Origin of the sequence: Arthrobacter sp. StoSoilA2 (genome assembly GCF_019977195.1) — a bacterium.
Lineage (GTDB): Bacteria > Actinomycetota > Actinomycetes > Actinomycetales > Micrococcaceae > Arthrobacter.
This window is the reverse complement of sequence record NZ_AP024643.1, coordinates 3046040-3507412: the sequence shown is the minus strand read 5'-3', so window position 1 is coordinate 3507412 and position 461373 is coordinate 3046040. Positions and strand designations below refer to the sequence as shown.

The following is a 461373-nucleotide window of genomic DNA, read 5'->3' as shown; positions in this document are numbered from 1 at the left end:
TGCTTGAACAACGGTGACACCTCGCAGGGCATTTACCAGCTGGTGAACTTGTTCAGCGGCGGCGCGTTGCTGCAGGTCTCGATCTTTGCCCTGGGCATCATGCCCTACATCACGTCGAGCATCATCGTTCAGCTGCTCCGGGTGGTTATTCCCCGGTTCCAGCAGCTCTACGAAGAGGGCTCTTCGGGCCAGTCGAAGTTGACCCAGTACACCCGGTACCTCACCATCGCGCTCGGACTCCTGAACGCCACCACCCTGGTGTCCTTGGCGCGGTCCGGCCAGCTTCTTCCGGGCTGCAACCTCCCGATCATTCCTGATGAGAGCATCATTACGACGCTGCTCATCATCATCACGCTGACGGCCGGTACCGGCCTCATCATGTGGATGGGCGAGCTGGTTACGGAAAAGGGTGTAGGCAACGGAATGTCGCTGCTCATCTTCACCTCCATCGCTGCAGGCTTCCCGCGTTCACTTGGTTCCATTTGGGAGACGAAGGGCCCGGGAACGTTCTTCATCGTCCTGGCAATCGGCTTGCTCACGGTGGCATTGGTGGTCTTCGTGGAACAGTCCCAGCGGCGGGTTCCGGTCCAATATGCCAAGCGCATGATCGGACGCCGCACCGTGGGTGGCACCAGCACCTACATCCCCATCAAGGTGAACATGGCCGGCGTCGTGCCCGTCATCTTCGCTTCCTCCATGCTGTACCTGCCAGGCCTGATTGCGCAGTTCAACCAGCCGAAGCCAGGGGAGCAGCTGGCGCCCTGGGTTGAGTGGATCAACAACAACCTCACCCGTGGCGACCACCCCATCTACATGGCGCTGTACTTCGCCATGATCGTGTTCTTCACCTACTTCTATGTGGCCATCACCTTCAACCCTGAAGAAGTGTCGGACAACATGAAGAAGTACGGCGGGTTCATTCCGGGCATCCGGGCGGGTAAACCGACCGCGGACTACCTGCAGTACGTGCTTTCCAGGATCACCCTGCCTGGAGCCTTCTATCTGGGCTTCGTGGCGTTGATTCCGCTGGTTGCACTCGTCCTGATCAACGCCAACCAGAACTTCCCGTTTGGTGGCACGTCAATCCTGATCATGGTGGGTGTCGGCCTGGAAACCGTTAAGCAGATTGATGCGCAGCTACAACAACGTCACTACGAAGGGCTTTTGCGATGACGAGAATGCTGATCATTGGACCTCCCGGTTCGGGTAAGGGTACGCAGGCTGAGCGGATTTCCGAGCGCCTCGGCGTAGTCGCCATCTCCACCGGCGACATCTTCCGTGCCAACGTTAAGGGCGAAACCCCCTTGGGCATTGAAGCCAAGAAATACATGGACGCAGGGGACTTCGTTCCGGACAGCGTCACGAACAACATGGTTCGTGACCGCCTGAGCCAGAGCGACGTCGAGAACGGCTTCCTTTTGGACGGTTACCCGCGCACCACCGCGCAGGTCGACTACCTGGACCAGATCCTCGCTGAATGCGAGCAGGAGCTCGACGTCGTGCTCCAGCTGACTGCCGACGACGAAGAACTGGTGTCCCGCCTGCTGGGCCGTGCGAAGGAAACCGGGCGCTCTGACGACAATGAGGCCGTCATCCGTCACCGGCTGGACCTCTACCACGAGCAGACTGAGGCCGTTGTTGCCAAGTATGCCGAGCGCGGCATCCTGACGCAGGTGGACGGAATCGGCGGCATCGACGAAGTCACCGACCGCGTTCTCACCGCCATCGAGTCAGCCAAGGCCGTTTAGCGAGGGCTTTTCCACATAGCCGGATCGTCGGCGCTGGAGCAAAGGGTGTGTCCCGTACCATTGGTGCGGGACACACCCTTTTCGTTTCGCGGCAGTTTTTGGGGGAACCGCATGCAAACAGCTCTTTCCGGACACAGCAGGATTGCGGGTTTGGAGGTTTACCTTCCACCTGCGCGCCTGGAGACTTCCGCCGTCGAACGCCGTATTGGTGAGTCGAGTCCGGGGTTCCGGGTACCCAAGGGCTTGATCTCCCGTGTTACCGGGATCCGCTCCCGGAGCGTCATGGCAGACTCCGAGCAAGCATCGGACCTTGCGGCCAATGCTGCGGCAAAGCTCCTTGCTGAATGTGGCCTGCAGGCCCCGGACATAGACCTCCTGATCTTCGCGTCCGCCAGCCAGGACATGGTGGAACCGGCTACGGGCCACATGGCCGCCGCCAAACTCGGACTCTGCTGCCCTGTGATGGATGTGAAGAATGCGTGCAACAGTTTCCTGAACGGCCTGGAAGTGGGCGATGCCCTGATTGCCACGGGACGGTATACCCGGGTCCTGGTGGTCACGGGGGAGTCGCCGTCGCGGGCGGTCCGTTGGAGGGTTCCGGACTTTGGCACTTTCGCATCAAGCTTTCCCGGGTACACCATGAGCGACGGCGGTGCGGCAGTGTTGCTTGAACCTGCCGGTCCGGCGGCAATGGCGTCCAACGGACTGGAGGCGGGGCCGGCAGGCATTCTTGGTATGGGCTTCACTGCCCGCAGCAGCCACTGGTCTGTCGGCACCTTGGCTGCAGGTGGATCTGCTTATCCGCGCGATCCGGAAGCCACCTATTTCACCATGGACGGTGAGAAGCTCAAGGACGCTTTTCTGGATTTGGGCTGCGGCGTACTGGACGAAACTTTGGACGGCCTGGGTCTGCAGTGGACGGACTTCGCCGTGGTTTGCGTGCACCAGGTGAGTGCACCGTACCGGGAGGTCTTTGCGGAACGGGCCGGTGTTCCGCGTGAGTTGCTGGTTCCTTCGGTAGAGGACTTCGGAAATTTGGCCTCAGTTAGCCTGCCCCTGCAATTGAAACTCGCCGTGGACAGTGGACGCTGCGGTCCGGGAGATCTTGTGGCATTGGTGGGACTCGCCGGTGGCGTGAGCCTGGGTATGGCGGTGGTGCGGCTGTGACGCCGGAACACCATCCCGGAAGCACGGCCCCTACCCGGCCGCTGTCCATCGCCCTGCCCATGCTGAACGAAGAGAAGCTTGTCCGGCAGACGTTGGACTCTCTTGCAGCCCAGGAGCACCCGGACTTCACGGTGGTGGTTGTAGACAACGGATCGACGGACACCAGCTGTTCGATCGTGGCAGAGTTCGCCGCAGCCCATCCCGCTATGGACATCAGGCTTGTCCATGAAGCCGAGAAGGGGACGGGCGCGGCCGCGGATACCGGCATGCGCTTCGGTGTGGAGCACGGCGCGAGGTGGCTGGCCCGAACGGATGCCGATTGCCTCGCTGCGCCGGATTGGACCGCGAGGATTGTCCGGGCCTTCGACGACGGCCTGGAACTCATCGCCGGCCAGCTTGTGCCCCGTGAGGATGAAGGCATCAGTGCGGGGGAGCGGAGGATGATGCTCCTGGCAGTTGAGATCGCATCCTTCTTCGGACGTATTCGCCCCGGCAACAAAGGTGACGGATATCTGGGCCCTTATCAGATGCTTCCAGGGTGCAATATGGCGATCACGGCAGATATGTATCACCGTTCAGGTGGGTTCCCGCGGACCAGAATTGAAGACCTCCATGAAGACCGCGCACTGTCCAACCGCGTGCGAAAGCTGACCCGCAATTACGGGTTGCGCCGGGATGTTGTTGTGTACGGCTCGTCACGGCGGGTCAAAGCCTGGGGTTTGAAGAACACCCTGGCTTGGTATGCGGACCACCGGTACCGCCCAGAGCATGTGGACATCCGGTGACGCCGTGATAACCAACGGCAGAAAGCCCAGCGGCAGGATATCCAGCGGCCTCATGAGCAAGGCCGAACGCTGGGAACAGCGTGTTCAACTGGGGGCGCATCCATTGCTCTACCCGGCGATTCGTGGGCTGGGCAGCATGCGGCCGGTGATGCGTTTGCCCGGTCTGGGGATCCTTGTCAGCGAAGCCGCCCTGGTGCGTGACGTTCTCATGGATACCCAGCGGTTCATCAAGAACGGACCGTCGGGTTCAGGTGCGCTCTGGACTCCCGTAGTGGGACCAAAGGCGTTGGTGAACATGGACGGCACGGAGCACAGGGAGCTGCGGCGCAAGCTCGCCGACCTCTTCACTCCAGACTCGGTGGCGGCGATTGTCGAGCCGGCGGCTGCGTCGCTTCATGACCGCTTACACCACGGACTGGACGCAGGTGGGCACGTGGATCTGGTGGACTGCGTCAAGGAGCTTGCCGGGGGAGTCATTTCCAGGCTGCTGGGCGTGCCGGATGATGCACCTGGCCGGTTGCCCAATAGGGAACTCTTCAATTTAGGGTCTTCCATCTCTTCCCTCGTCCGCCTGGGGCGCCCCACGCTGACGGTGAGGCAGATCGCCAAGGGAAGATCCGCCGTCGGGGTTTTGGCAGGACCGGCGCGGGAAGCGTACCGGAAGAGCGACCCCCAAACGTTTCCAGGCAGGCTGCGCGCACTCGGCATGACCGAGGAGGAGGCCATGGGCATCATCAGCGCATTTGTGATGGTGGGAACTGAGACGCTGGTGTCCTTCGTTCCGCGGCTGATTGCCCTGCTCGCTGACAGCGGACGCCTTGCGGGTCTGGTTGAGGATCGCTCCGGTGTTGCCTCGGCCGTGAACGAGGCATTACGGTTCACCGTGCCGTCCCCGATGATGCTGAGGGATGCTCTTTCTCCTTGCACCCTTGGCGGAGTCGCTATCCGAGCGGGGGACCGTCTTTTGCTATCGACTGTTCACGCCTCCAAGAGCCTGGGCAGATTCGAACCCGGGATTCCCACCCCGCCGCAGGCGCGTCAGCTGTGGTTCGGTGCGGGTCCGCACTTTTGCATCGGCATGCCGTTGGCCATGGCCGAGATCAATGCGACGCTGTCTTTGCTCCTGGACAGGTATGCCCGGCACCCGTGGCTCGTCTCGTCCCGGCAAGTGAGCAAAGGTGTGCTGATTCCCGGATACAGAAAGTTGGAGCTGGTCAATGTCTGATGACGCATTGTGGGAAGGTACTTCGTCCGGCACCGATCTTATCGAAGCCGTCTACGCCGCAGCCGGGCGCGTGCCAGAGAGCCCCGCGATCACGGCGCCTGGCAGATTTTCCCTCTGGAACCATGTTCCAGGGCGACTACGGCGTCCCGGCCGGCTCCGACCAGGACGGACCATCACATACCGCGAATTGGTCAAAGGCATAGATGCTACGGCCAGGCATCTCCATGATGACGGCTTTGGTGCCGGTGAACGGATGCTCTTCTCGGTCCGCCCCAGCCCGGCAGCGTTCATCCTGGCCCTGGGGGCCGTCCGCGCCGGTGGTTCCGTAGTGTTCATCGATCCAGGAATCGGACCGTCTCTTTTCCATGACCGGGCCAGGCTGGCTGCGCCACGGTGGGCTGCCTCGGAGTCCCTTCTGTACGCCCTCAGTACGCGGAGCCCACTGCGGCCGCTGGCCCGGCGGCGGGGATTGCTGCTGCCGGATTATGGTGCCATGGACGTCCGGCACTACTATTCCGGCCCATGGCTCCCCGGTGTTCCCCGAGGCGCGACCCCGGTGAAGCGACTCGCCAGTCCGGGGCTTCCCAGGGATATCGTTCCGCCCTCCCCGGGGGCTTCCTCCGAGCAGGAAGCCGTGATCATTTTTACGTCAGGGACCACCGGTGCGCCGAAGGGCGTAGTACACACCCGGCGTTCGCTTGGGGCAGGATTCGAGCAGCTCAGCCAGCGCTGTACCTTTGGCGAGGGCGATCGCATCCACTCCGAGCAGCTCATGATGGGCTTGCCGGCACTCATCGCCGGCGCGCACTGGACCATGCCCGGCTATGGCTTCTCAGCGCACATCGACCCCCTTCGCTTGGCACGCGAGCTTGGGCCGGTGGCTGGCAAAGAGGACTCGTACGACGGCGCGACGCACCTTTTCCTTGTGCCGTCCCAGTTGGCGCCCATCCTGGACGGCATCGAGGACGGCAGCGTCACGCTCCCCTCAACACTGCGGACAGCAATGCTTGGAGCCGCGCCGGTGCTTGCTCCGTTCTTGAAACGGGCAACGGCACTGCTTCCCGGCGTCGAGTTCAAACTCATCTACGGCATGACGGAGTTGCTGCCGATTGCCGTGGCCGATGGTAGGGAAAAGCTGGCCTTTGCGTCCGGCGCTGATGCCGAATTCACATCGCCGGATGGAAGCGGCGAAGGCGATTTCCTCGGAGAGCCACTGCCCGCCGTCGGCATCCGGGTAGGGGAGGACCACGAACTGTACGCCCGGGGACCGAACATGTGTCACGGATATCTGGGTGAGGAAGCCATGATTGAGCACGCCACCGGAGACCTGGTGCGGCTGGACCACGGTACGGCAGGCCCCGGAAGCGGTCCCGCGCGCTTGGTGATGATCGGGCGCAAGAAGGACATGATCATCCGGGGCAAAACCAACATCTACCCTGCACTGTATGAACCGCTGATCACTTCCGTGCCAGGAGTTCAGCAGGCCGTCATGGTCGGGGTTCCCGACGGGATCGGTGATGAAGCTGTGTGGCTGGCCGTCGTGGCTGCACAGGGGAACCCAGGGGCGGACGGAGGGCTGAAAGCAAAACTAACCAAGGTCCTCCCGGAGATGATTGACGAATCCGCTCTCCCCGACCACATCGAAATCCTGGATGCCATCCCTGTCGGCGGACGCCACAAGAAGCCGGACCGGGAAGCGCTTCGACGCGAATTTGCCCGCAAGTCCGCTGATAAAGGCGTAGCGCTGTGAAGGCCGCGGCGCAGTGAAAATCGCGGTTACCGGGGCCACAGGCTTCATAGGGGGAGCAGTCGCCGCTGCCGCCGAGGCTAAAGGGTGGGAAGTTGTTCGTTTCGCACGGCGCCAAGGCCCTGGGCTGACGTATTGGGACCTAACGGGTGTGCCGCCTGGCCGAACGCCGGCCGTGGACGCGGTGGTCCATGCCGCCGCCCACGTGGCGGACTGGGGCCCCGAAGGCATGTTCTACCGCACGAATGTGCTGGGTACCCGTGCCGTGGTTGAGGCCTACCCAACAACGCGGCTGGTGCACGTTTCCAGTTCAAGCGTCTACCCGTGGTGGGAGCCCTGTACCAACCGCGGCGAAGATGAGGTGGCTGTGCGCCACCTCAACGCCTACGCAAGCAGCAAGGCGCTCGCCGACGTGGAGGCCCGACGGCATCGCAATGCCGTGGTTCTTCGGCCACACGGAGTTTATGGACCGGGCGATCGGACGCTGATGCCGCGCCTGATCAGCAACGTCCGCCACGGAAGGCTCCTCAGCGTGGGCCATGCCGGGATTCGTCATCAGCTCACGCATGTTGACAACCTGACAGAGGCAGCGCTGGCAGCTTGCCAGTCCGATGCCCGAGGGGCCATCAACGTGGCCGACGCGGAGCCTGTGGAGCTTGGGACCGTGTTGAGGAAGGTACTTGCTGTTACTGGCCATGCCGGGGCGGGTATCAGGTACATCCCGGAGCCCGCTGCCATGGCACTTGCCGGTGTTTCCGAAGCCGTTGCCCTCGTTTCCGGCCGGGCACCACGCCTCACGCGCTACGCCGTCAGTCAACTCGGACGGGACAGAACCTACCGTTTGGACCGGCTCCGGGAAGAGCTGGGAATCGAACCAATTTCGACCACGCTCTCCGATGCGGGAAAATGGTTGGAGCACGGGGCCTGATGGGCTCCTACAGCAAACCATCCAGAGGAGAACATGGCGTTCGGTCAGCCCCGCATCGAGTACAAAACCAACGAGCAAATGCGCAAGATGCACGAGGCCGGTTTGGTCCTCAGCCGTGCCCTTGACGCTGCCGTTGCGGCGGCCAAGGCAGGCGTCACCACCAAGGACCTCGACGACGTTTTCGCGGCAGTCCTGAATGACGCCGGGGCCAAGTCAAACTTCCTTGGCTACCACGGCTTTCCCGCCACCATCTGCACGTCAGTGAACGAGGAAGTGGTCCACGGCATCCCAGGAAACCGTGTCCTCAACGATGGCGACATTATTTCCATCGACGGCGGCTGCATCGTGGACGGATGGCACTCGGACTCCGCCCGCACTGTCATCGTTGGCACGGCAGACCCTGAGGACCAGCGCCTCTCGGATGTCACTGAGGCCGCCATGTGGCGAGGGATTGCTGCGCTGGCCAAGGGCAAGTTCGTCGGCGACATCGGCAATGCGATTGATGACTACGTTTCTTCCGTCCCCGGTAAGCCCCTGGGCATCCTGGAGGACTATGTGGGCCACGGCATCGGTTCGGAAATGCATATGGCCCCCGACGTCCTTAATTACCGCACCAATCACCGCGGCCCGAAGATCCGCCCGGGACTGTGCCTCGCCATTGAACCCATGCTGGTGCGCGGTGGCATCGAGACTGCCACCCTGGATGATGACTGGACTGTTGTCACTACCGACGGCAAGCGCTCCTGCCAGTGGGAACACTCGGTGGCCGTGCACGAAAAGGGCATCTGGGTCCTGTCCGCCCCGGACGGAGGCGCCGAGCAGTTGGCGCCGCTCGGCGTCGTGCCCGTCCCGATCCCGTAACCGGGCGGGGCCGGCTGCCGGCCGGCGTGCTGCGGCTTAGGGCGTTGCCTCCAGGTGGACAATAAAGCCATGAATGCGATCACCGATGTACCGGGCATCCGTATTGGCCACGTCCAGAAGAACGACGGCGGGTGGCTCTCTGGCGTGACAGTCGTCCTTCCGCCTGTGGGAACTGTGGGGTCGGTGGACGTACGCGGGGGAGGTCCAGGTACGCATGAAACTGATGCTCTGGATCCGACCACGTTGGTATCCACGGTCGATGCCATCGTGCTGACGGGTGGCAGTGCGTTCGGCCTCGTCTCAGCGGCTGGTGCCCAACTCTGGTGTGAGGAGCAGGGCAGGGGCTTCGCGGTTCCCGGAACTGTCGTACCGATCGTTCCGGCAGCAGCCATCTTCGACCTCGGACGCGGTGGTGACGTCAAAGCACGACCCGGCGCCGACATGGGTTACCAGGCAGCCGCCGCAGCGTTCGCCTCAGGTGACCACGCCGCCGTCGGGCGTGGAAACGTTGGCGCAGGCACTGGCGCGGTGATTGCGCGCGGACAGTACAAAGGTGGCGTCGGAACATCCTCGATCACCCTGGATAAGATCTCCGTCAGCGGTCCGGTCATCGTCGGTGCCATAGCTGTGGTGAATGCGCTCGGGACACCGCTGGGGCTGGCGCCCGGCAGCGCGCGTCTAAGGTGGGGCCACGACGGCGGGGTTCCCTCGCCGAGCTTGCGAGGCGAGGGGGCCGTTGGGGAGGAACGACCGAGCGCGCAGAGGGCGGCAGATTCGGCGGGCCTAAACACAACGCTAGTCGTGGTCGCTACGAATGCTGTTCTGGATGTTGCTGAGTGCAAGCGGACCGCCAGCGCTGGGCATGCCGGGCTCGCGCGGGCGTTGGATCCGTCCCACACTTTGGCGGACGGTGACACCGTTTTCACTCTGGCGACCGGCGCCGTCGGGCTTGATCGCAGTACCGAGCAGGCACGTCAGGTATCGCTCATAACGCTCCAAAGCGCCGCAGCTGAGGCCGTGCGTTTGGCGATCCTGGACGGTGTTGAAGCCGCCGAAAGTGTCACGACGGCGGCAGGAGACTTCCCTGCTTACCGGACCGTAGGGGAGTGACGGGCGGCGGTAGGTGCGCTACCATGGACGGATTTAACTTTCCGGCCCCATTGGCGTAGAGTTATTTGTTGGTTGTCTGTGCAGCCACGCCCTTTTTAGTGTCGTGGTTCCAAGAGGGCCAAGCAAACAAAAAACGTCCGTTGGATTTTCGGTGCCTAGCCGGAGGACAGCGGCAAACAACAGTTAGCGGAGGATATGGCCAAGAAGGACGGGGTCATTGAGATCGAGGGCGTTGTGACTGAGGCGCTGCCCAATGCGATGTTTCGTGTTGAGCTCACCAACAAGCACGTCGTTCTCGCACACATCTCTGGGAAGATGCGTCAGCACTACATTCGAATCCTCCCCGAGGACCGGGTAGTGGTGGAGCTGAGCCCATACGACCTCACACGTGGTCGTATCGTCTACCGCTACAAGTAAATTGCTGGGCGGCCCAGGCAATAGTGCCAGGCCGCTCCAGCAGATCAACTGCAAAACACGCAAAGGAACGCCATGAAGGTCAAGCCGAGCGTCAAGCAGATCTGCGACAAGTGCAAAGTGATCCGCCGTAACGGCCGGGTCATGGTGATCTGCGAGAACCCGCGCCACAAGCAGCGCCAGGGCTAATTCCCCTTCAGGGAATCAGCGCCCGCAAGGGCAAACCTGGGTTGCTAGCCCACGCAAGTAAATAAAGGCAGCACAAGTTGTGCCAGGACTGCATTACAGAGCCTGGTCAACGTACCCCCGGTCGGAGGCTGGGGCCACACGGATCGTGTGGGTGTACTGCCTACGACCTCCGGTTTATTCAAGGAGTACCGCCACTATGGCTCGTCTCGCTGGCGTAGACATTCCCCGCGAAAAGCGGTTGGAAATTGCGCTTACTTACATCTACGGCGTGGGCAAGACCCGTGCACACGAAACCCTGGCTGCCACCGGCATCAGCGCTGACGTTCGCGTCAAGGACCTGACTGACGCCGAACTGGTCCAGCTGCGTGACTACATTGAAGGCAACTACAAGGTTGAGGGTGACCTTCGCCGCGAGGTAGCCGCTGACATCCGCCGCAAGGTTGAGATCGGCAGCTACGAAGGCCTGCGCCACCGTAAGGGCCTGCCCGTACGCGGACAGCGTACGAAGACCAACGCTCGTACCCGCAAGGGCCCGAAGCGCACCGTCGCCGGCAAGAAGAAGGCCGGACGTTAATCCCTCGGGATTGACCTGGTTTTCCCCCGATAACTTTCTGTAGGAGAAACAATGCCCCCGAAGACTCGTGGAGCGGTTCGTAAGCCGCGTCGCAAGGATAAGAAGAATATTGCGCTTGGCCAGGCGCACATCAAGAGCACCTTTAACAACACCATCGTGTCCATCACGGACCCGAACGGTGCTGTAATCTCCTGGGCTTCCGCCGGTGAGGTTGGCTTCAAGGGCTCCCGTAAGTCCACCCCGTTCGCTGCCCAGATGGCTGCTGAAGCTGCTGCAAAGCGCGCTCAGGAGCACGGTCTGCGCAAGGTTGACGTATTCGTCAAGGGTCCGGGATCCGGACGCGAAACCGCAATCCGTTCGCTTCAGGCTGCTGGCCTTGAGGTTGGCTCCATCCAGGACGTCACCCCCAGCGCCCACAACGGTTGCCGCCCGCCGAAGCGCCGCCGCGTCTAATTAGGTATTCCCTGTCTGACCGGCCGGGCCTGCTGTACATGGTTTAGACCATCTACAAGCATGGCCCGGCTGGTCAGGCTGGAAACCGAAGCCGATTTCCACCACCTGTGTTGCGTCATATAGCGGATGCTCGCCGAAAGGAAACCTAAGTGCTCATTGCACAGCGCCCCACCCTGTCTGAAGAAGTTGTATCCGAGAACCGCTCCCGTTTCATCATTGAACCGCTGGAGCCGGGCTTCGGCTACACCCTCGGAAACTCCCTCCGCCGTACCCTGCTCTCCTCCATCCCCGGTGCCGCTGTTACCAGCATCCGGATCGATGGCGTGCTGCACGAGTTCACCACGGTTCCGGGTGTCAAGGAAGATGTCACCGAGATCATCCTGAACATCAAGAACCTTTCGGTTTCCTCCGAGCACGACGAGCCGGTTGTTGCTTACCTGCGCAAGCAGGGCCCCGGAGTCGTCACCGCCGCGGACATTGCTCCTCCGGCCGGCGTCGAATTCCACAACCCGGATCTGCACATTGCCACCCTGAACTCGAAGGGCAAGTTCGAACTCGAACTGACCATCGAGCGCGGCCGTGGCTACGTTTCGGCAGCTCAGAACAAGTCCGGCGACTCCGAGATCGGCCGTATTCCGGTTGACTCGATCTACTCGCCGGTCATGAAGGTAACCTTCCGCGTGGAAGCTACCCGTGTTGAGCAGCGCACTGACTTCGACAAGCTCATTGTCGACGTCGAGACCAAGCAGGCAATCGCTCCGCGCGACGCCGTTGCTTCTGCAGGCACCACCCTGGTGGAACTGTTCGGTCTGGCTCGTGAGCTGAACACCGCAGCTGAAGGTATCGAGATTGGCCCGTCGCCGACGGACGCTGCCCTGGCAGCGGACATGGCTCTGCCGATCGAGGATCTGGACCTTACCGTCCGTTCCTACAACTGCCTCAAGCGTGAGGGCATCCACACCGTGGGTGAACTCGTTGCCCGCTCCGAGGCTGACCTGATGGACATCCGTAACTTTGGTGCGAAGTCCATTGACGAGGTCAAGGCAAAGCTCGTCGAACTGGGTCTGTCCCTCAAGGACTCCCCTCCCGGTTTCGACCTCGCAGCCCGCGCCGCAGCCATCGAAGAGGACGACGCCGCGTTCAGCGACGACGAGCTCTAAAAAGCAGATCTTGGCCGTCAGGTCCAGCGATGGACCTGACCGGCTTACACAACAGGAGAAATTATTATGCCTACCCCCACTAAGGGTCCGCGCCTTGGAGGCGGCCCGGCTCACGAGCGCCTGATGCTCGCGAACCTGGCAGCTGCTCTGTTTGAGCACAAGCGCATCACCACCACGGTCACCAAGGCCAAGCGCCTGAAGCCGTACGCAGAGCGTTTGGTCACCTTCGCCAAGCGTGGCGACCTCTCGTCCCGCCGCCGCGTTCTCGGCCTGATCAGCGACAAGGGCATCGTCCACGAGCTGTTCACCGACATCGCCGGCGCCGTCGCTAACCGCGATGGTGGCTACACCCGTATCACCAAGATCGGCAACCGCAAGGGCGACAACGCTCCCATGGCTGTCATCGAGCTCGTCCTTGAGCCGGTTTCCCCGAAGCAGGCCGTAGTTGCTGAAGCAACCGCTGCTGCTGCCAAGGCTGCCCCGGCTGCTGAGGAAGAGGTTGTTGAGACCGAGGCTGTAGAGACCGAAGCTGCTGAAACCGAAGAGGCTCCGGCCGCTGAGGCTGAGGCTGCTGACGCTGAAGCTGCTGAAACCGAAGAGGCTCCGGCCGCTGAGGAAAAGAAGTAATTCACTGAATTCTTCTTAGTAGACTTAAGTCTATGAACGAACGAAAACCCGCTGCCCCCGCTTTGGAGGGCGGCGGGTTTTTGCGTGTCCGGATGGATCTTTCCTACGACGGCGGACCATTCAACGGCTGGGCCCTTCAGCCCGGGCTGCTCACAGTTCAGGGGTCACTTGAGGAAGCTTTGGCGCTCCTCGTGCGCCGTCCCGTGCGGGTCACGGTTGCCGGCCGCACCGACGCCGGTGTCCACGCCCGCGGTCAGGTCGTCCATGTTGATCTGACTGAAGCCGAGTGGCTGGGACTTCCGCGTGGACACGAGCTGGACCCCGCCGTCGCGCTTTTGCGGCGCCTTCGCGGCGCCCTCAGCCGCGTCCTCGGCGATCTTACCGGTGCCATTGAAGTGCACGACGCCGGTCTGGCGCCTGAAGGTTTCGACGCCCGGTTCTCCGCGTTGTGGCGTCGTTACAGTTACCGCATTGCTGATGGCGCCGAGCGCTGGGATCCCGTGCTTCGAGGAATTACGCTGTGGCACAAGGCGCCGCTGAACATTTCTCTCTTGAACGACGGCGCTTCCCAGTTGCTGGGGCTTCAGGACTTCCGCTCCTACTGCAAGCCCCGCGAGGGCGCCACAACTATCCGCGAGCTACAGAAGTTTGAGTTCGAACGGGGGAGCGACGGGGTCATTGTCGCCACAGTTCAGGCTGATGCGTTCTGCCACAACATGGTCAGGTCCTTGGTGGGCTCGGCCCTGCGCGTGGGCGAAGGCCTGGAGCGACCGGGCTGGCTGCATGAACGTCTTCTGGAACGTAAGCGTGATGCCAAGTCCGTGTTGGCTGCACCCCACCCCTTGGTGTTGGAGGAAGTTGCGTACCCATCGGACGGCGAGCTGCTGGCACGGGCCGAGCTGACGAGGGCCCGGCGCGAATAAGTCCGGACATTGGAGGACCCCCTCCCGGCTCTGGGTACCGGAAGGGGGCCATTGTGGCCGTCCACGGTCTGGGATCCGCGAACGGCCGGTCTAATTCCCGCGGGGCAAGATCAGCTGAAGGCTTGGATAATCTTGATGGCCGCAGGACCCAGAAGGACTATGAACAAAACCGGGAAAATGCAGAACAAGAGCGGAAAAAGCACTTTGACCGGAAGCTTCATGGCCTTTTCTTCTGCGTTCTGTCGACGCTTTACCCTCGCTTGCTTCGCCTGAGCCCGGAGAACGCTGGCGATGCCGATGCCGTATTTGTCGGCTTGAATGACAGCCAAGACAAAGCTGCGAATGTCCGGTACGGCGCAGCGTTCGGACAATGCATCGTAGGCTTCACGCCGGGGGCGTCCCACCTGGATGTCCTGAAGTGTACGCATCAGCTCGTGGGCCAGGGGTCCGGTCCCCTGCATGGACGCCCGCTCCATCGCAGCTTCGAATCCAAGGCCAGCCTCGACCGAGATAAGCATCTGATCGAGCGTGTTGGGGAACTCCAACTTGATGGCATCCTGACGTTTGGTTCCCGTGTTGTAGATCAAGAGGTCTGGCAGGAAGTACAGGAATATCGTTAGAAAGATACCGATTCCAGCGAGCGTAGGAGTGGGATTCCCCGCGAAAAGGAGTAAGCCGATCACTGCGCCAGCCAGGGCGAGGACAGGCTTGAGTGCGATCAATTTGGTGAGCGGCATGGAGCGGGGGCGCCCTGCCAGGGCCAATAGATGATCCAGCTTTGCTTCATAACTGCCGGGCGTGAGCTTTCTGGCAATGCCTAACAAAAGCGGAGGCCTGCGGGCGACGCTTCCGCTGCCTTGGGCGAATCCTGATCCCAGGTTGGTCTGGATGGCCACAATCCCCTTGCGGTCAATGGTGACCAAGGACCAAGCAAAGTAGGCGATGGGGAGAACGATAACTGCGATGATGATCCAAGCAACGGGAGTCATTGTGGGGCCTCCTTAGAACTTGATCTTGACGGTGCGGCTCATCCAGAAGCCGCCGATGATGAACAGGACAACGCTCGCGATCAGCATTGCGATGCCGACCGGGTGGGTGACGAACGTCTTCATATACCCGGGGTTAATGGCGCCCATGAAGATCCCGACGGCCACCGGCATGGCCATGAGGATAAGGGCGGACATCTTGCCCTCCGCACTCAGTGCCCGTACGTGGCCCTTGATCTCGCTCCGCTCCCGAATGGTTCCGGCGACCTGTTCGAGCACCTCGGCAAGATCACCGCCTACCTCCCGGTTGATTTGCATTGCTTGGCCGATCCAACGGAAGTCCTCGCTGTCCATCCGCGCAGCACAGTCGTCCAGGGCCTGGCGGGGGTCCTTGCCGATTGTTACTTCGTTGACAATCCGGCCCAGTTCTTCGGACGTGGGGGATTGAGCCTCCCGAGCAGCAGCTTCCAGCGAACGCATGATACTGTGTCCCACGCGAAGCCCCCCGATCAACATTTGAATGGTGTCGGTTAGCTGTGTCTCAAACCGGGAACGACGCTTTTCTGTCTTGAACACCAGGAACAGCTTGGCTGCGAACGGCGTCGCTAATGCTAAGACGATGCCTATGAACAGGTTCACCAGAAGGGTACCGAGCGTACCCACTACGAGAGTCGTCACTGCTACCAAGACCGTGAAATCGGCAGGAGCCTGTTTTACTCCGGCGCGGTAGAGAATTTCACGGTTGAAGGGACCGCCGGAACGGCCCAACGCTGAATCGACTGCTGCAACCGCTGTTTGGGATACCCGGCCGAGGGCAGACTCGTCGGCCACGGAGCCCACTCGACGGCGTTCGATGGGGATGACGCCGTTTCGAGGCTTGAGGACCACCATAATAACCAGTGCGAGCGCAGCGACGCAGAGGCCGACGGCAGCTATGAAAATAAGCGAGTTTTCCATCTCAGCGCCTCCCGACCGGTGTGGGTGCCACCCCGAAGACAGCGGGCGACACCGTGATGCCGAGTTCCGCGAAGCGGTCCAGGAAACGGGGACGAATACCCGTCGGGAGAGCCTTTCCCAAGAATCGCCCCTGCGCGTCGAGGCCAGCAGAGTAGTCGAAAAGGAAGGCATCCTGTAGGGTCACGACGTCGCCCTCCATTCCCTGGACCTCCGTCACATGCGTCACACGGCGGCTTCCGTCGCGAAGCCGCGTGACCTGCACGATGACATCGACAGCCGATGAGACCTGCTCGCGGATGGCCCGAAGGGGAAGATCCATCCCGGCCATGAGGACCAGGGTTTCCAAACGCGCAATGGCATCACGTGGAGAGTTCGCGTGGACTGTGGAAAGCGACCCGTCGTGGCCGGTGTTCATTGCCTGAAGCATGTCCAGGGACTCACCGCCACGGACTTCGCCGACGATGATTCTGTCGGGTCGCATGCGCAACGAGTTCCTCACTAAATCACGGATGGTGATAGCGCCCTTGCCCTCGATGTTCGGTGGCCGGCTCTCCAACCGCACAACATGTCTCTGCTGGAGTTGGAGTTCAACAGCATCTTCAATGGTCACGATGCGGTCGGCTTCCGGGATGAACGACGAGAGAACGTTCAACAGTGTCGTTTTACCGGTACCTGTACCACCGGAAACGATGACGTTCAGCCTGGCGCGGACACAGGCACTTAGCAGCTCTGCCATCTCGGGACTCATGGAGCCCCATTCGATCAGATTTCGAACTGTCAAAGGCACGTGGCTGAACTTTCTTATGGTGAGTGACGGCCCATTGACAGCCAACGGCGGAATGATGGCGTTGACGCGTGAACCATCCTCCAGCCTGGCGTCAACCAGCGGTGACGACTCATCGATACGCCGCCCAACCTTGGAGACGATCCGTTCAATGACTTTCCGCAGATGATCATCGGAACTGAATTGCAGGTCAGTCAGCGCCAGTTGCCCATGACGCTCAACGTAGATCTGGTCGAAGCGATTGACCATCACTTCCGTAATGGAAGGATCCTCGAGAAGACGCTGCAGCGGGCCGAAGCCCATGACTTCGTCGGCTATTTCCCGGATGAGGCGCCGACGTTCTTCGGGCGAAAGCGGGACCTGCTCGTCGTCGATGACCGACGAAAGCTCGTCAACGGCGAACGTCCGAAGTTCCTCCTCGGACGTTGAGCTATCCCCGAGCCTGTTGCCAATGCGCTCAAACAGCGAGGTGGCCGCCCGATGCTTCAGCCCTGCGAGGGCATCCACCGCAGGGACGGAGGGAGCACCCCCCAGCAGGGACGCCTGCCCGGGGTCGACTCCCGGAGCGTCGGTCGTCCCAATGAAACCGCCCGTCTGGCCAAGCCCTTCTTCCACCGAGGAGAGCGGTCCGTTCTTCGAAAGCCTTTCAGACAGTTTCATGACACAACCACCCGTCGGTGAAGTTTGTTCTGGGGAAGGGCTTCCAGCTTGGGATCAAATCGCTCTACGAGCTTCCTCAACCCTTTCGTCGCGGAATCCCTGGTGGTTCCTTGAAGGACCGGAATGCCCCTGTTCGTGGAGAAGGGCAGGTTCCTTGACCGCGGGATGACCGTATCCACGGGAACTCCGATAGTGGCCTCGACGTCCTGAACAGAGATGCCACTCTTCCTATCCGCGAAATTCAAGACAGTGTGCCTGTTCTGTGGCAAGAGTTGAAGTTCCTTTAGCACACTGAAGCTCTTTCGAAGACCTCGAATGCTGGGGACGTCCATGCCGCACACCCAAACCCCGTCGGTGGCCAACTCGAGCGTCGCAAGGCAGTGTTCGCCCAAGCCCGGAGCTGTGTCAACTACGACGTATTTGAACTCGCCGGCCAGTTGGTTGATCAGCCGCGACACATGGTCTGCCGTTATGTAGTCCGATTCCGATGGCCTGCTGGGAGCGCACAAGGCGTAGATCCCAGCGGGATGCACCGTCAGGAAGGCCTTGAGCACCATGGAGTCCTGGGCCGCGGAGCCATGGACTGCCTCGGTGATTGAGTGCTCAGGTTCCAACAACAAGCCGGAGGCCACATCACCGAACTGGAGGTCCAGGTCCACGATAACCACTCCCATGGGCGCTACGGCCCCGAGGCCTACAGCCAGGTTGGTGGCCACCGTGGTCTTGCCGACTCCGCCCTTGGGCGACATCACGGCGATGACACGGCCCCTCTCGTGCCCTGTTTCTGCTGCAGGCTGCATGCCCCTTCGCCGACTAGCTGAGGCAAGGCAAGCCCGTTCCAAGAGGACGCGCAGCTCATTGATTTCGATTTCCGGCGAGATGACGTCCCGAATTCCGGCGTGCATGGCTCGGAGCACCGTTTCGGCTTCTGGCTCGGAAACAAGAAGCAGACTAATTTCGGGGTACTGCAGATCAAAGACAGTCGCCAACTTGAGGGCATCGTCAGGATTAACACCAGGCCCTAGGATCATTACCTCTGGCGGAGCGCCGGTCAGTTCTTTGAAGACATCGTCCGTGCTGCCGTGCAGGACAGCAGGTGAAAGTGTCTGCAGGTCCCCATGCAGTGCACCCGTAATGGCTTGGCGTACCCGACCCTCAAAGTCGCGAACCGCGGTGATGGCTACGAAGCGAGTCATTGGACCAGCCCTCCAAAGGTTGTTGTTGGGGGATCGCTCTTTGCGGTCTTGTCGGTCTGTTTGGATAGCCACAGGGTTCCGAATTCGGCGCCGAAGACCATCTTGGAGGCGTTCGCATCGCTCAGCGCGACGGTGACGTAGGCAGAACCGTTGGGGAGGGCTACCCCCTTATCGGTGCCCGCAGACTTTTCTGCGTCCGGAGCGGCCTGCTGAACGGCAGTAACCAGGACATCGTGGTAGAGCAACTCGGTGAAGTTCTTCCAGCCGGTCAGTCCCGGCGGGAGGTTGGCTCCGGCGGGGACGTTGTCGTCCAGTTTGAAGGATGCGAAGACGGTAACGGTGTCGCCGGCCTCAATGCGACCACCCAGGATCCGCTCCGGGGCCAGTACGAAAGTGGTCTCCTGGAGTCCATCCGGGACGGGGACCGTGCCTGGCACAAGTTGGTTGGGGGCGACGAGCTTGACTCCGAGTAATTGCTCACCGGGTTGAAGATCGACGTTGGTGACCTTCCCGGACTGATCGTTGAGGGCACTGATGGTTCCTGGCGCGACAGCGGACTTAGGCAAGGTTTCTGTCTTCACTTTCGAGCCCAGGTCCTCGGCCTTGGTGCCGGCGGGGATGCGTTCCTTGGCAACAAGGACGCTGACGGGATCGAGCCCCTGTTGCGCGCGCTTGTCAGCTCCCTGAACGTAGGTGACTAGCAGGACGGTGCCGATGACTGCCAGCAGCAGTGCCGCAATGCCTCCCAGTAGGCGTGTTTTCACGGTGTAACTCCCTTCGGATTTCTAACTTGACGTAGTCGGCATTGGGCCGGCTGCTATTTGGTAAGTGAAACGACAGAAGCTCCATAGTTGGGGATACCTCCGGTGACCTTCATTCCGTCCTCCAGTGAGACGAAACGGTCAAAGAAGCCCTGGATGCCGCGGCAGTTTCCGTTGCATTTCGGGGCAGCTGGATCGACCACACCTCCGGTGCCGCTGAATTGGTAACCAGTAACTTGGAACGCAGCAAAGCCAATCAGCTTGTAGGTGGCATTTGATCCGTTGCCAGTAGCGGTTCTGAAGAGGGGGACCAGCGCGGGTTGGTCCATGATGTGGGCCAGCACGGTGTTGCACGCGGCATCATTCGGGAAGTGGTTGCCTGGTTGGCCTTTGACTGTGGCGTCGAGTGAAATGTCTGTTGAGCAGCCCGAGGTGGTCAGCAGCCAGCCAAAACCACCGGGCTCGTAGCCATTTTGGGCTGCGCAGCCGGGGTACGCCGGCGCGTTTTCGTCATAACGCAGCAGCACGTGCGTTGGAATGGGGTCTCCGGTGAAGTTGCCGGTGGAGTTCAGAGATGCCAGCTGCGTTGGGGACAAGTACTTCTTGAAGACGCACTCGCTGATCGTCCACGGCAAAGTGCTTGCCTTGGACGGCGCACCCCAGCTGGCCTCAGCCGTCGCTTTTACAGTGGTCGACTCAAACCCCATGACCTGGGCGAAGTAGAGCGAGAAACTGTTGACGCCGCCCTCCTTGGCGTTGGTGACGACCCTGACCGTCGTGGCGCCCGGGAATGTGACCGTGGCCCCGCTCTGGCCGTCATTGGAATTCTTGTTGGCGAAGTCGTTGCCGGTAGTTGTGCTGTTTCCACAGCTGCCGTTGGCGCAGTCCGTTGCAATTGCCAGGGCTGCGGCATCGGCACCGTTCTGCAGTTGGGCCTTTTCGGCGTACAAGGCGCCGACGTCGACCGCCAGGGCCGCAAACCCGAGCAGCACGACCATGATCCCGGCCACCATGATGGTGGCGGCGCCGCGGCTTCCTTGATCAGCCTCCGCGCCTCTCGCTAGGCGCCTTTGGAGCGCTCGTACTATCCGCCGCATCTCATCACTCCCTCACCTTTGAGGTTCATCGGGAAGAGGCCCGGGGAACCAAAGAAGCCGGCATCCAGGAAGCCGGATATCGAAGTCAACGAAACACTCGTTGTTACCTTGACGTTGGATCCGGGTTTGCAGCTGGAAGCGTTGTCGGTGACAGTGACACCGAGCCCGTTCAACGAGGGGGCCGCCGCGAGAGCAACGCCCGACACGTTGAGGCCGCCTTTGTCATAATTCACTGCCGCGTAGCGAGCGCCCTCGCGGGCCGCCTGGGTCAGGGAAACCTGAACGTTCAGCACGCGGCCAAACTCTATAATTCCAACCAAGATCAACAGTAGGAGCGGCAAGAGAATTGCCATTTCCACGGCTACTGCACCGCGCTCTTTCTTTCGTGTTGTCACGACTGTCTCCCAGACCCAGATCCCCTTTAGGGGGTGTACGGAACAGCTGTTAAGAAGAAATGGCCGGCGGCTGTGGCGGAAGTTCGTTCCACAGCCGCCGGCCAAGGGGGAAGAGGCTAGATCTTGGTTGTGACGTCAGCGAACATGTCGTGGATAGCAGTGCCCAAGGGGCCTACAGCTGCCAGGACCACCACTGCGATCAGGGCGACCATGATGCCGTATTCAACCATCGTGGCGCCCTTCTCCTCCTTGGTGAAGCGGTCCTTGACGCCGGCGATGTACGAGGTGATGGTGAACATAAGAGCAGACATTGGAAAATCCTTCCCAGATGAATTTTTTGGGTTTTGGTAAATCATGGATATAGGTCCAGCAAATTATCGGAATTTGCTTTCGATTCCCGAACTACCCCCATGTTGCCTTTAGCGGTTCGGAATTCGATGAGATAAGAATTCACCCTGGACGTACCGCTGAACAATGCGTAGTCGTACTCGAATTCCTGCAGCTTGTATCACGTGGTCACCCGTGGAAGGACAGCGAAGTACTCAGTTGAGAGGTCGAAAAGGGCAAGCGACTACTTGGAATCGACAGCAGTCTTATATTTTTGAGCCCATGTAGAGCCCTCGGAAACGCAGGAGAACCAGGACTACTGAAGTAGGAGAGTCACACCCAGTGCCGCGATAACCATGGCGGGTCCGTGTGCCGTTTCCACTGTCTTTTCCTTGCGATTCAGGCGCAACATCAGCACCGTGAGCACCCCGCCCACCACGAATCCCAGTAGTCCGCCGTAGAGTACTTGCTTCCAACCCAAGTACCCCAAGTACAGTCCGACCGGTGCTGCGAGCTTCACATCGCCCATTCCGAGGCTTCTCGGCGAAATAAGTCCCAGAATCAGGTAGCAAACGAAGAGTATGAGGCCTCCGGCGAGTGCTCGGAGCAGCTCGGGCCAGGCGGGATCCAGTGCCGCGGACGTGGCAAGGAGAACAAAACCGCCCCCTAGCAGGAACAAAACGAGGGGGTTTGGCAGCAAATGGAGAGTGAAATCAATTCTCGAAAGCTGCACCCCAAGAAGTGCCAATAAAAGGAACGCCGGCAATTCCGCGGTAAAACCAAAGCGCCACCCCAGCAGGGCAAAGAGCAGCGCGGTGACTGCCGCCGTCGTAATCCGGACGGCAGGGGAGGGGAGTCCGCCCAGGCGAGGAAGGCCGCGGGCGATCACAAACTCGACGGCCGGGCTCAACAGCAAGCCGGCGATGGCAAGCAGGATCAGGAAAACGGGACCGTTGGTCATGTACTCTCCCTCAAAGCGCATGCGACCCCGAGGGGCGGATACCCCATTTTGACCCGGACGGCCCGTTGAAGGTATTGTCTATAGTCGTTGTGCGTGTCCTATCTCGATGACACATGCCTTCTCGGGGATCCAGTTGCAGGGTCGCTAACTCAAGAGGCATATCGAGATTTTGGGATGACTGGTCTATAGAGCCCTCACCTCTGCTCCGGTAACGCATACATAGTAGGTACACGCCTCACTGCGTGTCGCCTAAAACATGAACGCCAGAACAAGAACGAGGCAAAACCGTGCGTACGTACACCCCGAAGCCCGGCGATATCAACCGCCAGTGGCACGTCATTGACGCCACCGACGTTGTCCTTGGTCGTCTTGCCAGCCAGACCGCAACACTGCTGCGCGGAAAGCACAAGCCGACCTTTGCGTCCCACATGGACATGGGCGACTTCGTCATCATCATCAACGCTGAAAAGGTTGCCCTCACCGGCGCCAAGCTGGAGCAGAAGCGCGCATACCGCCACTCCGGCTACCCGGGCGGCCTGACCTCCGTCAACTACGCCGAGCTGCTGGAATCCAACCCGGTTCGCGCTGTTGAGAAGGCCATCAAGGGCATGCTCCCCAAGAACTCCCTCGCCGCTCAGCAGCTGGGCAAGCTCAAGGTCTACGCAGGCCCCGAGCACCCGCACGCTGCACAGCAGCCGAAGACTTTCGAAATCACCCAGGTCGCCCAGTAGTCCTGGCCACCAAATAACTTTTCATTACAAGGAGAACCGTGGCTCAGAACGAAGAACTGACCGCCGAAGCCGTCGAGGCCGAGGAAACCCTCACCAGCTACACCTCTGAAAGCACATCTGTTGAAGATGCGCCCAAGAAGGAGCGCCCGGCACTGACCGTTGCCGGTGCAGCTGTTGGCCGCCGCAAGGAAGCCGTTGCACGCGTTCGCGTCATCCCGGGTTCCGGCAAGTGGATCATCAACGGCCGCACGCTGGAGAACTACTTCCCGAACAAGCTGCACCAGCAGGATGTCAACGAGCCCTTCAAGATCCTTGATCTTGAAGGCGCCTACGACGTCATCGCCCGCATCCACGGCGGTGGCATCTCCGGCCAAGCCGGTGCACTGCGCCTCGGTGTTGCCCGCTCGCTGAACGAGATCGACGTCGACAACAACCGCGCCACCCTCAAGAAGGCCGGTTACCTGCGCCGTGACGCCCGCGTCATCGAGCGTAAGAAGGCTGGTCTCAAGAAGGCACGCAAGGCTCAGCAGTACTCCAAGCGTTAATCTGCGCTTACTCGAAGGCCCGTTCCGCCGTTTCGGCGGGGCGGGCTTTCGCCGTTTAAGAAGTTGCGCTTCAAGCAGTTCGAAGATGCAAGCGGTGAGCCGGATTTGACCTGCGCACATGACCTTCCGACACGCTGCTGGACGGGTGGTGTCCCGTCGTCGTCTAAACTTGAGCCGATGTCTAGATTATTTGGAACAGATGGCGTGCGCGGTCTCGCGAACGGATTGCTCACCGCCGAGCTGGCTATGCAGCTGGCCCAGGCCGCCGCCGTCGTACTCGGCCATGACCGCACAACCGATGGCAAGCGGCCTCGCGCCGTAGTCGCCCGGGACCCCAGAGCGAGTGGCGAGTTCCTTGCCGCCGCCGTCGAAGCTGGGCTCTCCAGCTCCGGCATCGACGTCTATGACGCCGGGGTGCTGCCCACCCCGGCTGCGGCCTATCTGGTGGCAGACCTCGACGCCGATTTCGGCGTGATGCTCTCCGCCTCCCATAACCCGGCCCCTGATAACGGGATCAAGTTCTTCGCCCGCGGCGGCCAGAAGCTGCCCGACGACGTCGAGGACGCCATCGAAGCACAGCTGGGCAAAGAGCCCCAGCGACCCGTGGGCGGCGACGTCGGACGCATCCAGCGCTTCTCCGACGCTGAGGACCGCTACATTGTCCACTTGCTCGGCACCCTCCCCAAGCGCCTCGAGGGCCTGAAGGTTGTCCTGGACTGCGCCCACGGCGCGGCGAGTGGTTGTTCGCCGCAGGTGTTCAAGGACGCCGGCGCGGATGTCGTCGTCATTGGCGCCGAGCCGGACGGCCTGAACATCAACGACGGCGTAGGCTCCACCCACTTGGGTCCGTTGAAGGAAGCGGTGGTCAAGCACGGCGCGAACCTTGGCATTGCCCACGACGGCGACGCCGACCGCTGCCTCGCTGTAGACCACGAAGGCAACGAAGTAGATGGCGACCAGATCATGGCGATCCTGGCGCTGGCACTCAATGAAGCGGGCAAGCTCAAGGACAGCATCCTGGTTGCCACGGTCATGAGCAACCTCGGTCTCAAGATTGCCCTCCGCAATGCCGGCATCACCATCCGCGAAACCGCTGTTGGCGACCGTTACGTGCTGGAGGAAATGCGCGACGGCGGCTACAACCTGGGCGGCGAACAGTCCGGCCACGTGATCTTCTCCGACTACGCAACCACCGGCGATGGCGTACTCACCGGGCTGCAGCTTGCTGCGCAGGTGGCCCTCACGGGCCGTAGCTTGAAGGAGCTCGCTACGGCGATGGCCAAGCTCCCGCAGCTCATGATCAACGTCAAGGGCGTGGACAAGGCCCGTGCCGCCACAGACGAAGGCGTGGCTGCAGCAGTAGCCGCTGCTGAACTCGAACTGGGTGAAACCGGCCGTGTGCTGCTCCGCCCGTCCGGCACCGAAGCCCTGGTCCGCGTCATGGTGGAAGCTGCGGACATGGAAACGGCCGAGCGGATTTGCAACAGCCTGGCCGCCGTGGTCAAAGAACGCCTGAGCGCTCCCAGCGAACTGGCTGTATAAGAACCCAAGCAGCTTCGGCCCGCTTTCCTGCATTACCGGTTTGACCGGATTACCAGGAAGCGGGCCGTACCGTTTAAACGGACGGGCTAAAAAGGGCAGCCCTACAGGTAGTCCGGCGCTGCTTCCAACCCGAAGTACTCCTCAAGTGTTGCAACGCCTCGGGTGTTCATCTCTGTCGCTGCTTCGACGCCGATGTAGCGCAGGTGCCAGGACTCGTAGAAGTATCCGGTTGTTTCGTGGAACATCCATGGATAGCGGACGATGAAACCGAATTTGTGTGCGTTGGCTTTGGCCCAAATAGCCGCGGGCTGCTCGGCGAAGCAGGGCTGGAAACTGCAGGCACCCCCGCCGTCGGCTATGTCAAAGGACCAGCCCGTTTGGTGTTCGGAATGACCGGGCCGTGCAGAGGCCCGGTCGGCTGCAACCTGGCCACTGTTCGCGACGTAGCCGTTGTATGTGGTGACCTGTGTGGAATAGGAACGGTACCCGGACGCCAATGCCATGATGACGCCCTCGGCCGCCGCTGCGGCGAACATCTTCTCTGCGGCAGCCGCCGTCGTGCTGTTCATCAGTGTGGCTTCGCCGGTGACGGCGAGCCGGATGTTCGGCTGGACCAAATCCGCCGGCACATAGTTTTGAGGGTTCAGCGGCCGATGCTTGTTGACCACCACCCAAGGGCTCGCTGGATCGGTCAGCGAGAATTGCCTGGCTGCGGCGTGTGAGGGCGGTGCGCTGGAAGGCTCGGTAGCGGCAGCGGGCGTAACGGCAGTGACTTGGGTTGGCGTGGCGCTCGAGGCAGCGCCGGACGGCGTCGCCGAAGCCGCGGCAGGGGAGGAGGAGCCATCCGGAGTGCAGGCCGTCAGGGCGGCCAGGCCAGCGCCAGCGGTGAGCAAACCCGCGAATGCCCTCCGGCTGGGCATCGGCTGGGGTTGGGTGTCCACGCTAGACCTTCCGCAAAAGCATGCGACGGATGGAATGGTCTGCGTCCTTGGTAAGCACCAGCTGGGCGCGGCCACGGGTGGGGAGCACGTTCTCTTCGAGGTTCGGCTCGTTGATGCGCTTCCAGATGCCGCGGGCTGTTGACTCGGCATCTTCGTCGGACAGTGTGGCGTACCGGTGGAAGTAGGACTCCGGCTGCGCGAAGGCTGTACTGCGGAGCTTTCGGAACCGGTCCACGTACCACTCCTCGATATAGGAAGTCTTGGCGTCAACGTAGATGGAGAAATCAAAGAAGTCGCTCAGCGCAAGTCCCTGCTTGCCATCCATGCGGGGCCTGGCAGGGGCCAGAACGTTGAGGCCTTCCACGATCAGCACGTCAGGCCGGCGCACTACGACTTCCTTGCCCGGGACGATGTCGTAGGTGACGTGGGAGTACCACGGTGCCCGGACCTCCTCGGCTCCACCTTTGATTTCCGACACAAAACGCAACAGCGCCCGGCGGTCGTAGGACTCCGGGAAACCTTTACGTTCCAGCAAATGGCGGCGCTTCAATTCGGCCAGCGGGTAGAGGAAGCCGTCCGTGGTGATGAGTTCCACGTTGGGTGTTCCCGGCCAGCGTCGCAGCATTTCACGGAGCACGCGGGCGATGGTGGACTTTCCAACAGCCACGGAACCGGCCACGCCGATCACAAACGGGGTGCGTTGTGTTTGCTCGCCCAAGAACGTTGTTGTTGCCGCGTGCAGCTGATGTGAAGCTTCGACGTAGAGGTGCAGAAGCCGCGAAAGGGGGAGGTATACCTCCCGCACTTCCTTCATATCCAGGGGATCGCCGAGGCCGCGCAGACGGAAAATGTCCTCTTCGTTGAGGGGCTGCTCCATCTGTGCTGCCAGCCGGGACCACGTTTGGCGGTCCAGCTCAACAAAGGGGGAAGCGCCGTCGCCGTTTGCTTCGGTGCGTTGCAAAGTCACGTTCTGATTCTGCCCTTAGCCCGGCGGATCAGGAAATGCGGGACGACGTGAGGGTGAATTCTGAGTGATTAACGCGTCAGAGACAAGAGTGGAAGGGGGGACGTCCCACATCAGTTGTTTGACCTAGCCGTTAGGCTTATACCCATGTGTGGAATCGTAGGCTATGTTGGCAATTCGTCTCGTAAGGCAGCTGGTCACAGCGCCCTTGACGTCGTCGTGGAGGGGCTGCGTCGTCTTGAGTACCGCGGCTATGACTCCGCCGGCGTCGCAGTGGTGGCTGATGGAACCATCTCGTCCCGTAAAAAGTCCGGCAAGTTGAGCAACCTGATCAGTGAACTGGAAGCAAACCCGGTTCCTGAATCCCTGACCGGCATTGGCCACACCCGTTGGGCCACGCATGGCGGCCCCACCGACCGCAACGCACACCCCCACCTTTCCGACGGCGGGCGTCTGGCGCTGATTCACAACGGCATCATCGAAAACTTCGCAGAGCTCAAGCAGGAGTTGCTGGGCAAGGGCGTCACGTTCGAGTCCGAAACCGACACCGAAGTGGCTGCCGCACTGGTTGGCAACATCTTCCGCAACGAACTCAATGGCAACGGCGGCGACCTCACCAAGGCGATGCGCCTGGCCTGCCAGCGTCTCGAGGGTGCCTTCACCCTCCTCGCCGTCCACGCGGACCAGCCCGACGTCGTCGTGGCCGCCCGCCGCAACTCCCCGCTCGTGGTCGGCCTTGGCGACGGCGAGAACTTCCTCGGCTCGGACGTCTCCGGCTTCATCGACTACACGCGCCGCGCCGTGGAACTCGGCCAGGACCAGATCGTCACCATCACCGCGGACTCCGTGGAGATCACCGACTTCTTCGGCGCTCCCGCCGAAGGCAAGGAATACCACGTTGACTGGGACCCGGCTTCTGCCGAAAAGGGTGGCTTCAGCTCCTTCATGGAGAAGGAAATCCACGACCAGCCCGATGCCGTGGCCCAGACTCTCCTGGGACGCTCGGACCTCAACGGAAAGCTGACGCTGGACGAAGTCCGCATCGATCCTGAGCTCCTCAAGCAGGTTGACAAGATCATCGTTCTGGCCTGCGGAACCGCAGCCTACGCTGGCCTGGTGGCCAAGTACGCCATTGAAAACTGGTGCCGCATCCCCACGGAAGTGGAGCTCGCACACGAGTTCCGTTACCGCGACCCGATCGTCGACGCCAACACCCTGGTGGTTTCCATCAGCCAGTCCGGCGAGACCATGGACACGCTCATGGCCGTCCGCTACGCCCGCGAACAGGGCGCCAAGACGATCTCCATCTGCAACACCAACGGTTCCACCATCCCGCGCGAATCCGACGCCGTGCTCTACACCCACGCTGGTCCGGAGATCGCTGTGGCATCCACCAAGGCGTTCCTCGCCCAGATCACTGCCGCTTACTTGCTTGGCCTTTACCTGGCCCAGCTGCGTGGCAACATCTTCTCCGGCCAGATCAAGGACGTCCTCGCGGACCTGAACAAGATCCCGGCCAAGATTCAGAAGATCCTGGACAACGCAGGTCCCCTGCGCGAACTGGCCCGCAGCATGAAGGACGAGAAGTCCGTCTTGTTCCTGGGCCGCCACGTTGGCTTCCCGGTTGCACTGGAAGGCGCCTTGAAGCTCAAGGAAATCGCCTACATCCACGCTGAGGGCTTCGCTGCCGGGGAACTCAAGCACGGACCGATCGCCCTGATCGACGACGGCCAGCCGGTTTTCGTGGTTGTCCCGTCTCCGCGTGGCCGTGACTCCCTGCACTCCAAGGTTGTCAGCAACATCCAGGAAGTCCGCGCACGTGGCGCACGCACCCTGGTCATTGCTGAGGAAGGCGACGAGTCGGTCAAGGATTACGCAGAGCACGTCTTCTACGTCCCGGAGACGCCCACGCTGCTCATGCCGCTGCTCACCACCGTGCCACTGCAGATCTTCGCTGCTGAACTGGCCGGCGCAAAGGGTTACGACGTCGATCAGCCGCGTAACCTCGCCAAGAGCGTGACCGTAGAATAACCGCATGATTGTTGGCATTGGAGTAGACGTCGTAGACATCGAGCGGTTCGCCCGGCAACTGGAGCGGACCCCCGGACTGCGGGACAGGCTTTTCGTTCCTGCGGAGCGCGAACTCAACACCAGGTCACTCGCTGCGCGCTTCGCTGCCAAGGAAGCAGTAGCCAAGGTCCTGGGTGCTCCCGCTGGCATGAACTGGCAGGACTGCTGGATTGGTCTTGACCAGAATGGTCCTACCGTCCAGGTCAAAGGAACGGTATTGGCCGTGTCCGATGCCAAGGGCGTCAAGCGCTGGCACCTGTCCATGAGCCACGATGGCGGCATCGCTACGGCGTATGTCCTCGCCGAGGGCTAAACGGACCTTTATATAACGATGATCAGCGCCTTCACCGGACAACAGATCAGGGATGCGGAACAACCGCTCCTGGACTCCGGTGAGGGCGCTGTTCTCATGCAACGGGCCGCCTACGGCTTGGCGCAGGAAGTGGTGCGCGTGGTCAAGGCCAGGCGCAAGCTGACCGGTGCCAGCGTCACGGTCCTGGCAGGCAAGGGCAACAACGGCGGTGACGGACTCTTCGCGGCTTCCATGCTTGCCCGCCGCGGCATGCGGACGACGGCGGTACTCGCCTCAGCGGAAGTCCATACCGAGGCTCTGGCGGCTTTTCAGTCGGCAGGTGGCCGCGTGCTGCGATTGGATTCCGGAAACGCCGAAGAACTTGCTGTCCTGTGCGCTGGCGACGATGTCATTATCGACGCCCTCCTGGGCACCGGCGCGCGCGGCGGATTGCGTGATGCTTCGGCTGAGTTGGTTGCTTCCCTTCAGGAGCTGAAGCCGCGTTGCGTGGTGGCGTGCGACCTCCCCAGCGGTTTGGATGCCAATACGGGCGAAGTCCACTGGCCGGTGCTGGATGCCGATGTCACAGTGACTTTTGGTGGCATCAAGGCCGGGCTGATGACGGACCCCGGCGAAGGCTGTGCGGGGCGCGCGGTGCTGGTACCGATTGGGATCGAAGACTCCCTGGATACCCCTGAGTTGCGTCGGCTTGAGGCCCCGGACCTGAAGTCTTTGCTCGCCAAGCCGGGTCGCCGCTCCCATAAATACTCCCGTGGCGTGTTGGGCGTTGTCGCTGGCTCGCCTCGTTTTGCCGGGGCAGCTGTACTAACCGTCCATGCGGCAGCCGTGGCTGGCGCAGGCATGGTCCGCTATGTAGGACCGGAATCTGCGGCACGCCAGGTTTTGACCCGGACTCCGGAGGCCCTGTGGGAGACCGGGGATCCCGGCAGGGTCCAGGCGTGGTTGCTTGGTCCCGGCGTCGACGGGGAGGACCAACTCGGACGTGCCAAGGATGCCGCAGGGTCGGCGCTTGACGCTGAATTGCCAGTCGTCGTCGACGCCGGAGCCTTGAGTATCCTGCCCGAGCATTGTCCCGCCCATTGGATCCTCACCCCGCACGCCGGGGAGCTGGCGACGCTCCTTGCAGCCCTTCCGTCCACCGGCGAGGTTGCCGTGACCCGTGAGGACGTCGAGTCCCGGCCGCTGCACTTCGTACGGCAAGCAGCCGCGCAAACCGGTGCCACAGTCCTGCTGAAGGGTGCCACCACACTGGTGGCCTCGCCGTCGGGCGTTGTTTTCAGCCAGTCCGAGGGCACTGCCTGGATGGCGACTGCAGGCAGCGGCGATGTCCTTGCAGGCATCCTGGGAGCCTTGCTGGCGCAATCTGTGGACTCTGTCAGGGACGACGACGGCGCGTACGCAGCCCTGGGCTTGAAACTGGACGACCGCTGGGCTGCTGTGGCGGCGGTCGCGGCTAGCGTTCACGGCCGCGCTGGCTCGATCGCGTCGAACGATTTTGATGGTGGCCCCCTTACAGCGTCAGCGATCATGGCGGCGGTACCGCGCGTCGTAGGTTCGCTGACTGCGGAATACGACCCTACAAGACCGTAAGGTTACTGTCCGTGTCGGGGGTCATGAGTAGGCTTGCAGCAAGTTATCCGCATCACCAGAGGAGAACGCATGGAAGTCTGGCCTGGATCGGCCTATCCGCTTGGAGCCACCTTTGACGGGACCGGCACCAACTTCGCGCTGTTCAGCGAGAAGGCCGAGAAAGTGGAGCTGTGCCTCTTCGACGACGACGGCGGGGAAGTCCGCGTAGATGTCACCGAGGTAGACGGCTACGTCTGGCACTGCTACCTGCCGCAAGTCCAACCCGGACAGAAATATGGCTATCGCGTGCACGGACCTTACAACCCCGACGCCGGCCAACGGTTCAACCCCAACAAGCTGTTGCTGGACCCGTACGCCAAGGCCATCCATCGTCAGATCGATTGGGACCCGGCCCTGTTCTCCTACAACATGGGGGACCCGGACTCCCGGAATGACGCTGACTCCGCACCGCACATGATGCTGGGCGTGGTCATCAACCCGTTCTTCGACTGGGACGGCGACAAACTCCTGAAGATCCCGTACCACAAGTCGGTCATTTACGAGGCCCACGTCAAGGGACTTACCCAGCTGCACCCGGAAGTTCCCGAGGAACAGCGTGGAACCTACGCAGGTGTAGCCCACCCCGCAGTCATTTCCCACCTTCAAAAGCTGGGTATTACTGCGATCGAGCTTATGCCCGTGCACCAGTTCGTCAACGACGGCATCCTGCAGGATAAGGGCCTGAACAACTACTGGGGCTACAACACCATCGGCTTCTTCGCCCCGCACAACAGTTACAGCTCCAAGGGCGATACAGGCCAGCAGGTCCAGGACTTCAAGGCCATGGTGCGTTCCCTGCACAACGCCGGGATCGAAGTCATTTTGGACGTCGTTTACAACCACACGGCCGAGGGCAACCATCTGGGGCCCACGTTGTCCTTCAAGGGCATCGACAACTCCGCGTACTACCGCCTGGTGGAGAACGACCAAAAGTACTACATGGACTACACAGGCACCGGGAACTCATTGAATGTCCGGAGCCCCCATTCACTCCAGTTGCTGATGGACTCGCTTCGCTACTGGGTGACGGAGATGCACGTGGACGGGTTCCGGTTCGATCTCGCGTCCACGCTGGCCCGCGAATTCTATGACGTGGACAAGCTTTCCACCTTCTTCGAACTCATCCAGCAGGACCCTGTTGTGTCCCAAGTGAAGCTCATCGCCGAACCGTGGGATGTTGGTCCGGGTGGATACCAAGTGGGAAACTTCCCGCCCCAATGGACGGAATGGAATGGCCAATACCGGGACACTGTCCGCGACTTCTGGCGGGGAGAGCCCTCCACCCTTGGTGAATTCGCCTCGCGTCTGACAGGCTCCGCCGACCTCTACGAGCACTCGGGTCGCCGGCCGGTGGCCTCGATCAACTTCGTCACTGCCCACGACGGCTTCACATTGGCCGACCTCGTGTCGTACAACGAGAAACACAACGAGGCCAACGGTGAGGGCAACAACGACGGCGAATCGCACAACCGTTCGTGGAACTGTGGCGTTGAGGGCCCCACGGACGATCCGAAGGTTCTGGGCCTCAGGGCCCGACAACAGAGGAACTTCATCGCCTCGCTTTTCCTGTCACAGGGAGTCCCCATGCTCCTGCACGGCGATGAACTTGGAAGGACGCAGCAGGGTAACAACAACGGTTACTGTCAGGACTCCGAGCTCACTTGGATCAATTGGGATAACGTTGACCAGCCCTTGGTGGAATTCACGGCTGCTGTTAGCGCCCTGAGGGCCAAACACCCGAGCCTTCGCCGAAGCAGGTTCTTCGATGGACGGCCCGTGCTGCGAGGTGAGGGCGAGCGGCTTCCGGACATCGTATGGCTGGATGCCGATGCCAGCACCATGACGCCCTCGGACTGGGACACCGCGTTGGGCCGTTCTGTTGGCGTGTTCTTGAACGGTGACGGAATCCACGGACGCGACACTCAAGGTCGACGGATCACCGACGTCAATTTCCTGCTGTACTTCAATGCGGACGAGGACGAGGTTGGGTTCAGGGTGCCGTCGGACGAATATGCCCCTGCGTGGGATGTCATGATCGACACCGGCGGTGAAGGCGCAGATTCAGACGTCGTGAAGGCAGACCAGATCCTGATGATCGCTGCCAAGTCATTGGTGGTGCTTCGTGCCCACAGCACACCCGAGTCCGAGCCGGACCATTCAGTGGCCGCCTCGCTTGCTGCGCTCAGCCAGACAAGCACCCCCGAAACTGCGTCGCTCACGGCACCTGCGGTGAACTCGCTGCCGACAGATTCGTCGGCGAACGCTCGATCACTGGATGCCTCAGAGGCGGGCACCTCTTCCGATGGGGGAGATGCGGCCACTGCGGAATCAAAACCCACCCGGAAGCGCCGTACGTCGAAGAAGGCGGATTCATGAGAACGCCCGTTTCAACGTACCGGCTGCAAATCCGCCGGAGCTTTACGCTTCAGGACGCTGCGGAACTCACCGGGTACCTGCACAACCTCGGGGTTGATTGGGTCTATGTATCCCCGATCCTCACAGCGGAGGAGGGTTCAGACCACGGTTATGACGTCACGGATCCTTCCTCCGTGGATCCGGCCAGGGGCGGAACCGAGGGCCTCGCTGCGTTGTCCAAGGCCGCCCGCTCGAAGGGACTTGGCATCCTCGCGGACATCGTTCCCAACCATATGGGTGTCGCGTCACCGGGACAGAATGCCTGGTGGTGGCAGCTCCTGAAAGAGGGGCGCTCGTCCAAGTACGCAGAAGCGTTCGACGTCGACTGGGACTTTGGTGGCGGAAAGATCCGCATCCCCGTGCTTGGCAGCGATGACGACCTTGAACAACTCACGGTGGTGGACGGCGAACTGCACTACTACGATCACCGATTCCCGTTGGCCGAGGGCAGCTTCAGTGCCGGAGACAGCCCGCAGGACGTTCATGCGCGGCAGCACTATGAACTGGTGGGCTGGCGGCGCGCGGACGCGGAACTGAACTACCGCCGCTTCTTCGCAGTGAACACGCTGGCAGGCGTGCGCGTCGAGGTTCCGTGGGTCTTCGATGAGGCGCACGAGGAAATCGTGCGCTGGTTCCGGGAAGAGCTGGTGGATGGTCTCAGGATCGATCACCCCGATGGGCTGGCCGATCCGGAAGGGTATCTGGCAAGGCTTCGCAAGGAGACAGGCGGGGCGTACCTCCTGGTGGAGAAGATCCTTGAGCCTGGGGAGAAACTGCCGGAAACCTTTGATTGCGAAGGCACCACAGGGTATGACGCACTGGCGGACGTAGACCGTCTGTTCGTCGACCCCGCAGCCGAGGAATACCTGGATTCCCTCGACGCCCGGCTGCGGGATGCAGCCCGGCCCGCTGACTATGAGGACATGATCCACGGGACCAAACGTCGCATCGCCGATGGCATCCTGAGGTCCGAGATCCTCCGGTTGTCCCGGCTTGTTCCCGAGTCGCCGGAATTGCCGCGCGCCGACGTAGCCGATGCGCTGGCCGAGATTATTTGCTGGTTCCCCGTCTACAGGACCTACCTGCCGCACGGCCAGGAGATTCTGGAAGAAGCCATAGAGCGCGCCGGGCAACACCGGCCCGGGCTCCTGTCTGTGCTGAACGGGTTGCGCCCGCTCCTGGTTGATCCCACCGGGGAACTGGCACGTCGCTTCCAACAGACCTCAGGAATGGTTATGGCGAAGGGCGTGGAGGACACCGCGTTCTTCCGCTACACACGCTTGGGGACGCTCACCGAAGTGGGAGCTGATCCCACTGAATTTGCGCTTTCCCCTGACGGGTTCCATGGGCGCATGGCACGGCGTCAGGCAGAGATCCCGCTTTCCATGACCACGCTGAGCACGCATGACACCAAGCGCAGCGAGGACGCCCGGGCCAGGATTTCGGTCATTTCCGAATCCGTCCCCGAATGGGAACTATTCCTCGGCACTGTCCAGGAACTGGCGCCCATCCCGGACGGTCCGCTGGCAGCCCTCGTTTGGCAGTCAATTGCCGGCGCTTGGCCCGCCGACCGTGGGCGCCTCCAATCGTATGCACTCAAGGCCGCCCGCGAAGCCGGAAATTCGACCAACTGGACCGATCCCAACCTGGACTTCGAGCGTCACTTGACTGCCGCCGTCGACGCCGTTTTTGACGTCCCCGAGGTCGCTGCCGCGTTGGAGAACTTCGTCGAGGAACTGGAACCTTTTGGAACGTCGAACTCACTCTCAGCCAAGCTCATCCAACTGACCATGCCGGGCGTTCCGGATGTCTATCAGGGCACAGAGTTCCGGGACGGTTCATTGACCGACCCCGACAACCGGCGGCCAGTGGACTTTCAAGCCCGGATCGCGGCGCTCGCAGAACTCGATACTGGTGCGCGGCCCGCTTTCACAGAGGAAGCCGCCAAACTGCTGGTGGTATCCAGGGCGCTCAGGTTACGTCGTGACCGGCCGGAACTGTTTGCTGGTTACCAGCCCGTGCACGCGAGCGGCGCCGCCGCTGATCACGTAGTTGCCTTCAACCGTGGGGCGGACGCACCTGGCGTGGTCACCGTTGGCACGCGGCTGCCCAAGCGGCTCGCCCGCGAAGGCGGCTGGCGGGACACGGCTATCGACTTGCCGGTGAACTGTCATGACGAACTGACCGGGACCATTTATGACGCCGGTTCGGTCGCGGTCGCTACGCTGCTGGAGCACTACCCGGTGGCTCTGCTGGTGCCCACTGACTGATCCGCTGAAAACACGAACACCCACCAACACCGCCACTGCAACGCAAGCTAAAACAAGCACAGGGGACACGATGCTGGAGCACGCTGCTGGAAAAAACCGCTATGACGTCTGGGCGCCCAACGCCGGCACAGTGAAGCTGCTCGCCGGGGGTAGCGAGCACGCGATGGAACAAATTCACGACGGCGGCGCTACCGGTTGGTGGCGCGCGTCCGCCGAGGTCACCGGCAACGAAGGCGACGCGGTAGCGTACGGCTACATCGTGGACGGCGAGGGACCCTTTCCCGATCCACGCTCAAGGCGACAGCCGGACGGTGTGCATGGGCTGTCGGCCACCTTCGATCCTGCCGCTTACCACTGGGGGGATGGCGAGTGGAAGGGGCGCAGCCTCAAGGGATCCGTCATCTACGAGCTCCACCTGGGCACGTTCACTCCCGAAGGCACACTTGACGCTGCCGCCAGGAAACTGGACTACTTGGTCGACTTGGGCGTCGACTTCATCGAACTGCTGCCGGTCAACGCATTCAACGGAGTTCACAACTGGGGTTACGACGGCGTGCTTTGGTACGCCATCCACGAGCCCTACGGTGGCCCCGAGGCCTATCAACGGTTCGTCGACGCCGCCCACGCCGCTGGCTTGGGGGTCATCCAGGACGTTGTCTATAACCATCTTGGACCCAGCGGCAACTACCTTCCCAAATTTGGCCCCTACCTGAAATCGGGGGAGGGGAACACCTGGGGCGATTCGGTAAACCTCGATGGCCCGGGCTCCGATGAGGTTCGCCGGTACATTCTGGAGAATGCGGCGATGTGGCTCCGTGACTATCACGTAGACGGGCTCAGGCTGGACGCCGTGCACGCCCTGCGCGACGAACGTGCCGTGCACATCCTTGAGGACTTTGGCGCGCTGGGGGACCAGATCGAGGCGGAGACCGGCATTCCGCGAACGCTCATCGCGGAATCGGACCTGAACAATCCGCGCCTGATCTATCCCCGCAAGGACAACGGTTATGGCTTGGAAGGCCAATGGAGCGACGACTTCCACCACGCCCTCCACGTGAACCTTAGCGGTGAAACCACCGGATACTACGCCGACTTCGAGTCCCTCGCTGTCCTCGCCAAGGTCCTCAAGCACGGCTTCCTCCACGATGGCAGCTACTCAAGTTTCCGGGGACGCCACCACGGCCGGCCGATCCGGCACGACCTCGCGCATCCTTCAGCGTTGGTGGTTTGCCTGCAGAACCACGACCAAATCGGCAACCGTGCCACCGGTGACAGGCTCACGGCATCACTGTCATTTGGTCGGTTGGCGATCGGCGCAGTGCTGACCATGACATCGCCCTTCACGCCCATGCTCTTCATGGGCGAGGAATTTGGGGCTTCCACGCCGTGGCAGTTCTTCACCTCCCACCCCGAACCGGAATTGGGGAAGGCCACAGCGAAGGGCCGGATCAAGGAATTCGAACGGATGGGCTGGGACCCTGCCGTTGTGCCGGACCCCCAGGACCCCGAAACTTTCAAGCGTTCAAAGCTGGACTGGAGCGAGCCAAGCACGGGGGACCACGCACGCCTACTGCAGCTGTATCGGGATTTAGCACAGCTGCGCCGCAATACGCCGGAGCTCGTGAACGGTGGTTTCGGCGAGACCACGGTGGAGTTCGACGACGACGAGCACTGGCTGGAGTTGACCCGTGGTGCCATCCGCGTGGTGTGCAACTTTGGAGACGAGCCGTTGGATTCGCCTATGGCTGGGTCCCTGCTGCTGGCAACCGACACCGAAGTAGCCCTCGACGACGGTTCGCTGACCCTGCCCGGTGGGAGCGCCGCCGTCGTGCGCGTCCAGCAAGGCGAGCAGTGAAAAGGGTGACGGCGCCCACATTGCGGACAGCCCGAACACGGTGATCTGTGCAGTGGCAGGATGGTACGTATGACTTATTCGGCTGCGGAAAACCGCTACGAAACCATGCCCTACCGCCGCGTCGGACGCAGTGGGCTCAAGCTCCCCGCTATCTCGCTGGGCCTTTGGCACAACTTCGGCGACGACAAGCGGTTCGACGAACAGCGCGCCATCCTGCGCCGTGCCTTCGATCTGGGCGTCAACCACTTCGACCTCGCCAACAACTATGGCCCGCCGGATGGATCGGCGGAAACGAACTTCGGACGCCACCTAAAGGAAGACTTCAAGCCGTACCGTGACGAGCTCGTCATATCCACCAAGGCCGGCTACTACATGTGGCCGGGCCCCTATGGTGAATGGGGATCCCGCAAGTACCTGATCTCCAGCCTTGACCAGTCCCTGCAGCGCATGGGCCTGGACTATGTGGACATCTTCTACAGCCACCGTCCGGATCCTGAGACTCCATTGGAGGAAACAATGGGGGCGCTGGACTACGCGGTCCGGTCCGGCAAAGCCTTGTACGCAGGTATCTCTTCCTACACCCCCGAGCAAACACTCGAGGCAGCCCGGATCCTGAAGGAGCTCGGCACGCCTCTGCTGATCCACCAGCCCAGCTACTCCATGCTGAACCGGTGGACCGAGAATGGCTCGCCGAACCTCTACGAGGCACTGGACCAGGTGGGCGCCGGCTCCATCGCCTTCTCGCCTCTTGCCCAGGGCATGCTGACCAACCGCTACCTCAACGGTGTTCCGGCTGACTCGCGGGCCGCGAAGGAACGGTTCCTCTCCGAATCCGCCTTGACGGAGGACAAGCTGGACCGCGTTCGGGGACTCAACGCTATCGCCGAGGGCCGTGGACAGACCCTCGCGCAGATGGCCATCGCATGGATTCTCCGGGACCAGCCGAAGGGCTCTCCCGTAACATCCGCGCTTGTTGGAGCGTCCAGCGTTTCGCAGCTTGAAGACACGCTGAGCGCCATCAACAACCTGAAGTTCTCCATTGATGAGCTGACTGCGATCGATGAGTTCGCCGTCGAATCCGACATCAATCTGTGGGCGCAGGAGTAAACCCAGGGGAAAGACATAAAACAGAAGGGGCCGGCGGGAACAAAGCCGGCCCCTTCTCTGTTGGCTACAATGCAAGTGTGCGCCAACTGGCGCCGTGCCAATCAGTCGTGCTCTGAGCTCAGTCAGAGTTTCCGCCTGGCACCTGAGGTTTAGTTCTCAAAAGGAGTTCCGTGTCTTCACATCCGATTCGTGTTGCCATTGTCGGCGTAGGAAACTGCGCCGCATCGCTGGTCCAAGGTGTTCAGTACTATCGCGACGCTGACCCCAAGGCCACGATTCCGGGTCTGATGCACGTCGAGTTCGGCCAGTACCACGTCAACGATGTTCAGTTCGTTGCTGCTTTCGACGTCGATAGCAAGAAAGTTGGACTGGACCTTGCCGACGCCATCGGCGCCAGCGAAAACAACACCATCAAGATCGCCGACGTCCCTGCCACCGGAGTGACCGTTCAGCGTGGACATACCCTTGATGGCTTGGGCAAGTACTACCGCGAGACCATCGTCGAAGCTCCCGAGGAGGACGTCGACATCGTTGCTGCCCTCCGTGAAGCCAACGTAGACGTCATGGTTTGCTACCTGCCCGTTGGTTCGGAGCAGGCTGCCAAGTTCTACGCCCAGTGCGCCATCGACGCTGGCGTGGCTTTCGTCAATGCTCTCCCCGTCTTCATCGCCGGCACCAAGGAGTGGGCTGACAAGTTCACTGCGGCCGGTGTTCCGATTGTGGGCGACGACATCAAGAGCCAGATCGGTGCCACCATCACCCACCGCGTGATGGCCAAGCTGTTCGAGGACCGCGGCGTCACCTTGGACCGCACGTACCAGTTGAACGTTGGCGGCAACATGGACTTCAAGAACATGCTTGAGCGCGATCGTCTTGAGTCCAAGAAGATCTCCAAGACGCAGGCCGTCACCTCCAACGTTGAGGCCGACCTTCACGCTGACGACGTCCACATCGGGCCGTCCGATTACGTTGCCTGGCTTGACGACCGCAAGTGGGCCTTCGTCCGCCTCGAGGGCCGCAACTTCGGTGATGCTCCCGTTTCCCTCGAATACAAGCTCGAAGTATGGGATTCCCCAAACTCCGCTGGTGTGATCATCGACGCCATCCGCGCGGCCAAGATTGGCCTGGATCGCGGCATCGGCGGCCCGCTGCTCTCCGCGTCCAGCTACTTCATGAAGTCCCCGCCGGAGCAGTTCAACGACGACATCGCCCGCGACAAGGTGGAAGCCTTCATCCGCGGCGATATCGAGCGCTAAACCGCAACAGCACAAGCAACGCGGGGTCACTTACGGCCGATGATTCACCATCGGATGGGCCGTAAGTGACCCCGCGTTGCTTTTAAGGAGGTCAGAAGAGGCCAGTGGGATTGCCGTCGGGACCGACGTCCATGCGCATGGCGGCCGGTTCTTTGGGCAGGCCGGGCATGGTCATGACGGCTCCGGTCAGGGCGACTATGAAGCCCGCACCCGTTTTGGGAATGAGTTCGCGCACGTGTACCCGGAATCCCTTTGGCGCCCCGAGCTTGGACGCATCGTCCGTGAATGAGTATTGCGTCTTGGCCATGCAGACGGGCAGCCCGCCCCACCCATTCTTTTGGATGTCCACCAGCCGCTTCTGTGCCGGGACGGAAAATTCCACTCCGTCGGCGCCGTAGATCTCCTGCACGATGGTCCGGATCTTGTCCTCCACAGAAAGTTCCAGTGGGTACAAGTGGTGAAAATTTGAGGGCCCCTGCACTGCCGCTGCCACCTTGGCCGCGAGTTCATCCCCACCGTCGCCTCCTCCGCCCCGGCCCCAGACATCGGCGACGGCGGCTTCCACGCCTTCCGCTGCGCACCAGTTCAGCAGCCACTGAAGTTCTTCGACAGTGTCGGTGGCGAACTTGTTGATGGCAACGACCGGCGAAATGCCGAACTTGGCGACATTGCCAACATGTCGTTTGAGGTTTTCCACTCCTGCGGCTACGGCGTCCACGTTGGGTTCGCTGAGTTTGTCCTTTGGAACTCCGCCTTGCATCTTGAGCGCACGGATCGTTGCCACAACAACGACGGCGGACGGCGCCACGTCAGCGATGCGCGACTTGATGTCCATGTACTTTTCGGCACCCAGGTCTGCGCCGAATCCTGCCTCGGTGACCACGATGTCTGCCAGTTGCTGTGCAGTCCGCGTTGCGATGATGGAGTTGCACCCGTGGGCGATGTTGGCGAAAGGGCCACCGTGTACCAGTGCCGGTGTCCCGGCGATGGTCTGGACAAGGTTTGGCTTGATGGCGTCCTTCAAGAGCATTGTCAGGGCACCTTCGACACCAAGATCGGCAACAGTTACCGGTTGGCGGTCGAAGGTGTAGCCGAAGGTGATCCGGCCCAAGCGCGCACGGAGGTCGTCCAGGTCCGAAGCCAGGCAGAATACGGCCATGATTTCGGAGGCCACGGTGATGTCGAAGCCGTCTTGCCGGGGTACGCCCTGGGCAGGGCCGCCGAGTCCGATAATGATTTCCCGTAAGGAGCGGTCGTTCATGTCGATAACGCGTTTGAACGTCATGCGGCGGGGGTCGATTCCGAGCTGGTTGCCTTGGAAGATGTGGTTGTCCACGAGTGCCATGAGGGCGTTGTTGGCCGAGGTGACGGCGTGGAAGTCGCCAGTGAAGTGAAGGTTGATGTCGTCCATGGGCAGTACCTGGGAGTATCCGCCTCCGGTTGCTCCGCCCTTCATGCCAAGGATGGGTCCAAGTGACGGTTCGCGGAGCGCGATCATCACTTTGTGGCCGGCGCGTGCAAGGGAATCGGCCAGACCAACAGTGGTTGTCGATTTTCCTTCGCCGGCAGGGGTGGGGGACATGGCTGAAACGAGGACTACCTTGCCGGGCGCTTTGCCCTCGGGGAGCACTAGCTTGGCCGGAGTGATCTTGGCTTTGTAAGGTCCATAGTGTTCCAGTGCGTCCACGTTGATGCCCGCGCGTCGCGCAATTTCCTCGATGGGCAGGATGGTGGCGTTGTGGGCTATCTCAAGATCGCTCAGGCCCTTGTTTTCAGACATCGTTGTCCTTCGGCTTAGTGCTTACGCTGTGTGGGCTGACGCTCGGCGCCCTGCCTACGCTGTGCGCGACAATCTATCAGGCGCCAGCCCGTAACCGCGTGAGGTTCACCGCCCGGGGACCAGCAGGCCGCCAACAGACTCGCGATAGCTTTCCAAGGTGATCGCAGCAGTCCGCTGCCAGCCAAAGGATTCGGCATGGGTCGCGGCCAAACGGCCCATGTCCTCGCGCGTCTGTACGTCGTCGTACAAATCCTCGAGGGCATCAGCCCAGTCGGAAGGATCGTGGCCATCTACCAGGATGCCCGTCCGGCCATCGGAAATTGCGCGTGAGAGCCCACCCACGTTGGTGGCCACTACGGGGGTGCCGCACGCTTGTGCTTCCAAGGCCACGAGTCCGAATGACTCGCTGAACGAGGGCATCACCACGACGTCTGCGGAGCGGAACCAGCTGGCGAGCTCGGGCGCTACGACGGGCGGGCGATGCGTGACGACGTCGGCCAGCCCGGCCTCCTCGATGATGTGCTGCAGGTTGAAGTCCTTGGCGCCGCTGAGCGAGCCCAGAATGGTCATTTCCAGATCGATGTCAGGCCTGCGCTTCCGCAGGAGACCGGCCGCTTTGACGAAGACCTGGGGACCCTTAAGACGTTGGATCCGGCCTGCGAAGAGTATGTGGAAACTGTCCGGCCTGACATCCCGCTGGGCGCGCGACTTGCGACGGAAGGATGGCGTGAATACTTTCAAGTCCACGCCGGGAGGTGCGACGTCAATCTTGTCGATGTCGGCTCCGTAGTGGGAGACAAGCTCTTCTGCCTCGGCTGGAGTATTGGCGATGAGGCGGGCGGCACCATCAACAATTCGCTGCTCGCCGTCCTCCCGACGCCGCGGTTCGGGCCGCTCGCCGGACTCAAGAACAAGATTCTTGACCTTGGCCATGGTGTGCATGGTGTGGACCAGGGGAACACCCCAGAGCTCGGACAATTCCAGTCCGGCAACCCCGGACACCCAGTAATGGGAATGGATGATGTCGTAGCGGCCGTGGGGTTGCTGTTGCCGGATCCGATCGATCTCCTCCACCATCTGGTGAAGCAGGGCAGGCAATTCTTCCTTGGGGACTTTCCGGCGGGGTCCGGCCATCACGTTGTGGACGCATACGCCGGGTCCGGGATGCTCGACGGCGGCCTGGCCGGCTTTGGTGGAACGGGTGAAGATCTCCACCTCCACACCGGACTCGGCCAGCGCCATGGCCAAAGCCCGCACATAGACGTTCATTCCACCAGCGTCTCCGGCCCCTGGCTGTTCCATGGGGGAGGTGTGCAGTGAAAGGAATGCCACCCTACGGATCAATGGCACACTTTCCTCCTTGCCGTGAAGCCAACTTGTGAAGCCAAACCACTTTTGCCCTGCAGAAAACACTACTCCTGAAGCCGGGCACTACATGGCGCCAATCCCGGCTATGTGGACAAGGCTGCTAGCGTGTGCGCTGTGAGCCAAGAAACCCTTTTCGACATCCGCCCAGCCACGCCCGAAGATTGGCCCGGCATCTGGTCCGTCATGGAGCCGATCCTCCGTCAGGGGGAGACCTTCACCTGGGACCGCGACACAACTGAAGAAGCTGCCCGTACTAAATGGCTGAAGGAAGCGCCCGGCCAAACGTTCGTGGCCGTTCGCACTGCGGATGGGCCGCACCCGGGAGGCGAGGTGCTGGGCACTGGCGAGTTCCATGCGAACCAGTCCGGTGGCGGCAGCCATGTGGCGAACGCCGGGTATATGGTGAGCTCCAGGCATTCGGGCCAGGGAATTGCACGGGCGCTGTGTGCCTACTCGTTAAAGGAAGCCAAAGCGGCAGGATTCCGCTCCATGCAATTCAACGCTGTGGTGGAGAGCAACGTCAGGGCAGTGTGGTTGTGGCAATCCATGGGATTCCGCATCCTGGCCACGGTGCCCGAGGCCTTCGACCACCCTGAAATTGGGTACGTCGGCCTGCACGTGATGTACCGGAAGCTCTAGAAATCACTTCCAGAGTCCGCGCAGTTCCGGGAAGGCTGCCTCGTAGCCGTCAAGGAGTTGGGCGCCCAGCGAGGCCGAGCCGACCAGCGGGTGCGCAGCAAAGGCTTGCAGTGCCGCCTCCCTGTCACCGTTCCGGACAGCCCCGACCGTCAGCCGTTCCACTTCCTTGACGTGTTGCATCAAGGTGAGGAACTGGCCTCCGGGCCGTTCCTGCGCAAGCGGCATGGCGCCGTCGGGTGTTACCTCGCAGGGAACTTCGACGACGGCGTCCTCCGGCAGCCCGGTCACGGCGACTTCCGCCTCGTGTGCCAAAGAGCCGGCGACGGGTGAATTGGGCACATTGAGGATCAGCTGCGTCGTCCCGCCTCCGGATAGAGCCCGCATCACGGACAAAGCCACACGCTCATAGCCGCCCCCGGCGAGGTCTTCCTCGTCGCGGTGCTCCCCGTGAGTGCGGGCCTCGGCCAGGTAGCCTTCCTCGCGGGAGCGCCGGGCGGCATCCCACATGGCGTAGGCGTTCGAGGCTTCCACAAGGGATGGGTAGAGCGAGCTCTGTTGCTGGTGGATGGACGCCCCACGCGTTTCGCGTTGCTTCAGGATGGCTTCCGTTGCCTGTTCGGTTTGGTAATAGTAGTAAAGGTATTCATTGGGCAGGCAACCGAGTTTCTCCAGGGTGTGCTGGCCGAACAAACGCCCTTCCTCGATTCGTTCCAGCGCCCTACGATCCGATAACAGCTCCGGCAGCAGATCCCGGCCGTCGGGTGCCAACTTGTAAAGCCACCCGAGGTGGTTCAACCCGAAGTAGCCCACGCCGTCGAGCATTCCTTCTTGAAGGGGTGAACCGGCGGCCCGTGCGGCGCGTTGGACCAGGCCGCCGGCGGAATCGCAGATACCGATCACCTTTGGTCCCAGCTCCGGCACCAGCGCCTCGGTGACCATCCCGGCGGGGTTGGTGAAGTTGATGAGCCATGCATCCGGGCAATAGTGCCGCATTCCCTCGGCGAGCTCCAGCATGTGCGGAATGGAGCGGAGGGCGTAGGAGATGCCGCCCGCACCCGTGGTTTCCTGGCCCAGCAAACCGAGGTCCAGGGCCACGCGTTCGTCGGCTATCCGTCCTGCCGTTCCGCCCGGGCGGATCGCGGCGAAGACCATATCGGTGCCGGTGAGTGCCTGCCCCAGGTCAGTCGAAATAACGACGGCGGGCCGGGAACCTTCCGGCGTGGGCATATCGCGGAGGACTGCCTGGATGGCGGCGAGACGCGCGGGATCGACGTCGTAGAGCACCACCTCGTGCACCAGTCCCGCGAATGGACCCGTGCCTAAGGCACGATACACAAGGGGTACCCGGAAGCCGCCGCCACCGGCGATCATGAGCCGCATGATCCGAGTCTATGCAGCCCGGAAGGCGCAGCGTAGTGTGCCGTGCATGGACGCAATGCCCCAGCGACGTTTTGACCCCCTTGCCGCCGTGCGCACCGAGGGCGACGGCCAATGCGACCTTCTCCTGGCGGGAACGGTCTTCCAGGACATCATTTTCACCGGACTGCCGCACTCTCCCGAGCCCGGCACTGAAGTGTGGAGCGAGGGCATGGGCAGCTGCCCGGGCGGGGTTGCCAACCAGGCGATCGCCGCGGCCCGGCTTGGCCTGAGGACCAACCTGGCGGCAGCCTTTGGCGACGACGGTTACGGGGATTACAACTGGCAGATCCTTGAAAGCCAGGAGCATGTGGACTTGTCCCTGTCGCGTCGCGTCCCTGGCTGGCACTCGCCGGTTACCGTGTCCATGTGCGTGAACCAGGATCGATCCATGGTCACCCACGGGCACCCCGCGCCGATCAAAGCCTCGGACCTGATCGGAAAGCCACCCAAGGCGCTCGCGGCCGTCGCGGATCTGGGCGAGGAATTGGAACCCTGGATGCTTGCGGCGAAGTCCGCCGGAACCAAACTTTTCGGCGTGGTGGGCTGGGACCCCAGTGGAGAGTGGTCACAGCGAAGGTTGGAGCAACTGGAACACTTTTACGCTTTCCTGCCCAACGCGCCGGAGGCCATGGCGTTCACAGGCAAGACCGATCCGTGGGCGGCGCTCTATTCCCTGGCCGATCGCGTTCCAGTGGCTGTGGTGACGTTGGGCGCGCAGGGCGCCATGGCCGTGGACTCGGAGACGGGCGAAGAGGAATGGGTGCCATCGCTGCCCGTTTCTGCCTACGATCCGACCGGCGCCGGCGATTGTTTCGGGGCGGCCTTCATTGTGGGGTGCCTGGCAGGATGGCGATTGGGGGACCGCCTGCGGTTCGCCAACCTCTGTGCCTCGCTGGCTGTCCAACAAGTTGGTGGGTCTTTGGCGGCGCCTGGCTGGGGAGACATCGCGGACTGGTGGCAGCGTGCCAACGCGCGGAAGGAACGGCAATCGAGCCAGTGGCTGCGGCGCTTTGCCTTCCTTGAGCCGATCGTGAAGGACATCCCCGCTGAAGCACAAAGACGCGCCCGCGCCACGATCGCACACTTGTCCGATGCCCAGTAGGAACGGGGGGAATTGAACCCCCGTTCCCCGGCACCACTAGAATCTCTAGGGTGACTTACGAAGCAGCTGCAGATATCGGGATCGGGTCCAAGGCCTCCATAGCAAAGTCAGCGGTCCTTGAGCGTTCCGCCGTGATCGATCTTGATGCCGTGCGGCACAACGTTCGTCAGTTTGTCGCGATCGCCTCCCCGGCCTCCGTGATGGCTGTGGTGAAGGCCGATGCTTATGGCCATGGCGTGGTTCAGGTTGCACGTGCAGCCCTCGACGCCGGAGCGGCCTGGCTGGGCGTCGCCCACATTTCAGAGGCGCTCGCCTTGCGCGCAGCGGGCATAGACGCACCGTTGTTGGCGTGGCTGCACACCCGTGAAAGCAACTTCCAAGCCGCAGTTGCCGCCGGCATCGACGTCGGGATTTCCGGTTGGGAACTCGACGCCGTGGTGGCGGCCGCCCGCGAACAGGAGCGTCCCGCGCGGGTCCATTTGAAGGTGGACACAGGGCTCGGCCGGAACGGCTGCCCAATCGCCGAATGGGACCAGCTGGTGGGCCAGGCCATGGAATACCAGGACGAGGGCCTGCTTCGCGTTGTGGGCATTTTCTCCCACCTTGCGGTGGCCGACGAACCGCACCGGCCCGAAACGGACCAGCAGTTGGCGGTTTTCCGTGACGCACTCGCCATCGCTGAGGATGCCGGCGTCGATACCGAGGTCAGGCACATCGCCAACACTCCCGCTGCGCTGTCCCGGCCGGATTCGCACTTCGACCTCATCCGGGTGGGGCTCGGCATCTACGGGTTGTCGCCCTTCGAAGGAGTCACCTCCGCCGAACTTGGCCTGCACGCTGCCATGAGCGTCCGCACACTCCTCTCCAACTGCAAAAAGGTCCCGGAGGGGCAAGGCGTTTCCTACGGCCTGAAGTACCACACCAGCCAGGAGAGCACGCTGGGCCTGGTTCCCCTGGGCTACGCCGACGGGGTCCCGCGCATCGCCACGGGCGGTCCGGTTCGCGTTAACGGCGTCACCTACCCTGTGGTGGGCCAGATCGCGATGGACCAGATGGTGATTGATCTTGGACCGCTCACCCCTGAAGAAGCGGCCGGGCTTAAGGGCAGCGAAGCCGTGATGTTCGGCGACGGTGCCGATGGCGGCCCCACCGCCGATGACTGGGCGGCGGCAGCGGGAACCATCAACTATGAGATCGTGACCCGCATTAGTCCGCGGGTGCCCCGCAGTTACGTCAACGAGGTTCCGGCGCTGCCGGAGGTACACCAGGGCACCCAGGCAGCATCGGAATCGGCGACGCTATGAACGAACCACTGCTCGAACCCAGCGAACCATTGAAAGGCGGCGAACCGCTCTGGGAACGCAGACTGAAGGTTACGACGGCGGAACAAACCCACGCGCTCGGTGCAGCACTGGGCGGGGTGCTTGAGACGGGGGACCTCCTTGTCCTGACGGGGGAGTTGGGTGCGGGAAAGACGACCTTCACCCAGGGGCTGGGAGAGGGCCTGGGCGTACGTGCCGGGATCATCTCGCCTACGTTCGTGCTGGTTCGGATCCACCCAAACCTTCCGGATGGCCCGCGTCCCGGTGGCCCGGACCTGGTCCACGTCGATGCCTACAGGCTGGAATCAGCTGCTGAGATCGATGACATTGATCTCGAGAACACCATGGACTCGTCCGTCACCGTGGTGGAGTGGGGGAGGGACCGGGTTGAGCACCTCTCGGACAGCCGCCTGGAAGTGGACCTTCACCGGTCTGTGGGTGCCGAAGGCGTTGTGCCGGCTATCCATGTCGAGGACAGCGGCACGGTCCTGGACTTTGACACTGATGACGACGACGAACCACGCACCATCATTTTCCGCGGTTTTGGCCCCCGCTGGGCCGAGGCGCCGAAGCTTCTTGAAACCACGATCTCCGAAGGAGGCCACTGATGCTGATCCTGGCTATCGACACCTCGGCAGTGGCCAGTGCTGCGCTGATTTCGGATGTTGCCATGGAAGGCGTGGTGGATTCCTTTTCCACCGAGGACACCCGAAGCCATGCCGAAGTCCTTGCGCCGGGCATCGGGAAGCTGCTGGCCGGTGCCGGCGTTACCGGCGCGGACATTGACGTGATCGTCACAGGGGTGGGCCCCGGACCGTTTACCGGGCTGCGCTCAGGTATTGCCACCGCACGGACCCTGGCTTTCGTCTGGAACAAGCCGCTGTATGGGTTGATGAGCCTTGATGCGATCGCCCTCGAAGTAGCGGAGTCCACTGCGGCTGTTCCCGAATTCCTGGTGGCCACTGACGCGCGGCGCAAAGAGGTCTACTGGGCGCGGTACGTCCTTGAGGAGGGCCAGCTTCCCCAGCTCATCGACGGGCCGCATGTGGGTTTCGCCTCGGACTTACCGGACCTGCCCGTGTTTGGGGCCGGCGCTGGACTGTACGCCGACGTCCTCCGTGCCGACGAAGACTTTGCCGAGGCCCAACCGGACGCGGCGTCCCTTGGCCAGCTCGCGCTTGCCAGAATAACGGCAGGGCAGGAGCTCTTGGACTCCACACCTTTGTACTTGCGCGAATCGGACGCCCAGGTGCCGGGTCCCAGGAAGCGTGCCCTGTGATGGAAGTGGACCGATGAAACTCCCACCCAAACTGGAGCTCGCAGGAGTTTCCCTGCGCGATATGACCGAGGCTGATGTCCCGGCCGTCGAAGCCTTGGAACGTCGACTGTTCCCCGTGGATGCCTGGCCCCTGCAGATGTTCTTCGACGAGTTGTCCCAGCCGGAGACACGCCGCTACGTGGTGGCCCAGGTTGAGGGCCAGATCGTGGCCTACGCCGGATTAATGTGCATTGAGCCGATCGCGGACGTCCAGACGATCGCCGTCGTTCCCGAATTCGAAGGCAAAGGCATCGGTTCTGCCATCCTGACCGAGCTGATCGAGGAGGCGCGGCGGCGTCACGCGGCGGACGTCCTCCTGGAGGTGCGCGCGGACAACCCCCGTGCACAGCAGCTGTATCTGCGTTTCGGATTCGAACAGATCCATGTCCGGCCGCGGTATTACCGGGACGGTACGGATGCGTTGATCATGCGCCTGCCCCTGAATAACCCATGACACTGAACACGTCACATTCCATAGAAGGAGCCAACGCGTGAGCGGCCCTTATCCAGAACAGCCGAAACAGCCGTTGGTGCTGGGCATCGAATCGTCCTGCGACGAAACCGGCGTCGGAATCGTGCGCGGTACAACCCTGCTGACAAACACGGTGTCCTCCTCCATGGACGAGCACGTGCGCTTTGGTGGCGTCATCCCTGAGATCGCTTCGCGTGCCCATTTGGATGCCTTTGTGCCCACGCTTCAGGAGGCGCTGCATGAAGCCGGAGTGACTCTGGAGGAAATCGACGCCATTGCCGTCACATCAGGGCCGGGCCTGGCGGGCGCCCTCATGGTTGGTGTCTGCGCCGCGAAGGCCCTGGCCGTCGCTACGGGCAAGCCGCTCTACGCGATCAACCACCTGGTAGCGCACGTTGGCGTGGGGCTGCTGGATTCAAGGCCCGACGCCGGTGCTGCCGCCGGCCTGGGTGCCGGCCACTTGCCGCAGAACCTCGGTGCGCTCCTGGTTTCCGGTGGCCATACGGAGATCCTCCGTATCCGCAGCATTACAGATGACGTGGAGCTCCTTGGTTCGACCATCGATGACGCCGCCGGTGAAGCCTACGACAAAGTTGCCCGGATCCTGGGCCTTGGCTACCCGGGTGGCCCCGCCATCGACAAGCTGGCACGCCACGGCAACCCGAAGTCCATCCGCTTTCCGCGCGGCCTCACCCAGCCCAAATACATGGGCACCGCGGAGGAGAAGGGGCCCCACCGCTATGACTGGTCCTTCAGCGGCCTGAAGACCGCGGTGGCCCGGTGCGTGGAGCAATTCGAAGCCCGCGAGGAAGAAGTACCCGTAGCCGATATCGCAGCGGCATTCCAGGAGGCCGTGGTGGACGTCATCAGTTCAAAGGCGGTCCTGGCCTGCAGGGAGCACGGCATTACCGACGTGCTCCTTGGTGGAGGTGTTGCTGCCAACTCGAGGCTGCGTGAATTGACCGGCCAACGGTGTGTGTCGGCGGGCATCAGGCTGCATGTGCCGCCACTGGACCTCTGCACGGACAACGGTGCCATGGTGGCAGCCCTCGGTGCTCAACTGGTCATGGCCCGAATCGGGCCCAGCGGAATAGCGTTCGCGCCGGATTCCTCCATGCCCGTTACTACGGTGTCGGTGGCTGCGTAACTCCACCCAACTATGCGTCGGGGCCTTTACGCATCTGCTGTACGAGGTCCATGACCACTGCCTGCAGGTCCCCGTTGTGTTCGGCGGCCACGCGGCGCTGGCGCTGGTAGCTGGCGCCGCGTTCAATGATCTTCATGACGTCGGCCAGTTCCTCAGAGCATCCGAGCTTGGCTGCCACGGGTTCCAAGCGTGCGACCGTTTCTGCGAGGTGCTCGGTGACCAATTGCTCGTTGCCCTTGGCATCGAGGATGATGATGGCTTCCATGCCGTAGCGCGCTGCACGCCACTTGTTCTCCTGGACGTGCCAGGGCGGCATGGTGGGAATGCTCCCGCCGGCGTCGAGGATGGAGGAGAACTCGTCCACGAGGCACTGTGTGAGTGCGGCGATGGCGCCCACTTCCTCAAGGGTGGCCAGGCCATCGCAAATGCGCATCTCGATAGTGCCCAGGTTGTAAACAGGCCGGATGTCCCAGCGGATCTCGGAAATGGCGTCGATGACACCTGTGGTGAACATGTCCTGGACATAGGACTCGTATGCTTCCCAGGTTTCGAACTGGAACGGCAGGCCAGCGGTGGGGAGCTGTTGGAACATGAGGGCCCGCTGGGATGCGTAGCCGGTTTCTTCGCCGGCCCAGAAGGGGCTGGAGGCGGACAGTGCCTGGAAGTGCGGGAAGTAGTTGACCAGGCCGTCCAGGATGGGGAGTACTTTGTCCCGGCGATCGATGCCTACGTGGACGTGGACACCATAGATGACCATTTGGCGTCCCCACCATTGGGTCCGCTCGATCAGCTTGGCGTAACGCTCCTTGTCGGTGACCGGCTGGAGCAGGGGAGGGCTGAACGGATGGCTGCCTGCGCAGAACACCTCCACTCCCATGGGGTCGGTGACTTCGCGGACAGCGGCGAGGGAGCGGTTGAGGTCCTCTTTTGCTTCCTTGACCGTTTCGCAGATTCCGGTAACGAGTTCCACCGTGTTCAGGAGCAGTTCGCGCTTGATGTGGGGGTGTTCGTCGTCTTCGTTGAGGTCCGGATGGTTCGCAGCGACACCCTTGAGGACGTCGTTCGCCACTGAAACCAGTTCTCCGGTGCGTGCATTGACGAGCGCCAACTCCCATTCCACACCCAGTGTCGATTGCCTGGATGGCGCAAACTCAATCTGCACGTAGTCCCCTCGTTGCTTGTTTCTGCTGGACTTTCTGCTGGACGCAACCCGCTGCGGGGCCGTCAGCGGTCGGCTCAAGTCTAGTGCAGCCGGAGCATGGCTGATTGCGGACAGGGCGAAGTTAAGCGCCGCGACACATCGCAAGCGAATTGCTAATGAGAATGGTTTTCAATTAGAATCCTTCCATGCACCTCACCGTTGTCAGCTCCCTGGACAGTCAGTGCCGCGAAGCGGCCACCGCCCGGCTTGGTCGAACCCACACGAACTCCGTCGTCGTTCTTCACGACCTCCTGGATGGTTCCTTGGTCATGCGGCGCGTCTACAGGGGAGGCCAGTTGTTTGAGCGCGAAACAACCGTTCTGGAACACGGTTGCCTCAGCTGTACGGTCAAGCTGGATGTCGTACCGACGGCGGAGCGCCTCGCCGCTTGCGGGTTCGACCACGTGGTCCTGGGCCTGCCACCCGGCGTCCCGGCAGGGATGGCAGTCGCGGAACTCCGGCGCGGCCTCACCCGGACTGCCGTCATGGACAACGCCATCCTGGCCTTGGACCCCGTGGATCTCGACGATCACATCTGGGACCGGCACACCCTCTTTGAATCCGGCTTCACATCGATGCCGGAGGATGAACGGACCAGCGGCGAGTTCCTGATCGGCGAGTTCGGGCAGGTGGATACTGTCATGTTGCACCCGGGCTTGGGAGCGGAATTGTCCGGAAATCCCCGCATGGGATCCGAAGAATGGGTGACTGGCGTGGAGCTGCTTGGGCAGCTGGCACCGCACGCTGCAGCAATCGGTGCGGCCGATGACTTCAGATCGGGCTGCTTCGACGACGCCGAAGCGGCCGCACGCACCCGGCCCGGAGTGGTCTGCGTGCCTTTGGATGATTCTCCGGGTTCCTTCCGAACCGTCCTCCACAAGGCCGGGCGGCCGCTGCACCCCGGCCGTTTCCGTGAAGCACTTCCCCAACTCGCGGCCGGAACCCACTGGCTCCGCGGACGCTTGTGGATCGCCTCGGCTGCCAAGATCCGGATTGCGGTACAGGGAATTGGTCCCCGGGTGTGGCTTGAGAGCACCGGAACCTGGCTGGCGGACGCACCTGCCGCAGGTCGCAAAGGCAAGGTGGGAGCCGACGTCGACGCCGTCCTTGACTGGCACCCGAACTACGGCGACCGCGGAACGGTCCTGGCCATTACCGGACGCTCCGAGGACATCGACCCCCAGGAAATCCGCGCCCTCCTGGAGGGCTGCCAATTAACGGAGGCCGAGATGGAACTCGACTTTGGTGTCTGGGAGGATCCCCTGGAACTTAGCGAAGCATTTTAGCCAGCCACCCCAAAAACCAACCCACCAACAAGAAGGAGAAAAACCATGAAGGTCAGGAACTCACTGCGTGCCCTCAAGAAGATTCCGGGCGCACAGATCGTCCGACGCCGTGGGCGCACGTTCGTCATCAACAAGAACAACCCGCGAATGAAGGCCCGCCAGGGCTAACGGCGCGGAAGCGCAAAGGGCCCGTTGTTTAATGGGTGAATGCCAATCCTGAACAAAGACATGTCCCTGTGCATTTCGCTCGCGGCCCGGCCCAGCAACATTGGGACCAGGTTCCACAATTATTTGTACGACCTGCTCGGACTGAACTTTGTCTACAAGGCATTCGCCCCGGCGGACATCACTCTTGCAGTGGCTGGCATCCGCGGCCTCCCCATCAGGGGAGCCGCGGTTTCCATGCCCTACAAGGAAGCGGTCATCCCGCTCGTGGACGTGATGGATCCCTCGGCAAAGGCCATCGACTCGGTCAACACGATTGTCAACAACGACGGCGTCCTGACCGCATATAACACCGACTACATCGCCATTGCCCGCCTGCTGAAGGACCATAGAGTACCCAGCAGCCACACCGTGTTGCTGCGAGGAGCCGGAGGAATGGCGAAAGCGGTGGCCGCAGCCCTTCGCGATGCAGGCTTTACGTCCGTGACCATCGTTGCCCGCAACGAAACCACAGGCCGTGCGCTCGCGGACCTTTACGGTTTCGCCTGGCAGGACGACGTCAACGGATCCACGGCGGACCTGATCATCAATGTCACGCCCTTGGGCATGGCTGGTGCGGACGAAAGGGCACAGTCCTTTGACGACGCAACCATTGCGGCGGCAAAGATAGTGTTCGACGTCGTCGCCCTACCCTCCGAGACGCCCCTCATCACGGCTGCCCGGCAGGCCGGCAAGCCGGTGATCACTGGAGCGGAAGTCATCGCCATCCAGGCAGAGGAGCAGTTCGTCCTGTACACGGGCGTCCGCCCGAGTGCTGAGCAGGTCCGCGAAGCCTCGGAATTCTCCCGACGCTGACGCGGACTAGAACGTCACGGGCTCCACCGCTACGGCCACTCTTTCCTCGCCAATCCTGGTCAGGACAAGGGTGGCCGTTTTTGCGGGCTTGCTGTCTCGCTTGGATGGAAGCAGTTGTTTCCGCAGTTCTTCGGGAGTGACAGCGGTGCCGCGCTTCTTGATGTCCAGCACCGAGATGCCGTTCGCTTTCACCCAGGCTTTGAGGGCTTTGACGTTGTATGGCATGACCTCCAGCACCCTGTAGGCCTTGGCAAAAGGCGAGTCATGGAGTTCCGGGGCGCAGATGTAGGCGATATGTTCATCCACCAGGTGGCCGCCCAGGCGTTCTGCGACGTCGGCCACCAGGCCTGCGCGGATGACCGCACCGTCAGGTTCGTAGAGGAACCCCTCAACCGGCCCGACGGCGGCTACCGGGCCGCCGTCGAAATCCTCACCGCTGGTGAGCTCGGCAGCGCCCTGGGAGCCGATGACAAGTGCCGCGCGCCGGATCCCGGGGCGGGCCACGGCGTTGAACCACAGGGTGACCTCCGTGACGTCGCCACCTACGGAGACCCACTGCGCTTCACAGTTCGCCGGAACCGAGTCGTGGGGCATGCCAGGACCCATCTTGACGCCGACCGCACGGCCGGCTGCGGCCAGGCCTTCAACGAACGACAACGGGGGAGAGAATGCTTCCGGATCCCAGATCCGCTTTGTCCCGGACGTCGAGGTTGTGCGCCGTGCGGGATCCAGCCACACGCCGTCGATCCCGCCCAGTTCCACTGACGTGGCATCCGAATGCACCACTGTGGCGTGCGGGAAGGGCATGAGGTTGATCGTGGCGCAAGCCGCGGTGGTTTCATCCATCTCCACTGCAGTCACGGCAATGTCCATCGAGGCCAAGGCCATGGAGTCGGCTCCAAGGCCGCAGCCAAGGTCTGCTACGTGGGAAATGCCGGCCTTGGCAAAACGCTCGGCGTGCCGGGCCGCGACGTTGAGGCGCGTCGCCTGCTCGAGTCCGGCCTGGGTGAACAGCATCTGGCGGGCGAACTCGCCGAACTTGGCCTCGGCGCGGGTTCGGAGCCGGGACTGCGTGAGTACCGCGGCCACCAGCTCAGGGGAGTGGCCTGACTTTCGAAGATCGGCGTTCATGCTGAACGCATCGGCTTCGCGGTACGGCCCCAGCGAGGCAAGGAGTTCCCATCCTTCAGTGGTCAGCAAGGGTGCGATCTGTTCCTGCGGTGCATGAGACATGGGATCAAGCCTAACGGGGCGCGCCTTGACGCCGTGAGTTGGGAATCAGCCCGATAGGGTTGTTTTCATGGAAGACAACGCAGCTCCGCAGCCCTCCGACACGAACAACCCGGGCGGGAACCGCCCCGCTGCCCCGGGAGCTTCAGAGCATTCCGCCGGCCGGTCCCTTGTGGCGTTTGCCCGTCCTGCCTTGATCGCGGGGGCCGTGATCGCGGTAATCTGCGTTGCCCTGCTGATCGTCATCTTCGTCCTGGACTCATTCAACGCAGCTGCCTACTCCGTCACAGGCAAGAGCGTGAACGACGCTACTGATGAAGCCCGCGATATCCGGGACCTCTACAGCGGGGCCCGCATTGGCGGGATTATCGCCCTGGTGATTTCCGGCGTCGTCGCCCTGGCAGCCGCCGTCGTGCTGTATTTGAATCGCGGATCGGCACCTGTGGATGAGGATGACGACGGCGAAGACTACGATCTGGATGACCTCACCGGGCGGTAACGGGAGTTCACCAACGACGAAATTCTGGCACTCACCTTGACCGAGTGCTAACGCTTACATAGAGTCTTGTTAGCACTCTCCCCCGGAGGGTGCTAATCACGCCAGGCGTCCACCGGCACCGCGACGACGGTTGCACGCCACGGCACCCTAGTTCTTAGTCCATGAATCAGCTCATGAAAAGGAGAGTCCGAGTGTCGGTCTCGATTAAGCCTCTTGAGGATCGTATTGTTGTTCGCCCGCTCGAAGCAGAGCAGACCACGGCTTCCGGCCTGGTAATTCCGGACTCCGCACAGGAGAAGCCGCAGGAAGGCGAAGTTGTTGCAATCGGCCCCGGCCGCTTCGATGACAACGGCAACCGCGTGCCGGTTGACGTAGCTGTTGGCGACGTCGTTATCTACTCCAAGTACGGTGGAACCGAAGTCAAGACCGGCGGCAACGAGTACCTCGTTCTGTCCGCCCGCGACGTCCTTGCGATCGTCGTAAAGTAACTTCCTGGAGCCCCGCACCGCAGCCGCGTTGGAATCATTCCGACCTTCTGCGGTGCGGGTTTTCTGTCTTGAAAGGACACAACCATGGCAAAGCAGCTTGCTTTTAACGATGCTGCCCGCCGGTCTCTTGAGGCCGGTATCGACAAGCTCGCCAACACTGTCAAGGTGACGCTTGGCCCGCGCGGCCGCAACGTCGTGCTGGACAAGAAGTGGGGCGCTCCCACGATCACCAACGATGGCGTGACGATCGCCCGCGAAGTTGAGCTTGATGACCCCTACGAGAACCTTGGTGCGCAGCTGGCCAAGGAAGTAGCCACCAAGACCAACGACGTCGCTGGCGACGGCACCACCACCGCTACGGTGCTGGCGCAGGCACTGGTCAAGGAAGGCCTGCGCAACGTTGCTGCTGGTGCCGCTCCTGGCGAGATCAAGCGTGGCATCGAGGTTTCCATCGAAGCCATCGCAGCCCGCCTCCTGGAGAACGCCAGCGAAGTGCAAGGCACCCAGGTTGCCAACGTTGCCGCTATCTCCGCCCAGAGCGACGAAATTGGCGAACTGTTGGCCGAGGCTTTCGGCAAGGTGGGCAAGGATGGCGTCATCACCATCGAAGAGTCCTCCACCACCCAGACCGAACTCGTCCTCACCGAAGGCATGCAGTTCGACAAGGGCTACCTCTCCCCGTACTTCGTCACTGACGCAGAACGCCAGGAAGCCGTCCTCGAAGACGCCTTGATCCTGATCAACCAGGGCAAGATCTCCTCGCTGCAGGAATTCCTGCCGTTGCTGGAGAAGGCGCTGCAGGCCTCCAAGCCGCTGTTCATCATCGCAGAGGACATCGAAGGCGAAGCCCTGTCCACGCTGATCGTCAACCGCATCCGCGGCACCCTGAACGTCGTCGCCGTCAAGGCTCCCGGCTTCGGCGACCGCCGCAAGGCCATGCTGCAGGACATCGCTACGCTCACTGGCGCACAGGTTGTTTCCCCGGACCTTGGACTTTCGCTGGACACTGTTGGCCTTGAGGTACTGGGTACGGCTCGCCGCATCACGGTCACCAAGGACAACACCACCATCGTCGATGGCGCCGGAACCGAGCAGGACGTTGCCGACCGCGTGGCCCAGCTGCGTGCCGAGCTCACCCGCACGGACTCCGACTGGGACCGCGAGAAGCTGCAGGAGCGCCTTGCCAAGCTGGCTGGCGGCATCGGTGTCATCAAGGTTGGCGCAGCCACTGAGGTTGAGCTGAAGGAAAAGAAGCACCGCATCGAGGACGCCGTTTCCTCCACGCGTGCAGCCCTTGAAGAAGGCATCGTTTCCGGTGGCGGTTCCGCGCTCATCCACGCCCTGAAGGCACTGGACGAGTCCCCGGCCGTCAAGGCCCTGGAAGGTGACGCGGCAGCAGCTGTTGGCATCGTCCGCCGCGCCTTGATCCAGCCGCTGCGCTGGATCGCCCAGAACGCCGGCTTCGACGGCTTCGTCGTCGTTTCCAAGGTCTCCGAACTGGAAGCCAACCACGGCTTCAACGCCAAGTCCGGCGAGTACGAGGACCTGATCGCCGCCGGCGTGATCGACCCCGTCAAGGTCACCCGCTCCGCACTCCGCAACGCCGCTTCCATCGCTGCCCTGGTTCTCACCACTGAGACCCTGGTTGCCGAAAAGCCGGCCGAGGAAGAAGACGCACACGCAGGCCACCAGCACTAACAGCCTGTTCAAAAAAGCCCTGGTCACCTTCGTGTGGCCAGGGCTTTTTTGTCAGCAACCCGCAGGTTCCCCGGAGCCGCGGGGACCTATTGTGGGACTTACGACGGCGGCGGTACCCTGACGCTAATACGGCGGCTTGGGTGCGCCAACCGGGTTGCTCCCGGTCGCGGAATGAGTGTTCACTATGTCGGTCACAGCCTTGGATATGGGACGCTCGGCATTCTCCGAGCGTCGTTGGAGCGATGCGCTGGACTGCCTTGCCCGGGCCGATTCCGAAGGTGGCTTGCCTGCCCGGGACATGGAACTGGTGGCATCCGTGGCAATGCTGCTGGGCCATGACGATGACGGAGTGAAGTACCTGACGCGGGCCCACGAGGAATTCCTGACGTTGGGCGACATGGCCGGTGCGGCGCGCTGCGCGGCGTGGCTGGTGCTGTTCCTCATGGACATCGGGGAGCCCGCGCGAAGTTCCGGTTGGATGTCCCGCGCCCAGCATCTGATTGCCGAAATGGAAGAGCCCACCGAAGCGGAGGGCTATCTCCTCATCCCATCCGCCCTGGGTTCCCTTTACGGAGGAAACCCCGAGGCCAGCCACGAGCTGTTTGGCCGGGCCTTTGAAGTGGGCCGGCGTTTCCACGACAGGGATCTCATGGCGTTGGGCCAGCTGGGCCTGGGCACGGCCAGGATTACCCTCGGCTCCCCGGACGAGGGATTGCAGCTCCTCGATGAAGTGATGTTGTCCGTCACCGCCGGTGAGGTCTCGCCCATACCTTCCGGGATCATCTACTGTGCGGTGATTGGAAGTTGCAGGCTCGCTTTAGATGTCCACCGCGCCCAGGAATGGACAGCAGCCTTGGAGCGGTGGTGCGGAGACCGGCCGGACATGGTGATGTTCAGTGGGCAATGCCAATCGCACCGCGCAGAGCTGTTCATCCTGCATGGCGCCTGGGACGAGGCCTTGGCTGCGGCCCGCATCGCCCAGGACCGTTCGCGTCGGGGCGATCCGGAAGCGGCCTGGGGAGCTTGGTACCAACAGGGGGAAGTCCTCCGCCTCAGGGGCAGGTTTGACGAGGCCGACGCAGCCTACGCCAAGGCCGGGGAGACGGGCTTTGAGCCATTGCCCGGCCTTGCGCTTCTACGTATGGCCCAGAACAAAACGTCCCAGGCGCAGGCCATGTTGCACCGTGCGATGTCCGGAGCGGATCCGGCCAACCGCTGCAGGCTGCTTCCGGCGGTGGTCCAGGTGGAGCTTGCGGCGGGGGACGTCGTCGCAGCCCGAGAGGCCGCGAATGAACTCGCAGCACCGCTCCACGAAGCCAGCCGCCCCTTGGAACGAGCGCTATCAGCCCAGGCGGAAGCGAGCGTTCTCTTGGCCGAGGGGAGTGCCGAAGCCGCACTGATGACCGCCCGGAAGGCTTGGCGGCTTTGGTACAGCCTCGAGGCTCCGTATGAGGCTGCCCGGTGCCGGTTGTTGGCCGGTCGTGCGTGTGCCCGGCTGGGCGACCCCGACTCTGCCGCCATGGAATTCGAAGCGGCCGCAGCCGAGTTCGCAGAACTCGACGCAGCGCCTGCCCTGGCCGGGGTGCTGGGTCTCAAGGCGGGAGCCGGAACGGTGAGTGGCGGCGATGGTTCCGTGCCCACTGCCCGTGAACTGACTGCCCGTGAACTTGAAGTCCTGAGGCTTGTCGCCGACGGAAAAGCCAACAAGTCCATTGCCCGGGAACTGTATCTCAGTGAAAAGACCGTTGCCCGCCACGTCAGCAATATCCTCAGCAAGCTCTCCTTGCCATCCAGGGTTGCTGCCACCAAATACGCGTTTGAGCACCACTTAACCAACTGATGCTCTATCACTTCCCACCGCTTTTCTCCCGATCTTCTCTCACATACCGCAGGGTTTTCCCGAACGCTCTCTCACTTCCCGGCATGCGCATAAATACCCATGCCCATTCCTGCAGGATGCGTCATTTGGCCGACGCGGCAAGGGGCGCCGGACTCATACCTTGGGCTTATGAACATTCCACTGCTCGCCGGCACCGTATCCACCGTGCTTTTTGCATCCAGCATGCTGCCCATGTTGTTCAAGGCAGTCCGGACCAAGGACCTGGCCTCCTACAGTTTGAGCAATATCACCTTGACCAACATCGCCAATGCCGTGCACTCGTTCTACGTCTTCGACCTTCCGGCGGGGCCGGTGTGGCTGCTCCACACCTTCTATGTGGTGACGTCGGCACTGATGTTGGTGTGGTGCCTGCGATACCGGAAGGCTCCCACTGGAACCCCAGCAACTGAAACCCCAGCAACGCGGGGTCACTTAAGGCCCATGTCGGCCGCTGCCATAGGCCATAAGTGACCCCGCGTTGACCAGTAATGAGAAAGGAAAAGCCATGAAAAAAGCTAGTCACCCACAGTTCGATACCGTGATCGTAGGCGGTGGCCAGGCCGGCTTGGCGCTCGGCTATTGGCTGGCCAAAGGGCACCACGACTTCGTCATCCTCGACGAGAACGCCAGGACCGGCGATTCGTGGCGCCAGCGGTGGGATTCGCTCCGACTCTTCACCCCGGCCAAGTACGACGGTTTGCCGGGCATGCCGTTCCCAGGGGACCGCCTGGCGTTCCCCAGCAAGAATGAGTTGGCGGACTACCTGGAAGGTTATGCACAGCGGTTCAGTCTTCCGGTGGTGCCCGGGGTCCATGTTGATGGAGTGACACAAGAGGGTGATCGCTTCCTTGTGAGCTCCGGTGACAGGTCCTGGACCGCCAACAACGTAGTGGTTGCCACCGGCGGGTATCGCCTGCCCAAGCGGCCGGCATTCGCGAATGAGCTGGATCCGGCCATCGTGCAGCTTCACTCGCAGGAATACAAGAATCCCGGGCAACTCCAACCTGGACCAGTGCTCGTTGTCGGGCTCGGCAATTCCGGCGCGGAGATTGCCCTCGAAGCCAGCAGGACCCACACCACGTTGTTGGCGGGCAAAGCCAGTGGCGAAATCCCTGTTCGCCATGGACGCGCTGCAGCCCGGTTTGTTCTGCCTGTTATCCGGTTCGCAGGCCTTCACGTCCTGACGCTCAACACACCGGTTGGCCGGAAAGTGGCGCCGGCATTCAAGATGATGGCGGCACCTTTGATCCGAACACGTACCAAGGAACTGCGTGAGGCGAAGGTGGAACTGCTGCCAAGGATAGCCGGCGTAAAGCAGGGCAAACCGTTACTGGAAGAGGGCCGGACGCTGGATGTGGCGAACGTCATTTGGTGTACCGGATACCGGGAGGACTACTCGTGGCTGAAGCTCCCGTACCAGGACGGAGAGGGGGCGCCGGCCCACAAGAGGGGAGTAGTGGAATCTGTCCCTGGACTCTATTTCATCGGCCAGGAGTTCCTGTTCGCTGCAGTCTCGGCAACGCTTCCAGGAGTTGGCCGGGATGCCCGTTATCTGGCACAACGAATCACAGTCGACCGGCAGCTGACGGTGGGGCGTCGGCCGGCCTTGATCTAGTTTTCCGGGCCTTCAGACACAGTGCCGTGGCACAGGCAACGCACAGTTTCATCTTTGCAAATGCATAGTCCAACCTGAGCTAATAGACACTCGTAAGGCGGTTCCGCAGACCGGCCCGACTGGGGCCGGAGCCCGGAACAGCGTATGATGGATGCTTTGTGCAATAGCCTTGAGGAACTGCCTAACGTGACTACATCAACGATCCGAACGCCCGCCCGTCCCAACAGGCGGGCTACCGGTCCCGTTGTAAAGTCCACCTTCCGGCCCGAAATCCAGGGCCTCCGCTCCCTCGCTGTCCTCATGGTGGTGAGCTACCACATCTGGATTGGGCGGGTGTCAGGCGGGGTAGATGTCTTCCTGCTGATCTCGGCATTCCTCATGACTCTTCAGTTCACCAGCCGCTTCAAACAGCGGCGCCCGATGGACTTGCTGCGACACTGGCTGCATTTGTTTAGGCGCCTCCTCCCGGCAGTCGTGGTTGTACTCTTCGGAACACTGGCTGCTACTTTTGCTTTCCTGCCTCCCACCCGCTGGGTAGAGGTGGTCAATCAGGCTTGGGCCTCACTCTTCTACTACGAGAATTGGCTCCTGCAGACTCTTGCGGTCAACTACTACGCAACGGACCACAGCCTGGCCAGTCCTGTGCAGCACTTCTGGTCGCTTTCCATCCAGGGCCAGGTATTCATTCTCTGGCCGGTGATCTTCGCCGTGATGGCGGTCATCTGCCGCAAGTTCGATCTCCGGTACCGGGCTTCGCTCGCGTACGTTTTTGCGCTCGTCTTCGTCGTTTCCCTGACGTACTCCATCATCTTTACGGCCAACAACCAGGCGGTGGCGTACTTCGACACCTTCGCCCGCCTGTGGGAGTTTGCCCTCGGAACGCTTGTTGCCTTGATTTTGCCTGCCTTGGACTTTTCCAAACCTGTCCGCGTGGCGATGGGGTGGATCGGCGTGGCCGCCATGCTCAGTTGCGGCATCCTGCTGCAGGTCCAGACGGCGTTCCCCGGCTTTGTTGCACTCTGGCCTACCCTGGCTGCCGTTGCAGTGATTGCAGCGGGACAGACCGGTAGCCGCTTCGGCGTGGATCGGATCCTGAGTTCCAGATTCCTTGTTCGGCTGGGCGACAATTCCTATGCCCTCTATCTCTGGCACTGGCCCATCCTGGTGATCGCGTTGGCTTGGAGCGGCAAGGATCATGCGGGTTGGCTTTCCGGCACGGCGATTGTGGCGCTGGCACTGGTCCTGGCGTTCCTGACCACGAAGTATGTGGAGAAGCCATTCCGGGAGTGGAAGTGGCCGGAGGTGAAGCGTCGCCGGGCAGCCATCTCGATCGCGGTGTGCCTTGCCGTGGCGTGCACGCCGTTGCTCGGTTTCCAGTACAAGCAGTACCTGGACCAGAAGGCCGCTGACACGCAGGCATTCAACGACAACCCGGGAGCACATGCCCTCCTGCCCGGGTACGTGGACCAGGTCAGCCCTGACGCCAAAACGCTTCCTACCGCAGAGCAGCTACCTGAGGACTGGGCACATCTGGGTGGGACGTGCGAGGGAGCGTCCCAGCCGGAAGACAAGACGCTGCAGGAGAACTGCCAGCAAAACGGCGTGGGCGATGACGCCACCAAGAGCATCATTGTCTTGGGTGATTCCCATGCCCAGCAGTGGCTGGCCGCGCTCGATCCCCTCGCTGAGGCTGAGCACTGGAAGGTCACGGCCCTCCTTTTGGGCGGATGCCCGTTCATGCCGGAGAACCCCGACGCTGACCAGCACTGCAATGATTTCAACTCGGCGGCTTTCAAGTATGTGGCAGCGCACACCCCGGATTCCGTGTTCATGGTGGGCACCAAGGCTGCCCCGTCATCACCGGATGAGGAGTTGGTGTACGGCTTTGAACAGTCGGTCACCAACTTCAACGACCTCGGCATCCAGGTGGTGGCCATCCGTGACAACCCCCGCTATGACCACAACGTCACCGAGTGTGCCCTTTCCAAGGGCGTGGACAGCCCTGACTGCAAATCCGACCAGCATGACGTCCTGGCAGCGGAGAGCCCTTTCGCGGCCGTGCAGGGAAAGTTTGGAAATGCCGCGTTCCTGGATATGACGGATCTCCTCTGCAATGGTGTCGAGTGCCCCAGCGTCGTAGGAAATGTGTTCGTCTACCTGGACGATAACCACTTGTCCAAGACCTACGTCACCAGCATGGGTGAAATGTTCGATGAAAGGTGGTTTGCCGCGACGGGGTGGGAGCGATGAGCGACAACGTGAAAACAACTGCACCTTTGGGTGGCAACCCCACCACGGCGAGGCCCACGACGGCGGAACGCACCTTCCGCCCCGAGGTCCAGGGCCTGCGGGCCTTGGCTGTGTTGATGGTGGCGGCTTATCACATTTGGCTGGGCCGGGTGTCCGGTGGTGTCGACGTCTTTTTGCTCATCTCGGCTTTCCTGCTGACCCTGTCCTTTACGCGGAAGCTCGAAAACCACAAGCCCCTGAGGCTCCTGCAGCACTGGCTCCACGTGTTCAAGCGGCTGCTGCCCGCCGTCGTCGTTGTCTTGTTGGCGGTTCTGACCGCAACGTGGGCCTTTGTCCCGCAGAGCCGGTGGCCGGATGTGCTCGCCGAGGCGTGGGCCTCCCTGCTGTACCGGCAGAACTGGCAGCTTGCGGATTCTGCCGTTGATTATTATGCCCAGGACCACTCCGGGGCCAGTCCGCTTCAACACTTTTGGTCCCTGTCCGTCCAGGGCCAGGTCTTCATTCTGTGGCCGCTCATTTTCGGCGTCGTAGCCCTGCTGCAGCCGCAACTGGCAAAGCTGTTCCCAGGCCGAAAGGTCATGGAACACCGGCAGTTGCTGTTCATGGCGTTCGGCCTGGTTTTTGTGGCCTCGCTGGTCTATTCGATCGACCAGACGGCGAACAACCAGGCCTATGCGTATTTCGATACCCGGACAAGGCTGTGGGAATTTGCGCTGGGTTCCCTGCTGGCGCTTGCTCTCCCGTACCTCAAACCGGGACGGCGGCTCCGGGTATTCCTGGGTTGGGCAGGGCTGGCCGCCATGCTCTCGTGTGGCTTGATCCTGACTGTCGACCGTTCCTTCCCGGGATTCGTGGCCCTCTGGCCCACGCTCGCCGCCGCGGCCGTTATAGTCGCCGGCCAGAGCAACAGCCGCTTTGGTGCGGACCGCGTGCTCAGCTCAAAGCCCCTGGTCGTGGTGGGTAACAATTCCTATGCCTTGTACTTGTGGCACTGGCCTGTCCTGGTGTTCTTCCTGCTCGTCACGGAGACCACAAGTCCCAACCTCCTGCAGGGCCTGGGCATCATGGCGGTATCCATGATGTTGGCCGTTGCCACCACACGGTATGTCGAGGTGCCCATGCGCCGATGGCAGTGGCCGGACGCACGGTCCTGGCGGGCCGCCGTCGTCGTTGTTTCCTGCGGTGCGCTGCTGGCGCTTCCGATGACCGCCTGGCAGGGTGCCATTGCCGCCGAAAGCGTGGCGATTGCCGATCAGCCCAAGGAACTGACGCCCGGTGCCGCAGCGCTGTCGCCTGGTTTCGCGGGCCAACCGACGCCCGAGGCAATGATCATTCCCGCACCCGCCGCCATGAACGATGAATGGGCGGACATCGATGGCCTGTGTACTGGCGCGAACGTCCCGTCAGATCCGTTGCTGCAGGGTTGCCTCCAGAACAACGAACCGGCAGTGGTGACCAAGAGGATCGTGGTCCTGGGCGATTCCCATGCCCAGCAGTACATGGCCGCCCTGGGACCCATCGCCAAGGAGCATGGTTGGGAAGTGGTCACTCTGCTGAAGGGGAACTGCCGGTTCGGTGCGGACTCTCCTGAACGCACCAGCGAATGCAACGACTTCAACAAGGCAAGTGCCGCCTACGTCATGGAACACAAACCCGATGCAGTGTTCACTGTGGCGTCACTAACTCATGTCACGGCCCCTTTCGAGACCGAAGTGCCCGGCTATTTGGAAGGCATCAAGCCCTTCACGGATGCCGGAATCGACGTCGTCGGCGTGCGCGACAACCCGCGGTTCAGCATCAACATGCCCGAGTGCGTGCAGAAGAAGGGCCCTGATTCGCCTGACTGCAACCCTCCCTTGGAGGATTCCCTGGCTGCGTCCTCGCCCTTGGACGATTACGTGGGCAAGGTGGATCGGTTGTACCTGATGGACATGAGCGACTTCATCTGTGAAAAGGGCACGTGTCCGGCAGTGGTTGGGAATGTGTACGTCTACAAGGACGACAACCATCTCACCAAGACCTATGTACAGAGCATGATTCCCATGTTCGAGGAGCGGCTCCTCGCCGCGACGGGCTGGTCTGAGCGCTAGCCTCGCCATCCGCAGGAGCATGCAACGCACGACGCCGGCCTGCCGCCCGTGCCGTTGCTCACACTCAGCCGTCGCGGAATATGGCGATCGCCGCGGAGGTTCTACTATTTATTCAATACCCGAAGCACCTTTGCCTTGCAGTACCTCATGCACAGGCCAGTACTTTATGCACAGGCCAGTCCCGTAATGACGGGCTGGTCATCAGTTGCAACCCCTACCAGTTATAGCCCCCGGAACCCAGGTAAGAGGCCGCACTCATGACCCAGCCCGAACACGATCCCTTTGGCTTCGTAGGCCTGACCTACGACGACGTCCTGCTCCTGCCCGGGCACACCGACGTCATCCCCTCGGACGCGGACACGTCCTCCCGCATTTCCAAGCGGATTACGGTGCAGACGCCGTTGCTGTCTGCTGCCATGGACACCGTCACGGAGTCCCGTATGGCCATCGCGATGGCCCGCCAGGGTGGCCTGGGCGTAGTGCACCGCAACCTGTCCATCGATGACCAGGCTGAGCACGTTGACCGCGTCAAGCGCAGCGAGTCCGGCATGATCACCAACCCGCTGACCATTGGCCCGCAGGCTACGTTGCAGGAACTGGACGAGCTGTGCTCCCGCTACCGCGTCTCCGGCCTTCCCGTGGTGGACACGGACGGGCGCCTGCTGGGCATCGTGACCAACCGCGACACCCGGTTCATTCCCGAATCTGAATTCCCGCTGCGCAGCGTCAGCGATGCCATGACCAAGATGCCGCTCATCACCGGCCATGTGGGCATCAGCCGCGAGGAAGCCTCGCACAAGCTGGCCACCAACAAGATTGAGAAGCTCCCTCTCGTTGACGAGCAGGGCCGCCTCAAGGGCCTCATCACCACCAAGGACTTCACCAAGGCAGAGCAGTACCCGCTGGCCACCAAGGACGACGAAGGCCGCCTGCGCGTAGGTGCCGCCATCGGCTTCTTCGGTGATGGCTGGGAGCGCGCCATGAAGCTCATCGACGCCGGTGTGGACGCCCTGTTCGTGGATACGGCCAATGGCCACTCCCAAGGTGTGCTGGACATGATCCGTCGCCTGAAGTCGGATCCGATTGCTGCGCACGTGGACATCATTGGCGGCCAGGCTGCCACCCGCGAAGGTGCCCAGGCACTGATCGACGCCGGTGCCGACGGCATCAAGGTAGGCGTTGGTCCGGGCTCCATCTGCACCACCCGTGTTGTTGCCGGTGTCGGCGTTCCCCAGATCACGGCCATCTACGAATCCGCGAAGGCTGCCATTCCGGCGGGCGTGCCGCTGATTGCCGACGGTGGCCTCCAGTACTCGGGTGACATCGGCAAGGCGCTGGTCGCCGGTGCCGACACCGTCATGCTCGGCTCACTGCTGGCTGGTTGTGAAGAGTCTCCCGGCGAGCTCATCTTCGTCAACGGCAAGCAGTTCAAGAGCTACCGCGGCATGGGCTCCCTGGGCGCCATGCAGTCGCGTGGAAAGAACACGTCCTACTCCAAGGACCGCTATTTCCAGGCCGACGTTTCCGGCGATGACAAGCTCATCCCGGAAGGCATCGAAGGCCGCGTCGCGTTCCGTGGTCCGCTGGCATCCGTGGCCTACCAGCTGGTGGGCGGCCTCCGCCAGACCATGTTCTACACCGGCGCCCCCACCATTGCCGAGCTCAAGGCACGCGGCAAGTTCGTCCGGATTACGCCTGCCGGCCTGAAGGAATCGCACCCGCACGATATCCAGATGACCGTAGAGGCGCCGAACTACGGTTCCCGCTAACCATCATCAGTTCCTCCCGGCTGTTCCCTGTGGATGCTTCCATGGGGAACAGCTGTTTAAGGGCCGCAACGGAAATGTCCGTGGGTAGGAATAGGCTGGGGACATGTCCGAAAAGCCCGCACAACCGCGGCACCCGGAGTCAGTCCGGCTGAATTCAGGCACAGCGCCCCGCAAGCTTGCCCTCCGGCCGTACGCACGCGCCGTCGGGCAGGTCCTGAAGGTCAGTTTCAAGGCATCACCTGTTGCAGTCATCATGAAAGTGGCCGGGTCCTTGATTTCGGCCACGCTGCCGCTGGTCACCACCTACTTCGCCGCGTTGACCACCACCGCGTTGGCCGCCGGTTACGCGGGAGATCCCGACGCCGGTCCGCGGGCGGTACTGTACGTCATCATAACTGCGGCGCTGGGGCTGTTCTGGGGCGCCTTCAGCAGCGTGGACCGGTACATCCAGCAGCTGATGAGCTTCAAAGTGGGGGCAATCGTTGGCGACATGATGTATGAGCGCTTTCTGGCGCTGGAGTTCTGGCGCTATGACGACAAAGAAACGGTGGACCTCTACGATCGCGCCAAGCGGTTCTCCGATTCCTACGCCCGGGTCCTGGACAGGATCGCGGCCATCTTTACGCAGTTGGTTTCAGTCATCCTGGCAGTCGGTGCGCTGTTGTTGGTCAGTTGGTGGATCGCCGTCATTGTCCTCATTGCAATCGTCCCGAGCGTCTACCTGCAGTTCAAGCTCTCAAGAGAGCAAATAGCCCACTGGAATACCCAGGTGGATTCCCGGCGGCAACGGCGCATGATCGAGACGAACCTCCTGCGTCCCCAGCACATTGCCGAGATGCGGCTTTACGGGATCGTGGGCTATCTGATGGACCTGCGGTCCGGGCTTCGGGACGCTGACGAGCGCAGGCGGCTGGACTTCCAGAAGCGCTACATCCCCAAGCAACTCGCAGCGGACGCGCTGCAGTATGGTGCCGAAGTTGTGTCCTTGATCTGGGTGGTGGGACAAATCATCGCCAGGGCGCAGCCGGTAGGGCAGTTCCTCTACATCCAGCAGATCGTCAGCCGGGCTCTATCCACCGCCAACAACCTGGTCTCCTCACTGAGTTCCATCGACGAAGACCTTGCCAACCTCAAAGACTACGAGCTTTTCATGGCGCTTCCTGTGCCCAGCGGCCACGAGCCTCCCCTGGTGAAGTCGCCTTCCGTAGTGGAAATGCGGGACATTCGATTCAGCTATACGGGGAGTGACATTGAGGTTATCAAGGGCATATCCCTGACCATCAGGGCGGGCCAGCACATTGCCATAGTTGGTGAGAACGGCGCAGGAAAGTCCACGCTGATCCGGATCCTGGCTGGCCTGTACCGGCCGGACTCAGGCCAAGTACTGCTCGACGGCGTCGATCTCACCGGTATCGACGTGACCAGTTGGCACCGGCACCTCGCGGTCCTTAGCCAGGAGTTCCTGAAGTATGAATTCGCAACCGCGGCGGAGAACATCTACCTGGGCGATGTCGATCAACCGCGGGACGAGCAACGGATCCGAAGGGCAGCATCGGACGCCGAGGCCATGGAGTTCATCAACAAGCTGCCCAATGGCCTGGAAAACCATGTGAGCAATTGGATGGAGGATCCCCGCGGACGCAAGGGGAGTGGCCTCTCCGGCGGGCAATGGCAGCGACTGGCCATGGCCCGGAACTTCTACCGGGATGCCTCCTTCATGGTCATGGACGAACCAACGTCGGCCATTGATGCTTTGGCTGAGCACCGGATCTTCACACGCCTTTTCGCGGACCGGAACAGCACCATCATTGCCATCAGCCACCGGCTGGCCACCATCGAAAAGGCGGACGTTGTGTACATGCTCGAGGACGGTCGCATTGCCGAACAGGGGACCCACAAGGAGCTTGTGGCGTTGAGGGGCCGCTACTTCCGGATGTTCGAATCCCAGCTCACGGTGGAAGAGACCAGCCAGAACACCCCGTAGGAGCAAGTTGGAACAAAACGGTGGCTTGGTCTTGGTGGGATAAACTCGAGCAGTGACTTATGAGATTGAGATTGGCCGTGGCAAGCGTGGGCGTCGTGCCTACTCCCTGGATGACATCGCGATCGTTCCGAATCGTCGGACGCGTGACCCGAAGGACGTCTCTGTCTCCTGGCAGATCGACGCCTATAAGTTCGATATGCCCGTGATTGCCGCCCCCATGGACTCTGTGATGTCGCCGGACACGGCCATTGCCTTGGGCCGTTTGGGTGGTCTTGGCGTCCTGGACCTTGAAGGCCTCTGGACCCGGTACGAAAACCCACAGAAGGTGCTCGACGAGATCGCCGGCCTGGCCAATGAAACCAGCAGCCCGGCCGTCACCCGTCGGATGCAGGACCTGTACCAGGCGCCCATCCAGCCAGAGCTCATCAGCTCCCGCCTCGCCGAGATCCGCGCCGCAGGCGTCACTGTTGCCGGTTCCTTGACCCCGCAGCGGACACAGGAACACTACAAGACCGTGGTGGCCGCCGGCGTCGATATTTTCGTCATTCGTGGAACCACCGTCTCCGCGGAGCACGTGTCCAAGAATCATGAGCCGCTGAACCTTAAGCAGTTCATCTACGAACTCGATGTCCCTGTGATCGTTGGTGGAGCGGCTGGTTACACACCGGCCCTGCACCTCATGCGCACGGGTGCCGCCGGCGTCCTCGTTGGCTTCGGTGGAGGTGCTACCACCACCACGCGCCGTGCGCTGGGCATTCATTCGCCCATGGCATCGGCTATCTCAGATGTCACTGCGGCCCGCCGTGACTACATGGATGAGTCCGGTGGGCGTTATGTCCATGTCATTGCCGACGGCGGCATGGGCAGGTCGGGAGACATCGTCAAGGCCATCGCGATGGGAGCGGATGCAGTAATGCTGGGCAGCGCCCTGGCACGCGCCGAAGAAGCTCCGGGCCGCGGCTGGCACTGGGGTCCGGAGGCGCACCACCTCGAATCGCCCCGCGGCGACCGCGTCAACGTTGGCACGGTCGGATCCCTGGAGGAAGTCCTCTTCGGGCCGGGGCACCACACCGATGGCACGTCCAACCTCATTGGCGCCCTGCGCCGGTCCATGGCGACCACAGGATATTCCGACCTCAAGGAGTTCCAGCGCGTGGACGTCGTAGTATCCCCTTACGCGGGCAACTAAGACCCTGCCAATCGGGACTTCTGCCAATCGGACCGGGCAACAAGTAGGGTAGGGGACTACCAGCTGTTGCGTTTGAGGAGGGGTCCGATGAGCAATGTCGCAGGCGGTCCGCAAGTGAATTCTCCGGGAGCATTAAGCCCGGAATCCCGTGCCGCGTCCATTGAAGTCCTGAAAGCCACTGCCGAGGCCGGCAAACAGCTGGACATCCTGATTGTCGGCGGAGGCGTGGTGGGGGCTGGAGCAGCCCTGGATGCGGTGACGCGCGGCCTTACAGTCGGCATCGTCGAGGCGCGGGATTGGGCCTCAGGGACATCCTCGCGCTCGTCCAAGCTCATCCATGGTGGCCTCCGGTACCTTGAAATGCTTGATTTCGGACTGGTCCAGGAGGCGCTGCAGGAACGCGGGTTGCTGATCCAGCAGATCGCACCCCACCTTGTCCGCCCTGTCCCTTTCCTCTACCCGCTGACCCGGAGGTTCTGGGAGCGCCCCTATGTGGGCGCGGGCATCATGCTTTACGACACCCTGGGCCTCACGTCCGGGCACAGCCGCGGGGTTCCGATGCACAAGCATCTCTTCAGGCGCGGCACCCTGAGGGCGGCTCCGAGCCTGAAAGACGATGCTTTCGTTGGTTCCATCCGCTACTACGATGCCCAGGTGGATGACGCCCGTTTGGTGGTCAACGTTGTCCGGACCGCAGCGCATTATGGTGCCCATGCTGTGAACAGGGTGCGCGTAGTGGACTTCCTCCGGGAAGGCGAACGCGTGGTGGGCGCCAAGCTTGAAAACCAGGAAGACGGGAGCGTCTTCGAGGTGCGTGCCAAGCAGGTAGTCAATGCCACGGGAGTCTGGACGGACGAAACCCAGGCCATGGTTACGGACCGCGGACAGCTCAAAGTCAGGGCATCCAAGGGCATCCACCTTGTGGTGCCGCGGGACAGGTTCCAGTCCACCGTTGGGCTGATACTTCGCACGGAGAAGTCAGTGCTCTTCGTGATCCCCTGGGGCCGCCACTGGATCATCGGGACAACGGACACTGATTGGAAACTGGACAAGGCGCACCCGGCCGCGTCCAGCAAGGACATTGACTACGTCCTGGAGCACGTCAACAAGGTCCTGAAGCGGCCCCTCACCCGTGAGGACGTGGAAGGCGTTTACGCCGGACTCCGCCCGCTTCTCGCAGGCGAAAACGACTCCACCGCCAAACTCTCCCGCGAACATGTCGTGGCTCATCCTGTGCCGGGCCTGGTTGTGGTGGCCGGGGGCAAGTTCACCACCTACCGTGTCATGGCCAAAGATGCTGTTGATGAGGCCACACGCGCCATGGATGAACGCGTTCCCTCCAGCTGCACGGAAACGATCCCGTTGCTCGGTGCCGAGGGGTTCAAAGCCGCTTGGAACCGCCGCGCCCGCTCCGCGGAAGAGGCCGGCGTCCACGTTGCGCGCGTGGAACACCTGCTCAACCGCTATGGGTCCATGGCCTCGGAAGTGCTGGATCTCATCGCCGCCCAACCCGAACTGCGGGAACCGCTTCCCGGGGCCGACGATTACCTTGCCGCGGAGGTTGTCTACGCCACCACCCATGAGGGTGCCCGTCATGTTCACGACGTTTTGACGCGCCGCACCCGGATCTCGATCGAAGCGTGGGACCGGGGTGTGTCAGCAGTGCCTTTAGTGGCTAAGCTGATGGGAGAAATCCTTGGCTGGAGCGACACACAGCGGGAAAGCGAAATCAAGCACTATCTGGCCCGGGTGGAAGCTGAACGGCTTAGCCAGCAACAACCCGACGACGAATCAGCTGACGCCGCGCGCATGGGAGTCGATGACATCGTTCCCCTTCGCTGAGCAACACAGGACCTGCGGCCGGGAGGCCACACTGGAGGGAACACAACTTGGCTGAACCACTTGACCGGTATGACGCGGAACTGACTACGCCGGACACCGTCATCCTGGAACTTGTTGCCGAGGACAAAATCGACGCAGCGGCTCAACTCGCGGAACGGCTTCACGCGGCTGGCCGGATCTCCAACCTCCAGGGCTTCCTGGAGCAGGTCCATTCCAGGGAACACCAACTGGCTACCGGGCTTCCCGGTGGCATTGGACTGCCACATGCGCGGAGTGAATTCGTAGACCGGATCTCCATCGCCGTAGGCGTCACAAAGTTCGGCCATGCCCTGGATTTTGGTGCTGCCGATGGCCCGGCCACGCTGATCCTCCTCATTGCCACGCCGGCCAGTTCCTTCTCGGATCATTTGGAAGTCCTGGCTACTTTGGCGCGTTCGCTCTCCAAAGAGTCATTCCGGGAGTCCCTGCGCCGGGCACACGATACCGAGGTTATTTCCGAACTCATCAACTCCAGCCTGGTGTTCTTCGACCATTGAGAACAGGCGCCCACGGACCAGTTCCAGGGCTAAGGTCCCTACCGTTCGTTTCGTTGTTCTACAGCCGGACGAAGTACGGTTAAGGGGTGTTGAAAACCGCGCTGAAACCCCGCTGGATCGCAGGACTCGTCTTTGCGCTTCTCCTGTCCGCGGTGTTTGTGCTGCTCAGCCAGTGGCAGCTCAGCAGGTCCACCCAACACGAAGCTCCCGTTTCGTCCAGCATTGAAGATGTCAAGCCCTTGGTGGACGTCCTGCAGCCGGGGCAGTTTTTCCCCGGTTCTGCTTCGGACCAGATGGTCAGCGCCACCGGATCTTACGATCCTGCCAAGCAGGTCCTGGTTGAGGGCCGCCTGTACAACGGCCAGAAGGGATTCTGGATTGTCTCGGCTTTCGCGGTGGACAATGCTCCCAAACTGAGCGGTGTGGCAGCCTCGCCCAACACCTGGATTCCAGTAGCCCGGGGTTGGGTGGCCGATGCCGCCCAGGCCGGTCCGCCGCCGTCGGGCACCATCACGCTGACCGGCCGCCTGCTGCCCTCTGAGGCGCCGGTGCCAAACGTCGACGCCGGTCCAGGCCGGGCGTCCGCAGTGGCAGTTGCCGAACTTATCAACATCTGGGACGTCTCCAGCTACCAGGGTTTCATTGCCGCGACGTCCGAAGCAGTTGGCGGTGTTCCCGTCGCCGCGGACGAAGCGGTGAAGGCACTCAACATCCCAGCACAGCCGCCCGCCCAACAGATCAACTGGCTAAACCTCTTCTATTCCGTTGAGTGGGTGGTCTTCGCAGGATTCGCGCTGTACATCTGGTGGCGCATGGTGGCAGACGACTACCGTCGCGACCTCGAAGACGACGAGTTCGACGCACACGACGACGGATTCGACGATGGATTCGACGATGGATTCGACGATGACAGAGACCACCCCAATGAACCGTCAAGCCCTGAACCCCAGAACCCTGGGCCAGAACAAAAGGTGCAGTAATGATTGAGCCCAAGCCGGCCATCCAGCCCGAGCAGTCCGGACCCAAGCCGAAGAAGCGCAGGTTTGGCGGAACGGAAGCCCAAATCCGTTCGGCACTGAAGTTCTACAAGGTCATGGCCTACCTGACCGGTGCCATGCTCCTGCTGCTCTGCGCTGAGCTGATTGCCCGTTACGGTTTCGGTGTATCGCTCTTTGCCGGTGGCACGGACGCCATCACGGGTAAGCCCTTTGGCTTCGGATTCGCCGAGTCTGAGCCCAAGGGCGTGATCGGTGGCTTCAATATCTCCACCACCGTATTGATCGTCCACGGCTGGATGTACGTGGTCTATCTGGTGTCCAACTTCCGCTTGTGGTCGCTCATGCGGTGGCCGTTCTCCAAGCTGGTCCTGCTGGCGTTGGGTGGTGTCGTACCGCTGATGTCGTTCATCGTGGAGAAGAAGTTCCACGCACAGGTTGAAGCGGAACTGGCAGCCAACCCCCAGGCGTCAAAGCGCTACTAGCCGCGGCAGCTCCAGCCACCGGGGCGTTAGGGTGTGAGATGCCTAACGACGAGCCCGTAATTGACCTCTTCGGGCCGCTGTCAACGTGCACGGGGGCCGCCCGGCAAAGTAGTCTTGGTTGGTGACTACTCCCACCGCACCCCAGACTTCCCAGAAGCCGGTGCTGGTTGTTGACTACGGTGCCCAGTACGCGCAGCTGATTGCACGCCGCGTCCGCGAAGCGAATGTGTATTCGGAAATTGTTCCGCATACCTTCACCACCGAGCAGCTTCTGGCCAAAAACCCGGCAGCCATCATCCTTTCCGGCGGACCTTCCAGCGTCTACGCAGAAGGTGCTCCGCGTGTTGGAGCGGACCTTTTTGAAGCCGGGGTGCCGGTTTTTGGTATCTGCTACGGCTTCCAGGCCATGGCCAACGCACTGGGCGGCAAGGTAGCCCAGACGGGCCTCCGGGAGTACGGCGCCACCGAAGCACTGGTGGTCGGCGATGCCCGCTCGATCCTTGATGGCGTGCCGTCTTCACAGAACACCTGGATGAGCCACGGCGACTCCGTCCATGAAGCTCCCGAGGGCTTCGAAGTGCTGGCCACCACGGCTGGCGCGCCGGTAGCCGCCTTCGCCAACGAGGAAAAGCGCCTCTACGGTGTGCAGTGGCACCCGGAGGTCAAGCACTCCGTGCACGGCCAGCACGTCCTGGAGAACTTCCTGTTCAAGGGCGCTGGCCTGAGCCCCAACTGGACCACAGGAAATATCCTCGAAGAGCAGGTGGAACGTATCCGCCAGCAGATCGGCGATTCCAAGGTCATCTGCGGTCTTTCCGGTGGTGTGGATTCTGCTGTAGCCGCAGCCCTGGTCCAGAGGGCCGTTGGAGACCAGCTGACCTGTGTCTTCGTGGATCACGGTCTCCTTCGCGAAGGCGAAGCAGAACAGGTTGAACGCGACTTCGTCGCTGCCACGGGCGTCAATCTGTATGTTGCCAACGAGCAAAAGCGCTTCCAGTCTGCATTGGCCGGAGTCAGCGATCCCGAGACCAAGCGCAAGATCATTGGCCGGGAATTCATCCGTGCCTTCGAAGAAGCGGAGCGGGCCATCATCGCCCAGGCAGCAGCCGAGGGCGAGAAGATCAAGTTCCTGGTCCAGGGCACGCTGTACCCGGACGTCGTCGAGTCCGGCGGCGGCGAGGGCGCTGCGAACATCAAGAGCCACCACAACGTGGGTGGGCTTCCCGAGGACCTGCAGTTCGAACTGGTCGAGCCGCTGCGCGCCCTGTTCAAGGACGAAGTCCGCGCGGTCGGCGCCCAGCTTGGCCTGCCTCAGGAAATCGTTGGCCGCCAGCCGTTCCCCGGCCCTGGCCTCGGTATCCGCATCGTTGGTGAAGTAACCAAGGAGCGCCTTGACCTGCTTCGCAAGGCTGACGCGATTGCCCGTGCCGAGCTGACCGCTGCCGGTCTGGACAACGATGTGTGGCAGATGCCGGTGGTTCTGCTGGCTGACGTCCGTAGCGTCGGCGTCCAGGGCGATGGCCGCACCTACGGCCACCCGATCGTTCTCCGTCCGGTATCGTCCGAGGACGCAATGACGGCCGACTGGTCGCGTTTGCCGTATGACCTCCTGGCCCGCATCTCCAACCGCATTACCAACGAAGTGGATGGGGTTAACCGCGTGGTGCTGGACGTCACCAGCAAGCCGCCGGGAACCATCGAGTGGGAATAGCATTTTGAGTGGCCGGCCTCCCTTGGGAGGCCGGCCACTGTTCTTTCAGCTGTGAAATGACGGCGAATTTCGCATTGCCACAGTGTTGCGGAGCGGGCTGAAGGAGTATTCCCGCTACCCTCGAAAGTATGCCGGTATGGTCCAAGGCGTCTAAAGCTAGTACAGAAAAGAAGGCAGCAGTTGTGTCATTAGGTCAAGGCCAGGAAGAGGGCTCCGAAGAGCTCCGGAAATGGCTGTCCGGACTTAAGCCCGTTACAGGGGCGGACACGATGCTGCGTTTCGTGAAGACGCCCGAAGGCGCCATCGATCTCAGCAACGCACATCCCTCGGGCCTCGCACAGCTGCTGGCGGGGCGTAGAACGAGGTTGTCCACGCTTATCCGAGACAGGCAGCAATACCTGGTGGCGGCACGGGCCGCGCGCAACATCCGGTCCAAGATTTTTGAGCTCAGCAATGATCGCGGCATCGAGGCCGGGTACCTCTCTGCGGGCACGGTGGTGTGGACTTCGGCCGTAGGTGGCAAACCCCAGCGGGTTTCGGCCCCTGTCATGCTGACCTCCATTGTCCTGACCGTTCGCCCGGGCGAGGACGATTTCGAGCTGCAGCTCACCGAGCAGGCACGCATGAACCCGGCTTTGGTGCGCCACCTGAAGACCGTCCACGGCATCGTCTTCGACGTCAATGCAGTTGCCCGCATGGCCTACAACACTGCCAGACTGGACCCCCAGCCGGTCCTGGATCGCCTGGCCACCCTGGTTCAGCCGATTCACGGCGCCGAGGTTGAATTCAACTTGCTCGTGACCACTTTGGCTGATCTTTCGGGAAACCTGGACGATCCGTGGATCAACATGAACAATCCCACCGTGGCGGCCCTGGCAACTGCCGCCAATGGTGGCGACGTCGAGCCTGAACCCATTAAAGCGGGGCGGTTCCCAAGCCTGGATGAACGTGATCCGGCGGACGAGCTCCTCCTGCTCGACGCGGACACTGACCAGCAGTACGTGGTGGACGCTGTTCGCGCAGGAGATTCGCTTGTTGTCAGCACCCCTCCAGGGAGCGGCCAGACGCAGACAGCCATCAATGCCATTGGCGCATTGGTCAGCGAAGGCAAATCCGTCCTCGTGGTGGGGGACCGGCAGTCCAGCCTGGCGGGACTTTCTGCGCACCTGGAAGCGCTGGGCCTGGATTCGATGTTGTTCCGTCCGGGCAACGGCACAACACCACAGCAGCTAAAGGGCCAGTTGGTCCGGGCCATCATGCGCAATGAAAAGGCACTGGAACCGCAGCTTGGGAACCTCCATCAGACGCTGGTCGGACACCGGCATGCCCTGATGGACCATGTCGCGTCGCTTCACAACGTCCGCGAACGCTGGGGCTGCTCGCCGTACCAGGCCATGCAATCGTTGGCCGAATTGACGTCCATCCACCCGGCGCCGTCCACCACGGTGCGCCTCAAGCGCAGTGTGCTGGATAACATCAAGGACCGCGAAGAACTGGCTGGCCGCTTGCGTCGCGCTGCCGAGCTGGGCAGCTTTAGCCGGGCTTCCACCTCCAGCCCCTGGTATGGTGCACGCCTCGTAACCCGCAAGGAGACAGAAGAGGCCCAACAGCTTGCCCGAATCGCCGAGGAGAAACTTCCCGTCCTGCGCGATCGCATGAAGCAGCTTTCGGATCACGCCGAGATCCGTTTGGCGGACACCTTCACGGAGTGGGGCGCTCAGCTTGAATTGCTGATTGCCGTGCGCGAAAGCCTGGACAAGTTCACTCCGGATATCTTCGATCGCCCGGTGCATGACCTCATCTCTGCAACTGCAAGCTCTGCGTGGCGACGCGAGCGCAACCTGGAGATGCCTTCAATGCAGCGTTCGAGGCTGCGGCGGGTGGCAAAAGAGTATGTGCGGCCCGGTGTTCACATCGCGGACCTTCACAGCTCCCTGGTCCTCGTCCAGGAGCAGCGTGCCCTGTGGGCAGGTTATGCCACCACGCAACGCCACCCGGCCGTGCCGTCCGGGCTCGCCGACCTCGGGTCCTTGTATCGCGAACTGGATGGCGAGCTTCGCCGCCTGGGTGAGGCACTCAAGCACACCTCTGCCGGTGGTTCGCTGCACCAGACACCGTACCTGGAACTGATGGAGCGGCTGGAACGGCTGGTAGCGGATACTGCCACGCTTGAAACACTCCCGGAGCGCACGCTGCTCATTGAGGAGATGCGCGAGCACGGCCTCGGCGAACTGCTCGCTGACCTTGCTGCCCGTGAAGTGCCGGCCGCTTCGGTGGCGGCCGAGCTGGACCTTGCCTGGTGGCAGTCTGCTTTGGAGGCAATGATCAGTGGTGACGACTACCTCGCCATGTCCGACGGCGACTCGCTCCGCCGCCTGGAAGCTGAGTACCGCCTTGCGGACCAAGCCCACATTGCCAGTGGTGCTGCGCGTTTGCGGTGGCAGTTGGCCCGGAAGTGGAGCGAGGGGATAGTTGAGCACCCCAGGCAGGCTGAGTTGCTTCGGGCCCTGCTCAAGGATGGTCGGGTTACGCTCCCGGCTCTGAGTGCCCAGGCTCCCGACCTCGTACCCATGCTTGTTCCGGTGTGGTCTGTAAGCCCCTACCTGTTGACGGGGGTTCTTCCCGCGGAGCAGAAGTTTGACGCGGTGATCGTCATCGACGCTGAATCGACCTCGCTCCAGGCCGTCCTTCCGGCGATTGCGCGAGCCCGGCAAGTCATAGCCTTCGGTGATGCGAAGATTGCGAATGCCCGCACCTTCAGCGTGGCCGTGGAACCTCCAGTGGCGGGAGTGGCCAGCCACGAAACCGTGGACAGCGCGTTCAAGGCCCTGGCACGCGTCCTGCCCACCTGGCAGCTGAACTGGGTCTACCGGGCGGTCGATGAGGACCTCATCCTGCAGTTGAGCAAGAACTACTACGACGGCGGCCTCCGGCGTTTGCCCGATGGCAGTTCGGTGACGGGCCTGGATCGTTCGATCCTGGTGGAGTACATCCCCGATGGAACCGGACTCCCGGGCGCCGACCATGAGGGCGTTGAGTCCGTTACGGCGGAGGTCAACCGGGTAGTGGACCTTGTCTTCGAGCACGCCAGGCTTCGGCCACGGACTTCCCTGGCTGTGGTCACGGCCAGCCTGCGCCATGCTGCGCGGATTGGCGAGGCAATCAGGCTTCAATTGCCCAACCACCCCTTGTTGTCCGCCTTCTTCGGTGCTGGCCCCGAGTCCTTCCGCGTGGTTGACCTTGAGCGAGCCCAAGGCCTGGTGCGTGACCATGTCATTTTCTCCCTCGGCTACGGCCGGACACCTCATGGCCGCGCCTTGCACTCGTTCGGACCCCTGTCGGCGGAGGGCGGACGAAACCGCTTTGCCTTGGCTATGACCCGCGCCCGCCGTTCCATGCACGTCCTGAGCTGCTTCCGCCCGGAAGATCTGGATCTGGATCGCCTGGCCCACGGGGCTGTGGACTTTTACGAACTGCTGGACCGTGAACTGTCCGGGAACAGCAACCTTGGAACTCCTGCCTCGCGCGCCGTTGCCAGCGAACAGGCCTTGGGGGAGGACCCCCTGGTTGCCGATCTCGGCGAGAGGTTGCGGGCCAGAGGTGCCCGCGTCTGGCACCTCTATGACGGTGTCCTGGACATTGCCGCCGCTGCCGATCCCGTCCACACCATTGGACGGGAGGGTGCCGAGATTCCCACCCCGGTGGCAATCGAGTCCGACGGCACGGAACGCTACCGGCGCATGAGCGTCCGCGAACGCAGCCGTCTGAGGCCCCAGCTGCTGGAACGCATGGGCTGGCGTTACATGTCCCTGTGGACCATCGAAGTGTTCACCGATCCCTCGTCCTGCGCGGATCGAATCGGATCCTATTTGGGTCTTGAAAACCATGTTCCCCAGGCCGTACCCCCAGCGGAGCATGGCTTCCTGGACATGGATGTTGAACAATTGAATCTGGACAATGCGGCTTCCTCGTACGCAAGCTCCTCCTATAGCAGTTCCCCGCACAGCAGTTCCTCCTACAGCCGGGCCTCGCATCGGCAAAGCCCGGGAGGTGCCCAGGCATCGCTGGAACCACAGCTGCCCGGGCAGGCAGGTGTGGACAATCGCAGGGGGCCAGGTGGCGAACCGGGCAACGCAGAAGCCAGCACTCCAACCCCCAGTGATCCAGATGATGGGACTGAAGCACCAGTGAAAGAACAGGGAACCGGCAACGAAAGCGGCTCTGACGAACAGACCGCAGCCGTAAGCGCCGAAAACGCTGAAGAGTCCGCGGAGACAAAGACTCCTGCGGCGAAGCAAGCCTCCGGTGGCATCTTGCCCACCAAGGCCGCTGAAGACGACCCCCGCCGTTGGGGCGACGAAGGCAACTATGACCATGAGCAGTGGTTGAAAGAGCAAAAGCCCCCGCATTGGGGCTGATTGCGTCATGGAATCCAAACCCTGCACCATGGATTGACCAAACGCTGGGATTGACCAAACCTAGGGATTGACCAAAACAAAGAAAAGCTTGCCTTGCGTTGATGCGCCGGCAAGCTTTTCTGCTTGTGGAGGATTTGCCGCCACTACCACCAACCCGTCTGTGTCGCTGGTTCCCAGCCATTGGCCGGGTTTACCCCCTTGGGCAGATGTCCATAGGACAGGGACGGAGGCGGCAAGGACTTCAGTTTGCCGGGATTCGTCGTATGACCCGGCGGCGGTAAGTACTACATTCACCAGCTGTCCCGGGGACAGCAGCTGGATGGATGAAGGGTCAGCCATGCGAAGGGGGACCGCAGCTGAGCCTACGGGTGCGCCTGTGAGAAGTCCCGGCCCCAGAAGATTGGATTCAGTAGGAATCTGCCCTTTGGCCAAAGGCGAGGCGAGCTGGCGGCCCACCAGTGAAACGTGATCCTCCAGGGCTCCGGAAATTGCGAGGTCCGGCGGCACACCAACATTGGTGAAGTCTGACTCGGTGAGGTTGGTGCCTGCTGCGAGGTCGTGGGCAGCGACGAGAATGCTGACGCGCTGCTCAGAGGCAGGGGTTAGCTGTTGAACGGTAATGCCCGTGGCCAGGCAGAGCAGCAGTGCAACTGTCAGCCGACGGTTCCGGGTGACCCAGAACTTGAGGCTCTGCCTGCGGCCCAGCCTGATCTGGCGATGTGGCCCCTGCTTCCGGGGGAGGAAATGGCCAGCCGTGGTTGTGGGCTTGCTCCGGGGGCCATCACGGCCCCGGACAGGGGGACTGGGGCGTTCACGGCGGGGGACTGTCGAAGTGGTTGTCTTTAGTGGCATGACGCCACGTTAGCCACCGGGCCCGGCCACCCAACAGCGGCCGGGTGCCCTATGTGGAAAAGTGCCGGCTAGCTGGCAGCGGCTGCGTCCGCCGGTGCAGGCGTGGCAGCAGGGGCCGGAGTCGCCGGGGAGGAGGGCGCGGCGGAGACGGTGCTGCCCTTGGCATCGCGCGAATCCGTGCGGTAGAAGCCCGAGCCCTTGAAGACAACGCCGACGCTGTTGAACTTCTTGCGGAGCGCGCCCTGGCATTCAGGGCACTCCGTCAGGGAGCTGTCAGAAAAGGACTGGACGATGTCAAAGGCATGGTCACAGTCTTTGCAGGCGTATGCGTATGTGGGCACTGAGTTCCTCCTTCAGGACAAAGTTCAGGTCCTGTGGAGCCGTGGCGGAGAATCTCCGCATTAGCAGTCGCAGGGCCTGAGTGCCAATTCTATCATCCGCATCCGGCTCGTTCGCTATCTCCCAACTGCATATAAATGCGGGACTTCACGTATGGGTCAATCGAGATCACTCCCGCGGCCAAGCGTGATGATTCCGGAGGGCGTCAGCACCTCCGGCACCGGCCGGTCAAAAGGCTCTGCGGGGATAGCTCCCGAAGGCAACACATCGTCGTCGTACACCACTGCAATGGTGGGTGGCCGCCCGCCGGAATTGTCCAGGCCTTGGAGGAGCCGGTCGTAGTAGCCGCCACCCTGTCCGATGCGGTTGCCATCCCGGTCGACGGCCGTGGCCGGCATGAAGATGCCCGCAGCAGAGCTCACCACAGCACTGTCCAAACGTTCGCCTTCGGGTTCGTCGATGGGTGCGTAGTCGGACCGGACGAAGGCTGTCTCCGGCGTCCAGTACACCCAGCTCAACTGGCGGCCGGCCTCGCAGACAGGAAGCAGGACCTGGTGGCCGGCGTTGTGGAGCCCTGCGATCAAGGGCATGGTTGGGGGCTCGTGGGAGACGCCCACGTAGATGGCGAAGGTCGTGGGCGATCCGGCCGAAATTTTCCGGGCCCAGGCCAAGCCGTGCCGTGCAATTGATTCGCCGGCCTGGGCTACAAGCTCCTTGGTGAGGCTGCGCCTATACAGGCGTCGGCTGCTGCGGATGTCGTCCTTGGATGCCATTTTTGTCCGATCATGAGATTCCCGCGGGCCACCGTGGTGTGCCTAAAGCAGCAAATCGGCTCCAGTCCAGGGGCTGTTTCTGCGTCTTGCCACGGCGGGGGTTTACCCGTTGATGTATTCCTTCCGTTACATTAGTCCGGTGACTCTCGATAACAATGCTGTCCGTAAGGCCGTCATCCCCGCAGCGGGTCTTGGTACCAGGTTCCTCCCCGCCACAAAGGCGATGCCGAAGGAAATGCTGCCCGTGGTTGACAAGCCAGCCATCCAGTACGTCGTCGAAGAAGCGGTGAAGGTTGGCCTGCACGACGTCCTGATGATCACCGGGCGCAGCAAGCGCGCCCTGGAAGACCACTTTGACCGTGTGCCGGCGTTGGAAGCAACGCTGGCAGAGAAGGGCGATACTGCCAAGCTTGAAGCCATCCAGTCCGCCACCAACCTGGGTGACATCCACTATGTCCGCCAGGGCGATCCCAACGGTCTCGGCCATGCAGTCCTTCGTGCAAAGCAGCATGTCGGGCATGAGCCTTTTGCGGTCTTGCTGGGCGATGACCTCATCGATCCCCGTGAGGACCTGCTGAGCGAAATGATCGCTGTCCAGCAAAAAACCGGCGGTTCCGTTGTTGCCCTCATTGAAGTTGAGCCTTCCAAGATCAGCGCCTATGGTTGCGCCGACGTCGAGGATAGCGATGAGGACGGCTACGTCCGCATCAAGCAGCTCGTTGAAAAGCCGTCCCCCGAGGAAGCTCCATCCAACCTCGCGGTGATCGGCCGTTACGTTCTCCATCCGGCAGTGTTTGACGTCCTGGAAAACACCGCTCCCGGACGTGGCGGAGAGATCCAGCTGACGGATGCCCTTGAAGTTCTGGCTGCCGGGGAAGGCGAAGGCTACGGCGTTTATGGCGTTGTCTTCCGTGGACGCCGCTATGACACCGGTGACAAGTTGAGCTACTTGAAAGCCTGCATCGAGTTGGCATGCGAACGCGATGACCTGGGCCCCGAGCTCCGCGAGTGGCTGCCCACCTTCACTGCCGGTCTTCCCAAATAAAACCGGTGTACGGCTCTGCGATCTGGCCGGTAACGCTGGAAAGCGGAGCCTTGGTGCTCCGGCCAATCCGTTACCGCGACAAGCGGGAGTGGTCTGAAGTCCGTTCGCGGAACAGTGAATGGCTTGCACCTTGGGAGGCGTCCAATCCTGCACCGGGTGGGCGCCTGCCCAGTTACCGTCAAATGGTGGCATCCCTGAATGCGCAAGCCCGGCAGGCCACGGCTTTGCCCTTCCTCATTACGGAGCGCACCGAGGGTTTCCGTGATCCTCAAATTGTGGGGCAGTTGACGGTCTCATCCATCGTGTGGGGTTCGGCGATGATGGCGACCCTTGGCTACTGGGTTGATAAGGAACGCGCCGGGCACGGTATCGCTCCAACTGCAGTTGCGATGGCTACGGACCACTGCTTCCGGACCCTTGGCCTGCACAGGATGGAAATCAATATCCGGCCTGAGAACGCGCCAAGTCTTCGGGTGGTGGAAAAGCTCGGATTCAGGGACGAGGGCTACCGGTTGAGGTACTTGCACATCAATGGCCAGTGGGCGGATCACCGGTCTTTCGCGCTTACGTCGGAGGAAGTTCCGCAGGGACTCCTTGACTGGTGGCTCAGAGGAAGAACGGGCAGGTCATAGGCCCTTTTGAGCCGTATCTCCATTCATTTGCGGACTCGCCGGCGACACACCGACCGCAATGCCGCCGCCCCTGATGATTTGCTTCTACGGTTTTGAATGTGGACTTCCCTCTCAGCAGCTCAGTGATACTCGTGGTCACTGTTGCGCTTTGGATGGTCTGGGTCGCTCCTTACGTTCTTCGGAACAGACGGCAGCAGGTCCAGGCAGCCGCTGTTTCAGCAGAGGCATTTGACGACGAACCAGACGAAACGCAGGCAGGGGTGGTACTGACTTTGGCACCCCGGCAGGAGAAACCGATGGAGACCATGCACAGCAAAGCACCGGCGTCGCCCCAGGAATCCCGCGTGGCTGAGTCGTCTGCCAGGAAGCCACCCACAACTCCCTTTACGATCCGTTATGCCCGGCTCACTCTGGCCTTGGCCGGCCTTGCTTTATTGCTGACTGCCATTGTTTCGGGCGTGCTGCGGCTGTTCGGTACGGGTACTGTCTGGCTGCCGTTGGTGTCGTTCGCGGGTTCGGTACTTGCCGTGGTGACTTTGCGGAGGCTCGCCCTCCGGGATCTCCGCGAACGCCGGGCGCGTCGGGCTGCGCCGGTGGTGCCCATCCAGACACCCGCGCGGTACCTGCCTAAGGAACCGCCTGTCGAAGCCAAGGAAACACGGGTTTTCGACGCCGAGGCCGGAAAGTCCGAGGCCGCACGCCTTTCTGCCGTGGAGCTACGCCAGGCTGCCTTGGCTGTTGCCTTGGCAGCTGGGGACAAGTCAGCTGGTGACAAGTCCGCCGGCAGCAACTCTGTTGGCGACAAGTCCGCTGGTTCCGAAGATGCCAGTTGGGAACCGGTTGAGGTTCCCAAGCCCACCTACGTTGGTGCCGCCAAGGCGCCGCGCCCCGCTCCGGAACCCTTGGATCTTCCCGAAGCTCCCAAACCTGTGGGCAAGCCGGTGCTAAAGCAAAGTGTTGAGCAGGCGGAGGCCACAGCAGCTGCGCAGGTGCGTACTGCATCGAAGGGACAGAGCGCCCTGAGCAATCTGGACGATGTCCTGCAGCGTCGCCGCGCCTAGGCCGGCATGACCGCGCTCTGTGTTGCAGGTGGCACTGGCCAGGTCGGCCGTGAAGTTGTTCGCCAGGCGCTCGACGCCGGGCACACGGTTTCCGCCCTGAGTCGCCACGTGCCGCCTCCCGGTTCGGAGAAGCATCACGACGGCGCGGCCTACTTTGCCGGCGACGTCACCACGGGTGATGGTTTGGCGGCCGCGGTGGCGGGTGCCGACGTCGTTATTGATTGCCTTGAAGGCCGGTTCGGGAAAGCCCAAAAGGAATTCGCCGACGGCGGCGCTCGTCTTCTTGACGCGGCTCACCGGGCAGGGGTGCGCAAGGCTGTGGCCTTGTCGATTATCAACTGTGACCAGAGCACGTATTCCTTCTACGTTTCCAAGGCAGACAAGGAACGGGTCTATGCGAGGGCCAAACTGGATACGGTGGTTATCAGGGCCACACAATTCCACAGCCTGGTGGAAATGATCTTTGCTGCAGGCGCAAAAGTGCGGTTGATTCCGGCATTCAAGGGAGTGCGCTTCCAAACGATTTCACCCAGGGAAGCCGCCGCTGCATTGCTGGAAGCTGCGCTGGAGGTGCCTACTCCCGAGCGGCATCGCGTCAGGACCATTGGCGGGCCCGAAGTGCTGGCCATGAAGGACATGGCGGAGTCATGGAAAGCCATTACCGGCGCGCGGGCAAGGTTCTGGAAGTCCCGCTCCCGGGCGCCATGGGCGCCTACCTGCGTGCGGGACTCAACCTCATGCCCGAGCAAAGGTATGGCACTGAAACGTTCGTGTCGTGGTTGGAAAAGCGGTCGGAAACTTTGTAGCCTAAGGACACTGGCCCGGCCGTAGACGCCGTGCCCAGGGGCTATAGCTCAGTTGGTAGAGCGCTTCGTTCGCATCGAAGAGGTCAGGGGTTCAAATCCCCTTAGCTCCACGGATTCCGGCAACAACAAAACCGGCCAGGCACAACATGCCTGGCCGGTTTTTTGTGGGAGTTTAGAGGGGCTGGATGTTCTCCGCCTGAGGTCCCTTGGGGCCCTGGGTGATGTCGAACTGGACCTTCTGGTTCTCGTCCAGGGAACGGTATCCGCTGGACGTGATTGCTGAATAGTGGGCGAATACATCCGGTCCACCGTCGTCCGGGGCAATAAATCCGAAGCCCTTTTCAGCGTTGAACCATTTCACTGTGCCTGTAGCCATGCTTGTTTTCCTTCACGGGTAGCTGGTCGGTACCGCTTGTCGGATCACCGTCCCCGCCACTCACATTATTGAGCCTATGTGTCGATCTGACATGGGGCAACAGATTCTGCCGCGCCTTTCATAATGTCCTTGTGCCGGGGTAGGCTTCCGGGCCGTGGTTGGAAGGGCCGGCCAGCGGTGGATGCCCCCTTAGAATTACCCTGTGAACGACTCCCTGCCTCCGTGCCCCGAATGCTCCAGTGAATACACCTACCAGATGGGCGCGCTGTTGGTTTGCCCTGAATGTGCCCACGAATGGTCACCAATGAGCGGGAGCGACGAGCAAGGGAATGTCATCAAGGACGCGGTGGGCAACATCCTGAGTGACGGTGACACCGTCACAGTGGTCAAGGACCTCAAAGTGAAGGGCAGCGCCACGGCCATCAAGGTCGGCACCAAAGTGCGGAACATCCGGCTGGTCGACGGCGTGGGGGATCACGATATTGATTGCAAGGTGGACGGGTTCGGCCCCATGCAGCTCAAGTCCAGCGTTGTGAAGAAAGTCTGACGGGAGGCGCTTTACGATGACGGGGACCCCAGTACCCAAAGCCCTCATCGGCCCCATCCTGGTAGGCGTCATGCCCGGGCAGCGTCCCGTCGTCGTAGAGCGTGCCGCCGAGGTGGCGCTTAGCGCCGGACTGCCGTTGGTGTGCGCCTTCGTTGATGTGACCGTTTATCCCGTGGATGGAACCACGGGCGGGCCGTCTGCTCCGATTGATCCCGACGGCGTGGACGATGATGCCGAGAACGTCCCGGAATCCTTGCGGACAGCTATTGCCACCCAGTTGGCCGAAGCTGACTTGAGCTGGTCCATCGTCTCCCTGGCAGGGGAACCGGCACGGGCACTGGCCCGTGAGGCCGAAGATATCGGCGCGTCCATGATTGTGGTGGGCTCCAGGGACCGCAAGCTCGGTTCGGCTATCAAAGAGCTGACGGCGGGCTCCATTGCCCGTCAGCTCTTCCACCGACAGGATCGCCCTGTGTTGGTTGTACCCGTGGAGCCACGCGTCCCGGTGGATGATGACGACTGACGCCAGGCGTCCCGTCCATCTTCACTGGGGGTTCATCGGAATTGTGGCCGCGGGTGGCGTGTTCGGGGCACTCGCCCGCTACGGCCTCGGACTTATGATTCCTTCGCCAGGATCCTGGCCGTTGCCCACCCTTCTGATCAACCTTTCCGGCGCTTTGGCCCTGGGCGCTTTGCTGGAGGGACTTGCCAGGAGGGGGCCCGACGTCGGCCGTCGCCGGGCGTTGCGCCTCGCCTTGGGTACGGGCTTCCTGGGTGCCTACACCACGTACAGCACGCTCGCATTGGATGCGGTGCACCTGTTCACTTCAGGTGACACGACTGCTGCCCTGGGTTATCTGGGCCTGAGCCTGCTGGGTGGGGCGCTCGCAACCATGGCGGGAATCTGGTTCGCCGCATGGCATCACAGGCGTGCGAAATGACAGTCATCCTGTTGGCCCTCGCGGGAGGACTGGGCGCGGCTGTTAGGTTCATGCTGGACGGGCTCATCCGGGCACGCGTACGTACTGCCCTGCCATGGGCCACCATTTTCATCAATGTTTCCGGTTCCGTGCTCCTGGGGTTCCTGGCAGGCCTGGTGATGGAAGGGCAGGCGCCTGAATCCCTTCAACTCATCCTCGGCACGGGTTTCCTGGGCGGCTACACCACCTTCAGCACGGCAAGTCTGGAGACCATAAGGCTGGTGCAGAGTGGGCGGATGGGGCTGGCGCTCGTCAACGGGTTGGGGTCCATGGCCATCAGCGTCGGGGCGGCCGCCGCTGGTGTTTGGTTCGCTCTGCTGCTGGCTTAAAAGAAGACTGTCTGGCTGTCTTGGCCCGGCTGTAGGATCGGTGCCATGGCTAACAAGACATTCAATGAGCTGTTGTCCGTTCAGGTCGCCAATGAATTTGCGGCCTCCCAGCAATACATTGCAGTAGCCGTGTATTTTGACGGTCAGGACTTGCCGCAGCTTGCCCGGCATTTTTACCGCCAGTCCCTCGAGGAGCGCAATCACGCCATGATGATGGTCCAGTACATGCTGGACCGCAACGTGCCCGTCGAGATCCCGGGCATCGCCCCGGTCCGCAACAACTTCACCAACGCCAAGGAACCCATCGCTTTGGCCCTTGAGCAGGAAAGGGAAGTTACGCGCAACATCGAGGAGATGTTCCGCGCCGCCCGTGCTGAGGGCGACGCCTTGGGCGAGCAGTTCATGCTGTGGTTCCTGAAGGAACAGGTTGAGGAAGTTGCCTCCATGACCACGCTTCTCAACATCACGGAGCGGGCGGAGAACCTCTTCGATATCGAGAATTACGTTGCGCGTGAGAGCGTTGGCGATGGCGGGCATGATTCCAGTGCGCCGTCTGCTGCCGGTGGCGCGATCTAGCGGCAACAACCAAGGGGTCGCCCGATGCTCAGCTTCCGGCGGCCTCTTCGATTGCCGCGGCATCGTCAGGGTCGGACCTGCCCAGCAGGGACAGTCGGCTCGCAATGCGGGCCAGGTCCACGGGAAGGACGCTGCGGGAGGGCTCCGCGTCCCAGTCCAGGGGTCCGGCGCCGATCAGGAACAACGTGATGTCTTGATCGTGAAGCACATCCACGGCATTGCTGAACCGCTGCCATGCGGGCGCGGAAGCAGGGTCGCTCGCGGCAGGGGAGGGAACGCCGTCGATGACCCAGGTCTTGAACCTGTGCGCCAAGGCCAGGAAGTCCGCAGTGGAGGTCAGCCCTGCGCACAATTCCGGAAACCCCACCCAGAGCAGGTCCCGGTCTGCGTTCTTGACCACGATCGGCTGCGTCGTTGGGGTCAGGACGCGGCTTTGGGATACCGATGGCCGGAAGAGCCCCAACCGTCCCAGTTGTTTGGGCGTCCCCGGTGTGATGATCCGGCCAGAGTTAAAGGCTTTGGGCGCGGCGCTGGGTTGGGAACCTGCTGCAGGAAACCGCCGGAAATCGGCGGGGCCATTGACCTCCACAATATCCATCATCTCTTTGATGGCTTCGATGGTGGGCACAAAATGGTCGTGCCACAGCGGATTGGGCAGTAAATCGTCCGGGGCGTAGTTGGACGTCACCACCAAGGGAATCCGGCGCTGCGCCGCGGTTCGCAGCAATCGCGCGATAAACATCCCATCCCCAACGTCATGGACATGGAACTCATCGAAGAACAGGACGTCGATGTCCGCCAGGAGCACATCCACCGAGTGCTGGATGGCTGTTCCATCCGCGGAACCGGAACGGCGGGTCCCGGCGTGGAGCCCTCGGAAGAAATCATGAAAGTGGACGCGACGTTTCCGGGCGCGGAGCCTGTCGTGGAAACTGTCCATGAGCCACGTTTTGCCGCGACCCACAGGTCCGTGAAGATAGATACTTCGCGGCGTCCTTCGCTGACGCGCTCGACGGCGGGCCGTTACCTCTGCACCAAAGGCCGCCAACCGCTGCGCTGCTTCATGCTGGCTGGGCTCAAGCTGGAAACCCAGCCGTCCGGCGTCGTGCGTGATGCCCTCCACGAGCGCCAGGACAGTTTCCCGGTTGCCCTGTCTTCCACTTTGCGGGAGTCTTCCACGTTGCGGGAGGCTCCCCGGTTGCGGGAGGAATGGGGGCGTCACAGCCAGCCTTTCCGCTTGAAGATGAGATACATGAGCAGTGCTGCTCCGAACATGAGTCCGATGGCCATCGGATAGCCGAAGTCCCAGTGCAGCTCCGGCATGTGGTCGAAGTTCATGCCGTAAACGCCTGCCACAAAGGAGGGCGCGAACAGAATGGCGGCCCACGAGGAAATCTTCTTGACCTGTTCGTTCTGGGCAGCGCTCGCCTCGTTCTGGCGGTTCGCTGTCAGGGTGCCGTCGAGGGTCAGGGCGTTCTGCAGGAGATCCCTGAAGGAGTTCACCCTGGAGATGACGCGCTGGACGTGGTCCTCTACGTCACGGAGGGAGCGCTGGAGCTCGATGTCCACGCCGTATTTCTCGAAGCCCTTCTCCAGCAGCACCATGATGTCCGGAAGAGGCTGGATGGCCCTTTGGAATTGAATGACTTCACGGGCAAGTTCATAGATCCGCCTGGACACTGCTGTATCGCCGCTGAAGAGCTGGTCCTCAATTTCGTCGATGTCGTTCTCGAGCCCGGCAACGACAGGTGCATAATCGTCCACCACCTGGTCCAGGAGGGCGTAGAGCACCGCTTCCGGTCCATGCCGCAGGAGGTCCGGCCGCTGCTCCAAACGGTGGCGGACACGCGCAACTCCGCCGGTCTCGGCATGGCGGATGGTCACTACGAAATTGGGACCTGTAAAGATGTGCAGCTCGCCGAACTCCACCGTCTCGGAAGCATCCAGATAGCGGGCGGGTCGCAGGACTGTGAAGAGGTTGTTGTCGTAGCGCTCCAGTTTGGGCCGCTGGTGCGCTGAAACGGCGTCTTCCACGGCGAGTTCGTGGAGGCCGAACTCATGGGCGACAGCGGTCATTTCGTCCCGGGTGGGCCGGTAGAGACCGATCCACGCCATGCCACCTTGCTCCGAGAGTGTCTCGAAAGTCTGCTCAAGGTTACGTGGGGTGGCTGTGCGTACGCCTTCTACATAGACGGCGTTATCAATGATGGTCACGAGTGAACGCTACTGCATGGCACCGATGATGGCGCCGGCAACGGTCATGGCGAGGATATCGTGCCCCGCATCAATAACGGTCACCTCCGAGGGACGCCCCGCGAAACCATTGTGGATGACATGTCCTCCGGCACGGAAGACCAAAGCCAGGATGAGGGCGAAGAAGCCACCTGCCAGGAACGTGTTGAGCTCCAGGGCACTGATCAGGATGGCCAGCAGAATGCTGGTGAGCGCGGCGGCAAGCATCATGGGAATCCAGATGCCGGCTCCACCATCGATGTTCTTAAGGTCCTCTTCGGTTTTGCCGATCGCTTGCATCCACCTGCGCCCAAGGACGGCCGGCATGTACCAAACGAAGCCGATCACCATGCTTGAAATGAAGGCCAGGAGAACAGCGAGCCAGTTGATCTGCAATATGTGTGAGAGCCAATCCATGGTCAAGAGCCTAAACGGCTGCAACCCCTGGAACCGCGTTCAAGCGCTCATGCTGACCGCGTGTTGGTGGAACCGGCCAACCTTTCCATCAAAGGCTCCGTGCGGTAGGGGATATGTGTGTGGAGCGCCAGGACAGTTTCTGTTCGGATGACGCCCTTGGTACGCAGGACGGACCTCAACGCGGATTGCAGGTTATGCGTATCGGTTGCCACCACGCGGCACCAGAGATCTCCACGTCCGGAGATTTCGTGGACCTCCAGCACTTGTGGAATCAGCCGCAGGGCACCGATGACGCCATCGAGTTCGCGGTGCGTCACTTCGATGGTGATGAAAGCTACGACGTCGTACCCCACCTTTTCCAGGTCCACTTCACGGCCTGCTGCCTGAAGGACCCCGGACCGAAGCAGCCGCTTAAGGCGGCTCTGCGCAGTATTGCGGGCGATGCCGAGTGAGTCGCTGAGCTCGGCGATTTGGATGCGGGGATCCTTGATGAGTTCCAGAAGGATCTTCAAGTCCATGGGGTCCAAGGTATTCAAATGGTCACTCCGGCTCACTGAGACAACAATAGTTTGACTATTTTGCTCAATTTTCCCACGTTTCTGCTTCGTCGAGCGCAGGTCTACGGCAATCTGTTGCTACCGAAACCTGGCTGCGTCCTCCATCCCACAAGGACCCCGCGCGCAGCCCCGAATCAAGGGCACGGAAATGACTGTCTTGAGCGAACTCCGCATGCGTCCGGCCAAAGCCGGAGCCTGGAGTTGGGATGCCACCACCACTGCAAGGTTGGTCCTGGCCGGCATCGTGATCTTCACCCTGCTGGTGGGCGCAAACCTGGCCACACCTCTCTATCCTTTGCTGCAGGCCAGGTTGGGGATGTCCCCCTTGGACGTCACGGTTGCCTTTGCCAGCTACGTTGTGGCGCTGGTTGTGGTTCTCATGGTGGCGGGGCACTGGTCCGATCACATTGGAAGGCGGGCGGCACTGGTGCTTGCCGTCGTCATGGGATTGCTGGGTGGCATCATCTTCGCGAATGCGGACAGCCTTGGCATGCTGTCCCTCGGCAGGGCCTTCCAAGGTGTGGCAGTAGGGCTGGCCACCGGGGCCAGCTCCGCAGCCCTGCGTGAACTGTTGCCCCAGAGGCCTGACTGGGCTTCGCGCTTCACGTTGCTCTCCTCGGCTGGTGGCGTGGCTGCCGGACCCGCAATCGGTGGTCTCCTGTCGCTGCTTCCGGACCCTACTCGAACGCCCTACTACATCCACTCCGGGGTGCTTCTCGCCGCGCTCATTCCATTGTGGCTACTCAAGGCAAGGCCCGCGATTGCCCCCGCTGCGGGAAAGCCGGCGCTCAAGGTTCTCGCTCCACGAAAGCCCGCTATTTCCAGTCATGCACGCGGTGCCTTTTGGATGGCATCCGCGGTGGGCTTCCTAAGCTTCGCAGTCTTTGGCTTCTGTTTGTCGCTGGCTCCGGGATATTTCGCAACGGTGGTGCATGCCGATTCCAGGCCCCTTGTCGGGCTGATGGCGGGGGTGACCTTGGGCGCATCGGCGCTCAGCCAGTTGGTGGGAGTACGCGGACGCTACCTGGTCCCCGTTGCCCTGGCGGTGTTGGGCGTCTCCATAGTCCTGGTGGGAGCTGCCGCCGCTTGGTCGAGCCCGTTGGTGCTGGTGGCCGCCAGCGTGACCGCCGGTGCAGGGCAGGGCATCGCGTTCCGTCAGGTGTTCAACGACGTCGCCGGGAAGGTAGAGGCGGCCCGGCATGCGCAGGTCATCAGTACGGTGTACGTCATCACCTATCTGGGAAGCGCGGTTCCGGTGATTGGCTTGGGACTGGCGGTGTCGGCGTTGGGCTTGCAGACCGCCGTCGTTGGCTTTACGGTGCTATGCGGGGTTGCGGCGCTGGCGCTCGCTGCGGCATCAGTCCGGGGCGCCCTGCGCGCCTGAGCCGGGCTACTCGGGAAGCGGACCTCGGTTGCCGGGGATGTGCTGGAAGACCATGGTGGTTTCCGTGTGCCCGACCACTGGATCAGTAGCGAGGTTATCGAGCAGCCAGTTGCGGAGGTCGTCGGTGTTGGCGACGGCAATGTGCAGAAGATAATCCACGGAGCCTGTGGTGTGGAAGGTGGAGATCACTGCCGGCAGCTTAGGGACGCGTGCGGTGAAGCGGTCGATCTGGTCCCTATCATGGGCGCGGAGACGGACAGCAATGAGCGCCTGCACCGAGCGGCCGATCGCCGGCAGGCTGAGGATCGCCTCAAAGCCTTCGATGATCCCGCGTTCGGACAGGGCCCTGGTCCGCATCAGAGCAGTGGAGGGAGCGATTCCCACGAGTTCCGCCAATTGTTTGTTGGAGATGCGGGCGTCCTCTACCAGGGCGGCGAGGATTCGTTCATCAATAGCGTCCAGCGGCTCGGCGCTGCCTGAATGTGGCCGAACATTCTTCGCGGGGTTGCTCACGGATCCTCCTGAAATTGCCTTTCATTCATCATAATCATTCAAATCCCGGCCATCCATTCGTTCCCGCCCGTTGTTCCCGAATATTTGCCTAGGGTCGCCCCGGTACAGCGTGGATTATTCTTGCGGGGTCGGTGAGCGATGCACGACGGCGGTGATTACCGCCGTCGTGAAGGCAAGCGCCATGACGCTCCAGGCCAAAGCCGGCCACCCGAACGCCTGGTAAGCCAGGCCTCCCGCCCAGCCGATGACACTGGACCCCAAGTAGTAGGAGAGGTTATAAAGTGATGCCGCTTGGGCGCGTCCTGTTGTGGCGATGGCACCGGTCCAACCGGAGCCCACGCTGTGGGCTGCGAAAAAGCCTCCAGTAAACACCACGAGGCCGATCAACGTTGCCACGAGGTTCTCTGCCAACGTCAGGGCGAGGCCCGTAATCATAATGACTATCCCAAAGAGCAGGACGTTGCGCCGCCCGAAGCGAGTGGTGAGTCCGGCCGCCCACCGGGAGCTTACGGTTCCGGACAGGTAGGCCAGGAAAATGAGGCTCACCACCGTGGTGGGAAGCCCGAATGGTTCCGCGTGGAGCCGGAACCCGAGGTAGTTGTAGACCGCGACAAATCCGCCCATGAGCAGGAATGCCTGAAGGTAAAGGGAGAACAGTTTGGGGTTTCTGGAATGGGTCCCCAGCGTGCGCAAGGCTCCTCGGAATCCACTGGCCGGCGCGGGCATGAAGCGTCGCTGTTTGGGAACCAGCATCACGAACAGTACCGCCGAGACGGTGGCCAGCAGGGACACTGCCAGCGCGGCCGCCCGCCACCCCCAGAGTTCTCCCACTGGACCCGCGACCAAGCGTCCGGCCAGTCCGCCGAGCGTGGTTCCGGCAACGTAGCTTCCGGCCGCCAGCGCCGTGTGGATTTTTGTGACTTCTTCGTTCAGATATGCGATGGCTATGGCTGGGATTCCGCCCAGGGCCATGCCTTCAAGAGTCCGTAGTCCCAGGACCAGTGGAACAGTCGGTGCCAGTGGAACAACCAGCCCCAGTACCGTCGCAGCTCCAATGCCGATGGCCATTGCGCGAACCCGGCCGATCCTGTCTGCGACGAAGGACCACGGCAGGACGCTCACGGCAAGTCCCACGGTGGCCAGCGAGATACTCAGTGCGGCTTCAGCTGCGGAGATTTGGAGGTCGGCGGCCATCAGTGGCAGGACTGCCTGGGTTGAGTACAGCTGGGCGAACGTCGCAACCCCGGCCAAGGCCAACGCGGCAAGCACGCGTCGATAGCCACGGGAACCCTTGGCGTGTCCTTCCCATGGTGAAACGCTCACGGCTGTTTTAGTCACTGGCCCAGATTAGGCTTCCTGGATTGGGTGATCCAATGCATCATTCGCTTATGATTCATGCATAACTGCATGATTGTCCTACTGATGCTGGAGCGGAACGGCAGGCACATGGAACCGGATCACCAACAGCTTGTGCAGCTCCTGCCGCTGCTTCCCGTCCTGGCAGAACTGGGCCGGACGGAGCATATGACGGAGACGGCCGAGCTCCTCGGCGTTCCCCAGTCCACGGTGAGTCGTGCAGTGGCGAGGGCAAGCGCGATTGTGGGGATGGATCTTCTTGTTCGTGATGGGCGTGGCATCCGCCTGACTCCGGCGGCAAGGACGTTGCTGCCCTACATCGAAGCTGCGTTGGAAGACTTCCAAGCCGGACTGGACAGGGTAAGGCACGAATCGGACGTGGTGAGGGGACGCATCGGCATCTCGTTCCAGCACACGTTCGGTGAAGCGACTCTGCCCCTGCTCATCAGCGCGTACCGGGGCAGGCATCCGCATACGGTCTTCGAGCTACGGCAGGGTCCGCGCGACGACTGCCTGGACGAACTAGCCAGGGGCGATACAGATTTCGCCCTCACTGCACCGATCGCCCCGGAAGGCAGGGGCATCCACTCCCTGCCCCTCTACAGGGAGCCACTGCGCGTGGTGCTGCATTATCGGCACCCACTCGCGGGCCGCCCCAGCGTGCACCTGTCCGAGCTGCGGCATGACCCTTATGTGACGCTGCCGGCCGGCGTCGGCCTCCGGGCCTTGGGCGAAGCGCTGTTGCGCGAAGCGGGCTTCCGTCCGCGGACCGCCTTTGAAGTCCAGGAATCCCACACTGCCAGGGGGCTGGTGGCGGCCGGGCTGGGCTTCTGCATCCTGCCGCCCGCCGGGCCCGGCTCCGGAACTGGCCAGTTCCTGCCAGGGGCTGAGTTGGGACTTGTGGAAGTTCCCATCGAATCCGACCTTGCGTTCCGGCAAATCGGCATGGCATGGCGGGAGCGCACCTTCGAACCCGACGCCGTCAGGCTGTTCCGTGAGCTGGTGGTAACGGAGGGCGAAGCATTGCTGGCCGAGCTAGTCAGAGCTCGTTCAGGAAATCCCTGACAACATCCACCGCGGATCCTTCCTTTGCTGATCGCCAACCAGTGCCTGCCCACAGATTGAGGCGGTCAGGATCACCCGCCGCCGATGCTGCTGCCCGGATTGGCGCCGTCAGGTGGTGGATTGCCGGATAACCCTCTGGCGCGTCCGCGTGATCCCGAACGAACGCGTTGACCAGTGAACGGGCGTATCGTCCTGTGAAGGCCCGGGTCCTGGCCGTCTCCGTAAAGCGCGGGTCGCCCAGGGCATCTTTATGCGGTTGCCGGGCTCCGCTTTCCTCCGTTCGTACCAGCGCCGTACCAACTTGAGCGGCTGACGCACCGGCAGCCAGGACTTCGCGAAGCGCTGTACCGTCGCTCACCGCACCGGCCGCAATCAGCGGAAGGTCGACGGCGGTACGCACCTGGGCGATGAGACCCGCCGTCGTGCTGTTTTCTCCTGGGTCGGCCGCCAGGAACGTCGCACTGTGTGCTCCTGCAGAACTGTGCTGCACCGCAAGGGCATCCGGGCCTTCCTCGGCGGCCGACAGGGCCTCGGCGACACTGGTCACAGTGGAGATGACAGCAGTTCCGGCCTTCTGCAGGGCCTTGACCACAGAGCGTCCCGGAAGCCCGAAGACGAAGCTGACGAACTCCACAGGATCCGCGATCAGCGCGTCGATTTTGTCCTGCCAGGCGTCGTCGTCGTCAAATCGGAGGGCTGGGATTGCCACGCCGTAGCGGGCGCCCTCTGCTTCAAGTTCCGTCCGGTACGCCTCCAGCCTCGCGCGCGCCCCGGCGGACGGGGAGAGTTGCAGCGTGTCCGGTACAAAAACGTTCATTCCGAACCGGATGCCCATGGCACGCGCTGCTGCGATCTCGGCTGCCATGGCCTCGGGACTTTTGTAGCCGGCCGCCAGAAAACCCAAGCCTCCGCCGGCCTGGACTGCCTGCACGAGTGCGGGAGTGGACGTTCCACCAGCCATGGGCGCTGCAATGAAAGGCGTATCAAACAGGGAATGCGACATGTGCAGTTTCTCCTCGGGGCGCTCCAAGCTAGTCTTTCACGGTGAACAATCTTGACTCTGCCATGCATTCCCACGCGTCCACGGAGGCACTCACCGGTACCGTGATCGGGCTGGATATCGGCGGAACGAAAACGCGCGGCGTGAGGTTCGAAGACGGCGTTCCCGTCCTGGACGAAAGCGCCGGAAGCTCCAATGTGCAGAATGTGAGCCGCGAGCAGGCCATGGCAAATCTCGCCGAACTCTTCGGAAAGATCGGCGGCGGTGACATTGACCAGGTTTACGCGGGCGCCGGAGGAATTGATACCGATGAGGACGCGCAAGCGCTCGCCGACTTGATCTCCCCACACGTCCCCGGGGCGCGCATCACCGTGGTTCACGATTCCAGGCTGCTTCTGGCGGCAGGGGGAGCAAGCACGGGCGTCGCGGTGATTGCCGGAACCGGTTCTGCCGCGTGGGGACGGAATGCGGCCGGTGAGGAAGCCCGCGCCGGAGGCTGGGGTTATCTTCTGGGCGACGAGGGAAGCGGCTACTGGCTGGGCCGCGAAGCCGTGCGCCACAGCTTGCGGCGGATGAACCAGGGACTTGAGCCGGACACCCTTAGCCGTGCGTTGCTGGACTCCTGTGGCGTGGAAGAGCCTGGCAAACTGATCGCCTTGTTCCACTCCCCGGAAACCGGTCGCCGTTATTGGGCGCAACAAGCGCGGCTGGTCGTCGAGGCTGCGGACGCCGGTGATGAAACCAGCGCCAGGCTGGTGGACCAGGCGGGCAAGGACCTGGCTGACCTGGCCGAGCAGGTCGTTCGACAACTGGGCTTGGACGGTCCCGTGATTCTGGGCAGTGGGCTGGGCATGAACGTCCGCCGTCTGCAGGAATCATTCAAGGCGCGGCTGGCCGAGCGGGGTATCGTCGATGTCCGGATTCTCCAACAGGACCCTGTGTTCGGCGTCCCCCGGCTTGTGGCCGAGCAGCGGGCGTAGCGCTTGACTCAGCCCCTGGTACGGGGCCGGAGCTTAACGCCCGGAAGTGGCGGCGCGGGGATGCGTCCGGCTTCCGGTCCTGCGTCAGGACCATGGCCCTGGACCAAGCCGAAGCGTGACGTGGCGGCGGCGTCGTCGTCGAGCAGGCCTTCGGCTTCCCATTCCAGACGCGCTTTTTCCACTTCTTCATGAGTGCGTCCCACGAAGTTCCACCACATCAAGAGGTCTTCCCCGAACGGTTCGCCACCCAAAAGCATGAAACGGGTATCCGGTTGGGCCTCTACGATCAGGTTGTGCCTGCCGGCACCCAGGTAGGCCAAGGGGCCTGGTTCGATGTTTTCGCCGTCGATGACCAGGTGGCCGTCCAGCACCAACACTGCATGCTCAAACTCGGGTCGAAGCGGAAGCTGGAGCGTACCTGCGCCGGTGATGTCCGCACCTACGATGGGACTGAACATCGTGGCGGGTGAGCCCTGGCCAGCGAATTCACCCACCATCACGGTTGCCGTGTAGCCTTCGCCAACAGCGACTGGAAGCTCGCTGTGTTGCTCGAAGGACGGTTCGCGGTGCCGGTGCTCGTCGGGGAGTGCAACCCACAATTGGAGTCCCCGCGACATGGGAATCCCGTCATCCGTTCCGGCCACCGTAGCCGCAGGCAGGACCGAGAATTCCGAATGCGAGATTCCGTGGCCGGCGGTCATGATGTTCAGTTCACCGGGTTTGACCACAACATCGCTTCCCACGCTGTCGCGGTGCCTAACGGCCCCTTCCAGCGGCCATGTCACCGTCTGGAGACCGCAGTGGGGGTGGGGGAGAACGCTCATTGCCACGCGGTCCGGCCCAAAACTGTCCAGGAAGCACCAAGCGCCAACGGTGGGCAAACCGCGCTGGGGCAAGGTGCGGAACACGTTCATGGCACGGACGCCGCCCAGCGGAACTTCACGCTCGGGCCATAACTGCACGCACGGGCCTTGTCCTTCATGGGCGGCGGGGCAGACTTGTTCCGCCGGCGAAGTATCAAGATTGGTCATGTGTTCATCACCTGTGCATAAATGTTGGAAATTGAGCTAATCTGTTCCGTGTGAACAACGCCCTTTTGAGCTACCACGACGCCGTCCTCTACCGTTCGGGTGAACCGTATCGCATCCTTGCGGGAGCCATCCACTACTTCCGGGTTCACCCCGATTTGTGGCAGGACCGCCTACGTCGGCTGAAGGCCATGGGCGCCAACACTGTTGACACCTACGTCGCCTGGAACTTCCACCAGCCTAAGCGCGAAGAGGCGCCGGACTTTACAGGCTGGAGGGACATTGGCCGTTTCATCGATCTCGCCGCGGAGGAAGGTTTGGACGTCATTGTCCGGCCAGGCCCCTACATTTGCGCGGAGTGGGACAACGGCGGCTTCCCGGCCTGGCTCACCGGAATCCCCGGGATCGGCCTGCGGTGCATGGATCCACAGTTTACGGCCGCGATCGAGGAGTGGTTCGATCACCTTCTCCCGCAGATCGCCTCACGGCAGGCATCTGCGGGCGGCCCGGTCGTCGCCGTCCAGATTGAGAACGAATATGGCAGCTACGGCGACGACCACGAGTACATCCGCTGGAACCGCCGTGCTTTGGAGGAGCGCGGGATCACTGAGCTGCTGTTCACCGCCGACGGCGGCACTGACTACTTCCTCGACGGCGGCTCCGTCGAGGGGACCTGGGCGACAGCCACGTTGGGAAGCCGGGGTGACGAGGCTATCGCAACATGGCAGAGGCGCCGACCGGACGAGCCGTTCTTCAATGTCGAATTCTGGGGTGGTTGGTTTGACCACTGGGGCGAACACCACCACCGCCGCGACGCCCACGACGCCGCGGCGGAAGCACGGAAAATGCTCGATGCTGGTGGATCGGTGTGCGTCTACATGGCACATGGAGGCACCAACTTTGGCCTGGGATCCGGCAGCAACCACGATGGCACCATGCTCCAGCCGACGGTCACCAGCTACGACTCCGATGCCCCTATTGCCGAGAACGGAGCATTAACGCCAAAGTTCCATGCCTTCAGGAAGGAGTTCTACCGCGCCCAGGGCATCGAGGACCTTCCTGAACTGCCTGCCGGGTTGCTCACGGACGCCCCGGTCCTTCCAGCGCAGTCCCTGGCCCTGACGGAAGGCCGGGACCTGTTGGAGCTCGTCCGCGATTCGGGCAAGCCGGTTACCAGCGTCAAACCGCTCACTTTTGAACAGTTGGGACTCGACGCCGGCATGGTCCTTTATGCGGCCGAGGCGACTCTCCCGGGACGCCCCGGGGCCCCAGTAGAGAGCCGCCTCAAAATCACAGGGTTGAATGACCGTGCCTACATCTGGGTGGATGGTCAGTTTGCCGGGGTCCTCGACGATGTGAACGGGGCCGAAGGGTTGGCTGTCACCGGAACCGGCGTCCCGGCCAAGCTGGAGATCCTCGTGGAGAACCTGGGCCGCATCAACTACGGTCCCCTGACCGGGCATGGCAAAGGAATCCAGGGCGGTGTCCTGATCAACCAGCGCTACACCTTCCACTGGACGCAAACGCCAGTACCGTTGGCTGAATGGGCGGCAGAGGAGCTCGAGGGACTATCCGGAGCGGAGTTCTTGGTTGCGGAACCGGCGGATACATATATTGCGCTCCCTGGTTCCGGAAAGGGCTTCGTCTGGCTCAACGGCTTCCTGTTGGGCCGATATTGGGACAAAGGGCCTCAGGTAACCCTGTATGCCCCGGCGCCCCTGGTGAAGCGTGGCCTCAACAGCATCAAGGTGCTGGAGCTCGCCCAAGCGGGGACCGTCGTCGAGCTCCGTGAAGGACCGGACCTCGGCCCGGAAGAGTCGGGGCCGATCATGGCGGCCGAATTGCCTTAGTGCAGACCGGCTGGAAGTAGCTGCCTACTAAGCTGGCACCATGACCCTGGAGTTCGACACCCGCCCTGCCGCTTACGCCATCATCATTCAGGAGGACCGGATTCTTCTCGCCTACTGGAAGCAGGACGGCAAAGAAGGCTGGACGCTGCCGGGCGGGGGCCTGGACCTTGCGGAGCATCCCGTGGACGGATGCCGCCGCGAGGTCTATGAAGAAACCGGTTATGAGGCCCGCATCGATCGCATGCTGGGCATCGACGTCGGACACTGGCCCGCGGAAGCCGGGCAGGACGGTACGCTGCGGGACTTCCAGGCGCTCCGGCTGGTCTACGAGGCCACGATCGTCGGTGGCGAGCTGACGCACGAGGTGGATGGCAGCACTACCCATGCGGCGTGGATTCCCCTGGAAGATATCGGCAAACTCAACCGGGTCTCCCTGGTGGACGTGGCACTACGTCTGCACAATGAGCGGCCAGCCGACGGGAAGCTCGACTAAAGGCCTCCCAAAAGACCTAGCCAAAGGCCCAGTGGCTTGGCTACGCTGTAGAACGTTGCCGGCCCTCCAGCTGCCGGCCCGGATGCTGAGGAGGTGGAACTGATGATTGCCATAATCCTGCGCGCCCCGCACTCACGCGCGGCGCACCGTCATCACACCACCATTCCTGTCCCGGCATCAGCCTGCCAAAGCTAGGCGGCCGGGGCCTCAGCAGAGGTACCAAACGTGAATACTAACGCTTCTTCAAGCGACCCAAAAAACAGTTTCAGCGACGCAGTCGACGGCCACCGTCTCCAAGGCCCAACAGACTACGGCTATACCGAAAGCACCGCTGAACTCTTCCGCACCAATCCCGCTACGGACGGCCACACCAGCGTCAACACTCCGGCACGGGTGGTCCGCCTCGACAGGAACCGTGTGCTCGTAGCCTCAAGCAGCGGCCTGCTCCATCTTCCCTATCCCGGGCATGGTTTGGTGCCCGCCACCGGGGACTGGGTGTGGCTGGGGCATAACGGCGCCGGTGAGCCATCCGTCGTCGAGGTTCTTCCCCGGCATTCGGCCCTGAGCCGAAAGCGCGCTTTCGAGGCATCCTCCGAAGAACAAATCCTGGGCAGCAACATCGACATCGTGGCGGTAGTGGTTCCCGTGGACCGGCCTCTTACCCATAACCGGCTGGAGCGGACGCTCGTGGCCGCATGGGATTCCGGCGCAACTCCGCTGGTCGTCATTACCAAAGCCGACCTGGCGGACCTGGCAGACGACGTCGTAGGTGAAGTCATCCTCCAGGCTGCCGGCGTGGAGGTGGTCACCACCTCCGCAGAGCAGGGCGACGGCATCGAGGACCTCAGGCAGCACATCCCGGACGGGGCCACGCTGGTGCTGCTCGGCCCTTCGGGTGCCGGCAAATCCACGCTCATCAACGCCCTCGCCGGACGCGATCTCCAGGCAACGGGTGAGGTGCGTGCCGGTGACGGCAAGGGGCGGCATACCACCACCTCCCGGGAACTGGTGCCGCTGGCAGGCGGTGCCGTGCTCATGGACACTCCAGGTGTCCGTGGCTTTGGGCTGTTCGACGCCGAAGACGGAATGGAGGAGATGTTCGGCGACCTTGAGGGGCTGTTCGCCGGATGCCGCTTCGCCGATTGCTCCCACCAAGCCGAGCCGGGGTGCGCCGTGTTGGAGGCGCTCGCCGACGGAACCCTGGACGAGCGCCGGTGGGGCAGCTACCTCAAACTGCAACGCGAACTGGCGGCCCTGAACCGGAAACACGATGCCGCAGCCAGGCGGGCCTATCAGCGCGAATGGCATCAAAAGGTGATGTCGGCGGACAGGGGACAGCGTGCCGCGGAAAGACACCGGCACGATCAAGCCCAGGAACGCGCAGCAAAGGGCGGCAAACGACGCAAACGCTGAACATTGCCGATTCATTACGGAATACGTGGCGTCGCTGACATCGTCGGTGGTGCTGGCTACGCTGGGTGAAGATCGTCCGCCGAAGATAGGCCCGGGTATGGCAGAAGCCATGATTGAGTTCCAGAGCGTGACCAAGCAATACCAAGGCGGCCAGCCGGCCGTCGACAACCTGACCATGTCCATCGACAAGGGGGCCATCACCGTCCTCGTCGGTCCCTCGGGCTGTGGCAAAACGACGTCCCTGCGCATGATCAACCGCATGGTGGAACCAAGTTCGGGCACCATCACGGTGGCAGGCAAGGATGTCTCCACAGTGCCGGCAGCGCAGCTTCGCCGCTCCATGGGCTATGTCATGCAGTCCTCCGGGCTGCTTCCGCACCGGTCCGTTTTGGATAACATCGCTACGGTTCCGCGGCTCAACGGCGTATCCAAAGCGGATGCGCGCAAACGTGCCGCAGAACTTCTCGACGTCGTTGGGCTGGCTTCGGTGCTCGGCAAACGGTATCCCTCGCAACTGTCAGGCGGTCAGCAGCAGCGCGTGGGAGTGGCACGCGCGCTCGCAGCCGACCCGCCGGTGCTTCTGATGGACGAGCCCTTCAGCGCCGTTGACCCGGTGGTCCGCGATGAACTCCAGCAGGAACTCCTGCGCCTGCAGCGCGAGCTGGCTAAAACCATCGTGTTTGTCACGCATGATATTGACGAGGCCACGGTGTTGGGCGACAAAGTGGCAGTCTTTGCTATTGGCGGCAAGCTTGCCCAGTATGCCGCCCCGGAAGAAATCCTGCGGGCACCGGCCAACGATTTTGTGGCCTCCTTCGTGGGCAGGGACCGTGGTTTCCGCCACCTTGCCTTCGACGTCGCCGACTCCGTGAGACTCCACCCCGTCACCATGGTGGGACAAACCGAGGGCCAAAACGCCGGACGCCGTTCGGGGGAGTGGGCGCTGGTGGTGGACGACGAATCACGTCCCCTCGGGTGGTCCTCACCCCGGGACGGTGCCGGGCTGGTCCCCGGAGGTTCCCTCTTCCATAAGGGAGACACTTTGCGCCGGGCGCTGGATTCGGCGTTGTCCTCGCCATCGGGATTGGGCGTTGCCGTGGACGACGACGGCAGGGTAGCCGGGGTCTTGAAGGCGCCGGAAGTCCTTGCCCTGATCGAGGAAGTCCGCCGCCACAGGGAGGACGCCACCTGATGGAGTGGTTCCTGGCGAACATTGGCCTGGTTCTCGGCTTGGCCGGCCAGCACCTTGTGCTCGCACTCATCCCGATGCTGCTTGGGCTGGTGATCTCAATTCCCCTGGCGCAGCTCGCCCGGCGGAACAGTACCCTGAGGTCTGTGGTGGCCACGGCGACGTCCTTGCTCTACACCATCCCGTCCCTGGCGCTTTTCATCATCCTGCCCACCATCCTGGGCACGCGGATCCTGGATCCCCTCAACGTCGTGGTCGCCTTGACGATCTATGCGGTGGCCTTGCTGGTCCGTGCCGCCATGGATGCGTTCGACTCCGTTGACGACGATCTCCGCAACGCTGCCGTGGCCATGGGCTTCAAGCCCTCGGCCCGCTTCTTCCAGGTGGACCTCCCGCTGTCACTGCCGGTCCTTTTCGCCGGGCTCCGCGTCGTGTCAGTCAGCAACATCTCGCTGGTCAGCGTTGCTGCCCTGTTGGGAGTCGGCAACCTCGGAATCCTGTTCACCGATGGTTTGCAGAGGACCTTCGTCACCGAAGTAGTGGTTGGCATCATCGCCATCCTTATCCTCGCCTTGCTGATGGATGCAGTCCTTGTGGTGCTGGAGCGTCTCCTGACTCCGTGGACACGGGCGGCAGGCGGCGGCACGGGCGAACGCAAGAACGGCACCGCCTTGCTCACTGAACCGAAAACCGGACCACACCTGCCCCACGCCCCAGTACGGCCGGATCCGGGTGCATCGGCATGAGCAACGTTTTTACGGACACCATTGCGTGGTTGACGGATCCCATTCATTGGACGGGAAGCGGAGGCATCCCCACGCGGCTGTCCGAGCATCTGCAGTACAGCGGGCTGGTGCTCCTCATCGCTGCGGCCATTGCAGTACCTGTGGGTCTTTACATTGGCCACACGGGACGCGGCAGGGTGGTTGCCGTGGCCATTGCGGGCGCCCTGCGGGCCCTGCCCACTCTGGGTCTGCTGGTCCTCTTTGCCTTGTTGGCCGGCAGCGGTTTGATGCCGCCGGTGTGGGCCCTGGTGATCCTCACGGTTCCACCATTGCTTGCGGGGACGTATGCGGGTATCTCCAGCGTGGATGCCACGGTGGTGGACGGAGCCCGGGCCATGGGCATGACGGAGCTTCAGATCCTGTTCCGTGTTGAGCTCCCCAATGGGCTCCTGGTGATGTTCGGTGGCATCCGGACAGCTGTTTTGCAAGTGATTGCAACCGTTTCGGTAGTTGCGTACTTGCCGCTGGGTGGCCTGGGACGGTATTTATTCGATGGGCTTGTCCTGCAGGACTTTCCGCGGATGCTTGGTGGATCGCTGCTGATCGCTGCCCTTGCCATTGCGGTGGACCTCGTTCTGGCCGCCCTGCAGAGGCTGGTCCTCCCGCCCGGCCTCACCCTCGACTCAAGCGGACGCCACACGGCGGCCGACGATCTCACAGCCGCAGCTCCCGCCGCGGCTGCCGTTCAAGGAGGTACACCATGAAAAATTCCGTTCCCATGACCCTTACGCGCCGTGGACTCGGCGGCCTCGCGGCCGGCGTCGGTGTGGCCCTCGCCTTGAGCGCGTGCGGCGGCAGCCCTTTGGCCACCCCGTCCACTTCTGCTCCCGGTGGGTCCAGCGGATCCAGTGGGCCGCTTGTGGTTGGATCGGCCGACTTTCCAGAGAGCCAGGTGATTGGCGAGGTCTATGCGGGCGCCCTGAACGCGGCCGGTGTCACGGCCACTACCAAGCCGAACATCGGCTCGCGCGAAATCTACTTCAAGGCTGTCCAGGACGGGTCCGTGGACCTCGTCCCGGACTACTCCGGCAACCTGCTCTCCTATGTTGATCCAGAGGCCACGGAGGTCTCGGCTGAGGACGTGTACAAGGCGCTTCCTGGCAAGCTTCCGGAGGGATTGGCGGTGCTTGATCCGGCAAAGGCGGAGTCCAAGGACGCCATGGTGGTCACCAAGGCCACTGCCGAAAAGTACCAGCTCAAGTCCATTGAGGACCTCGCCAAGGTCTGCAAGGACTTCACGATGGCGGCCCCGGCAACGTTCGAGACCCGTGCTTACGGCTTCCCCGGGCTGAAGAAGAACTACAACTGCGAGCTCAAGGGCCTTCAGCCATTCAACGACGGCGGCGGGAACCTGACGCTCCAGGCACTGTTGGAGGACAAGGTCCAGGTGGCCGACATCTACACCACCACACCGTCAATCGCTGACAACGACCTCGTGGTTCTGGAAGACCCCAAGAACAACTTCAAGGCCCAGCAGGTATTGCCGCTCTACAACAAGGCCAAAATGACGGACAAGGCCAAGGACGCGCTCAACAATGTGTCCAGGATCCTGACAACCGATGACCTTGTGGACCTGAACCGGGCAGTCAGCGGGGACCAGAAGCAAAGCCCCAAGGATGCCGCGGCCGCATGGCTGAAAGACAAGGGCATCGTTAAGTAGCGCCTGACGTAAACCGCGTACGACGGCGGTGGCGGACCCGTGCGGGTCTGTCACCGCCGTCGTCGTATCTGTGAGTTAAGTCTCAACTGAAGTCCATCACCGGTGTGGCATATTTGATGAATGGCGAATTTCAAGCAGTCCACCAAGCTTCATAATGTCCTTTACGACATCCGTGGACCGATTCTTCAGGCCGCCCAGCAGATGGAGGCAGAGGGTCACCGGATCCTCAAACTGAACATCGGAAACCCGGCTCCCTTCGGCTTTGAAGCGCCTGACGCCATTTTGGTGGACATGATCCGCCACCTGCCCAATGCCCAGGGCTACAGCGACTCCCGCGGCATATTCTCGGCCCGGACGGCCGTCTCGCAGTACTACCAGACCCGCGGAATCCAGAACATCCACGTTGATGACATCTACCTCGGCAATGGGGTCAGCGAACTCATCACCATGTCCCTCATGGCCCTCCTCGAAGATGGCGATGAAGTGCTGATTCCCACGCCGGACTACCCCCTGTGGACGGCTTCCGTTGCCCTGGCCGGCGGCCGGCCCGTCCACTACCTCTGTGATGAGGAGTCGGGATGGCAACCTGATCTGGAGGACCTGGAGTCCAAGATCACGCCGCGGACCAAGGGCATCGTGGTCATCAATCCGAACAACCCCACGGGCGCCGTCTACCCCGAGGACACGCTCAAGCAGATCGTTGCTTTGGCCGAGAAGCATGGCCTGGTCCTGTTTGCCGATGAAATTTACGAGAAAATCCTCTACGAAGACGCTGTCCACGTGAACCTTGCCGGACTGACCGGCGACGACGTCCTGTGCCTGACGTTCAGTGGCTTGTCCAAGGCCTACCGCGTTTGTGGCTACCGCGCCGGCTGGATGGCCATTTCCGGTCCCAAGAAGGATGCTGCCGATTACCTTGAAGGCATCAACCTGCTGGCCAATATGCGGTTGTGCGCCAACGTCCCGGCACAGCACGCCATACAAACAGCGCTTGGCGGCTACCAGAGCATCAACGATCTCATCCTTCCCGGTGGCAGGCTCCTGGAGCAGCGCAACAAAGCGTATGACCTCCTGAACGCGATCCCGGGTGTCAGCACGCAGCAGGCCAGGGGTGCCCTCTACCTGTTCCCCAGGCTGGATCCAGAGGTTTACCACATCCGGGATGATGAGAAGTTCGTCCTGGACCTGCTGAAGGAGCAGAAGATCCTGGTGTCCCACGGACGTGCCTTCAACTGGGTGCGGCCGGACCACTTCCGGATGGTGACATTGCCCAACGTCAAGGACATTGAAGAGGCAATTGGCCGCATGGCGGACTTCCTGTCGAGGTACCCCGGGAACTAGCCTGTGGTGCATGGCCGCGTCACGAGGTCGCGTCAGGCAGAAAGGCAAGCCATGCCCGTTGCAGTGGAGTTCGCCGAGAGTCCAGCCAAGGTGCTGAAGGTTGGGCCGGGTTTTTCGTTGGCCGGCGTGGATCCCCAGGCCACGCCTGGCTACGCCGGAACAAAGGCCGACGGCAAGTCCTTGTTGGCTGCACAGGACGCCAGGCTCGCAGAACTTCAGGAAAAGCTCTTCGCAGAGGGGAAGTTCGGGAGCAACAAGCGGCTCCTGCTGATACTTCAGGCCATGGACACTGCCGGGAAGGGCGGCATCGTCAGCCACGTCGTGGGCGCAATGGATCCACAGGGTGTCCAGCTGAAGGCATTCAAGGCACCCACTGATGAGGAAAAGTCGCACGACTTTCTGTGGCGGATCGAGAAAGAGTCACCCGCTGCTGGGATGGTGGGAGTCTTTGACCGCTCACATTATGAGGACGTCCTGATCCACCGCGTCCACGCATGGGCGGACTCCGCGGAATTGGAACGGCGCTACGCCGCTATCAACGATTTCGAGTCCAGGCTGGCCCAACAGGGAACCACCATCGTTAAGGTCATGCTCAACATCAGCGAGGATGAGCAGAAGAAGCGCCTGCTGGCGCGGCTCGATGATCCCGGCAAGCACTGGAAATACAGCCGGGGCGATCTCGCGGAGCGGGCGTTCTGGGATGACTACATGGATGCCTACAACATGGCCTTTGCGAAGACTTCCACGGACGTCGCCCCATGGCACGTTGTTCCGGCGAACAAGAAGTGGTATGCGCGGATCGCTGTCCAGCAGTTGCTTTTGGACGCCTTGGAGGGCTTGTCCCTGGAATGGCCAAAGGCGGACTTCGACGTCGCGACGGAACGTGCCCTTGTTGAGGAATCCTGAGCTTTAGGGAACCGTCATCGCGGCTGGTCTGTGCCGGCGGCAGCCCCGGCGTCGTTGGTAGCGTCCCTGGCTGTTGCCAGCCGTTTGCGGGCGCCCTCAAGCCAGTCCTCGCAACGCTTTGCCAACGCCTCGCCCCGCTCCCAGAGCGCCAGCGATTCCTCAAGGCTGGCTCCGCCTGCTTCCAACCGGCTGACCACTGCCACAAGCTGTTCGCGGGCTTCCTCGTAACTGAGGGAATCCAGGGAATCCGCTGAAGGTGCTGCGGGATTGTTCTCTGTCATGGTGGTCCTTCGCATTCGATGGTGAGTGTTTGTGCCGTGCAGCTGCCGCGAAATCAGTGCTCGACGAGTTGTGCTTGGCCGCTGGACACAGCCCTGAACCGGCCTTCTGCCACTCTGATGGCCAGCGGCGTGCCTTCGGGAGTCTGTGCCGGGCTGCTGACCACTGTGTGTCCGGCTTGGTCTTCACCGACGATCTGGACGACAGCGTAGCCGCGGTCCAGGGTCTTCTGCGGAGACAATGCCCGCACCTGGGCACGCAGGTGGTGGACCTGGTCAAGCGCCCGGACCACCGCTGTGCTGACGGCTGCATGCGACCTTCGCTGAAGCCGGGTGATGTCCTCTGATCGTGCTGCGACCATGGTGTCCGGCGTTGCCAGGACGGGCCGCGACCTCAAGGCGTGAAGCCGGTCCGTCTCCCTGTCCACCATTCTGCCAATGCTCCGGCGAAGATGGTCCCGGGCCTGGCGGACCATGGCGAGTTCCTCACTGACATCAGGAACGATGCGTTTCGCGGCGTCGGTGGGTGTCGATGCCCTCAGATCAGCCACGTCGTCCAGGATGGGACGATCCGCTTCGTGGCCAATGGCGCTGACCACCGGCGTTGTTGCCGCTGCCACTGCCCTGATCAAGTCCTCATTGCTGAACGGCAGAAGATCTTCCAAGGCGCCCCCACCTCTGGCGAGGACGATGACGTCGATGTGTGGATCGGCATCCAACGAACGGAGCGCGGCAAGGATCTGTGCAACGGCCGTATTGCCTTGGACAGCTACCTCGCGAACGTCGAATTCAACGGCCGGCCAGCGGAGTGCCGCATTACGGAGGACGTCCTTCTTGGCATCCGAATCCCGCCCTGTAATGAGCCCGATGCGGTGGGGGAGGAGGGGCAACTTCCGTTTGCGGGAGTCGGCGAACAGGCCTTCTGCGGCAAGGGCCTGGCGCAGCCGCTCGATCCTGGCAAGGAGATCACCCAGGCCCACGGGCCGGATGTCCTTGACGGACATGTTCAGGCGCCCGGTCTTGACCCAGAAGTCGGCCTTGACCAGGGCGACCACCCGGGAACCACGTTCAAGGGGTATCTTCTGGCGATCCAGGACCGTGGACCATACGGATGCCGGCAGTGAAATCTCAGCATCGACGTCACGGAGTGTCAGGAAGGCGTTCCCGCCACGCCGGTTGAGTTCGATGACCTGGCCTTCGATCCACGCCGCGGGCGCACGCTCGATGTGGGCCTTTAGCTTCCTGGATAGCAACTGCAGGGGCCAGGGGTTGTCGGGGCTGGTCTCCGCAGCGGTACCGGGCAGCGTTGATTCCGGGCTCGCGTCAGCTGCCATGGGTGATCCGTGCGTTTACCTGCATGTGTATATCCTCGCTAGCTGTGCGGCCGTGGTCGCGGCCAATCGGTCCCGCGCGCAATCAGCACCGGGCCGGCCTTCCAACTCTATCCATAGCTTTAGCAGTGGACCCCGACATTTTTCCTATCCTGTGGACAGACCTAGGATGGTGGCACTGGCCCCTTACCCCCGAGGATGACTTTTGCGCAGTTTCATTTCCGCGGTGGCAGTGGTGCTCGCCTTGTTGCTCACGGCCGTCGCAGTTCCGGCCGCTTGGGCGGACGTCAACGTGGTCAAGGAGGACGGCTTCGTCCACCTGGCCAGCGCGCTGGGCAAGGATCCCGAGTTCCAAAGCCGGCTTGCTACAGCCGCAGCGGGGAACTTCGAATCCTCCGTAAATCTTCCGGAACCACTCAAATCGGTGGCGGCGGATGCCCTCAGGGAAGCTGCATCCGGAATGCAGTCATGGCCTGAGTACCCCAAAGCATGGGAAGAAACGGCCAGGAACAGTCATCGGTTGAACTTCGGAGGAGGGAAGCAGCCGGAGGAGACGGTGTCCCATACAGCACTGCTCCTGGACATTGGCCCACTCATCAGGCTTATCCGCGACCGTCTATCCTCCGCCAGCGGACTACAAATTGAGGTCCCGGCGGAAAGTTTGGTGACCATGGGTGAACCATCCCAAAAGCAATTGGTTGATCGGGTGGCGGCCTTTGCCCCGCTCTGGTGGCTTGCCGCCGTCGGTGCTGTTGTTTCGGTCCTGTTGGCCCTCGCTGCTGCGCGTCGCCGCTCCCTGGTGATGGTCTCCCTCGGACTTGGCGGGTTGGTGCTTGCTGCGCTGTGGTCGGCGACGGTGGATCTGGCTGGCGGACTGATGGGAAGCCTCTCCAGTGGCAACGGTGTTGCAGAACTGTTCGAGCAGGAGTTCTTTTCGGCCGTGCGGACGGGCTTCGGTGAATGGATTGTCATCGCTGCTGTGGTGTCAGGTGCATCCCTGGCACTGGGGGTCACCGCATGGATCCTGTCCGCGAGACGGAGATCACCTTCTGCCAGCGGCCAGGGGCCGGGCCGGTAGCATGGAGGGATGACCAGCACAGCAGTTTCCATTCCGATGCCCACGGTGCCCCGCAGACGGCGATCACCGGAAGAGGTTCAGGCGGCGGCCCCTGTTACTGGACCCAAGAAGGTTCTGCTGGCGGCTCCCCGTGGCTATTGTGCGGGAGTGGACAGGGCTGTCATTGCTGTTGAGAAAGCCCTGGAACACTACGGACCACCCGTATATGTCCGCAAGCAGATTGTCCACAATGTGCATGTAGTGAGCTCCCTCGAAGAGCAAGGCGCCATTTTCGTCGAAGAAACGGATGAGGTTCCTGAAGGCGCCTTGGTGATTTTCTCGGCACATGGCGTTTCCCCTGCTGTAGTCCAGTCCGCCGAAGACCGCGGTCTTCGCACCATCGACGCGACGTGCCCGCTGGTCACCAAGGTTCACCGTGAAGCCGTGCGCTTCGCCAAGGAGGACTACGACATCCTGCTGATTGGCCACGAAGGCCACGAGGAAGTCGAAGGAACAGCCGGCGAGGCCCCCGAGCACATCCAGATCATCAACGGCCCCCACGAGGTAGACAGAGTCACCGTGCGGAATCCGGAGAAGACCATCTGGCTCTCGCAGACCACCCTGAGTGTGGACGAGACCATGGAGACCGTCCGCCTGCTCAAGGACCGGTTCCCCACGTTGCAGGATCCGCCCAGCGACGATATCTGCTATGCCACCACCAACCGCCAGGTGGCCATCAAGAAGATCGCTCCCCAGGCTGACCTGGTCATTGTGGTGGGTTCGGCCAACTCGTCCAACTCGGTGCGCCTCGTTGAAGTGGCACTTGAGTATGGGGCACGGACCTCCTACCGCGTGGACTTCGCGAACGAGGTGGATGAAAGCTGGTTCGAGGGCGTCGCCACGGTAGGTGTTACCTCCGGGGCTTCCGTCCCGGAAGTGCTCGTTCAGGACGTCCTCCGGCTTTTGGCGGACTACGGCTATGGCGAAGTCCAGGAAGTCGTCACGGCCGAGGAGGACCTTCTCTTCTCTTTGCCGAAGGAATTGCGGGCTACCCTCAAGGAGGCTGGCGACGTGACCCGGGCCCTCGGTGGCCGCGGGAACCGCCCTACGTCCTGAAAGTACTTGTCCTGAACGTACTTATCCTTGATGTAATTAGCAGGCCCGTTGTGGCAGCCACCCATTGGGAAGCTGCCACAGCGGGCCTGTCCTTTTAAGCTGCAGACTCCTCTTGGGCTGCAGCATCCAGGGAGTCCACCGCGAGCAGCTCGGGCGCAGCCAAGGCCCGCGGGACTGCTTCGACGGACAGGGGAGTGGCCAGTCCGGCGTCGTCCATGGTGTTGAGTTTGCGGGCAGTAGGGAGTACACGTGCCTCCAGTGTGCCGACCATCGCGTTATAGCGGTCCACCGATGTCTTCAAGGAACTTCCGAGTTTCCCGACATTCTCGCCCAGCGTGCCCATGCGTTCGTAGAGCTGTTTGGCCAGTTCGAAGAGTTCGTGGGCGCTGTCCGTCAAGACATCCTGCCGCCATGTGAATGCCACCGACTTGAGAACCGCCAGCAGTGTCCCCGGCGAGGCCAGGACGACGTTCCGGGAAAGGGCATGCTCCAACAACGCCGGATCAGCCTCAAGGGCTGAAGCCAAAATCGACTCCGCGGGGAGGAAACAGATGACGAGCTCCGGGGAGTTGCCCGGAATGTCCCAGTACTTCTTGGCTGCGAGGGCATCGATGTGGGCTTTGAGTGCCTTGGCGTGCTGTGCCAGGAGCGTCTTGGAATCATGATTGGCCGCTGGCCCGACTGATTCACCCATGGAGCCTTCGCCGTGCACTTGTTCCTGCGCCGCCAGATAGGAAGCCAGCGGGACCTTGGCATCCACCACGATTTGCTTGCCGCCTGGCAATTGCACCACAAGGTCCGGGCGCAGCGTGTTCTCGCTCCGGCCGGAGTGCACTTGCTCGTGGAAGTCCACGTGACGGAGCATTCCAGAGGCTTCGACAACCCTGCGCAACTGAACCTCGCCCCATTGTCCGCGGGCACTGTTGGATCGGAGTGCGGACGCAAGGGCATGCGTGGACCGTAATAGCTGTTCGTCGGAGAGCCTGGCGTCTTGAAGTTGCTGTGCGAGTTGGCCATATTGCTCCACTCGGTCGCGTTCCAGGAGCGAGACCTGCTGCTGTACGGCAGTGAGCTTTTCGGCCACGGGCCCGAGGGCGCGCAACACGCTGCCGTCTGAGGTCCTTGATTCACTCAGCTCCCGGTTCTGTGCGAACAGAAGCCGGCGTTCGGCGTCGGCGGCTGCGAGCTGGGCCGTCACGTCCGAAAGGCGCGACGAAACGGCGTCGAAGTCCTCCTCCAAACCGGCCGTCCGGCGTCGAAAGACTACATACGCACCGCTGAGTCCCACTGCGGCTCCGATGAGCAGCATGAGCAATGCCAAAACAAATCCAAATCCATCCATGAGGCAACCCTGTCATAGGGGTCCGACAGTTTTAGTGAAGGTCAGTTGACGGTGTTGTCTTCAGGAGCGAACAAGCATGGTTATCGCGGCAACGGGTAGAATAAATGCTCGTGGCTCTTACTATTGGCATCGTCGGACTGCCCAACGTCGGCAAATCAACTCTTTTCAACGCACTGACCCGCAACCAGGTGCTTGCTGCGAACTATCCGTTCGCAACGATCGAACCGAACGTCGGTGTCGTTAACCTGCCGGATCCCCGTCTGGCCAAGCTGGCGGAGATCTTTGGTTCCCAGAAGTTGCTTCCCGCTCCTGTGTCGTTTGTGGACATCGCCGGCATCGTGAAGGGCGCATCCGAGGGCGAGGGCCTGGGCAACAAGTTCCTCGCCAATATCCGTGAAGCCCAGGCAATCGCGCAGGTTGTGCGTGTCTTCGACGACCCCGATGTCATCCACGTAGACGGCAAGGTTGATCCGCGCTCCGACATGGAGACCATCAACACCGAGCTGATCCTGGCAGACCTTCAGACCATCGAAAACGCGATCCCGCGTATCGAAAAAGAAGTCAAGATCAAGAAGCGCGAAGCAGCGGAACTGGCCGCCATCAAGGCAGCACAGGCAGTTCTGGAGCGCGGCGACACAATTTTTAGCTCAATCAAGAGCGACAAGCTGGAGATGGGGCACCTCAAGGAGCTCGGACTTCTCACTGCAAAGCCCTTCATCTACGTCTTCAATGCCGATGAAGGCATTCTTGGTGACCAGGAAAAGCAGGATGAATTGCGTGCCCTGGTTGCTCCCGCAGATGCCGTATTCCTCGATGCCAAGCTCGAATCCGACCTCGTTGAACTGGACGAGGAAGAAGCCCGCGAAATGCTGGAAATGAACGGCCAGAGCGAATCCGGCCTGGACCAGCTGGCGCGCGTTGGTTTCCACACCCTTGGCCTGCAGACCTACCTCACGGCCGGCCCCAAGGAAACCCGTGCATGGACCATTCGCCAAGGCGACACCGCGCCCCAGGCCGCGGGCGTGATCCACTCTGACTTCCAGCGAGGCTTCATCAAAGCCGAGGTCGTCTCCTTCGATGACCTCATTGACGCCGGCTCCATGGCCGAGGCAAAGTCCCGTGGCAAGGTCCGCATCGAAGGCAAAGAGTACGTTATGGCCGACGGCGACGTGGTGGAGTTCCGCTTCAACGTCTGATCTTTTGCTGGGTTATCCACATAGCGCAAAGCGGCTGTCCTGCGGCGCTTGAGCCTCGGGAACACTTGGTGAATGGGAATCCGATATTACGCATATGCATTCGACGGCGACGTTACTGACCAAGTACTTTCCGACCCTTTGAGCGTCGTGCCGGCCGACCCGCTTGCTGACGCCTGGGGCCTTGAACCTGGTGCCGGGACCAGCGCGACATGCTCTATCTGGACAAGGCGTGGCGGCATTTGCAAGTTCTCACTGCGCCATTGAGTGCGGGGGCGGCGGCGCGAACCGCTTTTCGCATGTTTGAAGGTAGCGTCACGATGCATGACGAAGGCTGGGAGCCTTGGGTGCGGGCCTTGTCTCCGTCAGAGGTTTTAGCGATTGCTCAGGACTTGGATGAAGTCTCTGACGGGGAAGTACGGCTGCGGTTGCCGGTTTCGTCGCACCTCGACGGTGACCTGGAGGTCGATTACGCCGTTGGCTATCTTCGGCGGGCGCGAACCTTCGCCAGGAATCTCGCTAACGAGGGACGTGGCATGGTCTACCTCATCGGGTAGCGATGATGATGTGGACGGATCTGCTCGTGGTCGCCGAGTGGTTCTTGCCAGGCAAGGAACGAAACTGCGGCCACAGGAACAAATTGGGACGTTCAGCGGTATCGCTACCGTGTGTCTCTCATTCCGACGTCGACGCGCCACTGACGCTCGTCCGCTACGTGCGGCTTTGCCGGCAGTCACTTGCAGGTGCGTTCCGCTTTAAATCCAAAACGCGAACGCTGCCCTGGGCAGCGAAATTGTAAAGGGTCTCGGTTCAGAGTATGAACCGAGGCCCTTTTTGTGCCTAGAAACAGCTTGTCCTGCTGTCAGACAGCGAATATTACCACCGAGTAGCTTTTGACTTGAAATTCCCGCCACTTTAGGCATCTGGAGGTTGCGGAACGGTTACAGTTTGGCCAGCGAGTCCCAACATCCGGACACAATGTGGGTAGGCTTACACACACATGTAGGCAACGTCACAGTAGGAAACCTGTGCTCGCGCCTGGGGGTCATCACAAATTTCCCCTGATCAACTCCACGACTCATAGGAGGCGGAATGCGTTTCTCGCGCACTTCCAAAGCTCTAGGCGTAGCGGCGGTAATCGCCCTCGCAATGACCGGTTGCGGCGGCGGCTCCGGCAGCAACACGAACAGTTCTGCCGCAGCCGACCCCAACAAGGTCATCACCGCATACAGCAACGAACCGCAGCACCCGCTGCTTCCCGCAAACACCAACGAGGTGTATGGCGGCCGCGTTGTCGAGCTGCTGTTCGAAGGCCTCCGTGCCTACGATGCCAGCGGCAAGCCGGTCAACGCGCTGGCCGAGTCCATTGACACCACGGACTCGCAGAACTGGACCATCAAGGTCAAGTCCGGTGCCAAGTTCACGAATGGCGAGGCCATCACGGCCAAGACGTTTGTTGACTCCTGGAACTTTGCAGCGCTGAGCACCAACCTCCAGAACAACGGCTTCTTCTTCGAGTCCATCGAGGGTTACGCCGATGTCAGTGCCGTGAATGAAACCACTGGAGCCGACGGCAAGAAGACCTCCACTCCGGCACCGAAGGCTCAGACGATGTCCGGCCTGGCAGCCAAGGATGACCAGACCATTACCGTCAAGCTGTCCCAGCCCGAGGCGGACTGGTCACTGCGCCTGGGCTACTCCGCCTTCTACCCGCTGCCTTCCGCGGCACTGAAGGACCCGAAGACGTTCGGTGAAAACCCGGTTGGCAACGGCCCGTACAAGTTCGCCAAGGAAGGTTCCTGGGTACACGACCAGTCCATCTCCCTGGTCAAGAACCCTGACTACAACGGCCCGCGTGCTGCCAAGAACGGTGGCGTGACCTTCAAGTTCTACACGGACCCGGGTCCCGCTTACACGGATCTGCAGGCTGACAACCTCGACGTCACCGACGTCCTGCCTTCGAACGCGTTGAAGACGTACACCACGGACTTCCAGGATCGTAACTCCACCAAGCCGGTTGCCAACAACTCCACCCTGAACATTCCGGGTTACAACCCGAACTTCCAGGGCGAAGCAGGCAAGCTGCGCCGCCAGGCGCTGTCCCACGCCATCAACCGTGAAGAGATCACCAAGGTCATCTTCAACGGCACCCGCACGCCGGCCACTGAATTCACGGCTCCCGTGCTGGATGGATACAACGACAAGATCCCGGGCAGTGACGTCCTGAAGTTCGACGTTGCAAAGGCCAAGGATCTTTGGGCCCAGGCTGAAAAGATCAAGCCTTACGACGCCTCAAAGCCGCTGCAGATCGCTTCCAACACCGATGGTGGCAACAAGGAATGGATCGACGCCGTGGCCAACGGCTTCAAGAACAACCTCGGCATCCAGGCTGAAATCCAGCCATTTGCAAAGTTTGCTGAAGTCCTCGACCTGCGCAAGTCCCAGTCCCTTCCGGGCCTGACCCGCGCCGGCTGGCAGGGTGACTACCCGTCGCTCTACAACTTCCTTGGACCGGTGTGGGCAACCAACGCATCGTCGAACTACGAGAAGTACTCCAACCCGGAGTTCGACAAACTGCTCAAGGAAGGCCTTGCAGCCAAGACGCCTCAGGACGCCAACACCAAGTTCAACAAGGCACAGGAAATCCTGTTCCAGGATCTGCCCGGCCTGCCGCTGTGGTACCTGAACCGTCCGATTGTGTGGAGCAACAACGTCGTGAAGGCCGAGACCGGCTGGAACGGCGGCATCCTGTACTACAACATCGAGGCCAAGTAGTCCTCAGGATCTGAACTTGCCGTGAGGCATTGGGGGCCCGGCCATGGCGCCGGGCCCCCAATTGCTTGCTTCGGCAGGAAGGCAAACATGACACACCAACGCCCATCAAGCGGAAAGGGGTGACCTGTGGTTCGCTATATCTTGCGTAGGCTCCTCCAGGTAATTCCCGTTTTCCTTGGAACCACACTCCTTGTCTACTACATGGTGTTCGCCCTTCCCGGCGACCCCATTGCGGCGCTCTTCGGCGATCGCCAACCTCCTCAGAGCGTCATCGACGCCCTGAGGAACCAGTACAACCTCGATCAACCGTTCTGGGTGCAGTACGGGATCTTCCTGAAGAACCTGTTTACCTTCAACCTCGGCGTTGACTTTACGCAGCAACCCATTGCAGCCTCGCTGGCAAGGGCCTTTCCGGTGACGGCGATGCTTGCTATCGAAGCACTTATCATCCAGGCCGTCTTCGGCATCGCTTTCGGTGTTTTCGCCGGACTGCGCAAGGGCAAGTTCTTCGACTCCACCGTCCTGGTCGCCTCCCTGGTGGTGATTGCTGTTCCCACGTTCGTGCTCGGCTTTGTCTTCCAGCTCGTGTTCGGTGTCCAGCTCGGATGGGCAAAACCGACCGTTGGGGCCAACGCCGACTGGGGCAACCTGATCCTGCCTGCGGTGGTTCTAGGCCTTGTTTCCTTCGCGTACGTCCTGCGCCTGACCCGTGCATCGGTGAGCGAAAACATGAATGCCGACTATGTGCGGACCGCAACAGCCAAGGGGCTCTCGCGTCCGCGTGTGATCATGGCCCATATCCTGAGGAATTCGTTGATCCCGGTTGTGACCTACCTTGGTGCAAACCTTGGCGGCCTCATGGGCGGTGCCATCGTCACTGAAGGCATCTTCAACGTTCCGGGAGTCGGCAACAAGCTTTTCCAAGCCATTCAGCGCAGCGAAGGCCCCACCATCGTTGTGATCGTCAGTGTCCTTGTTCTTGTCTTTGTTGTCACCAATCTCCTGGTTGACCTCCTGTACGCCTGGCTTGACCCGAGGATCCGCTATGACCAGTAACACTGAACACTTCGTCGCCCCAATCGATGAGACTCCGCTGCAGGCCACGGACACCGTCAAGCTTGAACAAGCGCCCCTCAGCCTTTGGGCCGATGCCTGGCGCAAGCTGCGCCGGCGCCCGCTGTTCATCATCTCCGCTCTGCTAATCCTGCTGTTGACCACAGTTGCACTTTTCCCGGGCCTGTTTACGAGCGTTGCGCCCGACAGCGACTGTCAGTTGGCCAACTCGGAGGCAGGACCCACGTCCGGACACCCGCTTGGTTTCACGCTGCAAGGCTGTGACGTCTATTCGCGTGTCATTCATGGCACGCAAGCTTCGTTGTCCGTGGGCGTCCTGTCTGTGCTGTGCGTGATCGTCATCGGTGTGACCCTGGGTGCACTGGCCGGATACTACGGCGGCTGGCTCGATGCCGTACTTGCACGATTGGGTGACATCTTTTTCGCCCTCCCCATCATCCTGGGTGCCCTGGTCATTACGCAGCTGCCGTTCTTCCGGGAAAACAGGGGCGTCTGGACCGTCGTAATTACCATATCCATGCTGGCGTGGCCGCAGATGGCCCGTATTACGCGTGGTGCCGTTCTTGAGGTCCGCAACGCTGACTTCGTGACCGCAGCGCGTTCGCTGGGTGTCTCCAACTTCGGGGCGTTGCTGAAGCACGCGCTGCCGAACGCACTGGCTCCGGTGATCGTCCTGGCAACCCTGGAGCTCGGTGTCTTCATCGTTCTCGAAGCCACACTGTCCTTCCTGGGTGTGGGCCTGCCGCCGAGCGTGATGTCGTGGGGTAACGACATCTCGGCGGCCAACGCGTCCATCCGCACCAACCCCGGAATTCTGCTCTACCCGGCAGCGGCACTGTCCATCACCGTCCTGAGCTTCATTATGCTCGGCGACGCCGTCCGCGATGCTCTTGATCCCAAGAGCCGTCAGCGCTAAGGAGGCGAACATGGCTTCTGCCAACATTAGAATCGATGAAGTCGCGGCACAGGGAAGGCCAATCCTGGAAATCAAGGACCTGGCCATCACCTTCAGGACCGGCTCCGGTGAGGTCAAGGCGGTAAAGAACGCCCACTTGACCATCATGCCGGGCGAGACTGTCGCCATCGTGGGGGAGTCCGGTTCGGGGAAGTCGACGACGGCCCTCGCCGCCATTGGCTTGTTGCCTAACAACGGACGCGTCTCGGGTGGACAGATCCTGCTGGACGGCGAGGACATCTCCCATGCGCCGGAAAAGCGCATGATTGAACTCCGCGGCAGCCACATCGGCATGGTTCCCCAGGACCCGATGTCCAACCTCAACCCGGTCTGGAAGATCGGCTACCAGGTCCGCGAGACCCTCAAGGCCAACGGTCGTCCGGACGGACCCGAAGACGTTGCCCGCGCTTTGGCTGAGGCAGGTCTTCCCGATGCTGGACGGCGCGCCAAACAGTATCCGCATGAGTTCTCCGGCGGTATGCGCCAGCGTGCTCTCATTGCCATCGGGCTAAGTTGCCAGCCCAAGCTCCTGATCGCGGACGAGCCCACCTCTGCATTGGACGTCACCGTCCAGCGCAAAATCCTGGACCACTTGGATACCATGACCACGGAACTCGGTACGTCCGTGCTGCTCATTACCCACGACCTCGGCCTTGCGGCTGAGCGCGCAGACAAGGTAGTGGTCATGTACCAGGGCAACGTTGTTGAAGCAGGACCGTCCCTGGAGCTGTTGCGCAACCCGCAGCACCCCTACACGCGGCGTCTGGTGGAATCGGCACCGTCGCTCGCATCGCGCCGAATCCAGGTTGCCAAGGAACAGGGCGTGGAAGCCAGCGACCTCCTTGCTCCCGTCGTGGCAGCCAAGGCCCGTGCAACGGACGAGGTCCTGCAGATCAAAAACCTGCGCAAGGTCTACAAACTGCGGCAGGGGCTGGGCAAAACCGCGGACTTTGCCGCCGTGGATGACGTCAGCTTCCACGTCAAGCGCGGAACCACCACGGCCATTGTGGGCGAGTCCGGTTCGGGTAAATCCACCGTGGCCAAAATGGTCCTCCAATTGGAGAAGCCCACCGAGGGCCGGATTGTGTTCGACGGCGTGGATACCGCTGGGCTCAAAGGCAAGGATCTTTTTAAGTTCCGGCGCCGCGTACAGCCGATTTTCCAGGATCCTTACGGTTCCCTGGATCCGATGTACAACATCTTCCGGACCATCGAAGAGCCTCTACGTGTCCACAAGATCGGAAATGCGGCGAGTCGCGAAAAGAAGGTCCGCGAACTGCTGGACCAGGTGGCTTTGCCACAGTCCATGATGCAGAGGTATCCGAACGAGCTTTCCGGTGGGCAGCGGCAACGCATTGCCATTGCCCGGGCCTTGGCCTTGGATCCCGAAGTGATCATCTGCGATGAGGCCGTTTCGGCACTGGACGTCCTGGTCCAGGCCCAGGTGCTGAATCTCCTGGCAGACCTCCAGGACAACCTGGGCCTGACCTACCTCTTCATCACCCACGACCTCGCGGTGGTCCGCCAGATCGCGGACCACGTCTGCGTGATGGAAAAGGGCAAGCTGGTTGAGACGGGCAGCACGGACGATGTCTTCGACAACCCGCGCGAGGCTTACACGCAGGCCCTGTTGGATGCCATTCCCGGCGGCTCGCTGCTGCTGCCGCCCGCGGTGGCCTGACCGCCGTCGTACTCTCCGCCGACGAGAGAACAGCAAGAGCCGGTGGTACCCACATGTGGGAACCACCGGCTCTTGCCGTTAAGGAGTCGGCCCCACAACGGTGCCCTATTCGGCTGACACCGACGCGGCGGTGTCCGGGCGGGCTGTGAGGCCGAGCGCGGTCAATTCCCGCGCCAGAACACTGCCCAACTTCGCGTGGCCGGACGGCTTCATGTGGACGCCGTCCTGGAGGTCTGCAACGGCATCGTAGCGGGTCAGCCAGTCGCCCGCGCTGACAAACGGGATCGCTTGCTTGGCGGCGATCCGGCCAAGGAGTGCGTCCACCTCGGACCGGCGGCCACCACCATTGTCGGCTCCTCGGGCCAACGTCCCGATCATCGCCAGGCGAGCCCCCGGATAGCGCTTCCTGAGCGCAGCGAGGAGCCGTTCGGCGTTACTGGTGATCTGGGCATCGGTGGCCTTTTGTGAGGCGTCGTTGCCGCCACCCTGGACGACGATCAGGGGCGGATCTCCATAGGGCAACAACCAGTCCCCGCGCTGGAGGGCGTCGATGTAATTGCCCGTTTTGCCGTTGGAGGCAACGAATCCCGTGCCGCCCATGCCCACCACGTGCAATTTGTATCCAAGCGCGGAAATTCCCCTTTGCGGCCATGAGTCCTTGGGCATGGCTTGTGAATCGCCAATCAACACGGCCGTGTGGCGTACGTCGGCCAGGACTACTTCGTCGCGGTTGTTCGACGGATTCCTGTAGAGCGAGCCCACTGGCAGGTCCAGGGCACCCGGGGTGGGCGCTATCGTACGGGGTTTGTCCGCGGCGGACGTCTCGGCAGGAACGGGCGCGGCTGAGCGCGAGGGGGTGGATGGTGGGGTTGCTTGGTTTGGTCCGCAGCCGACCACCAGAACGCCAACGGCGATCAAGGGTGCGAGCAGGCGGAACGCGGCCGAGGCTTTGCGCATCGTTGGTCTCCGTATGGCACTGGTTCTGCAGCAATCATGGGGCAAAGGAAACAGAAAATCCAGCATCTTGACTGCCGGTTACTAAAGCGTGATGTGCTGTGATGGGCGCCACAATTAGGGCCTAAATGGCTTGCTTTTTAGGCTGATAAATGCAACTGCGTTTAGACTTGCTGTAGGTGCCCTGTGTCCCGGGGTCTTTTCGTTGTGTGTTCCGATCAGGTGATCAGGTATGCGCGCGGATACAAACAACTGACTTCACCACTGAAACGAGTCATCAACGCATGTCTGAAACCATCACCAACACTGCGTCGCGGAGCGATCTGCGCAACGTCGCGATCGTCGCACACGTTGACCACGGCAAGACCACCCTGGTCGACGCCATGCTCAAGCAGACCAACTCCTTCGCTTCCCACGGTGAGGTTGAGGACCGCGTCATGGACTCCGGTGACCTTGAGCGCGAAAAGGGCATCACGATCCTCGCCAAGAACACCACGGTTGCTTACAACGGCCCGTCGTCCAACGGCGAAACCATCACCATCAACGTCATCGACACCCCCGGCCACGCCGACTTCGGTGGCGAGGTAGAGCGCGGCCTTTCCATGGTCGACGGCGTCGTCCTTCTGGTCGACTCCTCCGAGGGTCCGCTGCCCCAGACCCGCTTCGTGCTCCGCAAGGCCCTTGCCGCGCACCTTCCGGTGATCCTCCTGGTCAACAAGACGGACCGTCCCGACGCCCGCATCGATGAGGTTGTCCACGAGTCCATGGACCTGCTCCTGGGCCTGGCTTCGGACCTTGCCGATGAAGTTCCGGACCTGGACCTGGACAAGGTCCTTGAGGTTCCGGTTGTCTACGCTGCTGCCAAGGTTGGCCGCGCCTCCCTGGACCAGCCGGACAACGGCTCCGCCCCGGAGAATGAGGACCTTGAGCCGCTCTTCAAGACCATCATCGAGCACATCCCTGCTCCCACCTACAACCCGGATGGCGTGCTCCAGGCGCACGTGACCAACCTGGACGCTTCGCCGTTCCTTGGCCGCCTCGCCTTGCTCCGCATCTACAACGGCACGCTCCGCAAGGGCCAGACCGTTGCCTGGGCCCGCGCCAACGGTGAACTCAAGAACGTCAAGATCACCGAACTCCTGGCCACCAAGGCGCTGACCCGCGTTCCTACCGAGTCGGCCGGTCCGGGTGAGATTGTTGCTGTCGCAGGCATCGAGGAAATCACCATCGGTGAAACGCTTACGGACGCCGAGAACCCGCAGCCGCTGCCGCTGATCACGGTGGACGACCCGGCGATCTCCATGACCATCGGTATCAACACCTCGCCGCTGGCCGGCAAGGTCAAGGGCGCCAAGGTCACGGCCCGCCAGGTGAAGGACCGCCTGGATAAGGAACTGATCGGTAACGTCTCCATCAAGGTTCTCCCCACCGAGCGTCCCGACGCCTGGGAAGTACAGGGCCGTGGCGAACTCGCCCTGGCAATCCTCGTTGAGCAGATGCGTCGCGAAGGCTTCGAGCTGACCGTTGGCAAGCCGCAGGTAGTCACCAAGACCATCGACGGCAAGATCCACGAGCCGATGGAACACATGACCATCGACGTCCCCGAAGAATACCTCGGTGCCGTGACCCAGCTCATGGCAGCCCGCAAGGGCCGCATGACCAACATGGCCAACCACGGCACTGGCTGGTGCCGCATGGAATTCATCGTCCCGGCCCGTGGCCTCATCGGCTTCCGCACCAAGTTCCTCACCGACACCCGCGGTGCGGGCATCGCGGCTTCCATCTCCGAAGGCTACGAGCCGTGGGCCGGTCCCATCGAATACCGCACCAACGGTTCGATGGTTGCCGACCGCGCCGGTGTTGTCACCCCGTTCGCCATGATCAACCTGCAGGAGCGCGGTTCCTTCTTCGTGAAGCCCACCTCTGAGGTTTACGAAGGCATGATCGTGGGCGAGAACTCACGCGCCGACGACATGGACGTCAACATCACCAAGGAAAAGAAGCTCACCAACATGCGTGCTGCTTCCTCGGACACCTTTGAGAACCTGACGCCGCCGCGCGATCTGACCCTTGAGGAATCCCTCGAGTTCGCCCGTGAAGACGAGTGTGTCGAGGTGACTCCGGAGGACATCCGTATCCGTAAGGTCATCCTCGATTCCAACGAGCGTGCCAAGGCCAACCGCGCCCGCGCCAAGGCATAGTCCAGCCCGGACCAATCCGGCTGTACCAGAAGAATGAACAAAGGAGTCGCCAGTGCGGCCCGTGGCATCGCCACGGCCGTGCCGGCGGCTCTTTTTGTTGCTGCGGCAGGCACGGCACTGCACCGGCAAACCGTGGTGCTCTCCGGCGTCGACGTCCCCTGGGGCGTCGGGGCAGCGCTGTTGCTGCTTGCGTCGGTCCAGTTGTGGTTGGCGGCATGGTCGGTTTCAGTTATTCCGACGGCGGTAGCTGGCGTAGTGGCCTATGCTGCCGTCGGTGCGTTGTCGTCCGGAGGACCCAGCAAACAGTTGTTGCTGGGCGACGCCATGGGCAACATCTGGGTGTTTGGCATTGCCGCGGTCACCTTGATCATGCTTGTGGTTGCCAGCCGGCTACGGATGCGCTGGCGCGGCGCTGCTCATACGCAGCGTCTGGCACGCAGCCGCTAACGCTGGCCGCGCCGCGGTGGAGGAGGAGGAGGAACTTCCTTTGCCGCGATGACCAACCCCAGCGGAATTTCGACGTCGGAGGTCCGCGTTCGTACGGTGCAGCTGCTTTCCGTGGTGGTCACCAGGTACCCCAGTGCGTCCGTGAGCCCGTCCTCGATCCTGTAGCGCACCACCACCCGGATGCCCGGCTGGGCCTTGAGCAGAAATTGTCTGGGTGGCAAATGCGGGGGAGTCACCGTTTCATACTAAGACGCGGGCTAGGTTGGCGTCATAGCACTGTTGGATAATAGGCTCAGAAGTTGAGTGTCCGGCATGCTGCCGGCCGTATTACCCCGGCTGTGGCCGGGACAAACCGTGGAGAGGTCTGGGACGTGACGTACGTAATCGCGCAGCCGTGTGTAGATGTCAAGGACAAGGCATGTATCGAAGAATGCCCTGTCGACTGCATTTACGAAGGTGAGCGTTCCCTCTACATCCACCCCGATGAATGCGTCGACTGTGGTGCCTGCGAACCCGTATGCCCCGTGGAAGCCATCTACTACGAGGATGACACCCCGGAAGAGTGGGCCGACTACTACAAGGCCAACGTCGAATTCTTTGACGACCTCGGTTCCCCGGGCGGCGCTGCGAAGATCGGCAACACCGGCAAGGACCACCCGTTCATTGCCGCCCTGCCCCCGCAGAACCAAGACCACTAAGGGCGGTTGCTTCCTTGATTTCCGCGGCACCGGCCTTTGGCCTTAACCTGCCCGACTACCCGTGGGAGGCCATGGCACCGTATGTCGCCACGGCCGCCAAGCATCCCGGGGGAGCAGTCAACCTGTCCATCGGAACACCGGTCGACCCCACTCCCGGCCTGATCCGGGATGCGCTGGCAGCGGCGTCGGATGCGCACGGTTACCCAACGGTGCATGGCACGGAAGCCTTGAGGCAGGCTGTCGTGGACTGGTTTGCCGCCCGCCGCGGAGTGGTCAACCTGGATCCGAAGGACGTTATGCCCACGGTGGGTTCCAAGGAACTCGTCGCCTGGTTGCCTTTCCTGCTGGGCCTTGGCAACGGGGACGTCGTAGTCAGGCCTACCGTTGCCTACCCCACATATGACATCGGTGCGATGCTGGCAGGAGCCACTGCCGTGGCGGCTGACAGCCTGGACGAACTGGATGCCGCCACGCGCGCAAGGGTTCGCCTGGTGTGGATCAATTCGCCGGGCAATCCCACGGGCAGCGTCCGGAGTGTCGAATCGCTCCGGGAGATCGTGGGCCAGGCACGCGAAGTCGGCGCCGTTGTAGCCTCCGACGAATGCTACGCCGAGCTTGGCTGGGGCGAATGGGATGTTCAGCGTGGGGGAGAAGCTGTCCCGAGCATCCTGGACCCACGGGTTTCCGGTGGTTCCACGGATGGCCTGCTGTGCGTCTATTCGTTGAGCAAACAGTCCAACCTGGCCGGCTACCGGGCTGCTTTCGTGGCTGGCGACTCCGCGATTATGGCCAACCTTGTTAACAGCCGGAAGCACGCAGGAATGATCGTGCCCTATCCGGTGCAGGAAGCGATGCGCGTCGCTTTGGGCGATTCGAACCACGTCCTTGCACAGAAGGATCTCTACCGCGGACGTCGGGAGAGGATCGTTCCGGCTCTTGAGAAGTTCGGATTGCAGATCCATGAGTCCAACGCCGGCCTCTATCTGTGGTCTACGGCCGGGGAAGCTACGTGGGATACGGTGGCCCGTTTTGCTGAGCTGGGAATCGTCGTAGGCCCCGGTGTCTTCTACGGTGATGCCGGTAACGGCTTCATCCGGGTGGCACTAACCGGCAGCGATGAACGCATTGACGCAGCCGTGGAGAGGTTAAGCGCAGGCTCATAACAATGCTGTGACTTGTGCCACAAGCCGCGTCATTTCGCCAGTAACCGGACGGAACGGATTAGTTCCGGGGGGTTACTGGCGGTAGCTTTTTAACTGACTATCAATGGTGGCCTTCAATAAGAAAGCACTGCGGTCGTTGGAGCCCTGCAACAGTGGGGCCGAAAACGGCGTCACCAGAAGTTGGTTGGACAAGCGTTCTATAGAGGCCCAGAGGCCTCATGAAGGGGACTCCATGACTGAGACCACCAGCGCGACACTGCGCCATGCCGGCGGCGAACTTGAACTGCCGCGCATCCAGGTTGTAGAAGGAAACGAAGGTTATGACGTTTCCAAGCTGCTGAAGCAGACGGGCGCCGTTGCCTATGACCCCGGCTTCATGAACACAGCGGCCACCACCTCGGCCATCACGTACATCGATGGCGACGCGGGCATCCTGCGCTACCGCGGGTACCCGATCGAGCAGCTCGCCCAGCACTCGAGCTTCCTGGAAGTTTCCTACTTGCTGATCTACGGCAACCTTCCCACTCCCACGGAGCTGGAAGCCTTCGATCAGCGCATCCGCCACCACACGCTCCTGCATGAGGAACTGAAGGGCTTCTTCGGCGGATTCCCGCGCGACGCCCACCCCATGCCGGTGCTTTCCTCGGCTGTTTCGGCGTTGTCCACGTTCTATCAGGACTCGCTGGATCCCTTCAACGCGGAGCACGTGGAAGTTTCCACCATCCGCCTCATGGCCAAGCTGCCGGTTATTGCCGCTTACGCCCACAAGAAGTCCATCGGCCAGCCGATGCTCTACCCGGATAACTCCATGAACCTCGTGGAAAACTTCCTGCGCCTGAGCTTCGGCCTCCCGGCCGAGCAGTACGAGCTGGACCCCGTTGTGGTCAAGGCCCTTGACCTGCTGCTCATCCTGCACGCTGACCACGAGCAGAACTGTTCCACCTCCACCGTCCGCTTGGTAGGTTCCTCCAACGCGAACCTCTTCGCCTCGGTATCCGCTGGCATCAACGCCCTCTTCGGTCCCGCCCACGGTGGCGCCAATGAAGCCGTGCTGAAGATGCTGCGCCAGATCCAGGCCGAGGGCATCAAGCCCGAGGACTACATGGAAAAGGTCAAGAACAAAGAAGACGGCGTCCGCCTCATGGGCTTCGGTCACCGTGTCTACAAGAACTACGATCCCCGTGCCAAGATCATCAAGGCAACGGCCCACGAGGTCCTGGGCAAGCTCGGCGGCAACGACGAACTGCTGGACATCGCCATGCGCCTTGAAGAGAAGGCCCTGGCTGATGACTACTTCATCCAGCGCAAGCTGTACCCGAACGTGGACTTCTACACTGGCCTGATCTACAAAGCGATGGGTTTCCCGGAGAAGATGTTCACTGTCCTCTTCGCCATCGGCCGCCTCCCGGGCTGGATTGCCCAGTGGCGCGAAATGATCAACGATCCCCAGACCAAGATCGGCCGCCCGCGGCAGCTCTACACAGGGGAGCCGGAGCGCAACTACCCGGCCAACTGATTCGGCAACAGCGTCAATCACGACGGCGGCCGCCCACCTCACGCGAGGTGGGCGGCCGCCGTCGTTGGTTCCGCCTGTGATAAAGCAACGCGGGGTCACTTAGGGCCCATAAAGCAGGCCGAAATGGGCCCTAAGTGACCCCGCGTTGTTATTAGGAAGCGTTGTACCCGTAGGGGTTGTTCTTCTGCCAGCGCCAGTGGTCCTCGCACATCTGGTCCACAGTCTTCGTGGTGGACCATCCGAGGTCTGCGAGGGCGGAAGAAGCGTCAGCCCAGAAGGCGGGGAGATCGCCGGCGCGGCGGTCGGTGATCTCGTATGGAATCGGCCGGCCTACGGCCTTCTCGAATGAACGCAGGACCTCCAGAACGGACGAACCGCGGCCCGAGCCAAGGTTCCAGCGGCGGACTCCCGCCCGATCAGCGATGAAGTTCAGTGCCGCTACGTGACCTTCGGCGAGATCCACGACGTGAATGTAGTCGCGCTGGGCTGTTCCATCGGGGGTGTCATAGTCGCCGCCGAAAACCATGAGCTTCTCGCGGCGTCCCACGGCAACCTGGGCGATGAAGGGGACAAGGTTGTTGGGGATGCCCTGGGGGTCCTCGCCGATGCGTCCGGACGGGTGCGCGCCAACCGGGTTGAAGTAGCGCAGCAGTGCGATATGCCAGCGGTCGTCCGCATTGCCCAGGTCCGACAGGATGTCCTCGATCTGTTCCTTGGTACGGCCGTATGGGTTGTTGGCACCGATTTCCATCTTCTCGATGTACGGGATGGGATTGTGCTCGCCATAGACGGTTGCGGAGGAGCTGAACACGATGGAACGGACGTTGTGCTTGTCCATGGCCCGGAGCAGGTTCAGGGTCCCCACGATGTTGTTGTAGTAGTACGCCAATGGCTCCTGAACGGATTCGCCCACGGCTTTTAGTCCTGCGAAATGGATCACGGCATCGATCTGGTGCTGGTCGAACACGGCCTCGACGGCGGGCTCGTCCACCAGGTCGACCTTGTGGAAGGCCGCTGTCTTGCCAGTGAGCTCGGAAACCCGGCGCAGGGACTCTTCGCTGGAGTTCACAAGGTTATCGAGCACGACGACGTCATGGCCGGCTTCCTGAAGGGACAGAACGGTGTGTGAGCCGATGTAGCCGGTGCCACCCGTGACAAGAATTTTCATGGTGTCTACGCTATCGGAAATCGGAGCCACGCCGCTCAGTGTTGAGCGGTGTTGAAGCACGTTCGTGCTAAAAAATACTGGTGCCCAAAATTGTTGATGCCGAAGTCCGGCGCCAGGAAGTTGTCCAAGCTGTCTTCAGGATCATCGCAAGCGACGGTTTGGAGCGGGCATCCCTTCGTGAAGTAGCTGATGAAGCCGGGCTGGCCGTCGGCTCAGTGCGGCACTATTTTGCCAGCAGCGACGAGCTACTCGCGTTCTCCTTTGCCTCCGTCATCGACCGCATCAGCGCCCGGCTGGAGTCAGCTTTTCTTGCCGTTGAAAGCGAAACTCCGGGCAGCGCCGGGCAGCACGCCGCGGTGTTGAACCTCTTGGGTCAGTTCCTTCCCTTGGACGAACAGCTCGCTATGGACGCCTGCGTTTGGATGGCCTTCCGCCACGCTGCGCGAATCAAACCCGCCCTGGCTGCCGAGGCCGAACGTAGCCACCGCGCAGTCGCTGCCATTGTGGGACGCCTCATCATGCTGCTGAGCCCCGGCGAAGCCGCAGCCCGGCAAAGCCTCGTCACAGAGGCTGAGCGGCTCCTGGCCACCATGGACGGCCTTTGCATGCACGCCCTGCTCCAGCCGGAATGGATGACGGCCGAGATGTGCAGTGACGTCCTCACGGCTCATCTCGCGGCTTTCGCTCCGGCGCCGGCCACGCAATAGACTGACCGGCCACGCCATAGGCAGTCCAGCCACGCCATTGACTGTCCCGGCGTCCCGCGGATGTCCGCAGGAGGACCAATGTGCCGCTCGGCAAGCAGTGCGTCCCGCACCGTTACCGTAGCAAGCCAACGGGAATAGACTGGGACATGTCGGGAACCTGCCAAGGGAGGAATTCGGATGCATGAGTCAGGCGGCCCGGGATGGCGCATCACCATGGACACGTCCGGGCCGATGCTCATCGCCCTGTACTTGCGCGATGTAGCTGGACTCGACGGTGCCGGAAAGCCGTTGCTGTCGCACGCTGCTCCCAAGGTCCGCCATGCCGACCATAGTCACCTCACCTCGGATGTGGGCGGAATCAACGCCCTGAAAACCGAGTGGGAGGCCTGGTGGGAAAAGCTCGTGAAGACCTATCCCGACCCCGCACTTGAGCTCGCGCCACCCAGTTTCAAGGCCTTCGGCAATTCCCCTGCCCTCCAGCGTGTCCTTCAGGCACACTTTGGCTCAGCTTTGGGATGGGCAACAGACAGGATCGATGAATACGCAAAGATCGAGGCAGAGCGCGAAGCCAACGGGGTCACGGGAGTCCTGAACGAGATGGTGGAGGACCGGCTTCTGGAAGTCGGGCGTAGTTCGCGGGACTTTGATCTCACCATCATCGAGTTGCCGCTCAACGAACCCCGTGCCTGGTACTTGGAGCCCAGCACCATGATCATGAGCCACAAGCTGCTGTCCGAGCCCGATGTCTTCCGCAGCTATGTCCAGCCTGTGGTGGAGATACTGGCCTAGGTAGCGGCTTTGCACCCCCTATGTACCAGTTAGGTAGTGGGTGCCGAGACCGTGATGGTCACTGACTCAGACGGTGCCGCCGACGCAATCCACCCGCTGCGTTTTTCCCTGTTCCACGTCTGGCCGCCAACATCCACTTGCGTGATGGAGAGGGACTTGGCATTGGCCACTGCCCAATGGGCAACTGCCCATGCTTGCGTACCGGTGATATCCAGTTGCACCGAGCGGCCCTGGACTGTGGCGCGCTGGGGGCCGAACGCCGTCGTCAGTTCTTGTACGACGGCGGCAGGGTCACCAGCTGCTTCAGGCATCCGGAGTTCACAGGTCAGCGCGGATTCGGAATGACCGGTGAGGGCAGAAGCGAAGGCACGCCCCATGTTCTCGTGCTGGGCGTATGCCCGAGGGAACGCGGAGCGCTGGACCTGCTGGGCTGCCTGGGTAATTTCCATGGTCTCGTAACCGGGAATTTTGATGAGGCCGTTATAGAAGGCGTTTGTCGCATAGACGGGGTCCATGACCTGTGCCTCGGTTCCCCAGCCTTGCGATGGCCTCTGTTGGAACAACCCGCGGGAATCAGGTCCTGCATCGTCACCATAATTGATGTTCCGTAGCTTGGATTCCTGCATCGCGGTGGCGAGGGCTATGCTTGCCGCCCTTGGTGGAAGTCCGCGCTGAACGGAGATAGCCGTGATGAGCGAGGCGTTGGCCGCCTGGTCGGTAGCCAACTCGTAGCTTTCGGAACCCATGACGGCGAGGCAGCGCTCCGAGACCAGGGTCTCGGAGCGCTGCAGTATGGCAACTATCGCGTAGATAGCACCGGCCACGAGGGCCAGCGCAAGCACCGCAACAATGGCGCGGCGGAACCGGCGCATTGCTTGTCTTCTGCTAGTTGGCGTGGAGTGCCTCGTTCAACTCCACGGTCTGGCCCTTGCGGGGCAGGACTTCCACGCCACCGGTTGTGGAGTTGCGGCGGAACAGCAGGTTGGGAACACCGGAAAGCTCGACGGCTTTGATGATCTTGCTGGTATCTTCACCGTTCTCATCCTTGGGACCAGGCACACGGACGCGGGTGCCGGCGGTGACGTAGAGGCCGGCTTCCACCACGGAATCGTCGCCGATGCTGATGCCGACGCCGGAGTTTGCACCAAGCAGAACGCGCTCGCCCAAGGCAATCTTTTCCTTGCCTCCGCCGGAGAGCGTACCCATGATGGAGGCGCCGCCGCCGACGTCCGTGCCGTCACCGGCCACCACTCCAGCGGAGATGCGGCCTTCCACCATGGACGTGCCGAGGGTTCCGGCGTTGAAATTCACGAAGCCTTCATGCATCACAGTGGTGCCCTCAGCGAGGTGCGCACCCAAACGGACGCGGTCAGCGTCGGCGATCCGCACGCCTGTGGGGACCACGTAGTCAACCATGCGCGGGAACTTGTCAACCCCGTAAACCACGACGTTGCCGCGCTTACGCAGGCGCGCACGCGTCATTTCAAAACCTTCGACGGCGGCTGGACCGAAGTTGGTCCATACGACGTTGGGGAGCTTGCCGAAGACGCCATCCAGATTGATGCTGTTGGGCTTGACCAAGCGGTGCGAAAGGAGGTGAAGACGCAGGTAAGCATCGGCGGTGTCGGCCGGCGCGGCGTCGAGGTCGATCTGGGCGAAGACCACTTTTTGCTCGGTACCGCGATCGGCGTCTTTGCCGTCGTCGGCCAGGGCGGTGAGTGCGGGATCGGCATTCTCGACGTCGCGAAGGGTTTCAGCGGCTACACCCAGGGCAGGCGCCGGGTACCAGACATCCAGCACGGTTGCTTCCCCGGACGGCGAGGTTGCGATGGTGGCGAGGCCGAATCCGTAGGCTGATCGGTGGTTTGCGGGCACAGCAGAGGAAGCAGTTTCAGTCATGGCCCCAGTGTATCGACCGCCCATGGCACGGCTGAAACCCGTCTCACCCCGGGGTAGGTCGCATTTGTTGCCCGGAACACAGCGGCCCGGAGCGTTAAGGTGGAGTGGTGACCCTTAACCCTGCCCCCGCCCTGCTGGACCTGCGCCAGGACGTCGCCTTGCTGACCGCCGCGCTCATCGATATCAACAGTGTCTCCGGCAACGAGACTACGCTCGCCGATCTCGTCGAGGCCGGCCTGCGCGCCATCCCCGAATACACCGTGGTGCGCGACGGCGACGCCATCGTTGCCCGAACCGAACTTGGCCGCTCCGAGCGCGTCATCCTCGCTGGACATTTGGACACTGTGCCGCTGCCCACGGTGGAAGGCTCGTTGGGCACCGTTCCGGCGACGTGGGAGTCGGGCATCCCCGGGGAAGGTGTGCTTTATGGCCGCGGGACTACCGACATGAAGGGCGGCGTTGCCGTGCAGCTCGCACTCGCGGCGACCCTGTTCGACGACGGCAAAGAGCCGGACAAGGATGTCACCTTTGTCTTCTACGACCACGAGGAAGTGGAGGCAGTCAAGAGTGGCCTGGGCAGGCTGGTCCGCAACCATGGCGACCTGCTCCTGGGGGACTTCGCCATTCTCCTCGAGCCCACACACGGCACAGTTGAAGGGGGCTGCAACGGAACCAGCCGGTTCGAAGCGACCACCATCGGCGAAGCCGCCCACTCGGCCCGTGCGTGGATGGGAAGCAACGCCATCCACGCTGCTGCACCAATCCTCGCCCGCCTCGCAGCCTACGAGCCGCGGACCATCAACGTGGACGGCCTCGACTACCGGGAGAGCCTCAATGCGGTCAGGATCAATGGCGGCACGGCAGGCAACGTCATTCCGGACCGCTGCGTCGTAGAGATCAACTACCGCTTCGCTCCGGACAAGACGCCGGACCAGGCCGAGGCCCACGTGCGGGAGCTCCTGGAGGGATTCGACGTCGTTCGAACGGACGCTGCTGCCGGCGCCCGGCCCGGACTGAACCACCCTGCAGCTGCGTCTTTCGTGGCCGCAGTCGGCGCGGAACCAAAGCCCAAATACGGTTGGACCGACGTCGCGCGTTTCAGTGAGCTGGGCATCCCGGCCGTGAACTTCGGACCCGGGGATCCATTGCTGGCACATAAGGACAATGAACATGTCGACGCCGGTGCCGTCCGGGAATGCCTTCGTGTTCTCCGGTCGTGGCTGGTTCGCTAAGGTCCAAATGCACTCTGCAAGCACATAAAAAGAAGGTCCGCAGCCGAATGAACGGCTGCGGACCTTCTTTTCATGACTAACGGAATGTTCCCGGTTCTACTTCGCTTCAGATCCCGGGACGTTTACCTCAAGGTCAACGGTCTTGATGGCCGAAGCCATACCTCCTGCGGCCTTCTTGGAGCCGCGCCTTTCGATCCAGATCGCAAGTCGGGAAACTGACAGGTTGATCAGGATGTAGATCGCGGCGCCAACGAAGAAGGCGGAGAACAGCAGGCTGGGTTCCAGGTCCGAGATCAGCTTCACCTTACGCAGCAGTTCCTCGTAGGCCACGATGTAGCCAAGCGAGGTGTCCTTGAGGAGGACGACCAACTGTGCAATGAGTGAGGGGAGCATGCGGCGGATTGCCTGGGGGAACTCGATGCTCATCCTGGACTGGAAGCTGCGCAGGCCAATGGCCAAACCTGCCTCGCGTTGTCCCTTGGGAAGTGACTGTATGCCTGCCCTCAGAATTTCGGCAAAGATCGCCGCGTTGTAGAGGACCAGGCCGCTGACAACTGCTATGAAGGGGCTGGTGGCGAACACCAGCAGCACGAAGAGGATCATGAGCACCACTGGCATACCGCGGAGGAACTCAAGGACCACCTGCGTGGGCACCCGGATCCACGAGATCAGCGAGATACGGAGCAAACACAGTGCGACTCCGAGGGGGAAGGCAATGACGGCTGCAATGCCGGCTGCCTGCAGGGTGGCAAGGACGCCGTAGCCGAGCTGCGTCCATACGTCCTTTGCAGACTCGTTAACAAAGACTTCCCAACGGGAGGCGTTGAATATGCCCTGCGAAGACAGGATGACAATGGCTCCCACCACGCCACCGGCAATGATGATGGACCCGACAACTGAACCAATGAGGGAAACGCGGCGGGCCTTGGGGCCTGGTACGTCATAGAGAACCGAAGTCATCGGGCAATCGCCACCTTTTTCTCGACGAAGTGGGCCAACAAGCCCAGAGGCACTGTGATCAGCAGGTAGAAGAATGCCACACCGATCAAGATCCACATGACTGCGTCACCATGGCTGTTTGACAACTGCAGGCCGTAGCCGAAGAGCTCCAGGACAAAGAAGGCACCCGCCACGGATGAGTTCTTGACCAGCGCAATCATGATGTTGATCAACGGGGGTACAACGGTGCGAACGGCCTGGGGCAGGACCACCAGGCCCAAAACCTGCGTGAACGTCATGCCAATGCTGCGGGCTGCCTCGGCCTGTCCGACCGGGACGCTGTTGACGCCGGATCGCACAGCTTCAGCAACAAATGCTGCGGTGTAGCTGCTCAACGCGATGATGGCGGCCACTTCAAATTGTTCAAACTTGACGCCAAGCCGGGGAAGCACGATTGCTGAGAAAAAGAAAATTATTGTGAGTGGGGTGTTTCTGGCGACTTCAACATAAAACGTGCTGAAGCCCCGTAAGGCTGCCACGGGCGAGACACGCATTGCGGCGAGCAGAGTACCTGCTGCCAGCGCGATCACGCCGGACACGACGGCTAGAAACAGGGTTCGGAGAAATCCGTCCCAATATTGGGGGAGGCTTTCGAAGATGGCGTCCATTGGCTTCCTTCGGCTGCGGCGGAAAGGTAGGGAGTCCTCAAGGTCGGTGGCTGCCGCCCTTCCCACGAGGGGAGGGCGGCAGCCACCGGCTTCCGACTAGTAACGGTCGATCTTGGGCAGCTCAGGAGCGGTCTTGATGACCTTTCCTGCTGTTGCTTCCCAGGCCTTCTTGTAGGTGCCGTCCTTGGCGAATTCCTCCAACTGGTCATTGATCCAGTTGCGGAAGACCGTGTCGTCCTTCTTCAGGCCGATGCCGTAAGGCTCTTTTGTGAAGGTTTGGTCCGAAGCGAGCTTGAAGGCGTCCGGTTCCTTGTCAACGTAACCGGCGAGGATCACGTTGTCCGTGGTGACGGCGACAACCTGCTTGTTGCGCAACGGCTCCAGGCAAGCGGTGTAGTTGGCGGCCGGAACCAGTTCGGCGCCGTACTTTTCAACGATGGTCTTGGCTGGCGTGGAACCCGTAACGGAGCAAACTTTCTTGCCCTTCACGTCCTCGGGCTTGGTGATGGAGTTGTCGTCCTTGTTCACCAACAAAGCCTGGCCGGCTTCGTAGTACGGACCCGCGAAGGCGACCTTCTGCTTGCGAGCATCGTTGATCGTGTAGGTGGCAATGACGATGTCAACGCGGCCCTGCTCGATGAACGGTTCACGGTTGGCGGAAACAGTTTCAACCCATTCGATCTTGTCAGGTTCAATGCCGAGCTTGGCGGCGATGGCCTTGCCGATTTCGACGTCGAAGCCGACAGGCTTGCCGTCAAGGCCCTTCTGGCCGAACAGCGGCTGGTCAAACTTGGTACCAATGGTGATCTTCTTGGCCTGGTTCAACTTCGCCATCGTGGTACCGGCCTCGAAGCTCGCCGAGGCAACAGGCGGAGTGGTGGTGCCACTGCCTCCACCACAGGCGCTCAGCGAGAGGGCCAGTGCAGCCGAAGCGGCCACCAGGAGAGATTTCCTCCGGGTAATAAAAGCCTTCTTCATGACATTCCTTTCATTGGTTGGCCGTCGTACGGCCTGGGTGCGGTCCGTGCGGGCCTGGATGCGGGTCAGCAGGGAGCTAGTGGGTCAGAAGCTTGGACAGGAAGTCCTTGGCGCGGTTGCTCTGCGGATTGGTGAAGAATTCCTCGGGTGTTGAATCTTCCACGATCTGGCCATCGGCCATGAACACGACGCGGTCGGCTGCCTTGCGGGCAAAGCCCATCTCGTGGGTAACCACGATCATGGTCATGCCTTCCTTTGCCAACTGGATCATGACGTCCAGGACCTCATTGATCATTTCGGGGTCCAGAGCCGAGGTTGGCTCGTCGAACAACATCACCTTGGGCTTCATGGCAAGTGCGCGGGCAATGGCCACGCGCTGTTGCTGGCCACCGGAGAGCTGCGCGGGGAGCTTGGGAGCCTGGTGGCCGACGCCGACACGTTCCAGGAGGGCCATGGCCTCCCTTTCCGCCGTGCCCTTGGCGACGCCCTTCACCTTGATCGGTCCCAGCGTGACGTTCTCAAGGATCGTCTTGTGGGCGAACAGGTTGAAGGACTGGAAGACCATTCCCACGTCTGCACGCAGGTGGGCGAGTTCCTTGCCTTCTTCCGGGAGCTTCTTCCCGTCGATCGCGATGTCGCCGTCGTCGATCGTTTCCAAACGGTTGATGGCACGGCACAACGTGGACTTTCCGGAGCCGGACGGCCCGATGACCACGACGACTTCACCCTTCCGAACCTGGAGGTTGATGTCTTTGAGGACGTGCAATTGACCGTAGTGTTTGTTGACGCTGTTCAGGGAGACGAGCGCATCGCCGGACACTTGAGTAGTCATAGGACGAATCTAGCGAACAAAGACACAATTATGACCACGGTCACGGCAAGTTCCTCCAGATCGTGACTGAACAGAAACCTGCCCTCCAGCGATATACCAGACTGCAATGCAAGAACCGCGTCGTAGCGTCTTCGCTTGCATTCATCCGCGCTAGCCTTGGGCAATGAGCATTAGCCAGCACCCGATTTCCGGCCCCGACGCGAATGGCCACGTCGCGGGCGTCAATGTGCCCCTGCCTTCGGAGATTCCACCGGCCAAGCACAAGGGTCCTTTGGAACTGCGACGCAAACAGGCAGACACGGGAATGTCCGATCAGCATTTACTGGACACGAGCGGTGCCGGGCAATTCATCCACACCGATCCCTGGCGCGTCCTGAGGATTCAGAGCGAATTCGTTGAGGGCTTTGGGGCCTTGGCCGATATTGGTCCGGCGGTCAGTGTTTTCGGTTCTGCCCGTACCAAACCGGGAACCGAGTACTACGAGATGGCAGTGGATGTAGGACGCAAGCTCGCCGAAGCCGGGGTCGCAGTGATCACCGGCGGCGGTCCGGGCTCCATGGAAGCCGCCAACAAGGGTGCTGTTGAGGGCAACGGCGTATCCGTCGGGCTGGGCATTGAGTTGCCGTTCGAGCAGGGCTTGAACCAGTGGGTGGACCTGGGCATCAACTTCCGGTACTTCTTCGCCCGCAAGACCATGTTCGTGAAATACGCCCAGGGCTTCGTCGTCTTGCCCGGCGGACTTGGAACCTTGGACGAGCTGTTCGAGGCAATGGTCCTGGTACAGACACGAAAGGTGACATCGTTCCCGATCGTGCTGCTGGGTGTCCGCTTCTGGGGTCCAATGATTGAGTGGATCCGGGACACTTTGGTTGCTGAAGGGATGGTGTCTGAAAAGGACCTGGACCTGATCCAACTGGTGGATGACCCTGCCGATGCCGTCCACCGCGTCTTGCACGGTGCTCCGCTTCCGGCCACCACCAATGGAAACCAGCGCCCGGAGTAGGCGGCTGTTTCTGGCACGATGGTGGCTGTGAGCTTTTTCCTGGTGTTTGTCGCGATTGTCCTCATTGGTGCCGCATTGTATTTTGGGGCCGCCATCATCCGTGGCGGCTCCGTCGGAGCGGGCCTGGATGACCCGGTGCCCAACTTGCCTCCGGTGCTGCTCCCGGAGAAGGCCGCAGCCACAGACATCGACGCCGTGCGCTTTGCGCTGGGGCTGCGTGGTTACCGCATGGACCAGGTGGACCAGGTCCTTGATGAGTTACGGGACCAACTGGTGGCCAAGGACCGTGAGATCGAGAGACTCAGCGCGTTGGTCCAATCAAAGCTTGAGAATGGCGGCGCCCAGCGGACCACGCCGTGAGTACAACTCCACGTATCCGTTTTGGCGGGGAGGGACCTACTGCCCGCCTGTCGCGCGGTATCTCCGCCGCGGGAGCCCGGATGGCACAGTGGCCGTGGTGGCTGCAGGTTTCGTTGGTTTTTGTCGTGGCCCGGGTGGTCAGTGCCTGCATCTTTATGGCGGCTGCCGTTCATCAGGGAGTGAATCCTTGGTTCCCGCCCGCCCCCGACTACTGGAACTTCATCACTATCTGGGATGCGCGCTGGTATTCCCAGGCAGCGGACAACGGCTACCCCTCCGTGCTCCCGGTGGATGCAAACGGGGTAGTCAAGGAGAACGCCTGGGCCTTTTATGCCCTGTTCCCGTTTCTTGGACGGGGACTCTCCGCCATTACGGGACTCGGGACTCTGCAGGCCCTCACTGCCATAGCCATGGTTGCGGGCCTCGGTGCTGCCTTGGTGATCTTCAAACTATTCAGGGAAGCAGCCAGCCGGCGCACTGCGATGTGGGGCGTCATCTTCGTGTCCGCATTCCCGGTCTCCCCAATTCTCCAGGTACCCTACGCAGAATCCCTGAACCTCCTGCTGCTGTCCGGCTCATTGCTTCTGGTGGTCCGGCGACGCTACGTGACAGCCATACCTGTAGTGCTGTTGATGTGTTTGTCCAGGCCCACGGGAGTCCCCTTCGCTGCCATGCTGGGCCTCCTCCTGGTCTGGCGGCTCTGGCAGCACTTCAGGCCATCAGAAAATGATGACAAGCCCCGGGCAATGGCTTCGTCCGCGCCGGAACTCCTGTCCCTGGGCGCCCTGGTGCTGGCAACCGGACTCGGAGCCCTGGCCTGGCCGGCTATAGCCTGGGCAGTCACGGGGGACCCCAGCGCCTATACGCGGACGGAAACTGCCTGGCGAGGACACGATCTGGTGCCCTTCAAGCCGTGGTTCGATACCGGACGGATGCTGTTCGGTCCGGTTCTTGGCGTGTTGGCGCCCTTCGTTTTCGTCGGCTTGTTCGTGCTGCTGATGATTTCAAAGCCTGTTCGCGCACTGGGAACGGAAATGCGACTTTGGTGCGCCTGCTACATGGGTTATTTGCTGGTATTCCTGCATCCCCAGACCAGTACTTTCCGGATGTTGCTTCCTCTTTTCCCGCTTGCCCTCGGTGCGGCGCTGCTGTCCGGGTCCAAGGCATACAGGGGAACCGTCGTCGTCATGTTTGTCCTCCTCCAGATCGTCTGGGTGGTTTGGCTTTGGGCCTGGGCGCCATTGCCTGGAGGCGGAGACTATCCGCCATAACCGGACCGCCCGCCGTCGGGAAGTGTGTTTGTTCCGTGTGGGGGTAATTAGTCCATTGATTCGCTACGGAGCAGTAAGTACGGGATAATGGAATACGAGCAAGGACAAAAGCACCTAAAAGTGCCCGGCCAAGGCGGCCTCCCAAGCGGTGCCGCCGGCTGCAATTGCGAAGCGGATCCAGCCCGGCCGGGTTGGGCGTGACTTGGGACAAATGGAGGGGATTTTCCTAATGGCGGCTATGAAACCACGTACTGGCGACGGCCCTATGGAAGTAACCAAAGAGGGACGCAGCCTGATCATGCGTGTGCCGCTCGAAGGCGGAGGACGGCTTGTAGTCGAGCTCAATGCCGCGGAGGCGGAGAACCTCAAGGAATGCCTCGTAGGCGTTACCGAATAGATTCATAGGCAGGCTGGATTCAAAAGACCAGGGCCCGGCGGGAGCCGGAGCCCTGCTTTTGTTTAAGCAGCAGCGTGTTTCTTGGGGGCCGTTCTTTAAGAATGTCCGCTAAATGGCAATTGCCTATTTTTTGACGGCCACCAGAAGTCCGTCGCCGGTGGGAAGCATCGCAGAGGCCAGGCGGTCGTCGTCGCGAATGGATTTGCCAACTTGCCGAAGAACCACAGTGGTGGCGTCGCGGGCTGCCGGATTTGAGACGCGGTCCTTATCCAAGGCGTCGTTGATCACCAAGGTGCCACCGGTCTTGAGCAACCGGACAGCCTGTTCAACGTAGCGGGGAAAGTTCGGCTTGTCGGCGTCGATGAAAACAAGGTCATAGGCGGAGTCCGTGAGGCGTGGGAGGACGTCGGCGGCCCTTCCTGAGATGGTCCGGGTACGGTTGGCGGGGCTGCCCGACTCCAGGAAGGCTTCGCGGGCGGCCTTGAGGTGTTCGACATCGACGTCGATGGTGGTCAGGACGGCTTGTGGACCCAGGCCCCGCAACAGGCAAACACCTGAGACCCCCGCGCCCGAGCCAACCTCAACTACTGTCTGTGCCTTTGAAGCCGCGGCAAGGACTGTCAACACCGCGCCAACGCCGGGGCTGATGGGCTTGACTCCCAGCTCGAAGGACCTCTCCCGGGCGCGCAACAACACGTCATCTTCAGCAGGCAGATCTTCTGCATAGGACCAGCTGGTTGACTTGTCGGCACTCATGAAGGGTTCGCTTTCCGCGCGTAGGGGTGTCTGTACCAGCCTACTGTGTCCGGTGATCCAAACCCCCTGTTCGCACCCGTCCCGGGATTGTGTCTGCGGCAGGATTTCGCCTTGCGTGGAAAATGTGCCTTAGTCAGGAAATTCCCAGACAAACTTGGGATGATATTGATCCGGTCATCCACGTGGTGGGCGGCACCGGAGGAGTCCGGTGAACCACAGTTTGAGGGGAGTGGACGATGCCGGCATCGCATGCTGCGCCAGTCCAGATATCGGAGAGCCTTGAGGCCGTTACGGACTGGGTCGCGCCCAGCTGGGAGGACGTGGTCGCCAACCACTCCGCCAAGGTGTACCGCCTTGCCTACCGCCTGACCGGAAATAAGTTCGACGCCGAGGACCTCACCCAGGAGGTGTTTGTCAGGGTTTTCCGTTCGCTGGAAAACTTCAAGCCGGGCACCCTGGACGGGTGGCTGCACCGGATCACCACCAACCTTTTCCTGGACCAGGCACGTCGTAAGAGCCGGATCCGCTTTGACGCCCTCGCCGAGGACGCCGAATCACGCCTGCCGGGCCGTGAGCCAGGCCCCGAGCAGAGCTTCGAACACAACAACTTGGACCTTGATGTCCAGCGTGCGTTGGAAGAACTGCCACCGGATTTCAGGGCTGCCGTTGTTCTATGCGATCTTGAAGGATTGTCCTATGACGAGGTGGCGGAGGCGCTGGGCGTGAAGCTGGGCACCGTCAGGTCCCGTATCCACCGTGGCCGCACCATGCTGCGGGAGAAGCTCGCCCACCGTGACCCCCGTCCGGCTGAAGCCCGCAAGCCCCGCCTGAAGATGCCCCGCATCGCCAGCATTCTTTAGGTAGTCGATGCCTCGACGCCACATCCGTCCGGGTGCCCTGTCACGTCGCAAACTGGCTGCACGTTACAAACTGGCTGCCCTGCGCCACACCCGGAACCCGGAGCACCTTCGGCATTGCCCGGAGTGCCGTGCTGCCCTGAACAGGGAGCGGCAGTATCTTGAACGGCTCCGCGGAGCAGCGGTGCCCGAAGCCAGCCAGGACCTGACCGCGCGTTTGCTCCAGCACACACAACGACTCGCGGATGAGCAGGCCGCGCCGGTCGCAAATCCACGGACCAGGCGTGGTGCATGGCGGGCCCTTCGAATCGCCGGCGTGGCCGCGGGCACTCTCACGGCAAGTGCAGGTGCGCTGGGCCTTGCCGCATATGCGGTGGCAGGAGATACCGCGCCGCAAGCAGCCATCGGTGCAGGCAACGGCGCTTCATCCCTTTCCAGTGCATTTACCGGCGGCCCCGCGGAACTGATGATGACGTCGGAATCCGTGGCGACGCCGGACTTCCGCCCCACCGGGCCCGTGAATTTGAGTTCCGAACAGTTGGATGCCCTGCGGGACCAGGGATGGGCCTGTCCTGAACTTGGCGGTATGGGCTTCCACGTCGTAGCCGCCAAGGCCACCATGCATAACGGTCACCCGGCAGTGGAACTCCGGCTTGAAAGCAACGGCCATTACGCCACTGTCGTGGAAGAGCACCTGCAGGGTTCGGACATCGCCGTCACTGGACGACCGGCATCGGCGCAACTCTCCCTCACGCAGGGGACGCCGTGGGAGGCTGTATACCGGACCTCCGCAGCAGTCCTCAGCTACTCATCGGACCTCCCGGCTGATGTAGCCGACGACGCCGTTCCCGAGTTGGTTCGTGCAGGGGACTCCATGGTCAGCAACAAAGCTCCGCAAGCCTCCGAGACGTGGTCCGAACGGATGATCCGCGGCCTCCGGACACTGCTCCGTCCCGCTGGTTTATGACCGGCACCACAGACAAGGTAATCTTCGTAGCGTGCTTGGAATCAACGGCCCGGAGTTCATACTCCTTCTGATTATCGGCGTACTCGTCATCGGTCCCAGCCGTTTGCCCGAATACACTCAAAAGCTCGCAAACCTGGTGAAGGAAGTCCGCCGGATGGCCTCCGGGGCACGCGAGCAGATCAAGGAAGAAGTCGGCATCGACATCGATGAGGTCGACTGGAAGAAGTACGATCCCCGCCAATACGATCCGCGACGCATCATCAAGGATGCGTTGCTTGACGATGATTCCAAGCCCGTCAACGCAGGCGCGCCGGCTGCTGCGGCGACAGTTGCAGCCGCAGCAGTGGACACGAAGCCCAAGGCTCCGGCCCGCATCATTGAGCGGCTCGCCGAAGGCGAGGCCGCGCCTTTCGATACCGAAGCTACGTAAACTTCGGAGTCTCTTTCGAAACGCGGTGGCTCAGCGCGGCTGGATTCCCAGCGGCATGCCGGACAATCCGCGCGGACGCGTTGCCAACATCCCTGCAATGCCTTCCAACGCCTTCGCAGCAGCAGTTTCGCCCGCGGCAAGGACTACAGGCTTTCCGGCGTCACCGCCCTCACGCAAGCGGATGTCCAAGGGAATCTGGCCGAGCAGGGGCACGTCGCTGCCCACAGCAGCACTCAGACGCTCAGCGAGGACGGCACCGCCGCCACTTCCGAACAATTCCATGCGACCGCCGTCTGGCATTTCCAGGAAGGACATGTTCTCGATGACGCCGGCAACCTTCTGGCCGGTTTGGGTTGCGATGGTTCCGGCCCGTTCGGCGACGTCCGCAGCGGCGGCCTGCGGGGTGGTTACCACGAGGATTTCGGCGTTCGGGAGGAGCTGGGCCACGGATATCGCGATATCGCCTGTTCCGGGAGGCAGGTCCAGGAACAGGGCGTCGAGGTCACCGAAGTAGACGTCCGTGAGGAACTGCTCCAAAGCGCGGTGCAGCATGGGACCACGCCACGCCACGGGCTGGTTTCCCGCAACGAACATGCCAATGGATATGACCTTCACCCCGTAGGCCACAGGAGGCAGGATCATGTCATCCACCTGCGTCGGTTTCTGCGTGATGCCCATGAGCCCCGGGACGGAGAAGCCGTGCACGTCAGCGTCCACGATACCCACCCGCAAGCCCTGTGCGGCCAGGGCACAGGCGAGGTTGACGGTGACGGAAGACTTACCTACGCCGCCTTTTCCGCTGGCCACTGCGTAGACCTTCGTCAAGGAGCCAGGCTTGGCAAATGGGATGCCCCGCTGGCCACCCGGACCGCGCAGTTGTTCCTTCAGGGCCTCGCGCTGGGCGGGGGTCATGACCTTCAGCTCCACGTCAACACCGGTGACGCCTGCGATGCCTGACAACGCAGTGGTCGCATCCGCCGTAATGGTGTCGCGGAGCGGGCAACCGGCGATCGTGAGCAGTACTGCTACATGGACGTTGCCGTCGTCGGTGGCTGACACCGACTCCACCATGCCAAGTTCGGTGATTGGACGCCGCAACTCGGGGTCGATGACGGTTGCCAGGGCAGCGTGAAGTGCCTCGGCCGATGGGGTGGTCATGGGTTACGCTCGGCTTTCAGGATTTTCGGTAGGGGCCGGCTTCGCGCTGGAGTGCTGCGGCCCCGGACGTTGCGGGCGTACTTTGGGGATCTGTTGCGTGCGTGGTCCACGCGACTTGTCCCGTTTCTCCTTGAGCTTCTCTTTGACCTTGTCGGCCGAAGACTCGTTTCCCTCTGCTGCCGCTTCGCTCTCCCGCAGTTCCTCCTGGGCATCGATGATGTCTTCCAGCAGGCTGCGGAGCTCGGCGCGGACGTAGTCGCGGGTGGCTACTTCACGGAGTGCGATTCGCAGGGAAGCCAGTTCACGGGTCAAGTATTCAGTGTCTGACAGGTTCCGCTCGGCCCGCTGGCGGTCCTGCTGCAGCGACACCCGGTCCCGGTCGTCCTGACGGTTCTGGGCCAGCAGCAGGAGCGGTGCCGCGTACGAAGCCTGCAGCGACAACATGAGCGTCAAGAGCGTGAAGCCGAGCTCCACGCGGTCGAACTGCCACTCCGTGGGCGCAAACGTATTCCATGCCAGCCAGAAGAGACAGAAGACCGTCATGTACACGAGGAACTGCGGCGTACCCATGAAGCGCGCAAAACCCTCCGTGGCATTGCCGAATGCGTCAGGGTTGGGGGAGAACTTGGGCAATATGCGTTGACGCCCGCTCAGCGGCGTGTCCAGGCTGCCGGGACTGTTCGTACGTCCAGTGGACCTGGGGGATCGGGGGGCGTTGTTATCAGCCAATGCGGCCTCCGAGTTTCCTTATAGGGGCGTCGTCCTCGTGAGCGCGCCAGTCATCGGGCAACAGGTGATCCAACACGTCATCAACAGTCACCGCCCCCACAAGGCGGCCGTCGTCGTCGACGACGGGCAGGGAGTTCAGGTTGTACGTGGCCAGGGTCCGGGCTACTTCGCTGATGTGCGCCTGGTCCGACAACGGCTCAAGGTTCTTGTCAACAAGGTTTCCCAGCGGCTCCGGCGGAGGGAAGCGCAGGAGTTGTTGTATATGTACAACGCCCAGGAAGCGGCCGGTGGGCGTTTCCAGCGGAGGCCGTGTGATGAAGATGGAGGACGCCAACGCGGGGGAGAGTTCCTCGCGGCGGACATGGGCAAGTGCTTCGGCGACCGTGGCTTCAGGAGGAAGGATGACGGGCACAGGTGTCATGAGGCCACCTGCAGTGTCTTCGTCGTACTCCAGGAGACGCCGGACATCTTCGGCTTCCTGGGGCTCCATGAGCTGCAACAGTTCTTCCGCTTGGGCGGAGGGGAGTTCGGCGAGGAGGTCGGCGGCGTCGTCGGGGTCCATTTCTTCCAGGACATCGGCGGCCCGTTCCACGTCCAGGGCGGACAGGATCTCCACCTGGTCGTCCTCGGGAAGCTCCTGGAGGACGTCTGCCAATCGTTCGTCCTGAAGTTCGCTTGCCACTTCAAAGCGGCGCTTGTCGCTCATCTCCTGCAGGGCTTCGGCGAAGTCGGCAGGCTTGAGGTCCTCGTGCGTGGCAACGAACTGTGTGGCGGCCTGGGGTTCGTTATGCCCGCCGGTCTGCGCGTCCGCCCAGTCAATGATCAGGGTTTCGTTGCGGCGGAGCCTGCTCAGGGGGGACAAGGAATGCCCGCGACGGACGAAGAGTTTGCTGACGAACCAGTCCTTGGACCGGTGCTGGTCCATCGCGATGTCCTCGATCGTTGCATCGCTGCCATCGGCAAGGGTGACGCGGCGATCAAACATTTCCGCGACCACGAGCGTTTCCGCGCCCCGTTGTTCGAAACGACGCAGGTTCACCAAGCCCGTGCAAATGATCTGGGTCTGGTCGATGGAGGTGATCCGGGTCATCGGTACGAAGACGCGCTTCTTGCCGGGCACTTCCACCACGATGCCTACGACATGCGGGGCGCCGCGGGTCCCCCGGGAGAGCACGACGACGTCGCGCAACCGGCCTAAACGATCGCCCAGGGGGTCGAAAACGTCCAAGCCGAGCAGACGCGCGACAAAGACGCGTGAGGGATGTGTGCTCATGTTTACAGGCTACCGAGTCTGCTCTCTTTTAGCTGAATTCCAGCCGCTTCACATCTACATGCGACACAATGGGGCTATGTCAAACATTTTTGGTGCTCCTAAAGCCGTTGAGGAGTCCCGCAGCGTACCCCAGGGCGACACTGTTGGCTCGTACACCTCATATTTGGATGCCCAAAAGGCGGTGGACTACCTCGCAGACCAGCAGTTCCCCGTGCACCTGGTATCGATCGTGGGCAACGACCTCAAGATGGTGGAGCGGGTCACCGGGCGGCTGAGCTACCCACGCGTTGCCTTGTCCGGTGCTTTGAGCGGCATGTGGTTCGGCCTCTTCGTCGGCGTCATGCTTTCCTTCTTCACGCCCGCTGGCGGCACCTTCTCCATCATCACGTCCGTGCTTATGGGTGCGGCTTTCTTCATGCTGTTCGGCATCGCCACGTACGCCACCCAGCGCGGCAAGCGCGACTTCACGTCCACAAGCCAGGTGGTCGCCACCAATTACGATGTCATTGTTGCCATCGAGGCAGCCCACGAAGCCCGCAGGTTGCTCCACCAACTGCCGATGAATTCCGCACAGGCTGCCACCGGGCAAGCACAAACTTACGGTCAGCCAAACGCGCCCTTCCAGCAGCCCGGCCAGGCCCCTGATCGTCCTGCCACCTGGAACGATCCCTATGGCCAGCGCGGACCGGAGCCCACCGAATCCGCTGCCTCCGGCGCGCAGGCTCCTGCTGCACAGCCAGTACAGAACCCGACGCCGTCACCCGTGCGCTATCCGGACCTGCCCGATGGCCGCCCCCAGTACGGTGTCCGGGTCACGGAGGGCCAGAATGCCCCCCGGCCCGAGGAACACCGGCAAGAGGAACAGCGGCCCGGGAACGGAGATTCCCACAAGCAATAGCTGTATAAGAAGCACAAAGGGAAGGCCACCGGATGTATGCATCCGGTGGCCTTCCTTTTGTTCTGATGTCCGCTGTGCTGTTGTCTGCCGGACCGGGTCCCCTTGCTGGAGGCTAGCCCGCAGCTTCCTGGTAGATGCCGGCCATCCAGGACTCGACGTCGTCGGCTTTGCGTGGCAATGCCGCGCTCAGGTTCACGGGGCCATCCGCGGTCATGAGGATGTCGTCCTCGATGCGGACACCGATGCCACGGTATTCGGCGGGAATGGCGAGGTCTTCGTTCTTGAAGTACAGGCCGGGCTCGATCGTGAAGACCATGCCCTCAGTGAGGATTCCATCCAGGTAAAGCTCACGCTTGGCCTGGGCACAGTCGTGGACGTCCAGGCCGAGGTGATGGCTGGTTCCGTGGGGCATCCAGCGGCGGTGCTGCTGGCCTTCGGGGCTGATGGCTTCCTCGACAGAGACAGGCAGCAGACCCCATTCAGCAAGGCGCTCGGCAAGCACCGTGGTGGCTGCAGTGTGGATGTCCCGGAATTTCACGCCGGGCTGTGCGGCGGCAAACCCCGCATCGGCGGCGTCCAGGACAGCTTCGTAGACCTTACGCTGCACCTCGGTGAACGCGCCGTTTGCCGGCAGGGTCCGCGTGACATCCGCTGTGTACAGCGAATCAGCCTCCACTCCTGCGTCAAGCAGCAGGAGTTCACCAGCGTTGACGGGGCCCGAGTTGCGGGTCCAGTGCAGCACCGTGGCGTTGTTGCCTGAAGCCGCAATGGTGTCGTAGCCGAGTTCGTTGCCTTCTTCGCGGGCACGGGCGAAGAAAGCGCCTTCAACCACGCGTTCGCCGCGCTTGTGCGTCAAAGCACGTGGGAGGGCGCGCACGACGTCGGCGAAGCCTTCCACGGTGGCGGCAACGGCGATCTTCATCTGCTCGATCTCCCACTCGTCCTTGATCAGGCGGAGTTCGGAGAGTGCTTCACTGAGCTTTTCGTCCAAAGCATCGAGTTCGCCCAGATCAAGGTTCTCAGGATCCTTGGCCGTGTTGTAACGGGCAGTGTCCACCAAAGCATCGATGTTCTCATCTACCTTGCGGACCAGACGGATGGAGATGCCGCCGATTTCCGGCGCGCCCACGTTCTTGGTGATGGCCAGTTCAAGTTCGGAAATGTGCGCCGTGGGCAGACCCAGGCGGGCTTTGAATTCTGCCAGTGTGGGCCGTGCGCCAATCCAGAATTCACCGGCCCGGGAGTCGGCGTAGAACTGTTCGGTATCGCGGCCAGCCAGGGGACGGAAGTACAGGGTGGCAGTGTGGTGGCCGCCGTCGTCGCCCTTTCCTTCACCGGCCGGTTCCAGGATCAAAACGGCATCCGGCTCGTGGTCCAGGCCCAACCCCGTGAGGTGGGCGAATCCGGAGTGCGGGCGGAAGCGGTAGTCGCAGTCGTTTGAGCGGACCTTGAGCGGACCGGCCGGGATAACGAGCCGTTCACCCTTGAACAGTTCGGAAATTGCGCGACGGCGGCGGGCAGCGTGGTCTGCGACGGCGTCACGAGCGGGGTTCACCTGCGGTGAGGGCGCCCAGTTGCTGGCCATGAATGCCTTGAAGGCATCGGATGTGGGCCGCTGCGAACGGTTGTTGACGCGTTCTTGCAGGGGCTGGGAATCTGTGGATTCCGCGTACGGGGTGTTTTCGGCATCATTCACCGTTACATCGTCCCACCAGTTTCGTGAGGAGGCCAACGGCGCAACACCCCAAGCCGGTCCGCATCCCATAGGCTGGGAAAGTGAGGATAGACCTGCATACGCACTCGAATGTTTCCGACGGAACCGAGACCCCGGCCGGGGTGATCATTTCGGCCGCAGCTGCAGGCCTGGACGTCATTGCGTTGACGGACCACGATTCCACTGATGGCTGGGAGCTTGCTGCTGCCGCCGCCAAGGAACATGGAGTCACTTTTGTTCCGGGAATGGAGATCTCGTGCCGGACGGAGCAGGGAATCAGCGTCCACCTGTTGAGCTACCTGCATGATCCTTCCCACCCCGGGCTTCTTGAAGAGATCACCAAGTCAAAGGACGCCCGGCTTACTCGCGCTGAGCGCATGGTCACCCTGCTGTCCGAGGATTATCCCTTGACGTGGGACGACGTCATCCACCATGTGGCTCCTGGTGCCACAGTAGGGCGCCCGCATATCGCGGATGCCTTGGTCGCTGCCGGCGTGGTCGCGGACCGCTCCGAGGCCTTCACGTCCATCCTCACCTCGCATTCGCGATACTTCGTGCAGCACTACGCACCCGACCCCGCTACCGCCGTCGAACTTGTCCGTGCCGCTGGCGGCGTGCCGGTCTTCGCGCACCCGGTCGCTTCAGCGAGGGGACGGATCGTGGGGGAGCGGACGTACCGGGAGATGATAGACGCCGGACTGCTGGGCCTGGAAATCGATCACCGCGACAACCCTGAAGAAGGACGTGCCTTTCTTCGCACCATGGCGTCCGAGCATGGGCTGCTCATCACGGGATCATCCGACTATCACGGAGCCGGCAAACCGAATCTGCTGGGAGAGAACCTGACATCCCCGGACGTCCTGGCAAGGATCGAGGAACTGGCAACCGGCAGCACGGTTGTGCGGCCATAAACGAGGACCACCGCTGCCCAGTACCACGGGTTCGGAAAATAGGTTGACGTGCTGCGGGGGAAGAGTAGTCTGGCGCTCGTGGGGGAGGCGGGCTGGGCCGCACCACTGAAGGTCTCATCGCAACCAATGACTCACCCCGTCGATGGAGCAATCATGTTCAAGAAATCCTTGGCTGCAACAGCCCTTGCAGCAGCTTTAATGTTCATCCCTGCCACAGCAAATGCCCTGGACTGCAATAACGTGAGCCGCCCGGCCTACACAGGCACCGAGTGGGTATTTGTGCCGGATATCAGCAGCAACGTCCACTTCAGCGGAAACTGGGGCTATGTGGAAGCCTGGGGCGCCTGGGTGTTCCTTCCTCCAGGCACGGTGCCTGATGTGCCCGGCGGTGAAGGGAATTATCAGAACGGCCAAGGCTTCGCACTGCTGGTCAACGCATTGTGTGATTCCTATGGGGCAGCCCTGGACAATAGGCAGGGCGAGCACGGAATCCAATTGATGCACGGGTGCGGCTGACCAGAAGACGCCTCTAGTTGCAGTGGAACGACGCCTTGGCGCCCAGCCGCTTCCGCATGACCTCAATGGCTTGCTCGTTCTGGTCCACGCAGACAAAGTTGCGCCCGAGCTTGGCGGCAACAGCGCCCAGGGTTCCTGATCCGGCAAAGAAGTCCAGGCACCAGTCGCCCTCGCGGCTCGAAGCAGAGACGATCCTGCGCACCAGGCCTTCGGGTTTCTGGGTGGGGTAACCGGTCTTTTCCCTGCCGGTGGGCGAAACAATGGTGTGCCACCAGACGTCCGTGGGGAGCTTTCCCCGCTCGCGTTTGGCAGGTGTGACCAGGCCGGGGGCCATGTAGGGTTCGCGGTCCACTTCGGCGTTGTCGAAGTGATACTTCGCAGGGTTTTTTACGTACACCAGGATGTTGTCGTGCTTGGTGGGCCAGCGGTTTTTGGCCCGGGCGCCGTAGTCGTAGGCCCAGATGATTTCGTTGAGGAAACATTCCCGGCCGAAGATGGCGTCCAACATCACCTTGGCGTAGTGCACTTCGCGGTAGTCCAGGTGCAGGTATAGCGTGCCGTCGTCGGCAAGGAGCCGCCAGGCCTCTACGAGCTTGGGTTCCAGGAAGGACCAGTAGTCGCTGAAGGCGTCATCGTAGCTGTGAAGGGCACCCTTGATGGTGTCGTAGGAGCGGCCCTTGAACCCGACGCGGTCGCCGTCGCCGTCCGCGTTGCGGACCATGCGCGTTTCCTGGCGGCGTTGGACCCGGCCCGTGTTGAAGGGCGGGTCCACGTAAATGAGTGTGAAGGCGCCGTCCGGCAGCGTCGGGAGGAATTCCGCGTTGTCCGCGTGCACCACCAGATTGCCGCCGTCCGGCGCCCAAACAGTTTCAGTCATTGAGGACTTTAGGCCTCGGAGGTACCGGACTGGGCGCCAGCGGTCCCGCCGGAAACCACTTCGCCGTTACGGCGGCGCGTGCGCGTACGGCGCGTGCGGGCCGGCTTCTCGGCATTTTCGCCGGTAGCGGTACGGGTTTCGGAGGAACCGGCAGCAGGGGCGGCATCGGCTTCGGATGTACGACGGCGGCGCGTACGGTTGCGTCCGCCCTCGCCCTTGGATTCCGAGTTGGCTTCGGTGGACTTGGCTGCGTTTCCACGGCCACGGCCGCCGTCCCTGCCGCGGCCGCCATCGCGTCCGCCTTCACGGGATGAACCGCCGGAACGGGAGTTCTTCTTGCCTGTTTCGCCCAGGTCCTCAAGGACCTCGGCATCGACGCCGGCAAGGGTGCGCTTGTTGCGCGGGAGGCGGCCCTTGGTGCCCTCGGGAATGTCGAGGTCACTGTAGAGGTGGGGGGAAGAAGAGTAGGTTTCAACCGGCTCCGGAACGCTGAGCCCCAGTGCTTTGTTGATCAGGCCCCAGCGGGGCATGTCGTCCCAGTCGACAAAGGTTACAGCCGTTCCCTTGTTGCCGGCGCGGCCGGTACGGCCCACGCGGTGCAGGTAGATCTTTTCGTCTTCCACGCACTGGTAGTTGATGACGTGCGTAACGTCATCAACGTCGATGCCCCGGGCGGCAACGTCGGTGGCAACCAGGACGTCTACCTTGTTGTTGCGGAACGCGCGGAGAGCCTGCTCGCGCGCGCCCTGGCCGAGGTCGCCGTGGATCGCAGCAGCGGCAAATCCGCGGTCCACCAGTTCCTCCGCGACCTTGGCCGCGGTGCGCTTGGTTTTGGTGAAGATAATGGTGCGTCCACGTCCGCGGGCCTGGAGGATGCGGGCCACTACCTCGGTCTTGTCCATGCTGTGGGCACGGTAGATGAGCTGGCGGATGTCGCGCTTGGTGAGGCCTTCGTCGTTCGGGTCGGCCGCGCGGATGTGGGTGGGCTGCGTCATGTAGCGGCGGGCCATCGCGATGACCGGGCCGGGCATGGTGGCGGAGAAGAGCAGGGTCTGGCGAACGGCCGGCGTGCCGGCGATCAGTGTTTCCACGTCAGGCAGGAAGCCGAGGTCCAGCATTTCGTCGGCCTCGTCCAGAATCACCATTTTGACGTTCTTCAGGCTGAGGTGCTTCTGCTTGTAGAGGTCGATCAAACGGCCCGGGGTGCCAACCACTACCTCGACGCCCTTCTGAAGGGCGTCAATCTGCGGCTCATACGCACGGCCACCGTAGATCGTGGCGATGCGGGCGTTGCGCTTGCGGGATGCCGTCTGGAGATCGTTGGCTACCTGGACGGCAAGCTCACGGGTAGGAACGATGACCAGGGCCTGCGGGGCACCGGGGACGGCCAGCTTGGCGTAGCCGGGGTCATCGCGGCCTTCCACGCGCTGCAGTGCCGGAATACCGAAACCGAGGGTCTTGCCTGTACCGGTCTTGGCCTGGCCGATGATGTCGTGGCCGCTAAGGGCTACGGGCAGCGTCATGGCCTGGATGGGGAAGGGATGGGTGATACCGGCATCGGCGAGGGATTCGACGATGTCGGCGCGGACGTTGTAGTCAGCGAACGATTTCTCTTCGATCTCGTGGGGCGTCTCATCAGAGATGATCGTTTCCTCGGGCTCGATGGATTCGGTGCCGGTGGCGTCCGTCAGGACTTCATGGGTGTGCAATTCACTCACAGGGAGTTTCCTTATTCATTTGGGCATTGGCGCTGCATGCTCAACGGGTGGCGGAGCCGTACCGGAGCACGAACCGGCGCGCAAGCTAATCCAGTGGAAGCCGATCGCGGGCTATCTAAGTACTGGCACTGGTGACCAGCGGGCACATCTCAAGATCGCGTAGGGGCGGGCTTGTTGAGTTCAAAAATTAACTGAATCAACGACCGGGCATCCATTACTACAGGGTCAGTCTATCCTCTGGGAGCGCTAAAGCCCGGATCGGCGGCAGTTCGGGTCCTGCGGGGACTTAGGGGAGCAGCGTAAAGCGGATCTCGCGGCTGGCGATATCGGCCTTCAGGAGTTGCACCCGGACCTTGGTGCCTGATTCCATTTCGCCGTCACATCGGGCTGTCACCGCGGGTTCGGCTATCTGGATGATGCCGAACGGCCCATTGCCGTTTCCGTTTGCCCTTCCATTGCCATTGATCGTGCCATTGGACGGCTTGGAACCGGAGATGACGACCGCGTCGAACTCCTCGCCGATGTGGTTGGCCACGAGTGCAGCTTCCACTGTGTCCATGGCCAGACGCTCAAGCCGGCCGGCCAGTTGGTCGGATGAGGCCATGATCTCAGGCAGGGATGGAAGTGCTTCCCGCGCCCAGGCGGGGATCTGGTGGCCGTTGCTGAGGGCCTCGCAGATCACCAGGACAAAGCGGTCGATGAGGCGACGCAAAGGGGCAGTGGTGTGGGCATAGGGTGCGCCGATGGCTGACTGGATGATGTTGGGGGGAAGTTCGCCATCGAAAGGCGTGTATCCAGCGCCGCGGAAGAGTGTGCCTGCCGAGTGCAGGATCGCAAGTTGTTTGGGATCCGAAGCGTCAAGTGTCCGAAGGTACTCACCGTAGGTGATCTCGCCGTCCCAGGGTTTCCCGAGGGCCTTTGTCTGGCGTTTGAAATGGAGCAGTGACCGCTCATCCGGTGCCGGCATGGTGCGCAGGATGCCCACTTTTCCGTCAAGCATCAGTTGGGCGGCCGCCATCCCGGTCATGAGGGATATCTGCGCATTCCAGTCCTCCACAGGCAAGGACGGCGCGGCCACAATCCTGTAGCCTCCGCCACCTGTCGCCTGGACGATTTCCTGCTCCGGCATGTTCAGGTTGGCGCCACCGCGGAGTCGTTCCAGCTCCACCCGCTTCAGGCCAACCTCTTTGAGGAGCTCAAGGACCTCCGGGGCTGTGCCGGCATCGATCTGCTCCTGGGCACCTTTGTAACTGAGCTTCGTGCGGCTACGGACAGTGCCACGGGCCACGGACGTGGCGGTTACCTCCGCATTGCGGTCCAGTTCGAAGTCCCACACGAAGGCGCTGCAGTCCTGACCGGCCAGCAGGCTGCCGGCGTTTTCGCTGATGACCTCCGGGTGCAGCGGGATCCTCCCGTCAGGAGCGTAAAACGTTTGTCCCCGTTGCCGGGTTTCGGCATCGAGCGCCCCGCCGGGAGCAACGAAGGATGGCACGTCCGCGATTGCGTAGAGGACTTTGTAACCGTCGCCGGCACGTTCAATGAACACTGCTTGGTCCAGGTCGGTGGACGTGGCGGGATCAATGGTCACAAAGGGAATGTCCCTGAGGTCACGGTCCGGCAGCGTATGGTTTTCTACCGCTTTGCGGGCTTCCGCCACGGCTTCGGCCGGATACTCGCCCGGGAGCTCCAGTTCGGTCCGGAGGGCTGCAAATGCCGCCGCGAGCTGGTCCGACGAGTCGTCGACGTTGGGCGAAATCCGATGATGTGACACGAAAATCAGGTTAGCCCGAAATCGCTGGATAGTCTTGGACCATGAGCACTTCCTTGGACGATAATGCTCGCATCCAGCGACTCTCTTCGGAGCTGCTGGGGGCCATGGCGTACGGCGAGCTCTCCGCGTTTGGCCGGCTGTCTTTCGACTCCCGGTACGCTCCCAACCTCCATGACAGGGCAGTGCTGGCAAAGATCGCCGTCGGCGCTTACGGAAACTTCGCCTTGATCAGCAGCCGGCTCTCGGAGATGGGACTCGATGCCGAAGAAGCCATGCTTCCGTTCCAGCGCTCGTTTGACCACTTCCACGAGCGAACAAAGCCAGCGGACTGGTTTGAATCCGTCATGAAGGCCTATGTGATCGACACCGTGTCATCGGACTTCTACCGCATGGTCGCGTCATTCCTTGACGGCGGGACGCAACTCTTTGTCCAGAAGGTGGCCTCCGCCGACCAAGCCACGGAAGTTTTACGCATCCTCCTGCGAAGGGCCCTGTCTGATGACCCCCGCCTGGCGTCGCGCCTGGCTTTGTGGGGCCGCCGCCTGGTCGGTGAAGCCCTGACGCAAGCACAACGCGTAGGCATGGAACATCCCCAGCTGGGACCGCTGCTCAAGGGCGGCGGGGATGCACGCAATGCAGTCAAGGCCCTCACCGCTGAGCTGGCGGAGCGGCATGGGCGACGCATGTCCGGGCTGGGGCTCACGGCTTAGGACACTTTCGAATATCCTCCGCAGCAGCCAAGGCGCCGGGGTGGTTATCCGGCGTCGAGCGCTTCCAGCAAGGTCTTGGCCGCCGCCGTCGGGTCCTCCGCCTCAGTGATGGCACGTACCACCACGATCCGGCTGGCTCCGGCTGCAACCACCTGTTCAACATTGGTGAGGTCTATGCCGCCGATGGCGAACCAGGGGAGGAGGACGCCGCCTACGGTCTCCTCATCCGCGCGCTTTACGGCTTCCGCGGCATATGTGACCAGGTCCAGCCCAACTGCTTCACGGCCTGGCTTTGTGGGCGTTGCCCACACCGGGCCAACACAGAAATAATCCAGTCCGCTCCTGCCGGGGGAGGCAGCTATCGCGGCGTCAACCTGGTCCGGGGTATGGGTGGACAGGCCGATGACCGTGCGGTCGTGGAGGAGGTGCCGTGCAGCGCGTAACGGGATGTCTTTTTGGCCGATATGGAACACCGGAGCCCCGGAAATACTGGCAACATCGGCGCGGTCGTTGACGGCCCACAGCCTTCCGTGCCGCTGGGCAACGTTGTGCAGGACCTCCAGGACCTCAAGCTCCTCGGCGGCCTCGAGCGTCTTGTCGCGAAGCTGGATGATGTCGACGCCGCCCTCAAACGCGGCGTCGACGAAGTCTTCGAAATCGCCCTGGCGTTTGCGGGCATCAGTGCACAAGTAAAGGCGGGCAGTGGTGTGGACATCATGCTGGGTCATGGAAACCAGAGTAGTTCCTCTAAACTGGGCACGTACTGCGGGAGCCGTGACAGCGTCATATGACCGTCCGGCTGAGAGGGCTTCAGCGCCGACCGCTTGACCTGATCCGGCTAATACCGGCGTAGGGAAGGAAACATATGGCAGAATCCCGCCAAATCCCCTTGCAGGCAGACGTGGCAGTCATTGGTGGTGGCGTCATCGGCCTTGGCATCGCCCACGAAGCCCGCCGTCAGGGCCGCTCTGTGGTCCTCATTGATCCCACTCCCGCAGCGGGTGCGACGTTCGCTGCCGCCGGAATGCTGGCTCCGGTCAGTGAACTCCACTACCAGGAGGAAGACCTCCTGGAACTCATGCTGGAATCCTCCCAACTGTGGCCGGCTTTCGTCCGGAGCGTCCACGGCAGCGAATCAGCCGCCGGATACCGCACGACGTCGACAATCGCCGTTGGTGCGGACGCCGCCGACCGCCGTGCGCTGGCAGACCTCCGCACGGTCCAGCAGGCCGCGGGGCTGCGCGTGGAGCCACTGTCTTTGCGTGAAGCGCGCGAGCGCGAGCCTTTGCTCAGCCCCGGGATTTCCTGTGCCTTCGACATACCGGCCGATCACCAAGTGGATCCGCGGCGCCTTGCACGATGCCTCCTGGACGGGTTATCAGCCCACGGACCAAGTGACGCAACCTGGGTTTCCGGAGCGGAGGACGGTTTCGCCCTGCCGTTCCAAGCGTCCCGTTTGCTCTGGGACGGGGAACGCGTCTGCGGGGTCCAGCTCGATTCGGGCGCCGGGCGCGTTGTTTGGGCCTCAGAGACTGTGCTCGCCTGCGGGCTGGATGCAGCCAGGATCGGCGGTCTCCCCGAGGGTCTCAACCTGCCCCTGCGGCCCGTTTACGGCGACATTCTCAGGCTGCGCGTTCCCCAACACCTCCAGCCGCTGCTCACATCCACCATCCGGGGCATGGTCCGCGGGGTGCCGGTCTACATCGTCCCCCGCGACGACGGAACGGTGGTGATTGGAGCCACCCAGCGGGAGGACGGGTTGTCTGCGTCCAGCAACGCAGTGTCCGCCGGGGGCGTCTATCAACTCCTGCGTGACGCCCAAGTGTTGGTTCCTGCCGTGGCGGAGCTGGAACTGTTGGAAGCGACAGCCCGTGCACGGCCAGGCACACCGGACAACGCACCCCTACTTGGACGAGTTACCGGGCCCGGGGGCACCATCGACGGTCTCGTGATCGCCACCGGGTTCTTCCGCCACGGCGTTCTCTTGACGCCTGTGGCCGCCAAAATCGTAGGCGGACTGATCAGCGGCCCAGCCGACCCCCGATGGTCCATTTTCCGGCCTGATCGATTTACGGCAACTCAGGATCACCTCCTCCAACCAGCAATCAAGGACACACCATGAACATCAAACTCAACGGCTCCGAACACGCCGTGGCGGACGACGCGTCCGTGAGCACACTCGTCAGTGCCATCACAGGCCGCGCGCTGGACCACCGGGGACAGGCAGCCGACGGCGGCAAGCTGGGTGTCGCCGTCGCACGTAATTCGGAGGTTGTGCCGCGCAGCCAATGGGCAGCGACTGCGCTCGCCGATGGAGACGAACTCGAACTCGTAACCGCAGTCCAGGGAGGCTGAAAAATGACCGCAGCAAAAACTGACGTGAGCACTGACGCTTTGGTGATCGACGGCGTCGAATTCGGCTCCCGCCTGATCATGGGTACCGGTGGTGCGCCGAGCCTGGACGGGTTGGGAGCAGCCCTCCTGGCTTCAGGAACGGAATTGACCACTGTTGCGATGCGCCGATACTCACCGGCCGAGACAGGTTCATTGTTCCAGCTCCTGGTGGACCACAACATCCGGGTCCTGCCGAACACGGCTGGCTGTTTTACTGCCAAGGACGCCGTGATGACCGCGGAGCTCGCCCGGGAGGCCCTGGAGACGGACTGGGTGAAATTGGAAGTCATTGCCGATGAACACACGCTTCTTCCGGACGCGGTGGAACTCGTTGAGGCCACGGAACAGCTGGTGAACCGCGGCTTCAAGGTTTTCGCTTACACCAATGACGATCCCGTTCTGGCGCTGCGCCTGGAAAACCTGGGCGCCACAGCTGTCATGCCCCTCGGTTCGCCTATTGGAACGGGGCTGGGCATCCTGAACCCGCACAACATCGAACTGATCGTGTCCCGGGCCTCCGTACCGGTAGTGCTCGACGCCGGCATCGGGACCGCCTCCGATGCCGCGCTTGCGATGGAGCTGGGCTGCGATGCTGTCCTGCTGGCAACAGCCGTGACCCGTGCGCAGAATCCGGTGCAGATGGGCGAAGCCTTCAAACACGCGGTGATCGCCGGTAGGCTGGCCAAGCAGGCTGGCCGTATTCCGCGCCGGGAGCACGCCCTCGCGTCATCGGCCATGGAAGGCCGGGCAGAGTTCCTCTGAATGAAGGAGCCGTGGTGGCTGACAGGAAAGAGCAATTGACCCAGGTCGCCATGGAGGCCGCCCTCAAGGACCTCCCGGACTGGAAGCTCCAGGACGGCCTCGTGACCGTGTTCAAAACCTCAACGGCGGCCGACGCCTTGGCGCTCATCGCCGCCATTGGCCGGATTGCCGAGGAACAGAACCACCATCCGGATCTTGACTGGCGTTACAACAAGGTGTTCCTGCGTTACGTTTCCCATGACGCCGGGGGCCAGGTGACCCAACGCGACATCGCCGCTGCGACCGCCGTGAGCGAGGCGGCAGCGGCGTCCGGTGCCAAGGCGCAGCCGGATCGCTACCCAGCAGCCGGATCGCTACCCAGCAGCCGCGTCGCTACCCAGGGGCTTGAACGGGATTGAACGTTAAACTTCGCTGGCCATCACCCATGGGCGATGGCCAGCGAAGTTTATTGAGTGAACAGTGCCTAGAGCCTCAGGGCTTTGGTGAGGGCGGCGGTGTCATGCTGGGTGCGCTTGCGGCCCAGAAAGACCACAACGGCAATCGCGATGACCGTCCCCAACACGATGGGGAGGACCCAGGGGATCCAGGTCAGGCCGGGCTGGTAACCAAAGCCTGCCATGATGAAAGCTATCCAGCTGAGCACGCCGACGGTTGCCGAAACGCCCGCCGGCAATGCGATCCCGTACTTGCCGTGTCGCTTGTCATTTGCCCACACGATGAATCCTGTAGCGATCGTGGCAAGAACCACCACAACGAGTGAAAGCATGGAGACTCCTTAGCGGCAGCTGTAACCGGGAACCGCTAGAGTGCGCCGAAACCGACGCGGCGCACTTCCTCGGCACCAATTTCAACGTAGCCCAGCACATTGCCGGGAACGATGATCTGGCGGCCCTTCTCATCCGTGAGCCGCAGATCCGATCCCTTGGAGATGGCCTCTCCGACAATCTTGGCGACAGCATCAGCATCGAGTGCGGATTCGAGCACAATTTCACGGCCAACATTCTGAATGCCGATCTTTACTTCCACAGCAAGGCCTCCAAGCCAATCAAGTTTTAAGTCAGTCCTCTATTTGTAGCTTAGGACTCTTTGGGGAATCGACTGATTCCGCGCCAAGCTAAACGATAGATCAGATCACTGGCTACATCGAGGTCGAGGTTTCCATCGGTTTCGAGCCAGTAGCGGGCGCTGACCTGCGCCATTCCTGCCAGTCCGCGGCCAAGGAGCTGCGCCTCCAGAGGGGGCAACTTGGTGTCCTCGGCGATGACGTGGGCCACTGCGTCGGCGAACGTTTTGTTGAACGTTTCCAAGCGCGAGCTGACATCGGGGTCATTGATGAGGTCAGACTCGAAAACCAGGCGGTGGGCTTGGTCGTCGTCGGCGATGAACCTGTAGTAGGCCCGCATGACTGCCTTCACGCGCTCTTTGTTATCCGTGGTGGAGTTCAGGGCATTGAGCATCAAATCGGTCAGGGCGGCCAGGTGGCTGTCCAGCAGTGCCATGTACAGCTCGCGCTTGGAAGGGAAGTGCTGATACAGGACCGGCTTGCTCACATGTGCTGTCTCGGCAATTTCGTCCATGGCCGCACCGTGGAAGCCGTTGGATACGAAAACTTCCAAGGCGGCGTTCAGCAACTGCGCGCGGCGCTCGTCCCGGGGCAACCTTGCTGAACGCGTCGAACCAGTCCGTTCTTGCTTCGCTGGTGCTCCATCGTTTGCCCGTGTGCCGTCAGCCACAGTCTGCCGCCTTTCCTTTGCAGTTATGACCACTGTACCGGTGGGTAATATGACCGGGCGGCATCGGCAGGCATACATTGGGGTATGGCCTCAATTCTTGCTGCCCGCCCCGCGCCCGCCGTCCTGCCGCCCCTCGTTGAACCGGCCGCCGAACTAACGTCGGCCGAGGTGGAACGGTACTCCCGGCATCTCATCATTCCGGAAATCGGCGCTCTGGGCCAACGCAGGCTTAAGAATGCGAAAGTTCTTGTCATAGGTGCCGGCGGGCTGGGATCTCCGGCATTGCTGTACCTCGCCGCGGCGGGCGTTGGAACCCTGGGAATCGTCGACGACGACGACGTAGACCTCAGCAATTTGCAGCGGCAGGTCATCCACGGCGTCAGCGATGTGGGCACGCCCAAAATCGAATCTGCGCGGAAGGCCATTGCGGAGCTCAACCCTTTGGTGGATGTTGTCCTCCACAACGTCCGCCTTGACTCCTCGAATGCCCTGGAGCTGTTCGCGGATTACGATCTCATCCTGGACGGTGCGGACAACTTTGCCACCCGTTACCTGGTCAACGACGCCGCCGCGATTCTCGGCAAGCCGTACGTCTGGGGCTCCATCTTCCGCTTCGACGGGCAAGTCAGCGTCTTCTGGGCCGAGCACGGCCCCACCTATCGCGACCTCTACCCTGAAGCCCCGCCTGCCGGCTCAGTGCCTTCATGCGGTGAGGGCGGAGTCTTCGGTATGTTGTGTGCTGCCGTTGGATCCCTCATGGTGACTGAGGCAGTCAAGCTGATTACCGGCGTCGGCCGTTCCTTGCTTGGCCGGGTGGCGCTGTTCGATGCGCTTGGCGGCAGCTGGCGCGAAATCAAGGTCTCCAAGGATCCTGAAGCGGAGCCCATCACTGAACTCGTGGATTATGAGGCATTCTGTGGGGTGACTCCGGCTGCGGCCACTGACCAGGAGCACACGGTCACTGCCAAAGACCTCGCGCGGATGTTGGCCGAGCGGGAGGCGGGTGAACGCGACTTTGAACTGGTGGATGTCCGCGAGTCCGGCGAGCACAGCATCGTGAACATCGATGGATCGGTCCTTATCCCGCAGGGCAGGATTCTTTCAGGCGAGGCCTGGGTGGACTTGCCGCAGGACAAGGACATCGTGTTCCACTGCAAGGCCGGGACGCGCTCTGCTGCGGTCCTGGAGGCCGCGCAGAAGGCAGGCTACAAGCGCGTCAGCCATCTCGACGGCGGTATCCTCGCCTGGGTCCGCGACGTCGAGCCCGAAAAGCCTGTCTACTAGTCGTTGCCTGCATCGGTCCTGATCTGTGCAAAGCTCAAGCATGAGCGAAGAATCCACAGCAACGCCCCAACGCCCCATCGGCTCCGGTTTTGGGCACGGCTCAACCGCCATGGAAGTGGTAGAAGGCCTTGACCTGACGGGTAAGGCGGCAATTGTCACCGGTGGTTACTCCGGGCTTGGACTGGAGACAGTGCGGGCTTTGGCCTCGGCCGGGGCGGCGGTTACCGTTCCGGCGCGCAGGCTCGAACACGCACGGAAGGTGCTGGCAGAGGCAGGTTTGGCGGACACCGTGGAAGCGGACGCCCTGGACCTCGCCGACCAAGCGGCCGTCAAGGCGTTCTCAACGCGCTACCTGGACCAGCACGACACCCTGGACATCCTGATCAACAACGCGGCGATTATGGCAAGCCCGGAGCATCGCGTTGGGCCGGGCTGGGAGGCTCAGTTCGCCACGAACCACTTGGGGCATTACACGCTGGTCAACCTGTTGTGGCCTGCACTTGCCGCCTCCGGGAACGCGAGGGTTGTGTCCCTTTCCTCCACCGGCCACAAGCTCTCACCCATCCGCTTTGACGACATCAATTTCACGTCCGGCTATGACAAATGGCGCGCCTATGGGCAGGCCAAAACCGCGAATTCGCTCTTCGCCGTGGAGCTGGACCGCCTGGGCCGGGAATCGGGCGTCCGTGCTTTCGCGGTCCACCCCGGCGGAATCATGACCGAACTCCAACGCCACCTGCCTCAGGAAGAAATGGTGGCTGCGGGATGGATGGACGCCGAAGGAAACCTCCGTGAGGGTTTCAAGACGCCGGAGCAAGGCGCCGCGACGTCTGTCTGGGCTGCAACGTCTCCGGCTTTGGCCGGTATGGGTGGTGTCTACTGCGAGGATTGTGACATTGCCGAACCCACGGACAAGGATTCGCCCCTGGCAAGGTACAGGGGAGTCGATGCGCACGCGATTGACAGGGCAGATGCGCGGAAGTTGTGGGAACTATCGGCCGAGCTGACGGGCGTGAACGCCTTCAGCTGATTCCGGTTGGCTAGGCGCTTTCGGAGCGGAGTTGCTCGTGGTCCACGGGGCATTCTGCAGCAGCAGGAGCCTGGGGCTGCTCTACCTGGATGCCGTACAGGGCTTCCAGTGCGGCCACGTAGTCGTCCTGCTGCCCGTTGGCTGCAAGTTCGCGGGCGCGCACCGTTGGAATGTGGAGGAGTTGCTTAACCATCCGGCGGAGCGCAAATTCCACTTCTTCGGCGGCAGCGGTGCATCCGTGGCGGGCGCGGACTTTTTCCATCTCCGCATCCAGTACGTTCATGGTGTGGCGGCGCAGGGCTACGATCGCGGAGTCGACGGAGCGGGATTCGCGTTCCGCTTCGAAGGCGGACGCAGCCCCATTGACGATCTCGCTGGCATGGGACAGGGATTCTGCCTGTTCCTGGGGTGCAGCGAGACGTACGGATTCAAGCGTGAGGAGCTCGACGCCGTCGAGCTCGCCTACTGCGGGGTCGAAGTCGTGGGTGAGCGCAAGATCGATCGCGATTAGTGGCTTACCTGAATTTGCCCTGACCCGCGCAAGATCATCGGCTTCAACGCGCGTGTCCGAACCGCTGCACCCGATCATGACGTCGGCGGCGGCAACCGCCGCCGGAAGGCTGTCGGCGTCGAGCGCTGTCCCACCCCGGGTAGCGACGAAACCCTCGGCGCGGCCGGAGGAGGAGTAGACGGAAACATCGGTGCATCCGCGTTCGCGGAGCAGGGACATGGTGGCCCCGGCGTAGGCGCCCGTTCCGAAGACGACTACCTTCTTGGCAGACCAATCGTCACTGTCAGAGAGGTCCGTTGCCAGATCCAGGGCTACAGAGACGATGGAAAGGCCGCGGGAGCCGAGGGCCGTCTGGGCGCCAACGTCTTTTGCGGTCTTGGATGCAGCCTGGAAGAGGCGGACGAGTCCGGAACTTGCAGTGCCTTCCTGCTGCGCGGTGATCAGGGCCCGGCGGACCTGGCCCGCTATTTCGCGTTCGCCCACCACCGCAGAGTCCAGGCCGGCGCTTACAGCGAAGAGGTGCCGGGTGACGTCAGGTCCCGTGTGCGTGCTGAAGGAGCGGGAGACGAGTTGTTCGCTGAGGCCACTCAATTCGCTGATCTGGGAGACAAGGGCCGATCGGGCAGCTTCGAGGCCTGCTCCGTTGGCTGTTTCGCCGTAGATCTCATAGCGGTTGCAGGTTGCCAGGACGACGGCACCGGAGACCAGCGGGGATCCGGAGAGGGCCGAAGAGGCAAGCTCAGAGGAACCGTTGCTCAGCTGAGCAACGGTTTCGAGGTCGATGTCGGCGTGTGTAGCCACCAATGAGAAAAGAACCACAGCACCCCAATCATAGCTTTTTCGCAGGCCGGTAGAACAATGCGGCGCAGTGGGAATTCACACGCGGTTACGTGATCCCCGCCACGCCACCGGTTGGAGGGGTGGGACGTGACAGCCTGTCGTTATCTTTTGGCCGGGATTTTCGGCACAATCAAAGGCATGACTTCTAGCGCGGCAGCATCCAATAATACGGCCACCAACGCCACTGCAGGCGAACCTGCCGGCAAACTTGGCGCGGATCACCCGTTGATGGACGGCCGTACGTCGGACTCCCCGCTCATCACCGCCTACCGGGGCGGCAAGCCCTCGCGCAGGCCGGTGTGGTTCATGCGCCAGGCCGGCCGCTCCCTGCCGGAATACCTGAAGGTCCGCGAGGGCGTTGCCATGCTGGACTCGTGCCTGCGTCCCGAGCTGGCCGCGGAGATCACCCTGCAGCCGGTTCGCCGCCATGATGTGGATGCAGCCATCTTCTTCTCCGACATCGTTATCCCTCTGAAGCTCGCAGGCGTTGGCGTGGACATCGTTCCGGGCGTGGGTCCGGTCCTGGACAAGCCGGTCCGGACGGCCGCCGATGTCGCCGCCCTCCCCAAGCTGACGTGGGAAGCACTTGAGCCCATCCGCGAAGCCGTCCGCCTGACGGTTGCGGAACTGGGCAAGACTCCACTCATCGGGTTCGCCGGTGCGCCGTTCACGCTCGCCGCGTACATGGTCGAGGGGAAGCCTTCGCGGGACCACCTCGGCCCCCGGACCATGATGCACGCGGACCCCGAAACCTGGACCGCCCTCGCCAGCTGGGCAGCGGATGCTTCCGGAATGTTCCTTCAGGCACAGCTTGAGGCCGGGGCGTCAGCCGGACAGCTCTTTGACTCCTGGGCCGGCTCCTTGGGCCTGGCTGATTACACCAAGTACGTCGCTCCTGCGTCAGCGCGGGCGCTGGATCATGTGCGCGGGCTGGGTGCTCCGCTGGTGCATTTCGGTACCGGCACGTCGGAGCTCCTTGTCGCCATGCGCGACGTCGGCGTGGACGTTGTTGGGGTGGACTACAGGCTGCCACTGGATGAGGCCAACCGCCGCCTGGGTGGCACGGTGCCGCTCCAGGGCAACATCGATCCCGCCCTCCTCCCGGCTCCGTGGGAGGTCCTGGAGGCGCATGTCCGCGAAGTCATAGCCGCGGGCTCGCACGCTCCAGGCCACGTCCTGAACCTGGGCCACGGCGTGCCCCCGGAGACGGACCCGGCTGTCCTGACGCGGGTTGTGGAGCTCATCCACTCGATCCCGGCAGAGTAGGACGCATGCGCGGGGGACACGTCCATGGCAAGGCGAAGGAAGCAGCCACAACGCAACCATCGCCTGGGCCTACCGCTGTTGTGATCGGTGGCGGCATTTCCGGCCTTCTGGCTGCGAGGGAACTGGCCATGGCGGGTACCTCGGTGACGATCCTTGAGGCGGGCGAAGCCTGGGGTGGTTGCGTCGGAAGGCACGAGGTAGCCGGCCTGTCATTGGACAGCGGGGCCGAGTCCTTTGCTACGCGGTCCACGGCCGTGGCCGATCTGGCGCGCGAACTCGGGCTGGAGGGCCAGATCGTTTCCCCGCACCCTGGCGGCGCCTGGGTGCAGCTACCGAATGGACCGCAGGAGCTGCCCAAGACAGGAATTCTTGGTATCCCGGCCAATCCTTGGGACCCCGAGGTCAGGCGCTCGCTTGGCCTCTCCGGCGCCCTGCGTGCATCCCTGGACCGCTGGCTGCCCGCTTCGATTGGCACAACATCCGAGGTCACAAGCGTGTCCTCACTGGTCCGCGCCCGCATGGGGAAGAAGGTCCTGGAACGGCTGGTTGCTCCTGTGGTGGGCGGTGTGCACTCCGCCGATCCCGGGCTCTTGGACGTCGATATGGTGGCTCCGGGCCTCCGCTCCGGCCTGAAGAAACACGGGTCCCTGGCTGCGGCTGTTGCTGCGCAGCGCAAGGCAGCCCCCGGCCCAGGTTCCGGGTCCGCCAAGGCGGGTTCCGCCGTCGCGGGTTTGAAGGGCGGCATGAACACACTGGTCACGGCGCTGGTTAACGACCTGCGCCGGCGGGGCGTGGACATGCTGAGTGGAAAGAGCGCTGACACCGTTTCGAAAACCGCCACGGGGTGGCGGGTCGCCGCCGGAGAAACCACGTACGACGCCGGCCGGCTGGTAGTAGCGCTGGACGGTCCCGCTGCCGTGGGGCTCCTGGAAAGGGCTTTACCGGAACTGTCCGGCCTGCGCCCCGCGCCCGGACCCTTGGTGAGCTTGGTGACACTGGTTGTTGATCTTCCCGAACTGGACGGACGGCCCCGCGGCACCGGAATCCTGGTGGCCCCCCAGACCCCGGGTATCCGGGCGAAGGCACTGACGCACGCCACTGCCAAATGGGATTGGCTGGCAGAGGAGGCCGGGCCGGGAACGCACGTCCTGCGCCTTTCCTATGGCCGCCGTGAGGACGCCGATGGAGGAGTGCCGGATGTTGTCATGGACGATGAAGAGTTGCTGGCTGCAGCACTTGATGATGCTTCCGCATTGTTGACGGTGCCCGTTACGCGCGCAGACATTGTCGATTGGGATGTGGTGCGCTGGGCAGGCGCCCTGCCGTTTGCCGCCGTCGGTCATAAACAGCGCGTAGCCCGGGTGCGGGAACTGTGCGCCGCAGCCGATGGCCTAATGGTCGTTGGTGGCTGGTTGGCAGGTAATGGCCTTGCCGCCGTGGTAGCGGATACCCGCTCGCAGCTCGCCCAGGGCATCGGCGATATTCGCCCCATTTCGTGATTTATGTCACTTCTACGCCTTGTAGAAGTGATCCGTTTCGACTTAGTGGCTGGCACGGGGCAAACTTGAACCATGAGCCACACTTCTGCCGAATCTGTCACTAAAACTGCTGGAACCGAAGAGCAGTTCTTTACGCTCTGGACCGTCTTCAAACGCTCGGCCGATGTCCTGCGCAGCGGCGATGCTGCCCAGGAATTCGAAGCCCTTGAAGGGAAGCTCGCCGAAGAAGGCGTGACCCTGCGGGGCAGTTACGACGTTTCGGCCATGCGCTCGGATGCCGACATCATGGTGTGGCTCCACGGATCCAAGCCGGAAGACCTCCAGTCAGCCGTCCGTTCCATTCGCCGCAGCAAGCTCTTCGCCGGCACTGAGATCGTCTGGTCCGCCATGGGCGTCCACAGGGAAGCCGAGTTTGCCAAGAGCCACGTTCCGGCCTACGCCCGGGGCGTTGAGCCCAGCACCTGGCTGTGCGTCTACCCGTTCGTCCGCTCCTACGAGTGGTACCTGCTTCCCGCGGAAGAACGCGGAAAGATGCTGCGTGACCATGGAATGCTGGGCCGGGAGTTCCCGCAGGTCATCTCCAACACTGTTTCCTCGTTCGCGCTGGGTGACTGGGAATGGATCCTGGGCCTGGAGGCACCTGAACTCGTTGACCTCGTTGACCTCATGCGCCACCTGCGCGCAACCGACGCCCGCAACCATGTCCGCGAAGAAATTCCGTTCTACACCGGCCGCCGCGTGACTGCTGCCGAGATTGCAGAGGTCCTCGCATGAGTGGCCTTGCCGTCTCCACCACCCCCAACGAAGTCACCGGGCGTGGCCGTCAGGAAGCAAAGCAGTACGATGCCGTGCTTCTTGCATCCTTTGGTGGTCCTGAAGGCCAGGAAGATGTCATTCCCTTCCTTCGCAACGTCACCCGGGGCCGTGGCATCCCGGATGAGCGTCTTGAAGAGGTCTCACACCACTACCGCGCGTTTGGGGGCATCAGCCCCATCAACCAGCAGAACCGCGAACTGAAGGCCGCAATCGAGGCCGAGTTGGCCAAACGCGGCATCGAGCTTCCGGTCCTGTGGGGTAACCGGAACTGGGACCCGTACATCGCTCCGGTTCTGCAGGACGCCTACGACGCCGGCCACCGCCGCATCCTGATGCTCACCACCAGCATCTACTCCTGCTACTCCAGCTGCCGCCAGTACCGTGAAGACATTGGCATCGCCCTGACCGAAACAGGACTGGACGGCAAGCTCGAGGTGGACAAGATCCGCCAGTACTTCGACCACCCCGGTGTTGTCCAGCCCTTCCTTGAGGGGACCGCCGCCGGGCTGGAAGAGATCCGCGGCAAGTTGGCAGCCGCCGGTGAATCCGATCCCGATTCAAAAATCCGGGTCTTGTTTGCTACCCACTCCATCCCCACGCGCGACGCCGAAGCAGCCGGCCGGTCCGAGGACGAGCCGCGCGAATTCGCAGAGGGATCTGCCTACGCAGCACAGCATCTGGCAAACGCCCAGGCCATCATGGATGCCGTTGCCCCGAACGTGGCCTGGGACCTCGTGTACCAATCACGCTCCGGCGCGCCGCACATTCCTTGGCTGGAACCGGACATCAACGATCACCTCGAAGAAATCGCCCCCGAAGGCGTACGCGGCGTCGTGATCGTTCCCCTTGGCTTTGTCAGTGACCATATGGAGGTTGCCTGGGACCTGGACACCGAGGCCCTGGAGACCTGCAGGAACCTGGAGATGGAAGCCACCCGCGTCCCCACCCCGGGAACGCACGCTACCTTTGTTTCCGGGCTGGTTGACCTGATCTGTGAACGCACGGTGGATAACAACATCGCCGATCGCCCCCACGTGACGGACCTTGGTCCTTGGTACGACGTCTGCCGCCCCAATTGCTGCGAAAACTTCCGGGGAGCAAAGCCGGCTATTGCCGAGGTCGGTTCCACTATCGGTGTTGGCCATGACGCTTACTCCTCCACGGAGGCCAGCAAGTGACCATTCGCATTGGCACCCGGGCCAGCAAGCTCGCGCTGACCCAGACCCAGCAGACGGCCGATCAGCTGGCGGCTGTTGGTGGCTTCCCGGTGGAGCTGGTGCACATCAAGACCGAGGGCGACGTCAAGACCGGCTCGCTGTCGCAGATGGGTGGCACGGGTGTCTTCGTGGCGGCCCTGCGGGATGCCTTGCTTGCTGAAACCTGCGATGTCGCTGTCCATTCTTTGAAGGATCTGCCCACGGGGGCTGCAGTTGGACTGAGCATCGCCGCTACCCCCAAGCGCGTGGATGTCAGGGATGTCCTGTGTGCACGGGATGGACTAACCCTTGCCGAATTGCCCGGTGGTGCCAAGGTAGGTACGGGTTCACCTCGTCGTGCTGCACAGCTAAGGGCGGCCCGGCCTGACATTGAGGTGCTGGATATCCGTGGCAACGTGGACACGCGCCTGGGACGCGTCCCCGGGCTTCCCGGCAACGTCACCGACGAAGTTGTTCCCGGCAAGTCCTGCGACCTGGACGCCGTAGTGCTCGCTGCGGCCGGGCTTGAACGGATGGGCCGGCTGGACACTGTGAGCGAGTTCTTCGAGACGGATGTCATGTTGCCTGCCCCGGGCCAAGGCGCGCTAGCCATCGAATGCCGTACGGAGGACGCCCCGCAGTTGGAAGGCTCCCAAGGCGTGCTCGCCCAGGCTCTCGCCGCATTAAACGACGCCGACACCCGGCTTGCCGTGACAGCCGAACGTGCCGTCCTGGCCCGGCTCGAAGCTGGTTGCGCCGCGCCGGTAGGCGCCTACGCCTTCCGCAAGGGCAGCATGCTGCATCTTGAAGCCGTTGTCTGCGCCGTTGACGGCACCAAGACCGTGCGCGAGAAGAAGGCCACCGATGGGCTGACCGAAGTAGGGGCGACGTTGCTCGGCATCGAAGTTGCGGAGCTCCTGCTCGCTGCCGGTGCCGCGGAGATCGCGGACCTTGCAGCGTCCTGATGTGACTCAAACATCGGCTTTGGCCGGTCGGCGGGTCCTGATTACCAGGAGCGCCGACCGTGCCCGGCCACTTGCTTCGCTCCTGCTCACGCTCGGAGCGGAGCCCTTGGTGCTTCCCCTCATCGATTTCGAACGGGCGGAGGACCAGGCTTCCCTCAACGCCGCCCTGGATCAGCTCGCCGCTGGATATTTTGACTGGATGGTGGTCAGCAGCATCACCACCGTGCGCGTCCTGCTCGAAAAGGCTGCCGAGCGTGGCACGTTTCCGGCAAACCTCGTGCCATCACGGACGCGGGTGGCAACGATCGGTCCATCGTCACAGCGGATCCTGGAAGCTATCGGCCTGACCGTCTCACTGGCACCCACGGACCTTCAATCTGCCGAAGGCCTCGTCACCCTATGGGAACCGGAACCTGCACGGGTTCTCCTCCCGCAAGCCGATATCGCGGGCCCCGGCCTGCGGGACGGATTGGCCTCCAAGGGCGCAGAGGTAACATCGGTGACCGCCTATCACACGGTGGACTACCCGGCCCGGACGGGACTGCGCCTGGAAGCGGAACTACCCGCCGTCGTCGTGCATTCCGGCAGTGCTGCCTCCGGCACTGCCGGTTCCCGTACCGGACAGCCGCAGGAAATGACTCCCTCGGAAGCTCGTGCGGCCATTGACGCCGGGATGCTCGACGCCGTTGTGGCCGCTTCCCCGAGCGCCGCGCGACGTATTGCGGAGACCCTTCTGCCCTTGGGCGGGTGCCGCTTCATAGCCATTGGGCGTCCGACGGCGGAAGAGGCCACCCACCTCGGAATCACCGTCGCAGCCACCGCCAAAGAACCTACCCCGGACGGCATCGCGGCCGCCTTGGAAACAGTATTCGTCAACGAAGGGAACCCCAGATGAGCTTTCCGAACCACCGTCCCCGCCGCTTGCGCACCACCCCGGCGATGCGCAGGCTCACGGCAGAAACACGTCTGGCCCCCGCAGACCTCATACTTCCGGCCTTCATCCGTGAAGGCCTCAGCGAGCCCAGCCCGATCAGTTCAATGCCCGGCGTAGTCCAGCACACCACCGACACACTCAAGCGGGCGGCTGCGGAAGCCGTGGAACTTGGCGTGGGCGGCATGATGCTGTTCGGCGTACCAGAGGTCCGGGACGCACGGGGCACCGCATCCTTGGACCCGGAAGGAGTCCTGAACAAGGCCATCCGGGACGTCAAGGCCGAGGTGGGCGATGACCTCGTGATCATGGGCGATGTATGCCTTGACGAATTCACTGACCACGGACATTGCGGCGTTCTGGATGCCGAAGGATACGTGGACAACGATGCCACTTTGGAGATCTACGGCCAGATGGCGGTTGCCCAGGCCGAGGCGGGCGCCCATGTGTTGGGACCTTCGGGCATGATGGACGGACAAATCGCCGTCATCCGCCAGGCGTTGGAGGATTCGGGCCACAAGAACACCGTTGTCCTGGCCTATGCCGCCAAGTACGCCTCAGCTTTCTACGGTCCGTTCCGTGAAGCCGTGGACTCCCAGCTGAAGGGTGATCGGCGGACCTACCAAATGGATGCAGCCAACCGTCGCGAAGCCATTCTCGAAGTTGAATTGGACCTTGAAGAAGGCGCCGACATGGTCATGGTCAAGCCGGCCATGAGTTACCTCGACATCCTCGCGGATATTGCTGCCATGAGCCCCGTACCCGTCTCGGCCTACCAAATCTCCGGGGAGTACGCCATGATCGAAGCCGCCGCTGCCAACGGCTGGATCGATCGGCGGGGCGCCATCACCGAGTCGGTGCTGGGCATCAAAAGGGCCGGAGCCGATACCGTCCTGACCTACTGGGCCTCCGAACTGGCAGGCTGGCTGAAGGAGTCCTGATGACCGCAGTGCCTTCCGAACCGGGATTTCCGTCTGCATCCAGGGCTGAATCCGACCCCACCGCACCGGTGGGCGCCGCCGAAATCCTGCTCGGCCTGAACACCTTCGGGGACGCGGGCCTCGATGCCGACGGCAATCCCAAGGAGCACGCCCAGGTCCTGCGGGAGTTGCTTGAGGAAGCAAAGCTGGCTGACGCCCTGGGCATCCATGCTTTTGGCGTGGGAGAGCATCACCGCCGCGATTTTGCTGTATCTGCTCCCGAGGTCTTCCTCGCGGCAGCTGCCGCAGTGACATCCCGGATCCGGCTCGGATCGGCCGTGACGGTACTTAGTTCGGATGATCCGATCCGGGTCTTCCAACGTTTCGCCACCGTTGACGCAATCTCCAACGGCCGGGCGGAGGTCATGTTGGGCAGGGGCTCATTCATTGAGTCCTTCCCGTTGTTCGGACTGGACCTGGCGGACTACGACGTCCTGTTCGAAGAAAAGCTTGAGCTGTTTGACAAAGTGCGGGCCCAAAAGCCGGTTCATTGGGAAGGGCGCACCCGCCCCAACGTGAACGGACTCCAGGTCTACCCGCGTTTGCAGCACCATTTGCTGCCGGCATGGATAGGCGTGGGCGGTACACCTGAATCCGTGTTGCGGTGCGCGGAATATGGCTATCCGATTATCTTCGCGATCATCGGGGGAGAGCCCCGCCGTTTCGCTCCGTTGGTAAATCTTTATCGCGACGCAATGGCCAAATACGGTCACTCCATGCGACAGATCGCAACGCACTCGCCCGGCTTCATTGCAGACACTGACCAGCATGCCCGGGAAGAACTGTTTCCGCATTGGCTGGAGCAGCGCAACAGAATCGGGGCAGAGCGCGGCTGGGGTCCGGGAAACCGCGGGGAATTCGACGCAATGTGCGGCCCGGAGGGCGCTCTCTATGTGGGTTCTCCCGAGACGGTGGCCCGCAAAATCGTCCTGCTCAAGCGCAACCTCGGCGTGGACCGCTTCGACCTCAAATACAGCAACGGCACCCTCCCGCACGGATCCATGATGCGTTGCATCGAGTTGTACGGCACTGAAGTGGCCCCACGGGTCGCGGAGCTGCTGGCGGACGCCTCATAGCTGCGATGCTGAATCACCGAAAGACGCTTCTGAATGACTGAAAGAATAGGAACCATGACTTCAAACACCCCTGTGTCCGACCAGCTTTTCGATCGAGCCCGGTCCCTCATGCCCGGCGGAGTGAACTCGCCCGTGCGTGCGTTCGGGTCCGTTGGCGGCACACCGAAATTCATGGTTTCGGCCAAGGGCGCCTACCTCACTGACGCTGATGGCAAGGAATACGTAGATCTTGTCTGCTCGTGGGGCCCGGCCCTGCTCGGCCATGCCCACCCCGCCGTGCTCGATGCCGTGCACGCTGCCGTGGACCGCGGTCTGTCCTTCGGAGCATCCACCCCGGATGAGGCCAACCTCGCCCAGATCGTGAAGGAGCGCGTGTCCGCCGTCGAACGCCTGCGGATGGTGTCCACGGGCACCGAGGCCACCATGACGGCGGTTCGCCTCGCCCGCGGCTTTACCGGCCGCAACCTGATCATCAAGTTTGCCGGCTGCTACCACGGTCACCTGGACGGCCTGTTGGCAGCCGCAGGTTCCGGCCTCGCGACGCTGGCCCTCCCCGGTTCGGCCGGCGTCACGGCAGCCACCGCAGCTGAGACACTTGTTTTGCCTTACAACGACCTCGCAGCTGTCGAAGCTGCCTTCGCCAAGCACGGCAACAACATCGCGGCCGTGATTACCGAAGCTGCCCCGGCAAACATGGGTGTCGTCACCCCGGGCGAGGGCTTCAATGCCGGGCTGTCCCGCATCACCAAGGACCACGGGGCGCTCCTCATCCTCGACGAAGTCCTCACCGGTTTCAGGACCGGTTACGCCGGCTACTGGGGGCTCACAGGCCGTCAGGAAGGATGGGCCCCGGACCTGCTCACCTTCGGCAAGGTTATTGGAGGCGGAATGCCGACGGCGGCCCTCGGCGGACGCGCCGACGTCATGGATTACCTCGCACCCGTTGGCCCGGTGTACCAGGCAGGCACGCTGTCAGGAAACCCTGTGGCCATGGCTGCCGGCGTCGCAACGCTTACCCATGCCACGCCTGACGTTTACGCCTATGTGGACGCCCGTTCGCTGGAGCTGTCCGCAGCTCTTTCCTCCGCACTTGATGCCGAAGGCGTGGACCACTCCATCCAGCGTGCAGGCAACCTGTTCTCGGTTGCGTTCGGTACTTCCACCCACGGCGTGCACAACTACGACGACGCCCAGGGCCAGCAAGCTTACCGCTACGCACCGTTCTTCCACTCGATGCTGGATTCCGGCGTCTACTTGCCGCCGTCGGTCTTCGAGGCCTGGTTCCTGTCCGCGGCGCATGACGACGCTGCCATGAACAGGATCATTGACGCACTCCCGGCTGCTGCGAAGGCAGCGGCCGCCGCAATCGCCTAGGTCCGCGATCCCGAGGTCAAGGACAACGCAGTGCCCCAGCCGGCTGGTCGAAGCAGTCTGGGGCACTGCGACTTCCCGGGGTAGGCTCGTAAGGAAAACCCAACCCCAACGAATTCACGGTTTACCATGCGCAAGATCCAGTCAATTGCATCCCTTGGCGTGAGGGCCGCGGCGGCCGGAATCCTGGTCACAATGGTTCCTGGTTGCTCAAGTGGAAATGAAACCGCTGGCCCAACAACTGCACCGGTTCCGCCGCCTGTAACTACCCCTTCGCCGACGACCACCCCTGTTCCGGGCAAGTCCACTTCCGGGGCTTCAACCGAACCCAAGGTCTCCCAGCCACCTTCCGCACCACCTACCCCTGAAGCACTGTCCGCGGCGCAACAACAGCTTGCCGGGCTAAGCCTGGAGCAACGTGTCGGGCAACTCTTCATGATTGCCGCGAAGGCGACGGGTGCGGAGCCGGGCACCATGGAAGCACTCACCAAATACCACGCTGGCAACGTCTACTTGAGTGGTCGCAGCAAGGCCGGGACTGCTGCCACAGCTGCCGTCGTGGCCTCCCTCACCGGGACAGTTTCCGCCGAAACTACCGGTGGGCTCCCTCTCTTCGTGGCCACGGACCAGGAAGGTGGATACGTCCAGGTCCTGGCCGGTCCGGGTTTCTCCACCATCCCTGCCGCATTGGTGCAAGCCGGAGCTGGTCCCGCGAAGCTTCGGGCAGATGCCACAGTTTGGGGGAAGGAACTCCGTAGCGCTGGCGTCAACGTCAATCTGGCTCCGGTCCTGGATACTGTGACGAGCCCTGGATTCGCGCCGTCCAATGCACCCATCGGACAATTCCAACGCGAGTACGGATACGTATCAGGGCAGGTGACCAATCTCGGAAACGCTTTTGCCCAAGGCATGGAGGAGGCGGGCGTTGCACCCGTCGTCAAGCACTTCCCAGGCCTCGGCAGGGTAGTTCCCAACACCGATGTCAGCCAGAACGTCAGGGACACAGAAACGACGCGGAATGATCCCGCCCTGGAACCATTTCGCACAGCCATTGCGGACGGCGTGCAATGGGTCATGGTGTCCAATGCCTACTACGACCAAATCGACCCCGCCAACATCGCGCCGTTCTCGCCCGTGGTGATGATGCAGATGCTTCGCGGGGACGCTGGCTTCAAAGGCATTATCCTCTCGGATGACGTCTGTAGTGCAGCACAGTTGAAGCCGTGGACCCCTGCGGACCGCGCCACCAACTTCTTCGCAGCGGGCGGCACGATGCTGGTTTGCGCGGACCCGGGAAGCATCCCCGCCATGTATGACGCCGTACTCCAGAAGGCGCAATCCGAGCCGGATTTCCGCAAGAAGGTGGACGCAGCGGCGTTGACAGTGTTGTCTGTGAAACTCGGGAAGTAATGCTGGAAACAAGACAAGGGGCTGGCTGGTGCCCAACCGCAGTTGCGCTTAATGCAGGAAACCCCGCTTCCTGACTTTCACCACTAGGGCGATCGTCCGGAGGCGGGGTCTGCTGTTTAGCTGCCTTACGGGGACTAGAGGACGTCCGAGAGGAAACCCTGGAGCCGCTCTGTCCGGGGGCTGTTGAAAAGCTGCTCCGGTGGACCGGATTCCACAACCACGCCAGCGTCCATGAACGTCACGACGTCTGAGACGTTGCGCGAGAAGCCCATCTCATGGGTAACCACCACCATGGTCATGCCTCCCTGCGCGAGATCGGTCATCAGGGCAAGTACGCCCTTGACTAGTTCCGGGTCCAGCGCGGAGGTGGCCTCATCGAAGAACATGACCTCGGGCTTCATGGCCAGCGCACGGGCAATGGCTACGCGCTGTTGCTGGCCACCTGAAAGGTTGGCAGGGCGGGCATCGGCCCTGTGCTTGAGGCCAACCAGGTCCAGTTGGGCCAAGGCCTCCTCACGCGCCTGTTCCTTGGACATTCCGCGAATCTTACGCAGCGCCAGGGAGATGTTCTCGGCCACCGTCTTGTGGGGGAAGAGATTGAACTGCTGGAACACCATTCCGATCCGGCGCCGGAGCTCGTCGGGGTTGTCCTTGAGGACGGAACGGCCATCCAACAGGATGTCGCCCTGGTCCGGTTCGATGAGCCGGTTCATCACGCGGAGCAGCGTTGACTTGCCTGAACCCGAGGGTCCGATGACCGAAGCCGTGGTGCCCTTCTCAACGTGCAGGTCAATTCCCCGCAGGACGTGGTTGGTGCCGAACGACAAATGGATGTTCTTTGCCGTCAACGTGCCGGATGTGAATTCGCTCATGCGTGGGCTCCCTTCCCGACGACCGCCGCAGCATCGTCCGGTTCTTTCTTTTCAGGCCTGCCTGAACGGAAGCGGGCATCAATCCAGTTCACGAAGTGCGTGAGCGGAATCGTGAGGACCAGGTAGAAGACGGCCGCAGCTACATAGGGCGAGAGGTTGCCGCTGGTCGCAGCCGCGTCCTTGCCGATCTGGAAGATCTCGCGTTCCGTGGCCAGCAGGCCCAGGAGGAAGACGAGGGAGGATTCCTTGATCAGGGCGATGAACTGGTTGACCAACGCAGGAAGCACCCGGCGGATGCCTTGGGGAACCACCACCAGGCGCATGGAAGCGCCGTAGCCGAATCCCAAAGCGCGGGACGCTTCGAGCTGTCCCTTGTCCACGCTCTGGATGCCGGAGCGGAAGATCTCGCCGATGTATGCGCCCGACATCAAAGACAGTGCTGCGATGGCCATTGGGTAGGGGCTCGTGGAACCGGTCAGTTCACGGATGATGGGGCCAAAGCCGAATCCGATGACCAGAATGGTCAGCACGGGCGGAAGTCCGCGCAGGACGTCCGTGTAGATGCGTGCAATCCACCGGGCCGCGGCGTTCCGGGAAATCCCCATCAGGGCCAGGGCCATGCCCAGCAGGGTCCCGATAATGCCCGAAATGACAGCGAGCACCAGTGTGTTCGGCAGGCCGACGGCGAACATCTTGGGAATGACTTCGCCCATCGCCTCCCAGTCAAGGAAGGTGTCAGCCAGTTGCTTGAGGATATCCATGGAACGCCCGGGTTACTTGGCCGGGATCTGGACGGCCTTGCTGCCCGGCTTCCAGCCCTGGGGAGTCTGCTCGGCCGCGGTGGGGCGGTCGGTGTACCACTGGGAGGTGAGCTTGGTCCACGTACCGTCAGCGATAACGGCATCCAGGCCGGCGTTCAGTGCATCGAGGAGGGGCTGGTTGTCCTTGTTCACGGCGTAGGCCGTGAAGTTCTGCGTGTTGACAACCTTTTCGGCGATCTTGGTACCGTCGCCGTCCTTGACCTGGCCCGAAGCCTGCTGGGACGGAGCAACCCAAGCGTCGATCTGACCGTTCTTCACGTTGCCATAAACAGTGTTGTAGTCAGGGAAGCGAACGGGCTCCAGCTTGAGGGTGTTCGTGACGTAGTCATCCTGAACGGTGCCCTGAACGACGCCGATCCGGACGCCTTCCTTGAGGTCGGCGAAGCCGGTGACCTTGGCGTCGTTCTTGGTCACGACGGCCATGTAGCCAAAGTCGTAGCCGTTGGTGAAGCCGACGGTCTTTCGACGGGCATCCGTGGTGGAGATCGAGGAGGATCCGACGTCGAACTGCTTGTTTGCTACCTGCGACAGCAGGGCGGAGAAGTCAGTCGATGCAAACTCCACCTTCAGGCCAAGCTTGTCGCCGATGGCGCGAAGGAGTTCGTTGTCATAACCCGTGAACTTGCCCGAAGGGTCGATGAAGATGTTCGGCGGTGCATCGGACAGGGTTCCAACGCGCAGGGTGCCGTCCGTGATGAGTCCGAGCTTCGACTTGTCGATTTTGTCCAGCGCCGTGACGTCCGCGGTGGTGTACTTGTCCAGGGTCTGCTGGTCACTGCCGGCGAGGGCATCGGTGGGCGAGCCGCTGGGCTGGGAGGTTCCTCCGCCGCATGCTGCCAAGGAGATCACCAGGGCCGCTGCTACGGGAGCAGCAGACAGCCACTTGAGGGCTTTGAATTTCATGAAGAAATCACTTTCGTCGGGTCACAGAGACGTTCGCGGTGGGCGGGGAACGTGGCAGCAAGTATGGGGATGGCTGCCCTAGCAGACTTCAACCCGCCAAACTTAATTATGTCACCAGCCCCCGAACGGCTGGTGAATCGAACAAGTGATTGCCTTGGCTCGTTTTTTCCGAAGAAAGTTCCTAGCCTGAGCCCTGTCCTCCCCGAACTGTTCCGGTGATGGCCTGAGTGATGAAATCCCTGCGCACCACGCTGGTGCGCGGGGACCTTCGAAATTCTTGTGACTTGCGTCCCAACTGCGGGCCGTCCGGGCCGAAACCTGCCTCAGAAGCCGCCCCGGCTGGCATCCTCGGGTGGCAGTACGGGCCACTCGCCTTCGATGACAGCGGTGGGCTTGCTTCGTCGCAGATACTGCTGGAAGTCAGCCGCTTGGGAAGCGGCCCAGTCCACCTGCAAATGGTGCAGCTTGGAGGCAGGCATTTGCAACTTGGGGAATTTTCCAGCCATGGCATCCAGAACGCGCAGGGTGGCCAAGGCGTCCGCAGCGGAGGTGTGGGCGTTGTCCAGGATCACGCCATATTCCTCGCATAAAGCGGTCAGGGTCCGCTTGCCCTTGCGGTACCGGTCCACCTGCTTGTTCATGACGTAGGGGTCCAATACTGGGAAACGGGTCAGTTGCGGGACACCATGCCGTGCCGACTCTGCAGCGAGCACCGTGAAGTCGTAGCTGGCGTTGAATGCAATGACCGGGGTGTCGTCGTCGAACAATTCCTGAAGAACCGCTGCCACCTCGCGCGTGACCTCAGCCGCCGGGCGGCCTTCCGCGCGGGCTTTCTCCGTAGTCACTCCGTGGACCTCGCTGGCCTCCAGGGGAATTTCCACCCCGGGGTCCGCCAGCCATTCATGCTCTTTGATGAGTTGTCCGTGCGCATCCACCACAGTGATTGAAGCGGTGACGATGCGGGCGGAACGGGAATTCTTCCCAGTAGTTTCGAGGTCGAAGGCAGCGCGGGGGAGGGTGTTCCAGGAGCTCATGTTTTCACGCTACCGGCTGGCACTGACAGTACTGGGCGCGACACTCCTGCGGCTACGCTGGAGCACATGCGGATGGAGTATGTGACGGCGGTGCTGGCTGTCGTGGACCTTGTTCCGCCCGGCACGGCCCTGTCATATGGTGACGTCGCAGAACTTCTTGGAGCCGGCGGACCCAGGCAGGTGGGCGCGGTGATGAGCCACTACGGCAGTTCCGTAGCTTGGTGGCGTGTCCTACGGGCAAGCGGGGATGCCCCGCCCGGCCACGAGGCAGAGGCCCTGCGCCATTATGTGCAGGAGTCCACACCCCTGCACGGCGCCTTTGAGGAATTCCTGCGAACAGGCGAGGGCCGCTGGCGTGTGGACCTTGGAGCTGCACGATGGGCGCCAAATGATGCTGAATTCGATCGTATTGATGTGATCTCGGACCAGTTGGAGCGTCAGCTCCATAATTTGTCGGTGCCCGATGATGAAATGACTGTGTGACCGCAACAGCTACCAAAACCCGCCAAGCCCCGGCAGCCCTCCGCCTGCTTCCGCCGCGCGAGATTCACTACGCGGCGCCTGACCTGTCTCCGGACCAGCGTGCGGTTGTGTCAGTCAGGCAAGGAGGCGGACCTGTCCTGGTCCCTGGGGGTCCGGGCACCGGAAAGTCCACGGTGCTGGTCGAATCGGCGGTCCGCCGTGTTAATGAAGACGGCGTGGATCCCGAACGGATACTTATTCTCGCTCCTGGCCGACACGCCGCAGCCGCCTTGCGGGATACCTTCACCGGTCGCCTGGACAGAAGCCTCAGTACGACGCCGGCGCGCACCTGGGCGTCGTACGCCTTCGACGTCATCCGGCGAGCCAAAGCGGAAGGCGTCCTGCCGTTGCCCCGTCCGCCGAAGCTCCTTTCCGGACCGGAACAGGATCTGATCATCAAGGAGCTGCTGGAAGGCCATTCCCGCCCAGGGCATCAGTTGCCTTGGCCGGAGGACCTCTCCGCAGCATTGCCCACCCGCGGCTTCCGCCACGAGATCCGCCAATTGTTTGATCGCATTATCGAGTCCGGCCGCACTGCAGAGGACCTGGTGGGGCTCGCCTATGAATGTGGGCGTCCGGATTGGATGGCGGCCGCCCAGCTCTACAGCGAGTATCGGGATGTTTTGGACCTCCGCATGCCCGAGGCCTTTGATCCCGCAGGGATCATCACCACGGCGCGCCAGATTTTCCAGGACTCGCCGGCTTTCCTGGCCGCTGAGCGTGACCGGCTGCAGCTGGTTCTCGTGGACGATGCCCAGGAATCCAATCCTGCCGTGTTTGAACTCCTGGCGGATATTGCCGAGGGCAAGGACGCCATAGTTACGTATTCGCCTGACACGGTGGTGCAGGGCTTTCGTGGAGCGCGGCCGGACCTTGTCCCGGAGCTGCCCGTGCTTCTCGAGGGAAGCCACGGGGTTCTTGAGCGGCCACTGTGGACCACGCATCGTCATCGCCCCGAGGTGGCGCGGGCCTGGACAAGGGTTGCCGCACGTATCTCACAACGATCCGGGGGCCAAAAGGCGAGGCGACTCGAACAGCCGGAGTCCGTCGAAGGCGCCCAGGAAATCAGCAACGGCGGGCGGGTGGAAGGACACGTGCTGCCTTCTCCTGTCCATGAGCTCCGATACGTTGCACAGCGGATTCTGGAAGCGCAGTTGCGTGAGGGCCGGGACTTCAGTGATATTGGCGTCATTGTCCGAAATGGTGGATTGATCTCGCAACTCCAGCGGTACCTCAATGGACAGGGAATTCCCGTGCGCGTTCCTGTGGCTGATTCCGCAGTCCGGGATGAGGTGGCCGTCCGGCCCCTCCTGGAAGTCTTCGCTGTCATCCTTGATCCGGCCAAGCTCACTCCCGAGACCGCTGTTTCCCTCCTGACTTCGCGCATTGGTGGAGCGTCTGCCATTGAGCTCCGCCGCCTCCGTCAATCTCTCCGGCGCGAGGAGCTGCTTGGCGGCGGCGGACGTTCCAGTGACGCGTTGCTGGTGGAAGCGTTGCTTGAACCGGGAGCCCTGGCTTCGTTGGGAATTGAAGGAAACCCTGCCCGACGACTTGCACGGATGATTGCTGCGGGCACTGCCGCAGCAGCCGAACCCGGGGCCAACGCGGAATCCGTCCTCTGGGCGCTATGGCACGCCACGGGATTGGCGCCACGCTGGTCCGACGCTGCGCTGGAAGGAGGGAGTGCAGGGGCGCGCGCTGACCGCGACCTTGACGCCATGATGGCCCTGTTCCACACGGCGGAGCGTTTTGTGGATCAACTGCCCGGCTCAGGCCCGGAACAGTTCCTCGATTACTTGTTGAACCAGGAACTTCCGATGGACACCCTTGCGGCCAGGGCCCAGCTTGAGGAATGCGTGGAAATCATGACTCCTGCCAGTGCGGCTGGCCGCGAATGGCCTGTGGTGATCGTGGCCGGCCTGCAGGAAGGTGTCTGGCCGAATACCCGTCTACGCGGGGAACTCCTGGGCAGCACCCTGTTTGCGGACGCCGTGGAGCATGGAGTCGACTACGCGTTGGGCCGCGGACCCCTCAGCAGGCTCAGGGACATCCGCTACGACGAACTCAGGAGTTTCTCCACTGCGGTCTCACGCGCCAGGGAGGTCCTCATCTGCACGGCTGTCTCTTCGGAGGACGAACAACCTTCGGCCTTCCTGGATTATGTCGCACCGTTGGCTTCCGGCGAGTACCGGCGCGACTACACACCGGTGGATCGACCCATGACTCTTCGCGCGCTGGTGGCCGAGTTGAGGCAGCATGCCCAGGCTGAAGACCAAGACGCCAACGGCGAAACACCCACGGCGCGCGAGGCAGCACGTGTGCTGGCCCGTCTTGCTTCTGTTGATCCACCCGTGGCCGGAGCCCATCCGGATACCTGGTGGGGCTTGGCGCCCTTGAGCTCCGAGGAAGCGGTTGTCCCACCGGGAGGCACTGTTGCGGTGTCGCCATCCAAGGTGGAGACCGTCCACAAGTCCCCACTGGATTGGTTTGTGCAAGCGGCCGGAGGAGAAGCTGCCACGGACTTCGCACGGAGCCTTGGCACACTGGTCCACAGCATTGCACAGGAGCTGCCGGACGCTTCAGGGACGCAGTACGTTGCGGAACTCGTTCGCCGCTGGCCCACCCTTGGCATGAAAGACAACTGGGAAGGAAAGCTCGATTACCAGCGTGCGGAACAGATGGTTCGCAAATTGGCCCAGTACGTGCTCATCATGCGAAGCGAAGGCAGGAGCCTGCTGGCGGTGGAGCACGACTTCGAAGTCCAACTTCCTGACGTCCACCTGGGTTCTGCACGTCTGAATGAGGATGCGGATGATTCGGCCGCCACTCGGCACGCTGTGCTCCGCGGACAGGTTGACCGCCTGGAAATCGACGCCGCAGGCCGTTTGGTGATCGTCGATCTCAAAACCGGGAAACGCCAGCCGGGCAAGGCCGAAGTAGCCAGGCACCCCCAGCTGGGGGCGTACCAGGCAGCGGTGCTCAAAGGAGCATTCGAGGATGCGGGCGCACTTGGGGAGTCCGGCCACCCTGTTCCAGGTGGGGCCGTCCTTGCACAGCTGGGAACCAAGACCAAGAGCCCGGGGGTTCAACAGCAGGATCCACTCGAGACCGACGACAACTGGGCAGAGGCTTTGGTCCATGAGGCCGCGGAACTCATGGCCGGCGCAACGTTCGAAGCCCGGCATGATCCGAGCAAAGCGGGACACGGCGGACATGGCTGCCGTCTGCCCGATATTTGCCCACTGTGCGCCAGAGGAAAGCAGGTCACTGAATGACTACCGAACTTCTTGAAGGATCCGGCAGCCGGGATGCCGGAATCCTGGAAGGGGAGTCCAGGCTGCCGGTTCCCAGGTTCTCCCCGTCGGAACTGGCAGACATCCTTGGCGAAAAGAACCACCCCACCGCAGAGCAGGCAAGCATCATCGCTTCCTCCCTTACGCCACGGCTGGTGATTGCCGGCGCGGGGTCGGGAAAAACCGCCACCATGGCAGACCGCGTTGTGTGGCTCGTGGCCAATGGTTGGGTCCGGCCCGAGGAAGTCCTGGGTGTGACATTTACCCGTAAAGCTGCCGGCGAGTTGGCCAGCAGAATCCGGGCAAAACTGGCCACCCTCCAGCGCATAGCCAACGAAGACGATGGCAGCATCGGCTTCCCGGAAGGGCTTCTGGGTGCCGACGACCTCGAGCCCAAAGTGTCCACCTACCACTCTTACGCGAGCGGAATTGTTTCGGACTATGGATTGAGGTTGGGCATCGAGCGGGACGTCGTCCTGCTCGGCGGTGCCCAATCGTGGCAGTTGGCAAGCGAGGTTGTTGAGGCTTACGACGGCGAATACGAGCATTTCACCGCGGCAAAGTCGACGCTCGTCAATGCCGTCAACCAGCTGGCCGGCGAGTGCGCGGAACACCTGCAGGACCCCGCCACCGTCCGGGACTGGGTGCTGGAACGCGTTCAGTCCTTCGAGCAACTGCCTTATGTGGCCGGGGCAAAGAAGAGCCCCACGCAGGCGGCAGGGGAGCTCGCTGCCATGCTGCGCACCCGGGCCAGCGTCGCAGATATGGTTCTGCGCTACCAGGATGCCAAACGTCAAAGGGGAGTGCTGGATTTCGGGGACCTCGTGGCACTTGCGGCCCGCATCTCCCGGGAAATACCGTTGGCTGCGGCCACTGAGCGGGCACGCTACAAGGTGGTGCTGCTGGACGAGTTCCAGGACACTTCGCATGCCCAGCTTGTCTTGTTTTCGCGCCTTTTCGGCCACGGTCATGCCGTCACCGCGGTAGGGGACCCGAACCAATCGATCTACGGATTCCGCGGCGCTTCCGCAGGACAGCTCTTCCACTTTGTGCAGGAGTTCCCCGTGAGGCACAACGATCAAGCATCTGGCGGAGACTCCTATTCTGTGGCGCCAACGTCGTACCTGACCACGGCTTGGCGCAACGGCAGGAACATCCTCCAGGCAGCCAACACTATTGCCGCGCCCTTGAACAAAGCCGCAGCAGCCGACGGCCCCGCGGGGGAGAGGGACACTGCAAGTGGCGTGGCGGTTCCACCCCTGGTGCCGAGTCCGGCCGCGGCCGAAGGCAGCGTTGTTATCGGTCGCTTCAGCACAGACGAAGACGAGGCTGGCGCTATTGCCCGCGACGTCCGGCGGTACCAGAGGACCGTCTTCGAGGAAGAGAAAGACGGTACTCCGGTCAAGCCAACAATTTCGGTTCTGTGCCGGCGACGCGCGCAGATGGAATGCCTTCGGAGGGAATTCGAACTTCAAGGAATTCCCTATGAGATCGTTGGCCTCGGGGGTCTGTTGGACACGCCTGAGATAGTGGACCTGGTGGCAACGCTGCGGGTTCTGGCTGATCCTGGCCGTTCCGATGCTTTGATGCGGCTTCTAGCCGGAGCACGATGGCGCATTGGGCCAGCGGACCTCATGGCCTTTAATGATTGGTCCCGTTTCCTGGCCAAGCGGAGGTCAGGTCCCGGCAACACCCCTGAGGTGGCGGACGAAGACCCGGCTGCTGTCGTGATGGAAAGCGACATCACTGACGCCGCGAGCCTTGTGGAAGCCTTGGACTTCCTCCCGCGGCCGGGCTGGACATCCGGACATGGGAGGTCGCTGAGCCTTCCAGCCCTGGAACGATTGACGAGGTTGTCGGAGGAGCTGCGCACCCTTCGCACCTACATTGGGGATGACCTGACAACCTTGCTCGGCGAGGTTGAACGTGCCATGTTGCTGGATATCGAGGTGGCCGCAAAGCCTGGCGTCAGCATCCACCAAGCACGCCGGAACCTGGATGCCTTCCAGGACGCGGCCGCCGGATTCCTGCAGACCTCCCAGCGGATCGATCTCCTGGCTTTCCTCTCCTGGCTGGAAGCCGCAGCCTCGGAGGAAGGTGGCCTGGACATTGCTCCTCTTGAAACCAATCGGGAAGCAGTCCAACTCTTAACAGTCCACGCCTCCAAAGGGCTGGAATGGGACGTCGTCTTTGTCCCCGGGCTCAACGCAGGTTCCTTCCCCAGCAACAGGGACTCACGATGGAGCAGCGGCGCAGCTGCCCTGCCATGGCCGTTGCGCGGTGACCGGGCTGATCTGCCGCAGTGGGATCTTGACCACAACGACCAAAAGGGGTGGCTGGACGCTGAGAAGGACTTCAAATCGGAAGTTCAACATCATGGCGAAGCCGAAGAACGCCGGCTTGCGTACGTCGCCTACACGCGGGCCAAGTTTGTTTTGATGGTGTCCAGCTCCGCATGGAATGGGTCCAGATCCGGTATGGCAGGGATGTCGTCGTTCCTCTCCGAGCTGGCGCCGCTCGCGGGAGTGTCCTCCTCGTCCGGGGACGCCCTGGCTGTCGCGAATGTCCAGGGCGTTGTGGTCCACCCCGAGTCGGTAGCCGAAGAATCCCTGCCCGATAGCAGCCCGCTCACCGCCACGTTGGAAGTGGCTCAATTTCCGTATGATCCACTCGAAGGCCCGTCCGATCCCCGTACGGGAGCCCGCATCAGGCTCGTTCCCGGGCGTCGTGCCGCCATGGACCGGGCTGCGGCCCGGGTACGTGAATTCATGGAGGAGTCCGCTTCTCAAGGACCACCGGAAGCTTTGACAGGCAACCCGGGGCGGTGGTCACACGAAGCCCAGCTGCTACTGGATCGCCGGCTCCAGGGAAAGCTTCGGCAGGATGTGCACTTGCCCAGCCACATCTCGGCCTCCCTGTTCGTTGACCTTGGCGCAGATCCCGCAGCGGTGCTGGCCCAACTGCGCCGACCCGTGCCCCGGGAACCGGGCATTTCGGCCCGAAAGGGCACAGCTTTCCATGCCTGGGTGGAGGAGTACTTCGGAACAACCGGCATGTTGGACATCGACGAAGCACCCGGCTCGGATGCCCATATCGACGAAGCGTACGGCCTGGATCAAATGGTTGAAGCGTTCAAGCAGTCCGAGTGGGCGCATCGGGCCCCGGCCTTTGTGGAAGTGCCTGTGGAAACGAGGATCGGTGACGTGGTGGTCCGCGGACGTATCGACGCCGTTTTCCGCGACGCGGACGGGCGATGGCAACTCATCGACTGGAAAACAGGACGCCGGCCTGCAGGCAAACAACTCGCAGCGAAAGCCGTGCAGTTGGCTGTGTACCGTCTTGCATGGGCGCGGTTGAAGGGCGTTCCCCTGGAGGAAGTCAGCGCGGCGTTCTATTACGTGGCGGAGGATGCTGTCGTGCGTCCGCATGACTTGGGCAGTGCCGAGGAACTCGAGCAGATCATCGACGAGGCCCTCATGAACGATCCCGCGCGTGGGGTTTCCGGGTAGAAGGAATCCGGGAGAAGCGCTGGTCTAGGAACGCTCGCCGGCATGCAGCGGTGTCACATTGACAACATTCAAAGCTGCAGTCGACGCGTCATCCTGAGACCGAGGGGAGGATTCATCCGCCACCTTGTTCGACACCGTTTCAGCATCCGCATCGGATGCTGCTCCCTTGTCAGGTGTCTCGTTGTCAGGTGCTTCGGCGTCAGGCAGTCCGGCGCGGGGGGCTTCCTTCGACGATGTGGGAGGTAGGGAAGGCGCCGGGACTGAAGTCCCGGCGTCGGGAATCGCCACGACGGTGACGGCAGGCTGCCGGACGTTATTCGAGTGATTCGCGGCTTCCTGCAGTGCCGCGCCTTCAGCCTCAGCTGCAGCCGCCTGCTCGGCGGCCAGAACGGCCTCGTCATGCCGGGCTTGTTCTTCTATGTCATCCGCAAGGGACTGCAGCATTGATACTGCCTCTGACGTCATGTCGTCGTGCCCAACGGCCGTTGCCTTCACCAAATACTGGGCCAACGCGAATTCAGCCAGCAAAGCGGCGCGTCGAAGCAGATGGGCGTCGGGTGTGTCCCGGCGCGCCTCGGTATACCGGCCGAGGACCGCTTCAACGAACGAGGCTTCGTTGGACGCCACCAGCCACGCGAAATCATCTGCGGGATCACCAATGCGGAGGTCGGTCCACCCCGTCAAGGCCGTCACGGTATCGTCCTGGACCATCAGGTTGTCTTCGTGGAGGTCGCCATGAACCACCGAAGGGTTGAACCGCCACAGTGCGACGTCCTCAAGGGCATGCTCCCAGCGGCGCAGCAACGTGGCGGGGATCTTGCCGGTAGTGGCCGCCTGGTCCAATTCGTTGAGCTTGCGCTGCCGAAACTCGTTGGCCGAGTAACTGGGCAGATCTGCATTGTTGACCAGTGCCAGGGGGAGGTCGTGGATGGCGGCAAGGGCGTTGCCAATATCACGGGCCAAAGCCGGACTGCCGGCGGATAGCTCGTCAATGGACAGCGTGGAACCCTGCAGATGGGCATACACGAATGTTGTGAGGGCGCCCTGCCGGACTGTGCCGGCGATGGTTGGCACATGGAAAGGAAGCTCGGCACGGATGGCGGGCGCGAAGGCCCGAAGGACCATGAATTCCGTTTCGAGGCGGGTACTGGCCTCGGGATGACGCGGCGAACGGACGCGCCAACGCTTGCCTTCCGCATCGAGCAACAACGCCGAATCGAAGTCGGCGTCGTCATCGGGGGAATAGGCTGTAGCCGTCGGTGCCAGTCCGGGCACCGCCGCGGTTGCTACAGCGGCCAGTTCGAGCGGTGTTCTTCTCACGTCTTCCACGGTAGATTGAGTGGCGCCTATGGCCATGATGCAGTGCGGCGAGTCTTCAGATCCGCACGAAAACAAGGCAGAAGTGGATCATCGGTCCCCTCAGCCGCCGGCATTGGCACGATATGCACAAGCGGCCGATCCAAATGTTCTTTGTCGGTGCGAATCAGTACGGTAGATACATGAGTTATGCGGAGTCTCCGGCGCTGGCCAACCACTTGATGGAAACTGTTCTTCCAGTGCGCCCGGCGTTGGTGGACCGAGGCTCCAGTGAGCGCATGAAGCCTGGCATGGTTGAGGACCTCATCGCCTCCGGCAGGGCCAAGGCCATGGTCATTTCCCAACGCAAGGCGTTGGTGAGCAGGGATGGCCTTTGGTTCGGGGATGCTGGTCCACTGTGGGCTGCCCTCGGCGAAGCAAAAGCCGGCGCCCTGACTGCTATCTACCTGGGTACCACCTTGAGGCCTTCGTCCGTGGCCGAGGGTACTCCCGTTTTGCTGTTTACAGTTGCTGAGCCGCCCGTGCCCGGGACAGCCCTGATCCCCTCCGTTGCGCAGTGGGCCGGGTTCCGGGAAGTTGCAGGACGCCTCGATGCTACTGACACTGCCTTGTTCATCGAAGCCAGCGCCATCTCCAACTGGCATGCGACCCATACCCATTGCCCGCAGTGCGGCACGCCAACTGATATTGAAACCGGGGGCTGGGTGCGGCGGTGTCCCAAAGACAACTCTGAGCACTATCCGCGCACAGACCCGGCGATCATCGTTACTGTCGTTGGCCCTGACGGCCGGCTCCTGCTCGGTGGCGGCGGGCCTGCGGACGCCAGGAACTACTCCACCCTTGCCGGATTTGTTGAACCCGGGGAATCGCTTGAGCAGGCTGTTGTCCGCGAAATCGGCGAGGAAGTAGGCGTACGCGTTACTGCCTGCCAGTATCTCGGTTCGCAGTCGTGGCCCTTCCCTGCCTCGCTCATGTTGGGATTTACGGCAATAACGAACGACGCCGTTGCCCGCCCCGACGGCGTAGAGGTCACCCGCGCGCGGTGGTTCAGCCGTGAAGAGTTGCAGGAGGCTGTGTTGAGTGGCGAGATCACCATCTCCACGCGCCTGTCCATTGCGCGCTCCTTGATTGAGCATTGGTACGGCGGCGTCATCGAAGACCTCCAGCCGTGACAGGAGGAATTTTCGACGTCGGAGGCTCACTGGAGGAGCGGATCCTCAGCGGCTTGGATGATGAGCAACGTGAAGTAGCCAGCACTCTCACTGGCCCTCTTTGCGTACTCGCAGGTGCAGGCACAGGCAAAACCCGAGCCATCACGCACCGCATCGCTTATGGAGTGCATTCGGGGGTGTATTCACCACAGAGGCTGCTGGCCGTGACCTTCACAGCCAGGGCTGCGGCCGAAATGCGGAGCAGGCTTCGGGATCTTGGCGTGGCCAATGTCCAGGCACGGACTTTCCATGCTGCGGCCCTGAGGCAATTGCAGTTCTTCTGGCCGCAGGCGATCGGCGGTACCCTGCCCAGCCTGCTGGACCACAAGGCGAACATGATTGCTGAGGCCTCACGCAGGCTTCGCCTCAGCACTGATCGCGCTTCCATCAGGGACTTGGCTGCAGAGATTGAGTGGGCAAAAGTCTCTATGCTCACACCTGCCAACTATCTGGAGAATGCACAAGGACGCGGGACTCCGGGAGGCTTCGACCTCACGGCTGTGTCCAGGGTGTTCCAGGCGTACGAGGATATTAAGACTGACCGCAACGTCATTGACTTCGAAGACGTCCTGCTTATTACGGTTGGAATCCTCCAGGAGGATCCCAAGGTTGCAGCGACGGTCAGGGAGCAATACCGCCACTTCGTCGTCGACGAGTACCAGGATGTTTCCCCGCTTCAGCAGCGGCTCCTGGATCTCTGGTTGGGTGGTCGTGATGAATTGTGCGTGGTGGGTGATGCGAGCCAGACCATCTACTCCTTTACGGGGGCCTCACCCAAACATCTCCTGAATTTCAAGGCACACTACCCAGGCGCCACCGTCGTCAAGCTCATCCGTGACTACAGGTCCACCCCGCAGGTGGTTAAGCTGGCCAATGAACTTCTCGGGTCCCGGCGAAGTGGTGGACCGGTTGCCGATGCGGCGTGGGCGCCTCCACTCAAGCTTGTCGCCCAAAGGCCAGCGGGCCCGGAACCGCGGTTCATGGAATGTCCGGACGACGAAGCGGAGGCGGCGGTCGTTGCCGGCAGAATCCAGGAGCTACTCAACACGGGAGTAAAAGCCAGCGAGATCGCCATACTGTTCCGCACCAACGGGCAATCCGAAGCTTACGAGCAAGCGTTGGCGTCGGCGGGAATCGGCTACCAGCTTCGCGGCGGAGAGAGGTTCTTCGCCCGCAAGGAGGTCCGGGATGCCATCCTGCAGCTGCGTGCAGCGACCAGGGCTGTGGCAGAAGGCGCCCCGGAGCCCCTGGGCCAGATTGTCCGTGACATTGTTGCCTCGCTTGGCTACAGCGAAGCCGCGCCACACAGCGGGGGAGCACTTCGCGAGCGTTGGGAATCCCTGGCCGCTTTGGTGGCCTTGGCTGATGAGTTGTCAGTCAGCCGTGGAGAGTCTTTCACCTTGGCTGAGTTCGTCAACGAGCTCCAGGAACGGTCGGTGGCCCAGCATGCTCCCACAGTTCAGGGTGTGACCCTTGCCTCTCTTCACGCGGCGAAGGGCCTCGAATGGGATGCCGTTTTCCTGGTGGGCCTCAGCGAAGGACTCATGCCTATCTCCTTCGCGGACACACCGGAGGACGTGGACGAAGAACGCCGGCTGCTCTACGTCGGGATCACCCGTGCGCGTGAGCATTTGAACCTGTCATGGTCCTCCGCGCGTACTCCGGGTGGCCGCGCCAACCGCAAGCCCTCGCGCTTTCTCGATGGACTCCGGCCGGATTCGGTGGCGTCCGCGAACGCCAGGAGCCGGGCAGGTTCCACCCGCCGCAAGGCTGCCGCGCCGGCGTCGTGCAGGGTATGTGGAAGCATGCTTGCCTCCGGAGCCGAGAGGAAGGTGGGTCGGTGCAACCAATGCCCGCCGACATATGAGGAACAGACCTTTGACGCACTGAGGCAGTGGCGGCGCGATGAAGCGCAATCTGCCGATGTTCCCGCCTACGTTGTCTTCACTGATGCCACATTAACCGCAATAGCCGAAGCCCGGCCAGCGTCGCTGGAGGAATTGGCCGGACTGGCGGGGGTAGGGCCCTCCAAACTGGAGCGCTACGGAGAAGCCGTCCTCGCCGTCCTCGCAGAGAGCACCAACCTCTGATGCCGCGCCCAACAGCCGGCCAGGCCGACGTTCCCATGCTCACCGACGACGGTGCTCCAGTAGTTGTCAGGCGCTCAGCCCGGCGCCGACGGACGGTAGCTGCGTTTTGGGAAGACGGTAATGCCGTTGTCGCGATTCCCGCCAGCTTTACCAAATCGCAGGAGCGCGAGTGGGTGCGACGCATGCTTGCGAAGCTCCAGAGGCAAGGTGAGCGCAGGGCGGGTAAACCAGATCGGCGCAGACCTGCTACGGACGAGGCACTTGCCCAGCATGCAGCGCACCTTTCGCGGACCTACCTCGGAGGACGGGCGGTTCCGACGTCGGTCCGCTGGGTGACGAACCAGAACTCACGGTGGGGCTCGGCTACTCCAGCGGATGGAACCATCCGGCTTTCGAACAAGCTTCAGGCGATGCCACAGTGGGTGATCGACTACGTGCTCCTGCACGAATTGGCGCATTTGTTGGTAGCGGGGCACAATGCGCAGTTTTGGCACTTGCTGACGGCCTACCCGGAGACACAGCGCGCCAAAGCATTCTTGGAGGGGGTCGCGTTCGCGACCTCCCGTGGGATTAGCGGTGACGCCAATGAATCAGCTGGAACGGGCGCGGACGAAACGGAGTAGGGACGAGAATGGTCGCCATGAAATTCATGGCGACCATTGCTGACATTAGGTGGACGGTGACTTCGGATCTGCGCTGCCTGGGTCGGGCCCGTTGTCGTCCTGGGAGTCGTCACCTTCCGATTCGGCGTCCCCGGGCTCATCGTAGCCGCCGCTCAAGAGCTTCTGCAGAGCATCGTCAACCTCGGTGTCGCTGGCCTCGGCAAGCCTGCGGCGTTCGGAGAAGCCCTTGGGATCGTCCAGGTCTTCCCCGGTGGGCAGCAGGTCAGGGTGGTGCCAAATGGCATCCCTGCCCGCAATACCGCGTTCTGCTTTCAGGGTTGCCCAGAGGGTAGCGGCCTCCCGAAGCCTGCGTGGGCGCAGTTCCAGCCCCACAAGCGATGAGAAGGCATGTTCGGCAGGGCCGCCGGTGGCACGCCGACGACGGACAGTTTCGCGAAGGGCGGTAGCCGAGGGGAGTACCTTGTCGGTGGCTTCAGCAGTGAGTTCATCCACCCATCCCTCCACGAGGGCAAGCGCCGTTTCGAGCTTTTCAAGAGCGGCAGTCTGCACGGGCGTCCGCTCCGGAGTGAAGACGCCCTGGGACAAGGCTTCCTGGATTCCTTCAGGGTTGCCGGGGTCCAGCTCCCGTGCGAGATCCTCGATTCGGGACATGTCAATGTGGATGCCTCGTGCATAGGCTTCAATGGCGCCGAGCAAGTGGCCGCGCAGCCACGGAACCTGCACGAACAACCGGGCGTGGGCTGCCTCGCGGACGGCGAGGAAGAGCCGGACATCGTTTTCGGGGAGGCTGAGACCTTCGCCGAATTTGGCGACGTTGGCCGGGAGCAGGGCCATCTCCAGGTCAGCCAGGGGAACACCGATGTCCGTGGAGCTGACTACCTCGGCCGAGAGCGCGCCAATCGCCTGGCCCAATTGCATCCCGAAAATGGCGCCGCCCATGTTCTGGAGCATTGACGAAGCACCACCCATCATGGACTTCATTTCCTCGGGCATCTGCTGGGTCAAGGCGTTGGACAATGCATTGGCGATGCTGTTGGCAACTGGCTCAGTCAGCCGCTTCCAGGTTCCAAGGGTTGCTTCAACCCATTCCGCACGGGACCACGCACGGCCGATAAGTCCGGTGGCGGAAAGGTCCGTCACAGGATCCAGCCATAGTTCCGCGAGCCGGAGTGCTTCATCGATGTCCCGGGCCTGCTGGGCGTTCACCGATGGATCGCTCCCGGACGCCGCAACGCGCCGTGCGTTCTCATGGGCCAGTTGCCAGTTCACCGGACCCTCGGACGTTGAGCTCATCATGGCCTGGACTTGTGCGAACATTTGCTGCAGGAGCTGGGGATCGTTGGGCAGCCCTGCAGCCTTGGCCAGTTCGGCGGGATCGATGTTGCCCATGCCCTGGCCGCCCATCAGGTTCTGCAGCATTTCCGCCAGCGGGTCCTTGGGCGTCTCATCGTCATCTGACGGGTTGTTGGGATTGGAAGTCATGGTGCCGCCGATCGTCGAACTGGCTGGTGATCACTTTCACCGTACCGCGCGGTGGGAAGGCTGTCTGCCTGTGTGCGGCGCCGTTCGCTGTAGGCAAAGCATCCCCACAACGCCCGACCGCGTAATGTGGATGTTTGGTATGTGCCCGTCGCCGCGGCCAGCGGCAGGAGCCAAAATGCCGGTCGCACAGTACCGGTAAAGAGAGGCCTCAATGCTTACTTCGCCCAGCCCCGAGGGCTCGCTCGATCCGCGTCAAACGCCCGACGCCGATTCCTCCCCTGAATCTCCGGAACCTGCCGGCAGCGGCCGGTACATGATCATGGTGGTTTCGGGCCTGCTGGCACTGGGACTTGGGATCGGGGCGGCTGCTTTGCCGGTTCCCTACGTAGTTGAGTCTGCCGGACCGACCTTTAACACGTTGGGGCAGGATGGGGACAAACCGGTCATCAGCATTTCGGGACATGAGTCCTTCCCAGCCAAGGGAAACCTGGACCTGACCACGGTGGTGATGGCGGGCGGGCCGAAGACTCCTGCAACAATTTTCGAAGTCTTTCGGGCCTGGTTGGACAAATCCAAAGCCGTTTATCCCGAGGAACTGATCTACCCCAAAGGCACCACAGCTGAAGAGACGGTCCAGCAAGGCGAAATTGCCATGGAGACTTCACAGGAAAACGCTGTTGCCGCAGCACTGCGGCAATTGGATATCCCCTTTGAACAGAGGCTCAAGGTGGCCGGCCTCTCAGATCCGTCTCCTTCCGTGGGGAAACTTCAGGAAGGAGACCGGCTGACCTCCATTAACGGAAAACCGATCTCCTCCCTCAGCATGGTCCAGGCTGAACTGGCAGCCGGAAACGGCGCCCCGGCGGTCCTCGTCGTGGACAGGAACGGTTCTGCAGTCACGGAAACGATAACGCCAACCAGGAATCCCGCTGGCCGCTACGTCCTGGGCATCCTCCTGGGTAGCGACTTCACGTTCCCGTTTGAAGTGAAAATTTCCTTGGACAACGTGGGGGGTCCAAGCGCCGGAATGATGTTTGCCCTGGGCATCGTGGACAATCTCACGCCAGGGGACCTCACTGGAGGAAAGCACGTGGCAGGGACCGGAACCATCACCGCTGATGGAACAGTGGGAGCCATCGGCGGCATTGCGCAGAAGATGATTGGAGCGCGGCAGCATGGAGCCACCATGTTCCTTGCGCCGGCCGCGAATTGCGCCGACGTCGTAGGGCACATTCCTGATGGCCTGCAGGTGGTGAAGGTGGAAACCTTGGCCGATGCCACCGCAGCAGTGGAACGACTCGGTTCAGGACAGGACACGGCGGGCCTTCCCACCTGCACCAACAACTAGACTGGCGGTGGAACTTAGCTCCACCGCCACTCGTGGCATATATGACGGACTCCGCCATCGCCCAGGGGCAGAGATCGTTGAACACACGCACACCGACTTTTAACTGACGACCACCAATGAGGTACAGAGTTTGTCCCGTCCCGCCAGCTCCAACCCGCCCGGAAGATCGCCGCTGAGACGAGGTGCCCTGACTCCGACGCTCATCGTCGTGGCAGTGGCCGTCGTTGGATTCATTTTCTTCGCCAATGTGTGGACAGACGTCCTCTGGTACCAGCAGCTAGGCTTCTTCGAAGTTTATGTCCGCGAGAACCTCGCCCGGATCGTCACGTTCCTGGTCGGTTTCGCCATGATGTTCGCTGCCGTCTACTTCGCCATCAGGATCGCGTACCACGCCAGGCCGGTCTACGCTCCGGATGCTGAGTCACGTGACAACCTCAACCGTTATCAGGCCCAGCTTGAGCCTGTCCGCCGAGTCGTCATGGTCGGCCTGCCGATCCTGTTCGGGCTCTTTGCCGGCAGCGCAGCGGCAAGCCAGTGGCAGAAGGTTCTCCTCTTCTTCAACCAGGAGCCCTTCGGCCAAGCGGATCCGTTGTTCAATCTCGACATCAGCTTCTACTTGATGTCGCTCCCGTTCCTTGGCTTTGTTACCGGATTCCTCATCAGCATTGCGGTAGTGGCTGGCATTGCCGGCATCCTCACGCATTACTTGTACGGAAGCATCCGGCTCATGGAGCGTGGTGTTTTCACCAGCCGTGCCGCCCAGATCCACATTGCCGTAACAGGTGCATTCTTCCTGCTGCTGCTTGGCGTGAATTTCTGGCTGGACAGGTACTCCACTGTGCAGAGCTCATCCGGACGGTGGGCAGGTGCACTGTATACGGACGTCAATGCCGTTGTGCCCACCAAGGCCATCCTGGCGGTTGCGGCGGGCTTGGTTGCGATTCTCTTTATCATCGCTGCGGTTATTGGCCGCTGGCGCCTGCCGGTAATCGGTACCGCGATGTTGATCATCACCGCCATCCTGGCGGGTGGCGTCTACCCATGGGTTATTCAGCAATTCCAGGTGCGTCCCTCGGAAAACACCCTGGAAAGGGAGTTTATTGACCGCAATATCAAGATGACCCGGGCAGCCTACGGCCTGGACAAGATTGATGTGTCCGCCTATAACGCCACAACAACGGCTACGAGCGGAGCTTTGGCAAAGGACGCCCAGACTGCGGCCAACATCCGCCTGCTGGATCCGAACCTCATCTCCTCGGCGTTCGCCCAGCTTGAGCAGTACCGTCCGTACTACCAGTTCCCCCAGACACTGAATGTGGACCGCTACACAGTGGATGGCAAAGTGCAGGACACCGTCATCGCTGTTCGCGAACTGAACCCGGACGGCCTGAGCGCAAATCAGCAGACCTGGGTCAACCGACACATCGTTTATACCCACGGTTACGGTGTTGTCGCAGCGAAGGGCAACAAGTTCACGGTTGATGGCAAGCCGGATTTCCTGCAATCAGGCATTCCATCCAACGGCGTTCTCGGCAATGACACCACGTACGAACCTCGCATCTACTTCGGCGAGAACTCTCCTGAATATTCGATCGTTGGCGCTCCCGAGGGTGCCCAGCACCGCGAGCAGGACCGCCCCGCTGGTCGCGAAGGCGGGGGAGAAACCCAATACACCTTCACTGGCAACGGCGGACCCATCGTAGGCAACTGGCTCAACCGCATTCTGTACTCCATCAAGTTCCAGTCCTCGGACTTGTTGCTTTCGGACGGCGTGAACGAGAAATCCCAGATTCTCTACGACCGCAATCCCCGCGAACGGGTTGAGAAGCTTGCTCCCTACCTGACGGTGGATGGCAACGCGTATCCGGCCGTCGTCGATGGTCGCGTGAAGTGGATCGTTGACGGTTACACCACTAGCCAGTACTTCCCGTACTCCCAGCCCCAGCAGTTGCAGAACGCGACCGTTGATTCGCAGACCAGTGCGGGCCGGACGGTGACGCTGCCCAATAGCTCCGTGAACTACATCCGCAACTCGGTCAAGGCCACTGTCGACGCATACGACGGCTCGGTCACGCTCTATGCCTGGGACGACCATGATCCTCTCCTGAAGGCTTGGCAGAAGGTGTTCCCCACCACGATCAAGTCCTACACGGAGATGTCCGGCGACCTCATGAGCCACGTCCGCTACCCGGAGGACCTTTTCAAGGTCCAGCGCGAACTCCTTGGCCGCTACCACGTCACGAACCCTGACAGCTTCTACCAAAACAATGATGCGTGGAGTGTTCCGAATGACCCCACAGTCTCGGAAGCCGTCAAGCAGCCGCCGTTTTACATGTCCCTGCAGATGCCTGACCAGGACAAGCCTGCTTTCCAGTTGACGTCATCCTTCATTCCGCAAACAGTCAACGGCAACGCAAGGAACATCCTGTACGGATTCCTGGCCGCCGATTCGGATGCCGGGAACGTCAAGGGAGTTAAGGCTGACAGCTACGGCAAGCTAAGACTGTTGCAACTTCCTACGGATACCCAGGTTCCTGGCCCAGGACAGGCGCAGAACAAGTTCAACTCGGATCCCACCGTGTCCCAGGCGCTTAACTTGCTGCGTCAGGGCGCATCAGACGTCTTGAACGGAAACCTGCTGACCCTGCCCGTGGGTGGCGGCCTACTTTATGTCCAGCCCGTCTACCTGAAGTCAACAGGCGAGACCTCTTATCCCACCTTGCAGCGGGTCCTCGTGGCCTTCGGCGACAAGATCGGCTTTGCAGCTACCTTGGATGAGGCTCTGGACCAGTTGTTCGGCGGTAACTCCGGTGCCAAGGCTGGCGACTTCCAGAACAATGGCCAGACGCCCGCAACGCCGCCCGGTACCACAACGCCTCCTGCGGGCCCGACTGACGCCAAGGCTGATCTCAAGGCGGCTCTGGACGAGGCCAACAAGGCAATCCAGGATGGCCAGGCAGCTCTGGCAAAGGGAGACTTTGCCGGTTATGGCCAGCAGCAGGCCAGGCTTTCCGAGGCACTCAAGAGGGCCATCGACGCCGAGACCCGCCTGGGCATAACGCCGGAACCGACAGCGACGCCGAGTGCTACACCAAGCGCCACGCCGTCGCCGTCGCCGAGCAGCTAGTAGCCGGTGAAAGGTTGACGCCGCGTGACTAGAAGGGCCGTTGTCCTCTCCTCCTGGAGCGGGCAACGGCCCTTTTGGTTTACAAAATGGTTGGGGAAGCGCTCTTCCGGAAATTCGATTGAGCGATATTGACCGGGGGAGATGCACATCACGTCGTTAGGATTTGGTCTGCCATTCACCGGACGGTAATGTTGTTCTTGCGACGCGGGGTGGAGCAGTTCGGTAGCTCGCTGGGCTCATAACCCAGAGGTCACAGGTTCAAATCCTGTCCCCGCAACTGGAGAAAAGATCCGGATCAGTATTCACTGGTCCGGATCTTTTGTTTTCCCGGATCTTAGGGTTATGGGACAAAACGTGTGTAAATCCGGGTTATGGGACAAAGAGTGTATAAATCCCGGGTGCGTCATGTGCGTCCGGCCCAGCCTTTGCGGTGCTCTTCGCTTATGCCCCGGTGGGCCCGTTGCAGTAACCGGAGTTGGGCGTCGGTGCCGCCTTCCAAGCGGTTGGTGGTCGAGGCGATCTGGAGGCCGGCGAACTCGGCGCCCAGGTACCTGAACAGTGTCCCCCGTGCACACGTTTGTCCTATGACCCCGGATCTTATGTGGCCAACCCTCCAGCCCGTGATCTGCACCACCTTCACCGCGTGATGGTCATAAGCACCCTGCCTGGTGCGGTAGAGTTGTTCTTGCGACGCGGGGTGGAGCAGTTCGGTAGCTCGCTGGGCTCATAACCCAGAGGTCACAGGTTCAAATCCTGTCCCCGCAACTGGAGAAAGGTCCGGATCAGTTTTCACTGATCCGGACCTTTTTGTTTTCATGCTGCGCCAAGCGCCCGCGGTGCCGGTGCTGGGGTCCAACGCCGGTGCTAGCATCAAATCCGGAATGGCTGCGTGCGGGGAATGAATGGGAAGGCCGGATGGTCAAAGAAGACTTCAGCCAGGACCTGGATCGACAGGCCCTGCAAAGGAACAGCCCCGTAGCGGTGTACCAGCAGGTTGCAGACGTCCTGACTGATCAAGTCAGCCGGTTGGAACCGGGCGCACGGATCCCGACCGAGGAATCGTTGATGGACGAGTACGGGATCAGTCGTACTACGGTCCGCAAAGCAATTGAAACCCTTGTTGTGAAGGGGTTGCTTGTTCGCCGGCAGGGCAAGGGTACTTTCGTCATGGCGCAGCGTCCGGTCCGGATGTTAAACCGCTTGGCGCCCTTCATGGAGACGTTCACAGCAGCAGGAATGAAGACTGTCAAAGGCCTGATTGAATACAAATGGATGGAGAAGGACAGGTCCGTGCCAGCCAAGCTGGTGTCCGATGACAATCTCGTCCTGGTGATCCGTCGCTCCTATTCAAGCGGCGGATGGCCCTATGCCATTGCCGAAATCTTTATCCCTTCCCACATCGGCCGTCACATCAGCCTCGCGGATGCTGAGCGCAATTCCATTTACCAGGTGATCCAGGACAGGACGTCCAAGCCTCTCCAGCGGGCCGAAATCACGGTCACGATGCACGCCCCACCGGAGCACCTTGCCGATGCCTTGAATGTCCGTGAATTTCCCATGGTCCCGCGCTTGGAGCGGACCACTTTGGGGCCGCACGGTGAAGTCCTTGAATGCACGGTGACTTATTTCCACCCCAAGGGTTTCGAAATCCGTGCTGAAGTGGCCACGGACGTTGGTCCTGGCCAGGACCCCTTGGAGTCTTCCCTGCTCTAGGCATGGTTGGCGACAGAAACAGAATGGCCGGACCCTGGAAGGGATCCGGCCATTTGCATGGTTCAGGTGCACATCAGAGAGCCGTAAGGCCCTACATAGCTAGAGCTTGTCGAAGTCGGTTTCGTCGATCGTTGCACCGCTGGAGGCCGGGGCCCCGGCCCCGATGGCAGGCTTGCTGCCTCCGGACTTCAAGGCCGCCAGGCGGGCCTCAATTTCGGTCTGCTCTCCGAGGTCTTCCAGCTGATTGAACTGGGCATCCAAGCTGGATGCGGCAAGTTCCTGTTGGCCCAGGACCTTGGCTTCCTCCCGGCGAATCTTCTCTTCGAAACGGCCAACTTCACTGGTTGGGTCCATGATGTCAATGCTCTTCAAAGCATCGTGTACCTGCGACTGCGCAGCTGCGGTCTTGGAGCGGGCTACGAGTTCGTTGCGCTTCGCCGTGAGCTGGTTGAGCTTGTTCTTCATCTGGTCAAGCCCACTCTTGAGCTTGTCCACAACCTCGGTCTGGGACGCAATGCTGGGCTCCGCGGCCCTGGCTTCCGACTCTGCCGTCATCTGACGCTGGATGGCAACCTTGGCCAGGTTGTCGAACTTCGTGGCATCCTCGGTATCACCGGCAGCCCGGTACTCGTCGGCCTTGCGCGACGCGGCAAGGGCTTTGTTGCCCCAGTCCTGGGCGTTCTTGACGTCTTCGTTGTAGTCGGCCTGCAGCATGCGGAGGTTTCCGATGGTCTGAGCCACTGCCGACTCGGCCTCAGCAATGTTGTTCGTGTAGTCGCGGACCATCTGGTCCAGCATCTTCTGCGGGTCTTCAGCCTGGTCCAGCAAAGCGTTGATGTTTGCTTTGGCGAGCTGCGAGATCCGGCCGAAAATGGACTGCTTAACCATGGTGTTGCCTTTCGTCCTGCTCAGTGGAACCCACTGAAATCAGTGATCAGTTGTTGTACCGCTCCTAGATGGGGCATGGACCCCAGCTAAAGTGTGGGGCTAGAAACTGCCGGAGTCGCCGCCGCCGAAATCACCTCCGCCGCCACCCCAGTCGCCGCCGCCGGAGTCGCCACCGAAGAATCCGCCGCCACCGCCGTCGTTGTGGCCGCCGCCCCAACCGCCGCCACCGCTGTTGAAGATGGAGTTGATCAGGATACCGCCGAGAATTGCGCCTCCAAGGCCGCCACCTCCGCCGCCGCCTCCGAACATTCCACCGCGGCCGTAGCCTTGATCGGCATAACCGAAGTGGTCGACGTCGGCCTGCGCCAGCTGGGCTGCCTGTGCAGCGAGTGAGTGGGCCTGCTGGGCGTAGGTCAACGCCGTTACAGGGTCATTGCGCGAGATCGACAAAGCGTAGTCGAGATTGCGCTGGGCTTCGGCGAGCCTGGTGCGGGCCTCAGTTCCAACGCCGCCACGACGTGCCGTGATGTAGTCCGAGGTCGCGCTGATCTGGGCCTGCGCCGCCATGATGGTCTGCTGCAAGGATGCTTGTGCACGGCGGGCCTGTTCCTGCTGGTCGCGGATGCCGGTCAATGACTGATCAAGCGCCTGGTGTGCTGTTTCTACGCGGGTCAAGGTAGCTATGGGGTCGATCTTTCCACCTTGGATTTCAGCCTTGACTTGACCCAGCGCCGCCTCCACACCAGCCACGGGCCCTGCTAGTTCAGGATGTTCACCTGACTGGATCATGGCCCTGGCCTGCGCGAGGTCCTGGCTGGTCTCGGCGACAGCGCTTTCCAAGGAGGCGCGGGCCTCGTCAAGGCTGCCCGCCGTCTTGGAGATCGCGTCGATAAGGACGTTCGTCTGGTGCAGGCTCTCTTCGGCAGCGCGAACCGCTACGGCGGCCAGGCTGTTTTCTCCCGCAGCCAGTTTTTCCTGGGCGGTAGTTGCTGCATTCTGAACGAACGCCAGGCGTTCCTTCGCCTGCAGGATGTTGTCGGAGACCTGCGTCAACGCAGACTCGGCGTACTTGCTGCGAAGGCTTTCAAGGGATTGCTCTGCAGTGGCGATCCTGGAGTCGGCCTCCCGGGCACCTGCCGTGACGGTGGCCAGGGCCTGCGGGGCCTTCTTCTCGAGCTCGCGAAGGGAGTCGAAGTCTGCCTTCTGGTCACGCAGTGATGCGAGGGCCGCCTCGGAACGGCGAATAATCTCTCCGAGCCACGTCCGCTGTTGTTCCTCAGTGTCCGGAATATGGTCGTCCAGTTGCTGTTGCAGCTTGAACGATTCGGTCATGTGGGCTTTGGCTTCCTGAAGAGCCTTGGTGAAGTTGCCAATCGCCGAATCACCGTACTGGGCCTGGGCGAATCCGAGTTCCTGTTCGCTGGATTTAATGGCGTCATCGGCCTCGATAAGCAACGAGCCGCTCTTCTGGCGCAGCTCCGGAATGCTCAGCCCTGCCAGTGGGTCAAGCTCTTCTCCTTGGGGGCCGTAGCTGGCGCTTGATGCCTGGCCGGTCTTCTTGCGGCGATTTCGCAGGTAGAGATAGGTAGCCGCGCCACCTGCTGCCACTACGCCCACACCGACGAGGACTCCGACACTGCCATTACCGCTCGGCACGGTACCGCTGCCGCCACCGGCGGCGTCCCCAATTGCTGCGGCTGTGTCAATTGCTGCCTGGGCGTAGTCCTTCTTGCCGCCGCCCAGGTTGGCAGCCACGGCGTTTTGGGCTATAGCGCCCTGCTTCGAGTAGATGGGGCTACCTGAGTTGAGCGCGAAGTTGTACTGGCCAGCCGTGGAAATCGCAAGGATCGCATCAGGCTTGCCCATGCCCTTGGCTTTGGCTACCGCTGCGGTCCACGCCTTGGGATCTGACGGATTCTCGAAGGAGTTCACCGTAACCACGTACAGGTTGTATTTGTGGTCCTTGAGTGTTTTCTGGATGGCTTCCTGAACTTCGCCCTTGCGGCTGCCCAGGACATTGGCATCATCCACGATGTTTTGGCCGGACGGTATGGTCACCGGATCTGCTGCCCAGGCGGCGCCGGCCGGGAGGGCCAACATTCCAGCCACGCCAATCACGGCGAGTACACGTTTCACTATTGACCGCATGTGCAACCCTTCAGCACGTCTGCGACTGGAACAAGGCGAACCAATCGTCACAGAATGCTCAGCGCCCCCACGCATGGTTTGTAAAGCCGCAGGTCGCTGTGGCAATTCCACTTGATTCTATGGTGCACCCCATACCCCGTCCACAGCGTTGAATATGCCACCAGCGAAACATAGGAGAAACCCGCAATGCCTGCGCGTTGAGGCTCTGTGTATCAGCCCTCGCTGTCCTTTACCCGGGGTCCTGTGCAGCACTGAAACGGGCTTTCAGGAAGCTCCCAGCGAACGTCCGATTTTGTTCCAGTAATAAGGGCCATAGTTATGGGAGACAAGGATGAAAGGAAGTCCCATGACGGAGAACCCAGCGCAGGGCACCGCACCAGAGAATCGTGATCCGTCCGAGCCCCGGGATCCCGCTGAAAGCTCTGACGCCGCCCCAACCCGGCAGCAGCCAACCCAGCAGCAGCCAACCCATCAGCAGCCAACCCAGCACTCTGCTTGGAATTCCGGGCAGGAAACCGGTACGCATGCAACAACTCCGCTGCCGGCCTTCCAGCCTCCTGCCCAATCGGCGCCTCACACCAATGGCAGTCCAGCCAAAGCCAACCCAGGGGCACAGGGCAACACAGGCCAGCCAAACACACGGGCACAGACCAACGCAGGCCAGCCACACACAGGCCAGCCAAACACAGGCCAGCCACAGTACTACGGCGGCCCTCAGCCCCACGAACCCGGGCACCGCCCCAACTACCCCCAGCACCAGCCGTTTTACGGCGGGGGGACCAACCCCGGAAACCACGCTCCCGGAAACCCCGCTCCCGGGCAGGGCTTCCACAGCGCACCTGGCCAGCAGTCCCCGGTAGGCGCCAAGCGCAATCCTGCGTTCGGCATTGGGACGCTCCTTGCCAGCATCCTCGCCGCGGGCCTGGTAGGTGGCGGCGTGGTGGCGGGCAGCAACATGCTTTTGGACAACCCGGCACCGGCGGCTTCAACGGGCGGGCAGTCGAGCACCGTGATCGTCAACAACAAGGATGACGTCAACGTCATCACCGCAGCGGCAGCGAAGGCGTCGCCGAGCGTTGTCACCATCAAAGCGACGGCCGGTAACGAAGGCGGAACGGGCTCCGGCATCATTATCGATGACCAGGGCCACATCCTGACCAATACGCACGTGGTGACCCTGGATGGTGCTACGTCGAATGCTGCCATCGAGGTCCGCACCAGTGATGGGAAAGTCTTGAAAGCCAAGGTCGTTGGAACCGATCCGCTATCGGACCTTGCGGTCATCAAAGTCGACGACACGTCCGGCTTGGTGCCTGCCACGCTCGGTGACTCTTCGAAGATCAATGTGGGGGACACCGCCGTCGCGATCGGTTCGCCGCTTGGCCTGACTGGCACTGTGACGGACGGTATTGTCTCCACGCTCAACCGCACTATCAGCGTCGCCTCCTCTGCTGCGCCGAAGGAAGGCACTGACGATTCGCAGGGCGGCGACCAGGGCTTCCAGTTCGCCCCTCCGGGCGGTGGCCAGGGCCAGCCGACTGCGAACGAGGGCTCGATCTCGATCAACGTGATCCAGACTGACGCCGCGATCAACCCGGGCAACTCCGGTGGTGCGCTTGTGAACAGCAAGGGCGAGATCATCGGCGTCAATGTCGCCATCGCGTCTGCAGGCAGTGGCACATCGGATTCCTCAACCGGCAACATCGGTGTGGGCTTCAGTATCCCGATCAACCATGCCAAGCGAGTTGCACAGGAAATCATCGATACCGGCAAGGCAAGCCATGGCCAGTTTGGTGTCTCTGTGCGGTCGAAGTCGTCCACGGGTAGCGATTCAGGGTTCTCGGTTGGCGCGGAGGTGGCTTCAGTGACCTCGGGTTCGGCCGCGGCGAAGGCCGGCATCAAGGTTGGCGACGTCGTCACCAAGTTCGGTGACTACCAGGTGACTGACCCCAACCAGTTGACCGCGGCGGTCCGCGAACAGCCCGCTGGCGCCAAGGTCAAGGTAACTATCCAGCGCAACGGCCAGTCCCAGGAAGTGGAAGTCACTTTGGACGCTGCACAGCAATAACAACCCAACGGCAGTAACCTGCACAAAGGGGACGACGGCGGGCGGCACCTCAGCGGTGCGGCCCGCCGTCGGTCTGTGCCCGCACTTGCCGAGGCGGATGAAACAGGCGTTAACGCACAATCGTTTTTCTGCGGGTTTCTGCGGGCAATATGCTTAGCTAGGGGAAGCCCACACGCTGGGCAATTCACGGCCACGCTCCTGCGGTTGGCCGTCCACAAGCATGGAAGGCTGCTTCGAAGACAGTGGAAGAGACATTGAAGATTGTCGTTCTGGTCAAGCACGTCCCGGACGCGCAGTTCGACCGGCACATCACCGGACCCGGCAACACAACTGACCGTGATGAGAGCATCTTGTCCGAACTTGACGAGTACGCACTTGAGGCAGCACTGCAGCTGGCTGAAGAGCGTGGCGGGGCCAAAGCCGGCAACGAGGTCATTGCCCTCAGCATGGGGCCCTCCGGTGCGGTAAACGTAGTCAAGAAGTCGTTGCAGATTGGGGCCTATTCCGGGGTCCACCTCAGCGATGACGCGCTGGCTGGTTCGGACGCCGCGGCTACGTCGTTGGCGCTTGCAGCCACCATCCGCCATCTCTCGGCAGATGGACGCCCGGTGGACCTGGTCCTGACCGGCATGGCTTCCACGGACGGCGAGACCTCTCTCATCCCGGCTCAGCTGGCCGAGCGGTTGTCGCTCCCGCAGCTTACGTTTGCCTCAAGCCTGGAGGTTAACGGCGGAACCGTGGTGGCGCGTCGGGATGCCGGCTCCCACTCGGAAACCGTGGAAGCGCAGCTCCCGGCGCTGGTCTCGGTCACAGATCAGATCAATGAACCGAGATACCCCAATTTCAAGGGAATCCTGGCAGCAAAGAAGAAGAAGATTGCCTCGTTGTCGCTTGCCGATATCGGTGTCGATCCTTCCGAGGTAGGCCAGGCAGGCTCGTGGACGGTTGTGGAGTCTGCAGCTGCCCGCCCGCCCAGGACCGCAGGTACGATCATCACCGACGAGGGCGACGCCGGCATTAAGCTCGTCGACTTCCTGGCCGCACAGAAGCTGCTCTAAAGGACTCCAACCATGGCAAATGCACTTGTTTTCATTGACAATCCCGGGGCTGCGCTCAAGAAGAGCAGTTTGGAGCTCCTGACCCTTGCGCGGAAGCTGGGGGAGACCGCCGTCGCGATCAACGGTGAATTGACCGACGACGTCGCAGCTACCTTGGGTGCCTACGGCGTGGCGACGATCTTCCAACCCTCTGCGGATGACCTGGACGACTACCTGGTTGCGGCTAAGGCCGGGTACCTCGCGGCGGCAGTGGCGGCTTCAGGCGCAACAGCTGTCCTGGTCGAAAACTCGCCGGAGGGCAAAGAGATCGCGGGACGACTCGGCATTAAGCTGAACGCCGGAGTCATCACCGACGTCGTTGGTGTGGATGCGGATGGCACCGCCCACAAGTCGGTTCTCGCGGGTTCCTACAACACCACGGCGAAGGCCACTACTCCGGTGTCGGTCTTTTCCGTAAAAGCGAACATCGTGGAACCAGAGCCGGCAGGCGCAGCCGCAGCTCCCGCGACAGCCAAGGTTGAGGTTCCTGCAGATGCTGCAGCGAATGCGGCCCGGATCTCCTCGCGCACGGTGAAGCCCGCCAGTGGCCGGCCTGACCTCAGCGAGGCCAGGATCGTTGTGGCCGGCGGGCGGGGCGTCGATGGCGACTTTGGCCCGTTGGAAGAACTCGCCGATGCCCTTGGTGCTGCCGTTGGCGCTTCGCGGGCAGCAACCGATGCTGGGTGGATTGGCCACGACGCCCAAGTGGGCCAAACCGGTGTGACTGTGTCTCCGCAGCTGTATATTTCGGCAGGTATCTCAGGAGCAATCCAGCAAAAGGCTGGAATGCAGACATCCAAGGTCATTGTGGCGATCAACAAGGATGCAGAGTCTCCTGTCTTTGAGATCGCGGACTTCGGCATCATCGGCGATCTGTTCAAAGTTGTGCCGCAGGCAACAGCTGAGATCAAAAAGCGGAAAGGCTGATCCCTTTGACTTCTGGCGTTTCGTCAGCAAAGAGCCCGTTCAACACCTCCACGGAGCGTGTTGAGCGGGTGCTTTGTTTTACTGCCCATCCTGACGACATCGACTTCGGAGCCGCAGGAACCATAGCTGCCTGGACTGCTGCCGGCGTACAGGTCACCTACTGCATCATGACTGATGGCGACGCCGGCGGGTTTGATCCCGTTGACCGGGAACGCATTATCGAACTCCGTGCCACGGAACAGCAACGGGCGGCAGAGTTGGTGGGAGTCAAAGACATCCGGTACCTGCACGAACACGATGGCTACCTTGAGCCGACACACAACGTCATCAAGCAGGTTGTGAAGCTCATCCGGGAAATCCGCCCGGACATCGTGTTGACCATGCACCCGGAACGGAACTGGGACCGCCTTCAGAAGAGCCACCCGGATCACCTCGCAGCCGGGGAGGCCGTAACCAGGGCGGTTTATCCCGCCGTGGAGAATCCCTTTGCCTACCCTGAGTTGGCTGAGGCCGGACTTATGGCCTACAAGCTTCCCTGGCTCTGGTTTATCTCCAGTCCAGAGGACCGTGAGAACCATTTCGTGGACGTCACCAAGCATGTTGATGCCAAGCTCGATGCGATCCGCATCCACGCGAGCCAGCACCCGGACATCGAGGGGATGGAGCGCGTGGTCCGTGGCATGTTGATGGCCAACGGTGCCCGTGCAGGGCTTCCTGCCGGGGCAAGCGCCGAGAGTTTCCACGTAGTGTCCGTCAACGGATCCAGTACTATCGCCGGCTTTTGACATTGCCGATATGTAACCCGTGTCATATGCTGGACCTCGGTTAAATCATATTTATTCGAGGAAGGCAGACTTTGATGGCGAAGACTGCACAGCAACCCGTGCTGGTGATTATGGGAGTCTCCGGTTCGGGCAAGTCGACTGTAGCCGGCGTACTGGCCGGCAAGCTTGGATGGGATCTCGCCGAAGGCGACGATCTCCATCCGGAAGCGAATGTGGCCAAGATGCACTCGGGCCAGGCCCTCAGCGATGAGGACCGGTGGCCGTGGCTTGGCATCATTGCCCAGTGGATCCGGGAACACACAGATGCCGGTACGCCGGCCATCATCACGTGCTCGGCATTGAAGAAGAAGTACCGCGACGTACTCCGGGGCGAAGGGGTTGTCTTCGTTTTCCTGCAAGGGAGCAAAGACAAGATCTCGGACCGGCTCGCGTCGCGGCACGGCCACTTCATGCCGCCCTCGCTCCTGGAGTCCCAGTTCGAAGCACTTGAGGAACCCACGGAAGACGAGAACTACATCTCGCTGTGTGTTTCGGCCTCGCCCGCTGAGGAGGCGGACGAGGTCATCGAACGGCTCGGCTTGCGTCCCCTGGGCGCGGGTTCCGAAGCGGCAGCCTCATGATCGCGCTGGAAACGGCCACACAGGTGCAGGAATGGTCCGGGCACGACACCCAGCTTCTTGTGGTGGCAGCGTTGGGTATTGCGCTGATCGTGGTTCTGATCGCAAAGCTGAAACTCCACCCATTCCTGGCCCTGGTGCTGGGCTCGGCGTTTGTTGGGCTTGCCTCGGGTGTGGAGCTGGGCAAAGTCATTACCAACTTCGAAGACGGGGTTGGGGGAGTCCTCAAGGAAGTTGGTCTCCTCATTGCCTTGGGCGCCATGCTTGGCAAATTGCTTGCCGACTCGGGCGGGGCCAACCGGGTAGTGGACACCTTGTTGGCGAAGGCCACCGGCAACAAGATCGTCTGGATGATCACGCTTGTGGCTGTGATCATTGGGCTGCCGATGTTCTTCGAAATCGGGCTGGTGCTCCTGCTGCCGGTGATTGTCCTTGTGACGCAGAGATCCGGGATGAAGCTCATGCGGATAGCCATACCGGCTTTGGCGGGGCTTTCCGTTCTCCATGGCTTGGTGCCCCCGCACCCCGGACCCCTGATCGCCATCAGCGCCGTAAAGGCTGAATTGGGCACAACACTGGGCCTGGGCATCCTTGTTGCCATTCCCACGGTCATTATTTGTGGCCCGCTCTTCTCGCGGCTGGCCGCACGTTGGGTTCCGGTGGACGCTCCCGCTGTGGCGGGTGGCATCGATACCAAGCACCGCGCAGACCTTAGTGACGTCAAGCGCCAGCCCTCGTTCCTGGTGACGCTGCTGACCATCATCTTCCCTGTGGTCCTCATGCTGCTCAAGGCATTGGGCGACATCATCTGGCCGGACGCAGCAACCGCTCCGATGATCCGGATCTTCTTCGATTTCGTGGGCCAGCCCCTGGTCGCCATGACGTTGGCGGTACTGGCCGCCATTGTGACGTTTGGATACGCGGTGGGATTCACGGGCAGCAAGATCACCGCCAAGCTGGGCGACAGCCTGGGCCCCATCGCCGCAATCCTTTTGATCGTCGGAGCTGGCGGTGGCTTCAAGCAGACGCTGATTGGTGCCGGCGTGGGTGACGCCGTCAAGAAGTGGGCAGAAGGCGCCAACATGTCTGTCCTCGTGCTGGGCTTCATCGTGGCGGTAGCGCTCCGCCTCGCCACGGGTTCGGCGACCGTTGCAACCGTGACTGCTGCGGGCATCGTCGCGCCGCTGGCCAGCAGTTTGACCCCCACCCATGCGGCTCTGCTCGCCTTGGCAATCGGAGCAGGCTCATTGTTCCTCTCGCACGTGAATGATGCGGGATTCTGGCTGGTCAAGGAGCTCTTCGGGCTGACGGTGGGCCAGACGTTCAAGACGTGGTCCGTCATGGAGACGCTGATCTCCGTGGTTGGCTTCGGGTTCGTGATGCTCTTGTCGCTGGTTTTGTAGCTGCGACTCACCTGAAAGCAAGAACGACGGCGGCCGGCCCACCTTGGTGGGACGGCCGCCGTCGGGCCTTAAGCGTTGACGTCATTCCCGGCTGGGATCAGGCGCTCAGCGGAACCACCAGCACAGGCGGCTGCGTGGGTGAGCTTGACCCGCCAGCAGGCTCCACCGTAATGGCTACTGAGGAAGCTGAAGACAACCCCTTCACCACTGCCGGCTTGGACAATGTCTGGGCGTCCATAGTGCCCTGCGGCACAGGGGCTGACCCATCCTTCGGCAACGTCCACAACTGGTAGACCTTGCCCTCGGGGGCCGGGGCGACGCCGTCCATCAATACCACAAAGGAGTCCTTGGCGGAGGAAGCGGAGATCGTTGCCGTGCCACCTCCAGGAACCTCTGCAGTTTTCTTTTGGACATCTTGGGCCTGGAGGACCTGGTTCACGGGGTCGTTCTGGGCGGCAACGTATGCACCGACACCCACGCCGCCCAACGCTATGGCAGCAGCAGCCGCGGCACCCACCAGCCATGCGCGCCCGCCACTGAAGCTTCGGCGTTCCGCGCGCTTGGTCCGGGCGGCGGCGAGTTCATCGACGACGGTCCCAGGTGCCGCCGGAGGGGCCGCGTCTGCAGCCGGCTGTGCAGCAGCGTCTTGAGCGATCCGGTCCATGATGTTGCCGAAGAGGGCGGCGGGCGGCTCTTCCTCGGGAGCGAAACCTGCCACCAGGGTCTCGCGGGCCTGCCGGACCCGCTCCTGGAACGCTGGACCTTCCGGAGCGTCCTTGACGTAATCGTCAATCAGGGCCCGTTCCGATTCGGTGACAGCATCCAAGGCATAGATTTCCGCGAGTTCGAGGACGCGGCCCTCGGCCAGGTCGGTTGCGATGTCATTGGCGAACATTCTGCGTACAAATCCTCCACCATTGTTTTCGCTCATTCAGCCCACCCCCAAGCAGGTCTTCAAGCGCAGGAGTCCATCGCGGATGCGGGACTTGATGGTAGGGACCGCGGCACCAAGGTGCTCCGCAACCTCCCTGTAAGTGAGCCCACCGTAATAGGCGAGGCGGACCGATTCGCGCTGGGTATCCGTCAATGTGCCAAGGCACCTGCTGACGGCCTCGGCCTCAAAGTTCGTGTCGGCTTCCTCGGATACGACGTCGCGATCAAGGTCCTGGCTCGCTGCGCCGTACCGGGCTTCGCGGTCCGTTGCTGCCTGCACGGCACGGACGCGGTCGATGGCACGGCGATGAGCGATGGTCATGAGCCAGGCCATGGGGCTGCCGGACGCGCGATCGAACCTGGCGGCGCCCTGCCAGACCTGGATGAAAACTTCCTGGGTGGCGTCTTCGCTCAGCTCGGAGTCGATCAGGATGCGCCTGGCCATGCCAAAGACGCGTTTGGAGGTCAGCCGGTAAAACTCGGCGAAGGCCACCTGGTCGCCTGCAGCAATCAATTCAAGCAGGCCTGTGAGCTGCGAGTTCAAGTCTGTCGCCGTGCCCGAAGTCTCGACGACCGGGGGACCGGGATTGTTGGGGATGTCCATCACTGTCCAGCATAAGTCGTGTGGTTTGAAACCCGCAGCACGAGGGCGCGTCGTTGTGCGCACAGCCGTGCAGCGGTTTGCCACCACCAGGGCCTCCAGCGCGCTCACATCGGCTCCCTCATCGAATGTCCAAGGCAGGAATTGATCCTGCATAGGTTATTCGCAGCTGCGGGCGCTGCGGATGGGCTACACCTTGGCGCCGGCAAATCCGTTCTGGCGCCACGCCTCGAAAACGGCGATGGACGCGGCGTTTGCCAGGTTCAACGAACGCAGGGAAGGCCGCATCGGGAGCCGCACCCGGGCCGTGACGTGCGGATCCTTCTTCAGCCAATCCGGGAGGCCGACAGATTCAGGGCCGAACATCAGTACGTCGCCCTCGCGGTAATTAATATCCGTGTAGGACGTTTCGCCGTCGGACGTAAAAGCAAACACACGCTCAGGCTGCAGGGCAGCCCAGGCTGCGTTAATGTCCTTATGGACCGTGACGACGGCGAGGTCGTGGTAGTCCAGGCCCGCCCGTCGCAGCTTGGCATCGGAAAAGTCAAAGCCCAGAGGCTCCACCAGATGCAGTTCGGCGCCGGTGATGGCGGCCAAACGAATGGCGTTGCCCGTATTGCCCGGGATTTCTGGAGTGTGGAAGAGGATGCGGAACACCGTCCCATCCTAGCCAGTCCCGCCCCAGCCGGTTCCATCGAGCTGGCTTCATGATGAGTCAGCCAGCGTCCACGAAAGCAGGATGTCAGTGCATGCCGCGGAGCAAGCGGGCAAGAACGGGAACCACCACGGTGTTCGGTGCTGGTCCTGAACCAAGGAACTGCTTCAAGCCGCGGGCCAATCCTGCGCCGTTGACTACCTCAACCGCGTTATGGCTTTGCCCTTTTCCGTACTGGTCAATGACTGGTTCGTGCAGGTTGCCGTCAGGACTGTGCAGGACCACCCAGCCGGTGACGTTCAACTCGGGGAAGATGTCCTGCATATGGCGGACGATGTGGGCCAGCTGCGGCGGAGCCACCGACCGGCCGCCGTGGCGCAACGAATTGCCGTCCCACGCGTAGGCGCCCTTGGGCAACAGCATGGAACCAACCAATGCCAGCCGGTAGCCGGAAAGCACTGCGTGGTCGATGTGGTTGTTGTCAGAGGGGGAGCGGAGTCCGTTGATGAGCCTTGCGGCGGGGATGGCAGGCAGGACCTGCCTGCTGATGAGCTGTACCGTCCGCATCTCGCGTTGGATGCGGGCTTCGGCTCCAAAAATGCCGCGCTTTCGCGGCAAGCCGTGGACCTGTTGGGCAGCTTCTGCCATCGAAATGAGGGGAACTTCAAGGGGGTCATCAAAGGCGGGAACGTAGACGGGCGGATCGCCTGCCGTGTTGCGCGGGGCCTGCGGACGCCTGACTCCCGTGCTGGTCGCCGGACCCGGCGCAGGCGCGCCTGTGTAGTCGCCCGGACGCGGTTGGGAGCGGCCGGTGGTGCCGCTGGCATACCTCCTGTCATACTCGGCCCGACGCTCCGGATCGATCAGGGTTTCATACGCGAGCGTTACACGGCGGAACATTTCGGCTTCGCCGCCGTGATCGGGGTGGGCCTTCCGGGCGGCCTTCCGGTATGCCACCTTGATCTCCTTGTCCGTCGCAGTGACGGACACGCGAAGAACCTGATAGTGGGAACTGCTGCCCTCGGCCAAGCACAGGCCCTTCTCTAGGATGGTGGGCCGCTCCACTGTCGGGGCGGTACGGCCAGTTTATCCAGCCACTATGAGAACGTCGGCAGCGGGCGCGGTGGTTCCCGGCTGGCATAATTCACCAGGTGAATCCTCCGGCGCCCAAGAATCCCACGCACTCGGCGGAGAAGATCGCCCTTGCCATCAATCCAACAGCATCGTTCGGACGCCACGGCCTCGCCGGGGACGAGGCCGCAGCCTGCCTTCGCACCGCCGGTTGTGACGTCGTCGTACTGGAAGCCGGAAGCTACGACGACCTCCGGACCCTGGTTGATGAGGCCATAATTTCAGGCATCAGTGCGCTGGTTGTGGTGGGCGGGGACGGCATGGTCCATTTGGGTGTCAATGCGCTCGCCGGAAAGGATCTTCCGCTGGGAATTGTTCCCGCCGGCACTGGCAACGATGTCGCCAGGCTGCTGGGCTTGCCACTCGGGGACACAAAGGCGGCGTGCGACCGCCTGCTGGCATCAATGGCATCGGGCGGGCGGAAGATCGACGCCGGACGCGTCACCGCCGCCGGGCGAAGCAGCTATTTTGCAGGGGTCCTGTCTGCCGGATTTGACGCTGCCGTTAACGAGAGGGCGAACTCGTGGCGGTGGCCCAAGGGAAAGAGCCGATACAACCTGGCGATGCTCCGGGAACTCGGTTCCTTCCGGCGTATCGAATACACGGTGACGGCCGACGGCGAGCAGTGGCGGCAGCCGGCGTTGCTGATTTCGGTGGCGAACGGCCAATCGATCGGCGGCGGCATGAGAATTACGCCCAATGCGTTGCCCGACGACGGGCGGCTGGATCTGTTTATCGTCAAGCCGTTGTCGCGGCTGAATTTCCTGGCGGTGTTCCCCAAGGTGTTCGCCGGCAAACACCTTGGTCATCCGGCCGTGGAGATCCGGCGGGTACGGAAAGTGCGGCTGGAGGCAGAAGGTGTCGTGGCCTACGCCGACGGCGAGCGCGTGGACAGATTGCCTGTGGAGGTCGAGGTTGTGCCGGGGGTTCTGCGGGTCCTTGCCTAGTTGAACTGCCCCTAGTTGAACTGCGGCTAGTTGAACTGCCCCTAGTTGAACTGCGGCTAGTTGAACTGCCCCTGGTCGCTTGAGCAGTTTGGTTTTGGGAGGGGCGAGGCATTTCGCGCTGGTCCGCTGGCCACGGTCCGCTGTGGCGGGAGGTTAGACTCGGTGGCGGCAGAAGTGGCTCGTCGGCAAAAGAGAGGACCGCCTATGGCACGGGGTGTTGGACGACGACAGGTCCCGGGCATGGTGGCCCCCCTGCCTGGGTTGGCTGCCGTGACAGGTTTGGGTGCCGCGGCTGCTTCGGCTTTGCTGCTTGCGGGATGCAGTGTGAACGTGCCTGATCCCGCAGCACCAAAGCCTTCACCTTCAGCCTCGACGCTGTCCACTCCAACCATTACGCCCGGACACGATGCTGAGGCTCTCGCCGCGAAGGACCTGCCCTTGGCCGCGGGAGAAACCTTGGCGCCCGGAGATCCGGTATTGGTATCCAGCCAACTGGAAGAAGCGCCGGGGTGGTCCGTTGTGCACTCCGGCCTGCAAGGTGAAACCCGGTTCGCGAAGACTGATGGGTGCGTGGTGGTGGTCAGGGTCAGCGTTAACCAGGGACCGTTGGTGGTTCCCGGGGATGACGCCGCGTCCACGAAGGAACTGTTCCGCTACCTGGATCCCGGGGCCGATGTGGACAAGCTAACGCCGGCCTCATTGCGGTGGGGCCAGGATTCCGGCAAGCCGGAACATAGAGTGGAATTTTTGGCCTTGGAATCAGCTCCGTCTTCCGGTGGCACCGCGGCTTTGGTTCTCGCCAGGCTTTTCAGCAGCCCGACTTCCTCTATCTACATATCGATTGCTTGTCCGGATAGCGGGACCCTGGCCGAGGCCAGGGCTGAGGTCCAGTCCGGGTTGGCCGTGGTCCCACCAGCCTGAGTGTTATTTCTTGAGCGCGGTGGCCAGGCGGTTCAGCGCGAGTGCTCCCACCAGCAGGCCGAAGTCCCTCAGCGCGACGTCGAAGAACGAGCCAAGCACCAGCAGGTTGACGATGATGCCGAGCAGCCAAGCGGCGACAACAAGGGATCCCCAGCGCGGTCGCAGGGCGACGACGATGCCGGCGATAATTTCGATGACTCCCACGCCGTACATGAAGGTCTGGGCTGAAACAGGTACGACGGCGGTGGCTGCGGGCGCGAGGTAGACAGTCCAGTCCGTCAAGAGGTTGCTGAATTTATCGAGCCCGAAAATGATCGGGGCAATCGTGAAGACCGTCCTCAGGAGGATAAAGGCCTGCCGGGAAGGGTCCCTGAGCTCGCCGTGGCTGGACTTCCTGCTCATATGAGTCGTTGCGGCTTCCATGACGCATTCCTTTCTAAAAATAGATATCTTGATTTTAGATCTCATCCCAAGGTTAAGCAACGAATCTTGTTTTTAGAGATATTCTGGCTGTATGACCACTGCACGCCACTCTTGGCTCCAAAGGATTTCGGCGATCGCCTCCTTGGACGACGACAACCGCCGGGTGTTGTTCGCCTACGTGCGCGGGGCTGCAGACGCCGTTGGGCGGGACGAAGCGGCCCGTGTTCTCGGTATTCCCCGAAGCACGGCCTCCTTCCATTTGGATCGATTGGTGAAGGATGGAGTCCTGCAAGTGGAGTTCAGGAAGTCCTCTGACAAAGCCGGACCCGGTTCCGGCCGGCCTGCCAAGCTCTACCGCCCAGCCATGGATGAGGTTGTTGCCTCCGTCCCTGAGCGCCAGTACGATCTCGCCGGGGATTTGATGGCCACAGCTATCACGCGTTCCCTGAAAGGGAACCTGCCCGTGCGGGAAGCGTTGATGGATGTTGCGGACCGCAAGGGCCAGGAGGCGGGCAGTCCCGGCGATTTCCTGGGTGCTTTGGCGGACCTCGGCTACGAACCAGTGGCTGATGAAGCGGGAGGGTACCGACTGCTTAACTGTCCGTTCCATCGGCTTTCGCAGGACCATGAGCAGGTGGTCTGCGCCATGAATGGCGCGTTCCTCAAGGGCGCCGCCACCGCATCCGGCCTCAGTGGTGAGAGCGTCCTTCCGGATTCCGGCCCTGGTCATTGCTGTGCGCGGATTGGCAGCCTGGAACCGGACCCCCAAACCTGACCTCAGGACCTGACGCTTTCGCGGTCTATGAAATGACGCCGCCGGTAGAATTGCAACGTGCCTGTATACCTCGACCACGCCGCCACCACTCCCATGTCGGCCCAAGCCCTTGCCGTCATGACGCGCGAGCTGGCGCGAACCGGCAACCCGTCCTCCCTCCATGGAGCCGGGCGGCGGGCAAGGCGCGCGGTGGAAGATGCGCGCGAATCGTTGGCGGCGGCCGCTGGAGCCCACCCGTCCGAGGTAATTTTCACGTCGGGTGGGACTGAGGCTGACAACCTGGCAGTCAAGGGCCTTTTCTGGGCCCGCCATGACGAAAACCCCCGCCGGACCCGCATCCTGTGTTCCGCCGTCGAACATCATGCGGTCATGGACACTGTGGAGTGGCTTGAGCGTCATGAGGGAGCCGAGGCCGTGTGGTTGCCGGTGGATGCAGAGGGTGCAGTGCAGCTTGAGGCCGTGCAACGTGAACTCCAGCGCGACCCCGACTCTGTCGCGCTTGTCACGGTGATGTGGGCCAATAACGAAGTGGGCACGATTCAGCCCGTCGCAGAAATAGTGGAGCTGGCCAGCCGATACGGGATTCCGGTGCACTCGGATGCGGTCCAGGCCTTCGGCTCCATTCCGGTCGATTTCCGGGCTTCCGGGCTTGCTGCTATGTCAGTCTCGGGGCATAAGCTCGGCGGGCCCGTTGGCGTGGGCGCGTTGTTCCTCGGACGGTCCATCAAGTTGACTCCGGTTCAGCACGGCGGCGGGCAGGAGCGCGATGTGCGCTCGGGGACTCTGGACACGCCCGCCATTGCTGCCTTCGCGGCGGCTGCGGAGGCCGTAACCGATAACCTTGCCGCCGAGGGTGAGCGCATCAGCAAGCTGCGCGACCGTCTCATTGCCGGGGTTCGGCAGGCCGTTCCGGACGCTGTGCTTCGTGGGGCGCCCGGGGAAGGCCGACTGCCCGGCAACGCCCACTTTACTTTTCCCGGTTGCGAGGGAGATTCGCTCCTGTTCCTTTTGGACCTCGCCGGCGTTGAATCATCTACCGGTTCGGCCTGCACCGCCGGGGTGCCCCGCCCCTCGCACGTCCTCCTGGCCATGGGCCTGGACGAAGACACTGCCCGTGGCGCCCAGCGCTTTACGCTGGGGCACAGCTCTACGGACGCCGACGTCGATGCCCTGCTCAAGGCGCTTCCCGAGGCTTGCGCCCGGGCCCGTCAAGCAGGCATGGCCGGCCATGAATCAAACATCCAGACAGCGGCAACGGTAGCGCGGCGGGGAGCCCCGGCGTCTTAGCCCGGCAATGAGGCCCCCAGCAAAAGCCGGGTCGCGAAAGTCAGTCGCCGGGCAAAAGGTCCTCAAGGGGAACGTCGGGACTCGTGAGATGTGCAACGTTCACCTGCACCCGGCCTGAAATCAGTGCCTTGATCGGCTTCTGTACGCGCCGCATGTTCACGTTCATGCCGGCCACCACTTCGCCCTGTTCCTTCCGGCCATCGCGCATCCAGAACGCGATGAAACTGCCGTCATCGAGCGAGCCGCGAATCACAGGCTCTACTCCGGTGGCCAGCGAGGGGAAACCCGAGTACTCCATGCTGAGGGTGAACTGATCCGTATAGAAATACGGGACAACATCCAAAGCGGAATTTTGGTCCAGCATCGTCTTGGCAGCCACCTTGCCGCCATTAAGTGCATTCGCCCAATGCTCACTGCGGTGGTGTTCGCCGGTGAAGGGATGCAGGGCGTTGGCAACGTCACCTGCTGCAAGGATGTCCGGGGCGCTGGTGCGAAGCGCGGAATCCACCAGGATTCCGTTGTCCAGGGTCAGCCCCGCTGTTTCCGCCAATGATGTGTCGGGCACGACCCCCACGGCAATGATGACGATATCTGCGGGCAGGACCTCACCGGTGTCGGTCCGCACTGCGGTTGCGCGGCCATCCTTCCCTTCGATGCCCGCAGCGCTGGCGGGCTGCCTGAAGCTGACACCGTTCTGTTCATGGAGTGCCCGGAAGTAGTTGCCCAATTCGGGGCCGATGGCGGCACTGAGGGGGATTTCCTCCAAGCCAAGCAAGACCACATCATTGCCGTAAGTGCGGGCAGCTGCGGCCAATTCCATGCCGATCCATCCGGAACCGACCATGACCACACGCCTGCCGCCGTCCCGGAGCAGGGACTGCAGGCGCAGGCTGTCCCCGAACGTCCTGAATGTCATGACTCCCTCCAGGTCCGTGCCGGGCAGCGGAATCTGCCGGGGTTGCGCCCCGGTGGCTATCACCAACTTGGCGTAGTCCAGGCTTCGGCCGTCCTTTAGCGTGACGGTGCGGCTTCCCGCGTCGATGCCCGATGCGGGATTGCCCAACAGCAGTTCGACGTCGTTTTCTTCGTACCAGCCAGCCGGCACCACCGGGACGCTATCCTCGTCGTCCTTGCCCAGAAGGAACTCCTTGGAAAGGGGTGGCCGAAGGTAAGGGATCCGCTCCTCGGATGCCAGGAGGGTCACTGGTCCGGCAAAGCCTTCTGAGCGAAGGGTTTTTGCTGCGGTTGCACCGGCCAGGCCGCCGCCGGCGATGACCATTCGTTCATGCGTCATTTCAGCCCACCTTTGTCTTGGCTCTTCTAAAACAACTTAGTTTGACTTTAGATTTCGTCCTATGCCCAGTCAAGGGATTTAGCGCGCACATTGGTGCGGGCGCTAGAATAGTTGGGCGTGCCGGCTCGCCTCAGCCGGAATCACCATCCAAAACCCCCTGAATCACGGAAAGCCAGCATGCGAGTACTTGCAGCAATGAGCGGCGGAGTCGACTCCGCCGTGGCCGCCGCCCGCGCCGTCGAGGCCGGACACGACGTCGTCGGAGTCCACCTTGCGTTGTCTCGCATGCCCGGCACCCTTCGCACCGGAAGCCGGGGATGCTGCACTATTGAAGACTCCCGCGATGCGTGGCGCGCCTGTGACGTCCTGGGGATTCCCTACTACGTGTGGGACTTCTCCGAACGCTTCAAAGAAGATGTCGTCCAGGACTTCATCGACGAATATGCTGCCGGACGCACCCCGAATCCGTGCATGCGTTGCAACGAGCGCATCAAGTTTGCTGCCTTGCTGGAGAAGGCCATTGCCCTGGGCTTTGACGCTGTGTGCACCGGGCACTACGCCAAAGTAATCGAAGACGCCGACGGCAACCGCGAATTGCATCGTGCGGCGGACTGGGCCAAGGACCAAAGCTATGTCCTGGGCGTCCTGACGCACGAGCAGCTTAAGCACTCCATGTTCCCGCTTGCGGACACTCCCTCCAAGGCCGAGGTAAGGGCCGAGGCCGAAAGGCGGGGTTTGTCGGTGGCAAACAAACCCGATAGCCACGATATCTGCTTCATCTCCGATGGAGATACGCGTGGCTGGCTGGCCGAGAAAATCGAAATGACAACCGGCGACATCGTGGACGAAACCGGCACGAAGGTAGGCGAGCACCCCGGTGCCAACGCCTTCACCGTCGGCCAGCGCCGGGGACTGAAGCTGGGCACGCCGGCCTCCGATGGCAAGCCCCGGTTCGTCCTGGAAATCCGGCCAAAGGAAAACAAGGTTGTCGTGGGGCCGGAAGCGCTCCTTGCCATCGATGAAATCCGCGGAATCAAGGTGTCCTGGGCCGGTTTGCCCATCTCCGAGGTTGAGACCGGTGCGGAATTCGAATGCCACGCCCAGGTGCGGGCGCATGGCGACCCCGTTCCGGCCCGTGCACACGTTGAGCCGGTTGCCGATGAAGAGGGTGTCGAGCGGGCGGAACTCGTTGTCACCCTGACCGAGCCGCTGCGGGGAGTGGCGCCTGGCCAGACCATTGTTCTCTATCAGGGCACCCGGGTGCTGGGACAGGCAACCATCGACGCCGCGCGTTCCCTGCAGAGGGCAGTGCTCTAGCCGTTACCGGATTATTGCCTCCGGGTTTGAGGGCCCCCATACTGGCCTAAGCAGCACAACCGCTGCGGTGTGTTGGGGTCCGCATTCGAAGATGGCGATGGCTGTGGCATTTCCAAAGAAGAGCCCGGGAGACATCAAAGCCGGGCAGATGGTCTCCGTAACGGTCCTTGCAGAGGGGCCGATAGGTTTTGGCGGGGCGCCACCGCTGACAGCCCAAGTGCGGATACCCGTCGAACGGCTCCGGCGTGGCCCCACTGGACACCGCTACGCGATCCACATCCGCAAGTGGCGCGGAACCAATGTGTCGCCGGTTACCCTGACCAGCCAAGGCGACCCCTGGCAACTCGTTTCAGAACCTCCACCCACGGACCTTCGCGAACTCCTGGACGATACCCGCTTCCTCGCCCAGCACGTCTACGGCGTGGCCATGAGCACCCTGGATATCTTCGAATCCACCCTCGGCCGGCGGATGCCCTGGAATCCGGAGGGGCGGGTGGTCCTGAAGGCAAGGGATCGTGTCACAGCTGTCGATACCGGATATGAGCGCGGTACCAACACCATCCGCTTCGGATCGGTGGACCGCATGGGCTACAAAGTACCCACCGCCCTCTACAGGGACATCGTTGCCCACGAAGTCACCCATGCGATCCTTGACGGCTTCCGGCCGGCATGGGCGGACCAGCTGGCCACCATGGAGCAACTTGCCATGCATGAGGCACTGGCAGACCTGGTGGCCATACTGTCGGTGTTTTCATCGCGTGAGGTGGTCTTCCGGGAACTTGAAGCTGCCGGGGAAGGCTTCGAAGCAGGCCAGGTCGTGGACGACGCGATCCTGATAAGGTCCCTCTTTGACTTTGCGAGGGACCTTTTCGCCCGTGGTCCCCTGAGGGAACCATTTGTTGGCGCCGTTCCTGACGGGTGGCAAACCATGCTGGATCCGCACGCCCGCGGGGCTGTGGTGGTCGGGGCAGTACTCCGGGCAGTCCAGCGGTTGTGGTCGGAAAGAAATGCCCGTTTTGGGGACAACCAAAGCCTGCAGCAGAAAGCCGAATCCGGTTCCATCGTGGCCATGAGGGTTCTGCGAATGGTGATTAGGGGCCTTTCCTACATGCCACCTGTGGACGTCACTTGGCGGGACCTCCTACGTGGCATCATTGCCGCGGACCTGGACATGGTCCCGGAAGACACCTACGGCTACCGCGATGCCCTCCAAGCGGAATTCTCGGCCATCGGGATCCGACGGGTGTCGCTGAACAACATCAGCGGGGTGGATAACTACCAGGGGCTTCGCTATCCCATCCGGCTGTCGGCCCTGGGGTCAGACCCCCAGGAAGTGCAACGCTTCGTGTGGGAAAACCCGAGGCTCCTGGACGCGGCCCGCCTCGAGCGGCGCACACCACTGAGCTCCACGCGGGTGCGTACGTCCGAACGCGTGTCACCGGACGGCTTCATCATCTCCGAAATCGGGGCATCATTCATTCAAACGGTGCGGATGAGCCGTAAGGAGGCCTACGTCCGCCTTGGCTTGAAGACACGGCGGGAATTCGTGGATATCCGCGGTGGAGGAGTCCTCAGGTTCGACGCCGGTGGCCGCCTGGTATACGCCGCCCTCAAACCGGTAATGGACAGGGAGCGGCAGGGCATGCTGTTTGGTTCAGATCAACAGCACGACGCCGAGGAAGCCGCATCTTCCGGGGTCAGGAACAAGTTCCACGGCACGGGGGAATAGCTGATGCCCCTTGGGCGCCAGCCAAGGGTTAGCTGCCCCACGCAGCCTTGCGTGCCGCCGTCGTGCCTTCCAATTGGGCGATTTGATCAAAACCGCCGCCTTTGAGACCCTTGCTCACGAGTTTCAGGACTTCCGCCCGGACTACAGTGCCATTGCCCTGGAGGGACTTCACGAAGTGATAGGTGAAGGCGCCGTTGTAGCGTCCGTCAATGAGGGCGTCCGCAGCCGTCTGGTCCGATCGGCAGGCTGCCATCAGCACGGGCTTGGCCCCTTTTACTGATTTCACCAGGTCGCGCAGGGTGCGTGTGTCGCTGAACTCGTTCGCGATCACGGCCCGGGGCGTCGGAGCGGGCAGGAAGCGGGGACGCCGGCCTGGCAACAGGTCCAGGGACTTCAGTCCAGTACCGCTGTGGCAGGTGTCCAGTACAACATCCATGAGGACACCGTCCGGCAGCCGCGCGAAGAGCGTCGCCAGCTCATCGTCCGTGATCACTGTGTCCGGGTCCCATGAGTCGCCGGAGTTGTTGATGTCATAGCAGGCGAAGGCCTCGTCCAGCCGGTCGGCTTCATCGCCGCTGACATCGGGTATCTGCGTGCCATGGCTGGAGAAGGTGAAGACGATGTGGTTGGATTTTCCGTCCACCGCGCTATCGACCAGCTTGTTGAGTTCGGCCATTACGGACTTTTTGTTGGCCTTGGCATCCCTCAAGACCTTGATGCTGGAGGACGCGAATCCATACTGCGCCTCAAGGAGGGCGGCCAGGTCTTCAGCGTCATTAACGCAACCGTGAAGCCAGCTCGATTCGGGTAAATACTTGAACTTGTTGATCCCCACGCAGAGGGCTGCCTTGCTCATGTTCCTGTCCTTAGGACTGGTCCTTGCACCCATTACCTCGGCGGCCCCCTGAACCGCCGCCTGGATGCTGTCCACGGCCGCGTTCCGCCTGCCCGTGATCAGCGCTTGTCAACTCGGAATAAAGATATTCCTGCGACCCTCCGGGGGCAATGCTTTGGCGTCCCCGGGCAAACCTACTCGTAGGTAAATATTGTGTCTCGAATCACCAAATCAAGGTCCCCGGGGCGCCGAAGTCTGATTGAATCGTGGAATCAAGAGTGCGCTCCGTCACAAATATCCCACGGCGGTGCGCCTAATCCATCGAACAGAAGGTTCACAGATGGCACTGAAGAAGAAGGCCCTGCATGGCGTTATCGCGCTGGCGGGCGTTTCCGCCCTCGCTTTGACTGCATGCACGGGCCCCTCCGGCGGCGGTTCCTCGTCCGCCCCGGCTGCCGCCGGCCCGATCGCCTACGGCACCACAGACAAAGTCACCGCATTGGACCCGGCAGGATCCTATGACAATGGTTCGTTCATGGTGATGAACCAGATTTACTCGTTCCTGTTGAACTCCAAGCCTGGGGGTGCAGAACCGGTCCCGGACCTTGCGGAGTCGTCCTCATTCACGGCACCGACCGAATACACCGTCAAGCTCAAGTCCGGTCTGAAATGGGCCAATGGACACACCTTGGATTCCAAAGACGTCAAGTTCTCCTTTGACCGGCAGGTCGCCATCAACGACCCCGCCGGCCCGGCGTCCCTGCTGACCAACATCGAGAGTGTGGGCACTCCTGACGCCACCACGGTGGTTTTCAAGCTGAAGAAGGCAAACGACCAGACATTCAGCCAGATCCTCAGCAGTCCTGCGGCGCCCATTGTCGACGACGAAGTTTTCCCCGCGGACAAGATCCTTCCTGACGACGAGATCATCAAGGCCAAGGCCTTCTACGGCCAATACACGATCGATAGCTACAAGAAGAACGAACTTGTCAGCTTCAAGGCCTTCGGCGACTACAAAGGTGTCCTTGGCAAGCCGGCAAACGACGAAGCCACCATCAAGTACTACGCCAGCCCCACCAACCTCAAGCTGGACATCCAGCAGGGCAACATCGACGTCGCCTTCCGCAGCCTCAGTGCCACGGACGTTGATGACCTTCGGAAAGACTCCAAGGTCAAGGTGTTGACGGGACCGGGCGGCGAGATCCGCTACATCACCTTCAACTTCGACACCATGCCGTTCGGCACCAAGGCAGCCGGCGCTGATCCCGCCAAGGCGCTCGCCGTCCGGCAAGCCGTAGCCAACCTCGTGGACCGGCAGGCCATCGCCGACCAGGTCTACAAGGGCACCTACCTCCCGCTGTACTCCAACGTGCCCAGCGGATTCCTTGGCGCCAACGAGTCATTCAAGGACGCCTATGGAGACAACGGAAAGCCGAGCCTGGACAAGGCCAAGAAGGTCCTGGCGGACGCCGGAATCACGGAGCCCGTTGCGTTGAACCTGCAATACAACCCGGACCACTACGGCGGCTCCTCCGGTGACGAGTACGCCATGATCAAGGAACAACTGGAGAAGTCCGGACTCTTCAAGGTCAACCTGCAGTCCACTGAATGGGTTACCTACAGCAAGGCGAGCCGCGCTGACGAGTACCCTGTGTTCCAGTTTGGGTGGTTCCCCGACTTCAGCGACGCCGATAACTACCTGACCCCGTTCTTCCCGGACGGCGGCTTCCTGAAGAACCACTACAACAACCCCACTGTGAACGACTTGATCGCCAAGCAGCTGACCGAGGCTGACAAGACCAAGCGTGAGGCGGACATCAAAGATGTCCAGAACGCACTCGCCAAGGACATCTCAACCCTTCCCCTGCTGCAGGGCGCCCAGGTTGCGGTGGCCGGAAGCGGCGTGAACGGCGTCGAGAAGACGCTGGACGCATCCTTCAAGTTCCGCCTCGGAACGATTTCCAAGTAACCACGCCTCTGTGGTGGGAAGGAGGCGGGACGCTGATCCGGTGTCCCGCCTCCTTTGCTGACCACTTTCGTGGCCGGCATGCACGAGCCAATCCCGCGCAATCCGCGGGCAGGAAATACAGGTAACAATGACAACACTTATAGAGGTACCCGAGGCCGAGCCCGGAATAGTAGCTCCAAAAAGCAAGTCCAAGGCCGGGGGAGGCCTAGGAAAATACATCGTGATCCGGTTCTTCCTGATCATCCCCACCGTCTTCATTCTGGTGACGTTGGTCTTCTTCCTGATGCGGGTCATTGGAGATCCCATCACGGCTGCCCAGGGCGGACGCCTCCCGCCGGATGTACTGGCACAGCGAATCCATGATGCCGGCTACGACCGCCCGGTTTTGATCCAGTACTTCGAATACCTCGGCCAACTCATCACAGGCAATTTCGGCACAACGATCACTGATCGTCGTCCCGTCGTGGAGGTACTCACCACCTTCGGTGCCGCAACACTTGAGCTGTCGATCAACGCATTGATCGTGGCGCTCGCAGTTGGTATCCCGTTCGGACTCATCGCAGCCCAACACCGCGACAAGACCTCCGACGCAGTCCTGCGGTTCTTCGCGATTCTCTGCTATGCCACTCCGGTGTTTTTTTCGGGCCTGCTTCTCAAACTGACCTTTTCGGTGTGGCTCGGATGGTTCCCCGTAGCAGGACGTGCCTCCACCCGTACGGAACTGACCATGAGCAGCCTCGGAGCTCCATCAGGCATCTACTGGCTGGACGCGCTCCGCAGCGGCAACTTTGCGGCTCTTGGAGACGTTGCAGCCCACGCTGTCCTGCCGGCCGTGGCCCTGGGTTTGCTGACTGCAGGGGTCTTCCTGCGGCTGGTGCGGACAAACGTCATTGGCACGCTGGGAAAGGACTACATTGAGGCTGGCCGGTCCCGTGGCGTTAGCGAGTTCCGGCTGGTTACCAAACACGCTTACAAGCCTGCACTGATCCCCATCATCACTGTCATGGGCCTGCAAATTGCGCTCATGCTCGGCGGCGCCATCCTGACCGAGACAACGTTCGAATGGAAAGGACTCGGCTACCAGCTGGTCCAGTACCTGAATGCCCGCGACTTTGTGGCTGTCCAAGGCATTGTGGTGTTGTTGGCCATCATCGTCGCCGTGACCAACTTCATCGTGGACATCATTGCCGCGCTCATCGATCCCCGAGTGAGGTACTGACCATGAGCACTCCTTCACTGACTGCTCCCAGGCAGCCCCTCTTCTCCCGGCTTCCAGTGGTTTCCCACCTCAGGAAAAGCGTTGGCCTCCAACGGGGCATGCTGATAGTGGGCGTTGTCCTCAGCGGGTTGTTCCTGCTGACAAGCATTCTCGCACCGCTTCTGGCCCCTTACGGCTACTCCCAACTCAGCGATGCGTCCGGTTCCTTCCCCACCCAACAGGCACCGGGTGCCAAACACCTGCTTGGCACCACTGTGGGCGGCTATGACGTCCTGTCCCGCGTCCTATGGGGATCCCAGACGGCCGTGACCGTCATCGTCGTGTCCGTGGCAATGTCACTTTTCCTTGGCGTCGCCCTGGGCCTGCTCAGCGGCTACTTCGGCGGCTGGTTGGACAGGATCCTTGTAGTAGTGGCGGACGCCATCTATGCCTTCCCCACCCTGCTTTTGGCAATCGTCATCTCGATCGTCATCAGCCGTGGCCAGTCCAGTTTCTGGGGCGGTATTTTCTCCTGTGCGTTCTCCATCACAGTGGTGTTCGTGCCCCAGTATTTCCGGGTCATCCGCGCCGAAACCATCCGGCTCAAGGCCGAGCCTTTCGTCGAGTCGGCCAAGGTACTGGGTGCATCCAGCCTGCGTATCATCGGACGGCACATCTTCAAGAACGCAACGCGCACCCTGCCCCTGATGTTCACGCTCAATGCCTCCGAAGCGATCCTTACGCTCGCAGGCCTTGGCTTCCTGGGCTTCGGCATCGAGCCAACATCGGCTGCAGAGTGGGGCTTTGACCTGAACAAGGCACTGGCCGATACCTCCTCCGGTATCTGGTGGACCGGTGTTTTCCCTGGCATCGCCATCGTGCTGACCGTCCTGGGCCTGACGCTGGTTGGCGAAAGCATCAACGACCTCAACGATCCCCGGATCCGTGGCCGAAAGCGCGCAGGCACCACGAAAACCCCTGCAACCCCGACAGCTACAGAGGCAGGTAAGCCATGACCACCAATCTCGGAAACATTTCCGACGCCGGGGCCGCCAGTGAACCCGTCCTCACCATTGACCGGCTGAAGGTAACTTTTGCCACCGATAGCGGAGACGTCCATGCGGTGAAGGACGTCAGCCTGGACGTTAAGCCTGGTGAAGTCGTGGCGATCGTGGGGGAGTCGGGTTCCGGCAAGACAGTTGCAGCCAAGACCATTCTGGGCTTGCTGCCTGAAACAGCCATCAGCTCCGGTGCTGTGGTGATCAACGGCAACAACGTGATCAGTGTCAGCAAATCCGCGCTTCGAAAGATCCGTGGACGCGACGTCGCCATGGTTTTCCAGGAGCCCTCCACAGCATTGAATCCCGTGTTCACTGTTGGATGGCAGATTGCCGAGGGGATCCGCGCCCACGCCAAGGATGGCCACCGCGTATCGTCCAAGGAAGCGAAGGAACGGGCCACGGAGGCTCTCCGAAAGGTGGGAATTCCGGACCCTGAAACCCGGGTCAACTACTACCCACACCAGTTTTCCGGCGGGCAAAAGCAGCGCGTGGTGATTGCCGCCGCATTGGCACTGAACCCTGGTCTGATTGTGGCCGATGAACCAACGACAGCCCTTGACGTCACAGTACAGGCGGAAATCCTGCAACTGCTCCGTGACTTGCGGGACAACTACGGCACATCCATCGTGTTGATTACCCACAACATGGGGGTCGTGGCCGACCTCGCCGACCGCGTGGTGGTCATGTACCAGGGCGATGTGGTGGAAGAAGCGCCCTCAAGGGTGTTGTTCGCGGAACCAAAGCAGGACTACACAAAAAAGCTCCTCGCGGCGGTCCCGCACCTTGGCCGCAACTCAGCCTCGGAAGGCGCCCGTGGCCGGTTGCATCAGGATGGCAAGGTCCTCGTTGAGGCGAAGAACCTCACCATCGAGTACCCAGGGCGCTTTGGGCGCCATGGCTTCAAAGCTGTGGACAACGTCAGCTTTACGGTCTCCGAGAATGAGGTCTTCGGTTTGGTGGGGGAGTCCGGCTCAGGCAAATCCACCATCGGGCGGGCGATCGCAGGGCTGACAAGGACAACCGGCGGCAGCCTGAAGGTCCTCGGCTACGAAATGCTGGACTTCAAGGAGCGGACCTTCCGTCCGCTGCGGAAGGAGATCGGCTTCGTTTTCCAGGACCCGGCGGCCTCGTTCAACCCCCACCTCACCATCGGTGAGTGCGTCGCTGAGCCGTTGATTATCCACACCAAGCCGAGCGCGGCTGAGGCGCGGAAAAAGGTAGGTGAGCTGCTCGAGTCAGTCCAGTTGCCGGCGTCGTACGCGCAACGCTACCCACACGAGCTGTCCGGTGGACAGCGGCAGCGCGCCTCTCTGGCGAGGTCGTTGGCGCTCAACCCACGCCTGTTGATTGCCGACGAACCAACCTCGGCCCTGGACGTCTCAGTGCAGGCCAAGGTTCTGGACCTGTTCAAGGACATCCAGGAGCAGTTCGGCTTCGCGGCCCTGTTCATCAGCCATGACCTCGCAGTCGTGGACATGTTGTCGCACTGGGTTGGCGTGCTGTACAAGGGACAGTTGGTGGAGCAGGGCATCGGCAACCATGTGATGGGCTCGCCCCAGCACGACTACACCAAGCGGCTGATCGCCTCCTTGCCGGTTCCGGACCCTGATGAACAAGCACGACGCCGGGAAGCGCACCGCGCGCTGTTGGGCGGCTAACCCGCACGCAGGCTGAACGCAACGAAGGCCCGCCACAGTGAGCAATTCACTGTGGCGGGCCTTCATTCGTTCTGGGCCTTGGTGCGCTACTCGGACACGATGGCGATGTTGAACATCTTTCCCTTCGGCTGCTGCATGAAGATCCTTAGCCACAAAGGCAGCCACATCTCCATTCCGCGGGCGGCGTCGAGTCCACCGAGGTCCCTGATGTGCTCGGGCGCCCAACCAAACTCCTGCAGCAGGCCTGACACTGTGGACTTGGCATCCGCGTCGTTTCCCGCCATGAACATGTCATGTGGACCCGGAAGCCGCCCTGGATCCACCATTACCGGGGCGCTGACCGTGTTCAGCGACTTCACTACCCGCACCCCGGGGTAGGTCCGTTGAATGGTCTCGGCGATGCTGTCGGTGTTGCACACTGAGAGCGATGGCGGAAAGCCCTTGGATCCATCCAGGGCGTTGGCCACGTCCAGGAGGATTTTGCCGTTCAGGGTGGTGTCGCCGGCTTCAGCGAGGACGGCCAGGCTCACAGTACCGGGTGTTGCATTCACGATCAGCTCGGACTGTGCGCACGCTTCCGCGAAAGAGCCCGCACGGGCGCGCGGACCAGCTTGCCGGGCCCACTCCTCGCCCTTGGGATTTCCGGATTCACGGGAACCCATGATGACCTCGTGGCCCAAGGACACCAGCTTGCCAGCGAGGGCGTGCCCCACCATTCCAGTTCCCAGGACAGCGATTTTCATGGAATCTCCCTTGGTCGAGTGCAGTGATGCTGCCATTCTGCACCGATTCCCGCGATGGGAACACCGCTGGCGGGACGCAGTCAGGTAACACCGGCAACGCTACCGCCGCACCCCATAGACTGGGGACCATGACCGAGCAGAACAGTGCCCTCCCCGAAGACCACGATTCCTTCAACCCGTCAGCGAGTTCCCTCGCGGGCCAGGTGGATCGCGGCGTCATGGATGAGCTGCTCTCCATCCGGTCCAGCATTGACAACATTGATGCCACACTCGTTTTCCTGCTCGCGGAACGCTTCAAGGCCACCCAGAAAGTAGGGATTCTCAAGGCCACGCACAAGCTTCCCGCGGGCGACCCCGGACGCGAAGCAGCCCAGATCGCCCGGCTTCGCCGTCTGGCCGAGGACGCACATCTTGACCCCGCATTTGCCGAGAAGTTCCTGAATTTCATCATCAGTGAAGTGATCCGCCATCATGAAGCCATCGCAGAGGATCACCAGATCTCCAGCCAGCAGGCCTGAACATATGTCAGGAGAAGTACAACGGGTCAGCGCGACGGCTCTTGGCCCATGGCCAGGGATCGACCCTGCGGAATCCCTGCGGATCATCCGGGGGGAATTGGGGGACCCCCACCTTCCGTTCCTGCCTGAACTGCCGGACCGTGGTGTCGGATCCGATGCCGTAGGCAGGACAGCATCGTTGCTGGTGGACTTGGCCGTGGACGTTCAACCACATGGTTGGAGACTCGTGGACCGGCCGGGAAAAGACGCGCAGCGGGGACGGTCCGCGCTTGCCACTGACATCAACATCCTGGCTGACGTCGCTGGAACAGAAGAGGTTTCAGCCAGCGGGATCAAGGTCCAGTTGATGGGTCCCCTGAGCCTCGCAGCCGGTTTGTACCTGCACAACGGAGAGCGGGCCCTCCTCGATTTTGGAGCGCGCCGTGACATTGCAGAGTCACTGGCAGCCGGAGTCGCAGAACACCTCCAGCGGATCTCGGAAGCGGTCCCTGGAGCGGGCATTGTGGTCCAGCTGGACGAGCCGGACATTGCCGCAGTGATGGGCGGCACGATCCCGACGGCGAGTGGTTACCGCACGCTGCGGTCCATCCCCGGCGAGGAGGTTGCGGGAGCGTGGCGGTTGGTGATCGATGCGCTCAGGGCTGCGGGCGCCGTCGAAATTGTGGTGGCCGTACCGGAGATAGAGGCCCCGATCGATCGCATACTCGATGCGGGCGCCGATGGTGTTGCTGTGCCGCTGAAGGCATTGACAACCCGCCAATGGGAGCACCTTGCCGCAGCAGTGGAAGCCGGCAAGCGTGTGTGGGCCGGTGCGATGCCCACATCAGACACTGATGCCAGGCTTCCGCGGACGGCCGAGATCGTGGAAAGCATTTGGCGGCCTTGGAGCCAGCTGGGTCTCCCGGCGTCGGCCTTGCCGGCACTGCGACTGACGCCGGCTACGGGACTCGCCCACGTGAAGCCCGCCACAGCCAAGGAAGTGCTTGCCCGACTCACACAGGTGGCCGACGGCCTGGACCAGCTGTCACAGGGTTGACCCGGCCTGTCCCAGGGTTGATTGGCAAGGGCTAGATCCTCTTTTCCCAGCGATCCGGTTCCGCATAGCGGGGGAGTGAGGTGCCTTGGGCTGCCCCGGGCAGGTAGGGCGCCAACCGGTAATCGAAGCGGCCGGCATAGACAAGCACGACGCCGATCTGGGGTTGGATGACCTTGACCTGGATCCGGTGCTTGCCCTCGTCCCCGTCCCACCACTGCTCCGCAAAGGCCTTTGCGTCCAGGGCCGCCGGCAACGGAATGCGCAATGGACCCAGGAAGAGCCGGCTGGCTTTCGACACGCCCCGCAGCCGGCCGTTGGGCGTGACACTTACATCCAGGTCCGTGACGAGGCGGCGGTAGCGGCCGACATGGTCCACCAACCGGGTCGGTGCGGGGGTGACGGAGCCGGCCTGCGGCGCGGTGATAGCGCTCGTGGTGTCGAGGAACAACCGCGTCCCGGATGGGAAGTAGATTTCACGCCGTGCCGTGAGGGCTTGCCGGCCGAAAGGATCCACGTGGGCATGGTTCTCAATGCGGAACGGAATGCCTTCGCCGTATTCAGGGAAGAAGGCCTCTTCGCTTCCCGTCAGGGCCAGCAAAGGACGCAGCCATTTTTGCGGGCACCCTACGACGTCAAAGACCCCCTCGCCAATTCCATACGATCCGGAGCCTGCCGCCAAGGAGAAGTACTCCTGTAGTTCGGGGGCCAGCTTGTTGAAATCATTGCCCAGGGCGAGCCGGTAGATGGGTTCGTTCATGGGAGTCCTTCCTAGAGCCGTCCGGCCGCTTTAAGCCGGATGTAGGTGTCAGCAAGCAGGGGAGGGACCTCGGAGGGTTCGGCGTCCACCACTTCAGCCCCCAGTTGCCGCAATTGTTCTGTGACGGCGGCCCGTTCCAGCAGGGCGCGTTCGGCGGCGGCGGCGCGGAAAACCTGGCCTGCGGTGGAACGCCCGGCTTTCATGGCTGCCAGCAACGGGTCCCGGACAGACGCGACCACCACCACGTGCTGGCGGACCAGCTGGGCCACCATGGGGAGAAGGCCTTCCTCGGGGGCGCCGCCGTCGAGGGCTGTCAAAAGCACCACAAGCGAGCGGTGTGCCGATACGGCCCGCACCTGGCCTGGGATCTGCTGCCAGTCCAGTTCTATGAGCTCGGCCTCCAATGTCGCCATGGCCTGAACGAGTTGCGCCAGGAGATTGCCTTTCGAAGCAGACTCGACCCTCGCGCGGAGCATCCGGTCGTAGGCGAGGAAGTCAACCCGGTCCCCGCCCCGTTCCGCCAGAACCGCGAGCAGCAGCGCCGCCTCAATCCAAGTGTCCAGCCTCGGCTCGTCGTCAATCCTGGCCGCCGCGGTCCGCGATGTGTCCAGAACGATCACAACACGCCTGTCCCGTTCCGGACGCCAGGTACGGACCACCACAGATGTGCGACGCGCAGTTGCACGCCAGTCGATGGACCGGACGTCATCGCCACGGACGTAGTCACGCAGCGAATCGAACTCCGTTCCCGCGCCCCGGATCTGCACGGCCGCCCTGCCATCAAGCTCGCGCAGCTTGCGTAGTTTCGATGGCAGATGCCGTTTGGAATGGAAGGGTGGCAGCACTCGAAGCCGGCCGGGAAGTGCCCTGGTTCGCTGCCGTGCGGCCAGCCGCAAGGGCCCGTACGAACGGACCGTCACGTGCGGGCTTTCAAGATCGCCGCGGCGCCGTGGGAGCAGGGACACCGTCAGGCGGCGCCGTTCGCCGGGTGGAACGTCGAGCGGCTGTGTTGGGTTCAGGGCTCCAGCGGAAGGTTGCCAACCGTCCCGGACCATCGCCCGTAGCTTCCGGCGGCCCAGGTTGGTCACCGTGATGACGGAATTCACCTGACTCTCCAAGGTGACGTTGCCCGGTTGCTGACGTGCCAAGCCCAGCTTGGCCGGGGAAGCCGCCAGGATAAGGTCAAGGGCCAGAAGCAGCAGCAGTCCGATAGCGATGAACAGCACGGTGATCCACGCCGGAAACAGCAGCAACGGAACCAGCCCGGTAACTGCCAGCAACACAAAACGACCCGTGATGGCCATCAGGGCACTCTTGCCATTGCTGTCATCTGCATCGCCGGCAGAATCAACGAGGCACCGGAACGGACGCCAGGATGCTGCCAAGGACGTCGTCAACGTGGATGCCATCCATCTGGGCCTCAGGACGCAGGCCTACCCGGTGCCTGAGGCAAGGCAACGATAGTGCTTTGACGTCGTCAGGCGTCACGAAGGGCCGCCCGGACAACCAGGCCCATGCCTTCGACGTGTTCAGGAGGGCAGTAGCGCCTCGAGGAGAGACGCCCAGCTGGAAGGACGGCGCTGACCTGGTTGCCCGGACCACATCCACAATGTAGGCCAGGATTTCCGGTGCGACGGCCACTTGCGCCACAGCCGCACGAGCGTTGGAAAGCTCGACGGCGCCAGCCACCGCCCGCACGCCGGCCGCGGCGAGGTTTCGGGGGTCGAAGCCACCGGCGTGTCGGCGGATTACTTCGATTTCCTCGGCTCGGCCTGGCAACGGCATGGTCAACTTGAGGAGGAACCTGTCCAGCTGGGCCTCGGGCAGGGGGTAGGTTCCTTCGTATTCCACGGGATTCTGGGTGGCAGCCACGATGAAGGGCGCAGGCAGTGGGCGCGATACGCCATCCACGGAAACCTGGCGTTCCTCCATGGCTTCCAGGAGCGAGGCCTGCGTTTTGGGTGGCGTTCGGTTTATTTCATCGGCCAGCAGGATGTTGGTGAAAACGGGCCCTTCCCGGAACGTGAATTCCGATGAATGCGAGTCGTACACCAAGGAGCCCGTGACGTCACCGGGCATGAGGTCCGGGGTGAACTGTACGCGTTTGGTTTCCAGGCTCAGGGCAGTGGACAACGCCCGGACCAACAGCGTCTTGGCGACGCCGGGCACACCTTCCAGCAGGACATGGCCGCCGCAGAGAAGGGCGATGAGCATGCCTGTCACTGTGGGATCCTGGCCGACCACAGCCTTCCCAACTTCACTCCGGACGTTCAGCAGGGATTGTCGGGCAGGATCCTCCATGCCGCTGCTGTGTAGGCCCTGCTGTGGTCCATTCACCTGCGGTCCATTCACCCCAGGTGCATTCACCTGGGGTTCGCCCGCGTGTGCATGGTTTACCTGGTGGGCCGCGCCACCGGAGTATTGGTTGTTGCTGTCCGTATAGTTGTTCGGCTGGTTGCTCATCGGGCCGTTGCCTCCTGCTCGATTCGTTCGATCTGTTGTGCCCACTGCACCAGTTGTCCTTCTGTCTGGGGTTTGGAATCAATTAACGCCCACCGGATTGCCGGTACTTGCCGTCCAAGGCGCCGGGCCACGGCGTCGATAATGGCCTCCCCGGTGGCGTCCGTCCCCAGGTTGAAATGCCTGGCCAACCGGGCGAGGGTTCCTGCCCGGAGATTGTCGGCGGCGCGTTCCACGGCGCGTGAATCCTGATATAGACGTGCGCGTCCTTCGGCCGTTTCTGCGGCCTTAACCACCACGGGAAGTGGTTCAAAGACCAACGGTCCCAAGCGTCGTCCGCGCCAGAGGATGGCAAGGATAGCTATGACAGCCAGCCATGGGCCCGCAAAAGCCAGCCAAGGCGGTGCGAGCTCGTTGAGCGTCGGGGTGGATCTATCGGACGCTACATCGGCGATGCCTGGTGTGTACCAGACCAAGTCGGGGCCGCTTCCCAGGGTCCGCATCGCCAATGCGGCGTTGCCAACGGCCGCGAGGTGTTGGTTTTCCAGCAACTCGGTGCTCCCCAGCACAATGATGTGCCCATCGGCCGAGGCCACATAAAGTCCAGGTCCATCGCTGCGGGTGGCGTAGCAAACAACTGGCCCCAGGTACACCGGTCCTTGGGCGGCAACGGGTCCTGCCTGCTCTGCATCTTCCTGGCTGCAGCCCGGTTCAAGGATTTTTGTCGCTTCGGGGACCACACCGCCGGGGCGGAACTCCGGATCGAGGCCGTTCAACGTGCGCAGGCGCGGTGCGACCACCACTACCCGCCCGGCCACAGCACTCACATCCTGCAACTGCGATATATCCAGGAAACCGCGGGGGTCATACAGCAGCAAGGTGGCGTCGCCGTCGGAAAGAGCTGCCAGGGTGTCTTCGAGGTTATCGGTTGGAGTTATGCCCACACCGTGGCGCCCCAGTATTTCGGCCAAGGCCATGGCCCCGTCGGGAGCGGGATTGCGGGTAGATAGCGACCCGGAGTCTTTGGGTGCCGAGAACCGCTCCACCACCAGGAACGTCACGAATGCTGCAAACACTGCCCCCAGCGCAATCCACACCAGGTGCTTTCGGAACCAACTCCACAATGCGCTGGTCCGCCGTCGAGGCAGAGTTCCTCCCTGCAAAGCTTCCGGCACCTCCTGGAGGGTCATCGCGGCACCGCGAATCCCTGCTGGCCTTGGCCAGTGAAGTCAGGGGTTAGGGCGAGGAGGTCCGTATCCAGCTTGCGCAATTCGTCGTAGTCCGGGCGTGTTGCGGCCTGTTCCCCATAGCGGACCGCATCAAACAGGCGGGCGGCGTCGACCAGCCGGAGTTGAGCAGGGGTGAAGGCCTGGCCCAAGTGGCCTGCAGCCTCATCGGCCGTCCGACCGGCGCGCGCTTCAATGACATCCCGCTCCTCCGCGGAACGCACCAGCGCCCGGAACTGATCGACGACGGCGGAAGGCCAGTCGCCGTCGTCGGCCGCGGCAAGGGCACGCTTCCGGTATGTCGCAGCATCCACAGGCGTGTCCTTGCCGTAAATGCCCGTAACGGAGGCTTTTCGCGTGGCGTTCAGCCTCGGACGGACAACGAAGACAGCCACCACGATGAGCACGACAGCCAAGGCGATGATGAGGGGGACAGCCAGGTTGCTTTCCGGCGAAGTTCCGTCCCCTTCCAGGGAGCTGAGCCAGTCCAGGAAATCGCGCCAAAGCTGGTCCAGCCAACTGGGCCGGGCCTGGGCGTACTGCGCCTTGGATAGTTCCTCCTCGGCCCAACGGCGTGCTTCGTCACGGTCCGGGGTCACCGGCGGTTCAGTGCCGGCCAAAGCGGGAATCACATGGATTAGCGTCTCCCTCATGCCTGCGGCCGGTGCCCGGGAGGAGAGCCTGGCCATTGTCCGCCGCCAGGAGGCCATGTGTTGCCGTGGACCTGCAGGGGAGGACCACCCGGGATTCCCTCCGGATCCGCACCGCTTTCCATCAGCCGCATCAACTCCACGTCCAGCCCATCCCGACGCATTCGAAGATCCATGTAGATGAGTGCGGACACGGATGTTTGGAAAGCGAATCTCACAGACCCCACCAAAGCCCCAATGACCATCGAGATCACGGTCGTCAGGATCAGGGTGGAGGCCACCGTCCCGGCGTCCGGATGGGGAGCGATGACCGATCCAATCGCGGTGGCGGCGAGAGAAGCTGGAATCTGCACTATCTGGGCGATGATTCCCACCATCACGCTCACCAGCAGCGTTATGCCGAAGATGCGCCACCAATTGCTCTTGGTTAACTGCCAGGATCGCAGGAGTCCGTCATAGACGCCGATCCGCTCCACGACGATGGCGGCCGGAGCAAACATGAGCTTCAGCCCAATCCAGACAAAGACGATGATTCCCCCGAAGCCCAAGGGGATGACAATCAACAAGGCTGCCGGACCCAAGGCCGTGAACAACAGCACGGCAATCCCGACGACGGCTGCTGCGGCCAGCAGTCCACCGAAAGTGAGCACGGCTGCTACCCCCAGCAGAGGAAGGATCCGACCGACAGCCAGCTTCCACATCTGCCCGAAGCCTGTCCGTCGGTTGAGGACAGAACGGGAAACCGGAATGACCATGACGCCCTGGAGGACGGCGCCCAGAAAGCCGATCAACACAGAGACTCCCACCGAACCCGCCATGACGGCAAGGAACGGGCCAAAGAATCCCGCCGCATCCCCGCTGAAATCCGTTGTTTCCAAGGAATCCATAAGCTCGTACATGGCCACGGTGACAACACCCAGGAGGGCAGCGGCCGTGGCCTGGACGATCAGGGCTGAACCGAACATCGAGGCTGCATTCCGGCGTATGGTCTGGAAGGAGCCATCGAGTATCTCGCCGAACTGCAGGGGCCTCAAGGGAATGACACCTGGCTTGGGTGGGGCAACGTACATTGGTTGGCCATAGGGTGGACCGCCGGCCGCAGCCGCAGGCCATCCACCCGCCGGGCCTCCCGGAGGGTAGCCCGGCCAGTTGTTGCTACCGCCCTGTGGGGCTGACCACGCGGGCGGACCTCCCCACTGGGGCTGGTTGCCCCACGCAGGCTGACCGCCCCACGCAGGCTGACCGCCCCACGCAGGCTGACCGCCCGGATATGGCTGCTGGCCGTGCTCTGGCTGTGACACGATTTCCTCCCCAAGAGATCCGGCCCGCCGACATCCGACGTCCCCCACATGGACCTTGGCCCCAAGCCTATAGTCCCGGTGTCCTCCCTCATAGCCTGAGCCCATACTGCACGGACACCGGATCTACATCGAGCCAGGCGCGGCCGTGCAGTACGGTGGAAGTGCCTTGGGGGACGCCATGCCGTGCGCCCGCCCAACAGGACAAAGGCTTGGCGATAAGGGAATATATAACTATGAAGGCACGCATTCTGGTAGTTGACGACGACGAAGCGCTCGCAGAGATGATTGGTATTGTCCTGCGCAATGATGGCTTCGAGCCCGTATTCTGCGCAGACGGCGGCCAGGCTCTTGAGGTGTTCCGTTCCTCCAAACCCGATTTGGTGCTCCTGGACCTCATGCTGCCGGGTTCGGATGGAATCGAAGTTTGCCGGCAGATTCGTGGAGAATCGGACGTCCCCATTGTCATGCTCACGGCGAAATCGGACACCTCGGATGTTGTTCGAGGTCTTGAATCCGGCGCTGACGACTACGTGCCCAAGCCTTTCAAACCCGCTGAACTCGTGGCTCGTGTCCGTGCGCGCCTTCGGCCGGGCGAACAAAAGGCTCCGGAAACGCTGCGGATTGCTGATGTAACCATCGACGTCGCCGGGCACCTCGTCACCCGAGGTGGAGAGCGCATCTCGCTTACGCCCTTGGAGTTCGACCTCCTGGTGGCATTGGCCCGGAAGCCGTGGCAGGTCTTTACGCGCGAACTTTTGCTTGAACAGGTATGGGGATACCGCCATGCCGCGGACACCCGGTTGGTCAATGTCCATGTTCAGCGTTTGCGCTCCAAGATTGAACGGGATCCGGAAGCGCCCGAAGTTGTATTGACGGTGCGTGGTGTCGGGTATAAAGCAGGTTCCTGAGTCTCCCGCCGGCAAGACCGGCAGCACGGACAAGGACCAGAGCCCGAACGCTCCGGAGCAGCCCGCCCGGGACCAGACCGCCCAGGAGCAGGCCCCAGGCCAGGAAGAGACCCCGCAAACTTCGGCGTCCGGGGATTCAGCCTCCGCTCCCAGTGATCCAGTAAGAAGGAACCTTCCCTGGCTGATGTGGCGCGCCCGGATATGGACACGGCGTGGCCTGATTCTGGTTCTCAGGGTTTCCCGCCTCGTCTCGATCGGTGTCCGGCAGATACGGCCGGGTCTTCGCTTCCTCTGGCGTTCTTTGCTGAGGCGGTGGCGGCGGTCACTGGAGTTCAGGACCGTGCTGACGACGCTGCTGCTTGCCGTAACGTCTTTTGCGATCGTCGGAGCGTACCTTTCCAACCAGATAGCCAATAACCTGTTCCAGGAAAGACTCGCCCAGGCGGAGTCGGAGTCCCGATACAACGTAAAACAGGTTCAGGACACCTTTGACGGCGCACAGGTTACTGATCAATCAAGCGTCATCACGCTGGTCTATGACACGCTAACCGCCGTGGAGGGCCGGGGCTCGGTGATCCAGCGGCGCTACGTTTTTGAAGCCGTGCCGGAACAGACCAAACCCCGTAACCGCTGGGTAGAGTCGCGCGCCTCTGACCAACTCACCGTCCGTGTCATCCCGCCGGAATTGCGGAAGGCTGTCCAGGAAGGCGGGAAGCAACAGTTCTGGGCCTCCATGCAGTTCCCGGTGGGAAACGAGGACCGCCCCGGTATTGCTGTCGGAAACAAAGTGACCTTTAACGGCACTGCCTATGAGTTGTATTTGATCTATGACCTGAACACCGCCCAGAAGACCCTGGACGAAATCCAGAACGTGCTGTGGGCCGGTGGTGCGGCGCTCGTGCTGATGATTGGTGCCATCGCGTGGTACGTCACACGCAATGTCGTCAGCCCTGTGAGCCATGCTGCCGTGGTGTCGGAAAAGCTGGCGGCGGGCCAACTCCAAGAGCGCATGGTGGTCAAGGGTGAGGATGAGGTCGCCAGGCTTGGTGCTTCGTTCAACCATATGGCGGCCAGCCTGCAGGAGCAGATCACCCAGCTCGCCACGTTGTCGCAAATGCAGCAAAGATTCGTCTCGGATGTCTCGCACGAACTTCGCACGCCCTTGACCACCGTTCGCATGGCCGCGGAGGTCCTTTACGACGCCCGTGAAGACTTCGACCCTATGAACAAACGCTCGGCCGAGCTCCTCTATCACCAAGTGGAGCGCTTCCAGTCCTTGTTGTCGGACCTGCTGGAGATTTCGCGCTTCGATGCCGGTGCAGCCATCCTGGACGCCGAACCCCAGGATATCTTCCAAGTGATCTCGCACGTCATGGAGGGCGCAGCACCCGTAGCCTCCGAGTACGGGTCCGAGGTTCGCCTCAACGCCCGTCAGAAGAGCATCATTGTCGAAATGGACTCGCGCAGGATCGACCGGATCCTGAGGAACCTGCTGCTCAACGCCCTTGAGCATGGCGAAGGAAAACCGATCCACATTTCTGTGGCAGCAAACCATGACGCCGTGGCCGTGGCCGTGCGGGACCACGGTATTGGAATGAGCCCAGCGGAAGCTGCCAGGGTTTTCGACCGTTTCTGGCGGGCTGACCCGGCACGCGCCCGAACTACTGGTGGCAGCGGCCTGGGATTGTCCATCGCAGCCGAAGACACCAAGCTCCACAATGGCTGGCTTCAGGCGTGGGGCCGCAAAGGGGCGGGCTCAAACTTCAGGTTGACCTTGCCGCTGAAGCAGGGCGGAACCATCCTCAAGTCGCCCCTTCAGTTGGAACCTGCCGACATCGACTTGCCCGGAGCCGGAAGCGAACGCCAGATGCTTGTCCTGGGCACAGGTTTTGGCAGTACAGACGGCAAATCCGACGTCGGAACGCCTCCTTCGGGTGACGAGGGAAAGGGCGATGGATCATGAGGGTCCTTGGCACCGCACGCAGGCGGGTTTTCGTTGCTGTGCTGGCGGCGCTCATGGTCTTACTGGCTTCGTGCGCCCAGATTCCCCGGTCCGGTCCAGTGGGAAAAAGCCAGGATGAGGGAGCGGGAAACCCCAATGCCCCTGTCTTCTTCCCCGCAGCACCGCGTGCAGGCTCCACACCTGAAGCCGTCATTGAGGATTTCTATATGGCCGGCAGCGGCTATGAGGACGACTATCCCGTAGCGCGGCAATATTTGACCCAAGCCCAGGCCGTAACGTGGAAGCCGGATAAGCGGGCCATCGTTTTCCGCGGAGCCCGCGTGGTCAAGACGGCTGTGGAGAATGAATACGTCTACGAGGTCGACCTTGCCTACACGGTGGATGCGGACGGAATAGCCACGCAGTTCCCACCGGGAACCAAGGAGACCATCCCCGTCTCGCTGGAGAAAGTGGAGGGGGAGTGGCGGATCTCCAAGGTTCCGGATGGTACTGCGATTCCGGAAGAGACCTTCAAGGTCATCTACGGCGCCTTCCCCATCTACTTCTACGACCCGACGTTCACGTATGCGGTGCCGGACTACCGATGGTTCATCAAGAAGAAGACTGTTAAGTCCATGACCAGTGCCCTGCTTGCCGGGCCTGCGCCTTATTTGCGTGGGGCAGTGGTGAGCGCTTTTCCCTCCGGGATGAAGTTGGCCAGGGAATCTGTCCCTGTCGTTTCAGGAGCAGCCCAGGTGGATTTGTCGGCCAAGGAACTGTTCGACGCATCGGCAGAAGACCGCCAACGCATGCAGAACCAGCTGGCCTTAACCTTCAGGGGGCAACCGGACGTCATTAACGTCCAGCTTCGCGCCGACCAGGACCTGGTCCGCGTCGAGGACAACGGGACAGTTCTGCCACCGGTTGTGGACAAGAATGTTCCTGCCCGCCAGGTTGCCGTCAGTAACGGCGACTTGGTCCGCTATGAGAACAACCGGGTTTCGCCATTGCCTGATATTCAGTCGGTTGCAGGTCTCGGCCCCCATTCACCCGCCGAGTCGCCCGTATCCCAAACCGTTGCCTTCCTCAACGGCGACAAAACCACGTTGTACTCCATCGAGCCGGGTCAACCGGCCCGCCAACTGACCACCCGAAGCACGTTGAGCGGGCCTTCGTTCAGTCCTCATGATTGGGTTTGGACGGCGGGACCAGGCGCCAGCGGGAACACGGAGGTTGTGGCATTCAAGCCCACTGGCGTTGCCCCTGGCATGGCTGTGCCCACGGCGACCATAACGCCCACGTGGCTGTCCGGACGGACCGTCAAGGATTTCCGGATCTCACGCGAAGGTACCCGGGCGCTGGTGATATCCGAGGCGAACGGTAAATCAGTGGTTCAAGTGACAGGCATCGTCCGGAATGCAGACGGCGCGCCCAAGGATCTTACGACTCCAATCACTCTTTTCACCTCCACCTCCCCTGACCAGGGAGTCTGGGTCAACGGATCCACCGTTGCCGTCATGTCCAGTTCGGCTACGGCTACCGTGGTTCCGGAGTTGCTCTCGCTTACCTCGGGGGAGCCGCAGCAACTGGCACCGTGGGACGGCCTCATGAGCCTGAGCGCAGGTAACGGGTCGGAACAGATCTACGGGCAGTCCACAGCGGGAATTTTTCAACGTGTCGGAAATGGTTGGGAACTTCAGCTCAAGGGCCCAACGGAGCCGGCCTTCCCGGGCTGATCCGGGAGCCGGGCACCCCGGAGGCGCCGCCCCAACACGACGGTGGTTGTTCACATAGCGGGCTGTGGGACTGTTACCGGAACAAAAAGTGCCCAAGGCTACCAGCATGATTGTTTCCCTGAACGACCTCCCGTATGCCGTCAATGGTCCTCGATCCGCCCAACGCATCCAGCGCCGGCTTGACCCGGATGTTGGTGCTCCTGACACGTCAGGACCCCGGCGACGCGGAAAGGACAGGCGCCTGCTTGGGCGCGTGTTTGCCAACCTGCAAGCGGCATTGATGGAGTTGGTTGCACTCCTGGTTCCCGTTGATTGCGTCTGCTGCGGTGTGGAAGACACCGTCCTGTGCAGGCATTGTGCCAAGCGGGTGCGTCAGCTTTGCAGGAAACCCTTCAGGGCCGAACAGGAGTCGCCTGCGCTCGTCGATGTTGATGGCACTGTAAAGCTGGGCGTGGTGGCGGCAGGGCCCTATCGGGATGAACTTTCGCAGTCCCTGTTGTCGTTCAAGCGGTTAGGCCAGTGGCGGCTGGCCGAGGTGTTGGCGCCTTGCCTTGGAAACGCAGTTCGGCTGGCCATTGGTGACCAGCCGGGGTTTTGCGTTGTTCCCGTTCCCAGCAGCGGCAGGGCCTTCCGAAGCCGGGGTTTCAGCCCCGTCCACGTTCTGCTCCGCTGCATGAAGAGACGGGGGATGTTGTCCCGGTGCCCGGCTCTTGATGCGCTTGAGAAGACCGGGAATCTCCTGGAAAACCAGCGGCTGGCCGCAACTTGCAAAGACCTGGTCGGAGTTGGCGTCAGGGCCCTCCTTGGCACGGTGGGGAGAGATGGTTCCACGGGCCAAAAAGGACTCGGCAGGGGTGAGCGTGCCAGGCGCGTCCGGGGTTCCATGAGGGTACGACCCCGCTACGGGGAAAAGATCCGTGGGCAAAGATGCCTGATTGTGGACGATGTTCTCACCACGGGAGCCACCCTGGCGGAGGCTGCCCGGGCAGTGTCCGCGGCGGGAGGGATAGTCTGCGGCGCCGTTGTTCTCGCGGCCACGAGGCCACCAGCCTACGCCTCCAATACCGCCGGAGACGAGCCCTCGGATGGGGTTAAGACGCAAACAAAAAATAAGTGGCCAAAGGGTGAATAACTCGTGCCGATGAACTAACGTCGGTTGTGGGTACCAAGAACAGATGTACCTGTCGATAGCGGCTCGGAAAGGGGCTCGACTGTCCGTCAGACCAGCCCCCTACAGCGTCGTTGTCGTGTCACCTGAGTTATTTGGAGGGCACCATGGAGTTCATGATCAGCGGACGAAATCTGACAGTTTCTGACCGCTTTCGCGAATATGCCGGCGAGAAAATCTCAAAGATTGAATCGTTGGGGGACAAAGTCCAGCGAGTCGACGCCAAGGTTTCCAAGGAGACCAACCCCCGGCAAACGCCGGGACAGCTCACCGTTGAAGTGACAGTCCTGGGCCGAGGCCCTGTTATCCGTGCCGAGGCCACAGCCGCTGACAAATTTGCTGCCTTCGATCTTGCGTACAACAAGCTGCTTGAGCGGTTGCGCCGTGCGAAGGACAGGAAGAAGGTGCACCATGGGCGTCACACGCCCAAGGCCGTTCGGGAGGCAACGGCGTCCCTCGAGCCCGCTAGTGCCAGTGAGCCAATCTACGTAGGCGCCAGCAACCAGCAGGAGCCTGAACCGCAGGCCGAGGAGCGGTCGCCCTACGACATCGAGAACGATATTCCAGCAGGTGATTCACCCGTTTTGATCCGTCGGAAGGTCTTCCCCGCCGCATCCCTCACTCTCGATGATGCAGTGGACAACATGGAACTGGTGGGGCACAACTTCTACCTGTTCCTGGATAAGGAAACCAATGCACCCTCGGTTGTGTACCGGCGCAGTGGCTGGACTTATGGTGTCATAACCCTCGACTCCACCTGCGAGCCCGGCGAGGAAGCCGTGGAGGAGAAGATCCACGCGTACCGCTCGGATGACCAGGCGGCCACCGCCAAGTAAGGCTTTATCGCACGTGAAAGGACTTCAATGACCGCTTCGCTGAGCCTGTCACAGGCACGGCGGATCGCATTGGCAGCCCAAGGATTGGCGAAAGTCCGGCCCGCCGGCCCCGTGACCCCACGGGCGGTGGGCCGGACCTTTGCACGGATCCAGCTTGTCCAGATCGACTCCGTGAATGTGCTGGCGCGGAGCCACTATCTGCCATTCTTTTCCCGCCTGGGAAACTATGATCCGGCAATCCTTCACTCCATGGCAGGCCGAAAACCCCGCAGAATGATGGAGTACTGGGCTCACGAGGCCAGCTATATCCGTCCGGAGCATTTTCCCGACCTTCTTCTTTGGCAGAAGCGGGCTTGGGTTGGTGCCCATCATATGGAGCCCGCGGTGCGGATCGCCATGGAGGAACGAATCCTCGCGGCCCTGGAGGCCGGACCGCCGATGACGGCGTCTGCCTTGACTGCACAACTTGGGCACACCCAGGACGCCGAAAGCGGAAATTGGGGTTGGAACTGGAACGCCGTGAAGCGCGTTCTGGAGCATCTGTTCGAAGAAGGCCGCGTTTCGGCGGCGTCGCGGACACCCCAATTCGAACGTCTCTACACCATTACTTCCAGGGTCCTGCCGGGTTCGGTACACAGCGGGATGGATGCGGATGCCGCCCTTGACCGGCTCATGGATGCAGCCGCCATGGCACACGGCATTGGAACGGTCCGGTGTTTTGCCGATTATTTTCGGACCCCGCTAAAGGCCGGGGAGGCGTCGGTGCAGCGCCTTCTCCAGGCAGGCCGGCTGGAGCGCGTTTCGGTTCGCGGCTGGGAACGGGAAACCTACCGCCACGTCGAGGCCGGATTGCCACGGAGGGCCGAAGGCCGGGCGCTCCTGAGCCCTTTTGACTCGCTGGTCTTCGAACGGCGGCGCCTGGAAGAACTGTTCGGGTTCCACTATCGGATTGAGATCTACACGCCCGCTGCCAAGCGCCGTTTCGGCTACTATGTTCTGCCCTTCCTGCTTCGGGAAGGCATCGTGGCCCGTGTCGATTTGAAGGCTGACAGGGCCGCAGGCCAACTCCTGGTTCGGTCCGCATTTGGTGAGCCAGGAGCGCCGCCCGATACCGCCGTCGAGCTTTCCGCCGAATTGTGGCTCATGGCCCAATGGCTCGGCCTTCAGGAAGTTGTCGTGTGGCCGGTAGGGGATCTCGCGGTTCCACTCTCCGAGGCAGTGAACGGGGGCCCTGAACCAGACGGGCCAGGCAGTCCGCTCACAGGGGAACCGGATAACGTGGCGATACTCTCTCCCGTAGACTGAAACAGCCAGAATTCGGCAGCATGAGACTGGGAGCAATTTCACGTGGCATCACTAATCGAAAAACTTCTCCGCACGGGTGACAAGAAAACACTCAGGCAACTGCGGAACTATGCCGATTCCATCAATGCCCTGGAAGACTCTTTCAAGACGTTCTCTGATGCTGAACTCCGGGAGGAAACAGACCGTTTGCGCTCCCGGCACCAGGACGGCGAGACACTGGACGCGCTCCTGCCTGAGGCCTTTGCTGCGGTCCGTGAGGCCTCATCCCGAACGTTGGGCATGCGGCATTTTGACGTCCAGCTGATGGGTGGCGCCGCCCTCCATCTGGGCAACATCGCCGAAATGAAAACCGGTGAAGGCAAGACACTCGTGGCAACTGCGCCGGCATACCTCAATGCCCTCACCGGCAAGGGTGTCCACGTCGTCACGGTGAATGATTACCTTGCCGAATACCAGTCCGAGCTCATGGGACGCGTCTACCGCTTCCTTGGCCTGACAAGCGGATGCATCCTCTCCAACCAGGATCCGTCAGTGCGTCGGCAGCAGTACGCCGCGGACATCACCTACGGGACAAACAACGAATTTGGCTTCGACTATTTGCGCGACAACATGGCCTGGGACGCCAGTGAACTCGTTCAGCGGGGGCACAACTTCGCCATTGTGGATGAAGTTGACTCGATTCTGATCGATGAAGCGCGTACCCCGCTCATCATTTCGGGTCCGGCCCAAGGCGACACGAACCGCTGGTACAGCGAATTCGCGAAGGTCGTACTCCGGCTACAGCCGGAGGTTGACTACGAAGTTGATGAGAAGAAGCGGACTGTTGGTGTCCTGGAAGCCGGAATTGAAAAGGTGGAGGACTACCTCGGTATCCAGAACCTGTACGAATCGGCCAACACCCCGCTCATTGGTTTCCTGAACAACGCCATCAAGGCGAAGGAACTCTTCAAGCGCGACAAGGATTACGTCATCCTCGACGGCGAGGTCCTGATTGTTGACGAGCACACGGGCCGTATCCTCGCCGGGCGACGATACAACGAAGGCATGCACCAGGCCATCGAGGCCAAGGAAAACGTCGAGATCAAGGCCGAAAACCAGACCCTGGCAACGGTAACGCTGCAGAACTACTTCCGCATGTATTCGAAGCTGTCCGGTATGACGGGTACGGCCGAGACCGAGGCAGCCGAGTTCATGAGCACGTACAAACTCGGAGTTGTGCCCATTCCCACCAACCGGGACATGCAGCGCATTGACCAGTCGGACCTCGTCTATAAGAATGAGATCGTCAAGTTCGACGCCGTCGTTAAGGACATTGCGGAACGCCACGAAAAGGGCCAGCCCGTACTGGTTGGCACCACCAGCGTTGAGAAGAGCGAATATCTCTCCAAGCTGCTGGCAAAGGAAGGTATCCGCCACGAGGTCCTCAACGCTAAGAACCACGCACGGGAAGCCTCCATCGTTGCCCAGGCCGGACGTAAGGGTGCCGTCACGGTAGCAACCAATATGGCAGGCCGCGGTACCGACATCATGCTTGGTGGCAACGCCGAATTCACTGCGATCGCAGACCTCGCCAAGAGGGGCCTGGACCCGGAGGAGAACTCGGAAGAGTACGAGGCAGCATGGCCGGAGGCACTTGCAGCGGCCAAGCAGGCGGTCAAGGACGAGCACGAGGAAGTACTGGACCTTGGCGGCCTCTACGTGCTGGGCACCGAGCGCCACGAGTCCCGCCGGATTGATAATCAGCTGCGGGGCCGCTCCGGACGCCAGGGCGACCCCGGGGAATCACGTTTCTACCTTTCACTGACCGACGACCTCATGAGGCTGTTCAATTCCGGTGCTGCCGAGCGGCTCATGAACAGTTCGGTGCCCGATGACGTCGCGCTGGAATCAAAGCTTGTTTCCCGCGCCATTGCCTCGGCCCAGGGCCAGGTGGAAGCGCGTAACGCGGAGCAGCGCAAGAACGTCCTCAAGTACGACGACGTCTTGAACCGCCAGCGTGAAGCGATCTACGGGGACCGTCGTCGGATCCTCGAAGGCGATGACCTCCACGAAAAAGTGCAGTTCTTCCTGGAAGACACCATCAGCGCGCTTATCGACTCCGCCACAGCGGAAGGCAACGGCGATGACTGGGACTTCAACCAGTTGTGGTCCAACCTGAAGACGTTGTACCCAGCCACCGTAACTGCCCAGGAAATCATTGATGAAGCCGGCGGCAAGTCCAGGGTCACCGCCGAATTCCTCAAGGAAGAGATCCTCTCTGACGCGCGGCTTGTGTACCAGGCCCGTGAAGAAGCCATTGGCTCCGAAAGCATGCGCGAGTTGGAACGCCGCGTCGTTCTCTCGGTGCTTGGGCGTAAATGGCAAGAACACCTGTACGAGATGGACTACCTCAAAGAGGGCATCGGGCTGCGGGCCATGGCTCAACGCGATCCGCTGGTGGAGTACCAGCGCGAAGGCTTCGTGATGTTCCAAAGCATGATGGAAGCTATCCGCGAGGAAAGCATTGGTTTCCTCTACAACCTTGAAGTTGAAGTGACCCCCGCCGAAGATGTCGTTGTTGCGGACGATACTGCGGCAGGTGCACACACCGAGCACCACGATCCCCAGATCCGGGCTGCCGGTCTGGAGACACCCGAAAAGCCGGCGCAATTGCAGTACACAGCTCCAGGCGAGGACGGGGCAAGCCAGACCCGAATCGAGGGTCGCTCCTCGGGCCGGTCCGGTAATCCTGCCAAAGCAGCCACCCAGGAGCAGCGCAAGACCGCCAAGAAGAAGCGGCGCTGATCCAGCCTCCCTTATGAGAAAGGACCCCGGACACAAATCCGGGGTCTTTTTTCGTAGATCCGCTGCCGTCAGGTTGAGGCAACCAGCTTGGCTTAGGGGCGCCTGGTCACGTGCGCTGATCCAAGCGGGTGCCTGGTCACGTGCGCTGATCCAAGCGGGTGCCCAGCCAATCGGGTGCCTAGCCAATAAGGTGCTTAGCCAATCTCCAGGGCGGTGACCTGCCATGTCCCCTCGGACTGTTCCAACCTCATGGCAATAGCGCGGGATCGCTGCTCCTCAGAGACAACGATGCTGACCTCGTAGATGGAGTCTGAAATGGCGCAAGCACGGACGGAGCGGACCATTGGGCTTCTGTGTATTTGAAGCGAGCCGCGGGTACGTGCAGCGTGTTGGCGTGTCAGTGCGGCCCGATGCTGGAGCGAAAGGAAGCATGGCGCATCGAGGGATCTGGACAGCTGGAGGGCCGACCTTGTCCCGGCAAGTACTTCTACTGCAGCTTGAGCGATACTTCGTGCCACCAGCCTTACGTCAAGGCTAGAAGCGTCCGCTCCTGCATTCGTTGCGGAACGTTTGGTTCTTTGGCGGTCTGCGTGGCGGCGTGCAGTTACAGCAGTCATGGTCAATCCTCATGAGTTCACTCTGTGAGCCGTTGCGCGGGCATCGCTTGGCTCAGGTTGCTACGTCTGGGATGACAATGGGACTGGTCTTACATTTTGAACGAATGCCCCTGAGTGGGTGCCGTTCAGTTCAGTCGGATTCTTTAGGGCCGGCGAAGACCCTTAGCTTGGCGTTGGGGGCTGCAGCACTTGCCCTGCTCGCAGGGTCGAAGGGTCGTCGCCAATGATCCTTCGGTTGGCTGAATACCAACTCGGCCAATGCAGGGCGATGTCAACGTCTGTCGCCAAGGGTCCAAGGCTGGCTGCGGCAATGGACCACAGCGTGTCACCCGGTTTGACGACAATGCCGGCCTCAGCGGGGTGTCCAAACGTCATCCCGCGAGAGCCCGGACGCGACAGGAGGCCGGGTTCAACTATTGGAGGACGTGGCTGCCAGGCAGGCCCTGGCTTTGCCTCATGGCTTTCTTCGGTGTTTCGCGCTGGAACCTCCACAGGGGGCACGGGTCCTTGTGTGCCAGCTGATGGATGCCACGCTGCCATGGATGTGCCGCCACTGGAAGTGGCTTGCCATTGAGGTTCCGGCATTGCGGCTGCCTGTGCCGCCTGAACTCCGAGGAAATTCAGGCTTAGAACGGCACATGCCAGCCTCAGCATGAAGGCAGGACTGAACTTGGCGATGGCGTTGGCGCTGCCGCTCCTTCCCGTGCCATGCAGAACTGCGGCCCAAGATGCGAGGCCAAGTGAGAGAATCCACCAGGACACAATGGCAATTCCCGCGGCGCTGGATGCAAGGGCGAGGAGGTGCTCGAACGTACTTCTCTGTCCGTGGGCCACATCCATCTGCCACTGCCCCAAGAGGGTTTGCCCAACGATTACCAGCAAAAGTCCCAGCGCGAGGAGCACGCTAGCCAAGGCGGCGTCGTGGCGGATCCTTGGTGGATCGCTGCTCATTCTTACCCTTTCGGCTCTTTAGTACAGTTTGATGTCATTTGGTGCTGTTTGCCAATTCTCAGCACAGTCGAAGGACTTTGTCCAATCATGACGGGAAAATCCGATTGCGGTTGGAGCCACGCGCTACGGGTCCTATTGTGACCATATGAGATGGGACTCTCTCTTTGAAGATCTGGAAGCGCAGTTTTCTGCTGAGCGCACCTTGGCCCGTGAATCGGAAATATCCGAGCGCGTGCGGGTCGAGCTCGCCGGTTTGGACCTTGCGGACAGGCTTCGGGGAGTCGCCGGAGCTGAGCTCGCATTGGTACTGGGCAGCGGCATTTCCCTCCGGGGAACCCTGGGCCACATCGGTGGGGACTGGTTCGTATTGAACGACAACGGACGGCAATGGCTCATTCCATGCGCATCGGTAAGTTATTACGACGGACTCGGAAGATTGGCTAGAAAACCCGTCTCCCAGGTCCAAAGTTCGATTAGTCTTGCCAGCGCCCTCCGGGGGCTCTCCCGAGACAGGGCGCCGGTGACAGTGGTGCTGGCCGCCGGTCCGGCGGGAGACCACAGGCTCCATGGTGTCATCGACAGGGTCGGACGGGACCATTTCGATTTTGCCGATACACGGGGCGAGGTACGGCGGGGCGGTGCTGTGGCTGCCGTGAGGACTATTCCCTTCACATCACTTGCGGCCCTGTGCTCAAGCGGGAACCAAGGACTCTAGCCGTTCATAGGCGTGTTTGGCGCCTCCACGCTAGCTCGACTTGGACTTGGCCTCTTCAATCATGCGGCTGGCCTCGGCATACCGCTCCTCGATGTATTGCTCCAACATCTTTTCCTCGATGCGCCATTGTCCGCGCCCTCCGACCTGGATGGCTTTCAGCTCACCGCTGCGTACCAGGGCGTAGGCCTGCGGCGAATTTATCTGGAGTTGTTCGGCGACGTCCGCCAGAGTCAGGAATCGGGGCATGCGACTATTTTGGCATCTGTTGGCACCGTTTGGCACAGTTATCCACAATTTCCCATGATTTGGCGTTCTTGACTTTGGCTTCCGACGCGTCACGGCAACAATGAAGAGGCGGCGCGGACAACCATGCCATGAAACTTCAATGGGGGAGCAGGAAGAATGGATCCGAGTACAGGCGGGGCCGGCAACAGGTTGAAGAAGCCATCCTGGAAGGATCCACGGCTACTGGTGGGAGTGCTGCTCATGCTTGTATCCGTCGCCGGAGTCATCTCTGTTGTTAGCACCGCTGATCGGACCACGCAGGTTTATGCCGCACGGGAGGGCATTGCCGTTGGCCAAACCGTGGGGCCGGGGGATCTAACCATCGTCCAGGTTCGCTTGGACGACGTCGAGTCCGCCTACGTTACCGTGGAGGGCGGAATTGCCCAGGGCAAGGTGGCGCTGCAGAGAATTGAGAAGGGCCAACTCGTTCCACAGAAGAGCCTCGGGCAGGCTGACGGCCTGAACCGCAAGCCTGTTGCCATATCAATGGATGAGTCACTTCCAGCGCAGGCAGTTCCCGGGGCGAAGGTGGACGTCTGGGTGGCCATGCCTGGCTCGCAAAACGCTTTTGAAGAACCACAGCTATTGCTGCCTGGTGCCGAAATCGCAGAGATAACAGCGGGTTCAGGTGCCCTCGGAGCCTCAAAAACAACGGTCGTGCTCGTGCTGGTTACGGACAAACAGATGCCGAAGCTGCTGGGTGCCAAGGCAAACGCCGCCAAGGTATCCGTGGTTTGGAACCCCGCGGGCATCAGTCAATGAGCATCCCGGTCATAACTGTTGGCCAGGCGCAGGAAGCGGTGGTTGGCGGGCTGGAGCGATTGCATGGCCCCGTGACGGTGGTCCGCCGGTGTTCAGAGCTTGCGGAGTTGATGGCTGCCTGCCAGAGCGGCCTTGCCCTGGCGGCTGTCGTCGCGGAAGGCTGCGAAGAACTAACCGCTACATTGGTGGATCGGCTGGCTGCCGTAGGTGTGTCCATTCTCGCCCTGACTGTGGACCCGGTGGAGATCTCGAGGCTCACTGCCATTGGTGTAGTAACTGCGTCCACCGATATTGAGCCCGCTGCCCTTGCCGTGAGGATTGCCGATGCAGTGGGTCGCCACGGTGGGCCGCTTGGCGCCCGCAAATTTCCCGACGCCGGCTTCGCAGACTCATCTGCGGGATTCCAGTTGGCGCCGGAACCGCGCGAAACCGAAGCGGCCGGAACGGGGAGGGTAATAGCAGTGTGGGGCCCAACTGGCGCCCCGGGAAGAACCCTGGTTGCAGTAAACATGGCTGCCGAGTTGGCGGCCGAAGGCAAGTCCGTGATTCTTGTGGATGCTGACAGCTATGGTGCGAGCGTGTCGGCCATGCTGGGGCTGTTGGAGGAGTCGGCTGGTCTCGCCCAGGCCTGCAGGCTCGCTGACCAAGGATTACTGGATTCGGATGCACTGGACCGGGCTGCTACGCCTGTCTTCACCAAGAGCGGTGGATTTCGAGTACTCACTGGAACCACAAGGGCGGACCGCTGGACTGAACTGAGGGCCTCTGCACTTTCGCTTGTCCTTGAAAGGGCCAAGCAGGTTGCCGAGGTAGTTGTCGTGGACACCGGCTTCTGCCTGGAGGCAGATGAGGAATTGAGCTTTGACACGATGGCGCCACGCCGCAATGGCGCTACCTTACGCAGTTTGGAGCTGGCGGACGAGGTTTTTGCCGTGGGGGCTGCCGACGCGATCGGCGTTCCGCGGTTGGTCCGTGGCCTGGCCGAGCTCGAAGCTGCGGTTCCGCACGCAACACCACGCGTGCTCCTCAACAAAGTTAAGCGGGCGTCGGCGGGCCGTTCGCCCAGGCAGCAATTATCCGAGGCCTGGGAGCGCTTCGGGCCTGGACATGGCATTGATGCCTACTTACCTGCAGACGCGGAAGCGTGCGATGCTGCCCTATTGTCGGGGTCTGTCCTGTTGGAATCATCGCCCGACTCTCCCTTGCGAAGAGCCATTGCGGGGCTTGTCTGTGCACCTATCCAGCAAAATCCCAAATCCCTTGGCCGATCTACCAGAGCCTTCGGCCTGCTTAAGCGCTAGGCTCGCCATGTGGGCTGCAGAGTCGCAGCAATCAACATGTGATGGAGGCGTTTGTAGATGTCGTCAGGATCCAGCGTGGAGGATCGGTCCGATGCAGCAGTTGTCCGTGAGGGTTTCTTTGGTGACTACTATGAGCACCTCGCAGAGGAGGATTCACGGGCGTATGCGCCCGAGCTGCTGATTGCACGGGCAAGCACTCACAGGAAAGTTGCGCAGTCCCGGCGACCTGGAAATGCCATTGTGGAAATCGGCGTCGAGGCTGACCGAAACGTTGTCTACATCGCTACTGACGACATGCCGTTCCTGGTTGATTCCGTCAACGCCGAACTCGTTCGCCAAAACTGCGCCATCCGGCTGGTTATGCACCCGCTTTTCGTGGTTACCCGCGACAGGGTCACGGGCGAACTCAGCAGCGTTTCCAGGGTCCCGTCAAATATCGGCATTTCCAGTGGCGACACTGCGGCACTGCCCAGCGTCGCCCACCTGCTCGGCGACAACGACAACTCGTCGCACATGGAGTCTTGGATCGCCGTCGAAATTGACCGCGTAAGCGAGGAAGCCCGCGCAGAATTGGTTGCCGGCCTCCAACGCGTCCTCGGGGATGTCCGCGCCGCCGTTGAAGACTGGCCGAAAATGCGTAGCAAGGCCCTCGAACTGGCAGAAGCGCTGGGAAGCGTCTCCCACCCCGAGCAAATTGCCGAACTCAGGCAGGCGCAAGACCTTTTGCGCTGGCTGGATGACGGCAACTTCACCTTCCTCGGATACCGCGAATACGACCTCGTGAACGAAGACGGCGAGGACGTCCTGGAACTTCGTGAGGACAGCGGACTTGGCTTGCTCCGTGCTGGCGACAACACCCGACAGATCCAGCACCTCACCGACGCCGGCCGCAAGCGTGCCCGTGAAAAGCGGGCACTGGTGATCACAAAGGCCAACTCCCGCTCAACCGTCCACCGTCCTGCGTACCTGGACTACATCGGAGTCAAGAGCTTCGACGCTGCCGGAAACGTCAATGGTGAGCGGCGGTTTATCGGGCTTTTCGCCACAAGTGCCTACACCGGATCGGTCCGCAACATTCCCATTGTCCGGGACAAAGTCGATGCGGTGTTGCGCAACGCAGGCTTCCCAATGGATTCACACTCGGGCAAGGACCTCCTGGGCATCCTGGAAACATACCCCCGCGACGAACTGTTCCAGATCGAAATCCGAGACCTTGCGGCCACGGCCACTGGGATCCAGCGACTCCAGGAACGGCGCCGGACCAAGCTTTTCCTGCGCCCCGACATTTACGGACGTTTCATGTCCGCGGTGGTCTACCTGCCGCGTGACCGGTACACCACGAGCGTCAGGCTCCGTATTGAGCAGGAACTACGCGAGACCTTCCAAGCTGAGAGCATTGACTACGAAGCGAGGATCACGGAGTCGGCCCTTGCGCGCGTCTTCTTCAGGATCAGGCTGCCACGCACCGCGGAACTTGCCGATGTCAACGTGGAAGAACTCGAACACCGGCTGATGCGTGCCTCAAGGTCCTGGAGCGAAGGCATCGCCGAGGTACTCCGTGAGAACCGTCCCGCGGAGAGCGCTGAAGTACTGTCCGCCTTGTGGGCTGAGGCATTCCCTCCCGGTTACCGCGTGGACTACGAGGTTGAAGATGCGCTGGAGGACATCGAACGCTTTGAAAAGTATGGAGCCCAGGCCGAACGGGCAGGGGAAGCGAGCAAGGAACTGCGCCCCGGCGTCCACGTGTACCTTCCTGAAGGCGCCGGTGATGCATTGGAGGAGGATGCGCGGGTCAAGCTCTACTTGATGGAGCCCAAGAGCCTGAGCCAGATCCTTCCTTACTTCCACAACCTTGGCCTCGAAGTCCTGGACGAACGGCCCTTCGAAATCGAAACCGCGGATCACCGCGACTTTTTCCTGTATGACCTTGGGCTGAAGTATCCGGCTGGCATAGACCCGCTCGCCACCGGAGATCTCCTGGCTGACTCGTTTGGTGCTGCGGTCACAGGGGCAGTCGAGTCTGACAACTTTGACCGCCTGGTGCTTCGTGAAGGCATGCACTGGCGCCAGGTAGTGGTCCTCCGGGCCTACGCCAAGTACATGCGCCAGATGGGCAATACCAACTCCTTTGGGTTCATCGCCGATACGCTCTTGGCCAATCCGGACGTTGCGCGGGGTCTGACGGTCTTGTTTGCCGCCCGCTTTGATCCCAGCGTCGAGGAAAGCAAGCGTCCCCAGCAGCAAGGTGCCGCAAGAGCTGCCCTGGCAGAAGCTATCGAGCAAGTCGCTACCTTGGACGCGGACCGCGTGCTTCGTACCTTCGTCAACCTCATTGAGTCGACGTTGCGCACCAACTTCTTCCAAAACAAGGGCTACCTGAGCTTCAAGCTGGATCCCACTACCATCGATGGCCTGCCGTTCCCGCGCCCCATGTTCGAAATCTGGGTTTACTCTCCGCGGGTGGAGGGCGTCCACCTCCGCTTTGGCAAGGTGGCCCGTGGTGGTCTTCGCTGGTCCGACCGCAGGGAGGATTTCCGTACTGAAATCCTGGGCCTGGTGAAGGCGCAGACCGTGAAGAACGCGGTCATCGTACCGACCGGCGCCAAGGGCGGCTTCTTCGCGAAGCAGCTGCCCAATCCCGCAGTTGACCGCGCCGCCTGGATGGCCGAAGGGGTGGAAAGCTATAAGACCTTCATCCGCGGCTTGTTGGACATCACTGACAACCTCGTAACTACAGTCGAGGGCGAACGGCTTGTCCCGCCGTCGGACGTTGTCCGCCACGACGGCGACGATTCCTATCTGGTGGTTGCAGCCGATAAGGGAACCGCAACGTTCTCAGACACAGCCAACGGATTGGCTGCCGAATATGGATTCTGGCTTGGCGATGCCTTCGCGTCAGGCGGATCCGTGGGCTATGACCACAAGGCCATGGGTATCACCGCCCGCGGCGCTTGGGAGTCCGTGAAGAGGCACTTCAGCGAACTCGACCTCGATACCCAGACCGAAGAGTTCAGCGTCGTCGGCGTGGGCGACATGTCAGGTGACGTTTTCGGCAACGGCATGTTGCTTTCGCGTCATATCCGGCTTGTGGCGGCATTTGACCACCGTCACATCTTCCTGGACCCCAACCCGGACACGGCCGCATCGTACGCGGAGAGGCAGAGGCTCTTTGAACTCCCGCGGTCTTCGTGGGATGACTATGACCGGACCCTCATCAGCGAAGGGGGCGGCGTCTACCCGCGCCAAGCCAAGACGATCCCTGTGTCAGACCAAGTACGAAAGTCCCTGGGGTTGCCGGACGGGACCACCCAGCTGAGCCCTCCCGAATTGCTTCGGGCAATCCTGCTTGCCCCGGCGGACCTTCTGTACAACGGTGGCATCGGCACTTACGTCAAGGCCAGCACCGAGACACATGCTGCTGTAGGTGACAAAGCCAATGACGCCATCCGTGTGGACGGCAAGGACCTGCGCGTCAAGGTGGTCGGCGAAGGCGGCAACCTCGGGTTGACGCAACGTGGACGTATTGAAGCCGCATTGCAGGGTGTCATCCTTAATACAGACGCGATTGATAACTCGGCGGGCGTTGACTGCTCCGACCACGAGGTCAATATCAAGATCTTCGTTGACCGCATGGTGGCGGCCGGGAAGCTTGAGTCCACAGAACGCGCAGCATTCCTGGCTGACATGACCGAGGAAGTCGGCCGCCTGGTCCTGCAGGACAACATCGACCAAAACATCCTGCTCCTCAACGACAGGACCCGCGTTGCGGACTGGAGCCCCAGCTACGAGCGTCTGATGGACTGGCTGGAAAAATCAGCCGACCTCAAGCGTGACCTGGAGGCACTGCCCAGCACCGAGACACTGCGTCAGCGCCTGGAACAGGGACAGGGACTGACGTCTCCGGAGCTGTCCGTCCTGGCCGCCTACGCGAAGATCGAGTTGGCGGCTGCCCTCCGGGACAGCAACCTGGCCGACGACCCGTGGTTCAAGGACACGATCCGGGCCTACTTCCCGAAGCAGTTGCGGGAGAGGTTCGACGCCGAACTGGACACCCACCCGCTGCGGCGCGAAATCATCGCTACGGTGGTGGCCAACGACATCATCAACCTCGGTGGCATCACCTTCGCCTTCCGGGCGATCGAAGAAACGTCTGCCAACGAGGTAGCGGTAGCCAAAGCATTCGTGGCACTGCGTGAAATCTACGATCTCGATCCGATGGTTGAGGAATTGAATGCCCTTCCGGCGTCGTTCCCCACCGAGCATTGGAGCGAAATCCATCTGGATGTCCGCAGGCTCCTGGACCGTGCCGTCCGATGGGTGCTCGGGCAGGGCATGGCGTCCCGGCCGATTGCCGACGTCGTGAAGTCGTTCAAGCCGATGATGGTGCCGCTTCGGGCCAAATTGCTGGACTACCTGCGTGGCGATGACAAAGTTCGTATCAGCGGCTGGCTGGAGAAGGCCCGTGGCTGGGAGTTGCCGGATCACCTGGCCCACAGGTGGGCGGAGCTGTTCGAGAGCTATGCCTTGCTGGACATCGCAAGGATTGCCCAGACCGGGACCAACAGCGTCGAGGAAGTGGCGCACGTCTACTACACGGTGTTCAACCGCTTCCACGTGGACTCGCTGCTGGAACGGATCAGCGCCCTGCCCCGCGACGACCGCTGGCAGGCACTTGCCCGTGCCGCGCTCCGGGACGATCTCTACTCAACCGTCGCAGATATGACGACGTCGGTTCTTGAGTCGAGCACGCCCGGCACCCCGGCCGAAGATCGCCTGAGGACGTGGGAAGGCCTGAATGCCGAACAACTTGGACGGGCGAAGACCATGTTTGATGAGGTCAATTCCCTCGAAGCCGATGACATGGCTTCACTATCGGTAGCATTAAGGCTCTTGAGGTCAATCGTTCGACGCTAGGGGCTGGTCCCCGCGTCGCAAATGGAGGTGCAGTGGCAATCTTTACAGACCCCATCAGGGAACACGCTGATTTCGGGCCTGGAGATGCTGAATGGCTGCACCTCCTGGTAGGCGATTGGCAAATGGTCGCCGACCTGGCGTTTGCAGACCTCGCCTTGTGGTTTCCCCATCCGGAGTTTGGGTACATCGCCCTCGCCCACGTACGTCCGTCGACATCGCATACGGTGTTTCACGCGGACTTCGTGGGTGAGGGCATCCGCTCGGATCTTCGTCCACTCGTGGAAAAGGCCTGGAACAGCCGCTCCATTGAACGCTCCAGTGAGACGAGCTGGAGCAGCGAAATGGCGCTGCGTGTCGAAGCCGTGCCGATGGTGCGCAACGGCAGGACTCTCGCTGTTGTCACATCCCATATGGATCTTTCCAGTTCCCGTATGCCGTCCAGGCTGGAACTCACGTACCGGCAATGCGCCTACGACCTCCTTCGCATGGGAACTCTGGGGTTGTGGCCGGATTTCGCATCGCCAACCGGATCACGCAGAGGCGCCCCGCGTGTGGGGGACGGACTCATCCGGCTCGACGCTGAAGGCATTGTGCAGTATGCAAGTCCCAACGGCGTATCTGCTTTCCGGCGGCTGGGCGAAGTTGAGTCCCTGGAAGGACGTTCCCTCGCTGAAGTGACGGCGGGATTGCTGAAGGATCGGCGCATGGTGGACGAGACGCTGCCGTTGGTTGTCACTGGCCGAATGCCATGGCGCAGCGAAATTGAGTCCAGGGGGGTTAGCCTGTCCCTGCGTGCCATTCCTTTGCGCGACGAGCAACATCGCTTTGGCGCCCTTGTTTTGTGCCGCGACGTGTCCGAGTTGAGGCGCCGCGAAATGGAGCTGGTCACCAAGGACGCGACGATCCGCGAGATCCACCACCGAGTCAAGAACAACCTCCAGACCGTTGCCGCCCTGCTGCGTATGCAGTCCCGACGGATGGTCAGCGACGAAGCAAAACAGGGACTGGAACAGGCCATGCGTCGCGTGGCCACCATCGCGCTTGTTCACGAGACCCTGTCCCAGGGTCTGACTCAAAGCGTCGACTTCGATGAACTCATTGGCCGCCAGTTCAGGCTTTCTGCCGAAGTCGCTTCACCTTCCCAGCAAGTACGCACCGAAAGATCCGGGATGTTCGGTGAACTCCCCAGCGATTTCGCAACGCCCCTGGCCCTGGTCATCAACGAACTGGTCACTAATGCTGTTGAGCACGGTTTGGAGGGACGCACGGGAACCGTTTGGTTGCTCGCTGACCGTGCAGCGGGAGACGGAAATGACGAGTTCCTGACAGTAACTATTGCCGATGATGGTGTTGGGTTGCCGGACGGGCAATACACGGAAGGCCTGGGTTTGCAGATCGTGCGTACTCTGGTCACAAGTGAGCTTGGCGGATCCATTCAATGGAGCCCCAGGGAGGGCGGCGGGACCGCCGTCGAAATTGTCCTGAACCTCGCGCGCGCTTAGCGCCTTCCGGAGGTGGAGGGGTTTAGCAGGCAGCTGTCTTAAACGCGGAAGGCCGCGGACCAGTTGGTCCGCGGCCTTCCGCGTTGGTGCTTGTACTGCCTGCTGGGAAGCGAGCTGCTAAGAAGCGCGCCGGGCCCGTGCTGCGCGACGCTTGAGTGCACGGCGTTCGTCCTCGCTCATGCCACCCCAGACGCCTGCATCCTGGCCGGACTCCAGAGCCCATTGAAGGCAAGTGTCCACGACCGGGCACCGGCGGCAAACGCTTTTTGCTTCCTCAATCTGCAGAAGTGCTGGTCCCGTGTTGCCGACTGGGAAAAAGAGCTCCGGGTCCTTGTCGAGGCAGGCTGCGCGATTACGCCAATCCATGCTGATCAGTCACTCCATTCGTGAGAACTAGTTTGAGCCTTTTGTGAAAACATTCACGAGAGGCTCCAAAGGAAAGGGGCCCGCATGGGCCCCCTTGGTCGTCTGAGTCAAGCGTTTCATGTTAACGCCTTGTAAACAAGGGGTATTAGTCGTTGAAATGCCCTGAATCCGTGAGCGATGCATCACATCAGCCGCCAGTGCCCTCACTGCTAGATGACTATGTCCGGTAGGGTGCCAGTGTGTCAAGACCTCCTGTTAACCCGGCCCAACCAAACTCTGGATCAGATGGAAGCAACGGTCCAGTTAGACCTGTGCCTGAGGGACCCATAACTCAGGGACTGGAATCCGGAGGCAAGAAGCCTCCTGGAATCCTGGTTATTTCCATCGTTGTCGTGTTGGAAGCACTGGCCCTCCTTGGTGCTGCGGCTTGGTACGCCTTCGAGCTGTTGACCGGAGCCCCTGTCCTGACGTTTTGGGGAGCGGTCTTTACGCTGGGCCTCCTATTGGCCTTCTCGGCCTGGCTGTTCGCTGTGGGCCATTTCCTGTTCCGCGGTTACCGATGGACCCGAGCGGCCGCCTTGGTGGCTCAGTTGTTCGTCCTTACCATCGGTTTCCCAACCATGACCGGCGGCTTGGTTCTGCCGGGGTTGGCCATGATTTTGCCTGCGCTGGCGGCGATCGTGTTTCTCTTCCAAAAGCGTGTCATCGCATATGCGTCGCGAGCGGGAGGGACGCAGGGCGCGCTCTAGCGAATGCCGCCCTGGCTTTCGATGCTCCTGATGTGCGTCATGGAGTCGGTGGTGAACGCCACCTGCACTTGGACCGCGCGGTTTCCCCGGACGATCACGCCCCGACCGGCACGCGGCGGGTTTTCTATTTCCAGCCTCACGCCGAGGATGTCGCCGTCCAGGGGAGTCCTCGGAGCCAGAATCAGGCCGTTGCCATTGGCTTGGACCTCTGCAGCCAGTGGCAAGCGTTGAAGCAATGCTGGACCTGTCGTGGCAGTCATGATCATTCCTCGTGTCCGGCCAGCCAGGGCGGCGAGAGCTGCGCGCCCCTCCGGATCCAGGAGATCGGCGTCATCGACACAGAGGATGCTCGCAGGATCCAGCGACCCAGTGGTGGCAGAACGGGCCACGCTTGCCCAGAAAGCACCCGTGGTAGTTCCAGCTGCCGGGAAGATCCACGGAACCTGGGAATTAAGGGCCATCAGCGATGTCAGCACCGAAGTCTTGCCGGAGCCATGACCTCCAATAATGATGCTGACACCACGCCGCCCAAGGGGAAATGACACGGGAACCGATTCGTCGCCCCCAAGGCCGATCCACAAGGGAATGGAGTCCGGCGATGTCGCGCCGTCCTCGTCTTCACGTGCAATGCGGTTGCTGCCAGACTGCGCCGATCCCGGGGATCGCCCCGATGGTCCTGGGACAGCTGCCATCGCGGCAACGAAAGCAGACGTGCTGAGGTATTCGGGGAGGGGCCGGACCCGGAAGGGTGGTTCCGATGAAGGTTGAAGATCAACGAACGGCCAGTCATTCCTGCTTGGTTCAGTGCGGATGGGTGCAGTGCGGATGGGTGCAGTGCGGAAATGAACCACCGTGGTTGCGCCCTGAACAAATCCACCCATGGCAACAGCGCGCCCTGGGACAGACTCGACTTCGGGAAGGCGTGGCCAGTGAAAGCGCGATTCTTCCGTGGCGCCCGTTGGGAAAAATGCCCGGTTTGGGATTGCGGCGAAAAATCGTGAGCTGACGAGTTCGCGTTCGCCGGAGATCAGGACTGTGATGCCAAGGGGTGTCCCGTCCCGGACGATGTCCCTCAAGAGATCCTCGGCCCACGCGAAACGCCCTGATCGGAGCGCTGCGGCCCATGAGCAAAAGCCGGTAACCACCAGGACCAAACGGGGCCGTGTGGACACATCCTCGCCCGCCCCGCGTCGACGTGCCATTTCTTCAGCGAGCCGCTCAAGGACCCGTACCGCCAATGCCAGCTGATGCAGGCCCAGTGTGGCGCCATAGCTGCCGTCTGGACGGAGCTTTCCCAGCATTCCAACTGAATCCAGGATGTACAGATGCGGTGGGATTCCATGTGCTGCCAGCATCGCCGATGCAGCCTTGAAGCATTCGTGCATTCCACTGGAACTGCTGCCGATCATGGCGAAATGACCATGGTCGGAAGGCGACCATTGCAGGGCCTCCACTGACTGCTGTTCCGGTCTGTCCACGATCCCCAACGGACCTACGGGGGTCATGGACCCGTCCGGTGCGTCTTCAACGTCCTTGCCCGCCATACCGAAAGCGGACAGATCTTCATTCCACCCAATGGACACCGGCAAAGGTGGGGCTACAGGTTGCCTGGGGTCAGCCCGCCCCAGGGAGCGCCAGGCGGTTCGGGTTGCCGAGACCACCGCTTCGGCCCTTGTTTCCGACTGTGCCGTGGACTTCCCGATCATTGGCTGTTTGTCCTGCGGAGAGTGCAAGGCCCCAACGGCCGACTGAACGATTGCTGCCTCCGGGGCCCGGCTGACGGTGGCTGGCACAGCAAGGGACGCCGTCTGGAATTCCTCTGGATTGCCGGTGGCCCTTACAAGATACGCCCGCCCGGGAACGCCGACGCCGATGGATGCAGCGGCTTTGGAATTGATGATGTCCATTGATTCTGCATCCGACTGAACACGCAGTGCGATGCTTGAAGTGACGTTGGCGCGGATGTCGGCGGTCAGCGCACCTTGTGGCCTTTGTGTGGCCATGACCAGGTGAATGCCGAGGGACCGTCCAATGGCGGCAACGCGCATCAGCTCACGAAGGGCTCCGGGGGCTTCGTCGACCAACATTCGGAACTCATCTACAACAAGGACCAAGTGGGGGATCGCCGCCCCTGTAGCTGCAGCTGAACGTTGGTATGCAGCCAAGTCTGAAGTCCCAGCGTCCGCGAACAACTCCTCGCGATGGCGGATCTCGCCCCGCAGGGAAGTAAGCACGCGGTCAAGATGATGACTTCCAAGGTCAGTAAGAAGGCCCACGCAGTGCGGAAGCCCACGTAAAGGGCGTAGTCCGGAGCCTCCCTTGAAATCGACAAACAGGAATGTCACCTCGTCTGGCGAGTGATTCAGGGCCATGGATGCCACTATCGTCCGCAGGAGTTCCGATTTCCCGGAGCCTGTAGTTCCGGCTACCAGGAGATGGGGTCCATCAATATGGAAGCTAAACGTCAAGGGGCCGTCTTGGCCCTGCCCCAGAATTGCCTGGAGCTCGTTTGGCCCGTTCCCGCCAACCCATCGCCGGAGTATGCCTCGAGGTCCGCCTGGAAGCAGGTCATTCAAAGAGCATGATTCTGGAATGGCGTCCTCGGCAGGGCCTTCCCGGTGCGGGATGGACGCCATTGTGCGGCAGAACTGTTCGAAGGCCTTCAGTGGAACCAAGTCCGGGATGAACTCCTGCAGGCCACCGGGGACCTGTAAATTGGCGGATGTTCCAGACTGTCCTATCTCAATGACCGGACCGTTGGGTCCGGGGTAGTGGCCGGAATGCCGCAACACCTGCCATGAAGCCTCCAAGGCGGCGTCCAGGAGTTTGGTATTGCACTCATCTCCGCCCGGCGAGTCATCGAGAACTATGAGCCTGCCATTGTTGTTTCCCTTCGACCTTCGTAGAGCTGCCGTCGCGGCCGCATCATTTGTGGCAAGCGTCAGGTGCGGGAGGAACCGGGCGCTGAGAGGCAGGCGCCCTATCGGTCCCAAAAGAATAATCGGTGTGGCCGACGATCCTGGGAAACTTGACAGTTGCATGATGATAAAGCGGATCAGGGCATCGACGTGCTCGGCCTGGCCGTGCAAGGCAACAGTCGCGGGGTGCACGCCCAGCGTTACTGGCATGGCTCCGATTGCCGGTGGACAGAAATGGGGATCTGCGGGGACGATCCGCACATTGGCCAGGGTGGGCGCCGTACCTAGCCGGACGCACGTTCCCGAGCCGGCGGCCGGACGTGGTGGTGACGCATCGGGCGACCCCGCCACGGGGCCGGGCAATGTTGGCGGTGCCGGAGGGTTCAGGACCAAGCCTGCCGCCGGGACCATGGTGGCAACGATGATCTCTGCAGCAGACGGCGAACATCGGCGGCGGCGTTGGGCGTCCTGCAAGGCCGCCGTTGCGACGGCAAGCCTGAACTCCCGGCGTCCCTTCCTTCCGGTGATTATCGGAACAAGGAGGCCCAGCGCGGAAACGGCCGTAAAGCCAAGGAACATCCACATTCCCGTTGCGAGTGCAAGACCAACGCCTGCTACCAACGGGAGCCCCGCCGCAACGGCAACCGGCCATCGGTTCAATGAGCCCGTCTGACGCTGGACTTCAAGGGGCAATTCAACGGAACGGCCGGCGTCGGCGTGAATCCCGGGAGTGGAGCTGTTTGGCGTAACGATAGTGAAGGTTGTATTGCCGCAGCGAATTTCCGAAGACGACGTCACCGTCTTTTCACGGACACGCTCCCCATCAACAAGTACCGAGTTCCGGCTGCCCGTGTCCGTGACGCTCAATGCGGTGCTGGACACCTCCAGCACGGCGTGCTCGCGGGACATGCCTGGATCAGGGATGCGAATGTCGACATCGCCGCGGCCAATGTGGTGGTGACCGCGCTGGAGTGCAAAGACTGAGCCCGCCCCCGGCCCGGTATGGGACAGGAGCAGGAGCGGCGTTGCCGGGGAGTCTGACTTTTCAACGGGACAGTGTCCGTCCACCAGTACGGCCCCGGCCACGAGTGGCGGGTGTCCGACAGTCAGGGCGGACAGGTCTTCCCCTGCGACTGAGAGCGGACCGACCCCCCGCGCCTCCTGCAATTGCCGCTGGAGTTCCAAGCCCGGCATTCCACCGAAAGCGATGATTGTCAGTTCTTCCGGTGGTTCCGGTGATGCGGCATTCGGGCCACGAACCAGTGTGCACTCAAAGATCATTTGCCCATTCCTTCCTGGATTCCCGCAGCGTCCAGAACTGAGGCTATGGAATTCCGGGGCAGCCTGCTGCCCCCTTCCTGGGCTATGTGGATAACTGTTGGCGATACCAGCTCAAGGCGCTGGCTTGACGCGAGGACATGGCGTCTCGGCTAAGATGAAACTCGTTGTCGCGTGTGCTCAATCAGAAGGGACCTTCACCGGTGATAGTGGTTGCAGAGAGCGCCGATGTTTCAGACGAGGCGGTAATTGGTGATGGATCCAAGATCTGGCATCTTGCCCAAGTCCGCGAGAAAGCCGAATTGGGTGTCAATTGCATCGTCGGACGCGGTGCCTACATCGGCACCGGCGTCAAGATGGGGGACAACTGCAAAGTCCAGAACTATGCACTTGTCTACGAGCCCGCAGAACTCGAGGCCGGCGTATTTATCGGTCCGGCAGTCGTGCTGACGAATGATACCTATCCCCGTGCTGTAGGTCCGGACGGAAGCCTGAAGAGTGCACACGACTGGGAGCCAGTGGGCGTCACTATTCGTGAAGGTGCGTCCATCGGTGCCCGTGCCGTATGCGTCGCTCCCGTGACCATCGGACGCTGGGCCACCGTAGCCGCCGGAGCGGTTGTCGCCAAAGATGTCCCTGATTTCGCGCTGATGGTCGGGGTTCCGGCCAAGCGGCGGGGCTGGGTCGGTAAGGCGGGCTTCCCGCTGCAGAACGTTGGCGGGAACTGGGTATGCCCGGAAACCGGCGCCACATATGTTGAACAGAACGAGACACTTCGAGAGGTAGAGGCATGAGCCCCGAATTCATTCCCCCCGCCAAACCCATCATTGGCGACGACGAGCGCAAGGCCGTAGAGGCAGTTCTGGCCTCCGGCCAGCTTGCCCAAGGCTCGGAGGTTGCGTCGTTCGAGCAGGAATTTTCCCAAGTACTTCTGGACGGCCGCGCAGCTGTCGCCGTCAACTCCGGCACCTCAGGACTGCACCTTGGCCTTCTGGCCGCCGGCATAGGCGCCGGCGACGAAGTCATTGTTCCTTCGTTCACGTTCGCAGCCACGGCCAACTCGGTGGCGCTGACCGGAGCCACGCCCGTCTTTGCCGACGTTGACCCGGATTACTACACGCTGGATCCTGCGTCCGTTGAGGCGAAGATTACCGACCGCACGGCAGCGATCATGCCTGTCCACCTCTATGGGCACCCCTTCAATGTTGATGCCATTGGCGCGCTGGCTGCGAAGCACGGGGTTAAAGTGTTCGAGGATGCAGCCCAGGCTCATGGTGCCGCTGTCAACGGCCGGAAGGTCGGGACCTTCGGCGACTTCGCCATGTTCAGCCTTTACCCCACGAAGAACATGACCTCCGGCGAGGGCGGAATGGTCAGCACGGGCCTGGCCGACGTCGAACGTCGCCTCCGCCTCTTGCGCAACCAGGGCATGGAGCGCCAGTACGAGAACGAGTTGGTTGGCTTTAACGCCCGCATGACCAACATTCATGCAGCCATCGGGCGCGTCCAGCTGACAAAGGTTGAAGGCTGGACGAAGACGCGGCAGGAAAACGCAGCATTCTTTGACGCAAACATCGAAGGCGTCATCACCCCGAAGGTAGCCGAGGGCTATGAGCACGTCTACCATCAGTACACCATCCGCATTACCGAGGACCGTGATGGTTTCGCCAAGGCATTGCGAGAGGAATACAACGTCGGCTGTGGCGTGTACTATCCCATCCCGAACCACCGACTTGCGCCCTTCCAGACATCGGATGAGCTGCCTGTCACTGAAGAATCCGCAGCCAGCGTACTGTCCCTCCCGGTGCACCCGTCTTTGAGCCAGGATGATCTGGACCGCATCGTGACGGCTGTCAACGCCATCGCAAAGGCAGGAAGCTAGTGGCAAACCTCCGCGCAGGCCTCATCGGACTGGGTATGATGGGCCGCCACCACGCCCGCGTTATCCGCGAGCTTGATGGCGTTGACCTGGTTGCTGTCGCGGATTCGTTTGGCGATCCGCACAATGTTGCTGATGGCCTGACTGTCTACAACACAGTCGAGGAACTGATTGAGCAGGGAATCGATATGGCAGTGGCTGCCGTACCGACCATCCTGCATGAGGAAGTGGCGTTGCGGCTTGCTGAAGCCGGTATCCACTGCCTCGTTGAGAAACCTATTGCCAACGATTCCGAGTCGGGTGGACGCATTGCCCAGGCCTTCGAAGCCAAAGGCCTCATCGGCGCCGTCGGCCACATCGAGCGCTTTAACCCTTCGCTGCAAAGCCTTCGCGAGCGGCTCGGGAACGGTGACCTCGGTGAGGTCTACCAGATCAGCACGCGGCGCCAGGGGCCCTTCCCGTCACGCATCGCCGACGTCGGGGTGGTCAAGGACCTTGCCACGCACGATATCGACCTCACCGCCTGGCTCGCACAGAGCAACTTCGTGAACGTCGTAGCGCACACAACCTCCCGTAGTGGCCGCGAACATGAAGACATGGTCACAGCCATTGGCCACCTCAAGAGCGGTGTCGTAACCAATCACATCGTCAATTGGTTGTCGCCCATGAAGGAACGTACAACGGTGGTTCTGGGTGAACGTGGAGCTTTCATCGCCGACACCATTTCTGCAGACCTGACCTTCGTGGAGAACGGAACGTTCCAGACGGACTGGGATTCCGTCGCTGCCTTCCGGGGAGTCTCCGAGGGATCCTCTACGCGGTTCGCCCTTGCCAAGCGGGAGCCGCTGAAAATGGAACACGAGGCGTTCCGTGACGCAATCCTCGGAAAGTCCATGAATATCGTCACGATGGCGGAAGGCCTGGAGACCCTGCGGGTTGCTGAGGCCGTGTTGGACTCGGCGAAGTCGGGCTCTGTCATCTGCCTCTGATACGCCAAATCAAGCATCGTCTTTGGGGGAGGCTGGCCATGTGCCAGCCTCCCTTCGGTGTTTGTGGACCCCGGCCGCCCCTGCTTGGCCATGGGCCCGGATACGGGGAACGCAGGCCAAGTCGGGTAGCCTTGACCAGTAGACGTGGGCACTTCTGTGCCCGCACGCCAATACACAGGAGAGTTTGTGAACGCTGATCTCGTCGTCGTCGGCTCGGGTTTCTTTGGCCTGACCATTGCAGAACGCGCCGCTACCGAGTTGGGGCTAAAGGTCGCGGTTCTTGATCGCCGCCACCATATTGGAGGAAACGCCTACAGCGAGAATGAAGAGAAGACGGGAATCGAGGTGCACCGCTACGGCGCGCATCTCTTCCATACGTCCAATGAACGTGTCTGGGAGTACGTGAACAGGTTCACCAAGTTCACGAGCTATCAGCACAAGGTTTACACCAGCCACAAAGGCGAGGTGTACCCCATGCCGATCAACCTCGGTACCATCAACCAGTTCTTCCGTGCAGCAATGAGCCCCAGCGAAGCGCGTCAGCTCATTGCGGAGCAAGCGGGCGAACTTGCCGGCACTGATCCGCAGAACCTCAATGACAAGGGTATCCAGCTGATCGGGCGGCCCCTGTACGAGGCATTCATCAAGCACTACACCGGCAAGCAGTGGCAGACGGACCCGAAGGACCTTCCCGCGGAGATCATCTCCAGGCTCCCGGTGCGCTACAACTATGACAACCGTTACTTCAATGACACCCATGAAGGGCTCCCGGTTGACGGCTATACGGCCTGGATCGAGCGCATGGCGGACAACCCCAACATCGAAGTTGTCCTGAACACGGATTTCTTTGACGATGGCGAATTCGGCCGCTCTTCCGTCCTTGGGCAGGTTCCTGTCATCTACACGGGCCCCGTGGACCGCTACTTCGACTACGCCGAGGGTGATCTCTCCTGGCGCACGATCGACCTCGAAGAAGAAGTGCTGCCGATCGAGGATTTCCAGGGATGCCCGGTGATGAACTACCCGGACCCTGAGACTGCTTTCACCCGCATCCACGAATTCCGCCACTTCCACCCTGAGCGCGACTACACGAAGGACGCGACGGTCATCATGCGCGAATTCTCGCGTTTCGCGGAGAAGGGCGACGAGCCTTACTACCCTGTCAACACAACAGAAGACCGCAGCAAGCTGCTTGCTTACCGTGATCTTGCACGTGGCGAGAAGTCTGTACTGTTTGGCGGGCGTCTTGGAACGTACAAGTACCTGGACATGCACATGGCCATCGGTTCGGCCCTGTCGATGTTCGACAACAAGATCAAGCCGCACTTTACGGGCGGCGCCAAGCTGGAAAGTGGTGGAGTGGACGCATGACCGCCACAACAAATGAAAGCCAGGAGACTGCCATGACGGCCACAACAGCCGCAGACAGCCCGACGTCGACTGAGCAGAACCTTCGAGTAGTCCAGCGTGTGGTTTTCCCGGCCAACCGCGACCTCGATACCCTGCCGCTGTATGTCGATCCGGACACCAATAAGATCCGCAAGCAGGACGACAACGGCACAGCAGTTGTTCAGGCAGTGGGCATGGCCCGCAAACTCCACCCGGAGGACATCCTGGACCGCGGGTCGGTGCAGGTGCGCCGGGGCGAGCGTCTTTCCTTTGGTTCCTACTTCAATGCCTTCCCGGCGAGCTACTGGCGCAAATGGACCATCGCCACAAAGACGATTCTGCACATCGAGACCGAGGGCGAAGGAACGGTCATCGTTTACCGGTCGAACGCGCGCGGCGCGTCGCAGCGCGTCGACTCGATCCTCGTTGAGGGAACTGCGTCGAACGACTTCGAACTTACGCTCGCTCCCTTTGGCGATGGCGGTTGGTACTGGTTCGACCTCATCGCCGGCGGCGAAGGCATGACACTTAAGAGCGCCCACTGGGCTGTTCCTGATGAAGGCAGGCCCCAGGGGAAAGTCACGCTGGGTGTTACAACGTTCAACCGTGCCGACTACTGCCTGGAAACCATCAAGTCGATCGACGCCGACTCCGGTCTCCGTGAAATCCTCGCGGAACTGATCATCGTGGACCAAGGCAACAAGAAGGTGGCCGACGAAGACGGGTTTGACGCCGTCGCTGCCTCCATGGGCGAGCAGTTGCGCATCATCAACCAGGGCAACCTTGGTGGTTCGGGTGGGTTCGCCCGGAACATGTACGAGATGCTCGTCTCTGATAAGAGCGACTACGTCATGCTTCTCGACGACGACATTGAGCTTGAAACCGAAGGTGTGCTCAGGGCGGTGGCATTTGCCGACCTATGCCGCAAGCCCACCATCGTCGGCGGACACATGTTCGACATGTATAACAAGTCCGTTTTGCACGCCTACGCCGAAGTAGTGAATTTTTACCGTTTCCTTTGGGGACCCGTGGAGGGCCTGGGAAATCACGACTTCTCCGCAGAAGGCCTTCGCTCAACGCCACTGCTGCACCGCCGCTGGGATGCTGACTACAACGGTTGGTGGATGTGCCTCATCCCCAAGACCGTCGTCGAAAACATCGGACTGTCCCTTCCCGTGTTCATCAAATGGGACGACGCCGAGTACTCCTTGCGTGCCCGCGCGGCAGGTTTCCCGACCGTTACGCTACCGGGCGCAGCGGTGTGGCATGTCTCATGGGCTGATAAAGACGACTCTGTCGACTGGCAGGCTTACTACCACGAACGCAACAGGCTCATCGCGACTCTTCTGCATTCGCCGTTCCCCAAGGGTGGCCGGATTTTCCGGGAAAGCCTGAACACGGACATAAAGCATTTGGTATCGATGCAGTACTACCCCGAGCAAGCCCGTGTCATGGCTCTCCGGGACGTCCTGGAGGGGCCAGGCAAGCTCCACGAGCAACTGCCCACCACTATGCCCAAGCTCCGTGCAATGCGCGAGGACTTTGTTGACTCCCAGGTCAAGACCGACCCCGGCGCATTCCCTGAGTCCTTCCGTAAGCGTCCGCCGAAGAAGCCGCAGACTTACAAGCAGCCGGGTGCACTTGGCCTGCTGCCCTGGGCGGTCAAGACCGTCCTTAAGCAGACCCTTGCTCCGGTCCGCGATTCTGCCAGGACCAACCCTGAAGCCCATGTAGCGCATCAGGACGGCAAATGGTGGAGTTTGGCGCATCTTGACAGCGCAGTGGTCTCCAATGCAGATGGCACAGGAGCGTCGTGGTACCAGCGTGACCCCAAGCTGGCGCGCCGGCTTTTGGTTGAGACAGCGCAGCTGCACGCGCAGCTTTTCTCGAATTGGGAGACGCTCCGCGCCCAGTACCGTGCGGCGCTGCCCCAGATCACATCGATGGAGTCCTGGCGAGAGACGTTCGATGCCTCGGAGCCCAAAAAGTAGCGATGGCCAACTCCACTGATATTTATGCTGTTCCAGGGGTAGGTGCCGGTCTGCTGGATGTCTTCCGGCGCCGGTACCTCCTGAAACTGATCGTTCGCAAGGAACTCAGGGTCCGCTACCGGGGCTCCGTGCTGGGTCTGGCCTGGTCATACGTGAAGCCGTTGGTCCAGTACTTGGTTCTGTTCTTTGCCTTGGGCATCGTGCTTCGCGTGGGGGACCAGATTCCCAACTACGCCCTGTACATGTTCTCCGGCGTCATCGTGGTCAATTTCTTCACGGAAGCGTTTTCGAACGCAACGCGCTCCATAGTATGGAATGCCGCGTTGGTGAAAAAGATCTACCTGCCTCGCGAACTTTTTCCCGTGGCGTCGGTCTGGGTCGCTGCCGTGCATTTCCTTCCCCAGCTGGTGGTCTTGCTGGCTGCTGCCCTTTTCAACGGGTGGAGTCCAGATGTGATGCAGCTGGTGGGTGCAGCGCTGGGCTTCGTCATTGTGGCCGTAACAGCCACTGGCCTGGGCCTCCTGGCAGGTGCCATCAACGTGTTTTTCCGCGATGCAGAGAACATCGTGGACATGTTGATGATGATCGTCACCTGGACTTCACCCGTGCTCTATGACTGGACCATGATTCGTCGTCTTGCCCCGGACTGGGTCCTGACGATCTACCAGCTCAACCCGGTGACCGTGGCGGTGGAATTGTTCCACTGGGCGTTCTGGTACCCGACGGTCACCAAGCCCGTAGAACTGCCGCCTCACCTGATGTTGACGGGGTTGGCTGGACTGGGCATGGCCGCAGTTTTCCTTATCATCGGCCAGCTGGTGTTCCGCCGGCTCGAAGGCCATTTTGCGCAGGAGGTCTGAGTGGGCGCCGCCGTCATAGTCAAGGGTTTGAAAAAGACCTTTAATCTGCGTCACTCGCACTCCCTTAAAGAGACGCTTGTGTGGCTCGTCAAGGGACGCAAGGGTGACCTCACCAAGAAGTTCGATGCCCTGCACGATGTCAGCTTCGAGATACAGGACGGGGAGACCGTGGCCCTTCTGGGGTTCAATGGCTCCGGCAAGTCCACGTTGCTTAAGTTGATTTCCGGCGTCATCCTTCCGGATAAGGGCACGGTGCGGACCAAAGGCCGGGTCGCGGGCCTGATTGAGGTTGGGGCCGGGTTTCACCCGGATTTATCCGGCCGTGAGAACGTCTTCCTTAACGCCGCGATCCTTGGAATGACGGAGCAGGAGATCAACGAGAAATTCGACGAGATCGTCGCTTTCTCGGAAATCGAGCAGTTCATCGACACGGAAGTGAAGTTCTATTCTTCCGGAATGTTCCTGCGCCTTGCTTTTGCAGTGGCAGTCCACACGCAGCCGGACATCTTCCTTGTGGACGAGATCCTTGCTGTTGGCGATGAACCTTTCCAGCGGAAGTGCCTGGCCAAAATCAAGCAGCTGTCCGACGAAGGCAGGACCCTGGTGGTTGTCAGCCATGACCTGGATATGATTTCGCGGATCTGCGACAGGGGAGTCGTCTTATCCTCCGGAACTGTCCAATTCGAAGGTCCGGCTGACCAGGCTGTCGCCTGGCTGCGGGAACGCAACTAAGTCCGGCATCCAATAGCAAGAGTCGTCTGTCAAGGGATGGCTAGTGGAAGCATCTAAGAAAGGCGATCGTAGGAATGGGTATCGGCCCGCTGCTGTTGTGTGTACTCCTCATCGTTGTGTTGTGGTGGGGTCCAGGCTGGCTTCTCGGAGAAGCGCTGGGAGTGCGCCGAACCCTCCTGCCCGTCGTGGCACCATTGTTGGGCATGGGTGCCCTGACGGTCATCGGTGTGATGGGGAATTCCCTGGGGTTGAGCTGGCAGCTGCTTCCTGTATCCGCCGTTCTGTTGGTGTTGGCTGCTGTCCTGTTGGGTTTGCGCCTTCTGTTGAGGCGCAGATTCCCTGACAAGTTCCAGGCCCGTCTCCGAACACAGCCAAGTATTTTCGGTAAGCACCGATTTGCCGGCTCCTGGTGGATCCTGCTCGTAGGCCTTCTTGCGGGCGGAGCGGTCGCCGCCGTGTCATGGTTTGTCGGTACTGAGGGCCTCCTGGGCATTAACCAGGACTGGGACATTCCGTGGCACGCCAACATGATCCGGCTTATATCGGTCAATCATGAATGGGATCCCGCCATAGCGGGCAACTTCGCCTACTACGACACCACTATTTCTGATGCCCCCATCAGGAGCTACCCGATTGCGTTCCACGCCGTGCTCGCGCTGTTCTGGCCAATGAGTACTGTCAGCATCCCGGTGTTCCTGAATGTTTTCGTCCTGGTGATGATGGCTGTTCAGTTGCCCCTGAGCGCCATGGCGTTAACCATGATCCTCACACGCCGGCCGGTTGCCGTCGCCGCCGCGGCTGCAGTCTCGGGATGGTTCACGGTCTACCCGTACGACTTACTGTGGCGTGGCCCGTTGATTCCATTTTTCGCTGGCATGCTGTTGGTGGGTCCCTTCGTCTTCCTGGCAGTCAAAGGTGCCTTGGAGCGGCAAAAGTTCTGGGTCCTGGGCATTGCCTTCGGCGCAGTGGGCCTTATTGCCGTGCACCCCTCCCTGGCATTCGTAGTACTGCCGGTCCTGTTCTTCTGGCTGCTCTCCGCACTGATACGGCGCAGGGGCAGGATCCTGGGCATTACTGTTTACCTGGCGGTGTCAGGGGTTCTGGCGGCGATCATCGGCCTGCCTATCATTGCCCAGATGCTCAAGGAATCCGAGCGCGTTTCCAAGATGATGTGGGCACCGGATACTGATCGCAACGGTGCCATTCAGAACATTGTTTTCCTGAACCATGGCTCCATGGCAATGCCGATCCTGACCACGCTCGTTGCCCTTGGCTGCCTTGCTGTTGCCTTCAGGATCCGCATGTGGTGGTACTTCGGTCCGGTCCTGGCTTTTGCATTTCTGTCGGTATACACCATGGGCAGCGAGAGCCCCCGTTTCCTGAACCTGACAGCACCTTTCTACGACGATCAATGGCGCATTTTCGGCATCCTTGTCATGCTGCTCGTGCCGCTTGCGGGCTTGGGCGTTGCCCAGTCAGGCGAGGCAATCGAGTGGGCTGTTCGGCGGTTCCGCAATCGACGGGCAGGATCCCATGAATCCGGGAACAAGGACGGGCGCGGGCCGAACCACGTCATCACGGCCGCGGCCGCCGTCGCCGTTTTGTTGGTATGCGGGGTTGGCGCGATCCCATACTTCAAGCAAAATGCCCAACGCATCAACATCAATACAAAGATTGATGGCCCCACCCTCAGTTCTTCCGAAGTGGACCTGCTGAGCAAAATTGACCAATACGTTCCCCAGGACGCCACAGTGCTCAATGACTCCTGCGATGGCTCCGTATGGATGTATGCACTCGGGAACCGAATGCCCATGATCCGGCACTTCGAAATACTTCCTACGAACCGCCAGCTGCTTGTCCTTCAAAAGCTCCCTGAGTTGGCGACGGATCCCGACGCACGGGCAGCCGCCTCAGAGCTTGGCATCGAATGGGTGTACATAGCCGACGGCCGGATCCGGGCCTGGGATGAGCCCAAGGCGGGCTTGACCCATCCTGATTCCATCCCTTACTTGAAGCTTGTTGTGCGTGATGGAAACGCAGCCCTGTACCAGATCGATTGGTCCCAGTTACCGGGTGGCAAACAAGCCTTCGACGCCGCTTCCAAGGACCGCGTGCAGCTTGACGGAGTCCCGGGAATCCTCGAGAACCGGAAACCCGATGGCATCGCCCCGCTTGGAAGGATCTGCTAACCAATGAAGGCATTCATCAAAAAGTTCCTCTCGTCCAGTTTGTTCAGATTCCTCGTGGTGGGCGGTCTGAGCTTCATTGTGGATCTCGGTCTGCTGGCGCTCTGCTTCCAAGTGTTTGGTTGGCCCCTTTGGTTGGCCACGGGCGCAGGATTCTGGGGTAGTTTCTTCTTCAACTACTTCCTGCAGCGCCACTTTGCCTTCGGGGGAGGCGGAACGGCTCTGGGTGGAGTGCTGCGGTACTCCGGGCTCCTGGCCTTCAACACCGTGGCGGTCATGGGAATCGTGGAGCTCTTCCAGTTCCTGGGCGCCGGATATGTTGCCGGTAAAGTGGTTGCGACGATTGTGACCATGGGATGGAACTACTTCATCTACAAGCACTGGATCTTCCCGCAAAAGAAGCAACCGAAGAGCGCCAGCGGACAGACAGATGGCGCGTCCGGCACTGACGCGCCAGCACAGAAATTCACACCTAACAGCAGCGAAGGATAATCGATGTATCGAGGCGTTCGAATTGCCGCGGTAGTACCGGCCTATAAAGAAGAGAACCACATCGCACAGGTGATCGAAACGATGCCTGATTTCGTCGATGACATTGTCATTGTTGATGACTGCAGCCCGGACGACACGTCCGGGGCTGCCCTTCGGGCGGATGACGGCAGGGTCACCTTGATTCGGCATGAGGTCAACCAAGGTGTGGGTGGCGCCGTCCTGACGGCGCATAAAGCGGCAATGGAGCTGGGCTCCGACATCAACGTCGTGATGGCCGGCGATGCCCAGATGGATCCGGAGTACCTGCCCCAGCTGCTCGATCCCGTGGTGGATGGTTACGGCTTTGCCAAGGCCAACCGCTTCTTTTCAGGTGAGTCTTTTGCCGGTATGCCTGGCTACCGCATCTTTGGCAACATCGTTTTGTCGTTCATGACAAAACTAGCCTCGGGTTACTGGCACATCTTCGACCCCCAGAATGGCTACACGGCGATCCGGACGGAAGTTCTTCGCCGCCTGCCAATGAATAAGGTGGCCGCACGCTACAGCTTTGAAAACGATCTCCTGATTCACCTGAATATCCTCGATGTACCGATTGTGGATGTCCCGATTCCTGCTGTTTACGGCAATGAGGTTTCCAGCATCAAGCTCCGGAAGGTGATCCCCGAGCTGCTGGCCATGCTCTTTGGCGGCTTCTGGCGCCGTGTTTGGTGGAAGTACATGGTTTGGTCCTTCTCAGCCGTGGCTCTTCTGTTGATCGCAGGCATCGCACTTATCGTCATGGGCCTCGTGGCTGGGATATGGGTTCTCGCCGCAAGCGTAGGATCTCCTACCGCAGGATCGGTGATGTTGGCTGTGGTGCCCTTTGTTCTGGGAGTTCAGATGCTGCTGGTATCCCTCCAGCTGGACATACAGGCAAGTCCAAACAGACCAACGATGCATCCCATGAAGGAACGTACGTAGGGAATTCCTGCAACAAAAGGGGGAGGGTCAGGACGCTTGGCGTCCTGGCCCTCCCTTCTCTTTCCTGCCGGGGTCACGTCTGTGCTGCTAGGGGAGCGACGTGAACCCTCCCCAGCCCCATCCGACCTGGCTCCGGGAGAGCCATCCTGATGTTCCGTTGCCGGGGTACAGGAAGAGGTTGCCACCGGAGTCGCGCGCAAGCACATCGTTCTTGCCGTCTCCGTTGAAGTCGCCGGGGCCCAGGATCGCAGTCATCCCGCCCCAGCCGCTTCCGACCTGGACCCTGCTCAGCCAACCGCCCGCACCGTTGCCTGGATAGAGCCACAGGAATCCCGAAGTGTCCCTGGCCAGGACATCAGTTCTGGTGTCGCCGTTGAAATCGCCGGTACTCAGAATGGCCGTCATGGAGTTCCAGCCGGTGCCAATCTGGGCGCTTGATGCAAAGCCACCAGTACCGGTTCCGCGGTAGAGCCATAGGACACCAGCCGAATCCCGTGCCAACACATCGGCCTTGCCATCGCCACTGAAGTCCCCTGGCGCGAGGATGAGCGTCATGCCCGCCCAAGCGGTGCCGGCCTGTACCCTGGGCTGGAGACCGCCGGTCCCGTTTCCGGGATAGAGCCAGAGGACGCCATTGGTATCGCGTGCCAGGACGTCGCTTCGTCCATCACCGTTGAAGTCCTTGGTGGGAACGATCGCGTTCAGCGTGTTCCAACCAGTTCCCATCGAACGTTGGGTCAGCCAACCACCGCTGCCATTACCCGGGTAGAGCCATAGCGTGCCGCCACTGTCCCGTGCCACGACGTCGTTCTTTGCATCACCGGTGTAGTCCTTCCATGTGTTGGCCGGAGGCGCCGTCACGGTGTAGGCCTGGCTGATGATTGCCGAACTGTTGTTGGACGGATCCACTGCGAAGTACTTCAGGGTCATCGCAGCCGTCAGCGTGATGGCTGTGGCGTACTTGTTGGCATCTGTGGCAGTCGGAGTGGTGCCGTTGGTTGTGAAGTAGATGCTCGATCCCGCTTCATTCACAGTGAGCGTGATCTGCTGGTTCACCGGGTAACTGCCCCCGGGCGGAGTCGCAGTGACCACCGGTGGGGTGGTGTCCAAGACCGTGTAGGCGTTGGTAGTGACGGCAGAAGCATTTCCATATGCGTCCACGGCAAGGGCCTTGACGGTGGTGTTTGCCGTGAGCGGGAATGGGCTCGAGTATGCTTTCGTGCTTCCCGTGACTGCGGTAGCAGGCGTCGTGCCATCCGTTGTGTAGAGGATGCGTCCAGGTTCGCTGGAAGTCATGGTGACAAGCTGCCCTGATGCGTATGCTCCGGCGGCGGGCGTAACGGTCAGAACCGGGGCAGTGTTGTCAAGGACGTACGTCTGCGTCGCTACCGTTGATGAGTTGCCCGCGGTGTCGCGTGCGAAATACTTCAACGTCATTGAGGACGTCAACGGTATCGGTGCGGAGTAGACAGGACTGGACGTTGTAGGCGTCGTGCCGTCGGTGGTCACGTAGATGGTGGCTGCTTCGTTCGCCGTGAGGCTGATGGTTTTGTTTGCCCCGTACGTTCCTCCGACGGGATCGACAGAGACCACAGGTGGCGTGGTGTCCGCAGCGAAGACAGTGACATTCCTGGTTGCTGTGGAAGTGTTTCCTGCATTGTCCCGCGCTTCCACCACAAATGTGAAAGTGCCACCGGGTACGTTGGTGTACGACTTTGGCGATGTGCACTCCGTGAAGGCGTTTGCGCCCAGCTTGCACCTGAATCCGGCAACATCCGTGGACGTCGAGGCAAAGACGAACGACGGCGAGGTGCCGACTGTTGCGCCTTCTACAGGAGAACTGATGGACACCTGTGGTGCGGTCAAATCCGTGGTGACACTGACCGATGCCACAGTGCTGATATTGCCTGCCATGTCTGTCGCCCGAACCCGAAGGACGTGCTGGCCCTCGGTGCTGAGGTTGAAGACGTACCCGTTACTGCAGGCTGTGAAAGTCGTCGTGGAATCGACCGAGCAGGACAGGACAGTGCCCGTCTCCGAGGTCACGCCAAGGACGGGCGCACCATTGACCGTTGCTCCAGCCGCGGGCGAGGTGATCACGGGAGCGGCGGGGGCGGTCAGATCAACCGTGAATGCCCGGGACACGGGAAGCCCTGACGGTGCCGCACGAACGGAGAATGTGTAGGCACCGTTGGTCAGGGCGGTGGCAGGCGTAAACGTGCCACTCGTGCACACTTGCCAGACCGGTGTTGCGGTGCTCAATTGGAGACTGCATTCAAGGGCGCCCCCCGGAGGCGTTGAGGCCACTGTGAAAGTAGGAGTGGAGTCGTTGGTGAAGGCCGGGTTGGCTGCCTGGGTTCCGTCTGCCGCCGTCGGGCCGCTCACGATTGAAGGTACGACTCCACCGAGGGTGAGCAATCGTCCCTGCTGGGTTGGCTTGGCAGGATCCAGCTGACCCGGGTCTTCCATGAGCAGGAGCTTGCCGTTGCGCATTGACAGACCACCAATTTTGCTGAAACCGAGGGCCCATTGGTTGTCGACGGCGTTGGTAGCCAGGTCAATACGCGAAACTGTGTCCTTGCCGGCGTCGGCAGTAGTGGTTCCAATACCCGTTCCCGTGTACAGGACCTTTGGTGCCTGCCGATCGTAGTAGATGGCCGTCGGCTTGCCGACGTTGTAGACCGGCGCTGGTACGAAGTTCGTCAGCTCCGCGTCCTCGGGTGCCGTGAACATGGTCAGTCCTGATGTTTCAGCGACGTAAACCACGACTCTGCCCGCGCTGTTGCGGTACGTGGCAGCAAGGCCCAAGGAGCTTGAGCCAACCGAGGCGATGGATTCGATGCTCGGATGCAGGGCCGTTGGATCCGCGATCTTCACAATCGAGCGGGCATTGCCAAACGACAAATAGATGTTGCCATCGGGGCCGTCACTGACGGCATTCGGACGGAGGTCGCCGTCGAAAATAGTCAGTTGGCTGTCATAGTCGAAGATGCCTGTGCCGGGCTTCCAAACTGCGCGGACTACCTCGGAACTTCCGACGGCGGCATCCGGAATGAACGCGATTTCGTCGCCCGAGCCGCGATTGGCGGGAGACGGATCAATCATGGCAGGAGCTCCGGCCAACGCGGGCCCCTTTTTATGGCCAGTCAGGGTGCCCCCGAGGCAGGTAGCTGATTCGAGGCCGCCTGGTGTAGCGCCCGCAGCTTCGGTCACCCGGCAGAATCCGGCACGCGCGTCCGAGACCCAGATCCTTCCGGCCGGGTCCACCACCGAACCAGCGGCCTTTGTGAGTCCCACGGCGATGGTTTGGCGGGCTTGGTCCGCGTTGGCGGGCCCTGCTGTGAATACACCCGTGAGCGCTGCCGAAGCCAGGCAAGCCGAAGCGATCAATGCGGTGAGTTTATGGCGATGCCATCGGCCAACTAGCCCGCTGAGCGCGGAGGGATGGGAGTTTCCATGAGATGTTCTGGAGCTACCGGCGAACGCAAGACACGCCAAACCAAGCTGAAGAACACTGCGATTGCGCGTGTCCACCGAGGGATCCCCACTTCATTCGGATGCTCCCCAGCTCCGCATGCATTGGTTATTCGCCCCACGCCGTTTCCGGCTGCGTCTACGTACATCTTCCCCCAATTTTCACATTTGTCACTAGGTACTTTTTGATGCGGGACGTTTTTTCTTCACCGTCGTCTTACCCGACGTCTCGACCGCACATACCTTGACCGCACATACACTGCCCCGCACGATTGAGGTGGAGGTCAGAATGCGCAGACTGTTTCCGATGGTGGTGCCGCTGGTGATGCTGTTGGTCGCCTGTACTCCATCGCCCCAACCACCCCCGGGAACTGGTACGTCGTCGACAACAACAGCCACCGCAACCACCAGCGCGACGGCGGAGCCCAGCCAGTCGCCGTCGACGGTTCCCGGTAGTGGCACCACAGGTGACGGCGAGCCCTTGGGCGACGGTGATGAACCTGGCCGCTACGCCTATCGATGCACGAGCCTTGACGCCTCCCCGGAAGTCCAGTTGTCGAGTCTCGCCGAGGTCTGGGCTGCCACCAACTACACGCGGATGGGCTCCTGCGAGGTTACTTACACAGGACCGCAGCCATTCGAGCCAACTCCCCGGGAGGCAGAAGCAATTTCGACGGCGGCACCCCAGGGAGCGGGCGACGATGACGGACTGGCAGTGATGTTGGACGTCCTCCGCCTCTGTACGCGGGTCAGTGATGAAAGCGGGCCGGGCGGTTTTGAGGAGGCCGGGCACGGGACGTTGCTTGCAGCGGCCTCACTCTGCCCGGACGCGCCGCAGGGCAAAATCATCGCAGCGTGGGCCGATGGCACACGGATGGCTGATGGCAGCCACGCTGTTGGAGATTCGGTGCAACCCGGCAAATATCAAGTCGTCAAGCAAGGCCCGTCCGCAGCAGATTGCAGGTGGTCCATAACGGACGCGCGCGGTGCCATTGCCGCCGAGGGAGGACCTCCAGCCGCGGGCGAAGGCGTCGATCTTGCTGCCGGCCAAAACTTTACTAGTGACAAATGCGGAATTTGGGGGAAGATGTACTAAGACGCAGCCGGAGACGGCTTGGGGCGAATAACCAATGCATGCGGAGCTGGGGAGCATCCGAATGAAGTGGGGATCCCTCGGTGGACATGCGCAGGCGCAGTGTTCTTCAGTTCGGCGTGGCAGCTATTGCCTTGGCCGGTTGCTCAGGAACCAATGTAGATACTTCCCAACCAGCCGCACTTGATATGGCGCCTGTGGTCGCGAACGACGACAAAATCCGCCGGGAACGTCCGGAACCCCTGACCCGCTACCAGTTCACGTGTACGGCGGCCGATGGCAGCCTCATAGGCAAGTTCTCGAGCCTGGACGAAGTCTGGGCATCCACCCGGTATATGCACGTCACTGACTGCCAGGTCGACTATGTCGGAAAAGGGCCACATATCCTGACTGCGGAGGAGACAGCCGCAGTCAATGCCGCCCTTGCAGCGGGTGCCGCTCCCGGCGATGCCTCTGCTCTCTGTCTGCGCATCATCAAAGCCTGTACCCGGACCAACCCCAGGACACTCGCAGCCTCGCTCGGCGCTTATGGGGTTCCTGTTGTGAAAGGTGCCCTGACGCTTGCGCCGCTGGCGCCGCAGGCGGCTGTGCTCACCAAGTGGCTTAAGGCGGAAGTGCCCGGATAGCCGCATAGTCGCCTGGTGCGCAATCAACTTGAAAGTAAAAGGCGCGGACCCCTTGGGGGCCGCGCCTTTATGGTGTCAGTCGCTTCAGGCAAGCAAAGTATTCATCGCATTGATAAGGGTGGTTTCCACGCCATTCGTACCCGCCTTGAAATGGGCAAGGTGTCCATAGACGGTCATTGAACCACCAGCAATTCCCGGGTAATCCGGCTCCCAGCCACCCTCATAGCTGCCGAGTGGCATGTTGGGCGGAAAAAATTCATTGCTTGGTATGTAGCAGCAGGATTCATTGGCATATCCGCCGACGATGATGCCATTGGTTCCGCCGTTGCGATTCCGGAAATACGCCCCATATCCACTGACGAGCTCGCCGCCGATCATGGCGATCTTCAGCTGGGGGCTTCCGTTGAACTTCCACACTTGGAACGGGGAGGGCACCGCGGTCTTGTAGCTATTGCTGTCGATGCGTCCGATCATTACCTGCGCGTGACGCTGGTACCACTGCGGCTGGCCATCGGGGTTCCCCAAACGGGCCACATAGGCGGCACGCACGGCGGCCAGGTTGCTGGCCGTCGCTGTGATGTCCAATGGAAGCTGCACCTCCTGGTACCGCGTCACCATCGGGCCGCTGAGTGCCCGGCCGGCCGACTGCATGCTTGAATTGACCGTGGCGCCGAGGGCGTCTCCATGCTGGTCCCTGAGCTCCCAGCTGCGGACTCCGCCCGGGTCCTGGTCCCCAGCGGGTCCCTGCACAAACATGGCAAAACAATTCGGGTTACGGTTCTCGATGTAATTGCAGGCACCTGCTGCGAAATCTCCGTCAAACAGCGTGCGCAAACCTGCACTGATGGGGTGGCATCCGTAGCTGAAAATCACAGCTGCAGGTGTGCCGTTGCCGCGCCTGGCCACGAGAATGGGAACGGCCGTTTCTGTATAGGGAAGCCCCACTCTATTCCCGGAAAAATTCTGGGTTGAGACTTTGTAATCGAAGGTCACCGCAATTTGGTCGGCATCCAAGGCTTCCTGGGCAAGATTCACGACAACGTCTTCCAGGTCGTCACTGTATGAGCGGATCAAACCCAAATCTGCCAGTCCATAGGCCATGAAGGGATGCAAAGTGTCGATCAGGGCGGGACCGTTATGCGTGTGCGTCGCTTGGATCAGGATGTCGCTGCTGGACCAACCTGCAAGTTGAATGATCCTGTCGCGGATCCGTTGATGCATGGCCCGAGGCAGCGCCAGAACGTCCAACGAGATGATGATGTGGGGATGCGTGTCTTCCCAGATGAGGATCGCCCGGGCATAGAGGGGCTCGAACGGCGAACTGCTGGTGGCCTCGCGTCCGCCATCGGTGGTGCCATATCCGGCCATATACGGATTGGTGCTCAGCGAAGGCGTAATGTCAGCGCTTGCAGTTCCAACTCGAAACGCCATAAAAGATCACTCCTTGATTGTGCGCAATGGGTGATCCTTGCCTGCCCCCAAACAAAGTCCATATCCCGAAAGCGCTGAACAGCCAATACGTGAGACCACCTTCATTAGACCATGTGATCCAGCAATTTAGGCCGCTCCCAGGCGATATTTATCGCCGTCGGAACCCTGCAGTCCGCCGGGAACAACGGAGGGCCCTTTCGTGGAAGATTTCCACGAAAGGGCCCCCGCAAGTGGACTGTCTGCGTACTATTTTGCCGCTGGTGCCAGAATCGTCAGGGGATTCCAGCCTGTGCCGATCCGTGTTGGTGTTCCCCACGTACTGTTTGAACCCACAGGGTAGTACCGCAGCTCGCCTATGGTGGTCCGGGCGATGACACCGCTGGAGCCGGCTCCGGCAAATCCGCGGATGGCACCGAAACCAGTGATGACGTTCCAACCTGTTCCGACCACCGCTGCAGCTTCCTGCATGAAATTGCCGGTGCCGTTGGAACGGTACAGTTTCAGATCGCCCGCTGCGTTTTTCGCCAGGAGATCGGCATTGGAGTCTTTGTCAAAGTCCATTTGAACTATGTCCAGGCCAGTCCAACCGACTCCGATGGAGATACCGGTGGACACCGTCTTTCCGGTGGGGTTGCTGAAGTAGTACAGGCGACCCGTGGAGTCGTACCCTACGATTCCGGGATGTGCATCGGCCTTTTTCCATGTCCCAACGCTGAGCGTCCAGTCCTTCCAGTTACTGCCGAGGGCGATGGGAGCCCCAAAACCGCTGCCTGTCCTGCCCGGGTAGACGTTTAGTCGGCCGTCTGCCCACTGCGCCACAATGTCCAGGGCGCCGTCTCCGTTCCAATCCGTGACGAACCCGGCCTTCAGGCCGGTCCACCCTGTTCCGATGAGGTCCTCCGGCAGAAGCGCAGTGGTACCAGTGCCGGGATAGCGGTAGAGGTTGGCATCGGTACGGACCGCGACCACATCCTCCTGGTCGATGCCCAGTGTTGTCTCAACATCCAGTGGAGCGTCGCTGATCCGGACCGCGTCATCCCAGCCCAGTCCGATGAGGCTCCGGTCGCCCCACGAACCCGCGACGGCCGGGTAATAGTAGAGGTCACCATTGGCGGTGCGGGCATGCAGTCCCTGGGAGCCGGCGCCGCTGAAGCCGATTGCTGAACTGACCGACGTCATGCCATTCCATCCGGAACCGATCACCTGGGCGGCCTGGTTGAGGAAGCTGCCCAAGCCATTCGAACGATACAGGCGAAGGGTGCCGTCAGAGGTGCGCGTGACGACGTCCTGACTACCGTCGCCATCGAAGTCGATCTGGTTCAGCTGGTGGCCGCTGAAGCCTGTCCCAATTAAGGCACCACCCCCAAGCGCTCCACCTCCTGTGTTGGGGTACCGGTACAGATTGCCCAGATAGTCCTGTCCTATAACGCCCGGATAGGCATCTTTGGAGTTCCACCAGCCCACTGTCAGGGACATCTCCTGCCAGCCGGAGCCGACTTGGATGGGAGCATAGAAGCTGCCGCCGGGAGCACCCCGGAAGACCTTCAATGTTCCGTCGGACCACTGGGAAAGGATGTCCTGGACGCCGTCCTGGTTCCAGTCGACGACGTACAGCGATTTTGCGCCGGTCCACCCCGAACCGATGGCAAATGGACCAGTTATCCGGCCACTTCCATCGGCCGGAAATACATCGAGCCTGCCGGTTGAGCTTGTAGCCAGCAGATCGGCACCGGACTTGATGGATGGGTTGGAGGGTGCTGAGGCGCCTCGGGCGAATGTCCTCAGCTGATCGTAGCTGCCGTTGAAAATGTTGGAATCACCTTCGAACGGCCCGGTGCTGCTGTACTGCCACATGGTGTAGTTGCCCCAGCTGGCGGGCAACGATCCAGGAGAGTTCGTGGGGTTGTTCCAGTACGAGGCGATCCAGAGCGGGTAACTCCCGAACGTGGAGTTTCCTACACACGTATTCCACCAGTCAGTGGTGCTGTAAATGACGGGAAAGCGCCCCGTGAGGGCTTTGACTGTATTGCCGAAATCGGCAGCCCACTGGCCAAGCTGTGCCTTGGACATGTTGTAGCACGTGTTGCCGAAGTAGAAGCCATTGATGGTCCGTCCGGCGTAGGGGTTGTACTCGATGTCCAGGACAGGAGGAAGCGTGTAACCGTCCGCTGTCCATCCGCCGCCATTTGCCACGAAGTATCTCGCTTGGTCCGCACCCGAAGACCAGTTGGGGATGGCGAAATGATAGGCGCCGCGAACCATGCCGGCGTTGCGGGAGCCGTTGTATTGCTGTGCATAGTTTTCGTTCAGGTAATAGTTGCCCTCGGAGGCCTTTACGTAAGCCCAGCGGGATCCTTCGTTCCATTGGCTCTGCCAGTCGACGTTGCCCTGGTGCGCGCTGACGTCCTGTCCTTGGATACCGATGGTTGGCCTCCAGTGACCTGGATCGGCGTCCATCGGCACCACCTGTCCCACTGTGCGTGCGCCGGCAGGCCCGGAATTTCCGTTGCCTTGCTTTGCCGCCATGACCCTGGGGGAGCGCTGCCCCATTTCTGCCCCGCCAGCCGGAATTGCGGCGCGCATTGCCGCCTTCATGGTCTCGGCGTCCGGAGCATTGCCAGGCATTGCTTTGGCGGTTGGCAGCGCAGCTGGATCGTCCACAGCGGGGCCCACGGCCGGCTGTGGAGCAACAGCAGGTGAAGGTTCGACGGCGGTGGGCGTCTGCGGCTGGTTGGTCACCGTCGGGGCGCTGTCCGTCGGGGCACTGTTCGAGGGGCCCCCGGAACCGGATGGAACGAGCGAGCCCGCTGCGGGCGGCGTCTGCGCAGCGATGGGCGCGGGAGCAGGGCGCGGGCCGGAGTCCTCCGCCCATGCAGGAATGCCGGGAAAAGTCCCCGCAAGGACGACCAGGCAAATGGCGATTCCAGTCCTTGCATACGGCATGCGGCGGACCGACTCTACGGGGGTTCTTGTCATATCCAATTCCGGCCCTGTGCCGCGGCTCAGCGGCGCATGGTGTGGCTTGCTGACAAGCTCCGGGGCGGGCGCCTGCGCATGGGACCAAAGGCCAGCTCCTAACGGGCTTTACCCTAACATTCCGAAACTGGAGTGACTAGTGGTACAGGCGATACTGAAGGGACTCTTGTTCCAATAGTTATCCACAACCGCCTAAGCAGGACTTGGCGCCTGGGAGTGGCTCCCATAGCGTAGGTCATTCGAGATACGCCTCTCGGATACGGACGCGAAGGTTTTGGGGGAAATATGGAGGCCGTTGGGATTGTAGAGGGTGAGGTCCGCGAACTTATCAGACGCCGCGGCTTGGACCCCTTCGAACAAACCGCGGAAGTCCGACGCCTGGTTGAGGACGCGGTCAACGATTATGACGAAAGGGCTCTCCTTGGACCGCTTCCGCCATTGGGACATCTGGACACCGCCCGCAGGCACGTCTTTGACGCCGTAGCGGGATTTGGTCCGTTGCAGCCCTTCCTGGATGATCCTGGAATTGAGGAAATCTGGATCAACGCGCCGCACGAAATCTATGTCGCGCGTAATGGAGAGTCCGAGCTGACGGGAATCACCCTGACCGGGCAGCAAGTCCGGGACCTCGTCGAACGGATGCTCAAGAGTTCGGGGCGGCGGCTGGACCTGTCGTCGCCGTTCGTGGATGCGGCCCTGCCGGACGGGTCACGGTTGCATGTCGCCATTCCAGACGTCACCAGGAAGCACTGGGCTGTCAACATCAGAAAGTTCATCGCCAGGGCGAACCGGCTTGAACATCTCGTCGAGTTGGGAAGCCTCACACCCCAATCTGCCAGGTTCCTTGGTGCAGCCGTTGCAAGCGGACTCAACATCCTCGTCTCCGGTGCCACCCAGGCAGGGAAGACCACCATGTTGAACTGCCTTTCAGCAAGCATTGGCTCACGTGAGCGCGTTGTAACCGTTGAAGAGATCTTTGAATTGCAGCTCCCTCTGCGTGACGTCGTGGGTCTCCAATGCAGGCAACCGAACCTGGAAGGTCACGGAGAAATTCCACTGCGAAGGCTCGTTAAGGAAGCCCTTCGCATGAGGCCTGACCGCCTGGTGGTTGGCGAAGTCCGCGAAGCCGAAAGCCTGGACATGCTGATCGCGTTGAATTCCGGGCTTCCCGGCATGTGCACAGTCCATGCAAATTCGGCCCATGACGCCGTCACCAAGATTTGCACCCTGCCTCTACTGGCAGGGGCGAACATTTCCAGCGCGTTCGTCCTGCCCACCGTTGCCTCGTGCATTGACTTGGTGGTGCATTGTGCCCGGCAGGCCAATGGGCACAGGCAGGTGACCGAAATCCTGTCGTTGGGACGCCGTGTGGAAAACGGGGTCATCGAATCCTCGGTGGTGTTCCGCATGCTTGAAGGGCAGTTGCGGCCCAAAGCCAACTCCATGCCGGCGGTCGAAAAGTTTGCCGTGGCTGGTTTTGATGTGGCCGCGCTGCTGGAGCTGAACTGATGGCCCCGCTATTGGGGATCCTTTGCGGAGGTGGAGCATTACTTATCTGGTGGTCCACCTGGGAGCATCCGCCAGAGGCCCGGGCCAGGGAACCCCGTCCACGACGGCTGGAACTTCTCTTGCTCTCGGCAGGCATAGAAAAGGTCACCAGTGCCGGCCTCCTTCTCAGTTGCACTGGATGCGGAGTCATCGCCATGCTCCTGTTCTTCGTTGTGACGGCGTCATTGCCCGTCTGCCTTTGTTTCGGAATCTTTGGCGCATGGATCCCTTTTGGACTCGTGCGTCGGCGGGCGCGGAAACGCCGTGCCACCCTGCGCCAACTGTGGCCCGATGTTGTTGACCATCTCCGATCCGCCATTCGCGCCGGACTGGCTTTGCCGGAGGCCTTGATCCAGCTTGGACACAACGGGCCGGACGAACTGCGGAGCCTGTTCCTGGATTTTGGTGCCGACTATAGGTCGGGCGGGCAGTTCGATGCGGCGGTAAACAAACTCAAGGACCGCCTGGCAGATCCGGTGGCTGACCGGATCATCGAGGCACTTCGCATGACCCGGGAAGTGGGCGGCTCCGACCTCGGGCGCATGTTGGGTACGTTGGCCGGATTTCTTCGGGAAAGCGCCCGGACGCGCAGCGAACTCGAGGCCAGGCAATCGTGGACGGTCAATGGTGCCAGGCTTGCTGTCGCAGCGCCCTGGATAGTCTTGGTGGTCATGGCCGGGAGACCTGAAGCCATGCTTGCCTACAACTCCGGAATCGGGGCTGTTGTGCTGCTCGGCGGTCTTCTTGTCTCGGTTTTTTGTTACACAGTCATGCTGCGCATTGGGGCATTACCCGAAGATGAGCGGGTCATGCGATGAGCACCTCCACTGCCACCGCCACACTCCTCGGATTACTCCTGGGCGCAGGGACATGGTTGATCCTGGTGCGGCTTCCATTCATGCGTGGCCGGACGTTCGCAGAGCGCATCCACCCGCAACTTAAGTCGCAGAACCTGGAGTCGCGCCTTCTTCGGGCGCCTACGCATAATCTGACACGCTTTGGACCATTGGAACGCATTCTCCGCCCCGTTATCCAGGACGGAATTGGCTACTTGTCCCGCTTTAACAGTGGCGGCCCAGCTTTGCGAAAGAGACTCGCTCGAGCCGGGTCCGCGAAAAGCGTGTTGGATTTCAGGGCGGAGCAACTGGTGTGGGCTTCAGGCGGCTTCCTGCTTGCCGTGATCGGCGTAGGGCTGGGTGCTGCCTCCGGACGATTCAGCCCGCTTCCCTCATTGGTGTCGGTAATCGGGGCTGCCTTTTGTGGATACGTTCTCCGCGATTTCGTGCTCGGCCAAAAGATCAAGCGCCGCGAATCGGTGATCCTCGCGGAATTTCCCAGCCTTGCCGAACTCATGGCACTGGCAGTCGCCGCCGGAGAGAGCGCAGTGGGTGCGATGGACAGGATCTCCCGTACCTCCACTGGCGAGCTCGCCAAGGAATTCAGCGCGCTTCTGGCCGATACGAGATCAGGAAAGTCACTGGTACAAGCACTCCAGGCGTTCTCTTCCCGAATAGAACTGCCGCCCCTCGTCCGATTCGTTGACGGATTGGTTGTGGCCGTGGAGCGGGGGACTCCGTTGGCCGATGTACTTCGGGCACAAGCTGCCGACGTCCGCGACGCTGCGAAGCGGGAATTGATGGAATCAGCCGGTCGAAAAGAAATCGGCATGATGGTGCCCCTGGTATTCGGAGTCCTTCCACTAACGGTCATTTTCGCAGCGTTTCCAGCACTTGCCGCCTTGCAATTGAGCCTTTGACGGGACAACGCGGCGCCTTGACCAACTAGCTCCATCCACTTATCGCTCATTGCCAGCAATACCAACAAACATTGGGGAAAAATCATGAAGAAGTATGGACGATCGTTTTCTGCCGGTAACACGACGAGTTGGCCCTTTTTCTCGTGGACCGTCGCTGTGATGGCGCGTAATGCGGCGTCAGGGCCGGAACACCGTGAGCGCGGGGACGTTCCCGGGTGGGTGATGATCACATTAATGTCCGCAATATTGGTCGCGGGGCTCCTGGCGATTGCATCGCCAGCATTGGCGGACCTCTTCACACAGGCCATGGCCAAGGTGGGCAGCTAGGAGATGGGGCAGGCGTGTTCCCACAGGCACCTTCACATGCTCTGCTTGCCCTGCACATTACGACGTGCCTGTGCACTTAAAAGTGCGGAACGAGGTTCCGCCGTTATCGATTTCGTGATGATTGCTGCCCTGTTGACGTTGCTGTTCATGGCGATCATCCAGCTCACGCTCGTCCTTCATGTCCGAAACACGATTATTGATGCCGCCGCGTCCGGAGCGCGATATGGAACCCTTGCGGATCGAACGGCAACGGACGCCCAGGCGAGGACGTCCGAACTGATCGAGACGGCGCTTAATGGAGATTTCGCGGCTGATGTGACCACCGCTGAAACGAATCTGGATGGAATCCGGGCATTGGAAGTGACCGTGAGGGCGCCTATGCCAGTCGTGGGGCTTATCGGACCGCGTGGAGTCATGGAGGTTACCGGACATGCTGCCCTTCCAAACTGATGTCCCGGCTGCGGTTCCGTTTCCTGCTTCTGAAGGGAATCGTTGCAGGCACCGGCTGAACAAGGCTTGGCAGTTGGCGTTCGGACCATATCAAGAGATATCTACAGCGGGTACCGACGTCGAAAGGCAACGTGGCAGTGCCATCGTGGAGTTTACGTTCCTGGCACTGCTCCTCATGGTCCCGGTTGTCTATTTCCTGGTAACCGTGGGCCAGATCCAAGGCGGATCCTTCGCAGTGGTGGGTGCGGCGGATCAGGCGGCCAAGGTCTTTGTTTCCCAAACTGAACCCGCCCTCGCGAGGGCCAGCGCAGAACAGAGCGTCCTCGTGGCGTTGAAGGACTACGGCTACCCGGCGCAAGCCGCCAAAATGGAGATCACGTGTGACCAGGCAGACTGCCTTTCGGCAGGTGCAGCAGTGACGGTTTGGGTTCGACTGACTGTCCCTTTGCCCATGGTTCCGTTTGGCGACTCGCTCCATCTGGACGCTGTCGTGCTCAATGCCTCTGCCACGCAAGTCGTGGGCCGCTTTAAGTGAATCATCAACGCGAAGAGCGGCCATAAAGATGGCGATGGGGCGGATATCGTGCAAAGAGGAAGAGGGCCAGATGACCGTGCTGATCGTGGGGTTCGTACTTCTGGCACTCCTGTTGGCCGCTGTGGTGATGGCTACTTCGGCGATTTACCTGGAGCACAAAAAACTTCTGTCCTTGGCTGATGGCGCAGCACTTGCTGCTGCAGACTCCTACGTGGTGGGTGACATCGAAGGAAGCATCGCGCCCTCGGCCCCGCTCGTGGACGAGCGGGTGCTGGGCGCGGTTAGTAAGTACCTGGGAGACAGCGAAGCCTTCTCCATGCACGATCACTTGGAAGTTTCTCCTGAAACCGGCAGTTCACCCGGTGGTACAGCGGTGGTGGTCTTAAAAGCCATCGCCCATCCGCCCTTGGTCACCTTCCTGCTGCCTGAGGGAATCCCCGTTGAAGCAAGATCAAGTGCCAGATCCCGGCTGACCCAATAGCGACATGACGCAATCATAGGGACGTAATGACGGGACCCAGTCGGGGGAGTGCGGCTGATAGCGTACGCTGGAAAGACCATGGCTGAGATTGATTTTCCCGCAGAAATCCGCGCGCTTCGCGCCACTTACAGTTCCATCGAGAACGTCACCGATGTTGATGCCTTGAAGGCAGAAATCGCCGAATTGAGTGAGCAGGCTGGCGCGCCGGACCTTTGGGATGACCCCGCATCGGCGCAGGTTGTGACGTCGCGCTTGTCCCACCGGCAAGCCGAAGTGGAGCGCCTGTCCAAACTGGCCTCCCGGATAGACGACCTCGAAGTACTGGTGGAGCTCGGCCAGGACGAGGGCGACGAAGCCTCAATGGCCGAGGCCGCCAAAGAGCTTGATTCGATTCGCAAAGCCCTCGCCGAGCTCGAAATCGTCACGCTGTTGTCCGGCGAGTACGACGAACGGGAAGCCGTAGTGACCATCAGGGCAGGAGCAGGTGGCGTTGACGCTGCCGACTTCGCCGAGATGCTGATGCGTATGTACCTGCGGTGGGCGGAGCGTCACGGTTACCCCACTACCGTGATGGACACGTCCTATGCTGAAGAAGCAGGCCTGAAGTCCGCCACGTTCGAAGTCAAGGCACCGTACGCATTCGGCACCCTGAGTGTCGAGGCGGGCACACACAGACTGGTCCGTATCAGCCCCTTTGACAACCAGGGCCGCCGGCAGACTTCGTTCGCCGCAGTCGAGGTCATCCCGTTGATTGAACAGACCGATTCGATCGAGATTCCCGACAACGAGATCCGCGTAGACGTCTTCAGGTCTTCAGGGCCAGGAGGCCAGTCCGTCAATACGACCGACTCCGCCGTTCGCCTGACGCACATTCCCACGGGCATCGTGGTGTCAATGCAAAATGAGAAGTCGCAGCTTCAAAACCGGGCAGCTGCCTTGCGTGTGCTCCAGTCGCGGTTGCTGCTTGTTAAGAAGGAACAGCAGGACGCCGAAAAGAAAGCCTTGGCCGGCGATGTCAAGGCGTCCTGGGGAGACCAGATGCGTTCCTATGTTCTCAATCCGTACCAGATGGTCAAGGATCTGCGCACGGAACACGAAGTAGGCAACACTTCGGCTGTCCTGGACGGCGACATCGATGACTTCATCGACGCCGGTATCCGTTGGCGCACCGGCAACCGTAACGCTGCCAGCTAGGGCCTCAGTCCGCGTACCGGGGACGTCCGATTCCACGACACGCCCCCGAAACCCCCGGAATCCCGGCTGCTGCGTGCGTATAGTCGAGTGGCCGGTGCTCTCACTTCCCCCATCGAAAGCCCGCGCTCCGGCTGTTGGACTGGGCGAGTACGTCATGTCCGGCGGGGTTCTAAAGGGCCATGATCAGATTTGAGAATGTCACCAAGGTCTACGAGCAGAATGCCCGACCGGCGCTCGATTCTGTCAGCCTTGAGATCAACCGTGGTGAATTCACCTTCCTGGTGGGCGCCTCAGGGTCAGGAAAATCCACCTTCCTGAGATTGATCCTCAAGGAAGACAAAGCATCCTCAGGTTCGGTTTACGTTGCCGGCCAGAACGTGGCCAATATTTCGAGCTGGCGCGTGCCCAAGCTTCGCCGGGGCATCGGTGTGGTCTTCCAGGATTTCCGTCTTCTCCCGCAGAAGAATGTCTTCGCGAACGTTGCGTTTGCCATGCAGGTCATCGGCAAGAGCCGCTCCATCATCCGGGAGACGGTTCCTGAAGTATTGAAGACAGTTGGTCTTGAGGGCAAGGAAAAGCGGATGCCCCACGAACTTTCAGGTGGCGAGCAGCAGCGCGTTGCGATTGCCCGCGCCGTCGTCAACCGCCCGGGCATTCTCCTTGCTGACGAACCCACGGGGAACCTTGACCCCATTACGTCCATGGGAATCATGGGAGTCCTGGACAAAATCAACCAGAACGGCACCACTGTGGTCATGGCTACCCACGACGACGACATCGTTAACGAAATGCGCCGCCGCGTGGTGGAACTCAAGAATGGCAAGGTTATCCGCGACGAAGCGAAGGCACTGTACACGTCCATGATTCCGGTTGTGGGTAAATCGCGGCGGCTGAAGGACGCCAGTGGCGAGGAACTCAACCGCGCGCAGGGGGCACAGCTGTGAGGCTCCTTTTCATCCTCGGGGAAATCGGCAGCGGCCTGCGCCGCAACCTGTCCATGGTGATCTCGGTCGTCTTGGTGACCTTTGTTTCCCTGACATTTGTTGGCGCAGCGGGAATGCTGCAGATGCAGATCAACCAGATGAAGGGCTACTGGTACGACAAAGTCCAGGTTGCTGTCTTCCTCTGCAACGATGGCTCGACGGCGGTTGGTTGCGCCTCTGGGCCTGCCACCAAGGAACAGCAGGACAATCTGCAGGCAATGTTGGAGTCTCCGGCAGTCAAGCAGTACATCAACGACTTCCAATTCGAATCCCAAGCCGAGGCCTACAAACACTTCAAGGAGCAGTTCTCGAATTCGCCCATTGTTGATTCCGTATCTGAGGACCAGTTGCCGGCCTCGTTCCGTATCAACATGAAGAACCCCGAGAAGTACCAGATCATCAGCGAAACATTTTCCTCGCAACCCGGCGTCGAGACGGTCAGTGACCAGCGCCAGGTACTGGAGCGGATTTTCTCCTGGATGAACGGCGCTTCTGTGGCCGCCATGGGTGTGGCCGCAGTGATGATCTTCTGCGCTGTGCTCCTGATAACCACGACGATCCGCCTTTCGGCGTTCAGCCGGCGCAGGGAGACGGGGATCATGCGCTTGGTGGGCGCCTCGAAGACAGTCATCCAGTTGCCGTTCATCCTGGAGGGTGTGATCGCCGCTGTTGTGGGCGCCTTGCTGGCTTCCGTGACGCTGTGGCTGATGGCACACTTCTGGCTCAACGGTGATCTGTCCAGGCAATTCCTTAACACTCCCTTCATCTCATCGACGCAGGTCCTGGTGATCGCACCGGTGCTGATTGCGCTCGGCGGCGGCCTGGCCGGGATATCCTCCTTGTTGACCCTCCGGCGTTACTTGAAGGTTTAGTGATGAAGGACGGGCGGCTGCGAATAACTCTGCTGACAAGCGAAAAGGACTCATGATGACCACGTTGGACCAGAACTCGCTGCGTCGGCGCCTTGCGTCCGGCCAAGCCAGGATTCTTGGTGGCGTCCTCGCCCTGGGCCTCGCGGTCAGCCTCCTGTCTGGTGTACCTACGGCCCATGCGGACAGCCTGGACGACCAGCAAGCTGCGCTCGAGGCCGAATCGGCGCGCGTCCAGGCGTCCTTGGAGTTTGTGGACTCGAAGATCGCCAAGGCCGCGGGCGATCTGGTCATCTACCAAGGTCGACTCCCGGGCGCCCAGCAGGCACTTCTCGAAGCGCAGGGCCGCGTGGCCAGTGCTGTCAAGGAGGTCGAGGCATTGGCGGCCCGGGTGGAGCTCGCCCAGCAGAACAAGGCCAAAATCACTGAGCAGCTTGAGAGCGACAAGCAGAAGATCACCGATACCAGGAAACTAATCGGCCAAATCGCCTCACAGGCTTATAAATCCGGTGGCGTGCCCACCAACATCGCCCTGCTCTTCGGATCGAACGAGTCCGGCAGCCTGACAGACTCCATGGACCTCGCTGATCAGGCAATGCGCAGCCAGAACGCAGCAATGACCAAGCTGACGCAACAGAATGCCACCAACGTAAACTCCCAGGCCCGGCTGGCCGCCGTCGAGGCTGAGATCCAGGACCTGAAGGCCAAAGCCGACGCCGCGCTTGAGCGGGAGAAGGCTGCGCGCGACGAGGCTGCCAGCAAGAAAGCCGAAGTCGACAAGCTTATCGAGGACACCACCCGCCTGAATGGGCAACTACAGGCCGCCAAGCCTGGCATTGAAGCCGATCTTGCCCGGGTGAAGGCCGAACAGGATTCTGTTGCAGCCGAAATCGTCGAGAGGGACCGTAAGCTTCGGGAGGCGTGGGAGGCCGAGCAGCGTCGGCTCGCCGCGGAGGCTGCTGCTGCTGCGGCCGCCGCAGCAGCAGCGCAAGGAAGGCCGGCACCCCCCGAGCAACCGTATGTTCCGCCGGTGGGTTCGCCTTCCGCCTTTGGCTTGCGGCACCCCTTCGCCAGCTACGTACCCATCACCTCAGGATTCGGCTGGCGGGCAACTCCGCCCGGAACCATCGATTTCTACGGCACGGGTGGTTACATGCACACCGGCATCGACTTCGGCGCACCCTGCGGTACTCCTGTTTATGCTGCAGCTGCCGGTACTGTCTTCAACTCTGGTTGGAACTCGGCGGACGGCGGTGGATGGCGCGTGAAGCTGTCCCACGGTGTGGTGCAGGGCAACTCCCTGACGACCATTTACTACCACAACAGCAGCATTGTGGTGGCCAATGGGCAGCAAGTATCGCAGGGACAACTCATTGCGTACTCGGGCAGTACAGGTAACTCGACGGGGTGCCACGCACACTTCGAAACCTGGTTGAACGGCGCCGCAGTGGATCCGATGACCCTGCTCTAGCAGCCGGTCCCTGCATCAGGAGCCAGGGCCTGCGGGCTCTGGCGTACACTAGTTGAAATCCGCATCTAACAAGGAGTTCTACCGTGCCCAAGGAAAGTGGCCGTAAGGTAGTGGCCACCAATCGGAAGGCCCGGCATAACTACCATGTCCTGGATACCTATGAGGCCGGCATTGCGCTGATGGGTACCGAAGTGAAATCCCTCCGTGAAGGCCACGCCTCCATGGTGGACGGCTTTTGTACCTTCTACAATGACGAACTGTGGATGGAGGGCATCCACATTCCCGAGTATCACCAGGGGAGTTGGACCAACCATGCCGCGCGCCGCCGTCGTAAGCTTTTGCTTCACCGTGAAGAACTGGACAAGATCTCCCAGAAGATCCGCGAATCCGGCTTCACCGTGGTGCCGTTGCAGCTTTACTTCCTGGACGGCCGGGCAAAGGTTGAAATAGCCATAGCACGAGGTAAAAAGGACTACGACAAGCGCCAAACGCTTCGTGAGCAGCAGGATAAGCGTGAATCGTTGCGCGAACTGCGGGAGCGCAACCGCCGCTAGGTTCGGATGTCGCTGCCCCGCTCTGGGATGGAGTCGCGGGAATGATCTTCCGCGTGCGTGCGTTATGATGGATAGTCCGGTAGGGATTTGATCGCCTGATGAATGACTTGCCGGTTTGGTAACAAAATACGGGGATGATCGGTTTCGACGATGTTAGTCGCGACAGGTGAAGCGGGCCGAGGATGCAGAATTATCTCGTAAACGCTGTCTGCAAACCAATAAGTGCCGAATCTAAGCGCACTGACTTCGCTCTCGCTGCCTAAGCAGTAAGACAGTCCGTCAGCCCGGGGTTGCTATCGCCCCGGTTCCTGGCGTCATTTAGATAGCCACTGCTGTTTGCCTTCGTCATTGAGGTAAACGGGACTTTTAGATGACTGGGCCCGGATCAGCCACCTGTTTGCAGGATGGCTGGGGCCGAGAAAATCCGACGCAAACTGCGCCCGGAGAAGCCCTGACAAAACGACATCGGACGGGGGTTCAATTCCCCCCATCTCCACCGGAAAGCCCTCGGATCCTAGTGATCCGGGGGCTTTTTCGCTGTCCGGACAAGATGCCCTCCGGACAAGATGCCCTCCGAACAAGATGCCCTGGCCGTTCACCCACGGCGTAGGGGAACGAGGACTAGCCGGCCTGTCCTGGCCGTTGTACAGGGTAGGCACCGCGGTAGCAGGAGGCATGTGATGAGTACTGAGCCAGAGTTTGAAATTCCGGATGACGGCCGGGATTCAGAAGCGACTACGGAGCAGGATGACGACGCGGCCTTGGACGCGTACTCGCAGATCGTCATCCGGGTTGCGGAGTCTGTCACGCCGCATGTCGCCGCTATCGAGATGACGAGTGCGCGGCGGAACGGGCAGCTGCGTGTGGGCAGCGGATCGGCCGTGGTCTTTACCGGTGACGGGTACATGCTCACCAATGCCCATGTCGTGGCCGGCATCCAGTCCGGAAGAGCGGTGTTTGCGAACGGCAAGCAGACCGATGTGGAGCTCGTGGGGGCGGATCCGTTGTCTGACCTGGCGGTAGTACGTGGTCTCAAACCCACTCCGCCACCTGCCATTTTGGGTAACGCCGATTCGTTGAGGGTTGGCCAGCTGGTGATCGCGGTGGGCAATCCGCTGGGTCTTGCCGGATCAGTGACTGCCGGCGTGGTCAGCGGGCTGGGACGATCCATCCCCGTCCGTGCAGGTGAGCACCGGCGGGTGATCGAGGATGTCATCCAGACTGACGCGGCCCTTAACCCGGGCAACTCGGGCGGCGCCCTGGCCGACACCCGGGGCCGCATCGTGGGCATCAACACGGCCATTGCTGGACTGGGCCTTGGACTCGCCGTACCTATTAATAGGACGACCCAACGGATTATCGCCTCCCTGCTCAAGGATGGGAGGGTGCGCCGGGCCTACCTGGGTTTGGTGAGTACGCCTATCCCGCTTGATGCCAGTGCGGTGGTGCGGACTGGTCAGAAAGAGGGCCTCCGTGTGGTGGAGGTCATCGCGGCCTCGCCTGCGGAGTTAGCGGGGCTCCAGCCAGGGGACCTGGTGCTTCGGGCCCAGGGCAGGGCTGTCTCCAGTGCAGAGAGTCTGCAGAAGTTGCTGTTTGCCGAGGCCATAGGCGAACCGTTCCCCTTAACCGTGCTGCGGGACGGCAAAACGGTACAGCTGATAGCCGTTCCCTCGGAGATGAGCCAGCAATGACGAGCCAGCAACAATGAGGCGATGCTAGGCCTGGTCCTCGCGGACGTCCACCACGCCAACGAAGCGGCTCCCTACGCCTTCATATTCGCTGCGTACGTCATCGAGGAACAGTTCCGGCAGTTCACTGTTCTTATGGTGCCCGCAAAAGACGAACGAGAAATCGGGCCACCACTTCTTGGGCCGTACCGCTTCTGAATACCCACACACTGCGCAGGTCAGGTGGACCCAAACAGGCCGTTTGCCCGTGCGGTTGGCACGTGACTGGATCAGCCAGGCCGGAGGATTGTCCTGGAGACTCCGTAGTTCCGCTTCTGAGAGCCGTGAAGGGATGCCGTGGCGCTGGGCCATTTCCATGGAGATATCTAGGGCCAATGCTGCGTCACGTCTACTAATCACTGTTTAACGATACGGGACTTCGTCCTGGAGGAATGCCGCGTAGGCTGTGCACATGACGGATGCTGTGGCTTTGCTGCCGAGAACGCCGCTTCAAAAACGGGTGCTCATTGTGGCAATTGTGGCTTCTTTTATCGCCATCCTGGATGGTTTCGTGGTCAACTTGGCCCTCCCGGCCATTGGACGTGAACTTGGCGGTGGCTTGGTCATCCAGCAATGGGTGGTGGATGCCTATCTATTGACCCTCGGGGCGCTCATCCTCGTGGCTGGTTCACTATCGGACCACTTTGGCCGGGCACGGATCCTCGAATGGGGGCTGGCGGGCTTTGCCCTGACGTCGGTGATGTGCGGCCTGGCCTGGAACGGGGAAGTCCTGGTGGTGTCCCGCGCACTTCAAGGGATTGCCGGCGCGCTCCTCGTGCCCAGTTCGTTGGCCATGATCATTACGTCCTTCTCAGGACCTTCCCAGTCCAAAGCGATTGGCCAATGGTCGGGCTGGACGAGTGCTGCCGCAATCGTCGGTCCGCTCATTGGCGGCGTCTCGGTGGACATGTTGTCATGGCGTGTGATCTTCTTCATCAACGTCATTCCCGCCGTCGCGATTTGGCCTCTGCTCGCGGGGCTTCGGGCGTCGGACGTGGCCAGGGACAAGAGCAAGGGAATCGACTACCTCGGCGCTGTCCTGGCCATGATCGGACTAGGTGGTCCCGTCTACGCCTTCATAGAACAGGGCCGGATGGGATGGATGAGCGTCCAGGTGTGGCTGCCGCTCCTGGCCGGTGTGGCGGCGATGGTGTTGTTCCTGGTCCACGAGGCGAGGACCAGGGAGCCGATGTTGCCGTTGAGGCTCTTTGCCATAAGGAACTTTGGGTGGGGCAACCTTGCCACGCTCGCGATTTACGGTGGGATATCGCTGGGATTCTTCGTCCTGGGCATCTATCTCCAGCAGGTTGGAGGGATGGGGGCTACCATCGCGGGAATTGCTTTGCTCCCGGCGACCGTCATCCTGATGCTGACGGCGTCCTACTTCGGTGGGCTGGCAGGAAAATATGGTCCGCGATGGTTCATGACCGTGGGGCCGCTGCTATGCGCTGTGGGCTTTCTGATGTCCCTCTCCGTCCAGGAGCCACTGAACTACTGGACCCAGGTGCTTCCGGGGCAGATCGTCTTTGGCGTGGGACTCACCACCCTCGTCGCGCCACTCACCGCAGCGATTCTGGGAGCGGTGCCCCAGGAAGAGGCCGGGATTGGTTCGGCCGTCAACAACGCCGTGGCCCGTATTGCAGGCCTCATCTGCATTGCCTTTGCCGGCCTGATCGTTGGTCCGGTGTTCACACGGCAAGGTTTGTACAATGCCTTGATTGTCACGGCGGCATTGTTCGTCATCGGGGCGGTGGCGTCCGCCGTCGGGATCCGCAACCCACAGCCCGAAGCGGCAGCTACCGTTGACAGCGCCACGGATACTGCGTCCGACGACGGCGGCTCGGCCAGCCAGCGTAGCTAGCCCAGGCGGCGCATCGGGTCAGCGCGCGGGAAGCACGCAGCCTTCGTGGACTTCGGCGCTTTGGACCCAAAGTGCCGCTGTAACTTCATCCGCGAGATCAAATTCGCGCCGTTGGGCTCCGCTGCCGATCCGAACCACCAAGGCTCCGCCGAATGGTTTGCGTCCCACCACCTCAACAGGAGCGTCCAAGGTAATCTCTTCCGACGCGAGATACCGAAGAAGATCAGGATTTTCGTCGCTGATCCGCGTGATGCGGCCTGAGTGGCCTTCGTCCAACTCGATCATGCGGTACGCGTGAGGGAGCTCCACGGATCCGTCAGCCGAGGGAATGGGGTCACCGTGAGGATCCCGCAGGGGGTGGCCAAGCTTGGCGGCCATGCGCTCGATGAACGTATCGGACACCGCGTGTTCCAACATCTCAGCTTCATCGTGGACTTCATCCCAGCTGTAACCGAGTTCGTCCACGAGGTATGTCTCAATGAGGCGGTGGCGCCGGACCATGGACAGCGCCAGCCGCATGCCCTCCGGAGTCAGCCTGATGGCGCTGTAGGGTTGGTGGTCCACCAAGCCCTGGTCCTTGAGCTTGCGGACCATTTCAGACACCGAGGAATTGGCAACGCCAAGCCGCAGGGCAAGCTGCGAGGACGTAATTGGTTTGTCCTGCCACTCCGTATATGAGTAGATGACCTTGACGTAGTCCTCGATCGAGGAGGAGGGCGTACTGGTCTTCACACACCAAGCCTACAGTGGCGGGGCGCCGTGGATCTTGCGGGCCCGCCAGGTAGTCGTCACGTACGGCAATCCCAGTCGTTGGCCAGGGGCATGGCCGAGATGATCGTAGAGGTACCACGCCAGGTTGCCCATGACCTTTGCGCGGGTGGCTTCATTGGCGCGGAGGTAGTAGCTGCGCGATTTCGTGAGCTCCATGATGTCCTCCGGAGACACGGCGTCCTCCCAGTTGGTGAGATGGCTCTCCAAGTCCGTGAATTCCGGTCCGATAACTGGCCGGAAGCCGGGCTTGTGCACATCTCCGGCGTGCATGATGCGTGATAGCCGATGGACCCAGGGCACAGAGGTGTCCAGTTGGTTCCATACCAGGCCAAGAACTCCGTGGGGGCGAAGGATGCGGGCGATCTCCGTGCTGGCCTTGAGCGGGTCACACCAGTGCCAGGCCTGGGCAACGCTGACGACGTCGAATGCTGAGTCCGCCAGCCCTGTTGCCTCGGCCGTACCCTCCAACGCCTGAACGCCGGGATAGGACTTTCGAAGTTGCTCCAGCATGTCTGTGGAAGGATCGACGGCGGCCACCTGCAGGCCGCGTTCCACGAGCAGTGCCGTGAATTTTCCTGTGCCTGCACCAATATCCGCGGCGGACTTCGCTCCAGGAGGAAGAAGCCAAACCACTGAGTCTGCGGGGTAGCCGGGCCGAACGCGATCGTAGTGTTCGCCGCCGTCCTGGAAGCTCTGGCCCAGTTCGTGGCGGCGCGTGGCATGCAGCTTGGGACCACCTGGCCTGGCAGCGCTGCCGGAAACACTTCCGCCGGAAACGCTACGGGAAGGCACGGCCACGCACAGACTCCTTTACCGCGAACGCCGGTTACCCTACGAATTTACCGCACAGTACGTGTACATCAGCAACCGTGCTGTTTCAGTCAATAGTGCTGTGTCAGTCAATAGTGCAGGGTGCAGCCCCTGCGGTGCCCGGCGTGTTTGGCGCCCATTCCGGGTAGCTGCGGTGGTCGTTTGCCGGCACCCAGCGGCCTTCGTCCACTACATAGTCCCAGCCGAGACCCGTGCGCTTGAGTTCCTCGATACCAGCCAGCAGCCGCGTGGCATCCTCCAGGCGGGAGCCCACGCCGAAGCTGGCTCGCAGTGAGCCGGATGGGAGGCCCAGCCGCTTGAGGAGGGGATGGGCGCAGAAGCGGCCGTCACGAAGTCCTACACCGTGTTCGGCGGCGAGGTAGGCGGCGACCAGTCCGGCGTCGAATCCTTCCACCGAGAAATTGACCACGCCGATGGTGTCCTCGGAGTCGCTGAAGATCCGGTGGACCGTCACGCCGTCGATTGCTTCAAGTCCCTGTACGAGGTAGGAGCGGATTCCAGCTTCATGGGCATGCCAGGCATCCTGATCCAAGCCGGCGAGCACCTGCGTCGCGCGGGCCAACGTTGCCGCACCCAGGACATTGGGGGAGCCGCCCTCGTGGCGGGCGGGACCTGAGGCCCAGCTGACCGAGTCCAGGCGCGCCTCACGAACAGCGCCTCCGCCAGCAAGGTGGGGAGTACCGGCGTCGAGCCAGTCGGGACGGCCCACAACGACGCCGGCGCCGAACGGAGCGTAGAGCTTATGGCCGGAGAACACGATGTAGTCGACGTCTGCGGCGGCGATGTTGATGCGGCGGTGGGGGGCAAGCTGCGCGGCGTCCACCACAATCCTGGCACCGTATTCGTGTGCAAGTGATGCGAGTTCGGCGATCGGCAGGATTTCACCGGTCACGTTCGAGGCACCGGTGACCGCCAGCAGAGATACGCCGCCTTGGCTGAGTTCCTCGCGGAGCCTGGCCAGCGTAGCGGTCAGTGTCGAAGCAGCTACGACACTGCGATGAGGGACGCCCTGCCAGGGAAGGAGATTGGCATGGTGTTCGATGTCCAGGTAAAGGACCTCGCCGGTTGGCTTTCCGTCCAGTTGCGGGAGGCAGCCCGCCAGCAGGTTCAGCGAGTCCGTGGTGTTCCGGGTGAAGATGACGGAATCATCCGGACGGCCGCCGACGAATTCGCGGACGATATCGCGGGAGTTCTCGTAGACCGAGGTGCTGATCTGGGAAGCGTAGCCCGCGCCGCGGTGGACACTGGCGTAGTAGGGGAGGATCTCGTTGAGATATGCAGAAACGATGGTCAACGCGGGAGCGGATGCTCCGTAGTCGAGGTTGGCGTAGCGGACGTGGCCACCCTGGATCAGGGGAGCTTGCAGCTCCGCGCCTGTGACGGCGGCCAGGGGCCTGCCCGCAGCGGCTTCGTGCGCTGCTTCTTCGACCGCAAGGGACGGCAGAACGGTGGAGTTGAACGTAGCAGTGCTCATGGGACCTCACTCAAGAGGGACCCCCTATGGGGATCCGCGCTTGCCGTATCCGTTCCGGACCGGCCAGGTCGTCACCCGGGGCACCCCACCGCGAATGGAGGGTTGCCGGCCAGCAAACCGGGGTTTAGCGCTGGCACTCGTGACCTGTAAAGAGGTTAGGCCACGCATCTGGCCTGCTCCAAAGTCGCTTCGCTTTGTTAAGCAGAATGTTACGAAGGGTCCGGAAACCGGGTTTTGGGCGAAGAAAAGACGGCGGATGCCCCGAAAAGGAGGCTTCCGCCGTCGAAAATTCTATACTCAGCCGGTTGGCCTGTTGGTCCGCCGGGTCAGAGGAGGTCATCCAATGCGGGGTTTAGCCGCTTGAGGACCTCCGAATGGAGGATGGAGTTGGTGGCCAGGGCGTTGCCGCCGAAGGGGCCGTCCTCGCCTTCCAATGAGGTGAAGCGGCCGCCGGCTTCCGTCACGATGGGAACCAGTGCTGCCATGTCGTAAAGATTCAGCTCTGGCTCGCAGGCGATGTCAACAGCCCCCTCGGCTACCAGGCAATAGGACCAAAAGTCGCCATAGGCGCGGGTGCGCCAGATGTCTTCCGTCAACCCCAGGAACTCGTCCAGATTGCCGCGTTGCTTCCAACCGGAGAGGCTGGAATATGACATTGAAGCATCGGCCAACCGCGAAACGTTGGACACCCTGAGCCGGGTGGCTGATGCCAGGGAGCGGCCCATGTAGGCGCCCATGTCCTTTGCTGCCCACCAACGCTTGCCCAGCGCGGGGGCGCTGACAACTCCAACGACGGGCTCGCCTTCGTCAACGAGCGCGATCAGGGTAGCCCACACGGGAACGCCCCGAACAAAGTTCTTGGTGCCGTCGATGGGGTCGATGATCCAACGCCGGGAGCCGTGGCCGCTGCTGCCGAACTCCTCGCCGAGGACGGCGTCACGGGGGCGCGAGCGCGACAATTGGCCGCGGATGGCTTCTTCCGCAGCCTTGTCGGCATCCGTCACGGGCGTGAGGTCAGGCTTGGTCTCGACCTGCAGATCCAAGGCCTTGAAGCGGTCCATGGTTTGGGCGTCCACGGAATCCGCCAGCACGTGGGCCAGTCGCAGGTCGTCGTTGTAGCTGGAAACGGGTTGGGTCATGCCACCAAACTATCGTGAAACGTTCCCTGCGGTTGGATCGCCTTGCGCCGACACTTAGTTGACCGTACCCAATTCCTTGGTCTCTTTCGCTTCCAAACGCGGGTCCGCGCCCAGCAGCCGCCGGAGCGAAGACAAACGGGCCACTCCGGAAGGACCCGCGTGTCCCTCGTTCACCCAGGCATCAAGTCCGCAATTGATGGCGCCGGCATCGTGCTTGCAACCGCGTTCACAAGCTTCTGTGCCCGGTTCCAGGTCGGGGAAGGAATGCAGGATGCGGTCGGGGTCCACGTGCGCCAGTCCGAAGGAGCGGATACCGGGGGTATCGATGATCCAGCTACCCGGTGGGGCGTCTGCCAGCTTCAGGGCCAACGCCGAAGACGACGTGTGCCGGCCCCGCCCGGTGACGGCGTTGACACCACCGGTAGCCCGTTCGGCTCCAGTCAGGGCATTGACCATGGTGGACTTGCCGACGCCCGAATGGCCCAGCATGACAGTGACTTTTCCATCAAGGTGGGCCCGCAATTCGGCAACGGCGCGGCTGTCCAGCCTCGCGGACAGTCCGTCGTCGGAGCGGGCGTCAATACCGGACGCTTCATCATCTGCCGTACGGCTGATGATGATCGGGAAGTCCAGGCTGAGATAGTTCGATAACAGCTCCGCAGGATCCTTGACATCTGCTTTGGTGACAAGCAGCAGCGGCTCGATCCCGGCGTCGTAGGCTGCAACCAAAGCACGGTCAATAAAGCCCGTCCGGGGCTCCGGATTGGCCGCGGCGACCACCACCACAAGTTGGTCTGCGTTGGCCACCACCACTCTTTCGATGGGGTCGGTATCATCAGCGCTGCGCCGCAGCAGCGTCTTGCGCTCCTCTATGCGGACCAGCCGCGCGAGGGTATCCGGCTCTCCCGATACATCGCCCACCAAGGCGACGAAATCGCCGGGGACGACGGGGTTTCGTCGCAGTTCACGCGCGCGTGCAGCGATGATAATGCGTTCATCGGAGGAGTCTTCTCCAACGATGGCGGTGTAGCGCCCGCGGTCCACCGTGATGATCCGGCCAATGACCGCGTCGTCATGACTGGGGCGGTCTTTGGTGCGGGGCCTTGAGCCTTTTTTGTTCGGACGGATCCGGACGTCGGATTCGTCCCAGGAGCGTGCGTCGCGGCCCATGGTCAGTTGCTGGCCTCACTGGTGACGGTTTCGTCCTTGCCCGTGCCCTGCTGCAGCATGGCCTCCCACATCTGCGGAAATTCGGGCATCGTCTTGGAGGTGGTAGCAATATCTTCCACCTGGACGCCCTCAACGGCGAGCCCCAAAATAGCGCCGGCCGTAGCCATGCGGTGGTCGGCGTAGCTGTGTACGACGCCGGGGTGCAGCGTGGCCGGGCGGATGATCAGGCCGTCAGCTGTTTCTTCTGCGTCTCCGCCGAGCCGATTGATTTCAGCGGCCAGCGCGGCGAGCCGATCGGTTTCATGGCCACGGAGGTGCGCGATGCCGGTCAGCCGTGAAGGGCCTGTGGCCAGTGCGCACAGCGCAGCGACCGTGGGCGCGAGCTCACTGGTTTCGTCGAAGTCGGCGCCTTTGATTTCCGGGCCGCCCTTAACCGTGAGAGTGCCGTTTTCGAGTGTCACCGTGGCACCCATCTCAACCAGGATGGACCGCCAAAGATCACCCACCTGGGTGGTCTGGGTGGGCCAGTTGGGGATCCGGACGGTTCCGCGGGTTGCCAGGGCTGCGGCAAGGAACGGGCCGGCGTTGGAAAGGTCCTGTTCGATCCGCTGGTCGAAGGCGTGGATGGGGCCAGGCGCGACCCGCCAGTGGTTGGGTACCGAATCGTCCACCTTGACGCCCACTCCGCGAAGGACGGAAACGGTCATATTGATGTGGTCCAGGCTGGGGACAGGCTTGCCGACGTGTTCCAGGTGCAGGCCTTCGGTGAATCTGGCGCCTACAAGCAGCAAGGCCGAAACGAACTGGGACGATGCGCTGGCATCGATCACCAGGTGGCCGCCCCGAACCTCGCCAGTGCCATCCACAGAGAAGGGAAGGGCCGACGGCGTCCTTCCGCCTTCGGTGGCGACAGGAACTCCGAGGGCGAGCAGCGCTTCGATGATGGTTCCCATGGGCCGCTTACGGGCATGGGGATCGCCGTCGAACGTGGTTGGACCATTGCGTAGCGCAGCTAAAGGTGGAACGAAGCGCATAACCGTACCGGCAAGGCCGCAATCGATGGCAGTCTCCGCACCCGAAGCCGAAGGATCCATGGGCGTGATCTCAAGGTCCGGTCCATAATCACCGTCGCCGGGTACCTCGGTGACGGTGGCACCCAGTTGCCTGAGCGCCTGAATCATAAGGACGGAATCGCGGGAGTGAAGGGGGGCCCGCAGGCGGGAAGGGCCGTCGGCCAATGCTGCGAGGACCAGGAAACGGTTTGTGAGCGATTTTGAGCCCGGCACCGTGACTGTGGCATCCACTGGCCTGGTGGCGTAGGGAGCTGCCCAGAGGGGCAGGGTGTCGACGGAGTTTGAACCCGTGTTTGCTGCGGTGGTACCTGTCATGCTTCCTTATGCTCCAACTGCGTTGTCTACGGCCTTGCGTACTGCTTTGTCTGCCCGCTTGAGCTGCTTGCCCGTGACCTTCCTGGCGTCGGCAGCCAGGTGCTCGGCCCGCCATGCAAGGCTGGGGCGGCCTTCAGTATCGACAGAGGCCAGCAAAACCCCGCCCGTCAGGGAAATGTTCTTCAGGAGTTGGGCCCGTCGTGCGCTGCGGCCGTCCTTGGTGCTGATGTCGGCTGAGCGCCACTCCACATAGGAGTTCAGCGCGGACGTCAACGCCAGAACGGTTGCCGCGAAGCGGGAGAATTTGCCAAGTCCAAGCAGTGCGCCGGCCCCCAGCTGCGCGCCACCGATGACCCGGGCCAGGACCTTCTCGTCGGTTGGGAAGGGCAATGACTCCGCGGCGCGGCGCAGGACCGGTGACAGTTGCCTGGCAGTGTCGTCCGCGTTCTTGAGCTTGTCCAGACCTGCGATGACGAAGCTGGACGCGAGCATCGGCCGGGCGAGAAAACGGATAACAGACATGTCTTGCCTCCTGGATGGCTTGTCACGATGGTTCATGACGTTATTCACTAAGTGCTGTGTTCAAGGGGTGCAGTCTGCTCTAGTCTTGCATCTTTGCGGAATATTTACCCAGCTGCTGCCGTTGTGAACAACAAGCACGGTGAAGGCCGGGCCGCGGCATGGTGTTGCCGCTTCGCTGAACGGAGTTGGTTTTTTGACCTTGGTTAAGGACCGCGTGGGTCTGCTGGAGGCTGGCTATCCTGCACAGCGGGATTCCCGGAAGCTGACAGTAGACTTGGCAACGATGAGCACCATTGAACCGGCCGCAGCGGCCATGTACGAAGCAGCCGATCCGTCCCCGGAGGACGGCGCAGGAGACGCATCGGCACGGGCCGACGTCGATGTCGCGACGGAAACTCCCGAACAGCGGCGGGAGCGATTCGAGCGCGACGCCATGCAGTACGTGGACCAGCTGTATTCAGCGGCGATGAGGATGGCAAGGAATCCCTCCGATGCCGAGGACCTCGTCCAAGAGGCTTACACCAAGGCGTTTTCCGCTTTTCACCAGTACAAGCCGGGGACCAACCTCAAGGCCTGGCTGTACCGGATCCTGACGAATACCTACATCAACCTCTATCGGAAGCGGCAGCGTGAACCGCTGCAGTCCAACTCGGACACGATTGAGGATTGGCAGCTGGCAAAGGCCGAGTCGCACACCTCTTCCGGGCTGCGTTCGGCAGAGGCTGAAGCCTTGGACCACCTGCCGGATTCCGATGTCAAGAGCGCGTTGCAGGCCATCCCGGAGGAATTCCGGTTGGCTGTGTACTTCGCCGACGTCGAAGGATATGCCTACAAGCAGATTTCCGAGATCATGAACACCCCGATCGGCACAGTCATGTCGCGGTTGCACCGCGGCCGGAAGATGCTGCGGGACATGCTGGCGGATTACGCCGCAGAACGGGGCTTCAAGGCCCACACCGAAGACCAGGCCGCGGCCGGGAGCAACAATCAGGAGAAAGAGCAATGAGCGACTGCCAGGGATTGGGCGATTGCGACGACACACGGATGCAGAGGATCTACGAGTACCTCGACGGCGCATTGACCCGCGAGGACCTCACAGACATCAAGCAGCACTTGGACACCTGCGAGGAATGCGCTGAGCAGTATGACCTTGAGTGCCTTATCCGCACCATGGTTAAGCGTTCGTGCACGGAATCCGCGCCAGAGAACCTCAAGAACTCAATACTTGACCGGATCCACTCCATCAAGCCGGTGGAGGCCTGATCCAACGCCGCTGATCCGTCGCCGCTGACAAGAATGGGCCGGGTCAAGGCCCCGCAAACGCCAAGGGCCCCGGAAACCGTATGGTTTCCGGGGCCCTCGCTGTTAAGCCTTGACGCTAAGCCGATGGCTTAGGTGTTGGGACGCTTGCCGTGGTTCGCGCCGCCGCGCTTACGGTCACGACGCTTACGTGCACGCTTGCTCATAGCTGGCCTCCTTCAATGATTGATACTCAATAGAGCTGCCCTCCAGTTTCGCACATCCGGACGTTCGCTCGCGAACCGGGTGGAGCATTGTCAGCTCCGCAGCGAATTCCTGATTGAGATGCGTGCTTGGTCCAGCACTGCACGCACTGTCTCGAGGGTTACGGGATTGAGTGGGTGGGAGGCGCTGTGTTGACGCAACTCCACGCGGATGTCATCGCGGAATGATTGGACCAGGAGCTCGGCCTCTTTGAGTATTCTGTGGCCTTCAGGGGAAAAGGCCGCCGTCCTGCTTTGGAAGGTGGCGGTCGTCGCAGTGCTGCGCGCGGCCTCCGCAGTAGCGGCGAGATCTGCCTTCAGCCCACGCATGTTGGATCTGATGTCTTCCCGAAGGTTGTCGGCCAGCCGCCGCACGGAGGCTGAGATATTATCCTCGACGTCGGCAAGCTCCTGCCGCCGCCGGTTCAGTTCCGCCAGCCCTGCTTCCGTGACGAAGTACTTGGTGCGGCGGCCCTCAGTCTCGGTAGCTACCAGGCCTTCCTCCTCCAGTTTCCCCAGACGGGGATAGATCGTGCCGGCGCTGGGGGAGTAGGTGCCGCCGAACCGGTCACCCAACGCCTTGATCAGCTCGTATCCGTGCTTGGGTCCTGACTCAAGCAATGCCAGGAGGTATAAGCGCAGGGCGCCATGCGCAAAAACAGGAGGCATCAGAGACCCGCCTCCCCAGGCACCGGCTGGTCATTTCCCGATGCCGGCGCTGTGCCGTGCATGATGTAGGTCTTGCCGGAGACAGTATTGGTCCGCACCAGCATGAGCCTCTCATCCGGACCGACGATGGTCTGCACCTTGCTTCCCGGCTGGGCATACATCTGGTCATCAATGATGACGGTGCCGCTGGCGGACTTGGCAACGATGTCCAGGCCAACATCGTGCGGCAGCCGGATGGTCAGGTCCCCTGACACCGAATTGGCTCCGAGGTCGTTGGTGTAGTCGTGGAGGTCGAAGCTGAGGTCACCGCTCACTGTGCTTGCCCTGACGTTCTTGAACCTGCCCGAGGCGGTGACTTCACCTGAAACGCTCTTGGCGGTCAGGACGCCGTCGTGGTTTCTGGCAATGACTTCGCCGCTGACGGTGTTGACGTGCAACTCACCGCTGGTTTCGTCGGCCATGACGGAGCCCGAAACTGTGTTGAGCCGGATCCGTCCCTCGATGCCGGAGACCATGCCATCGCCGTTGACTGTTCCCGCTTCGACGTCCACTCCGCGCGGAAGCGCGATCCCAACCACTACCGAGTTGGTGCTGGTGTTGTTGACGGTACCCATCAGGTTTCGGAACCAACCTTGTGGTCCTTGGAGCTGGTGGCGTACCTCCAGGCGACCGTTCACCAGCGTGATGGTCAGGGGGTCGCCGCTGATTTCGCTGACCTCGATCCGGACGAAAGGTTCGTCGTGGCTGACGACGTCGAACCTTCCCTTGACTATTCCAAGCTTGAGCGAGTGGACATCGTCCACATCGATGGTTTGTGGGCCCGTCACGGTCCAAAGCTCGTCAGACATGATCCCTCCAAATTGCGATATATCGCGTTGATGAAAACACGATATATCGCGAATGGAGGGAATGCAATGGTCCGACGGGAGTGCTACTCCGGCTGGGCGATGTTAAGCCACTGGAACCAGCCGCGGTGAAGCACGAGCCACGCAATCAATCCGTAGCCGGCCTGTCCTGGTGTCCCGCCATTGGCTGCGAGGTCCGTCCTCCACTGCTCGTGGTTCAGCAAGGGAGAGAAAGTGTCAACGTAGTGGTGGTTGCGGCGGGTGGTGACATCGGCAAATGCTGTATTCAAATCGGCCAGGCGTTTGTTGCGTGCCGGGTCAAGAGTGGGTGGAGGGCCCACCACGAACACTTCAACGCCACTGTGCGAGGCACCATCAAGAATGTTGGCCAGGTTCAACCGGCTGCGCGCCGTGGAAAGCCCGAACTCCAGGTCACGGCCGGAGAGTCCTATGACCAGCCGGTTCTCGTGCGAGTCGCTGAAACGGCGGCCCGCCTCGTCCTGCCACCGTGACGCTAGTCCTTCGGTGCCTTCCATGGGGCAGGGGAGTGAGAAGCTTTCCACCACGACGGTGTCCTGGGGCGTACGGGCCAGCACCCTTCCGAGCCAACCCAAGGCGCGGGGGTCACCCAGGCCGGCGAGCAATTCATCTCCTACAGCCGCGATACGCAGCTTCCTGTCTTCCACGGTTACCTCTTCACACTCGTTACGGTCCTTGCACGGCTTTTGGATCCGGGGCCGGCTTGATGAACCGGGTACCTGTCCCATTAAACAGAACTGCCCGGCCGGAAGTGCATTGACAGCACCTCCGGCCGGGCAGTTTCCTGGCTACTTGCGTTCGAACGCCTGCTTGATCAAGGCATCCTGCTCAGCAGCGTGGCGCTTCATGGAGCCCGCGGCGGTGGACGCAGATGCCGGACGCGACACGAGGCGGAGCTTGCGGTCCAGCTCCGGTGCCAGGTTCAGGCCCATGAAAGGCCACGGACCCTGGTTGGCCGGCTCGTCCTGGGCCCAGACGATATCAGCGTTCGGGTACTTGGCGAGCTCTGCATCAATCTCTGCCTTCGGCAGCGGGTACAGCTGTTCCACGCGGATAATCGCAGTCGAGGTGTCTCCGGACTTCTGGCGGTTGGACAGGAGGTCATAGTACAAGCGACCGGAAACCAGGATGACCCGGTCCACGTTGGCAGCCTCTACTTCGGGATCACTGATGACCGGCCTGAAGCCGCCCGTGGTGAAGTCCTCGACGGCGGACGCGGCGCCCTTGAGACGCAGCAACTGCTTCGGCGTGAAGATAATCAACGGCTTGCGGGGACGGCTGTAGGCTTGGCGGCGCAGCAGGTGGAAGTGCGACGCTGCCGTGGTGGGGTTGGCCACGATCATGTTGTCCTCGGCACAGAGCTGCAGGAACCGCTCGATGCGTGCGGATGAGTGGTCTGGCCCCTGGCCTTCGTAGCCGTGCGGCAGCATCAGGACGAGCGAGGAACGCTGGCCCCACTTTTGCTCAGCGGAGGAAATGAACTCATCAATGATGGTCTGGGCGCCGTTGACGAAGTCACCGAACTGGGCTTCCCACAGCACCAGGGCGTCGGGACGCTCCACCGAGTACCCATATTCAAAGCCCATGGCCGCATATTCGGACAACAGCGAGTCATAGATCCACAGTTTGGCCTGGTTGTCCGAGAGGTTGCCCAGGGGCAGCCATTCATTGCCATTGGCGCGGTCGTGGAAGACTGCGTGACGCTGCACGAAGGTACCGCGGCGTGAGTCCTGGCCGGCCAGGCGAACGGGCACGCCCTCCATGATCAGCGAGCCGAAGGCCGCGATCTCGCCAAAGCCCCAGTCAATGCCACCTTCCCGGGACATTTGCTCACGCTTCTCCAGCAGCTGCTTGAGCTTGGAGTGAACCGTGAAGCCCTCCGGGATCTCCAGGTGGGCCTTGCCGATGCGGGCAAGGGTCTCGGGGGAGATGGCGGTGGAAGCCGGCGAGTTGGTTCCGAAGTCCGCCTGCTGGGCAATTGGACGCTCGATGTCCGAGACAGCAGCAGAGTCAGCCGTAATGATCGGGATGGGGGACGTCTGCGCCGCATGCGTCTCAGCAAAGACCCGCTCAAGGCGTTCCTGGTAGTCACGGAGCAGTTGCTCGGCTTCTTCCTCGGTGATATCGCCACGGCCGATCAGCGATTCCGTGTACAGCTTGCGTACCGATCGCTTGGCCTCGATCAGGTTGTACATCAGGGGCTGCGTCATTGAGGGGTCGTCGCCCTCGTTGTGACCACGGCGGCGGTAGCACACCATGTCGATGACAACGTCCTTGTGGAAGCGCTGGCGGAACTCGTAGGCGAGCTGTGCAACGCGCACCACGGCTTCGGGGTCGTCGCCATTCACGTGGAACACGGGGGCCTGGATCATCTTGGCAACATCCGTGGAGTACGTCGATGAGCGCGAAGAGGACGGCGCCGTGGTGAAGCCAACCTGGTTGTTCACGATCACGTGGATGGTGCCACCCGTGCGGTAACCGCGCAGCTGGGAAAGGTTGAGGGTTTCAGCAACAACACCCTGGCCTGCGAATGCAGCGTCACCGTGAACCATGATGGGCAGGACCGGGAAGGACTCGCCTTGGTCCAGGCGGTCCTGCTTGGCGCGGACGATGCCCTCGAGCACGGAGTCGACTGCCTCGAGGTGGGACGGGTTGGCAGCGAGGTAGACCTTTGTCTGCTTGCCGTTGTCCGAGGTAAAGGTGCCTTCAGTTCCGAGGTGGTACTTCACATCGCCGGACCCCTGGACGGAGCGCGGGTCCTGCGTGCCTTCGAATTCACGGAACACCTGGGCGTAGGTCTTGCCTGCGATGTTGGTGAGCACGTTCAGGCGGCCACGGTGGGCCATGCCGATCGCGACTTCGTCCAGGCCGTCGTCGGCAGCGTCCGAGATGACAGCGTCAAGGAGCGGAATAAGCGACTCGCCGCCTTCGAGGGAGAAGCGCTTCTGCCCGACGAACTTGGTCTGCAGGAAGGTCTCGAAAGCCTCGGCTGCGTTCAGCTTGGAAACGATGCGCAGCTGCTCTTCGCGGCTCGGCTTGGAGTAAGGGTGCTCCAACTGGTCCTGGAACCACTTACGCTCGGCCGGCTCCTGGATGTGCATGTATTCGATGCCCGTGGTGCGGCAGTAGGCATCCCGGAGAACACCCAGGATGTCGCGGAACTTCAGCTGCGGCTTACCGCCGAAGCCACCCGTAGGCCATTCGCGGTCCAGGTCCCAGAGCGTAAGGCCGTAGGTCAGGACGTCAAGGTCCGGGTGCTTGCGCTGTACGTATTCCAGGGGATCCGTGTCCGCCATGAGGTGGCCACGCACACGGTAGGAGTGGATGAGCTGCTGGATGCGTGCAACCTTGTTGATCTCATCTGCGGGGTCAACCTGAAGGTCAGGGCTCCAGCGGACGGGCTCGTAGGGGATGCGGAGGGCTTCAAAGATTTCGTCGTAGAAGTTCTGCGCACCAAGGAGTAGCTGGTGGACCAGCTTCAGGAACTCCCCGCTGCCTGCGCCCTGGATCACGCGGTGGTCGTAGGTGGAGGTCAGCGTGAGGATCTTGCTGATGGCGTTCTGGGCGATGATCTTCTCGCTGGCACCCTGGAACTCAGCCGGGTAGTCAAGGGCACCGACGCCGATGATGGCCGCCTGTCCCTTGGACAGACGCGGCACTGAGTGAACGGTGCCAATGCCGCCCGGGTTGGTCAGGGAGACCGTGGTGCCGGCGTGGTCGTCAGCCGTGAGCTTGCCGTTGCGGGCTCGCTTGATGAGGTCCTCATAGGTGTGCCAGAACTCTGCAAAGTCCATGGTCTCGGCCTTCTTGATGTTGGGAACCATCAGGAGGCGGGTGCCATCGGGCTTGGGCATGTCAATGGCGATGCCGAAGTTGACGTGGGCAGGCTGGACGGCGCTCGGCTTGCCATCAATTTCGTCATAGTAGACGTTCATCGACGGGAACTGGGAGAGCGCGCGGACTACTGCGTAGCCAATGAGGTGCGTGAAGGACACCTTGCCGCCGCGGGCACGTGCAAGGTTGGAGTTGATGACGACGCGGTTGTCGATCAGCAGCTTGGCAGGAACTGCGCGGACGCTCGTGGCGGTAGGCACTTCAAGGCTGGTCACCATGTTGGTAGCGATGGCCTTGGCCGGTCCGCGGAGGACGGAAACGACGTCTTCTTCAGGAGCGGTGGGCGCCTTGGTGCTCTTGGGCAGCTGGGCAGGAATCGGTTGTGCGGCGTTGCCGCCGACGGGCTTCTTTGCTCCGTCCTTGGCAACTGTAGCCGGGGCTTTCTTCGCCGGAGCCGCAACCGCCGCTTCACCGGAAGCAGCCGCGGCAGGGGTGGTCGCAGGGGCAGCTTCGGGAGCAGCCGGCGCCGGTGCCGGTGCAGCCTCAGCCTGAGCTACGACGGGAAGTACTTGGGTGGGGGGATTGGCAGCGGCTGGGGCTGCGGAGGTTCCGTTGGAAGAAGTGCCGTCACCGGTATCGAAGGATTCGAAGAGCGGCCACCACTTGGCGTCGACCGAATTCTTGTCCTGCTGGTACCGCTCGTACAGTTCGTCAACGAGCCACTCGTTTCCGCCAAATTCCTCTGGTAGACGGTGGCTGGGCTGCTCTGGCACTTGAAATACGCCTCTTCCATGAGTTTTGATTTCCCGCTGGCCAAGGTTGCTTTTCCGCAACGATGCACCAGGGTCCGGGTCCCGCGAACTCAGACCTTTGTCAGTCTAGTTAGGATCGTTGGTTAACTGCCAATAGTGGTGACCTAAATCATGTTGAAGCCGACGTAATGCCAAGGCACTGCAGTTTCCTTCAAGCGCGTGGGCACTGCATGGGCCCGCGGGACCTGCCCTGTAGACTGAAACCCTTATGGACAGTAAATCTAGGTGCCGGCCTGGGAACTGTCGGGGGAGCCGATCAGGCAACTCCGCACAGCGCGCCCCTCGAGCCGGCAACACCCGTTCACATGCCCATCACGCGCCGGCCTTCCGAGCCGGTGGCGCCACGGACCATGCGTCTGCGGCCCCCGATCAGCCTCCGCCGGGGCGAATCTCCCCCTTCAGCGGAACTTCCAAACTGCAAGCGCCTGCCCTTGGAGGGATGCGCTAAGTGGAATGGGTCCTCCTCCTTGCCGGCTTTGCCCTGATTCTTGGCACCGGCTTCTTTGTAGCAGTTGAATTTTCCTTGGTCGCCCTGGACCAGGCAAGCGTTCAGCGCGCAGTCGACAACGGCGACCACGCCGCAGCTCCGCTCCTGAAATGCTTGAAGTCCCTGTCCACCCAGCTTTCCAGCTGCCAACTTGGCATTACGATGACCACCCTCCTGACAGGTTTCGTCATGGAGCCATCTGTGGGACAGCTGCTTGTGGCTCCTCTGGGCCTGCTTGGCCTCAGCCTGGAAGTCGCACACTCCATAGCCCTGGTTGTAGCGATGGCGTTCGCCACCCTGTTGTCGATGCTCCTGGGCGAGCTGGTGCCCAAGAACATGGCCATCGCCCTGGCATTCCCGCTGGGCAAGAGGCTTGCCCGTGCGCAGCTCATTTTCACTGCCGTCTTCAAGCCGGCGATCGTGGTGCTCAATGGCTTCTCCAATAAGGTGCTGAACCTGTTTGGACTGGAAGCGAAAGAGGAAATCTCGGGAGCCCGCACTCCGGCCGAGCTGGCTTCCCTCGTCCGGCGCTCTGCTGAGCTGGGCACGCTCGATGCCGGCACCGCAAACTTCGTGGCGCGAACCCTGAATTTTTCGGGACGCACTGCAGCGGACGTCATGACGCCGCGCATCCGGATGGAAACGATTGATGCCGACCAGCCGGTGAGCGACATCCTCGATGCCGCGCGGCGGACCGGATACTCCCGTTTCCCGGTGATTGGTGATTCGGCCGACGACATCCGCGGCGTGGTCCATATCAAGAAAGCAGTGGCCGTGCCTGCAGATCGTCGGGCGAAGCTTCAGGCCGGGGCGATCATGACGGACGTACTTCGTGTTCCTGAGACCATCCACCTGGATGCCCTCCTCTCCGAACTGCGCGAAGGAAACCTGCAACTGGCCGTCGTTCTTGATGAATATGGTGGCACCGCCGGGATTGCAACCCTCGAGGACCTGGTTGAGGAGATCGTTGGGGAGGTCTCGGACGAACACGACAGGGTCCGCCCCGGACTTTTGCAGAGCGCATCCGGCGACTGGTACTTCCCTGGCCTCCTGAGGCCGGATGAGGTGTCCGAACAAATCCCCAACCTGAGTGTTCCTGATGAGCCTGCCTACGAAACTGTGGGCGGTTATGTGATGAGCAAGCTTGGGCGTATTGCGAAGGTGGGTGATGTGGTGCAGGCCGGTGGCGGCACGCTGACCGTGACCCGCATGGACGGTCGGAGAATTGACCGGATCTGCTTCCACCACATTGAAGAAGATGAAGCGACGCTTGAGGACACGCAGAATGACCGCCACGAAGCAGGTGCCGTATGAGTGACTGGGCAGGAATTGCCTGGCTCGTGGTTCTTTTGATCGGCAATGCTTTTTTCGTGGGTGCGGAATTCGCGGTCATGTCCGCACGCCGCAGCCAGATTGAGCCTCTGGCGCAGGCTGGGTCGAAGCGGGCTCAAACTACGTTGCAGGCCATGGAAAGTGTGTCCTTGATGCTGGCCTGCGCGCAGTTGGGCATCACCGTGTGCTCGCTCTTGATTCTTCAGGTTGCCGAGCCGGCTATCCACCACTTGTTGGCGGAGCCGCTTGAGATGGTTGGCGTCCCGATGGAGCTGGCAGATGTCATCGCCTTTGCCATTGCACTCCTCTTTGTCACGTTCCTGCACGTGACGTTCGGAGAGATGGTCCCCAAGAACATCTCGGTGTCCGTAGCGGACAAGGCGGCACTGCTGTTGGCGCCGCCGCTGGTGTTTATCAGCCGCGTGGTCAAACCGGTGATCTGGACCCTCAACTGGCTTGCGAACCACATCCTCCGATTGATGAAGATCGAACCCAAGGACGAAGTGTCATCTTCATTCACCCTTGAGGAAGTCCAGTCGATTGTGCAGGAATCCACACGGCATGGCCTGGTGGACGATGACGCCGGCTTGCTCAGCGGTGCCCTGGAGTTCTCTGAACACACGGCCTCGCACATCATGGTTCCGTTGGACAAGCTGGTGGTCCTGAGGACAGCGTCGACTCCCGTTGAGTTGGAGAAGGCGGTCAGCCGTACCGGCTTCTCGCGTTTTCCCATGGTGGACGACGACGGCGAACTCGCCGGATACCTGCACGTCAAGGACATCCTCTCCATACCTGAGGAGGGTCGCCGCCATCCGATTGCCGAGGGGCGTATCCGTTCCCTGGCGAACCTCTCGCCGGAGGATGAGATTGAACAGGCGATGTCTGTGATGCAGCGGACCGGCTCGCATCTCGCCCGTGTTGTGGGACCGGGTGGCGCTACACAGGGCGTGTTGTTCCTTGAGGATGTGATCGAGCAGTTGGTGGGCGAGATCCGCGATGCTACCCAAGCGACGGGGATCCGCCGTCTGGGGGGTCCGCAGACCCAGCAATAGCGGGAAATTGTGGCTGGCGCCGACCCGGTTGGTCGGTGCCAGCCCTTCTAAATAGGAATCATTCCCATTTAGGGCTAGAATGAAACCACTTGGTAAATGTTTTTGATTCTCATTTGAGTAGATCCGAGGTTTCCGTGCGTCGTTCTGTCGCCCGCATGTCAATGGCCGCTTCAGCCGGCCTCGCCGCCCTGTTGCTTTCATCCTGTGCCGGCAGTGCCGGGGCAGGAGCCCCGTCTTCGTCGTCAGGCGCCATTGAAGTGGTGACCTCCACGAATGTTTACGGAGCCGTCGTGAAGGCCATTGGCGGGGACAAGGTCAACGTGAACGCGATCATCACCAAGACGAGCCAGGACCCGCATTCCTACGAAGCCAGTGCGCAAGACAAGCTGGTCATCTCCAAAGCCAAGCTCGTGGTTGAGAACGGCGGAGGCTATGACGAATTCCTCCACAAAATTGCCGATGAGACCAACGTCGGCCACGAAAATATGATCAGCGCCGTTGAGGTCTCGGGGTTGGCTCCGGAAGAGGAAAGCCACAGCGAAGCGGCGTCCTCCGAAGAGGGCCACAACCATGACCACGGTGAGTTCAACGAGCACGTCTGGTACAGCCTGGACACGATGGGCAAATTCGCTGACGCTGTGGCCAGCAAGCTCAGCAGCCTGGACGCTGCATCTGCTTCGACCTTCACCGCCAACGCCAACACGTTCAAGGCGAAGCTGACAGAGCTCAACGGGAAGCTTGCAGCCCTGAAGGAAGGCAACGACCACACTCCTGTGGCGATCACTGAACCCGTTCCTTTGTACCTGCTGGCAGCGGCCGGGCTGGAGAACAAGACTCCGGAAGCTTACAGTGCAGCGATTGAAGAAGGAACCGATGTCCCGGCGTCGGTCCTGAAGGAAACGACGGACCTGGTGGGCTCCGGCGGTGTCCGGCTGCTGGCGTACAACGAACAGACGGAAGGGCCGCAGACCGAATCCGTAAAGCGGGCTGCCGAGACTGCGGGCGTGCCCGTAGTGAACTTCACCGAAACCTTGCCGGAAGGCAAGGACTACGTGCAGTGGATGACCGACAACGTGGAATCCATCACGGCAGCGCTCAAGAAGTAGATTTCCTGACATCCCATTGCGGTGGGGGCCCCGTCGGCGTCCTAAGATATTCAGGATGGCTGCGGGGCCCTCTGTCTCTCACCAGCACAGAATCCTGCACCAGCACAGGCGCCACTCCAAGGTGCCACCACTAGTTGCGTTCCCAGCAACGCATGAATCGAGGACAACTTTTGACACCCGTAGTGAGCCTCCGCGGAGCGAGCCTTCAGTTCGGCAAGAGGACACTCTGGCGCGATCTTGATCTCGACATTCATCCGGGGGAGTTCTTTGCCGTCCTCGGGCCCAACGGAAGCGGCAAGACCAGCTTCCTGAAGGTCCTCCTGGGGCTTCAGGAACTGAAGTCAGGAACGGTTGCGTTGGGCGGACATCCGGTGGAGCGGGGCAGCAAACGGATCGGTTACATTCCCCAACAAAAGTCCTTTGCGCCGGATACGCCTTTGCGTGCACGCGACCTGGTAGGGCTGGGCATTGACGGCCACCGGTGGGGTATGCGGCTGGCTTCAAGGAAAGTAAACCAGCGGATAGATGAACTGCTGGAGCTGGTGGGAGCCTCGGACTATGCGAAAGTGCCCGTGGGGCAGTTGTCAGGTGGAGAGCAACAACGGCTTCGTGTGGCCCAGGCCCTGGCCACGGAACCCCAGGTACTCCTTTGCGATGAACCGTTGCTGTCTTTGGACCTGCATCATCAGCAGGGCGTCAGTTCACTCATCAACGAACAATGCCACGCCCGGAACAGTGCCGTCGTTTTCGTAACCCACGAAATCAATCCTGTGATCGACTACGTTGATCGGGTGCTCTACCTGGCCGGCGGCCATTTCCGCGTCGGGACGCCACAGGAAGTCATGACCACCGAAGTTTTGTCCGAGCTTTACAACAGCCACGTGGAAGTTATCCATACCAACGGAAGGATCGTCGTCGTCGGGCTTCCGGACGCGACCACGCACTTCCACGACGACGCGCACGCCACGGCTGGGCAGGAGTTCTAAATGGACCTCAACGGAATCCTGCAGACCATCTTCAACTTCGAGAACTATGGCGAATTGTTGGCACTGGTTCAAAACTCCATTTGGGCCGGGGCTGTCCTGGGACTTCTAGGCGGACTCGTCGGCACGTTCGTGATGAAGCGGGACCTGGCGTTCGCCGTCCATGGCATCTCTGAGCTGTCCTTTGCGGGTGCCGCTTTTGCCCTGCTGATCGGTGCCGATATCATTTTCGGCTCGCTGATCGGCTCAGTGGCTGCGGCACTGCTGCTGGGACTGATGGGTGTCAGGGCCCGGGACAAGAACTCGATCATCGGCGTGATCATGCCGTTCGGGCTGGGCCTGGGCATCTTGTTCCTTGCCCTGTACGAGGGCCGCGCCGCAAACAAATTCGGACTGCTCACCGGCCAGATCGTTTCCGTGGATACTGTCCAGCTCCAGGCACTCGTGGGAACGGCCGTCCTGGTGGTGATTGCCCTCGCGGCAATCTGGCGTCCGCTCAGTTTTGCCAGCGTGGACCCTGAAATGGCTGAAGCCCGCGGTGTTCCCGTTCGGGGCCTGGCGATCGGCTTCATGGTGCTGCTGGGGGTCAGTGTGGCTTTGTCCATCCAGATTGTCGGCGCACTGCTGGTTTTGGCGCTGCTCATCACACCGGCCGCTGCCGCACTACGGGTTACCACGTCACCACGCCTGGTGGTGCTTTTGAGCGTTGTGTTCGCGACCGCCGCTACTGTCGGTGGAATTCTGCTTGCCCTTGGCAGCCGGATACCGATCAGCCCCTATGTCACCACGTTGTCATTCCTTATTTACGTGGTGTGCCGCGTGATCGGGCGGGTGCGGGCCAACCGTGGCCTCAATGGCCGCGTCTCACGGGAGCAGCCTGCCGGCGCCCTTTAGAGCTTTCCGGCGGCCTTCCTGGCAGTGCATTCAGGGCATAGTCCAAAGATTTCCACGGTGTGCGCCACCTCGGTGAAACCATGCTCAGCGGCTGTTCGGGCCGCCCAGGTCTCAACCGCCGGGGCTTCCACTTCCACAGCCTTGCCGCAGTTCCTGCAGAGCAAATGGTGATGGTGTCCAGTGACGGTGCAGCGGCGGTATACGGCTTCGCCCTCCCCGTTGCGCAGGACATCAATGAGTCCGTCGTCGGCAAGTGACTGCAGGATGCGGTAGGCAGTGGCAAGGGAGACTGAGATGCCCTTGTTCTGCAGGAGGCGGTACAGTTCCTGGGTGCTGACGAAGTCGTCCAATTCATCCAGCGCCGCGCTAACGGCCAGGCGCTGCTTGGTGACGCGCTGCTCCTTGACGCCTGTCACCACCGGCGAGGCTGGGCCGCTCGTGACGGAATTGGTGCCTTGTGGCATTGAAAGACTCACTTCCCTGGAAACGCTGGCAAACCCCAATTTTACCAGTAGGGGAGGCTTGGAAACTGTCGGCGGCCGCCCCTAGGCTGTCACCATGAAGCTCACCAAGTTCACGCATGCCTGTATCCGGCTGGAGAAGGACCGGCGGGTCCTGGTCATCGATCCCGGCACGTTCTCCGAGTCCGAAGAAGCGTTGGCAGGTGCGCACGCTGTCCTTGTAACGCATGAGCACAACGACCATATTGATCGGCCGGCCGTGCTGGCGGCCCTGCGCAGCAACTCTTCGCTTGAGGTCTATGCGCCGGCAGGTGTTGCAAAGTCCCTTACTGAGGCCGCAGAGGGCGACGCAACTGGATCCGACGCTGGATCGGACACCGTGGCCAAGCGGATCCATATCGTCGAACCGGGATCCGGTTTCGAGGCTGCGGGGTTCCAGGTGCGAACCTTCGGTGGCCAGCATGCCGTCATCCATGCCCAGATTCCCGTGGTGTCCAACATCGGTTACCTGGTGGACGGGAACGTCTTCCACCCGGGTGACTCATTCGTGGTTCCGGACGGAATCAACGTCCAGACGCTCCTGGTGCCCATCCACGCGCCATGGTCCAAAGTGGGGGAAGTGGTGGACTTTGTCATCTCGGTGCGCGCGCCCAAAGCGTTCCCCGTCCATGATGGCCTGCTTAACGAGCTGGGCCGGGGGATCGTGGAAGGCCACGTCACCCGCATCGGTGCCCGCTACGGAACCGCCTACACGCGACTCGCACCCCTGGAGTCAGTAGAGGTTTAGCCGGTCCACGTCCCGGTTTCGTGGAAGTGGTCAAGGACCGATTCGTACGGCGCGGGGTCCAGCCCTTTGCTGGCCAGCCAAGCGGCGTCGTTATAGCTGCCCGCATAGCGATCGCCGCCGTCGCACATGAGCGAGACGATGCTTCCCTTCCGCCCTTCCGAGACCATCCGGGCCACGAGTTGCCAGACGCCCCAAAGATTGGTTCCCGTGGAGGGTCCTGCATGCAATCCAGTGAGCTTACGCAGGTGCCGCATGGCTGCCACAGAGGCTGCGTCCGGGACCTGGATCATGTGATCGATGACAGCCGGGACGAAGCTCGGCTCCGCGCGGGGACGGCCTATGCCTTCGATCCGGGACGGCAATCCCGTGGCGGCGGCAGCATTCCCATCCCGCCAGGCCGGGTAAAAAGCAGAGTTCTCCGGGTCCACCACGGCAAGGCAGGTGCTGTGCCTGTTGTATCGCAGGTATCGACCTATGGTTGCGCTTGTGCCGCCGGTTCCTGCGCCCACCACAATCCACTCGGGAACCGGATGCTCTTCGAGGGAGAGCTGCTGGAAGATTGATTCGGCGATGTTGTTGTTGCCCCTCCAGTCCGTGGCGCGCTCGGCGAAGGTGAATTGGTCCATGTAGTAGCCGCCGGACGTTTTCGCTGTCTCCTCCGCCACGGCGTATACCTCTGAAGCGTGGTCCACAAGGAGGCAGGCGCCCCCGAATTCCTCGATGAGGGCGATCTTTTCCGGGCTGGTGGTCTTGGTCATGACAGCGATGAACGGCAGGCCAATGAGCCTGGCGAAGTACGCTTCGGAGACCGCCGTGCTGCCACTGGAGGCTTCCACGATAGTGGTGCCCTCCGTGATCCAGCCATTAACCAGGCCGTAGAGGAACAGAGAACGGGCCAGGCGATGTTTGAGGCTGCCTGATCGGTGTGTCGACTCATCCTTGAGGTAGAGCTGGACTCCCCAATGTTCGGGCAGTGGGACTGCGTAGAGGTGCGTATCTGCCGAACGATTGTTCTCAGCTTCGATCTTGCGGATGGCCTCGCTGGCCCAAACCCTGTCCTGAATGCACGAATTGCTCACCGGACAAGCGTACCGGCGGGGTATGGAAGGCAAGACTAGGCTGGAAGGGTGGCATGGGTAGCAGAGCACCCACGCAGGCTTAGCTGAAGGAGAGCAGATGACCATTCTGATGGAAGCGTCCGAAGTACACCGGCGGCTCGCGGCGGGGGAGCACACCGTGCTCCTGGACGTGCGTTGGGTCCTGGGCAGGACGGATGGGCACAGCCAATACTTGGAAGGCCATCTGCCAGGAGCGGTTTTCGTGGACCTGCCCAGTGAACTCGCGGACCACGCACAGCCTGCCCTGGGGCGGCATCCCCTTCCCTCTATTGATCGCTTCCAGCTTGCCGCGCGGCGCTGGGGGATCAACGATGGCGACACCGTGGTCGCCTACGACAACAGCGGCAGTATGGCCGCTGCCCGCGCTTGGTGGATGCTGAGGAATGCAGGCGTGGAAACCGTCTACCTGCTCGACGGCGGACTGGCGGCCTGGCGCGCGGCAGGTCACCCTCTGGAGGCAGGCGAGGTGACGCCCGCCGTCGGGAATGTCACCTTGAACGACGGCAGAATGCCCACGATCACAGAGGAGGAAGCTGCGCACTGGCATGAGCAGGGCGTACTGCTTGATGCACGCGCCGGGGAACGTTACAGGGGCGAAATCGAGCCGATCGACCCCCGCGCCGGACATATTCCTGGCGCGGTCAGCGCACCGACCACCGAGAACCTCACTGCGGAAGGCAAGTTCCTCCCAGCGGAGGAACTGCGCAGGCGCTTCACTGGCTTGGGAGCCGATGGTCCGGGCAACGTCGCCGTCTATTGCGGCTCCGGCGTCACGGCTGCGCACCAGGTTGCCGCCCTGGAAATTGCCGGATACACCGCGGCGCTCTTCCCGGGGTCGTTCTCGCAATGGTCTAACAATGCCGCAAATCGCGTGGCCGTTGGCAGTGAACCGTTCGAGGACGAATATGTAGGGGACGCAGGGGATTCGCCTGGCCCGCACGGCCAAAGTGGCACGAGCACCGCTGCCCGGAGTAGCGTCGGATCATGACCCCTGGACGTCCCGTGCCCCCGCCCCTGGCGAAGCCAATTCCCGTGGAGACAGTGAAGCCTGCTTATTCGCAGTCATCGGAACCGGCAGGATCCACACTTGCGGCCGCGTTTGGCGCCACTTCCCCGGACAGTGGGTTGGTGCCGCTGACTGTCGCGCGCCGTGCGCCCAAGGAAGACGATGTGGAGATCGCGATCGATTTTTGCGGTCTTTGCCACTCGGATGTTCATGCAACGCGTGGTGAATGGCGTTTGCCGCATTATCCTCTTGTTCCAGGTCATGAAATCGTCGGCCGGGTAACGCGGGTGGGTGCTGCCGTGCAGAATTTCGCACCTGGTGACCGCGTCGGCGTTGGCTGCCTGGTGGATTCCTGTCGCGAGTGCGGGAGCTGCTTGGAGGGACTGGAGCAGTATTGCGAGCGGGGCAATGTTGGCACCTACGGAGTTGCGGACCCACGCAATGGCGGAGCAATAACGCAAGGAGGATATTCGACGTCGGTTGTGGTTGACCGTCGCTTCGTGCTGCGTATCCCTGAAGCCCTGGACGCAGCGGCAGCCGCCCCGCTCTTGTGCGCCGGGATCACCACGTATTCGCCGTTGAGGTATTTCGAGGTTGAAGAGGGGGATTCGGTGGGAGTAGTGGGGCTGGGCGGCTTGGGCCACATGGCCGTCAAGATCGCCAAGGCCATGGGCGCTGAGGTCACGGTGTTCACCACCTCTGAAGCGAAGTTCGGCGCCGCCCGGGATTTGGGAGCGGACCACGTGGTGTTATCCAAGGACGCTGAGGCCATGGCGGGTGCCAACCGCAGCATCGATGTCATCATTGACACCGTTGCCGCACCGCACGATCTCAACCCCTACTTCCGCACGCTGCGGCTTGATGGGGCGCTCTTCCAGCTTGGGCTCCCGGCCGATGACATGCCGCCCGTCAGCCCGGGGCTCCTCATACGCCGACGCCTGGCCTATGCAGGTTCACTGATTGGCGGGATCGGCGAAACCCAGGAAATGCTTGATTTCTGCGCCGCGCATGGAGTTGCCAGCGAGATTGAGGTCGTCGGGGCCGAACAACTCAATGAGGCCTATGACCGTATGGTGGCCGGCGACGTGAAGTACCGATTTGTATTGGACACCGCAACACTTCAGGAACCGTCAGAAAGGGCAGATGCATGAGCACGCTGTTCACCAGGATCATCAACGGGGAAATCCCGGGCCGTTTCGTGTGGAAGGACGAGGACGTTGTGGCCTTCCTGACAATCGCTCCGATCACGCCGGGCCACACACTGGTGGTACCTCGTGAGGAAGTGGATTCCTGGACGCATGCCAGCCCGGAGCTTTTGGCCAAGGTCATGGATGTTGCCCAGAGGATCGGGAAGGTCCAGGAAGATCTTTTCAGCGCCAAACGCGTGGGTGTCCTGATGGAAGGCTTCGAGGTGGACCACTTGCACGTGCACATCTGGCCCGCCTATTCGATGGCGGACTTTGAGGTACACAACGTGGACCACAATCCGGATCCTGCCGTCATGGATGCCACGGCTGTGAAGCTCCGTGCGGCCTTGCGGGCGGCCGGCCATGAGAGCTTCGTTCCCGAGGACTAAGCCTTCCAGACAAGTTAAACCGGCGGTGCTGAATCAGCACCGCCGGTTGTTTTTAAGCCGGACCTAAGCTGACGCCAAGGCCTGGTTAAGCGCCGTTCGGATGCGTTTCTCGGAGACGGAGTAAGCCGTGCCCAACTCGACGGCGAAGAGGCTTACGCGCAGCTCCTCGATCATCCAGCGCACGCGGGTTAATTCCGAGCCTGCCCTGCGTCCAGGGAGCAACGCGGACACGGCGTCGTCGTAGTCATCCTCCAGTGCCTGGACGATGGCCATATTCAGTCCATCGCGCTGCACGTTGCCGGGAAGCTTCTCCAGCCGCTTCTCGATCGCCTGCAGGTACCGCGGAAGCTGGCTCAGCTGCGCGTAGCCCGTCTGTGCCACAAAGCCCGGAAAGACCAACTGTTCCAGCTGGCTTTTTATGTCATTGAGGGCGCTGATGAGCGGCAGGCTGGCACTGGCCTTCAGCTGCTTCTGGATCCGGCGAGTGCTCGCCAGGATGCGTTCGACGACGGCCGTCACCGTAAATACGGTATCGATCAGCTCAGCGCGGACTACTTCATACAACGCATCGAAGGCTTCCTTATCCCACGGCAGGGCCTCCGGCGTCAGCTTGTCGATGGCAGCGAGGGCGCAGTCAGCGATCAGGGCACTGACGGAGCCGTGCGGATTTTGGCTGAAGGTCAGCTTTTCGGTATTGCTGAGGTGCTCCAGCACGTACCGGTCCGGGGCAGGGATTCGAAGAGCCAGGAGCCGGATCACCCCGCCACGCATGGCCGCTTCCTGTTCCTGGCGGGTTTGGAAGACGCGGAAGGCTACAGAGGTACCCTCATCCACGATCGCAGGGAAGCCGGTGACGGCATGGCCCTTGACTGTTCGGGTTACTTGGCGTTGCACGGTCCCGAAGTCCCATTCAGTGATGCCACTGCGTTCGGCCACCGCTCCCTGGGCGGGTTGGGCGCCGGGGTGCGTGCCAGGATGCGCATCAGGACTGCTGACGGTCCCGGCCGCGGAACCGGCGGTCTTGCCGTTTGAGGCGCCGGGCGCTCCGGCTCTTGTGCCAGCCTTGCCGGGTGCCGTCGTCGCTGGTGTAGCACCGAGCGATTCGGCGATTGCCCGACGTGTGGCCGGGGCCAGTTTTTCCTGTAGTTGGGCAAGGTCCTTGCCTTCGTCGAGGACCTTGCCCTTGCTGTCCACCACCTTAAAGCTCACGCGAAGGTGGGGAGGCACTGCTTCCCAGTTCCATGATCCCGGTGGGATGACGTGTCCGCGGAGCCGGCGAAGAACCAGTTCCAGGGAGGGCTCAAGCTCGTCAGTGGCGGGATCGAAGTCTCTTTCCAAGGCCTCCGTAGCCTGCCGGGCGACGTCAGGGGCAGGCACAAAGTTCTTCCGAACCTGCTTGGGGAGGGATTTGATAAGCGCCGTGATCAGTTCTACGCGTTGTCCCGGGATCTGCCACCGGAACGGTGCGTCGTCGAGTTGGTTCAGGAACAACACCGGAACTTCGGCGGTGACACCGTCCGAAGGATTCGGAGCAGACCCAGGAGCCACAGGATGGAACTCGTAGCTAAGTGGAAGTTCGAAGCCCTTGTGCAGCCACGTTTTGGGGTAGGCGGAATCATCGAGGGCCTCGGCGTCCTCGCTCATCAACAGCGACTGGTCGAAGTCCAGCAGCCCAGGATCTGCTTGGCGTGCCTCCTTCCACCACTTATCGAAATGCCGTTCGGACACGACGTCCTGGCCCACTCTGGCGTCATAGAACTCGAACAGGGTTTGGTCATCCACCAGGAGGTCCCGCCGGCGCATCCTGGTTTCAAGCTCCTCGATCTCCTGCAGGAGCGCGCGGTTGCGGTGGAAGAACTTGTGATGGGTCTTCCACTCGCCTTCCACCAGCGCGTGACGGATGAAGAGTTCCCGGGACAATTCCGGATCGATGCGGCCATAGTTGACCCGACGGTTCGGGATGATGGGCACCCCGTACAGCGTGACCTTCTCGTGGGCCAAGACGGCCCCTTGCCGGGAGGACCAATGCGGCTCGCTGTAGGAGCGCTTCACGAGGTCCGGGGCTACTTGCTCCACCCACAAGGGATCGAACCTGGCAGCTACCCGTGCCCACAAGCGGCTCGTTTCCACCAACTCGGCGGCCATGACGAATGCAGGCGATTTCTTGAACAGGGCAGAACCGGGGAAAATCGCGAAGCGGCTGCCGCGGGCGCCGGCGTATTCGCGCTTGCGCTCATCAAGGAGGCCGATGTGGCTCAGCAACCCTGACAACAGGCTGATGTGGATTCCCTCATGGTTGCCTACGGGATCAGCTTCACGCCTATTGTCCAGTGTGATACCCAAGGGCTTGGCAAGTTGGCGGAGTTGCGTAAAAAGGTCCTGCCACTCGCGGACGCGAAGATAGTTGATGAATTCGTTGCGGCACAGCCGGCGAAACTGCGTTGAGGACATCTCGCGTTGCTTTTCCTGAATGTAGTTCCAAAGGTTGAGGAAACCGGTGAAGTCCGAGTTCTCATCGCGGAACCGCGCATGCTTCTCAGCAGCGAGTTGCTGCTTGTCGGTCGGCCGTTCGCGGGGATCCTGGATGGTAAGCGCTGCTGCCAGAATCATCACTTCGCGGACACAACCGCGTTTGCCGGCTTCGACAATCATGCGGCCGAGCCTCGGATCCACCGGCAGCTGGGCCAGTTTCTGCCCGACGGCGGTCAGGCCACTGCCGCTTCGACGGTTGCCGCGGGGATCCTTGGGCCCTGGGCTGCTCGAAGTTGCCGGGCTGAGGGCGCCTAGCTCGCGAAGGAGGGTGACGCCGTCGTTAATCGCGCGTGAATCAGGCGGTTCGACGAACGGGAAGTTCTCAACATCCTTGGGACCACGGGCAACGCCCATGGCCGTCATCTGCAGAATGACGGCGGCAAGGTTGGTCCGCAGGATTTCAGGGTCCGTGAACTGCGGGCGGGACTCATAGTCTTCTTCGGAGTAGAGACGGATGGCAATACCCTCGGAGACGCGTCCGCAACGCCCGGACCGCTGGTTGGCCGAGGCCTGGGACACACGTTCTATGGGGAGGCGCTGGACCTTGGTCCGGTGCGAGTACCGCGAGATGCGGGCCGTGCCGGTGTCGATCACATACTTGATGCCCGGGACAGTCAGCGAGGTTTCCGCCACGTTGGTGGCGAGGATGATGCGCCGCTTTCCACCGGGATTGAAGACCCGATGCTGCTCCTGCAGGCTCAGCCTGGCAAAGAGGGGCAGGACTTCCGTGCCTGCCAGGCGCCGGTTGCTCTGGATGCGGCCATTGATGGCCTCGGCGGCGTCGCGGATCTCGCGCTCGCCGGAGAAGAAGACAAGGATATCGCCCGGCGCTTCCTTGGCCAGTTCATCCACGGCGTCACAGACGGCATCCAGTGGGTCCCGGTCATCTTCCAGCTCGTCGTCGGAGCTGTCCTCGTCCGCACCGGCAGGTTGTGACAAGGGCCGATACCGGATCTCCACCGGGTAGGTGCGGCCGGAAACCTCGATGATGGGTGCGGGGGATTCCTCCGTGCCGAAGTGCTTGGCGAAGCGTTCAGGATCGATGGTGGCCGAGGTGATGATTATTTTCAGGTCGGGGCGCTGGGGGAGGACACGCTTCAGATAGCCCAGGATGAAGTCGATGTTGAGGCTGCGTTCGTGGGCCTCGTCAATGATGATGGTGCTGTACTTGCGCAGGAGTTTGTCCCGTTGGATCTCTGCCAGGAGGATGCCATCGGTCATGAGCTTGATCTTGGTCGATGCACTGACCTCGCCAGTGAACCGGACCTGGAAGCCAACTTCCTGGCCGATCTCGACGTCCAGCTCGGACGCGATGCGCTCTGCCACTGTCCTGGCCGCCAGACGTCGCGGCTGCGTGTGGCCGATCAGGCCTTTGTCGCCCAGGCCCAGTTCCAAGCACATCTTGGGGATCTGGGTAGTTTTGCCCGAGCCGGTTTCGCCGGCAATGATGGTCACCTGGTTTGCGGCGATCGCCGCCATCAGATCCTCGCGGCGCTCGGATACCGGCAGCTCAGCGGGGTAGGAAATATGAAGTGTCATGGCTGCTGCCAGTCTACTGTGGCTTCCTGTCAACGTCCGCTGTCGCTGTCACATGTCGGGCAGGCCCGGCTGCCGCGCCGCTGTCCTTAAAGGCCGCGGTGGAAGCGGGGCGCATAGAGACGCCCGTCGTTCGGGATCCTGGTGAATTCCCTGAAGGACGGGCGTCGGATGGACGGATCTTGGCTCGATGCTTCCAGTGGGCTGGTGGGCGGCTAGTAGATGCGGGGGTTCCAGTAGGGAGTACTTGGAGCGTCGAAGGCGCTCCAGGGTTCCTTGGAGTTGATGGGTGGGTTGTGGCCGCGTCCGTCCTTGAGAAGGGCGGTAACGGTGGCTGCGACGGCGGTGATGAGGACGATGAAGAGGATGATTCCGAAGATTTCCATGGCTTCAGTCTTCTCTTGGCGGCACCCAAGAAACAGTGGCAGAAATGCCCCATTTAGACAATTTTCTGCCACACTGGAGATATGTTGAAGTCAGTAGCCGTGATCGTTGTCCCCAACTTCTCGATCTTCGAGTTCGGTACGGCCTTTGAGGTCTTCGGAATCGATAGATCCGACCGTGGCGCAGGCGTACCTGCCTTCGACTTCAGGGTGTGCGCGCCGGAACCGGGGGACATCCGAATGAAGTCCGGCCTCTCCTTGCACGTCAACCTTGGACTGGAGGCTGCTGCTGATGCGGACCTTGTCATCATGGCGCCTTTCGGAAGGGACCAGGAGGTCCCAGAATCTGTCCTGGATGCACTGCGGGCGGCCCACGCCCGCGGCGCGTGGGTGATGTCCATCTGCTCCGGCGCATACGCCTTGGCCGGGGCCGGCCTGCTTGACGGCCGGCGCTGCACCACCCATTGGCACTACTCTCAGGATCTGGCGAGTCGATACCCCGCAGTGGTAGTGGATGAGAATGTCCTCTATGTACAGGATGGAACCATCATTACCAGCGCAGGGACCGCCGCCGGAATCGATGCCTGCCTCCATCTTGTCCGTGTAGAGCTGGGAGCAAACGTAGCTGCCGCGATTGCGCGCGACATGGTGGTCCCACCCCATCGCGACGGCGGCCAGGCCCAGTTCATAGACAGGCCTATGCCGCGCTGTGGTTCAGCGCCCATGGAGGAACTCCTGCGGTGGATGGTTGAACACCTCGACGAAGAACACAGTGTCAACGAATTGGCTGCCCGGCTGCATATGTCGCCCAGAACATTCGCACGCCGCTTCAGGGCGGAAACAGGGACAACACCCGCGGCGTGGTTGAACTCCCAGCGTGTGCTCCGCGCCCAGGAACTGCTGGAGTCCACGGAGCTCAACATCGATGAGATCGCGCGCGAAGCAGGGTTCGGGCATTCCGTTTTGCTGCGCCACCACTTCACCAAGGTGCTGGATACGAGTCCGCAGAGCTACCGGAGGGCCTTCCGCGGGCAATTGGCCGAGGCGATTTAGCGGCGGACCCCCAGACGGCCGCGGGGGCCGCGGGACTCCGAACCTTCAGCCTTGGCACACTCCACAAGTTCCTGCCAAGGCCCAGTGACTGCGCGCTCGGGTAGTGTCGCCCGCCGTTGGCCTGCCCTGATGGAGTACGTGAATCGATCTGGTTCGTCCAGAGTCCTGGCTTCGCTTTTGGCTTCGTCCCAGGGGCAAGCCTCAACGATCGGCATCCAGCGCTCTTTGTCATCATCCGACACTGCCTCCACGCTCCAGACGCGCGTCATCGCGGCTATGCCCCCGCTGCGCTGGACGGTGATTTTCATGACCGGCTACTTCTCGTTTTGACGAACTGGCGGAAAGCCAACGACGGCGGGACTGCCCGGGGCCGGACGGTCCCGCCAGCTGGTCTAAACCTTGACCTTCACAGTCTCCCACGCCTTCAGGACGGCGTCATGCTCTACTGAGCCGACGCCAAAAAGTTCTTCCGCAGTAGCCGCAGTCGCCTTGGCGAACTTGCCAAAGGTGCAGGCTGGCGGCAGGGACCCGCTGGTGAGTGTGCCGTACCAGATCTGCCCTGGCACACCCCATGCATTGCCGCCCAACTCTGCGGCAACAAGGTAGAAAGCCCTGTTGGGGATGCCCGAATTGATGTGTACTCCACCGTTGTCGGCACTGGTCCGAACGTATGTGTCCATCGAGTCAGGCTGCGGGTCCTTGCCCAGGATGTCGTCGTCGTAGGCGGTGCCCGGGGCCTTCATCGAGCGCAAGGCCGCACCTTGGACTTTGTCGGTAAAAAGACCCTCGCCGATCAGCCAGCTGGCTTGCTCCGTGGTTTCCTTCTTCAGGTACTGCTCCACGAGTACACCGAAGACATCTGACATGGACTCGTTCAGGGCACCTGCCTGGTTGCGGTAATTGAGCCCTGCCGTAAATTGCGTGACACCGTGGGCCAGTTCGTGGCCGATGACGCTCACTGACTTGGTGAAGCGTAGGAAAATCTCCCCGTCGCCATCCCCGAAGACCATCTGATTGCCATCCCAAAAGGCATTGTCGTACAGATTGCCGTAGTGAACGGTAGCGTCCAGGGCCAGGCCGGCGCCATCGACGGAATCCCGGCCGAAGATCTCTGCATAGAGTCGGTGGGTGCTGCCCAAACCGTCATAGGCCTCATCGGTAGCGGCGTCCCCAACTGGCGCAGCGCCCTCCTTGCGGACTACCCGGCCGGGCAGGTTTTCCGAGGTGTCGGCATCGTAGATGGTGCGCTTTGGCGGGCCGGGCTGTGCCGCCACTGCACTGGGCGGAGTAGAGGGTGCCGGGGCGGCACGAACAGCCTGGAGGTCCTTGATGTGCAGGAGTGATTCCTTTGCGGCCCGGGCAACAGCCCAAAGCCGTGGCTCGCTCTGGGCGGCAATCCTTCGAAGCATGTAAGGCGGAACGATTGAACAAATCACAGCAACCCCTTTTGGCTCTTGGCGACTGGCAACTGTGATCAGCCTAGGAGCGGGGGCTGACAATTTTGGCGAGTTCGCCCGGCAAGCCCTGAACTGATAGCGGCGACCCGGGTTGCGGCCCGGAGGGCGAGCTGGGCCGGGGCGTGATCTGGAACGCAAAAAATACCCCGCCAGTTGGACTGGCGGGGTATTTGTATGTGCCCTCGATAGGATTCGAACCTACGGCCTTCTGCTCCGGAGGCAGACGCTCTATCCCCTGAGCTACGAGGGCATCCGGGGTTCCCTCCGTTGCCGGTGGGACGTCCTAGAGCTTAGCAGCCACCTGGCCCCAAAAGAAAACGCGGCCATGATCTTTAGCGCCCTGCACGCTGCGGCGCTGCGGTACCCGCAGTTCAGTACCCGGCAAACGAGTCAACGTGTACGCGCCGCGCCCCTGCACCGTGCGCAGCGGCACGCAAGGAATCCACGCTCGCCGGGGAACCGGAGACATATACCTCGCGGGCCCCGATGTCCGGTACCAGCTCCTTCAGGCGCTGTGCGTCGATCCTGGAGGTTCCGGCGTCGTGCATGAAATCCGGGGGAGCAGAGCCGTCCGCGAGCCGGGCGATCACCTTTGCCCCGGACGCCTCCAATTGCTCACAGGCGGCGAGTTCATCGCGGCCTTGGGCAAGGTAGAGGACCACCGTGTCGCGGGCTGCGGCGTCGGACGCAAGGTGGGAAAGGAAAGGCGTGATGCCAATACCTGCGGCGATCAGCAGGACCGGCTTGGCGGCGTCGCGCGGGAGCAGGAAGTCTCCGCCAACCGCTGTGGCGGAAATCATGTCACCGGGCTTTAGCGCCAGCAACGTCTTCTTCGCGGTGGACAGGGGCCCGGCAGTTCCAACGCCGAAGGTCACTTCCGGAGCACCCGGGGGGCTGGTGATGCTGAAGACCCGGCGTCGGCCCTTGCCGTCGGACCCCGAATGCGGAAGGTTCAGCTCCATGAATTGCCCGGCCGCATAGCGGACAGGGCGCCGTGGCTCGAACCGGAACTCCCTGGTCCCCGGTGTCAGGGCCCGGGAACCCTTGAATGTCAGTTCCACGCGGCCCCGTTGGCCCAGGAAAAAGGCGATCAGGTTCCCCACCAGAAGCGCGAGTTCAGGCGAATTGGCCACGAAGCCCAGATTGTACGGAACCGCAAAGACAACGCCGACGACGCCGGCAAGTGCCAATTGCTGCCAACGGCGTGGGGGGAGAGTGAGGGGCTCAGTAAGCATGAAGCCGACGAAAAAAAGCAAGGGGCGCTGGGCCAACGGCTGCCACAGGGCCTGGCCGAAGGTCATGCCGCGGCCCAGCAATTCGACACAGACGATGCTGGTGGCCACCAGCAGGAAAACTGTTGCCATCAGCATTTTCCGTGTGCGGTACAGGACCGCCAGGACACCAGGAACAAGGAGCCACAACATGGCAGGCGTTGCGGCCCACCAGGTGGCTATGTTCAGTCCGGTCAAGCCCGTGATGAAAGCCCCCGCAGCCGCTGGGTTGAAAATGTGGCGCCCACGGAAAGCCAAAGCATATTTCGAAGCGCTGGCCAGGACACAAGCCAGTGCGACACCCAGCATGTCAGTGGCGACGAACGTGGGCCAGAACAGGAAGTACAGGAGCAAGCCGGTAATGAGTGAAGACTCCGAATGGGGCGTGGTCCGGAAAAGCAAGGCCAGCAGGCGGTTCGATCCATAGGTGAGCCCAAGGCACACGCACAGGTGAACCAGCATCTGCGGCAGGCCGAACGTCAGCCACCCCAGGACGTTCAGGAGCAGGCTGTAGGCCACCAGGACCCCGAGAACCCACAAAATCAGGCGGTACATGGTGAAGCGGCCCAACCAGGTGTCCAAACGCGACTTCATGGCATTCATGTGAACAGTCTCCCCTCAAAACCAGCCGAAAATGTGGCAGTCCCATTCGAAAACACCCGTAGCCAGGAAAAATCGAACTCAGCCTCAAGCGCGGCGGGTTCCACCATGAAGAGTGCCGTGGCCAAGGCATCGGCCACCATGGCGCTCGCGGCCATGGTCCAGGTGGCCACTGTCGTTTGGATGGGTTGCCCCGTGATTCCGTCCAGTACATGGTGCAGCCCGTCGCCCCACGCCCGGCGGTTGGACGCGGAGGCACAGAGGGCGGAATTGTCCAATTCCACGGTGCCGATCGCCTGCTTCGGGTTATAAGGATGCTCCAAGGCCACAGTGACGGGCAGGCTTCCGGAATGCAGCATGTCGCCGCTGCCATCCACCAGGAAGTCCAGGTAGCCAGCTGACCGGAGGACTTGGCCAAGCAGGTCCACGAGCTGTCCCTTTCCTGCGGCGCCAACATCCAATACCAGCGGAACCTTGCCCGAAACCGTGGTTCCCGACCATTCCAGGACGTCTTCCCACTTGGCAGCACCTTCAGGGGCGCCTGAAGGAACCAAGGTGTAACCGGCACTATATCCAAGACGGTTCAAGCTACTGCCGATCAGGGGTGTCATGGAGCCGCCACTGATCCGGTACAGCGCCTCGTAGACGTCGCGGAGGGCCACAGAGTGCCCGGGCAAGGAAATGCTGCCGGGACCGCGCTGCAGAGCGGACACCAGGGAGTCCTGCCTGAACCGTGAATAGGTATGGTCGTAATCCGCTACCGTCGCAAGCAGTTGGCGCTGCACTTCCGGCTCAAGCATCGACGACGACGAAATCTCCCAGTGCGTACCGATCCCCTCGAAGCTAAAGCGGCTCCAACCCGGATGCGGCATGGCTGCTACTTTGCCTGGGACTTGATCTGCTCCACGGCATCGTTGAAGCCGCCTGAGGTCAAAGAAGAACCGGCAACCTTGGAAACGTTGAGGTCGTCGATGTCTTTGCCAACGATCTGCGCCGCGATACCGCTGGCGAACTCGCCCTGGAACTTCCTGGTATTGGGGTTGGAGGGGTGGACGGTGATATTCACTGCCTCCACCTTGTCCCCGGCCAGCTTGAGCTGAACCCCAACAGTCTCCTGGCCGTTCGGCGATGTATATGTTCCATCGGCGCTGTACGTGCCGTCCTTGTACGTGGAGTCACCGTTTCCAGCCGAACCAGAGGAAGAAGGACTGGTGGTGGAAGCCTGGCCGCCATTCTGGGTAGCCGGAGTCTGGGTTGACGGGGCTTCCGTTGTGGGGGCACAGGCAGCTGCCGTCCCGATAATGGATACGCTGGCGAACCCGACGTAGAGGCTCTTGCGGAGTGGCGTAGTCATGTTCTGCTCGTTTCAACTGGACAAGATGTGATCAACATGCGGTCAACGGGATGGTGTCGGTCTGTGGATGACCCTTAAAGCCACCTCTTACGTCTTCACAACGTTGAAATCAGCGTAATGGTTCAGTCTGTGAGGGCCGCCAGCAGTTTATGTATAGGTGCTGTGTCCAAGATATCCACATAAACGAGCCTTAATTCCACGAGTTTGCGGGCCCCCGGTAGGCTGGATGGGTGACTCCCGAAGAACTCTCTGCTGCCATATCCACCTGCCTTAAGGACGCCGTCGCTGCCGGCGAAATCGCCTTGGCGGAATCCGCTGTCCCCGGAGACGTCCGGGTGGAGCGACCCAAGAACAGGGACCACGGAGACTGGGCCACCAACATTGCCCTCCAATTGGCTAAGCAGGCCGGCACGAATCCGCGCGAGTTCGCGGGAATCCTCAGCCATCGCCTCCAGGGAATCGCCGGCGTGACCGGAGTCGAAATCGCAGGTCCCGGCTTCCTGAACATCACCGTTGATGCTGCTACGGCAGGCGCGCTTGCCAAGGCAATCGTTGAGGCGGGTTCCACCTACGGGACCAACCAGGCGCTCGCAGGACATGTTGTGAACATGGAATTCGTTTCGGCCAACCCCACGGGACCCCTTCATATTGGCCACACCCGGTGGGCCGCCCTGGGCGACGCGATCGCACGCGTGCTGCGGGCCTCGGGAGCCGACGTCACCGCCGAGTACTACATCAATGACGCCGGTTCGCAGATGAACGTCTTCGCCAACTCAGTCCTTTCCCGGCTCCACGGCCGGGGCGTCCCCGAGGGCGGCTATCCCGGTGAGTACATTCGCGAACTCGGCGATGAAGTACTCAAGGCGCACCCGGATATCCGTGAACTCACAGACGAGGCTGCCCTGCCGGTCATTCGTGCTGCTGCCTACGAGGCACAGATGGCGGATATCAAAGCAACGCTGGCAGATTTCGGCGTGGAATTCGACGTCTTCTTCTCCGAGAAGGAACTGCACGACGCCGGTGCCATTGAATCTGCCGTTGCCCGGCTCCGCGAACAGGGCCACGTCTTCGACGACGGCGGCGCCGTTTGGCTGCGCACCACCGACTTCGGCGATGACAAAGACCGCGTCATGATCCGCGCCAATGGCGAACCGACATATTTCGCCGCCGATGCCGCGTACTACCTCTCCAAGAAGGACCGCGGTTTCACCGAGAAGATTTACCTTCTTGGAGCCGACCACCACGGCTATATCAATCGCCTCAAGGCGATTGCAGCGTGCGCTGGCGACGACCCCGAAGTAAACATTGAGGTCCTCATTGGACAGTTGGTGTCCGTCAACGGCGCCAAGTTGTCCAAGCGCGCGGGCAACATTATTGAGCTCAAGGACCTCATTTCCTGGTTGGGCAAGGACGCAGTGCGCTACTCCCTTGCCCGGTTCCCTGCCGACTCGCCGCTGACACTGGACCCGGAACTGCTCAAGAAGAACAGCAACGAAAACCCCGTGTTCTACGTGCAGTACGCCCATGCCCGCTCCAGGGGAACCGCGCGCAATGCCGCCGAGGCCGGGGTGGACCGGTCCGTATTCGACGCATCGCTGCTGGATCATGCCACGGAGAACGAGCTTCTCTCCTATTTGGGGAGCTACCCGTCAATCGTGGCCAAAGCAGCCGAGCTCCGCGAACCGCACCGCGTTGCCCGCCATCTTGAGGTCATCGCCGGTGCCTACCACCGCTGGTACGATGCCTGCCGTGTCTCCCCGCAGGGCGAGGAACCGGTGCTGGACGTGAACCGGACCCGTCTGTGGCTGAACGACGCCACCAGCCAGGTGCTGGCCAACGGACTCGGACTGCTAGGCGTTTCCGCGCCGGAACGGATGTAAGGCCATGACCACAAACACCGCACCAGATTCACCCCAGGCCTCTCCGCTTGCTCCTGAATGGCTGGCTGTCCCGGAGGACCTTAACGTCCTCCAGGCACCTATGTGGGCAGCCGGTGTGGAGAAGAACGACGCCGGTGAGGTCACCATTGACGGGATTTCAGTCAGCGACCTCAAGGCGCAATTTGGCACGCCACTCTTTGTGATGAGCGAATCCGACTTCCGTGCGCGTGCCCGTGCTTTCAAGGACGCCTTCGACGACGCTTTTGCTGACATCTGCGGGGGAGTGGATGTCTACTACGCGGGAAAATCCTTCCTGTGCACGGCTGTGGCACAGTGGGTAGCTGAGGAAGGCCTTCGCCTGGACACCTGTTCCGGGGGCGAACTGGCCGTTGCCGCCCGCGCCGGAATCCCTGGGGCCAATTTGGGCCTCCACGGCAACAACAAATCCGACGCGGAGATCAACCGGGCGCTGGATATGAGGGTGGGCCGCATCGTGGTGGACAGCCTCGATGAATTGGAACGCGTAGCCAAGATTGCTTCCAGCCGCGGCGAAACCGCCAAGGTCATGCTGCGCCTCACGCCAGGGGTGCACGCCCACACCCACGAATTCATCGCCACAGCGCACGAAGACCAGAAGTTTGGCCTCTCCATGGCGGAGGACTCCACCGAGGAAGCCGGCCTGTCCGCAGCTGAGGAAGCCGTTGCCGCCGCGACGTCATACCCGAGTGTGGAGCTCCTGGGGTTGCACTGCCACATCGGTTCCCAGATCTTCGAGGCGGACGGATTCGCGCTGGCCGCGGAAAAACTCCTCGGCTTTCAGGCAGCGATGCAGGCCAAATACTCCGTCGTCCTGCCTGAATTGGACCTCGGGGGCGGCTACGGTATCGCCTATACGCCAGAGGACACTCCCCGCCCTGCAGCTGAAATCGCGCAGGCGATGGCCGCCGTCGTGCGTTCAAAGTGCGCGGAACTCGGCATCGAAGCGCCCCGCGTTTCCATCGAACCCGGACGCGCGATCGTCGGGAGCACCACATTCACTTTGTATGAGGTAGGAACGCTTAAAACTGTTCGCGTGGACGTTCCGGGCACCGAAACAGGTCTTGAGAACGTTACGTATCCGCGTCGGTATGTGTCGGTGGACGGCGGAATGAGCGACAACGCCCGTCCGGTGCTTTACGACGCGGATTATTCGGCGATTTTGGCGTCCCGCGACTCCGATGCAGCTCCGCAACTGTCCCGCGTAGTGGGCAAACATTGCGAGAGCGGCGACATAGTTGTTAGAGATGTATATCTGCCCGCGGATGTGGCAGCCGGTGATTTGCTCGCAGTACCGGGTACCGGCGCATATTGCTGGGCCCTCTCCAGCAACTACAACTACCTGGCCCGGCCTGGCGTTGTCGCTGTGCGCGACGGAGCCGCCAGGCTCATTGTCCGCGGGGAAACCGAAGAAGATCTCTTGAACCGCGACATGGGAGTGGCGAATGTCTGAAGTGCGAACCCTGAAGGTGGCCCTGCTGGGCTGTGGCAATGTAGGGGCCCAGGTCGCGCGCATTCTTATTGACGACGCCGAGGCACTGGCCGCCCGCAGTGGCGCCCGCCTCGAGCTGTCCGGTATTGCCGTGCGCAACCTCGACTCGCCGCGCGACGTCGAACTGCCGCGTGAACTCTTTACCACGGACGCCGAGACCCTCGTCAAGGACGCAGACCTCGTGATCGAACTCATGGGCGGCATCGAACCCGCGCGTACGCTCATCGTCACCGCCATCCAGAATGGCGCCTGCGTTGTCACCGGCAACAAGGCACTGCTCGCGCAAGATGGCCCCACTCTCTACGAAGAGGCTGACAAGGCCGGCGTTCAGCTGTCCTACGAAGCTGCGGTTGCCGGTGCTATTCCCATCCTGCGCCCGATCCGCGACAGCCTCTCCGGCGATCGCATTACGAGGGTTCTCGGGATCGTGAACGGGACCACCAACTTCATCCTTGACCAGATGGACAGCACTGGCGCACAGTTTGCGGACGCCCTTGCCGAAGCCCAGCGGCTCGGTTATGCCGAAGCTGATCCCACTGCCGACGTCGAGGGCCATGACGCAGCGGCCAAGGCAGCGATCCTGGCATCGTTGTCCTTCCATACAAGGTTCTCCCTGGACGACGTCTACTGCGAAGGGATCACCAAGGTCAGCGCTGCGGACATCGCTTCGGCCAAGGAAGCCGGCTTCGTCATCAAGCTTTTGGCCATCGCTGAGAAAATCGAAGCCTCAGGGAACGGCAGTGGAATTTCGGTGCGCGTGCACCCCACCCTCCTGCCGCGCGAACACCCGTTGGCAGCAGTCCGTGGCGCATTCAACGCAGTCTTCATCGAAGCCGAAAACGCTGGTGAACTGATGTTCTACGGCCAGGGTGCCGGGGGGACTCCCACTGCCTCTGCTGTGTTGGGCGACCTCGTCTCCGCTGCCCGGCGGTTGGTCCTTGGCGGCCCCGGCCGCACGGAAACAACTACCGGTCATGTTCCGGCACTGTCCATTGATGCCTCCACTACGAGTTACTACATAGGTCTGGATGTAGCAGACCAGGCAGGTGTGCTGGCTCGCATCGCCCACATTTTTGCGGAGAACGGCGTATCCATCGAGATCATGCGTCAAACGATCCACCGCGATGCCGCCTCGAATGTTGAGTCGGCCGAGCTGAAAATCGTGACGCACCGTGCATCCGAAGCTGCACTCGCAGCAACCGTCGAGGCCGTCAAGGGCCTTGACGTCATCAATTCTGTGACATCCGTACTGCGGGTAGAAGGGGTCTAAGTGGCTCACCAATGGCGCGGAGTAATCCGCGAATACGCTGATCGTTTGCCTGTAACGGAAGCCACGAAGGTCATCACCCTCGGCGAGGGCGGCACCCCGCTCGTCCACGCACAGAAGCTTTCCGAGCTGACCGGCTCGCAGGTGTACCTGAAGGTCGAAGGCATGAACCCCACGGGTTCCTTCAAGGACCGGGGCATGACCATGGCTATGACGGCAGCCGTCGAAGCCGGCGCCAAGGCTGTTGTATGTGCTTCCACCGGCAACACCTCGGCCTCGGCCGCGGCTTACGCAACGGCCGCAGGCCTCAAGTGCGCTGTACTGGTCCCCGAAGGCAAGATCTCCATGGGCAAGCTCAGCCAGGCAATCGCGCACGGCGCCACGCTGCTGCAGGTGGACGGCAACTTCGACAACTGCCTGGACATCGCCCGCAAGCTGGGCGAGTCCTACCCGGTCTTCCTGGTGAACTCGGTCAACCCTGCCCGTATCCAGGGCCAGAAGACCGGTGCCTTCGAAGTTGTGGACTCCCTGGGCGATGCCCCGGATATCCACGTTCTGCCCGTGGGCAATGCCGGCAACATCACTGCCTACTGGAAGGGATACAAGGAGTACGCCGCTCCCTTCGAGACCGCCAACGGCACACTGCCGGCCGTCTCCAGCAAGACGCCCATCATGTGGGGTTTCCAGGCTGCGGGTGCAGCGCCGTTCGTTGCAGGGCACCCGATCACTGAACCAGACACCATTGCCACTGCCATCCGCATCGGCAACCCGGCATCATGGGACACTGCTATCGCCGCCCGTGACGAATCCGGTGGCCTGATTGAAGCTGTCACGGATGAGGAAATCCTGGACGCCCACCGTTGGCTCTCTTCCAAGGAAGGCGTCTTCGTTGAGCCCGGCTCGGCTGCCGGCGTGGCAGGCCTGATCAAGAAACACGCTGCTGGTGAGGTTCCGTCCGGCAAGACCATCGTCATCACCGTTACCGGCCACGGACTGAAGGACCCCCAGTGGGCCCTCCGCACGGAGGACGGCAGCGATGTCCAGCCGGTCAAGGTGTCCAACGACGTCGTAACCGTTGCCGCGGAACTGGGACTGGAAGAAAAATAAGAGTGGAACAAACGCAGCCCACCGCGACCGATCGTAGACTCGTCGCGGCAGGCCAGCGGCTGACCGTCAAGGTCCCCGGTACGAGTGCCAACCTGGGTCCCGGCTACGACAGCCTCGGCTTGGCCCTTTCAATTTATGACACCTTGACGGTGGAAACGCTCACCACCGGAGAGCTCGAGTTCGAGCTCTCCGGTGAGGGCGCCGATACCCTTCCGCGCGACTCCAGCCACTTGGTGGTGCGTGCGATCGACCTTGCCTTGGAACGTTTGGGTTTCCGGCACTCCGGGCTAAGGATCACTGCTGACAACGTCAATCCGCATGGACGCGGGCTCGGTTCCTCAGCTTCCGCAGTTGTAGCCGCCGTTACTGCCGCCAATTCCTTGGTTCCGGAAGAGGCGCAGCAGGACCTTGACTGGATCCTGCAGCTGACCAGCGAAATGGAAGGCCACCCGGACAACGTCGCCCCCGCCATTTTCGGCGGGCTGGCGCTGTCATGGCAGGACAGCGAGCAGTACAGCAGTACGCGTGCTGAGGTGGCCCAATCCGTGGTTCCCGTTGTGGCGGTTCCGGATTATGAACTCTCCACCGAAACTGCCCGCGGACTTTTGCCCGCGTCTGTGGGCCACCATGCTGCGGCGATGAACTCCGGACGTGCAGCGTTGCTGATCCACGCGTTGACCACGCAGCCGGAATTCCTGCTGCCCGGTACCGAAGACTACCTGCACCAGAGCTACCGTGCCGAAGCGATGCGGCCCAGCGCGGACCTACTTGCGGCACTGCGGACGGCCGGTCACGCTGCCGTGGTTTCCGGTGCCGGTCCTACTGTCATGGTCCTGGCCAACGGCCCCGGCGAAGCGGCAACCGTTGTCGAATTCATCGAGGCGTTTACTGCCACCAACACACCCAACGTCGGTTGGCGCGTGATGACGCTGGCTGTGGACGTTGAAGGTGCTAGAGTGGAAGTGCACCGGCGGTAAAGCCGCGGGCAGTTCCCTGATTTTGGATCTTGGCGGTTTCGCTGTTCCTTTCGTCAACTGTGCCAACGTCTGGCGGTGCCGTCTCCTTCCGGCCTGTCTCAGGTGCCGCAGAACTCTCTCTGTTCCCTGAATATTCAGTCGGCTGTCCGGGCAACTGGGTTCAGTGAAGACGATCAGTATCCGGCCCTGTTGGCCACAATCCATCAGGCACGGCCGAAATCACCGGCTGCAGATCTGAACTGCAGCCCAGAACAAATCATCGCGTCCAGCTCTCGCTCTGGACGCCGTCGAGGGGGAAGGATCCTTCGTGACAGAAACCACTGAGCTGGCTTCAGCTGTGGACACAACAACTTCTGCTGCTGAGTCGTCAACAGCAGCAACCACCAAGAGCAGCGGCCTTGCAGGCCTTAAGCTCGCCCAGCTCCAGGCTCTTGCCAGCCAGCTGGGGATCTCCGGTGGGTCCCGTATGCGTAAGGGGGACTTGGTTACTGCCATTTCCGCCCATCGTGCAGGGACTTCTACGGCCAAGGCCCCGGCCAAGGCGTCGACGAAGGCTGCCACCGCGCCCAAGGCAGCCCCGGCTGCCGAGGCCAAGGTTGCGGAGAAGAGTGCTCCTGCCGCTGAAGTGGTCACGGAAGCGCCGGCCCAGGAAGCCCCCCGTGGACGTGGACGTGGCCGTAGCCGCCGCGCCACCAGCGATGGCGTCGTTGCCGCGGCAGAGGCTGCTGCACCTGCTGAAGCGCCGGCCGCGCCGGTGTCAGAGCCCGAGGCAGCACCGGAAGGCAGCGAAGCCGCCACCGAGCGTCGCCAGCCCCGCACCCGTAACCGTCGTCGCAGCGAGACTGCTGCAGCTCCGGACGAGACTGCAGAAGCCCCGGCCGCCGAGCAGCGTCCCGAGCGCACGGAACAGCGTGCTGACCAGCGTGGCGAGCGGACCGAACAGCGCGAACAGCGCGCCGAGCGTACTGACCAGCGTGAACAGCGTGCCGAACGTACGGAACAGCGTGCCGAGCGTACTGACCAGCGTGAACAGCGTGCCGAACGTACGGAACAGCGCGAACAGGCCGACTCTGGCGATCAGTCGCGTGAACGTCGTGACTCCCGCGGCCGCCGCGAGGAAACCAACGATCTCGAAGATACGGGCAATCGCCGCAACCGCAGGAACCGCCGTGATCGCAACGATCAGAACGAGCGCAGCGACCGTCGTGGCGGTCAGGAGAGCCGGGACGGCAACACCCGCAGCGACCGCTTCCGCGACCGCAACGAACGGCGCCGCGGCCGTGCGCAGGGGCCGGATGTTGATGACATCGAGGTTACCGAAGACGACGTCCTGCTTCCCGTAGCAGGCATCCTGGACGTCCTGGAGAACTACGCATTCATCCGGACTTCCGGCTACCTCCCCGGCGCGAACGACGTCTACGTTTCGCTGGCACAGGTCAAGAAGTACAACCTCCGCAAGGGAGATGCCGTCGTTGGCGCCATCCGTGCGCCACGCGAAGGTGAAGACCGCAACCAGCAGTCGTCTCGCCAGAAGTTCAACGCCCTCGTGCGTGTTACTTCGGTCAACGGCAAGACTCCTGAAGAGCTCAAGGACCGCGTCGAGTTCGCCAAACTCGTGCCGCTGTACCCGTCCGAGCGCCTGCGCCTGGAAACCGACCCCAAGAAGATCGGTCCCCGTGTCATCGACCTCGTGGCTCCGATCGGCAAGGGCCAGCGCGGCCTGATCGTCTCCCCGCCCAAGGCCGGAAAGACGCTCATCCTGCAGTCCATTGCGAACGCGATCACCACCAACAATCCTGAGGTCCACCTCATGATGGTCTTGGTCGACGAACGTCCCGAAGAAGTCACGGACATGCAGCGCACCGTCAAGGGTGAGGTCATTGCCTCCACCTTCGACCGTCCCGCAGATGACCACACCACGGTTGCCGAGCTCTCCATCGAACGCGCCAAGCGCCTCGTTGAAATGGGCATGGATGTGGTGGTCCTCCTGGACTCCATGACCCGCCTGGGCCGCGCCTACAACCTGGCAGCACCGGCCTCCGGCCGTATCCTGTCCGGTGGTGTGGACTCCGCAGCGCTCTACCCGCCGAAGCGCTTCTTCGGTGCTGCCCGCAACATCGAAAACGGTGGCTCGCTGACCATCCTGGCAACGGCTCTGGTCGAGACCGGCTCCAAGATGGACGAGGTTATCTTCGAGGAGTTCAAGGGCACCGGCAACATGGAGCTCCGCCTGTCCCGCCAGCTGGCAGACAAGCGAATCTTCCCGGCCGTGGACGTCAACGCGTCCGGCACGCGTCGCGAAGAGAACCTGCTCTCACCGGAAGAAGTCAAGATCATGTGGAAGCTGCGCCGGGTCCTTTCAGGCCTTGAGCAGCAGCAGAGCCTTGAGCTGCTGACGAACAAGATCCGGGAGACGCAAAGCAACGTCGAGTTCCTCATGCAGGTTCAGAAGACGACGCTTGGAGCGAAGTCGGACAACGACAAATAGCTGCTCTTACCGCTCAAAATATGCCGGCCCCGCCCCTTCGCCGGGTGGCTTGCGATCTACGATCCCAAGCCACCCGGCTCCGGGAGGCCCGAAGCCACTCCCTGGCCGGCATATTTTGAGCGGTCTTTGTTTAAACGGAGATCCTTGGCTCGGCACCACGAGTGCTCAGCGCGGCGTGTGTTGGCACAGCCGACGAGGGCTGTACGTAGCCCCTCGTCGCACTTATTAGACTTGTTGAAGTCGAAAGAGGTTTGAAAATGTTTGAGTCCGTTCAGGGATTGCTTGATGAACATGCTGCTATCCAGGCGCAGTTGAGTGATCCTGCTGTTTATGCCGATCAGTCTGCTGCCCGGAAACTGGGGCGGCGTTCTGCCCAGCTCCAGGGCATTGTGGAGGCGTACAACAAGTGGCGCGGACTCAATGACGACCTCGAGGCCGCCAAGGAAATGGCTGCCGAGGATCCCGATTTCGCCGCAGAGGTGGAGGTGCTGCAGGAGCAGATTCCTGCTGCCCAGGAGAAGTTGCGCCGTTTGCTGATTCCCCGTGATCCTGACGATGCCCGCAACGTCATCCTTGAGGTCAAGGGTGGCGAAGGCGGCGACGAAGCTGCGTTGTTCGCCGGCGACCTTCTGCGTATGTACATGCGTTACGCCGAGTCCCGGGGTTGGAAGACCGAGATGATATCCGCCACGGAGTCTGACCTGGGTGGGTACAAGGACGTGTCCGTGGCCATCAAGGGCAACTCGAACGATCCCGCGGAGGGCGTCTTTGCGCGGTTGAAGTTCGAGGGCGGCGTGCACCGGGTACAGCGCGTTCCGGTTACAGAGTCGCAGGGCCGTATCCACACCTCCGCAGCCGGTGTCCTGGTGCTGCCGGAAGTGGATGAACCCGAAGAACTGGAAATCAACCAGAACGACCTCAAGATCGACGTCTACCGTTCCTCCGGTCCCGGCGGCCAGTCCGTCAACACCACCGACTCCGCAGTTCGCATCACCCACTTGCCTACGGGCATCGTGGTGGCCATGCAGAACGAAAAGTCGCAGTTGCAGAACCGCGAAGCCGGTATGCGCGTGCTTCGTGCCCGGCTACTGGCCCACCAGCAGGAACAGATCGACGCCGCCAACTCCGAACAGCGCAAGTCGCAGATCCGTACGATGGACCGCTCGGAGCGCATCCGCACCTATAACTTCCCGGAAAACCGGATCGCGGACCACCGTACCGGGTATAAGGCCTACAACCTCGACGCCGTGATGAATGGTGATCTGGAACCGGTCATCCAGTCGGCGATTGAAGCCGACGAGCAGTCGCGCCTGGACGCCCTGGGCGAATAGCAGAGCACCGCCAGCTCCCGATTTCCAGCTGTCAGGGCATAGATATGACGATTTTCCCAGGCCAGAGCCTCGCGGACGCCGTTCGCGAGGCCACTGCGGTTTTATCCGACGCCGGAGTCCCCACCCCGCGCGTCGATGCAGAACTTCTTGCGGAGCACCTGTTGGGCGTGGGGCTGGGCCGGTTGCGGGCAATGCTCCTGGGTGATTCGGCCGCACCTGAAGGCTACGCCGAACTGGTGGCTGAGCGTGCCGGGCGCGTCCCGCTTCAGCACATCACCGGCGTCGCGTATTTCCGCCACCTTGAGCTGCGGGTGGGCCCTGGCGTATTCATCCCCAGGCCCGAAACGGAATCCGTTGTCCAGCTTGTCATCGACCACGTGGCCGGAATGTCCCACCCCAAGATCGTGGACCTCGGAACCGGTTCCGGAGCCATTGCCGGTTCAATCGCCCAGGAGGTTCCAGGGGCTGAGGTCCATGCCGTGGAGTTCAGCACTTTAGCCCATGCCTGGGCCAGCAGGAACCTTGAACCGCTGGGCGTCCACTTGGTCCAGGGAGATCTTAGGGATGCCTTGCCCGAGCACAACGGCTCCTTTGACGTTGTGGTGTCCAATCCTCCGTACATCCCTGCCGAAGCCATCCCGAACGAGCCGGAAGTTGCGCTGCATGATCCGCCCGAAGCACTGTACGGCGGGGGAGCGGATGGCATGGAACTCCCGACGGCGGCAGCTGCCACCGCGGGCCGCCTCCTGAAAGCCGGCGGCTACTTCGTGATGGAACACGCAGAAGTCCAGGCGGAATGGATCACCGGCATGTTGCGTCGAGCGGGACGTTGGCAGGACATCACAACGCACTTTGACCTCAACGGCAAGGAACGTGCCACGAGCGCGGTGCTGGCAAACAAGGCTTCTGATGAGTGAAAGAATAGCGCTGTGACCACAACCTACAATTGCACTTCCGATGACCAGCGGGCTGAAGGACTTCAGCACGCGCAGCGTGCCATCAGCGAAAAGAAGTGCATCGTGCTGCCGACGGACACCGTGTACGGCATTGCAGCTGACGCCTTTTCCCCCTTGGCCGTGACAATGTTGTTGGCTTCCAAGGGCCGTAGCCGGCAAATGCCCCCTCCGGTCCTGATTCCGCGCATCAATGCCCTGGACGGACTCGCGAGCGATGTATCCGCCAACGCCAGGGCCTTGGCGCAGGCGTTCTGGCCCGGTGGATTGACGCTCATCCTCCACGCCCAGCCGTCTTTGGATTGGGACCTGGGTGATACCAAGGGCACGGTGGCCCTGCGGATGCCCGACGACGAACTCGCACTGGAGCTCCTGGGCCTTACCGGCCCGCTGGCTGTGTCATCGGCCAACCGCACGGGCCAGGAAGCAGCACAGACCGCTTCAGAGGCGCGGCTCCAGCTCGCAGATTCCGTGGAAGTTTACCTTGAAGGCGGCTTCCGGCCCGTGAAGGGTACTGCTGCACTGCCTTCCACCATCGTGGATGCGACCTCCGAACCCTTCCGGGTGGTACGTCAGGGCGCCATCTCCCTGGAACGCTTGCGTGAAGTTGTTCCTTCCGTCCTCGGCGTTGACGAGCCTGTACCTTCTGTTGCTCCGGCGGCAGAAACCGCGGCAGCAGCACAGGAAAATCCTGTCTCCGAAGCGGCCACGGCGCAGGACGCACCTGTCGAAGTAACGGAAGCACCCGCCGTCGAGGATCCGGCGCCTGCTGTATCAGCATCGGCACCCGACGCCCCACGTGAAGCCAAACCCGAATGATTCCGGAACGCCAGCGCGTCCCCGTCCTTGACGTAGACGCGACTCCGCTGCGCGTCAATGAATTGATCGATGCACTGGACGCACTCATCTCCACCGGAACCACCCGCACTGTGCTCGGACACAATCTTCACAGCATTACGCTGTTCCACTCGTGCGCAGATTTCCGTTCACTTTACGATCAAAGCTCGATCGTCCTCCTCGACGGCGCCCCGGTAGCCATGCTTTGGGGCTTGGCCCACAAACGGCAACTGAAGCCCCTGGGACAAGGCCCCATGGCCTACCGGCTTGGATCCATGGACTGGATCCCGGCTCTTGGGGGAGTGAAGGGGCTGGAACGGGTGGCCGTGATCGGCGCCGGACGGGCGGCAAATACGCAGGCGGTGGCCCGGCTGCGCACCATCATTCCTGATGCGACGGTAGATGGAATGCCCGGCGAAGGATGGGACGATGCCTTGGAAATGGCTGTCGTGGAGTGGTTGGACCGCTTCCGTCCTCAACTGGTGCTGCTGGGCCTGGGCATGCCGCTCCAGGAGACGGTGCTGCATCGGCGACTCACTCAGTTTCCGCCCGCTGTGTATTGTGCCGTTGGCGGTGCCATTGAACAGGTGGCCGGCGTCCAGAAGCTCGCGCCGCGTTGGCTCGGGCGCCTTGGGCTCGAATGGGCGTGGCGCCTGGTTCTCCATCCGGGCCGTGTTGCCTACAGAGTTTTTGTTGAACCGTGGAAGTTGGCGGGCCTGTTGATTCGGCGCCACTTCCAGCCATCCCAGACCAAAGGCAAGTAAATGATGTCCAAACCCGTTGTGGTCGCCGTTGTGGTGACCTATAACCGGCGTGAACTCCTTGAGACCACCTTGGCCGGAATCACCGCCGGGACCGAGGTGCCGGACGCCGTCGTCGTCGTGGACAACGCGTCCACAGACGAAACTGCGGAATTCCTCAGGGCCTATCGGGGCCCTGTGCCCACGGACGTTGTTACGCTCAACGCCAATGTGGGCGGCGCCGGGGGATTTGTTGTGGGCATGGAGCGCGCAGTCCTGGACCACGGTGCTGACCACGTCTGGATCATGGACGACGACACCGAACCGCAGCCCGGCGCACTTCGCGAGGCGCTGGATGTGTCCGAGGCTTATGAACAGGAAACCGGGGAAGCTCCCGCGTTCATCGCCAGCCGGGTGGTGTGGACGGATGGTCGCGACCACCCAATGAACCGCATGCGTCCACGCATCGGTGCCAGCGAGGCGGCGCGCAGCACGGCTGCCCGGCTCGGAGCGGTTCAGATCCGCAGCGCATCCTTCGTCTCTGTCCTGATTCGCGCTGACGAGATCCGGCGTCACGGACTGCCCATTGCCGATTACTTCATCTGGAACGATGACCTCGAATACACGGCCAGGGTTTCGCGCCGGGGAACTGCCCTGGCTACCAATGCGTCGATTGCCAGTCATCACACCAAAGTGTTTGGAGATGCAGGGGCGGACCCCGGCCCCCGGTTCTACTACGAAGTTCGTAACAAGCTCTGGGTCTACACGAGATCCAACGCCCTGGCTCCTTGGGAAAAGGTCCTCTTTACGGGAGCTTCGCTACGCAATTGGGCCAAGACCATTGCTGCGTCGTCAAACCGCAAGGTACTGCTTGATGGCTTGTTCAAGGGCCTGCGCCATAGTTTGAGGGCGCCCCGGTCCAATGCCGAAGTGCTCAAGGGGATCTACGCCCTGCGTAACGTCCAGGAGCCTGCCAGGTAGAAGCCGGCCGCGTGGCTACAGCACATCAGCTGTAGTTTTGCGGCTGCGTCACGCCGGTGGCCACGACCATTGGCATTAGTATCGTGACTAGAGTCCACAGAAATCCCAGCATCATTTGGCACAGCCGGTGCAGGCATGGCGACGGAGTAGTTCCATTTATCGACAGACAGAAATCCACACCTTGACCTGCCCGGAACTACACGGCTTTCCAGCGATGCACCGGCTGCATACGTTGATCCGTGCAGCTGATTCCGGCATTGTGCTGCTTTCCGGAGCCGCGTCATGATTATGTACCTGCTGATGGCGCTCACGGCTGCCTTGGTGTCCTATGCCGGCACGTGGGGAGCCCGCGTACTCGGAAACAAATTACGGCTTTACCGTCCCATCCGCAGCAGGGACATGCACTCCGCACTCATCTCAAAACTGGGCGGGCTTGGCATCTTTGCAGGCTTTTTTGTTGCCCTTGTGGTGGCAAGCAACTCGTTCTTCGTGAAGGACATATTCAGGCATAACGATGCTCCGTGGGGCATCTTGGCCGGAGCAGTCGTGATCGTCGCAGTGGGGGTCGCGGACGACATCCTCGATATCCGCTGGTGGATCAAGCTCCTGGGGCAGGCAGCAGCGGCTTTCATCGTCGCCATTTGGGGTGTGAGGATGTCCGTGGTTCCGTTCATCCCCGAACCGATCGTGATTGAATCCGAGCTCGTCCAGATTGTCCTGACAGCAGGGCTGATTGTTACCACCATGAACGCCGTCAACTTCATTGATGGGCTGGATGGATTGGCTGCCGGTGTAGCCACCATAGGCGGCGGGGCCTTCTTCCTCACCGCGTACTGGGTTCATCGGAACAACCCATCCACTGACAATTCAGACCTTGCGACACTCCTGATGGCGATCCTGGTGGGCGGCTGCATAGGATTCCTGCCGCACAACTGGTTTCCTGCCAAGATCTTCATGGGGGACTCCGGTGCCATGCTCATCGGTCTCCTCATGGCTTCAGCCGGCGTAGTGGCAACGGGGCAAATCGGATCCGGGCTCTATGACCGCGCCAACGGCATCCCGACGATCATCCCGATCCTCCTGCCGTTCGCCGTGCTGTCCCTTCCGCTCCTGGATTTCGGAATGGCAGTGGTTCGCAGGACCGCCCGGGGACAGTCTCCTTGGTCCGCAGACCGTGGGCACCTCCATCACAAGCTGGTGGACCTCGGCTACTCGCACCGCACCGCCGTCGTCATGCTTTATGTCTGGACGTGCATCCTGGCGTTCGGCGGGGTGGCGTTCGCAGTGTTCCCCTGGCAGATTGTGTTGATCGTGGTGGTTGTTGCTGCTCTCGTCATGGCCGCTGTTACCGCATGGCCGTACTTCACGCGGAATACCGAGGGCCCGGGGGAGCGCTCATGACTTCCGGTTATGGTCACAGTTCTATCTCATGTAGAATTCTTTCTGCGGACAGTCACTCGCCCGTAACCCCACTTTGAGAATATGGCACCCGTGCCACGAGGATTGGTATCCCCATGACATCCAACGCCGATTCCGGACGCCCGTCCGGTAAACGTGCTGTTGGAGTTTCCGGGGAAACCTCCAACCTGTGGCTGCGCTTGCTGCTCTTGAGCTCCGCTGCTGCTCTGGCCGGATTGCTCGTGACGAGTATCGTCGCAGCGTTCATGAATGGTGGCCAAGGTGCGCTTTCAGCAGCATTCGGTGCCGCGCTGGTCATGCTCTTCTTTGCGATCAGCCTTCTGATCGGTCATTTCGTTGGCCGCAATAATCCTTCCGGCGCGGTCGGCCTGTTCGTGGCGACGTACTTCGTAAAAGTCGTCGGCTTTGCCGTGATCCTCTTTGTGATCGGTACTCCTGCCTGGTTGCACGGCCGATGGTTCGTCATCGGCGCAGTTGTGGCTGTCATCCTTTGGCAGTCTGCAGAGATTTACGGTTTCAGCAAAGCCCGCCTCCAGATCTACAACGATCCTGCGGATGGGAAGGGTGGTACGGATGTCTCTGCGTAAGCGCAAGTCCCAGCTGTCAAGCCACACTCCGTCGCAAGGTTCGGCCAACGATTCTGCCGACGCCGGAAACGATGGTGGATACAACGCCGGCATCGCCGTCTTCAGCTACATCGTTGGCGGGATCATTGTCTGGAGTTTGATAGGCTGGGGTCTGGATAATCTGTGGGGGACCCGCTGGATTGTGCTCCTTGGCGCTCTGCTGGGAGCCGCAGGAGGGTTCTATCTTTCCCATATGCACGGCCTCACCAGGCAAAGCTCTTCTTCTGGCGAGAGCAACGCAGACAGCGGTCCGTCCACGGACGGGGACAGTAATGCCAAATAATTTCACACGGAATATGGATGCGTCGAGCGCGTCCGGCTTCCAACCAATGCCCAATGATGGACACAGCAGAGAGGAAACGCGTTGATCGCGCTTGCGCTCCCCGCCCAGGATTCGGGGTCATTCACCCCACCCGGAATCGACGAAATGCACCTGCCGGCAATCCTGCCTTGGGGTGCGCACGATGGCTTCTCCAAGCAGATGCTGCTGGTGATCCTTTCGGTCGTCATTATCGCTACATTCTTCATCCTCGCTGCACGTAAGCAGCAGCTGGTTCCCGGCAAGCTGCAGTTCGCAGGCGAAATGGCCTATGGCTTCGTCCGCAACAGCATCGCCAAGGACATCATCGGCGGCAAGGACTTCATCAAGTACGTCCCGCTGTTGTTCAGCTTGTTCTTCTTCATTCTGGTGAACAACATCTACGGCGCCATCCCGCTGATCCAGCTCCCGAGCTTCTCGCACGTTGGCGGCGCCTATGTGCTGGCCGGCATCGTGTACTTCACCTGGATTGCCATTGGCATCAAGAAGAACGGGCTGAAGTATTTCAAGCTCGCAACCGTTCCCTCCGGTGTGCCGTGGTACATCCTGCCGATCGTTGTTCCGATTGAAATCATCTCCAACTTCCTGGTCCGCCCCGTTACGCACAGCCTCCGTCTGTTCGCGACCATGCTGGCCGGCCACCTGATCGTCATGCTCGCCGGTTCCGGTATTGAGTTCCTGATCATGCAGGAGAACGTCCTTTTGAAGGGCACCTCGGTTCTCGTCCTTGTTGGCGCTATCGCCATGTACATGCTCGAGGCCCTCATCATGGCCCTGCAGGCCTACGTGTTCACGCTGCTGACCGCGATCTACATTGAAGGCGCCCTGCACGCCGACAGCCACTAGGCTCAAAAACTTCCCCTTGAGGGGATTGAAGTAAACCAAACAACCTGCCACATGGGTGGCATCTTGAAAGGAAAAAAATGGAAGGCAATCTCAACCTCGTAGGTTACGGTCTGTCCGCAATCGGCGGTGGTATCGGTGTGGGTCTCGTATTCGCGGCTTACATCAACGGTGTTGCTCGTCAGCCGGAAGCTCAGCGCGTGCTGCAGCCGATCGCATTCCTTGGTCTGGCACTGACCGAAGCTCTTGCCATCCTCGGCCTCGTCTTCGCTTTCGTTCTCTAGTCTTCGACTTTCGAACAAAGCGAATTCCGCAACCGAGTAGATAGGACGGGTGAAATATGAATCAGCTGATCATCTCAGCCGCCACTGAAGGCGAAGAGGCCGCTAACCCTCTCGTTCCCAATGTTTGGGAAATGGGCGTCGTCCTCGTCGGCTTTGCTGTCCTCCTGTACATCGTGGTCAAGTTCATTGTCCCGATGTTCGAGAAGACCTTCGCAGAGCGCGCCGAAGCGATTGAAGGTGGCATCGCAAAGGCAGAAAAGGCACAGGCCGAAGCTTCTGCAGCTCTTGAAGAGTACAAGCAGCAGCTCACCGACGCCCGCGCCGAAGCCAACCGGATCCGCGAAGAAGCACGCGCTGAAGGCGCCCAGATCCTCGCGGACCTCAAGGCCAAGGCTGCTGCCGAGTCTGCCCGCATCACCGAGCAGGCACACGCTGCCATTGAGTCCGAGCGCCAGGCAGCCGTTGTCTCGCTTCGCTCAGAGGTTGGCACTTTGGCTACCACGTTGGCTGGCCGCATCGTTGGTGAAGCACTCACTGATGATGAGCGTGCCGCACGCGTTGTGGACCGCTTCCTGGCAGATCTGGAGACCCAGAACGCAGGTGCAGCTAAGTAATGGCAGGTATATCGAGCGAATCGCTGACCACGGCGCTGGCGCAGTTGGAAGCCAAGCTTCCTTTTGCCTCGCTGCAGTTGGCAAAGGACCTCTTCGGAATCCTGGGAACGGTGGACAGCTCGGCTGGCTTGCGCCGCGCCCTGACTGACCCGTCCCGTAGTGGAGACGAGAAGTCGGCGCTGGTCAAGCAGCTGGTTAGCGGAAAAGTCTCCGCTGATGCTGCTGAAATCGCGGGCGGACTGGCTGGCTTGCGCTGGGCATCTGCACGCGATATCGGCGATGCACTCGAGACTCTTGCCGCCACGGTTGTCATTGCCGTAGCTGAAAACAAGTCGGCCGTTTCTGCCTCTGGTATTACGGGGCTGGAAGAGCTGGAAAACGATCTGTTTGCTTTCAACCAGGCCGTCGCTTCCAGCCACGAAGTACAACGTGCTCTGTCTGAGCCGCAGGCATCCGCCGCGGCCAAGGTGGTCCTGGCCGAGAAACTTGTTCCTGGCAGCAGCGAGGAAGCAAAGGTTCTCATTGGCCAGGCCGTAACTCAGCCGCGCGGTGTCAAGCCGAGCAAGCTCGTCGAGTCCTTCGCCAAGCTTGCAGCCAAGCGTCAGCAGCGCTGGATTGCAACTGTCAGCGTTACCCGTCCGTTGACGGAAACGCAGGCCAGCCGTCTGCAGGCCGGGCTGAATGCCCTGTACGGCCGCGAGCTGAAGGTCAACGTCAATGTTGACCCCCGCCTGATTGGTGGAATCCGGGTTCAGGTGGGTGATGAAGTGCTTGACGCTTCTGTTATCGGCCGCCTGACCGACCTCCGCCGTCAGCTCGCTGTCTAGCGAAGACAAAGCACAACTTAACTGATATAAAACCCGGTCATCGTGAGCAACGATGATCACGAAAACAGGAGAGCAGGGACTGCAGATGGCCGAATTGACCATCAACGCCGACGACGTCCGTAATGCGTTGAACGAGTTCGCGGCGTCCTACGAACCCGGAAACGCAGAGCGCGTAGAGGTTGGTCGTGTGACCACCGCAAGTGACGGCATCGCCCGTGTTGAGGGTCTTCCCTCGGTCATGGCGAACGAGCTGCTTCGCTTCGAAGATGGCACGCTGGGCCTCGCCCAGAACCTTGACGTCCGCGAGATCGGTGTCATTATCCTCGGTGACTTCACCGGTATCGAAGAAGGCCAGGAAGTTCACCGCACCGGTGAGATCCTGTCCGTTCCGGTTGGCGATGCCTTCCTCGGTCGCGTTGTCGACCCGCTGGGCCAGCCGATCGACGACCTCGGCGAGATCAAGGCCGAGACCACCCGTGCACTGGAACTCCAGGCTCCGGGCGTCACCGAGCGCAAGTCGGTTCACGAGCCGATGCAGACCGGCCTCAAGGCTATCGACGCCATGATTCCGATCGGCCGCGGCCAGCGTCAGCTGATCATTGGTGACCGCCAGACCGGCAAGACCGCAATCGCTGTGGACACCATCATCAACCAGAAGGCCAACTGGGCTTCCGGCGATGTTACCAAGCAGGTACGTTGCGTCTACGTTGGTGTTGGCCAGAAGGCTTCCACCATTGCCGCAGTACGCCAGACCCTTGAGGACCACGGCGCGCTGGAGTACACCACCATCGTGGCCTCCCCGGCCTCGGACCCCGCCGGATTCAAGTACCTGGCACCGTATGCAGGCTCGGCCATCGGCCAGCACTGGATGTACGGTGGCAAGCACGTTCTGGTGATCTTCGATGACCTGTCCAAGCAGGCTGAAGCCTACCGCGCCGTGTCGCTGCTGCTGCGTCGTCCGCCGGGACGCGAAGCTTACCCCGGTGACGTCTTCTACTTGCACTCCCGCTTGCTGGAGCGTTGCGCAAAGCTCTCCGACGAGCTCGGCGCAGGCTCGATGACCGGTCTTCCGATCGTCGAAACCAAGGCAAACGACGTTTCCGCCTACATCCCCACCAACGTGATTTCCATCACGGATGGTCAGATCTTCCTCCAGTCGGACCTCTTCAACGCCAACCAGCGCCCTGCTGTTGACGTTGGTGTGTCCGTCTCCCGCGTTGGCGGCGCTGCCCAGGTCAAGTCCATGAAGAAGGTCTCCGGTACCTTGAAGCTGGACCTGGCCCAGTACCGCGACATGCAGGCATTCGCCATGTTCGCCTCTGACCTGGATGCGGCTTCCCGCCAGCAGCTGACCCGTGGCGCACGCCTGATGGAACTGCTCAAGCAGGGCCAGTACTCACCGTTCCCGGTTGAGGACCAGGTTGTTTCCATCTGGGCCGGCACCAACGGCTACCTGGACGACGTCCCGGTTGAAGACATCAGCCGCTTCGAGTCCGAGTTCCTGGAGCACCTGAAGCACAAGTCCTCCATCCTGACCACGCTGGCTCAGACCAACGTCCTGGATGACGACACCGCCGCAGCCTTGAAGGAAGCAATCGTTTCCTTCAAGAAGGGCTTCTTCGGTGAAGGCGACGACCGTCTGGTTGGCGCCGGCCACGAAGAGCACGAAGCGATTTCCGGCGGCGACGTCGACCAGGAAAAGATCGTCAAGCAGAAGCGCTAGTTTCGATGACCTGTTCTGCCGGGGTCCTCAAGGGCCCCGGCAGGGCAGTACGTCGGGAACTTAGGAAAGGATAAGTATGGGAGCCCAGATTCGGGTCTACCGTCAGAAGATCAGCTCGACGACGTCGATGCGCAAGATCTTCAAGGCGATGGAACTGATCGCTACCTCGCGCATCGGTAAGGCCCGCGCCCGCGTAGCAGCTTCACTGCCTTACGCGAACGCGATTACCCGTGCCGTTTCTGCTGTCGCAAGTCAGAGCGAAATCGACCACCCGCTGACCACTGAGCCGGAGCAGATCCGCCGTGCCGCAGTCCTGATTATCACTTCAGACCGTGGCCTTGCAGGATCCTACTCCGCGAGTGTGCTGAAGCAGGCTGAAGGTCTCACCGAGCTTCTTCACGCAGAAGGCAAGGAAGTCAAGGCGTACCTGGTGGGCCGCAAGGCGCAGGCGTACTTCGATTTCCGCAACCGTGACTACGCCCGCAATTGGACTGGCGGCACGGATGCACCGGAATTCGAAACCGCACAGGAAGTCGGAGCTGCACTCCTCGAAGACTTCGCCACCGACTACGAAGAAGGTGGCGTGGACGAAATCCACGTCGTATACACCCGCTTCAAGTCCATGGTGACGCAGGAGCCGACGGTTATCCGTTTGCTTCCTCTGGAAGTCGTCGAAGAAGAAGCCGCTTCGGAGTCCGACCTGCTGCCGTTGTACGAGTTCGAACCGGAAACGGAGCAGGTCCTTGATGCCCTGCTTCCGCGTTACATCGAATCCCGCATCTTTGCAGCCATGCTGCAGGCCGCAGCTTCCGAGCTCGCAGCCCGCCAGCGTGCCATGAAGTCGGCCGGTGACAACGCTACGGAACTGATCAAGAAGTACACGCGCCTTCGCAACACGGCCCGCCAGGCCGAGATTACGCAGGAGCTTTCCGAAATCGTGGCCGGCGCCGACGCCCTCGCGTCCTAGCCGGTAACGGATTCGGCTCGAAGCCGCACCTGCACCAAACAGATAAACTTAACCCCACGCCATCTACTGAGTGAAGTGAGAGAGATGACTGCCACTGCTACCGAACACGTAGCAACGGCCGGTGCCACCGGCCGCATTGCCCGTGTTATTGGTCCGGTTGTCGACGTCGAATTCCCGGCTGACGCAATCCCCTCGATTTACAACGCTCTGACCACTGAGATCACACTCAATGGCCAGACCAAGACCATCACGTTCGAGACCTCCCAGCACCTGGGTGACAACCTCGTCCGCGCCATCTCCCTGCAGGCTACCGACGGACTCGTCCGCGGTACCACCGTGCAGGACTCGGGTGCTCCGATCTCCGTGCCCGTCGGCGACGGCGTCAAGGGCCACATCTTCAACGTCCTCGGCAAGCCGCTGGACGTCGAAGAATCCGAGATCAAGGCTGACGCCTACTGGCCGATCCACCGCAAGGCTCCGGCCTTCGCTTCCCTCGAGGGCTCCACGGAGATGCTCGAGACCGGCATCAAGGTCATCGACCTCCTCACCCCGTACATCAAGGGTGGAAAGATCGGCCTGTTCGGTGGCGCCGGTGTTGGCAAGACCGTTCTGATCCAGGAAATGATCACCCGTGTTGCCCGCAACTTCGGTGGTACTTCCGTATTCGCCGGTGTTGGCGAGCGTACCCGTGAAGGTAACGACCTCTGGGTTGAAATGGAAGAGGCCGGCGTTCTCAAGGACACCGCCCTTGTCTTCGGCCAGATGGATGAGCCGCCGGGAACGCGTCTGCGCGTGGCCCTGTCCGCACTGACCATGGCGGAGTACTTCCGCGATGTTCAGAACCAGGACGTGTTGCTCTTCATTGACAACATCTTCCGCTTCACGCAGGCAGGTTCGGAAGTTTCCACGCTGCTTGGCCGTATGCCGTCCGCTGTGGGTTACCAGCCGAACCTTGCTGACGAGATGGGCCTCCTCCAGGAGCGCATCACGTCCACCAAGGGCCACTCCATCACGTCGATGCAGGCTATTTACGTGCCTGCTGATGACTACACCGACCCGGCTCCGGCAACGACCTTCGCACACCTCGACGCGACCACGGAACTTTCCCGTGAAATCGCCTCCCGTGGTCTGTACCCGGCCGTTGACCCGCTGACGTCGACTTCCCGCATCCTGGACCCCCAGTACATCGGCAAGGACCACTACAACACGGCTGTCCGTGTCAAGCAGATCCTGCAGAAGAACAAGGAACTCCAGGACATCATCGCCATCCTCGGCGTTGACGAACTGTCTGAAGAAGACAAGATCGTCGTGTCGCGTGCACGCCGTATCCAGCAGTTCCTGTCCCAGAACACGTACACCGCCAAGCAGTTCACCGGCGTTGAAGGCTCCACCGTGTCCATCAAGGACACCGTGGAAGGCTTCACCGCTATCTGCGACGGCGAGCTGGACCACATCGCAGAGCAGGCGTTCTTCAACGTCGGTGGCCTGGATGACGTCGAGCGCAACTGGGCCAAGATCCAGGAACAGACCAAGTAGTATGGCTGAGCTCGAGGTTGAGATTGTCGCAGCGGACCACTTTGTGTGGTCCGGCGCGGCCAAGATGGTGAAGGCCCGCACCAGCGATGGTGAAATCGGAATCCTGCCGGGCCACTCGCCCCTCCTGGCCATCCTGGCCGAGGGTGAGCTGGCAATCCAGCCGGTTTCCGGTGACCGTATTGCGGTAGTTGTTGACGGTGGTTTCTTCTCCGTCGACAACGATCGTGTGGTCATTGTTGCTGACAACGCCCAACTGGGCGAAGCGGCTACAGCGGGGATCCGATAGCACGACCTTGATGGACGATTCCCTTATTCCGTTCATCGCCCTGGCAACGGCGTTTGCGTTGCTGATTTTTTCACTGTGCCTTTTTGGGGTGCGCCGCTTCAATCTGCGGCGCGCCCTGGGCACGGTCGACGCCTCCATTTGCACGGCTGGAAACAGCTGGCAGATGGGGGTTTGTCGTTATCAGGACAATGAACTTGAGTGGTTCCGCTTGATGTCCCTGAGCGTGATCCCAAAACACAGATATAAACGCAGCTCGTTGGAGCTGCTTGGCCGGCGTCAACCCACTGAGGATGAGCTCGTCAAGGTGCAGCCCGGCGTCGTCGTGGTTGAACTCCAATATGAAGGTAAGAAGTTCATGCTTGCCATGAACTTCGATGCCTATGCCGGTCTTTCTTCCTGGCTCGAGGCCGGACCTGTCATCGGCGTCGGAACCTGGCGTTAGGCCCCATGGATTTTCTTCTGGACGTCAGCCTTGTTGATGGACCATTCCTGTGGTTGAGCATTATCGGCGGTGTGGTGGGAGCCGCGTACCTTCTATGGAGGCGTCAGCGTTCCTGGCCACTGGCCGTCGCGGCCTGCGTGGCGGGTGGCGTCGCCGTTGTGGCGCTGGCCCACTGGGTCCTGGTTGATCTGCTGGCCATCTTCTCGGAAAACCTTCCCTTTGAGACCCTGGGGTGGTCGGTTCCGGCTGTCGCGGCCGCTCTGCTGTTTGCGACGCGATTTCCCCGTGCCACGTGGAAAAGTCGTGCCCGCGGCCTGATAGCGACGCTGGGCGTGGTTCTCTTGAGCGTTGTCCAGGTCAATGCCTACTTCGGACTGAACAACACGGTGGCTGACCTTCTAGGTACTGCCGTCGCCCGTATCCAGCCCTTGGAGGGCAGCCTTCAACGCGCTCCGGACAGCAAGCCTGGACCTGCGCCGTCGGTTTGGAGAGCTCCCGAGTCAATGCCGCGGGGCGGCATCCTTCGAAAGTCCCAGATCCCGGGAAACATATCGGGCTTCACAGCACGGGAGGCCTACATCTACCTGCCTCCGGCCTATCAAACCGCAGCACGGCCAAGCTTGCCGGTGCTGGTGCTTTTTTCAGGCCAACCCGGGGGCCCCGCCGACTGGTTAACAGGGGGCCAACTCCGTGCGCAACTGGACAGGTTTGCTGACGCCCATGGCGGGATCGCCCCCGTCGCGGTCGTGGTGGACCCAAACGGCTCGGCAAGCGCCAACACGTTATGCATGGACAGCCGCATCGCGCAGGCTGACACCTATCTCTCCCAGGACGTACCTGCCTGGATCAGCTCCACCTTGGATGTATCAAACGATCACCGGCTGTGGGCAGTGGGTGGCTTTTCGTATGGCGGTACGTGCGCGGTACAGATGGGGACAAAGCATCCGGAATTGTTTACTTCGGTAGTGGGTTTTTCCGCTGAGCGGGAGCCATCGCTGGCGAAGGACCGGAACAAGACCATCGCAGACTCGTTCGACGGCGACGTGGCCGCTTTCGAGTCAAGGACCCCTTTGTTTTTGATGCAACAGCGGGATTACGCGGGCAGCGGCCTGTACTTGGCAGCGGGCGCCACGGATACCGAGTTCACAGACTATATGCACGTTCTTGCCGACGCTGGAACGGCAGCGGGATTTAGCGTCCAAGCACACTCAATCCAGCACGCCGGCCACTCGTGGGATGCTGTGGTCCGGGGTATGCCTGATGCGCTGGATTTCTTGTCTTCCCGTTGGGGAATAGTCCAGTGAGCCTTGCCCTGAAGGGCGTCGTGCAGCCCGTCTTGAGGCAAGCCGCCAAACATCTCCGTGCTACTCCCTTCACCACGCTCGTGCTTGCGCTGTTCGTGGCCGTGTCCGTTGTGTCCGGCAGCATCCTTGGGGGTCCTGCGGAATCGTTGCTGCCTGTGGCGGGCGTGACCCTGGCTGGGCTGCGGTCGGGGGAGTGGTGGTCTATCTGGACGTCATTGTTCTTTACGACCAACCTGCTGGCGTTTGTCACTGCTGCGCTCATGATCCTGTTCCTGTTGGGGCTTGCAGAGCGGCGATTCGGCTTCTTCCGGACGGCCGGGGTCTTCCTGGGCAGCCAGTTTGCATGCGTTGCGGCATTCCTCCTGGTCACCCAGGTGGCGCGGTACATGGATGATGGTTGGATCTCCAGGATGGTGGATACCCGGCTGATAGGACCCTACGGTGCCTTGATCGCCACAGCGCTTGCCGCCAGCGCCATGTTGCCAACGCTTTGGCAACGACGATTGAGGACCGTGGTCCTCTCCTTGTCCCTGCTGCTCGTGCTGTACATCGGGCACGCCGAGACCTTGATGGGGCTTGTGGGAGCTTTGTTGGGCCTGGGGGCTGCGTGGTGGACGCAGAGCAGCCAAGGTCACCTTCACCTGCACCGCTCCACAGGCCGTGAAGTGCGGAACCTGCTGGCCCTCACCATGGCCATTTTCGCTGCCGGCCCCATACTGACCGCTGCAGCCAAGAGCCCTTCGGGACCTCTGGCCTTGCTGCGGGATGTCATCCTTAACCCGCTCCCCACTCTGAGCCAACTGGAAAGCAATTGCGGCGGCACCATTGACGTGGCTTGCCTCGAGCTAAGCCGTCAGGGCTATACGGGTCCGTTTGGCCTGGCACTTGCGGTTGTGCCTGTGGTCTTGTTGCTGATCTGTGCCGACGGCATGCGGCGTGGGCGGCGCCTGGCGTTGGGGATAGCGATCGGTGTCCAGTTGGTCGTAGTGGCCCTTTCGACTGTCTACTTGAGCCTTTTTGCGGGCATTCCAATGCCCCCGGGACGTCAAGCGGCGATGTTGAACCCGGCAGTTGTGCATCTGATCCCCTTGGTCCTGGTTCCGCTTACCCTGGCGGTCCTGTTGTTTGCTTATCGTGGACACTTCCGGGTCGAATCCTCTGCCCGTTTGCGGCGGCGCGTCTTTTGGCTGGTTGGCCTCACAGGTGCGTCCCTGGCGCTTGCATACACTGCCGTATGGCTGGCCTCGGGCGGCATGACGCGCGACGGCGGCCCGCTGGGTTTGGGTGCAGAGCTCGCCCGGCAGTACCTGCCGGTTCCGTTGCCCAGCGTGTACCGCAAGGTCTTTGCTGAGCGCGACGCTTTTGAAGTCTTTCTGTTCTCCTACTCCGGGACCGTCTTCTGGCTTGTGGCGTTGATTGGAGTCTGGATACTCCTCATCCGAGGCCATCATGCTGCCGGCTTGGACCATCAAGGGCGGGACCGTGCACGCGAGCTGGTGAAAGCCGGTGGTGATTCGTTGTCGTGGATGGCGCTCTGGGAGCCGAACAAATATTGGTTCAATCCTGGCGGTACGGGGGCAGTGGCATACCAGCAGCACGGCCATGTCGCCCTGACCTTGGCAGGTCCCGTGGGCCCGGGGGAGCACCATGTAGAGACTGCTGGAGGATTCCTTGATTTCTGTTCCCAGCATGCCCTGATACCTTGCCTCTACTCATGTACAGATGAGTTGTGGCCCATGCTTCAGGCCCGCGGCTTTCGAAGGGTTGCTGTCGCGCAGGAAACCCGGTTGAGGATCAGGGGTTTGGAGTTCCGCGGCAAGGAATGGCAGAACGTCAGGACGTCCCTCAACCGGGCAGCAAAGATGGGGATCACTGCCACATGGGGCCGGTACGACGGTTTGCCCCATGCGCTGCGTGCACAAGTGGGCGAGGTGTCTGAAGAGTGGGCTGCACAAAAACGCGTACCTGAAATGGGATTTACGTTGGGCGGCCTGGATGAACTTGAGGACCCTGACGTGTTGTGCTGCGTCGCCACTGATGCTGAAGGTTTCGTTTATGGCGTCACCAGCTGGCTTCCTGTCTACCGGAACGGCAGTGTTGTCAGTTGGACCCTGGACTTCATGCGTCGCCGCGGCGATGCCTTCCCGGGAGTGATGGAATTCCTGATTGCCTCCGCCATCCTCCATCTCAGGGAGTCGGTGGAAGTTATCTCGCTCTCCGGTTCGCCCTTGGCGCGGGAGAAGGACGAGATTGATCAGCAGGCCGAGGGACTTGCCGGCATGTTGGACTTGGTTGGCCAGGCCCTGGAACCCGTCTATGGGTTCCGTTCCCTTGCTTCCTTTAAGTCACGGTTCCAACCCGATTACCGAACTTTGTATATGTATTACCAGGAGCCGTTGCACCTGCCCGCAATAGGCAGGGCGCTGAGCCGCGCATACCTTCCGGGATTGTCCGTGCGGCAATCTGCCAGACTGCTGCGGACACTGGTTGCTTGAATTCACGACGTCTTTTCTCTGAGGCCGTTTAGCATTTCTTCACGCTTTGTAACAAGGGTTGTTGAAATATCAGACATTTCATCCGACATTCCGGCTGTTAAACACGTTGATCCCGACTGGAAAGTCGGGACCAACGTGTTTGTTGAAACTCCAACAAACAAAACCAACAGCTAAGACTAGACGACCGTAACGCCGGTTGCCTGGGGGCCCTTGGCGCCCTGACCGATCTCGAACTGAACGCGCTGGTTCTCATCGAGGGTCTTGAAGCCACCGGTCTGGATCTCGGAGTAGTGAACGAAAACATCCCCATCCGAGTCATCCGGGGTGATGAAGCCGAAGCCCTTTTCAGCGTTGAACCACTTGACGGTTCCCAGTGCCATGTATTTCTCCTCATTATGGAACAGCAGTCCGATACACCTCGTACCGGCCCTTGTTACTCCGCGAGAAGATCCGGATTCCGTCCAGGCTTGGCCTGTCCGGTTTCGCAGGAGCTTCACGCTCGCAACTCGTCTTGCGAGCATGAAAACCACCTACACAAAGACTGCTACAACACTTTCATGTGGCGTGCCGGAGGTCAACGGTCTTTAAGGCAATTCGGGAAAATTTTCGGTAAAAAGAAGGTAACGCGGACAACCGCAATTCGCCGCGATCTGATTGTCCTAAGCCAACCACTGTCCGTTACGCATGACCGCAGTAAGGCCGAGTTCCTGATCGGTTGTAACAACGTCAGCGCGAAGGCCGCGTCGCAATCCACCCACCTCGTCAGAGAGTCCAAGAATGGCTGCAGGCACTGCAGTCGCTGAGCAGATGGCGTCCGGAAGGGCGACGCCGGCGGCCACCGTCTTGCGGACCACTTCCAGGAGCGTGGCCGTGCCCCCTGCGATGGAGCCGGTGGCATCCAGGGTTGCCACGCCATTGCTGACGGTCACCGGCGACGGTCCGAGCATGTAGTTTCCGTCCGAAAGCCCCGCAGCGGCCATCGAATCAGTCACCAGGAGAATGTTGGCGGCACCCACCAACTGAAAAACGGTGGCCACGGTACTGGGGTCCAGGTGGGTGTCGTCGGCGATGAGTTCCACCACCGCCTTTCCCGCCTGGGCGGCCCGCAAGCAGGCAGCAACAGGGCCTGGCGCGCGGTGATGCATGGGCGGCATCCCGTTGAAAAGGTGCGTCACTGTCGGTAGCGAGCTGACGCCGTCGAACCCTGCCGATTCCAGTCCCTCGCGGGCCGCAGCCAACGATGCAGCGGCAGTGGCGTCGTCACAATCCGTGTGTCCCAACGAGGGCGTCACGCCGTGGAAGGTCATTAAGTCCACCAGGGCAGCGGCCCCGGGCAATTCCGGGGCATACGTCATAGTGGCAAGTTTGCCGGCGGCAGCGCCCACGAGTTCGTTCATGAGGTCCAGGTCCGGCTCCAGCAGGTAATCCGGGTTCTGGGCGCCGCATCGTGCATGGGAGAGGAAAGGACCCTCCAAATGGATGCCGGCCACCAGACCTTCGTCGACGAGCTTCACGTAGAGTTCGATCCCGCGAAGGAGGTCCTCCCGGGGCGCCGTAACCATGCTTGCGAGGAAAGTTGTGGTGCCGGAGCGGTGCAGGAACTCTACTGCTTTACGGGCCGAGGCCTCCTCTCCGCCTGGAAAGTCACCACCATTGCCGCCATGGCAGTGGACGTCCACCAAGCCAGGGAAGATGAAGTGGCCGCTGGGCGCACCAATGCGTATGGCGTGCCCGAAGCCTTCAAACGCGTCCGCGTCAAAGCCGTCCGCCGGCCCTGCGTAGGCGATGCGGTCGCCGTCGATGGCCAGGAGGCCGTCTTCCACCACCACGCCGTCACTTACGAGCGTTCCCGTGAGGATTTGCTGGCTGGGCGCGGAAGAATGGACGAAATGGTCTGCGGCAGTCATGACTCTGATTCTAGTGGTCTGCGGCACACTCGCTAGAAGAGGCGGGATTCGCTGTCGTCCACACCGCGCATGGCGTCATAGTCCAGCGTTATGCAGTCGATTCCGCGGTCGTTGGCCAGGACTTTGGCCTGGGGCTTGATCTGCTGGGCTGCAAAAATCCCACGGACGGGCGCCAGCAGTGGATCCCGGTTCAACAGCTCCAGGTATCGGGTAAGCTGCTCGACGCCGTCGATGTCGCCGCGCCGCTTCAGCTCAATCGCCACCGTTGCGCCGGTCGCGTCCCGGGCAAGGATGTCTACGGGTCCGATCGCCGTGAAGTATTCCCGCCGGATGAGTGAGTAACCGGTTCCGAGCGTTTCGATCTGTTCTGCCAGGAGGCGCTGCAGGTCAGCTTCCACGCCGTCCTTGATCAGTCCGGGATCGACACCCAGATCATGTGAGGTGTCATGCAGTTGCTCGTAGATGTTGATGATGAGCCGGTCATCGGTCTTGGCCGACTGCACGGTCCACTGCTCAACGACGCCCTCTTCCACTTCGGTTTCCTCGGGGGAAGTTACGCGCAGCGTGGCCGGTGGGCTCATCCAGTTCAACGGCTTGTACGAGCCGCCGTCGGAGTGCACCAGCACCGAGCCGTCGGCCTTGACCAGCAGGAGCCTGGTGGCGAGTGGGAGGTGGGCCTTGAGACGGCCAACATAATCAACAGAACAACGGGCTATGACGAGTCGCACCCGCCTTACCTTACCCGGTGGCGGCCGGTCGCTGGGGCAGAATGGAATCATGCCCCGTTCCAACCGCCCTCGTCGCAACGCCGCCAGCACACGTTCGAACAAACCTGCCGGCAAGTGGGCAGACGAGGCCCCGGAACTGGACCTGGAACGGGCAAGGGCGGGGATTGCGCGCAGGGAAAGCGCCCCCGATGGCGACTGGATGGTCCGCACCATGACGGCGCGGAAGGCGGAGAAGCAGTACATCTGCCCGGGCTGCTCGACAGCCATCCTCCCCGGTATCGCTCATTTGGTGGTGTGGTCTGACAACCACCTTTTTGGCGAAGCCGCCGGGTTGGCCGAGCGCAGGCATTGGCACACCAACTGCTGGACGTCACGAACCTACCGGTACCGCTGACCAGGTCCCGCCGATTCCCTTAGGCTTGGGAGCATGACTTTCGACCCCGCTTCGTTCGTTTTCACTGCGCAGGATGCTCCCTCGGCGATCCGGGCCTCCACCGTCCTTCCCGCACGTCGGGAGAACGTGGAATTTACCACCGACGACGGAAAACTCTTGCTGGGGGAGCTGGCCGTGCCGGAGTCGGGGGAAATCACCGCAACGTTGATCACCCTTCATCCGCTGCCGACCCATGGCGGCTTCATGGACTCGCATGTCTACCGCAAGGCTTCCTACCGGCTTCCGGCGCTGGCAGGGGTGGCGGTCCTGAGGTTCAATACCCGTGGCACACACTCGCCGCGCGGTACCAGCCAGGGGCAGTTTGAAGAGGGCATCGGTGAGCGTTACGACGTCGAAGCCGCCGTCCGTTTCGCCGTTGAGCGTGGCCTGCCGAACCGGTGGTTGGTGGGTTGGTCGTTCGGGACGGAACTGGCACTGATGTACGGCGCAGTGGAACCTGTGGCGTCACAGATCGAGGGCGCGGTCCTCCTGTCTCCGCCACTCCACCGGGCAACGGACGTCCACCTCAAGGAGTGGGCAGCCTCGGGAAAGCCGCTGACCGTGTTGGTTCCGGAACACGACGATTACCTTCGACCCGCGGAGGCAGCCCAGCGCTTCAGCCTGATACCGCAGGCGCGGCTGGTGGGCGTCGACGGTGCCAAGCACCTGTGGGTGGGGGAGAAGTACGCAGCGCGCGTCCTGGACGAAATCGTCGACGACGTCACTCCGGCAGGTGCCGGTGTGAACGGTCTGCCACGTGAGTGGGCGGGCCCGGTCGCCAACGCGGGATGAACGGGCCAACGCGGGATGATTAGGCCAACGCGGGACGACTGGACGGGGAAAATCAGTGCCTGTCCTGGCGCATGATGAAGACTTCCTTGATCAGCAGCATGATGGCCGCCGCTGTCGGAATGGCAATCAACGCACCCAGGACACCCAGCAGGCTTCCGCCGGCGATGACTGAGATCACGGCGACGGCACCCGGAACGGCCACTGCCCGCTGCATGATGCGCGGCGAGATGAAGTAGGCCTCGAACTGCAGGTAGGCAAAGTAGGCGATCGCATAGATAACGGCCGTTTGCCATCCGGCTGTCAGCGCCACGAGGATAACCACAACTGCGGCGATCATGCCGCCAACCAGCGGGATGAAGGCCAACAGCGCCACCACGAAGGCAAGCAGGACGCTGAAGGGAATGCCGAGGATGCTCATGACGATGAAGGCAAAGAATGCGTTCAGCAGGGCAACGCAGGCCTGGCCAATCACGTAGTTGCCCACTGAATCGGTAATCGCTTCCGAAAGTGCCTCGACACGGGGGCGGCGCGACCTCGGCGCCAGGCGGTAGGCCCATTTCTTCATGGATGGCAGGGCAGCCAGGAAGTACAGGCTAAGCACCAGGACAATCAGCGTGCCGAACAATCCGTTGGCCACAGTGGAACCGAAGCCCACCACGCCGCCGAAGATGCCACCCATGGCTTCGGGATCCTTAACGAACTTATCCAATTCGGTAGTGATGCGGTCGCGAATGCCGAACTGGCTGTCCACGGTCCGGAAGAAATCAGAGTCGAGGAAGCCCCGTATCCACTCGGGCGCTTGCCGGACGATCTCGGAAACCTGTTCCACGATGGTGGGAATCAACGTTGCGAAGAACCCGGCAACCGCAAGGACCAGGACGGAGACAGATATCAGGATGCCGCCAGGGCGCGGCACCTTTCGGGTCTCAAGCCATCGGACTACCGGATCCAGCCCGAGGGCGATGAAGAGCGCGGCAACGATCCATAGGATCAGCTGGGTGGTATTGCTCGCGATGTAAAAGACCAGCAGGGCCACGCCGACCCCCGCGGTGCCCATGAAGCCCACATATAACGGGTGCTGGGAGGACATGCGGGGACCGGGAGCGCCGAAGTCATTTTCTTCGTCGGCCTTGATGCCTTCCGCTGCAACAACGGCCTCGTCCTCGGGAGGCATCTCGAACCTGACCCGGGTGCGGGCTCCCGGGATGGGTTGCCTCAGCTTGCGGGCTATCGCGGCCAGGCGTCCGGTGCGGACCGGAACAGTAGCGGAGGTCCCATCCGCGGGGGCATCCACCACAGTTGACCCTGACTCATCGATGGGACGGGGCTCCAAGTGGTCTTTCACGCGGTTCTGCTGCCTTTTCTACGTTGTTTGCACTTTTTGTCTACGTTATTAGCCAAATGCGGTGGTGACGCTGCGATTTCAGGCGCTGGTCGCCTGGATATCATGATCATCGCCACACTATCAGGAGCCCGGAATCCGGCCTTGGCGGCGCCATTGCAGGGAACCAGGCGTCCCCGGCGGGATGGGCCGATCTGACTCTTTGATAACAAAACGGTTACCCTTGAAGTTCAACGACCGCTGATGATAGGTGATCCTGTGCGTTTGAAGACTGCAGCCTTGCTGGTGCTGCTGGGCCTGCTGACGATGCTGGCCGGCATTGGCCAGCTAACCTTCTGGGCCCCCGCCGAGACCGTGACGGCCTCGGTTCCCAGTGACACAAAAGCTGCCCCGCTGACCGTGATCGACCAAAAGTTGATCGCCCTCCATGACGGGCCGGTGAAGATCAAGATCCAGGGTGAAGGCAACTTCATCGTTGCCACGGGCCGCCCGGACGACGTCGAAGCCTGGGTGGGCAAAACTGCCCACAACACTCTGACGGGAGTCTCCCAGGACCAGAAGTCCCTTGAGGTTGCCTCCACTGACGGGGAAGCAACTGCTCCCTCTCCTGTAGGTTCGGATCTGTGGGTTAACACAGAAGACGCCAGCGGAGAACTGGACTACACTTGGAATCCTCCTGCTGGAGGCGGGTGGTCCCTCCTGGTAGCCAGCGACGGAACCAAGCCTGCGCCGTCGTCAATCTCGATGACTTTCCCCAACAACGCAACCACGCCTTGGGCCGTGCCGCTCATCGTGCTTGGCATTATCATCATGCTTGCCGGAGTAGCCCTCCCGTTCGTTTCCAAGGCCATCAGCAACCGCCGCAAGGGCGATGAGCACCGTAAGGGTGATGACTTCGGTGGACCGCGTGGTGGCGGGGAAACCACCACCCTGCCCGTCCAGGCGCCGCCCGGCAAGGCTGACGGTCGCCGCGGCGCTGGAGCAGAAGGCTCAAGCCTGCGCGTTACTGCCGTTGCCGCTGCACTCGCAACCGCGCTTGTGGGAAGTTCGGCGATCGCTGCCCAGGCAACGTCCACGCCCAAGCCCACCAACTCTTCTTCCGCTTCGACGGAAGGGGACGCGGCACCTGTAATGCTCGAATCCCAACTGCAGCGCATCCTGGAGCAGGTTGCCAGCACTGTGGACGCAGCGGATGCCGCCAAGGATGCGGCCAAGCTCGCGCCGCGCGTGGACAAGATGGAACTCCAGGTCCGCACCCAGAACTACAAGATCCGCTCCACGGTGTCTGCTTACGAGCCCCGGATGCCGGTTCGTGCCACCAAGCTCCAGAGCAGCGTCATCAGTACCAAGCGCGACTGGCCGCGTACGGTCTTTGCCCTGACCCAGGGTGAGGGCAACGTCGTGCCCCAGGTCCTGACGTTGGTCCAGCTCTCACCGCGGGAAAACTACAAGCTCTGGGGCAGCGCTCCGTTGCAGCCGGGCACCAACTTCCCGTCGTTCCCCGTTCCCCGTGACGGAACCGCTCCTGCAGCAGCTGATGACAAGACCGGACTGGCTTACAGCGGCAACGAAGCCTTGGGAATCCTTGGCGAGATGCTGACAACTCCTGACTCGCCCAACAGGAGCAAGCTCGCTGATGGTCAGTCCTCGCCGTACATCGCCGGTGCCCTTGCCTACCAGGCGGACACCGTGAAGAACGGAACCAGTGCCAACTTCAAGTTCTCCCATACACCGGTGAACAACCAGACCGTGGTGCTGCGCACGGCAGATGGCGGCGCCCTGGTGGTCGGGCGCCTGGACTTCGCTTTTGAAGGAACACCGAAGGCGGCCGGGGACAAACTGATTCTCGAGGACGACTCCGCTGTTTTCGCCGGCGGCAAGGAAACCACCACAGGGATGGTCCTGAACTTCGCCGAATCGGTGGCCGTTTACATTCCGCCGGCAGGTTCTGCTGATCCCATGAAGCTCGTAGCCGCTACCCGCGGACTCGTGGGAGCCAGCTTCAAGTAGGACATGCCCATGGCAAGGCAGCGGCTAGAGTGGACGGTATGAGTTCGCCCGGATACCGACCCACTCCAGCCGCTGCCAGCCAGCTGAACCTGCGCGGCGCCGTCGACCTCTCGTCGTTGCGCCGGCCCGCCGCCCCGCCCCAGTCGCCGCCTGCAGGCGCGCCAACCGATTCCGCCGGCCCGGAATCGGGGGCACCCAGCGGAGCCGAATCGGGACGTGCACCCCTTCGCGTAGACGCTACCGAAACCAATTTCCAGGATCTGGTGCAGTTGTCCGCCCAGATACCTGTCCTCTTCCTTCTCTGGTCGCGCTATGCCGCCGAATCTCCGGCTGTCCTGGACGCAGCCCAGCGCGTCGTCGAAAGCTATGGCGGACGCTTGGTTCTTGCTGCCGCTGACGTTGATGCGTTCCCTCAACTCGCACACGCCTTCCAGGTCCAGGCAGTGCCCACGGCTGTTGCCGTCGTCAAAGGGCAGCCCGTGCCGTTGTTCCAGGGTCCTGCCGATGACGAGCAGATCCGCAGCCTCGTTGATGAACTGCTCAAGGTTGCAGCCGCCAACGGCGTGACGGGAAGCATCGGTGATGCTGCGCCAGAGGGCGAAGCGGAAGCAGCACCGCTGCCTCCCCTCCATCAAGCAGCCATCGATGCAATCGAGGCCGGAGACTACGCCGGCGCGGCGGCTGCCTATAAGCAAGCACTGTTGGAAATGCCCGCCGACGCAGACGCCAAGGCAGGCTTGGCGCAGGTGGAGCTGATGGCCCGGCTTGAGAAGATCTCAGCTGCCGAAGCTGAAAACCTCCGGGAACTGGCAGCACAGGAGCCCGACAATGTGCAGGCCCAGCTGGGCGTGGCCGACCTCGACATCTCCGGCGGGCACATCGAGGATGGATTCAACCGCATCATTGCATTCATCGGCCGGAATTTCGGTCCCGAGCGCGAGACCGCCCGTCTACGCCTGCTTGAACTTTTCGAAGTAGTGGGCACGTCGGATGAGCGGGTGGCCAAAGCCCGTCAAGGACTTGCGAGGGTTCTGTTCTAGTGCCCTCGGCGCTGTTTACGCCCCTGCAGCTGCGTTCGCTCGACATTGCGCATCGTGGGTGGGTTTCACCTATGTGCCAGTACAGTTGCACCCCGGAAACTGGCGAAGGCATACCCAACGACTGGCACTTGATGCACCTGGGATCCTTTGCGGCCGGTGGTGCTGCGTTGATCCTGAGTGAAGCTGCTGCGGTGAATGCCTCAGGCCGGATCAGCCCCAGGGACGCTGGACTGTACTCAGATGAGCAGGCAGCCGGCTGGGAGCGGATTGTCCACTTCGTTCACCAGCACGGCGCCGTCGACTGCAAGATCGGCGCCCAGCTCGCGCACGCCGGGCGTAAGGCGTCGACGTACTGGCCGTTTTCAGACCGGACCGGTTCCGTTCCAGCTTCCGACGGCGGCTGGGTCACTTTTGGTCCTACCCAACAGCCCTACGACGGTTATGCGGCGCCGGAAGCCATGAGCGAAGAAGACATCCATGGAGTTATTGCCGACTTTGCAGCTGCGGCCGCCCGGGCTGTGGCCGTAGGTTTTGACACCGTGGAAATCCATGGCGCACACGGGTATCTGCTTCACCAGTTCCAAAGCCCCCTTATCAACACCCGTACTGACAAGTGGGGTGGCACTGAGAATGGTCGGAACCGGTTGATGCTCGCGGTCGTAGACGCCGTGAGAGAGGTCATTCCGGATTCCATGCCATTGTTGTTGCGGATTTCCGCAACTGATTGGGCGGAAGGGGGAGTGGATGTCGATGCCTCCGTCCGCCTTGCCAAGGCCGCGTCCGAACGCGGTGTCGACCTCGTGGACGTCTCCAGTGGCGGGGCGGTCGCCCATCAACAAATCCGGCCCGCTCCCGGTTACCAGGCTGGATTCGCCGAACAGGTAAAACGCGACGCCGGTATACCCACCGGCGCAGTGGGCCTGCTCACAAGTGCCACCCAGGCCGAGGATATCGTGGCAAACGGGCGTGCCGATGCGGTCTTCATGGCGCGGGCAGCGTTGCGCGATCCGCACTGGTGGCTCAGGGCCGCTTATGAGCTCGGACACGAAATTTCCTGGGTTCCGCAGTACCGCAGAGCCATACCCCGCCACGGCTTCTAGCACGTCCCGACACCACTGTAAGCCGGGGCTAGGCTGGAGCCATGACGGAACCGCGCCATGAACCACTCTCCCAGCCATCCCAGCTTCGCCGGCCTGCACCCCAGGATTCCGCGGTTGAAGAAGCCGGACTGTCAGCAGACCCGCACAGGGACCTGCCGGTATCGGCTCTGTCCATCCGCGGCCTGGCCAAGCGGTTCGGTGGAAAGATCGCTGTCGATGGCCTGAGCCTGGAGGTTCCAGTGGGTTCCTTCTATGGAATGGTGGGTCCGAACGGTGCCGGCAAGACCACCACATTGTCTATGGCCACTGGGCTGCTGCGGCCGGACTTTGGCACGGCGTTGGTCCATGGTGTGGACGTTTGGGCCCGGCCCCTGGAGGCCAAGAAGCTCATGGGTGTGTTGCCCGATGGTGTCCGTTTGTTTGACCGGCTGACCGGGGAACAGCTGGTCACCTACGCGGGCCTGCTCCGTGGCATGGACCGGGACGTGGTTCGTCCCCGGGTGACCGAACTGTTGGCGGCCTTGGACCTTGAAGCCGATGCCGGATCCTTGGTGGTTGATTACTCGGCAGGTATGACCAAGAAGATTGCGTTGGCTTCGGCGCTGATCCATGCTCCGCGGCTGCTCGTATTGGACGAGCCCTTTGAATCGGTGGATCCGGTATCGGCGGCAAACATCAGGGGCATCCTTGAGAGCTACGTGTCTTCCGGAGGTACGGTCATCGTCTCCAGCCACGTCATGGACCTCGTGCAGCGCATGTGCAGCCATGTGGCAGTTGTGGCATCAGGACGTGTCCTCGCGGCGGGGTCCGTGGATGAAGTCCGGAACGGTTCCACGCTGGAGGAACGTTTTGTGCAGTTGGTAGGCGGCGGGCACCGGACGGAGGGACTGGAGTGGTTGCGCACCTTCTAAGCCTTAAATGGCGGTTGCTCCTGAACGGCTTCAAGCGCAGCCCCGCGCAGCTCATCGGAATGGGCATCGGGCTGTTGTATGCGCTGGGAATCGTGGTCCTGTTGATTGCAGCCTTGATTGCCCTGCGTTGGGCGGACCCTGAAATCGCCCGGACCGTGGTGGTCTTGGGCGGTGCTGCGGCAATGCTGGGCTGGGCAGTGGTTCCCCTTCTAGCATCCGCAGCCGACATGACGCTGGATCCCGCGCGGTTCACCACATCTGCGATCCCACCCCGCCAGCTTCTCACCGGCCTTGCTTTGGCGGGTTTCATCGGGATTCCGGGCCTTGCCACAGCCCTTGTCGCGCTGGCCACTGTTGGCACGTGGTGGCGGAGTTTTCCATCCGTGGCGGGTGCGTTGCTGGGCGCGATTTTGGGAGCCTTGACCTGCGTGGTGTTGTCCAAAGTGGTGACGACTGCGACTGCCGGCCTGGCATCGTCCCGCCGTTTCAAGGACGTCAGCAGCATCGTCTTTTTCATCCCGCTCATGCTGATGGGTCCCATCATCGTGGGTATCGTCGACGGAGTTCGCGGCACGGCGGATTATCTCCCTGGGCTTGCCCGTACAGTCTCTTGGACCCCTCTTGGCGCGGCCTGGTCCCTGGGCGGTGACCTCGAGGCTGGCGACGTTGCTTCCGCCGGACTGAAGCTTTTCATTGCTGCTGCAACCCTGTTCGGATTGCTGCTGTGCTGGCACCTGCTGCTGCAACACGCTTTGGTGACGCCGCCGTACGCTGGAGGTTCCGCCAAGAAGGGCGGCAAGCGTGGGCTGTTCGATGTACTGCCAGGTACACCGGCTGGCGCGGTTGCTGCCCGCGCCTTGATTTATTGGATGAAAGACCCTCGATACGCGGGCTCGCTGGTTGTCGTTCCACTGTTTCCGGTGATTTTCTTCTTCAGCGGGAGCCAAAGCGGTGATTACGGAATGCTCATGCTCCTTGGGCCGCTGACGGCGTTTGTCATGGCGTGGTCCATCTGCGCTGATGTTTCCTATGACAACACCGCTTTTGCCCTTCACCTGGCAGCAGGTGTCAGGGGTGTGGATGACCGCCTGGGCCGTGCCATTGTGTGCTTGACCATTGCCCTGCCTCTTGTGCTTCTCTTTTCCATAGGTCCGTTCTTCTTCGCCGGTTCGTGGGCGTGGGCTCCGAACGTGGTGGGACTGTCGCTGGGCACGTTGTTGACCGGCTTGGGTTTATCCTCGGTGATCTCAGCGCGATACAACATTGCTGTGCCCTTGCCCGGTGACAGCCCGTTCAAGAAGCCACCTGGCAACGTTGCCCAGACGCTGGCCGTGCAGATGATAGGCATGGGTGTCCTGGTTCTTTTGCTCCTGCCGCAGCTTGCACTGGTGGGGGCCCAACTGTTTACCGGCAGCGTCGTCCCCGGCTGGATTAACCTTGGGGTGGGTCCACTTTTGGGCATTGGCCTGTTCATTGTCGGAGTGCGCCTGGGCGGTAAATGGTTGGATGCACGGGGCCCGGAGATGTTCGCCCAGGTCAGTGTGAACCGCTGACGCCGTAACAACCATGGCCAGCTCATGGGACATGGGATAACCTCGAGTCAATACCGCGCAATTCCTACACAAGAAAGGCAGTGACGATGGAAGTTGTCATTCTCCCTGGCACCAAACAGATTGGCGCACTGGCGGCAGATGCCATCGAAGCCCTTGTGCGCCGCAAGCCGAACGCGGTCCTGGGTTTGGCCACGGGCTCCTCTCCGCTGCCGATCTACGACGAATTGGCCCGGCGCTACGAAGCCGGGAGCGTGGACTTCAGTGAGGCACATGGATTCGCGCTTGATGAGTACGTTGGACTTGAAGCAGGTCATCCTGAGTCGTACCGCGAGGTGATCCGGCGCGAGTTCACCAACCGGGTAAACATCAAGCCTGAGAATGTGCATGGCCCCGATGGTGCCGCCGAGGACCTGGAAGCAGCCTGCCAGGCATACGAGGATGCCATTAAGGATGCCGGCGGCGTGGACCTCCAGATCCTGGGCGTCGGCACGGACGGCCACATCGGATTCAATGAGCCAGGTTCATCACTGGCGTCCCGCACCCGGATCAAAACGCTGATCGAGCAGACCCGCAAGGACAACGCACGCTTTTTCAACAGCATCGACGACGTCCCGCACCATGTGGTCACCCAGGGGTTGGGCACCATCATGGATGCCCGCCACGTCATCCTGGTGGCTACGGGTGCGCAAAAAGCCCAGGCAGTGCGGGATTTCGTCGAAGGTCCGGTAGCCGCAATTTGCGCTGCATCCGTCCTTCAGATGCATCCCCACGCCACAATATTGGTGGACGAGGCCGCGGCGTCGTCGCTGAAGCTGGCCGATTACTACCGCCACACCTATGACAACAAGCCGGAGTGGCAGGGTCTGTAGACGGTAAGATGGATGCCATGACTACGCTTCCTCCGGATCCATTCGAAAACGACCCCATGCGCGAGCTTTCCGGAGCCGGAACGTCCACATCCACCATTGAGCGCGAGGAAACGCGCCAGGAAGTGGAGCCCGGCGACCGCGAGCGGTTCGCGCACTATGTCCGCAAGGAAAAGATCATGGAGTCGGCCATGACCGGCGAGCCCGTCATTGCCCTCTGCGGCAAAGTCTGGACGCCGGGACGCGATCCCCAGAAGTTCCCGGTCTGCCCGGAGTGCAAGGAGATCTATGAGGGCCTCCGTCCCGGCAATGACGGTGGAGACAGCGGCCCGGGCAACTCCAAGTAGTGGGTAGGGAGAGAACACAGGCCCCTTCCCGTAGTGACCGCAATGCGGTCCGTTGCCGCGTGCCCGGAGAACCGGGGCTAATTTTCGCTGCCATCAGGCCGGGGGAGTCCGCATGACAGAAACATTATTTGGTGGTCCATCCCTGCCTCCGGCGTACCCGGAACGCGCCGCATGGGGTACAGCGCCCAAGCTGCGTGCCTGGCAGCAGGAAGCCCTGGACCTCTACATGGCCAGGCATCCAAAGGATTTCCTGGCCGTGGCTACGCCTGGCGCCGGTAAGACTACCTTCGCCTTGCGCATTGCCACCACGCTGCTGGATAGCGGCGTAGTTAACAGGATCACCATCGTGGCTCCCACGGATCACCTGAAGCGGCAGTGGGCTGACGCCGCTGCCCGGGTGGGCGTCGCCATTGACCCCAACTTCAAGAATTCCGATGGCCAGCATGGCCGTGGATTCGTTGGCGTCGCTGTGACGTATGCCCAGGTGGCGAGCAAGCCGATGCTGCACCGTGCCAAGACAGAAGCCGCCCGGACGCTGGTCATCCTGGACGAAATCCACCACGGTGGAGAGGCCCTGTCCTGGGGAGACGGCTTGCGCGAGGCCTTTGATCCAGCGGCAAGGCGCCTTTCACTGACCGGTACGCCGTTCCGTTCCGATACCTCACCCATCCCGTTCGTGGAATACGCCGAGGACCGCGACGGCATTCGCCGCTCCAAAGCCGATTACACGTATGGCTACGGCAATGCCCTCCGGGACCACGTGGTGCGTCCCGTGCTTTTCATGGCCTACTCGGGCCAGATGCGCTGGCGGACCAGTGCGGGTGACGAAATGGCCGCCTCCCTTGGGGAAGCGGCTGTCACCAAGGACATCACGTCACAGGCCTGGCGGACGGCGTTGAACCCGACCGGCGAATGGATTCCGGCTGTCCTTGCCGCCGCGGATAAACGCCTTGGCGAAGTTCGCCGGACGGTCCCGGACGCCGGTGGGCTGGTTATCGCCACGGACCACGACGACGCCCGCGCCTACGCAGGGCAGCTTAAGAAGATCACCGGGCAGTCGCCCACGGTAATTCTCTCTGACGACTCCAAGGCTTCCAGCAAGATCGAGGAATTCTCCGCGGGAGACAAGCGGTGGATGGTCGCCGTCCGAATGGTGTCCGAAGGCGTGGACGTTCCCCGCCTCTCGGTGGGCGTCTACGCCACGTCCACCTCGACGCCGCTGTTTTTTGCCCAGGCCGTAGGCCGTTTCGTGCGTGCCCGCAAAAGGGGCGAGACGGCGTCGGTCTTCCTGCCCTCGGTACCACCCCTGATGGTGCTGGCCAACACCATGGAGGCCGAGCGCGACCACGCCCTTGACCGCCCGGAAAAGGATGAGGACGGACTCTTCAGCCCTGAAGAGAACCTCATGGCCGAGGCCAACCGCGAGGACAAGGCCTCGGACGAGCTCACCAAGGGCAAGTTCGAAGCCCTGGACTCGCAGGCTTCCTTTGACCGCGTCCTTTTCGACGGCGGTGAATTCGGTACGGGAGCGGACATCGGCTCCGATGAGGAGTTGGACTTCCTCGGCATTCCGGGGCTTCTCGACGCCGAGCAGGTAGGGACGTTGCTGCGTCAGCGGCAGCACGAACAGCAATCGCGCAAAAAGCGCCAGTCGCCTTTGGCTGCCGCAGCTTCTCCGGCCGTACCCGATCACCGCATGCTTATGGACTTGCGCAACGAACTGGCCAAGAACGTAGCCGCTTGGTCCGCCCGGACAGGTACACCGCACGGAGTAGTTCACACGAAACTGCGCGAACTATGCGGTGGACCTGCTGTAGCCCAGGCGAACGAGGAACAACTTCAGGCGCGGTTGCGTAAGTTGCAGGATTGGTTCATCGGGCGAAAGTAGCCGGACCTAGCGGCGTTAAGCCCGGCTGCGTTAAACCTGGCTGCGTTCAACCTCGACGCCGGCGGCTTCCATTTCGTCGAAGGTTTCGGTGAGGTCCCCGGCGATTCCCGCTGTCAGGTCCGCAATGACCGTAGTGGCATATCCGGCCTGTACGGCGTCAAGGGCCGTTGCCTTGACGCAGTAGTCCGTGGCGATGCCTACGACCACCACCTCTTCGACGTCGTGGCTTTGCAGCCAGTCATCGAGGCCGATGGCATCTTCATCCAGGACCTCGGAGACGACGGACCCGGCCTTGAGATCCCCGGAAGGGACGTCGTCTTCCGGGGCAAGGACGCCTTCAAAGCCGGAGTAGGCCGCTGTGTACTGTCCTTTACGGAAGTAAGCCTGGATGTATTCCGGGTCCAGGTCCTCGTGGAGTTCAGCTCCTTTGGTCCGGGCCCGGCAGTGCGGCGGCCAGGAATCCACCATGTCCGGCTCATCGGAGAAATGGCTGCCCGGTTCGATGTGCCAATCCTGGGTGGCCACGATGTGGTCAAAATGCTGCTGGTTCGCATCCACGTACTCGGTGATGGCGCCGGCAACTGCGGCGCCTCCTTCGACGGCGAGGCTACCGCCTTCGCAGAAGTCGTTCTGGACATCGACGATGATCAGGGCCCTGGACATCAGTTCTCCTCGTAGATGGTGGGGATGGCGGCCTCGCCGCGCTGAAGGCGGTTCACTACGGCAGGCAATTCGGCCATGCTGGCGGCGTGCCGTTCTTTGGCGCGGATCACGCCTTCGGGGCCTGTCCAGCCGGGCAGGAGTTCGCCATTCTTAATGAACTGGTGCAACAATGAACGGTCGTTTCCGTCATCTTCCGGCCGGCGACCTATTCCAACGATCTCCTGCGTGGCCCTACCGTGTTCGTTGAGTTTGCGCAGGGCGTACTTGCGTCCACCTACGCTGGCCTTGTTCTTGGCCGCTTTCGCAACGGAGATGAACTCGCCGGCGTCGTTTGTCCTGCTCACCAGTTTGTACACCATGCTGGCGGTGGGAGCGCCGGAGCCCGTGACCAAGGACGTGCCAACCCCGTAGGAGTCCACGGGGGCGGACTGGAGGGCGGCTATGGCGAATTCGTCCAGGTCCGAGGTAACTACTATCCGGGTGTTTACGTTTCCAAGGTCATCCAACAGTTGCCGGACCCACTGCGCCTGGGCAATCAGGTCGCCCGAGTCCAAGCGGACGGCGCCCAGTTTGTCCCCGGCCAGTTCGACGGCGGTGCGCACCGCTGTTTCGACGTCGTACGTGTCTACCAGCAGCGAGGTTCCCGGGCCGAATGCGGCGATCTGTGCTTCGAAGGCCTCGCGTTCGGTGTCGTGGAGGAGCGTGAAGGAGTGCGCCGCGGTGCCAACGGTTTTGATGCCGTAGCGTCGTCCGGCCTCAAGGTTGGAGGTGCTGGCGAAGCCGGCGATTACTGCAGCGCGGGCAGCCGCCGTCGCGGATTCTTCCTGGGTGCGCCGGGAACCCATTTCGATGCATGGCCGGCTGCCGGCCGCTGACGTCATCCTTGATGCGGCAGAGGCGATGGCGCTGTCGTGGTTCAGGACGGAGAGGATGTAGGTTTCCAGGATGCAGGCTTCGGCGAACGTGGACTCAACGATGAGGATGGGGGAGTTGGGGAAGTAGGCGTCGCCTTCCGCGTAGCCCCAGATGTCTCCAGTGAATTTGTAGTTGGCCAGGTAGTCCAGTGTCTCCTGGTTGACCACCTTGTTCCGCTCAAGGAATGCGAGCTCGGCTTCACCGAAGCTGAAGTCGGCAATTCCTTCCAGGAGGCGGCCGGTTCCCCCTACCACGCCGTAACGGCGGCCGTCGGGCAGGCGCCGGGCGAACGCTTCAAACACTGAGCGGCGATGGGCAGCCCCCGAGTGCAGGGCGGCCTGGAGCATCGTCAACTCGTAGTGGTCGGTGTACAAGGAAGTGGCGGGATGGTCCCAAGACGTGGCTCTACTCACGAATTCACTCTAGTGCGAGCCGCCATAGAATGGACAGATGACCCCTAGCGTTGCATTTGGCACGGACATTGATGAGCGGACGGAAGTGGTAGAGCAGACGTCCACCGATGTCCTGACTGCCCCGGACATCCCTTGGAATTTGGTGATCTGGAATGATCCCGTCAACCTCATGAGTTACGTCAGCTATGTGTTCCAGAGTTACTTCGGCTACTCCGAGTCCAAAGCACACAAGCTCATGATGGAAGTCCACAGGAAGGGCCGCTCCATCGTGGCGCATGGCAGCAAGGAACAGGTTGAGCAGCACGCAGTAGCCATGCACGGCTTTGGACTGTGGGCCACCGTGGAGAAAGCGGCAAGCGGAAACGAAGCACCCGGGAAGGGCGGCCGCCAGCGTGGCTAAGGCATTCAAATACGGACTCAAGGGAATCACCGGCTACCTTGAGCCTGCCGAACGGGATCTACTACGCGGGCTGCTGGACGACGTCATCTCGATGCTGGAGTCCGATGCCCGGGAGAACGAGGACCCGCTGGCCGCCTTGATCGGCTTGGACATGGACGTGAAGCAACCGAGCGATCGCGCCTTGCTGCGGCTTTTGCCGAATGTCATGAAGGACGACGACGGCGGCTCGCTTGAGTTCCGCCAATTGACCGAACGCTCCGTGCGGGAAAACAAGATTGGCGCGTTGAAGGCCACAGCGATGGGCCTGGACAAGGATGATCTTGTCCTGACCCTGGAGGACGCAACGCGCTGGTCCATGGCCTTGAATGATGTTCGCCTGGTTTTGGCCGAACGCCTGGACATCCGCGATGAGGCGGACGCCGAGCATATCCACAGCATGCAGGACTGGAGCCAGGCGGAGGACGTGGAGAGTTACCTGGCGTTGGTCTACAACTTCACCACCTGGCTCCAGGAATCGCTGGTGCAATCGATGATGTCGGCCAGGCAGGCAAAATCCTGATCCGGGAGGTCGTCACCGGGCCTGCCTATGTGACATACCAGACACGAGGCGGAGGCCACAGGTAATGGCCGCAACACAGGGGAAGCCTTATTCTCGAATAATCATGACTTCAGCATCTGGCAGTTCAACGGGCGACAGTTCAAAGGGCGACGATTCAACAGGCGCCGGATCATTAGACGCCACAGGGGTCGCGGTTGCTGCCTCGCCCGGTGACCTGGTGGTCCCCAATGAGCTCATGGGGTCCCGTCCGATTGGTGTCTTTGATTCCGGCGTGGGTGGGTTGACGGTAGCCCGCTCCATCATCGATCAACTCCCCAACGAATCGATCCTGTACGTGGGGGACACCGCCAATGGACCCTATGGGCCCCTGCCCATCGCCGAGGTCCGGGCCAACGCACTGGGTGTGATGGACGAGCTCGTGGATTCGGGTGTGAAGCTGCTGACCATTGCCTGCAACTCTGCTTCGGCCGCAGTTCTCCGGGATGCGCGTGAACGCTATACCGCGCGATATGGGATCCCTGTTATTGAGGTCATCCAACCCGCTGTGCGTAGAGCGGTCGCGGCCACCCGTTCCGGCAGGATCGGCGTCATTGGGACCTCCGCCACCGTGGGCTCGCGCGCCTATGAGGACACGTTCGCGGCAGCCCCCGATCTTGCCATTACCTCTGTGGCTTGTCCGGCCTTCGTGAGCTTCGTTGAAGCCGGCGTCACCACGGGAGCTGACCTTCTGGCAGCGGCGAATGAGTATCTGGAGCCGCTGAAACACGCTGGTGTAGACACCGTGGTGCTTGGATGCACGCACTACCCCCTCTTGACCGGGGTGATCTCTTTCGTCATGGGCGAGAACGTGACCCTGGTGTCCAGTGCGGAGGAAACTGCAAAGGACGTCTACCGCGCTTTGACCACCCACGGTATCCAGCGAACCGATGCAAGTGCCCCCAGCCATGAGTTCATTGCAACGGGGGATGCTGTCCAATTTGAAACGTTGGCCCGCCGTTTCCTCGGCCCCGAGGTCTTGTCCGTGAAACACGTCGACCACGTGGCTGCGCAATACCCCACCGGAAGCCTGGCCCGCATCACGCCGGAAATGCTGGAAGCGGCCAGGAGCGGCGGGGGACTGTCGCGTCGCTCCTACTTCGTGCAACCGGAAAGGGGACCCAGCCCCGGTTCCAGCGCAACCTTGGGACGTGGCCTGTGAAACTGACCATCGTGGGCTGTACTGGTTCATTTCCGGGTCCCGGCTCGCCGGCGTCGTGCTATCTGGTGACTGCGCATGACGGTGAGCGGGAATGGAAGATCGTCATGGACCTTGGGAGCGGAGCGTTGGGCGCCATCCAGCGTTACACGGATCTTGAGGACATCGACGCCATATTCCTCACGCACCTGCACCCGGACCATTGCATGGACTTGTGTGGCCTCCACGTAGCGGTCCGGTGGAAGCCCGGCGGTTGGGGGCGGGACCGGATTCCCGTGTGGGGGCCGGCAGCAACTGCGGACAGGATGGCAACTGCCTATGGGCTGGACCTGGATCCCGGCATGCATGAGGAGTTCGACTTTACCAATTGGGCCGAACAGAAGCCCGTTACTGTTGGTCCTTTCACAGTGACGCCTTACGGCGTCAACCATCCCGTGGAAGAGGCATATGCATTGCGTGTGACGGCAACGGAACCAGGCAAGGACGGAACGCCCGTAACCCGCGTACTGACATATTCGGGGGACACCGATTCGTGCCAGGGGCTGGAAGAGGCGGCCAGTGGCGCTGATTTGTTCCTGTGCGAGGCCGCGTTCGAGGAAGGCCGCGATGACGGCATCAAGGATGTCCACCTAACGGGTAAGCGTGCCGGGGAGGCCGCCATGAACGCCGGCGCCAAGCGCCTGCTTCTGACCCACATTCCGGTGTGGACTTCGCAGACCAAGGTAATGTCCGAGGCCAAGCCGGTGTTTGCCGGGGACGTTGCTGTTGCCGTTGCCGGGGTCCACTACACGATCTAAGCCCCTCCGGATGGTGCCCTGTACGCCTGGCCGGCTGGGCGGCGTCGGGCGGTGTCCCATCGTCGCTAAGCTTGAAGCATGACTTCTGAAGCTACAGCCACACCCGTTATCCGCGCCGACGGCCGGACCCCCGATCAACTGCGTCCTATCAGCATTACCCGCGGCTGGTCCAAGCAGGCCGAGGGCTCGGCGCTCATCGAGTTCGGAAACACCCGGGTACTGTGCACGGCTTCCCTGACCGAAGGCGTTCCACGCTGGCTTAAGGGCGAGGGCCGCGGCTGGGTTACCGCCGAATACGCCATGTTGCCCCGGGCAACGAACACCCGATCCGACCGCGAGTCCGTGAAGGGCAAGATCGGCGGACGCACGCACGAGATCTCCCGCCTCATTGGCCGTTCGCTGCGCTCCATCATCGATACCAAAGCCCTGGGCGAGAACACGATCGTCCTTGACTGCGATGTCCTGCAAGCCGACGGCGGTACCCGCACCGCGGCCATCACCGGCGCCTATGTGGCGCTTGCCGAAGCGATTCGGTTTGCCCGCGAAAACAAGCTCATCGCCCGTAATGCCGAGCCGCTGGTGGACACGATTGCTGCCGTTTCCGTGGGCATCATCGATGGCGTGCCGATGCTGGACCTGCCGTACGTCGAGGATGTCCGGGCCGAAACGGACATGAACGTGGTGGTCACTGGATCCGGCAAGTTCGTGGAGGTCCAGGGAACGGCCGAGGGCGCTCCGTTCGACCGCGATGAGCTCAACGCCCTGTTGGACCTCGCCCTGATCGGCACGGGCCAGCTTGCGGCTATCCAGCGCGAGACGCTGGCGGAAGCTCCGTGAGCGGCGACTCCGCCTCCGGTGCTCCGCAGCTGGTTCTGGCAACGCACAACCAGGGCAAGTTAAAGGAACTCCGGGAGCTGCTTCGCGGCCAGGTTCCAGGGCTCGACGTCGATACCCAAGTGGTGGACGCAGCTGCCGTTGGTGCACCGGACGTTGCGGAAACCGGGGTCACCTTTGCTGAGAACTCACTCCTGAAGGCGCGTGCCGTGGCTGAGGCAACGGGTTTGGTGGCCATCGCGGATGACTCGGGGCTTGCCGTTGATGTCCTGGGCGGAGCGCCAGGCATTTTCTCCGCCCGGTGGTCGGGAAAGCACGGGGACGACGCAGCGAACCTGCGCTTGCTGCTCGCGCAGCTCTCCGATGTGCCGGACACCTTCCGCGGGGCAGCTTTTGTGTGCGCGGCCGCCCTGGCAGTGCCCGGAGCAGATGGAATTACGTACGAAACCGTTGAGTACGGGCAGCTCGAAGGCACGCTGCTGCGCGAGCCACGTGGTGAGGGTGGGTTCGGGTATGACCCCGTGCTCCAGCCCGCAGGGATGGACCGCAGCTGTGCGGAGCTGACATCCGAGGAAAAGAACGCCATCAGCCATCGAGGCCAGGCTTTCCGGGCTTTGCTCCCCGCGATCGTTGCAGCGCTCTCGGGTGTTCATTCCAGCTAACAATTCCAACCAACACTGGAAACCGGCTTTTTGGAAGTCCAGGTTTAGCCATACAGGAGAAGGCACCCCGCTTTTGCGTCGGTGCCTTCTCCTGAATGGCTAAAAAAGTGCGGTGGGGCCTACTTCTCGCGGTGCTTTCCGCCTTCGTGCTCCTCGATGAATTCCTCCACGGGGTTGCTGCCTTCCGCGGCAGCTTTGCGCTTGGCGACGACGCCGCGGCTTACCTCGATGATGATGGGAATAACCGAGATCAGGACAATGACGATGAAGATGATGTCCAGGTTGCTGCTGACCCACGGAACCCGGTCGCCCAAAAGGTACCCAAGCAAGGTCACACCGCCGCCCCAGAGGGCGGCGCCAATGACGTTGAAGAGGAAGAACTTGCGTTTGTCCATCTGGGCCACGCCGACGATCACCGGAACAAAGGTACGGATGATGGGGACGAACCGGGCCAGAATCAGGGCTTTGCCGCCGTGCTTCTCAAAGAAAGCGTGGGCGCTTTCGACGTTTTCCTTCTTGAAAAGCCTGGAGTCGGGGCGGTTGAAGATTGCAGGACCGGCCTTTGAACCAATGAGGTAGCCGGTCTGGTTGCCAATGATCGCGGAAACGATGATGAGGGCGGCCAAGGCCCAGATATTGAACTTGATGGTATCTGTGGCTACAAGGAGGCCAGCGGTGAACAGCATGGAATCGCCGGGCAGGAAGAAGCCCACCAGCAGGCCGGTTTCGGCGAAGACAATGCCGCATACCAGCAGTACTACCCACGGGGCCAAGGCTGGATCAGCCAGGAAGACCTGGGGGTTAAGCCAGTCCGGCAGGAACGAGGCCATGGGTGGACGCACCGGTCCCGCGCCCCCGAAAGTGGATACGGCTAAGTCGTTCATCGCAGTAAAGATCACCTATCAAGCCTACTGGACGGCCGTCGTCGTAACCCTCACCACAATGCGGCCCGGAAACGCCGCCCCGCCGCGGAAACCGGCAAGAACGCACCCTTTCGGCCTGTAACCTTGTCCAGTGGCATTGGACTTTACGGCGATCGACTTTGAAACAGCCAACGGCTTCAGGGGGTCGCCGTGTTCGGTCGGCCTCAGCAAAGTCCGCGGCGGTGTGGTGGTGGAGGAAGCCTCCTGGCTCATGCGCCCGCCGGAGAACCATGACCACTTCGAGTTTCACAACACCCGCATCCACGGCATCCGTGCCGAAGACGTTGCCGGCCGTCCCAGGTTCGGGGACCTCTTCCCCGAAATCGGTGCCTTCATCGGCAACGACGTCCTTGCAGCACACAACGCAGCCTTTGATCTGGGCGTTATCCGATCCGGCTTGGAGGTCTCCGGACTTGCAGGCCCGGCCTACGAGTACGTTTGCACCGTGATGCTGTCCCGCCGCTGCTACTCGTTGGTGTCCAACTCGCTGCCGTACGCAGCGGAGGAAGCCGGAGTACCCCTGGTCAACCACCACGATGCCGCCGAGGACGCACGCGCCTGCGCAGGAATCCTGGTGGACATCGCCCGCCGTAACAACGCCAACAGCATCGCGGAACTCTATCTTTCGCTGGGCCTCACGTTGCCCAGGCAACCTGCCTTCGATCCCATGAATGGCCTCTCCAAGCCCACCCTTGCCGCGCTCGCGGGCAGGAAGGCAAATAGTCCCGCGGAGCAAACCCTGGACGGCGCCCTGAACGGTCCCGGACGTGCATGGTCCGCATGGCCCGAGGAAGGCCCTAATCCGTTGCCGAACCCCGCAGCCGAACCGGGACATCCGCTGTTCGGCCAGACGGTGGTCTTCACCGGCGACCTCATCATGACCCGTCCCGAGGCCAAGTCCCGGGCAGCAGAGATGGGTGCACGCCCCGAAAGCAGGGTGACCGCACGCACCACCGTGCTTGTGGTGGGCGACGGGTTCGTGGCCGGGGACCTGCGTGCCGGGCGGCTGACGGGCAAGGCCAAGCGGGTCTTGGAACTCCACGCGAAAGGCCAGCAGATCGAGGTGGTCTCGGAGGGCGAGTTCCTGCAAATGGTGGGCGGAAACTAACGCCCGCGTCCGGTGGGAAGCTAATCAGCCTGTGGTGACGGCGAGCAGCCGGTCCGCCATGCCACGAATGACCTCTGTGCCTTCCAATGCCCCGAGCCATTCGGCAGGAAGGCAAGCTTCGCCGTAGTAGGCGCCCAAAATGTTTCCGGCGATGGAACCGGTGGAATCGCTGTCGCCACTGTGGTTGATGGCCACCGCGATGGCTTGGCGGAAGTGCTCAGTGGGCTCGCTGGCTTGCGTGGAGAGAACCGCATAAAGCCCGACGGCGAGTGCCTCCTCGGCGACCCAGCCCTCACCCAGCGCTGTGACCAGCTTTTCAGGACTGAGGGGAGCGGGCTCCGAGGACAACCTCAAAGCCGCTTCCAATCGCCCGGGCAGTTCGGGCGCTTTGGTGGGCACGCCGTTGACGTAGTCCAAGGCGCCAATAGCTGCGGTGCGAACGTCACTGCCCGCCACAATATTCTGGATCATCAAGCTGAAGGCAGCCGCGCTCAACCGCGCTGACGGGTGTCCGTGCGTCAACGATGCAGCATCTGAACTGAGTTTGTACACGGCTTCACGGGAGATATGGGGCACGAGTCCAAAGGGTGCTGAACGCATGACTGTGCCACATCCCTTGGAATCGGGGTTAACCGGCCTGGCCACGGTGCCCATTTCTCCTGAAGCCAATCCGCTGAGGCAGGTGTTTCCCGGGGCCCGACGACGCCGGAGTACTTCCTGGCCGTCTATCCACCGGGGTTGCGGAACCGGGGCAGAAGGGGAAACGGCAACGTCCTGGGTTGCCAGCCAGCGAAGGTAGGCCAGCCAAAGGCAGGCGATCTCATCTGCCGCCACCCCATCATTGGCCCATTCGAGGGCGTCGACCAGGCCGTCCACGGTGTACAGCGTCATCTGCGTGTCGTCCGAAAACTCGCCCATGGCGTCGAGCTGGTCAAACGACGTGAGCCCGGCGGAACCGTAACGGGCACGAATGGCATCAAGGCGGTCGAACTCCACTGCGTAGCCAAGGGAATCACCCAGGGCCCCTCCCAGCAGTGTCCCGTGGACGCGGGATTCAAACGACGGGGTGGCGGGGGAGGACGCTTCAAAACTCATGCCATCAACTTACCGCGCCCTGCTGTATCCGATGGGGTAAGCAGTTGATGTGGACGGCCGCTGATATGGTTGGGAGGCTGCCCAGCACTAGGAAAATTTGGAGAGATGACGTGCGTGAACCGGCTTGGCGACGGACAGGCAAGACACCTGACTACAGGTTCTCCTTGGCGAACGAACGGACCTTCCTTGCGTGGATCCGCACGTCGTTGGCGTTGCTCGCCGGGGCCATTGCCATCGATCAACTGGCTCCCAACATTGCCCCCCAGCCAGTCAGGATCGTCCTCTGTGTGCTCCTGTCCCTGATCGGCGCCGGCCTGGCCGCACTGTCATACCGCAGGTGGGGGCAAATGGAAGCTGCGATGCGCAACGATGAAGCCTTGCCGTTCTCCTGGGTCATGCTGCTCATGACGATCGTGGTGGCCGTGGCGGCATTCGCTTTCGCCGTGTTGATTTTGGTGGCGCGATGACCGGGTTTGCGCGATGACGAGGTTTGTAGGATGACGAGGCCTGCACGTTGAGCATGGACCTCCGTGATCCCGGTCTACAGCCGGAACGGACCACGCTGGCCTGGCGGCGAACCCTCATTTCGCTGGTGGTGGTGGATCTTTTCATCTGGCGCAGTTGGCTTACCTCCGAGCCCTCAACGGGCCATCTCATTCCGGGCCTTCCCGGGCTGGATTACCAAGGTATCTGCGCCCTCATGGCTGCTGCCGCCACCGTTGTGCTGGCTTCTGTGGTGTGGGTCCGATCACGCCAGCTTCATGCTGGAACCGAGGCAGCTTCGGCACGGCTCATCTTTGTCAGCACCCTGGCCGTGATAGGGCTTGGCCTAACTGCGATCGCGGCCATTGCCTTGGGCGGCTAAGCTCGGATCGGTAGTCAGCCGGGACCCAGCAACCGTCCAGACTCAACTGGCAGGATGCTCAAGGGCTTTGCCCCGCGTCCACACCACCAACCGTAAGGAATCATTCGACATGACCTCTCCTCTGCAAGCCACGACCGACCACGAACCGGGGCTGTTCGCGCGGCTGTCCGCTGAAGCCGTCGGTTCGATGTTTGTTGTGCTCGTGGCAGTGGGCGTGTCGATCTTCTCGAATCCTTCATCAGCGCCCCTGCCCGCCGCACTTGCGACCGGCCTGACGGTGACGGTGGCCATGCTGGCCTTCGGTCATGTTTCCGGCGGTCACTTCAATCCAATAATCACTCTGGGCAACCTGATCGCCGGCCGCATCCGCGCGCTGGCAGCTGTTGCCTACCTTGCGGCGCAGATCATCGGCAGCGTGATCGGCGCAGCTCTGGCCTACGTTGTGGTTCTGACTGTTCCGGTCCTGACGGATGCGCGGGCTGCCTTCGGCTCTGTGGCGGCCGGTTATGGAGAGCATGCTGCTGCCCAAACCCAGATGGCAGGGGTCTTGATCGTTGAAGTTGTTGGCTCCGCCTTGCTGGTTGCGGTGTTCCTTGGAGCGACTGCCGGACGCCGTGCCTTTCCTGCCGTGGCCCCCTTTGCCGTAGGCCTTTGCGTCGCCGTGTTGTTGCAGTTTGGCCAGGTCCTTGGCAACCTTCCGTTTAATCCCGCACGCGCAACTGCACTGGCTTTCTTCAGCCCGTCATGGGCCGTCGAAGGATTGTGGCTCTTCTGGGTAGCCCCACTGATGGGCGCCGCGCTGGCCGGACTCGCTTTCCGTGGCTTTGGCTACGCCTCCTCCGCCACCACCCCTGAAGATGACACGGCGTCAGCGACGGCCGGAACCATCGAGGGAGAGCACCTGGACGCCGATGGCACTGACGATTTCCAGGCAGAGGCAGAGGCAGAGGCAGCGGCAGTGGAGACCGGGACCGTCCGGAAAGAAGTTGCTGCAGATGATGCGCGCGACTTCTTTGACGGCAAGAAGGGCTAGGAGACTGACAGGATCGACGCCGGACGGCCTGTCTGCGCTTTTTTGTCGGTGCCCACAGTTAGCTTGAAAATATGCGGTTACTCCATACCTCCGATTGGCATCTCGGCCGGTCATTCCACGGCGTTGGCATGCTTGAAGCCCAGCGCGGTTTTGTGGACCAGCTCGTGTCCTTCGTGGAAGCGAAGTCTGTAGACGTTGTCCTCATTGCGGGTGACGTCTATGACCGCGCCCTGCCTGGACTGGATGTCGTCAAACTTCTCGACGACGCCTTGGTGCGCATTACCCAAGCCGGGGCCACCGTAGTGCTCGCCAGTGGCAACCACGATTCCGCCATTCGGCTCGGATTCGCGTCACGCTTGCTTGAACGCGGCGGCGTCCATCTCAGGACAAGGGTCGAGGACCTGGATGTTCCCGTGCTTGTTCCCTTCGGAAAAGATGGGGAGAGCAGCGCGACACTTGCTGTTTATGGGATTCCCTATTTGGAACCGCGGCTCGTCGCGGAGCGGCTGGAGGTGGAGACCGCGAGTCATTTCGAGGTCACCCGTGAAGCAACCGAGCGGATTCGGCGCGACCTCCAGGACCGCCGTGCATCGGGCGCAGTGCATCCGGTGGTCCTTGCACACACTTTTGCCAGCGGAGGTATCACGTCGGACAGTGAACGGGACTTGAGCATCGGAGGGCTGGGCGCCGTGCCGTTGGATCTCTTCCAGGACTTTGCGTACGCGGCTCTCGGCCACCTGCACGGCAGGCAGGAACTGGCCCCGAATGTCCGCTACTCCGGCTCCCCACTGGCGTATTCGTTCTCCGAAGCCAAACATTGCAAGGGCGCGTGGTTGGTGGACATCGATGCCGATGGAAGCGTTGCTGTCCAGGAAGTACTTTGGGAAGCTGCCAAGAGCCTGGCCGTGTTGAGAGGCAGGCTGAACGATCTCCTTGAATCAAGCGAGCACTCCTGGGCCGAAGCTGCCTATTGCCAAATCACGCTCACGGATGCCGAACGGCCCGTCCAGGCAATGGAGCAGCTCCGAACCCGCTTCCCTGACACCTTGGTCCTGTCCTTTGACCCCGAGGGTGCCGGGGCCAAAGAAAAAGCCAGCTACAGCAGCAGGCTGGCAGCAGCCCAGGACGACCTCGAGGTCTGCTGCGGATTCCTGGAACACGTTCGGGAACGCAGTCCCGGATCTGCGGAAGAAGCTGCCCTGCGCGCCGCCCTCGAGGCCGTGCGGCTGGAGGAGGCTGAACTGTGAGAATCCATCGACTCGAAATTGAGGCTTTCGGGCCTTTTGCGACTTCGCAACATATTGATTTCGACCAACTCAGTGCCCAGGGTTTGTTTCTGCTCAACGGCGCCACCGGGGCCGGCAAGACCAGCATCCTGGACGCCATCTGTTTCGCCCTATATGGTTCCGTTCCGGGTGCACGCCAGGAAGGTAAGCGCCTTCGCAGCGATCATGCAGCGCCGGGTGCTGAACCGCGTGTCGTGTGCGAATTCTCCGCGCGCCGCAGGCGTTTCGAAGTCAGCCGTTCCCCGGCATGGGAACGCCCCAGCGCGCGGGGCCGGAACGGCTTCACCACCCAACAAGCCAAGACCCTGCTGCGGGAGTGGGTTTCCGGAGTCTGGGAGGAAAAATCCTCGCGGAATGACGAAGTCGGCGCCGAGCTTTCCGAGCTTTTGGGTATGGACCGGGACCAGTTCACGCGCGTTGTGATGCTTCCCCAAGGTGACTTTGCGGCTTTCCTGCGCTCCAAAGCCAACGATCGGCTCGAGCTCCTCCAGAAGCTCTTTGGGACGCAGCGCTTTGAGTCCGTGGAGAAGCACATTGCGCGGCAGGCGGCCGAAGCTTCGCGCGCCGTGCAGGACAATGCGGCCGAACTGAAGATGCTGCTTGACAGGGCAGCCGCAGAACGGGAACAGCTTGGCCTTCCTGATGCGCCGGCAAATGTGGAGACGGCTGTCGAGGCGCCAGAGGCATGGTTCGCGGCCTTGGAGATGGAGCTGCTGGAAGAAGCTGGGCGACGTAAAGACGAGGCCACTGCGGCTGATGCACGGGCCGTACGGCTTGCGGAACAACTTCAGGAGGACCAGGAGAAGGCCCAACGGCATGCCAGGCTCGCTGCTGGAATGCAGCGGCGTGTTCTGCATGAATTAGCTGCAGCGCGGGCACTGGAGAACAAGGAAAAGCTGGGAGGACATCGTCGTGCGGCCGTCCTTGGGGGACAACTGGACGCTGTGGAGGCCACGGAACGTAAGTTCCGTTCGGCCTTGGAGGAGAGGGACAGCTCCCGGGAGCAGCTTGAATCCAAAGGTTTGGATGCTGCACATCCTGTTGCTGCGCTTGAGACAGTAAAGACCACCCTTGCCGTCCTCGAAGCCCGGCTTCCAGATGAACGGCGCATGGAAGAGGTGGCCACGCGGCTCGCAGCCAAGCGAAAAGAACACTCAAGCCACCTGGCGGCCGCCCAGGCAGCAGCAGAGTCCCTGCAACACCTTCGAGCCGAGGAAGCGGCGGTGAAGACGGGGATGGAAGCACTGGAACCCTCGGCTGCACGGATCGAAGACCTGGAACGGGAGGCGGCCGCTGCGGCCGAACTGGTGTCGGTTGTGTCCCGTCATGAAGCTGCCGCCGCCGGGTTGCAGGACGTCACTGAGCGCCACGCCCGTGCCCGCAACAAAACGCAGGACCTCAGGCAAGCATGGCTTGACATGAGGGAGGCGCGCTTGGCCAATGCGGCCGGTGAACTCGCGGCAGCCCTTGTGCCTGGACAGCCTTGCGCCGTTTGTGGCAGCAACGAGCATCCGAATCCCGCGGCCGCAGCTCGTTCTGCACTTTCCATCGCCCAGGAAGAGGAAGAAGCCAGCAAAGTATTTGAAGCCAGCGAGAGAGCTCTGGGACGCATCGCGGAGGAGGTATCAAGAGCCGCGCAGCTGCTGGCGGGCCTGGCTGCCCAGGGTGGCTCCGCAGATCCAGAGGAATCAGCCGCCCGCTTGGTCGCATCCGAAGCTGCGGCGACCGAAGCCCGAAAGGCCTCTGTCGCGTTGGAGAAGCTCCGCAAAGAGCATGAGGGTCTCATCAAACGCATGACCCTCCTGCAAGAGGAACATGCCGCTTCAACGAATGCCGCAGTGCAAGCAAGCTCTGCTGTCGAGTTACTCCAGGAACAGTACCTTGCGCTTGAAAACGAGCTGGCCGGCCTGGGACAGGGCTTCGCCAGCCTTCGTGAGAGGGCAGAAGCTCTCACCTCCCAGGGTTTGTTGCTTCAGGCTGCCGTAGATGCCGCGAACGAACTCGAACGTGCCGCAGCTGCGCGCCTGGAGGCGCTTGCTGCCTTGGAACGGGCACTGCCCGGGTCCGGTTTTTCATCGGTCGAGGATGTGCGTCGCCGGCTCATGCCACCGTCGGATGTTGTGGCATTGGAGAACGCACTCGCGGATTTCGAGGCCGAAGCTGCTCGGCTGGATGAGCTGTTTGCCGCCGAGGAACTCGTCATGGCAGCGAAGGAAGTCAGCATCGGCGAGCTTCCCCTGCCGGAGGACGAGCTCAGCGTCGCCAGGACTGGGGCTGCCCATGCCATGGACGCGGCAAAGGCACTTGCGCTTTCCGCGGGGCTCGCACATAAAGCAGTCCAGTCTGTGCAGAGGATCCGCGCCGAGTATCAAAAGCTGGCCGAGGCGGGGAGGGAACCGCGTGAGCATGCCATCTTGTTGGGTGGGCTTGCAGACACCCTTCGTGGCGCAGGGGATAACAGTTACCGCATGAGCTTGAACAGCTATGTCCTGGCTGCCCGGCTGGAGCAGGTGGCCATCGCAGCTTCGGAGAGGCTGGTTGCCATGAGCGATGGCCGCTACACGTTGCAACACACCGACGCCCGGGCGGCACGCAACCAGAAATCAGGTCTTGGACTGGAAGTGGTGGATGAATGGACGGGCCAGCGTCGTGACACATCCACGCTCTCAGGCGGAGAATCCTTCATGGCCTCCTTGTCATTGGCCCTGGGCCTGGCTGACGTTGTACAGCAGGAGGCCGGGGGAGTGGATATTGAGACGCTCTTCGTCGATGAAGGGTTCGGAAGCCTGGACGAGCAAGCGTTGGAACAGGTCATGGACGCCTTGGAGGGGCTGCGCGACGGCGGCAGGGTTGTCGGGCTGGTCAGCCATGTCGCAGAAATGAAGCAACGCATCAGCAGTCAACTGCACGTGATCAAGGGCAGGCATGGTTCCTCGGTGGTTGTTGCCGAAGAAGTGCCTGCCTGAGCCCGGATCCTATAGACTTGATCCGTTACACCGGGTTGCGCGCATCGGGAGGAGGGACGATGCGCAGACTTTAGCGAACCCGGAACAATGGAAAAATCTTCGTTGGCTTCCAAGCCACTGCCTTCACATCAGACCCCAACGCCGTCCACCAACCGGTCCCGCCTGCCCGGAAGGTTCGCGCGGCTGCCTGAACTCGCAGGGCCAGGGTTCCTGCCTCTCGGCCTCTTCGCAAGACTTCCGTTGGCAATGCTCACCGTGGGTACATTGACCTTGGTAACAGCGGTGAGTCATTCCTACGCAATTGGCGGCATGGCTGCCGGAGCAGTGGGTATCGGGTCAGCAGTGGGAGCTCCCGTCCTCGGGTCGTTGGCCGATCGTGCCGGCCAGCGCATCGTTTTGCTCGTTGCGGCAGTTGTTAACACTCTGGCCGTCCTCGGCCTTCTTGCCGCCGCCTATATGACCCCAACTTCTGCCTCCGTGCTGGACGCTGCGGGCGTGCTAGTGGCAGGTTTCCTGGCCGGGGCGAGCTGCCCGCAGGTCGGCCCCATGGCCCGTGTTCGCTGGATGGCGCTGACCACCCGGAACCTGTCATCGGTCCGCATGGCCACTGTTTCCACGAAGGATGCTCCTGCAGCAGGAGCGGGAGTGCCGGCGAACGGAGGCCGGAGCGTGGCGGCCAGCCGTGCCGATCTGGACACGGCACTTTCCTACGAGGGCACTGCTGACGAGATTACGTTCGTGCTCGGACCTGCCCTGGTTGGAATTCTGGCCAGCCTCATTGCTCCTTGGTTGCCTTTGGCGTTGGCAGCGCTCATGACCATCACCCTTGTACCCGCCTTCGCCGTCCACCCCAGCCAAAATGCCGTGGTGCCGGCACCCCGTAAGGCTGCTGCCGCCGTCGTGGGTAATTCCCGTGAACGTGCAGCAAAGCGAGGGGGTCGCCGGGCGGGCGCGGTTGTGGCTGTGCCGGTTGTGGCAATGGTGTGCATGGGCACGTTTTTTGGTGCTACGCAGAACGCCCTGAGCGCCTTTTCTGCCCAGTACGCTACGGCGGAAATTGCCGGCCTCCTGTACTCCGTCATGGGCTTGAGCTCAGCCGTGGCGGCGCTGTCCGTTGCGTTCTGGCCGCAGCGTTTCAGCCTTGCCGCCCGTTGGGTAGCAGCTGCCTTGGCGATGTCCTTGTTCGCACTGTTGTTGCTGGTTCCTGCAGGCATTTGGCCCATGGTGTTCGTGCTGCTTTTGCTGGGCATCCCGGTGGGACCAGTCATGGTCACGGTGTTCAGCATCGGTGGCGTGGTTGCCCCGGCCGGCCGGATGGCCACGGTGATGACGGCCCTTGCCAGTGGGATCGTGGCCGGTACCGCGCTTGGTTCCTACCTTGCCGGGCAGTTGGCGCAGGCGCAGGGGCCTGGTGCAGCCTTCGTCGTGTCCATGGCTGCCGCAGCGGGCTTGTTCGTGCTTGGAGTTCTGACTTACCTGGTCATGAAGCGTCAGCCTCAGTCGTAGTCCAGTGCTCCGGCGAGGGAGCGGGCCATTAGCTCCACCAGGCGCATTGACCGTTCTTCGTCGGGGTCGGCCAGATGCTGCATGCTGATGCCGTCTATACCGGAGATGAAGAGGCGGGTGACGTCCTCAAGATTGTGGGGGACTGGCTCGCCGGCGGCATCTGCCGCGCCCCGGAACAGTTCCAGGGTTGAACTGACCCAGCCGTCGTACATGGAGCGGTTCATCAGCAGGGCCTGTGGCTGGTCATCGGCCTCGACGCGGAATCGCCGGAGCAAAAGCTCGAAGGTGGTCACCTGCTCATGCGGATTCTCCAGCATGCGCGTCCAGATTCGCCGGGCGTGGGCTCCGATCATATGGCGCAGGCCCAATCCGGGATCAGCAACTGGTTCCAATGCCTTCGCATAATCGCGGCTGAGGAAGTTGTAGACCTCTTCCAGAAGCTCGTCCTTGCTACGGAAACAGTAGTGGAGTGCCGCAAGCGGCGCGTCGGCTTCACTGGCGATCCGGCGCGTTGTAGCCGAGGCGAGCCCATCCTGGGCAATGACCCGTGCCGCAGCCTCAACAAACTGCAGCCGCCTTGCTTCGGCGGGAACCCTGGCCATCCGCGCCCCTTCCTGTCCTTAGTCATATCCGTGATCAGGCACGCTGATCATCGGTCTCATCGATCCTAGGCGTTCTGCGCCCGGGCTGGCTCCTGGCAATGCCGTGGAGCCTTTGGAAAGACCCCTGAAAAGAATTTTACCGGAAAACCTAGTCAAATGACCCAGTCAGGCGACATACTTCTTTCTAGAACGTTGTTGCCTGCATCACATGGGATGCAGTGACCTGAGGAGAACCGATGCAAGAACTTGCCGATCTGGTGATCGTCAATGCCTCGGTCCACACGATGGACCCGGCAAAACCGGACCGGATGTCAGACGCCCTGGCCATCAGGGATGGACGCATTCTGGCACTCGGAAGCACAGACACTGCGAGGGCGGTTGGGCCCGGCACCGTGGTTGTGGATGCCGCCGGAGGCGCTCTCATTCCCGCAATCAATGACGCCCACCTGCATTTCGTTTCGGCGGCAATGGCCGCATTTGGATACGTGCGGCTGGATCCATCAATCGCACCGGATTGGGCGGCTGTGGTGGACATCATCAACAGGGCGCCAGCAGGGGAGGACGGCTGGGTTCGTGCGCATGGTTGGGACGAAGTGCTGCTCGGACCAGCAAGCGGACATTTGCTGGATTGCCGACCCGGTACACCAGTGGTTGCGTTCGACCGCACAGGCCATCAACTTCTCGCCAATAGTGAAGCGCTGCGTCGGGCGGGCATCACTGCTGTTACGGCAGACATCGACGGTGGCACAGTGGTGCGGGCCGGCGATGGCAGCCCAACTGGCCTTCTCCAGGACGGCGCCATGCAACTGGTTTCAAAGATGATGCCACCGGTGCCGAACGCGACGCTTCGCCCTGCGCTGCTGCAATTGCAGGAACAGTTGCACTCGCTGGGCATTACGTCGCTGACAGATCCGGGTTTGGGCCCTGCCAGTGCCGGACTGATGGACGGTGCGGGCTCGACGGCGGCACTTGAGTTACTAGGTGACCTCGCCGCGGATGGTGAACTGACACTAAGGATCAATGTCCTGATGCTGTTCGCGGGGACCGGGGGAGCCGATGCGAAGGCCATCGACGAGGGCCTGCGAAGCGGACTGGCCAACACTTACGTGAACCGGGGCATCGATCCGGAGCAGCTGCGGATTGCCGGCGTCAAGATATTCGCCGACGGCATTCCGCGCAGTGGTACCGCGTGGATGAGCGAACCATATGGAAACGCCTGCACGCATGGCCACCTGGTGATCCAAGGTGCCGATGACGCCCAAAGAGTTGCCGAACTCCACCGGATACTTCGGCTTATCAACGACGCGGGACTGCAGGCAGGACTCCATGCAACGGGCGACGCCGCCACATCCGCGGCCGTGGAAGCGATTGTGGCGGCGGCCGATGGAACCGCTGAAGCCGGCTCCAAAGTAGCAGGAAATCGCCACTACATCATCCATGGCGCCTTCACTGATACCGAAACCCTGGCCACCATGGCTTCCCATCACATCGGCTACAGCACCAACCCGCTGATCCGCGAGGAAGCCGGGGACATGATGCGCCAGGTACTGGGCGAGGAACGGTTCTCCCGCCACCAGCCTCTGCATTCTGCTCTGGAGGCCGGCGTGCACTTCAACCTGGCCTCCGACGCTCCCGTCACCAGTCCCGACTGGCGCCGGACTGTGGCGGCTGCTGTTCGTCGTGCCACCCGCTCCACGCCAAGCAACCCCGGCGATCCTGAACGGATCACCGGACTCCAAGCGCTCGCCGCCATGACCATAGGCGCAGCTTGGCAAGACCACGCAGAACATTTCAAAGGAGCACTGATACCCGGAATGGCCGCAGATCTTTGCCTGCTGTCAAACCCCTGGCCGGATGACGAGGAGATCGAGAAGCTCCTCGACGCCGAGGTCAGGCTCACCCTGAGCGGTGGCCGCATAGTCCACCAATCCAACAGCTAGAACAAAACCCCTCCGTTCCAACCATTTCGCGATTCAAGGAGCACCACATGCGACGCAGTTTTCCTTTGGCACTGGCCGCAGTCCTGTCCATGGCACTTGCTGCCTGCGGCGGCGGGTCAGGCCCGGCTTCCACCCCGGCCGCTGACGGGACCACCACACTGAAGGTGGGTACCATCGGTATCGGATCCGATGCCGCGATCCAGCTCGCCATCAACAAGGGCTACTTCAAGGAACAGGGTCTCAACGTCGAGACTTCCGTTATTGCCAACCCTCCCGCCGGTATTGCAGCTGCCCAGAGCGGCCAGATCGATCTCACCTATACACCCTCCATCCCGCTGCTGAATGCGCTGAGCCAGAACGTGCCACTGAAGATCATCGCTGCTGCTGATGGCTATAAAGACGGCGCAGGGAAATCCAGCGACCTCAACAGGGTCGATGACACAGGGCTCCTGGTCCAGCACGCATCATCGATCTCCCGGCCAAAAGACCTCGAAGGCAAGAGCGTCAGCGTCCCGGCCCGCAAGGCACAACTGGAAGTCACCGTCAGCAAGCTCGTCAAGGACGACGGCGGCGATCCCGCGAAGGTGAACTGGATGGTCCTGGATCCTTCATCGGCCCTTCAATCCCTGAACTCGGGACGCGTCGATGCAGCGTCGCTCGTTGCACCTTTCACGTCGAAGGCGATGTCCGAGGGCAACAGGCTGCTGGCATCGCCGGGCGTCGAATTCTTTGAACAGGGCGCAATCGGCCTCTGGGTTTCGGGTGCCAACACCGTGAAATCCAAGGAGAAGGCCTTGCAGGGTTTCAAGGCAGCTATCTATAAGGCCAATGCCTACGCCAATGGCCACATCGAAGAGGCACAGCAACTCAGCGCCGAGATCACCAAGACCCCGCTGGACGTCGTCAAATCAGGAGCTGTGAACTACTGGCCTGAGGACGTCCGCACGGAGGACATTGAAAGGGCCAACAAGAACCTTGCTGACCTCGGTTTCCTGAGTGCACCCGTGAAGCTGCCGGGCGATCTTGTCTTCGGAAAGTAGGCGCGAACCGAACATGGGAGGCTCATTATGAAAGGGTCCATCCGCCCATTGACCTTCAGTGCGTTGGGCATTGCGGCAGCGCTGGTCATCTGGCAGGTCCTTGCCGAGGCAAAGGTGGCAGGAAATGCCCTGCCGCCAGCCACCACTGTTTTCAGCACCCTGGCAACCATCCTGGGGACGGCTACGTTCTGGTCCTCGTTGGGAGCTACGATCGGGATCGCCCTGCTCGCGCTGGCTTTGTCTGCGGTGGCAGGCGTCATCCTGGGCCTGCTTGTCGGGACTTTTGAGACCGTCAGGTTCGCTACCTTGGCGGTGCTGGAGTTCCTGAAGCCCGTTCCGCCCATCGTCATTCTTCCCTTGGCGGTGCTGGTACTGGGCCCAACCGGGGAGATGTCCTTGTTCCTGGTGGTGTTCGGCTGCCTCCTCCCGATCGTCATGCAGACTGTCGACGGAGTCCAGAGCACGGATCCCGTTGCCAGGGACACTGCCCGCTCCTATGGCATGCGCGAGCCCGAAATCCTGGCCCGCGTGGTCCTGCCCAGCGCCATGCCTTACATCGGAACCGCCATGCGGGTTGCTGCCCCGGCCGCCTTGGTGGTCACTGTGGTAGCGGGTCTGCTCGGCGGTGGCCCGGGCCTGGGCCAAAGCATTTACCAAGCCCAGGCGGCCGGTGATTATGCCAGCCTCTACGGCCTGGTGATCGTCCTGGGCGTTCTGGGCCTCCTGTTCCAAGGTGCCACGCGGCTGGCCGAGCGCCGTGTCCTGCACTGGCATGAGTCCTACCGTGAAGTGGTGCCGTGATGAGAAACCCCACAATGAGAAATTGGTTGATCGGCGCCGGAGCGCCCGTGCTGTTGTTGGTGGCTTGGTGGTTCCTGTCCGAGAGCTCCCTTGACCCCTTCTTCCCGCCGTTGCGCACCATCGTTGGCCGGTTCCAGGAGCTCTGGCTCTTTGAGCACTTCCAGTCAGATGTGCTGCTGAGCCTGGGAAACCTGTTCCTGGGATTTGCCATCGCAGCCTTTGCGGGGATTGCCATCGGGTTCGTGACGGCTCTTGTTCCCCCGGTTCGCTGGATGGTGGATCCGTTGATCCACTTTCTTCGGGGAATACCGCCGGTTGCCCTGGTGCCGATCTTCATCTCCCTCATTGGATTCGGCACCCAGATGCGCGTGACCAGCATCGCGCTGGCGGCGCTGTTCCCAACGATGATCGCCACCGTGGACGGTATCCGTGGGGTGGGCAACGACCTCATGGATGTGGCGAGGGTCTATAGGCTGAACCGGAAGGAGCGCGTCCTGAACGTCCTGCTTCCCGCGGCCGCGCCGCAAATCTTCTCCGGCTTGCAGGTCAGCCTGCAGGTTGCCTTCATCGTGATGATCGCCAGCGAGATGCTGGGCAGTTCCCAAGGCATTGGAGCCATGACGCTGCTCGCGCAGCAGAGCTTCATGACAGCCGACATGTGGGCAGGGATCCTGCTCCTGGGCGTCATCGGATTCCTTGTCAATGTCCTCTTCAGCCTGCTCAGGCGCAAGGTCCTCTCCTGGTACATCGGCTCACGGCGCATGGCGCGTGCAGCATGAGCATCCGACAGGCCCCGAGCCTTTACACCCGAAACAGAAAGTCCGCCATGGCACAGCAACCAGAAACCCGCATCAACGCGACCACTCCACGGTTGGACGTGGCTCACCTGGCCAAGAGCTACGGGAGTGGCGAAAAATCCCATGTAGTCATCGAAGACCTCACTTTCACCGTGGATGCCGGCGAGGTTGTCTGCATCGTCGGTCCCTCCGGCGTCGGAAAGACGACCCTCCTGAAATGCCTGGCCGGGCTTCATCCGGCCAGCAGCGGACGGGCGGCCATCGATGGCCGCACCATCAGTGGCCCACCGCCGGAAATGGCGCTGGTTTTCCAGGACTACAACCGTTCACTCATGCCGTGGCTGACGGTCAGGAAGAACCTCGTTCTTCCTTTGCGGCACCTCAAGTTGCCTGCAGCGGAACTGAAAGAACGCTGCGACAGCGCACTAGCCGCCGTCGGGCTTTCCCACGCCGACAACCAATACCCGTGGCAGCTATCCGGCGGCATGCAGCAGCGTGTGGCGATTGCCCGTGCCCTCGCATACCGGCCGGAGATCCTTATCATGGACGAGCCCTTCGCATCGGTGGACGCACAGACACGCTTCGACCTCGAAGACCTGTGCCTGAAGATCAGGAAGGACTTCAACATGACCATTCTGGTGGTGACCCATGACATCGACGAGGCCGTCTATCTGGCAGACCGCGTTGTGGTCCTGGGCTCCAAGCCGGCCCGCGTCCTGAAGATCGTCGACGTCGACCTGCCGGCTCCGCGCGACCAGATCACCACGCGCTCGCTTCCGGAGTTCGCACGCCAGCGCACGGAAGTGCTGTCCCTCATCAAGAGGCCGGTATGACGCGGGAGCGCGGCATTACGGCCAAGGGCAGGCCCAACGTCCTGTTCTTCATCGCGGACCAATTGCGGGCCGACCACTTGGGCTTCGGTGGCAATCATGTCGTCCGGACGCCCAACCTTGATGCGCTCGCAGCCCGGAGCGTGGTATTCGAGAATGCGACGGTGGCGAACCCTACCTGCATGCCCAACAGGGCCAGCTTGATGACTGGCCGGTGGCCTTCGGCGCACGGGACGCGCTGCAATGGAATCACGTTGGATCCGTTGACGCAGACTGTTCCCGGATCCTTGGCAGCCGGCGGTTACCGCACTGTGGGAGTAGGAAAACTGCACCACCAAAACATGGGGTGGGAGTTTGAGCCGCACCAGGCCAAGGAGATCCGGAGTACCGATCCGATGCTCCTGGATCCAACAGTTGGTGACGCCCGCCGGCCCGGCTACGCTCCCGGTTGGGATCAGTGGGAGAACCGGGAGGCGCACGATAAACGCTTCATCGGGCTCCCTGCCGACTACTACGGCTACCAACACGTGGACCTCGTCATTGGTCATGGGGACCGGCCCGGAGGCCACTATGTGCATTGGGCCAGGGAACGCGGCGTCGACCCCGAAACGCTGGGAGGTGCAGGCAACTCCGCCCGCCGGTATGGCGGATGGGACCAGGTGTACCAGACAGCCATTCCCCCTGAAGTGCATCCCACCAGCTATGTGGGCGAGAAGGCAATCGAGCATCTGAAGGACGCGGCGGGCCAGGACCAGCCCTTCTTCATGTTTGTCTCCTTCCCTGATCCCCACCACCCCTTTTCACCCCCGGCAGGCTACTCGGACCTCTACGATCCTGGTGCGTTGCCCCTGCCGCTGGGATTCGACCAGGATCACTCGGCGTCTCCGGCGCATATCCAGGCAATGATGGAACACCGGGGCCATCCGAACCCGGACCCCACCATGACCTGGGCAGCAACGGAGGAACAATACAGGCATGCGGCGGCGGCACAATACGGCCTGATCACCATGATGGACGAGCACATCGGCCGAATCCTGGATGAGCTTGATCGCCAAGGCCTGGCCGAGGACACCATCATCGTTTTCACCAGTGACCACGGAGACTTGTTCGGGGACCACGGCCTCATGCTCAAGCACTTTGTCCACTACCGTGCGGTGACGAATGTTCCCTTGATCGTGCACGTTCCGGGCACCCCGGCGGCCCGCACCCAGGCCCTCGTTTCCAGTGCCGACCTGGCACCAACCTTGCTCGAGCTCACCGGTTCGACGCCCTACCGGGGTATCCAGGGCCGCTCCCTGGTTCCTCTGCTGCAAGGATCTGCGCAGAGGCACCGTGATGCTTTGCTGGTGGAGGAAGAGCAGCCATTCGGACTCGATGGACTCCCCGGGCCGGTGAGGATGCGGACGGTCATCACAGCAGAGGGCAGGCTGACGCTTTACTTCGGTACCGACGTCGCCGAACTGTACGATCACCTCACAGACCCCGGCGAACTGCTCAACCGGGCCGGTGATCCTGCCTTCGCCGGGTTGGAGGGGCGCCTGCTGCGGGCAATGCTGAACGAGATGGCTGCCGTGGCAGATGAAGGCACAGCTCCGACGGCGGCAGCCTAGTCATTTGCCCGGCATGCCACCGTTAGTGGCTGTTGCGGTAGCCGGTGGGGGAGTTGCCGAACGCAGCTCGGAAGATCCGGCTGAAGTGGGCTGCGTCAGTGAATCCCCACCGCGCCGCAATGGCCGTGACCGGTCGGTCTGCCAGGACAGGGTCCAGGAGGTCGCGCCTGCAGCGTTCGAGCCTGCGCTGCCGGATGGATGAGGCCACGGTGGTGCCGATCTCCTGGAAAAGATCGTGCAAGTGCCGGGTGGAGATGTAGTGGGCGGCGGCTATGGTTCCCGGGGAAAGTTCGGGGTCACCCAGATTGGCCTCGATGTAGTCGTGGATCCGTCCCAGAAGGAGGAGGTGGGGATCGCGGCCGGTCTCGATGAGCTGGTCCAGTTCGCCGTTGAACAGGGTAGTGACGAGATCCAGTGCATTGTGGACCAGGCGGAGGCCATTGGCCCCTGAAAGGGCTTCGAGGTTATCGGCAAGCCTGACGAGGAAGGGGCTGATGAGCTCGCCGAGGCCTTCATTCCCGGGTATCCGGAGGGCGGTTACGTGGCCCATGGCTTCGGCCGGCAAGTCAAGGAGGACGTGCGGGAACATCAGCACCAAAGTGCGGAAGTCGTCGTCGAACGTTAGTTGATAAGGGCGGGAGGTGTCATAGATGGCGAGGTCCCCGGGACCGAGCACGGCTTCGCGTTCGTCCTGAACCAGGCGGCCAGAGCCGGAGAGTTGGATGCTGAGCTTGAAGAACCGTCCGGTGGACTTGGCGATCAGCTCAGGCGTTCGCAGGACCGTATGGGGACCAGCCGTAACTTCGACCACGGAAATTTGCCCCAGGACCCTGGCCCGCATGGTCCCGTGGAAGTGGTTGTCTTTGGGATGTTCAGGGCCTTTGGCCAGCAATGGCACGAAGGATGCTGAGATGGCCTGGCTCCATTCCTGGAATGAATCCGCCACCACCGTGTGCACGGTTGCGGGGCCGGTCTCAGCCGCGACGGTCATCAAATTCCCTTTCAATGCCCGCCGTACCTGATGGCGCCGGTACTGAATGCCACCAGCGCGGACGTGAGCTTGCCCACGATTCTACACCGGGGGACTTTACGAGGGCTGTGCTTGCGTGCACTGACAAACACCTTGCCGTGTGAGACAAGTCACGCGGCGCCTTGGCGGAGGAAGATTGCGGAATGACCGACACCGTGCCGCGCAATCTCCGTCCGGCACCGAGGCAGGAGCACAACCAATGAGCGTGGATAACCCCGTTAAGCGCAAGATCGCCGGGCCCGCAGACACCAAGAGGCGTCTGGGCGTCCCGGCCGTGACCTTCATGATTATTGCGGCCTCCGCGCCGCTGACCGTCCTTGCGGGCGGGGTGACCACCACCTTCGCTGTCACCGGGGTGACAGGAGTCCCGCTTTCGTTCCTGATCCTCGGCGGGATCCTGGCACTGTTCGCAGTAGGGTACGCGGCCATGAGCCGTTATGTCACCAACGCCGGCGCCTTCTACGCCTACATTGCCCAAGGCATTTCAAGGCCGGCCGGTGTGGGAGCCTCGCTGGTCGCCTTGATGGCCTACAACCTTATGCAGGTAGGCATCTATGGGCTCTTTGGCTTCACCGTCTCCTCACTGCTCTCGGCAAGGCTGGGCATCAGCGTTCCCTGGTGGATCCCAGTGCTGGTCTGCATCGCAATTGTCGGCTGGCTGGGAGTCAACCGGGTGGATCTCTCGGCAAAGGTGCTGGGTGTCCTGGTGGCTCTGGAATTCCTGGTGGTCATCGCCTATGACGTCATCAGCCTTGCCGTGGCACCTGAAGGAGTGTCTGCAGGATCGTTCAGCCCCGAAAGCCTGTTCGTCCCCGGCATCGGCGCAGTCCTTTCCTTCGGAATCGCCGCCTTCATGGGCTTTGAATCGGCGGCCATCTATGGCGAAGAGTCAAAAGATCCCCAGCGCACCGTTGCCCGTGCTACCTTCGCAGCGGTTGCCATCATCGCCCTCTTCTATGCCGCCTCCGCTTGGGCAATGACCGTCGGTGCAGGCCAATCCGCAGTCATTGAAACAGCCACCAACAGTGGCCCGGACATGATCTTCGCCTTCCTGGGCACCAACGGAGGCGTGCTGTTGAGTGATATCGCGCAGATCCTGTTCGTGACCAGCCTTTTCGCCGCCTTGGTCAGCTTCCACAACGCAGTGGCGCGATACTTCTTCTCGCTGGGCCGGGAGCGCGTCATCCCACCGTTCTTCGCAGCAGTCCGCACAGAGAGTGGCGCACCCTTTGCGGGGTCGCTGGCGCAAACGGTGATTGCCGTCGTCGTGACTGTTGCCTTCGCCATCGCGGGATCAGGTTCTGAACTTGGCGAACTGTATCCCGTGCTGACCATGTTCACCTGGCTGACAAACAGCGGTGCCATGGGGCTGGTCCTGCTCATGACCGTGGTGTCCGCCGCAGTGATTGGCTTCTTCCGCCGGAACCGGCATGGTGCCAGCCTGTGGGTGCGGGTTGTTGCGCCAGGCCTTGGCTTTGTTTTCCTGGCGGTAGTGTTTGTGCTCATCCTTGCCAACTTCAACGTCCTTCTCGGCCAGACGGAATCGACGGCGGCAACATTCGTCCTGCCGCTGGTAGTGCTGCTGCCGGGCCTGGTGGGAATTGCGTGGGGGCTGCGCCTGCGGCGCTCGCAGCCCGGGCTCTATGCCCGGATCGGCCACGGCTCCGAAGACTGAGACTCTTCCGAAGGCTGAGACTGTTCCGTACGCGGAAGCACCGCACGAAAGAAAGCCCCGGCGGGTGACCAGTTCAACCTGGTGCCGGGGCTTTCTTTCGTGTCTTGTTGCTGTGATTGATTCAAACCGGGCCAGCTACACCGAAGGGTCAAGCTCCGGGCTGTGGTGGGTGATGCTGATCAACCGGCCGTGGGCGCCGAACGTGAAATGCACAGGCTTGGTGCCAGCCTCATCCCAGCCGAAAAGGCTGCCATGTGAGCGGATTGCTTTGGGGCTCCGATGATCGGCTATGGTCACGGAGCCGCACGGGATGACCTTTTCGCGCCAGGTAAAGACGAAAATTCCGGGCCGGATTTCGAAGACGGTATTGGAATCGGTGTCTGCGAGGCCCCGCTCCGGTCCGGCGAGGCACTGCCAGGTGTACCAGGTAGGGCTGAGGTAGATGTGTTCGTAGGCGTGGGCATCGCTGTACACCCATTCGACGCGCCGCCCGATCAGGGCTGTGCTCTCCGCGATGGCTGTTCCATTGGCGCTGAAACCCTCGAGGGTTCCAGCGCGGAAATCGTGCTGGACTGCCGTTGAGCCTGGGGATGCGTGTCCCAGAAGAGCGCCGACGTAGAGCGCGCGTCCGTTGGTGAGATCCAGGATCAAGGAAACGGCGAGGCCTTCCTCCACAGGACTGTGCCATTGGGCGTAGTAGAGCTCATCGGCTACGAGGAAGGCCTCATAGGAGGCCGTCCCGCTGTTTCCAGCCGCAGCCCATTGGACTTCTTCGTCATCAAAGCTGAACGTCATGGGCACGCCATCGCTGCGGGCGGCAAATTCCCGTCCCGCCAGGTCCTGGACGGTGGGGGCTTTGTTGGCATCGAAGCCGGGCGCCAAACCGTCCAGGGGCAGCCAGTTGGAGGTATCAAGAAGATTCAGGCTCATGGGTTCCTTCTCAGTGCTCGACGAAACGAAGGACAGGAAAATTCCTGTCCTTCTTCGAGTATTGGGTTCCCGCGGCTGTGGGTCTTGTGCTGTGGGGCAGGGCACTTGACCCAGAAGGAATGCCTGGCCTGCGGAGGAGGGGTTCAGGCCAACTGGCTCTCGATGCGCATGGCGCTGGCAGCCAACTCCTTACCCACGGCGTCGGCGTCCTGGTCGAGGCGGATGTAGACGACGGCGATTGCGGCCGGCCGTCCGCCCGGGACGTGGATGGGAGCGGCGATTGATGACAACCCGGCGATCACTTCATCGTGGCTGGTGGCGTAGCCGATGCGTCGGGCTTCGTGCGCCTCGGGGCGGTAGGGGATACCTGCTCCTACCTGACGCCAACGGTCCTCGGTCATGGTCGATTGGATGGCGATGCCGGGTGCGCCAATACCTATAGGGTGGCGGCTTCCGGGATGCTGGGCGAGTGCGGCGCCTGAATGCCGGGGTTCCACGGTGACCAGCGTGACGCATTCCTGGTGGTCCCAAACGGCCAGGAAAGCGGTCATGTGCAGGGTATTCGCCAGCTGGGTGAGCTCTGGAAGGGCAGCTGTTTGCAGGTTGCTGGAGACCCCACGTGCCAGGACGGCCAGTCCGGGGCCGGGCTGGACGCGGCCTGAATCGTCCCTGATCAACAGCGAGTGGTCTTCCAACGTCCGGAGGATGCGGTAGGCAACAGAACGGTGCACTCCCAGGGCTTCGGCGAGTTCAGCAATGCTAAGCGGGCGTTCGGCTTCGGCAAGGATCTCCAGTGCACGGATTCCCCGTGAGAGGGTTTGCGACGGCGGCGCCTGGGTTGCTGCTTCCTGCGGACTTTTGACGTCGCTGCGGGGACTCATGCAAACCATCCTATGTTGGCGGGTGACGGCATGCGGCGGTCAACTCTTGTGTTGCACACCTCATCAAGATATCGTTCCATATACGAATTGACTATTCAACTATAGAACAAGTGTGTTCTTGAGCAGCATTTTTCCCGTTGTGGCGGGATAAATGCTGTGCGCTGGGTCACGGTATGTAGTAGTCTTTCCTAACTGACCGTTCTGTCGGTTAATGCCAGCCATGCACCGACCAGTCACTCTCACCCCTGGAGTTCCAATGACCGCAACTTCCACTGTCGACTCTGCGTCGGGCCCAAGCAGTAAGCGCGAAGAGCGCCGGGTCCTGGCAGGGACTTTGGTCGGCACCACCATTGAGTGGTACGACTTCTTCATCTTTGCCCAGCTCACGGCAACGCTGTTGTCGCCGCTGTTCCTGACTCCCCTGGAAAAATCGAACCCCGGAGTGGCGCAAATTCTGTCCTTCGCCACCATCGGCATCAGCTTTCTCTTCCGGCCATTGGGGGCATTCGTTGCCGGACACCTCGGCGACAGGCTGGGACGCAAGGCAGTCCTGGTCATGACGCTTGTCATGATGGGGGCGGCGACGGCCCTGATCGGCGTGCTGCCCACCTACGGAACAATCGGGCTTTGGGCCCCGATTCTGCTGATCACCCTTCGGGTGGTCCAGGGCTTCTCGGCCGGTGGTGAGTGGGGCGGCGCCGCCCTGATGGCTGTAGAGCATGCTCCGATCAGCAAGCGCGGACTCTTCGGTGCTTACCCGCAGATCGGCGTGCCCATCGGCATGATCCTGGCAACCGGCCTCCTGTTCTTCCTGCAGTCGGGCATGTCAAAGGAAGACTTTGCAGCCTGGGGTTGGCGCGTGCCGTTCCTGCTTTCCGTGGTTCTGATCGTGGTGGGCTACCTCATTCGCCGCGCAGTCGGGGAAAGCCCGGTCTTCAAGGAAATCGCGCAGCGCAAGGCCGAAAGCAAAGCGCCCCTGAGCGAGCTGTTCCGGAATAACAAGAAGGAGGTCATCCTCGCGGCACTGATCTTCATCGCCAACAATGCCGCAGGCTACCTGTTGATCGCCTTCTTTATCTCCTACGCCACCAAGGCGCTGAAGATGCCGGCGCCCCAGGTCCTCCTGGCCACCACGGTTGCCTCCTTCGGGTGGCTCATCTTCACCATGGTGGGAGGCTGGCTTTCGGACAAGATTGGCCGCGTAAAGACGTTCCTGCTCGGTTACGGCCTGGTGTTCGCATGGATGATCCCCATGTTCGCTTTGATCGATTCCAAGGACATCCTGCTCTACGGAATAGCTTTGTTCGTCCTCACCATCGGGCTTGGCTTGTCCTATGGGCCAATGTCAGCGATGTACGCCGAGATGTTCCCTGCCCACGTCCGCTACTCAGGAATCTCCATCGGCTACGCCTTGGGCGCCATTCTCGGCGGGGCCTTCGCCCCTTTGATTGCCCAGGCTTTGTTGGACGCCACCAAGTGGTCCGGATCAGTGGGCCTGTACATCATGGGACTGTGCATCGTCTCAGCCGTGGGAGTGATTCTTGCCAAGGAAACCAAAGGCCGTCCCCTCGGCTTCAGTGTTCATCACTAGGCTCACAACAGATCCAGTCCAAGCAACAGATCCAATCCCAGCAACACAGTGATTCTCCGGGCGGGCGCGGTTGTAAAACCGGGCCCGCCCCGGGCGTTAAGCAGCTATTTCGCCCTTGGGGCCTCTGCACCTTCCAGCTGCTCCACGACGTCGTGATCCGTCAACTGTTCAAAACGCTCATAAAAGGCCCCAACAGCATGGAATTTGCCCGGCGTGTGCAGTGCCATCACGAAGTCGCACACCCGTGCCAAGGATGTTGCGGCTTCCAGCGAGGCCACGGGAACGGCGGCGACCACCGTGCGGGCACCTGATGCCCGCACAGCCTCCACGGCAGCACGCATGGTGGCGCCGGTAGCCAGGCCATCGTCCACCAGAATGACGGTCTTATCTCGAAGGTCGTTTTCGATTCCAGGGTATTGCCGTGCGCGCCGAAGTAGTTCGGCGCGTTCATGTGCCTCTACTGCATCCAACGCCGCCTGGCTGATGCCATGGGCCAGGACATGTTCCTTCAGCGGCTTGTTGACGATGCGGACGACGTCGCCCTGGCACCATGCAAGTGCGCCGTAGGCAGTCTCTTCGCGTCCCGGTATCCCCAGTTTGCGGACCAGGATGGTACCGAAGGGCAGGTACAACGCGGAGGCAGCCGCCACAGCCAGGGGGACACCTCCGCGGGCCAGGCCAAGGACGATCGTGTCTGGCCGTTCCCTGAACTGGGGGAGTCCTTCGGCAAGGCGCTGGCCGGCTTCCGCCCGGTCCTTAAAACGCATGCCCATTTGCCCCACTTCCACGTAATTTGGCTGCTTCCAGCCTACCGTTCAAAGCTTGCCGGGTGAGGCATCCGCTGGAAGCATGGGCTTGTGAACAAGCCCATTGGATATTGGATCAAAAGGCTCGACGCCGCGCTGGAACTCCAGCTTGATGCCACTCTGGCCCGGGTCAAACTGAGTCGGCGGCAGTGGCAGGCCCTGGGCACTTTGGCAGAGGGAACGGTCCGTCCTGATGAGCTGGATGAGATCCTGCGCCCGTTCTGGGGCAATGACGCGCGCCTGCGGGAGCGGGAGCTTGCCTCGTTGGTGGGCAGGGGCATGATCACGATGATTGATGACCGCCTGGCGCTCAGCGAGCTCGGCCGCGAAAAATACCACGAGGCCCTCCGCTATGTGGAAGCCGCCCGCCAGGACCTTTCCATGGGCATAGGAATCGATGAATATGCCATGGCCTTGAGCGTCCTGGAACGAATGAGCCTTAACGCGGAGCGGTTGAGCCGTTAGCGCCGGCCGGCGCGATCGCTATACACCCAGGAACTCGATGGCCGCGTCCTTGAAAGCCCGGCTGGTGATCACGTTGGTGTGCGTGCGTCCCGGGACCACCAGGGTCTCCACCATGGCACCGCGCTTGCCGGCAATGGACGCAAGCTCAGGCATGGTGGCCGCGCGATCGTCTTTCTCGCCGGCAACCAAGAGAATGGGCACGTGCGGGGCAGCTTCGGCAGGATCGAAGGGCTCACCCTTGATGGCCTCGATCAGCGAAAGCATGGCGAACAGGTCATTGCTCGGCAGCAACTGAGCCATCTTCAGCAACCCCGCAGTGGACTGGTCCTCAATAGGTGTGCCATCGGCCAGGTGCCGCTGGGCGGCGGCGAGGTCGAAGGCTGCCAGGGGATCCGCTGAACTCGGTCCGCCCAGGACGATCCGGTGAACCAGGTCCGGCTGTGTAGCGGCGAACTCCCAAGCCAGCCGGGATCCCAACGAGTAGCCCACGATGTCCAGTCCCGTGGAAGGATCGCCGTCGCGCAGGGGCCGTGCGCCGGCGTCGGTCACGATCTGCAGGAGGTCGGCGCGGATCCGGCTGGGGGTGTACGAATCCAGGTCCTCGGGGGAATGGCTTTGGCCGTGACCGGGAAGATCCACGGTGATGACCCGACGGCCGGCTTCCTGCAGCGTGGTGATCCAGCCACTGTCCGCCCAGTTGAGCTTGCTGGATGAGGAGAAACCGTGGATCAACAGGACGGGTCGTAGTCCGGCATCGGTGGCTGGTTCATGCACTTCAACGAACAATTCGGGGTCGGTGCCCTCAACTGTGTGCCTGTGCTGTTCCACGGTGTGCCTGCCGGTCATCATGTCAGTCCTCATCGAGTACGGCGCTCAGGCGGACCCGGCGCTTGGGTGCTTCGTCCTTTGGAACAGTGCCCACGATCCCGGCGGTGTCATCCGGTACCTCGAACACGATCAGCGGTTCGCCGACGTTGATGATGTCACCGGGCGCCCCGTGAATACGCACCACTTTACCCGCCTGGGGGCTGGGCAATTCGAGGGCCGACTTGCTTGTTTCGAGTTCGACGAGAGGTTGGTTGCGTTCCACCTGTTGGCCCGGTGAGACCAGCCAGTCCAGCACGGTTGCCTCGATGAGGCCTTCGCCCAAATCGGGGAGCGGGAAGGAAATTTCAGCCACGGCGGTACTCCAGTACGCGTTGGATCCCAAAGAGGATGCGGTCGATGTTCGGAATGTATTCGTCTTCGAGATCACCGGAGGGGTAGGGGACGTCGAAGCCGGTCACGCGCTCCACCGGAGCCTTCAGCGTGTCGAAGCAACGCTGCGTGATGAGTTGGGCGACCTCGGCACCAAGGCCTGAGGTCAGGGGCGCTTCATGGACGACGACGGCGCGTCGCGTCTTACCGACGGACGTCGCCAGGGCTTCGGCGTCGATCGGCTTCAGCCAGCGCAGGTCCAGGACCTCGACGTCGATGCCGTCCTCGGCAGCAAGTTCGGCAACCTGGAGGCAGCGGGCCACCATGGCACCCCATGCGACGAGGGTCAGGTGTCGGCCTTCCCGAACCACGCGGGCTCCGGTGGGACTGCCGCCGTCGGACGCCTCTGTGCCGGGAGTCGCGGAGGTGACGTCCACCGGACCTTTCTGCCAGTAGCGGGACTTGGGCTCCATGAAGATGACAGGATCCGGCCGAGTGGCTGCGTACTTGAGGAGGTGATAGGCGTCGTGCGGGTTGGAGGGAGAAACCACTTTCAGCCCGGGAACGTGCGCAAAGAGTGCTTCGAGGCTTTCGCCGTGGTGTTCGGGGGCGCGGATTCCGCCGAAGCTGGGAACCCTGAGCGTGATCGGCATCGGGAGCGTGCCGCGGCTGCGGTAGTTCATGCGCGCGATCTGGCAGATGATCTGGTTGATGGCCGGGTAGGCGAAGCCGTCGAACTGGACTTCCGGGATGGGGTGGAAGCCCGCCATGGCCAGGCCCACCGACATGCCCAGGATGCCGGACTCGGCCAGTGGAGTGTCAAAGACGCGCTCCTCGCCGTGCTTGGCCTGGAGGCCATCGGTGATGCGGAAGACGCCGCCGAGGCGGCCGCAGTCTTCACCGAAGATGACAGTTTTGGGATCGTCGGCCAGGATTTCGTCCAGTGCGCGGTTGAGGGCCTGCTGCATGGACATCTGCAGAACGGGCGCAGCCGTGTCAGTCGCGGTCCCCGGCGCTTCTGTGATCGTCTCAGACATGTTCGGACTCCTTGCGCCACGCTGTGGCCTGGGATTGAAGGGTGGGTGTTGGTTCCTGGAAGACCAGGCTGAACATTTCGGCCCCCGGTCGTGGGCCAAGGGCCTCGATACCCGAACGAATGGCTTCCTCTTCCTCCTCGGCTCTCCGTTGTGCTTCGGCGAAAAACGCTGCATCCGCTACTCCGTCGGCGAGCAGGCGCTGCCGGAACCGCTCAAGGGGATCCTCGCCCGCCCCGAGCCGTTCCTCATCCAGGGTGCGGTAACGTCCGGGGTCGTCCGCCGTGGAGTGGGGCCCGCGGCGGTAGGTCATCGCTTCAATGACAACCGGCCCGTGACCCGCGCGGCAATGGGCGAAAGCCGAACGGGTGGCCTCGAAGACTGCGACGACGTCGTTGCCGTCCACCTGCAGCGAAGGAATTCCGTATCCAGCCGCGCGCGCAGCGACTGAGCCGCCGGCAACCTGGCGCTCCGTGGGGACGGAGATCGCCCATCCGTTGTTCTGGATGAAGAAGACCACTGGCGCCTTCATCACAGCGGCAAAGTTCATGGCCTCGTGGACATCGCCCTGGGAGGATGCTCCATCGCCGAAGTACGTCATGGCAACGCCGCGTTCGCCGTCGGGCTTTCCGGAAAGGGTTTGGCCGTGGGCCCAGCCGACAGCATGCAATACGGATCCCGCCACTACAGCCTGGATGGGAGCGAAGCGGGATTCCAGCGGGTTGTACATTCCGCCATGCCACGTGGCTTTGTGCGTGGACATGTAGCCCACCATGTCCACGCCCATTGCCCGGGCCACGCCCATCTCGCGATATGTGGGGAACACGAAGTCCATGGTCCGGTCAACGGCGTATCCGCTGCCTACCTGCGCGGCTTCCTGGCCCAGCTGGGGCGCATAGCCGGGGATGATGCCCTGGCGCTGCCAGGCGACGGCTGCTGTGTCCAGGTGGCGGACGGAAGCCATCAGGGCGTAGAGCTCACGGAGCTGTTCGTGCGTGAGCGGCGCCGCATCCTCATCGACGGCGGCGAGCAGGTGTTTGGTAGTCATGGCTGTGACCCTAGTCACCGCCAGCGGCTGTGCGCAATCAGCTCAGTTTCAAGGAAACACTTTGTACAATTTGGATACGCAAAGAGGTCCTGCGCAAAACAAATTGCGCAGGACCTCTTGGTTTCAATAGGCAGGTGGCTACTTGATGTGCACGGGCTGCTTACCGGCCTTCGCCTTGGCGTTGAGGAAGCATCCGGCGGCGATAACCAGGATCAGGATGAACGTACCGATCAGCTGGCCGGCGCTCTCAGGGTTGGCAAAGCCCACCACGAGGATGATGCCCAGCAGGACGATCCCCACGGCCGTAAGCACCGGGAAGCCCTTCATGCGCAGCGGCAGCTCGGTTCCTTCGCGGTCGGCCCTGCGGCGCAGGATGAACTGGGAGACCAGGGCAGTGCCCCACACCACCAGGCATGTGGACCCCACGAGGTTCAGGAGCGCAGGCAGTACGTGCTCGGGGAAGAGCAGTTCCAGGACGGTCGCGATGAAGCCGAATGCAACGGAAATCCCGACGGCGGCCACCGGCACCTTGGAGCCGCTCAGCTTGGACAGGAAACCAGGGGCCTCGCCGCGCTCGGACAGGGAGAAGATCATCCTTGAAGCGCCGTAGAGGTTGGCGTTCAGGGCTGACAGCAGTGCGACGACAGCGACGAGCGTGATCGCAGCGCCCGCTCCCGGGATACCGGCGAGGTCCAGTACGCCCGCGAACGGGGACTTCAGGCCGTCGGAGCCAACGGGAAGAGCCGCTGCGATGACGAAAACCGAGCCGATGTAGAAGACCAGGATGCGCCAAACCACTGTCCGGATGGCCTTGCCGACGCTGTGCGCGGGGTTCTCTGTTTCGGCAGCGGCGACGCTGACGATTTCCGTTCCGCCGAAGGCGAAGATCACCACGAACAAAGCAGCTGCGATGCCGCCGATTCCGTTGGGGGCGAAGTCTCCGAAGGCCGAGAGGCCCGGCGAGGCAACGTTGGGCAACCAGCCGAACAGCAGGGCTGCGCCGATGAGGAGGAAGATGACGATTGCCGCGACTTTCAGAATCGCGAACCAGAATTCGAACTCGCCAAAATTGCGTACGCCCACGAGGTTGATGCCGGTGAACGCCACCATGAACACCAGTGCGAGCACCCACACCGGAATCACTGGCCAGACGGTAAAGAGCAGGCCTGCCGCGCCAAGGGCTTCGGCTGCGATGACCACCACCAATTGCAGCCACCAGAGCCAGCCAATGGTGCCGCCGGCGGTCTTGCCCATGGCTTTTTCGGCGTAGACGGAGAATGCTCCGCTGTTGGGGTTTGCGGCAGCCATCTCGCCCAGGGCCCACATGACCAGGATGATCAGGGTACCCGCTACGAGGTAGGAGATCAGGACCGCCGGGCCGGCGGCCTGGATGCCTGCGCCGGAGCCGAGGAAGAGGCCTGCTCCGATGGCGCTTCCGAGCCCCATCATGGTGAGTTGGCGTGGCTTAAGTGAATGGCCAAGGCCGGATGTTGGCGCAGGAGCCGCGATGGACTTCGTTGTCATACGTGTCTACCTTCTATGGATTTCATACTCGGTGTAGCGAGCCGGCCTCTTGGGCTGAGCAAGCTGGGCGTCGACGACGCAGCAAGAGCCGTGGAATAATTCTCGCAGTTTGTAAGATACATCACTTTTTGCTGTGGCGATGTGATGGGTAAGAATCCCCGGGGACAGGAACTTTGATGCTGGTCGATGCGCTTGATGCAAAAATTGTACGTTTCTTCACTGATTCGCCGAGGTCTTCCGTCTTGGAGGCCTCCCGTGTGCTGAGGGTTGCCAGGGCTACGGTGCAATCCCGGATTGACCGAATGATCGAGAACGGAGTGATCGGCTCCTGGGTTCCGCAGCCGGATCCTGCCAACTTCGGCTTCCCCGTGGTGGCATTCTGTTCGGTCACCATCACCCAGGAGATCGGTCACGACGCCATCATCCAGAGCCTGAGCGCCATCCCGGAGATCATCGAAGTGCACACCGTGACGGGGAATTCGGACCTCATGGTGCGTATCGCAGCCCGTTCCAATCCGGACATGCAACGCGTGTTGGACGCCATGATTGCCACCAAATCCGTGGTCCGTTGTTCGTCCGTCATTGTGCTCAACAGCCACATCCAGGGCCGGACCCTGCCGCTGATGGAAGCCGCCGCCAAGTCAGTGTGACGCAAAGCATTTTGCCTACAGGCTGCGGAGTCGTACCATTAGTTCTAGTCATAGTGACTTTAACTCAGGTTCCAGTGCGTGGAGGACGATCTCCAGGCGGCGACAAAGCGAGGTGAACGCCGTGAATCCGATATCAGCCAACGTTGCTGAACGCCGCTTGGCGCCGCCGTCGTTGGCCATTTCGACGGTGATTTTCGCCCTCCGTCCCAGTGAAAAGTCCGGCCGTCCCACGCTGTGGCTTCCGCTGGTCCGTAGGATCCGCGAGCCCTACAAGGACATGTGGGCGCTGCCGGGCGGTCCTTTGGCGCACGACGAGTCCCTTCAGGACGCGGCATCGCGCAACCTCCGGGAGACAACGGGCCTGGCGCCGCAATACCTCGAGCAGCTCTACGCTTTCGGCGGCCTGCACCGATCACCCAGCCAGCGGGTCGTCTCGATCGTCTACTGGGCCCTGGTCCAGCCGACCGAAGCCGCCCTCGCCGACGAATCGGAAAACGTGCGGTGGTTCCGGGCAGACAGGCTCGGCGAACTCGCCTTCGACCACAACGCGATCGTGGACTACGCACTCTGGCGGCTCCGCAATAAAATGGCCTACGGTTCCATCGCCTACCACCTGCTGGGAGAGTTCTTCACGCTCGCGCAGGTCCGCGAAGTCTACGAGGCCGTCCTGGACCGTCAACTGGACCCGGCAAACTTTCGCCGGCACATCAAAGCCACACCGGAAATTGAAGAAACCGGTGAATACCTGCAAGGCGGAAAACACCGTCCGCCACGCCTCTACCGCTTCACCGGCACGCCCGGCCTCGGGCCAGATAACAGGAGTACACCATGAGCAGCGTCAACACTGCCGTCCAGCTGATCACGCGGGAGGAAGCCGAGAAGGGGCTTTCCGCCGCCGGATCCACCTGCAGCCCGGCCCTGGCCAAAGGCCCCTGGGAGTATGACCTTGCCGAGGCACTTGCCGGTGCCCCCGCCTACGGACCAGGAGCCTCCAGCAGCGACGTCGCTCCCAAGGAAACGCCGCGCCAGGGACAGCTCCCGGACGAGTACAAACGGGCAACGGATGCCGAACTGGATGCCCGGATCCGCGCTGCCAAAAAGACGCTCGGGGACCGCGCCGTGATCCTGGGCCACTTCTACCAGCGTGACGAAGTGATTCAGTACGCCGACTTCGTGGGTGACTCTTTCCAGCTGGCCAACGCTGCGCTGACAAAGCCCGACGCGGAAGCCATCATCTTCTGCGGCGTCCACTTCATGGCAGAGACTGCGGACATCCTGTCCACGCCGGAACAGGCCGTCATCCTGCCGAACCTCGCGGCTGGCTGCTCCATGGCGGACATGGCTGATGAGGACTCGGTAGAGGAGTGCTGGGAACAGCTCGAAGAAATCTTCGGCACGGACACTGATGCCCTGGGCCGCGTTCCGGTCATCCCCGTCACCTACATGAACTCCTCCGCTGCGCTGAAGGCCTTCTGTGGCCGGAACGGCGGAATTGTCTGCACGTCCTCCAACGCCAAAGTTGTCCTGGAATGGGCCTTCGAACGTGGGCAGCGCGTCCTGTTCTTCCCCGACCAGCACCTGGGCCGCAACACGGCAAAGGCCCTCGGCGTCCCGCTCGAGCAGATGCCCATGTGGAACCCGCGCAAGGAACTGGGTGGCAACGACGAACAGACGCTGCTGGACGCCCGCGTGATCCTCTGGCACGGCTTCTGCTCGGTCCACAAGCGCTTCAACGTAGGCCAGATCGAGAAGGCCCGCGTCGATTTCCCCGGCGTGAACGTAATCGTGCACCCCGAGTGCCCCATGGAGGTCGTGGATGCCGCGGACTCCGCCGGTTCCACCGACTTCATCAAGAAGGCCATCGCTGCCGCCACCGAACCCACCACGTTCGCCATCGGTACGGAAATCAACATGGTGAACCGGCTCGCTGCGGAAAACCCACAGCACACGATCTTCTGCCTGGACCCCGTGATCTGCCCCTGCTCCACCATGTACCGCATCCACCCCGGCTACCTCGCATGGGTGCTGGAGGAACTCGTCGAAGGACGCATCGTCAACCGCATCACCGTGGATGACGCCGTGCAGGAAAACGCCAAAATTGCGCTGGAGCGCATGCTGGCCGCCAAGCCTGCCTAACCCGCTACCCACGCCGGTCTACCGGACGATCCGAATCGAGCCTCACATGACCTCAGGAAGCGTTGCTGAAGGGCGCACGCCCAAGCGGCTGATCGTCGTCGGAAGCGGCATCGCGGGGCTGTATTCAGCCTTGCTGGCCGCCGAAGCCGGAGCCGAAGTGGTGCTGCTGACCAAGGGTGCGCTCGCGGACAGCAACACCTACTACGCCCAGGGCGGGATCTCCGCCGTGTTGGACGAGCCAGCTCCCGGTGACACGGTGGCTGCGCACATCGCCGACACCCTCAAGGCAGGGGCAGGCCACTGCAACGAAGAGGCGGTGCGGGTGTTGTGCACTGAGGCGCGGTTGGACATCGCGGGACTGGGACGGTTCGGCGTGCAGTTCGACCTCGACGACGACGGCGACCCCGCCTTGGGCCTCGAGGCCGCCCACTCAGCTCCGCGCATCCTGCACGCCGGCGGCGACGCAACCGGTGCCGGGGTGGCCGCAGCGCTGATCCGCGCCGTGCTGGATGCACAGGCGGCTGGACGGATCACGGTGATCGGACACGCGCAGGTCACCTCGCTTTCGCTGGATGGCGCCCGCGTTATGGGGTGCAGCTTCATCCACGACGGGCAAGAGCTCGGCCTCCAGGCAGACGCCGTACTCCTGGCCACCGGAGGAGCAGGCCAACTGTTTGCGCAGACCACAAATCCCTCCGTGGCCACCGCCGACGGCCTTGCGCTCGCATGGCGTGCCGGAGGCGCCGTTGCAGACCTTGAGTTCTTCCAGTTCCACCCAACATGCATGGTGATACCGGCCGAGGCCAGGGAGGCAGACGGGAACAACGAACCCCTGCTGATCTCCGAAGCAGTGCGGGGGGAAGGGGCCATCCTGGTCGATGCCGGTGGACACCGGTTCATGCCCGGCTATCACCCTGATGCGGAACTCGCGCCCAGGGACGTCGTCTCCCGCAGCATCGCACTTCACCTGGCCCAACTCGGCGACCCCAACGGCCACGTGTTCCTCGACGCCACCGTGATCGAAGAACAGCGTGGCCAGGGCTTCCTGGCCAGGCGCTTCCCCACCCTCAGCAAGCGGACGCGCCAAGCCGGTGTCGACTGGACCCGGCAACGTGTCCCCGTAGCACCCGCGGCCCACTACTGGATGGGTGGTGTGGTGACCGACCTCTACGGCCGCACATCTGTGCCGGGCTTGCTCGCCGCGGGCGAGGTTGCCTGCACCGGCGTCCAAGGGGCCAACAGGCTGGCCAGCAACTCTTTGCTCGAAGGGCTCGTGTTCGGGCGGCGTGCTGTTGAAGCGTTCTTGGGGTCGACAGGCGGAGCCGCAGGCCCCTTTGCGCCTGCGCTCGCGCCTCGTACCGGCGATCGCCTCGCAAGCTCGGCGGCCGGTTCGGGCGCTCACGCGACAACGGCGCTGTCGGGGCCTCCGGCCTCGCCTGTCACTTCGGTTTTCGAAATGGATGCTATCCCGGTTCCTATTTCTTGGGAGTTTGAGTCTATGCCGGGTCCGGGTGCTCGTGAGACGTCCTTTGGGCACGCGGGGGTGTTTTCGCGGCAGGCACTTCGCCGGCTGATGACTGCCAAGGCCGGCGTGCTGCGTACCGGTGGGTTGTTGGCAGAGGCCGCTGAAGTTTTGGGTTCCTGGGAGGGCGAAGTTGTTCCCCTGGAGGTGCCTGATTCCCTTGATCCCCGGGAGCATGAGGACTCCAACTTGCTCCTGGCGGCACAGTTGCTCGTCCATGCGGCCCGGGAGCGGCGGGAGTCGCTGGGGGCGCACTACCGCAGTGACGGCGTCAAGGAACCAGCCGCCGTCGAGGATTTTGACAAGCGTTACACCATGAGCCGGAAAGCGAGCCTCGTCAATGACTGACCTGACCTCCATGACCAACCTGACCCTCCCCGCAGCACCTGTACGGGACATCCTGGAGCGGGCCTTCGCGGAGGACGCACCCAGCGGTGACATCACCTCGCAGCTGCTGATCCCCGCCGGCGCGCGTGCCACGGCGGTCCTGAATGCCCGCGTCCCGGGCGTCTTCAGCGGTGGAACGGTCTTCCGCGACGCCATGAAGCTCGTTGACCCGGACACCGAGGTGGAATTGCTGCTCGCCGACGGTGAAGCGTTCGACGCCGGAACCCACCTCGCGCGGGTCACCGGCAGTGCACGATCGGTACTGTTGGCAGAACGCGTCGGACTCAACCTGGTGCAGCGGATGAGCGCCATTGCCACCAAGACCGCAGAATTCGTCAGATTGGTTGAAGGAACGCGCGCCCGGATCACGGACACCCGCAAAACCACGCCCGGTTTGCGTGTCCTGGAACGCTATGCCGTGCGCTGCGGCGGGGGAGCGAACCACCGCTACAGCCTCTCGGATGCCGTCCTGGCAAAGGACAACCACTTGGCTGTCATGACCGGCGGAGACTCCGCGAAACTCACTGAACTGCTCGCAGCCGCCAAAGCCCAGCTGGGACACACAACTCACTTTGAAGTTGAAGTTGACCGGGCAGACCAGATCGAACCCGTCCTGGCCGCGGGAGTGGACACCATCATGCTGGACAACTTTTCCATCGATGAACTCCGGGCAGGCGTCAAACAGGTAGACGGACGGGCAAACGTGGAAGCCAGCGGAAACGTCAACCTCAACACAGTGGCAGAGATCGCCGCGACAGGCGTGGACGTCATCTCGATCGGCGGGCTGACGCACAGTGTTTCGGCACTGGACCTCGGGCTGGACATTGAGCTGCGGACTGATGCAGAGCCGAAAGCAGTCTGACTTCCATGATCTTCCTGGACGCTGCAGCCACCACGCCGGTCCGGCGCGAAGTACTCGAAGCCATGTGGCCGTACCTCAGTGGCGGGTTTGGCAACCCATCCAGCCACCACAGCCTGGGTGAAGCGGCCGCCACTGCGCTCGCAGAGGCGAGGTCAGCCGTCGCGAAGGTGCTCAGTTGCCGCGCGGGCGAGGTGACCTTCACCTCGGGCGGCACGGAGGCTGACAACCTGGCTGTCAAGGGAATCGCACTGGCCCGGCATGCAGCCGATCCCTCGCTGAAACGGGTAGTGATAAGCGCAATCGAGCATCCTGCCGTGGAGGAGTCCGCCCGTTACCTCGAACGCGTGCATGGCTTCACGGTGGACGTGGTGCCGGTGGACACGGACGGACTCGTCTCAGTGGACGCGCTCCGGGCCGTCCTCCGGCCGGAGACAGCCTTGGTGAGCATCATGTATGCGAACAACGAGATCGGTACGGTCCAGCCCGTCGCGGACCTCGCTGCCGCAGCCCACGGGATGGGCATCCCCTTCCACACTGATGCCGTCCAAGCGGCCGGCTGGCTGAGCGTGGACGTCAAGGCCCTGGGCGTGGATGCGCTGAGCCTTTCCGGCCACAAGCTGGGCGCGCCCAAGGGATCCGGTGTCCTGTTCACGAAGGGTCGGATGCGCGTGGAGCCGTTGGTTCATGGGGGAGGCCAGGAGCGGGGAAAGAGATCCGGGACGGAGAATGTAGCCGCGGCCGTGGCATTGTCCACGGCACTGACGTTGAGCCTGCGCGAGCAGCCGGAGTTGGCGGCCCGGGTTTCAGAGCTGAGGGAGCGGTTCGTCGCGCAGGTCCTCCAAACCGTCCCGGGCGCCATACTGACAGGGCATCGAAGCCGGAGGCTGCCATCAATCGCATCGTTCTGCTTCCCTGGAACCAGCGGCGAATCAGTCCTGCTTGAGCTGGAACGCCTTGGCGTGGTTTGCTCCAGTGGTTCCGCCTGCGCGGCGGGATCGGACGCCCCGTCGCCAGTACTCTTGGCGTTGGGCATGGTCCCGGAGATAGCGCAAACAGCCGTGCGCTTCAGCTTCCCGTCAACTGTTACCGAAGCCGAACTCGAGCAAGCTGCCGGAGCCGTGGAAACCGCCGTCGGGCGTGTCCGGAACCTGGCAACACCGCAACCGGGCTAGTTACACGTGGCGGGCGCGGCGGAAAATCCAATGCCTCAAGAGCGTGAACCGGACGCCTGTGGCAACGAAGCCGGAGAGCGTCGTGGTCCAGAGTTCTTCGCTGACAGTAGCCTCGGGATGGATCAGATGCAGGATGCCCAGGCCCCCCCAGTGATGACCAGGGCAATCCCTATGACGATCAACCCATGCATGTGGTCCTGGCCGCGTTTCCTGCTGCCGCTGATCTTGAAGGTCAGCCTGCGGTTGAGCGCTGTGTTCATGATCGAGGTCACGATCAACGCCACGGCGTTGGCGAGCTGGGGGTCAATCCAGGGACGCAGCAGCGCGTAGAGGGCAAGCGAACTTGCTGTGCAGAGAATTCCGACGCCGGTGAATCGAAGCAGTTGCCGCACCACGGGGTACTTGAGAAGGCCGCGATGCCTCTTCCTGGGGGGCTTTTGTATGGGAGGCGGGCGCAGTTCGGTGGCGTCTGCGGCTGTCTCCATGAGGTTAAGCCTGACACACTATGCGGGCACACCCTCCCAGGAAGCGGTGGTGACGGGGTTGGCGAGCTCCCCAATTCCTTCCACCCGGCACACCACGGTGTCACCTGGCTGAATGCGCGCGCATTCGGCGGGGAAGCCAGTCAGGACCAGGTCGCCGGGGTGGATGGTCATGAACGAGGTCAGATAGACCATGATTTCGTCCACTTTCCAGCCGAGGTCCGCCGAGCTTGCGGTTTTGAGCGCGGTGCCATTGTGGACGATCCCGATGGAAAGATCTGCGGCGTCGAGGTCGGTGACGATCCACGGACCTGCAGGCGTAAAGGTGTCCTGGCTCTTCGCGCTGATCCAGAGTTCGTCGGTCTTTTGGAGGTCGCGTGCGGAGACATCGTTCCCGATGGTGTAGCCGAGGATTGCCGACCCCGCCGTTTCCAGCGTCAGGCCCCGCGCTGTACGTCCGACGACGACCGTCAGTTCCGCTTCCGGGTCAACATGACCAACGTTCGAACTCAGCTGGATCGCTTCGCCGGGGCCGATCACGCTGGAGGCGGCCTTGTGAAATGCCTGTGGTTGAAGGTCCCTGCCAGCCTGCCCGGTGTTGTGGGCCATGCCAAAGACGTTGGCCGGCACTGAAGGTGCGAGGAAAGTGAAAGAACCCTCGCTCACCCCCGTCCCCGGTTCCCAACCGAGCCGCGTGGGGCTACTCGCGTTTGCCCTTGATGCCTCGAAGGGCGAATCGATAACAAGCCAGTGCGTCCCCGCTTCGGATTCGAAGTCATGGGCGTCGTTGGCAACGAAGAATTGCTCGTTGGGATCCTGTGAATCCAAGGGGCGGACGCGGGCGATGCGACGGGGAAGGCGGAAAGTCATGATGACATCCTACGTCCTGCAATCTGTTGTGGGGCCCGCTTTACGCCCTAAGACCCCTTGTACAGGCGCAGACGTGGCCCCACAACGGGTCAGGCAAGCTGCGCCGATCCGAAAGCGACGCTGAAACGGTCACACCAGAGCACCACCGATGACAGGCCTGAGACGTCCACCCCGGATGGGATGACGTAGTTCTGGTTGCCGTGCGTGGCCTTGATGGGGCCGAGGTCCACATACCGACCCGAGCGGTACTTGTACCAATCGCCTCCTGCTTCAAGGCTGCTAAGCCAGACCTTGACGTCCGGCCCGTCGCTGCTGGCCAGGTTTTCCAACCTCAGCACACGGGAGCCATCGGGCAGTTCCAGGAGCTGTGCAGTACCGGAAGTCTGATGCTCCTGGGATTGGAAATTGCCGAAGCCCAGCACCACAGGTTCCGTCTTGACTGCTGGCGTGGAGGCAGAGGTGTTGGGGGCAGGGGAGCCACTGCCCTGTGCGTCGGAAGTCAGTGCATCGGACGTCGGTGCATTAGAGGGAGACGCCGATGTTGATGAAGGAGGATCCCACGGCAGGGCCTCGTTCACGCTGCTGCTCGTAAACAGCCGCCAGGGCTGGAACAGCGCGGCCCCAACGATGACCAGGACCACGACCGCCACGCCCACCACGGAGGCAAGGACCCTGTGGCCACGGATCATCCGCCCAATTCTGTTCATGCTCCAAGGCTAGGCTTTTACGGTCCGGCCCACAGTTACCAAAACTTACGGTTCCGTGACGCTGACTTCGTCCTTCCCAGGCGCCGCAGTGTCGGTCCGCACCGCGGCTGGCTTCGGGAGGCGTTAGCCTTCTCCCAAATACAGTTCACCCACTGGTACCTCCGCTGCGAGCCGGTTGGCCGGTCCGGCAAGGGGGCACGCCCAGGCTTCGTTATAGGCGCAGGACGGGTTGTAGGCGAAGTTTAAGTCCACGATGAACTCCTGCCGTTCATCGATGCGGCGAACACCGTGGTAAGCGCCCTTCACGGTGTCCAAAAGGTATCTTCCGGCGCCGTAGCTTCCACCCTCTTTGCCGGCGGTAGCGTCGCGCAAAGGCACGAAGATGCCGCCCCCATAGCTTCGCAGCCGCCAAACGGCCAGGGACCCGAGCCCCGGCAGCTCAAAGGTTCCAATCCTCACAAACGGAACTACGCCGTCGGTCCCTGTCTGAACATTCATTTCCTGTCCCGTTCCCTCCGGCGACAGCGGAACGTACATCCGGAAGGCGGGATCGTAGTCGGCCGTACGCAGCCCGGAGAAGGATGCTTTCATCTCTGCTGTCAGGGCGGATGCGGGATGGGTAGCAAACATCCGGTCCCGCTCCTGGCGCCAATAGTTGTGTGCATCGAACGGATCCGTAGCCGCCAGCTGCCGCACTTGGTCATAGAGGGCGAAGGTCCGAAGCCGCCAGTCCGCAACGTCAACGGCGGACATGGCGGGCATGTTGTCCTCGAATGCGTCGTGCTGATCGGGAGCCATGTCTTCAGCCTAGTACGCCGTCAAATCCCGTGTCGGGCCTTCCCCGCCGATAAGCTGTGCGCATGAACGGCACTCCCTACCCCAACGGCATGACGGCGAAGCTTCGGTTCGGCGCATTGGTACTGGGTGCTGTCCTGCTTACTACTACCGCGGCCTGTTCCACTGAAAACAAGGGGCCACAGGTTTCCCAGACCTCCGGCTCCCATCCCAATGGTTCAGAGTCAGGCCTCCCGTCCCAAGGCTCCGGGTCGAAAAGCACGACGCCGCCAGGAGACGCCGTCTCCAACCCGCCGTCCGCGACACCCGGCTCAAGTGCTGCAACCAGCTCTGACCCGAGCCCGGCAGCCACGGCGTTGACCTGGAAGACCTACACGGATCCGGCCAAAAAAATCAGCTTCGAACTCCCCGGCGATTGGATTGCCCAGTCGGTCACGGCTCAAGCCGGCTCATTGCCCGGTGCCCTGAAGGTCGAAGTCAAAGATGGCGGGGGCCGATACATCGCGACCCTGCAGACAGGTCTGCCTCCTGCAGGTCCAATCTCTTGCCCCGCGGGCCAAAGCCATCCCTACGTTGTTATCAGCAGTGTGCCGCTGGATGTTCCGCACTCCGATGGTCCGGACACCATTGATCCCCGCGTCGTTTTCCGCGTGATCCAGGGCTACAAATTCTTCGGATCCTATGGCATCACCAACATGGTGGCTGGCGCCGACGGGCATGCCTGCGAACTGAGGAACCGCGTTCAGGGGCCTGCCGGCAAGGGCGACTACTCTTTCGGGGATGTCACGGCGGTCCATGCCTTCGCCGCCGATGAAAAAGTAGCCCCCGCAAAGACTTTTGACACCTTGGACCTGGCCGCGAAGTACGTCGCCCACGATTCTGAATTCGCGAACGTCCAACGGATGCTACTGTCTCTGAAGGTCAATCTGTAGTCCTGCGGTTGGCTGATCCACACAACGGCGACATCGGGGGCTGTCCCGCCGCAACCCACCCCGGAGATCAATGGAACGCAACGTTGCTGCCAAGCTCGTTTTCAAGACTGTAGCCAACACGAAAGTGGCCATGGCCATTGCCGTGGCCAACAATCCGGGGTACGAGTCAGTGACGGAAACACTCTCCATCACTCTGGATGGGAACGAGATTCCTTTCGCTGAACTCAGCGACCATCACGGGGGCCGCTTCCAATATATGGAATTCGCGGAGCCCAGCGAAGTGACGGTTGACTATCAGGCAACGGTCCATGGCTTCGCAGAATGCGACACACCCTCTCCGATGGAACTCATCCGGTACGTCCGGCCGAGCCGCTACGCCGAATCTGATCGGTTGCTGCCCACCTCTTACGCCGAGTTCGGCAGCCTTGGCGGGGCCGAACTGCTCCACGCTGTCCGCGATTGGGTCAACGGAGAACTGCGTTACGTCAGTGGGTCCTCACGAGGAACCGACGGGGCGGTGGAGACGCTTCTCCACCGCCGGGGTGTATGCCGTGACTTCGCCCATCTGGCCATCGCCCTGTTGCGGTCCAAGGATGTTCCCGCCCGCCTCGCGGCTGTGTACGCACCCGGTCTGAGCCCCATGGACTTCCACGCTGTGGCAGAGGCCTACATCGAGAATGAATGGCACATCATCGATCCCACGGGGCTGGCGCCCCGCGGGTCCATGCTTCGCATTACGGCAGGACGGGATTCTTCAGACACAGCCTTCTTGTCCACTGTAGGTGGCAGCCTGTCGCTGAAGACCCTCAAAGTCAGCGCATCAGTCAACGGTGAGCTCCCAATGGAGGATCCACGGCAGCTCGTCCGCCTGCGCTAAGATAACCTGCGCTGAAATTAACCTGCGCAGGATGGCGGAGGGTGGCAGGCTTACCCGTGCGTCCCCTGGTGTCCTGCCACCGAGGCCCGCAGCTTCTCCGTCAGCCGCAACAGCTCGCGCTGCTCCTCCACAGTCAGCGCCGGCCCCACGAGTTGCGCAATATCACGCACGTGTTCCCGGCCAATTGTTTTTTGCAGCTCGCTGCCTGATTCGGTCAGGGACAGCAGCACTCCACGACCGTCGTCGGGCGCTGTTGTCCGTTCCACCAAACCGCGCTTCTCCAGACGGTCCACCAAACGGCTCAGGCTGGACTGGCTCAGCAGCACTTTGTCATTGATCTCGTTCAACCGCAGCTGGCCCGAAGGGCATCGCGAGAGCGTGAACAGGACGTCGTACTCCTTCACGGGCAGTGATTTGAACGCAGGACCTGATTGAAGTTTCCGCATCACCGCCACCTGGGAGCGGAACAGCGACTCCCAGGTCTCGGCGGCGAGGCGAACGGCGGATGACGCCGAAGGGCTGGACATCAGGCCTCCTGACCCGGGGCTCCAGCTGGAGCAGACTCGTTGACGCTGGCCTCCATGGCGGCGGCAACGCGGGAAGCATGCGTTGGCGCGTCCGGCACGTTGGCCGGCTTCAAGGCAGCATATTCCTTGCGGAGCACGGGTAGGACTTCCTCGCCGAAGAGGTCAAGCTGCTCCAGTACGGTCTTCAGGGGCAAACCTGCGTGATCGATCAGGAACAACTGCCGCTGGTAGTCGCCAAAGAACTCACGGAAGGTGAGCGTCTTCTCGATGACTTCCTGCGGACTGCCCACGGTCAGGGGAGTCTGTGAGGTGAAGTCCTCCAAGGAAGGGCCGTGGCCGTACACCGGTGCGTTGTCGAAGTACGGACGGAACTCCTTGACGGCGTCCTGGGAATTCTTCCTCATGAAGAACTGGCCACCCAATCCCACGATTGCCTGGTCGGCCGTGCCGTGCCCATAGTGCTCGTAGCGCTCGCGGTAGAGGCCGATCAACTGCTGGTAGTGCTCCTTGGGCCAGAAGATGTTGTTGGCGAAGAAGCCGTCGCCATAGTAGGCAGCTACTTCGGCGATCTGCGGCGTGCGGATTGATCCGTGCCAGACGAAGGGGGCAACGCCGTCCAAGGGGCGCGGTGTGGACGTGAAGTTCTGCAGTGGTGTGCGGAACTTGCCTGACCAATTGACCGTATCCTCATCCCATAACTTGCGGAGCAGGCTGTAATTTTCGATCGCGAGCTCGATCCCGTCCTGGATGTTCTTGCCGAACCAGGGGTATACAGGAGCTGTGTTCCCGCGCCCAAGCACCAGATCTACCCGGCCATCGGAGAGATGCTGCAGCATCGCGAAGTCCTCGGCGATCTTGACCGGGTCATTCGTGGTGATCAGGGTTGTGGCCGTGGACAGGGTGATCCGCTCGGTCTGGGCTGCGATGTAGGCCAGGGTGGTGGTGGGGGAGGATGAGAAGAAGGGCCGGTTGTGGTGCTCGCCAATGGCATAGACATCCATGCCGATTTCTTCAACCTTTTTGGCGATGGCAACGGAGGCCTTGATGCGTTCGTTCTCCGTGGGCGTGCGGCCCGTGGTGGGGTCAGTGGTGATGTCACTGACGCTGAATACGCCGATCTGCATGATGTGCCTTTCTCCCTGCCCGTGGTCCCGGGCTCTGTAAACAGTGTATCCCAAACTAGATGCATTTGCATGTATCACTGCCTGTAACAGGACAGGGCCGGGAATTGTTCCCGGCCCTGTTGGCTGTGATGCGGCGCTACTCCGCGGGGTTGTTTGCCGCCCGGCGTCCCGTAACGCGGGGCACCATTCCAGTGGTCCAATCGGCGAAGTCGTCCTTGCCGTTCCCGCCGTTTCCCGGACCGGGTGTGACTTCGGGACGGTGTTGCAATTGCTTCAGGAGTTGTTTTTTCTCCCGGCGTCCCTCCACCAGCTTGTAAAGGACGGGGACCAGGATGAGTGTTAGCGCCGTCGAGGACACCAGGCCACCGATCACGACGATTGCCAGCGGCTGCGAAATGAAACCACCGCCACCAGTGAGGCCCAGGGCCATCGGAGTCAGCGCGAACACCGTCGCCAACGCCGTCATCAAGATGGGACGCAGGCGCTGACGGGCACCGTGGGTAATGGCATCAGCCACGTTCATGCCCGGCGTGCCGTTGTGGGGTTTGCGGTACTGGTTGATGAGGTCGATCAGCACGATTGCGTTGGTGACCACGATGCCAACAAGCATCAGCATGCCAATCAGCGATGGCAACCCCAGCGGAACGCCCGTAGCCAACAGCAAGCCCACAGCGCCTGTCGCGGCGAAGGGGACAGAAACCAGGAGGATCAGCGGCTGCACCAACGATTTGAAGGCAGCCACCATGATCACGTAGACGATCGCAATCGCGGCCAGGAGAGCCAGGCCAAGTTGCCGGAAGGACTCTGCCTGCTGCGTCGTGGCACCACCGATCGCGGCAGTGACGCCGGCAGGCAAGTCAACGGACGCCAACCGCTTCTGAACCTCCGTGCTGACGCTGCCAAGGTTGGACCCCGACGGCGTCACCGTCACCTTCGCGGTCCGCTGGCCGTTGCTGCTGGTGATGGACACCGGCGTATCGACTTGTTCCACGGTCGCGATACTTTCCAGCGCCACAGGACCACGCGGCGTCGGAAGTGGCAGTGCGCGTACCGCCACGATGCTGGTAAAGCGCGTTCCCTTTCCAATCTGGACGGGGTAGTCGTTGGTCTCGATGCGTACCGTACCTGCCGGAACCGGGCTGACGGTCGACGCCAGCAAAGCCCCCACCTGCTCCTCCGTCAGACCGGCGGCCACTGCCTTCGCACGATCCACGCGCACTTGGACCACGGACTGGTTCGCGGCGAGGTTGGTAGACACCTCGGTGCTTCCGGGTACGTCCTGCATCGCCTTGACCATGGTGTCACTTGCAGATTGGAGATCAGCGGAATTGGCGGCCTTGATGGTGATGTCCACCGTCGATGATGTGCCAAATCCGCCCTGCTGGGAACCCACACTGATCTTGCCCGCTGCACCCTGGAGCTTGGAGCGGACATCATCCTGAAGCTTCTTCTGGTTCGCTTTCTCGTCCGTAACGATCGTGAAGGTCGAGTTGGAGGAGCCCGTTGACGTTAGCGCGGCGAAGCCCGACTGGGCGTTACCGGACGTCACCTGGACGTCCTTGATGCCCTCCATGCCCCGGAGCATATCCTCCACCTTGGTGGCTTCAGCGCTGGTGGCCTCCAGGCTCGTTCCTGCGGGAAGGACCTGGCGCACTGTCATGCTGTTCTCGCCGGATCTCCCCAGCAGGTCCGTAGCAAGCAGCGGCGATACCGCGACCGTCGCCACCAGCACCAAGGCCGCCGCAGACAAAGTAAGGACGGGGTGCTTCTGGGTCTTCGCGAGGATAGGCAAGTAACCCCGCTGGAGCCGGCTGCGCTGCTCGGCCTCCCGGGCCTTCGCAGCAGCCTCGTTGTGCGTGATTGATACTTCGGCATCCTGGCGGGGCGAAGGAAGGAACCAGTAAGCCAGGACTGGAACGATCGTGAGGGAAACCAGCAGTGATGACAACAGGGCGATGGTTACCGTCAGGGCAAAGGGCCGGAACAACTCGCCCGCGAGGTCGCCGACGAAGGCGATGGGCAGGAAGACAGCCACTGTGGTCAGGGTGGACGCAGTGATAGCGCCGGCAACTTCCCGGATGGAGGTCAGGATGGCGGCCAGCTTGTGTTCGCCATAACTTAAGTGCCGCTTGATGTTCTCGATCACCACGATCGAATCATCAACGACACGGCCAATGGCGATGGTAAGCGCACCGAGAGTAAGGATGTTCAACGAGTAGCCCGTGGCGGAAATGCCGATGAATGTAATTAAGAGGGAAAGCGGGATCGACACTGCGGTAACCAGCGTGGACCGCACGGACATGAGGAAGACAAGGATGACAGCGACCGCAAATCCCAGGCCAAGGAGCCCTTCGGTGGTGAGGTCCTTGATGGACTTCTCTATGAAGGGAGCCTGGTCGAAGACTGGCGTGAAGGCAGCGTTGTTCCCCAACTCTGCTTCCATCGGCGCAAGTGCGTCCCGCACCGCGTGCGAAATTGCCACAGTGTCGCCTTCGGGCTTCTTGGTGACTGACAGCGCCAGCGTTGGCTTGCCATTCGTGCGCGTGATGGACGTGGCGGGATCGTCCTCGATGCTGACATCAGCCACAGTTCCGATGGTGGCGGAATCCTTGGCGCCGGACATCGGCAAGCCCTTAATGACGTCAAGGGAATCAACCGGGCTGCCCAGCTGCAGGGACAGGGTTTTGCCCTGGTCCTCTACGGTGCCCACAGGAACCAGGGCACCGTTGTTCTTCAGTGCGCTGCTGATCGACTGGATGGACGCACCCTTCGCCGCAAGATCGGCAGGGCGGGGCTGGATCAGGATGTGCTGCTTGGAGCCGCCAGTCAGATCGGCGCCGCGTACGCCGTCGATTTTTTGCAGTCGGGGAACGCTCAAGCGCTGGAGGTCGGCATTGAGTTCGCTGAGTGGTTTGTCAGAGGAGACAGCCAGGAACACGATCGGAAAGTCACTGATGTTGCCGGCAATGGATTGAGGTTCGACGTCGGCCGGAAGCACGCGTTTGGCGTTGGATATCGCGCGGTCGATCTGGTTCCGTGCACGGTCAAGGTTGGAGCCGTACGTGAACACCATGGTGATCTGCGAAACACCATTGCGGGATGTGGAGGTAGTGGACTCAAGTCCCTCGACGCTGTTCAGGGCCGTCTCAAGGGGCCTGCTCAGCTGCTTGTCCACCACTTCGGGAGAAGCGCCCGGCATGGAGGTAATGACGGTGATCTGCGGGAACTCGATCGACGGAATAAGTTCCTGCTTGAGCGAGCCCATGGTGATCACGCCGAACACCGCCGCAAAGACGGTGATCAGCGCGATCAGGGCACGGTTTCCCAGGGACAACGTGGCCAGGCGGAACATTGCATAGTCTCCTGAGATCTACGGAATAATTCGGCTGACGGGAACCCGGCCGCAGCCCCGGCCGGCCTAGCTCTGAAGGGCGTTGGCTACTTCCAGTTGCAGCGACCGTGCAGTGCTTGCCTCAAGCTCGGCGGCAAGCTCCGGGTTCTCGTTAAGCTTCACGCCATAGCCCGGCATCATGTCCTTGAGCTTGGACTGCCAACCCTTGAAGTTCTTGGGGAACGTCTTCTGCAGCAGCTCAATCATGATCGGAACAGCCGTGGAAGCTCCCGGAGACGCACCCAGAAGGGCGCCGATTGAACCATCGCGGGACGCGATGACTTCAGTACCGAACTGCAGTATGCCGCCCTTTTGCGGGTGCTTCTTGATTATCTGGACGCGCTGGCCTGCAGTGATCAGCTCCCAATCAGCGCCAACGGCCTCGGGATAGTACTCACGCAAGGACTCCACCTTCGCCTCGTGGCGCTTGGCTACCTCTTTGATGAGGTAAGCAGTGAGGTCCATATTGTCCTTGGCCACCGCCAGCATCGGAATGATATTCCCCGGGCGGATGGACAGCGGGAGGTCCAGGTAGCTGGAGGTCTTCAGGAAGTTCGTGGAGAAACCAGCGTACGGCCCAAAGAGGAGTGAACGCTTGCCCTCAACAAACCGGGTATCCAGGTGGGGGACGGACATGGGTGGGGCGCCAACGGACGCCTGGCCATATACCTTGGCGCTGTGCTGGGAGGTGATGGACTCGTCCGTGCAGCGGAAGAACTGGCCGGAGACGGGGAATCCGCCATAGCCTTTGCTTTCCGGGATGCCTGAGGCTTGAAGCAGGTGCAGTGCGCCACCACCGGCGCCCACGAAGACGAACTTGGCGTGGATGCGGCCGTGCTCACCTGACTTGGGGTGTTTGAGGGAAAGATCCCAACCGCCACCTGATGCACGATGGATGTTGGTGACGTCGTGGCCAAAGTTGACCTCGGCGCCGGTGGCCCGCAGGTAGCCGGTCAGTTCACGGGTCAGGGCGCCGAAATCGACGTCGGTGCCTTCCGCCGCGCGGGTGGCGGCAACGCGCTGCTTGCGGTCCCGGCCCTTGACGATCAGGGGTGCCCACTTGGCGATCTTGTCCTGGTCCTCGGTGTATTCCATGCTGCGGAACAGCGTGTTGGGCTTGAGGGCCTCGTACCGGGTCTTCAGGAAGTTCGCGTGATCGTCGCCGATGACGAAGCTCATGTGCGGAACACTGTTGATGAAGCCCTTGGGGGAGCCAATGACATTGCTGTCCACCAGATGGGACCAGAACTGGCGCGAAAGTTGGAACTGCTCATTGATGTGGATGGCCTTGGAAGGATCCACGGAGCCGTCTTTGGCCGCGGGGGAGTAGTTAAGCTCACACAGCGCAGCATGTCCGGTGCCGGCGTTGTTCCATGGTCCGGAGCTTTCGAGTCCCGCTTCTTCGAGTCGTTCAAAGAGGGAGATGGTCCAGGTGGGTTCGAGTTGCTTGATGAACGCACCAAGGGTGGCACTCATGATTCCGCCGCCAATAAGGACGACGTCGGCATGTTGAGTCTTGGAAATGAAGGTCACGATCAATCTCCGTTAGCGGCGGCACTGGCTGTCACAGAATATCCCCGGGCAGACGCAATACTGAAATTACAGGGAATCGTCAAGGCTTTAAGCGGACGTTTGTGAAAACTTCGTTGAGGACAGGTGAAGCGGGATAGCTTTCCACCTTGTCGGACAGGGCAAGCGCCGAGATGGGGAAGGCTATGGGCACGGCCGGTACGGAGGCCGCTATCTCGGCATTGATGGACTGGTACTGGGTATTGCGCTCATCGCCATCGGGCAGGGCGCGGGCCCGCTCGATCTTGTGGAAAACTTCCGAATCCGTATATCCGAACTCACCCCTGGCCTCTCCGAAAAGCGGGCCCAGGAAGTTGTCAGCGTCCGCATAGGAGCCATTCCAGCCCAGGAGGTGCAGGGCGTGATCGCCAGGGGACTGCACCTTTTGGAGATAGCCATCCTCCCAGTCCACGGGAACCGGCTTGATATTGATGCCTACGGCGACGAGCTGGCGGCTGATCTCGGCGTAGATCTTCTCCGGGGTGGGCATGTAGGCCCGTGTGGCGTTGAGCGGATAGTAGAACTTCAGTTCCTCGCCTTTGTACCCGGCCTTCTCCAGCAGCTCCTTCGCCTTCTCCGGGTTGTATCCCAGCGACGGGGCATTGTTGTTGAAACCGCTGAGCTTCGGTGGAACAAATTGAGAAGCTTGTGCCGTGTTGTCTATGAAGAACCTGCGGATGAGCGATTCCTTGTCAATAGCCATCTCGATGGCTTGGCGGACTTCCAGCTTGTCCAAGGGTGCAACCGCCTGGTTCATGCCGAGGTACATCACCGAGAACGGGTCACGCTGGATGATCTGGACACCCTTTTTGACCAGTTGATCAAAGGTTCCGGATGTCACCAGATCGTAGGCGTCGATCTTGCCGTCCAGGAGCGCTTGCTGGCGCGTTTCGGCGTGGTCGTAAGGAATGAAGTTGATGACGGCGATTTGGCCCCTGTTGCCCCAGTAGCCCTTATAGCTGGTCAACGTGATCTTGTGTTCGTCCCAGGCAGTGAATGCGTAAGGGCCTGTCCCCACCGGATGGCTGGCGTAGGCGGACACCGCCTGGCCATTTTGCGCCTTGTCCAGGACGTTGGCCTTCTGTCCTTCCAAAGCGGCGGGGGAGGATATGGCAAAGGCGGGAAGCGTCAGGGCCTGCAGGAAACCTGTAAAGGGCCGGGTGAGGTTGATCTGGACGTTGCTGGCGGAAACAACCTTGCAGTCCTTGAAGATCGAAAACACGGGCTCGTCCGAATAGGCCTTGAAGACGCCTTGGAATGAGATCCCGGGCGCTTGCTTCCTCAGGTCGGCGGGAAACGTAAACCAGCGGTTGAAGTTGGCGCAAACGGCAGCGGCATCAAACGGCGTTCCATCATGGAAGGTTACTTTTTCACGCAGCTTGAAGTCGTAGCTCAGCCCGTTGTTGCTGTCTTTCCATTCCGTGGCGAGGAGGGCAGTAGTCTGCCCCGTGGTGCCGTCGACGCCTACAAGTCCCTCAAGGACCTGGCGGGTCACGCGGTATGACTCCGAATCTGCTGTCATTGCAGGGTCGAGGCCCAACGGCATGGATGCCGTACCGAAATTAAACGTAGCCGTCGGCTCCGCAGCTGCCGTGCTGCTTGCCGATGACGACGCTGCAGGCCCAGGCGTTCCGGTACATGATGCCAGTCCCAAAATCACGAGGACTGCCGTGAACAGTATTCCCAGCCGCCGTATCTTGCTGCTTGCCACTCTTGTCCCCTCAAGCCGGTCGGAAGTGCTGTGGCCGGCTTCGGCCAGACCGCATTCCAGTCTAGTTGAACGCCCCCGGTGCCGGTTCAGGCGTGTTGCGGGCATGGTCCCCGTCTGCTTGAGGAAAGAACACCCCCGGTCCGAATGAAATGTTCAGCGAACCGGGGGCGTTTCAGAATCCGTGGTTCTTCACCACTGTGTTGCTGTCGTGTTGCTCCAACTGCTGTGTTGTTACCTCTGCTGTGCGCAAGGGGGGACTTGAACCCCCACGCCCGAAGGCACAGGAACCTAAATCCTGCGTGTCTGCCAATTTCACCACTCGCGCTGGCTGGCCACTGGACTGCCCTGTGGGCTGACCGGAGCCTTCTTCCGGCCTCCAGTGTACCCGCTACTTGTCGAGTTTGAGGTCGCGGCGAAGCTTGGCGACGTGCCCAGTGGCTCTGACGTTGTACTGGGCCAAATGGACCTTTCCGTCCGGATCCACCACGATCGTGGAACGGATGAGGCCCATGTAGGTGCGGCCATAATTCTTTTTCTCGCCCCAGGCGCCGTAGGCATCGGCCACCGAATGCTCTGCGTCCGAGAGTATGCGGAACGTCAGCTGTTCTTCCCCCGCAAACTTGGCCAGTGCTTTCACCGGATCTGGAGAGACTCCCACTACTTCATAACCCGAAGTCTGGAGGGACGCGAGGTTGTCCCGGAAATCACAGGCCTCCTTGGTGCAGCCGGGGGTGGATGCTGCCGGATAAAAGTAGACAATGACTTTCCGTCCACGGAAGTCGGAAAGACTGACGTTGTTGCCATCTTGGTCTTGAAGAGTGAAGTCCGGGGCTACATCACCGGGAATAAGACGTTCCGCCATAATTTGCTCCTTGCTAACGTTCGCGACTCCCCAGCTTAGTGGCCGGAAGCAACGGCGACAGCTTCCACACGCATATACTGGCGGCATGCCAGATATGGAGAGATGGCCCACCACGCGATTGCTTTCAACAGCTGCGCGACTCGTGGAAATCTCATGGAATGAAAAATTGAAGAACATCGGACTGACGCATGCCGGCGTGATCGCCATGGAAGTCCTTGCTGCGAAGGGGCCCATTACGCAGGCTGCTTTGGCTGAAGTTGCCAGGGTCAAGGCGCAGACCATGGGCACTACTCTTGCACGGCTTGAGCTGCACGGGCATGTCAGCCGCCAGCGCAGCGACTCGGATCGCCGCAGCCACGTTGTGACGCTCACGGACGCCGGTTCTGCAGCTTTGGCCGAAGCTGTGCGGCTTGAGCAGGACGTGCTGGCCCTGGTTGAGGTCGACACCGCCAGGCTGCGCGACGAACTCAAGATCGTCGTCCGTGGCCTCGCCGGAATACCCGCGCTTGACCGTTCGGTGGGGGACGCCAACCCGCCGGTTTGAACCCGACCCGCCCGAACGTGGCCAGGTGAAGCTGACTCATTCCCCTGAGCCACGCCGGTAGGGAATTTCCCCGGCACGGGAAAGCAGGAAAAGCCAAAGCAGGAAAGGCTCCGGATCGTAGCAACGATCCGGAGCCTTTCCTATTCTGTGCACCCCCCGGGACTCGAACCCGGAACCCATTGATTAAGAGTCAATTGCTCTGCCAGTTGAGCTAGAGGTGCAGCTATTGTTTCGGTCAAAACGAAGGAGTCATATTCTCCATTGACGTCCGCAACGACAGATAACTCTACACCACTTTTTGAGGGCTGCTAACCAGAATTACCCCGGCGTGATGCATTCCACGAAGAGTGGTGTTCCAGCGCAACAAAGCAACGAAAAAAGGCCTTGGAGTGAATATCACTCCAAGGCCTTCCCTTGGTGCACCCCCCGGGACTCGAACCCGGAACCCATTGATTAAGAGTCAATTGCTCTGCCAGTTGAGCTAGAGGTGCAGCTGTTGATTTCGACCATACCCGGGGGCTTTTGTTCCCTCGGTGATCTCCGCAACGACATGTAACTCTACACGACTTCGGCGGATGAGGGAAATCGGCGGTGCCGGGCGTTGTACGTTCACGAAGACGCCCTCAAAATCAGCGCAAAATCAGGGTTTCTGTTGTTGCTGAGGACCCACAAGGTCCCGTCGGGAGCCTTGGCGACATCCCTCAGGCGACCATACTCGCCTGTGAAGTAAGCCACAGGTGAACCCGCATTGTCGCCGCTGAGCGGGATGACCCAAAGCCGTTGGCCGCGAAGGGCGCCCGTGTAGGCCACGCCGTCGGCAATTTCCAATCCGCTGGGTGACGCGTCAGCGGTTGAAGGCCAAACAACTTTGGCATCAATGAACCCGCTGCGGCCCGGGGCTCCCGTCACTGTAGGCCAGCCATAGTTGCCGCCAGGGGTAATCAGGTTCAGTTCGTCGTCCACGTCCGGACCAAACTCACTGGCCCATAACCTCCCCTCACTGTCCCATGCCAAACCCTGCACGTTCCGGTGTCCGTAGCTATAGACGGGGTTGTCTCCGAACGGGTTGCCCGGAGCAGGGCGTCCGTCGACAGTCAGCCGGAGGATCTTCCCGCCCAATGCGTTTGTATCCTGGGGTTGTTCCCGGCGCTGCGAATCGCCGGTGCCCACATAGAGGAAGCCGTCAGGACCAAAACGGATCCGGCCGCCGTTGTGGGTTGAAGCCTTTGATATGCCGGAAAAGACCACGTCAGGGTCGCCGAGCCTCAAAGTGCCTCCCGGCTCTTCCGACAAGCGCATTCTGGCGATCCGGTTGTCCGTGGCTGACGTGAAATAGGCGTAAAGCCAGCGGTCACTGGCGAAGTCCGGAGACAAGGCAAGGCCTAGAAGCCCACCTTCGCCACCAGGATCGACGCCGGCAACCTCACCGATGGTCGTTGTCCTGCCGTCACGAATGCTTTTGACCTGGGCCGAATCGCGTTCTGACACGATGGCTGTGCCGTCCGGCAGGAAGACGACGGACCACGGCAGCTGCAGGCCGGCGTCGAGCTTTTGCTGTACCTCCAATTTTGGTGGAAAAGCAGGTGGCACCAACCCGGAGGTGGAGCCCGTCCCGGGCGACACGGGGACACTGGAGCTGATGGAGCCGTCAGGGGTGGCCGCGGAACCCGGCGACGACGGACTACCCGTGCAAGCCGCCAGCAGGGCCGCCAGTAAAAAAGCGGCCGGAAACAGCACTGCGGCCCGGGTGGGCACCAACCGGCAGAAACCGTTGGCGGGTTGGTCGCCAGCATTTGCTGCATATCTGCCCATATCGCTCTCCCACGAACGATTCCCGGAAGTGAGTCCGGTTACCTGCGGAGCACTCTGTACCTGTTCCGTTCAGTGCCTGTGCCCTTAAGTGACTGCTCCGCTCAGTGCCTGTTCTGCTCAGTGCCTGTTCCGCGGAGGAGGGCGGAACCCGGCCGCTTCCGCATGTGCGGCGGATTCGAACCACACATCCGCGGTTGCTTCGGCGTAGCCGGCGGTATCTTCATCGTGATAGGTCATCGTTGTAGCGTTGGCCTTCACCGGGTAGCCCTCGGGGCCAGTGCCGTCTGCCGCGGCTCCTGCAGAGCCAACCCCGTAGGGATGCTCGGCGGCGAGATGGCCCGTTGCTGCCGTTGAATCCTCGTCGTCCGTTTCAGCAGCCGCGGTTTCCGCTCCCGCCAGCGTGGCCGAGTGTTGATCCGTGTATTCGTGATGGTGGACCACTGCGCCGCTTGCATCCGTCCACGAGGATTCCCACTCAGCCTTATCGGCTGCGTTGGCGTCTGCGGCGTTGGCCGCTGACCCGTCCACCTTGGGCGCGTCGTCGGCGCGCGTCACATCATCCGCGGTCACTCCCTCAGGGGATGCGGAAACGGGGGATTCAGAAACCGATGGTTCGGAAACTGCCGGCGCAGGTGCTACAGGCACAGAAACTGCGGGCTCGTCCGCCCTGGGTACAGATGCCGGCGTTCCGGCAGCCTCCCAGTCATCGACATCCCCGGCAGTGACCTGTGCATCCGTGTCCACCACTGGTTCATCGACTACTGGCTCGTCGAGCTCAGGCGTTTCAACGACAGGTTCGTCCACCGTCTGTCCGGCGTGGGCTTCGGTTTCGACGCGCGATTCCATACTGGATTCGACGGGGCCGCTGCCCTCAGCCGCTGCCTTCCCCATATTCGTGACCCCAGCCAGGCCCGCCACGCCAGCCACCGCCGCTGCTGTATCGGGCATCGACATCGTGTCGCTGGGTTCCATTGCGGCGGGTGGGGCAGTGCCCGGCCGTCCGGGAGCCCCGGTTCCAGAGGCAGCGGTTCCGGGGGCAGTGGTTCCAGGGGCAGTGGTTCCAGAGGCAGCGGTTCCAGAGGCAGTGCCCAATGGTGCAGTTGAGGAATTCCTGGCGTTGTTGCGGCTCAGGAGCCACCAAACAATCGCGACGATCAGCACAATAACAATGACCCAAATCAACCAGTCCATGGTGAGGCCCTTCTGCTCACAGGGTGCAGTTAGTGGTATTTCCGACGTTACGTGGCTGCAAATGGGGTGTCCAGCGTTTAGGGGCCTTCCAGCCCCGGTTGTGATGCAGTTGGCGACTTCACGGAAATGGCCGGTTTTCCGCCGGCGGCGAGGAAATATTCTTCTCTTCGTGCTTAATCCGGGTCGAATACGTCGTGGGCCGCTTCCGCTGACACATAGACTTTGGACCATGAGCGACGCCACCCGAATTGCGACAGATACCAAACCGGACATCAAGCCCCGCAGCAGGGTCGTAACCGACGGAATTCACGCCGCACCCGCACGTGGCATGTTCCGTGCTGTGGGGATGGGGGATGACGACTTCGCCAAACCACAAATTGGTGTCGCCAGCTCATGGAATGAAATAACCCCCTGCAACCTTTCCCTCAACCGTCTTGCGCAGGGCGCCAAGGAAGGCGTCCACGCCGGTGGTGGATTCCCTATGCAGTTCGGCACCATCTCCGTCTCGGACGGTATTTCCATGGGTCACGAGGGCATGCACTTCTCGCTCGTTTCCCGTGAGGTCATTGCCGACTCTGTCGAAACCGTGATGCAGGCCGAGCGCATTGATGGCTCGGTTCTCCTGGCTGGTTGCGACAAGTCCCTTCCCGGCATGCTCATGGCTGCTGCCCGGCTGGACCTCGCCTCCGTCTTCCTCTATGCCGGATCGATCATGCCCGGATGGGTCAAGCTCGAGGACGGCTCGGAGAAGGAAGTCACGCTTATTGATGCCTTCGAGGCTGTCGGCGCCTGTGCAGCAGGCAAGATGAGCATGGAGGACCTCACCCGCATCGAAAAAGCCATTTGTCCCGGCGAAGGCGCCTGTGGCGGTATGTACACGGCCAATACGATGGCCTGCATTGGCGAGGCGCTGGGCATGTCCCTGCCGGGTTCGGCCGCCCCGCCCTCAGCAGACCGCCGTCGCGATGACTTTGCACGCAAGTCCGGCGAAGCCGTGGTGAACCTGCTTCGCCTGGGAATCACTGCCCGCGACATCATGACCAAGAAGGCGTTCGAAAATGCCATCGCGGTCACCATGGCGTTCGGCGGATCCACCAACGCAGTCCTGCACTTGCTCGCCATTGCCCGCGAAGCCGAGGTTGAACTGACCCTGGATGACTTCAACCGCATTGGCGATAAGATCCCGCACCTCGGGGACCTAAAGCCTTTCGGCCGCTATGTCATGACTGATGTGGACAAGATCGGCGGCGTGCCGGTCATCATGAAAGCGCTTCTCGACGCCGGGCTGCTGCACGGTGACTGCCTTACGGTTACGGGCAAGACGCTCGCCGAGAACCTCGCCTCGATCAACCCGCCTGACCTTGACGGCAAGATCCTTCGGGCACTGGACAACCCCATCCACAAGACCGGTGGTATCACCATCCTGCACGGCACCATGGCTCCGGAAGGGGCTGTGGTGAAGAGCGCCGGCTTCGACGCCGACGTCTTTGAGGGCACGGCACGCGTTTTCGAGCGCGAGCAAGGGGCCCTTAACGCACTGGACAACGGTGAGATCCACAAGGGCGACGTCGTGGTCATCCGCTATGAAGGCCCCAAGGGTGGTCCGGGCATGCGCGAGATGCTTGCGATCACCGGCGCCATCAAGGGCGCCGGACTGGGCAAGGATGTGCTGCTGTTGACCGATGGCCGCTTCTCCGGCGGTACCACAGGTTTGTGCATTGGCCACGTTGCGCCTGAAGCGGTCGACGGCGGTCCCATCGCCTTCGTCCAGGACGGCGACCGCATTCGTGTTGACATCGCGGCACGTTCATTCGACCTCCTGGTGGACGAGGCGGAGCTTGAAGCCCGCAAGGTTGGCTGGGAGCCCCTGCCGGCGAAGTTCACCAAGGGTGTCTTGGCCAAGTATGCAAAGCTGGTCCACAGCGCGTCCACGGGAGCTTACTGCGGCTGATGCCTGTACCGGACTCCCGGGCCTTTGGCGGGGGAGTCCGGTAGGCGGACACCACTGTCCATATGGTGAGATACGATGGTGGTCAATTGACACGTATCTCACTTAGAGGGAACACTGAACGCATGATCTCATTCGTTACCGTCGGCGTCGTCGTACTTACCAAGCGCGTGGCTTAGCCCGACTGGTAACGAACTGTCACGCGCAACCCCTCGAAAAGCCGGAAGGCTGAGGGGTTTTTTTATTCCCCGAAGCAAGACCCATCAATCGAAGATCCACTAAGGAAGAGTCCGATGAGCAAAGGATCGCCGATCAGCCCCTCGCTGATGGCTGCAAAGTCCGCTGGAGCCCCAAAGGCTCCGGATAAGGTCGACCGTACGGCTGAGGCCGTCGTCGTCGACACTGCTGCACCTCTCTCTCCTGTACTTGGGCCGAACAACGTTGTACCCCCAACGGTGATGACCGGCTCGCAAGCAATTGTCCGTTCGCTCGAAGAACTCGGCGTGGACGATATTTTCGGTTTGCCCGGTGGCGCGATCCTGCCCACCTACGACCCCTTGATGGCCTCCAGCATGAATCACATCCTGGTCCGTCACGAACAGGGAGCCGGCCACGCCGCGCAAGGCTACGCCATGGTTACCGGACGGGTTGGCGTTTGCATCGCCACCTCGGGACCCGGTGCCACAAACCTCGTTACCGCCATCATGGACGCCCACATGGATTCCGTGCCGATGGTGGCCATTACCGGCCAGGTTTCCAGCGGAGTCATCGGCACCGATGCCTTCCAGGAAGCGGACATCGTGGGTATCACCATGCCCATCACCAAGCACTCGTTCCTGGTGACTGACCCCAACGACATCCCGCATGTCATGGCAGAAGCTTTCCACCTCGCGTCCACGGGCCGCCCGGGACCCGTCCTGGTTGACATTGCCAAGGACGCCCAGGTAGGCCAGATGACTTTCTCCTGGCCGCCGAAAGTTGACTTGCCGGGCTATCGTCCTGTGGTCCGCGGCCACAGCAAGCAAGTACGCGAAGCTGCCAAGCTGATCGCTGCCTCCAGCAAGCCTGTTCTCTACGTGGGTGGCGGTGTGGTCAAGGGACACGCCTCTGCAGAACTCATGGAGCTGGCGCTGGCAACCGGAGCGCCGGTAGTCACCACGCTGATGGCCCGCGGCGCCTTCCCTGACTCGCATCCACTCCATGTTGGAATGCCGGGCATGCACGGCTCCGTATCCGCTGTCACCGCCCTGCAGCAGGCAGACCTCCTGATTACCCTCGGTGCCCGGTTCGATGACCGCGTTACAGGTGTGCTGAAGACGTTCGCTCCCTTCGCCAAGGTGATCCACGCGGATATCGATCCCGCGGAAATCTCCAAGAACCGGACGGCCGATGTCCCGATTGTCGGTTCGGTGAAGGAGATCATTCCGGAACTGACCGAGGCCGTGAAGACGCAGTTCGAGCAAAGCGGTGCACCGGACCTGGATGCATGGTGGGCGTTCCTGGGCAACCTGCGCGACACCTACCCCCTGGGCTGGACTGAACCCGAGGACGGACTGACGGCACCGCAGCGCGTGATCAAGCGCATCGGCGAGCTCACAGGTCCGGAGGGTATCTACGTGGCCGGCGTCGGCCAGCACCAGATGTGGGCTGCGCAGTTCATCAAGTACGAGCGCCCCCACGCTTGGCTGAACTCCGGTGGAGCAGGAACCATGGGATACTCGGTTCCGGCAGCCATGGGTGCCAAGGTTGGTGAGCCGGACCGCGTGGTCTGGGCCATTGACGGCGACGGCTGCTTCCAGATGACCAATCAGGAACTGGCCACCTGCGCCATCAACAACATCCCGATCAAGGTCGCCATTATCAACAACTCCTCGCTGGGCATGGTCCGCCAATGGCAGACACTGTTCTACGAAGGCCGTTACTCGAACACGGATCTGAACACCGGCCACGACACCGTCCGCATTCCGGACTTCGTCAAGCTGGCGGACGCCTATGGTTGTGCCGCACTGCGTTGTGAGCGTGACGAAGACATCGATGCCACCATCCAGAAGGCACTTGAAATCAACGACCGCCCGGTCGTGATCGACTTTGTCGTCAGCCCCAACTCGATGGTCTGGCCGATGGTGCCGGCAGGTGTCAGCAATGACCAGATCCAGGTTGCCCGCAATATGACCCCGGAATGGGAAGAGGAGGACTAGGCATGAGCCGCCACACACTGTCCGTTCTGGTCGAAGACAAGCCCGGCGTGCTGACCCGCGTAGCCAGCCTCTTCGCCCGGCGCGCGTTCAACATCAATTCACTGGCTGTGGGACCCACCGAGGTTCCCGGCATGTCCCGCATGACGGTCGTCGTCGATGCCGACGGCGACCTCATCGAGCAGGTCACCAAGCAGCTCAACAAGTTGATCAACGTGATTAAGATCGTTGAGCTGACTTCCGAATCTTCCGTACAACGCGACCACATCCTGGTCAAGGTACGTGCGGATGCCGCGACACGCCTGCAGGTAACCCAAGCTGCAGACCTGTTCCGTGCCGCCGTCGTCGACGTGTCTACAGACTCGTTGGTGATCGAGGCAACCGGTACCCCCGAGAAGCTCGCTGCACTGCTCTCAGTGCTCGAGCCGTTCGGCATCCGTGAAATCGTGCAGTCCGGCACCCTGGCCGTTGGACGGGGATCCCGCTCCATGAGTGACAGGGCGCTCCGCTCCGCGTAGGAAACAGGCATAGGCCGCGTTAGCATGCCATGCCGAGCGTTGCGTCCAGTACCGCAGCACCACATCAATATCCAGAAACCACTCAAGAGGAGTTACGCAAGTGACTGAAATGTTCTACGACGACGACGCAGACCTGTCGATCATCCAGGGCCGCAAGGTTGCCATCGTCGGCTACGGTTCCCAGGGCCACGCGCACGCACTGAACCTGCGCGATTCCGGCGTCGAGGTTGTTATCGCGCTGAAGGAAGGGTCGAAGTCGACCGCCAAGGCAGAAGACGCCGGCTTCACTGTCAAGAACGTTGCCGACGCCGCTGAATGGGCAGACGTCATCATGATCCTCGCGCCGGACCAGCACCAGCGCTCGATCTACAACGACTCCATCAAGGACAAGCTGACCGAAGGCAAGGCACTCGCCTTCGCCCACGGCTTCAACATCCGCTTCGGCTACATCGAGCCCCCTGCAGGCGTTGACGTCATCCTGGTCGCTCCGAAGGCTCCGGGTCACACCGTGCGCCGCGAGTTCGAAGCCGGCCGTGGCATCCCGGACATCATCGCTGTTGAGCAGGACGCATCCGGTTCCGCTTGGGAGCTGGCCAAGTCCTACGCCAAGGCCATCGGTGGCACCCGCGCCGGCGTCATCAAGACCACCTTCACCGAAGAGACCGAAACCGACCTCTTCGGCGAACAGTCCGTCCTTTGTGGCGGCGTTTCCCAGCTGGTCCAGTACGGCTTCGAAACCCTCACCGAAGCCGGCTACCAGCCGCAGATCGCCTACTTCGAGGTCCTTCACGAGCTCAAGCTCATTGTTGACCTCATGTGGGAAGGTGGCATCGCCAAGCAGCGCTGGAGCGTCTCCGATACCGCAGAGTACGGCGACTACGTTTCCGGCCCCCGCGTGATCACTCCCGAGGTGAAGGAAAACATGAAGGCTGTCCTCGCGGACATCCAGAGCGGCGCATTCGCCAAGCGCTTCATCGAGGACCAGGACAACGGTGCCGTCGAGTTCAAGGAACTGCGTGCCAAGGCAGAGCAGCACCCGATCGAAGAGGTTGGCCGCGAACTGCGTTCCCTGTTCTCCTGGCAGCAGCAGGACCAGGACTACGTCGAAGGCTCCGCAGCCCGCTGATCCTTTGCCCAGTGCCCTGGGCACTGGAAGCGACGCCCGTCCGGCGAACAAAGCCGGGCGGGCGTCGCTGTTTCGCAGCCGCTCCTCCCAACACAGCGTCCTGTGAATTTCTTCACAACAACCTCAACCGGGCCGTAACATCGTTCACCGGCACCGGAATCCCTGTCCAGGTTCGATATTCTGGGCTGGTCCCGGCGTCGTGTCCGGGCCCGGCGCATCCGCTCCTTGTCCAGTACTGTCCCAAAGTTGTCCAAAGTAAGGTGCCACCCCGTGTCAGCCACCAAACCCGTCGTCCTCCTCGCCGAGGAACTTTCACCCGCCACCGTCGAGGCATTGGGTCCGGACTTTGAAATCCGCCAAACCGACGGCGCCGACCGTTCCCAGCTGCTGTCCGCCATCGCCGACGTCGACGCAATCCTGGTTCGCTCGGCTACCCAGGTTGATGCCGAAGCCATTGCCGCGGCTAAGAACCTTAAGGTCATCGCCCGGGCCGGCGTGGGACTGGACAACGTGGACATCAAGTCCGCAACGCAGGCCGGTGTCATGGTCGTCAACGCACCGACGTCCAACATCGTTTCAGCAGCCGAGTTGACGGTCGGCCACATCCTGAGCCTTGCCCGCCACATTCCCCAGGCGAGCTCCGCGCTGAAGAACGGTGAGTGGAAGCGTTCCAAGTACACGGGCATCGAACTCTTCGAGAAGAAGATCGGCATCATCGGCCTGGGCCGTATCGGCGCCCTTGTCGCAGCCCGCCTTCAGGGATTCGAAACCGAGATCCTGGCGTACGACCCCTACATCACCGCCGCTCGCGCCGCACAGCTCGGGGTCAAGCTGGTCACCCTTGATGAACTCCTGGAAAACTCCGACTTCATCACCATCCACATGCCCAAGACGCCCGAGACGGTGGGCATGCTCGGCGCCGACGCCTTCCGCAAGATGAAGGAAACGGCCTACGTCATCAACGTGGCCCGTGGCGGCCTGGTGGATGAGGAAGCACTCTACATCGCGCTGAAGGAAGGCCAGATTGCCGGTGCCGGCGTGGATGTCTTCGTCAAGGAACCCAGCACGGATCTGCCTTTCTTCGAACTGGACAACGTGGTCGTTACCCCGCACCTCGGCGCATCCACTGACGAAGCCCAGGAAAAGGCCGGCGTCTCGGTGGCCAAGTCCGTACGCCTTGCCCTCGCCGGCGAGCTCGTGCCCGATGCCGTGAACGTCGCAGGCGGTGTGATCGCTCCGGACATCCGTCCGGGCATCCCGCTGATCGAAAAGCTCGGCCGGATCTTCACGGCGCTGACCCATGCGTCGCTGACCCAGATCGACGTCGAGGTTGCCGGCGAGATTGCCGCGCTGGACGTCAAGGTGCTTGAGCTGGCCGCCCTGAAGGGCGTGTTCGCCGATGTCGTCACGGAGCAGGTCTCCTACGTCAACGCCCCCGTCATCGCAGAGCAGCGCGGAATCAATACCCGTCTGATCACCACCCCGGACGCCGAGGACTACCGCAACGTCCTCACGATCCGCGGTGCGCTCAGCGACGGTTCCCAGATCTCCGTTGCCGGTACGCTGACGGGACCCAAGCAAGTTGAGAAGCTCGTTGGCGTCAACGGCTACGACGTGGAAATCCCCATCAGTGAGCACTTGGTGGTGGTGGCCTACGCGGACCGTCCCGGTGTCATTGGCACCATCGGCCACATCCTGGGCATGAACAACATCAACATCGGCGGCATGCAGGTTGCACGCCAGACCGAGGGAGGCCAGGTGCTTGCGCTCCTGACCATCGACAGTTCTGTTCCGCAGCAGGTCCTGGAAGCCATCAAGGCGGGCATTGGCGCCGATATGGTCCGCGAGGTGGACCTGGAGGACTAGGACTGCTCCTCATCAGCCAACTTCGCGTGCCGGGGACACACCACTGACACGCAACGGTGGCCGGTCTGCTTACAATGGCTTGGTCCGGGATTCGGACCCGGCAGCAGGCCGGCCACTACTTTTTGCACATAGAGCCCGGGATTCCTTTGTGTTTTTCAAAGATTCACGGAGCATGTGTGCGCGCCCGCAATCAAGGTCTCAGGGAGCCCAATGAACGCCGTCCAAAGGTTCATCAGAAGCCGTGTGCTGCTGCTGACCGCGGCCATTTTGATCGTCGCGATGTGCTTGTCCGTCCTAGTCCAGAGCCAGTCACAGGCGGCTCTGAACAGGACTGTGGATGAGAACTCGCGGGGACTCTACGACATCCTGGTCCAGGCAAAGCCGGACCCCTCACAGGACGGGGACGGCGGTGCACTGATCCAGCCGGAAATCGCCAATGGGCAGGGCGGCATCAGCTTTGAGCAGCTCGAGAAAATCCGCACCATGGGCCAGACGGCGGTCGCTGCTCCCATCAGCCTCGTTTCGCGGGTTTCACAGAACCTCGAGGCTCCGCGCCTCAATGCCATGGACTACCTTGGGTACAACGCCGGCCTTGCCGGTGGCATAACTGCAGGGGACCCCTCGGCCATGGATTCCAGCAAGTGGCCAGCAGCTGAATCCGTTTTGTCCGACACGCCCAAGAAGTACCGGCTGACGGCCTCCGCCACCAGCTCCGATGGCGTCAACCAGCAAACCCTTTTCAAGACGAGCGCCGAAGGGACCCTGGGCAAGGGCCGTCTGATCCAGGAACAGGCTGCCGGTGGTTCGAATGTCCGGATCGCAGGTCCGGACGGCGAGACCGGAATTAAGTTCCCCGCTCCGGCACTCGGCTCGGAGCACAACCTCTTCAATCTTTCGGTGGCACTTCCATTGGCGCCGGAGGTGACTGAGTCCGTCGTCGCCGTCGACCCTGCCTCCGAGAGGGCGTTGTTGGGCTCCGCAGGTGATTTCCTTGCACCCTTGGAAAAGGCTCCGCCAGCGGACGCGCGCAATGCAGGCGCTATTGGCCGCCATTTCGAAAGTCTCTTCACCAGCGGCCTCAGCATGGACCAGCTTGAAGAAGGACCTGATTTCCTTGGTGTGAAGCTCAAGTACTGGGCTCCCCTGATGACGCAGTACCAGCAGGCAAAGCGCGACGGACTCCTGACCGACGATTCCCAGGCCATTCCGCTGATTGTTCGCTCGGGGACGTCCCTGGATCTGAAGTACTCGGTCAAGATCGAGGAAATAGACAACAACGGCAAAGTGGTCAACGAAGTCGGCACTGTAACGCGGTCCCTGGACAAGGACTACCTGCCGTTCGTTTCCAAAGCCCCGTTTGCCCTTGAATGGCCGGGTTCAACTGACCACAGCCAGCTCCTGGGCAGTACTGCCTCCTTCAGCCAGGGGCTTTACAACCCGGCCACATGGAGTACTGCTTTCGCTGCAGCCCCGAAGTACAAGGAGGGCGACGAAGCCTCCAATGGTGCTTCGGACAAGACAGCAACGCCGGGGGACTGGGTGACAGTCAACCGCCTTCCGGAAAAGTCGTCCTTTGGCGCAGCCGTAGACCAGACCCAGCGCAAGCCTGTGGACGAGCGCTCCTACCGGGAAGACCTGGAAACCGGAAAAAAGCCCGCCACTCCCATGCCGATGGTGTACGGCACGTTTAATCCGGCAGACGTTCAGGCCGCAGCCGGTGACGTTAACAAGCTCCCATTGGGCGGCTATGACCCAGCTCCGATGACACTGAGCAAGGATGCCGAGGGCAAAGACGCCGATGACACTGTCCTGAAGCCATCACTGAGCGCCACAGGTCTGGTCAGCCAGTCGGCCGGCGCCATCACTGACTATTACGGCCTGGCCGCAGCCCGTGGCTATGACACCAACGCCGACGTCATCGACGCCATCCGCGTCCGCGCCAACGCCACTGGAACGTGGAAGCAGGCGCAGCCGGAGGTTGAAAAGCTGGCCGCCCAGATCCGTGAACTGGGCCTGGAAGCGACCGTGGTGGCAGGTTCCGCCCGCGAAGACGCCAATATCTTCGTCCCCGGATACAGCAAGGACGACGCCGGCAAGGAATCTCCGCTGGGCACAGTCCAGCAGTCGTGGGTTCGGCAGGATGCCGCTGACGCCGTTTCGGGTTCGCTGACAGGCACCAACATCACGCTCCTCTTCCTGACGCTTCTGGGCGCCACGCTACTGACTGGTGCCTCGACCGTCAGCTACATCCGGCAGCGCCGGAGCGAAGCAGGCATCCTGAGGGCAATGGGCTGGACGCAGAAGCGCGTCAGGTCCTGGGTGCTGGAAGAGTTCGCCGTGGGCGCGGCTGCCCTGGCCGCCGCGGGGATCATTTTGAGCCTGCTCAGTTGGAACCTGGCCACGGTGATCGTCTCGGTGACCATGCTCATCATCTACAGTGGCGCTGCCTTGCTGGCTGCCCAGCAGTTGCGCCACCGCGTGGTGGTAGACCAGGAACCCCAGCATGATGAACGCCTCGTCACTGTTGATTCGCCCCTGACGTTCGCCAACAGGCAGCTCACCACCAACCGGTTCAATTCTGTCTCGCTGGCCGTGGCTGTGGGCGTTTTCGGTGCCGCAGTGGGGGCCTTGATCGCACTGTTGATCGACATCCCCCGGGCAGCAGGTGCCAGTGCTTTGAGTGGGCTGGCGGCCGCGAGCATTGCTTTGCCAAGCGTGATCCTCGCCGTGTTTGGTGTGGTTGTGGGTCTGCTGCTCACACTCGTGACCGGGCGGTTCGAGCTCCACGCCAAGCGCGAGTATCTGGGCACTTTGCGTGCCATGGGCTGGAACCCGGACATGCTGGGCCAGGTCCGCTTCTTTGAAAATGCACTTGTCGGCACCGTGGCGCTTCCCTTGGGCGTCCTTGGTGCCCTTGGACTGGGGCTGCTCCTTGCTCCGTACGCAGCACTCTGGGCCGGGCTGGCCGGACTGCTGGCCGTAATTTGCTGGATTCCGATTGCAACGAAAGTAGTCAAATGACTGACAACCTCAACCCCGAGCTGACGGCGACCCCGGAATCCACGGACGAGTCGCTGCAGACCCGTGCCAACACCATTGTCCGGGCGTCCGACCACGCGACACCCTTGGAGCTTAGCCGCGTCACCATCCACTACGGCGGAGACAAGGGCGGCGCCGAGGAAGTCGACGTCGTGGATGACTTCAACCTGACCCTGCACGCAGGCGAGATGCACTGCATCGCCGGCCGAAGCGGCTCGGGCAAGACCAGTATCCTGACCGTCAGCGCCGGGCTGACCCTGCCGACGTCGGGCACCGTGTTTTGGGAAGGCCAGTCCCTGGCGTCCATGGGCGACGACGAGATCGCCGACAGGCGCCGTGCCTTGATTGGCTACGTCGATCAGGGCGGCGCCTTGATCGACGGCATGAGTGCCCTCGAGAACGTGCTGCTGCCCGCCGTGCCGGATGGAGAAGTTGAACAGCGCACGGAGATGGCCAAGGACCTCCTGGACCTGGTGGGCCTCGGACGCCGCATGCGGCACCGTCCCGCCCAGCTGTCCGGCGGTGAGCGCCAGCGTGTGGCAATCGCGAGGGCCCTGATCCTGGGAACCCGCGTACTGGTGGTGGATGAGCCCACCGCCAGCTTGGACCGTGCTGCAGCCAACCGCATCATCGGCATCCTGAAGGACACAACCAACGATGGCATCGCTGTGCTCGTGGCTTCACACGACCACGAACTGGTCCGGCTCAGCGATACGCTGACCGAACTGAACTAGTCCGCAAGACTGCTCCTTCGCCGGGATATCCGGCACAGACCGGACCGGCCGTCATTTGCGGCCGGTTCAGTCATTCCATCCGAAAAAAAGGTAACTTCTTAGAGTGACGTCTGCAGAGAAATCCCCGTTCTACATCACCACGGCCATCAGCTACCCCAATGGCGTTCCTCATATCGGACACGCCTACGAGGTCATCGCGACTGATGCCATGGCGCGGTTCAAGCGCCTCGACGGCCATGAGGTGTTCTTCATGACCGGCACGGACGAGCACGGGCTCAAGATGCAGCAGTCGGCCGAGAAGGAAGGCATTACTGCCAAGCAGCTCGCGGATCGCAACTCGGCGGCGTTCAAGCAGATGAGCCAGGACCTGGGAATCTCCCATGACCGTTTCATCCGCACCACGGACCCGGACCACTACACGGCGTCGCAAGCCATCTGGAAGAAGATGGAAGCTAACGGTGACATCTACTTGTCCAAGTACGAGGGCTGGTACTCGGTCCGCGACGAAGCGTACTACGTCGAGGACGACACCGTTGTGAAGGAAGACGGCCTCCGCTACTCGAAGGAGACGGACACCCTCGTCACCTGGACTGCCGAGGAGAGCTACTTCTTCCGCTTGTCCGCTTACCAGGAGAAACTCCTGGCCCTCTATGAGGCCCAGCCTGAGTTTGGTGCGCCGCAGTCCCGGTTCAACGAGGTCATCAGCTTTGTGAAGCGTGGGCTTGAGGATCTCTCCATCAGCCGCACTACCTTTGACTGGGGTGTCCCTGTTCCGGGCGATGAGAAGCACGTCATGTACGTCTGGGTGGATGCCTTGACCAATTACCTGACCGGTGCCGGATACCCGGACGTGGAGTCCGAGTCCTTCAGGAAGTTCTGGCCGGCCGATGTCCACGTCATCGGCAAGGACATTTCCCGTTTCCATGCGATCTACTGGCCGGCCTTCCTCATGAGCGCAGGCCTGGCATTGCCCAAGCGCGTCATGATCCACGGCTTCCTGACCAACAACGGCGTGAAGATGTCCAAGTCCCTGGGCAATGTCGTCGCCCCCCAGGACTTCGTGGCGCAGTACGGGCTGGACCAGTGCCGCTTCTTCTTCCTCCGGGAAGTCCCGTTTGGTGCCGATGGCAGCTACAACCACGAGGCCATCGTGGGCCGCATGAATTCGGACCTGGCCAACAACTTCGGCAATCTTGCCCAGCGGTCGTTGTCCATGGTCGCGAAGAACTGTGAGGGCAAGGTTCCTGTCCCCGGAGAGTTCACGGCTGAGGACAATGCCTTGCTTACCAAGGCCGGAGAATTGCTGGCTACCGCCCGTGGCGCCTTTGACAAGCAGGAGTTCAGCCGGGCCCTGGAGGCTATCTGGACAGTGCTTGGCGACACCAACGCCTACTTCGCCGAGCAGGCCCCGTGGGTGCTGCGGAAGACCGACGTCGAGCGGATGAATACCGTGCTTTACGTCACCCTGGAAGTTGTCCGCGTCGTGGCGATCCTCGCCCAGCCGGTGATGCCTTCCTCGTCCGCGAAGCTTCTTGAGGTGCTCGGACAGCCCGAAGGCGAAGCCAGGCAGTTTGCTGCAATCGCAACGCCGATCGTCGCGGGAACTGAACTTCCGGCTCCTACGCCGATCTTCCCCCGCTACGAGGAACCAGCCGAGGCATAACGTTCTCTCACATAACAGCCATTAACGAGAATTGCTCTCTCACTTCCTCCCACTCGGGTGAGGGAAGTGAGAGAGCAATTCTCGTATCGCGTGATGATGTGAGAGAAGAATTAGGCCGTGGCCAGACCCTCCACAGGCGACAGTCGTGCTGCCCGATGGGCGGGAATCACGGAGGCCAGCAAACCGGCCACCACAGCGACGCCGAACACGGCCAGCAGTTGCAGCCACGGAACCGCCGGAACAACATCAGCCACACCGCCAAGGGCGGCCTGGGCGCCCAGCCAACCGTAGACGACGCCGATGCCCGCACCGAGGACTGCGGCCACGCCAGCTACGAGGACGGCCTCGATCGCGAGCATTCCCCGGAGCTGGCCCTTCGTCAGGCCCAGTGCCCTCAGCAAGGAGTTCTCCCGCGTTCGTTCAAGGACGGACAGCGACAACGTGTTCGCCACGCCGATGAGGGCAATCACCACTGCCACTCCCAGCAAGCCGGTGACCACCAGCAACAGGACATCGATGATGCTGTTGAAGGTCACGCGCTCGATGGCGGCGCCGCTAACAGTGCGCTCGTGCACGCCGAGGGCGGAGGCAATCTCCTTCTGAATGGCCTGAACCTGTTCGCTGGACACAGAGTCAGCGAGCTTCACCCACACCATGCCCGGCGTTTCCGGGAGGGCACCCGCTGTGATGCTCGAGCTTTCCACGAAGGCCGGGACGTGGCGGGTCCGCAGGACTTTCGCGTCGAGAGACGCTGTGCCGGCCGCCGTCGTGATGGTCGCGCGACCTCCAGCGGAGTCCTCGGGCAGGTAAACCGTGCCTGGGCCCGGCTTTATGTTGTTGTCGCGGAGGATGGAGTCAGCATCGGCCGACGAGAGCGAATAGACGGTCCTCCCTCCGTCGGGCGTGGACTCGGCGAGGGTCCCAACGGCCGGTAGGAGGACCGCATTGCTGACCCCGTCGAGTGTCTTGATACGCGAGATGGCTTCTGCTGGATCGGCTGAACTGTCTACCGCGGTCATGGCAGCGAGATCCACAGGGTAGTTCTCGGCCAGCGTTGCATTGAACGCTTGCCGTGACGTTGCGGCCCCGGTCATCATCAGCGAAACCAGCGTTACGCCGATCAGCAAGGCAGCGGCAGTCGCCGAGGTACGTGCCGGGTTGCGCGTCGCGTTGACGGCGGCGAGCTTGCCGGGCACACCTGCGGGGGCGGCCAAACGGCCGGCGAGGGCCACCACCGTGGGAATGAACAATGAGGAGCAGAGCAGAATCCCGACGAAGGAAACCGCGCCGCCAAGCAAAGCAACCAGCAATGAGACCGTGGTGCTGCCGAAAATCAACAGTGATACGCCGCCGATCAGGGCAATCAGGCCCAGCGCCAGCCGCACTTTTCCTCGACGGTTGCCAACTGTCGCGTCGTCGGCGGGCCTCAGCGCAGCCAGTGGAGCGACCGATGTAGCCGCCCTGGCGGGGACGAGGGCCGCGACGACGGTCAGCAGGGTTCCGGCGACCAGCCCGGCGATGATTGCCGACGGCGGTATGGCCAGAGTGGCGAACGCTTGCTCTGGTTGTGTCTTGGCCCAGGCGACCAGCCCGGTCATCAGGCCCATCGCAGCCAGGACACCCAGAATCGATGAGACGCAGCCAACCACGAGGGCCTCCAGCATGACGGAGCCGCGGATCTGCGAGCGGCCTGCACCCAGGCAACGTAGCAACGCCAATTCGCGGGTCCGCTGTGCCACCAGCACGGAGAAGGTGTTCGCCACCACCAAAGTGGAGACGAGGATGGCCACGCCGGCGAAGGCGAGCAGGACGATGGTCAGTTGGTCCTGACCGGCGCTGAGCATGGCGACCGTGGAGGTGACCTTCTCCTGGGCCGTTTCCAGGACAGGCGCGTCGGCACCTGCGGCTTCCATGCGGTGCGCGATGTACTCCTTCGCTGCGGGGACGTCTTCGTCGGGTTGCAGGACGAACTGCAGTCCCGAATATCCTGCTCCGGCATCCTGCACCGCGTCCAGGACAGACTCCGAAGCGACAAGCTGGGCCGCCGAGGACGAGAACGGATCGTTCGTAGCTTGAATCAGGCCGGTAACTGTCACCTTGGCAGTCTTGACGGATCCTCCACCGTGCAGCTCGAGCGTACTTCCAACCGTGATTCCGAGATGCTCTGCTGTCTTGACGTCGATCACGGCTTCGAAGGGTTGCGACGGCATGGAACCTGAGGACAAGGTCGCGCCCTCCAAGGGTGAGGGCGCCGTATTTCGAAGCCGGCCCTGCTGTTCTCCGCCGCCGGCCACGAACGTCACGTAAGTGGAGCGTTCGGCGTAGTGGTCCTTGACTGCGGGCGCGGACGCCGCGGCATCCACCGCTGCCTGGCTGAAGGCGTCACCGTTCTTGGATGTAGCAATAAGATCCGCGTTACGGTAGGCCTCGCCGATACTGGCGCCAAGCGAAGCATTGGTGCTCGCGCCCACCATGAGCGTGGCGGAGAGGAACGCAACGGACAGCATCACGGCGAGCCCGATTGCGACGAATCGTCGGAAGTGCGTCGTCAATTGGGAGAGAGCTACGCGCAGCATGCCTTAAGCCCCCAGCTTGCCGAGAGCCGTCAAAACTGATTCGGCTGTGGGCTTCTGGATCTCGCCCACCAGACCGCCGTCGCTCATCAGCACCACGCGGTCGGCAAAGCTTGCAGCGACGGGGTCATGGGTCACCGTGATGATGGTCTGCCCCATCTCCTGGCTGCTGCGACGCAGGAGCGCAAGCACTTCGCCGCCGGCTTTGGAGTCCAGGTTCCCGGTGGGCTCGTCACCAAACACGACGTCGGGACGCGTCAGTAGCGCTCGGGCTACGGCGACACGCTGCTGCTGTCCGCCTGACAACTCGTGGGGTCTGTGCTTCAACCGGTCCTTCAACCCGAGGGTGTTGACTACGGTATCCAGCCACCCGGCGTCGGGGGTTGTTCCCGCCAAAGCGAGCGGCAGCGTGATGTTCTGCTCCGCTGTCAGTGTGGGCACCAGATTGAAGGCCTGGAACACGAAGCCAATGCGCTCGCGTCGAAGGGCGGTGAGTTGGCGGTCGTTGAGCCCGGTGAGCTCCGTGCCGCCCAGGACGATCCGTCCGGAGTCCGCCGTATCAAGGCCGGCGAGGCAATGCATGAGCGTGGATTTGCCCGATCCTGAAGGTCCCATGATTGCCGTGAATTTGCCTGCGTCGAAGCCCACCGATACCTCGTTCAGGGCCATGACACGGGTATCGCCGCGTCCATAGGCCTTTGTCAGCGCGAAAGCTTCAACGGCCGTGCGTGGCCTGGCTGCATCGGCTTCAGAGGGGCGACCGTTACCTGCTGGGTGGGGGAGAGGCGTGAAAGTTGTCATATTTTCACGGTATGTGCCGGGGATGCGCCGCTGGATCCGGCCACGGACCCATTCCGGGCAAGTCCAGCTCATACCGTGGTCTGAGGCAGGCGATCACGTGGTGAGGCGGAGCTAGCTTCCTGGGGCGACCACGCCTGTCTCGTAGGCGATGACCACCACCTGCACACGGTCCCGCGCTCCCAGCTTGGCCAGGATATGGCCCACGTGGGTCTTCACCGTTGCCTCGGAAAGGAACAGTCCTGCGGCGATCTCCGGATTCGACTGCCCCTGGGCGATCAGCTGGAAAACCTCGCGTTCACGGGCAGTGAGGCGTTCGACCGCGGCGGCGTGTCCGCTTTGTTCCGGCGTCTGCTTTCGGAGCAGGGGAGCCACATGCTCCAGCAATCTCCGAGTGGTGGATGGGGCGATGACGGCGTCGCCACGGTAGACCGTGCGGATGGCCTCCAGCAGTTCCTCTGGCGGGGCGTCCTTGAGCAGGAATCCGCTGGCGCCGGCCTGGATTGCAGCCAAAGCATACTCGTCGAGGTCGAAGGTGGTGAGGACCACGATTTTGACCTCCGCCCGCTGGGAGCCCGAGGGCTGGGTGGCCGCCTGTTCCAAAATGCGCCTCGTGGCTTCGATGCCGTCCATACCTGGCATGCGGACATCCATGAGGACGACATCTGCTGTGACTGCGTTAAGAGCCTGGATTGCCTCGATTCCGTTGCCTGCCTCTGCCACCACCTGAAGATCGGGTTGGGAATTAATCAGCATGCCGAACCCCGAGCGGACCAACTGTTGGTCATCGACGAGCGCCACCCGGATGGGTGCGGCGAGTGCAGGCATGGCTTAGGCCTCCGAATAGGGAATGAAAGCGGACACACGGAAACCGCCGCCTGGCAAGGGGCCTGCGGTCAAGGAACCATCGTAGAGGGAGATGCGCTCGATCATGCCCCGCAGCCCGTTTCCCCCACCTGCGGCGGGCGGATCAGCTGCGGCGCCCCGACCGTCGTCGACGATGTTCAGCGCTAGACCGCGACCCTGCCACGTGAGCGTCACGCTCGCTCCGGCGTGGGGTCCTGCGTGCTTCATGATGTTGGTGAGTGCTTCCTGGATGATCCGGTAGGCAGTGAGTTCGGCTCCGGCCGGAAGCGCCCGGCGAGGCATGCCAAGCTCTTCGAAGGAGATCTGCAGCCTTGCTGCGCGGAAACCCAGCAGAAGTTCGTCGAGATCGGAAAGCCCCGGCTGGGGCCTTGTCGGCGCGGCCTCATCCGAGCGCAGCACGCCGAGCAGCCTTCGCATCTCACCGAGGGAGTCCCGGCCCGTGGCGGCGATGGTGGCCAGCGCTTCGGTGGCCAGTTCCGGCTTGGCGGCGGCAGCGTACCGGGCACCATCGGCCTGGGTGATGATGACGGACAGAGAATGTGCCACGATGTCGTGCATTTCCCGGGCGATGTGGGAGCGTTCATCAGCTGCGGCCAGCTGGCGCTCCTGTTGCTGTTCGATTTCAAGGCGTCGGGTCCGGTCCTCAAGGGCCTGGAGTTGGAGCCGTCGAACGCGGGTAAGATCGCCGAGCGTCCAACTGACCAGCACCAGCATCCAGATAAGGACTGTGTAGAGGGCCCCAATGGTAAGGCCCATGATGCCGGACTCAGCGGGGCTCGAGTATTCGCGCGTAGTGAGCATGACGCCGCCCAGCAAGCCAAGCAAGAGGACCGTCCGGCTTGCCCATGCCGGCCCGTAGGCGGCCGTGGCGTAGATGACCAGCGGAACCGCAATTTGGCCAGCCACCGGTTCCGCGCCTGCCGCCCACTGGATCAGGCACACCAAAACCACGACGGCGGCAGCCACCACGGGACGTGTCCTTCGCCATGCCAGGGGCAACAGCAGGCCGCAGGAGAAGAAAAAAAGCAAGGGGCGGTCGGCCATGAGATAGACAGGTCCGAACAAGAGGACCAGCAGGCACGTTGCCGCCATATCTACCTTGAAGCGGTTGATCCGGAACCATTCGTATATCGCGTGCCTTCTATCCACGGTACGACTCTATGTGCTGGGTTTGGGCCCGGGCGTCATGCCCTGGTCTGATTCGTGCTTGTGGCCTGTTCGAAGAGTGAGACGATTTTGACCAACATGTGGATTGCTTGGCTAGATAGACCTATGAGTGCATCGTCCATCAATCTCGCTGTCATCCCCGGTGACGGCATTGGCCCCGAGGTCATCGCCGAAGCCGTCAAGGTCCTGGAAAAGGCTGTCGCCGCTGAAGGTGTCGACCTTGAGCAGACCCACTACAAGCTCGGTGCGCAGCACTGGCTTGAGACGGGCGAGACCCTTCCGGACGAGGTCCTTGCAGACCTCCGTACCCGCGATGCCATCCTCTTCGGTGCTGTTGGCGCCGCACCCGGCGACACCCGTATTCCTTCGGGCATCATCGAACGCGAGATGCTGCTCAAGCTCCGCTTCAGCCTGGACCACTACGTGAACCTGCGTCCGTCACGCCTCTACGGAACGGTTGGCAGCCCGCTGGCCAACCCCGGCACCATCGACTTCATTGTGGTGCGCGAAGGCACGGAAGGCCCCTATGTGGGCAACGGTGGAACGCTGCGCGGCGGAACCCCGCACGAAGTTGCCACCGAAGTCTCCCTTAACACTGCCCATGGCGTGGAGCGCGTGGTGCGGGATGCATTCCGCCGCGCCAGCGAACGTCCGCGCAAGCACGTCACCCTCGTCCACAAGCACAACGTCCTGGTCTTCGCCGGACACTTGTGGAAGCGCACCGTTGAAGCAGTGGCCAGCGAATTCCCCGAGGTCACGCACGACTACCTTCACATCGATGCTGCAACCATCTTCATGGTCACCGACCCCTCCCGCTTCGATGTCATCGTCACCGACAACCTTTTCGGTGACATCCTGACCGACCTCGCAGCTGCCGTTACGGGCGGCATCGGCTTGGCGGCATCGGGCAACATCAACATGGACCGCACAGCACCGTCCATGTTCGAACCCGTCCACGGCTCAGCACCGGATATCGCCGGACAGCAGAAAGCCGATCCCACCGCGGCCATCCTCTCCGCAGTGCTCCTCCTGGACCACCTTGGCTACACCACGGCGGCCCGCAAGATCGAGGCGGCAGTGGTCGCCGACGTCGAAAGCCGCACAGGCGAGCCGCGCTCTACTGCGGCGATCGGCGATGCCATTGCGGCGGCACTTTAGGCCCATTTCTCAGGCGTAAGCTTGTCTTGAATTATTTACCTGCTTCCCTGGTCCACCGCTGAACCGCTTCCTCCGGGACCCGTTTCGCGCTACCAGGTAGCTGACTGTGGAGGAAACATGACTCAGACTGCCCACGGCGTCGAATTCAGCCAGCAGCTTTCGGAAACCCCGAAATCTGCTGAGGAGCGTGCAGCCGTCCTGGCGAACCCAGGCTTTGGCGATTACTTCACCGACCACACCGCCGTCGTTGACTACAAAGTCGACGCCGATGGAAATGGCGGTTGGCAGAACGCCCGGATCGAGCCCTACGGACCAATCTCGCTGGATCCTTCGGCCGCAGTCCTGCACTACGGCCAGGAGATCTTTGAAGGCCTGAAGGCATACCGCCATGCTGACGGTTCGGTGTGGACCTTCCGCCCCGAAGCGAACGCCGCGCGGCTGAACAAATCGGCCCGCCGGCTGGCCCTCCCGGAACTGCCCGAGGAATACTTCCTGGGTGCTATCCGTGAGCTCGTGCAGGCGGATAAGGAATGGGTGCCTTCCGGCGACGGTGAAGCTCTGTACTTGCGCCCCTTCATGATCGCCACCGAGGCCTTCCTCGGTGTGCGGGCCGCCCGGGAGGTATCTTTCCGCGTCATTGCCTCTCCCGCCGGTAACTACTTCGGTGGCGAATTGAAGCCCGTTTCCATCTGGATTTCCCGTGAATATGCACGCGCGGGCCGCGGGGGAACAGGTGCAGCCAAGTGCGGCGGCAACTACGCCGCCTCCCTCATCGCGCAGCAGGAAGCCGAAGCGAACGGTTGCAAGCAGGTACTTTTCCTGGACCAATTCAACGACGACGCCGTGGAAGAGCTCGGCGGCATGAACGTCTTCTTCGTCATGAAGGACGGCTCGCTCGTTACCCCCGCACTGACCGGGACCATCCTGGAAGGTGTCACCCGTTCGTCCGTAATCCAGGTTGCCAAGGACATGGGCCGCGAGGTTTCCGAGCGAAAGATCACCCTCGACGAATGGCGCGAGGGAGTTGCTTCCGGCGAAATCGCTGAAGTCTTCGCTTGCGGTACGGCGGCTGTGATCACCCCGATCGGTGTCCTCAAGGACGCCACGGAATTCATCGGATCCGAGGACGCCAAGGCAGGCGAAACCACTATGGCCATCCGCCGGCAACTCCTGGGCATCCAGACCGGTACCGTCGAGGACACCCACGGCTGGCTGACCCGCCTGGTTTAGTCCAGGACGCAACTGAAACGAACGACGGCGGCCCTTCTGTTTGGTGACAAACGGAAGGGCCGCCGTTGCCATGCCCCCGATGTTCTCTCACATCCTGACCGTTTGGCGGGAATGTTCTCTCAGATCCTGCCCGTTTGGCGGGAATGTTTTCTCACACGCGGAGGGGTTGGTTGACGTCAACGGTGAGCCCGCCGTCGAAGTCCAAATGAGCGAGGATCGGTGGAAACGGGGCAGGATGTGAGCGAGGATCGGAAGTGGTGCAAGATGGGACGGTGACTTCAGAATCCATGGGGACTTCCAGCGACTCACCTTTCAGCGACTCACCTTCCGGCGATTACACCTCTGCGCTGCAGCAGAGCAGCACCCTCACCCGCTTTCGGCTGGCACCAAACCCGGGCCCGATGAGCCTGGATGGCACCAACTCCTACGTCATCAGCGCGGGGGATTCGGGCCATGTTGCCGTCGTGGATCCCGGTCCGGAAGACGAGGGGCACCTGGCTGAGCTGGCAGCCGCCGGGGTGGTGGACGTCGTGCTTATTACGCACCGGCACGCTGACCACACTGCAGCGTCCGCCAGGTTCCATGAACTGACAGGCGCTCCCGTCAGGGCTGCTGCCGCGGAGTACTGCCACGGTGGCGAGCCTCTCGTGGACGGCGAAGTGCTCCATGCCGGCGGCGTGGAGATCCGTGTCCTGGCCACCCCGGGCCACACGTCGGATTCCTTGTGCTTCCACCTCCCCGAGGACGGTCCCACAGGCTCCGTTCTGACGGGTGACACCATCCTGGGCCGTGGCACCACGGTGCTGGACTACCCCGATGGCCGCTTGGGTGATTACCTTGCCAGTCTGGACAGGCTCGAATCCCTGGGCCCGGCTACGCTCCTTCCCGCCCACGGACCTGTGCTTGAAGCCCTGGATGTGAAATGCCGCGAGTACCGCGAACATCGCCATCAGCGGCTCGACCAGATCAGGGCTGCGTTGGCACAGCTCGGCCAGGATGCGCCGATCGCCGCAGTCACTGATGCGGTGTATCCCGACGTCGACCCTTCAATCAGGTGGGCAGCTGAGACGTCGGTCGCAGCGCAATTGGACTACCTTCGCGGTTAGCGGGTAAACGTCCATGCGCCGGAAGGTAGGCTTGAGCCCATGCGTATCGCCCGGTTTGTAGTTGATTCTGATCCCCTTTATGGCGTTGTTGAAGGCGAGCCCGGTAGTGAGGAAATCACTGTCATCAACGGCGACCCCTTCTTCAATGGCGTCGAACGTACCCACGTGAAGCACAAGCTTGAGGATGTG

411 protein-coding genes, 7 tRNA genes, 1 other RNA gene and 2 riboswitches (2 of these 421 only partly in view) are annotated in these 461373 nt (G+C 61.8%); of the genes, 277 read left to right on the top strand and 142 right to left on the bottom strand.

All coding sequences use genetic code 11. From position 1 onward, the window contains the following. From secY to LDN82_RS15850, 16 genes are all read left to right on the top strand, one after another. Nucleotides 1-1173: the 3' portion of a preprotein translocase subunit SecY gene (gene secY, locus LDN82_RS15925; protein ID WP_224164996.1), read on the top strand. Its footprint begins 138 nt before the window's first position; the window shows 1173 of its 1311 coding nt (coding positions 139-1311); the start codon falls outside the window, past its left edge; the stop codon is at nt 1171-1173. 5 nt (nt 1174-1178) lie between these two features. After that, a complete protein-coding gene (locus tag LDN82_RS15920; protein WP_224167554.1) occupies nt 1179-1748 on the top strand; it encodes an adenylate kinase in 570 nt (189 codons plus the stop codon). 111 nt (nt 1749-1859) lie between these two features. After that, nucleotides 1860-2915, top strand: coding sequence for a 3-oxoacyl-[acyl-carrier-protein] synthase III C-terminal domain-containing protein (locus LDN82_RS15915; protein ID WP_224164995.1), 1056 nt, complete (start codon nt 1860-1862; stop codon nt 2913-2915). After that, entirely contained in the window at nt 2912-3700 is a 789-nt protein-coding gene (locus LDN82_RS15910) for a glycosyltransferase (protein ID WP_224164994.1), read from the top strand. The genes LDN82_RS15915 and LDN82_RS15910 overlap by 4 nt, the downstream gene beginning before the upstream one ends. A gap of 52 nt (nt 3701-3752) precedes the next feature. Then, a complete protein-coding gene (locus LDN82_RS15905) occupies nt 3753-4925 on the top strand; it encodes a cytochrome P450 (RefSeq protein WP_224164993.1) in 1173 nt (390 codons plus the stop codon). Continuing rightward, complete coding sequence (locus LDN82_RS15900; RefSeq protein WP_224164992.1) at nt 4918-6675, top strand: class I adenylate-forming enzyme family protein; 1758 nt, start codon at nt 4918-4920, stop codon at nt 6673-6675. Before LDN82_RS15905 ends, LDN82_RS15900 begins: the two co-directional genes overlap by 8 nt. Nucleotides 6676-6688: 13 nt before the next feature. Beyond that, on the top strand, nt 6689-7600 hold the full coding sequence (locus LDN82_RS15895; RefSeq protein WP_224164991.1) for an NAD-dependent epimerase/dehydratase family protein: 912 nt from the start codon (nt 6689-6691) through the stop codon (nt 7598-7600). A 33-nt stretch (nt 7601-7633) separates the two neighbouring features. Continuing rightward, nucleotides 7634-8461 (top strand): type I methionyl aminopeptidase, encoded by an 828-nt coding sequence (gene map / locus LDN82_RS15890; protein ID WP_224164990.1) that lies wholly within the window; start codon nt 7634-7636, stop codon nt 8459-8461. Nucleotides 8462-8530: 69 nt separating this feature from the next. Beyond that, nucleotides 8531-9571 carry a P1 family peptidase gene (locus tag LDN82_RS15885; protein WP_224164989.1) on the top strand — a complete coding sequence of 347 codons (1041 nt, stop codon included), beginning with the start codon at nt 8531-8533 and terminating at the stop codon, nt 9569-9571. A 195-nt stretch (nt 9572-9766) separates the two neighbouring features. Continuing rightward, nucleotides 9767-9988, top strand: a complete 222-nt coding sequence (gene infA / locus LDN82_RS15880) for a translation initiation factor IF-1 (protein ID WP_011775571.1) — start codon at nt 9767-9769, stop codon at nt 9986-9988. Between the two features lie 72 nt (nt 9989-10060). Further along, nucleotides 10061-10174: a 50S ribosomal protein L36 gene (gene rpmJ, locus LDN82_RS15875; RefSeq protein WP_011775570.1), complete on the top strand. Its 114-nt coding sequence runs from the start codon at nt 10061-10063 to the stop codon at nt 10172-10174. Between the two features lie 196 nt (nt 10175-10370). Continuing rightward, nucleotides 10371-10748: a 30S ribosomal protein S13 gene (gene rpsM, locus LDN82_RS15870; RefSeq protein WP_011775569.1), complete on the top strand. Its 378-nt coding sequence runs from the start codon at nt 10371-10373 to the stop codon at nt 10746-10748. A gap of 51 nt (nt 10749-10799) precedes the next feature. Continuing rightward, a complete protein-coding gene (rpsK, locus tag LDN82_RS15865; RefSeq protein WP_014922380.1) occupies nt 10800-11201 on the top strand; it encodes a 30S ribosomal protein S11 in 402 nt (133 codons plus the stop codon). Nucleotides 11202-11350: 149 nt separating this feature from the next. Beyond that, a complete protein-coding gene (locus tag LDN82_RS15860; RefSeq protein WP_011775567.1) occupies nt 11351-12361 on the top strand; it encodes a DNA-directed RNA polymerase subunit alpha in 1011 nt (336 codons plus the stop codon). A gap of 66 nt (nt 12362-12427) precedes the next feature. Further along, nucleotides 12428-12988 carry a 50S ribosomal protein L17 gene (gene rplQ / locus LDN82_RS15855; protein ID WP_224164988.1) on the top strand — a complete coding sequence of 187 codons (561 nt, stop codon included), beginning with the start codon at nt 12428-12430 and terminating at the stop codon, nt 12986-12988. 32 nt (nt 12989-13020) lie between these two features. After that, on the top strand, nt 13021-13911 hold the full coding sequence (locus tag LDN82_RS15850) for a tRNA pseudouridine synthase A (RefSeq protein ID WP_224164987.1): 891 nt from the start codon (nt 13021-13023) through the stop codon (nt 13909-13911). Between the two features lie 110 nt (nt 13912-14021). On the opposite strand, the gene LDN82_RS15845 is transcribed toward LDN82_RS15850, so the two are convergent. The 9 genes from LDN82_RS15845 to LDN82_RS15805 form a co-directional block, all read right to left on the bottom strand. Then, entirely contained in the window at nt 14022-14900 is an 879-nt protein-coding gene (locus LDN82_RS15845; RefSeq protein ID WP_224164986.1) for a type II secretion system F family protein, read from the bottom strand. A 12-nt stretch (nt 14901-14912) separates the two neighbouring features. Beyond that, the gene (locus tag LDN82_RS15840) at nt 14913-15854 is read right to left on the bottom strand and encodes a type II secretion system F family protein (RefSeq protein WP_224164985.1); all 942 of its coding nucleotides are present in this window, start codon (nt 15852-15854) and stop codon (nt 14913-14915) included. A 1-nt stretch (nt 15855) separates the two neighbouring features. After that, entirely contained in the window at nt 15856-17298 is a 1443-nt protein-coding gene (locus tag LDN82_RS15835; protein ID WP_224164984.1) for a CpaF family protein, read from the bottom strand. Beyond that, entirely contained in the window at nt 17295-18494 is a 1200-nt protein-coding gene (locus LDN82_RS15830) for an AAA family ATPase (protein WP_224164983.1), read from the bottom strand. The genes LDN82_RS15835 and LDN82_RS15830 overlap by 4 nt, the downstream gene beginning before the upstream one ends. After that, complete coding sequence (locus LDN82_RS15825) at nt 18491-19258, bottom strand: RcpC/CpaB family pilus assembly protein (protein ID WP_224164982.1); 768 nt, start codon at nt 19256-19258, stop codon at nt 18491-18493. The genes LDN82_RS15830 and LDN82_RS15825 overlap by 4 nt, the downstream gene beginning before the upstream one ends. Before the next feature lie 53 nt (nt 19259-19311). Then, nucleotides 19312-20253: a Tad domain-containing protein gene (locus LDN82_RS15820; RefSeq protein ID WP_263422264.1), complete on the bottom strand. Its 942-nt coding sequence runs from the start codon at nt 20251-20253 to the stop codon at nt 19312-19314. Nucleotides 20254-20339: 86 nt separating this feature from the next. Then, the gene (locus LDN82_RS15815) at nt 20340-20747 is read right to left on the bottom strand and encodes a TadE/TadG family type IV pilus assembly protein (protein ID WP_224164981.1); all 408 of its coding nucleotides are present in this window, start codon (nt 20745-20747) and stop codon (nt 20340-20342) included. Between the two features lie 116 nt (nt 20748-20863). Then, nucleotides 20864-21058, bottom strand: a complete 195-nt coding sequence (locus LDN82_RS15810) for a Flp family type IVb pilin (RefSeq protein ID WP_224164980.1) — start codon at nt 21056-21058, stop codon at nt 20864-20866. Nucleotides 21059-21390: 332 nt separating this feature from the next. After that, the gene (locus LDN82_RS15805; protein WP_224164979.1) at nt 21391-22035 is read right to left on the bottom strand and encodes an A24 family peptidase; all 645 of its coding nucleotides are present in this window, start codon (nt 22033-22035) and stop codon (nt 21391-21393) included. Nucleotides 22036-22322: 287 nt separating this feature from the next. On the opposite strand from LDN82_RS15805, the gene rplM reads away from it, so the two are divergent. The 3 genes from rplM (at nt 22323) to glmM (ending at nt 24853) form a co-directional block, all read left to right on the top strand. After that, the gene (gene rplM / locus LDN82_RS15800) at nt 22323-22766 is read left to right on the top strand and encodes a 50S ribosomal protein L13 (RefSeq protein WP_011775554.1); all 444 of its coding nucleotides are present in this window, start codon (nt 22323-22325) and stop codon (nt 22764-22766) included. Between the two features lie 38 nt (nt 22767-22804). Beyond that, nucleotides 22805-23311 (top strand): 30S ribosomal protein S9, encoded by a 507-nt coding sequence (rpsI, locus tag LDN82_RS15795; protein WP_216925110.1) that lies wholly within the window; start codon nt 22805-22807, stop codon nt 23309-23311. 177 nt (nt 23312-23488) lie between these two features. Next, a complete protein-coding gene (gene glmM / locus LDN82_RS15790) occupies nt 23489-24853 on the top strand; it encodes a phosphoglucosamine mutase (protein WP_224164978.1) in 1365 nt (454 codons plus the stop codon). A gap of 101 nt (nt 24854-24954) precedes the next feature. Here glmM and LDN82_RS15785 read toward each other — a convergent pair whose 3' ends face one another. Then, nucleotides 24955-25773 carry a M15 family metallopeptidase gene (locus LDN82_RS15785; RefSeq protein WP_224167552.1) on the bottom strand — a complete coding sequence of 273 codons (819 nt, stop codon included), beginning with the start codon at nt 25771-25773 and terminating at the stop codon, nt 24955-24957. 22 nt (nt 25774-25795) lie between these two features. After that, on the bottom strand, nt 25796-26761 hold the full coding sequence (coaA, locus tag LDN82_RS15780) for a type I pantothenate kinase (RefSeq protein WP_216925113.1): 966 nt from the start codon (nt 26759-26761) through the stop codon (nt 25796-25798). Nucleotides 26762-26905: 144 nt separating this feature from the next. Between coaA and glmS the strand changes: the two genes are divergently transcribed. From glmS to LDN82_RS15740, 8 genes are all read left to right on the top strand, one after another. Beyond that, entirely contained in the window at nt 26906-28789 is a 1884-nt protein-coding gene (gene glmS, locus LDN82_RS15775; protein WP_224164977.1) for a glutamine--fructose-6-phosphate transaminase (isomerizing), read from the top strand. Between the two features lie 4 nt (nt 28790-28793). After that, nucleotides 28794-29141: a holo-ACP synthase gene (locus LDN82_RS15770; RefSeq protein ID WP_216925115.1), complete on the top strand. Its 348-nt coding sequence runs from the start codon at nt 28794-28796 to the stop codon at nt 29139-29141. Between the two features lie 18 nt (nt 29142-29159). Next, a complete protein-coding gene (locus LDN82_RS15765) occupies nt 29160-30731 on the top strand; it encodes an NAD(P)H-hydrate dehydratase (RefSeq protein ID WP_224164976.1) in 1572 nt (523 codons plus the stop codon). A gap of 69 nt (nt 30732-30800) precedes the next feature. After that, entirely contained in the window at nt 30801-33146 is a 2346-nt protein-coding gene (gene glgX, locus LDN82_RS15760) for a glycogen debranching protein GlgX (RefSeq protein ID WP_224164975.1), read from the top strand. Next, nucleotides 33143-35455 carry a malto-oligosyltrehalose synthase gene (gene treY, locus LDN82_RS15755; RefSeq protein ID WP_224164974.1) on the top strand — a complete coding sequence of 771 codons (2313 nt, stop codon included), beginning with the start codon at nt 33143-33145 and terminating at the stop codon, nt 35453-35455. The genes glgX and treY overlap by 4 nt, the downstream gene beginning before the upstream one ends. Before the next feature lie 70 nt (nt 35456-35525). After that, nucleotides 35526-37310 (top strand): malto-oligosyltrehalose trehalohydrolase, encoded by a 1785-nt coding sequence (gene treZ, locus LDN82_RS15750; protein WP_224164973.1) that lies wholly within the window; start codon nt 35526-35528, stop codon nt 37308-37310. A gap of 69 nt (nt 37311-37379) precedes the next feature. After that, the gene (gene mgrA / locus LDN82_RS15745; protein WP_224164972.1) at nt 37380-38417 is read left to right on the top strand and encodes an L-glyceraldehyde 3-phosphate reductase; all 1038 of its coding nucleotides are present in this window, start codon (nt 37380-37382) and stop codon (nt 38415-38417) included. A gap of 170 nt (nt 38418-38587) precedes the next feature. Next, complete coding sequence (locus LDN82_RS15740; RefSeq protein WP_224088285.1) at nt 38588-39673, top strand: inositol-3-phosphate synthase; 1086 nt, start codon at nt 38588-38590, stop codon at nt 39671-39673. Between the two features lie 91 nt (nt 39674-39764). Here the strand turns inward: LDN82_RS15740 and LDN82_RS15735 are convergent, their stop codons facing one another. Together LDN82_RS15735 and mshA are read right to left on the bottom strand one after the other, a co-directional pair. Continuing rightward, on the bottom strand, nt 39765-41453 hold the full coding sequence (locus tag LDN82_RS15735; RefSeq protein ID WP_224164971.1) for a formate--tetrahydrofolate ligase: 1689 nt from the start codon (nt 41451-41453) through the stop codon (nt 39765-39767). A gap of 105 nt (nt 41454-41558) precedes the next feature. Next, nucleotides 41559-42803: a D-inositol-3-phosphate glycosyltransferase gene (mshA, locus tag LDN82_RS15730; protein WP_224164970.1), complete on the bottom strand. Its 1245-nt coding sequence runs from the start codon at nt 42801-42803 to the stop codon at nt 41559-41561. 123 nt (nt 42804-42926) lie between these two features. On the opposite strand from mshA, the gene LDN82_RS15725 reads away from it, so the two are divergent. Next, complete coding sequence (locus tag LDN82_RS15725) at nt 42927-43460, top strand: N-acetyltransferase (protein WP_224164969.1); 534 nt, start codon at nt 42927-42929, stop codon at nt 43458-43460. A 3-nt stretch (nt 43461-43463) separates the two neighbouring features. Here LDN82_RS15725 and LDN82_RS15720 read toward each other — a convergent pair whose 3' ends face one another. Continuing rightward, complete coding sequence (locus tag LDN82_RS15720) at nt 43464-44840, bottom strand: 6-phospho-beta-glucosidase (protein WP_224164968.1); 1377 nt, start codon at nt 44838-44840, stop codon at nt 43464-43466. A 46-nt stretch (nt 44841-44886) separates the two neighbouring features. On the opposite strand from LDN82_RS15720, the gene LDN82_RS15715 reads away from it, so the two are divergent. The 6 genes from LDN82_RS15715 to tsaD are packed head-to-tail and all read left to right on the top strand — an operon-like array spanning nt 44887 to nt 50240. Then, nucleotides 44887-45981 (top strand): carbohydrate kinase family protein, encoded by a 1095-nt coding sequence (locus tag LDN82_RS15715; protein WP_224088279.1) that lies wholly within the window; start codon nt 44887-44889, stop codon nt 45979-45981. Between the two features lie 50 nt (nt 45982-46031). Next, nucleotides 46032-47285 carry an alanine racemase gene (gene alr, locus LDN82_RS15710; protein WP_224088277.1) on the top strand — a complete coding sequence of 418 codons (1254 nt, stop codon included), beginning with the start codon at nt 46032-46034 and terminating at the stop codon, nt 47283-47285. Continuing rightward, nucleotides 47282-47911 (top strand): tRNA (adenosine(37)-N6)-threonylcarbamoyltransferase complex ATPase subunit type 1 TsaE, encoded by a 630-nt coding sequence (gene tsaE / locus LDN82_RS15705; protein ID WP_224164967.1) that lies wholly within the window; start codon nt 47282-47284, stop codon nt 47909-47911. Before alr ends, tsaE begins: the two co-directional genes overlap by 4 nt. Then, complete coding sequence (tsaB, locus tag LDN82_RS15700) at nt 47911-48582, top strand: tRNA (adenosine(37)-N6)-threonylcarbamoyltransferase complex dimerization subunit type 1 TsaB (RefSeq protein WP_224164965.1); 672 nt, start codon at nt 47911-47913, stop codon at nt 48580-48582. The genes tsaE and tsaB overlap by 1 nt, the downstream gene beginning before the upstream one ends. Before the next feature lie 13 nt (nt 48583-48595). Next, nucleotides 48596-49075 carry a ribosomal protein S18-alanine N-acetyltransferase gene (gene rimI / locus LDN82_RS15695; RefSeq protein WP_224088273.1) on the top strand — a complete coding sequence of 160 codons (480 nt, stop codon included), beginning with the start codon at nt 48596-48598 and terminating at the stop codon, nt 49073-49075. Between the two features lie 37 nt (nt 49076-49112). After that, nucleotides 49113-50240 (top strand): tRNA (adenosine(37)-N6)-threonylcarbamoyltransferase complex transferase subunit TsaD, encoded by a 1128-nt coding sequence (gene tsaD / locus LDN82_RS15690; protein ID WP_224164963.1) that lies wholly within the window; start codon nt 49113-49115, stop codon nt 50238-50240. 10 nt (nt 50241-50250) lie between these two features. Here tsaD and LDN82_RS15685 read toward each other — a convergent pair whose 3' ends face one another. Then, nucleotides 50251-51402 carry a glutamate--cysteine ligase gene (locus LDN82_RS15685; protein WP_224164962.1) on the bottom strand — a complete coding sequence of 384 codons (1152 nt, stop codon included), beginning with the start codon at nt 51400-51402 and terminating at the stop codon, nt 50251-50253. Nucleotides 51403-51587: 185 nt separating this feature from the next. On the opposite strand from LDN82_RS15685, the gene LDN82_RS15680 reads away from it, so the two are divergent. Genes LDN82_RS15680 through LDN82_RS15670 form a run of 3 tightly spaced genes read left to right on the top strand, consistent with a single transcriptional unit; the run spans nt 51588 to nt 53747 of the window. Next, a complete protein-coding gene (locus LDN82_RS15680) occupies nt 51588-52727 on the top strand; it encodes a GTP-binding protein (protein ID WP_224164961.1) in 1140 nt (379 codons plus the stop codon). A 45-nt stretch (nt 52728-52772) separates the two neighbouring features. Next, on the top strand, nt 52773-52895 hold the full coding sequence (ykgO, locus tag LDN82_RS15675; RefSeq protein WP_011775528.1) for a type B 50S ribosomal protein L36: 123 nt from the start codon (nt 52773-52775) through the stop codon (nt 52893-52895). 39 nt (nt 52896-52934) lie between these two features. Next, a complete protein-coding gene (locus tag LDN82_RS15670; protein WP_224164960.1) occupies nt 52935-53747 on the top strand; it encodes a shikimate 5-dehydrogenase in 813 nt (270 codons plus the stop codon). A 6-nt stretch (nt 53748-53753) separates the two neighbouring features. On the opposite strand, the gene LDN82_RS15665 is transcribed toward LDN82_RS15670, so the two are convergent. After that, nucleotides 53754-54980, bottom strand: a complete 1227-nt coding sequence (locus LDN82_RS15665; RefSeq protein ID WP_224164959.1) for a class I SAM-dependent methyltransferase — start codon at nt 54978-54980, stop codon at nt 53754-53756. Between the two features lie 67 nt (nt 54981-55047). On the opposite strand from LDN82_RS15665, the gene LDN82_RS15660 reads away from it, so the two are divergent. From LDN82_RS15660 to LDN82_RS15580, 17 genes are all read left to right on the top strand, one after another. Further along, complete coding sequence (locus LDN82_RS15660; protein WP_224088267.1) at nt 55048-55476, top strand: hypothetical protein; 429 nt, start codon at nt 55048-55050, stop codon at nt 55474-55476. Nucleotides 55477-55667: 191 nt separating this feature from the next. Beyond that, nucleotides 55668-55964, top strand: a complete 297-nt coding sequence (gene groES, locus LDN82_RS15655) for a co-chaperone GroES (protein ID WP_011775524.1) — start codon at nt 55668-55670, stop codon at nt 55962-55964. A gap of 84 nt (nt 55965-56048) precedes the next feature. Further along, nucleotides 56049-57662, top strand: a complete 1614-nt coding sequence (gene groL, locus LDN82_RS15650; protein ID WP_216925135.1) for a chaperonin GroEL — start codon at nt 56049-56051, stop codon at nt 57660-57662. A gap of 184 nt (nt 57663-57846) precedes the next feature. Then, the gene (locus LDN82_RS15645; RefSeq protein WP_224164958.1) at nt 57847-59502 is read left to right on the top strand and encodes a response regulator transcription factor; all 1656 of its coding nucleotides are present in this window, start codon (nt 57847-57849) and stop codon (nt 59500-59502) included. Nucleotides 59503-59670: 168 nt separating this feature from the next. Further along, nucleotides 59671-60012, top strand: coding sequence for a hypothetical protein (locus tag LDN82_RS15640; protein ID WP_224164957.1), 342 nt, complete (start codon nt 59671-59673; stop codon nt 60010-60012). Nucleotides 60013-60046: 34 nt separating this feature from the next. After that, on the top strand, nt 60047-61156 hold the full coding sequence (locus LDN82_RS15635) for an NAD(P)-binding domain-containing protein (protein ID WP_224164956.1): 1110 nt from the start codon (nt 60047-60049) through the stop codon (nt 61154-61156). A gap of 147 nt (nt 61157-61303) precedes the next feature. Then, complete coding sequence (locus LDN82_RS15630; RefSeq protein WP_224167551.1) at nt 61304-63406, top strand: acyltransferase family protein; 2103 nt, start codon at nt 61304-61306, stop codon at nt 63404-63406. After that, on the top strand, nt 63403-65496 hold the full coding sequence (locus tag LDN82_RS15625; RefSeq protein WP_224164955.1) for an acyltransferase family protein: 2094 nt from the start codon (nt 63403-63405) through the stop codon (nt 65494-65496). The genes LDN82_RS15630 and LDN82_RS15625 overlap by 4 nt, the downstream gene beginning before the upstream one ends. Nucleotides 65497-65753: 257 nt before the next feature. Beyond that, nucleotides 65754-67265 (top strand): IMP dehydrogenase, encoded by a 1512-nt coding sequence (gene guaB / locus LDN82_RS15620; protein WP_223933862.1) that lies wholly within the window; start codon nt 65754-65756, stop codon nt 67263-67265. A gap of 103 nt (nt 67266-67368) precedes the next feature. Further along, a complete protein-coding gene (locus tag LDN82_RS15615) occupies nt 67369-69249 on the top strand; it encodes an ABC transporter ATP-binding protein (protein WP_224164954.1) in 1881 nt (626 codons plus the stop codon). 52 nt (nt 69250-69301) lie between these two features. Further along, on the top strand, nt 69302-70438 hold the full coding sequence (locus LDN82_RS15610; protein WP_224088261.1) for a GuaB3 family IMP dehydrogenase-related protein: 1137 nt from the start codon (nt 69302-69304) through the stop codon (nt 70436-70438). Nucleotides 70439-70525: 87 nt separating this feature from the next. Continuing rightward, nucleotides 70526-72280 carry a glycerol-3-phosphate dehydrogenase/oxidase gene (locus LDN82_RS15605; protein WP_224164952.1) on the top strand — a complete coding sequence of 585 codons (1755 nt, stop codon included), beginning with the start codon at nt 70526-70528 and terminating at the stop codon, nt 72278-72280. Between the two features lie 47 nt (nt 72281-72327). Further along, the gene (locus LDN82_RS15600) at nt 72328-72816 is read left to right on the top strand and encodes a PTS sugar transporter subunit IIA (protein WP_224164951.1); all 489 of its coding nucleotides are present in this window, start codon (nt 72328-72330) and stop codon (nt 72814-72816) included. An 86-nt stretch (nt 72817-72902) separates the two neighbouring features. Beyond that, complete coding sequence (locus LDN82_RS15595) at nt 72903-73796, top strand: SURF1 family protein (protein WP_224164949.1); 894 nt, start codon at nt 72903-72905, stop codon at nt 73794-73796. Beyond that, entirely contained in the window at nt 73796-74296 is a 501-nt protein-coding gene (locus LDN82_RS15590) for a DUF3817 domain-containing protein (RefSeq protein WP_224164947.1), read from the top strand. Before LDN82_RS15595 ends, LDN82_RS15590 begins: the two co-directional genes overlap by 1 nt. 121 nt (nt 74297-74417) lie before the next feature. Then, nucleotides 74418-76007, top strand: a complete 1590-nt coding sequence (guaA, locus tag LDN82_RS15585; RefSeq protein ID WP_224164945.1) for a glutamine-hydrolyzing GMP synthase — start codon at nt 74418-74420, stop codon at nt 76005-76007. Nucleotides 76008-76135: 128 nt separating this feature from the next. After that, the gene (locus tag LDN82_RS15580; RefSeq protein ID WP_224164943.1) at nt 76136-80425 is read left to right on the top strand and encodes a DUF4011 domain-containing protein; all 4290 of its coding nucleotides are present in this window, start codon (nt 76136-76138) and stop codon (nt 80423-80425) included. A 60-nt stretch (nt 80426-80485) separates the two neighbouring features. On the opposite strand, the gene LDN82_RS15575 is transcribed toward LDN82_RS15580, so the two are convergent. The 3 genes from LDN82_RS15575 to LDN82_RS15565 all read right to left on the bottom strand — a co-directional run bounded on the left by LDN82_RS15575 (nt 80486) and on the right by LDN82_RS15565 (nt 82389). Next, nucleotides 80486-81277 (bottom strand): RcpC/CpaB family pilus assembly protein, encoded by a 792-nt coding sequence (locus LDN82_RS15575; RefSeq protein WP_224164941.1) that lies wholly within the window; start codon nt 81275-81277, stop codon nt 80486-80488. Nucleotides 81278-81345: 68 nt separating this feature from the next. Beyond that, entirely contained in the window at nt 81346-81618 is a 273-nt protein-coding gene (locus LDN82_RS15570) for an FmdB family zinc ribbon protein (RefSeq protein ID WP_224164939.1), read from the bottom strand. A gap of 156 nt (nt 81619-81774) precedes the next feature. Beyond that, complete coding sequence (locus tag LDN82_RS15565; RefSeq protein ID WP_224164937.1) at nt 81775-82389, bottom strand: 5-formyltetrahydrofolate cyclo-ligase; 615 nt, start codon at nt 82387-82389, stop codon at nt 81775-81777. A gap of 139 nt (nt 82390-82528) precedes the next feature. On the opposite strand from LDN82_RS15565, the gene galU reads away from it, so the two are divergent. The 5 genes from galU to LDN82_RS15540 all read left to right on the top strand — a co-directional run bounded on the left by galU (nt 82529) and on the right by LDN82_RS15540 (nt 86043). Next, entirely contained in the window at nt 82529-83434 is a 906-nt protein-coding gene (gene galU, locus LDN82_RS15560) for a UTP--glucose-1-phosphate uridylyltransferase GalU (RefSeq protein WP_224088253.1), read from the top strand. A 5-nt stretch (nt 83435-83439) separates the two neighbouring features. Continuing rightward, a complete protein-coding gene (locus LDN82_RS15555) occupies nt 83440-84066 on the top strand; it encodes a GNAT family protein (RefSeq protein ID WP_224164936.1) in 627 nt (208 codons plus the stop codon). A gap of 131 nt (nt 84067-84197) precedes the next feature. Then, nucleotides 84198-85127 (top strand): hypothetical protein, encoded by a 930-nt coding sequence (locus LDN82_RS15550; RefSeq protein ID WP_224167550.1) that lies wholly within the window; start codon nt 84198-84200, stop codon nt 85125-85127. Nucleotides 85128-85133: 6 nt separating this feature from the next. Next, entirely contained in the window at nt 85134-85958 is an 825-nt protein-coding gene (locus LDN82_RS15545) for an NAD(P)H-binding protein (protein WP_224164934.1), read from the top strand. A 12-nt stretch (nt 85959-85970) separates the two neighbouring features. After that, nucleotides 85971-86043, top strand: a tRNA-Ala gene (locus tag LDN82_RS15540). A gap of 62 nt (nt 86044-86105) precedes the next feature. On the opposite strand, the gene LDN82_RS15535 is transcribed toward LDN82_RS15540, so the two are convergent. Next, on the bottom strand, nt 86106-86309 hold the full coding sequence (locus LDN82_RS15535) for a cold-shock protein (RefSeq protein WP_144648155.1): 204 nt from the start codon (nt 86307-86309) through the stop codon (nt 86106-86108). Nucleotides 86310-86511: 202 nt separating this feature from the next. Between LDN82_RS15535 and LDN82_RS15530 the strand changes: the two genes are divergently transcribed. From LDN82_RS15530 to LDN82_RS15510, 5 genes are read left to right on the top strand one after another with little or no spacing between them, the layout of a single operon-like run. Next, entirely contained in the window at nt 86512-86856 is a 345-nt protein-coding gene (locus tag LDN82_RS15530; protein WP_224164932.1) for a zinc ribbon domain-containing protein YjdM, read from the top strand. Between the two features lie 16 nt (nt 86857-86872). After that, nucleotides 86873-87379, top strand: coding sequence for a universal stress protein (locus tag LDN82_RS15525; RefSeq protein ID WP_224164930.1), 507 nt, complete (start codon nt 86873-86875; stop codon nt 87377-87379). Further along, nucleotides 87366-87797 (top strand): CrcB family protein, encoded by a 432-nt coding sequence (locus LDN82_RS15520; protein ID WP_224164929.1) that lies wholly within the window; start codon nt 87366-87368, stop codon nt 87795-87797. Before LDN82_RS15525 ends, LDN82_RS15520 begins: the two co-directional genes overlap by 14 nt. Continuing rightward, nucleotides 87794-88165 (top strand): fluoride efflux transporter CrcB, encoded by a 372-nt coding sequence (crcB, locus tag LDN82_RS15515; RefSeq protein ID WP_224164928.1) that lies wholly within the window; start codon nt 87794-87796, stop codon nt 88163-88165. Before LDN82_RS15520 ends, crcB begins: the two co-directional genes overlap by 4 nt. Nucleotides 88166-88210: 45 nt before the next feature. Next, nucleotides 88211-88741: a ferritin gene (locus tag LDN82_RS15510; RefSeq protein ID WP_224088238.1), complete on the top strand. Its 531-nt coding sequence runs from the start codon at nt 88211-88213 to the stop codon at nt 88739-88741. Between the two features lie 28 nt (nt 88742-88769). On the opposite strand, the gene zapE is transcribed toward LDN82_RS15510, so the two are convergent. Genes zapE through LDN82_RS15490 form a run of 4 tightly spaced genes read right to left on the bottom strand, consistent with a single transcriptional unit; the run spans nt 88770 to nt 91926 of the window. Next, nucleotides 88770-89963: a cell division protein ZapE gene (zapE, locus tag LDN82_RS15505; protein ID WP_224164926.1), complete on the bottom strand. Its 1194-nt coding sequence runs from the start codon at nt 89961-89963 to the stop codon at nt 88770-88772. Further along, a complete protein-coding gene (gene corA, locus LDN82_RS15500; RefSeq protein WP_224164925.1) occupies nt 89960-90955 on the bottom strand; it encodes a magnesium/cobalt transporter CorA in 996 nt (331 codons plus the stop codon). Before corA ends, zapE begins: the two co-directional genes overlap by 4 nt. A gap of 9 nt (nt 90956-90964) precedes the next feature. Then, entirely contained in the window at nt 90965-91390 is a 426-nt protein-coding gene (locus LDN82_RS15495; protein WP_224164924.1) for a DUF1761 domain-containing protein, read from the bottom strand. 47 nt (nt 91391-91437) lie between these two features. After that, nucleotides 91438-91926, bottom strand: a complete 489-nt coding sequence (locus LDN82_RS15490) for an Lrp/AsnC family transcriptional regulator (RefSeq protein WP_216925165.1) — start codon at nt 91924-91926, stop codon at nt 91438-91440. A gap of 169 nt (nt 91927-92095) precedes the next feature. Between LDN82_RS15490 and LDN82_RS15485 the strand changes: the two genes are divergently transcribed. Continuing rightward, on the top strand, nt 92096-93331 hold the full coding sequence (locus LDN82_RS15485; RefSeq protein ID WP_224164922.1) for an MFS transporter: 1236 nt from the start codon (nt 92096-92098) through the stop codon (nt 93329-93331). Between the two features lie 6 nt (nt 93332-93337). Here the strand turns inward: LDN82_RS15485 and LDN82_RS15480 are convergent, their stop codons facing one another. Next, complete coding sequence (locus LDN82_RS15480; RefSeq protein WP_224088233.1) at nt 93338-93844, bottom strand: Lrp/AsnC family transcriptional regulator; 507 nt, start codon at nt 93842-93844, stop codon at nt 93338-93340. 114 nt (nt 93845-93958) lie between these two features. Continuing rightward, the gene (locus LDN82_RS15475; RefSeq protein ID WP_224164920.1) at nt 93959-95167 is read right to left on the bottom strand and encodes an MFS transporter; all 1209 of its coding nucleotides are present in this window, start codon (nt 95165-95167) and stop codon (nt 93959-93961) included. 123 nt (nt 95168-95290) lie between these two features. On the opposite strand from LDN82_RS15475, the gene LDN82_RS15470 reads away from it, so the two are divergent. Next, nucleotides 95291-96265, top strand: coding sequence for a LysR family transcriptional regulator (locus LDN82_RS15470; RefSeq protein ID WP_224091106.1), 975 nt, complete (start codon nt 95291-95293; stop codon nt 96263-96265). Here the strand turns inward: LDN82_RS15470 and LDN82_RS15465 are convergent. Beyond that, nucleotides 96240-97268, bottom strand: coding sequence for a nitronate monooxygenase (locus LDN82_RS15465; RefSeq protein WP_224164919.1), 1029 nt, complete (start codon nt 97266-97268; stop codon nt 96240-96242). The two genes, LDN82_RS15470 and LDN82_RS15465, sit on opposite strands and share 26 nt — an antisense overlap. A 41-nt stretch (nt 97269-97309) precedes the next feature. Between LDN82_RS15465 and LDN82_RS15460 the strand changes: the two genes are divergently transcribed. Then, complete coding sequence (locus LDN82_RS15460; protein ID WP_224164917.1) at nt 97310-98245, top strand: BadF/BadG/BcrA/BcrD ATPase family protein; 936 nt, start codon at nt 97310-97312, stop codon at nt 98243-98245. Nucleotides 98246-98253: 8 nt separating this feature from the next. On the opposite strand, the gene LDN82_RS15455 is transcribed toward LDN82_RS15460, so the two are convergent. Further along, on the bottom strand, nt 98254-99276 hold the full coding sequence (locus tag LDN82_RS15455; RefSeq protein ID WP_224164915.1) for a pirin family protein: 1023 nt from the start codon (nt 99274-99276) through the stop codon (nt 98254-98256). Between the two features lie 50 nt (nt 99277-99326). Between LDN82_RS15455 and LDN82_RS15450 the strand changes: the two genes are divergently transcribed. From LDN82_RS15450 to LDN82_RS15410, 9 genes are all read left to right on the top strand, one after another. Next, nucleotides 99327-101123, top strand: a complete 1797-nt coding sequence (locus tag LDN82_RS15450; RefSeq protein WP_224164913.1) for a beta-galactosidase family protein — start codon at nt 99327-99329, stop codon at nt 101121-101123. Between the two features lie 40 nt (nt 101124-101163). Next, a complete protein-coding gene (locus tag LDN82_RS15445) occupies nt 101164-101616 on the top strand; it encodes an NUDIX hydrolase (protein WP_224088227.1) in 453 nt (150 codons plus the stop codon). 225 nt (nt 101617-101841) lie between these two features. Further along, a complete protein-coding gene (gene rsgA, locus LDN82_RS15440) occupies nt 101842-103029 on the top strand; it encodes a ribosome small subunit-dependent GTPase A (RefSeq protein ID WP_224164911.1) in 1188 nt (395 codons plus the stop codon). Nucleotides 103030-103126: 97 nt separating this feature from the next. Continuing rightward, complete coding sequence (locus LDN82_RS15435) at nt 103127-104221, top strand: ABC transporter ATP-binding protein (protein ID WP_275965577.1); 1095 nt, start codon at nt 103127-103129, stop codon at nt 104219-104221. Continuing rightward, a complete protein-coding gene (locus LDN82_RS15430; RefSeq protein WP_224164909.1) occupies nt 104221-104964 on the top strand; it encodes an ABC transporter permease in 744 nt (247 codons plus the stop codon). Before LDN82_RS15435 ends, LDN82_RS15430 begins: the two co-directional genes overlap by 1 nt. After that, the gene (locus LDN82_RS15425) at nt 104961-105707 is read left to right on the top strand and encodes an ABC transporter permease (protein ID WP_224088222.1); all 747 of its coding nucleotides are present in this window, start codon (nt 104961-104963) and stop codon (nt 105705-105707) included. Before LDN82_RS15430 ends, LDN82_RS15425 begins: the two co-directional genes overlap by 4 nt. Continuing rightward, nucleotides 105704-106663, top strand: a complete 960-nt coding sequence (locus tag LDN82_RS15420) for an ABC transporter substrate-binding protein (protein ID WP_224164907.1) — start codon at nt 105704-105706, stop codon at nt 106661-106663. The genes LDN82_RS15425 and LDN82_RS15420 overlap by 4 nt, the downstream gene beginning before the upstream one ends. Nucleotides 106664-106783: 120 nt before the next feature. Continuing rightward, a complete protein-coding gene (locus LDN82_RS15415; protein WP_224088221.1) occupies nt 106784-108004 on the top strand; it encodes a pyridoxal phosphate-dependent aminotransferase in 1221 nt (406 codons plus the stop codon). Between the two features lie 51 nt (nt 108005-108055). Further along, complete coding sequence (locus tag LDN82_RS15410; RefSeq protein WP_224164899.1) at nt 108056-108910, top strand: polyphosphate kinase 2 family protein; 855 nt, start codon at nt 108056-108058, stop codon at nt 108908-108910. A 14-nt stretch (nt 108911-108924) separates the two neighbouring features. Here LDN82_RS15410 and LDN82_RS15405 read toward each other — a convergent pair whose 3' ends face one another. Next, nucleotides 108925-109191 (bottom strand): exodeoxyribonuclease VII small subunit, encoded by a 267-nt coding sequence (locus tag LDN82_RS15405; RefSeq protein WP_224164898.1) that lies wholly within the window; start codon nt 109189-109191, stop codon nt 108925-108927. Between the two features lie 53 nt (nt 109192-109244). Continuing rightward, nucleotides 109245-110522 carry an exodeoxyribonuclease VII large subunit gene (xseA, locus tag LDN82_RS15400; protein WP_224164896.1) on the bottom strand — a complete coding sequence of 426 codons (1278 nt, stop codon included), beginning with the start codon at nt 110520-110522 and terminating at the stop codon, nt 109245-109247. A gap of 202 nt (nt 110523-110724) precedes the next feature. Between xseA and LDN82_RS15395 the strand changes: the two genes are divergently transcribed. Both LDN82_RS15395 and LDN82_RS15390 read left to right on the top strand, forming a co-directional pair. Next, the gene (locus LDN82_RS15395) at nt 110725-111597 is read left to right on the top strand and encodes a hypothetical protein (RefSeq protein WP_224164895.1); all 873 of its coding nucleotides are present in this window, start codon (nt 110725-110727) and stop codon (nt 111595-111597) included. A 9-nt stretch (nt 111598-111606) separates the two neighbouring features. Further along, a complete protein-coding gene (locus LDN82_RS15390; RefSeq protein WP_224164894.1) occupies nt 111607-112692 on the top strand; it encodes a 4-hydroxy-3-methylbut-2-enyl diphosphate reductase in 1086 nt (361 codons plus the stop codon). Between the two features lie 94 nt (nt 112693-112786). Here the strand turns inward: LDN82_RS15390 and LDN82_RS15385 are convergent, their stop codons facing one another. Next, a complete protein-coding gene (locus LDN82_RS15385) occupies nt 112787-114034 on the bottom strand; it encodes a DNA recombination protein RmuC (protein ID WP_224164893.1) in 1248 nt (415 codons plus the stop codon). Between the two features lie 110 nt (nt 114035-114144). Here LDN82_RS15385 and ychF point away from each other — a divergent pair, with 110 nt between their 5' ends. The 6 genes from ychF to LDN82_RS15355 all read left to right on the top strand — a co-directional run bounded on the left by ychF (nt 114145) and on the right by LDN82_RS15355 (nt 121712). After that, nucleotides 114145-115230 (top strand): redox-regulated ATPase YchF, encoded by a 1086-nt coding sequence (ychF, locus tag LDN82_RS15380; RefSeq protein WP_224088214.1) that lies wholly within the window; start codon nt 114145-114147, stop codon nt 115228-115230. A 209-nt stretch (nt 115231-115439) separates the two neighbouring features. Beyond that, a complete protein-coding gene (locus LDN82_RS15375; RefSeq protein WP_224164886.1) occupies nt 115440-115784 on the top strand; it encodes a DUF1877 family protein in 345 nt (114 codons plus the stop codon). A 535-nt stretch (nt 115785-116319) separates the two neighbouring features. Further along, nucleotides 116320-118002: an ABC transporter substrate-binding protein gene (locus LDN82_RS15370; RefSeq protein WP_224164884.1), complete on the top strand. Its 1683-nt coding sequence runs from the start codon at nt 116320-116322 to the stop codon at nt 118000-118002. A gap of 126 nt (nt 118003-118128) precedes the next feature. Then, entirely contained in the window at nt 118129-119058 is a 930-nt protein-coding gene (locus LDN82_RS15365; protein ID WP_224088212.1) for an ABC transporter permease, read from the top strand. Further along, a complete protein-coding gene (locus LDN82_RS15360) occupies nt 119048-119992 on the top strand; it encodes an ABC transporter permease (protein WP_224088211.1) in 945 nt (314 codons plus the stop codon). Before LDN82_RS15365 ends, LDN82_RS15360 begins: the two co-directional genes overlap by 11 nt. A 10-nt stretch (nt 119993-120002) precedes the next feature. Then, on the top strand, nt 120003-121712 hold the full coding sequence (locus LDN82_RS15355; protein ID WP_224164875.1) for an ABC transporter ATP-binding protein: 1710 nt from the start codon (nt 120003-120005) through the stop codon (nt 121710-121712). A gap of 105 nt (nt 121713-121817) precedes the next feature. Here LDN82_RS15355 and LDN82_RS15350 read toward each other — a convergent pair whose 3' ends face one another. Further along, complete coding sequence (locus tag LDN82_RS15350; protein WP_224164873.1) at nt 121818-122669, bottom strand: SGNH/GDSL hydrolase family protein; 852 nt, start codon at nt 122667-122669, stop codon at nt 121818-121820. 281 nt (nt 122670-122950) lie between these two features. Between LDN82_RS15350 and typA the strand changes: the two genes are divergently transcribed. Next, on the top strand, nt 122951-124867 hold the full coding sequence (gene typA, locus LDN82_RS15345; RefSeq protein ID WP_223933779.1) for a translational GTPase TypA: 1917 nt from the start codon (nt 122951-122953) through the stop codon (nt 124865-124867). A 33-nt stretch (nt 124868-124900) separates the two neighbouring features. Beyond that, a complete protein-coding gene (locus LDN82_RS15340) occupies nt 124901-125314 on the top strand; it encodes a hypothetical protein (RefSeq protein ID WP_224164871.1) in 414 nt (137 codons plus the stop codon). Here the strand turns inward: LDN82_RS15340 and LDN82_RS15335 are convergent. Next, nucleotides 125311-125550, bottom strand: a complete 240-nt coding sequence (locus LDN82_RS15335; protein WP_224164869.1) for a hypothetical protein — start codon at nt 125548-125550, stop codon at nt 125311-125313. The genes LDN82_RS15340 and LDN82_RS15335 overlap by 4 nt on opposite strands. A gap of 135 nt (nt 125551-125685) precedes the next feature. Between LDN82_RS15335 and fdxA the strand changes: the two genes are divergently transcribed. The 3 genes from fdxA to LDN82_RS15320 all read left to right on the top strand — a co-directional run bounded on the left by fdxA (nt 125686) and on the right by LDN82_RS15320 (nt 128691). Further along, a complete protein-coding gene (gene fdxA / locus LDN82_RS15330) occupies nt 125686-126012 on the top strand; it encodes a ferredoxin (protein ID WP_018776555.1) in 327 nt (108 codons plus the stop codon). 14 nt (nt 126013-126026) lie between these two features. Further along, complete coding sequence (gene dapC / locus LDN82_RS15325) at nt 126027-127175, top strand: succinyldiaminopimelate transaminase (protein ID WP_224164866.1); 1149 nt, start codon at nt 126027-126029, stop codon at nt 127173-127175. A gap of 232 nt (nt 127176-127407) precedes the next feature. Beyond that, nucleotides 127408-128691, top strand: a complete 1284-nt coding sequence (locus LDN82_RS15320; RefSeq protein ID WP_224088206.1) for a citrate synthase — start codon at nt 127408-127410, stop codon at nt 128689-128691. Between the two features lie 151 nt (nt 128692-128842). Here LDN82_RS15320 and galE read toward each other — a convergent pair whose 3' ends face one another. Then, nucleotides 128843-129859 (bottom strand): UDP-glucose 4-epimerase GalE, encoded by a 1017-nt coding sequence (gene galE / locus LDN82_RS15315; RefSeq protein ID WP_224164864.1) that lies wholly within the window; start codon nt 129857-129859, stop codon nt 128843-128845. 80 nt (nt 129860-129939) lie between these two features. Between galE and LDN82_RS15310 the strand changes: the two genes are divergently transcribed. Continuing rightward, nucleotides 129940-130566 (top strand): TetR family transcriptional regulator C-terminal domain-containing protein, encoded by a 627-nt coding sequence (locus LDN82_RS15310; protein ID WP_224088205.1) that lies wholly within the window; start codon nt 129940-129942, stop codon nt 130564-130566. Nucleotides 130567-130743: 177 nt separating this feature from the next. After that, complete coding sequence (locus tag LDN82_RS15305) at nt 130744-131355, top strand: hypothetical protein (protein ID WP_224088204.1); 612 nt, start codon at nt 130744-130746, stop codon at nt 131353-131355. 29 nt (nt 131356-131384) lie between these two features. Here LDN82_RS15305 and LDN82_RS15300 read toward each other — a convergent pair whose 3' ends face one another. Beyond that, complete coding sequence (locus LDN82_RS15300; protein WP_224088203.1) at nt 131385-132227, bottom strand: hypothetical protein; 843 nt, start codon at nt 132225-132227, stop codon at nt 131385-131387. A gap of 13 nt (nt 132228-132240) precedes the next feature. Beyond that, nucleotides 132241-133254 carry a 2,3,4,5-tetrahydropyridine-2,6-dicarboxylate N-succinyltransferase gene (dapD, locus tag LDN82_RS15295; protein WP_224088202.1) on the bottom strand — a complete coding sequence of 338 codons (1014 nt, stop codon included), beginning with the start codon at nt 133252-133254 and terminating at the stop codon, nt 132241-132243. Nucleotides 133255-133361: 107 nt separating this feature from the next. Between dapD and dapE the strand changes: the two genes are divergently transcribed. Then, nucleotides 133362-134486, top strand: a complete 1125-nt coding sequence (gene dapE / locus LDN82_RS15290) for a succinyl-diaminopimelate desuccinylase (RefSeq protein ID WP_224088201.1) — start codon at nt 133362-133364, stop codon at nt 134484-134486. 96 nt (nt 134487-134582) lie between these two features. Here dapE and LDN82_RS15285 read toward each other — a convergent pair whose 3' ends face one another. The 4 genes from LDN82_RS15285 to LDN82_RS15270 all read right to left on the bottom strand — a co-directional run bounded on the left by LDN82_RS15285 (nt 134583) and on the right by LDN82_RS15270 (nt 137903). After that, nucleotides 134583-135446 (bottom strand): amino acid ABC transporter permease, encoded by an 864-nt coding sequence (locus LDN82_RS15285; protein WP_224164863.1) that lies wholly within the window; start codon nt 135444-135446, stop codon nt 134583-134585. Further along, a complete protein-coding gene (locus LDN82_RS15280; protein ID WP_223933760.1) occupies nt 135443-136093 on the bottom strand; it encodes an amino acid ABC transporter permease in 651 nt (216 codons plus the stop codon). Before LDN82_RS15280 ends, LDN82_RS15285 begins: the two co-directional genes overlap by 4 nt. A 96-nt stretch (nt 136094-136189) precedes the next feature. Further along, on the bottom strand, nt 136190-137071 hold the full coding sequence (locus LDN82_RS15275) for a glutamate ABC transporter substrate-binding protein (RefSeq protein WP_224164861.1): 882 nt from the start codon (nt 137069-137071) through the stop codon (nt 136190-136192). A gap of 76 nt (nt 137072-137147) precedes the next feature. After that, nucleotides 137148-137903 carry an amino acid ABC transporter ATP-binding protein gene (locus tag LDN82_RS15270; protein ID WP_216924118.1) on the bottom strand — a complete coding sequence of 252 codons (756 nt, stop codon included), beginning with the start codon at nt 137901-137903 and terminating at the stop codon, nt 137148-137150. A 163-nt stretch (nt 137904-138066) separates the two neighbouring features. On the opposite strand from LDN82_RS15270, the gene LDN82_RS15265 reads away from it, so the two are divergent. From LDN82_RS15265 to LDN82_RS15250, 4 genes are all read left to right on the top strand, one after another. Beyond that, nucleotides 138067-138906, top strand: a complete 840-nt coding sequence (locus LDN82_RS15265) for a TIGR00730 family Rossman fold protein (protein ID WP_224088199.1) — start codon at nt 138067-138069, stop codon at nt 138904-138906. 18 nt (nt 138907-138924) lie between these two features. Beyond that, entirely contained in the window at nt 138925-139266 is a 342-nt protein-coding gene (locus tag LDN82_RS15260) for a DivIVA domain-containing protein (RefSeq protein WP_224088198.1), read from the top strand. Nucleotides 139267-139346: 80 nt separating this feature from the next. After that, nucleotides 139347-140537: a hypothetical protein gene (locus LDN82_RS15255; protein WP_224167548.1), complete on the top strand. Its 1191-nt coding sequence runs from the start codon at nt 139347-139349 to the stop codon at nt 140535-140537. Nucleotides 140538-140766: 229 nt separating this feature from the next. Further along, a complete protein-coding gene (locus tag LDN82_RS15250) occupies nt 140767-140934 on the top strand; it encodes a DUF3117 domain-containing protein (RefSeq protein WP_064721643.1) in 168 nt (55 codons plus the stop codon). 123 nt (nt 140935-141057) lie between these two features. Here the strand turns inward: LDN82_RS15250 and LDN82_RS15245 are convergent, their stop codons facing one another. Continuing rightward, the gene (locus LDN82_RS15245; protein WP_224088197.1) at nt 141058-141690 is read right to left on the bottom strand and encodes an O-methyltransferase; all 633 of its coding nucleotides are present in this window, start codon (nt 141688-141690) and stop codon (nt 141058-141060) included. A 236-nt stretch (nt 141691-141926) separates the two neighbouring features. On the opposite strand from LDN82_RS15245, the gene sigE reads away from it, so the two are divergent. From sigE to LDN82_RS15230, 3 genes are read left to right on the top strand one after another with little or no spacing between them, the layout of a single operon-like run. Continuing rightward, nucleotides 141927-142550 (top strand): RNA polymerase sigma factor SigE, encoded by a 624-nt coding sequence (gene sigE / locus LDN82_RS15240; RefSeq protein WP_224088196.1) that lies wholly within the window; start codon nt 141927-141929, stop codon nt 142548-142550. A 7-nt stretch (nt 142551-142557) separates the two neighbouring features. Beyond that, a complete protein-coding gene (locus tag LDN82_RS15235; RefSeq protein WP_224088195.1) occupies nt 142558-143514 on the top strand; it encodes a hypothetical protein in 957 nt (318 codons plus the stop codon). A gap of 31 nt (nt 143515-143545) precedes the next feature. Next, nucleotides 143546-143944 (top strand): Sec-independent protein translocase TatB, encoded by a 399-nt coding sequence (locus LDN82_RS15230; protein WP_224088194.1) that lies wholly within the window; start codon nt 143546-143548, stop codon nt 143942-143944. A 30-nt stretch (nt 143945-143974) separates the two neighbouring features. On the opposite strand, the gene LDN82_RS15225 is transcribed toward LDN82_RS15230, so the two are convergent. Genes LDN82_RS15225 through LDN82_RS15215 form a run of 3 tightly spaced genes read right to left on the bottom strand, consistent with a single transcriptional unit; the run spans nt 143975 to nt 147104 of the window. Further along, nucleotides 143975-145102, bottom strand: a complete 1128-nt coding sequence (locus tag LDN82_RS15225) for an Mrp/NBP35 family ATP-binding protein (RefSeq protein WP_224164859.1) — start codon at nt 145100-145102, stop codon at nt 143975-143977. Between the two features lie 3 nt (nt 145103-145105). Beyond that, entirely contained in the window at nt 145106-145831 is a 726-nt protein-coding gene (locus LDN82_RS15220) for a DUF1003 domain-containing protein (RefSeq protein ID WP_224088193.1), read from the bottom strand. Continuing rightward, a complete protein-coding gene (locus tag LDN82_RS15215; RefSeq protein WP_224164857.1) occupies nt 145824-147104 on the bottom strand; it encodes a CBS domain-containing protein in 1281 nt (426 codons plus the stop codon). The genes LDN82_RS15220 and LDN82_RS15215 overlap by 8 nt, the downstream gene beginning before the upstream one ends. A gap of 76 nt (nt 147105-147180) precedes the next feature. Between LDN82_RS15215 and LDN82_RS15210 the strand changes: the two genes are divergently transcribed. Then, nucleotides 147181-148002 (top strand): general stress protein, encoded by an 822-nt coding sequence (locus LDN82_RS15210; RefSeq protein WP_224088192.1) that lies wholly within the window; start codon nt 147181-147183, stop codon nt 148000-148002. Between the two features lie 112 nt (nt 148003-148114). Here LDN82_RS15210 and LDN82_RS15205 read toward each other — a convergent pair whose 3' ends face one another. Then, complete coding sequence (locus LDN82_RS15205; protein WP_224088191.1) at nt 148115-149698, bottom strand: aminopeptidase P family protein; 1584 nt, start codon at nt 149696-149698, stop codon at nt 148115-148117. An 80-nt stretch (nt 149699-149778) separates the two neighbouring features. On the opposite strand from LDN82_RS15205, the gene LDN82_RS15200 reads away from it, so the two are divergent. Both LDN82_RS15200 and LDN82_RS15195 read left to right on the top strand, forming a co-directional pair. Beyond that, nucleotides 149779-150627 (top strand): PHP domain-containing protein, encoded by an 849-nt coding sequence (locus LDN82_RS15200; RefSeq protein ID WP_224088190.1) that lies wholly within the window; start codon nt 149779-149781, stop codon nt 150625-150627. A 153-nt stretch (nt 150628-150780) separates the two neighbouring features. Beyond that, nucleotides 150781-151143: a hypothetical protein gene (locus tag LDN82_RS15195; protein ID WP_224088188.1), complete on the top strand. Its 363-nt coding sequence runs from the start codon at nt 150781-150783 to the stop codon at nt 151141-151143. Nucleotides 151144-151156: 13 nt separating this feature from the next. On the opposite strand, the gene LDN82_RS15190 is transcribed toward LDN82_RS15195, so the two are convergent. The 3 genes from LDN82_RS15190 to LDN82_RS15180 all read right to left on the bottom strand — a co-directional run bounded on the left by LDN82_RS15190 (nt 151157) and on the right by LDN82_RS15180 (nt 155509). Beyond that, a complete protein-coding gene (locus LDN82_RS15190; protein WP_224088186.1) occupies nt 151157-152020 on the bottom strand; it encodes a site-specific DNA-methyltransferase in 864 nt (287 codons plus the stop codon). Nucleotides 152021-152028: 8 nt separating this feature from the next. Further along, complete coding sequence (locus LDN82_RS15185; RefSeq protein ID WP_224088184.1) at nt 152029-153738, bottom strand: DEAD/DEAH box helicase; 1710 nt, start codon at nt 153736-153738, stop codon at nt 152029-152031. Between the two features lie 286 nt (nt 153739-154024). Continuing rightward, on the bottom strand, nt 154025-155509 hold the full coding sequence (locus tag LDN82_RS15180) for an RNB domain-containing ribonuclease (RefSeq protein WP_224164849.1): 1485 nt from the start codon (nt 155507-155509) through the stop codon (nt 154025-154027). 41 nt (nt 155510-155550) lie between these two features. Between LDN82_RS15180 and LDN82_RS15175 the strand changes: the two genes are divergently transcribed. After that, on the top strand, nt 155551-156219 hold the full coding sequence (locus tag LDN82_RS15175) for a ferritin-like fold-containing protein (protein WP_224164847.1): 669 nt from the start codon (nt 155551-155553) through the stop codon (nt 156217-156219). Nucleotides 156220-156263: 44 nt separating this feature from the next. Here LDN82_RS15175 and thiE read toward each other — a convergent pair whose 3' ends face one another. Continuing rightward, a complete protein-coding gene (gene thiE, locus LDN82_RS15170) occupies nt 156264-156947 on the bottom strand; it encodes a thiamine phosphate synthase (RefSeq protein ID WP_224088180.1) in 684 nt (227 codons plus the stop codon). 27 nt (nt 156948-156974) lie between these two features. Further along, a riboswitch (TPP riboswitch) is annotated at nt 156975-157092 on the top strand. Between thiE and thiO the strand changes: the two genes are divergently transcribed. The 4 genes from thiO (at nt 157085) to LDN82_RS15150 (ending at nt 159773) form a co-directional block, all read left to right on the top strand. Beyond that, a complete protein-coding gene (gene thiO, locus LDN82_RS15165; protein ID WP_224164845.1) occupies nt 157085-158341 on the top strand; it encodes a glycine oxidase ThiO in 1257 nt (418 codons plus the stop codon). (Overlaps the previous riboswitch by 8 nt.) Then, entirely contained in the window at nt 158338-158574 is a 237-nt protein-coding gene (gene thiS / locus LDN82_RS15160; protein WP_224088178.1) for a sulfur carrier protein ThiS, read from the top strand. The genes thiO and thiS overlap by 4 nt, the downstream gene beginning before the upstream one ends. 3 nt (nt 158575-158577) lie before the next feature. Beyond that, nucleotides 158578-159375, top strand: coding sequence for a thiazole synthase (locus tag LDN82_RS15155; RefSeq protein ID WP_224164843.1), 798 nt, complete (start codon nt 158578-158580; stop codon nt 159373-159375). 14 nt (nt 159376-159389) lie between these two features. Continuing rightward, entirely contained in the window at nt 159390-159773 is a 384-nt protein-coding gene (locus LDN82_RS15150; protein WP_224164841.1) for a 4a-hydroxytetrahydrobiopterin dehydratase, read from the top strand. Nucleotides 159774-159838: 65 nt separating this feature from the next. Here LDN82_RS15150 and LDN82_RS15145 read toward each other — a convergent pair whose 3' ends face one another. The 3 genes from LDN82_RS15145 to LDN82_RS15135 are packed head-to-tail and all read right to left on the bottom strand — an operon-like array spanning nt 159839 to nt 161186. Then, on the bottom strand, nt 159839-160141 hold the full coding sequence (locus tag LDN82_RS15145; protein ID WP_224088176.1) for a hypothetical protein: 303 nt from the start codon (nt 160139-160141) through the stop codon (nt 159839-159841). Between the two features lie 35 nt (nt 160142-160176). Then, nucleotides 160177-160401 (bottom strand): DUF3107 domain-containing protein, encoded by a 225-nt coding sequence (locus LDN82_RS15140; protein WP_224088175.1) that lies wholly within the window; start codon nt 160399-160401, stop codon nt 160177-160179. A gap of 50 nt (nt 160402-160451) precedes the next feature. Continuing rightward, the gene (locus LDN82_RS15135; protein ID WP_223946458.1) at nt 160452-161186 is read right to left on the bottom strand and encodes a TetR/AcrR family transcriptional regulator; all 735 of its coding nucleotides are present in this window, start codon (nt 161184-161186) and stop codon (nt 160452-160454) included. 6 nt (nt 161187-161192) lie between these two features. On the opposite strand from LDN82_RS15135, the gene moeB reads away from it, so the two are divergent. Both moeB and LDN82_RS15125 read left to right on the top strand, forming a co-directional pair. Next, entirely contained in the window at nt 161193-162392 is a 1200-nt protein-coding gene (moeB, locus tag LDN82_RS15130; protein WP_224088174.1) for a molybdopterin-synthase adenylyltransferase MoeB, read from the top strand. 40 nt (nt 162393-162432) lie between these two features. Then, complete coding sequence (locus LDN82_RS15125; RefSeq protein ID WP_224164839.1) at nt 162433-163422, top strand: SDR family NAD(P)-dependent oxidoreductase; 990 nt, start codon at nt 162433-162435, stop codon at nt 163420-163422. A gap of 10 nt (nt 163423-163432) precedes the next feature. On the opposite strand, the gene LDN82_RS15120 is transcribed toward LDN82_RS15125, so the two are convergent. Beyond that, nucleotides 163433-164752, bottom strand: coding sequence for a glutamyl-tRNA reductase (locus LDN82_RS15120; RefSeq protein ID WP_224164837.1), 1320 nt, complete (start codon nt 164750-164752; stop codon nt 163433-163435). A gap of 159 nt (nt 164753-164911) precedes the next feature. Here LDN82_RS15120 and hemE point away from each other — a divergent pair, with 159 nt between their 5' ends. The 10 genes from hemE to LDN82_RS15070 all read left to right on the top strand — a co-directional run bounded on the left by hemE (nt 164912) and on the right by LDN82_RS15070 (nt 176283). Next, on the top strand, nt 164912-166039 hold the full coding sequence (gene hemE, locus LDN82_RS15115) for a uroporphyrinogen decarboxylase (RefSeq protein WP_224164835.1): 1128 nt from the start codon (nt 164912-164914) through the stop codon (nt 166037-166039). 5 nt (nt 166040-166044) lie between these two features. After that, nucleotides 166045-167538 carry a protoporphyrinogen oxidase gene (gene hemG / locus LDN82_RS15110; protein ID WP_224164833.1) on the top strand — a complete coding sequence of 498 codons (1494 nt, stop codon included), beginning with the start codon at nt 166045-166047 and terminating at the stop codon, nt 167536-167538. 72 nt (nt 167539-167610) lie between these two features. Beyond that, on the top strand, nt 167611-168312 hold the full coding sequence (gene hemQ / locus LDN82_RS15105) for a hydrogen peroxide-dependent heme synthase (RefSeq protein WP_216924089.1): 702 nt from the start codon (nt 167611-167613) through the stop codon (nt 168310-168312). Further along, entirely contained in the window at nt 168309-169532 is a 1224-nt protein-coding gene (locus LDN82_RS15100) for a ferrochelatase (protein ID WP_224164831.1), read from the top strand. Before hemQ ends, LDN82_RS15100 begins: the two co-directional genes overlap by 4 nt. Beyond that, entirely contained in the window at nt 169529-170515 is a 987-nt protein-coding gene (gene hemC, locus LDN82_RS15095) for a hydroxymethylbilane synthase (RefSeq protein ID WP_224164829.1), read from the top strand. Before LDN82_RS15100 ends, hemC begins: the two co-directional genes overlap by 4 nt. Nucleotide 170516: 1 nt before the next feature. Next, on the top strand, nt 170517-171410 hold the full coding sequence (locus LDN82_RS15090; RefSeq protein ID WP_224164827.1) for a uroporphyrinogen-III synthase: 894 nt from the start codon (nt 170517-170519) through the stop codon (nt 171408-171410). After that, a complete protein-coding gene (gene hemB / locus LDN82_RS15085; RefSeq protein ID WP_224088163.1) occupies nt 171407-172387 on the top strand; it encodes a porphobilinogen synthase in 981 nt (326 codons plus the stop codon). Before LDN82_RS15090 ends, hemB begins: the two co-directional genes overlap by 4 nt. Beyond that, nucleotides 172387-173502, top strand: coding sequence for an LLM class flavin-dependent oxidoreductase (locus LDN82_RS15080; RefSeq protein WP_224164825.1), 1116 nt, complete (start codon nt 172387-172389; stop codon nt 173500-173502). Before hemB ends, LDN82_RS15080 begins: the two co-directional genes overlap by 1 nt. A 54-nt stretch (nt 173503-173556) precedes the next feature. Next, the gene (gene hemL, locus LDN82_RS15075) at nt 173557-174876 is read left to right on the top strand and encodes a glutamate-1-semialdehyde 2,1-aminomutase (RefSeq protein WP_224088161.1); all 1320 of its coding nucleotides are present in this window, start codon (nt 173557-173559) and stop codon (nt 174874-174876) included. A 126-nt stretch (nt 174877-175002) separates the two neighbouring features. Further along, on the top strand, nt 175003-176283 hold the full coding sequence (locus LDN82_RS15070; RefSeq protein ID WP_224164823.1) for a glycoside hydrolase family 3 N-terminal domain-containing protein: 1281 nt from the start codon (nt 175003-175005) through the stop codon (nt 176281-176283). Nucleotides 176284-176417: 134 nt separating this feature from the next. On the opposite strand, the gene LDN82_RS15065 is transcribed toward LDN82_RS15070, so the two are convergent. The 4 genes from LDN82_RS15065 to LDN82_RS15050 all read right to left on the bottom strand — a co-directional run bounded on the left by LDN82_RS15065 (nt 176418) and on the right by LDN82_RS15050 (nt 179913). Next, the gene (locus LDN82_RS15065) at nt 176418-177155 is read right to left on the bottom strand and encodes an amino acid ABC transporter ATP-binding protein (protein ID WP_224088148.1); all 738 of its coding nucleotides are present in this window, start codon (nt 177153-177155) and stop codon (nt 176418-176420) included. Beyond that, entirely contained in the window at nt 177152-177916 is a 765-nt protein-coding gene (locus LDN82_RS15060) for an amino acid ABC transporter permease (RefSeq protein ID WP_224164821.1), read from the bottom strand. Before LDN82_RS15060 ends, LDN82_RS15065 begins: the two co-directional genes overlap by 4 nt. A 12-nt stretch (nt 177917-177928) precedes the next feature. Further along, nucleotides 177929-178879: an ABC transporter substrate-binding protein gene (locus LDN82_RS15055; protein ID WP_224088146.1), complete on the bottom strand. Its 951-nt coding sequence runs from the start codon at nt 178877-178879 to the stop codon at nt 177929-177931. A gap of 323 nt (nt 178880-179202) precedes the next feature. Next, a complete protein-coding gene (locus LDN82_RS15050) occupies nt 179203-179913 on the bottom strand; it encodes a 3'-5' exonuclease (RefSeq protein WP_224164819.1) in 711 nt (236 codons plus the stop codon). Between the two features lie 66 nt (nt 179914-179979). On the opposite strand from LDN82_RS15050, the gene LDN82_RS15045 reads away from it, so the two are divergent. From LDN82_RS15045 to LDN82_RS15035, 3 genes are read left to right on the top strand one after another with little or no spacing between them, the layout of a single operon-like run. Then, nucleotides 179980-180396 (top strand): MGMT family protein, encoded by a 417-nt coding sequence (locus LDN82_RS15045; protein ID WP_224164817.1) that lies wholly within the window; start codon nt 179980-179982, stop codon nt 180394-180396. Further along, nucleotides 180393-183710, top strand: a complete 3318-nt coding sequence (locus LDN82_RS15040) for an ATP-dependent DNA helicase (protein WP_224164815.1) — start codon at nt 180393-180395, stop codon at nt 183708-183710. Before LDN82_RS15045 ends, LDN82_RS15040 begins: the two co-directional genes overlap by 4 nt. Next, entirely contained in the window at nt 183707-187237 is a 3531-nt protein-coding gene (locus LDN82_RS15035; protein WP_224164813.1) for an ATP-dependent DNA helicase, read from the top strand. Before LDN82_RS15040 ends, LDN82_RS15035 begins: the two co-directional genes overlap by 4 nt. 24 nt (nt 187238-187261) lie before the next feature. Here LDN82_RS15035 and LDN82_RS15030 read toward each other — a convergent pair whose 3' ends face one another. Continuing rightward, nucleotides 187262-188557, bottom strand: a complete 1296-nt coding sequence (locus LDN82_RS15030) for a macrolide 2'-phosphotransferase (RefSeq protein WP_224164811.1) — start codon at nt 188555-188557, stop codon at nt 187262-187264. A gap of 179 nt (nt 188558-188736) precedes the next feature. On the opposite strand from LDN82_RS15030, the gene nudC reads away from it, so the two are divergent. Genes nudC through LDN82_RS15015 form a run of 3 tightly spaced genes read left to right on the top strand, consistent with a single transcriptional unit; the run spans nt 188737 to nt 192478 of the window. Further along, nucleotides 188737-189726, top strand: coding sequence for an NAD(+) diphosphatase (gene nudC, locus LDN82_RS15025; protein WP_224164809.1), 990 nt, complete (start codon nt 188737-188739; stop codon nt 189724-189726). Then, nucleotides 189723-191855, top strand: a complete 2133-nt coding sequence (locus LDN82_RS15020; protein ID WP_224164807.1) for an ATP-dependent DNA helicase UvrD2 — start codon at nt 189723-189725, stop codon at nt 191853-191855. Before nudC ends, LDN82_RS15020 begins: the two co-directional genes overlap by 4 nt. Continuing rightward, nucleotides 191855-192478 (top strand): M48 family metallopeptidase, encoded by a 624-nt coding sequence (locus LDN82_RS15015; RefSeq protein ID WP_224164805.1) that lies wholly within the window; start codon nt 191855-191857, stop codon nt 192476-192478. Before LDN82_RS15020 ends, LDN82_RS15015 begins: the two co-directional genes overlap by 1 nt. 45 nt (nt 192479-192523) lie before the next feature. Here LDN82_RS15015 and LDN82_RS15010 read toward each other — a convergent pair whose 3' ends face one another. Next, the gene (locus LDN82_RS15010; protein ID WP_224164803.1) at nt 192524-193960 is read right to left on the bottom strand and encodes a zinc-dependent metalloprotease; all 1437 of its coding nucleotides are present in this window, start codon (nt 193958-193960) and stop codon (nt 192524-192526) included. A 211-nt stretch (nt 193961-194171) separates the two neighbouring features. Here LDN82_RS15010 and LDN82_RS15005 point away from each other — a divergent pair, with 211 nt between their 5' ends. From LDN82_RS15005 to LDN82_RS14985, 5 genes are all read left to right on the top strand, one after another. Further along, nucleotides 194172-195308 carry a S16 family serine protease gene (locus tag LDN82_RS15005; RefSeq protein WP_224164800.1) on the top strand — a complete coding sequence of 379 codons (1137 nt, stop codon included), beginning with the start codon at nt 194172-194174 and terminating at the stop codon, nt 195306-195308. A gap of 130 nt (nt 195309-195438) precedes the next feature. Then, nucleotides 195439-198435: a UPF0182 family protein gene (locus tag LDN82_RS15000; protein ID WP_224164798.1), complete on the top strand. Its 2997-nt coding sequence runs from the start codon at nt 195439-195441 to the stop codon at nt 198433-198435. 203 nt (nt 198436-198638) lie between these two features. Beyond that, nucleotides 198639-198712: transfer RNA gene (locus LDN82_RS14995), tRNA-Met, on the top strand. A gap of 414 nt (nt 198713-199126) precedes the next feature. After that, nucleotides 199127-199200 (top strand) — tRNA-Met (locus LDN82_RS14990). 150 nt (nt 199201-199350) lie between these two features. Further along, nucleotides 199351-200148 carry a GntR family transcriptional regulator gene (locus LDN82_RS14985; RefSeq protein WP_224164796.1) on the top strand — a complete coding sequence of 266 codons (798 nt, stop codon included), beginning with the start codon at nt 199351-199353 and terminating at the stop codon, nt 200146-200148. A 99-nt stretch (nt 200149-200247) separates the two neighbouring features. On the opposite strand, the gene LDN82_RS14980 is transcribed toward LDN82_RS14985, so the two are convergent. Continuing rightward, entirely contained in the window at nt 200248-201036 is a 789-nt protein-coding gene (locus LDN82_RS14980) for a PspA/IM30 family protein (RefSeq protein ID WP_216924066.1), read from the bottom strand. Between the two features lie 99 nt (nt 201037-201135). Continuing rightward, nucleotides 201136-203184, bottom strand: a complete 2049-nt coding sequence (locus tag LDN82_RS14975) for a TPM domain-containing protein (RefSeq protein ID WP_224164794.1) — start codon at nt 203182-203184, stop codon at nt 201136-201138. A gap of 346 nt (nt 203185-203530) precedes the next feature. Here LDN82_RS14975 and LDN82_RS14970 point away from each other — a divergent pair, with 346 nt between their 5' ends. The 6 genes from LDN82_RS14970 (at nt 203531) to LDN82_RS14945 (ending at nt 210081) form a co-directional block, all read left to right on the top strand. Further along, complete coding sequence (locus LDN82_RS14970; RefSeq protein ID WP_224164792.1) at nt 203531-205252, top strand: trypsin-like peptidase domain-containing protein; 1722 nt, start codon at nt 203531-203533, stop codon at nt 205250-205252. Between the two features lie 254 nt (nt 205253-205506). Next, nucleotides 205507-206310, top strand: coding sequence for an electron transfer flavoprotein subunit beta/FixA family protein (locus LDN82_RS14965; protein WP_224164790.1), 804 nt, complete (start codon nt 205507-205509; stop codon nt 206308-206310). A 12-nt stretch (nt 206311-206322) separates the two neighbouring features. Then, entirely contained in the window at nt 206323-207276 is a 954-nt protein-coding gene (locus LDN82_RS14960) for an electron transfer flavoprotein subunit alpha/FixB family protein (protein ID WP_224088130.1), read from the top strand. A gap of 5 nt (nt 207277-207281) precedes the next feature. Further along, a complete protein-coding gene (locus LDN82_RS14955; protein WP_224164788.1) occupies nt 207282-208061 on the top strand; it encodes a PIG-L deacetylase family protein in 780 nt (259 codons plus the stop codon). A 74-nt stretch (nt 208062-208135) separates the two neighbouring features. Then, entirely contained in the window at nt 208136-208681 is a 546-nt protein-coding gene (locus LDN82_RS14950; RefSeq protein WP_224088126.1) for a gluconokinase, read from the top strand. Then, on the top strand, nt 208678-210081 hold the full coding sequence (locus LDN82_RS14945; protein ID WP_224164786.1) for a gluconate:H+ symporter: 1404 nt from the start codon (nt 208678-208680) through the stop codon (nt 210079-210081). The genes LDN82_RS14950 and LDN82_RS14945 overlap by 4 nt, the downstream gene beginning before the upstream one ends. Before the next feature lie 97 nt (nt 210082-210178). Here LDN82_RS14945 and LDN82_RS14940 read toward each other — a convergent pair whose 3' ends face one another. From LDN82_RS14940 to LDN82_RS14925, 4 genes are all read right to left on the bottom strand, one after another. Continuing rightward, on the bottom strand, nt 210179-211012 hold the full coding sequence (locus tag LDN82_RS14940) for an anti-sigma factor (RefSeq protein WP_224164784.1): 834 nt from the start codon (nt 211010-211012) through the stop codon (nt 210179-210181). Then, nucleotides 211013-211726: an ECF RNA polymerase sigma factor SigK gene (gene sigK / locus LDN82_RS14935; protein WP_224164782.1), complete on the bottom strand. Its 714-nt coding sequence runs from the start codon at nt 211724-211726 to the stop codon at nt 211013-211015. It lies immediately after the preceding gene. A 78-nt stretch (nt 211727-211804) separates the two neighbouring features. Further along, the gene (locus tag LDN82_RS14930) at nt 211805-212272 is read right to left on the bottom strand and encodes a tRNA (cytidine(34)-2'-O)-methyltransferase (protein ID WP_224088121.1); all 468 of its coding nucleotides are present in this window, start codon (nt 212270-212272) and stop codon (nt 211805-211807) included. Nucleotides 212273-212357: 85 nt separating this feature from the next. Continuing rightward, complete coding sequence (locus LDN82_RS14925) at nt 212358-213299, bottom strand: J domain-containing protein (RefSeq protein ID WP_224164780.1); 942 nt, start codon at nt 213297-213299, stop codon at nt 212358-212360. Between the two features lie 122 nt (nt 213300-213421). Between LDN82_RS14925 and LDN82_RS14920 the strand changes: the two genes are divergently transcribed. Together LDN82_RS14920 and LDN82_RS14915 are read left to right on the top strand one after the other, a co-directional pair. Next, nucleotides 213422-214348 (top strand): YegS/Rv2252/BmrU family lipid kinase, encoded by a 927-nt coding sequence (locus tag LDN82_RS14920; protein ID WP_224164778.1) that lies wholly within the window; start codon nt 213422-213424, stop codon nt 214346-214348. A gap of 240 nt (nt 214349-214588) precedes the next feature. Continuing rightward, nucleotides 214589-215269: a hypothetical protein gene (locus LDN82_RS14915; protein WP_224164776.1), complete on the top strand. Its 681-nt coding sequence runs from the start codon at nt 214589-214591 to the stop codon at nt 215267-215269. 3 nt (nt 215270-215272) lie between these two features. Here LDN82_RS14915 and LDN82_RS14910 read toward each other — a convergent pair whose 3' ends face one another. Further along, a complete protein-coding gene (locus LDN82_RS14910) occupies nt 215273-215692 on the bottom strand; it encodes a hypothetical protein (RefSeq protein ID WP_224088118.1) in 420 nt (139 codons plus the stop codon). A gap of 91 nt (nt 215693-215783) precedes the next feature. On the opposite strand from LDN82_RS14910, the gene LDN82_RS14905 reads away from it, so the two are divergent. Continuing rightward, nucleotides 215784-216467 carry a helix-turn-helix domain-containing protein gene (locus LDN82_RS14905; protein ID WP_224164774.1) on the top strand — a complete coding sequence of 228 codons (684 nt, stop codon included), beginning with the start codon at nt 215784-215786 and terminating at the stop codon, nt 216465-216467. A gap of 57 nt (nt 216468-216524) precedes the next feature. Further along, on the top strand, nt 216525-217754 hold the full coding sequence (locus tag LDN82_RS14900) for a cysteine desulfurase family protein (protein WP_224164773.1): 1230 nt from the start codon (nt 216525-216527) through the stop codon (nt 217752-217754). A 40-nt stretch (nt 217755-217794) separates the two neighbouring features. Here LDN82_RS14900 and LDN82_RS14895 read toward each other — a convergent pair whose 3' ends face one another. Further along, the gene (locus tag LDN82_RS14895) at nt 217795-219048 is read right to left on the bottom strand and encodes an FAD-dependent oxidoreductase (RefSeq protein WP_224164772.1); all 1254 of its coding nucleotides are present in this window, start codon (nt 219046-219048) and stop codon (nt 217795-217797) included. A gap of 195 nt (nt 219049-219243) precedes the next feature. Here LDN82_RS14895 and mnmA point away from each other — a divergent pair, with 195 nt between their 5' ends. Next, complete coding sequence (gene mnmA / locus LDN82_RS14890; RefSeq protein ID WP_263422309.1) at nt 219244-220365, top strand: tRNA 2-thiouridine(34) synthase MnmA; 1122 nt, start codon at nt 219244-219246, stop codon at nt 220363-220365. Between the two features lie 103 nt (nt 220366-220468). Further along, on the top strand, nt 220469-222094 hold the full coding sequence (locus LDN82_RS14885) for a hypothetical protein (RefSeq protein ID WP_224164771.1): 1626 nt from the start codon (nt 220469-220471) through the stop codon (nt 222092-222094). A gap of 28 nt (nt 222095-222122) precedes the next feature. Here LDN82_RS14885 and LDN82_RS14880 read toward each other — a convergent pair whose 3' ends face one another. Then, a complete protein-coding gene (locus LDN82_RS14880) occupies nt 222123-222950 on the bottom strand; it encodes a caspase family protein (RefSeq protein ID WP_224164770.1) in 828 nt (275 codons plus the stop codon). 319 nt (nt 222951-223269) lie between these two features. Between LDN82_RS14880 and LDN82_RS14875 the strand changes: the two genes are divergently transcribed. The 4 genes from LDN82_RS14875 (at nt 223270) to LDN82_RS14860 (ending at nt 228815) form a co-directional block, all read left to right on the top strand. Then, on the top strand, nt 223270-224898 hold the full coding sequence (locus tag LDN82_RS14875; protein ID WP_224088104.1) for an ABC transporter substrate-binding protein: 1629 nt from the start codon (nt 223270-223272) through the stop codon (nt 224896-224898). Between the two features lie 127 nt (nt 224899-225025). Further along, nucleotides 225026-226117 (top strand): ABC transporter permease, encoded by a 1092-nt coding sequence (locus tag LDN82_RS14870; protein WP_224164769.1) that lies wholly within the window; start codon nt 225026-225028, stop codon nt 226115-226117. Nucleotides 226118-226119: 2 nt separating this feature from the next. Beyond that, nucleotides 226120-227112 (top strand): ABC transporter permease, encoded by a 993-nt coding sequence (locus tag LDN82_RS14865; protein WP_224164768.1) that lies wholly within the window; start codon nt 226120-226122, stop codon nt 227110-227112. Beyond that, nucleotides 227109-228815, top strand: coding sequence for an ABC transporter ATP-binding protein (locus tag LDN82_RS14860; RefSeq protein WP_224164767.1), 1707 nt, complete (start codon nt 227109-227111; stop codon nt 228813-228815). The genes LDN82_RS14865 and LDN82_RS14860 overlap by 4 nt, the downstream gene beginning before the upstream one ends. A gap of 86 nt (nt 228816-228901) precedes the next feature. Here LDN82_RS14860 and LDN82_RS14855 read toward each other — a convergent pair whose 3' ends face one another. After that, on the bottom strand, nt 228902-229558 hold the full coding sequence (locus tag LDN82_RS14855; RefSeq protein WP_224164766.1) for an NAD(P)-binding domain-containing protein: 657 nt from the start codon (nt 229556-229558) through the stop codon (nt 228902-228904). 128 nt (nt 229559-229686) lie between these two features. On the opposite strand from LDN82_RS14855, the gene LDN82_RS14850 reads away from it, so the two are divergent. Further along, nucleotides 229687-230076, top strand: a complete 390-nt coding sequence (locus LDN82_RS14850) for a chorismate mutase (RefSeq protein ID WP_224088095.1) — start codon at nt 229687-229689, stop codon at nt 230074-230076. A 4-nt stretch (nt 230077-230080) separates the two neighbouring features. Next, nucleotides 230081-231112, top strand: coding sequence for a hypothetical protein (locus LDN82_RS14845; protein WP_224164765.1), 1032 nt, complete (start codon nt 230081-230083; stop codon nt 231110-231112). A gap of 31 nt (nt 231113-231143) precedes the next feature. Here LDN82_RS14845 and LDN82_RS14840 read toward each other — a convergent pair whose 3' ends face one another. The 6 genes from LDN82_RS14840 to LDN82_RS14815 all read right to left on the bottom strand — a co-directional run bounded on the left by LDN82_RS14840 (nt 231144) and on the right by LDN82_RS14815 (nt 237506). Then, on the bottom strand, nt 231144-231869 hold the full coding sequence (locus LDN82_RS14840) for a DUF4166 domain-containing protein (protein ID WP_224164764.1): 726 nt from the start codon (nt 231867-231869) through the stop codon (nt 231144-231146). An 11-nt stretch (nt 231870-231880) separates the two neighbouring features. Then, entirely contained in the window at nt 231881-233173 is a 1293-nt protein-coding gene (locus LDN82_RS14835) for a DUF58 domain-containing protein (RefSeq protein ID WP_224167547.1), read from the bottom strand. A gap of 43 nt (nt 233174-233216) precedes the next feature. Beyond that, nucleotides 233217-234170 carry a MoxR family ATPase gene (locus tag LDN82_RS14830; protein WP_224167546.1) on the bottom strand — a complete coding sequence of 318 codons (954 nt, stop codon included), beginning with the start codon at nt 234168-234170 and terminating at the stop codon, nt 233217-233219. Nucleotides 234171-234328: 158 nt separating this feature from the next. Continuing rightward, nucleotides 234329-235519, bottom strand: coding sequence for a DUF4350 domain-containing protein (locus LDN82_RS14825; protein WP_224164763.1), 1191 nt, complete (start codon nt 235517-235519; stop codon nt 234329-234331). Beyond that, nucleotides 235516-236208: a DUF4129 domain-containing protein gene (locus LDN82_RS14820; protein WP_224164762.1), complete on the bottom strand. Its 693-nt coding sequence runs from the start codon at nt 236206-236208 to the stop codon at nt 235516-235518. The genes LDN82_RS14825 and LDN82_RS14820 overlap by 4 nt, the downstream gene beginning before the upstream one ends. Next, nucleotides 236205-237506, bottom strand: coding sequence for a hypothetical protein (locus LDN82_RS14815; RefSeq protein WP_224164761.1), 1302 nt, complete (start codon nt 237504-237506; stop codon nt 236205-236207). The genes LDN82_RS14820 and LDN82_RS14815 overlap by 4 nt, the downstream gene beginning before the upstream one ends. A 233-nt stretch (nt 237507-237739) precedes the next feature. Between LDN82_RS14815 and mtrA the strand changes: the two genes are divergently transcribed. From mtrA to secA, 7 genes are all read left to right on the top strand, one after another. Continuing rightward, entirely contained in the window at nt 237740-238414 is a 675-nt protein-coding gene (mtrA, locus tag LDN82_RS14810; RefSeq protein WP_144649950.1) for an MtrAB system response regulator MtrA, read from the top strand. A 184-nt stretch (nt 238415-238598) separates the two neighbouring features. Further along, nucleotides 238599-240377: an MtrAB system histidine kinase MtrB gene (mtrB, locus tag LDN82_RS14805; protein ID WP_263422308.1), complete on the top strand. Its 1779-nt coding sequence runs from the start codon at nt 238599-238601 to the stop codon at nt 240375-240377. Then, complete coding sequence (locus LDN82_RS14800) at nt 240374-242092, top strand: LpqB family beta-propeller domain-containing protein (protein ID WP_224088087.1); 1719 nt, start codon at nt 240374-240376, stop codon at nt 242090-242092. Before mtrB ends, LDN82_RS14800 begins: the two co-directional genes overlap by 4 nt. Before the next feature lie 106 nt (nt 242093-242198). Then, nucleotides 242199-243224: a phosphoribosyltransferase family protein gene (locus LDN82_RS22635; RefSeq protein ID WP_346347092.1), complete on the top strand. Its 1026-nt coding sequence runs from the start codon at nt 242199-242201 to the stop codon at nt 243222-243224. 143 nt (nt 243225-243367) lie between these two features. Continuing rightward, entirely contained in the window at nt 243368-244096 is a 729-nt protein-coding gene (gene raiA, locus LDN82_RS14790; RefSeq protein WP_224088085.1) for a ribosome-associated translation inhibitor RaiA, read from the top strand. Between the two features lie 27 nt (nt 244097-244123). Next, on the top strand, nt 244124-245401 hold the full coding sequence (locus LDN82_RS14785; protein WP_224164758.1) for a crosslink repair DNA glycosylase YcaQ family protein: 1278 nt from the start codon (nt 244124-244126) through the stop codon (nt 245399-245401). Nucleotides 245402-245443: 42 nt separating this feature from the next. Further along, a complete protein-coding gene (gene secA / locus LDN82_RS14780; protein ID WP_224088083.1) occupies nt 245444-248185 on the top strand; it encodes a preprotein translocase subunit SecA in 2742 nt (913 codons plus the stop codon). A gap of 194 nt (nt 248186-248379) precedes the next feature. On the opposite strand, the gene LDN82_RS14775 is transcribed toward secA, so the two are convergent. Both LDN82_RS14775 and LDN82_RS14770 read right to left on the bottom strand, forming a co-directional pair. Further along, entirely contained in the window at nt 248380-248802 is a 423-nt protein-coding gene (locus LDN82_RS14775; RefSeq protein WP_224164757.1) for an Rv3235 family protein, read from the bottom strand. A gap of 162 nt (nt 248803-248964) precedes the next feature. Then, entirely contained in the window at nt 248965-249753 is a 789-nt protein-coding gene (locus LDN82_RS14770) for a LysM domain-containing protein (RefSeq protein ID WP_224164756.1), read from the bottom strand. A 145-nt stretch (nt 249754-249898) separates the two neighbouring features. Here LDN82_RS14770 and LDN82_RS14765 point away from each other — a divergent pair, with 145 nt between their 5' ends. Further along, entirely contained in the window at nt 249899-250468 is a 570-nt protein-coding gene (locus LDN82_RS14765; protein ID WP_224164755.1) for a hypothetical protein, read from the top strand. 30 nt (nt 250469-250498) lie between these two features. Here LDN82_RS14765 and LDN82_RS14760 read toward each other — a convergent pair whose 3' ends face one another. After that, nucleotides 250499-250714, bottom strand: a complete 216-nt coding sequence (locus LDN82_RS14760; protein WP_216924027.1) for a helix-turn-helix domain-containing protein — start codon at nt 250712-250714, stop codon at nt 250499-250501. A 156-nt stretch (nt 250715-250870) separates the two neighbouring features. Here LDN82_RS14760 and LDN82_RS14755 point away from each other — a divergent pair, with 156 nt between their 5' ends. Genes LDN82_RS14755 through LDN82_RS14740 form a run of 4 tightly spaced genes read left to right on the top strand, consistent with a single transcriptional unit; the run spans nt 250871 to nt 259232 of the window. Continuing rightward, nucleotides 250871-251515: an SAF domain-containing protein gene (locus tag LDN82_RS14755; RefSeq protein WP_224164754.1), complete on the top strand. Its 645-nt coding sequence runs from the start codon at nt 250871-250873 to the stop codon at nt 251513-251515. After that, on the top strand, nt 251512-252816 hold the full coding sequence (locus tag LDN82_RS14750; RefSeq protein ID WP_224164753.1) for a P-loop NTPase: 1305 nt from the start codon (nt 251512-251514) through the stop codon (nt 252814-252816). The genes LDN82_RS14755 and LDN82_RS14750 overlap by 4 nt, the downstream gene beginning before the upstream one ends. 57 nt (nt 252817-252873) lie before the next feature. Beyond that, a complete protein-coding gene (locus LDN82_RS14745) occupies nt 252874-257730 on the top strand; it encodes an NAD-glutamate dehydrogenase (RefSeq protein ID WP_224164752.1) in 4857 nt (1618 codons plus the stop codon). Nucleotides 257731-257762: 32 nt separating this feature from the next. Further along, entirely contained in the window at nt 257763-259232 is a 1470-nt protein-coding gene (locus LDN82_RS14740) for a PAS domain-containing sensor histidine kinase (RefSeq protein WP_224164751.1), read from the top strand. A gap of 117 nt (nt 259233-259349) precedes the next feature. Here LDN82_RS14740 and LDN82_RS14735 read toward each other — a convergent pair whose 3' ends face one another. Then, nucleotides 259350-259598, bottom strand: a complete 249-nt coding sequence (locus LDN82_RS14735) for a WhiB family transcriptional regulator (protein ID WP_003804966.1) — start codon at nt 259596-259598, stop codon at nt 259350-259352. A 311-nt stretch (nt 259599-259909) separates the two neighbouring features. On the opposite strand from LDN82_RS14735, the gene LDN82_RS14730 reads away from it, so the two are divergent. Further along, nucleotides 259910-260347 carry a hypothetical protein gene (locus LDN82_RS14730; protein WP_224164750.1) on the top strand — a complete coding sequence of 146 codons (438 nt, stop codon included), beginning with the start codon at nt 259910-259912 and terminating at the stop codon, nt 260345-260347. Here LDN82_RS14730 and LDN82_RS14725 read toward each other — a convergent pair. Then, nucleotides 260344-264546 (bottom strand): FtsK/SpoIIIE domain-containing protein, encoded by a 4203-nt coding sequence (locus tag LDN82_RS14725; protein WP_224164749.1) that lies wholly within the window; start codon nt 264544-264546, stop codon nt 260344-260346. The two genes, LDN82_RS14730 and LDN82_RS14725, sit on opposite strands and share 4 nt — an antisense overlap. Nucleotides 264547-264746: 200 nt before the next feature. Here LDN82_RS14725 and LDN82_RS14720 point away from each other — a divergent pair, with 200 nt between their 5' ends. The 10 genes from LDN82_RS14720 to LDN82_RS14675 all read left to right on the top strand — a co-directional run bounded on the left by LDN82_RS14720 (nt 264747) and on the right by LDN82_RS14675 (nt 276021). Then, nucleotides 264747-265337, top strand: a complete 591-nt coding sequence (locus LDN82_RS14720; protein WP_224164748.1) for an acyltransferase — start codon at nt 264747-264749, stop codon at nt 265335-265337. Then, nucleotides 265334-266425 (top strand): DegT/DnrJ/EryC1/StrS family aminotransferase, encoded by a 1092-nt coding sequence (locus LDN82_RS14715; protein WP_224164747.1) that lies wholly within the window; start codon nt 265334-265336, stop codon nt 266423-266425. The genes LDN82_RS14720 and LDN82_RS14715 overlap by 4 nt, the downstream gene beginning before the upstream one ends. Continuing rightward, entirely contained in the window at nt 266425-267411 is a 987-nt protein-coding gene (locus tag LDN82_RS14710) for a Gfo/Idh/MocA family oxidoreductase (RefSeq protein ID WP_224088064.1), read from the top strand. The genes LDN82_RS14715 and LDN82_RS14710 overlap by 1 nt, the downstream gene beginning before the upstream one ends. A 186-nt stretch (nt 267412-267597) precedes the next feature. After that, nucleotides 267598-268782, top strand: a complete 1185-nt coding sequence (gene glf, locus LDN82_RS14705) for a UDP-galactopyranose mutase (RefSeq protein WP_224088062.1) — start codon at nt 267598-267600, stop codon at nt 268780-268782. After that, complete coding sequence (locus LDN82_RS14700) at nt 268779-270791, top strand: glycosyltransferase (protein ID WP_224164746.1); 2013 nt, start codon at nt 268779-268781, stop codon at nt 270789-270791. The genes glf and LDN82_RS14700 overlap by 4 nt, the downstream gene beginning before the upstream one ends. Before the next feature lie 2 nt (nt 270792-270793). Next, nucleotides 270794-271651, top strand: a complete 858-nt coding sequence (locus tag LDN82_RS14695) for an ABC transporter permease (protein ID WP_224164745.1) — start codon at nt 270794-270796, stop codon at nt 271649-271651. After that, the gene (locus tag LDN82_RS14690) at nt 271652-272383 is read left to right on the top strand and encodes an ABC transporter ATP-binding protein (protein WP_224164744.1); all 732 of its coding nucleotides are present in this window, start codon (nt 271652-271654) and stop codon (nt 272381-272383) included. It begins immediately after the preceding gene. A gap of 74 nt (nt 272384-272457) precedes the next feature. Next, complete coding sequence (locus LDN82_RS14685) at nt 272458-274572, top strand: DUF6541 family protein (RefSeq protein ID WP_224164743.1); 2115 nt, start codon at nt 272458-272460, stop codon at nt 274570-274572. A gap of 3 nt (nt 274573-274575) precedes the next feature. After that, entirely contained in the window at nt 274576-275061 is a 486-nt protein-coding gene (locus LDN82_RS14680) for a GtrA family protein (RefSeq protein WP_224088056.1), read from the top strand. A gap of 3 nt (nt 275062-275064) precedes the next feature. Then, nucleotides 275065-276021 (top strand): glycosyltransferase family 2 protein, encoded by a 957-nt coding sequence (locus LDN82_RS14675; protein WP_216924011.1) that lies wholly within the window; start codon nt 275065-275067, stop codon nt 276019-276021. An 87-nt stretch (nt 276022-276108) separates the two neighbouring features. Here the strand turns inward: LDN82_RS14675 and LDN82_RS14670 are convergent, their stop codons facing one another. Then, nucleotides 276109-279411, bottom strand: coding sequence for a chitobiase/beta-hexosaminidase C-terminal domain-containing protein (locus LDN82_RS14670; RefSeq protein ID WP_224164742.1), 3303 nt, complete (start codon nt 279409-279411; stop codon nt 276109-276111). A gap of 373 nt (nt 279412-279784) precedes the next feature. Between LDN82_RS14670 and LDN82_RS14665 the strand changes: the two genes are divergently transcribed. Next, nucleotides 279785-280591: a hypothetical protein gene (locus LDN82_RS14665; protein WP_224164741.1), complete on the top strand. Its 807-nt coding sequence runs from the start codon at nt 279785-279787 to the stop codon at nt 280589-280591. Between the two features lie 86 nt (nt 280592-280677). Beyond that, nucleotides 280678-281214 carry a hypothetical protein gene (locus LDN82_RS14660; RefSeq protein WP_224164740.1) on the top strand — a complete coding sequence of 179 codons (537 nt, stop codon included), beginning with the start codon at nt 280678-280680 and terminating at the stop codon, nt 281212-281214. A gap of 84 nt (nt 281215-281298) precedes the next feature. Here the strand turns inward: LDN82_RS14660 and LDN82_RS14655 are convergent, their stop codons facing one another. Both LDN82_RS14655 and LDN82_RS14650 read right to left on the bottom strand, forming a co-directional pair. Continuing rightward, nucleotides 281299-282645 (bottom strand): hypothetical protein, encoded by a 1347-nt coding sequence (locus tag LDN82_RS14655; RefSeq protein ID WP_224088044.1) that lies wholly within the window; start codon nt 282643-282645, stop codon nt 281299-281301. Between the two features lie 246 nt (nt 282646-282891). Then, nucleotides 282892-285621 (bottom strand): GH25 family lysozyme, encoded by a 2730-nt coding sequence (locus LDN82_RS14650; protein ID WP_224164739.1) that lies wholly within the window; start codon nt 285619-285621, stop codon nt 282892-282894. A gap of 285 nt (nt 285622-285906) precedes the next feature. On the opposite strand from LDN82_RS14650, the gene LDN82_RS14645 reads away from it, so the two are divergent. The 13 genes from LDN82_RS14645 to LDN82_RS14585 all read left to right on the top strand — a co-directional run bounded on the left by LDN82_RS14645 (nt 285907) and on the right by LDN82_RS14585 (nt 297480). Continuing rightward, nucleotides 285907-287130: an ATPase, T2SS/T4P/T4SS family gene (locus tag LDN82_RS14645; protein WP_224164738.1), complete on the top strand. Its 1224-nt coding sequence runs from the start codon at nt 285907-285909 to the stop codon at nt 287128-287130. Beyond that, on the top strand, nt 287130-287987 hold the full coding sequence (locus tag LDN82_RS14640) for a type II secretion system F family protein (protein ID WP_224164737.1): 858 nt from the start codon (nt 287130-287132) through the stop codon (nt 287985-287987). The genes LDN82_RS14645 and LDN82_RS14640 overlap by 1 nt, the downstream gene beginning before the upstream one ends. Continuing rightward, nucleotides 287984-288925 carry a type II secretion system F family protein gene (locus LDN82_RS14635; protein WP_224164736.1) on the top strand — a complete coding sequence of 314 codons (942 nt, stop codon included), beginning with the start codon at nt 287984-287986 and terminating at the stop codon, nt 288923-288925. Before LDN82_RS14640 ends, LDN82_RS14635 begins: the two co-directional genes overlap by 4 nt. Nucleotides 288926-289369: 444 nt before the next feature. Beyond that, a complete protein-coding gene (locus LDN82_RS14630) occupies nt 289370-289702 on the top strand; it encodes a TadE family protein (protein ID WP_346347091.1) in 333 nt (110 codons plus the stop codon). Between the two features lie 73 nt (nt 289703-289775). Beyond that, nucleotides 289776-290237, top strand: a complete 462-nt coding sequence (locus tag LDN82_RS14625; RefSeq protein WP_224164733.1) for a hypothetical protein — start codon at nt 289776-289778, stop codon at nt 290235-290237. Between the two features lie 70 nt (nt 290238-290307). Next, nucleotides 290308-290718, top strand: coding sequence for a pilus assembly protein TadG-related protein (locus LDN82_RS14620; RefSeq protein ID WP_224164732.1), 411 nt, complete (start codon nt 290308-290310; stop codon nt 290716-290718). A 78-nt stretch (nt 290719-290796) separates the two neighbouring features. Next, a complete protein-coding gene (gene prfB, locus LDN82_RS14615; RefSeq protein WP_224088033.1) occupies nt 290797-291912 on the top strand; it encodes a peptide chain release factor 2 in 1116 nt (371 codons plus the stop codon). Nucleotides 291913-292091: 179 nt separating this feature from the next. After that, nucleotides 292092-292856, top strand: coding sequence for a cell division ATP-binding protein FtsE (gene ftsE / locus LDN82_RS14610; RefSeq protein WP_224164731.1), 765 nt, complete (start codon nt 292092-292094; stop codon nt 292854-292856). Next, nucleotides 292853-293767, top strand: a complete 915-nt coding sequence (gene ftsX / locus LDN82_RS14605; RefSeq protein ID WP_224164730.1) for a permease-like cell division protein FtsX — start codon at nt 292853-292855, stop codon at nt 293765-293767. The genes ftsE and ftsX overlap by 4 nt, the downstream gene beginning before the upstream one ends. A 55-nt stretch (nt 293768-293822) precedes the next feature. Then, nucleotides 293823-295235 carry a M23 family metallopeptidase gene (locus tag LDN82_RS14600; RefSeq protein ID WP_224167545.1) on the top strand — a complete coding sequence of 471 codons (1413 nt, stop codon included), beginning with the start codon at nt 293823-293825 and terminating at the stop codon, nt 295233-295235. Between the two features lie 83 nt (nt 295236-295318). Further along, nucleotides 295319-295789 (top strand): SsrA-binding protein SmpB, encoded by a 471-nt coding sequence (gene smpB / locus LDN82_RS14595; protein WP_026540087.1) that lies wholly within the window; start codon nt 295319-295321, stop codon nt 295787-295789. 130 nt (nt 295790-295919) lie between these two features. After that, nucleotides 295920-296288: a transfer-messenger RNA gene (gene ssrA / locus LDN82_RS14590) on the top strand. Nucleotides 296289-296469: 181 nt separating this feature from the next. Beyond that, nucleotides 296470-297480, top strand: coding sequence for a trypsin-like peptidase domain-containing protein (locus LDN82_RS14585; RefSeq protein WP_224164728.1), 1011 nt, complete (start codon nt 296470-296472; stop codon nt 297478-297480). Nucleotides 297481-297504: 24 nt separating this feature from the next. Here the strand turns inward: LDN82_RS14585 and LDN82_RS14580 are convergent, their stop codons facing one another. After that, on the bottom strand, nt 297505-297834 hold the full coding sequence (locus tag LDN82_RS14580; RefSeq protein ID WP_224164726.1) for a hypothetical protein: 330 nt from the start codon (nt 297832-297834) through the stop codon (nt 297505-297507). Between the two features lie 88 nt (nt 297835-297922). Between LDN82_RS14580 and LDN82_RS14575 the strand changes: the two genes are divergently transcribed. Continuing rightward, on the top strand, nt 297923-299377 hold the full coding sequence (locus tag LDN82_RS14575; RefSeq protein ID WP_224164724.1) for an MFS transporter: 1455 nt from the start codon (nt 297923-297925) through the stop codon (nt 299375-299377). 18 nt (nt 299378-299395) lie between these two features. Here the strand turns inward: LDN82_RS14575 and LDN82_RS14570 are convergent, their stop codons facing one another. The 7 genes from LDN82_RS14570 to LDN82_RS14540 all read right to left on the bottom strand — a co-directional run bounded on the left by LDN82_RS14570 (nt 299396) and on the right by LDN82_RS14540 (nt 306672). Next, the gene (locus LDN82_RS14570; protein WP_224088030.1) at nt 299396-300109 is read right to left on the bottom strand and encodes a metal-dependent transcriptional regulator; all 714 of its coding nucleotides are present in this window, start codon (nt 300107-300109) and stop codon (nt 299396-299398) included. Between the two features lie 9 nt (nt 300110-300118). Beyond that, a complete protein-coding gene (locus LDN82_RS14565) occupies nt 300119-300940 on the bottom strand; it encodes a class I SAM-dependent methyltransferase (protein WP_224167544.1) in 822 nt (273 codons plus the stop codon). A gap of 103 nt (nt 300941-301043) precedes the next feature. Beyond that, entirely contained in the window at nt 301044-302453 is a 1410-nt protein-coding gene (locus LDN82_RS14560; RefSeq protein WP_224164722.1) for an aminotransferase class V-fold PLP-dependent enzyme, read from the bottom strand. 31 nt (nt 302454-302484) lie between these two features. Then, a riboswitch (SAM riboswitch) is annotated at nt 302485-302598 on the bottom strand. A gap of 181 nt (nt 302599-302779) precedes the next feature. Next, on the bottom strand, nt 302780-303592 hold the full coding sequence (gene hisN / locus LDN82_RS14555) for a histidinol-phosphatase (protein WP_224164720.1): 813 nt from the start codon (nt 303590-303592) through the stop codon (nt 302780-302782). 54 nt (nt 303593-303646) lie between these two features. Continuing rightward, nucleotides 303647-304762: a ribosome small subunit-dependent GTPase A gene (gene rsgA, locus LDN82_RS14550; protein WP_224088027.1), complete on the bottom strand. Its 1116-nt coding sequence runs from the start codon at nt 304760-304762 to the stop codon at nt 303647-303649. A gap of 2 nt (nt 304763-304764) precedes the next feature. Beyond that, a complete protein-coding gene (aroA, locus tag LDN82_RS14545) occupies nt 304765-306150 on the bottom strand; it encodes a 3-phosphoshikimate 1-carboxyvinyltransferase (RefSeq protein WP_224164718.1) in 1386 nt (461 codons plus the stop codon). Between the two features lie 6 nt (nt 306151-306156). Next, nucleotides 306157-306672: a DoxX family membrane protein gene (locus tag LDN82_RS14540; protein ID WP_224088024.1), complete on the bottom strand. Its 516-nt coding sequence runs from the start codon at nt 306670-306672 to the stop codon at nt 306157-306159. Between the two features lie 193 nt (nt 306673-306865). Between LDN82_RS14540 and LDN82_RS14535 the strand changes: the two genes are divergently transcribed. Continuing rightward, on the top strand, nt 306866-307678 hold the full coding sequence (locus tag LDN82_RS14535; RefSeq protein WP_275964554.1) for a sigma-70 family RNA polymerase sigma factor: 813 nt from the start codon (nt 306866-306868) through the stop codon (nt 307676-307678). Continuing rightward, entirely contained in the window at nt 307675-307935 is a 261-nt protein-coding gene (rsrA, locus tag LDN82_RS14530; protein WP_224088022.1) for a mycothiol system anti-sigma-R factor, read from the top strand. The genes LDN82_RS14535 and rsrA overlap by 4 nt, the downstream gene beginning before the upstream one ends. A gap of 293 nt (nt 307936-308228) precedes the next feature. Here the strand turns inward: rsrA and LDN82_RS14525 are convergent, their stop codons facing one another. The 4 genes from LDN82_RS14525 to LDN82_RS14510 form a co-directional block, all read right to left on the bottom strand. After that, a complete protein-coding gene (locus LDN82_RS14525; protein WP_224164716.1) occupies nt 308229-308843 on the bottom strand; it encodes a PadR family transcriptional regulator in 615 nt (204 codons plus the stop codon). Beyond that, nucleotides 308843-309691: a DUF4097 family beta strand repeat-containing protein gene (locus LDN82_RS14520; RefSeq protein ID WP_224164714.1), complete on the bottom strand. Its 849-nt coding sequence runs from the start codon at nt 309689-309691 to the stop codon at nt 308843-308845. Before LDN82_RS14520 ends, LDN82_RS14525 begins: the two co-directional genes overlap by 1 nt. A gap of 83 nt (nt 309692-309774) precedes the next feature. Continuing rightward, nucleotides 309775-310374, bottom strand: coding sequence for a GDSL-type esterase/lipase family protein (locus LDN82_RS14515; protein WP_216923989.1), 600 nt, complete (start codon nt 310372-310374; stop codon nt 309775-309777). A gap of 141 nt (nt 310375-310515) precedes the next feature. Next, nucleotides 310516-314334 carry a multifunctional oxoglutarate decarboxylase/oxoglutarate dehydrogenase thiamine pyrophosphate-binding subunit/dihydrolipoyllysine-residue succinyltransferase subunit gene (locus LDN82_RS14510; protein WP_224164712.1) on the bottom strand — a complete coding sequence of 1273 codons (3819 nt, stop codon included), beginning with the start codon at nt 314332-314334 and terminating at the stop codon, nt 310516-310518. Nucleotides 314335-314821: 487 nt separating this feature from the next. Between LDN82_RS14510 and LDN82_RS14505 the strand changes: the two genes are divergently transcribed. The 5 genes from LDN82_RS14505 to LDN82_RS14485 all read left to right on the top strand — a co-directional run bounded on the left by LDN82_RS14505 (nt 314822) and on the right by LDN82_RS14485 (nt 320227). Continuing rightward, the gene (locus LDN82_RS14505; protein ID WP_224164710.1) at nt 314822-316174 is read left to right on the top strand and encodes a hemolysin family protein; all 1353 of its coding nucleotides are present in this window, start codon (nt 314822-314824) and stop codon (nt 316172-316174) included. Then, nucleotides 316171-317244 (top strand): hemolysin family protein, encoded by a 1074-nt coding sequence (locus tag LDN82_RS14500; RefSeq protein ID WP_224164709.1) that lies wholly within the window; start codon nt 316171-316173, stop codon nt 317242-317244. Before LDN82_RS14505 ends, LDN82_RS14500 begins: the two co-directional genes overlap by 4 nt. A 134-nt stretch (nt 317245-317378) precedes the next feature. Beyond that, complete coding sequence (locus LDN82_RS14495; RefSeq protein ID WP_224164708.1) at nt 317379-318350, top strand: zinc ABC transporter substrate-binding protein; 972 nt, start codon at nt 317379-317381, stop codon at nt 318348-318350. Nucleotides 318351-318520: 170 nt separating this feature from the next. Then, nucleotides 318521-319336 carry an ABC transporter ATP-binding protein gene (locus LDN82_RS14490; protein WP_224164707.1) on the top strand — a complete coding sequence of 272 codons (816 nt, stop codon included), beginning with the start codon at nt 318521-318523 and terminating at the stop codon, nt 319334-319336. Beyond that, nucleotides 319337-320227 carry a metal ABC transporter permease gene (locus LDN82_RS14485; RefSeq protein WP_224164706.1) on the top strand — a complete coding sequence of 297 codons (891 nt, stop codon included), beginning with the start codon at nt 319337-319339 and terminating at the stop codon, nt 320225-320227. Here the strand turns inward: LDN82_RS14485 and LDN82_RS14480 are convergent. After that, complete coding sequence (locus LDN82_RS14480; protein ID WP_224164705.1) at nt 320224-320691, bottom strand: Fur family transcriptional regulator; 468 nt, start codon at nt 320689-320691, stop codon at nt 320224-320226. The genes LDN82_RS14485 and LDN82_RS14480 overlap by 4 nt on opposite strands. A gap of 94 nt (nt 320692-320785) precedes the next feature. Here LDN82_RS14480 and LDN82_RS14475 point away from each other — a divergent pair, with 94 nt between their 5' ends. Further along, nucleotides 320786-321475 (top strand): MBL fold metallo-hydrolase, encoded by a 690-nt coding sequence (locus tag LDN82_RS14475; RefSeq protein WP_224164704.1) that lies wholly within the window; start codon nt 320786-320788, stop codon nt 321473-321475. On the opposite strand, the gene LDN82_RS14470 is transcribed toward LDN82_RS14475, so the two are convergent. Continuing rightward, nucleotides 321472-322554, bottom strand: coding sequence for a PLP-dependent cysteine synthase family protein (locus LDN82_RS14470; protein WP_224164702.1), 1083 nt, complete (start codon nt 322552-322554; stop codon nt 321472-321474). The two genes, LDN82_RS14475 and LDN82_RS14470, sit on opposite strands and share 4 nt — an antisense overlap. Nucleotides 322555-322651: 97 nt before the next feature. On the opposite strand from LDN82_RS14470, the gene LDN82_RS14465 reads away from it, so the two are divergent. The 3 genes from LDN82_RS14465 to LDN82_RS14455 are packed head-to-tail and all read left to right on the top strand — an operon-like array spanning nt 322652 to nt 325175. After that, entirely contained in the window at nt 322652-323581 is a 930-nt protein-coding gene (locus LDN82_RS14465; RefSeq protein ID WP_224164700.1) for a sulfurtransferase, read from the top strand. Then, on the top strand, nt 323578-324750 hold the full coding sequence (locus tag LDN82_RS14460; protein ID WP_224164698.1) for an NAD(P)-dependent alcohol dehydrogenase: 1173 nt from the start codon (nt 323578-323580) through the stop codon (nt 324748-324750). Before LDN82_RS14465 ends, LDN82_RS14460 begins: the two co-directional genes overlap by 4 nt. Further along, nucleotides 324747-325175, top strand: coding sequence for an HIT family protein (locus LDN82_RS14455; protein WP_224088005.1), 429 nt, complete (start codon nt 324747-324749; stop codon nt 325173-325175). Before LDN82_RS14460 ends, LDN82_RS14455 begins: the two co-directional genes overlap by 4 nt. 63 nt (nt 325176-325238) lie before the next feature. Here the strand turns inward: LDN82_RS14455 and hrpA are convergent, their stop codons facing one another. Both hrpA and LDN82_RS14445 read right to left on the bottom strand, forming a co-directional pair. Next, the gene (hrpA, locus tag LDN82_RS14450; protein WP_224164697.1) at nt 325239-329246 is read right to left on the bottom strand and encodes an ATP-dependent RNA helicase HrpA; all 4008 of its coding nucleotides are present in this window, start codon (nt 329244-329246) and stop codon (nt 325239-325241) included. Between the two features lie 212 nt (nt 329247-329458). After that, nucleotides 329459-329629 (bottom strand): hypothetical protein, encoded by a 171-nt coding sequence (locus LDN82_RS14445; protein ID WP_223946385.1) that lies wholly within the window; start codon nt 329627-329629, stop codon nt 329459-329461. 81 nt (nt 329630-329710) lie between these two features. Here LDN82_RS14445 and LDN82_RS14440 point away from each other — a divergent pair, with 81 nt between their 5' ends. Beyond that, a complete protein-coding gene (locus tag LDN82_RS14440; RefSeq protein WP_224164696.1) occupies nt 329711-330679 on the top strand; it encodes a helix-turn-helix domain-containing protein in 969 nt (322 codons plus the stop codon). On the opposite strand, the gene LDN82_RS14435 is transcribed toward LDN82_RS14440, so the two are convergent. The 6 genes from LDN82_RS14435 to LDN82_RS14410 form a co-directional block, all read right to left on the bottom strand. Continuing rightward, the gene (locus LDN82_RS14435; RefSeq protein ID WP_224088002.1) at nt 330676-330987 is read right to left on the bottom strand and encodes a protealysin inhibitor emfourin; all 312 of its coding nucleotides are present in this window, start codon (nt 330985-330987) and stop codon (nt 330676-330678) included. The two genes, LDN82_RS14440 and LDN82_RS14435, sit on opposite strands and share 4 nt — an antisense overlap. Before the next feature lie 84 nt (nt 330988-331071). Further along, on the bottom strand, nt 331072-332088 hold the full coding sequence (locus LDN82_RS14430; protein ID WP_224167543.1) for a M4 family metallopeptidase: 1017 nt from the start codon (nt 332086-332088) through the stop codon (nt 331072-331074). 225 nt (nt 332089-332313) lie between these two features. Next, nucleotides 332314-332386 (bottom strand) — tRNA-Arg (locus LDN82_RS14425). A 121-nt stretch (nt 332387-332507) separates the two neighbouring features. Further along, entirely contained in the window at nt 332508-334010 is a 1503-nt protein-coding gene (locus tag LDN82_RS14420; protein WP_224164694.1) for an oxidoreductase, read from the bottom strand. Then, nucleotides 334007-334879 carry an FAD:protein FMN transferase gene (locus tag LDN82_RS14415; protein WP_224164693.1) on the bottom strand — a complete coding sequence of 291 codons (873 nt, stop codon included), beginning with the start codon at nt 334877-334879 and terminating at the stop codon, nt 334007-334009. The genes LDN82_RS14420 and LDN82_RS14415 overlap by 4 nt, the downstream gene beginning before the upstream one ends. 5 nt (nt 334880-334884) lie before the next feature. Beyond that, nucleotides 334885-335361 (bottom strand): hypothetical protein, encoded by a 477-nt coding sequence (locus LDN82_RS14410; protein WP_224087999.1) that lies wholly within the window; start codon nt 335359-335361, stop codon nt 334885-334887. 230 nt (nt 335362-335591) lie between these two features. Here LDN82_RS14410 and argS point away from each other — a divergent pair, with 230 nt between their 5' ends. The 25 genes from argS to LDN82_RS14285 all read left to right on the top strand — a co-directional run bounded on the left by argS (nt 335592) and on the right by LDN82_RS14285 (nt 363135). Then, on the top strand, nt 335592-337241 hold the full coding sequence (argS, locus tag LDN82_RS14405) for an arginine--tRNA ligase (RefSeq protein WP_224087998.1): 1650 nt from the start codon (nt 335592-335594) through the stop codon (nt 337239-337241). Between the two features lie 4 nt (nt 337242-337245). After that, on the top strand, nt 337246-338730 hold the full coding sequence (gene lysA, locus LDN82_RS14400; protein ID WP_224164691.1) for a diaminopimelate decarboxylase: 1485 nt from the start codon (nt 337246-337248) through the stop codon (nt 338728-338730). Further along, nucleotides 338723-340039, top strand: a complete 1317-nt coding sequence (locus tag LDN82_RS14395; RefSeq protein ID WP_224164690.1) for a homoserine dehydrogenase — start codon at nt 338723-338725, stop codon at nt 340037-340039. Before lysA ends, LDN82_RS14395 begins: the two co-directional genes overlap by 8 nt. After that, nucleotides 340040-341143, top strand: coding sequence for a threonine synthase (gene thrC, locus LDN82_RS14390; RefSeq protein ID WP_224164688.1), 1104 nt, complete (start codon nt 340040-340042; stop codon nt 341141-341143). Between the two features lie 2 nt (nt 341144-341145). Continuing rightward, on the top strand, nt 341146-342120 hold the full coding sequence (gene thrB, locus LDN82_RS14385; protein WP_224164686.1) for a homoserine kinase: 975 nt from the start codon (nt 341146-341148) through the stop codon (nt 342118-342120). Nucleotides 342121-342427: 307 nt separating this feature from the next. Continuing rightward, the gene (gene rho, locus LDN82_RS14380) at nt 342428-344608 is read left to right on the top strand and encodes a transcription termination factor Rho (protein ID WP_224164685.1); all 2181 of its coding nucleotides are present in this window, start codon (nt 342428-342430) and stop codon (nt 344606-344608) included. A 257-nt stretch (nt 344609-344865) separates the two neighbouring features. Continuing rightward, nucleotides 344866-345939 carry a peptide chain release factor 1 gene (gene prfA, locus LDN82_RS14375; protein ID WP_224164684.1) on the top strand — a complete coding sequence of 358 codons (1074 nt, stop codon included), beginning with the start codon at nt 344866-344868 and terminating at the stop codon, nt 345937-345939. A 44-nt stretch (nt 345940-345983) separates the two neighbouring features. Then, nucleotides 345984-346856, top strand: a complete 873-nt coding sequence (prmC, locus tag LDN82_RS14370) for a peptide chain release factor N(5)-glutamine methyltransferase (protein ID WP_224164683.1) — start codon at nt 345984-345986, stop codon at nt 346854-346856. Between the two features lie 12 nt (nt 346857-346868). Continuing rightward, nucleotides 346869-347711: an L-threonylcarbamoyladenylate synthase gene (locus LDN82_RS14365; protein ID WP_224164682.1), complete on the top strand. Its 843-nt coding sequence runs from the start codon at nt 346869-346871 to the stop codon at nt 347709-347711. Beyond that, the gene (locus LDN82_RS14360; RefSeq protein ID WP_224164680.1) at nt 347708-348493 is read left to right on the top strand and encodes a WecB/TagA/CpsF family glycosyltransferase; all 786 of its coding nucleotides are present in this window, start codon (nt 347708-347710) and stop codon (nt 348491-348493) included. The genes LDN82_RS14365 and LDN82_RS14360 overlap by 4 nt, the downstream gene beginning before the upstream one ends. Continuing rightward, on the top strand, nt 348494-349450 hold the full coding sequence (locus LDN82_RS14355; RefSeq protein ID WP_224164679.1) for a glycosyltransferase: 957 nt from the start codon (nt 348494-348496) through the stop codon (nt 349448-349450). Nucleotides 349451-349732: 282 nt separating this feature from the next. Then, entirely contained in the window at nt 349733-350851 is a 1119-nt protein-coding gene (locus tag LDN82_RS14350; protein WP_224164678.1) for an MraY family glycosyltransferase, read from the top strand. Nucleotides 350852-350964: 113 nt separating this feature from the next. Beyond that, on the top strand, nt 350965-351456 hold the full coding sequence (locus tag LDN82_RS14345; RefSeq protein WP_224087988.1) for a hypothetical protein: 492 nt from the start codon (nt 350965-350967) through the stop codon (nt 351454-351456). Further along, nucleotides 351443-351778: a hypothetical protein gene (locus LDN82_RS14340; protein ID WP_224164676.1), complete on the top strand. Its 336-nt coding sequence runs from the start codon at nt 351443-351445 to the stop codon at nt 351776-351778. Before LDN82_RS14345 ends, LDN82_RS14340 begins: the two co-directional genes overlap by 14 nt. Before the next feature lie 81 nt (nt 351779-351859). Further along, a complete protein-coding gene (gene atpB / locus LDN82_RS14335; protein WP_224164674.1) occupies nt 351860-352660 on the top strand; it encodes a F0F1 ATP synthase subunit A in 801 nt (266 codons plus the stop codon). Nucleotides 352661-352737: 77 nt separating this feature from the next. Continuing rightward, nucleotides 352738-352941, top strand: coding sequence for an ATP synthase F0 subunit C (atpE, locus tag LDN82_RS14330; RefSeq protein WP_009356484.1), 204 nt, complete (start codon nt 352738-352740; stop codon nt 352939-352941). A gap of 56 nt (nt 352942-352997) precedes the next feature. Beyond that, the gene (locus tag LDN82_RS14325; protein ID WP_224087986.1) at nt 352998-353555 is read left to right on the top strand and encodes a F0F1 ATP synthase subunit B; all 558 of its coding nucleotides are present in this window, start codon (nt 352998-353000) and stop codon (nt 353553-353555) included. Beyond that, complete coding sequence (locus tag LDN82_RS14320; protein WP_224087985.1) at nt 353555-354382, top strand: F0F1 ATP synthase subunit delta; 828 nt, start codon at nt 353555-353557, stop codon at nt 354380-354382. The genes LDN82_RS14325 and LDN82_RS14320 overlap by 1 nt, the downstream gene beginning before the upstream one ends. Nucleotides 354383-354467: 85 nt before the next feature. Continuing rightward, a complete protein-coding gene (gene atpA / locus LDN82_RS14315) occupies nt 354468-356105 on the top strand; it encodes a F0F1 ATP synthase subunit alpha (RefSeq protein ID WP_216924164.1) in 1638 nt (545 codons plus the stop codon). 76 nt (nt 356106-356181) lie between these two features. Continuing rightward, nucleotides 356182-357072 (top strand): F0F1 ATP synthase subunit gamma, encoded by an 891-nt coding sequence (locus LDN82_RS14310; protein WP_224087984.1) that lies wholly within the window; start codon nt 356182-356184, stop codon nt 357070-357072. 84 nt (nt 357073-357156) lie between these two features. Continuing rightward, nucleotides 357157-358608 (top strand): F0F1 ATP synthase subunit beta, encoded by a 1452-nt coding sequence (gene atpD / locus LDN82_RS14305; protein WP_144649785.1) that lies wholly within the window; start codon nt 357157-357159, stop codon nt 358606-358608. A 1-nt stretch (nt 358609) separates the two neighbouring features. After that, entirely contained in the window at nt 358610-358894 is a 285-nt protein-coding gene (locus tag LDN82_RS14300) for a F0F1 ATP synthase subunit epsilon (protein WP_216923952.1), read from the top strand. A 10-nt stretch (nt 358895-358904) separates the two neighbouring features. After that, a complete protein-coding gene (locus LDN82_RS14295) occupies nt 358905-359336 on the top strand; it encodes a DUF2550 domain-containing protein (RefSeq protein ID WP_224091077.1) in 432 nt (143 codons plus the stop codon). Between the two features lie 5 nt (nt 359337-359341). Continuing rightward, on the top strand, nt 359342-360640 hold the full coding sequence (locus LDN82_RS14290; protein WP_224164672.1) for an alpha/beta hydrolase-fold protein: 1299 nt from the start codon (nt 359342-359344) through the stop codon (nt 360638-360640). After that, complete coding sequence (locus tag LDN82_RS14285) at nt 360622-363135, top strand: DUF2156 domain-containing protein (protein WP_224164670.1); 2514 nt, start codon at nt 360622-360624, stop codon at nt 363133-363135. Before LDN82_RS14290 ends, LDN82_RS14285 begins: the two co-directional genes overlap by 19 nt. Nucleotides 363136-363311: 176 nt before the next feature. On the opposite strand, the gene LDN82_RS14280 is transcribed toward LDN82_RS14285, so the two are convergent. From LDN82_RS14280 to nucS, 3 genes are all read right to left on the bottom strand, one after another. After that, nucleotides 363312-363515, bottom strand: a complete 204-nt coding sequence (locus LDN82_RS14280; RefSeq protein ID WP_018776337.1) for a cold-shock protein — start codon at nt 363513-363515, stop codon at nt 363312-363314. 279 nt (nt 363516-363794) lie between these two features. Then, entirely contained in the window at nt 363795-365042 is a 1248-nt protein-coding gene (locus LDN82_RS14275) for an amidohydrolase family protein (protein WP_224164669.1), read from the bottom strand. 32 nt (nt 365043-365074) lie between these two features. Next, the gene (nucS, locus tag LDN82_RS14270; protein WP_216923947.1) at nt 365075-365770 is read right to left on the bottom strand and encodes an endonuclease NucS; all 696 of its coding nucleotides are present in this window, start codon (nt 365768-365770) and stop codon (nt 365075-365077) included. Nucleotides 365771-365819: 49 nt separating this feature from the next. Here nucS and LDN82_RS14265 point away from each other — a divergent pair, with 49 nt between their 5' ends. Then, entirely contained in the window at nt 365820-366164 is a 345-nt protein-coding gene (locus tag LDN82_RS14265) for an ATP/GTP-binding protein (protein WP_224090942.1), read from the top strand. A gap of 33 nt (nt 366165-366197) precedes the next feature. Continuing rightward, nucleotides 366198-366995: an alpha/beta fold hydrolase gene (locus tag LDN82_RS14260; protein ID WP_224164667.1), complete on the top strand. Its 798-nt coding sequence runs from the start codon at nt 366198-366200 to the stop codon at nt 366993-366995. A gap of 52 nt (nt 366996-367047) precedes the next feature. Here LDN82_RS14260 and LDN82_RS14255 read toward each other — a convergent pair whose 3' ends face one another. Next, nucleotides 367048-368340, bottom strand: coding sequence for an AI-2E family transporter (locus LDN82_RS14255; protein ID WP_224164666.1), 1293 nt, complete (start codon nt 368338-368340; stop codon nt 367048-367050). A 240-nt stretch (nt 368341-368580) separates the two neighbouring features. Here LDN82_RS14255 and LDN82_RS14250 point away from each other — a divergent pair, with 240 nt between their 5' ends. The 8 genes from LDN82_RS14250 to LDN82_RS14215 all read left to right on the top strand — a co-directional run bounded on the left by LDN82_RS14250 (nt 368581) and on the right by LDN82_RS14215 (nt 378052). Then, nucleotides 368581-370347 (top strand): hypothetical protein, encoded by a 1767-nt coding sequence (locus tag LDN82_RS14250; RefSeq protein WP_224164664.1) that lies wholly within the window; start codon nt 368581-368583, stop codon nt 370345-370347. A 38-nt stretch (nt 370348-370385) separates the two neighbouring features. Further along, complete coding sequence (locus tag LDN82_RS14245) at nt 370386-371387, top strand: tetratricopeptide repeat protein (protein WP_224164662.1); 1002 nt, start codon at nt 370386-370388, stop codon at nt 371385-371387. After that, nucleotides 371387-372487: an NADH:flavin oxidoreductase/NADH oxidase gene (locus tag LDN82_RS14240; RefSeq protein WP_224164660.1), complete on the top strand. Its 1101-nt coding sequence runs from the start codon at nt 371387-371389 to the stop codon at nt 372485-372487. Before LDN82_RS14245 ends, LDN82_RS14240 begins: the two co-directional genes overlap by 1 nt. A 41-nt stretch (nt 372488-372528) precedes the next feature. Then, nucleotides 372529-373398 (top strand): ABC transporter ATP-binding protein, encoded by an 870-nt coding sequence (locus LDN82_RS14235; RefSeq protein WP_224164658.1) that lies wholly within the window; start codon nt 372529-372531, stop codon nt 373396-373398. Further along, nucleotides 373380-374951, top strand: a complete 1572-nt coding sequence (locus LDN82_RS14230; RefSeq protein ID WP_224164656.1) for a transporter — start codon at nt 373380-373382, stop codon at nt 374949-374951. The genes LDN82_RS14235 and LDN82_RS14230 overlap by 19 nt, the downstream gene beginning before the upstream one ends. Before the next feature lie 86 nt (nt 374952-375037). After that, the gene (gene nagB / locus LDN82_RS14225; protein WP_216923939.1) at nt 375038-375820 is read left to right on the top strand and encodes a glucosamine-6-phosphate deaminase; all 783 of its coding nucleotides are present in this window, start codon (nt 375038-375040) and stop codon (nt 375818-375820) included. An 8-nt stretch (nt 375821-375828) separates the two neighbouring features. Next, nucleotides 375829-376164: a DUF3039 domain-containing protein gene (locus LDN82_RS14220; protein ID WP_216923938.1), complete on the top strand. Its 336-nt coding sequence runs from the start codon at nt 375829-375831 to the stop codon at nt 376162-376164. 112 nt (nt 376165-376276) lie between these two features. Then, the gene (locus tag LDN82_RS14215) at nt 376277-378052 is read left to right on the top strand and encodes a DEAD/DEAH box helicase (protein WP_224090930.1); all 1776 of its coding nucleotides are present in this window, start codon (nt 376277-376279) and stop codon (nt 378050-378052) included. Nucleotides 378053-378082: 30 nt separating this feature from the next. On the opposite strand, the gene LDN82_RS14210 is transcribed toward LDN82_RS14215, so the two are convergent. Continuing rightward, entirely contained in the window at nt 378083-378715 is a 633-nt protein-coding gene (locus LDN82_RS14210) for an isochorismatase family protein (protein WP_224090928.1), read from the bottom strand. Next, nucleotides 378715-380043, bottom strand: a complete 1329-nt coding sequence (locus LDN82_RS14205; RefSeq protein WP_224090926.1) for a nicotinate phosphoribosyltransferase — start codon at nt 380041-380043, stop codon at nt 378715-378717. Before LDN82_RS14205 ends, LDN82_RS14210 begins: the two co-directional genes overlap by 1 nt. A 37-nt stretch (nt 380044-380080) precedes the next feature. Here LDN82_RS14205 and clpS point away from each other — a divergent pair, with 37 nt between their 5' ends. From clpS to rdgB, 6 genes are all read left to right on the top strand, one after another. Then, nucleotides 380081-380443: an ATP-dependent Clp protease adapter ClpS gene (gene clpS / locus LDN82_RS14200; protein ID WP_224164654.1), complete on the top strand. Its 363-nt coding sequence runs from the start codon at nt 380081-380083 to the stop codon at nt 380441-380443. Continuing rightward, complete coding sequence (locus tag LDN82_RS14195) at nt 380436-381002, top strand: DUF2017 domain-containing protein (RefSeq protein WP_224090922.1); 567 nt, start codon at nt 380436-380438, stop codon at nt 381000-381002. The genes clpS and LDN82_RS14195 overlap by 8 nt, the downstream gene beginning before the upstream one ends. 64 nt (nt 381003-381066) lie before the next feature. Then, nucleotides 381067-382200 (top strand): glutamate racemase, encoded by a 1134-nt coding sequence (gene murI, locus LDN82_RS14190; protein WP_224164652.1) that lies wholly within the window; start codon nt 381067-381069, stop codon nt 382198-382200. Continuing rightward, complete coding sequence (locus LDN82_RS14185) at nt 382197-382994, top strand: MBL fold metallo-hydrolase (protein WP_224164650.1); 798 nt, start codon at nt 382197-382199, stop codon at nt 382992-382994. Before murI ends, LDN82_RS14185 begins: the two co-directional genes overlap by 4 nt. 78 nt (nt 382995-383072) lie before the next feature. Then, nucleotides 383073-383831: a ribonuclease PH gene (gene rph, locus LDN82_RS14180; protein WP_254186194.1), complete on the top strand. Its 759-nt coding sequence runs from the start codon at nt 383073-383075 to the stop codon at nt 383829-383831. Next, nucleotides 383828-384490 (top strand): RdgB/HAM1 family non-canonical purine NTP pyrophosphatase, encoded by a 663-nt coding sequence (gene rdgB / locus LDN82_RS14175; RefSeq protein WP_224164649.1) that lies wholly within the window; start codon nt 383828-383830, stop codon nt 384488-384490. The genes rph and rdgB overlap by 4 nt, the downstream gene beginning before the upstream one ends. A 119-nt stretch (nt 384491-384609) precedes the next feature. On the opposite strand, the gene LDN82_RS14170 is transcribed toward rdgB, so the two are convergent. Next, nucleotides 384610-385374 (bottom strand): VTT domain-containing protein, encoded by a 765-nt coding sequence (locus tag LDN82_RS14170; RefSeq protein WP_224090919.1) that lies wholly within the window; start codon nt 385372-385374, stop codon nt 384610-384612. Between the two features lie 130 nt (nt 385375-385504). Between LDN82_RS14170 and LDN82_RS14165 the strand changes: the two genes are divergently transcribed. Next, entirely contained in the window at nt 385505-386521 is a 1017-nt protein-coding gene (locus LDN82_RS14165) for an exonuclease domain-containing protein (RefSeq protein ID WP_224090915.1), read from the top strand. Between the two features lie 24 nt (nt 386522-386545). Here LDN82_RS14165 and LDN82_RS14160 read toward each other — a convergent pair whose 3' ends face one another. Continuing rightward, nucleotides 386546-387616 (bottom strand): ADP-ribosylglycohydrolase family protein, encoded by a 1071-nt coding sequence (locus LDN82_RS14160; protein ID WP_224164648.1) that lies wholly within the window; start codon nt 387614-387616, stop codon nt 386546-386548. Between the two features lie 110 nt (nt 387617-387726). Here LDN82_RS14160 and LDN82_RS14155 point away from each other — a divergent pair, with 110 nt between their 5' ends. From LDN82_RS14155 to LDN82_RS14130, 6 genes are all read left to right on the top strand, one after another. Beyond that, entirely contained in the window at nt 387727-388083 is a 357-nt protein-coding gene (locus LDN82_RS14155; protein WP_309929050.1) for a DUF202 domain-containing protein, read from the top strand. Nucleotides 388084-388136: 53 nt separating this feature from the next. Continuing rightward, entirely contained in the window at nt 388137-388481 is a 345-nt protein-coding gene (locus tag LDN82_RS14150) for a DUF202 domain-containing protein (RefSeq protein ID WP_224091073.1), read from the top strand. A 109-nt stretch (nt 388482-388590) separates the two neighbouring features. Further along, the gene (locus LDN82_RS14145; RefSeq protein WP_224164647.1) at nt 388591-389514 is read left to right on the top strand and encodes an aquaporin; all 924 of its coding nucleotides are present in this window, start codon (nt 388591-388593) and stop codon (nt 389512-389514) included. A 71-nt stretch (nt 389515-389585) separates the two neighbouring features. Continuing rightward, the gene (locus tag LDN82_RS14140) at nt 389586-390761 is read left to right on the top strand and encodes an exonuclease SbcCD subunit D (protein ID WP_224164646.1); all 1176 of its coding nucleotides are present in this window, start codon (nt 389586-389588) and stop codon (nt 390759-390761) included. Next, complete coding sequence (locus tag LDN82_RS14135; protein ID WP_224164645.1) at nt 390758-393766, top strand: SMC family ATPase; 3009 nt, start codon at nt 390758-390760, stop codon at nt 393764-393766. The genes LDN82_RS14140 and LDN82_RS14135 overlap by 4 nt, the downstream gene beginning before the upstream one ends. A gap of 87 nt (nt 393767-393853) precedes the next feature. Next, on the top strand, nt 393854-395272 hold the full coding sequence (locus tag LDN82_RS14130) for an MFS transporter (RefSeq protein WP_224164644.1): 1419 nt from the start codon (nt 393854-393856) through the stop codon (nt 395270-395272). Here the strand turns inward: LDN82_RS14130 and LDN82_RS14125 are convergent. Continuing rightward, nucleotides 395263-395874: a TetR/AcrR family transcriptional regulator gene (locus tag LDN82_RS14125; protein ID WP_224164643.1), complete on the bottom strand. Its 612-nt coding sequence runs from the start codon at nt 395872-395874 to the stop codon at nt 395263-395265. The two genes, LDN82_RS14130 and LDN82_RS14125, sit on opposite strands and share 10 nt — an antisense overlap. 236 nt (nt 395875-396110) lie before the next feature. Between LDN82_RS14125 and LDN82_RS14120 the strand changes: the two genes are divergently transcribed. From LDN82_RS14120 to LDN82_RS14095, 6 genes are read left to right on the top strand one after another with little or no spacing between them, the layout of a single operon-like run. Beyond that, nucleotides 396111-397814, top strand: coding sequence for an amidohydrolase (locus LDN82_RS14120; protein ID WP_224164642.1), 1704 nt, complete (start codon nt 396111-396113; stop codon nt 397812-397814). Between the two features lie 47 nt (nt 397815-397861). Beyond that, nucleotides 397862-398854, top strand: coding sequence for an ABC transporter substrate-binding protein (locus LDN82_RS14115; RefSeq protein ID WP_224164641.1), 993 nt, complete (start codon nt 397862-397864; stop codon nt 398852-398854). Nucleotides 398855-398881: 27 nt separating this feature from the next. Continuing rightward, on the top strand, nt 398882-399655 hold the full coding sequence (locus tag LDN82_RS14110; protein ID WP_224090898.1) for an ABC transporter permease subunit: 774 nt from the start codon (nt 398882-398884) through the stop codon (nt 399653-399655). 14 nt (nt 399656-399669) lie between these two features. Further along, on the top strand, nt 399670-400434 hold the full coding sequence (locus tag LDN82_RS14105) for an ABC transporter permease (protein WP_224164640.1): 765 nt from the start codon (nt 399670-399672) through the stop codon (nt 400432-400434). Then, a complete protein-coding gene (locus LDN82_RS14100) occupies nt 400431-401285 on the top strand; it encodes an ABC transporter ATP-binding protein (protein ID WP_224164639.1) in 855 nt (284 codons plus the stop codon). Before LDN82_RS14105 ends, LDN82_RS14100 begins: the two co-directional genes overlap by 4 nt. Next, entirely contained in the window at nt 401282-402892 is a 1611-nt protein-coding gene (locus LDN82_RS14095; protein ID WP_224164638.1) for a sulfatase-like hydrolase/transferase, read from the top strand. The genes LDN82_RS14100 and LDN82_RS14095 overlap by 4 nt, the downstream gene beginning before the upstream one ends. Before the next feature lie 22 nt (nt 402893-402914). Here LDN82_RS14095 and LDN82_RS14090 read toward each other — a convergent pair whose 3' ends face one another. Continuing rightward, nucleotides 402915-403883, bottom strand: a complete 969-nt coding sequence (locus LDN82_RS14090) for a helix-turn-helix domain-containing protein (protein WP_224164637.1) — start codon at nt 403881-403883, stop codon at nt 402915-402917. 238 nt (nt 403884-404121) lie between these two features. On the opposite strand from LDN82_RS14090, the gene LDN82_RS14085 reads away from it, so the two are divergent. Further along, nucleotides 404122-405597, top strand: coding sequence for an APC family permease (locus tag LDN82_RS14085; protein ID WP_224164636.1), 1476 nt, complete (start codon nt 404122-404124; stop codon nt 405595-405597). Between the two features lie 135 nt (nt 405598-405732). Here LDN82_RS14085 and LDN82_RS14080 read toward each other — a convergent pair whose 3' ends face one another. Continuing rightward, nucleotides 405733-406527, bottom strand: coding sequence for a MoaF C-terminal domain-containing protein (locus LDN82_RS14080; RefSeq protein WP_224164635.1), 795 nt, complete (start codon nt 406525-406527; stop codon nt 405733-405735). 143 nt (nt 406528-406670) lie between these two features. Next, nucleotides 406671-407417, bottom strand: coding sequence for an IclR family transcriptional regulator (locus tag LDN82_RS14075; RefSeq protein ID WP_224164634.1), 747 nt, complete (start codon nt 407415-407417; stop codon nt 406671-406673). Nucleotides 407418-407664: 247 nt separating this feature from the next. Between LDN82_RS14075 and LDN82_RS14070 the strand changes: the two genes are divergently transcribed. Then, on the top strand, nt 407665-408999 hold the full coding sequence (locus LDN82_RS14070; RefSeq protein ID WP_224090888.1) for an MFS transporter: 1335 nt from the start codon (nt 407665-407667) through the stop codon (nt 408997-408999). Nucleotides 409000-409103: 104 nt separating this feature from the next. On the opposite strand, the gene LDN82_RS14065 is transcribed toward LDN82_RS14070, so the two are convergent. Further along, entirely contained in the window at nt 409104-409772 is a 669-nt protein-coding gene (locus tag LDN82_RS14065; RefSeq protein WP_224164633.1) for a phosphoribosyltransferase family protein, read from the bottom strand. Between the two features lie 84 nt (nt 409773-409856). On the opposite strand from LDN82_RS14065, the gene LDN82_RS14060 reads away from it, so the two are divergent. Then, on the top strand, nt 409857-410270 hold the full coding sequence (locus tag LDN82_RS14060) for a MarR family transcriptional regulator (protein WP_224164632.1): 414 nt from the start codon (nt 409857-409859) through the stop codon (nt 410268-410270). A gap of 18 nt (nt 410271-410288) precedes the next feature. Here the strand turns inward: LDN82_RS14060 and LDN82_RS14055 are convergent, their stop codons facing one another. From LDN82_RS14055 to LDN82_RS14035, 5 genes are all read right to left on the bottom strand, one after another. Then, nucleotides 410289-411119, bottom strand: a complete 831-nt coding sequence (locus LDN82_RS14055) for an alpha/beta fold hydrolase (RefSeq protein ID WP_224164631.1) — start codon at nt 411117-411119, stop codon at nt 410289-410291. A gap of 1 nt (nt 411120) precedes the next feature. Continuing rightward, nucleotides 411121-411450, bottom strand: coding sequence for a biotin/lipoyl-containing protein (locus tag LDN82_RS14050; protein WP_224164630.1), 330 nt, complete (start codon nt 411448-411450; stop codon nt 411121-411123). Continuing rightward, nucleotides 411443-412504, bottom strand: coding sequence for an alpha-ketoacid dehydrogenase subunit beta (locus tag LDN82_RS14045; RefSeq protein ID WP_224164629.1), 1062 nt, complete (start codon nt 412502-412504; stop codon nt 411443-411445). Before LDN82_RS14045 ends, LDN82_RS14050 begins: the two co-directional genes overlap by 8 nt. After that, the gene (locus tag LDN82_RS14040) at nt 412497-413549 is read right to left on the bottom strand and encodes a thiamine pyrophosphate-dependent enzyme (RefSeq protein ID WP_224164628.1); all 1053 of its coding nucleotides are present in this window, start codon (nt 413547-413549) and stop codon (nt 412497-412499) included. The genes LDN82_RS14045 and LDN82_RS14040 overlap by 8 nt, the downstream gene beginning before the upstream one ends. Before the next feature lie 138 nt (nt 413550-413687). Further along, nucleotides 413688-415073, bottom strand: a complete 1386-nt coding sequence (locus tag LDN82_RS14035) for an amino acid permease (RefSeq protein WP_224164627.1) — start codon at nt 415071-415073, stop codon at nt 413688-413690. Nucleotides 415074-415249: 176 nt separating this feature from the next. Between LDN82_RS14035 and LDN82_RS14030 the strand changes: the two genes are divergently transcribed. The 6 genes from LDN82_RS14030 to LDN82_RS14005 all read left to right on the top strand — a co-directional run bounded on the left by LDN82_RS14030 (nt 415250) and on the right by LDN82_RS14005 (nt 421802). Further along, entirely contained in the window at nt 415250-415723 is a 474-nt protein-coding gene (locus LDN82_RS14030) for an Lrp/AsnC ligand binding domain-containing protein (protein ID WP_216923913.1), read from the top strand. Between the two features lie 112 nt (nt 415724-415835). Then, nucleotides 415836-416555, top strand: coding sequence for an NUDIX domain-containing protein (locus tag LDN82_RS14025; RefSeq protein ID WP_223933379.1), 720 nt, complete (start codon nt 415836-415838; stop codon nt 416553-416555). Further along, nucleotides 416552-417859 (top strand): quinolinate synthase NadA, encoded by a 1308-nt coding sequence (nadA, locus tag LDN82_RS14020; protein ID WP_224164626.1) that lies wholly within the window; start codon nt 416552-416554, stop codon nt 417857-417859. Before LDN82_RS14025 ends, nadA begins: the two co-directional genes overlap by 4 nt. A 46-nt stretch (nt 417860-417905) precedes the next feature. Then, the gene (locus LDN82_RS14015) at nt 417906-419729 is read left to right on the top strand and encodes an FAD-dependent oxidoreductase (protein WP_224164625.1); all 1824 of its coding nucleotides are present in this window, start codon (nt 417906-417908) and stop codon (nt 419727-419729) included. Nucleotides 419730-419739: 10 nt separating this feature from the next. After that, nucleotides 419740-420630 carry a carboxylating nicotinate-nucleotide diphosphorylase gene (gene nadC / locus LDN82_RS14010; RefSeq protein ID WP_224091063.1) on the top strand — a complete coding sequence of 297 codons (891 nt, stop codon included), beginning with the start codon at nt 419740-419742 and terminating at the stop codon, nt 420628-420630. Between the two features lie 5 nt (nt 420631-420635). Continuing rightward, complete coding sequence (locus LDN82_RS14005) at nt 420636-421802, top strand: cysteine desulfurase family protein (RefSeq protein ID WP_224164624.1); 1167 nt, start codon at nt 420636-420638, stop codon at nt 421800-421802. 122 nt (nt 421803-421924) lie between these two features. On the opposite strand, the gene LDN82_RS14000 is transcribed toward LDN82_RS14005, so the two are convergent. From LDN82_RS14000 to LDN82_RS13985, 4 genes are all read right to left on the bottom strand, one after another. Continuing rightward, nucleotides 421925-422287, bottom strand: a complete 363-nt coding sequence (locus tag LDN82_RS14000; RefSeq protein WP_346347090.1) for a GtrA family protein — start codon at nt 422285-422287, stop codon at nt 421925-421927. A gap of 18 nt (nt 422288-422305) precedes the next feature. Further along, nucleotides 422306-423154 (bottom strand): fumarylacetoacetate hydrolase family protein, encoded by an 849-nt coding sequence (locus tag LDN82_RS13995; RefSeq protein ID WP_224164623.1) that lies wholly within the window; start codon nt 423152-423154, stop codon nt 422306-422308. Between the two features lie 89 nt (nt 423155-423243). Continuing rightward, nucleotides 423244-423861 (bottom strand): DM13 domain-containing protein, encoded by a 618-nt coding sequence (locus tag LDN82_RS13990; protein ID WP_224164622.1) that lies wholly within the window; start codon nt 423859-423861, stop codon nt 423244-423246. Nucleotides 423862-423984: 123 nt separating this feature from the next. Then, nucleotides 423985-424659, bottom strand: a complete 675-nt coding sequence (locus LDN82_RS13985; RefSeq protein ID WP_224090863.1) for a DUF1684 domain-containing protein — start codon at nt 424657-424659, stop codon at nt 423985-423987. 62 nt (nt 424660-424721) lie between these two features. On the opposite strand from LDN82_RS13985, the gene LDN82_RS13980 reads away from it, so the two are divergent. Both LDN82_RS13980 and LDN82_RS13975 read left to right on the top strand, forming a co-directional pair. Beyond that, nucleotides 424722-425588: a hypothetical protein gene (locus tag LDN82_RS13980; protein ID WP_224164621.1), complete on the top strand. Its 867-nt coding sequence runs from the start codon at nt 424722-424724 to the stop codon at nt 425586-425588. A gap of 70 nt (nt 425589-425658) precedes the next feature. Further along, entirely contained in the window at nt 425659-426465 is an 807-nt protein-coding gene (locus LDN82_RS13975) for a transglutaminase family protein (protein WP_224164620.1), read from the top strand. 50 nt (nt 426466-426515) lie between these two features. Here LDN82_RS13975 and LDN82_RS13970 read toward each other — a convergent pair whose 3' ends face one another. The 7 genes from LDN82_RS13970 to bcp form a co-directional block, all read right to left on the bottom strand. After that, complete coding sequence (locus tag LDN82_RS13970; protein WP_224164619.1) at nt 426516-426992, bottom strand: MarR family winged helix-turn-helix transcriptional regulator; 477 nt, start codon at nt 426990-426992, stop codon at nt 426516-426518. Next, nucleotides 426992-428116, bottom strand: a complete 1125-nt coding sequence (locus tag LDN82_RS13965; RefSeq protein ID WP_224164618.1) for an LLM class flavin-dependent oxidoreductase — start codon at nt 428114-428116, stop codon at nt 426992-426994. Before LDN82_RS13965 ends, LDN82_RS13970 begins: the two co-directional genes overlap by 1 nt. 136 nt (nt 428117-428252) lie before the next feature. Continuing rightward, nucleotides 428253-431468: an efflux RND transporter permease subunit gene (locus LDN82_RS13960; protein WP_224164617.1), complete on the bottom strand. Its 3216-nt coding sequence runs from the start codon at nt 431466-431468 to the stop codon at nt 428253-428255. Nucleotides 431469-431534: 66 nt separating this feature from the next. After that, nucleotides 431535-433040 (bottom strand): malate:quinone oxidoreductase, encoded by a 1506-nt coding sequence (locus tag LDN82_RS13955; protein ID WP_224164616.1) that lies wholly within the window; start codon nt 433038-433040, stop codon nt 431535-431537. A 79-nt stretch (nt 433041-433119) separates the two neighbouring features. Then, nucleotides 433120-434787, bottom strand: a complete 1668-nt coding sequence (locus LDN82_RS13950) for an ABC transporter substrate-binding protein (protein WP_224164615.1) — start codon at nt 434785-434787, stop codon at nt 433120-433122. A 243-nt stretch (nt 434788-435030) separates the two neighbouring features. Beyond that, nucleotides 435031-435112 (bottom strand) — tRNA-Leu (locus tag LDN82_RS13945). A gap of 63 nt (nt 435113-435175) precedes the next feature. Then, nucleotides 435176-435649: a thioredoxin-dependent thiol peroxidase gene (bcp, locus tag LDN82_RS13940; RefSeq protein ID WP_224164614.1), complete on the bottom strand. Its 474-nt coding sequence runs from the start codon at nt 435647-435649 to the stop codon at nt 435176-435178. 94 nt (nt 435650-435743) lie between these two features. On the opposite strand from bcp, the gene LDN82_RS13935 reads away from it, so the two are divergent. Next, nucleotides 435744-436193: a MarR family transcriptional regulator gene (locus LDN82_RS13935; protein ID WP_346347089.1), complete on the top strand. Its 450-nt coding sequence runs from the start codon at nt 435744-435746 to the stop codon at nt 436191-436193. Between the two features lie 148 nt (nt 436194-436341). On the opposite strand, the gene LDN82_RS13930 is transcribed toward LDN82_RS13935, so the two are convergent. The 4 genes from LDN82_RS13930 to LDN82_RS13915 form a co-directional block, all read right to left on the bottom strand. After that, nucleotides 436342-436414 (bottom strand) — tRNA-Lys (locus LDN82_RS13930). A 194-nt stretch (nt 436415-436608) separates the two neighbouring features. After that, a tRNA-Lys gene (locus LDN82_RS13925) sits at nt 436609-436684 on the bottom strand. A 118-nt stretch (nt 436685-436802) separates the two neighbouring features. Then, entirely contained in the window at nt 436803-438005 is a 1203-nt protein-coding gene (locus LDN82_RS13920) for a PQQ-dependent sugar dehydrogenase (RefSeq protein ID WP_224164612.1), read from the bottom strand. Nucleotides 438006-438122: 117 nt separating this feature from the next. Then, nucleotides 438123-439196, bottom strand: coding sequence for a hypothetical protein (locus tag LDN82_RS13915; protein ID WP_224164611.1), 1074 nt, complete (start codon nt 439194-439196; stop codon nt 438123-438125). A 229-nt stretch (nt 439197-439425) separates the two neighbouring features. On the opposite strand from LDN82_RS13915, the gene ilvD reads away from it, so the two are divergent. The 8 genes from ilvD to metG all read left to right on the top strand — a co-directional run bounded on the left by ilvD (nt 439426) and on the right by metG (nt 452285). After that, nucleotides 439426-441147 carry a dihydroxy-acid dehydratase gene (ilvD, locus tag LDN82_RS13910; protein WP_224090849.1) on the top strand — a complete coding sequence of 574 codons (1722 nt, stop codon included), beginning with the start codon at nt 439426-439428 and terminating at the stop codon, nt 441145-441147. Nucleotides 441148-441437: 290 nt separating this feature from the next. Beyond that, entirely contained in the window at nt 441438-443342 is a 1905-nt protein-coding gene (locus LDN82_RS13905) for an acetolactate synthase large subunit (protein WP_224090848.1), read from the top strand. A 2-nt stretch (nt 443343-443344) separates the two neighbouring features. After that, nucleotides 443345-443857, top strand: a complete 513-nt coding sequence (ilvN, locus tag LDN82_RS13900; protein ID WP_216923893.1) for an acetolactate synthase small subunit — start codon at nt 443345-443347, stop codon at nt 443855-443857. 100 nt (nt 443858-443957) lie between these two features. Next, the gene (ilvC, locus tag LDN82_RS13895) at nt 443958-444983 is read left to right on the top strand and encodes a ketol-acid reductoisomerase (protein WP_263422257.1); all 1026 of its coding nucleotides are present in this window, start codon (nt 443958-443960) and stop codon (nt 444981-444983) included. Nucleotides 444984-445253: 270 nt separating this feature from the next. Then, on the top strand, nt 445254-446849 hold the full coding sequence (serA, locus tag LDN82_RS13890) for a phosphoglycerate dehydrogenase (protein ID WP_216923891.1): 1596 nt from the start codon (nt 445254-445256) through the stop codon (nt 446847-446849). Nucleotides 446850-447059: 210 nt separating this feature from the next. After that, a complete protein-coding gene (locus tag LDN82_RS13885; protein ID WP_224090847.1) occupies nt 447060-449870 on the top strand; it encodes an FtsX-like permease family protein in 2811 nt (936 codons plus the stop codon). After that, nucleotides 449867-450622 (top strand): ATP-binding cassette domain-containing protein, encoded by a 756-nt coding sequence (locus LDN82_RS13880; protein WP_224090846.1) that lies wholly within the window; start codon nt 449867-449869, stop codon nt 450620-450622. The genes LDN82_RS13885 and LDN82_RS13880 overlap by 4 nt, the downstream gene beginning before the upstream one ends. A 103-nt stretch (nt 450623-450725) precedes the next feature. Then, nucleotides 450726-452285: a methionine--tRNA ligase gene (gene metG, locus LDN82_RS13875; RefSeq protein ID WP_224164610.1), complete on the top strand. Its 1560-nt coding sequence runs from the start codon at nt 450726-450728 to the stop codon at nt 452283-452285. Between the two features lie 110 nt (nt 452286-452395). On the opposite strand, the gene LDN82_RS13870 is transcribed toward metG, so the two are convergent. From LDN82_RS13870 to LDN82_RS13855, 4 genes are all read right to left on the bottom strand, one after another. Beyond that, complete coding sequence (locus LDN82_RS13870) at nt 452396-454861, bottom strand: ABC transporter permease (RefSeq protein ID WP_224164609.1); 2466 nt, start codon at nt 454859-454861, stop codon at nt 452396-452398. A gap of 3 nt (nt 454862-454864) precedes the next feature. Next, nucleotides 454865-455659 carry an ABC transporter ATP-binding protein gene (locus LDN82_RS13865; RefSeq protein ID WP_224167542.1) on the bottom strand — a complete coding sequence of 265 codons (795 nt, stop codon included), beginning with the start codon at nt 455657-455659 and terminating at the stop codon, nt 454865-454867. A 111-nt stretch (nt 455660-455770) separates the two neighbouring features. Further along, a complete protein-coding gene (locus LDN82_RS13860) occupies nt 455771-456484 on the bottom strand; it encodes a response regulator transcription factor (protein ID WP_224090843.1) in 714 nt (237 codons plus the stop codon). Nucleotides 456485-456487: 3 nt separating this feature from the next. Continuing rightward, nucleotides 456488-457672 (bottom strand): histidine kinase, encoded by a 1185-nt coding sequence (locus LDN82_RS13855; RefSeq protein WP_224164608.1) that lies wholly within the window; start codon nt 457670-457672, stop codon nt 456488-456490. Between the two features lie 123 nt (nt 457673-457795). On the opposite strand from LDN82_RS13855, the gene LDN82_RS13850 reads away from it, so the two are divergent. The 4 genes from LDN82_RS13850 to LDN82_RS13835 all read left to right on the top strand — a co-directional run. Further along, nucleotides 457796-458848, top strand: a complete 1053-nt coding sequence (locus LDN82_RS13850) for a 3-isopropylmalate dehydrogenase (RefSeq protein ID WP_224164607.1) — start codon at nt 457796-457798, stop codon at nt 458846-458848. A 117-nt stretch (nt 458849-458965) separates the two neighbouring features. Then, on the top strand, nt 458966-460078 hold the full coding sequence (locus tag LDN82_RS13845) for a branched-chain amino acid aminotransferase (RefSeq protein WP_224164606.1): 1113 nt from the start codon (nt 458966-458968) through the stop codon (nt 460076-460078). Nucleotides 460079-460365: 287 nt separating this feature from the next. After that, on the top strand, nt 460366-461184 hold the full coding sequence (locus LDN82_RS13840; RefSeq protein WP_224167541.1) for an MBL fold metallo-hydrolase: 819 nt from the start codon (nt 460366-460368) through the stop codon (nt 461182-461184). 39 nt (nt 461185-461223) lie between these two features. Next, a protein-coding gene (locus tag LDN82_RS13835; protein WP_224090832.1) for a fumarylacetoacetate hydrolase family protein crosses the window boundary here: on the top strand, nt 461224-461373 show its beginning. The gene runs 627 nt beyond the window's last position; only the first 150 of its 777 coding nucleotides appear in the window; its start codon is at nt 461224-461226; its stop codon lies off the right edge, out of view.

Excerpts from the sequence above, each read along its gene's own strand:
- LDN82_RS15920 (WP_224167554.1), top strand. The coding sequence starts at position 1,179 with ATGCTGATCATTGGACCTCCCGGTTCGGGTAAGGGTACGCAGGCTGAG.
- LDN82_RS15915 (WP_224164995.1), top strand. The coding sequence starts at position 1,860 with ATGCAAACAGCTCTTTCCGGACACAGCAGGATTGCGGGTTTGGAGGTT.
- LDN82_RS15905 (WP_224164993.1), top strand. The coding sequence starts at position 3,753 with ATGAGCAAGGCCGAACGCTGGGAACAGCGTGTTCAACTGGGGGCGCAT.
- LDN82_RS15900 (WP_224164992.1), top strand. The coding sequence starts at position 4,918 with ATGTCTGATGACGCATTGTGGGAAGGTACTTCGTCCGGCACCGATCTT.
- map (WP_224164990.1), top strand. The coding sequence starts at position 7,634 with ATGGCGTTCGGTCAGCCCCGCATCGAGTACAAAACCAACGAGCAAATG.
- LDN82_RS15885 (WP_224164989.1), top strand. The coding sequence starts at position 8,531 with ATGAATGCGATCACCGATGTACCGGGCATCCGTATTGGCCACGTCCAG.
- infA (WP_011775571.1), top strand. The coding sequence starts at position 9,767 with ATGGCCAAGAAGGACGGGGTCATTGAGATCGAGGGCGTTGTGACTGAG.
- rpmJ (WP_011775570.1), top strand. The coding sequence starts at position 10,061 with ATGAAGGTCAAGCCGAGCGTCAAGCAGATCTGCGACAAGTGCAAAGTG.
- rpsM (WP_011775569.1), top strand. The coding sequence starts at position 10,371 with ATGGCTCGTCTCGCTGGCGTAGACATTCCCCGCGAAAAGCGGTTGGAA.
- rpsK (WP_014922380.1), top strand. The coding sequence starts at position 10,800 with ATGCCCCCGAAGACTCGTGGAGCGGTTCGTAAGCCGCGTCGCAAGGAT.
- rplQ (WP_224164988.1), top strand. The coding sequence starts at position 12,428 with ATGCCTACCCCCACTAAGGGTCCGCGCCTTGGAGGCGGCCCGGCTCAC.
- LDN82_RS15850 (WP_224164987.1), top strand. The coding sequence starts at position 13,021 with ATGAACGAACGAAAACCCGCTGCCCCCGCTTTGGAGGGCGGCGGGTTT.
- LDN82_RS15845 (WP_224164986.1), bottom strand. The coding sequence starts at position 14,900 with ATGACTCCCGTTGCTTGGATCATCATCGCAGTTATCGTTCTCCCCATC.
- LDN82_RS15840 (WP_224164985.1), bottom strand. The coding sequence starts at position 15,854 with ATGGAAAACTCGCTTATTTTCATAGCTGCCGTCGGCCTCTGCGTCGCT.
- LDN82_RS15835 (WP_224164984.1), bottom strand. The coding sequence starts at position 17,298 with ATGAAACTGTCTGAAAGGCTTTCGAAGAACGGACCGCTCTCCTCGGTG.
- LDN82_RS15830 (WP_224164983.1), bottom strand. The coding sequence starts at position 18,494 with ATGACTCGCTTCGTAGCCATCACCGCGGTTCGCGACTTTGAGGGTCGG.
- LDN82_RS15820 (WP_263422264.1), bottom strand. The coding sequence starts at position 20,253 with ATGGTCGTGCTGCTCGGGTTTGCGGCCCTGGCGGTCGACGTCGGCGCC.
- LDN82_RS15810 (WP_224164980.1), bottom strand. The coding sequence starts at position 21,058 with ATGTCTGCTCTTATGTTCACCATCACCTCGTACATCGCCGGCGTCAAG.
- LDN82_RS15805 (WP_224164979.1), bottom strand. The coding sequence starts at position 22,035 with ATGACCAACGGTCCCGTTTTCCTGATCCTGCTTGCCATCGCCGGCTTG.
- glmM (WP_224164978.1), top strand. The coding sequence starts at position 23,489 with ATGTCTAGATTATTTGGAACAGATGGCGTGCGCGGTCTCGCGAACGGA.
- LDN82_RS15785 (WP_224167552.1), bottom strand. The coding sequence starts at position 25,773 with ATGCCCAGCCGGAGGGCATTCGCGGGTTTGCTCACCGCTGGCGCTGGC.
- glmS (WP_224164977.1), top strand. The coding sequence starts at position 26,906 with ATGTGTGGAATCGTAGGCTATGTTGGCAATTCGTCTCGTAAGGCAGCT.
- LDN82_RS15770 (WP_216925115.1), top strand. The coding sequence starts at position 28,794 with ATGATTGTTGGCATTGGAGTAGACGTCGTAGACATCGAGCGGTTCGCC.
- LDN82_RS15765 (WP_224164976.1), top strand. The coding sequence starts at position 29,160 with ATGATCAGCGCCTTCACCGGACAACAGATCAGGGATGCGGAACAACCG.
- glgX (WP_224164975.1), top strand. The coding sequence starts at position 30,801 with ATGGAAGTCTGGCCTGGATCGGCCTATCCGCTTGGAGCCACCTTTGAC.
- treY (WP_224164974.1), top strand. The coding sequence starts at position 33,143 with ATGAGAACGCCCGTTTCAACGTACCGGCTGCAAATCCGCCGGAGCTTT.
- treZ (WP_224164973.1), top strand. The coding sequence starts at position 35,526 with ATGCTGGAGCACGCTGCTGGAAAAAACCGCTATGACGTCTGGGCGCCC.
- mgrA (WP_224164972.1), top strand. The coding sequence starts at position 37,380 with ATGACTTATTCGGCTGCGGAAAACCGCTACGAAACCATGCCCTACCGC.
- LDN82_RS15735 (WP_224164971.1), bottom strand. The coding sequence starts at position 41,453 with ATGTCTGAAAACAAGGGCCTGAGCGATCTTGAGATAGCCCACAACGCC.
- LDN82_RS15720 (WP_224164968.1), bottom strand. The coding sequence starts at position 44,840 with ATGCGGCTCATGATCGCCGGTGGCGGCGGCTTCCGGGTACCCCTTGTG.
- LDN82_RS15715 (WP_224088279.1), top strand. The coding sequence starts at position 44,887 with ATGGACGCAATGCCCCAGCGACGTTTTGACCCCCTTGCCGCCGTGCGC.
- tsaE (WP_224164967.1), top strand. The coding sequence starts at position 47,282 with ATGAACGAACCACTGCTCGAACCCAGCGAACCATTGAAAGGCGGCGAA.
- tsaB (WP_224164965.1), top strand. The coding sequence starts at position 47,911 with ATGCTGATCCTGGCTATCGACACCTCGGCAGTGGCCAGTGCTGCGCTG.
- rimI (WP_224088273.1), top strand. The coding sequence starts at position 48,596 with ATGAAACTCCCACCCAAACTGGAGCTCGCAGGAGTTTCCCTGCGCGAT.
- LDN82_RS15680 (WP_224164961.1), top strand. The coding sequence starts at position 51,588 with ATGCACCTCACCGTTGTCAGCTCCCTGGACAGTCAGTGCCGCGAAGCG.
- ykgO (WP_011775528.1), top strand. The coding sequence starts at position 52,773 with ATGAAGGTCAGGAACTCACTGCGTGCCCTCAAGAAGATTCCGGGCGCA.
- LDN82_RS15670 (WP_224164960.1), top strand. The coding sequence starts at position 52,935 with ATGCCAATCCTGAACAAAGACATGTCCCTGTGCATTTCGCTCGCGGCC.
- LDN82_RS15665 (WP_224164959.1), bottom strand. The coding sequence starts at position 54,980 with ATGTCTCATGCACCGCAGGAACAGATCGCACCCTTGCTGACCACTGAA.
- LDN82_RS15660 (WP_224088267.1), top strand. The coding sequence starts at position 55,048 with ATGGAAGACAACGCAGCTCCGCAGCCCTCCGACACGAACAACCCGGGC.
- groL (WP_216925135.1), top strand. The coding sequence starts at position 56,049 with ATGGCAAAGCAGCTTGCTTTTAACGATGCTGCCCGCCGGTCTCTTGAG.
- LDN82_RS15645 (WP_224164958.1), top strand. The coding sequence starts at position 57,847 with ATGTCGGTCACAGCCTTGGATATGGGACGCTCGGCATTCTCCGAGCGT.
- LDN82_RS15640 (WP_224164957.1), top strand. The coding sequence starts at position 59,671 with ATGAACATTCCACTGCTCGCCGGCACCGTATCCACCGTGCTTTTTGCA.
- LDN82_RS15635 (WP_224164956.1), top strand. The coding sequence starts at position 60,047 with ATGAAAAAAGCTAGTCACCCACAGTTCGATACCGTGATCGTAGGCGGT.
- LDN82_RS15630 (WP_224167551.1), top strand. The coding sequence starts at position 61,304 with ATGGATGCTTTGTGCAATAGCCTTGAGGAACTGCCTAACGTGACTACA.
- LDN82_RS15625 (WP_224164955.1), top strand. The coding sequence starts at position 63,403 with ATGAGCGACAACGTGAAAACAACTGCACCTTTGGGTGGCAACCCCACC.
- guaB (WP_223933862.1), top strand. The coding sequence starts at position 65,754 with ATGACCCAGCCCGAACACGATCCCTTTGGCTTCGTAGGCCTGACCTAC.
- LDN82_RS15615 (WP_224164954.1), top strand. The coding sequence starts at position 67,369 with ATGTCCGAAAAGCCCGCACAACCGCGGCACCCGGAGTCAGTCCGGCTG.
- LDN82_RS15605 (WP_224164952.1), top strand. The coding sequence starts at position 70,526 with ATGAGCAATGTCGCAGGCGGTCCGCAAGTGAATTCTCCGGGAGCATTA.
- LDN82_RS15590 (WP_224164947.1), top strand. The coding sequence starts at position 73,796 with ATGATTGAGCCCAAGCCGGCCATCCAGCCCGAGCAGTCCGGACCCAAG.
- LDN82_RS15580 (WP_224164943.1), top strand. The coding sequence starts at position 76,136 with ATGCCGGTATGGTCCAAGGCGTCTAAAGCTAGTACAGAAAAGAAGGCA.
- LDN82_RS15575 (WP_224164941.1), bottom strand. The coding sequence starts at position 81,277 with ATGCCACTAAAGACAACCACTTCGACAGTCCCCCGCCGTGAACGCCCC.
- LDN82_RS15565 (WP_224164937.1), bottom strand. The coding sequence starts at position 82,389 with ATGGCATCCAAGGACGACATCCGCAGCAGCCGACGCCTGTATAGGCGC.
- LDN82_RS15545 (WP_224164934.1), top strand. The coding sequence starts at position 85,134 with ATGACCGCGCTCTGTGTTGCAGGTGGCACTGGCCAGGTCGGCCGTGAA.
- LDN82_RS15535 (WP_144648155.1), bottom strand. The coding sequence starts at position 86,309 with ATGGCTACAGGCACAGTGAAATGGTTCAACGCTGAAAAGGGCTTCGGA.
- LDN82_RS15525 (WP_224164930.1), top strand. The coding sequence starts at position 86,873 with ATGACGGGGACCCCAGTACCCAAAGCCCTCATCGGCCCCATCCTGGTA.
- LDN82_RS15520 (WP_224164929.1), top strand. The coding sequence starts at position 87,366 with ATGATGACGACTGACGCCAGGCGTCCCGTCCATCTTCACTGGGGGTTC.
- crcB (WP_224164928.1), top strand. The coding sequence starts at position 87,794 with ATGACAGTCATCCTGTTGGCCCTCGCGGGAGGACTGGGCGCGGCTGTT.
- LDN82_RS15510 (WP_224088238.1), top strand. The coding sequence starts at position 88,211 with ATGGCTAACAAGACATTCAATGAGCTGTTGTCCGTTCAGGTCGCCAAT.
- LDN82_RS15495 (WP_224164924.1), bottom strand. The coding sequence starts at position 91,390 with ATGGATTGGCTCTCACACATATTGCAGATCAACTGGCTCGCTGTTCTC.
- LDN82_RS15485 (WP_224164922.1), top strand. The coding sequence starts at position 92,096 with ATGACTGTCTTGAGCGAACTCCGCATGCGTCCGGCCAAAGCCGGAGCC.
- LDN82_RS15470 (WP_224091106.1), top strand. The coding sequence starts at position 95,291 with ATGGAACCGGATCACCAACAGCTTGTGCAGCTCCTGCCGCTGCTTCCC.
- LDN82_RS15465 (WP_224164919.1), bottom strand. The coding sequence starts at position 97,268 with ATGTCGCATTCCCTGTTTGATACGCCTTTCATTGCAGCGCCCATGGCT.
- LDN82_RS15455 (WP_224164915.1), bottom strand. The coding sequence starts at position 99,276 with ATGACCAATCTTGATACTTCGCCGGCGGAACAAGTCTGCCCCGCCGCC.
- LDN82_RS15445 (WP_224088227.1), top strand. The coding sequence starts at position 101,164 with ATGACCCTGGAGTTCGACACCCGCCCTGCCGCTTACGCCATCATCATT.
- LDN82_RS15435 (WP_275965577.1), top strand. The coding sequence starts at position 103,127 with ATGGCAGAAGCCATGATTGAGTTCCAGAGCGTGACCAAGCAATACCAA.
- LDN82_RS15430 (WP_224164909.1), top strand. The coding sequence starts at position 104,221 with ATGGAGTGGTTCCTGGCGAACATTGGCCTGGTTCTCGGCTTGGCCGGC.
- LDN82_RS15425 (WP_224088222.1), top strand. The coding sequence starts at position 104,961 with ATGAGCAACGTTTTTACGGACACCATTGCGTGGTTGACGGATCCCATT.
- LDN82_RS15420 (WP_224164907.1), top strand. The coding sequence starts at position 105,704 with ATGAAAAATTCCGTTCCCATGACCCTTACGCGCCGTGGACTCGGCGGC.
- LDN82_RS15415 (WP_224088221.1), top strand. The coding sequence starts at position 106,784 with ATGGCGAATTTCAAGCAGTCCACCAAGCTTCATAATGTCCTTTACGAC.
- LDN82_RS15410 (WP_224164899.1), top strand. The coding sequence starts at position 108,056 with ATGCCCGTTGCAGTGGAGTTCGCCGAGAGTCCAGCCAAGGTGCTGAAG.
- LDN82_RS15405 (WP_224164898.1), bottom strand. The coding sequence starts at position 109,191 with ATGACAGAGAACAATCCCGCAGCACCTTCAGCGGATTCCCTGGATTCC.
- xseA (WP_224164896.1), bottom strand. The coding sequence starts at position 110,522 with ATGGCAGCTGACGCGAGCCCGGAATCAACGCTGCCCGGTACCGCTGCG.
- LDN82_RS15390 (WP_224164894.1), top strand. The coding sequence starts at position 111,607 with ATGACCAGCACAGCAGTTTCCATTCCGATGCCCACGGTGCCCCGCAGA.
- LDN82_RS15385 (WP_224164893.1), bottom strand. The coding sequence starts at position 114,034 with ATGGATGGATTTGGATTTGTTTTGGCATTGCTCATGCTGCTCATCGGA.
- LDN82_RS15375 (WP_224164886.1), top strand. The coding sequence starts at position 115,440 with ATGCTCTATCTGGACAAGGCGTGGCGGCATTTGCAAGTTCTCACTGCG.
- LDN82_RS15370 (WP_224164884.1), top strand. The coding sequence starts at position 116,320 with ATGCGTTTCTCGCGCACTTCCAAAGCTCTAGGCGTAGCGGCGGTAATC.
- LDN82_RS15360 (WP_224088211.1), top strand. The coding sequence starts at position 119,048 with ATGACCAGTAACACTGAACACTTCGTCGCCCCAATCGATGAGACTCCG.
- LDN82_RS15355 (WP_224164875.1), top strand. The coding sequence starts at position 120,003 with ATGGCTTCTGCCAACATTAGAATCGATGAAGTCGCGGCACAGGGAAGG.
- LDN82_RS15350 (WP_224164873.1), bottom strand. The coding sequence starts at position 122,669 with ATGCGCAAAGCCTCGGCCGCGTTCCGCCTGCTCGCACCCTTGATCGCC.
- typA (WP_223933779.1), top strand. The coding sequence starts at position 122,951 with ATGTCTGAAACCATCACCAACACTGCGTCGCGGAGCGATCTGCGCAAC.
- LDN82_RS15340 (WP_224164871.1), top strand. The coding sequence starts at position 124,901 with ATGAACAAAGGAGTCGCCAGTGCGGCCCGTGGCATCGCCACGGCCGTG.
- LDN82_RS15320 (WP_224088206.1), top strand. The coding sequence starts at position 127,408 with ATGACTGAGACCACCAGCGCGACACTGCGCCATGCCGGCGGCGAACTT.
- galE (WP_224164864.1), bottom strand. The coding sequence starts at position 129,859 with ATGAAAATTCTTGTCACGGGTGGCACCGGCTACATCGGCTCACACACC.
- LDN82_RS15305 (WP_224088204.1), top strand. The coding sequence starts at position 130,744 with ATGCATGAGTCAGGCGGCCCGGGATGGCGCATCACCATGGACACGTCC.
- LDN82_RS15300 (WP_224088203.1), bottom strand. The coding sequence starts at position 132,227 with ATGCGCCGGTTCCGCCGCGCCATTGTTGCGGTGCTTGCGCTGGCCCTC.
- dapD (WP_224088202.1), bottom strand. The coding sequence starts at position 133,254 with ATGACTGAAACTGCTTCCTCTGCTGTGCCCGCAAACCACCGATCAGCC.
- LDN82_RS15285 (WP_224164863.1), bottom strand. The coding sequence starts at position 135,446 with ATGACTTCGGTTCTCTATGACGTACCAGGCCCCAAGGCCCGCCGCGTT.
- LDN82_RS15280 (WP_223933760.1), bottom strand. The coding sequence starts at position 136,093 with ATGGACGCCATCTTCGAAAGCCTCCCCCAATATTGGGACGGATTTCTC.
- LDN82_RS15275 (WP_224164861.1), bottom strand. The coding sequence starts at position 137,071 with ATGAAGAAGGCTTTTATTACCCGGAGGAAATCTCTCCTGGTGGCCGCT.
- LDN82_RS15270 (WP_216924118.1), bottom strand. The coding sequence starts at position 137,903 with ATGACTACTCAAGTGTCCGGCGATGCGCTCGTCTCCCTGAACAGCGTC.
- LDN82_RS15265 (WP_224088199.1), top strand. The coding sequence starts at position 138,067 with ATGAGCATTAGCCAGCACCCGATTTCCGGCCCCGACGCGAATGGCCAC.
- LDN82_RS15260 (WP_224088198.1), top strand. The coding sequence starts at position 138,925 with ATGGTGGCTGTGAGCTTTTTCCTGGTGTTTGTCGCGATTGTCCTCATT.
- LDN82_RS15255 (WP_224167548.1), top strand. The coding sequence starts at position 139,347 with ATGGCACAGTGGCCGTGGTGGCTGCAGGTTTCGTTGGTTTTTGTCGTG.
- LDN82_RS15250 (WP_064721643.1), top strand. The coding sequence starts at position 140,767 with ATGGCGGCTATGAAACCACGTACTGGCGACGGCCCTATGGAAGTAACC.
- LDN82_RS15245 (WP_224088197.1), bottom strand. The coding sequence starts at position 141,690 with ATGAGTGCCGACAAGTCAACCAGCTGGTCCTATGCAGAAGATCTGCCT.
- sigE (WP_224088196.1), top strand. The coding sequence starts at position 141,927 with ATGCCGGCATCGCATGCTGCGCCAGTCCAGATATCGGAGAGCCTTGAG.
- LDN82_RS15235 (WP_224088195.1), top strand. The coding sequence starts at position 142,558 with ATGCCTCGACGCCACATCCGTCCGGGTGCCCTGTCACGTCGCAAACTG.
- LDN82_RS15225 (WP_224164859.1), bottom strand. The coding sequence starts at position 145,102 with ATGACCACCCCATCGGCCGAGGCACTTCACGCTGCCCTGGCAACCGTC.
- LDN82_RS15215 (WP_224164857.1), bottom strand. The coding sequence starts at position 147,104 with ATGAGCACACATCCCTCACGCGTCTTTGTCGCGCGTCTGCTCGGCTTG.
- LDN82_RS15210 (WP_224088192.1), top strand. The coding sequence starts at position 147,181 with ATGTCAAACATTTTTGGTGCTCCTAAAGCCGTTGAGGAGTCCCGCAGC.
- LDN82_RS15195 (WP_224088188.1), top strand. The coding sequence starts at position 150,781 with ATGTTCAAGAAATCCTTGGCTGCAACAGCCCTTGCAGCAGCTTTAATG.
- LDN82_RS15190 (WP_224088186.1), bottom strand. The coding sequence starts at position 152,020 with ATGACTGAAACTGTTTGGGCGCCGGACGGCGGCAATCTGGTGGTGCAC.
- LDN82_RS15175 (WP_224164847.1), top strand. The coding sequence starts at position 155,551 with ATGAGCACTTCCTTGGACGATAATGCTCGCATCCAGCGACTCTCTTCG.
- thiE (WP_224088180.1), bottom strand. The coding sequence starts at position 156,947 with ATGACCCAGCATGATGTCCACACCACTGCCCGCCTTTACTTGTGCACT.
- thiO (WP_224164845.1), top strand. The coding sequence starts at position 157,085 with ATGGCAGAATCCCGCCAAATCCCCTTGCAGGCAGACGTGGCAGTCATT.
- thiS (WP_224088178.1), top strand. The coding sequence starts at position 158,338 with ATGAACATCAAACTCAACGGCTCCGAACACGCCGTGGCGGACGACGCG.
- LDN82_RS15155 (WP_224164843.1), top strand. The coding sequence starts at position 158,578 with ATGACCGCAGCAAAAACTGACGTGAGCACTGACGCTTTGGTGATCGAC.
- LDN82_RS15145 (WP_224088176.1), bottom strand. The coding sequence starts at position 160,141 with ATGCTTTCACTCGTTGTGGTGGTTCTTGCCACGATCGCTACAGGATTC.
- LDN82_RS15135 (WP_223946458.1), bottom strand. The coding sequence starts at position 161,186 with ATGTATGCCTGCCGATGCCGCCCGGTCATATTACCCACCGGTACAGTG.
- moeB (WP_224088174.1), top strand. The coding sequence starts at position 161,193 with ATGGCCTCAATTCTTGCTGCCCGCCCCGCGCCCGCCGTCCTGCCGCCC.
- LDN82_RS15125 (WP_224164839.1), top strand. The coding sequence starts at position 162,433 with ATGAGCGAAGAATCCACAGCAACGCCCCAACGCCCCATCGGCTCCGGT.
- hemE (WP_224164835.1), top strand. The coding sequence starts at position 164,912 with ATGACTTCTAGCGCGGCAGCATCCAATAATACGGCCACCAACGCCACT.
- hemG (WP_224164833.1), top strand. The coding sequence starts at position 166,045 with ATGCGCGGGGGACACGTCCATGGCAAGGCGAAGGAAGCAGCCACAACG.
- hemQ (WP_216924089.1), top strand. The coding sequence starts at position 167,611 with ATGAGCCACACTTCTGCCGAATCTGTCACTAAAACTGCTGGAACCGAA.
- LDN82_RS15100 (WP_224164831.1), top strand. The coding sequence starts at position 168,309 with ATGAGTGGCCTTGCCGTCTCCACCACCCCCAACGAAGTCACCGGGCGT.
- hemB (WP_224088163.1), top strand. The coding sequence starts at position 171,407 with ATGAGCTTTCCGAACCACCGTCCCCGCCGCTTGCGCACCACCCCGGCG.
- LDN82_RS15080 (WP_224164825.1), top strand. The coding sequence starts at position 172,387 with ATGACCGCAGTGCCTTCCGAACCGGGATTTCCGTCTGCATCCAGGGCT.
- hemL (WP_224088161.1), top strand. The coding sequence starts at position 173,557 with ATGACTTCAAACACCCCTGTGTCCGACCAGCTTTTCGATCGAGCCCGG.
- LDN82_RS15070 (WP_224164823.1), top strand. The coding sequence starts at position 175,003 with ATGCGCAAGATCCAGTCAATTGCATCCCTTGGCGTGAGGGCCGCGGCG.
- LDN82_RS15065 (WP_224088148.1), bottom strand. The coding sequence starts at position 177,155 with ATGAGCGAATTCACATCCGGCACGTTGACGGCAAAGAACATCCATTTG.
- LDN82_RS15060 (WP_224164821.1), bottom strand. The coding sequence starts at position 177,916 with ATGGATATCCTCAAGCAACTGGCTGACACCTTCCTTGACTGGGAGGCG.
- LDN82_RS15055 (WP_224088146.1), bottom strand. The coding sequence starts at position 178,879 with ATGAAATTCAAAGCCCTCAAGTGGCTGTCTGCTGCTCCCGTAGCAGCG.
- LDN82_RS15050 (WP_224164819.1), bottom strand. The coding sequence starts at position 179,913 with ATGAGCTCCTGGAACACCCTCCCCCGCGCTGCCTTCGACCTCGAAACT.
- LDN82_RS15045 (WP_224164817.1), top strand. The coding sequence starts at position 179,980 with ATGCGGATGGAGTATGTGACGGCGGTGCTGGCTGTCGTGGACCTTGTT.
- LDN82_RS15035 (WP_224164813.1), top strand. The coding sequence starts at position 183,707 with ATGACTACCGAACTTCTTGAAGGATCCGGCAGCCGGGATGCCGGAATC.
- nudC (WP_224164809.1), top strand. The coding sequence starts at position 188,737 with ATGAGTTATGCGGAGTCTCCGGCGCTGGCCAACCACTTGATGGAAACT.
- LDN82_RS15015 (WP_224164805.1), top strand. The coding sequence starts at position 191,855 with ATGCCGCGCCCAACAGCCGGCCAGGCCGACGTTCCCATGCTCACCGAC.
- LDN82_RS15010 (WP_224164803.1), bottom strand. The coding sequence starts at position 193,960 with ATGACTTCCAATCCCAACAACCCGTCAGATGACGATGAGACGCCCAAG.
- LDN82_RS15005 (WP_224164800.1), top strand. The coding sequence starts at position 194,172 with ATGCTTACTTCGCCCAGCCCCGAGGGCTCGCTCGATCCGCGTCAAACG.
- LDN82_RS14985 (WP_224164796.1), top strand. The coding sequence starts at position 199,351 with ATGGTCAAAGAAGACTTCAGCCAGGACCTGGATCGACAGGCCCTGCAA.
- LDN82_RS14980 (WP_216924066.1), bottom strand. The coding sequence starts at position 201,036 with ATGGTTAAGCAGTCCATTTTCGGCCGGATCTCGCAGCTCGCCAAAGCA.
- LDN82_RS14975 (WP_224164794.1), bottom strand. The coding sequence starts at position 203,184 with ATGCGGTCAATAGTGAAACGTGTACTCGCCGTGATTGGCGTGGCTGGA.
- LDN82_RS14970 (WP_224164792.1), top strand. The coding sequence starts at position 203,531 with ATGACGGAGAACCCAGCGCAGGGCACCGCACCAGAGAATCGTGATCCG.
- LDN82_RS14960 (WP_224088130.1), top strand. The coding sequence starts at position 206,323 with ATGGCAAATGCACTTGTTTTCATTGACAATCCCGGGGCTGCGCTCAAG.
- LDN82_RS14950 (WP_224088126.1), top strand. The coding sequence starts at position 208,136 with ATGGCGAAGACTGCACAGCAACCCGTGCTGGTGATTATGGGAGTCTCC.
- LDN82_RS14945 (WP_224164786.1), top strand. The coding sequence starts at position 208,678 with ATGATCGCGCTGGAAACGGCCACACAGGTGCAGGAATGGTCCGGGCAC.
- LDN82_RS14940 (WP_224164784.1), bottom strand. The coding sequence starts at position 211,012 with ATGAGCGAAAACAATGGTGGAGGATTTGTACGCAGAATGTTCGCCAAT.
- LDN82_RS14915 (WP_224164776.1), top strand. The coding sequence starts at position 214,589 with ATGGTGGCCCCCCTGCCTGGGTTGGCTGCCGTGACAGGTTTGGGTGCC.
- LDN82_RS14910 (WP_224088118.1), bottom strand. The coding sequence starts at position 215,692 with ATGGAAGCCGCAACGACTCATATGAGCAGGAAGTCCAGCCACGGCGAG.
- LDN82_RS14905 (WP_224164774.1), top strand. The coding sequence starts at position 215,784 with ATGACCACTGCACGCCACTCTTGGCTCCAAAGGATTTCGGCGATCGCC.
- LDN82_RS14895 (WP_224164772.1), bottom strand. The coding sequence starts at position 219,048 with ATGACGCATGAACGAATGGTCATCGCCGGCGGCGGCCTGGCCGGTGCA.
- mnmA (WP_263422309.1), top strand. The coding sequence starts at position 219,244 with ATGAGCGGCGGAGTCGACTCCGCCGTGGCCGCCGCCCGCGCCGTCGAG.
- LDN82_RS14880 (WP_224164770.1), bottom strand. The coding sequence starts at position 222,950 with ATGAGCAAGGCAGCCCTCTGCGTGGGGATCAACAAGTTCAAGTATTTA.
- LDN82_RS14875 (WP_224088104.1), top strand. The coding sequence starts at position 223,270 with ATGGCACTGAAGAAGAAGGCCCTGCATGGCGTTATCGCGCTGGCGGGC.
- LDN82_RS14870 (WP_224164769.1), top strand. The coding sequence starts at position 225,026 with ATGACAACACTTATAGAGGTACCCGAGGCCGAGCCCGGAATAGTAGCT.
- LDN82_RS14865 (WP_224164768.1), top strand. The coding sequence starts at position 226,120 with ATGAGCACTCCTTCACTGACTGCTCCCAGGCAGCCCCTCTTCTCCCGG.
- LDN82_RS14860 (WP_224164767.1), top strand. The coding sequence starts at position 227,109 with ATGACCACCAATCTCGGAAACATTTCCGACGCCGGGGCCGCCAGTGAA.
- LDN82_RS14855 (WP_224164766.1), bottom strand. The coding sequence starts at position 229,558 with ATGAAAATCGCTGTCCTGGGAACTGGAATGGTGGGGCACGCCCTCGCT.
- LDN82_RS14850 (WP_224088095.1), top strand. The coding sequence starts at position 229,687 with ATGACCGAGCAGAACAGTGCCCTCCCCGAAGACCACGATTCCTTCAAC.
- LDN82_RS14845 (WP_224164765.1), top strand. The coding sequence starts at position 230,081 with ATGTCAGGAGAAGTACAACGGGTCAGCGCGACGGCTCTTGGCCCATGG.
- LDN82_RS14840 (WP_224164764.1), bottom strand. The coding sequence starts at position 231,869 with ATGAACGAACCCATCTACCGGCTCGCCCTGGGCAATGATTTCAACAAG.
- LDN82_RS14835 (WP_224167547.1), bottom strand. The coding sequence starts at position 233,173 with ATGGCCATCACGGGTCGTTTTGTGTTGCTGGCAGTTACCGGGCTGGTT.
- LDN82_RS14830 (WP_224167546.1), bottom strand. The coding sequence starts at position 234,170 with ATGGAGGATCCTGCCCGACAATCCCTGCTGAACGTCCGGAGTGAAGTT.
- LDN82_RS14825 (WP_224164763.1), bottom strand. The coding sequence starts at position 235,519 with ATGACCCTCCAGGAGGTGCCGGAAGCTTTGCAGGGAGGAACTCTGCCT.
- LDN82_RS14820 (WP_224164762.1), bottom strand. The coding sequence starts at position 236,208 with ATGAGGGAGACGCTAATCCATGTGATTCCCGCTTTGGCCGGCACTGAA.
- mtrA (WP_144649950.1), top strand. The coding sequence starts at position 237,740 with ATGAAGGCACGCATTCTGGTAGTTGACGACGACGAAGCGCTCGCAGAG.
- mtrB (WP_263422308.1), top strand. The coding sequence starts at position 238,599 with ATGTGGCGCGCCCGGATATGGACACGGCGTGGCCTGATTCTGGTTCTC.
- LDN82_RS14800 (WP_224088087.1), top strand. The coding sequence starts at position 240,374 with ATGAGGGTCCTTGGCACCGCACGCAGGCGGGTTTTCGTTGCTGTGCTG.
- LDN82_RS22635 (WP_346347092.1), top strand. The coding sequence starts at position 242,199 with ATGATTGTTTCCCTGAACGACCTCCCGTATGCCGTCAATGGTCCTCGA.
- raiA (WP_224088085.1), top strand. The coding sequence starts at position 243,368 with ATGGAGTTCATGATCAGCGGACGAAATCTGACAGTTTCTGACCGCTTT.
- LDN82_RS14785 (WP_224164758.1), top strand. The coding sequence starts at position 244,124 with ATGACCGCTTCGCTGAGCCTGTCACAGGCACGGCGGATCGCATTGGCA.
- LDN82_RS14775 (WP_224164757.1), bottom strand. The coding sequence starts at position 248,802 with ATGACTGCTGTAACTGCACGCCGCCACGCAGACCGCCAAAGAACCAAA.
- LDN82_RS14770 (WP_224164756.1), bottom strand. The coding sequence starts at position 249,753 with ATGAGCAGCGATCCACCAAGGATCCGCCACGACGCCGCCTTGGCTAGC.
- LDN82_RS14765 (WP_224164755.1), top strand. The coding sequence starts at position 249,899 with ATGAGATGGGACTCTCTCTTTGAAGATCTGGAAGCGCAGTTTTCTGCT.
- LDN82_RS14760 (WP_216924027.1), bottom strand. The coding sequence starts at position 250,714 with ATGCCCCGATTCCTGACTCTGGCGGACGTCGCCGAACAACTCCAGATA.
- LDN82_RS14755 (WP_224164754.1), top strand. The coding sequence starts at position 250,871 with ATGGATCCGAGTACAGGCGGGGCCGGCAACAGGTTGAAGAAGCCATCC.
- LDN82_RS14750 (WP_224164753.1), top strand. The coding sequence starts at position 251,512 with ATGAGCATCCCGGTCATAACTGTTGGCCAGGCGCAGGAAGCGGTGGTT.
- LDN82_RS14745 (WP_224164752.1), top strand. The coding sequence starts at position 252,874 with ATGTCGTCAGGATCCAGCGTGGAGGATCGGTCCGATGCAGCAGTTGTC.
- LDN82_RS14735 (WP_003804966.1), bottom strand. The coding sequence starts at position 259,598 with ATGGATTGGCGTAATCGCGCAGCCTGCCTCGACAAGGACCCGGAGCTC.
- LDN82_RS14725 (WP_224164749.1), bottom strand. The coding sequence starts at position 264,546 with ATGATCTTTGAGTGCACACTGGTTCGTGGCCCGAATGCCGCATCACCG.
- LDN82_RS14715 (WP_224164747.1), top strand. The coding sequence starts at position 265,334 with ATGAGCCCCGAATTCATTCCCCCCGCCAAACCCATCATTGGCGACGAC.
- LDN82_RS14700 (WP_224164746.1), top strand. The coding sequence starts at position 268,779 with ATGACCGCCACAACAAATGAAAGCCAGGAGACTGCCATGACGGCCACA.
- LDN82_RS14695 (WP_224164745.1), top strand. The coding sequence starts at position 270,794 with ATGGCCAACTCCACTGATATTTATGCTGTTCCAGGGGTAGGTGCCGGT.
- LDN82_RS14685 (WP_224164743.1), top strand. The coding sequence starts at position 272,458 with ATGGGTATCGGCCCGCTGCTGTTGTGTGTACTCCTCATCGTTGTGTTG.
- LDN82_RS14680 (WP_224088056.1), top strand. The coding sequence starts at position 274,576 with ATGAAGGCATTCATCAAAAAGTTCCTCTCGTCCAGTTTGTTCAGATTC.
- LDN82_RS14675 (WP_216924011.1), top strand. The coding sequence starts at position 275,065 with ATGTATCGAGGCGTTCGAATTGCCGCGGTAGTACCGGCCTATAAAGAA.
- LDN82_RS14665 (WP_224164741.1), top strand. The coding sequence starts at position 279,785 with ATGCGCAGACTGTTTCCGATGGTGGTGCCGCTGGTGATGCTGTTGGTC.
- LDN82_RS14660 (WP_224164740.1), top strand. The coding sequence starts at position 280,678 with ATGCGCAGGCGCAGTGTTCTTCAGTTCGGCGTGGCAGCTATTGCCTTG.
- LDN82_RS14655 (WP_224088044.1), bottom strand. The coding sequence starts at position 282,645 with ATGGCGTTTCGAGTTGGAACTGCAAGCGCTGACATTACGCCTTCGCTG.
- LDN82_RS14650 (WP_224164739.1), bottom strand. The coding sequence starts at position 285,621 with ATGACAAGAACCCCCGTAGAGTCGGTCCGCCGCATGCCGTATGCAAGG.
- LDN82_RS14645 (WP_224164738.1), top strand. The coding sequence starts at position 285,907 with ATGGAGGCCGTTGGGATTGTAGAGGGTGAGGTCCGCGAACTTATCAGA.
- LDN82_RS14640 (WP_224164737.1), top strand. The coding sequence starts at position 287,130 with ATGGCCCCGCTATTGGGGATCCTTTGCGGAGGTGGAGCATTACTTATC.
- LDN82_RS14635 (WP_224164736.1), top strand. The coding sequence starts at position 287,984 with ATGAGCACCTCCACTGCCACCGCCACACTCCTCGGATTACTCCTGGGC.
- LDN82_RS14630 (WP_346347091.1), top strand. The coding sequence starts at position 289,370 with ATGATTGCTGCCCTGTTGACGTTGCTGTTCATGGCGATCATCCAGCTC.
- LDN82_RS14620 (WP_224164732.1), top strand. The coding sequence starts at position 290,308 with ATGACCGTGCTGATCGTGGGGTTCGTACTTCTGGCACTCCTGTTGGCC.
- prfB (WP_224088033.1), top strand. The coding sequence starts at position 290,797 with ATGGCTGAGATTGATTTTCCCGCAGAAATCCGCGCGCTTCGCGCCACT.
- ftsE (WP_224164731.1), top strand. The coding sequence starts at position 292,092 with ATGATCAGATTTGAGAATGTCACCAAGGTCTACGAGCAGAATGCCCGA.
- LDN82_RS14600 (WP_224167545.1), top strand. The coding sequence starts at position 293,823 with ATGACCACGTTGGACCAGAACTCGCTGCGTCGGCGCCTTGCGTCCGGC.
- LDN82_RS14585 (WP_224164728.1), top strand. The coding sequence starts at position 296,470 with ATGAGTACTGAGCCAGAGTTTGAAATTCCGGATGACGGCCGGGATTCA.
- LDN82_RS14580 (WP_224164726.1), bottom strand. The coding sequence starts at position 297,834 with ATGGAAATGGCCCAGCGCCACGGCATCCCTTCACGGCTCTCAGAAGCG.
- LDN82_RS14560 (WP_224164722.1), bottom strand. The coding sequence starts at position 302,453 with ATGAGCACTGCTACGTTCAACTCCACCGTTCTGCCGTCCCTTGCGGTC.
- hisN (WP_224164720.1), bottom strand. The coding sequence starts at position 303,592 with ATGACCCAACCCGTTTCCAGCTACAACGACGACCTGCGACTGGCCCAC.
- rsgA (WP_224088027.1), bottom strand. The coding sequence starts at position 304,762 with ATGGGCCGCGACGCACGCTCCTGGGACGAATCCGACGTCCGGATCCGT.
- aroA (WP_224164718.1), bottom strand. The coding sequence starts at position 306,150 with ATGACAGGTACCACCGCAGCAAACACGGGTTCAAACTCCGTCGACACC.
- LDN82_RS14540 (WP_224088024.1), bottom strand. The coding sequence starts at position 306,672 with ATGTCTGTTATCCGTTTTCTCGCCCGGCCGATGCTCGCGTCCAGCTTC.
- rsrA (WP_224088022.1), top strand. The coding sequence starts at position 307,675 with ATGAGCGACTGCCAGGGATTGGGCGATTGCGACGACACACGGATGCAG.
- LDN82_RS14525 (WP_224164716.1), bottom strand. The coding sequence starts at position 308,843 with ATGCCTCCTGTTTTTGCGCATGGCGCCCTGCGCTTATACCTCCTGGCA.
- LDN82_RS14520 (WP_224164714.1), bottom strand. The coding sequence starts at position 309,691 with ATGTCTGACGAGCTTTGGACCGTGACGGGCCCACAAACCATCGATGTG.
- LDN82_RS14500 (WP_224164709.1), top strand. The coding sequence starts at position 316,171 with ATGAGTGACTGGGCAGGAATTGCCTGGCTCGTGGTTCTTTTGATCGGC.
- LDN82_RS14485 (WP_224164706.1), top strand. The coding sequence starts at position 319,337 with ATGGACCTCAACGGAATCCTGCAGACCATCTTCAACTTCGAGAACTAT.
- LDN82_RS14480 (WP_224164705.1), bottom strand. The coding sequence starts at position 320,691 with ATGCCACAAGGCACCAATTCCGTCACGAGCGGCCCAGCCTCGCCGGTG.
- LDN82_RS14475 (WP_224164704.1), top strand. The coding sequence starts at position 320,786 with ATGAAGCTCACCAAGTTCACGCATGCCTGTATCCGGCTGGAGAAGGAC.
- LDN82_RS14465 (WP_224164700.1), top strand. The coding sequence starts at position 322,652 with ATGACCATTCTGATGGAAGCGTCCGAAGTACACCGGCGGCTCGCGGCG.
- LDN82_RS14460 (WP_224164698.1), top strand. The coding sequence starts at position 323,578 with ATGACCCCTGGACGTCCCGTGCCCCCGCCCCTGGCGAAGCCAATTCCC.
- LDN82_RS14455 (WP_224088005.1), top strand. The coding sequence starts at position 324,747 with ATGAGCACGCTGTTCACCAGGATCATCAACGGGGAAATCCCGGGCCGT.
- hrpA (WP_224164697.1), bottom strand. The coding sequence starts at position 329,246 with ATGACACTTCATATTTCCTACCCCGCTGAGCTGCCGGTATCCGAGCGC.
- LDN82_RS14445 (WP_223946385.1), bottom strand. The coding sequence starts at position 329,629 with ATGGAAATCTTCGGAATCATCCTCTTCATCGTCCTCATCACCGCCGTC.
- LDN82_RS14440 (WP_224164696.1), top strand. The coding sequence starts at position 329,711 with ATGTTGAAGTCAGTAGCCGTGATCGTTGTCCCCAACTTCTCGATCTTC.
- LDN82_RS14435 (WP_224088002.1), bottom strand. The coding sequence starts at position 330,987 with ATGAAAATCACCGTCCAGCGCAGCGGGGGCATAGCCGCGATGACGCGC.
- LDN82_RS14430 (WP_224167543.1), bottom strand. The coding sequence starts at position 332,088 with ATGCTTCGAAGGATTGCCGCCCAGAGCGAGCCACGGCTTTGGGCTGTT.
- LDN82_RS14420 (WP_224164694.1), bottom strand. The coding sequence starts at position 334,010 with ATGAATGCCATGAAGTCGCGTTTGGACACCTGGTTGGGCCGCTTCACC.
- LDN82_RS14415 (WP_224164693.1), bottom strand. The coding sequence starts at position 334,879 with ATGCCGCATCCGGGTTGGAGCCGCTTTAGCTTCGAGGGGATCGGTACG.
- LDN82_RS14410 (WP_224087999.1), bottom strand. The coding sequence starts at position 335,361 with ATGACTACGCCACTCCGCAAGAGCCTCTACGTCGGGTTCGCCAGCGTA.
- lysA (WP_224164691.1), top strand. The coding sequence starts at position 337,246 with ATGACCACAAACACCGCACCAGATTCACCCCAGGCCTCTCCGCTTGCT.
- LDN82_RS14395 (WP_224164690.1), top strand. The coding sequence starts at position 338,723 with ATGTCTGAAGTGCGAACCCTGAAGGTGGCCCTGCTGGGCTGTGGCAAT.
- prfA (WP_224164684.1), top strand. The coding sequence starts at position 344,866 with ATGTTTGAGTCCGTTCAGGGATTGCTTGATGAACATGCTGCTATCCAG.
- prmC (WP_224164683.1), top strand. The coding sequence starts at position 345,984 with ATGACGATTTTCCCAGGCCAGAGCCTCGCGGACGCCGTTCGCGAGGCC.
- LDN82_RS14360 (WP_224164680.1), top strand. The coding sequence starts at position 347,708 with ATGATTCCGGAACGCCAGCGCGTCCCCGTCCTTGACGTAGACGCGACT.
- LDN82_RS14355 (WP_224164679.1), top strand. The coding sequence starts at position 348,494 with ATGATGTCCAAACCCGTTGTGGTCGCCGTTGTGGTGACCTATAACCGG.
- LDN82_RS14350 (WP_224164678.1), top strand. The coding sequence starts at position 349,733 with ATGATTATGTACCTGCTGATGGCGCTCACGGCTGCCTTGGTGTCCTAT.
- LDN82_RS14345 (WP_224087988.1), top strand. The coding sequence starts at position 350,965 with ATGACATCCAACGCCGATTCCGGACGCCCGTCCGGTAAACGTGCTGTT.
- LDN82_RS14340 (WP_224164676.1), top strand. The coding sequence starts at position 351,443 with ATGTCTCTGCGTAAGCGCAAGTCCCAGCTGTCAAGCCACACTCCGTCG.
- atpE (WP_009356484.1), top strand. The coding sequence starts at position 352,738 with ATGGAAGGCAATCTCAACCTCGTAGGTTACGGTCTGTCCGCAATCGGC.
- LDN82_RS14325 (WP_224087986.1), top strand. The coding sequence starts at position 352,998 with ATGAATCAGCTGATCATCTCAGCCGCCACTGAAGGCGAAGAGGCCGCT.
- LDN82_RS14320 (WP_224087985.1), top strand. The coding sequence starts at position 353,555 with ATGGCAGGTATATCGAGCGAATCGCTGACCACGGCGCTGGCGCAGTTG.
- atpA (WP_216924164.1), top strand. The coding sequence starts at position 354,468 with ATGGCCGAATTGACCATCAACGCCGACGACGTCCGTAATGCGTTGAAC.
- LDN82_RS14310 (WP_224087984.1), top strand. The coding sequence starts at position 356,182 with ATGGGAGCCCAGATTCGGGTCTACCGTCAGAAGATCAGCTCGACGACG.
- atpD (WP_144649785.1), top strand. The coding sequence starts at position 357,157 with ATGACTGCCACTGCTACCGAACACGTAGCAACGGCCGGTGCCACCGGC.
- LDN82_RS14300 (WP_216923952.1), top strand. The coding sequence starts at position 358,610 with ATGGCTGAGCTCGAGGTTGAGATTGTCGCAGCGGACCACTTTGTGTGG.
- LDN82_RS14295 (WP_224091077.1), top strand. The coding sequence starts at position 358,905 with ATGGACGATTCCCTTATTCCGTTCATCGCCCTGGCAACGGCGTTTGCG.
- LDN82_RS14290 (WP_224164672.1), top strand. The coding sequence starts at position 359,342 with ATGGATTTTCTTCTGGACGTCAGCCTTGTTGATGGACCATTCCTGTGG.
- LDN82_RS14280 (WP_018776337.1), bottom strand. The coding sequence starts at position 363,515 with ATGGCACTGGGAACCGTCAAGTGGTTCAACGCTGAAAAGGGCTTCGGC.
- LDN82_RS14275 (WP_224164669.1), bottom strand. The coding sequence starts at position 365,042 with ATGACTGCCGCAGACCATTTCGTCCATTCTTCCGCGCCCAGCCAGCAA.
- LDN82_RS14265 (WP_224090942.1), top strand. The coding sequence starts at position 365,820 with ATGCCCCGTTCCAACCGCCCTCGTCGCAACGCCGCCAGCACACGTTCG.
- LDN82_RS14260 (WP_224164667.1), top strand. The coding sequence starts at position 366,198 with ATGACTTTCGACCCCGCTTCGTTCGTTTTCACTGCGCAGGATGCTCCC.
- LDN82_RS14250 (WP_224164664.1), top strand. The coding sequence starts at position 368,581 with ATGATAGGTGATCCTGTGCGTTTGAAGACTGCAGCCTTGCTGGTGCTG.
- LDN82_RS14245 (WP_224164662.1), top strand. The coding sequence starts at position 370,386 with ATGAGTTCGCCCGGATACCGACCCACTCCAGCCGCTGCCAGCCAGCTG.
- LDN82_RS14235 (WP_224164658.1), top strand. The coding sequence starts at position 372,529 with ATGACGGAACCGCGCCATGAACCACTCTCCCAGCCATCCCAGCTTCGC.
- nagB (WP_216923939.1), top strand. The coding sequence starts at position 375,038 with ATGGAAGTTGTCATTCTCCCTGGCACCAAACAGATTGGCGCACTGGCG.
- LDN82_RS14220 (WP_216923938.1), top strand. The coding sequence starts at position 375,829 with ATGGATGCCATGACTACGCTTCCTCCGGATCCATTCGAAAACGACCCC.
- LDN82_RS14215 (WP_224090930.1), top strand. The coding sequence starts at position 376,277 with ATGACAGAAACATTATTTGGTGGTCCATCCCTGCCTCCGGCGTACCCG.
- LDN82_RS14210 (WP_224090928.1), bottom strand. The coding sequence starts at position 378,715 with ATGTCCAGGGCCCTGATCATCGTCGATGTCCAGAACGACTTCTGCGAA.
- clpS (WP_224164654.1), top strand. The coding sequence starts at position 380,081 with ATGACCCCTAGCGTTGCATTTGGCACGGACATTGATGAGCGGACGGAA.
- murI (WP_224164652.1), top strand. The coding sequence starts at position 381,067 with ATGGCCGCAACACAGGGGAAGCCTTATTCTCGAATAATCATGACTTCA.
- rph (WP_254186194.1), top strand. The coding sequence starts at position 383,073 with ATGACTTCTGAAGCTACAGCCACACCCGTTATCCGCGCCGACGGCCGG.
- LDN82_RS14170 (WP_224090919.1), bottom strand. The coding sequence starts at position 385,374 with ATGAACGACTTAGCCGTATCCACTTTCGGGGGCGCGGGACCGGTGCGT.
- LDN82_RS14160 (WP_224164648.1), bottom strand. The coding sequence starts at position 387,616 with ATGAGTTTTGAAGCGTCCTCCCCCGCCACCCCGTCGTTTGAATCCCGC.
- LDN82_RS14150 (WP_224091073.1), top strand. The coding sequence starts at position 388,137 with ATGGACCTCCGTGATCCCGGTCTACAGCCGGAACGGACCACGCTGGCC.
- LDN82_RS14145 (WP_224164647.1), top strand. The coding sequence starts at position 388,591 with ATGACCTCTCCTCTGCAAGCCACGACCGACCACGAACCGGGGCTGTTC.
- LDN82_RS14140 (WP_224164646.1), top strand. The coding sequence starts at position 389,586 with ATGCGGTTACTCCATACCTCCGATTGGCATCTCGGCCGGTCATTCCAC.
- LDN82_RS14130 (WP_224164644.1), top strand. The coding sequence starts at position 393,854 with ATGGAAAAATCTTCGTTGGCTTCCAAGCCACTGCCTTCACATCAGACC.
- LDN82_RS14125 (WP_224164643.1), bottom strand. The coding sequence starts at position 395,874 with ATGGCCAGGGTTCCCGCCGAAGCAAGGCGGCTGCAGTTTGTTGAGGCT.
- LDN82_RS14120 (WP_224164642.1), top strand. The coding sequence starts at position 396,111 with ATGCAAGAACTTGCCGATCTGGTGATCGTCAATGCCTCGGTCCACACG.
- LDN82_RS14115 (WP_224164641.1), top strand. The coding sequence starts at position 397,862 with ATGCGACGCAGTTTTCCTTTGGCACTGGCCGCAGTCCTGTCCATGGCA.
- LDN82_RS14110 (WP_224090898.1), top strand. The coding sequence starts at position 398,882 with ATGAAAGGGTCCATCCGCCCATTGACCTTCAGTGCGTTGGGCATTGCG.
- LDN82_RS14105 (WP_224164640.1), top strand. The coding sequence starts at position 399,670 with ATGAGAAATTGGTTGATCGGCGCCGGAGCGCCCGTGCTGTTGTTGGTG.
- LDN82_RS14100 (WP_224164639.1), top strand. The coding sequence starts at position 400,431 with ATGAGCATCCGACAGGCCCCGAGCCTTTACACCCGAAACAGAAAGTCC.
- LDN82_RS14095 (WP_224164638.1), top strand. The coding sequence starts at position 401,282 with ATGACGCGGGAGCGCGGCATTACGGCCAAGGGCAGGCCCAACGTCCTG.
- LDN82_RS14090 (WP_224164637.1), bottom strand. The coding sequence starts at position 403,883 with ATGACCGTCGCGGCTGAGACCGGCCCCGCAACCGTGCACACGGTGGTG.
- LDN82_RS14085 (WP_224164636.1), top strand. The coding sequence starts at position 404,122 with ATGAGCGTGGATAACCCCGTTAAGCGCAAGATCGCCGGGCCCGCAGAC.
- LDN82_RS14080 (WP_224164635.1), bottom strand. The coding sequence starts at position 406,527 with ATGAGCCTGAATCTTCTTGATACCTCCAACTGGCTGCCCCTGGACGGT.
- LDN82_RS14075 (WP_224164634.1), bottom strand. The coding sequence starts at position 407,417 with ATGGTTTGCATGAGTCCCCGCAGCGACGTCAAAAGTCCGCAGGAAGCA.
- LDN82_RS14070 (WP_224090888.1), top strand. The coding sequence starts at position 407,665 with ATGACCGCAACTTCCACTGTCGACTCTGCGTCGGGCCCAAGCAGTAAG.
- LDN82_RS14065 (WP_224164633.1), bottom strand. The coding sequence starts at position 409,772 with ATGGGCATGCGTTTTAAGGACCGGGCGGAAGCCGGCCAGCGCCTTGCC.
- LDN82_RS14055 (WP_224164631.1), bottom strand. The coding sequence starts at position 411,119 with ATGATGACCGGCAGGCACACCGTGGAACAGCACAGGCACACAGTTGAG.
- LDN82_RS14045 (WP_224164629.1), bottom strand. The coding sequence starts at position 412,504 with ATGTCTGAGACGATCACAGAAGCGCCGGGGACCGCGACTGACACGGCT.
- LDN82_RS14040 (WP_224164628.1), bottom strand. The coding sequence starts at position 413,549 with ATGACTACCAAACACCTGCTCGCCGCCGTCGATGAGGATGCGGCGCCG.
- LDN82_RS14035 (WP_224164627.1), bottom strand. The coding sequence starts at position 415,073 with ATGACAACGAAGTCCATCGCGGCTCCTGCGCCAACATCCGGCCTTGGC.
- LDN82_RS14030 (WP_216923913.1), top strand. The coding sequence starts at position 415,250 with ATGCTGGTCGATGCGCTTGATGCAAAAATTGTACGTTTCTTCACTGAT.
- nadA (WP_224164626.1), top strand. The coding sequence starts at position 416,552 with ATGAGCAGCGTCAACACTGCCGTCCAGCTGATCACGCGGGAGGAAGCC.
- LDN82_RS14015 (WP_224164625.1), top strand. The coding sequence starts at position 417,906 with ATGACCTCAGGAAGCGTTGCTGAAGGGCGCACGCCCAAGCGGCTGATC.
- nadC (WP_224091063.1), top strand. The coding sequence starts at position 419,740 with ATGACCAACCTGACCCTCCCCGCAGCACCTGTACGGGACATCCTGGAG.
- LDN82_RS14005 (WP_224164624.1), top strand. The coding sequence starts at position 420,636 with ATGATCTTCCTGGACGCTGCAGCCACCACGCCGGTCCGGCGCGAAGTA.
- LDN82_RS14000 (WP_346347090.1), bottom strand. The coding sequence starts at position 422,287 with ATGGAGACAGCCGCAGACGCCACCGAACTGCGCCCGCCTCCCATACAA.
- LDN82_RS13995 (WP_224164623.1), bottom strand. The coding sequence starts at position 423,154 with ATGACTTTCCGCCTTCCCCGTCGCATCGCCCGCGTCCGCCCCTTGGAT.
- LDN82_RS13990 (WP_224164622.1), bottom strand. The coding sequence starts at position 423,861 with ATGAACAGAATTGGGCGGATGATCCGTGGCCACAGGGTCCTTGCCTCC.
- LDN82_RS13985 (WP_224090863.1), bottom strand. The coding sequence starts at position 424,659 with ATGGCTCCCGATCAGCACGACGCATTCGAGGACAACATGCCCGCCATG.
- LDN82_RS13980 (WP_224164621.1), top strand. The coding sequence starts at position 424,722 with ATGAACGGCACTCCCTACCCCAACGGCATGACGGCGAAGCTTCGGTTC.
- LDN82_RS13975 (WP_224164620.1), top strand. The coding sequence starts at position 425,659 with ATGGAACGCAACGTTGCTGCCAAGCTCGTTTTCAAGACTGTAGCCAAC.
- LDN82_RS13970 (WP_224164619.1), bottom strand. The coding sequence starts at position 426,992 with ATGTCCAGCCCTTCGGCGTCATCCGCCGTTCGCCTCGCCGCCGAGACC.
- LDN82_RS13965 (WP_224164618.1), bottom strand. The coding sequence starts at position 428,116 with ATGCAGATCGGCGTATTCAGCGTCAGTGACATCACCACTGACCCCACC.
- LDN82_RS13960 (WP_224164617.1), bottom strand. The coding sequence starts at position 431,468 with ATGTTCCGCCTGGCCACGTTGTCCCTGGGAAACCGTGCCCTGATCGCG.
- bcp (WP_224164614.1), bottom strand. The coding sequence starts at position 435,649 with ATGGCGGAACGTCTTATTCCCGGTGATGTAGCCCCGGACTTCACTCTT.
- LDN82_RS13935 (WP_346347089.1), top strand. The coding sequence starts at position 435,744 with ATGGAGAGATGGCCCACCACGCGATTGCTTTCAACAGCTGCGCGACTC.
- LDN82_RS13920 (WP_224164612.1), bottom strand. The coding sequence starts at position 438,005 with ATGGGCAGATATGCAGCAAATGCTGGCGACCAACCCGCCAACGGTTTC.
- LDN82_RS13915 (WP_224164611.1), bottom strand. The coding sequence starts at position 439,196 with ATGGACTGGTTGATTTGGGTCATTGTTATTGTGCTGATCGTCGCGATT.
- ilvD (WP_224090849.1), top strand. The coding sequence starts at position 439,426 with ATGAGCGACGCCACCCGAATTGCGACAGATACCAAACCGGACATCAAG.
- LDN82_RS13905 (WP_224090848.1), top strand. The coding sequence starts at position 441,438 with ATGAGCAAAGGATCGCCGATCAGCCCCTCGCTGATGGCTGCAAAGTCC.
- ilvN (WP_216923893.1), top strand. The coding sequence starts at position 443,345 with ATGAGCCGCCACACACTGTCCGTTCTGGTCGAAGACAAGCCCGGCGTG.
- LDN82_RS13885 (WP_224090847.1), top strand. The coding sequence starts at position 447,060 with ATGAACGCCGTCCAAAGGTTCATCAGAAGCCGTGTGCTGCTGCTGACC.
- LDN82_RS13880 (WP_224090846.1), top strand. The coding sequence starts at position 449,867 with ATGACTGACAACCTCAACCCCGAGCTGACGGCGACCCCGGAATCCACG.
- LDN82_RS13870 (WP_224164609.1), bottom strand. The coding sequence starts at position 454,861 with ATGCTGCGCGTAGCTCTCTCCCAATTGACGACGCACTTCCGACGATTC.
- LDN82_RS13865 (WP_224167542.1), bottom strand. The coding sequence starts at position 455,659 with ATGACAACTTTCACGCCTCTCCCCCACCCAGCAGGTAACGGTCGCCCC.
- LDN82_RS13860 (WP_224090843.1), bottom strand. The coding sequence starts at position 456,484 with ATGCCTGCACTCGCCGCACCCATCCGGGTGGCGCTCGTCGATGACCAA.
- LDN82_RS13850 (WP_224164607.1), top strand. The coding sequence starts at position 457,796 with ATGAGTGCATCGTCCATCAATCTCGCTGTCATCCCCGGTGACGGCATT.
- LDN82_RS13845 (WP_224164606.1), top strand. The coding sequence starts at position 458,966 with ATGACTCAGACTGCCCACGGCGTCGAATTCAGCCAGCAGCTTTCGGAA.
- LDN82_RS13840 (WP_224167541.1), top strand. The coding sequence starts at position 460,366 with ATGGGGACTTCCAGCGACTCACCTTTCAGCGACTCACCTTCCGGCGAT.